This window comes from Bacillus sp. CPT56D-587-MTF (assembly GCF_058792335.1).
On the sequence record NZ_JBYTEF010000001.1, the window covers coordinates 2,618,076 to 3,079,448 of the forward strand.

Here is a 461,373-nt window from a genome sequence, read left to right on the forward strand (position 1 = left end):
TGAGTTATCAGATGATAAAATGCTGCAAGGGCGCGCTAACATTTACAGTGATTCACAAAGAAGAAGAATTGGTCCCGAATTTCGCAAATTAACGATTAACCAGCAGCAAGATTGGACACCTGCTAATCAAATTACAACCGGTGAAGGAAGGTACGTTGAAGGTAAACTTGAAAGAACTTCTATAACGAAACAGGATGACTTTACGCAGGCTGGTGAATTTTATACGAAGTTACAGCCAATAGAAAAAGAACATCTCGCTGAAAACTTAGCTAGTGATTTGAAAGTTATATCCGATGATATTAGGGAGATCGTTTTGGGGTATTTCAATCAAGTATCAACTGATTTGAAAACAAGCATTGAGACAAAAATGAAAGAGCATTAAGAAGATTAAAACATGCTTTACGAATGAGAATTCAAATCTATATTAATTATTTTCTTGTCAAAATCCAATGAGGTTATTTAATTTGAAAATATAAAGCCAACATATCCCTGTTCTATAATTAGAACAGGGATATGTTGGCTTAGTTTAATGTTTAACATTACATACTTTATTTCGCTAAAAAATGCGATAAGTAGCCTTTCAAAACAAACTATAGTAAACTATTTTACTTGTACCGTATAATTCCCTGTTCCACCACCATACTTATATACACTTAAGTAATATTTCCCTGGCTTTGCATTATAATTTCCAAGCAATTTGTTTCCATCACGTTTTGTTGCATAAGCTACATAATTATTTAAATCTGATTCAGAATATAATACCCAGTTCAGTCCAAGATTTTGTTCGTTCGTAACAGAAATTTGTAAATCTTTTTGATCCTTTACATCAATAACAAATTTATCCCCCTGATCTTGATCGCTCAAGGTTCCTCTTAACAAAATATTCAAAGATAGTGGGTTTGCTGTTTCAAATGAATTATTTGGTTCTTTTTCTACAGCCGTACCTTCTTCCGTATTCACTCCGCTAAACACAACATCATATTCAAATTGCCCAGCATTATTTACACGGTAATTTACAAAATAAGCAGTCAATGTTTTATATCCAGTCCACTCTTTTCCTGAAAGACGTTTCAACATATCATTTGTTGCTTCATTCATCACTTTCCAGTCCTCAACTTCTCCTTTAGCCACACTTCCTGTATATGTTCCCTGTAGTGTAAATGTATTAAAGAATTGTGATTTATTCTTTGTTACTTTCACATCTTTTAATTTCGCTTCATTCGTAATATCTGAAGTAACGTCCGAAAGCGATTTTGGATCATGTTGAGTTAAATATTCATCTGATACTTGTGGAATCGTATACTTATCGCGATTATCAATAAGCATTTGCATATAAGATTGATATTCTTCATTTAACTTATTATCTTTGCTTAATGTAGCACGGTATGCATCGTAACTTGAAACATCATTTGCGCGAATTAAATCATGTACTTTATCGAACATTTCTGGGCGCTTATTATACATATATGATTGCAGCGCAAACGAATAATTATAAAAATCCCACGTTCCATATTTCGCATTTAACGTTTGTGATGCTGTATAACGTTTTGCAGGATCATTAGATAGCCCGCCAATTATACTTTTTCGCGGTACTACACTATCTAATCGAGTTGCACCTGCAAAGAACTCTGCATTCCCTTCTTCAAACCATGTTAAACGTTCATTTTGATACATTTCCCCTTGGCCCCATAATCCCTGAACTTCGTACCTTCCCTGTAAGTAGTGCGTAAATTCATGGCGGAACAATTCTTCCAGACTATAAATACTTTGCTCTGGTGTACGTTCATATGTAAAGAAAGTTCCTGTCCCTTCAATATAAATCCCACCATTATTCGTTTCATATCCGTACAGTTGACGATTAAATTGATACTCATCTGGGCTATTATAAATAACCATCGTTAACACATCATCAGCATGTCCACTTTCAAGTGGTTTATCGCTACCAACTGTACGATAAAATTGAGAACGCACCTCTTTTGCCGCCCAGTATAGACGTTTAATTTTCTCTTCGCTAACTTTATCCCCAGCTTTAAAGACAATTGCTCCATCATCAAACGTATACGTTTTCGGTAAATATTTCTTTTTACCTTCTTCTCGAATTTGATCTAAATTTACAGTTTTTCCATTCGCATCTATTCCTCCATAATTTGTAGTAATTTGTTCTGCCGCAACAAAGTATTGCTCTCCTAAATATGGGTAAATTCGCATTGCATCTGTAACAACTTGTTGTCCTTTTGTCGGCGTGCTATGAAGCTTGCCCAATCGGCCAGCATAATAAATTCCATTATTAATTAACCATCCGTTTTTATTTGTTACTGTACCAAGTAGTGCAAAACGATTTACTTCATTAATAAAGTTATCGATATTCCGAAACCACATCGTATCTTTTGGCTCTTTTCCAGTCGTGTACATATCCATCTGAATATCAAAGTCAATTCCCTTCATCAACTCATATATAGCGTCTCCTTTTGTTCGGTCTTCAATGAAAGTTGCAAGATTATCGTTATATTGTTTAAAAATTTCACCTGCATATAAAACCGTTTCAACATCTGCTGATGCATTTCCAATTAATTTTCCATATGATGCAATTATTTTATTTTGTTCTGATGTACCAAGTTTGAAATTTGGATTTTTTGCAATTGTTTTTAAAGCTGGTAAACACTTATCATGGTAGCTACGCTCATTTAGTTTGCTTAATTCATCATGGTAAAAACCTAAATAAAATGCTGCACGTAGAGCTTCTACTAATGTTTCAATCCCTTTTGAATCATCTTTCGTATAAGCTTGTCCTTGTTCTGCTAGTTTATTAATAATTGCTTGCATTCGGCTATCATCTTGATAGAATTTAAGACTATCACTATTAAACTGAAATAATTCCGGAATTTGATACCATTTAATTGTCACAAGAAGATCAGTTAATTGTTTATTATTTAATTGATTTAACTCAGCCATTGAATACTTTTTTTCTTCAGCTAACGGTTTAATATTATCGGTTGGTGCTAGTGGACGCTGTGATAAATCCGCTAATTTTAACCGTTTTGTAAAAGATGCATTTTCTTGTACTTTTGAAGGGTGCGCCAATTCATCAACAGATTTCTGTATTCCTACCGGCTCCATTTGTAATACGTTCTTCACATTTTGCTCTTTTGTCTCTGCTTGAATTTGCAAACCATTACATGTTATTGTCACTAATCCAACACCAAGAATCCACTTAGAAATTTTCGAATATTTAACCATCCCATTGCCCCCTAATAATTTAAAAGAAAATTCAGAATTTTGAAATCAAAAAACCACTTATTTGTATGTATTTACAGTTCCGCTATAAATACAACTATGATTAATAATGCAATAGTAGCTTGTTTTATACTATTACGAGTACAGATTCCTTACATACAATCTCCCTTCCTTACATGTAATACAAGCAAAAACCGTGCCAATCATATTTCTTATGAATAGCCAACATTCTTTTATAAATACTGTAGAATAAAATATACATAGGTGGTTCGGCAATGTATAAATCATTTGACACAAAATCTAATGTTTATGAAGAACAAATTCATTGAATATTATAAGTTCATTAGCCAGTAAATAATCCCCAATTATTAAATCTCTCAAAAAAAGGTAAACAAACATATTCCATAAAGCTAATATGTTCGTTTACCTTTTTCTATTTCACATCAACAGCAAAATATCGTTGAATAAAAACAGTATGAATAAGTATTTTGTTATTCATTTCTCTTTTTCATATAATCTTTTTCACATTGCAACAGCTTGAATTTCACTTTTTTCCCTTTCTTCTTTTTCGTTTTTATAACGAGCCATTCCCCTTTTTCAACGTCTAGTTTTAGGCGTTTCATTACATTGATATTATCTTTTTCTTTATAAAGTAAAAATGCTTCTTGCGCCCTCACAAATAAGCTGGGCTGTTCGCTAAATCCACCACTATCATAAATTTTAGTTAGCGAATTATAATAAGAATCATTTTCCTTTCCACCATACATCAAATGAGCAGCCTCCAGATCTCTTTTACTTACTTCCCAAAAACTATGTTCATCAATATTTAAATTAAATGTGGATTTAATGTCCTGTATTATATTCTTCACATGCTTTTCATCTCTAACTTTTCTTTCTTCGAGACAATGCGAAGATAATTCTGGTGCATCTGATTGGGAATGTACAACGTGTTGTATCGATACACACAGAATAAATACGCTTAAAATGTAAAATATTTTTTTCATATTTACATATCACCTCAAATGATTTAGATACTATATCATTTGAGGCTTACAATATTCTTATGCTAATAATGAGAAAGATCCTATAAAATTTTTATAGGATCTTTCCTTTTAATATTGCTTTATCAAATTCACGGGCGGGGCAACTACCTTACTACTTTTCACATCATATAATCCTATAGGTGTTACTCGTATAAAAGGCAAGTGCGTCGCAGAAAAGAATAAAATTGTAAATGCTGGATCATCATACGCGTAGCCACGCTCTTGTAGTAATTTCACCATCTGTTTCTCTTCCTGTATTAATTCACTCATTTTTAAATTAGACATAATCCCGAGCAATGGTAATGCTATTTCGTGTAACACTTCATTGTTTTCTGCTACGACCATTCCACCACCGAGCTCTTTTACTCTACGAAAAGCTGTAAGCATATCTTCTTTACTTTTTCCAATGAGAATCATATCACCTGTGCCGGAATAAGAACTAGCAAGACCACTTAATTCTTTCGCAAAACCTTTTACAACTGTATTTACTCGCCAAGTACCATCACGAGCAATCATCATGAGGAAGCATTCATCATGATCTGTGGATAATTCATCACAGTCTATATTGATTTCACTAGTATATGGTTTTGTAATAACGTTATTTAATAAGTGTATCCCCGTTTTATTAGAGAAAATCATATCCTCTTTTTCTATTGACCAATCTAATGATAATGAAGTTACTTTATATTTACTCCAGTCTATATGTAATGCTTCATGCGTATTTACACCGTCACGCTTCACCCATTTCCCCTTTGCAAGGACACTAATTGGTACTGGGTTTTCTTTACTTTCTAAAATATTGATATTAGCAATTCTACCTGTCGCAATCGAACCATGTACATGTTCCATATTATAATAGCGAGCAATATTATAACTTGCCATATGGTATGCATCTATTACTGGCACTCCTTGTTTTATCGCGGTAGAAATCATTACGTTTGTCATTCCATTTTCATAAAACGAAGGATGTGAGCCGTCTGTTGTAAAAAAGAATCTATCAAACTGCTTTACGCCTAGTTCCAACAATTCTTTCAGTAAAACTTCTAAATCTGGGCGGATTGAAGAATTTCTTAGGGAAACAGTGTAACCTTGCATAAGACGAGTGAAAACTTCCTGCCCTGTCATCGCTTCATGATCACAATCTGTACCTAACAGTTTTAACTTCGCTAAAGTCGTTTCAGATGCACCCGGAAAATGTCCTTCTACTTTCTTTTGCAATCGCTTCGTTTCCTGCACCCAAGTTAACATTTCATCATCGCCATGTAATAGTTTTGGCCATGCTGTTAGCTCGCCGCCTTGAAGAACCGCTTCATGCTGCAGCCACTCTATTATTTCTTCACGATTAAACAAAGATTCTCCGTTTTGCAATTCAGTCTGTCCATCAAAACGGCACCACCAATACATACTTGCTGGAATCTTATTGAATTCATCTAATAAACGAAATGCTTCTTCACGCTTTAATGTGAAAAATAAAGTTAAATTATCATTAATAAAAGTTGTTGTCCCAAACTGCATCGCATGATTCGCTATCGTCTCTGGGTTATACAACTGATACGGATGTGCATGTGGTTCTATGTAACCGGGTACGACATACTTTCCTTCGCAATCAACAACTTCACACTCCGTTAATTGCTCTGGCAGCTGCTCCCCTACGTATACAATTCGATCATTATATATCCAAATATTCGCTGTCATCCACTCGCGCATATAAGAATTTAAATATGTTGCATTCTTTAAAAATATGTGTGTGCTTCTCTTACCATCTAGTACTTCAACATGTTCTCGTAATTGTTTATTACTCCATTTATAATGATTTTTCCCCATTGTATTCAACTCCAAATCAACTCATAATTATTTTGATTAAAACGAGTAATATTTAACTAACTAAAGTATTTTCCATTCATAACTCCCCTATTGGTGCCCCTATACCCTTCATTATATGTAAAAATTTAAAAAATAACAATTTTCAGAACTATATACATACCTCTTTTATCCAAAATAAAAAGAATGTCATGTAACTGACATCCTTTTTTATTTTGTCGTAAGCATTAAGATTGATTTTCACTTTGGAATACACTTGATGTCATATCATAAATGCAACTACTGTCCATAGTTGCGAACTTAAAAAAGCACCTCTTTTAAATACAACTATAACAAAATTCTATTCATTTTCTTTTCATCTATTTATTAAATTCAATTTGCATCATTTTATTTAACTGTGGAACAATATCGACCCCACCTATTGAGTTAAGACTGATAGCTAATGTATGTTTGCCTCCAATTACTCCCCCAGCAAAAGTTGCAAATCCAGGAATTCCTCCTCCATGCCCCCAAACTGAAACACCGTTTGGAAGTTTAGTCTCATAGATTCCAAGACCGTATGCGTCACCAACCCCTTTGCCTTCTATAGGAACTGTAGTAAGCATTTCTTTTAGCTCGCGTTCCTTCAGTAACTTACCACCAAGTAAAGATGAAAAGAACTTATTTAAGTCATCCGCATTAGAAATCATATCTCCAGCTGCATTAGCTAAACTCGGATTATAATACGTAATATCTTTGAACTCGCCTGTCCCTTCCATTTTCACATATCCACGAGCATGATTCTTTCCTGGGATGACGGGTGAATTTCCTGGTAAAAACGTATTTGATAGATCCAAAGGTTCAATAATTCGCTTTTCGATTTCTTCCGCATAACTATTTCCAGTTATTTTTTCAATAAGCATTCCTAGTATTACGTATCCTGTGTTTGAATACAACCAATCTTTACCCGGCGAGAAATCTGGAGGCAGCGAAAGGCCTATTTTCACTATTTCTTCTGCTGTATACGTTTTTTTCGAATTCATTATGTCCGCGTCTTTTGACTTTAAGTATTCAGCGATACCACTCGTATGATTCAAAAGTTGTCGTATCGTAATTTGATTACCATCATACCCATTTCCTTGCACGAGACCTGGTAGCCACTTTTCAATTGGATCGTTAAGTTGTAAGCGATTTTCTCCTACTAATTGAAGCACAGTCGTCGCAGTAAACGTCTTCGTCACACTACCAATCCGAAAGCGATAATCCGAATTCACCGGTTTCTTTGTACTTAAGTCCGCCACGCCAGCAGTAAAACTACTAGTTTTTCCGTTGTTAGACGCCTTAGCTAATATTCCTACAGCACCAAGCTGTACTGTTTCCTGCATTACTTGTTTCCAGCCATTACGATTCTTTTGATCATGTACTTGTGACGAACTAGAAATATTTTGAGCTGACTCTGCAGTCACAGTAAAACCAGGTGTGAATAGAACAGTACCCGCTAATAAAACTGCAAAACTTGCTAACTTAATTGAATTACATTTTTTCATAAGGCTTTCTCTCCTCCATTAATATCGGATTGATTCAAGCTATACGTTCATCCTATATGATAAATCTCTCTTTTTTCTTATCCATTCCTTACGAAATACTTACGTTTAAATTTAAATATGGTAAACTGAGGAAGAGTTATGCATGCAAATAAAAAGAGAACATGTTTTCATTTTTTATGTAAACATGTTCTCTTAAACATTTAAAATTCTATATCAACTTTTCATCCTATTCTTTACACAACTAATTTATATTCCTTTTTACCAGCCCGCACTAGCATTCATACCATTTCCAATAATAGAAAGTAATAGCGGCCATAATACTGGTCCTAGTGTAAGAAATATATTTAGAAGTATGAGCATTCTATATCCAACGGTGAAATTGTGATTTTTACGATTAACAAATACTAAACTGATTAATGATATTATAGTTGTTAAAAATAATACTAACATTAGCAACCAATACCACACCATTAAACTAAGACTCCACGGTGTTAATAGCTCATGTATGATACAAAATGAGATTCCTAATACAGCAAAACTAAAACTAGTCACCGATGTTTTTATAAGCCATTTATTTATTTTTTTATCGTATGTATTTTTACAATATAAATCTATTAAAGTATATAAAGATAAATATGCCATTAATACACCTATCCAAGACAATAACCAGTCTCCGTCTCCTTTGAATAATACGTACAGTAACCAACACATACCTACTGCTGAAAAAACAAAGGAAATAAGTATGCTTTTTAATACCGATTTCATTACATTTTCACACCCTTAAAAAATCAAAAATTAATTATAATTTATAAAAATTAAGTATAGGTTAACATGTAATGAAGTATAAGTAAATAAAGTTAATTTTGTTTACCTATTTGAAGACGGTTTCATATAAGAAAATAATTCATGTTAATCAAATTTAAGTATAAAAATAGAAAAGGTGGATATTTATGTATCCACCTTCCCGTCTCCCTCTACCCACTTCATTATTTCTTCCACATCTAAATCCGTATACGTCTTTTCACCATAACGAACAGACTCATATAACGAGATAATATCCCTTGTTCTACAAATTCTTTTTAACCATTGTTGTATCGTTTCATAGGACCTTCTCTGTTCATGAAATGGTAATGTTCTTTCCCATTCAACTAACGTTTTTCTTATCTTATCTGTCGGTAACGGCCGTTCTAACTGATGAATGACTTTTTCATTCTTTATGCTTCTTACCGCAGTTTGCTTTGTGATCGATTCTTTCTCCTGTACTATTTCTGTTCTCGTCAATTTGTTCCTAATATACTTGCAGATGGCATATATAATTAATATTGCGATTATCACATAAAAAACTATAGTAATCCATACATTTGAAAGAACAGAAAGCACGTCACTCCATAGACTTTCTCTTTCGAAAGGTTGAAATTTTTTACCCGTTTTCGTTCTTATACCCGTATCTTTTACTTCTTCATATTCATCTTCATCTATTTTGGAATCATCAAAATTTTCACCTATACTAGTAAAGTCATAATTTCTTTCCGATATTGTCTTAGTCTTACTGAAAAAACGCTCTTTTACTATGTCTTGTACATACACAATACCTTGTGATAACGTTATCGCACTAATCGCAAAGAAAAGTATGATTAAAGTTCTCACACTCCATAACTTCACTTTCATATGTCGCTTTTTATTCACCATGACATAAGCCCCTTCTTATTCTTTCATTACAATCCATTTATTCGTTCTACTGTATTTCTTTGGTGAAGTACCAATAATTAAAGGAACCGCATCCAGTTCCTTTCGACGAAAGCCTACTGTGTAAAAGTAAGAAGAAGATATAGGCGTATCTTGGTCTGATATCGAGGCAAGTATCCTTAATACATTTTGCAAATGTTTCCGATTATCCCCATTTTTTATATGTAGCAAACCGTTATCTTTTACACTATTGATCCATACTTCAAACGAACAGTTTTGCATAAGAAGTTGTTTGCATATACCTGCTGTTAATTCAATTAGTTCCTCTATATCATTTCGCAAAGAAACACCACTTTTATTTTGCAAGTTGAGATAAATCGCGTATTTATCACATTGTGTTCGCTCATACTTTTTCGCAATTATTGTCCCTGTTTTCGCTGTTGCACTCCAGTGGATGGAACGAAAATCTTCATTTTCATAAGACTTTACTCCCATTACTTTCGTTTCATCATATAAGGGTGAAGACATCGCTTTTCGAAATCCTCGTGACCATTCTTGTAATTCAGGAACTTGTATTTTCGGAACAGCTGGTAAAACTAAATAAGAGGGCGTATCAACTTGTTTATATGTTATATGGTTCGTTATAAATCCAAAGAGATCAGTAATAACAATTTCAACTTCTTCCCATTTCGCGATGCCTCTTTTTAACGCTACAGCTTGCAAATCAAATGAAACTGACTCCCTTCCTTTTAAATTAAAATTCATATAATAATTTGAACCTGTACTATGATTTTTGTTTATTTCATCATGATTCCAAGTTAGCTTATTTTCACATTTAAATCGAAATACGATATTAAGAATAGGAAATATCGACTTGTTTGAAATTTTCATTTTGCACATATTCGTTTCACCTATAAAAACATTCGAATTCCCTTGACTGTATTCCCATTCAACACGAGATACTTTACGTATATATACATGCATAGCACCTATTAAAATTACATATAAAAATACGAGAGATAAAAACAGTAGATTACTTGAAAATACACTTAAAATAACGGCTACAACTGACATAACCCCCATTACGAAAGGCTCCGCTAAAGGTGTATACACAAGCTGTTGATTCATCGTACATTCTCCACTGGCACACTAATCGTATGAAGAATTTCTTTCATAATTTGTTCTTTCGTCGTTTTCATCTCTCCCTCAATCGTTAACGTTAAACGATGAGCACAAACTGATGCAGTGAGCGTCTTAATATCATCTGGCGTACAGTAATCTCTTTCATTTAATATTGCCCGTGCTTGAATCGCTCTCATAAATGCCAACGTTCCCCGAGGGCTTACACCAATTTCAATTAACTCATGGTTACGAGTTGCTTCAATAATTTCAAGAAGATAATCTTGCACATCATTCCCTACTAACACTTCTCTTGCACGCTTTTGCATCGTAATAATTTCTTCACTTGAAATAATAGAGTGTAATGTTTCTAACGGATCATTCATTTGAAACCGATTCATCATTTCCTTTTCAGCTTCTCTCGTAGGATAACCTTGGCGAATCGTAAGTAAAAATCGGTCTAATTGAGCATCTGGTAAAGGAAATGTGCCCGCTGATTCGAGTGGATTTTGCGTTGCTATAACTAAAAAAGGTTCTGGTAATGAATGTGTCTGTTTCGCAATTGTAACCGTACGCTCTTCCATAACCTCAAGTAACGAAGATTGTGTTCTCGGTACAGCTCGATTAATTTCATCCACTAATACGATATTTGCAAAAATGGGTCCTAACCTTGTTTTAAAATCCGATTCCTTCACATCAAAGTATTCAAGGCCAATAACATCTCCAGGCAAAGTATCCGCTGTAAATTGTATTCTTTGAAATTTGGCGTCCACACTTTTAGCCAAACTTTTCGCTAATGTTGTTTTTCCTGTCCCAGGTACATCCTCTAATAAAATGTGTCCCCTTGCTATTAGAGCAATGGCTGCTAGTTCTATCGATTCGTCTTTTCCTATAATAACCTTCGAAATATTATTAGTAATTTTCTTTAATGTACTCATATAGTATCTACCACCTTTTAATTATCTAAAAATTAAGAATATACTTTTTTCCAAATTATAACATGTAATTCGAAGATGAAATAGAGTGAAAATGAATCTTTTATTTTTTCTTCATTGCACGCAAAAAAGCACCTATTGTCGTATATTGACAATGAGGTGCTTAACTCAATCCAACAGCCTTCTTTCCCTCTAATTTTTAGTAACAATACATCCTTTTTTCTGCCACGCATGCATTGTTTTCAATTAACTAGTAAAATGCATTCTAATATTACATATAATAAAAACCATTTCGATTTGTTCGTTATAGAACTTCCTCTACATCGACACTCTCTATCTTCACTTCATACATATTTGGGATGCTTGCTTCTTTTGGTACCCATGCATAATAATTTTGATCATTTTCTAACATAAATTGAACTAACTTTGTTTCTGAAACATTCCAGAAATTTTTAAGATTATCAATGTAGTCCTCTAAATCTTCTTTATAGTCCAATTGTAATATATAATCTCTTACCGTCAGGGCAAACACAATTAAACTTCCTAATAGATTTTTTTGCTCATTTTCTTCTTCATACTCTTGTGGTAAGAACCACACTTGACCTATTCCTATTGTTTTTTTGTATTTCTCATAAAAACTACTATCATCCATATTCTCATAATCATGTATTAATTCATTGACCAATGAATGCCATTTTGGCGGAATAATATTTTCCAATGCAGGATTATGTTCAATTCCTTCTACTATATCCTCGATTTCTTCTGTCTCATCTTCATAGTGATATTCACTTAGGTCTATATGCTTGAATTTCATTTCATTTTTATAATGTGCCAAATCATATGGATAATGATTATTATCTTTTAAACTTGTATCATCAAGTCCGAGTATCTTTACTATTGCAGCTGTCTCAAAGCTCCAATACCCCACATATCCAGGTTCTTTATGTGCATTTTTCCATTCATAATCATAATGGCCTTTAAACCATTCTTTCTCCATGTACGTTTGCAATCTTTTAGACGCTTCTTTTTTATCTGTTTGTGCAAGTTCTATAATCTCTCTCGTTTTTGCATATGGATTTTCTTTATAATATCTATTCGTCATTTTTGTGTATCCGATATCACTAGCGCATAAGAGGAAATCGATTACTGCGTCGTTCATATTTTTTGTATCAACTATCTTTTTTAATCTTTCTATATTCTTTTTATCCGTTTCTAACAAAATTCCTAAGGAAATCATCCAAATCAGACTTAAATATCCAATTTCCCTACTTCCTGTATTCTCTAAATCATAAATTGCATTATGAAACTCTTTTTCTATTACACTAACATCTTCCCCTAAAGAATACTTTGCCCTAATATCCTCCATCTCATATCTAAAATTGGCTAGATATGTCCCTTCTATAATACTCTTATTATCTTTAGAATATCTTTGAATTCCATTTTTAGTATCTTCTTCTAAACTTTTAATATCTTCTCTATTTTCCTCTATAAACTCTTTATGATATTCAATTCCTTCTCTACACTTTTCTTCTATACATAAATAATCTCTCATACCATTCAATTCCTCCTCGCTTCTAAATTATGGCCATTCTCCAACGATGTTACCCTTTGCATCTATCTTAAATGTTTTAACCTTTCCGCTACTATCGACTTTTGATAATACTCTTTCTACCTTATCTCTCTCCAACGCTTTTGTAATCTTATCTGCTAATTTGTTATCCCCATCAACAGCTTTCAATATTCTACTTTTTTCAGTATTCACACCTGTCAACCAACCATCTGACATTTGTGGTCCATCTTTAGTTTTTCCTAATTGTGAACTACCAAACTTTGCTTCATCAATAACATATTTAATATTTGAATTTGGATTTGCATTTTCGTATAATCCATCAATTCCTTTTACTATTTTATCATTTATACCTGTTGGTGCACTTTTTCCGACTGGCTTTAAATCAAATCCAGCTTCTTTTAAACTTTGATTATTCAATAAATTGTCACTAGATTTTATTTCACCATAATTACCTTTTTGCTTATTGGTAGCTGTTTTTGCATCAAAATTGTCTACATTTGTATTTTTGTTACTGCTAGGTTTACCGTTAGCCGTACCCTAAGTATCATTCTTAACCTCTTTAAATTAACCAATTTCTTCCTAAAGCTTTGAAATCTTACTTTGAGTATAGGCTTTCGTCTCTTTATGACTTAGGGTGATTGCCTCTTCAAATATTAACTACTATAATTACAAGTAAATTAAAACAAACTTAAAAAGAATGAATTCTTTACTATACAGAATTCATTCCTCGCTAGTTGCTTAAAATATTTATCTAACTCTTTAGGTTCAATTCACATTCAATATCCCCTAAACATACATTAAATTTAAATTCCTAAGAATGATGGAAAGCTAGCATACCTTGTAAGCTTATGCTGAATACCACTCTTCCGTAGAAAAATTATCAGCATTTGAATTTCCTTCTAACTCCCATTCACTAATAAAATTAATTATTTCTCCTAAAATTAGATTTATATCATGATTTTTTATAATCAAACCTCTATGATTATTCCAAGTAAAATCAATTTCGATATTTATATTCAACCCCTCCTCACATTTACTTAAAAAGTCATTCATTACTAAGGTAAAACATCAATTCACAAAATTATCAGAAACCCAAATTACAGATGAATCATCATTAACCTTCTCTATTCTAAATCTTAAATTATTGTATGTAATCCACTTTATATTACCTTGTATTTTTTCTTCTTTCATAATTATTTTCCTCCCATACTATGACATCCATTGCTGGATTTGTTTTTAAACTGCCATATATCACATTTTCCCATGAACCATACTTTTTATAAAGTTGTTCAGGTGTAGGTCCTTCTGCCTTGCCATATTCAAGAATATTTCTTTCATTGCATTCAATCCATGTTTTTTCACAAAATCGGCATTGAGATTTCTTATTAGATATCCTAAGTACACTCATACTCTCATCCGTCTCTTTTTCTTGTAACCAATTTCGTACCACTGATGAACACCCTTTACAGGTGTAAAAACATAGAAAAAAACCTTGATTGGTATATATGCCAATCAAGGTCTCATTTTAAATGCCACCTATTATTTACACATTTTTCTTTCCCATACTCTTTTTCCGTCAGTTAAAAACACTGCACTTGGCGGATCATCATAGAGAGAAATTTCAACTAACGAGCCTTTCTTTTGTATTAACCAATTATATAAACTATTTTCTTCCCTAGTAGGATGCGCTAAAATATCATTCACTTGAAATGTAACGGCATAGTATTCGGTATAATTCACATCATCGTCATCTAACCCATTGTCTGTTTCAAAAAGTGTGTCTGGTTCACCAATAATTTTCAATCCACTTTCCCACTCTATTATCAAGTCTCTATCTTTATACTCTTTTAACGTTTTTATTAAAGGATCATATTTCATGTATATCCCCCTCTTATTACTTCTTTAGTGGTTCTGAAGGCACTATATGTGCTCCATCTTTTCCATAATGAATCATTCCTCTAGTAGTTTCAAGGTATTCACCAGTATCACGATCATAGTATTTTCCAATTGTTTTACCAAAGTCTACTCTTTCTTTTTTACCGTTTGGTAGTAGTTGACCTTTCCCGGCGAACTTATTAAGCAATTCTTGTGCTATTTTATTATCTCCATAGAAAATGCTCTTATTTTTTCCATTTGCTAATTCTTGTTTATAGTTCGGTGTATCGGGAATATGCTTTTCTTGAGCTCCTGCTTTCACTTTTATTGGATAACCATTTACTTCACGGTATGGGCCTTTAGGTACAGAATCTTTTCCATAAGAAGGTATTCGATTACTCGCACCCTTACCTCCACCAGAAGACTGGATTTTTTGAAGAGTATCCTTAGTATTTTGAATCGATTTATTCCAAACAAATCCACCATGTACAAAAAGACTAGCCCCAGCAGCTGTTGCTGCTATATCTAATGGAATAACAATTGGTGATGCTAACCCACCAGTTCCTACTTCTGCGACGATAGTTAAGAAATTAGATCCGCCTATGAGCGAAATAGCTTCAAACATTTCTACAATGGACCCGGCTATTTAATAATATCGCCCTATTTTTTTATGTTTTCTGACATTGAAAAACAAACTATATACCTGCAATTGAAGCCTATGTGCATATTCTGTTAGCTTTAATTCATAAAAATAATTTCGATAAATTTATAGCTTACCTTTCAATTAAAAAAGCACTTATTGTCTCAAATAGACAACCAAGTGCTTTAAGTTCATATGTTTTTAAGTAGCATAAATTTGTGAATTTTTTCCCATTCCAAGTCTTTAATATTCGTCGTACAGTAAAATGTCATCTCGCCTAAGCTCGTACCTCGTTTTCTATTCTATCATTGCACATAATAATCTATGATGGTACAACCATCATGATCTATGAATTTCAAGAAAGTATCATTATATCCCATGGTTCTATACTTAAGCACACCAACTATTCCTTTAATTTAAGGATTTTCTATATAACTTTCTGCAATATCAATATCATTTGTCATTTCTAATTCTGGAAATTTTCCATCTAATTTTCTTAAGCAATTAATTAGTTCTTTACTTTGTATAATTTCTACTATATCTTCCAAAACTTCACTTATCCAATATAACTCTTCTTTACTACAGTTCTCTAAATATCTTATAGTATTTTCCTCATTTTCTGAGAGAACTTCTATTATTTCATTCCAACTTTTTTGTATCCCATAGTCATCATTCAAATTTAATTTTTTTCTTTCATTTAATATAACTTCCATTTTATTTGCTATATCCATATTAATCCTCCAAACTCTATCTACGGTTGTTTAGTCGCATCTGGAAAAATAGTCCCTATCTCTCCATTTGTTTTTATAACTCCAACCCTAACACCGTTTTCGTATACTTTATTTATATTATAATCTACATTATTTTTTTCCAAAAATTCAATATTACTTTGTCCATGTCCTCCACCCTTCATTTTTGAAATATCTCCTGTTTTAGGATGTGTTGTAAAGTCACCTACATTTGAATGTTTAATGCTACTTTCGAGTATATTAACCTTGTTAGCCCGACTATTTCCATTACTGAATCCACCTTCTTTAGACTTCGCAAACTTATAATAAGCTTCTATTAATTCGCCTTGAGGTATTTTGGTTACAATAGTTCCACCAACACTAGAGAGTGCATAGGAAGCCTCTCTCTTAAATGATTGTAACATTTCAAGCGTAGGCTTCAATTCTTTTGCTAGTGTTACTGCATTAGCAATTGTACTTACTCCACTTGATGCTTTTGCTCCTTTTGCGATAATCCCAGGCATTAAAAACTTCTTCATATCATGAAAGAGAGTTGTGGAAGCACTTCATCATTCGAAACTTTTGTTTTGATATTTTTGGATATATAATTCATCTTACTAAATATTGTAATCTCAAAATAAAAAGTACTTATTTCTTTTTATCAGCAATCAATTGCTTTAAGTTCATACGAGTTAATTATCTTTCAGTAAAGTTAAACCTTCATTTTCTAATTTATTCAAAGTTACTAAAAAAACCCCAAGGCATATACCTTAAGGCTCATAAATCAAGAAAATATTCCCTCTATTTTTTTGTCATAATTTTTTACTTTATCATTAATTTCTATTAGCAAAGTATCCTCATCCGTTGCAGGTTCATAACCAATTATTACGTTTGGAATATCATACTCTTTTTTCAAATTAACTAGATAATGCACTAACTTTTTTAACCTTAACTTATTATCATTCCTCTCATCCTTTAATATTTCATTTTCAGGAAAGTTAAATACAATATCACCATCCTGTTCATCAAATGAAAATACTATTACTACATTTTTTAATGAAATACCTAGTTGTAATTCTTCTAAACATACATTTCCTGTGCCTTTCGGTGTTAAAATCTCTTCCATTTTTTTCACTTGAGAAAAATCCAAATCTTTTTCTAAAATATTATCATAAAAATGTGATGATTTAATTTTTAATATATTTAATTTAAGTTCGTCGTAAATTAACTTATCAATACTTCTCTTATTAAAATCTCTTAATATAATCTCTAAATTTTCCACTTACAATCCCCCTCTTTCACTGATCAATAAACCCTTTAAAAGTTCCATCAAGGTTCAATCGAACTCCACGTCCATCTGGTAGTTTTTTCTCCAAAAACTCTATTCCTTTAGGACTTTTAATTTTTATAAATCCTCCTGGTCCATCCATTATTTCTTTAAGGTGTTTCAATGCAGTTTGGTTTATTTGGTCAGGGCCACCTTTAACTTCCCCCCAAATATCTGGATTTCTTCCTGCATGTTTTTGTAAAGCATGACCTACAACAGTTTCTCCACCCTTTTTAGGAGAAGTTGCAGTATTTATTATAGTTTCATTATTAACTTTAACAAAATCACCTGTACCCTTACCTCCACCAGAAGACTGGATTTTTTGAAGAGTATCCTTAGCATTTTGAATCGATTTATTCCAAACAAATCCACCATGCGCAAAAAGACTAGCCCCAGCAGCTGTTGCTGCTATATCTAATGGAATAACAATTGGTGATGCTAACCCACCAGTTCCTACTTCTGCGACGATAGTTAAGAAATTAGATCCGCCTATGAACGAAATAGCTTCAAACATTTCTACAATGGACCCGGCTATTTAATAATATTGCCCTGTTTTTCTAATGTTTTTTGACATTGAAAAACATACTATATAGCATCAATTAAAGCCTATGTGCCTGTGAAATGCAAGGTACGAAAGTGCATTCGCTCAAATAATAATTTTCAATTGAAATCAACAAAAGAGACCTCAAATGTGAAGTCTCTCTTGTTGATTATTTTCCATAAGTAACTCGCCATTTATTTGTTTATTTTAAGACAGATAACGTGGTTCATTCAAATATATATCTTAAAGAAAAAATTTTTCCTGCCGTCATAATCTAGTAGAATAGATTCAATTAATTCTTATTAATTGCGATAAACTCACTAGGAATCTCATCTGCTAACCAAACTTTTTCATTTCCTAAATAAAATTTAACGCCTTCTTCTCTAGCTTTTTCAGTATTAACTTCTAAAATAATAGGATGCTTATCTTTTCTTTGTTCAAAGCCTTCAGAAGCAAAATCATGAATAAGTTGAACTTTACTTCCTTTGCCGATTTCAAAACATGCAGTATCATCATTATCAACTCTTTTAGCAAAAGGAATCAGCTTACGATTAGGATATCTTTTCTTCATACCAGAGTATATGTTAGTAGCCTGTTCTGATTCCTTTAAAAACCATATATCAAAATTAACTAGATCTAATTTGACTAATAAGGTAACAGTTTAAATGCCACCTATTATTTACACATTTTTCTTTCCCATACTCTTTTTCCGTCAGTTAAAAACACTGCACTTGGCGGATCATCATAGAGAGAAATTTCAACCAATGAACTTTTTTCTTGTTTTAACCAATTATATACAGTACCTTCGTTTGTATTAGGTCGAGATAAAATATTATTTACTCTAAATACAGCTGCATCATATTCTGTATAATTTATATCATCCTCATCTAGTCCATTGTCTGTTTCAAAAACTGTATCTAGTTCTCCAATAATCCTCAATCCACTTTTCCATTCTAGTATCATGTCACTATGTTCATAATTTATTAATGTTCCAATTAAAGAATCGTACCCCATTTGCATCCTCTTTTCTTATGATTTTTATGGTCTTGATGGTACTATATGAGCGCCATCTTTTCCATAATGGATCAACCCTTTAGTAGTCTCATAGTATTCACCAGTATTGCGGTCATAATATTTTCCTATTGGCTCACCAAAGTCTACTCTTTCTCTACCGTTTTTTAATAGTTCACCTTTCCCGGCGAACTTATCAAGCAATTCTTGCGCTATTTTATTATCGCCATAGAAAATGCTCTTATTTTTTCCATTTGCTAATTCTTGTTTATAGTTCGGTGTATCAGGAATATGCTTTTCTTGAGCTCCTGCTTTCACTTTTATTGGATAACCATTTACTTCACGGTATGGGCCTTTAGGTACAGAATCTTTTCCATAAGAAGGTATTCGATTACTCGCACCCTTACCTCCACCAGAAGACTGGATTTTTTGAAGAGTATCCTTAGTATTTTGAATCGATTTATTCCAAACAAATCCACCATGTACAAAAAGACTTGCCCCAGTAGCTGTTGCTGCTATATCTAATGGAATAACAATTGGTGATGCTAACCCACCAGTTCCTACTTCTGCTACGATAATCCAGTCGTTGAAAACTTCTTCATATCATGAAAGAGAATTGTGGAAGCACTTCATCATTTGAAACTTTTGTTTTGGTATTTTTGGATATATAATTCACCAAATATTGTAATTCCGAAATAAAAAGCACTTGTTGCTTTTAGTCGGCAATCAAGTGCTTTAAGTTCATCTGCTTATTAAGTAGGATCATTTGAGGGGATTTTCAATTAACTTTACAATATCTTTAAAACTTAGGAATTCATTAGTTTCATGTTTATTCCATTTATTTATATTCTTAGCTCACTAATAGCTATCTCGCCTAGTTATTGTTCTTATATTCAAAAGAATTATCTCTCTTCTTTGCACAAATATAAGTATTGGCCAAACTCAGGGAATGTATCCCAATTTCTAGATACATCATCTTTTGTCTCTCGCTCTTCTACTTCTCCAGTTTTAGAATCTTTTTGCTCCATAGCAATATGACCATTTTCTTGATACCCCAAAATCATACTTTTTAACTGTGTATCCCCGTCATATTCCCAATACATTATTGTCCTTAGGAATAGTCTATTATCTTCTTTAACAATAAAATCGTAGTGTAAATATTTACGAAGAAAATCATCCAAAAAACTTACCGATACCCATTTCTCAGTGACATTTACTAAATACTTTGGCTGCTCTCCATCACTAAGAACAGCAGTATAAGAATGACGATTTTCATGAAGTGTCTTGGCTGCATTCTCATCAATAATATTCCAAGGCTTCTTTTTTATATTAGACCACTTATCACAATAATAAATTTCCATTAATTATACACCTTCCCATTAATATCACGAATAATAATCCCTTTCTCATTCGCCTCTTCAATAATTTTTTGTGGAACTGGCTTTGTTTGTACAGGGATTTCCAAAATTAACTCTCCATCTAGTCGACCACCTTTTAAAGCATTAGGATTAAATTTACCTGAAGAAATTTCTGAACCGGAAGAATACTTTTTAGTAAACTCACTTAGATAACTTAATGCCGTCTTTTCTTTTACTTCAGCCAATTGGGTAAATTTCCTCGAGACAATTTCTTCACCCGGAATATAAGAATCTACAACATATTTCTTCCCATTGATTTCCTTTGCCTCTAACTCTACTTCATTATAAGGATATCGAGGACGATTTTCCTTATTAAATCTATTCCCTGCTTCCCATTGCTTTTTCACAAAGTCCGGTATTGATTTCTTTTTAGATAGTGTTTCACCTGTACCCTTACCACCATCTTTAGACTTCGCAAACTTATAATAAGCTTCCATTAATTCGCCTTGAGGTATTTTGGTTACGATAGTTCCACCAACACTAGAGAGTGCATAGGAAGCCTCTCTCTTAAATGATTGTAACATTTCAAGCGTAGGCTTCAATTCTTTTGCTAGTTTTACCGCATTAGCAAATGTACTTACTCCACTTGATGCTTTTGCTCCTTTTGTGATATGGCCTACTTTATTTATTGCCCTATCGCCTAATATTGTGGTAGCTATTTGTGTTAATCCATAGGTAGTCAATTCTGTACGACTCTCTGCATCTCCCTCTATCATATCTCGTTTTATTTTATTTGAAAATGCATGCCACATATTTTTTGCAGTTTCATCCAAATGGAAAAGTGCATAGGTTACATTAATAAAAGTTCCTATGTCCATATTACTTAAAGCTATTGCGGACTCGATTTCATCACCAATAGCTTTCCCCGATCCTCTTTGAATAGCTTCCCACATCTTTTTCGCTGTTTCAAACGTGCCAACTATACTGTCTGTCGCATCGTCCCAAGCATTTCTAACCGGAGATTTCTTCTCAATTATGTTATTTGTTTCTATATCTTTAATTGACTGATCATTTTTTCGAGCTGTTTCTTCTATAATCCCCTGAATCGAACTCACCCAATCCATATTCAACCCTTGTGTACTAAACGTACCACTCACAGGACTAAATCCTTTCCCGCTTTGCACTTCAGAGAGTCCGGCTGTGATGCTAGCTGCTAATTGGAGGGCGGTGCTGTAGTTGTTGCTGGATGAATGATTGAATTCATATAAATGCTCTAGTTTTTCTTCCAGTTTTTTTCTCATTGCACCTAATACCGTTACAATTGCACCTACTCCGGGCATTGGTGTAAGTACTTCTATTGCTTCTATACTTGTAATCGATTGATTAATTCCCCTTATTTGTTCTCTTATTTCTTGTTCAATCACATCTGTCGAAGCAACTTTCGCTTGGAACTCATTTGGAAATGCTTCGTTTTGGCGAATTAATTCTTCACATAAGCATATAATTCCTTGCGCTAATGGCCGAAATGTTTGGACAAGGTAGGATTTTGCACTACTGTATGTTTGTCCTTGTAATACTGTGTCTATCGCAAAGGCATCAATAGATTGAATGACTTGTTCCATACTTTGAATCGTAGCATTACATATAGCGTTCATACTTTGAGTTTGACTTTGTACTTCTCCCAAATACATGTTTAAACTCATGTATTGGCCTCCCTTTGTAGTTGCTGCTGTTCATAGGAAAGGTCGTTTTCTTTCTCACTGAGATGCCGTTTTTCTTTAAGCAACGTCTCTTTTTCATTTTCTAATTCGAATGTAAGTTTTCTTTCATACTGTCCGATTTCTTGCCGCATATTCGTAAAAAGGTGAAACACTTCTTTGTCGCCGTGCCAAGTTTCTAGTATTCGGTTAAATAAACGATTACTTCTATTTTTCCATTCATGAAAACTAGCCTCAGCTCGTTCTTGATTTTGCAACGCAATTCGGTTTTCATTTTGCTCTTCAAATATACTTCGTAATTTTTGATTACATTGACTGATTCTCATTTCAATTTCTTGACTCATCTTTTCTCCCTACCTTTTCCCCTTTACGTAGGCCGTTACATTATTGAAAAGTCTTTTGAAGTCCGGTATCCATTTTCTCAAATTCATTTGCTACGGAATGGATATTATCAATTGTTTGTTGAAAAGCAGTACAAAATTGTTTCGTGATCTGTAAATTTTGTTGATTTGCTTCTTGTGCCTTGAAGTTCGCAGATAGTGTAGTACGCGTTGCCTTATTTATAGAGCGACTAGTAGCACTTTTCATTCTATCTGAAGCATTTCTCATTTTCGTTGCAAGTTGCGTTGCCGTATGCAAATTACTTTGAAATTCTCCCATTACTTGCTCCTCTCTACCTTTTATTTACAAGAAAATTATACCACAGAAAAATATCCCAATAAACCGAATGTTCGAATTTAACATACAATTCAGCACTGTTACTGAGGATACGAGCAACGCTTATCTATCAACATAACTGAGTCCAAAATGGATTCTACTTATACAAAAAAGATGACTTCAGCCATATGCTAAAGTCATCTTTTTCTACCTTATTATTTTACTAATTCTCCATTATAAGCTTTTATATTAAGCGGAGCAGTTAAAAATTGTGCTGCTTTACTAACGAAAGATGTGAAGTGTTCACTCGTATTATGGCTCGCAACTGCTGCTTCATCTTTCCATACTTCTACCATCGTATAAACACTTTCTTTTTCTGTATCTTTATATAAATCATAAGATACATTTCCACTTTCTTCTCTTGAACCATGAATGAGTGGCTGAATTTCTTCTAAAAATGCTTGTTGTTTTGCTGGGTCTACTTGAAATATTGCGTGAATAATAATCATGGTGTTTCCCCTTTCATATTCCATATATTTCTATGACCTAATTAGATTACTTCCACTCAGCAACTTTGTCAATTGGAAGACGTACTGATTGGTAACCACTGTCTGCAGCTTTCCCGATTGAAATTAACATAACTGGTACGTAGCTTTCTTTATCTAGTCCAAATGCTTCTGCGATTTGATCTTTCTCAAATCCACCAATTGGACAAGTGTCATAACCGTGCGCACGAGCTGCTAGCATAAATTGCATTGCTACAAGACCACCGTCAATTAATACCGTATCTTTCATTACTTCTGGTGTAACCATAGAGAAGTAAGCTGAAAGTTTTTTCATTTGATCTTCTTTTACTTCTGCTGGCATAAGTCCACGCTCTACTGCTGTACCGTAAATTTCTTCTGCGTTATCAAAGTTGTTTAAATCACCAAATAAAGCAATCATTGCTGAAGACGTTTCTACTTGAGATTGATTGAATTTCGCAAGTGGCGCAAGTGTTGCTTTCGCTTCGTCACTTTCAATCACTACGAATCTCCATGGTTGCATGTTTACTGAAGATGGTGCAAGTGTTGCTTCTGTAAGAATTTCTGTCATTTCTTCTTTGCTAATTTTCACTGAAGGGTCGTACTTACGAATTGAACGACGTCCTGTTAAAATTTCGTTAAAATCATTTGTTTTTACTGAGTTAGTCATAGTTGTATTCTCCCTTTTTTATAATTCTTTTATATTTTCTTGAATGTGATTTAACATATTTAAAAGATTATCGCGTTCTTCCTCACTTAATCCTTTAAATGCAGATGCTGCAAAACGTTCTTTTTCTTCTTGAAACGCCTGAATTTTATTTCGCCCCTCTTCAGTAAGAGAAACTAACGTAATTCTGTTATCATCTGGATTTTTACGTCTTACAATCATTTCATTGGCCTCAAGCTGCTTTAAATGCCTTGTTATCGCAGCATTATCAATATTCACTTCTTGCTGAAGTGCTTTTTGACTAATTTCACCTACTTCAAATAATTGAAGTATAAGCTCTAATCGAGACTGGCTCATACCCGTACACCCTTCAAATTTCGAACTTACTTCTTTATTTAGAAAGTGTAATTTATATAAAATAATCGCTTCTTTTGAGCATGAACTTGTCAAATTAACCCTCCTTTACAATCAAAATAAAAACATTTGATGTATCAATAGTTGATATGTCAATTAATATAATCTATATCGATTTAGAATGCAAGCATTTTGTTTTTATTTTATTTTTTCCAAATTAAGGCGCTTTGTAGCGTTACAAATAATGTTAATTGCACTATAATAGTAATAATTTAAATGACTGGAGAGTGATTGATAATGCGGCAATACACAAATAGAAATGAGGAAATGAAAATGGAAAATGAAATGAGGATATTCATAAATGACAACAATAAATATAGGGATTGTCGCGCACGTAGACGCTGGCAAGACGAGTTTGACTGAGCGTATTCTTTATGAAACGAATGTGATTAAAGAAATTGGCCGAGTAGATAGTGGTAATACACAAACTGACTCAATGGAATTAGAAAGACAACGCGGCATTACGATTAAAGCATCTGTCGTTTCTTTCTTTATTGATGATGTAAAAGTAAATGTCATTGATACACCTGGACACGCTGATTTTATCGCTGAAGTGGAGCGATCATTCCGCGTTCTAGACGGTGCGATTTTAGTTATCTCTGCCGTTGAAGGTGTGCAAGCACAAACAAAAATTTTAATGCGAACATTACAGAAACTAAACATACCGACTATTTTATTCGTTAATAAAATTGATCGTAGTGGCGCAAACACTGAAAAAGTTATGAAACAAATAAAAGAGGTTCTTTCAAATGAAGCATTCCCCTTCTACTCTGTTCTAAACGAAGGAACGAAAGAAGCCCGGATCATTGAATACAAATCATATGACGATTGTATGGAACTGTTAGCACCATTTAATGAATCGTTACTTGAATCATATGTAAATAACGAAATAATACCGGACGCACTATTAAGAGAAAAACTAGAACAGCAAATACAGCAAGCAAATGTGTATCCAATCTTTTTCGGTTCAGCAATGACAGGTATAGGAGTAACTGAAATACTTGAAAAACTTCCGCCCCTAATGCCAGCTCTTACATCGGCACAAGAGGAACCATTATCTGGTGTTGTTTTTAAAATTGAACGTGAACCTTCTGGAGAAAAGGTTGCGTATATAAGAGTTTTTTCAGGTAGCTTACATGTTAGAAAATATGTTGATATACAGCGCGATGAGTCTCTACCACATAAGGAAAAGATAAAAAAAATGTGCATATTTCATAATGGAGATGCCGTTCAAACTACTACCGTTCCTAGCAGTGAATTTTGTAAAGTGTGGGGACTGAATGATATTAAAATTGGTGATATTATCGGTGAACGTACGGATTATATAAAAGATACTCACTTTGCCGAACCACAAATGGAAGCAGCCATCAATGCAGTACCAAAAGAACGAATTCATGATTTATACGCTGCACTTATGGAACTATGTGAAGAAGATCCGCTCATTAAAGTGTGGAAAGATGATATTCATAATGAACTTTATATTCGCCTTTTCGGTGAAGTACAAAAAGAGGTTATCGAAACAACACTTTATGAGAAATATAATTTGCAGGTTACTTTTTCAAGTACGCGAGTTGTATGTATGGAGAAACCAATTGGCATTGGGAATTCCGTTGAAGTCATGGGTGAAAAAGCGAATCCTTTTTACGCAACAGTTGGATTCAAAGTCGAACGTGGTGAACTTAATTCTGGCATAACATATAAATTAGGCGTTGAACTTGGCTCACTACCTTTAGCATTTCATAAAGCAATTGAAGATACTGTATTTCAAACGTTAAAACAAGGTTTATACGGATGGGAAGTTACGGACATTTCTGTCACGTTAACACATACTGGTTATGCTAGTCCTGTTACAACAGCGAGTGATTTTAGAAACTTAACACCACTCGTACTAATGGATGCCTTAAAGAAAGCTGAAACATATGTATATGAACCAGTAAACGAGTTTGAATTAACTGTACCGAAGCAAGCAATTAGTACCGCAATGTATAAACTTGCTACTATTCCAGCAACTTTTAGAGAGCCTATATTAAGTAATAACTCTTACCAGTTAACAGGATCATTACCTGTTGCGAAAACAGAGAATTTTAAACGCATGCTTCATTCATTTACAGAAGGAGAAGGCATATTTACAACGAGGCCAGCTGGTTTCACAAAGCTTATGGCTCCCTTCCCTACTCGAAAACGTGTTGATTATAATCCGCTGAATCGTAAGGATTATTTACTTCATGTTTTGAAGGCTTATTAAAGTAAAAGAGGTGCAATTCGCACCTCTTTTGCATGTATTAATAGGTTAGTTTGTCCTAACAACTTCTTTAAGTTTTCCTATTATTTTCGCTATAGCCTCAATTGAATTTTCCGTTTCATATCCCCCAACATTTACAGAATGATTTACATTTTTGACAACTTCAATCTGTAAATTCGTTTTATATAACTGATCAATTTGACCTGCATTGTATTGGTGATCTTTATCCCCAATAACTAAAAACCCTTCGTGTCGACTATGTAAGATAGAATCAAAAATTGTATCAAACGTCAGTAAAGGTGTAAATAGTATCATTTTTGACTGCGCGAATTCTTCTCTCCTCATTAAATCATTTGCAATCGGAATTGTTCCGAGTGACTTCCCTAAAAACATAGTCTCGTTGTATTGCTCATCTTTTAATACTTCATTTATTACCGGATTAATATCATCCATCATTACTTTCGTTACTTCTTCCATTGGTTTATTCATTAATTGTCCATCATAAGAATAATGAATATGTACAACATCTATTTTATGTTCAAGCATTAACATCGTCGCGTAATAAAATAACGGCTTATCATAATTGTATCCTGAACCTGAAAACATAAAGCAAACGGTACTAGAACCTTTTTCGATATGTGTGTAATAAATTACTTTGTCATTTATATGTACCTCTTTTTTAGTTCCCTTCACCATTTTCCCCTCCGAATACATTTACTTTTGTAATACGATATGTTCTGTGTGAACTGATACATCCTTTACTTTCTCTTTTATAAATGCAGGCTGTAAGTTATATGTATGCAGTTCTTCTACTGGCACCCATCTAAACAAATACGTTCTACCCTCTTCTTCCAAAATATATTGATCCGCTCCACTCGCAGGTAACTCATGTAGCTCTACTTCATAATAAAAACTAATTTCATGAAACTTTCGCTCAGAAAGTGTAAAGAAATTTTCTACTGACCATATTAACCTTTTCCTTTTAATAGGAACACCTATCTCTTCCGCAAGCTCTCGTTTTAATGCATCTTCACTATTCTCTAGCATTTTTACTCTACCACCGGGTACATACCAATAATCTTCCCCTTTGTTTTGAAGAATAAGTATTTTATTATCATGTTTACAAATTGCTCCGACGCGGTAGTTAAAACATGTTTTTTCAACTTTGAACGTAAGATCCATCCGTAATGCCCCCTTATATAATTAATATTTAATTATTACAAAACGATTATGTAATTACTGTACGAATAAGGTTACTAAATTTATCCACTTCATTCAATCATTTTCGAATTTTCCAAACTTTTGTTTTTCATCATTACAAGTATATATACATATGTTACAATCACATTGCACACTAGAAAACATTATGGGGGTACGGATGGAAACGTTATTAATCCAGCAAACTGAGAAATCAAATAAGTTTTGGAAAATCGTTGTGAAAGAAAAAGACTACGTTGTGTTTTACGGAAAAATTGGCACAGCTGGTAGTGTAAAAGCGAAAGAGTTTGAAACAGAAGAAGAATGTATGAAAGAAGCTACTAAACTAGTTGCTTCCAAACGTAAAAAAGGATATATAGACCCTATTCAAGGGGAAGATTACATAAAAGAAAAGACGATAACCGAAGAAGAATTTTGGGAACTACTCGCTCGTGCAAAAACGAAAGGTGAGGACCAAGAAGAACAAATAGAATGGCTTACTTCTCACCTTGCTAAACGTACAGTACATGAAATTGTTGCTTTTGATACGCATATGCATCGTATTTTAAAAGATTCCTATACCTCCCGTTTATGGGCAGCCGCTTATATTATTATGGGTGGCTGTTCAGATGATCCTTTTGATTACTTCCGTGGATGGTTATTATATCAAGGAAAAGAGACATACGAAGCTTGTATTGAAGATCCAGAACGATTAATTCCTGTATTAGAAAATTTGAGTGAGTATGACGTTCCAGAAATAGAAGAACTTTCTTTATATTTCGGTTTCACTGTATATGCAGAAAAAACTGGTGACGAAGATGATACTTACTTTACACTTTACCATGTCTTATCTAATGAAGAATTCGACGATGTTGATTTTGAATTTGACTGGGATGAAGACGATGAAGAAGGTTTAAAAAAGATGTTTCCTAAGCTATGGGAGATGTATGGGGAAGAACCGATTGAGTGGTAGATTCATATTAGGACTCTGTTTAACCAATAAACAGAGTCCTTTTTTCACAAGATTCTTATTTAAACTCTCTTTCTTTCATACCACTTATCCAATAACACCTTTTCTCTTTCCCCTGAAATACCTGCTTTTAATTCCCATTCTTCCGTACTCTCCATCCACTCATACACATCTGTAACTGTCTCTTCTATTCTTCTAAAAGTAAGCCCTTCATTAACCGCACTTTCGATACAAATAGAAAACCCGCCTCTCCACGGCTTCGTCTCACCATCTAATGGGAAAGTTTCTGGAATCCACAAAGGCATTTCTGTCCAAGGCTGCACATTATGTTCACTCATAAACGATTCGTCTACCCAAACAAATTCAGCATCACTATTCGTAACCTTTTTACACGTATTTAATAGCTCTTCCATCGTCAATTCATCATTCGGACCTGTTACATTGAATATACCTGCTTTATTGTTTTCTGCCATGTTGAGTCCAAAGTATGCAACATCTTTTATATCAACTATCTGCACTGGACGGTCTTTTCTTCCTGGAACTAACACTTCTCCTCCCTTTGCTATACGCCCAATCCAGTATGGAAGTCGATCCGTATAATCAAACATTCCCGAAAGAAGTCCCGCTCTTACGTGTAAAACACGCCCCGGCCAATACTTCTCTGCTTCTTTTTCGCATAATACTTTCAGTGCGCCATAATGCTCATAAGGAGATATTTCACCATTCTCTACACCCTTTATTTGCTCTTCCGTTGGTTCAGGTTGTAATATATAGTCTTCTTTTATGTCATGCGGAATCCAATCTTTATATACGGAAAGGCTTGAGATGAATATATAATGTTTTATATTATCTTTTAAGACATCTCCAATATTCCGAATGTGATGTGGAGAAAACCCACATGTATCCACGACAACATCCCATTTTCGATTTTCTAAACTTGATACATCGTTATTTCTGTCACCGATTAATTGCTCTACTTCAGGAAAAATTTCTTTGTTCGTTCCGCGATTAAATATTGTAACTTCATGCCCTCTTTTTAAAGCCTCGCCTCTTCTACTAATGCTCTTCCTAAAAAACGTGTACCACCTAGAATTAGAATTTTCATGGTTCTCCCCCATTCATCATTAAAAACCCTTTCTTTTGTTAAACGAATTTCTATCATAAAAAGTTACGGGGGATTTGTTATTTTACTTTAATCCTACAAATAAAAAGAATCCATTTTGAAAAATTAATCAATACGGATTCTTACATTAGATATAATTATTGAATTACTAACTCCGCACAACTTCCCCATCAACTAACTCAATAATTCTATTACACTTATTTGCTACCTCAATATCATGCGTTACAATAATAATCGTTCGTCCTTCTTCATTCAGTTGTAATAATAGATCCATAATTTCTTCTCCTGTTTTTCTATCTAAATTCCCTGTCGGTTCATCAGCCAAAATTATTTCTGGTTCACCTACTAACGCTCTTGCAATTGCGACTCGCTGCTGTTGTCCACCTGATAGCTCGTCAGGTGTTTTATGCATATGTTCTTTTAAACCTACTTTTTCTAAATAGAACTTCGCCTTATTTTTTCTTTCCCGTTGCTTTAACTTTCTATATGTGAGTGGTAGCACTACATTATCCAGTACAGTATGTTCTTTTAACAATGCAAAATATTGAAAAATAAATCCGATCATTTCATTTCTTGTTTTATGAACTTTATTTGCTCTAATTTCAGTTAATGTTTTTTCATTTAACGTATATTCACCCTCATTTGGCAAATCAATTAACCCTATAACATTTAATAGCGTACTTTTCCCCGATCCTGATCGACCCATTATCGCTATAATTTCGCCCTTATCTATCGTTAAGTTTATACCGTTTAATGCGAACGTATTGTGATTCTTGTTACTATACACCTTCTTAATGTCTTTCAATTCAATTAAACTCATTATTCCATCCCACCTATTAATGTTTTCGGTTCAAGCTTTCTAATAAATAAAAAGACAATTACATTTGAGACAACGATGATCAATAATAAGAATAGAAATACTAAAAATAATATAGGCATATCCAATTTAAAGTCTAATGCCGATACTGCTTTAAAATCCTTCGACATTTGCAATAGAGTCCCATATCTCCATGAAAAGTAAGCTATTGACATTCCTAAGCCAACTATTGCTACAATAATGTTTTCTATAACAATTTGAATAAACATTCCAAATTTACTTTCGCCAAAAACTATTTTTATACCAAATTCCCTCTTTCTCATCAAGATAGAAATAATAGTCGTTACTACAATTCCGACGATTGAGAATAAAATAAATAAGATTCCGACTATCAGTTGAGGTATTTCAGAATAGCTGTTAAGAGTAACATCTATATTTATTTCATCACCTAAATTTTTCAAATAAAACGTACCGCCGTTTCCTTTAAGTTGAATTGATTTTTCTAGTTTCTTTACATCTGCATCTTTTCGTAAATGTAAAACTGTACTTTGATGCAGTCTTAAAAACATTCCTTCATAATTTTCATATCTATTAGATGACATAGGCATTATCATTGCGTAATCCAACTTCAAATAAACGTTCGTTGTATTATTATCTACGATAAATTTATTCTCTGGTAAAAAGCCTATAATTGTATATTGATTATTAATTGTATCCCCAACTTGAAAATATTTCTTAAAGTAAGAACCCATTAATACTTTTGTTTTTTCTTCACTATTTTTTGGAAAATCTTCATGCAAGAAACCCTCTTCAGGTTTTAAAGGTAAACCTAACAATTTATAGTAATTTTCATCTACAACAATTGTTTGAATAGTAGGTCTTTCATCGTGAAACGTTTTATGTTTCAAATCAGCAATCATACTATTTTGAAGTTGCCTATTACTTGATTCTATTTCAATTAAACTCTCCTCGTATGTACCATACGAAATCACATCTTTATTTTGATGAATTGTTTTATAAACCTCTTGAATTTGCTCTTTATTAAATTGATTGCTTTGTAACCTATCTGTCGTCCTTTCAAAAGTAACTAAATATGTTTTATCCACATTTAATGCTGAGCTGGATTTATCGTTTAGATGGTGTAAATTATAAAATACATTAATTGAACTCGCTATAGTTGCTAATCCAAATGTAATCTGTATTAGAAGAAGTACGGAAAATAGAAATCTCTTTTTTAATGCTAGGAACGCACTTTTTATTCTCATCATTTTTACTCCTTTAATGCTTTAGCAGGTTCACTTTTAAGCACATATACAAATGGTATTACAGAGAGAATGAAAGCTATAGTAAGTGAAAAAAATACACACATTACAATATGAGTAGACTGTAAACTAATATTATAGCTTGTAAACTCTATAATACTTTCACTCAAAATGCTGAAAATCCATTGTATGCATATTGCACAGGCTGATGCAGTGATTGCACATAAAAATAATTGACTAAATATAAAAATAAAAAGATTTACATTACTTGCTCCCAAAGCTTTCCTTAACGACAAACTTTTTTTCTTCGTATAAATCCAATAATAACTTACTATTATACTGGTAATGAAAGCTATACATAAAAGCCTATATGGAAAACTGAGTAACTCTTCTACGGCTTCACTTGAGTTTTTTTCCTTCTCATAGTTCTCTTTTTCACTAATTACTTTGGCATTTATATCTTTATTGTTCTGTTTCATATGCTGTATGAAAGTTTCTATTTCCTTGATAGGGTTTTCGTTAGAACGAACAATCATTTGGAATGTATTATCTTTTTGTATCATCTGTTTCACTTCATCTGGCATGTCATTTAGTGAGACGTAAATTTTAATATTATACTCATATCCAGTATTTTCTCCAGCTACGCCTTTAACTGTATATTCCTTATTAAATAATTTTATTGTTTCCATATCCTTATAAATTTTCTTCCCCACTATTACACTATTTTTTTCATCTTGTCCCATCTGAGAACCTTTTAGTAAAGGTGGAGACCAATTTTTATTAAGGAGACCATTCATTATTACGTGGCCGATATCCGGAATAGTAATACGAATATCATTTGTAATAACGCTAGCGTTTTTAAAATCAGATTCTACTAACGTCTGAAATTGTTCGAAATTGATTTCCCCCATATTAGTAAGTCGAACAGAATAGTAATAATTAAAATAACCATTCTTACTATCATAAAATTTCTCATCATAATAATCTCGCGTCGATATTGCAATCAGGATTGGCCATATTGTCAATACAAATCCAATAAATAACATAATGAATATTGTTTTGTTCACCACTATTTCTTTTAATACTAGATTCATATATCCTCCTCATTTTAAAAACCGTGAAAATGGTATTTATCCTTTTTCACGGTTTTTGTTGATTTTTATTTAATTACCATTTCCTTAGAAGTGTACGCACTATCCCCTACCATTATCCATTCATGACCCGAATAACCTCTGGTCACCGGTCCTTTGGATGCAACGCTAACGTTTATACGATCTGAAGTTTTAGCATCATACAATGCTAACTCTTTAGAAGTCCCATCATCAAAGCTAGCTCTTACAGTCATCTTGTAAAAATGAGGTTCGTTCTTTTTCGCAGTATAGGCAGTTGCCTTAGCTTTTGCTCCGCTTCCTGTCCACGTTGCATTATTATCCCAACTAATCGAAGCAAATGAAACGGAAGAAACCATACCTAATAAAGAAGCAGTTAATCCTATAACAGCTAAAGTTTTTTGAAGTAGGCTTTTCATATATTCTTAATCTCCCTTTTTAAAATATTCACTTAAATATTTAAGTATTTTTAGGCCTTGTCCTCATTATACATAAAAAAAATAACCATATATCGATAAAGTCTAATATTTACATTTATTCACGCAATTCTTACATTCCCCTGAAATTTCCGTCATAAAACAAAAAGATGGTATGAAGCTCCAATTCACACCATCTTTTTACTAAAATTATTTATTTAACCGTATACAAGGAAGAATATATTCCACAATCAATTCCCATCTATCCCGTGCATTCGGCATAATTTCAGAAGCAATTACTACAACCAAATCCTGCATCGGAATACAACAAATCATATTCCCACCATCACCCATTGCACAATACGAATAGACACCCTCTTCTTCTCGTAACCACCATAAGTAACCATATTGATTTTGGTTCATTTCTGTCGATTCTTTTATCCATGATTTTGATAGTATTTGTTTTCCATTATGAGTACCTTCATTCAAATACAGCTGTCCAAACTTAGCCATATCTTTAACTGTTAACGTTAGTCCCCAGCCGCCTGTCGAAATACCATTTGGATCATGAACCCATCCTTTTACATCTTTTCCGAATAAGTCATCAAATCCAAACGCTTTCATATTGTAGTTTGGAATTTCTCTCATACCGAGTGGCTGAAATAGCTGTTCATTCGCGAATTCACGCGCACTTTTTCCTGTTACGCTCGTAATAATTGCTGATAGTACATGCGTTCCTGCAGATGAATATTTAAAAGATCCAATTTCTCCGCCGTTTCCTATCCTATTTAACGTATACTTTACCCAATCTCGTTGCATACATAGTTCTTCTAACGGCTCCTGCCAGTCTACGAAAGGATGTGGAGCTGTCATTGTCAACAGATGTCGTACTGTTATTTCAGATGAATTAACGTTATATTCCGGGAAAAATTCTATTACTCTTTGATCAACGCTTTTTATATAGCCCTTATCTATACATATCCCAATTAGCGCAGAGATTATCATTTTTGTGACTGACGCTATGTGAAATGCATCATCTGGACCGTGCCCGTTATAATATTTTTCAAAAATAACATTACCTTTCTGCACTACTAACATACCATTCATATTTTTGTATTCTTCTTTTATAATCAGATCTAACTTTTCAGCAATTTTCATTATTCTTTCCCCTTTAACCTATAATTAAAAAGGTTCGATAGGTACATATATATCAACTATATGTTTATGCTTTGGATGCTGCTTTGGGTCATTTCTATATACTTCAAAAGGATACGAATCTCTCGGTTTATATCCGCTATTTGGAAGCCACTCACCATATATAAAGTCCCATGCTCCTTTATATTCATCTTGGCATATTTCAAAATGTCCTACTGCATACTTTCCAGAAGGTATTACCATTATTCCAACGTCGTTCGTTTCTACTGTGGATTCATATGAAATTGTTACACATAAACTTGTTCTTAAATGATATTCCTCAGTAAATTCATGATGATCGTGGTAAATGGTTAATACTTTCGTATCATCAAATACATGATAGTTTTGCTTAGCTGCGTAATGAAATAGTTTTTCTATCATTTCTGGAAAAGCTATAGTTAACTCCTCATATGTACCGATATGTCTTATGTATGCGACGTTTATATCGTCCGCTGTTACAATTTCAACATTTCCTCGAACCTTCTTACATTCATTGTATTGAGAAATTCCCCTTACGTCTTTGCAATTCTTGCTATTGTCGTTTCGATATTGAGATGGACTTACGCCGTAATAATTTTTAAATGTTCGGGAGAAAACTGCTGAATCTGTGAATCCGAAGTGATACGCAATATCTGTAATCGTCATATCTGTCCGATATGTAAGTAGATGTGTTGCCCTTTCTAACTTCAATCGGTTTACATACCGTGATAATGACTCGTTTACTATCCCCTTAAAAATCCGATGAAAATGAAACTTTGAAAATCCTGCTACATCCGCTAACTCTTCAATTGAAAGTGAATCATTTATGTTTGATTCTATATAATCTTGCACTTTATAAATGCGTCGTAAGTATTCATTTCTACTTTGTTTACTCTCCATACTTTTAGCTCCTCACAACAAAAAGGCTAACTTTTCGCTAGCCTACTTTTACACATGTTTCAAAAATAAAACTCTACTACCGCCGTTCCCATCATAATTTGTATGTACCGATACACCCTCTATCTCATCATCCCCAGCCTCAATTCGAAAACCGATTTCTTGATGAAACTGTATCGATTTTTTATTAACTGGTGACGTAATTGCTTTTACAACTTTACAATTATTTGCACGTGCGACATCAAAGAAATACGAATACAATGTCGATGCAATTCCTCTTCTTCTATACTTCGGATTTACCCCGATAAAATGAACGTACGCTTCCTCTTTATGCGTTTGCGAAAAGAATCCGCATAAGAAACTTAACGTTTCGCCATCTTCTTCAATGATAAAACTCGTTTCTTGAAAGTGAACGAAAAACAATTTTGGCAACATGGCAGCCATGTCTCTCCCGCCCCACCAATCATTTAAAACAGAATGAATCTTTACATAATCTTCCCCTTGGATGTTTCTTACTCGCATATGTTTCTCCCTCTCACTCACTTCATTTTTTCATAAATTTTAATGACTGTTTCTACTAAAAGGATGAATACCCATATCCCGCAAAATACAAGAACAGACTGGAATAAAGAACCTAGCATAACAATACTTATTAAACCTAATTCTGGGCCTGAAATGGACATTTCATCAAATCCTATATTATGTATAAATGGACCGGTTGAAAAAGCCATTAAAATAGATGCTATTAAATAAATCACACTCATTATTTTTAATATTTTTATAGAAAGATACGAAGTTTGTTCTTGCTCCACTTGTGATAATTCGATTTCACCGCTCACAATTCCTTTTTGTAAACAGTCCTCACATAGAAATTCTTCCTTAATTTTTTTACCACCGTGCAATGTACCTGTAATTTCTTTACAGCGCGAACACTTTCGATTTATCATTTTGTTATCACTCCAATCTCGTAAGATTATACTTATACAATTCTATTTTTACCTTATTATTCCTTTTGTGTATTTTATAGAGAGGTGACGTGTCTTATGATATCTAAACTTATTTTTGGTTATAAAAAGCCTACTGAGCAATATGTATTACGACCTAGTTGTTATGCAATTATTTTTAACTCAACCTCTTCAAAGATTGCTATTATCCAAAAAGGAGACCGTTATTTTTTACCTGGTGGCGGTATGGAAGGTACCGAAACAAAAGATGAATGCTTACATCGTGAACTACTAGAGGAATTAGGATGGGCAATTGAAATTAATCAATATATCGGTAATGCAATGCGATATTTTTATGCGGAAAAAGAAGATACATATTATTTAAACGATGGATTTTTTTATATTGCGAACATGGTGCAGAAACGAACTGGAAACTGTGAGGAGGATCATGTTTTAAGGTGGATGTCTCCATTACATGCTATAGAATATTTACTTCATGATCATCAAAAATGGGCTGTTGAACAAGCGCTTTTATTACGAAACAAAAAATGATCTCCTTCTATATGAAAGAGATCATTTTTACTGTTAGCTTACCTTTTTCAAATTGAGAGCTGGCTTTTTGATTCCACCTTTTTTTACAACATATAGACCCACAAAGATAATAAGTCCGCCAACCAGTTGCATCATATTGATTTGCTCCCCTATTGTTACTGCCGCAAAAATAACTGCGAACAACGGTACAAGATACATATAAACCATTACTTTCGTTGAGCCTATTTGACTAATACCGACATACCACATTGCAAGTCCGAAGATTGTCGCGAAGACGATTGAATATGCTAGAGACCCCCAGCTTGGCATGTCTACTGGCCACGTTAATGTATTTACGTTGAATAAACAATATACAACGAGAGGTACAATTCCAATTAAAGTTGACCAAGATGTGACTCTCATTGCGGAATATTTTGTTATAAGAGGTTGCGCTAATATTGGATACCATCCCCACGCAATCGCTGCGACTAATCCAATTATGTTTCCGAGCCACGCATATTCGTAAGTAGTTCCTCCTGTATGTCCTGTTAATAAAACGAATGCTGCACCAATAAACGCTACTATTGAACCAATTTGTACTTTCATCGAAAAACGTTCTTGTTTGTGCAATACTGCTAATATCCCTGTAAAAATAGGTGACATCGCAATTAATAATGAGGCGTTCGTTGCTGAAGTATATTTCACAGATAGCATAAACATCGTTTGATACATTGTCGTACCAACGATACCGACTGCTACTAATCGTAACCAATCTTTTCTTTCAATACGTAATGAGCGTTCCATTAAAAATGTAATAAGTAATAATACCGGTGATGCTACTAAAAATCGTAAACTATTAAATTGAATGGATGACATATATACCACTCCATACTTTCCTATTGTATAATTTGCTCCCCATACTAATGCAACTGATACTAGGAGCCATTCCATTTGCCATCGTTTCATCCGAATCTCCCCTTCCCTATTTAGCATAGTAAAATTGGCTGGATATAACACCGTCCAATTGGCTGTTTTTTTACCCAGCCAATTTGCTATACTTGATGTATATAAGAGATACGGAGGCGTTTTTTATGGAATGGAAACTAGATAGTGACAGTAAAATCCCTATTTATCAGCAAGTTGTTGACTTTATTGAAAAACGTATTACATATGGAGAACTTCCTCCAGGAAGCTTCCTTCCTTCAGAACGGAAATTAGCTACGCAGTTAAATGTAAACAGAAGTACAGTAACGACTGCTTATAATGAACTACGTGCTATGGGAATTGTAGAGAGTACGACTGGTAAAGGAACACGCGTGAGTACACATATGTGGGGTGTTTCTCCAACATTAACACCCAACTGGAGAAATTTCGTAGAAGGTGGTACTTTTTTACCAAACTTACCACTACTCCGCCATATTCGGGCAGAAGTACAACAAAATGAAAATATTATTGATTTTGCAAACGGAGAGCTCGGTTGTAATCTTTATCCCCACGATCAACTACAAGCGATTTTACGTGAACAACCGTTAACGCATTCATTAAGTTACGATCATCCGCAAGGCTATCTCCCGCTAAGACAAGCGGTCGTAAAATATATGAAGGAATATTTAAAAGTTGAGGCGACTGAACAATCCATTATGATTACATCTGGCGCACAGCAAGCACTTCACCTTATCGTGCAATGTTTATTAAATCCAGGTGATGCTGTTGCTTTCGAAAGTCCTTCACACTGTTATTCCCTGCCTCTATTCCAATCAGCAGGTATTCGTATTTTCCCATTACCTGTTGATGAACACGGCATTAACCCAGATGATGTACAGGAGTTATATAGAAAGCACCGCATTAAAATGATTTTTTTAAATCCAAATTTCCAAAACCCTACGGGGACGATGCTTCATCCAAACCGTAGAAAAAAACTATTATCACTTTGTGCAGACTTACGAATTGCGATTGTGGAAGATGATCCGTCTAGTTTACTTACGCTAGAAAAGAAACAACCTTGCCCTACTTTGAAATCAATTGATGAAAATGGAACTGTCATTTATGTACATTCTTTATCAAAAATGATTGCACCAGGCTTACGAGTTGGTTGGCTCGTTGCCCCGCAGTCTGTAGTAGAAAGGTTATCCGACGCAAGGCACCAAATGGAATTAGGAATGAGTATTTTCCCGCAGTGGCTTATGCAACAATTTTTTGAAACTGTACCATTTCAGTCGCATATCGTACCGTTACGAAAACAACTAGCAGAAAAAAGAGACGTTATCGTCCACGCTCTAAACGAGCAACTTCATGATAAAATCTCTTTTTCAAATCCGACCGGTGGAATATACATATGGGGAAAATTAAAAGAACCGATAAACGAAAAGCAACTTATTATGCAAAGTTTAAAACAAGAAATTGCTTTTATGCCAGGTAGTATTTTCGGCGCAAAAGATGGTTATATACGTTTATCTTATGGAAAAGTGAATATTAATCAAATTGAGGAAGGTATTTCTCGTTTGCGGGAGGCTATTTGGGTTTGTGAAAAGTAACTTTAGATACAAACCCTCGTTTGACAAAACCTAAATCTACCATTATCATCAACACGAACCTAGTTATAGGAGTGATACCAATGAAAATCTATGTTGATGCAGATGCTTGCCCTGTAAAAGATGTAATTATTTTTGAAGCAACGAAGGCAGAAATTCCTGTTACCCTCGTTACAAGCTTTTCTCATTATTCTAATGCAGAGCAGCCAAAAGGTGTGGAAACAATTTATGTTGATTCTGGAGCAGATGCTGCGGATTACCGAATTATGCAGTTAGCCCAAAAAGAAGATTTAATCATAACACAAGATTACGGTCTTGCTTCGCTCGCTTTAGCAAAAGGTTGTATCGTACTACACCATAAAGGCTATAAGTATACGAATGATAACATTGAACAATTGTTACAAACACGATATTTAAGTGCAATGGTTCGAAAAAGTGGTAAACGTACAAAGGGACCGAAACCATTTACAGCAGAAGATAAAGAAAAATTTAGAGCGCTCTTTAAAAGTATGATCGCACTGTAGAAATGAACCGTCTATTTGTAGAGAAAGAAAAGAAGAGAATATCCAAATGAACATTCTCTTCTTAAGGCTTACCCGTTTAAAATGAAGGTAAATTATCTAAGTTATTTTCTTTTATTCCATCAGGTTCACTACGTATAATATCTCTGCCATACTTATGAAATACGTCCACATGAGCTAATTTCCCTGATTTCGCTTCACTAAGAGCAGTCATATAATCTAACTCTCTCCCGCTACTTGTTTTAAACGCAATTAAATCTCCATCATCATTTTTACGAACAGCAACAATTTGTTCTGCTCCTGGAGTAACTTCCTGAGCTATTTCAAATTGAGCTTGCTCTTCTCCTTGATGTAAATAATCATTATACACTTTTTCAAAGTCTTTTTTGTCCATAAAACTCACCTCCAACACATTTTATTAGTATGGTTGGGATGTAGTGGTTTTATGTGTTTTTTTACCAACTCAAAAAGTCTACACTACTTCCAAAAAACACCCCAGATCATGCTTTTTAAACCTTTACCGCTAAATTTAAGCTAAATTTAAGTGTTAATATTTTCCTAAAAACATTATAATTTATTATATCGAAAAGAAATATGAAATGGAGAATGATTATGTTGAATATAGATATTAATCGTTTAACTAATATTTGTTTACATTATCAGCAATCTAGATTTTATGTTACTAGAATCCCTAAAGATTTCTTGTCAATTGCGCAAAAGCGTTTTTCTATACCGACAGATGATCAAATTATCGCATTTTTAAGTTGTAATTTATTTGGATCAGGAAAATATGGTGTTTACTTTACAAGTTCGGGTTTATACTGGAAAAATTGGTTATTAGGAAAAGGAAATATGAAATGGAATCAATTAAATGAAGTGCAAAAAATCGAAATTGATAAAGATGGTTTTTTATCTTTTGATGCCCAAAAAAGTTTTAATATTAACGGGAGTGATTATCCACCACTGTTATTTAAAGAATTACTTATAGCTCTTACAAATTCATTTCAAGATTCAAGGCAAAATGAAATACACCCGGTTATAAATGTAAATGAGATAAAATCAATCTGCTCTTTGTTTGAGACACACGATGAATTATTAGAACCTGATAATGGCTTATTTGTAGATACTCATATTTCCGAAAAAAAGTTAAACGAAATTGGAGCACGATACATTGTTCCAAAAGAAGAACAAATCATTGCTTTTTTAGATACATCTGTTCTTGGTAATTTAGGTAAAGGATCGGACGGAGTATTAATTTGTCAATCGGGTATATATTTTAGAGAAACCTTTGTACACTTGTATTTCCCATGGCATATCTTCAGAAATACCCCTATTACTTTGAATTCAACCGAATTAGAAATCGGAAAAGGAAACATATTTCACCTTCAACATGCTAGAATGCCTAGCCAAGAGATTCTATTATTCATCAAGAATTTAAAACAATATGTTACTAGGGTGTGTCTAAAAACTGTTGTTCATTGTGTTAATCGAAAAATGGCAGCGATATACACAAAGGCTAAAAAAGAAGATGCCAGCTTATCATACCGTGTTGCGATTCTACGGAAATGCTTGATTTTATTGAAAAAACACTCCACTAAATGGCGTTCTTTATATAAATACCAATCCACATTCCAAGGAGCTTTCGCATTTGATCTGGGTGGAATGGTATAGGTTGCTTCATGATTGGTAATATAGTTACGAATCGTATGAGAACCATAGGCTTTGTCACCAAGAATATTGCTGCCCTTAATTGGTATTTCATCCAAAAGCTCGCAAACTGGAGTGCTATCAAAAATATTTCCGCCAGTCAAATGAAATAAAATGGGGTTGCCTAAACCATCAACAATTGTATGGATTTTGGTAGTTTTTCCACCGCGACTCATGCCAATATGCTGATGAAACTCATGATTTATGGCCTTTTTTTTGCACCAGCACTATGTTGATGCGCTTTGATACTGGTTGAATCTATGCTGAGATTTTCAAAATCCGGTTCAGCATTTAATTCTTGAAAAATGGTCAGTAGGACACCTTCATCACGCCATTTGCAGAAGCGAGCATACACGGTTTTCCATAAGCCGTAATGGTCCGGCAAATCACGCCAGGGAGCGCCGCTCCTAGCTATCCATAAAATAGCATTGAACATTTCACGATTACTTCTTTTAGGCGGACGACCAGTAGAATACGGTGGGAAAAAGTCTTTGATTTGTTCCCATTGTTCATTTGTAAGTTCGTAGCGGCGTGGCGTCATAGAAAATACCTCTCTCTAAATGGTTTGAGGTAATCCTACCATAGAAATAGTTTTTAGACACACCCTAGTTTATATGAAGAAAATCCGCAATTACATATTTAATAAACTCATTATCACATATAAGCTCATATATAGTTAAGGCTAACATTTCAATTCAACTAAAAAACCGATTATATTTGTAGGCAACCCACAAATATAATCGGTTTTTAAATCTTAATCTTTACTTAAATGCTCATTTATACTGGAATCAAGTAATAGACTATTTATTCTTTTTTTAATATCTACGCAATCCTTTCAAAGTCTCCAATACATCATCTGTAAAGGCTGTATTACCCTCTGTCTCTAAAACTCTAAAATATAAACTTCTTAAGAAAGCTCTAATATTATGTACTAAAATAGCATGCTGCGGATGTCGGATGTCTTCAACAGTTGCTATACTATGTAACCAGTTGCTCCACTCTTCTTCAGTTAAAAGATTTTGGTTACGTAACGACATAATTGGTGCTACTAATCTCTCATCCTCAAAGTGAATGTATACGTAGTCATGTAAGCGTACCTTCTGACGAACGGCAGCTAGTATTGCATATGAGAACTCACGATTTTGGATTGTACGTGCTAAAGCGTCGAGCGCATCTGCTGCATGTGCAGTAGAGTGTGCCCAGCCTTTTCCTTCTACGTAGCCTCTTACATCTTCTTCTAAATATACATATTCCAGCACTTGTTCTGCCACACTGTACAGTTGTTCTTCAGATAACAGTGGTTCTCTTTCATGAACAGATAAAATAAGTGGTGGAATTAATACGGAGAATGCACGTTTAAAAACAGAGTCTGTTCCCTTTTCACCAATTTTATAAAATAAATAATCAGGGCTAATTGCTTGCAGCATTAATCCTCGTAATTCTTTTTGTCTAAATACATCATTTGTAATCCATGTGTGAAGCGTACTATAAATTAAATCATCACGTAATTCAGCATCAGGTGATCCGATATAATCTAACATCCACTGCGCATATGGATATGCATCCACATCTTCTGGTACAGCATAATTGTTATTTTTAATTTGTAGTAGTTCTTCTTTTAGTTCTAGTACTTCATTCATTATATTTCTTGTCCCCTTTTTGCGTTTTTTAACATATTTTCGCCTTATCCCCTGTAATTGCCTATCCTTATATGAACTTGATTCAATTATATATAATTTATCCTAATAAATAAAAGGAAATACATTAAAATATCGCAGTCTATCACTTTGTTTACATGCCTTTCATGTAAGTTTAAGTTATAAAATAAAGTTTGTTTTTTCTTTTGTATTCAAACATAGTTACAATCCAAGGTTGTATCATTTTAGAACTTGTTTAATAAATTCTGTTTTAGCTTTTGTGTATGCTTCTCTATCTTGTTTAAATTTTTTAGCTAAATCTTGTTTAAGATTTGAATACTCATAAACTAATTGTGGATTTTCTCGTAAGTGGTTGCGAAACAAAAGTTGTTGCTCCCATCGCTCAGTTCCTTTAACCATCAAATGCAGGTGAGCTACACGCCTATTATTCTTAACTTTCACAAAGAACCTTCTCCAAGGTCTTTCATCTAATTCTGGGCTTACATAATGCCAATTATATATGGCCAATGTAGCTGAAATATCTAGTACTCTTTCAAAAGAGTCTATTTCAGCCATTAGATCAATGATAGGTTTTGCAGGTAAATCAGGTATGGATGTACTTCCTATATGTATTACTTTGCTTATACCGAGAGGAGCAAGCAGTTCATATAGTTGCTGTTCTTCACATCGGCCTTTATCTTGCCAATCAGGATTTGCACTAACTATCTCTACTGACTCATTCGCCCATACAGGCCAATCGTTCGGATTCTCTTTTTTATCCATCTAATATCTCCCCTGTAATTAGTCTACATAACATAATTATAAACAACAAATATTGATTTATATTTCTCCTTATTTCCCCTTAAATCCTCGATACAGTGCAGTCCGTAATTCTTGTTTGTATTCTGCAATTTCTGGCATTTCGAGTTCTTCTGCTAATCTGATAGCTAATTCAATATCATACGGTACTCGTACAAGTTGAATAGAAAAGCTCGCCGCTTCTTTTTCATTATATGTTCCTTCAAATATTAAATAGGAAGCTTGCGTTATTTCAAGTGGGTTTCCTACGCTACCGGCATTACATAACGTTTTCCCTCTGAAATTTTGAACGAACGCTTGGTGAACATCGCCGTAACAAACGACATCTGGTTTTCTTTCTCCTTCTATATTTTCTGTCAGATCACTATTTTCGAACATACTAATACGTTCTTCTCTTGAAGCGTGTGGTTGAATTCTTTCATATAAACTTCTCGGTGAAGCGTGAAACATACGAATGAGTTTTCCACTCATAAAAAATTCGATTGAAAATGGTAAACTTCTTAAATAATCATTTTGTTCTTCCGATAATTGTTTTTGATGCCATTTTAATGCTTCAAATTCAGTCGGCTTTGTAATAAAATCATCCCAGTTTCCCATTACGACTACTTCACATTCTTTACGAATGATTTCAATTGCTTCACTGGAATGAGGTCCTTTTCCTACTAAATCTCCAAGGCAAATAATGCGCTCGATTCCTCTTAATTTAATATCATTCAACACGGATTCTAATGCTTGAATATTACCGTGAATATCTGAAATTACTGCTATTTTATCCATATAAATTACTCCTTTATTTATTAAATTCGCTTGATTGATACCATTTTGGAATATAGGATGAAAAATCATTATGATCTTCTAAAATCCCATTTAATCTTTCCTTCATATCATCTAATAAATATGGTGTGCTTCGGTTTGTCCATACGATATCAGCCGGGAATATCATTGCTGCATATAATGAGTACAGTTTCCAAAAATGTAGATCAGGTTCTCCTCCGCAATAACCGTGAACTTGTCCAACCGCAAATGGTTTGCTTATATTCGTTGTAAATAGTGCTACTTTATAAAAATCATGAATAGGATCACCAATATCGAATCTAGCAAAATCAATGACAGCCCGAAACTCATTTTGGTCAATCATTATATTAGCCGGATGAAAATCGTCATGTAAAAATACGATGGGACGATTTTTTAATAAATCTTTATGATTTCCTACAAAATCTATCACTGTATTTAAACGAAAAAAGTCTACTTCATATTCTTTCAACGCTTCTAAGTATCTCTCATATTTACTCCATATAGACATTTCCCATGAATTACCTTTATCTTCTTTTTCAACTAAATGAATCTTTTTTAGTACTTCTCCAGCCTTTTTTCCAGCCCTATACTGCTCTTCTGTAGACAACGTTCTTAATATATCTTCACCATCTAATCCATCAATCCATTCAAAAACTTGTACACATTTATTGAATTTAGTAAGACTAATAAAATGAATTAATTTTGGCATAGGAATATGTAAAGAATCTAGCTGCTGCATATATTCATATTCTTCCTGCTTCCGTTCAAAATATGATGAATCGCATACTTTAATAAAATACGAGGCCCCACTCTCTAATTCAATTTTATATTTCTCATCGAATGAAAAGCCTTTTGAAATAACAGTCGCTTTTAACATACGAGGCCATTCTAGTATTCTCTCTATCTCCCTAAGCATTTCTTTCACAACGTTCACCTCTATTAATATATGTACAAACTACCTAGCATTTCATGCTCTCGTTTATTTCCACCTTTAAACTCTACTGCAAATGGATATTCGCCATTCTTATTCAAATGTTCTAGTACTAGCCCTTCTCCAATCGGTTCACAAAACTGCACATGAATATTTCCAAACACTACACTTTGACTCTCAGCATTCCATTTTTCATTTTTCACAACTGAGCTTGTAGATAGTCCCATTACTTTTTTCCATTTCCGTACTGTTTCTCGAACATTTTTTACTGCGTAATGAATCGTTTCAATTTGTTGCACTTTGTTTTTATGTTCAGTAATCGTCCCACTGTTACGTAAATCGTTTCTTCTTTCTTCGTCCGTTTCATTCCACTGTATAAAGAAAGGTAATTTCGGTCCGTTCTCTTCTTGCTTAACGAATAACATTTTCCATTCTAAAAGTCGGCCATCTTTTCTCATGCGTTTCCCTTCAAATGGCCCTATCGTATGTAAGCCGTACTTATTAAAGTTAACTGCTAGCTCCTCAATTGCATCTGTTCGGATCGCGATTTGTAGCATTCCTTCTCCATTTTGTAGTTTCACCACTGTTTCTTGTACTAATGGATTTTCTGCTTCTTTCGCTTTTTCTTCATATTGAACTGCTAAAAATTCTATATATGATAAATCAAAATAACTTAAACTATTCCAAGTACCCCAATTCGTATGCTCTCCGCCTAATACAGTATGAAATCCAAGTTCCTGCATTTGTTTTGCCGCTTCCTCCGGTGTACCATGAACTGCGTGAACAAGATGATCAAATCGTAACATGTCTTTCTCCCCTTTCTCTCCATCCTTTTATTGTATATTTTATTTTTCTTTCATTCAATTCAAAAACTTTAAAACCTAGTTGATTTATACGATTAATATGTATTATAATGAAACAAATTTAATTATTGCTGATTGGAAAAACCAAAGGCACTTTTCTCATACGGGAAAAGTGTCTTTTTCATTTATTATTACAGGGGGATTATTTATGCAGAAATTAATTGTCTTTGCTATTATTGGATTTTTCGCTCAACTGATCGATGGAGCACTCGGAATGGCGTATGGGGTAACGTCTACTTCACTATTATTAATGTTTGGTATTGCACCGGCTGTAGCTTCCGCATCGGTTCATTTAGCTGAAGTCGTTACAACTGCAGCTTCTGGCGCATCTCATATCAAATTTGGAAACGTTGATAAATATACAGTTTCCAGGCTTACATTACCTGGGGCAATCGGCGCATTTGTTGGGGCATGTTTTTTAAGTAATTTGCCTGGAGATGTAATCAAACCGTACATTTCCGTATTTTTATTTACTTTAGGGGTTTATATTTTATTACGATTCATCATTCAAAAACAAATTGTCACTTCAAATAAGCGTATGTCTGCAAAACAACTTGTGCCGCTTGGTTTATTCGCTGGATTCGTTGATTCAACTGGTGGCGGTGGTTGGGGGCCGATTACGACACCTGTTCTTCTAGCAAGAGGAAATGAAGCTAGAAAAGTTATTGGATCTGTAGATACGAGTGAATTTCCTGTTTCACTCGCTGCAACAATCGGCTTCTTCATCTCACTTGGCTGGGAACAAGTAAGCTGGGTTTGGGTATTTTCTCTCATGCTCGGTGGTATCGTAGCGGCACCAATCGCGGCATGGCTAGTTCGCATCGTTCCTTCTCATTTACTTGGCGTATTAGTTGGTGGTCTTATTATCTTTACAAACATTCGTACACTGCTTACTACATTTAAAGTGGATCCAACTATTATTTCACTTTCTTACGTTGCAGTTGGTCTTGTCGTTATTATTTCTATTTTCATTGCTGTTCGTAATCATTCCAATCGTCCTAATACGTCAACGGCTGAGTATCCGAATGATCAGAAGCAAATGCTACCATAACTATAAAAAATACCGCTCAATTTAGAGCGGTATTTTTTATTTTTCTATTTTCCAATTAATCATCATTTCTGTAGCATTTACTCTCTTCATATGTAACTTTTCTAAAACACGCATCGAACTATAATTATCTAGAAGTGTCTCTGCAATTATTGTTTCTACCTCACCTGTTTTGAAAGCCCAATCGATTAGTTCTTTTACAGCTTCTGTTGCATAGCCCTGATTCCAATATTTCTCAATGAATCCATAGCCAATTTCTACTGTTTGATCCTCGTTTGGTTTCCCTTTAAACCCAATATCACCTAAAACGCTATCGTCTTCTTTTCGAAGAACATACCACGCCCCCCATGGTAATAAAGTTGCATCTTTTTTTACATTCTTTACATGCCCTACAATATGCGGACCGCTATTATATCCTTGCTCGTTAGCGACTTGAATCCTCTCTTCTGTACACGGCACTATATAGAGCCTTTCTGTTTCTAATTTCATTTTGATTTCCCCTTTTTGCTTAAACGTTACCCTAATTATAACAAATAATATGACTTTATTATGAATGTCGAATTATATTTTTCTGAATTTTCTTTTAATTTAGAGGGTTTTTCAATATTTTTTGCGAAACATTTGTATAACAATTTTTTCTTTGCTTATTGCTACATAATAGTAGGTTCGGGTGGAGTTTTGCAAGCGTTTCCTATACAATAACCGATATTCTTTGACTTTTCCTAACAAAATATCTTGCAATATATTCAGAAAGTCATTACAATTGCCATATATTAAAAATCTTAGCAATATATAAATCCTCATCAATCCGATGAGGTAGAGGTTGCGACTTTTAATAGTAAAACGGACGAGACACAGAGAATGTCAGCTGACTCCGTTTGAAAGGAAAAGTTGCCGAAGTTTATATTTCTTCTCTGGAAATATGAGCTGGGGCTGTCTCCGAAAGGAACAGAACTGTCACGTTTACAAAATTACCGTGTAAACGTGGGGTGCTATCTTAACGGAAGGGTATGATGGGGTGGTTATTTGTGAAACGTTCCGCCAAATTCCTTTGGCGGTTTTTTGTATTTTTCTCCCCCGCTCCTTCCTAACCTACAAGAAAAGGAGTGTTGAACATGAATAGCGCAACAAATCAATCTACCTCTAAAACGCAAACTACACAAGGACAAGGTGAATTAAAACGCGGATTAAAATCTCGTCACCTTACGATGATTTCTCTCGGTGGTACAATTGGTACCGGACTATTTCTTGCCAGTGGTGGTGTCATCCATACAGCTGGACCTGGTGGCGCATTAATTGCATACGCCGCAATTGGAATTATGGTTTATTTTTTAATGACAAGCTTAGCTGAACTTGCAGCTTACATGCCTGTTACTGGATCTTTTAGTACGTATGCAACAAAATTTGTTGATCCATCACTTGGCTTTGCACTTGGATGGAACTATTGGTATAACTGGGCAATTACGATTGCTGCTGAACTTGCAGCCGTAACATTAATTATGAAATTTTGGTTCCCAGATACCCCTTCTCTTATTTGGAGCGGATTATGTTTAGCTATTATTTTCCTTTTAAACTACTTATCTGTTAAAGGGTTTGGTGAATCTGAATATTGGTTCGCACTTATTAAAGTAGTTACGATTATTATCTTTTTAATTGTTGGTTTCATGATGATTTTTGGAATTATGGGCGGTGAAACGGTTGGATTTAAAAACTTCACTGTTGCAGATGCACCATTTAACGGCGGTATCATGGCAATTATCGGTGTGTTTATGGCAGCTGGTTTCTCATTCCAAGGTACTGAACTATTAGGAGTAGCTGCTGGTGAAACTTCTGATCCAGAGCGTAATATTCCGAAAGCGATTCGTTCAATCTTTTGGCGTATTCTTTTATTCTATATCCTTGCAATTCTCGTTATCGGTTTATTAATTCCTTATACAACTGAAAGCCTTGCTGCAAGTGATGTTACAGTAAGTCCGTTTACACTTATTTTTGAAAAAGCGGGCGTTGCCTTTGCTGCTTCTGTTATGAACGCTGTTATTTTAACGGCAGTACTATCTGCTGGTAACTCTGGTATGTATGCATCAACTCGTATGCTTTGGGATTTAGCTCGCCAAGGAAAAGCACCAAAGTTTCTTGGTAAATTAGATAGCCGCGGTGTACCTGTTAACGCATTAATCGTAACATCAATTGTCGGTAGTATCGCTTTCATTGCTTCTTTATTCGGTGACGGTGTTGTATACATTTGGTTATTAAATGCATCAGGAATGTCTGGCTTTATCGCTTGGGTCGGCATTGCAATTAGTCATTACCGTTTCCGTAAAGCGTATATCGCACAAGGAAAAGATTTAAATGACTTACCATATAGAGCAAAATGGTTCCCATTTGGTCCAATCTTCGCATTTACACTTTGTATCATCGTAATTTTAGGACAAAACTACGGCGCATTTATGGGTGAATCAATCGATTGGAATGGCGTACTCGTTTCTTACATCGGTTTACCACTCTTCTTAGTACTATGGTTAGGATATAAATTTACGAAAAAAACAAAAGTGATTCCACTTGATAAATGTGAACTAAAATAAAGTGAAACGAGCAAACAAATTTGTTTGCTCGTTTTTTGTTGCAAACCTCTTTCCTTCCCTATTGCTCCTGTTTTTGCCATAATAGAAGAAATATAAATAAAAGGTTGGGATACAATGAACATTCGCATTACTGATGAAGCAAAAGCAGCTATACATAGATTAGAACGTGAAGACAAAAAGATCATTCGCATTAGAGGAACAATGACAAACTCCTGTAGTATTTTCGTTGATGTCGATTTAATTTGGGATACATTTAACGCAGATGATGTTGTATATGAAGATGCGGAGCTTATCGTACAAATGGATTCATTTACGAAAGACTACACTGGTGATACAGTGAAGCTTGATTATAAGACGACAGGTTTTAGTATTACGACTCCGAGTGAGACTTTGGTTTATGGATTGTCGATTAAAAAATAAAAATTGTTTTCATTTGACCACCGAGGTGAAAAAATGGGTAAATATGTTCCGTTAAAATTTTTATTTAATGAAGAATTAGCAGAAAAAATAGCTGATTCTATTTGTAAACACGATCCTTGTTTCTCTAAAAGCATCTTTGTAGATTCTGTAGCTTGTAAAGTTGAAAATTTAGAGTTAAAACAGCGTATTGAAGTAATTGCAGATGAATTACACAATGCTTTACAAAAAGATTTTAATGCCGCAATACATATATTACTGAAAACATTAGGACCAGAAAATACAACAGAAGTAGGCACATTTACAAATGGATATATGTACATGCCTGTTGCAAAATACGTTGAAAAATATGGGCTTAACGATTTTAAAATCTCGTTTAATGCAATGTATGAAATAACGAAAAGGAATACTGCTGAATATGCCATTCGGCCCTTTCTTGAAACATACCATGAAGATACACTAAACATATTACAACAGTGGATTCATGACGAAAACAGCCACATTAGGAGATTAGTTTCTGAAGGTACAAGACCAAGGCTTCCTTGGGCTAAAAAAATAGGAGCTCTAAAAGGTGATTTTCAGTACAATTTACAACTTCTTGAACCATTAATGAATGACCCTTCTAAATATGTTCAAAAATCTGTAGCCAATCATATTAACGATATTACGAAAGAAGATAAAGAACTCGTTTTTCAGTGGTTACAGCAATTACGTGATAAACAGCATCCTATTAATCCTTGGATTATAAAACATGGGTTAAGAACAGTTATTAAAAATGGTAATTTACCAAAAGATTTTTGTTTTTAAATATTTTAAACAAAGCCGCTTATGCTTCAAAAATGAAGTATAAGCGGTTTTCCTTTTGAATACAGAAATAACAAACGTAAAAAGCACTTTAAATTTCTTCTTTATATCATTATTTTACTAGCTCTTCTATGTTATTACTTTCCTTAATTTTTTCGGATGATAGCCAGAGTGAATAACTTGTTCCATCCTTGTTCCTTAAATATATGTTAAATTCCTTATTATATAGTTCTTCTTTAAGAATAGTGACTACCTTTCTCAAATCATCTATTACATATGGATCATTTCTATATTTTATCTCACTGTCATTGAAAACTAATGTCAATTCATACTCTAGACAATTGCCGTCTTTCGGGTGTGGACAAGTAATATCCTCAATTTCAAAACGATCATTTTGAATTTCATTTAACCTTACGCCTACTTTTGTTTCAGTTTGAACCAAATATGTCCAATAACCGCTTACTGTGTTTTTCATTGTTAAAAGCAGTTCTTCTTTCGTTATAGCTTTTTGCACATTTTGAAAAGGCAAGCCTATAGATTCACCATTATAATCCTCAATTTCAAGTGTTGTTATCTTTCTATTACTCTTCTGAATGAATTGGATTAGAGCATATAAACGATCTAATTCTTTTGATTCAAATTGACTGTAATCAACCTTGTCACTCGTTTTTAAAGTTAATAATAACGTATCCGTTGGTTTCTCCTCTATATCATCATCCACTATATATTGAAAAACATTTTTATTTTCAGGTTCCACGTAACCTAATTTTTTAATTTCTTCTAGCATTGGTTTAAATTTCTTATATTCCTCATATGTTTTTTTTCCGTATTGATATTCATCACCTTTTATTCTTGAATATAAGAAGCCATCTACCTCTACTCTAAATTGAATATTTTTGTTATTTTTTGCTTGAACAGTATGATATGTATGCCCCATATTCCCTTCGTTTATAGCACCCCAATGTGTTACAATCACATCAATTCCGTGCTTTTTTTTCACATATTTTTTCACCTGATCGTCATCTTTATAATTACACCCACTTAAACATAAGAAACATAACAATAGTAACATTACATTTTTCATTCTTTTCATATAGCACCTTGCCCTCTTTTCGCATAAACAAAATATTCCATATATAAAGAATACTAAATCGCTGAATGTTTTCAAAGAATTAAAATATTTTTACACTCGGTTTATATATCTATTTCTTTTATTAATGGCTCTAATAAGTTTTAATATTGATAATCGAATATAATAAAAAGAAACCTAAATTTAAGTTTTCCCATTTTTACCAACAATTTAAATTTTAATAGATATTTTTTAGCCAAGTAATAATTCGTAGTACCTGAAACGACTCAAACCAAGTAATGAAAAACAGGAGAACAAAGAAAGAGATAAGTGATATGAATTTTAATCTTCCATCTTCACGTCTAGCAATCGCTATAATACTCAGAACCACTCCAATTAAAAAAGAAATATACCCTAATAGGATAATAGGCTCAGAATAGCTATCTATTATCCTATTTAATCCAAATAATAACATTCCAAAAGTCATCAATGTTATTGAAAATACACTAAATTTTTTCATAATTCAACCTCCAATATAATTTTACTATTTTATGGAGAGAATAATTTTTTTATGCGTATGGATGAACAATTGCACTATAAAATTAGATAACTCAATTTATTTTTTCATTAAACAACTGCCTTCTTTTATACCCTCAAAGGATTCCCACTCGATTATCCCGAATATATAAATTACTATTCTCACAAGGAGCAAATTTATATGAATCTATTCGAACACGAAACGTAAAACCGCTTCTCTTTCATGAGAGGTCCTCCCGTTCTCCGTTCTCATCATATCATTCATTGAAAAATAGGAGGACATAATTATGAAACGTGATCCATTATTTTTAACTTTATTAGAAAGTGCAAATACACATTTTAGCGGTTGGGATTTTTCTTTCATTTCAGAAACGGGCCGAATGAAGAGCGAGCCTTTATCATGGTCGTACGGCAGTACTGCTTTCCAGCTTATGCAACGCGCTAAATCAATGCTAGATATGGGAACTGGCGGCGGAGAGTTTTTATCTATGTTACAACCGTTCCCGTCAACTATTTATGCTACTGAGGGCTACGCTCCAAACGTGCCAATTGCTCGAAAGAAATTAGAGCCTTTAGGGGTTACTGTTGTAGAGGTGAACGATGATACTGCATTGCCATTTCAAGATGGTCATCAGTTTAATCTAATCCTAAACCAACATGAATCATATGCTGCTTCTGAAGTAAAAAGAATCCTTTCTCAAAATGGGATTTTCCTTACACAACAAGTTGGTGGTCTCGATTGTGTGGAACTTAATGAGCAATTTAACGCACCGCTAAATAACGAATTTGCAAGTTGGTCACTTGAAGCAGCATGTAGTGAGTTAGAGGAAACTGGATTTACTATTTTAGAAGCAAAGGAAGAATTCCCTTTCCAACGCTTTTATGATATTGGCGCTATCGTCTACTATTTAAAAGCGATTCCGTGGCAAATTCCTGATTTTACTATCGAAAGGTATTATGAGGAGTTATATCGTATACATGAAATTATCTTACAAAAAGGATATTTTGATGTGAAGCAACATCGATTTATGATTAAGGCGATTCACAGCTAACAAAAAGGAGGCGGCAAAGCCACCGCTTTTTTGTTCCGTTTACGTATGTTCTCTACGCTTTCACCATAAGAAAAGTTATATCATACATATTACAATTCTGACCAATAAATTGTATTTCTGAAACATATAATCACTTCGTATATATAATGAGAACAAAACGTGATTTTTCACTATCCTCTTCTATTGAGAAATGAGTTGTTTTTCATATCGCTTGTTCGCATCATCTTCTGTCAAACATGCAGTTGTGTAATGAATAATATTCCGGTTATCGTACGTGAATATATGTTTTAACTTATTTTCTTCTGTTATTACTGTCGGTAAGTATTTTGGTAAGTTGCTAACTACACCTCTATTATCACCATCTAATATCCAATCAATTTCTTTCCATTCTAATAATCCTTCAGCCGTACGTAATGGTGTATTCATTTGCATTCCATCTGGAAAATCAGCAACGAACACATACATTCCTTCACTAGCCTGGGGCTCATCTTTACCTTTAAAAACAACAGTCCCTTTATACGTTACACTTGAAAGTTCTATACCCGTTTCCTCAAACGTTTCTCTAATTATTCCTTCGTATGGCGTTTCATTCTCTTCTATTTTTCCTCCAACACCATTCCACATCCCCATATTCGGCTTTTTATTTCTATTTAATAGCAGTATTTTATCGCTTTTTCTAATAAAACAAATTGTGTATTTGTACATACGATCATTTCCTTTCATTTTCCACATGAGTTATTTGGCTTATTTTCAAGTAAAAACACTCGCCTTACAATTCCTTACTACATAATATATAGTACAACTTTCATGCGTAAACACTTTACGTCAAACGAGAGAATCCTTTTTAGAAAGGAGAATTTAAAATCGATAATATAAGCAATGAATTTCTAAACCAATATTACAACAGCCTCGTGTGGTTAAACGATACACACTGGTTTGGAGTTCCAATCTGTAAACTACCCTCTGATCTCTTTTTGTATCAAGAAATTATTTATGAATTAAAGCCCGATTTAATTATTGAATGTGGGACTTTTCACGGTGGTAGTGCACTGTATTTAGCTTCTATGTTAGATTTAATTGGAAAAGGTCACGTACTTACTATCGATATAACTCCGCAGCCAAATCGGCCATCACATAATCGGATTACGTATTTAACAGCATCTTCTGTTTCTGTGCAGGCCATCCAAACAATTGTAAGCATGCGCAAACCTGATGATGTGGTTTTAGTTATTTTAGATTCTGATCATAGTAAAGAACATGTCTCCAAAGAACTATTACTATATAAATCTATCGTCACTACTGGCAGTTATATGATTGTAGAAGATACCTCCATTAATGGAAATCCGCTTCTTCCCGATTGGGGTCCTGGCCCGATGGAAGCTGTGGATGAGTTTTTAACTAAAAATAATAACTTCATAATCGACGAGTCTAAACATAAATTTTTCATATCATTTAATCCAAAAGGTTTTTTAAAGAAAATAAAGTGAAACTTTAATAAGTGGGGTTTTGCTCATCCCCCACTTATTCTATCATTTTCATTTTTGAAAAAGGATAATATACAAATTCCACCTTGCCTATTATGTTATCTTCTTCAATATATCCTAAGCCATTTCGACTATCTCTACTTACTTCGCGGTTATCTCCCATTACAAATAACTTATTTGGCGGAATTTTTGTCTTTTGAAAATTATAAAACACTTGTGTGTTGTTAAATAAATCTTTGTTTGTATATGGTTCTTCTTGCTTTTTATCGTTCACATATACCTTTCCGTTCGTTATGTTAATTACATCACCAGGAAGCCCTATTACACGTTTCACATAATATTTCGCTTCATCCTCTTCTTTTATAATGACAATTTCTCCGTGTTGTAAATTAGAAAGACGTACTACCGCTTTATTTACAAATACGTAGTCTTCTTCATATAAAGTCGGCTGCATCGATTCCCCTTCCACCTTACATAAAGTAAAAGAATGGTAGCCTATGACTATCACCAATATAAATAGTATGTACTTTCCCCAGCCTCTCTTAATCTCCTTTTTCATATCCATTCCCACCTTATAAAGCGCTTTTTAACTCAAAAAATATATCACTGCACAATATATTTCCATGCAGTGATACTATTTTTACTGTGCCTTGTTCGGTTGTTCTACTGGAATTGAATTTGCATTTGATCTATTTGTTTTTAATTCAAAATACGCATCCAAAATCTCTTTACCAATCGCAGAATTAATTCCTGATTTATCATCATTCACCCATGGTACAACAACTGAAAAAGCTACTTCCGGATCAGCATCATATGGTGCATAACCGGCAAGAGTTAAATTATAACATTTTTTTCGGTTGTTGTTCTCATCTCTTCCAATATCACTTTCTCCACCATATACTGTCTCAGCTGTTCCTGTTTTTCCCGCTGGTTTATATGGTAGACCTTTAAACGTTCCGGTACCTGTTCCGTCAGCTTCTTGAAAAACTCTTCTAAATCCTTCTTTTACATGATTAATGTACGAAGTGTCCATATCCACTCTATTTAATACAACTGGTTCAATCGACCGAACGACTTTTCCTACATCCTCTGGTCTATTCGGTTGCTCTCTAACTTCTTGTACAATTTGTGGTTTCATTCGGTAACCGCCATTTGCAATTGTGGAAATATATTGTGCAAGCTGAAGCGGCGTATATGTATCATACTGTCCAATCGCGTAATCAAGTAAAAATCCGGGTATGTTATCAGTTCTACCTACTTGACCAATTGATTCATTTGGCAGGTCAATACCAGTCGACACACCTAGGCCAAATTGTCTAAAATAGTAGCGCATTTTATTAAATGTTTCTTGTTTAATGTCTAATGGATTGTTTGGGACATAATTAATGCCTGCCATTTTTAAAGCCGTATTAAACATATAAACGTTCGATGACACTTGCAAAGCTCTTAAATCATCAATATCCCCAAATTCTTTCCACGATTTCTTCGGCTTAGAACTTCCTTTAAAATACATTGGCGCATCAAAGAAATGTGTATACGGCTTAATCGCTTCTGTTTGATATCCAGTTAATAAAGTAGCCCCTTTTACAGTTGACCCTAACTCATAAGAACTTGTCATCGTTCCTAATGCATAATCTTCTATTTGCATACCGCCATCTTTATTTACAATTTTCTTTCCTGCCATTGATAAAATTTGACCGTTTTTCGGATTCATCATTACTACGAACGCACGATCCATCATTGGCTCTGCAGCATGAAAGGCTCGTAAATTCTTTTCAAGGCTGCCCTCTACTCTTTTCTGTAAATCCATATCGACTGTTAACATCAAGTTATTTCCACTTTTTCCTTCAGTCACTTTTTCTGTTCGAACAATCTTCCCTGCTTTATCCATAATATTTTTAGACTGTTCCTTCGTTCCATGTAGTGCATCTTCATATTGTTTTTCAATGTAACTTTTACCAATACGGTCGTTTCGATTATAATCACGAACTAAATAATAATCTAATTGTTCTCTTGGCAATCCTTCATTTTCATTAGAAACGCTACCTAGTATAGAGCGCAGTATTTTATCATTTGGGTATTCACGTTCCCAATCTACTGTCGTATCTACCCCTGGTAAGCTTGCCAACCTTTCACTAACGACAGCATATTCATTTTGACTTACATCTTTTTTAACGATTTGCGGCGTCATTTTATATCCCGCATTCATTTTGCTTTTAATTACTAATACTTCTATATCTTCCTTTGAAAGCTCATTTAGTTCTTCTTGTGTAATTCTTTCCCGGCGCAGTTCTTCTACTTTTTTATCTAACTCTTTTCCTTCTATTTCTTGCTTTCTAAATTTACTCTCATCTTCTTTCGTTACTTTCGCCGCTGCCCGCTTTTCATTTAACTGCATCCAAAAATCTTTCTTATCTGTCTCTGTTAACTTATCCATGTCCTCTTGCGACATTTCAATTAGCTTAGCTAAATCTCTTGCTACTTGTAAAACTTCTTTCGAGTCTACTCCTCTCATTTTCGTATATGTAACGGTTCGTAATGGTTTATTATTTACAATAACGTGACCTTGCCGATCAAACATTTTCCCTCTAGGAACGGGAGTACTTACCGTTACATCTTCCTTTTTGTTTACTTCATTTCTATACGTTTCTCCATCAATGATTTGTACTTTACCTAATTGAATTATAATAGCTGAAAATAAAAGAAAGACAATAAAAAATAGTACATTTAACCGAAATGGAATATGAGTCTTTTTCTTTTTCGATTGTTTTTTCTGCTCCTTTTTCTGTCTCATTTCGCTCCCTCGCTTCATTCTATTAACATTTCTACGCAAAATCATTATGTATCAAATTTATTTATATGATATATATAGAATTTTATATTAATTATAAAAGAAATAAAAGATTTAATTTTCAGTTTTTTGTTTTTACATCCTATTTATTACCATTCCCTTAATGCACAATAACATGAATATTATTCTAAAAGAAAAATGGGGCAAATTGATTTTTATACCATTAGTTTACATTTCTTTGTATACTAAAGAAATAAATTCATAAAAGACATTTCTTAAGGAGAGAACGGAAATGACAGATTCGTTTATCATACATACTCATACACCACATTGTTTAAACTTTATGATCTACATTCAAAATATTTATCTCAATCAAAAAGGAAAAAAAGAAAATTTTCGTTTTCCTTACATAACAAAAACATTACATTTCTCCACTGACTTTAAAACAAATTTCAAAGAATTATGGCTGACTCTTCGTAAACAAACTGCTAACGACAGATATGATTTACAAATTTTTCACGAGGAGAATCATATATTTTATAAGAAGCTTTTTGACGCTAATTTATGTGATGAGGAATCATTTAAAGAATTAATATGTAGTTTTAAAGTATGGTGGACTAGCATAGCAGGTCAGCTTTCAATAGAATATTCCGTAAGTAATTATAGTGAACAACTTTATAATGACTTAGTTTTATACTTAAAGCAAAACGAAATAAATCCTTTACAACAGCTACATATTAGCTTACTTTATGACGATTGTGTATTCGCTAAAGATAATATTACTTCTTACTCTGCTATTTTACCTACGAAACAATTTTTTATAAATTATAGAGATGTTGTTACTACGTTATCAAAATGTTTTCATATGGCTTAAAACAGTGATTACTCAAATAAAAAACTGAGGCAGATACCTCAGTTTTTTCGATAACTTATTTCATTGAAGATAACCCTTCAACAAACTCACCAATCTTATTTTGAAAAACAAAATCAAAGTTATATTCCTGTCCTGTTAACTCTTCATTTACTAAAATAGTTGTTGCTCCTACTTCCCTCTTTGCGATTTCCGGGAATGAAGCGACAGGTTGTACTTTTAATGACGTTCCCATAACGAGAAGTACACCTGTTTCATATAAACGTTTCATCGCATTTTGATATTGCGGCAATGTATCTCCGTATAAAACAACATCTGGATTTAAAATAAAATTACACTTCTCACAACGCGGTACTTCATGATCAATCATATACTGTAAATCATAGCCTGATTTACATTTTGGACAATGCGCTGTTTGAAGTGTTCCATGTAAATCAATGACATGCTTACTGCCACCTAATTGATGTAAACCGTCAATATTTTGCGTTAAAATCGTAATATCTTTCCCTTGTTCTTCTAGCGCAGCTAAAAAGCGATGTCCACAATTTGGTTTATATTGATGGAACGTATTAATTTGAAAGATTTCTTTATAATGCTTCCAAAACTCTTTCGGACTTCGATTATAATACCCTCTTGATAAATACATCTCCACATTCGCATCAGCATACAACCCATTTGCTGAACGAAAATCTGGAATACCACTTTCCGTACTTGCACCAGCGCCTGTTAATACTGTAATTTTCTTCGCTTTTTCTAAAATTGAACGTACTTCTTCAAATTGTTGCACAAAAATCACCTCTATGTATTTTCCTATTCTTATTATACCAGTTGTTTACAGGAGGTGTTGTACAATTCATTTTACTTAATGCGTTGCGCCCCCAACCTCTACAATATCTACCTTAACTGTCGTCGTTACTTCGATTGCCAATTCTATCCCCTTACGAATAGTAGAAAGTGACATACTCGGTTGCCCTGGATAATTACTCGCTTGTTCTGGTAAAAACGGAATATGAATGAATCCGCCTTTTATTTTCTTATCATGTTTCTCTAGTTCATGCATAAGTCCATAGAATAAGTGATTACAAACGAATGTGCCTGCCGTCTGTGAAACAGATGACGGTATACCCTCTTCGCGAAGTTTTTTTACGATTGCTTTCATCGGAAGTGTAGACCAATACGCAATCGCTCCTTCTTCTACAACCGGTACATCTACCGGCTGATTCCCTTCATTGTCAGCGATTCTTGCATCATCAATATTAATTGCGATACGTTCTATCGTAATATCTGGTCTGCCCCCAGCTTGTCCAATGCATATAATAATTTCCGGCTCTAGTTCTTCTATATACTCTTTTAATACGCTTATTGATTTATGAAATACAGTTGGTACTTGTTTGCTTATTATCTTGTATTCTCCAATTGTTTTTTCATGCAAACCTTTTGCTACTTCCCAAGCTGGATTGATATTTTCTCCGCCGAACGGATCAAACCCTGTTAATAATACTGTTTTCATAGTTTTATCCTCCTAATTAGAAACGATATACTAGGCCGTACATAATAAACATATTTATGATAAAAATTGAAAGAGCAATTGGTACTTGCGCTTTAATAACCGCATTTTTATCCTTTAGCTCTAAAAGCATCGCAGGTACGATATTAAAGTTTGCTGCCATTGGTGTAAGCAGCGTTCCGCAATATCCAGCAAACATACCGAGTGCTGCCATAATTGCTGGGTTTCCGCCGTGCATTTGAACTATTAAAGGTAAGCCAATTCCGCCAGTAATAACAGCAAACGCTGCGAATGCATTTCCCATTACGACTGTAAATAGCATCATGCCTAAACAGTACGCCATAACGGCAACGAACGGATACTCTGTCGGTAGCACTTGTCCGACTAAGTCTGAAACAACTTGTCCAACGCCAGACTTCGCGAATATACCGCCAAGTGCTGCTAACATTTGTGGTAAAATTACAGCCCAGCCAACAGCTTGTAATAGTCTGCTTCCTTCTTGTACAGGTGTTGTTATTTTTGATTTTGTAATACGCATCGCCGCAACAAATGCGAGTAATGCACCAAGCGCTAGTGCAACTAATGTTACTTTATCTGGATCAACAAGAGAGACATTTCCCCATTTAATTTTCCCTAAGGTCAACGTACCGATAATTGTAAAAATAGGAATTAATAGTGCAGGCATAAAAATTTTATTTTTTAATTTCTCAGCATGTTTCACACGTTCTTGTACTGGAACTTCTTTTTCCTCTGATTTTGTTACTTTATTTAGCGAGGCTAAAACGACCATAGCGAGCACGATACAGCCAACGTAAAACGAAGGAATTACATTTCCAAATAAAAATGTAACTGCAAACAATGCCCAAAATAAACTAGAACCGAATCTGTTTGGATGTTCACGATCGAATGCGATACGAACAGCGATAAAAGCAACGATTATCCCTAATACATAATAGATTGTATCCATTGTGATGATGTTCATATTAAATTGCCTCCTTCTCTTCTTTTCCTTCTGCCTTCATTGTTTTCTCTATATATTTATCAAACCTTCTAAATCTAATCCAGCTTACAATAAGTGCAGATATTGCTGTCGGAATGCCCCAAAGTGCCATATCCCATACTCCGACATGCATACCTACTGAATCGAAGAATCCTTTCATTAATAAAATAGCTCCAGTTGCGATGAAAATATCTTCTCCGAAAAACCAAGCTGTATTTTCCGCAGCCGCTGCGTTTGCTTTAATCTTTTCTCTTAATTTTTCAGGAAGTTTACCGTATTTACCTTGCGCGGCCCCTTCTGCCATCGGTGCAACGAGCGGCCTTACTGTTTGCGCATGCCCACCAATATTAAGCCCTAGTGCTGCTGATGATTCTCTTATCGTAAAATATGACATTAATACTCTTCCAGTTGTTGCTCCTTTTGATTTCGTTATAAGTGCTTCGGCTCTTTCTTTTAAACCGTAACGCTCTAAAATTCCGATTACCGGTAAAGTTAATATAATTGGCATAGACATATATCTATTCTCTATGAAAAATTTACCGAACATGCTGATCACATCATAAAAACTTAATCCTGAAACCATACCAGTAACAATACCTGCAACCATAACTACTAAAAGTGTATTTAATCTAAATAAAAAGCCCACTGCAACAAGTAGTATTCCGATTAATTTAATCATTTCTAGCACTTCCCCCTATTTTTTATTTCGGTGCACAAATAGAAATACCATTGAGTTTGAATGTTCTGTATATTCTTTCTGCAAATTGTACTGCTTTTTCCCCATCACCGTGTAAACAAATCGTCTGCGCCTGAACTGCTACTTTCTCACCATTCACCGAATTTACATAGCCTTCTTTCACCATTTGAAGTACTTGCTTTATCGCTTCGTCTTCATCTTTTATAAGCGCATTTTCTTCTGTACGGCTCGTTAATGTACCATCTTGCTTATATGTACGATCCGCAAAAGCCTCTTGTACGAGAGTTACTTTGTATTTTTCTGCAGCCTGTATAAACGCCTCGCTATTTGCTAATCCATAAAGTAATAGACTTGGATTTATATGATAAATTGCCTTTGCAATTGCATCTGCAATTTCCGGATTAGACGCCGCCATATTATATAAGGCACCGTGCGGCTTTACATGCTGCATTTTCCCGCCTGCCGCTTTCACAAATGCGTCTAATGCGCCTGTTTGATATAAAACATAATCGTATACTTCACTTGCTGAAACATTCATGTTTCTTCTACCAAATCCAATTAAATCAGGAAATCCAGGATGCGCTCCTACTGCTACGTTATGCTCCAAAGCTTTTTCAACAGTTTGACGCATAATAGACGGATCACCCGCATGAAAACCGCAAGCAACGTTTATAGAGGAAACGAACGGAAGAATTTCATCATCATTCCCCATTTTATAAGCGCCAAAACTTTCTCCTAAATCACAGTTTAAATCGATTGTAGTCATAATGTATTCCCCCTAATTTCAGCTTCGTAAAGCGATGAATTTCTTTAATAGATTCATATTTACTTCTTGTTCTATGTACAATTGTTCCGCTTCTTCAAGCGTAATTTTCTCAAAAGAAACATAGTCCCCCGGCTTTAGCTGGGCAAGAAGAGGTAAATCTACTGAAATGATATTTCCCATTCTCGGATAGCCACCTGTCGTTTGCCTATCTGCCATTAATATAATCGGCTGTCCACCATTAGGAACTTGAATGGTTCCAAATGTAACAGGACTCGATAAAATCTCTTTTTCTTCAATCCTATTTAATACTTCTCCCTCAACCCTATAGCCCATACGGTCAGCATAATTAGATACCTTATACTCTTTCGTAAAAAATGCCTTTCTACTTTCTTCTGTAAATTGATCGTATTCAAAGTCAGTTATGACACGAAGCTTTGGATGTTTCTTATACTTTGGTAGTACGCTGTTGCTAATTGCCCATTTCGTTTTTATTCTCGCATCTTTTTGTAAGTCTAGAATGAAACGACTCGCCATTTCTGGTTGTGCACCAATTTGGAAGTAGTCACCCTTTTTCAGCATTCTTCCTTCTATACCACCAATCGCAGCACGTATGTACGTACTTTTGCTTCCCATTGTACGCTCAATATGTATTCCACCCGCAAAGGTCACATACGCTCTGCAACCACTTTTCACTTTTCCAAAACAAAGCATACTACCTTCTTCCGCTAAAATGGGACGCCATAAGGGGATACGTTCTCCATTCAATAACGGTTCCATATCTGCTCCGCCAATCGCAAGTAAAGTCGTTTTCTTTATTAACAATTTAGGTCCCATAATCGTCATTTCGAGTCCCGCTTCATTCTCTTCATTACCAACTAACATATTGATCATCCGAAGTGTACTTTGATCCATCACCCCGCCAACTGGCACACCGTATTGTTGATAATGAGATCGCCCTAAATCTTGGACTGTTGTAAACATTCCCGCATGCAAAACCTCTACATCCATTTTTTAGCCCCCTCAAGCGATACGTACTCTTCCTTCGTTATTGGAATAAATCGTAAATACATACCACTTTGAATATATGTCGGTATTTCTTCTTCCGGATTAAATAATGAAATAGGAGTTCGGCCGATAATATTCCATCCTCCTGGTGTTTCAAGCGGATATATACCTGTTTGATTTCCGCCAATACCTACTGAACCAGGAGAGATTTGTAACCGTGGTGTTTCTTTTCTAGGTGTTTCTAATTCTTTTGAAAGTCCTCCTAAATACGGGAACCCTGGTGTAAAACCTAGCATATATACAAAATATGTAGTTTCACTATGTATTCGAATCACATCTTCTACTTGTAAACCGTGATAATGCGCGACTTCTTCTAAATCAGGTCCATATTCTCCCCCGTAGCACACTGGTATAGAAATATGTTTCACATCCTGTTTTACTTCTTCTTTATAAGAATCACACAGCTCCTTTATATACTGGCGAACGTAATCATGTGACCTTTCACTTCTCTCATTTCCCTTCCATACTTCGTATACATTGTAGTAAACAGCTAATGAAGTAAACGACGGAACGCACTCTATCATTCCTGCAAACGGATGTTGCTGCAGTGCTTGAAATAACCGCTGTACTTTCTCATATATATCCCTCTTAATTTCTTCACCAAATGTAACAATAATTGCTTGATCCCCTAACGCAGAAAATTTCATCCTACTCCCTCTTTCTATGCCAAAAAGCCGAGTTCTTTCGAAATGCGATGCGCTGTTTCTTTCACCTTCGCAATAAAATATGAAATGTTACTTTCGTTGTACTCAATTGCTAATCCCGAAATACTAATGCCTGCTACAACCGTTCCATCGCTCGCGAAAATGGGTGCTGCTATCGCGGCTGTATGATTTTCTAACTCAGAATAACTAATGGTGTAGCCTTCCTTTTTTGCCATTTGCAACACTTCTAACAATTGTTTCTTATCCACGATTGTTCCATCTGCAAACTGTTTTAAATCCACTTCCTCTATGTATCTCCGTTTCTCTTCCTCAGAGAAATACGATAGTAAAATTCTTGGACATGCGCCAGCATAAAGCGGTGCTCTTCTTCCAACCGCCGTATACACGCGTACCGGCTGAACACCTTCCATTTTTTCAACATAAATTGCGTCATTTCCATCCTGAATTATTAAATTAACTGCCTGTCCTAAACTATCTCTAAGTTCTTTCATATAAGGAATTGCTATATTTCTTACTGATAATCGTTGTGAAACAAGTTGACCGAACCGTAAAAATACGACCCCTAAACGATATTTCCCCTTTTCGTTTTTTTGTAAAAACTCCATCTCTTCCAACGAGCCAATTAAACGATAAACAGATGTTTTCGGCATATTTGTAAGCTGAACCATCTCTGTTAAACTTAGCTCTTCATGCTCATAAAACAACTCCAAAATATCCATTGTCTTAACTGCCGTTTTATTTATACTCATTCTATCTCCCTTTCGTTCCGAATTACGGAACTTAAATTCCGTTTTTCGAAACAAACATATAATTTAAAATTATAAAATATTCTTTCAATTCAATCAATAGATTTTAAGCAAATAAAAAAGTATGGAAGAATATCTCTCCCATACTTCACCACACTTTATAACGCTCTTACTTGTTCCAACGGCCAGAAAACAGCTTGTCCTTTTCCGACAATTTCATCTTCTGAAATAAAGCCAAACATGCGACCATCCTTAGAAACTTCACGATTATCCCCTAAAACAAATACTTGGCCTTCTGGCACTTTCGTTTTCCCAGTGATTTGTTCTAACGTAAAGTCTGGAGTTAATACACGGCCTACTGCTTTTTCTTTAAACTGTTTTAAATATGGTTCTTCCATCGCTTTTCCGTTTACATATAAAACATCATTTTTATACTCAACTGTATCGCCTGGCAAACCAATTACTCGTTTTACTAAATCGTATCCTTCTTTCCCGTGGAAGACGATAATATCAAAGCGATCTAATCCACTTATACTATAACCAATCTTATTCACGAGAACTCTTTCGTTATTTTTTAAAGTGGGCATCATTGATTCACCTTGTACTAAAGAAGGTGTAAATAAAACACCGCGAATAATAGCAATTAATACAAGGGTAAAACCTATCGTTTTAGCCCAAGAGAATAATTCTTTCTTCGTATTTTCCTTCATCGTTTCTCCTCTTTCTTAAGCACTTATTTTATTATTTCAACTAATTCTTGTACTAAATTAGGATCTATTTCAGAAAAACATGATTTTCCTTCTCTTACCGCTGTACCGACATGCGCCTGCGTGATTCCAGTTTCATCTAGCAATCGCTTTATATTTTCTTTCGTCACGCCAGCTCCAGCTACAAGCTGAATTTGACCCTCACTTACCTTTTGCATTTCTGTAAGCACCGGAATATTCTCTACTATATTTCCTTGTCCACCTGAAGTTAAAACGTGAGTCACTTTATGAAACTTCTTTAAAGTGCTCATCGCTTCTACTGGATTTTTTATATCATCTATCGCACGGTGGTACGTTACATTTATTCCATCTACAACAGATAGTAAATCCGCTAATTTCTCTTCATCCACTTCATTTCGTTCGTTTAATACGCCTAATACTACCCCAGCTGCTCCTAACTTCTGTGCAACTATAATATCTTCTTTCATCATTTCAATTTCTTCTTCCGTATATGTAAAAGACTTCGCATGCGGACGAATCATAACATGAATTGGTATACTTACCACTTCTACCGCTTTTTTTATAAAAGCATAACTCGGTGTTAAACCACCTTCTGTATAAGATGAAATTAATTCAATCCGCTTCCCGCCAGCACTTTCAATTCGTTTTACATCTTCTAAACATGTTGCAATAACCTCTAGCATGAGATGACCTCTTTTCGTGCTTTTTTCTTATTATAACATTAGTAAAAATAAGAAGCCTAGCTTTCTCCTTTAAAACTTAAAAAAGAAGAATGAAAAGAAAGATTTTTTATTGGCAACGATTATTGGTAACATCCTATTATTCATGTACACTCCTACCATAATGAAAAAAGCCCTTCATTTTGACGGATTTTTCTAATTTCAAGCTTTTCTTTCCTCAGTTTTCATATCAATGCCTAATTGATCTTCCAATAACTTTACACCTTTCTTTGTAAGATGGACAGCTCGGTTCTTATCCGTTTTCGTAATCCATCCCTGTTCAAAAAGCAGTTTTGCAATTGCAGACCCTAACCAACCAGAAATATGGTAACACCGTTCACTCCAATCAAGGCAAGGTTTTGCAAATACCCTCCTTTTTGTATCTGCCTCATCAACATTTATTCCAAAATTCAGAAACCATTTCTTGCCTTGTTCCGTTACAATGTATTCTCCATCCTCTAAAATTATAAATTGCCTATCTAGTAATTTTTCAGTTATCTCTACACCGAGTTTGCCTGCAAGATGATCATAACAAGTTCGAGCATAACGAATTTGTTTTAGTTGGCTTGATTGTTTTAAAGAGCGAACTTGAACTGTTGGTGCAATTGTCCCTAACTTTTCAAGCACTTCTGCAACTTCTTGATTAGCAAGTCGATAGTAACGATGTCTACCATGTTGTTCAACTGTAAGTAAATTCCCTTCTACTAATTTAGAAAGATGCGAACTAATTGTTGGATGTGACACTTTTGCCATATAAGCCAATTCACTAGCAGGTAGTGCCTGATTATTCATTAGACAATCTAAGATGATTGCTCTTGTAGGTTCAGCAATTAGTTTAGCTATATATGAGATATTCGGATATACATTCATATTTCGATGATACCCTAACTATTAAATTGATACAATTATTTTAAGTTTAATAGTAAAGGAGAATGTATTATGAATGCAATTGATCTTAGTATATTAAATTTAAAAGAAACGAGAAGGCGCTCAGAAAAATTATGGAATTCTCTTCCCGATAATTTTCTTAATTGGAAGCCTGATTCTGAGGCTATGTCCTTTGGTGAAATGATTCGTCACGTATGGAGCTCAACTTTTTACTATCATATGATTATAAAAAACAACGGTTCAATAAACGACATACGTACCCCGTATGATGACGAGCCAATTACTTGTATAAAAAAAGAAATTGAATTGGCACAATCACACTTTACTGACTTCATAGAATATGTTCAATCAATAAGCATAGCCGAGCTAGATTCAAGACTTATTGATAGAAGTGATGTTGGCTATCAACGATATTTAGGTGATATGCTATTACGAATTGCCTATCATGATGCGGTCCATGCGGGTCAATTTTTACAATATTTGCGAATGGTTAACTTGGAAAGACCTTTAATTTGGGATTAAATACGAAAAATGTTTATACAGCCTCCAAACTGGCATTACAATAAGAATTTTTCAACAAGAAACAATCACAACACCATGATAATCATTTATATTAAAAACCTACATCTCCATTAAGTACTTCATACACATAAAAAGCACGGGTTTGATTACTAATCAAACCCGTGCTTTCAAAACAACTATAATATCCATAAACAATAAAATGTAAACTTCAAAAATCACGACCGAAACGCCGCATCCGCCAGCATAGACAATGTTGCATCATCCATCGGTGGATTGTGTAATCCTGCTCTGACGTTTAAATAGTAACGATGGAGCGGATTTTTTTCTGATAAACTTTTTGCTCCTACGATGCGCATCGATTTATCCACTATAGATATCGCCGCATTTGTTACAGCATATTTCACAGCTGCTAATTCTGCTTGCAGTGATAGTTTATCTTCTGCCTCATCGTACTTTTTCGCAATTTGATATAAAAAGACACGAGCTTGCATAAGCTCAAGTTCTAACTCTCCAACTAATTTTCTAACATTCGGCAATAAACTAATAGAATGATTTAAACTATTTGGCTTGTATGATTCCGCAAATTGAACTGCATAATTTCTTGCTGATTGTGCAATTCCTAAATAACATGCTGGTATATGTAGCAACCAGCCAATACCCTTTTGTTTCACTTTCCCGCCTTTTACATCCGTAAAAAAGCGGTTGTCTATCTCTACATTTTGTAAGACAAGGTCGTGGCTAGCAGTCCCTCGCATTGCAGCGCTATCCCACGTTTCTTCAATAGATACACCGAGTGTATTTCTTGGAATAACAAACTCACCAACTTCTTCACGGCCTTCCATACTTGCTGAAATAATAAAATAATCAAGTACTGGCGCCATCGTTGTAAAAGTTTTTCTTCCATTTATAACCCACTTCTCGCCTTGTTGAGCCGCTATTGTTTCTGGTTTGCCGCCACGCGTCGGACTCCCTGTTTTCGGTTCTGTTGCTGCCCTGTTAAAGAGCGCACCATTACGTACTTCTTCGCAAAACCATTTGAACATCTCATCATTCCAAGAGCGATTTTCCGCTAGCTCCTTCACAATGCCAAGATGCCAGCCAATCGATAATGCAGTAGCTCCACAGCCTTCCGCGATTTTCTCTTGAAATAAAACGAAGTCATATAAAGAAATGGCACTACCACCAAATTCCTTCGGTAACGTTAATTTCGTATATCCGATATCTTTCAAATCATTTATATTTTCATACGGAAATGATCCTAATTCACTTAGCTGATGCTCCCTTTCCATGAACTTCGGAATCAATTTATTTATTTTCTCAATAATTAAAGACTGTTCTTCTGTTTCAACAAATGAGAGTGCCATACTATAATCTCCTTTATGCTCGATTCATAAACCGTTCATTTTGTCATTATGATTATATGAAGCTACCTCTCTATTGTTTCACTATTCCGATAAAAATACAATGTTTTTGACTAATAAGAAAAGTTCCTATTTAAGGATAGATCCTTTTCTTATATTAGTCCCCCTTCAATGCTTTTAATGGCAAAGAGGTTACATATCCAATATACGAGAATAATTCTTTAAAGAAGAATGGTATTTCTGTATCTAACGTTTTATATGCTGATGTCGGCGTTGGTGAAGCATACGCTTCAATATTAATATGTTTTGCGATTCTCATTGCGCGTTTCATATGAAGTGGATCACTTACAATCGTGTATGTTTGTATGCCGTTCTCTATTCCAACTTGCTTCGCATTTTTTAAATTTTCTTCAGTGAAAAGGGATTTAGTTTCAATTAAAATATCTTCCTCTTTTACACCTTGTTTCATTGCATATACTCTTGCAGTACGTGCTTCCTCGAGTTCTGCCTCGAACTTTGTACCACCTGTAAAAATAATCTTTTTAATATTTCCGTTCTTATATAAAGAAATCGCATGATTAATTCTTTCTTTAAATACAGGAGATGGTTTTCCGTTCCATGAAGCTGCTCCTAGTACGATACCAGCATCCGTTTTCACGTCATCATTTGCTTTAAAACGATAACTCCAAATATCGTAAGCTGCATAACTTACATATAAAATAGCAGAACAAATCATTAGTAAAAATACTTGAAAGATTCGTCTTTTCTTACTCTTCTTATTTTCTTTCATTTGTAATTGCCTCCGTACATCATCCATACTTCTATAAAAAACATTTATATCAAATCGTTTTGTTTGAGTTTATTTAAAAGAAGGAACTTTACTTGTTATTTATGTATAAAAGGGTTCTCATTTAAAATTGAGGATTATCAATTCATTTTCATTTGCGGTTTTCATTACATTTTTTAAATTCATAAGTTTATTACCATACAACTACATTGTAACGAATTTTTTCTCAGAAGGGAACGATGAAACAAAAGGAATTAAAATAAAGTAGCATTTTGTAAGAAAAAAGGTATGTTTTTCATATCTCACGAACAATATACCTTTCAAAACACGAATTATAACTTTTCTTTATACAACTCTAATTTTTCTTTTACGCTTGGCCATTCACTCAAGATAATACTGTACACCACCGCATCTCTCACATAACCATTCGGTAATTTTCTTTCATTTCGAAGCACACCCTCTTTTACTGCGCCTAACCTTTCAATTGCTCGTTGTGCTTTTTCATTTCTTGCATCCGTCTTAATTTGCACTCTCAGCATATGCAATTTTTCAAAAGCATACTGAAGAAGCATATACTTACACTCTGTATTTATACTCGTACGTTGCACACTCGGATGATACCACGTTTGCCCTAACTCAACTGTCTTATCTTCTACTGAAATATTATATAAACGTGTACTTCCTACAATCTTATTCGACTGTTGATCTACGACTATGAAAGGTATTTGAGTACCTCTTCCGTAACCCTTTATAGCTTTTTGAACGTATTGTTGCATATCTTGCACACTATCCATTTTAGAGATTAAATACGCCCAAATATCCCGATTTCCTTCTACAATCAAAAACAAAGTTTCGACATCAGTATTATCCATTAACCGCAACTTTGCTCTTTCGTGAATAATTTCCATTTTTAAGCCCCCTTTGTTGTTACTATATCATAAGAATCAAAAACGCATTATAAGAATAAAAAAATATAAAGAAAAGAATTCTTTTCAAATATATTCTTCTCGTATAAGGTAGGAAGACTCATCAGTAATCATTATATAGAATTTTTTGATAATTTCCAATAAATTCTATATAATGATAAACGGGAGGGGATAAAAAATGCTAGATCAAATTACTTGGGGAACGCCAGGCAGCTTATTATGCTTAGGATTCTTTTTTGCAGGACTAGGAATCTTCTTAAGAAGCGTTACGTCATATACGAAAAATAAATAAGAATATCCCGCTTTTAAACAAAAGAAGCCCTCTTTTTACAGACGGCTTCTTTTGTTTAACTTTATCTTATTAAAACTTCAAAGCAACAAATAAGCAATCGGCGTAATAATAAGCAACGTTAAAATCGTTCTCTGCACATATAAAATAATGAGTTCAGATACTTTTAACGGAATATCTGTTGATAATATACAAGGAATGGAAGCGGAGAAAAACAAAATAGATGATACGGAAACAACTGCAATAACAAACTTTGTCACGAGTGGTGCACTTACTACTAATAATGACGGTAAAAACATTTCTGCAATGCCAACTGATGCGGCTTTAGCAGCTAAGTCTGCTTCTGGTAATTGTAATAGCCATGTAAACGGATAGAAAATATAACTAATCCAATCAAATGTTGGCGTGAACTTCGCTAAGACGATACCAATTAATCCTACTGACATAATGGATGGTAAAATTCCCATTGTCATAATAAATCCGTCTTTTAAATTCATTGCAATATTTTTCATAATGCTCGGTGCAGACTTTGATACTTCTAACGCATCTTCCCAAGCACGTTCTAACATTTTCTCTTTATAAACAGGCTCTGGGAACCCTTCTTCTGTTACATATGTATCTGGTTTTCTACTAAGGGGCGGGATTCTTACGGTGATAGCAGTCACGATGAATGTTACAACAAGTGTAGTCCAAAAATAAACATTCCATAAATGCATAATATCTAATGTTTTTGCGATGATGATCATAAATGTAGCGGATACTGTACAAAATCCTGTAGCGATAATCGCCGCTTCTTTTGTCGTATACTTTCCTTCTTTATACACGCGATTCGTAATAAGGAGAGCAAGCGAATAACTTCCAACGAAGGACGCAACTGCATCAATCGCCGATCTCCCCGGCGTATTCCATAATGGCCTCATAATTGGACGACAAAATGTACCGATAAATTCAAGTAATCCATATCCGACTAATAACGCTAAAAACGCCGAGCCAATTGGAACGAGCAAACTTACTGATATGACTAGCTTCTCATATAAAAACGGTCCAACATCTGGCGCAAAGAACCAAGCTGGTCCTACTTTTAAACAATATAATATGCCAAAAACAACGCCAACTACTTTTAAAATAGAAAAACAAATGTCTACGATAGATGCATTCCATTTCTTCGTATAAAATGGATAAATCGCACCAATCGCCATAACAAATAATGCATAATAAGGTACTACGCCAGGAACCGAAGCCCTAATCCACGATACGATATGATCAATCATAATAGACGATGCACCATTTATCGTAACAGGAACGAAAAACATAAACACCCCAACGAGACTAGCAAGTATAAACCGAAGAATAATCCCCTTCTCTCGCCCTGTCTTAATTACATTACTCTTTAATTCAATTTCACTCAAAATTCGACACCTCCTATTATCTAAATATTCTGTATAATAATGTTATATTCCTTCTTTCCATTTCTACTATTTAATCATATGAAAAAGCCTATTTTAAAATAGGCTTTTCTATTACCTCTCATAATCATCCACAAGCACTTGAATGATACGATAAGATTCTTCTGCTACTTTTTCATTACTATCCCTATTCGTATCATATGTAATTAACGCCTTCCAAAGTGCCCATCCTCTCGCTCTATTCCACGTTTCTTCATCCATGCGTAATACTTCTTTAAATACATTTCTACTATTTTCATCAAAAAACGTCCAAGCCATCGCTGCATCACAAGCAGGATCTCCTACACCTAAAATACCAAAATCAATTACAGCACAAAGTTTTCCATCTTTAACGAGTAAATTCCCCGGTGCTACATCTCCATGAATCCAAACTGGCTTACGGTCCCATATTGAACTAAGTGCTACATTCCAAAGGTGCTTTAATAATGCCTCGTCAAAAACATCCTTATTATTTTCAATAGCAACTCTCGCCTCTTCATCATATACAGATATAAGTCCGCCTCGGTAAAAATTATGTGTTCCAGCTAAAGGTCCGTTACTCGCATTAATAGATTGCAATTCTACTAAAAAAGATCCTAAGTCCGCCGCAAATTCATTTAAATCCCGAACGTTTTGTTTCGTAACTGTTTCTCCCTCTATCCACTTATTAATAGACCAAGGCAATGGATACGCTTCAGACGGATTTCCTTTCGCAAGTGGGGTAGAAATCGGTAAAGAAAGCCCCTTATTTAATATAGGAAGCCAACTATTTTCTTTCTCTACTTGCGGTGCATATGCCACATCACTTGGCAATCTTACACTCATCTCATCCCCTAAGTGAAACGTCCTATTATCATGCCCACTAAACTTTACAGGTTTCACTTCTAAATGGGCCCATTCAGGAAACTGTTCCTGTATTAACTTTTCAACTAAACTTACGTTAATTGGATGCATTCACATTCTCCTTTTCTTTTGAAACTTACTAAGCCCATCCGTACTTCCAACATATTCAAAACTATTTTTCTTATAAAAATCATTCAACGTACGATTATGCCCCACGCAATCTAACTTCAAATACTCTTTATCACATTGCACATTCTCTTCTACCCACCGTAAAATCCATTCTCCTATTCCATTTCCCTTATACTTCCGTTTCACCGCAAATCTATGAATATATAATGAATTAGAAACTTCCTCTTTACCAAAAATATGTTCATCCCATTCATTTTGTTTAGGAGAAACTGTAACCGTACCAACTATTTCAGCTTCTTTCAGAACAACATATGTATATTTCTCTCTTATACATTCTAGTATTTCAGCCGTAGCTTCCTCTCCTAAAAGATACTGCCACTGATCCACTTCTTTATATTGTAGCCATTGTGCTACCTCTTTTAATAAAAGGATAATACTATCACTTTCATTTTCAGTAGCAATTCGAATTGCATATTCTTTACTTATATTTCTCTCCATATTGCCTTTCCCCTTTCAAATTGCTACCATACTGACAAACGAGTCCTTCCATCATTTTCATCTGTAATATATTCTACATAAAATCCTTGATTCACTGCGTTTTCATACATTAATTCAATCGATTTTTGATCTTTCGCATAAATTTGTATGTATTGAGCATCCACCGCTAATACAACTACCTCACACTTGCTTTCCTTAAACTCTTCGTATGTTTCAATATCTATCGCTATTTCTCCTTTAGGATATGCTTTTAAATCTGCAAAAATAAGATAATATATGTTGTCTTTAACTAACTTTTTCAACGCTAACCCTTCCACTACACTTGGTTCTTCTGGAAATAATGCCTCATCCAATTCACCACGTGCTATTAAGTAGGACTCCTCATCCCTCACTCGCCAATCAAATACAGTAATATCAATTGGCTTTAATACTTTCCAAAGTAAATTATCATATCCATCTAGAATATCTACTGTAATCCCTCTTTTCATATGTCTGCTCCTAGCTTATTTATTTTTGTTCTATACATTATATATGAAATGTAATTACTATATTGTGTCGATACATAAGTACATCATAAAAAAACCGCTCCACTACTAGCGAAACGGTTTCCTTCTACTTACATTTACATATCTTATTCAATCGTTGCACTGCGTTTTAAAATAACTTCTAATATATTCACCACATCAGTCATTCTTAATGCTCACTTCGACTTTACAAAGTAATATAAAAACCATACTGCATGATTTTGTTCATCCGCAGCTATTCTCCGTAACAACTCTTTCAAATGTACATCCGATGTCTCATCTGAAATTTCCAAATAAAAATCTACTGTTTTTTGTTCATCTTGTATAGCGAACTCTAATCCTTGTAAATACGTATTTGGGCAGTCTTCAGTAATTTGTGGTTTTGGCTGCCTACCAGTTAAGTTCATATAAATTTGTACAAAGTTGTGGAAATGCTTTATTTCATCATTACGAATTTCAAGAATTTGTTTTTGTTCTACTTGATTTGGAGCCATATTCGCTAATTTTGCATAGCAGCTTATAGCGCTATACTCTCCATTTATAGCTTTTTCAATATCACTAATTAACTTATCATTCTGCCTATACCAATCATAATAATTCGAATTATACATCATATCCCCCCATACTTTCGCTTAACATTTTATGCATTTAGAAATAGTAGGAGCCTGTGTATATAACGGGACGGCTTTAGATTGAAAGAAAAGTTTGAGAAAAGGGTCTATTTTGTAAAGGAATTGCTTATTCATAAAGTGAAACTATAATCAGTGGGGATTTTACTACACGGCAAATAGCGGATAAAATATCACTATTTTTTTGTACGCTGTTGCTATAAATTCGCGAATGAATCAGGTTTCCAACCAGATGTGGTGTTGAGATGCGAAGCTATTATGAATCCAGTCATATAACTAGGAGGTACCACTATGCCATCTTTATTTAAAACTATGGCCTTCCAGCTGAAAACCGAAAGACTTGAGCTTAGTATGTGGGAGGAATCCGATTCCGTTTGGCTGAGCAAATTAATTGGCGAACGTGGCGTGGACATTCCAGCCGTTGATTCCGTTCGTAACCGGCTTATTGAGATGCGCAAGAAGGCAGACGAAAATGGTATTTCCCTTCTCACTATTCGAAGGAGAGACGAAGGCGATTTCATTGGGTACTGTGGCTTAATTATCGGTCGTTCCACACTTGAAGAGCCGGAGATTGCATACGAGTTGTTCCGCAGCGCTCATGGTAAAGGTTATGCGACTGAGGCCGCATCTGTTGTACTGGACGCGGCGATTGCTACTGGGCGCCAAAGACTTTGGTCGACTGTAGGTGCTTGGAATATCGCTTCCCTCCGGGTACTAGAAAAGATAGGATTTAAGCGACATCACAGTACGTGGGATGATGAACGTGGTGAGATTGTTTGGAACGTACGCGATCTTTAAAGATTTCGCCTTAATTCTAAACACTACACTTTTCAACAATCAGGCATTTACATTGAGAAAAAATCACAAACAAGCCGTTTCACTAATTAGTGAAACGGCTTGTTTTTAAGCGTTCAATTCTGTTTTATGCCCTTTTACTACACTACGTTTGAGTGCAGTTGCTAATATAGTAACCATACTTACTATACCAATCCAAACGAGTACAGTAACAGGTGTATTCCAGCTTAACCCTTTTCCGAAGAAGAAGATTTCTCTTAGGCCTTCAATCATAAATTTCATTGGTAACCATGAGTAAACCCAGTCTTGATAAAACGGAGACAACATCTCAGGTGCTAATGATAATAACGGTGCCCCGAAGAATAGTAATAAAGCGAATAAACCGATTCCTTTTAACCCAACTAATGATAGTACTGCAGATATCATTAAGAAGAAACTAAAAGAAGTAATGGATAAGAATAGAGCTGTATCCGTGAAGTTCGAAATATTTAACCCTACCATCCCATCTGCAATCCATGTAAGACCAAACCCAATTACAAGTGTCGCAATAGCTCCTGTTACGATTTGTTTTACTTTTAACAGAAAGTTTTCTTTTCTTGAGCTTACTGGCATTTTACTAATCGCAATAAAAATAATCGCTGCACTAGCTAAACTTGCAATCCATAACGGCTGGAATAATGATATTGGTGAGTTACCGTTCGCACTATTTTTGCCGACCTCATTCACATTTTTCACGTTCTTTACAATAGGTGTTACTAATTTCTCAGCTTGATTTGTTGTTACAGTAGCTCCTTTTGCTTTCAACCCTTCTAATATTTGTGTACGAACAGTATTGTTCATATTATCAACAATCGCCTGTAATATTTGCCCTGCCATAGTTGATGCAGCCGTATTCATTCCTTGATTAATATATATTTCTATCTCAGGTGAAGATGGCTGTGGTGTTCGTAACGACGCTTGTTTTGCGCTAAATTCTTTCGGGATGACTAATGCCGCGTAATACTCTTTATTGTTTAATCCCTTTTGAACGGCTTCTTTATTTTTTACTTCTACCCACTTCACTGCGGGTTCTTCCTCTGATTTCGCTGTTTTTTTCATGTTATCAACGATCGTTTGCCCCATATTCATTTTCGGTTGATTTGGAATTTCTACACCTTGATCCTCATTTACAATTGCAATTGGCAAGTTTTTCGGCTGCGGTTGAACAGTTGGAAATAGCGTTAATGAAAAAATAAAAACCACAAGTAGTGCAATAACTGGTGATAAAAATAAAAGTTTATTTTTAAACATTTTCTTTTCTCCTCCCTTAATTTGATCTATAATAACCAACAACGTGTTGTTTATTTATATTTTGAATTATATGTTCGAGTTGAACCTTATACAATAATCAAAAATCGTGAATGTGTTGGTTATAAGACACATTTTCCAAATGTGTTGAGTAAAATTAAGGAGGGATATGCTTTGCGCGATAGTAATTTAGATTTGCGTGTTGTTCGTACGAAAACTGCCATACGAAATGCATTGGTGGAGCTAATTGAAGAAAAAGGTTTTGACGCCATTACAGTGAAAGATATTACAACGAAAGCAAACATTAATCGCGGTACTTTCTATGCGCACTATCAAGATAAATTTGATTTAATGACAAAATGCCAAGAAGACATTATGTACGAGTTTTCTAGCATTGCTAAACAGAAATTCCCGGAAGTTATTGCTGACCTTGGATCAAATCCTACTCCAACAATGCCATTTATACTTATCACTTCTATTCTTGAATTTCTAAATGAAAATAGTGATTTTATGAGAGCTGTACTAAGTCCGAAAGGAGATTTATCTTTCCAAACAAAACTGAAAGACTTTATGTGGAAAACATTATTTGAAGATACGAATGGTCCTCTCATTAATAAGGAGAATTTACTTGTTCCAAGCGAATATTTAACTTCTTATATGGCATCTGCACATATAGGTGTCATCCAACAATGGTTAAATAATGGACAAAAAGAAACACCTGAGGAGATTGCTCGCTTTTTATCAACAATCGCAGTTCATGGACCTTTTTATGCTGCTGGCTTAAAGAAATAAGCCCGCTTGCTTAGTAATTTCTATTATTTTATTAATAACTTGAAATTTATGTTTCTGTAAAAAAAGCTGTTGAAAGGACTCCCCTTCAACAGCTTCTACATTATTAACGATATAAACGAACTGCACCTGCAGAATTATCATCTGCTTGTCCAACTACTTCAAATTTCAATCCAAATTTCGGTAATTTACGTCCTGCATCTGGGATTAAATCATTTATATACAATTTAGAGTCATCAAACTTCGTTACACCTGGTAATCCTTTGTAATCATATGTTCCGCGTGTTGGAGATACCACTTTCCATGCTGGCGTTTGGTTAAGGGAGAACGCAGCATCTGCGATTTGGAATCGTGTACTATTTTTAACAGTTGGTTTGCCGTTTAGTGTTCCAACAATTGCCTCTGGGTGAGAGTCAACAACTCCTAAGAAACCTTCACCTGGATGTAAACCAACCCAATTATCTGTAAAGCTAGAGTCTGCATACCATACTAGCAGACCTGTATTATATGGTACACCACTGCTATATTTTAACGCTTGATCAGCACCAGCATAGTTTCTCCACTCTAAATAGTAGTTATGCTTCTTCTTATCAAAACCGTCTGCTACAACAAAACCATTTAATTTAAATTTCGTTTCGCCTTCTGCATCATCAGAGAACACAACATTTCCATCTACAGTTAATGTAGCATTATCAAAAGTAAAACCGGTCGGCGCTAAACCACCATCTGTAATGTATTCGAATACTAATTTTACTTTTTGACCTTTAAATTTGCTTAAGTCATAAGACTTATCTACCCATTTACCATCTGTTGTGTCTAGACCATTTTTCACATTTTTTTCACCAATTCGATCCACTAACGTTTTCGTACCATCTTCTTTCACTGCATGTACTTCAAGGAAGTCATAATCCGTTTCAATTTCATACATTGATTTATAATCAAACCTCGCATTTGTTGCATTTGTTAAATCAAACACTGGCGTTTCTAATGTTGTATGAAGGTTATCACCTTTTGTACTATAGTAGTACTTCTTACCGAATGCAGGCTGAATACCTTTCACCTCTTTATCTGGTAAGTTAACACGAATCAGACCAGGACGATTTGATTTCGTTACACTTTGATCTAAATACGTCGCATAGCCAATACCACGATTTAATTTATTATAGTCAACCTCTACAATATTTGCCCAGTTTCCACCTATGTTCTTTTGAAAGAACTCTTTGTTTTGCGGAGAGAAACTCGGTGGCATTGTTCCTGCAATTTTACCAGCCCAGCTACCGCCACTCATAACAGACCAGGAGTTAATTGGCTCACCTGCTCCTGTGTACTTCGTATCATACTCATCTGGAAGACCTAAATCATGACCAAATTCATGTGCGAATACACCAACCGCTCCGTCTTCTGGCTCAATTGTGTAGTCGTATGCTGCCATCTTACCGCCCCAGTTATCAACTTTTGCTTTTGTTCCTTCAATTGGATATGGTGTTCCAAGGTGCCAACGATGTGACCAAATTGCATCATCACCTAGTCTACCACCGCCCCCATCTTGCCCAACTCCAGCGTGAATGACCATTAAGTGATCAATCAGACCATCTGGTTCATTTTTATTGCCATCACCATTATTGTCATATTGATCGTATTCGTCAAATTCAGATAAATCAATACCACTTTCTACAGCCGCATTTAATGCCTCTTTTACAAAATCACGAGGTCCTTTTGGTCCCATATTATCATGACCGCCATCTCCTGCATCTGCGCCATAATCTGCCGCATTACCAGGAACTGTCAACCACTTTGTTACTGTGCCATCTACTGTATAACTACCACCAGATTGCTCTTCATAATATTGTTTAAATGTTGGTACTTTTGAACCATCAAAGAGTGTAAATGGCTCATTACCAAATAACATTTTTTGATAATGTTCTGGATTAAAATCATTTGAATACATATAACCTGGTACTTGATCAATATTGTTATGCTTAAAGTCCGCAAACTCTACTAGCAATACGAGAACTTTATCTTTACGAACATCACCGTTATATTGTTTTTGCTTCGCTGAAGTAGTTGGTACTTGGCCGTTTAATCCCCCTTTAACCGGCTCTTGTCCCGCTACTGGACCACTAGCAGGTTGATCTGCTTTTTCTTTCTCATCTGCTTTTGCATCTTTAACTTTTTTCAAAAAGTCAGCCGCTTCTCTCGTAACACTATCCCCCGCTGCTGGTTCTTTTCCCGCATTTTCTCCTTTTTTCTTCTCTACGTATTTTTCAACAGCTTTTAATGTGTCTTCTTTCGACGTAGATTCATTAATTACACCGCGTTTCTTGAGCGCATCTGCTAAACGCTCCTCTTGAATTAAATTTTCATCAATCGGACTTAAAGTTCCTCCATTAGACGGCGTTGCCGCATAAACAGATTGACCCCCATACCCAAATGTGCAACTAAGCACAGCTGCCGCCGCAAGCGTAGACAGCACTTTAAAAGGTTTTTTCTTCATCCCTATTCCTCCCCAATATTAAATACGATACAACGTTTATATATTACGGAAAATTCAGAAAATTATCAATGCATTGTCTGAATTTGTAATATTTTTGAAAAAATCCTTTGTTTTAGATGAACATACATTCTGATTCATCAATATTTCAGAAAATATTGATGAAAGTTGATAAAACTATTAAAATCATAAAGAAATCGTCCACTATATTTAGTGGACGATTTCTTTATTTATCTAAAATACAACTACAACACTTCAATATATCCTTCTGTTCCATGTACCCGAATCCGTTGCCCGTCTTTTATTAGTTTCGTAGCGTTCTCTACTCCAACAACTGCTGGCAGGCCATACTCACGTGCAATCACTGCTCCGTGCGTCATAAGCCCGCCGACTTCAGTGACTAACCCTTTTATAGAAACAAACAAAGGTGTCCACCCAGGATCGGTAAATGCCGTAACTAATATATCTCCATCTTCCAAATTCGCGTCTTCCATGTTTAAAATAACGCGTGCTCTCCCCTCAACCACTCCAGAAGAAACAGGCAAACCTACAATTGCTTCAGCCGGGAGATTTTCGCGTTTGTACTTACCTGTAATGATTTCTCCATCAGACGTGATAACACGCGGAGGTGTTAGTTTTTCATATAATTTGTACGCATTTTTTTGTTTATGAATAATCTTGTAATCTAGTTTATTTGTGCGGACGACTTCGTGAAGTTCTTCAAAAGTTAGATAGTATATATCTTCTATTTCATCCAGAACATTATTTTGCACAAGTTTCTCTGCTTCTTTCAGTAATGCCTGCTTATATATGAAATAACGATGAATCATGCCGTATTTCGGATATTCACGATAACCGATGAAATTGCGGAGGTTACAAATCATTCTCTTCGTCTCTTCTACTTTTTGTTCCCCATCCGGCAAGTGCTGCAATCGCTCTAACAACTCTTTTTCTTTTTTCAAAGCTTCCTGCAGCCCTTCTTCAAACTTCCGCTTACTAGCACCATATTCAAAGTCTCTTATATGATTTAAAATCATCTGTATAATTGTAGCTGGCTGTTCACTCCAGCGCGTTTTCGTAATGTCGATTTCTCCGCTGCATCTCATTCCATATTTATTTAGAAAAGCATCGATTGCATCCCGAACTTTTTCCCCGCCTTTAAACTGAATTAATTCATCTAAAAAGCTGTCATCTTCTACATGCTGTAAATACGCAATGACTTCCGGATACGGCCGAATCACATCTGCCACATCCAATAACGCTAGCCCCATTTCTGACGTAATATTATGTTGTACAGATTGTGAAAGTACATCTGCTGCATTCTTTTCCCCTAGCCATTGTTCTATTTTTTCATTGATCCATGATAAAGCATTCATACCTGCCATAATTACAGCCATACTTTGCGGATCAAATAATATTTTCTTTAATTGCTGGATATCTTCTAAAATAAAACTAAGTACATCTGATCCTGATTTCATTTGAATGTTTTGTTTTAACCCTTCGATCGATGCTTCACTATTCTTTATTAAATCCGTAACGATTGCTGGATCATTTTCGATTTGTGGTTGTGAGCCTGCAGGCGGCATTCTCTTACTATTTTCTTTTTCATCATCCGGTAACAATTTGATAAAATTATCTCGCTCTATTACAGTCATTAATGCATCTTTAATAAGCGGCTCCGACTCACCTATTGTATTTAATAAAAACTCCCTACTTGCAGGTGAAGCCAATCTTTGTGCAACATCAACAAACAACCTTCCCCCAGCTTGAAACCTTGGTCCGAAAGATGTTAACTGAAATAAAGACATTCCTAATGGCTTCAAAGGATCAGTCATCATTTGCTGGTGACCGACCGATACATATACGTGATTTTCCCCATCATTTACTTCTGGAATTGGATATAAAGTCGTAATCGGCCTACTTTGGACTATATAAAATGTATCATCAACTAAGCACCATTCAATATCTTGCGGACAACCAAAATAAGCTTCGATTTGTCTTCCGATGCGTGCTAGTTGTAAAATTTGTTGTTCAGTAAGTGTTTGAACTTTTTGCTGATTAGGAGAAATTTTCTTTCTCTCTGTTCCGCCTTCTTTTCGTCCATAGATGGCTAATTTTTTCGTTGCGATGACCTTTTCGAGGTTCTGGTGCAACAATAGTGGAATGTGAAAAAAGAATAGAAGATTCCTAACGGAATGGAACTTTATGCTGTTAAACCAAAGAGTTCATTGATAAGATATATCTGCTTTTGGACAGACTTCTCCCCTTGGAGAGTTTGTCCTTTTTTGATCATATGCATAGCTTCTATTCCAGTAATCATTTTTATAGCTGTAGGGAATGATTTCAATCCTAGCATATTCCGAATCCGTTTTTTGATAAACCGATGATCTTGCTCAATGATATTGTTTAAGTATTTTTTTACACGAAGTGGTATACCGTGTGGTATACACTTTTCTTCCTTTAGTTCACGTACTGCAACAGGATAGGCTTTATCGCCATCAGCAGTTATCGAACGAGGTTTTGTGGCATGAACAGAAGCCAAGGCTTTCTTTAGAAAACGTTTGGCAGCCTTCGCATCTCTTTTACGACTTAAATAAAAATCAATCGTGTTTCCTTCAGAATCAATCGCGCGATATAAGTACATTTTCTCTCCTTTGATTTTGATGTATGTTTCATCCACACGCCAAGAATCATTGGTTGGTTTCAAATGTTTTCGAATACGCTCATTTAATTCTGGTCCATATTGATGCACCCATCGCATAATTGTTGTATGTACTAAGAATAATCCTCTTTCCTCCATCATTTCCACTAAATCACGAAGACTTAAGTTGTACCGCAGGTACCAACGTACGGTTAATACAATGATATCAGGCTGATACTGTTTCCATTTGAATATATTTTCTTTTTCCATACTGATCACACACCTTTTTTTAGTAATAGCACCAGTATTGCCAAGTTTGAAAGAGCATTTTCAAATCATTTCGCTTTTTTGCACCAGAACCTATTCCGGAGAAAATAAGGGGACAATTGGAGATAGCAAATAAATAAAAGAGCCAATTCATACGAGTTGGCTCTTTATTCTCTCTTCCATCTACCGCTGGGAGAATTCTTTCGGTAGATTTATTAAATTCGTTATCATTGTTTCAATAACCATTCTTCAATTACTTTCACTGTTTCATCTCGTTGTGCTTTTGGCGTAATTAAACTCGCATTATCACCTTTTTGCTCACCGTACATGCCAAAATTAGCATGATTCCCCCCTTTTATCATGTGCATAGTATTATTCTTTGACATTAACTTTTTATTGTTCTCTATTTTTTCTACAGTTGCTAAAGCATCTACTTCCCCGTAAATTGATAACATTGGAATCGACTTAGTAGAGAAGTCATCTGCAGGATACGAACCTAAGAAAATAATCCCGTCTACCTTTTCTTCATGTTGAAAGGCATACCTAGAAATCATAGCTCCACCCATTGAATGCCCCGCAACATACCATTTTTGAACTTCAGGATACTGTTCAATTACACTATCTACCTCATTTATTCCAAATATCGCTAAATTTAATGGTAACTTAGGCATTACTACAAAATGCCCATCTTTTGCAAGAGCTTCTCCTAAGTAACTATAAGCCTCGGCTTCTACTTTAGCTCCTTGATAAAAAATAACTCCTATTTTTGCATCTTTCTCTCCAAAAACTATATAATCTGCATCTTTTTTATCATCTACTAAAGACAAAGCCTCTTTCGTTGGTTTATAAGTAAACTGAGACCAAGTTAAAAAAGTAATACTTCCGATCATTAAAATACCTAATACAGAGTACAGAATAATTTTTATCCATTTCTTCACACATATGACCTCCCTAAGATGTGTATATTCTATACTTTAGATTATCATTAATAAACATAAAAACTCGAGCATTTTCTTTGTGCTCAAGTTTTCATTTACGTCTTTAATTTATACTATAAATTGTCCAAGATAAATATGTAGCAAATGCAGACCATAAAAAATATGGGATTAGCAACCATGCCGATACTTTAGATAAATTGGAAGAAAACATAATGAGAAGTAACGTAGTAATAGCCACTAGTAAACAATCTACTGTTGCTAAAAATAAATTTTTTTGGCTAAATTGAAAGTAGCTGAACGCTTGATTGAACATATAATTTAAAAGGAAAATAAACCAAAATATTTTTGGCTTGAATCCATAGTTGTTGTAAATAATTGCAACTGATAATGCAATAAGTCCAAATAATACAGCCCATATCATTCCGATTGTCATACCAGATGGTGTCCAAGACGGCTTTTCTAACGCGTCATACCAAGTACGATCAATAGGGAATAAAACACTAGAAACATAAAACAAACCATATGTTAGTAAAAATACTATAATACTAGATTTTTTCATAAACATTCTCCTTTTTACTAGAAAATTATAGAAACTTTATATGATTAGTATGTCCTTGTAATGGATAAAATTCTAATATTAAAATTCAAAATACATATTGTTTAACCTATTTCATACAAATTCTTTCATACTTTTATATGCACAAAGGGCTCTCTCCCGTGCTGCCTTATGATCAACAATCGGAAAAGGATATGTATCCCCAAGTTTTATATTGGATTTTTGTAAAATATACTCAGGTGCTTCCCAAGGCTTATGTATATATTTGTTTGGGATATCTCTTAATTCTGGTACCCATCTTCTTATATACTCTCCATTTTTATCAAACTTTTCTCCTTGTGTGATTGGGTTAAAAATACGAAAGTACGGTGATGCATCTGCTCCACTTCCAGCAACCCATTGCCATCCCATTGTATTATTTGCAATATCAGCATCTAGTAGTGTATCCATAAACCATTTTGCTCCTTCTTGCCACGGAATTAACAAATGCTTTACAAGAAAAGAGGCTACAGCCATTCTTGCCCGGTTATGCATAAAACCTGTTTGCCATAGTTCTCGCATTCCCGCATCAATAAACGGATAACCCGTTTTCCCCTTTTGCCATACTCTTAATAACTCCTCTTCCTTATCCCACGGGAAATTTTCAAAGCTCTTATTAAGAGGTTTATATACTGTAAATGGATAATGATATAGTAAATAATAAGAAAACTCTCGCCAAATTAATTGACGTATAAAGCTATTAACTTGTTTTTCAAAAAGACTACATTGTCTTTCGGTACTTTTATTTATTAAGTAATGAAACATTAGCTTTACTGATATTTGACCAAATGAAAGATACGGTGCCAACATCGAATGGACATTTTGACCTGGAAAATCTCTTCCTTCACTATAAGAGACTAATTTACTAGAGAAAAATTTCTTGAATGTTTTATATGCCCCTTCTTCTGTCGGATCCCATATTACTTCCATATGAGATGTCCACGGTATAATCGGCAACAATTGTAATTCTGAAACAGATAAGCTTGCTGGTAAAGAGTTCCCCCACTTTATACTCTGCACTCTGCTAAAAGGTTTAGGTATTACCTGCTTTTGAAATGCATTGTAAAAAGGCGTAAACACCTTATATTCAGTGTTATCTTTCTTTTTAATAATCCACGGTTCTAATAATAAATGCGAATTAAATTCTTTACAGATAATACCTTTATCCTCTAACATCATTTTCATTTTTTGATTAGATTGTAATCTGTCCGGATCATAACAAATATTCCAATATACAGCCGTTATATCTAATTGCTCTATGAGAGAAAGTATTTCTTCCTCCGTACGTCCTTTACGAATTATTAAAGTAGAGCCCAATGCCTCAAGTTGCTTCTTTACATCTATTACAGCATGGTGCAACCACCACTTTGACGCACTTCCTATTGAAAAAGTTTCATCTTGTATATATACAGGAAGAACCTCACCAGACTGAACAGCCTCAAATAGAGCTGGGTTATCATATAAACGAAAATCTTTTTGAAACATAACAATAATTTTATTTTGCATGGCTATCCTTTCTAATTCTTAAAGCATAATTCATTCTTTATTAGAACAAATACTTCTGTTATTTTTAAATGATTATAAGAATCATTTTTTGTAATTGCAAACAAACTCTTCTATCTTTAATGGATTTTTCCAACTCTTAATAAAGATAAAAATATAATGCACTTTGTACTTATCTTAAACTCTTATAAAATAAAAAAGAAAATGGAGAGAAAGATGAAAAAACAATTTTATAAACAATCAAACTTAAATACATCTATAGATTCAATAATCCTATGGACTTTTCAAAACCAAAATGCCATAAATACACTTTTGAATGAAGGTAAGCTTATAGCCGATCCTATTTTTGTTAGTAAAGAAGATTGCACAGCATATAAATACATTGTAAGACGCATGAAACAGAAAGGTATTGACTTTATTATAGATTTACCCATTTGGGCATGGCATTCATGCAATGGTTACCAAAAGAAGCCTACTTATGAGACTGCAAGAGAATTACTATCAGATATTCAATTAGAGAAAGAAATATACCTCATCGAATTCACATGTCCTAATTTTTTATTCATGTTAACAAACTATAGCGGATGGTGCGACATTTATTTTAAACTTACTGGCAATCCTAAAGCAAGTGTAACAAATGATGAAGAAAAATACTTATTTAATCTTTACCCTACCATTGAGGAAGAATGGGAATATCATCATATCCAAGCAACTCTACCCTACCTAAAAAAAGAATGGATTATACAAATAACTGAACTTAGTAAAATGAATGGATTTAACAAATAATATTGTTTATGAATGCTTTATTTAAGCATTCATAAACATAACAAATAGTCACATGAAACTAATACATTTAAAATAGCTTTTTTATAATGGAATCCTAAATATGCTCCTTACTACTATGATTTTGTATACATGCAGTTTACTCATTTAGTTTTGGTCTAGTTTGTAAATATAAATTCAAATCTGGACTTGAACCGTTAATAATTATATCTCGAACAATTTTAGAAAGTACCATACTATAAACTAATCCATTATCTCCATACGCATAGATAAAGTGACAATTTGGAAACTCTTCATACATTCCAATTATAGGTAAACCATCATGAGTACCACCATAAAAAGCACTTAAATAAAATTCAGGTTCAACTGTTATATTGGGAAAGAGCTTATTAAATTCATTCACTAATTTCTCTTTTTTATGGATTAATTTTGAATCTCTTTCTTGAGCAATGTTTGTATCTTCATCTAATCCACCTATAATAATCCTATTATCTACAGTAGTTCTCATATAAATATATGGTCTCGCAGTTTCCCAAATGAGAGTGCGTTTATACCAAGAAGATAAATCTTCCACAGGATTAGTAACAATTGCATATGAGCTAATCAGTGTAGCGTTCTTTTCCTTTTTAAATTCCAATCCTTCATATCCTGCAGCCACAATTACTTTATTGGCAGTAATAGAATTGCCCTCCTTTGTATAAAAGATAGCACATTCTTTCTCTAACTTTTTGCCAACAATCTCTGTATCTTCATAAATGTGAACTCCTTTATTAGAGGCTTGTTCTAATAAACTATGTGTAAATTTATAAGGATTTATTTCACCATCATTATACGTATAAATAGCTGCACGTTTTTTAAATGGATATCTCTGTCCAATTTGTTTTTCTGATAACCAAGCCGCTTTAAAATCATGCTTATGTAAATAATACAGTTCCTTTTCTAATTTCTTTATATCCTCTTCATAACTTGCATAATATAAGCTGTCACGTCGTTTAAAGTCAGAGCAATAAGGCAAGTTTTGATCAGCATATTCAATATCATTAATAGCTTGTTCACATAATTTCATATGCTTAACTGCATACTCTTCCCCAAATGTATTTACAAGTTCATAAAACATCTTATCACCTAAATATTGAATAAGTGCTGTATTTGTAAGGTTACTTCCATGTCCTACCTTTCTTTTATCAACGATAACAATATTTAAATCTGATTCACTCAAATAGTATGCTGATTGAGCACCCGAACTTCCTGCTCCTATTATTAGTACGTCACATTTTATATCTTCGTCCAAACGAGGATAAGAAGGTGTATTAGAAAAAGTCGTGTTCCAATATAATTTCCCTTTCTGTAAATCCATTTTAATTGCACCGTCCTAAATAAAATAGTTATATCCCCATCGGTATCTCCAAATCATTCTTACTATATACTTCTTATCAAAATTATCTTGCTATCATGAATAAAGGTTTTCATAAACCTAAAAGCCTTGTCTTAAAAATTTTTTCGAAAAAACGTCAAATAATTTTTTATTTTTATTATAAAAAGAGCAAAAAATCTCCATTTATAGAAGATTTCTTTTACTCTTTTTAAAGGAAATAAATCCAAATATTTAACATATTATAGTATCTACCAAATAAAAGTTGCTTATCTATCGATAACTTACACATAAGAATGCATTTGTTTCACTACTTTATTAACAGAAACTTTAACAACCGTTTCTTTTTCCCCTGTTCTATCAATCTTGAAACCATGAACTTTAACATCAGACGGTACTAGTGGATGATGACAAATCATATCTATACTCTTCTCAATATTTTCACTAACATTTTCTTTTCCACTTAGCCATTCATCAAGGCTACCACTTGAAAATTCAGGCATGCAATTTTCAAAGAGATAGTCTAGTTCCCTGTTATTTTTTATGGAATCACGTTGAATTTGTAGATTAACTACCTCAGTTTCTTTATCCTCTATTCCTACAACAAAAATTTCTTCAACATTTTCTTGATAAATAGCAATAATAATAGATCTCATTATATCTCCATAAGGATGTACAATTACAGAATCGTAGCTGTGTATAGTCAACATGTTTTCTTGTTGAATGTTAGTTACTTGTTGGATAATAGGCTCTATTTCATGTTTAATGTCTGTTAACAATAAAACTTTTTTATTCTTTGAATTCATATGGAGCACTCCTTCTTCATTATTGTATTTATGAAACTTTTAAGTTAGTAACAATAGTTGATAATTCATTACATGATTGTTACCAGTTTTTCCAGTGTCCCTCTGGATCAACACTTGCAAGTCTAACCCATCCATTTTGAACTTTTTCTCGAAATGTGAAATCATTATTTAGCAAACGTTCTATATATTGACTAGGCGCTTGAATTACAATTAGTAAACGAAGTGGTGAATGATACGTCTCACTATCTGACTGCATAACGGATTGCCAAGGTAAGCCTGGCAACAAATCACTTGCATTTCCCTGCATAACACCTAGACCCGCGGTTACGGTTTGGGTTGTTTTGTTTCCACTACCATAATAATGAGGAGCTACAGTTGAAGCGTAATATTGTAGATTTATCCACTGAGCTACTGTTCCTGGTCCTGCAATAATGTTAGCTAATATATCGCCACTTTCATCCTGTTTCCAATCATAATTATGGAGGAAAGCCCTACCGTCTAAGTCACAATCCTGAGTTAATTCTCGTTGCCCGATAATAAAAGATGCATTACGAGCTAATCCCCATTCTGGACGTATTTCACTCCAATCTTCTGCAAATCGATGTGCCTCTTTACTCGCATTTTTTATTTTCGTTTTAAAATTTGGTAATTGCGTTAAACGCTCTCTATTTGCATGTTGGCTCACATTTGGCATAATCGATTCGATACAATCAAATGCTTCTTGCGCAGTTTCCGAAAGTTCTGGGACGTAAATCCATTCCAATTCATCCACTGTTGTTTTATGTTCAGCTGCTGTAAAAATGGTATCCTCAGGAATTTTAATACCTTCCGCAAACAACGCCTCTCTCACTTCTGGGAGATTACATAAAGTAGCAAAAACTCTTGCATTGAATCCTCCTGCTGCTCCGCCACAAGCACCACACTCAAGTGCTGCAGCATAAGGATTGTTCGTACTTTGACTACTATGTCCGCACATTACAACTAAAGGAGCAAATTTTTCTGTCAGTCCCACCATTTTTAAAGCTTGACGCACATAGTTCACTTTTTCTTCTTTCGTAAAACCGATAGGTATCTCACCCTTTGTGTCATGAGCATGATTAAGCGAGAATGTTGTATCAGGTTTTTGTAACATAGTTTTACGAAGGTTACGAATGAAACCACCAACTCCTCTTGGAACAAAGCTTCTTGTCACCATCTGTAGACCAAGTAAAGGACCACTTAACTCAGGTAGCGCCATACTTGTCAGTACGTTCTGTTTCATCGTTTTAAAAGTATAACGCACCGAACTGCCTACCCTCTTACGTTGCTCATAAGATTTAAGTTCATTTTCATTTGTGAGCTCTTTTATTTGATGTTTCGGTTTGAGTATAACTGGCAAAGAAGGATGGTTGTTATTACTACCTAGTTCACTAGTTGCAATTGGTAACCCAAAGAAACCAGCTATTCCAAATGTTTCAAACGGACCTAATTTTTCAAGGTGGCGACGAAACGGTTCTGAACGTACATCAATACAGAATGCTAATTGAGCTAATACACGCTTTTTATCATTGGTTGCACGTTGTGTAGAAGCAATCTTCTCCCTTAATTGCTCTGCATGCGTTTGTTCCCAAGCTTCCAGCCAAAGTTTCTTGCGAATATTTTCATCAAAACGATAAGCGAATACTAATAATTCACTTTGTTCAGTAGCAGGCATTTGTAACCATTCCCGTGTTGAAATATTCCCCCAATAAATCCAAGAAGCTATAAGTGGGACGATCGAAACTTTTTTCTCAACCTTTTGATTTTTTAAAGGTAAATAAGGTTTTACAATAGCCAGCTCCATAGAAATTCGAACTGCTAAATATTCTATGAGAAGTTCCTGTTCCTGAATTGATTGTTGTGAGCGCCATCGTATCATTCCTGCCCACCCAGGCAAAGAAAGTAAGTGCCCTTCAAGGTAAGATTGTATGTTAGATTCAGAAATTCCTAGTTCAGATAATGCTCTCGCTAAAGCTACTTCGGCATCTTGTGCCCAATTTTTTAAAACTTTACGCTCATTTTTACTGAGCGCTGGATCAAATTTAATAAGGTGTTGCCATGCGCGATAAAAACCTTTCTCTCGATTTGGCATCGTCCAATTTGATCCGGATTCATCAAGATATAATTTACACCATTTAATGATATGATAATTAAGAACATCAGATAGGTTTTCACTATTTTGACTCTCTATAAGCGAACTTATTGGCTGCATAACAGAGGCTTGCATACTTGCTGTATTTATATAATTCATTTCTTCTGCCAATTTATTTACTTCTGGCGATGATAATAGACTAGAAGGTAATTTTTCTAACTTTAAAGCTGCTTGGCAAAACAAGTGCCAATCCTTTTGCGATCATCATCATCGCTAACGTTGCAATAAATGGGGGAATCTTCAACTTTGCAATTGCAGCTCCAGAAATTAAACCTACTACGGCACCTATTAAAATACCTCCAAGTACAGCTACCCAAACTGGTAAACCTAAGTTGACAGCAAATACACCTGTCATAACCGAAGACAAGGTTAGTACGGTTCCACAGGATAAATCAATTCCACTTGTAACGATAATCATCGTTGCCCCTAAAGCAAGGATGCCTGTAACAGCTGTCGATAAAAAGATTCCTATAATGTTATCAAATTGTAGAAAATTAGCTGAAGTAATTGAAAAAATGACAACAAGTACAATTAAACTTGCAAATGCTAGAAGCTGTTGAAGCGCGTTTGAATTTATCCCTTTCCTCATCTTCCCTTCAACTGGAAGTTCGACTACCTTTTGTATTTCCATTTTTGTTCACTCCTTTATCATCCGTTACTATTCATTACATCATTCGTTTTGTTGCAAGAGTCATAATTGCTTCTTGCGATGCTTTTTCATCATTTTTCAATTCTCCTGTTATTTTGCCTTCACACATAACAATCACGCGGTGACTGATCCTTAAAATTTCAGGAAGCTCTGAGGAAATCATAATAATAGATTTTCCTTGCTGTGCTAAATCATGTAGTAACTTATAAATTTCGTCTTTTGCCCCGATATCAATACCACGAGTAGGCTCATCAAAGATTAAGACATCTGAATCTCTAGTCAACCACTTGCCAATAACAACTTTTTGCTGATTCCCTCCTGAAAGATTTTTCACTAATTGATTACCTGATGGTGTTTTTATTTTTAACCTCTTAATTAATTCCTCAGATTGTTGATCCACTTTCGATACATGCATCCAGCCGAAAGGTTTTACATAATCTTTCATCGATGCCATTGCAATATTTGTTTTGACATCCATCCCAACTAGAAGTCCAAACTGTTTTCGATCTTCAGACAAATAGCCAATTCCATGTTGTACTGCATCGGAAGGATTTTTAATATTCTGTCTTTTTCCCTTAATAAAAATCTCCCCTGAATCTAGTGGGTCTGCCCCAAATATGGCACGGGCTACTTCTGTTCTTCCAGCACCCATCAATCCAGCAAAGCCAACGATTTCCCCTTTATACAGTTCAAAACTTACATCTTTTATCGTGTTCCCTCTCTTTAAATTTTTTACTTCAAACACTTTTTCTCTCGTTCTCTCTTTCATTTCTGGTTTTTGATTGTTATCAATTTCTCTTCCAACCATCATGGAAATAATTTGTTCAATCGTTGCATCCTTCGTGTTCATCGTTCCTACGTATGTACCGTCTCGCATAATCGATACACGGTCCGTAATTTTCTTAAGCTCCTCCATGCGGTGAGAGATATATACAATTCCCACACCATCTTGTCGTAATTTCCGAATCATAACAAATAATGCATCGATTTCAGTATCCGTTAAAGCTGCGGTTGGCTCATCCATAATCAGTACTTTTGAATCAAAAGAAAGAGCTTTAGAGATTTCCACCATTTGCTGTTTCGCAACTGTTAAATTGCCTACCAATTCTCTTGGGTCTAGATGAATGTTTAACCTTTCAAATAGTTTTTTCGCTCTGTTATTGAGTTCTTTTTCATCCAAAAAAAGATTAAATAGCCCTTTAGGTTCTCTTCCAATAAAAATATTTTGGGCAACTGTTAAATGCGGAGCCAAATTAAGTTCCTGATGAATAATGCTGATTCCGAGTCTTTGTGCTGCTTTTGTATCTGGAACCTCTATTTCTTTTCCTTCATACGCAATGGTTCCAGCATCTCTTTGATAAATTCCTGTTAAAATTTTCATTAATGTAGATTTTCCGGCTCCATTCTCTCCCAAAAGTGCGTGAACTTCGCCTTTTTTCAATTCAAATCGCACATTAGAAAGCGCTTGCACTCCAGGGAACGCTTTACTAATTCCATCCATTTTCAGCAATAATTCACTCATCCTATCACCTACTACCCTATCAAATTTTTAATGAAACAATATATTAGTTTAATAATGCGTTAATCAGTAACCACGCCCTTTTTTAAAATCATATTGGCATAGAGAGCACTTTCACTCGTTGCAACAATTGCATACGCCTTCTTTGCCCTCTCATAAAATGCAAAGCGGTCACTCATCTCAAAACCATCAAAATGAGTATCATATTTTTTAATTGTCGCATCATATGTTTCCCAAATGGAGGGCGTGGTAGGATCCCCTTTTACGACTTTCATTAATGAAACAGAATGATTACTATACGTATCGAGTGGAAAGAATTGCAAAATTGCCTGTAATACTTCAAGAACCCCATGACCTTCACATCGAATGAGCTTCGTCCCGCAAGAGGCAGCGGGGAAATTGCCATCCGCTAAAACAATCTCATCCCCATGCCCCATTTCTAAAAGAACCTTCATTAAATCCGGACTCATTATTTTCGGTATTCCTTTTAGCATTTCTATCTCCCTTCCGATTTTTATCTTAACGAAAATACGTTTCAACTACTTACACTTTGTGCATCTATTTGTAACCTCGGTGTAAATATTTCATTAAAGGGACCTTCTTCATTATTTAAGCGTTTCAGTAATATATCGCCTACCCTTTCTCCCATTTCGTATGGTTTGTGCGCTACCGATATAATCCCAGGCGCTTGTAATAATTGTGCTGCTTCCACATCACCAAAAGAAGCGATCACGATGTCCTCTGGTACAGAGTAGCCTCTCCTCGTTAATTCAAGAAGAACACCAAATGCCATTTCATTGTTCAAAGATAGAATAGCTGACGGTTTCTCAGTGAAATTAAGAAAATAATCAACTGCTTTCATACCACCTTCTCTTGTGAAAGTGCTATTAAACGTATAGTTTTCATCTTCTTGAATCCCAAACTCTTCTAAAGCTTTCTGAAATCCTTCATAGCGCTCTTTACCTGTACTAACGTTTAACAATCCATTTACAAGACCAATCGATCGATGCCCCTGTTGTAAAAGATAGCTCGTTAATCTATAAGCACTTTCAAAATTACTTTCTACAACCGAATCTAATTTTGAATCTCCAATCTCAACAGTCCGATCAACTAAAACTATTGGTACACCAGCTTGATGAATACTTCTTACTCTTTCTTCACAACCTCCAGCAGTAGCCAACACAATTGCATCTACCCGTTGTTCCACTAGTAGCTGCAACAATTTATCCTCTTTTTTAGGATTTTCATGACTGCTACAAAAAATAAGGTTATAGCCCTTTTGCTGCACAATATCTTCAATCGCCTTTGAAATTGTCATGTAATAATGATTTGTGATATCCGGAATCACAACACCAATCGTGTATGTTTTATCTTGCTTTAAACTTCTAGCAATCGCATTTGGTTGATAATTAAGCTTTTTCACAGCTAAAAAAACACGATCTTTAATGTCGTCACTTACAAATCCACTTTCGTTTAACACTCGAGATACTGTAGCTGTAGACACATTCGCTTCCATTGCAACATCTTTAATTGTAGACTTTGCCATTTCATCACTCTTTCTTAGTTTTCAAGAAATCGTTTACTTCAGTTTTGTTTAAACCCTTATTCCATCCATGTAAACGATTACTTAGTAGTTTACATGGATAATAATAATTTAATTTTCAGAATATTTCAAGGCTTTTTACAAACATTTTTTTCTCAAAAAATTCACCTATACATCAGATAACCTGAAAAACGTGAATGGAGTCATTTTTTTCGTGATTAAATCCACGTTTATTACAACATTCTACTGCCGTCATACCGTTCTATTTTGAAGTTTCATAGCACATAAAAAAGAGCCTACTCGATTGAGTTGACTCTTTCCTTTATTTACTCACCTGTTTCAGAAAATCGTTTTATACGTTCACCAATTTCATCGCGAACACGTTGAAATTCAGACCATTCTTTTCCTGCCGGGTCATCAAATCCCCAGTGAACACGATTTACGTGCGAAGGTGTCGAAGGACAAACAGAATCCGCATGACTACAAAGTGTAACGACTAAATCAGCATTATTTAAAATGTTTGTATCAATCATATCTGATGTTTGATTTGTTATATCGATATTCACTTCATTCATTGCTTTAATCGCATTTGGATTCACTCCATGTGCTTCGATTCCTGCAGAATATACATTCCACTTACCTCCTAAATATTGTTTACCCCACGCTTCTGCCATTTGGCTTCGGCATGAATTTCCTGTACATAAGAAATAGATTGTTTTTTTGTTTTCCATGTTGTTTTCCACCTTTGTTTTTAAGTTGATTGATCATTAAAATATTTACGTTTAAACCAAAAAGCGACATTTACAAGTGCAATCATGACAGGTACTTCGACTAACGGTCCAATGACAGCTGCGAATGCTGCGCCCGAATGAATACCAAACACACCAACTGCTACAGCAATTGCTAACTCAAAGTTATTACTACCTGCTGTAAATGCTAACGTTGTCGTCACCGGATAGTTTGCACCAATTTTTCTTCCCATAAAGAAAGAAACAAAAAACATTACAATAAAATAGATTAATAACGGAATCGCTATTCTTACCACATCTAGTGGCACGCTAACAATCATCTCTCCTTTTAAAGAGAACATAACGATGATTGTAAATAGCAATGCAAGTAATGTAAGTGGACTAATTTTAGGTATAAACACTTTTTCATACCACTGTCTTCCTTTTAACTTAACTAGTACAAAGCGTGTCAACATACCTGCTATAAAAGGAATTCCTAAATAGATACATACTGATTTTGCTACTTCTATCATTGTAATATTGACAATAGCACCTTCAATCCCTAACCATTCTGGAATTACAGTTACAAATACGTATGCATAAACTGAGAAAAAGAGCATTTGGAATACCGAATTAAAAGCAACTAAACCTGCCGCATACTCTTTATCCCCATCAGCAAGATCGTTCCAAACAATTACCATTGCAATACAACGTGCTAACCCAATCATAATGAGACCAACCATGTATTCTGGTTTATCAGGAAGAAAAATAATTGCTAACACAAACATAAGTACCGGACCAATAATCCAATTTTGTACTAAAGATAGCACTAACACTTTTACATCTTTAAATACTCGGCCCATTTCCTCATAGCGAACTTTCGCTAACGGTGGATACATCATTACAATTAAACCAACAGCAAGCGGAATAGACGTCGTTCCAACCTGTAATGTATTCAGTCCGTCTACTACACTAGGGAACACAAACCCTAAACCAATCCCAACAGCCATCGCTAGAAAAATCCATAGTGTTAAATATCGGTCTAGAAAAGATAAATGTTTCATTCTATTTTCCATCTCCTATTAACAACAAGAATTTTTAGCTACCTCATTTGAAGTCGCGCAACAAGATGACTCTTCAATTTTGTGAACATTACTATCTGCTTTCGTATAAAAGAATTCCCACTCATTCCCATCTGGATCTGTTACCCAAAACTTATCTTGCACTGCATAGCAACAAGTCGTATCCATCTCATCACGCGCGAAGAAACCTTCTTTTTCTAATCGTTCTTTATGCAATGTAATTTCTTCAGCTGTATCCACTTGGAAACCAAAATGATTTACCTGATTTCCCTTCACTTCATCTCGCACGTTCAGCGTAAAATTAAGTCCTGGCGTCTCTAATAAAAATTTTGCATAATCTGTTTTCACTTTAACTGGTGAAACACCAAATACCTTTTCATAAAATTCAATAGACTTCTCTAAATTCGTAACGTTTATACCGACGTGAACATATCTCATACCTTATTCCTCCTTTTTATATATCATTAATCAAATTTTTTTGATTAATAACTCAAAATTTTAACAGCAACTACCTTTCCCTGTTTTTCTAAAGATACAGCACAATTCTTCTGATAATAAATTATTCACTTCCGCATCATTTAAATCATAATAACTCCACGTACCTTTTGTTTCTTTTACAATCAAACCTGCATCTAATAAAATTTTTAAATGATATGATAATTTAGATTGCGTCATTTCAAAAACTTCTGTTAAATCACATACACACGTCTGTCCTCGCTGGCAAAGTTCATACATGATTTCTAAACGTTTCTGATCCGCCAACGCTTTAAACTTTTTCTCATAGAGCTGAAAATTTTGTGCCACTGTAGTTCACTTCCCTTCATCAACTTTTTTTGATGTTTATAGTATATACGTAGATGAGTTCTATATGCAACTTATTAATCAAGTTTTTTTGATTTATCTAAAAAACTTCCTCGCATCATATCTTTGTTACAATTAAAAAAGACCATAACCTTTTCAAAAATGAAAAACTATGGTTCTTTTTACAACTTAATAGTTACAATATTTCCGAGAAATGGAGTCTCTATAACTATTTTAAATTTTAATTTGATCATTATAGAGTAGTGCCCCATCACCCTCAATCTAAGAAAAACAAATACCCCAAAATGAGAAAAATCGATATGCTCTTGTTTTTGGTGCATATTCATAAAAAGCACGTCAACCTTTCTCATTAACATAAGAGAATAGTAACGTGCTTTTAATTTCAAAAATTGTCTAAGATGGTTGTGGGGCGGGCCCCTCATAAGAACGGTATCTAAAAGATTGTATGATAGGTGTTAGTTCCATTCCAATGGCCTCAGCCGGCAATTAACTCAAATACCGATTTCGGATGACCGCCATGTGATGAAGTTCGTGTCCTGCGACGCCGTACGCGAGGGCGCGCGCCGTAATGCTTAGGTTGTTGGCTGTGCCCTTGCGGGTCCACGCCTCAGCCGGTAGCCCGCGCAGCAATGTGATCGTTGATTGCCGTACGGCCCGGTAGTCTTCGGCCAATTGTGCGGTTGTCCAGCTTCCGAAAGGAGGTATGAACAATTCCTGATCGAAACCAGTCAGAGGTGTCTGGTCCCCTCTTGCGAACCGGAGCAGGCGGTAGGTCATGACGCGTTCCGCGTCTGCAATGTGGCCCACGACTTCTTTCAGCGTCCATTTCCCTTCCGCATACCGATATGCGGCCTGGCTTTCGGTCAACGATGCCAGGAGCTCGGTCATTTGCTTTTCCTGGGCGAGCAGAATATCGATGATGTTACCGTCCGGCACCAAACGGATATATTCGCCGGAGCTTCCGGCGTATTCTTCTTCTGACGGTCTTTGATTCATGCGTAGTCACCTCTTATATGTAGATATAGAAAATTATAGCGCTCGTCTATGTCTAACAAATTCGCGAAATGATAGAACTTCCCTTCTAATAAATGAGGATAAGCAACTATTTAGTCGGTCGCCACACTATCCTGATTCGTTAGCACAATAAGCAATGCTAATCAATGATGCATAAAAATTAGAAGTTATACAATATTTCAAAGTTATTAATATATATTAGATTATTCCGAAACATATATAAATACATTTTGTCGAAACTATTAAAAAGGGAGAATTTCTCTAGCTGGAGAATTAATAATTGTGTTACCAATATGTAAAAATCTCAATTTAAAATTAAAGGAGAACAAAATGGGACAAATAATTGTATCGATGTACCTCTCACTAGATGGTGTCATGGAGGAACCAGCTTGGACTGCTCCATATTTCAATGAAGAAGTAGCAAAGTTTCAATCCGATTTACTGTTTGAAAGTGAAGCGCTTCTACTAGGGCGAGTAACCTATCAAGGTTTTGCAGCTGCCTGGCCTTCTATGACTGATGAAGAGGGTTTTGCTGATAAGATGAACAGCATACCTAAATTTGTTGCTTCAACAACTTTGGAAAAAAACGAATGGAATGCAAATCTTATCAAGGGTAATATTGTAGAAGAAATATCGAAACTGAAGGAACAGCCCGGTCAGAACCTTTTAATTTATGGTAGTGGTGAGCTTATACAGACATTGATGCAACATGACCTCATTGATGAATATCACTTTATAATCAATCCCGTTATCGTAGGAAGCGGAAAGCGTCTCTTTAAAGACCAGAGCAATACAAAAGCATTAAAACTTATAGAAACAATAACGACCAGTTCAGGTGTCGTTATTCTTTCCTATCAGCCGGAGAAAAAAGAATAATTATTGATAAATTATATAAAAAAAGATTGACTCTTTCAGATCAGGAAAAGTTAAAAATAACTTCCAATAACGAGAATAATGTAAATAAGCTGTCCATGTGGACAGCTTATTGTTTTTTTGCTTAGCGTGCAAAATTCGCGTCTTGTTCGCGGGACTCCAAACAGTACGATTTTATTTCAAAGACACAACGATCTTACTACACACTTTTTATTTATCCCACACTCTCATCTGCTACTATTACTATTTTTTATTACTAATGTTGCCGTTTCACTCGGGTGGCTAAGAGGAAAATGATGGCCATATGGAACAAAATCAACCTTACCAAGATGCGATGGAGCAGAATAGGCTCTGTCATAATCCCCCCAAATAATGTGAAGATTATACTTTGTTACTTCATTGAAATCACCTTGATCGTTTTTCAGTAGTAAACTGTTAAGCTGAACCGTAGTATTTAAAATTCTAGGAGAAGTAAAACTTTTACTTATCTTTTCAATATAATGTTCAGGGATGCTCTCCGTACTTTCAAACAAACCATTACTTAATAAATAACGCCCTATCAAATTAGTAGTTGCTAATTTTAATGTCCATTTGTTCATAACTTGAGGAACATTTAGCGATTTAGCATTTTTTTTAGCAACAGGTGGCTGAAGTAAAGTGATTGAATACTTCTTATCTATGTACTCTTGTACCAATGCTTCCAGAAGAATAAACGCACCGAATGAATGTCCAATTAGATGCGCACCATTCGTAGCTTTCTCCAATAACTTTTTCACTACATTCAAATAGATATCTAGAAGATTTTTCTCTCGTTTAAAAGGAGACCGTCCCAAACCTGGAAGATCCAAGATCCATACAGGTTGACCAGTTTTTTCATGAAGCTCTTGTGCTAAAGGAAATAAATCCTCTCCATCACTCAATAAACCATGTAATAAAATAAACGGTTTACCCTTTCCTTGTAATTGGTAAAGGGTAGTGTTATCGCATAATGTTCGTTTAAATAAATGATTATGCCGGCCATTTTGATACATTATTCGATAATCCAGATCAGCTACTACGGCAGGGAAAAATTTCATTACACTCGTCTTCTTAAACCAATCTCCTCCCATAATTTTTTTCGCTGAAACATTTGAAAATTTTTGTTTTGTAATAAAATTCAGTCCATCAGAAGGAATTTTTGTTATTTTACTTCCTCCACTATTCATAATTGCTTTCATAAATGGCATTGGAACAGAGATTTTTGGTGCCCTCATATTCATACTTTCCGACATAATACTTAATAATTCAGCAATGTTTTGATCGTGCTGTTTGTCTTCAACAAGTGTATATGTTTGAATAGTCGGTTGCTCCAATCTGAAAACCTGCACAATAAACTTCGCAAGCTCATCGTTTGAAATAAGTGGTAACCTATATCCCTTACCTCCAGGAATCACTGGCATGAGCCCTCTTCGCATACTCAGCACAAGCAAACCTAATCCTGCTATCTGCTCTGTACTCCCTGTTTTACTACTACCGACTACAGTTGGCGGATTAATTACAGAAAGCGGATAACCTACTGCTGATGCCTGCTGACGGATATAAAGATCTGCTAAAAATTTTGTTCTCTCATATGGATTTTTTATTTTCAAGTAATTGTTTCCTTCTTTAAACACATCAATTGTAATCTTGCTATTTTTATCATCAAAGGGACTCATATAACCTACAACATGAATAAATTGTTGCAAACCCTTCAATTGATGAATACTTTTAGCTAATTCACTAATATGTTTGGCGCCATTTAAAAATACGGAAGCTGCCTCTTTACTTGTCGCTTGAATATCCATGGGGCCTCCTGCGTGAATAATCACATCCGTTTTCAATACCCTCTCCTTATCTTCAGCACTTAGACCTAAATCTATTTTCGTCAAATCACCTTCAATAAAGTGCATAACTTCCTTTTTTAAGATGCCTCTTTCTTGAAAAAGGCGTGTTGCTTTATTTTTCGACCTCACTAAAAGAAGAATTTTAACATCCTCTTTGGCTAATTCTTTTACTAATTGCTTTCCAATAAAGCCTGTTCCACCAGTTAAAAATACTGTTCTCATATAAAATCCCCCTTTTAGTACTACTTAGTACTAATTTGATGTAAAAAAAATGCTTCTTTTATCGAAGCAATTTTAAAAAATGATCTGCTGTTTTCGTGATTACAGTTGCATCCTTCAATGTTTCTGAAATAAATAACGCTCCTTCAAGATTTGTAATAAAAAGTGATGCAACCTCATCAATATTAATCGTATTTCTAAATTCTCCATTCTCTACCCCTTGTTTAAGTAATAGAGAAACTTTCTTTTGTAATCCTGTAAAAAAAAGACCTATTTTTTCTTTTATTTGCGTGGCCTGTTTAGGACTTTGAATATAAAGAGTAATAAATGGACAGCTTCCCTTATACTCTCTCGATTGAACTCCTTGTGATAATTGCTTTAAAAACAGTTGGATACGATCTTCAACTAAAAATTGGTTCTGAGAAAGTACGTCATCAATTGCAGATTGATACATTTCAATCCAATAATCAACGACCCCTTCTAATAATACTTCCTTATTAGAAAAGTGATAATACACATTAGACTTTGAAACTTTGCTTACACGTACTAATTCATCCATACTTGTATAAGCAAACCCTTTTTCTAAAAATAATGTTGCAGCTACTTCAATCACACGTTTTTGATTCATTAATTTTATCTTTGTCATAACTAGAACTATATAGTACTAATTTAAATATTGCAAGTATTTATGTTAATTTTTAAAAAAGTTCCACTAACATTGATTTTACTGCAAAAAATCTTATTTTGAATAAAGTTGAACTGAACCCCGAAATTGTTCATTCACTATCGTCTAATCGGGGGCACCATACATACCCGTCAACTTAAGAAAAAGAAATGCCCCCTGATTCAAGTTGCCTAGCGAAAAAATCACGTTTTAATAGACTTCTTTAGTATGCCTATCTTTCTATAAATTACTAGATTAGCTTGATGGCTATGGAGTAGTGACCCTATAAACAAAACCCGCCAGAAACATCTAAAATCTGCCCCGTTACCCAGCGGCTATCAGAAGAAGCAAGGAATGCTACTGCATCTGCAATATCTTCAACTTGCCCTATTCGTCCGAACACAGATGAGTTGGTAGCAAAATTTCGTATTTCCGGATCATCTAGCAATTTTGCATTGATATCTGTCTTCGTATATCCAGGCATAATTGTATTCACTGTTATACCTCTTTCTCCAAGATGTTTAGCTAGAGGCAGTGTCATCGTATTAAGCGCACCTTTACTTAAGCCGTATGCAATTGAGCCTGTAAAACCAAGCCTTACTTCAGCTGATGAAATGTTAATAATGCGACCCTCTGCTCGTATTAATGGTAATGTTTGCTGGATTAAAAAGAATGGTGCTTTCATATTTACAGACATGATTTCATCAAAAACTTCTTCTGTCGTATTTTCAATCGTTCCTTGTGTACCTATCCCTGCATTGTTTACTAAAATATCAATCTCTGATGTACCAACTTTTATTTGTAATTCATGCTTTAACTGTTCTACTAGCTTTTTGACACCATCAATTGAATTGAGTTCAGCTTCAATTCAGAACGCTTTTCCTCCATTAGATTCAATCTCACTAATCGTTTCATCTGCAGCTGTTTTATTTCGACCGTAGTGAATCGCAACTAATGCTCCATCTTTCGCCAATCTCATCGCAATCGCACGGCCAATTCCGCGACTCGCTCCTGTTACTAATGCTACTTTTCCATTAAGATTCTTCATTTCTTCCATCCTTCCTAAATTTCCGTTTGATGAATGCCATACTTATATTTTCATGCAAAAACCAATCATTTTAAATATAGATTTATAGGTAATTTAGTTCGTTCACTTATGATATTATAGTTATAATTTATGATTCACTTTAGAAAACAAAATAAGGAGGCTACACAATGCAAAACACAGTAAAACTGGATGAAATCGATCATAAAATTATGAACTTGTTGTATGAAAATGCGAGAATTTCCGTTTCAGAAATAGGACGAATTATATCCATGACGCAACCTGCTGTAAAAGAGCGTATTAATAAACTTGAAGATCAAGGAGTTATAGCGGCTTATCGAACGAAATTTGAGCCTGCAAAAATTAATAAAAACATTCAAGCATTCATCATGTTTAAAACGAGCCAATGCTCTGATTTTATTCAATTTTGTAATGCCGCTCCTGAAGTAACAGATTTATATCGAATTAGTGGGGAGTTTAATTATATGATAAAGGTCATGAGCGATTCGATGGATTCTCTCGCTACATTTTTAGACTCCTTAATGCAATTTGGCTTGTCATCTCCTTTAATTGTTTTAAAGAGTGAGTTTGAGGAGAAATTGTCGTTCTAACAAAGGGATACGTATTATCCTCCGCTAACAGTACAAGCTTTTCCTTTATGAGAAAATCCAACAGAATCAATGATTAGTAACAAAAAAAAGAACATTGATTTTCAATGTTCTTTTTTATATCTCTACTTATTAATTAGATCTCTATTCGAAAAAAGTACCTTAATCCCCTTACCCTTGATTCCTCTGCGCCTCTCTAAACTCCTCCTTCACCTTCTCTAACAACCCTTCTTCCGTAATTAATCGATACGCCGTATTTGCTAATGCTTTTGCCGATGTAATTAATGCTTTATCTCCAAGTTCTGAACGTGCTGCTTCTCTAAATTCATTCGTATGTGCAATTAAATCATCTGGTCCGATTTTAATGTACGGATGAATTGTCGGTACGACTTGACTTACGTTTCCTGCGTCGGTTGAACCGATTCCTACTCTTTCTGTACGATTTACATCTTCACCTAATAGTTCTAGTTCTTCCGCTACAATATCGTTATATGTTTTTGTTACGAGTAATTCATCGATTTCATTTTGGAATTGATGGATTTTTACTTTCGCACCTGTTGCTAACGCTGCTCCCTCAGCAATATTTTTTACTTTTTCTGTTACTTCTGCACATCTTTTTCGCGTTGCTGCACGGATGAAGAACCTTGCTGCAGCGTAGTCAGGAATAATGTTAGGTGCTTTTCCTCCTTCTGTAATGACGCCATGAATTCTCACGTCTGACGGAAGTTGTTGGCGAAGTGCATTAATACCGTTATAGAGCTGAATAACCGCATCTAATGCGTTAATCCCTTCTTCTGGCGAAGCTGCAGCGTGAGCTGTTTTTCCGTAAAAATGAAAATCAAGTGGATCGACTGCTAGTGAAGGACTCGTTGTCGCTGTTTTTCCGCTCGGATGAATCATAAGCGCCGCATCAATGTCTTTAAATAAACCTGCCTTTACATAACTTGATTTCGCGCTACCATTTGGCCCGCCTTCTTCTGCTGGCGTACCAAACACGACAACTTCTCCGCCAATTTCTTCAAGTGTTTCTGATAATGCAATTGCTGCTGCAACACTAATTGTGCCGATTAAATTGTGACCACACGCATGACCGAGTCCTGGTAAAGCGTCGTACTCCGCTAAAAATGCAATTGCCGGTCCTTGTTTTCCAGAGCTTTTTCGCGCGATAAATCCCGTTTCATGTCCAGCTATATTGTGCTGTAACTGAAACCCTGCACTACCTAGTAATAAACTTAACGTTCTTGATGCGTAAAACTCTTGGTTTCCAATCTCCGGATTCGCATGAATATCATGACTTGTTTCTATGTACTTTTCCTTATTTCTTTCGATACTCTCTTCAATTGTTTTTCTTTGTGACGCTACTCCTGTCGCTCCCATTGTTCTTCCTCCTTTTATTTTCACGTAAAAAAGCCTCTTTCTAAAAGATAGAAAGAGGCTTCTGTATATACAGTCAAAATGAGCTTCTTTCTTATCTTTCAAGTTACCTTGCTGGAATTGGCACAGTATTCATAACGAATCCGCTGCCGAGGTATCATAGGGCCAGTCCCTCCACCTCTCGTGATAAGAATTTTCATAAAATTATATTAAATTATTTTTTATTCTAAGTTCATTCCAAGTAAAAGTCAAGGAATTCCTATCCGAATTTACCGAATATCTAAAAATCCTTTTAATACACCAATTGTCTCAGGTGCTTGCAGTCTTGCACATACGTACGGAAATTCCGTACTACCTTCAAACATCATTTGAGATGTAAGCGGTGCGCCTGCCCAGAAGATTTCATCATCGATTACTAGGAACGGGAATGCTTTATTTTGTCTTTGTAACTTTACATTTTTCAGTGGAACTGGTCCGTCACTATACACTGTTATTTGCGCATTTGTACGCATTAACGCTTGCCATACTCGCTTATCCACTTGTTTTGTACTTGGAAGTGAAATAATAATTTTTCGTTTTGCTGCTAAAATATCTTTTAATAGCCCTTTCGGCTCTTCAAGATTCATTTCCATAAACCAGCGTAAACGTTTCGAAATTTTCCGTTCCCACAATTGTCTTGATGTCGTGCGATCATACACATCTCCGTGACGTTCTATATGAGCTGTTAATTGTGATAACGCTTGTTTTCTCGAAAGGTTTTTACGCATATAATGGCAATCTGATAATTGAATGAACTTCCCTCTCGCCCTTGTCACTGCTACATTGACGAGGCGATGGTTTTTGTGATCAAAGAATAATACACCAGGTCGTTCTTGCGGATAACTATCCACCGTATCAAAAATCATCATATCTCTTTCAGAACCTTGGAACTTATGAACTGTCGCCGCTAAAACTGGTATGTTTTGATATTTCGTTCTCTGCAACATTTCTCTAATACACGTCGATAAAAAGCGTGACTGCGCCCTGTAAGGTGTCACAATACCAATTGATTGAACACCGTCTAACAATCCGATTAACATCATTTGCATTGCTACTAAACCAGACATAATGTTAAAACGTGAACCAGAAGCAGCATCTTTTAACGAAAAAGCTCCCATTTGGCTCGTATCAAATAAAACACTCGCTTCATTTGCAAACGGCTGCAATTGCGCAAGTTCTTTACGCTCTGAAACAGACGGATGATCGTATACTCTATTTTTATAAATAAACGAATTCGTAAACTTCGATATATCCGCATGCATACGTCTTTGTTCCTGCAACATAAATAGGTTTGGGTGTGCTTCTGATTTATTAACAGACTCCACAATCCCAGCATGGTAAAACATATCTTCCCCAAGCCATTTGCGAACGAGTTCATGATTTGCCATCGCAATTGGAGGTAACTGTAAAAAGTCACCGCAAACGACGATACGTTTTCCAAGTGAAGCAGCTAATGCAATTTGCGGAACGAACGCCATACTCACCTCATCTACGACAACTAAATCAAATGTACGCTCATAAATTAGCGCATCAATGGCACATTTCGATAAAGTTGCGCCGATTACTTTTGCATTTTCAATATATTCTTTTTCTACTTCTTTAATTTTAGCCTTTTGCTTTCGAAGATCACTTTCAATCTCCTGCATACGCTTCTTATCAGAGGACGTTGCCTTATACGATAAGATTTTTTCACGAAGCTCTTGGCGTGTCTCTTCTAAATAGAGTCTTTCCTCACCCCATGATTCGTTCGTCGTTTCAACTAACTTAGATGCAAGTAACGTTTCATGATTTCGTATATGTTCATGTTGACTATAACCGTAACGAACAATTTCGCCAGGCGTCCATTTCTTTTTCTTCTCAATTTGCTTCGTTACTTCACTCATTAATACGTCTACTGCCGCATTACTATGAGCTAACACAAGTACCGATTTTCCTTTTTGATAATGGGCCGAAATAATACGTGATAAATTGTAAGACTTCCCTGTTCCCGGCGGTCCCCATACGTACGTTGTCGGATTATAAAACGCGCGATATGCCAGTTCATTTTTTGGATTTTTCATCTTCTCAATATGTTTCGGGCTGCTCGTCCCATCAACAAGACGCTTTATACGATTACGTTTCAGCTTATCTTTACGCGCTTCTTTCAATCGCTCTTGCAGTTGCTCTAAAAGTTGCCACGGTTCACTGTATAAAACCGCTTCTCTTATTTCACCTTGTATATAATCATTTAATTTCAGTTCTATTTCTAATCCATGTACAGATAATACTTCTCCTGTCGCTTCCTCACCATCGAACTCAATTCGAATCGGTGAACCTTCAGGTAAGCTTACTTCCGAAATAAGCTGAAATACGTATACTGTACTTTCATAATCTGTATATAAAAAACGACCATTCATGATAGAAATTTTACTACCACCTATCGTTTTCCAATGTTTAATTTCATATGCTAATGCATAATGCCACTCTTTCATCGTTTCCGATAATGAAGGAATTTGAGTAGTTGTATTCATCGTATAATCTCCTTCCTTCTCCCCAAACATACTTTCTCACTATACCATATAACACGCTAAAATTTGTAAGGTTTTTATCTTGCTTATTTTCTTAATTTTCAATAATATATTGTATATAATTTTCAGAAAGAAGGAATCTACATGCCAGTTAGAAGAATAGAACACGTTGGACTTATGGTTGCAAACTTAGAAGCATCTATCTCATTTTATGAAGAAGTAGTCGGCTTACAGCTCCTTAAACGTATGGGGCACCCGAACCCAGGCTTAAAACTCGCTTTTTTAGGTGTGGAAGAATCGAAGGAAACGATACTCGAACTCATTGAAGGTTATAACTCTTCTCTTCCGGCAGAAGGAAAAGTACATCACATTTGCTTTAAGGTAGATTCATTAGAGGATGAAATTGAAAGAATACAAAAACACGGCGTAACCTTTTTACTAGGAGAAGAGATCGAAACATTACCAGATGGAACACGTTACATATTCTTCGCGGGCCCTGATGGAGAGTGGATTGAGTTTTTTGAGACGGAGAGATAAAGTGAAACTTTAGTCAGCCCGCAATAAACGGGATAATAACTTTGTGATTCACATAAGGAGTAGAAACTGATGAATACAGTTTTTATTATCGTTTTTTGGGTACTTATACTATTTCCACTTCTTAATATAATTCTGATAAAGAAGTGGAATATAAGTCCCATTGATCTCATGGGGGTATTTGGCAATTTAAAAATGCTGTTTACTTATAGCACTTTTACGAATGCAAAAATAGCCAAAATACGCAAGCAGTTTCGCATAAAAACTTGCATATTTTAGGCTGTTTAATTGTACTCCTTATTTTGTTAAAGTTACCCGTCGGTTCAATTCCAAAGATCTCAGCTGACGATTAACTCAAGTACCGATTTCGGATGACCCTCATGTGATGAAGTTCGTGTTCTGTATCCGCTACACTATCTGTAGCAACAGTTGCTATCTCATTTTCTTCAACACTTGACATTGCTCGATTTATAGCCTGTTCTAGCTTTACGTTCTTCTTGTTCATAGCTGTTACTAAGCGTTCTATAGTTGCTACATCTTTATGATAAAAAATTCTAGAATTATTATTGCTACATTCTTTCATTTTATTAATTAGTATGATATACCATCACAGCACCAGAAAGACTAATATAAGCTAGTATCATCCATACGTTATCATTTCTAATCTATCCTGTTTAGAAATGATAACGTTTTTTTGTACTTAAAGGTATTAAAATTTCTTAAGTTGATGGGAATATAGGGTGTCCCCTATATGGTGGAGATAAAATCGTAGCGGATGACATAGGAGAAAAACTAAACGGTCTAAAAGTATTGTATTTTAATATTAAAATTTTAAAGGTAGCCAACTATATAAAATGTAACACTGACGTTCCAGGGGATTATGTTGAATACAATAATGAGGAGAAATGGTTTATGTCTATATTATTTTCTCTTCCAATTACTATATCTTTTTAGCATACTATTAACTATAAGGAGGGAGTGCAGAAATGGAAGAAAAGAAAGTGACGTGGTTAGAACTCTTTTATGATTTGTTATTTGTGGCGGCAGTGACGGCTGCGACTCATGTTTTACTTCATGTTGAAGATGGTCAAATCCATGCAGAGTATTTAGTAAAATTTGTCTTAATTTTTATTCCGATCTGGTGGGCTTGGGTAGGGCAAACCATCTTTGTTAACCGGTTTGGAAAAGATTTATTTCATCAAAGAATTTTTTTGATCCTGCAAATGTTTTTTGTCCTAATAATGACATCAAGCTTATCAGCTGATTTTGATCCTTATTATCTTTCTTTTTTAATTGGCTATATTGGCTTAAGGGTCGTGACTGCAATTCAATATCTTGTTGTCCAGCGTATAGAAGAGGGGGCTCGAAAAAAAGCAGCACTCTTTTTAGGAAGATATTTTTGGATTGGAATCGTTATTTCATTATTATCCGTCTTTTTTGATTCTTGGATTCGATATGCTGTGTTATATTTTGGGATTCTTATCGATATTATTGTCCCACTGCTTGGAAGGAAGTGTTTAGAAAAGGTTCCTACAAATACAGCCCACTTGTTAGAGAGATTTGGTCTATTTTCCATTATTCTCTTTGGGGAAGCTCTTGTAAGCACTCTTGTGGTCATTCAACCTAAACAAGGAAATTGGGATTCAATAAGCTTTGCGATCATTTCATTTATCCTCATTATTTCGATGTGGTGGCAATATTTCGATAACATGGAGAAGAAACTCGACAAGTCTAGACAAACTTCTGGTCAAATTATTATTTACGGTCATCTATTTATTTTAATGTCTTTGAGTATGGTTGCAGCATCCATTAGATTATTATTTTTACATGAGGTCTATTATTCTTTTATCTTATATTTTGTTTTTGGTTCTGTATTGCTCTATTTCCTGTCAACTACAATTGTTTTTCATCAATACAGGTTTGAACAACACCGCTTGAACATTTATCATTTGTGCTTGTTTTTAGGAATTTTAGCAGTCTTTTTTGTTATTAATTTAATTATAGTAGTGCCGAATATTGTGATAATAGGACAATTAACCTTATTTTTTATCATCTATGCTAAATTAACAAGCACATAAATAAAAGAATCAAATAAATTAGTATCAAACTATAATACTGGTTTATATATATTGGTAAATTTTATATTTATATTAAATCTTATAATTCACGGTGACTCTGATGCAACTGTACCTTTTGAGTTAAGTGGAAACGCACATATGATTCCATTCCTGATAGTAAACTTGCTCTAATACAAGTTGTCCTCATGGATTAAACGCAACTCCTACAAAAGAATTTAATGAAGTATTATTAACATTTTTAAAAGAATAATCTTTGAGGAACTACCAGAGGCGGTTCAACAGCAATATCAAGAATAATAACACGAATTTATCGATTAGGGTTTTCCAAAAAGAGTAGCGCTATGCCTAATCTTTTGGAAAACCTTCTTTACATAGTTTTTTTAGGTCTCTTAGGGGAATCGTCACAGTGCTATCAAGTTAAAAAATACATTCTTCCCATAAACGAAAAAACGAACTGAACTTCTATGGACAACTATGAAAGAATGAAATTTTCGTTTTGGGGATAATTCAAAATCTTAGGTTGATGGCGATGTGGCAGTACCCCAAATCCAACATCTCTAGCTAGATTCTGTAAGGTATTTGGTGATAAAAGACTCTTAATCTCCTGTGCAAATAATTGTAAGTCGTCAGATACAGAGTTAGACATAAAAAAACGTCATCCTTTCCTATAATTCTACCGTAAGAATAACGTCTTTATGGCGATATGGTGGTATACCTACTTAATTTAGCTTATTCTCCATTTTCGGGGATTTGGGCAAAATTACCCCACAAAAAAACAGCGAACCCTTCGAATATGTGGGTTCGCCATTATAAATCATTTATTTCACGTCTAATTTTTCTTTTACCTTCCCAGGAAGCTCGTCTTTCTTCACCTCTTCCCAAGCAGTTACACCTTTTTTATCGGAGTGGAATACGCGTAAGAATGCTTCTTTACGAAGCTCTTTAAATCCATTAAATTTCACTGTTTTTTCATTACCATTTTCGTCAAATCCTTGTAATTCATAATTATACTCTGTGTATTTATTTCCTTCTTTAGATACCCCTGACTTTATTTTCGCATCAGTTGTAATTTGAACATAGTATTCATCTTTTCCCATACGATTCACATCGCAACCAACTAACATTGTAGCAAATACAACTAGAATACTAAAAAGTGTAATATATCTTTTCACATCATTCACCTCATGTGTTTTTTATTATGCTGTTATCATAACCCCTTTTTATTTGAGAAGAAATTCAAGAACATGACATGAAGATTACACTTTTGTAAGATAATAAAAAGACGACTACAACAGCTGCCTTTTTAATCACCATCATAACAATCACTTGCATTGTAGTCTAACATTTAAATAAACCAACCCATATAAACACAAAAAAGAGGAGTCACCCTAAGGTGACTCCTTACCTAAGATAACTCCCAAAATATAAGTTATACAACACCCTTAAAAAAATAAATAATTTACTCCGGTTGCTATGATAGAGAATCCCATAATAATTACTATTACAATACTGTGACGTACACGATTCATAACGAAGATTGCAATATACTCTCGAATCATCGCATTTGGGCAATAATAGAAGGCTGTTTTTGAGCCAATTCCTTGGCTATTTAATCCTACTATTTTAGCGTATAATCCGGCGCGAAACACATGGAAGTTGTTTGTAGAAAAAATGCAGTTATACTGTGTTCCTTTTAATGATTCCATAATTCTCTTTGAAAAAAGCATATTTTGGTATGTTGTAGTAGAACGGTCCTCTTTTATTGTATTCTCTAGAGGAATCCTATTATTCACAGCATACTCCTGCATAGCTTTCGCTTCAGAAATATTTTCATCTGATCCTTGTCCACCAGAGAAAATAATCTTAGGTGGTGAGGAAACTGCTTCTTGTTTCTTATAAAATTCAATAGCTCTATTAATTCTGCTAGCTAAAAGTGACGTAACCTTAAATATTTAGAAATTTAAAAAGCCCCCTAATATTGTTAAAGGGGCTTTACTCATACGAATGATAATTTTTATAAATAATTGCTAAATAGTGAATTTACATAAATGCTTTTAGAAGCTCTTGAACTAATGGGATTGCTCCACCTATAAATTTTAAAACTGCCATTGCGATTTCCATATTATTTCCTCCTCTTTTGTTAATACTGGGATGTGATTAAACTTTATACCTTCATTATAGTAAACGCTTACATTTGTAACAATACATTTCTGTATGCAATATTGCATATTTATACGTTTTGACAATATTTGACCTCTATTAGCCATTCTTTAAGGGTTCTCCTTAATAGGAAGAAATATGGAAAAAATTCAAGATATTTACAGTAATATAAAATTTAAAAGTTGGTTTAAACAAGTATTAGCTGTAGGAGGAATATTAGGATTCTGCTACTTGGTGTTATATGGTTTTTGTTTTTTAGTTGATATGTAAATATTATACAACGATACTAGTGGAGTCTTGCCTACAGAGGTAAAACTCTTTTATTGTACTTGAGATGAACAAACTACATACAATAGCTTTCAGGTTCTTCAAATTTCTCTGTATGGTTCTTTGTTCCTCTATGTTCTAGACCCACTATTTCCTATCATTGAATATAAATGAACTTCCATTTATATTGAAAATACAATTTTATTGATAAAAAATGTCTTTTTACTAGATACATATTAAAAAGAAAAGTATAAGTTGTATTCCATTTCGGTACAATCTTTTTATCTTTGAAAAGGACTTAAATCTTATTAATAGATTTGAGTCCTTTTTGTATACATCAATCTCTATATAACCATATAAATATAATATATTAAAAATAATTTAAATGCAAGAATACTTGTAGAGGAACCGCCAGCACTTCGAAAAAAACAAGCTAAGCCAAAAAATACAATAAGCTGCCCATATGGACAGCTTATTTACACAATTTTCTTTATGGGAAGTACACTTAAGGTCATTTTTAACTTAATAGGAGTCTAATATCTCAAGTTTCTTAGCTAATACCCAGCTATTTAGGCCTAAAGATGCATAAATATTGTAATAAAAATAATTCCCGTTTCTCAATGTTTCCTATAATTCTTTAGTATCTTCATAGAACATAGGCCAACCTTGCATTAAGATATTATATATATGTTTCTTACTACAAATATGGACGGTATTATCCTTGTTGCAGTTTTAATTTTAATCAAGTCTATTGTAATTACACAGATTGAAATATCTATTCAATTTTAAAAATAGTAAAGGAAATGTATATAAACTGCAACTTGCTAACAGCAGGTAATTGTTATCCTATTCATATGTTCAATAGATATCATAATACATTTTTTAGTTATATAGACGGAATTGTTTCTAATAAAATGAGACCAAAAATATTTCAAAAGGTACCATTAATTATTTAATGCTTTAAAAATGCAATTTTGAACCTTTCGAAGCACTAAATTAGGTAGATTTTAATAAACTTCAAACTTTGTCTGCATCAGGATCTCACAATTGAGTCTGAGTAATTAATGCTGTCAACATAACAAAAGAGTCCTGATTGAAACAAACTCTTTTATGAGTTTTTACAAGAGTAAACTTTTAAGCACATAATTACATTTCTATTATTTATTTTACCACTTGTACAGATGCTGGTTTCCACCCTTGATTCTCTACCCAATCAATATTAACCTTATATTTTTTATTACTTTGTTTATCTCGTACATTACCGTAGGCTTTATTATTACCATTATTTCCAATAAAATCGAAAATCAATTGGCTCTCTGGAACATCAACAGCATAAGAGATTGCTTTTTTCATCTCACTCCAATCTACTGTTCCTTCTTTAAATTTCATATCAGGTTTTGCTCCTTGCTCTGTACCAATTGGCTTCCATGAAGGATTAGTTTGAGGATCCTTTTCTTGAGATACCGTTTTTTCTTCCTCTTTATTTTCAGTTCCGTTCGTTTTTACCGATTTTTCTACTTTTTGTTTCCCTTCTAACTGTGCTGCTTCTTTATCTTCGCTTTTCTTTTCTTCTATCTTTGCTATTTCTTTATCTTTAGTTTTCTTCTCTTCTAACTTTGTTGCTTCTTTATCTTCAGTTTTCTTCTCTTCTATCTTTGCTGTTTCTTTATCTTCAGTTTTCTTCTCTTCTATCTTTGCTGTTTCTTTATCTTCAGTTTTCTTCTCTTCTATCTTTGTTACTTTCTTTTCTTGAGCAATTGCTTTCGTTGATGTATTAGAAGGGGTAAACAATTGGTATGTCACTATACCAACTGTCACTAATACCAAAGTAAATGCAATATTAAAAATTGCATTTTGACGACGATTCTGTTGTTTTTCTTGAAATCTGCTTACTTGTCCCATTCTTCAAACCTCCGTGTTTACTTTCTCCTCTACTCTTTATGTATTATCCCTAAAATTCTTAATATTTTTATTAAACAATAGAAATAAACTACACTTTCCATACAGGATTTCATATCATAATAAAATTTGTGTTTTTTCAAGTATCTGACATATGTTATTCAAAATAGTTTAATACATTAAAAATTGATAAGCTTCTGCACTTAAGAAACCTTCAATTTTATTCAAAGGTGATTCCAATTACGTCCACATTAGATCTCCTGTAGAAAGCTTTTTAACAATTAAACCTCTTCTTCCCTTATTAATAATTTTAAAATTAAATTTCCCTCTATAGTATAATAAAGATGTTTCGTTTTCTAATGGGGTATGTCGTAAAATCAAAAGAGATTTTATCTCTTTTACCTTCTTTTCAGAGTAAAGTTCACCACTAGGAAATTCTATTATTCCTAATGTAATCTTTAATTCGCTCTCATCAAAAGCCCACTCTTTATTAAGTTCTCTTATCTTTTGTATAAAGCTTCTTTTAGTTTGTCCTATATAGAGCAATGTTACATTCTTAGCATATACTCTAGAGATTGCAAATATCCCCTTCTTAGAAGCTTCTTCCCTATTATAAAAGTCATTTATACTATACATGCCATACCACTTAATATGTACTGTTTCTATGAATCTCACCTCGTTTTTAGACAATATTATAATTTCTGAATGTTCAAATTATTATAGGTACATATGCTTGATTACTTGAATTATAAATTGTGCTTTTCAATAATACATTTTATTATTACTAATTTCAATAATGAAGAAAAAATACAATATTATAGTTTAATTACAAAGCTGTATAAAAACAAAGTGATGTCGTGCCACATATTTTCTTTTTTTACAATTTCAAACTATCGTGAACAAAATTTTAAAATTTATGAAATAAAAATATAATGTGTATGTACATACATTTCTATTAATTGAAGAAAAAGAGTAGAAATTTAATCTCCCTACGCTGTTAAAATTATTCAACTCCAAAAAAAACTGTACATCTTCTAGAGATACTAATTTTCTAGTTTTGATGTTTTTATAGTGCTTGAGCGTGATATTATTCAAGCTTTTTCATTGAGAATGCATAAATACAAACAAAACCAGTAATACATCTTTTCTGTACCGTACTGGTTTTGTTTAAGATCATCTTAAATTATAGCTAGTTCACCGAGATTGCAAATTCCGATTTCGGTGCCCCAGCGAATACGATTGTTCCGTTCTTCGGAAGTTCCACCTTGTTATTGCCACTCACAATGGTGAAGTTGACGCAAACTCCCTTCTCATCATACACCGCAAATGAACCATTTGATGGCAGCGTCACGGTCATCCTTTTGTCTGTTGCCGCTTGTGGAATTGTAAACCATTTCGCATGTCCATTTGCTCCCAGCGTAACTTTGGATGATTGGCCTACATCAATTGGTTTTACATTAGATTCACTTACGTATAACAATCCAGCCATCTCCATATATTCATTGCCGCCTTCTGTATAAAAATGCGTTTCCGTCGTATCACGACCATTCATCACGGGTACTTGGATCTGATGCACCGCGGTGTTCGGACCTGTAATTTTTCTGCCATCCCAATAGCCTGCTGGGCCTTCCTTGCGAGTAATTTGAGTACTAAGATGTTTCGACTGAACAAGATATTGAATAGAACTAAATTTCTCGTTTACACGATAAAACTTGACACCTTCCCTCTTTGCCCATGCAGCAGCGTTTTTCTTCGAAAGCACGTTGTCTTCTAGTTTCTCAGCTAAATAGTGGGTCATCACACTTTGCCCTAAACCTGGATAAGATTTATATGCGCTCTCCTCCAAATAAGTTCTTCCATTCTTCTCGGTTACGAAGTTGAGCTTGGAAGTACCCCCCTCATTAATAAAGCTGCCATCAGCAGTATATACATATTTTTCTTCTGGATTAGATGGTAAGAATAGTTCACCGTTCTTCGTAATTTCAATTTTGAAATGAGTTTCGCTATTGCCATAAAATCCTGCTTTCTTTGCTACGCCTTGAGGCATTTTGACTTTGACCGGCTTACCAAAGGATTTGTTCGGCTTGATTTCCTTAATAGTACCTTTTTCTTTAAGCGTAGCGAGCAGCAATTCAGTTGCCATTAGCTGATTTGTAGAGCTCCGTCCACCAGATGTCAATACAGCCGCTGCTATTTTCTGTTCCGGAAGCACGACTAATATAGCATGTTGCAATGCCGTATCGCCGCCCTTAGCCAAAGCTTTGATCCCATATTCACTGAATGGGTATAGTTTCACACTATCCCAGCCAAGACCATAGTTAAAAATATTCTCGCCAGCCCCCGGCCACATTCCTTTTTTATATTCCTCTTGCTCCATTGCCTTAACTACCTTATCAGAGAGGATTCCTTTTCCCTGTCCCATAAATAGTTGTGAGAATCGCACCATATCTTCTGCCGTGGAAGATATACCTCCCGTACCAATAACATTCACCGATTCAATTGGAAGTTGCCCTTGGTACGCCGGGTAATATAGTCCAGCCCGATTTTCATCCCTCCATTTGTCCTGCGGCGTTTTCGTATGATTCATCTTTAAAGGCTCTGTAAAGTTTTGATGTAGAAATTCAGTAAAGCTCATACCACTAACTCTTTCCACCAAAATTTCGGCCAGCGTAAAACCATCGTTACAGTATACCGAGAAAGCACCAGGATCCGCCTTCAAGTTTTGATTTGACAATTGCTGTAACAAGGTATCATGGGCATAGGTATCATTATCGTTAAATAAAAATGCATTACCTAACGTAGAACCTTGCAATCCAGAGGAGTGATTCAATAACATACGCGGTGTAATACGTTTGTATCGATCGTCTTTCATCTTAAAATCAGGAACATAGCGGACAACAGGAGCATCCAAATCGACTTTTCCTTCATCGACCAATTTCATTACAGCCGCTGTTGCATACATTTTACTAACTGAACCAATCCCGTATAAAGTATCTTTGGTTAGCGGCTTTTCCCCTTCCATATCGTTCTTGCCAGCCTGACCCGACAAAATAAGTTTTCCATTATCAATTAGTGCATACTGTACGCTAGCTGCCCCATGGGACTTCGTAAGTAGCTCCGCCTTCTCTGCTGCAATCTTCTTCAGTTCCTGACTAGCTACTTCTTCACCAGTTACAACAGTAGTCTTACTTTCAGAAAATGCTTTCGCTCCGGTTGGTAGAATCATAGTTACCGCTAATGCAGTGGCTAACACACCAGTTAGCTTATTTTTCATCACGGAATTACCTCCTTAAATAATTGATCGTTTTCATCATTCATTTGTTTAACTATGAAACTATGATAAATTTTACCCGTTTTTACTTTTAGACTACTTGCTAAATTCAGCAAGTAAAATATTTTTAAAAGGATCAGGAGTATCAGCTTTAAGGCTGTTCAAATTGACTGCCAATGTATGCTTGCCTCCAAGTGTGCCTCCAGCAAAAGTTAAAAAGCCAGGAATGGTTCCTCCATGCCCCCATATCGATTCACCGTTTGAAAGCTTCATTTTGAAAATTCCAAGCCCGGAATCACCAAGCTCATCTACTCCTGTAGGGACTGTTGTAAGCATTTGCTTTAGTTGCTGTTCTTTCAATAACTTGCCCCCAAGTAAACAAGAAAAGAATTTGTTTAAATCATCAGCTGTAGAAATCATATCTCCGGCCGAGCTCCCCATACTTGGGTTATAATAAGTAACATCTTTTGGCTCACTTGCTCCGTCTAATTGGATATATCCACGGGCATGCTTGGTTCCTGGAATGACGCTTGAATTTCCAGGTAAGAATGTATTCGCTAATTCAAGTGGTTCAATAATTCGATTTTCAATCTCTTCCGCATAGCTGTTCCCAGTTACTTTTTCAATAAGAATTCCTAGTAATACATATCCTGTATTTGAATACGACCAGCTCTTTCCTGGAGCAAAATCTGGAGGCATGGATATTCCCATCTTTACTAATCCTTCAGCAGTATAAGATTTTTTTGTATCCATCATATTAAAATCCTTTGACCTTGTGTAATTAGCGATACCACTTGTGTGATTCAATAATTGCCGGATAGTAATCTGTTTATCATCATATCCATTTCCTTGAATGACACCAGGTATCCATTTTTCAATAGAATCGTCTAGATTTAAGCGGTTTTCTCCTGCTAATTGAAGTATAACTGTTGCAGTGAACGTCTTTGTCACGCTGCCAATTCGAAAACGAAAATCTGTTTTCATTGGTTTCTTGGTACTCAGATCAGCTACACCAGCCGCATAACTCCATGTTTTTCCACTCTCAGAAGTTTTAGCAAGTATCCCTGGATATCCTAGTTTCAATGTATCCCGCATTGCCTCTTTGACGGAATTATGATCTCTTTGGGTGCTTATTTGTAACGAACTAGATACATTTTGAATGGACTCCGCTTTTACACTTGAGGTTGGAGTTGTATAAAACAGGGAACCTCCAGTTATTAAAAGGGCTAAACCTGTACATGTAATTTGGCGATGCTTTTTCATCAAAATATTCCTCTCCCCTATTCATATTGTATAAATGGTTATTTGCTGTTTGGAACTAATCACACAGCTTTCTTCTTACCCCACTGCAAAAGGACGACATTGAATCTGTAATGTCTCTTTTCCTCCAAACAAGTCTTATTAATTGATTTGTTTTTTATAGAAATATATAGTATTTTTCTCCTCTCACTCTTCTTTACATTTTCATCTTACACAAGGAAAATCTCTTTTTTCTTACCTCTTCCTTACAAATTCCTTACGTTCAAAATTACTTTTATAATTGATTATTTTTTATGCGAGTCCCCTCACCATCAATTTAAGAATTAAAAAAAGAAGGGGATTATCCCCCTCCTTTTTACGCTTGCTCCGACTGTCGGAATTATTTAATAAAACCACGATTCAACTTAGTTAACTTTTCATTGATGTTAAAAATTCTTACTCTAATATCTTTAACACCAGCTGCTTCAAGTCTGTTCTTGTGCATTTCCGCGTATTTTTCAGCATCTTGTTTTTCTTCAAATACATAAATGCCTCCAGCTTCTTTTGTTTCTTCATTCTCAGTCCATATTTTCCAATGGAATCCTTCTTCTTCGTTAATACTTTTTGCTAAATCCCAAAATCCTTTTTCCATTTCTTCACCAAAAGGACCTTCAAACGGAAAATCGACTTGTAATAAATATGCCATTTTCACTCACTCCTATTTTTAATATAAAATTCATCGGGAATTCCTTTGTATAAAAATTCTTCCCATTCTTTTACTGATCATGATTCGAATGAAAGTAATGTCTAAATCCATATTGCTATTATTATTCAAGCACTAATTGGAGAATCCCCCTATTTGTAACATAATCACAAAACGATAGTAACTTGAACGCATAAAGTGAAAGTTTAATAGTTTTCAGTTATGTTTAAAAAATGTGATACAAACTTATCCCTAAACTAAGGACAAACAAAACAAGTGCAGGTATTGCTTTCTTAAAGGGATCTCTCGCTAATACAATTAGAGTTAATGCGGCTGCAAGCATCGTACCGCCTAATAACAATCCTGCTAATAAAGCTATTGTTGGAATCCAAATTCCTATCAACATTCCAATCGCTCCTACAATCTCAAAAGCTCCAGTTAAGAAATTAAAAAACGAAGGTAAACCAAATCGTTTGAATTCATCTGCCATTTTCCCCGATATAATTTTCGTTCCTGTCATTAAAAAGAACAGAAACAACACTACTTTTACAATATTGATGAAAATTAAAATAGTAATCACACCTTTCTTATTATTTGATAAAAACTCAGTATTGTTCAGGTAGTAGTCACTACCTTTACCCTATTTCCTGAGATTACCCGTATGGAAGTCGCTTCAATTTACATTACCCTTTTCAATATTAAAGGGCTGAAAGTTATATGCTATAGCACATATAATACCTAAAACAAAGTTTGTTCCTTATGAATAGCATAGCATCAATAAGGAACAAATATTAATAGTGTGTATCATACAATTTGTTTAATAACGATTGTAATACTTTAATTTCTTCCTCGCTCAAATTACTCGTAACGAAATGGTGAGCGTCTTTCACTACAGGCAAGATTGTTTTCTTTAACTCGTCACCTTTTTCAGTTAAAAAAAGGTTATGTGAACGCCTATCTTGGTCATTCAAAGCCTTCCTTACAATCCCTTTTCTCTCCATTGACTGTATCATTCTAACAACAGTAGTTTGATCTTTATCAATAGCTTCCGCCAACTCTTTTTGAGTAGTGCTCCTTTGGCTACAAAGAACACTAATAATCCCCCACTGCTCTGGCGTAACTCCATAAGGCTTTAATTTCTTCGTAAAATAATTGGTCATTTTCACATCAGTACGATGAACAAGATAGCCTATTAAATCATGTAAGTTCATATATCACCTCTATAAATTAAGATATAAAAGGATATAGCATACCAGTCAATCATTCACAATGAATGTATTTGTTTCACCATATATATGCTATGGCACATATAATAAAGTAGATTATTTTAATTGTCAAATGATTTACCTATTATTTTTCGAAAACAAAATCGCCCCCCCTTAGATTATAGAAGGAATGACTAATTTGACGTATTTCTCTGGCGATTTCTCCCTTATCATTTTATGATATGCTAATAACATTTGATAAAATATGGTATCTACAAATAGTCAAACACCTTTAAAGATACCTCATCCAGTTCTTGCTATTACAAGATAAACAGCATATAATCAGTTAACCACCCACATTAGCAACGAAAACATAAAGAAAAGGCATTCCAAATATGAAACACCTTCTTTCGTTTTATAAAACCATCCACTTAAATCTATTTTACAAATATAACATTCAACACGCTGAAATCTTCTATTTAACGCAATCACTCATTTAACTAAAAAACTTAGTTAATTGCACAATGCTCTTCTCACTTTTCTTGCAAAATTTAGTGGATCATCAACGTCCTCGATATTAACGTAAATCAAATTTGGATCATCACATAACCACTCATTGTGTATAGACGAAACGATTATTCCTTGTTTAATAATTGTCGCCACAAATTCAGTGACTTCTTTTTGTAAGAGTGCTACTCGGCCTAGGCATAATGCCCGTCCAGTTTTATTGTCTCGTGATTCGAATGAAAAAGAAGTGGTTACTCTAAAACGTTTCCCCAAGATTGTTGCTCGTATTTCATCCCTGTTTATTGTTGCCACGCATTTCCCACCGGCGAATCCTTCTTGTCCACCTATGATTCTTGCAAACTGTTGACAAATTAATTCATCATTAAACGCCATACCTTTAATCATTCCCCCTTTTACTGTTAGGTTATGAATGAATACATAGGTCTGAAACGGTAATGAATCTAATGTATTATAAAAAAATGATGACAATCTACCGAGAGCTATTAGCTCAATTATTCTTGATCGTATGAATTGTTATCAGAGTTTAAATGGTGCAGAATTTTCATTTTATGTTTAATGGGCATCGGAGACTGAAAGCAAAACTCAGCTATTATATGATAAGACATTTTTAAAAAGCATAAAAAAGACAGCCTAAGGTGCTATCCTCCGACTTGAGAATCTTATCTATGTATGGAGAAATTTAGAAAAGACAAATACAAAAGAGAAAATTCTAACTATAATTTATAGAACTCTTATGCCATGAATTACTTACATATTTCCTTATTTACCAGAAGAAGAATCTCAGTTACATTATTTTCTGAACAGTCTCGTTAAAGCCATCCCAAGAAATCCAATGCCCATTCCTATTAGCCATCCAGTTTGGGCATTACCTAACATAGATCCCACTCCTCCACCAAGAAACATACAGCCAACGAATACTAATCCTCCAATTCCCCAATTTGGCCGTTCCATAATTCAATCACATCCTTTCAATAAAACATATGCGATTAGCTCCCTCAACTTTCTTCTATAGGATAGTTCATTATTTTGCTTAAGTTTAGCGCTTCAAGGAATTCATAAGATGTGAAGCTTGAGCCATTTATATAGATTGTAGAAGTATGAAGATTTTCCACATTTTAAAATAGTAAAGTATAAACATGAAAAAACTCCAAACAAATTTTGTTCGGAGTTTTTTCAAATACGCGATATTTATTTAATCTTCATTATCAATTTCTATTGTACCTGTCCTTGCACTAACTTTTAAAATATTTAACAGATTATCAGGTGTCTTGATTTCCACTTCATATTCAAATTTTGATTGTGCTAAGTTGTCATCTTCTAATTCGAATTCTTTTTTCACATTAATAATTTCTCCATTTGTATGAGCTAAAGAAATTTCACGAACTTGTTTCTCTGTGTAGTTTTCATTCTTTTTTGCATAATTGTAACCCATGCCATAATATCCACTAATAATAGCAATACCACTTACTAAAATAGCAATTACACTTATCATTATTTTCTGTAACTACTCAGCCACCTTTCGGTGTCTTTTTTAAATTTTACTAGTTTCATATGCCTCCCATTTGTAAATACTGAGTATATCAAACAGGGGAGGTGAATCTTATGGTCGATCGAAAAATTATTTTAGATACATATAAAAAAGGACCTGAAGCTGTTATTTCTTTATTTGAAGAAACATTTTCTAAGTTAGAAAAACGTATACAAGAACTAGAAAATGCTTCAAAAAAAAACTCCAAAAATAGTCATAAGCCACCTTCTACAGATGGTTTGGGTAAGCCCGTTACAAAAAGTTTGCGCAAACCGTCTCATCGTCAAACGGGTGGCCAGTTGGGCCACAAGGGACATACTCTTGGTTTGACAGCGACTCCAGATCATACGATTACACATTCTCCTACATATTGTACTTGTTGTCATACTTCCTTGAACCACGAGCCTGTAAAAGGGTATCGCATTCGCCAAGTGTATGACTTACCACCTATTCAGATCGAAGTGACAGAACATAAAGTAGAACAGAAAGAATGCCCACATTGCCATTCTATCCAAGAAGCCCAATTTCCTTCGACAGTATCTCGTCCTGTTCAATATGGTCCAAATATAAAAAGACTGATTCCCTATTTAACGCATTATCAATGCATTTCTTTGAAGCGAACAAAAGAATTCTTTCAGGATTGTTTTGGACATTCTATAAGCGAAGGAACCCTGGTAAATCATACACAGGCTTTCGCTTCTCAATTGCAGCCATTCATAAAAGAAGTAAAGGAAAAGATTCTGCAGTCTCCTGTTGTCCATTTTGATGAAACTGGTATGCGTGTAGAAAACAAAACACAATGGTTACATACTGCCAGTACACCGGAGGTGACATTGCAACATATTCATCAAAAACGTGGAAAAGAAGCAATGGATGCTGGAGAAATCTTGCCATCTTTTTCTGGAATTGCGATGCATGATGGTTGGAAATCGTATGATGCGTATACAGATTGTCGTCACGTTTTATGTAATGCCCATCTCTTACGAGATTTACAAGGAATTATAGATAGTACTGGAGAACAATGGGCACAACAGATGCAGAAATTTCTAACGCAAGCGTTGACGATGAAAAAGCAATCCGAAGGTACCATGCCAAAAGCGACGCAAAAGAATCTGTTTATTATGTATCAATCCATATTGAAAGAACAACAGATTCTTTCCACGAAACAAAAGAAGAAAGGAAAGCAGACGCCTTCTCAAAATTTATGGAATCGCTTCGTCAAGTATTCTGACAGAATTCTAGCGTTTTTAGAACATCCAGCCATTCCATTTGATAACAATCAAGCAGAACGGGATATTCGGATGACGAAAGTAAAACAGAAAGTGTCTGGGACTTTCCGAAGTAAGAAAGGCGCAGAATCTTTTTGTCAGATACGAAGCTTTATGAGTACCATGAAAAAACAAAAACAATCGGTCTTACAAGCGATAAACCAAGTCATAGAAACTAGAACGGTTCCTTGGAATAACACGACTTCATAAGAGAATTTCTCTATTTGGCATAGATTCTTTCTCTGATTGGAGTATTTTCTTTTCATGTTTTCGAATCGGAAACATGTATTTGGCCTGTTTTTTTATTTGAAGAAGCTGAGTAGTTACTATTTTCTTTTTATGTTTTAACATTTCCATCCACTCCTTAATGATTAATCCTCTATTCCAAATCTTGCTTCAAGTGCATTTTCTGCTTGTTCTAATTGATCTTCCAGTATATCGTGTTCTCTTTCTTGCGTTTGATATTGTTCAACAGTTATCGTTCCAGCGTGATAATCTGCTTCTAGCTGATTATCAGATAGATCTATCTTGTCATCCAGTTGGTCAATTTCTTTTTTTACTGCTAAGTACGTATTTAGGTTTTCTTCTTTTGCTCCAACTGGTTTCGTGTTATTTGCCTTTTCTACAATAGATGTGACTTCGTTTTTGAAATCTTGTGTTTGCTTCGTATCATTCGTAGCAGGCCCTATTTTGCTTGGTTCTTGTTGTAATTGAGCAACTTCTTTTTGTAATTTATCATTTTCCACTTTCAGTTGTTGTACTTCTGTATTGTTATCAGCTTGAGTAGAACAAGCTGTTAACAATACACAAGACATTGCTCCAATCAGCATCCATTTTCCCATTCTGTTTTCCTCCCTTTACATGTGCACCTTATCCTTGCCTTTATATTACTCAACAAACATTAAAGGAAGATTAATGTACAAAAAAATAAAGTGAAGGCTTTTACAAGTAGCCCGACTCCCCCCTCGCATTCGCCGAATTTTGAGGGAGGAGTCTTACTACCCGTTAATACGGGATAAAATGATATAATTAACTAGTTTCTAATCTTTCTTTAATGTTTCGGAATTATAGTGATACATATTAATAAGAAGAAAAGGAGAATGTTAATGCGAGTTCTTATTGTCGAAGATGAACAAGACTTACAAAATATATTGGTAAAACGATTAAATGCAGAACATTATAGTGTCGATGCATGTGGGAATGGAGAAGATGCCCTGGATTATATAAACATGGCTACCTACGATTTGATTGTACTTGACATTATGATTCCAGGAATAGATGGTTTACAAGTATTACAAAGATTACGCGCGGACAATAATACAACTCCTGTCTTGCTTCTTACAGCTAACGATACAATTGATGATCGTGTAACAGGACTCGACTTAGGTGCGGATGATTATTTAGTAAAGCCGTTTGCTTTTGACGAACTGTTAGCAAGAATTCGAGTGTTAATGCGAAGAAAAACAGGAAATACATCGAATGTGTTTGAAATCGCTGATCTAGTGGTAGATTGCAATATGCATAAAGTAACACGAGGAGACCAAGTTATCACTCTTTCCAGTAAAGAATTTGCTATTTTAGAATATATGATTCGTAATAAAGAAGTTGTGCTGACACGAGATAAAATTGAGCAACATGTGTGGAATTACGACTATGAAGGCGGCTCGAATATTATTGATGTTTACGTCCGCTATCTTCGTAAAAAAATTGATAGCCAGTTTGAAACGAAGTTAATTCATACAGTGCGCGGAACTGGTTACGTATTGCGAGTAGAACCATGAAAAGACTATCAATAAAAATGAGAGTGACCCTGTGGTATACGGGGCTAATTGTAATTATTATGGCACTCGTGTTAGCTTTTATTTTAACTTCTTCAGATAAAGTTTTACTTTTTAATATGAAAGATCAATTGAAGAGCACAGTAAAAGAAAGCATGGAAGATATCGAATATAAGCATGGGCAGTTAAAGATTGACGATGATTTTGAAACCTTAGAAGATGGAGTAAATATAAGCATTTATAGTAAACAAGGTGAGCTGTTGGTAGGACATAGTCCAACAAGCTTTAATAAAAAGATATCCCTTAAATCCGATGAAATACAAACCATTAAAGACGGCAATAAAGAATGGATAGTATATGATTTTCTCCATAATGCAGGCGGCGATGAGCAAGTCTGGGTTCGTGGAATAATGACTATGAACCAATTATCCTCAACGATGAATACGCTTATCGTGGTAACAATCATTTCATTCCCATTACTTATTCTTATTGCGGCATTCGGAGGATATTTTATCACGCAAAGGGCGTTTCGACCTGTGCAACAAATGAGTGATTCCGCCAGTAAAATTGGTGATGGTAAAGACCTTTCGAAGAGAATTAATTTACAAGGTTCACCGAAAGACGAAATGTATCATTTAGCACAAACCTTTGACAAAATGTTTGAGCGATTGGAGACATCATTTGAAAGTGAAAAACAATTTACATCTGACGCATCTCATGAATTAAGAACGCCAACATCTGTTATTATTTCACAATGCGAATACGCTTTATCGCAGAGGAATAACCCGAAAGAAATGGAAGAATCGTTAGAAGTAATTTTAAAGCAATCACGTAAAATGTCCGCTCTAATCTCACAACTCTTATTATTAGCAAGAGCTGACCAAGGAAATCATAATACTTTCCAATTTGAATGTATCAATATGAGTGAATTAACGGAAATCGTTGTAGAAGAACTTTCATTAATGGTTCAAGAAAATTCGATTGAAATAACAACTAATATAGAGGAAGACCTATTTATTAAAGCAGATCAAACATTGATGATGCGTTTATTAATGAATTTACTAACGAATGCGATTGCTTATAGTAAAGCGAGTGGAACTGTGCATATGCAACTATTCCGTGATGAAACCAACATAATAGGTAAAGTCTCCGATAATGGCATCGGCATCAGCGAGCAACATATTACTAAAATATGGGACCGCTTCTATCGAGTTGATGCAGCACGCACATCTTCAAACATCGGAAACACAGGTTTAGGATTGTCGATGGTAAAATGGATTGTCGAACTACACGGAGGAGAAATTACGGTTGAAAGTAAATTAGGAGAAGGCAGTACTTTTACATTTAAACTACCAATTGAAAAAAGAGCATAATTTATACGTGTCTGTCGCTTCAGAATAAAGATTGATTCAAAGGCTCTCTACAATCCTTATGTAAAAATAACTGACGCATTTTAAACATCATCGATTTTATCATTTTGGACAACCTATTCTGTTAAATTAATATACATGCGAAAACACTATCAAAATAAAACCCCAGAAATCCAATGGTCTCTGGGGCTTCATTATATATTTAGCTCTTTTTGCTTTTTGTTTTGTTTATGTCTATAGAGCAATTTACGACTTATTAGAGAAATCACTAATAAGGTCAGAATTAATAAGATAAGTTGCATAAATGATAAATCAAAATATTTAGCACCTGTAACGATTAAAAGTGTAGAAATCGTGCCTTTTACAACGAAAAAAATAATAACCCATAATCCGCCTTTTTTCCAGTTCATTTTATATTACCCTTTCCTACGTTTAAATTCTTAAAATATTTAATGATAGTTCGTAAATATGACAACTTAATAGAAATCTATTATATTAACAAAAAATTCATGTCTAATTAAATGCGACGATTCTATATTAAGTGAAAATGATATTCATTGTCGATTTTATTGATTATTTGAATACTTATTCTGAATCTCTTTCTACTTTGTTTCTTATAAGCAATACACTCTTGTATTCAAACAAAAACACCTCCATTGCATTTGCACACTTAGTATGCGAATGCAAGAGGTGTTTTTTCATATACCATCAGATAAGATTTCCTGCTTTGTTTATTTCTTGATACGTAGCTATTTTCTAGTACACGATAACTGGATCATACGTGTTCAAACTATCATATACAGTTTTTGCAACATTAGGAAGAAGGTTCACACACCCACCTGATCCACCTGTTAAATAAGCGTTATTTCCCCAGTCTTTTCGCCAGCCAGCATCGTGGAATCCTTGACCGCTATTTGTGAATGGAACCCAGTAATCTACTTTAACCGCATAATCAGCTTTCCCTACTGCGCTACCTCTTAGCGTGTATGGTGTTCGTTTGTATAGAACGTACCAAACGCCTGGTGATGTATCTTCACCCGTGCTATGTTTACCCGTTACTACATTTGTTGTAACGACTAATTTTCCATCTTTGTAAATCCAAATTTGTTGCTCTGCAATTGAAACTTCCGCATACGTGTCTCCGATGCCATTATTCGCTGTTGTTTTATAACCGATACCTTCCTTCTCCCAACCATTTCCGTGAATGTTAGAAGCAGAAAGCGACTTTTCGCCTTTCTCAAAGGCTTGTTGAACTTGTTTAGTTTCTTTTTCAACATCTAGTGCCCAGCCGTAGCCTTGCCCTTTTACTGATATGACTGAACCAGAATGCGTTTTAAATGAGAAATCTTTATTTAATGTTGATTTGGCATTATTAATTTCAGTAATTTTCTTCTTAATGTCGCTCGCGTCAATTGTAACTTTCATATCCTTTGACATAGAAGCATTTTGAATTAAATCTTTCGCTTTTAAAGGATAAACTTCATTCTGCACTTTATACTCAACAGACTGCCCAAGAAGATTCTGTAGTGCTTTCTCCTCTTTTTTGACAATCGGATCGTCTTCTTTAATAGGTTTTATGTATGCAGACTTCAGATGAATTTCGCTTTTATATTTTTGCTTATCGTAATCTTTCAGTAGACTAGTAACGTCATACTGTTTTCCTTCAACACTTTTCGAAATAACAATTTTTCCTTGTTCTAGCTTCGCCATAGCATCTTGAGGCGCTTTTAACTTTTCATTCATTGAGATGAGCGTTTCTTCTACAAGTTTTTTCATCGTTTCACTACGATACTGATCTGCCTTCTCTGGTAGCAATGAATAATTTTCTCCCTTTGAGGAAGGGAAAAATGTCCACTGACTTTTTAATAGTTTCTTAACTTGAGGCAAATCTTTTTCCGTAAGTTCCGTTTTTGTATCTTTTTCATCTAAAATTTGTTGTTGATCAACATAGACTTTGTTTGCTAGTCCAGATGTCTTTAATTTTTGTATTGCCTGATCAGCGCTCAGACCACCAACTTTTGTGTCATTAATTGTAACATTCGAATTGAAGTGAGTTGCCTGATAATAACTCATTCCCCCAATAAGAAGTGCAATTACACCAATACCCGCTGCGATAAACTTCCAATTTGTATAACGTTTTTTTGATCTTACTCGTTTTTGATCAATTTCTTCAACTGATTCATTTGTTGTATTGTTGTTCATCAATCTTTCCCCCGTATGCATTAACGTCAAACGATTTTCAACTAAAATCATAGACTAGTGTACCTTATTTTTCCTAAAATTTCATTATTTCCGACCACATTTTATCGCAATTTAATGATTTAATTTAGATTTTTTAATAGTACGATGCATTGAACAGCCCTTTACAAGTCATAAAGCGAAACTTAAATTAACCGTCACACCAAGAGATTTAGCTTAATATTCTAGGGGGAAATTTTTCTCTTTACGTAAAATACGAATTATATTATCCATTTTTATGAACATCAATCCCTAATTTTGTCAAAAAATAAACGATAGTCCTTCTACATTTTTGATAAAAGGACTATCGTTTTTTCAGTTAGAGTATTTGTATAATCGTTTAACTTTTTATTTCCTGAAGGTCTAATGTGATGAAGATGATGAAATTTCATCTCATAGCCTTTAAATGAAAAACATTATTTTTTTATGACAATCAAGTTTATTTTTATAAATTAACCCCTTAGCTTGATGCCTTCCATATATCCAGCAGCCTAAGATTAAGTAAGAGTCCGTTCAACTAGATTTTTTCTAATATTTTTAGGAGCATCTTATTTCAACCTTGTCATATTACACTAATTGAATTTAAAACACATCCGTATGCTATTTAGTAAAATTTACGATTCGAGACATAATTATTGCAGTAGCCAAGATAATAATAGCGGTTATCAAACCAGATTCTCCAATCCAAATCTCAGTTTGATCTCCTGTACTTGCACGTGCGAAAGGTCCTTGAATAATGGCATTCCAAGTAGTATGAATGATAACCGAAGGCCAAACGCTACCTGTGATAAGTCGTAAATAAGCTGTAATATAACTGAATGGCACAATACAAAAATAGATGCCAAGTACTGAAAGTAAGGCAGATGTTCCTTCTACATATAGACCAGCAATAACAATTGGAACATGCCACGTTGCCCAAATCAATCCGCTAATAAGGATTGGGCGTGAAAACTCTGCATCGATTAGTCTTGTAAGCATATAACCTCGCCAACCCATTTCTTCTCCCATAACTGGAATTAAGTTAAGCAAGCTACCTAATACTCCGCTCAATACTACTATAAAAATGAAACTTAATGGTATCGGTAGATACTGAAATCCAAGTATATTGTAAATAGGTTCTAGCATACCACCTTGCGGGGGCTGAAACTTCGCAATTCCGCTCAACCAGGCGATAGAATAAGTAATTCCACAAATAATCATAGGTATTAGCAGAGCAAAACCAATCCCCTTCCATATCTTTAAGTTACCGAGACTAAAAGATACATCTTTAAACCCTTCTTTCAATATTATACGAGTCAAAATAGAAGAAAATGCCGGAGTAAACATATATACCACAATAAGCGGCATACTTTTAGTAATCATTACTAGTACATTTAGGATAATAGAAGTAATAGTTAAGATACTTAGAAAAAGTTGAAGTCCTATTTTAGCACGATGGATTTTATCTTTATTGTGGAACGATTTTGCGTGTAATAACATTGTAATCCGCCCTTCCCCTTTATTCATTTGTTTATCAAATTTACTTCCTGTCATTTCAACAGCTACAACTTAGAATAAAAATATTTTGACATACAGATCATTCATCTTTAAAATCCCTCCCAAATTCATAATCTAGTCTTACTTGCGATTCAACAATTTAATTATTATTTATAAACTGTCATAGCCGATAGTACAAAAGTGTAATGATTAACCTATGACTTGTGTCAATTAATCTTATGACAATATGTAACTAGAAAATATGATATGGAATAAATAACAATTGAATTAAGGCAATTGATTCGTGCAAGTACATGAATCAATCTTGCTTTTGAAAATAATTCAATTGAGGTGGGCAAAAATGAATAAGAAAAGAATGATTGCAATGGTTAGTACAGCTTTATTAGTCACAGGATGCGCGGAAGTAGGAAACGCTCAAACTGTAGCAGTCGAAAATTCAGGTCAATCAGTCCAAAAAAATATAGTTAAATCAATACAATCACAGGCTAACCCATTAAAAACGATAGAGCCGTCAAAACCATTTGAAGATTTAAAACCACTTAAGAAAATGATTGGGAACGCGCAATATGTAGGATTAGGAGAGAATACTCATGGAAGCTCTGAAATTTTTACTATGAAGTTTCGCCTTGTGAAATATTTGGTTACTGAAATGGGTTTTACGAATTTTGCAATGGAAGAAGATTGGGGAAACGGCTTAAAACTAAATGAATATATCCAAACAGGAAAAGGAAACCCTAGGGAATTTTTAAAATTGTTATATCCTACTGATGAAATTATAGCCATGATTGAGTGGATGAAAGATTATAATGCTGATCCATCCAATAAAAAAAAGATCCAATTTATTGGGCTCGACTTAAAGGCGTTGGACCAAGGTAGCTTTAATAAAGTAATTGATTATGTAAGGCTGCATCGACCAGATTTGCTGGCAGAAGTAGAAGAAAATTATAAAGAATTGTCTTCTTTTACTGGAAGTATACAGGAATATATGAAACTTGCTCCTGAAAGAAAAGAGAAGTTTAAAGCAAACGCTGAGAGAGTAGCCCGATTACTAAAAGATGAGAATGAGCAAGCCAACACAGAAATAATTCCATCCGAGTACATCTGGGCGAAAGCAACGGCAAGTGCAATAGAGAAATTTACCACAATGCTACTTCCTAACGACTATCCAAGTATAATAAAACTACATGAACAATACTTGGCCGATCATGCAATGTGGGCACAAGAGACATTTGGTGGTAAAACGATGGTATGGGCACACAATATTCATATAGCTAAAGGAATTATCGATGAGAAATTATACCCTTATGTTGCGGGGCAGTTTTTGAAGGAACGTTTAGACAATAATTATGTCACAATTGGTAGTACAACTACGGAGGGGAATTTTACCTTATACAGCGAATATGATCCTTCCACTGGAGGTAAGATTACAACCGACACTATTCCACAAGATGTAAAAAGTTTCAATTATACTCTCGGAAAAGTGCCATATAAAATGTTTTTATTGGATAACCGTCACCTTAAAGGACAAGCAGAAAAATGGGTTAAAGCAAAAAGACCATTACTAAGTATAGGGGGACAATTCCTCCCGAACAGTTCGGTGTATTTTGATACTTCATTGCTTGAGCAATTTGATATTATTTTTCATATTCGAAAAACAAGTCCATCTCATATTAAATAAAAGTACAAAGCAATCCCGTTCTTGCAGATGTAAGAACGGGATTGCTTTGTGGAGGAGTAATAAAGTGAAACTTTAATCAGCAGGTTTTTGTTCATCCCCCACTGATTATTAGCCTTCACCAATCGTGCGTTTACCGGCAGCCCGCCCCCCACCTAACGCTGAATTTTGAGGTGGGAGTCTTACTGCCCAGTAAATAGCGGGATAAAAGCATCTTTTTTAACCAGAAGTAAGCTGCTCTCCCCTTTTTAACATCATTTAGAACTGTCATATGACACTTTTACACTAGTGAGAATGACAAAAAAAGCAGTATGATTCGGTTATTACACAGATAGGAGCGATGAACTTTATGAAATCAAGATTCATCCATAATGGTTATTTTTTATTGCTAACTTTCGGTACAGGATTGTTTTATTTTTGTTTTTACCTAATAGCTCTGCTATTTAGTTTAACCCTTTCATTTACTGTTGTTGGGATTCCATTAATTATGCGCGTACTACAGACTACCACACCCTTTATCCAATTCGAGCGCATACAGACGAAAATTTATACAGATATTTCAACAGACTCTTACGATAGAAGTATAACAATGGATACATCGAACTGGTCTCAGGTGAAATTAGTGCTAACAGATCGTCGCACTTGGTGTGCTGTCTATTGGCTAATGCAGAAATTTACGATTGGCATTTTCAGTCTCATTAGTGCAATCATTTTTTACGTAATGCCACTTATGTTCCTGTTGGCACCACTACTGTATCGATACATCGATATGAATATTATATTTATACAAATAGATACTTTTGCCAAGTCACTCTTTGTAATGTTTATGGGTATAGTATTTACCGCCATAAGTATTAGAATAGTCGATGGTTTGACAAAGAAAATTGGGGGCTATACACGTAGTATGATTCGGCAACTAAATCAATAGAAGTTTGCAGTCTGTGAGTAGTATCGTAGTTTTAAATTAAAAAGTATAATAAGGCAGGAAGGATTAAATTATTATATAGGAAGTAAAATGGTAGGCTATTTAGGGGGTAAAGGACTTGTTAGATATGGTTAAGTATTGGTTTTGGTATGATTGGATTATGTTAGGGGTACGCCTACTTGCTAGTGTGTCTATCATTCTAGCTACATTAAATTTTCAGGATGGTTTAACATTACCACTTTGGATTATTATTCTTTGGGAAATTATTGCCTTCTCTGTTCCATGGGTAGCCTTACTATTCAATTATAAATATTATTTATTCACAGAAATACTGCTATATGGTGGACTATGTATATATTTAACCTTATTATTTCCAGAAGCTTACAACACATTTCTTATATCGGTGTTTCTAATTGCTGCGAATAGTAAGCATTTGTCCTATTATTGGACAGCTCCAATAACGGTTTTTATAACAACTGGAATTTTCTATGCGGTTGCGCCAAGTAATAGCTATTGGATTATGGTCACCTATTATGGATTCGCATATATAATGGGCTTCGCTTTTCATTTATTAATCGTCAATCATAAACAAAATGAATCAATTCGTAAACAAAACGCGGTACTTGAGCAATATATGTCTCAGATTGAACGCATTACACTGGCGGAAGAACGAAACAGACTGTCGAGTGAGCTTCATGATACAGTTGGTCACGCTTATACTTCTATTATTATGGGGATGGAAACGTTGCGCACCGAACTTGCTACTGAAATGGGTATACAGAGGCTAGATTCTCTGCTTGAAATGGGACGTAAAAGCATCGAGGACGTGAGAGGTTACCTACATCAAATGGAGTCTCCTTGTCAATCGCCTTCCTTAATTCAATCTCTCCAAAATCTTGGAGCCGAATTTCAGGAGCACGCTCTGGTTAATGTAAGTTTTCGGGCATACGGAGAGGAATATGAATTGTCTCGGCAAGCGAAGATAGCGTTCATTCGTTGCTTACAAGAGTCCCTTACGAATGCAGTACGTCATGGTCAGGGAACTGAAATTATAGTTTCATTGCAGTTTGAACAACAATATACGAGATTAGAAGTTCAAGATAATGGAAAAGGAAATGTAGAATGGCAAGAAGGCTTCGGTATGAATGCGATGAAAGAACGAGCAATGAATTTGCAAGGTCAATTGTCTGTATATACAAAGCCAGATGAAGGAATGCTTGTTACATGTACCATACCGCGACAAACTGAAATAAAAGATGGACTTATTCGTTTGTTAATTGTAGACGACCAGCCATTTGTTCGGGAAAGTTTGAGGACACTACTCGATAGATATGAAGATTTAAATGTAGTCGGTTTGGCCGAGGATGGCAATGAAGCCATCGATTTGTGTGGGCGCCTTCAACCTCATGTTATACTTATGGATTTAGATATGCAACACATGGATGGAGTCGAAGCAACCAAAAAGATTAAGCAACAATGGCCACATATCCGCATATTGATTTTTACCACTTTTCAGGATACCGAACAGGCGTTGGAATCGCTTCGCAACGGTGCGGATGGTTTTTTACTCAAATCTATTGAAACATTGGAGCTAGCTAATACGATCCGACTTATTCACAAAGGTGGGACACTGATTGATCAGGGAATGTCTCACAAAATATTTGAGAAATTTGATGAGCAAAAAGAGACACCACAATCAAAAGCAACCGCTTATGAGCTAACAGCTAGGGAGATAGAAATATTGCAACTAGTAGCCAAGGGACTTCGATACACTACCATAGCATCAAGGTTATATTTATCGAATGGTACGGTCAGAAATTATGCTTCCACAGCTTATACAAAGCTAGGAGTCCGCAACAAAGAAGAAGCTGTTCAAAAAGCTCTAGAAATTGGAATTATTGAATAAGAAAAATGTTTTTTGTTTCTTTACAGCAAGGCAAAATGTAGTTACAAGATACAGTAAAGGATAAAGTGAAACTTTAATCAGCCCTCATCAGTCGGACTTTTACGGGCAAATAGCGGGATAAAATGAGCGAACTATCATGAACTCCTGTTTTATGCGTATAATTAATAGACAACCTAAGTAACAAGTTTGTTCCATTTTTATCAGTAGTCGTATCTAGAAACCTAAAAAAGTCCATTTAGAAGATTTAAATGGACTTTTTCACTCATATAATACTATCTATAGTTAAACAAATAAGATTAAATACATTTAAATTTTCTTGTTTTATCTAATAAACTGTTTAGGCATTTCTTTAACGTGCTTATCATCATCACGCCAATCATAGGTTTCTTTCTGCGAAACATCTAAAGTTTGATCTCCAATTCTAACAATATTCTTATTTACCCATTCAATATATGGATCGGTATCTGGATAATTCCAATATATATTTTTCTCTGAATCTGTATCAAGGTTAACTAATTCACCCCTAACAGCATCCGCACTTAATGATCCTGCATTATGAAAATAAGTCTTGATGAGATATTTTCCATCTGGAGATTTCACTGTTCGAATTAATTCCCCTTTTGGATATTGCAAACTAAAAAGTTTCCAATATCCAAATCCAATTATAATTACTAACATAGTAAGTATAGTTAGTAATACTTTTCTTTTTGTTTTTTTAATTTCACCTTTTGTATTTATAATACTCATTCAACTCCATTCCATAATATATCAAAAATAAAAATACTCCGTTAATACGGGATAAACATGAAAATTCCCCTTTAAGAAAAATATAAAAAATCAGACAGTATACTTGAATTGCTCTTCGCAAGAGAATATACTAATAAAGCAGGCTACGACGTTCCTTCCTTCTAACTTCTTTGGCGAAATAGGGATGTTACTTTCCTGCTAAACACATAGGCTATGACAATTCTTCCTTCTTTGTAGAAATTTCAAATTGTTTTAGAGTTGTCAATTTCCTATGAAAATAATTAGACTATAAAACCTCTTTCTTCTTTGGGATTGAATAAACTTTAGTTTATCAACCATTGATGTAGAGGTTTTCTTTTCTTAATTAACAAATTACCACTTAACAACTAAATGTTATACCCCTAATTTTTCACTAAAAAATAGCTTTATACCCTCAGTGCATTTCTCTACAATTAGTGTGTTTATGCATGTAAAAATAAAAATCTACCACTGAAAGGAGGACAGTCAGACTATTCCCCTCTTTTATAAGGAGTGAATAATCGGCGTTCTCATGAAAAATTCTATTTATATAAGAAGAAGTTTGAAAGTAATTATAAAAAGAGAAGAAAATAAACTACCGAACATGTATTTAGCCACTGCTTTAAAAAACTTGGAAAGTTTAGGATTTACTTTTTCTGAGCCTTTAATAGAAGAGTTGCAAACACTTTCGGTTGGTGCATTCACATCGTTTTACAAAGAGTTGGTAAAACATTTAAAAGAAATGGTTGGTGCACATATTCAGTTTACTCCTATGTATCCAAACTTTCCGCAACAAATGATGGATTTAAGTGACGCTGATTTATACATCAATGCCGTTATTCATTATGTGACGTTGCGCCTACCTGTATCAAAAGTAGAAGAACGACTTCCTCTTTTAGATAGCGTTGATTTGAAAGTTATTGACTTAGGAAGTGAAGAAGATTTCAATCAAATGATTTCTCAATTGATTCGTGCAAACAGCTCTATTTCCTCAACTGATAAGACAGATGTAGAATGGGCTATTACACACACTGAAGATGTTTCCTGTTTTCTACCTAATGTAATTCCTCATAAGGAAAATATGTCTTTTATAATTGGGGTTTTATTAATAAACAGAAAAATATCAGCCGATGCTGCTGCAAAGTATTTTAAAACAGCAACTGATGTTCTTCGCCTTGCAGTTGCTTTATCTGAAGGTGATGTGAGTTTAGCATCCTCCGTTCGATTCAAGAAGTTTAACCGAGTAGAAAGACGCTTCCTTTTAGGATTGTTAGAGCAATGCGGAAACATTACCGAAGATATGATTCGATACAAAAAACGTTGGATTCGTTTAGGTGAAATTCTTCATCCAGCAGAATATCATACTCGTTTCCCAAAAACCCACCGAGCATTTGAGATGCTTCGCAACAACATTAAAGTTGAAACATTTAATGGAAAAATAGAAGCAGCTTTGTTGAATCGTGATATCATGACAGCGAAAAATCTTTTAAAAACTCGCCCGGGGGAATTTGCCAGACGCTTGGATCATTTAATCCGTTTATGTAGTGATACGTCAACAGATGTTTTCAATATTCTCGAAGAGTTTCTAAGTATAATAGGAAATGTTTCTACTCCTGTATTACTTCAACTCACGGCTCATTTTAAGCATCGAAATGATAAAAATGAATTTCGCACCTTTTTTCCAAAGGGCAATGTAGCAAAAGCTATAGGTATTGAAAATACACTTCCATTTATCTCAGAGGATATTTGTTTAATGATTGTAAAAATGTGTGAAGATACTTTAAAAAATCGCTTCGCAGAACTTCCAAGTCTCGGAAAAGTATTTTTGGATGAACAGTTAAAAAATCACTTAGTTCCCTTCTCTCAACGTTCAGCCAGCAAAGCGCTTCGCACATTATCTCGAGGAAGTAAAGTAGATTTGCCAGAAGGAGATACGATTCGTTTTTTCCTATGGTGGAAAGAAGGCTATGTGAATGGACAACATACAGGACGTGTTGACATTGATTTGTCTGCTGCAATGTACGACGAAGATTGGCAATACAAAGAACATGTATCCTTCACGAACTTACGTTCAAAAAATTTCAAAGCCTACCATAGCGGAGATATTACTTCTGCACCAAAGGGGGCATCTGAATTCATTGATTTCGATATTCCGTCTGTGCTGAAATATGGTGGACGCTATGTAGTTATGACTTTGCTTTCTTACACAGACCAACCATATAAAGATTTACCAGAATGCTTTACTGGTTGGATGGTTCGTCAATATCCTGGTTCAGGTGAAATATTTGAACCTTCTACTGTTCAAGATAAAGTGGATATTACTGCCGACACCCAAATCTCTATTCCAGTTATTTTAGACTTAAAGGAACGAAAATTGATTTGGACAGATTTGTCTCTTACAAGAGATCTAACTTATGATAATACCATCGAAGCTAATCAAAAAGGTATGATACTAGTTGGAAAGGCTTTAACTAATTTAGTTAAACCGAATTTATATGACTTGTTCCGATTACATATTGAAGCTAGAGGTGAACTCGTTCAAGACATCGAAGAAGCAGAAACTATTTTCTCTTTGAATAAAGGGATTACTCCTTTCGATATCGAAAAAATAATATCTGATTTTATAGCTGACTCAAAAGGCTAACTACATTACAAACATTGATAATGTGTGGAAAATATCGATGTATAATGTCTATGTGAAACAGGACCTGATAGATGTATATCAGGTCCTGTTTTTTATTTAGTAGATACTAAATAATCTGGTTAATCACTATTCATCTAAATACACTATACTAATAAAGTGAAATTTATTCGAAAGAAGTTCATTAGTTAATATGTATCTAGGGTGTGTCTAAAAACTATTTCTATGGTAGGATTACCTCAAACCATTTAGAGAGAGGTATTTTCTATGACGCCACGCCGCTACGAACTTACAAATGAACAATGGGAACAAATCAAAGACTTTTTCCCACCGTATTCTACTGGTCGTCCGCCTAAAAGAAGTAATCGTGAAATGTTCAATGCTATTTTATGGATAGCTAGGAGCGGCGCTCCCTGGCGTGATTTGCCGGACCATTACGGCTTATGGAAAACCGTGTATGCTCGCTTCTGCAAATGGCGTGATGAAGGTGTCCTACTGACCATTTTTCAAGAATTAAATGCTGAACCGGATTTTGAAAATCTCAGCATAGATTCAACCAGTATCAAAGCGCATCAACATAGTGCTGGTGCAAAAAAAAGGCCATAAATCATGAGTTTCATCAGCATATTGGCATGAGTCGCGGTGGAAAAACTACCAAAATCCATACAATTGTTGATGGTTTAGGCAACCCCATTTTATTTCATTTGACTGGCGGAAATATTTTTGATAGCACTCCAGTTTGCGAGCTTTTGGATGAAATACCAATTAAGGGCAGCAATATTCTTGGTGACAAAGCCTATGGTTCTCATACGATTCGTAACTATATTACCAATCATGAAGCAACCTATACCATTCCACCCAGATCAAATGCGAAAGCTCCTTGGAATGTGGATTGGTATTTATATAAAGAACGCCATTTAGTGGAGTGTTTTTTCAATAAAATCAAGCATTTCCGTAGAATCGCAACACGGTATGATAAGCTGGCATCTTCTTTTTTAGCCTTTGTGTATATCGCTGCCATTTTTCGATTAACACAATGAACAACAGTTTTTAGACACACCCTAATTAAGAAACATTCATATACCAGCCCAAACATCTTTTCCATATCGCCCTTCATCTTGCACACGATCCAACCAATTTCTTGCTTCTTGTTCACTGACTTCATGAATTTCTTGATATGCTTGACAAAGGGTATCTTCTACATCCGGAGCCATTTTACTTCCATCACCACATATATAAAGATGAGCTCCATTATCTAATAACGAAATTAAATTGATTCTATCTTGTTTTATCAAATGCTGTACATATGTTTTTGGATGTCCCTCTAAACGAGAAAAAGCTGTGTGTAAAGAGATTAATCCATCTCTTTCATCATTTTCTAGTTCTGTACGATAAAGATAATCTTTTTCAGGATGACGACAACCAAAATATAGATGCGCTTGTCCTAAGTTCATACCTTTTTGCTTTTGAACACGACGCGCTTGCAAGAATCCACGGAATGGTGCAATTCCAGTACCTGGCCCAACCATAATAATTGGTGTTTCTGGATCTTTAGGTAATTCAAAGTTTGATTGTGGCGTTCGAATGAAACAGATAATCTCATCTTTATTATGACGCTGAGCTAAGTAATTAGAAGCGACTCCTTCATATGTCCCTTCCCCACTCCATGCAGGTGCATTAACAACACCGACCGTAATGCTCAGACGATTGTGTGCAACGAGTGGAGAGCTTGAAATAGAATAGTAACGCGGTTTGAGCGCAGGAAGAAGTTCTAAAAAGCGTTCAAATCGGATTTCACAAGCCTCATACTTTTCAAGAAGGTCCAACATTGAAATCCGTTTCTTTAATATTTGTTCATGATAAACTCCTTCTTCTAATAATGCTTCCAATTCTTTTTTATGAGGAGGACATGCTGTGAATGTTACCATTTCTCGTATTTGTGCTCGAGTGGCAGCTTCTTGAACTTCAACACTATAACTAAGAAGGTCCAATAAACTAACAGGACTGTCTAAAGGTATGTGATTTATACTTCGTCCACTTGCACTCAGTATAACTTGATCCTTCCCATTTAATCCAAAACGTTTTAAAATTCGGTTGATATTTTTCTCGCTATTAACTGGCAACACTCCAAGGTGGTCTCCTTCTTTATATGTAGCGCCTTCTGGCAAAGATACCTCGATATGTCGTGTACTTCTATCACTGCTGGGTGATTGGAGTTCACGATTTTCTAGTATAGATGCATAAACTGCTTCATATGTTCGTGCAAGAGGAGATCCTCCAAGACGACTAACAAATTGCAGACTCAAAGTACTGCGCTCTTTTTCTATATTTTTGTTGAACTCCAATCCAAATGCCTTCATCGCATCAGACCACATGTTTTGTTTCCATTGCTCAAGCTGTTCCTCGAAATCACCACTTGCATCTGCTTCTCCGCGTTTAGAAAATCTTGTTGCTCCTTTTTGAGCCATCTGCTCATCAATGTATCTTGGAATCCGTTGATAGGTACTAGCCCAATTATGATCTCCACAACCAAAAACTGCGTATTGAACACCTTTTAGCTCATCTGGTTTTAGTTCCTCCAACCATTGCACAAACTGCCCTGCATTACTTGGCGGTTTTCCATTATAAGAAGAAGTCACAATAAGTACCGCTCCTTCTTTTGGCAAACTTCCAATTCGATCGTTAAGAGCTACCACTTCCGTTTGAACTCCTTCTAAACTAGCTGTATCTGCTAATTCTCTTGCAATACCTTCTGCTACACCTGTATCCGAGCCATACAGAACAAGAAGTGAAAGATTATCGGCCCCAATAATAGAAGGTGTCTTCTGGACGTGTTGCTTAATTTCATCGTTTTTCAGCTTGTCCTCTGTAGGTGCAAGAACAGTAGGATGACTAATAGTTTGTTTTCGGGGTAGAATCCTAATCTTAAAATCACCGGGCTTTAGCGTTAATGTTTGTTTTACGTCCAGCTGATAGTTTTGATAATCGATTAATTCAAAATGTTGAAGAAGCATTCCCATTACAAGAGTGGCTTCATGAAGTGCAAATTGCATACCGATACATGCTCTCTGGCCATTTCCAAATGGCTTATAAGCATGATGAGGAACCTTATCCAGCTCTTCAAATCGTTCAGGTTGGAATTCTTCCACATTGTCTCCCCATGCATCTTTATCCCTATGTAGCTGTGGAATAAGAACAGAAATACGATCTTCTCCTTTCTTAATTGGGTATTTCCCGCCAATCACTGTATCTTCTTTTGCATAGAGACTGAATGCTGGAGCGGTAGGCCATAGACGTAGCGATTCATTTAAAATCATCCGTATATACTTCAGTTTCATAACTTGTTGGTATGTTGGAGTAGGATCTGTCAAAACACGGTCTACTTCTTCATAGGCTTTTTTCAATTTATCCGGATTCTTTAATAAGAAGTAAATTGCAAAAGATAACAATCCACTTGTTGTCTCATGTCCAGCTATTAAAAAAGTAATAATTTGGAAACGAATGTTTTCATCATCTAATTTTTCACCAGTTTCCGGATCTGGCACATTTAGCATACGGGAAAGTAAATCATTTTCTTCCTGATCTCCACTACTTTTACGTTCAGCAATAATATTATCTACTAAAGAAAACATAGATTGAATATCATGCTGAAATTGACGTTTCGTTCTCCACATAAGTTTGTCTTCTATATCCAGCCGCTGCAATTGGTGCATCGCCTCATCTAGAGCACGGGTCATGCTAGTAATAAAAGGATGAGGGGTCTCACGATAAAAGCTATTGAATCGGTAATTAAAACCACATAGACCAATTGTATCTAACGTAAGACGAGTCATATCCTCCGGAACATCTACGTTTTCATTCGGATTAAGCCGTGCCCATTTTTGAACGAGTTGTACAGCAATATCGACCATCATGGCATGGTAATCTTTCATTGCCCGTTGGCTGAATGTAGGCATCAAAATATTATGAGCTTTTTTCCAGTTAGGCTCGTGAGTCTCGCTAGTAAATAATCCGTCCCCAGCAAAGGCACGAACTTTTGCTAAAGCACCCTCTATACTTTTATCGAACCGCGTTTCGTCACAGACTTCTGCTACCAATTCATGTCCAGAAACGACAATGATGGTATCACTTAAAGTTTGAATTTGAAAAATGGGACCATACTCTTCCGCTATCTTGATAAAGGATAGGGTCGGTTTATCTTTATCGATTAATGGGAGATTACCCAGCGGTCCATATGTTTTCGGCTGAGGAATGGCAGATACTTTTTTTTCCATTTAAAACACCCTTTCAAAAAAGCATGAAATAAAGTGAAACTTTAATCAGTGGGGGTTTTGTTCATCCCCCACTGATTATTAGTTGAACCAATCGGGCTTTTACGGGCAGTTGGTCCCCCACCTAACTTCTTTGCTTCCGCTAAATTTTGAGGTGGGGGTCTTACTGCCCGTTAATGCGGGATAACATATCCCATTTAATAAAGAGGAAATAGCAACTAATCGCCTGGGATAAAGATATGTAATTGATTACCTTATTTTATCTTTTCCCTAACTATTCATGATTATGATATTGCGTATAAGCTTGGCAATTAGATTTATAACTTGTAGAAAAATACTAAATTAAAATGAAGCGAATAAATATAGTTGGAGCCTTTTAATGTTGGTATTAAAAGATAATCTAAACTTGTAATGTTTATGAGAAATTGTAAACGGATCTCATCTCTTGTATTTGTTCATAAAAATGATTATTTTGATTCATTTTCTTCTAAAACACCCCAAAATAGAGAAGTTGACGAGCTTAAGATTGTAGTATTTGAAAAATCAGTGGTTTAGTTAAACCAATACAATAAGCAATATACCGTGTTACTAATGAAAGAGGACCTGATATGAACATCAGGTCCTCTTTCACTATATAATTATGTCACTGCTTCTTTCAGTTCTTTTCCCATTTTAAATACCGGCGCCTTAGTAGCAAAAATTTGTATTTCTTTATAGTTTATCTAATCAGCAAACAACTTGTAGGAATCATTATCTAACGTTTTATTCTTCTCTACCGATTTAACTTCTCGACGGCTTCCGCACTTGTGTCTACACGTTTAACGAAAAAAACTAATAGTAGTGCAACAACATTCATGCCAAGCGCTACATAGAATGAATATTGAATTCCGGATAATAAAGCCTTCTGAGTTACTATTGCCTTCGTAGTTTCTGTGAAGGTTGTTGGATCTATATGAGACATTAAACTTTCAGCTTTTGTTTTTGTTACAGAGTTCATAATCGTAACAAGAATAGCAGTACCAATCGAACCGGACACTTGTTGAGCTGTATTATTAACAGCTGTACCGTGTGGATTTAGGCGAGTTGGCAATTGATTAAGACCATTTGTCATAAGTGGCATCATCACCATCGCCATCCCAAACATCCGCAGTGTATAAATAAGAATAATATGTGTGTGACTAGAGTCAATTTGCAGATTTGCCAACATATAAGTTAAAACAGCTGTAATGGAAAGCCCTACTATGCCAAGAATCCGAGGACCATATTTATCAAATAGTTTACCTGTAATTGGTGACATAATCCCCATTATTACCGCACCTGGAAGCATCATCAGCCCAGAGCTCAGCGGCGAAATGCCACGGACGTTTTGTACATAAGCTGGTGTTAAAATCATACCCGAAAACATGGCCACCGCGTTAACAATTGCAATTACAGACGCAAGTGCAAACATTGGGTACTTGTAAACACGTAAATCCAATAACGGCTCATCCATTTTTAATTGACGGATAATGAAAGCAATTAAGGCAATAGCGCCTATGATTAAGGCTGTTAAGACAACTTTATTCGTCCAGCCATCGGAGCTTGCAGAACTGAATCCATATAACAGACCGCCAAAACCGACAGAAGATAATAGTAATGAGAGATAATCAAGTTTTGCATTTTTGTTTTGTTTCATGACATTCTCAGATTTCCAAATCCCTAACAGTAAGCTAATGATTGCTAACGGTAAAATCATTTCAAAAAGCAAACGCCAGTCATAATACTCTACAATATAACCTGATAGTGTCGGCCCAATTGCTGGAGCTGTAATCATAACTAGTCCAAAAATCCCCATTGCTGTTCCCCTTTTTTCTCTCGGAAAGCTTACTAGCATAATATTCATTAACAAAGGTCCCATAACTGAAGAGCCTGCCGCTTGAACCATCCGACCAGTAAGTAATAAACCAAAATTCGGTGCTACAGCCGCTAAGGCAGTACCAAGAATAAAAATCACCATAGATGTAATAAATAGGCTCCTATTTGAAAAACGCGTTATTAAAAATGCTGAGGCCGGAATTAATATACCACTTACAAGCATATACCCTGTAGAAAGCCACTGGATCGTTGAATAATCTTGAATGTTTAAATCTTTCATTATTGATGGCAAGGCTACATTTAAAAGGGAGTTATTTAGAAATGAAACAAATGCCCCAATAAAAAGGATTACAAGCATTAAATATGGTGGTTTTCTTTTATGTAATGTTTCACTCATATATTTAATTGCCCCTTCATTATAAATTTCATTGATTCGTTTAAATCGTTTACATATTTGCACAAGAAAACATTACCCTTGCAGTATTTTGCCAAACTCTTCGAATGGATATTCTCTTTTTAGCAATTCCACTTGCTCAACATACCATTTTAAAATCTTTTTGTTGATGAAACCTTTATAAAAACGTTTGTTAACGGAATTTAAATTAGGCTGAAATACAAAAAGAAGCAACTGAAAATACCCTTCTAAAATAAATTGAAACTTTAAATCAATGGGAATTTTACAGGCAGTGAGAAAAATCAACAAGACCACGCACCCATTCCTTTAAATACAGGCTTGTAGATCTAGTTATGTAACCATCCCAAAAAAGGAATATTACATAGGCTAAGTCTAACATTACATTTTTAAAGTGAGGGGAATTAGCGTATGCACCAATATTGGTATTTGAAGTCACAGGGAAACGGGGAACAATATAATAACCAAATTTCATTATATTCACAGCCCGAAATAACTAAATCTGAGGTAATGAATGATTTGAAGCTTCCTGAGAATTGGAGTTACCGAGTTTATCCAGTTAGTTGGGATTCATCAGCCAATTATACGGGGTTCAATCCCCAACCTCCTCCCTTCTCTTTGGGGCAGCAGCCAATTAATTATGCAGGGATAATACCACAAGGTCACCCTGCTAATTGGACTCCATTACCAGGTCATGCAGGTTTTAATTTTCAAAAACCTCCCTTCCCCTGGGCGCAACCATTCAATCATACAGGGATGTTCGCACAAGGTCATCTTGCAGCTTTACTATCGCCGCCAGCCAAGCCTTTTCATTTCAATACCAATAACTCGGGTGTTTTTGGAAACCCTCCAGGATGGGGTGGTCCGTGGGCCCCAATAGGATGGGGAAATAACGGAGGTAACGGTCAGCTAGGACTGCTTGGAAACTTACTTACAGCAGGAAAAGGCACCATGAGTGGAATAGGAATGATCAGTAGTTTAATCGGGATGGGGAAGTTCTTCTTTTAGTTAATTAGAACAGGAGAATGTGGCTGTAGCTTTAATCAGCCACATTTAAGGACAGTAATCTCCCACCTAACTTCCTAGCATAGCATTCGCGGAAATTTTAGGTGGATATGTATTGTTACAAGTTACTGTTTTACTTTGAGTACTCCTTTACTTTCTTATCAAGTGCCTTACTATAAGCATCTTTGTTTTCCTGTGATAACTCATAAACTGCTTTTTTCCAATGCTCTCCGTCTACACCTGATAAAAATTCAGTACCTTTCATTGCAGCTTCTTGAATCTTCTGTTTATCTTCTTTACCAGCATCCTTAATTAACTTCGTTGCTTTTCTTGCCTCTGTTACCCCTTCTTGTATGGATTTGTGAATGTCTTTGTATGTATCAGGTACTTTTATGTGTTCCATATTATCTAAAATTTTATCTATCTCGTTTGATGTTTTTAAAACAGCTTTTGCTTTTTCTTTATCCTTTAAGGATTCTCCTAAGTTTAGTAATAGTTCATCCTTCTTAAATTGGAACTCTACCACTTGCTCACATATGTAGTACGGATACTGTTGTTCGGAAAGTATTGTTATTGCTTTACTAGTTTGCTCAGTCTTATGAGTAGAATCTTTATCTCCTACCTCGCATCCGACTAACAGCATAAATGGAACTGCTAACGTTACTAGTTTCTTTGCTCTCATTATGTATTCTCCTTGTGGAAAGTATTGTAATTAATTAACATATCAAACTATAACATACATTACATTATGGTTCACTTCCATTACGCTTTTAAAATGTAAAATAAGAATACACCCCATAAGCCACAAATAAGATTAATAGAATAGAAATGCCGAGTACCGTATATATAATCCATTTTAAATTTGAATTCATATCATCCTCCTACCTCTCAATAATTCCAGTATATAACAAAAAAGCATTGGATACCCAATGCTTTTTACACTTACGCAAATAAAGAAGTATTCGCATATAAAGCTGGTGAACCACCTGAATGTACGAATAAAATATTGTCTTCCTTATTAAAATTACCTTTTCTAATTAAGTCGATTAATCCCGCTACTGCCTTACCTGTATACACTGGATCAAGTAAAATACCTTCTGTTTTCGCAAGTAACTGAACTGCCTCTACCATTTCCGGCGTTGGTAACGCATAGCCTGGTCCTACATATTCATCAAAGCACGTAACAGCGTCGCGCGAGATAAAGTTTGGAATACCAACATGTGCTGAAGTTTCATCTACAAGTTTTGCTACTTTCTCTTCTTGCTCAGCTTTTCCTCTACTTACATTAATCCCGATTACAGGAATATGGCTTTGTGTTCCAGAAAAACCAGTAATTAAACCAGCATGCATACCGCCGCTACCACTTACACAAACAACTGAACTGAAATCAATTCCTTGCTCAAATGATTGCGCCATAATTTCTTGCGCACAAGCAACGTATCCCATAGCGCCTGTAGGGTTTGATCCACCAACTGGAATTACATATGGTGTATTTCCTTTTTCACTTACTTCTTTTGCTACTTTATGCATTTCTTCCATCAGGTCTGCTCCGTTCGGTACAACAATGACGTTTTCAGCACCTAATAAGTGATATAAGAAATAGTTTCCGTTAAAGTCTCTCTTCTCTTCTGGCTCAAGCCCTTCCTCTAATACAAGAATACATTTCATTTTTTCTTTTACCGCAGCAGCAAGTGTCAGGCGGCAATGATTTGACTGAATACCACCAGCTGTAATTAACGTATCTGCACCATTTTCCTGTGCATCTGCAACTAAAAATTCTAACTTTCTCGTCTTATTGCCACCGGCTGTTAAACCAAGTAAATCATCTCGTTTAAAATAAATAGTCGGACCACCAAGTGCTTCAGAAAAATTGTTTAACTTTTCAATTGGTGTATATGATTCTGTATATTTTTTTCTCGGGAATTTAGCTAAATTCATTGTAACGCTCCTTTTGTACTTCTTTCACAATATATGTAACGTTACTATTATTACACGTAAAAATGGTGAAGTCATCTTTCTCGGTTAAAAATGTATTAGAATTTCATTTTGATAAGTAAAACCGTATTAATGCTTTTAACTTAATTATGGTACATGAAATTTATATCAACGATTTTTTAAATATATCGTTCATTACTTACAATATATCAACGATTTTTCAAATATATCGATCGTAACTTGCAGTATATCAACGATTTTCTTAATATATCAATCTATCGACAAAAAACGACAGACAGGCAACCCCTTTCTCATCAACAAAAAAGAGCCCACACATTCAAATGCAGACTCCCTCCAATCACTTATTTACCGAAAAACGAAGTAACTGCGTTAATCCCGGCTCTAAATTCATTTCACCTTTGTGGCGTACGTATACGACTTTATCTCCATCAAATTTCGGAGGATTTGCTTTACTATACGTATGCCACTCATTCGTTCCTTCTATAGTGTACTCCATATATTCAGTTGCACCGACAATTATATTTTTACTATCATCTGCCGTTACATTTGGTGCCATCTGCGCAATTTTTGAATCACTAATTAATAACTTCTTTATATCCTTATCACGTTTGTAATCGTAAGCTGTCACAATTACATCGTTACCATATGCTTTCACTTGTAACCCTTGTTTAAATGAATAGCCATCTGGAGCAGTTTTCTCTCCTCCATTTGGTCCTGCTGACATCCAGCCTGTTTCAATCCCGCCCGTATTTACAACAGTGAAACCTTTTTCATCTCCGCCTTTAATTTTCTTTTTACCAGCCCAGTCCGGTAAGTTTAAATCCCAATGCGTATGACTCGTAAAGAAAACAACTTGCGGATAGTCTTTTAATATATCGTACAACTTATCGATGTTTAAATAATCTTGTAAGTACGGTGATTGTCTTGATCCAGATACTGTATCAGGTAAAACGTGATGAGAGAAAATAAAGATTGGCTTATTTTTATCTTTTTGACTATACTCTTCTAAATTTTGTTTTAACCAACCTAATTGCTCATCACTCATATATACTTCGTCCCACATTTTTGAATCGTGGTATTTCATATATTTTTCAGTTCCTAAAAATAGAAACGGATAACCGTCTAATTCTTTTTTATGATATACCTTTTCTTGTCCACTAAATTTCAGATAGCGGTTAAATAAAGTTTCCTCATTTACACCATTTGGCCATGTACTTTGAGAGAGTTTTCCATCTGCTGTCCATTTACCAGCATAAAACTCATGATTCCCAACAGTAGACCATACATTTTCTGGATGCTTATTTTTATTTAACACACGCTTTACATCATCATATTGTGACTGTTGTCCAGTCGGCGTTATATCCCCATTCATAATAAGCGCTCTAGAAAGTGGCGTCACTTTGTTCATATCTTTTAGCACATGATCAAAATCCCCTAAATCACCTTGAATATCACTAATAACATTAAAAGTTGTAGCTGATTTTCGGGCTTGCTCTTTCCCTTCCGCATGCACTGAAAACGTCGGTAATAATGCCGCCATAACTGCTAACGAAGCAACTGTCTTTTTCATACAAATTCTCCCCCTAATAATAGAATGTACAAACTGACATGTTCTGCTTTCTCTTAGGTGCTTGTCCAATTCACATTATAAAGAGGGATTGTAAAGATAGATGGAGTAAAAAATTAAGTGTTTTTTAAGAGATTTTGTTGTTTTTTGCACTCCACAATTCGCGATTCACGCCAATCTAGCTTTCTAGTCTTTTACATTACATACATGTAAATTTTGATGTTAAATCTTTTCGTTTCATACGTTGTTTTTATTACTTTTAATTTTCGGGAAAAATCCACTAATTAATAATGTTATAATCCATACCATTATTAGAATGAAATTTATTGTATTACCGGAATTCAAACTAAACACTCTCCACAAATTGGCAGCACAAAAAACGAGAACAGCAGGAATAATAAGTAAAAATGTCCTAACTACTAATCCGATGTAAGATTTCTTCGCTTGCTTAAAAATGAACGTTCTTCTACCTTTGTACAAACTAATCACAAACAGTAGCAAATATATACTAAATGTGGTGCCAATAACAATTGATGTAATGAAGTTAGTTTTTCTCTGCTCAGCTAGAGCGAAGTAACTTTCAGGTAATTTTCCAGTTTCATATTCAATCCATGCGTGGTAAATATCCTGTCGTAAGTCTATACCACCTTCACCATTTGTAAGGATTACCAATCCATCCTTTGTATTAGGAATGAAACCATAAAAAGAATGCCAGCCACGATTGTCACCAGAATGATAAAGTAATTTCCATTGATTAGATAGTTTTTTTTCAAATATACCTAAACCATTCTCCCCTAATATCGGCTTTTGCATTTCCTCAACACGTTCACTTTTGATGACACCATTCCCTTTATTATTTGCATCCATGCTTGCAAGTATCAATGCCATCATATCGGTAACATTTGTCTTAAGACCTGCAGCAGCCTGTTCGGTAAATTGGTAACTAGGGAGCTCCTCTCCAAAATAACCATAAGCTTTTGAAAGGTTATGGTTTTCAGGACGTTGTAAAAATGAACTAGATTTCATTCCTAAAGGTTTCATAATTTGTTCTTCCATATAACGATCAAACGGTATTCCGGTAACTTCTTCAATTACAAGTTGTAAAATTGTATATCCGCCACCAGAGTAAATTGTTTCTGAACCTGGTTTATTGGTAACTTCCACTGGTTCATTAAGCCATCCTTTTCCAGACAGAGACTCCTCAATAGAGTCAAGATGTTTCCCTGGTGCAACCCCGAGATATCCTTTATGTGCAGACAGCCCTGCTGTATGACTTAACAATCTTCTTATCGTAACTTCATTATTATTAAACTCTGAATTAGATAATTTCCATTTGGTCAGATATTTTCCAACGGGATCATCTAGTAATAAACGCCCTTCATCTACAAGGTGCAAGATTCCCCACGCTGTAAGACTTTTAGATATGGAACCAGCCTGAAACAAAGTATCATCACTCACCGCTTTTTTTGTCTTTTTATCTACATAACCGTAGTTAAGTGTATAAGCAATACGTCCCTCATGCACAATTCCTATTGCAACCCCGGGTACCTCATAATCCTCCTGCCATTTTGGTACCTGTTCATCCAGCTTTTTTTTGAAATCCTCTATACTCCTATCAGTCAGCGTGCCCGATTCTGCCCTCACCACATTTGTAAACCATGCTTCATTCGTAATAAATATGCAAATAATTAAACATAAAATACTTTTGCATATTATCGATGCTTTTTGTCTATTCTTCATTTGCTCCGCCCCTTTTTTCAGAATATTCTATCCGTTAATTAGAGTATCCTATTCACATATCTAGTTCTATCGATTTTCATTACTTAACCTTACAAAATTGTAATAAAAATCAAAGATCTACATGCTTAGGGGTTTTACTGTTCTTTATTCGAGGGCAGGAAATTTAATACAAAAAAGACACAGAGATTCCTCCCTATGCCTACTAATTCCTTACCTCTTCACCGCATGCACATAATATACCGTCTCGAAAGCTTTCAAATAATCATTTCTTCCGGCAAAATATAATGTATTTATATCCTCTGGTGATAAGTGCTCATAAATGAGTAAACCTGAATTCTCTAACAATGCTTCCATTTCGGCATAAGAAAAACATGATTTCATCGGTTCTCCGCCTACCGCAGCCATTTTCACCATATTTTCAACTCGATTGGACAGTCCCTTTTCCGTAAACAAATTTTCATCGGGATAATCAAAAACGATAGAACTACCTGCCGGAACCATCTCGAATAAACATGCTAATAAACTAGCAAGTTCCTCTTTCGTTAAATAGTACGTAACACCTAAAAGGCTAAAGAAAGTCTTTTTATGTTCAAATCCTTCATTCCGTAACTGTTCATAGGAAAATCCTTTCGTAAAATCCATTGAAACAAAATGAAGGTTTTTTGGAACTTCAAGTTCTGTTTCTTTTATTCTTTCCTTCTTAAACGCCTGCGTAGAAGGATGATCTACTTCAAATATTTCTATTTTATTTTCTAATTCTTGGTGTCTAAAACTGAACGTATCTAAGCCTGCACCGAGTATGACGTATTGTTTCGCTCCCAGCGTAATCTCGTGTAGTAATACTCTTTCACAATATGCCGCACGTGCTAAAGGTGTTGGTGATAATTGCACTTGTGTAATCCATTTTAATATTTCTTGTGGATTATCTTGAAACTGCTGTGCAATGTCTGTATTGAAGAAATGTATTCCTTGAACCATATTCGTTTCAATATTAATTCGTTCTTTTGGCGAAATGAACTCTTTAGCTACATAATCATCAAAGATTTTCGGATTATCAAATTCACTATGATATGCCCTGCTGAAAGCTGATACTAACGACGTTACACTTGCTTCACCTTGTTTCACGCACATACACTCTCCTTCATTTTCACAACAAAAATAGGGTTCCCCTGGCCAGGAGAACCCTATTATACACCTTATTTTTATATTGGTAAATTATAGCACAAATAAGTTTTTTTGTCAAGTTTTCAGCCTACTAACGCTCCAACAATTTGTGTAATCTCTAGCAGGAAGACTTCGATCTACACCGAATATTCCAGTTTATAACAACACAAATGGAGGGCGTCATGAAAAGATTAGTTATCATTACAGTTGGAAAAACTACATTTGCTAAAGAGTACTCCCCTACCCCAAATAAGAGATTATAAAAATTACATAATCATAGATTATTATGCAAATCCTTCCTCTAAGCGCCTAACATAGTATATAATAATAAGATAATCTACTTCTATATGCTCAATTTTACACAAAACAGCTCATGCATATGAAAGAAAAGAGGTACAAAAATATGAAAACAAAACAAACAATTGCTGCGTCTACACTAGCTTTAGCAATGATTGCTGGCGCGAACTCTACTCATGCGGAAGTAAATGATGCTACTCCTCAGCAAAGTACGGGAGATCGATTAGCTGAAATTAAGCAACATAAACAAGAGTTAGATGCGAAATTACAGCAACACAAAGAAAACGTGGATCAAACATTGAATGAACTTAACAAAGTTAAGGAAAATGTTGATACGAAGGTGAATGAACTACATGAACGTAAACAAGTTGCTGATGAAAAAATTAACGAGATTAAACAACATAAACAAGAGTTAGATGCAAAACTTCAGCAAGACAAACAAATCGCCGAAGATAAAATCGCGGAAATAAAAGAGCATAAAAAACAAGTAGAAGATAAAGTTGCTGAAGTAAAAGAACATAAGCAAAATATCGATAATAAGGTTAATGAGATTAAAGAACATAAACAAACTGTCGATGAAAAAGTGAATGAAATGAAGCAACATAAAGAGAACATCGATCAAAAGGTTAATGAACTTAAGGAAGTAAAAAAACAAGTAGATGAAAAATTAGCTGAGTTAAAGAAAGCGAAACAAACTGCTGAGGACAAACTTGCTGAGTTAAAAGAAAACAAGCCGAATACTGGTAACACGTTAGAGGAACTTAAGAAAATTAAAGGCAATTTAGACAGTCTTTCCGCTAACTTAGAACTAGCTAAACAAGATGTAAAAAACAAACTAGCTGAATTACAAAAGGCTAGAGAAGATTTACTAAATAAAATTAACGAAATTAAACAATCGAAACAAACTGTTTCAGACGATTTAACAAAGAAAAAACAAGACTTAGATATTAAAATCAACGACTTTAAGCATACTGAGAAAAAAATTGACGACAAATTAGCTGAGTTACATACAACGAAGCAAAATGTTGATAACAAGATTAATGAAGTATCACAGTCTAAACAAACGCAAGCAGATAATGGTACTAAAAACAATAACGCTAAAGAACTTCCTAACGCTGGTAGCGAGCAATCAAACAATATGGCTCTAGGAATGCTATCTGTATTAGGCGGGATTTTATTACTTACTCGTAATAAAATTAAAACGTTATTCTCTAAATAAATCCATTAAAAAAAGGAAAACCGCACATACATGTACGGTTTTCCTTTTTTTATATTAACTGTCCATCTCGAAGCGTCAATATACGATCACATACATCAAGCATTCTTTCATCATGTGTAATCATAATTGCTGCTTTTTGGCTCTCTTTCACTTCACGTTTCATCATTTCAACAACTTCACGTGCGCGTTTTGAGTCTAAGCTTGCCGTTGGCTCATCCGCTAATATTAAATCTGGGTTGTTCATGAACGCACGAGCAATTGCTACCCTTTGTTTTTCCCCACCAGATAGTTGATTTGGATAATGATTTTTTCTTTCTCCTAATCCAAATGCTGCTAATAAATGATCCGCACGCTTTTCTGATTCTTTCTTGTTTTCTTTTTTTAACTTAGCAATGTAAAGCAATTGTTCTTTTACATTTAAATATGGAACAAGATTTGCGAACTGGAAAATGAAGCCGATTTTTTTCAAACGAATGTCTGTCATTTCCTTTTCTGATAGCTTCGTAATATTTTGCTCACGAATGTAAATATCCCCTTTTGACGGTGATAATAGTGCACCCGCGATTGATAATAATGTACTTTTCCCTGATCCAGAAGGACCGACGATTCCGATAAACTCTCCAGCTTTCACATCAAGCGACATCGGATGAAGGGCCGTTACTTCCGTATTCCCTTCTCCGTACACTTTACTTACTTTGTCTAATTTCAATAATGAAGTCATTACATCCCGCCTCCAATTGCTTCTAATGCATCAACTTTTAATACTTGGTATAACGAAATAAGTGTTCCTAAAATACTAATTACGATAAAGATTGCTGCGTATTGTGCAATCATCGGTGTTGTTAATAAGAACGGCATACCCGCTGGTAAAATTTGTTCTAACCCTTGTACAAGAACGATACTAATTACCATCGCAACGACTGATAAGAATAACGCCTGTACGACTAAGCTATTTGCTAAATATGAGTTCTTCGTACCAATTGCTTTTAATACACCTAATTGCTGTGTTTTTTGTAGTGTAATAACATAGAAGAATACACCGATTAATAACGCAGCGATCACAAGTAAGAACGCAATGATCATCGTTAATGTTCCTTGCTCTTCTTTAAATCCTGGAATACTTTGCAGTACTTCTTTTTTATCGATAACGTGAGCATTTTTAATTTCTTTATCTGTGTTAAGTGCAATTGCACTATAATCTTTTTGGTTTGGTTGTGAAATAGATCCCCATACGTCTTCATTTATATAAACGACTGGTGTATGGCTAAACATTTGATCTTTCGTAAATCCGACGATTGTAAATTCTTTCTTTGAAACAGGATCGATAATTGTATCTCCAATATCGATTCCCTTCTCTTTAATCGATTCATCAGCAACCATCTCGTTGTTTGCTGTACCTAATTTCTCCCCTTTTACAATGTTCGGTTCTAAAAATGAATCTCGTTCGCTTGAGAAAATAGCGATATCAACCTTTTTCGAGCTATCTTTCTTTTCATATGTTGAAACTTTCACACGAAACGGAACTGCCTCTTTCTCGCCTACTTGACTTACTACGTTATCTACATCGTCTTTCTTAATTTGTGAACGAAGTAATTTATTTTCCGCATCATCTGCTAAAACGAACTTATTTGCCTCCATATTTTGAATCGATGAAGCATTATCATATGATAATCCATTTGCTAATCCTGAAATAACAAGGACTAAAAATGATAATAACACCATAATCAATCCGATTAATCCGTATCGTAATTTTGATTGTTTTAATTCACGCAGAGCTAAAAACATTTCGCTCGCTCCTTCCTCTTTCTTTCTATGCACTTATCATAAAAAAGAAATATGAACGGAATATGAACAGAAGATTACAGAGATTAAGATTTAATTTTCAGAAAGTATTGAAAACATTCGAAATCCTTGATACAATTCAGTCAAATAATATTGACCGAGTAATTTTATTAAAGGAGTTGATCATGTTGAAGCCCGTATTAACACTAACTACTTATAGCCAATTAAAAGCATTAAGCGATCCACTACGTGCCGAAATGATGATACGTCTATGCGAACGTCCTTATACTGGACAATTACTATCTGAGAAATTCGGCATTTCAAGGGCGAAAATTCATTATCATTTAAAAGAATTAGAAAAGAATGGTCTTATAGAGATCGTTTATACAGAAGAAAAGAATGGGATTGTTCAAAAGTTTTATCAATCTGTCGCTAAAGGCTTCACCCCTGCTGCAGATCTATTACCTCATTTAGAAATATTAAGCGAATCAGGTCGCCAAATCTTTTTACAAATGATAGAAAGAACGAAAAGCCAAATTCTCGCTGCACCAGAAGAAGCTTTTACATTACGAAATGCAAGTGAAGATCCAGCTAAGTGGAATTACGTTTCATCTTGCTGGGAATTTGATGCTACGCCAGAACAATTTCAAGTGTGGGTAAAAAAGTTTTATGAATTAATGGCTGAATTAAACGAAATCACAAAAGGTGCAGATAAAGATCCGAATAGTAAACCTTATTATATTTCTACTACTGCACTTCAAATCGCTGAGAGAACAATGCAGCAATTTATTAAAGAAGAAAAATCGTAATACGATTTTTTTTACATAAACGGTCAAATTTATTTTACCGAATAAATTTCTTATAAAGGAGTAGATTAAATGGACATATTAAAAAACCGGAATTTCCTCTTATTATTTTTAGGAAGAATTTTCACCAACATAGGAGATAGCTTATATTACGTAGCAGCAATGTGGCTCGTATATAAGCTAAGTGGTAATCCTTTTTATTCTGGATTGGCTGGTTTCCTTACGTTACTACCTTCTGCATTACAATTTCTTACCGGTCCATTCGTTGATAGATGGCCAATTAAAAACACCCTCGTCATCACACAAGTACTGCAATGCATTCTTATATTAATCATTCCTATTACACACTACTTCGACCTACTAACAGTCCAACTACTACTCATCATCATGCCCATCGTAGCCTTTATCGAACAATTCGCCTATCCCGCACAATCAAAAGCTTTACCACTTCTACTGCATAAAACACAATTATTAAAAGGAAACTCTCTCTTCTCATTTGCGTATCAAGGCATTGATTTAATTTGTACGACGCTTTCTGGAATATTAGTAGCACTATTTGGCGCGATCACTTTATATGTAATTGACTCTTTCACATTCGCGATTACTGCCCTTTTGTTCTTTTCATTAAAAATGCCAAAGCAAACCGAAACGGGCACATCACTTTCAACTAAACAATATTTCTCTGATTTAAAAGAAGGTTTTTCAATTGTCTTCCGTTCCTTAATGGGCGTATTCTTAATCGGTTCCGTTGTCGCTAATTTTTCAATTGGTATGACGATGGCCATACTCCCTTCTTTCGCTGATTCTTTAGGGGGCGTGAAATCATATGGCTTCTTCTTAGCTGCTATATCAGCAGGTAGTCTCATCGGTGCATTATTCAGTTCATGGGTTGGTAAACGTAATGTTGGCCGTGTCTCTATTATTGGCTTTGCGACTGGCGCTACCTTTTGGTTTCTCTCTACAATCGTACCGTTTCAATGGCTATCTATTCTCTTATTCGGCCTAGCTTGGATTCCAATTGGTGCAACCAACATATTATTTGCGACAATTAGCCAAATTGTAATTCCAAATCAATATATTGGCCGCATCAATTCAGTCATGCGAAGTATGAGCACAATTGCTATGCCGATCGGTTCTTTAATTGGCGGATACACTGCAAATGTATTTAGTAGCCAACTCATTTTCGCGCTCGCTAGCATCGGGATTTTATTTATTTCTCTCGTATGGCTACTTCATCCGAAATTACGAGCATTGCCGAAAGCTGATGAGATTACAGCGGATACTTTTGGGGTGCAGTTTAAGGAGGAGCGCAGGAAAGGTGCTGCTTTATAGCCAGCAAACATAACCCCGTTCTAAATTTGGGACGGGGTTAAAAATATAATAATAAAGTCGTTTGAATATCTAAATTTTATTCAACAAAAGCACCAAAACGGCAGTTAACGCTTTGATGGCCATGCCCCCTGCATTTTCCTTAATTGAATAATTTGGCCTGTATGATAAGCATCATGAAGCATGATGTCCAGTAATTTACCTTCAAGTGAATTTTGTTCAAGCTCTCTTTCAGAAATTGCACTTAATACCTGTCTTAAATTACGCTGAGCATTTTCAGAGCGTTCAACGACTTCCTTCCATTCCGTATCATTATTAGATTGCTTAGTCAGATAAAAGGTGTCATTACCGTCAAGATTATGTGTCCATTCACGTCCTTCCAAGTTTGCAGCAAGTCTTTCTTTGTAATAAGTGAGATGATTAACATTCTCCCAAATGGTATTCGTTGTCTCTCCAGCTGGTTTCCACATAGCCTGTTCAGCTGTAAGTCCTTCTATAGCATGTTTAAACGGTGCATACCAACTCTCTTTATCGAATGTTGAATCTAGTTTATTTAATAACAAGTCAATTCGTTTCAAAGTAATTTCCTCCCTACACAGTTCAAGTTTTAATACACTTCCTCTAACTCTGTAGAGATTCTACATTTTTAAATAAACTTCCTCCTAATCCCACTCCATAAACTCATCCGATTATGCAATTAAAATGACTCATATTTTTTCATTTTACACGTATACTAGCGACAAAAAAAGAAGAGGCTGTTCCCAAACAGCCTCTTTCATCTATTTAGGAAGTTCAACCCGAACAGTCGTCCCTTCCCCTTTCGTGCTATATACCGAAACGGTCCCTTTATGCAGTTCAACAATCTTCTGCACGATTGATAACCCTAAACCGCTACCTTCTACGTTTCTTGCTCTCGCTGTATCCACCTTATAAAAACGATTAAAAATACGATCCATTTCTTCTTTTTCCATACCGATTCCGTTGTCTGATATAGAAATTATAACGCTAGACTCTAACTCTTCCACGAAAAACTCAATCGTTCCACCATCGTTTGAAAACTTAATGCTATTCGTGAAAATGTTACTCCATACTTGATGAAGTAAGTTTTCATCACCTTGAATTGTAATGTCCGGCACATCAAATTCAACGGCGATATCTTTTTCCCGCCATTTCCATTCAAGCATAAAAATGGCGTCTTTTATTTGTTTTTGTAAGGAAAAGTCTTTTATTTGTAAAACCTTTTCCTCCTTATCTAATGAAGCGAGCGTAAGTAACTGTTTACATAAACTAGACATTCGCTTACTTTCACCTTCAATAATTTGTAAGTAATGATTTCTTTCTTCCTCACTCATCTTTTCTGTTTGCAACGTTTTTGAAAAACCTTGTATGGAAGAAAGTGGTGATTGAAATTCATGTGAAACGTTCGAAACGAATTCTTGTCTCATTTCATCTAGTTCTTTAATACTTTTCGTCATCTTTTGGAAGCTTGTAGATAACGTTCCTATTTCATCTTTTCGTTTTACGTCTAATTCAATTTTATATTCCCCACTCGCAATTTTTTGCGTAGCCTTCGTAAATTTACGGATTGGGCGAACGATATAACCTGCTGCAATCGCTATAAAGATAATGCTTAATAGTACGATAAACCCAAGTAATACCGCTAAGAAAATTCGCATTTCGCCAAATTGGTTCTGAATGTCGGGGCGAATAAATAACGCGTACTGTTTATCACCGTGCTTTACCGGTACACCGACACTATTTATTAATTCATTATCGAAAAATCCTGTAATAAAAAGACGCGTTGGATACGTAGAAACACCATTAAACGTTTCTCCTTGCAATACTTTATGAACAGTAGCATCGCTAATAGACGTCTTACGAAACGCATTACCGATACGCTTTCCATTCTTTTGATCATCGACAATATAAATTTCATACCCTAACTTTGCAATAGAATGCAAATACGTCTCTTGATTTTCTTCACTTTGCTTTTCATATAACGATTTAACTTCTTCCGCATACTTTAAAATCTTTTCACTATTATACGGTTTTAACTTCACTTGATAATATACGTTCGTTAATAAAAAGCCGATAATACTACTAAGTAGCATAATGCCGACCGTCATAAATACAAATCTAGAATATAGTGATTTCATCTTATTTCAACTCCAACTTATACCCGAGGCCGCGCACCGTTGTAATTTGAAAATCATCCGTTCGTTTTGAGAAACGATCTCGGAGCCTTTTCACATGAACATCAACTGTTCGTTCATCTCCTTCAAAATCCATTCCCCATACTAATTCAATTAATTCTTCTCTTGAAAATGTTCTCCCAGGATAACTAGCTAATTGTGATAATAATTCAAATTCCTTTAAAGGAAGTAAAATCGTCTGGCCGTTACACTTTACTTCAACACCTTTACGATCAATTGTCGTTCCATGGAGTGTAATTATGTCAGCGCTCAGCATTTGATAACGGCGTAATAAAGCTTTCATACGGAAAATCACTTCAGCTGGTTCAAATGGTTTTACGATATAATCATCTGTACCAGAAATGAATCCTTTTTCTTTATCCACTAACTGGTCTTTCGCAGTTAATAAAATAACAGGAATATCATGATACTTCCGAATTTCTTCACATAACGTATAACCATCAACAAAAGGCATCATAATGTCTACAATCGCAAGATGAATATTTTCCTTCTCTAATACGTCTTGCGCTACCTTTCCATCTTCCGCCTCAAAAACTTTAAACCCCTCTTTTTGTAAATGATAATGCAATAACTCTCTTATATGTTTATCGTCATCAGCTAATAAAATATGTATCATCTTCATTAAACCCTCTCTCGTTCATCCTTCTACATCACTACATTAAGAAACAATTGGATTTTTTGCAAGAAAAAGAAAAAGAATCTATTTTGAAAAAAGATTATTCAAAATAGATTCTCACGTTTTAGTATTAAGATTATTTTAATCAAAAACAATTTTTAAGCCTTCGAAATATCAACAAATCCTTCTCCGAACACATCACGAACATCGTGTATAGCGATGAAGGCAGCCGGATCTGTAGTTTGAACAATCCGCTTTAGCTTCACTACTTCTTGCTTATTAATAACAACATAAAGAATGTCCTTCGGCGTTTTCGTGTAATAACCATGACCTGAATACACAGTAACCCCTCTACCCATTAAAGAAGTTACCTTCCCGGCAATTTCATCTGGTTTATCAGAAATAATTGTAATGGCCTTTTTCGGATTTAAGCCTTCAATTACAAATTCCATTACTTTCGTTCCTACATATAACATAATAATTGTCAGCATCAGTTTTTCTGCACCAATGATGAAATAAGATGAAAACGCAACGATTAAATCGAAGAACAGTAGACCATAGCTAATACTCCAGCCTAAATACTTATGCGTCATTCTTGCTAAAATCGTAGTACCTGCAGTTGTTCCACCAACGCGAATGATAAGACCAATACCACACCCGATAAATATTCCACCGAAAATGGCATTTACGAGCATTTCATCAGAAGCAATCGTCCAGCCTTCTGTTAAATGAAGAAATAGCGAGTTAGTCACTACAGCGATAATCGTATAAATCGTTGTAATCTTATTTAAAAATTTATAACCGACTATTAACAAAATCGCATTTAAAATTAAGTTAACTAAACCTGGTGACCACTCAAATAAATAGTACGTAATAATCGTGATACCTGTTACCCCGCCCTCACCAAACTCGTTCGGAATAACAAATAAATTGACACCTAACGCAAAAAGAAATGCACCGATAATAATAAAAATAATGTCTGTCGTTCTTTTTTTCATACAGTACCTCACTTCTTATGTAAATATTTATTCTGCCATAAACTCTCACTATTATATCGTGGAATATTCAAATCGAACAGTGGTTTGTTTTTATTTTAATATAGGATGATAAATCAACTTTATCCTATATCCACATGTAATTTTAAAAGGGTAACAACTTTATTTATTATGTACTACAAGTAAAGTTTTGATTTCATTTGCAATTTACGCTGAAAAGTGAATAGGAACACTCTCACTCGCGCAAACTTCGAATACAAAACAAATAGGCGAAGCTATAGAATAGGCTTCGCATCAAGCATTTGATTGTAGAGATTTATATTCATACATTCCAAAAATAAATTCACTTATCTTTCTCCATATACTCTTTAATCTTTCGTTCTTCCCACTCTTTTCCGAATATCCCAAATGGAAAAGTTGTTAAACCGTGTATAACGATACCAATCCCCCAACCTCCAAGTGGATATAAAAACCATAATTTACTTGAATCAGAACTTATATTTATAAAAAAAAGCATTAAGTTCACTAATATATAGACCGTTAAATGAATGTAAAACGCTTTTAAATTCTCCACCCTTTTTTTAGCTCGTAAATAATTCTCATTTCGCTCCATATGTAAACACCTCTTTCATTATTGTATTTTTTAAATCCGCTCCGATTTAAACATCATATTCTAGTCAGGAATCCCTTATTCTCAAAAATTCACAACATAAAAAAGACCATCTTCATTGCAGAAAAATCACAGTTGTCAGTGGATACCTTTATTTGTTCGTAGTACGATACCTTGTGAAAAATCAAATTTCACAATAGAAATAAAACCCTTAAATCTGTATAATTAAATTAATAGTGGCATTTTAATAGAGAAAGGTTTTGATAACATGCTAGGTATCGATGTCAAAAAAACAGATGAAGAATTAATTATTTCATGGCAACTAGCTAAGGTTCAAATTCCATTAAGTGATATTATTGAAGTTACAGAAGATGAAACTTATGCTGGTGTAGAAGAAGAAAACGTAATCCGAGTCGGAACAGCATATGCTACAACAGATCGAATCTTAATCAAAACAGTAAAACAAAATTATCTATTATTTACGACGAATAGAGTAGCAGTTTTGAATAAAATCAATGCATAAGCATTACTTGAAAACACTTGTCTGTATAGATTTATTCGATTCAACTGTGTACCGGGATTTTAAAAATTATTATAGATACAATGATGTACCTTAGCCCCAAATATAAAAAAAAGAAAAAAGTACTCAGCAAATGGTCATACACATGACCATTTGCTGAGTACTACATGATACATTTATTATTTACAGAAGTCTAATTAAGACCAAATCCAAACATCATCATTATTCACAGCGTTGTTCTTTACCTCATAAACCTTTTCGATATGATCCGTTGTGTTCCAGTTAATAGAACTTCCACCCCAGCCCACATAATTCATATCAATTTTCACTTTCTCACCCACATTAAATACTTGTCCCTTTGTTAAGAAAACATCAATAATATCTTTCTTCCCGTTTAACGATGGATACCCCACTACGACATATTTAGTAGCACCGTCTGTTCCAACTTTTGATACTTCCCCAATTACATAATCAGGTGAGCCATCTTCTTTCATGTGCATGCCAAACTTGTTTGTTGTATTTTCAATTGCAGTTGCAACCATATATTCTGTAAAATTACGCATCATAGATCCAGTAGCTTTAACCTCATCTCCTACTTTCACATTTGAGAAAGTATCCATGTATACACTAACAGGTTCTTCGTATTGCTTAGATTTTACGACAATTACACCGTTATCTACTTCTACTACTCGTCCTTCTAACGTCGAGAAATTCGATTCAATAGAAGCTGCACTCGCTTTTGTTACTTCTAGTCCTGGTAAATTTGTTCCTGATAATGCTGCGATTCCTAAAGCACCTGCTAAAATTAATTTTTTCATACCCATTATGAAACATCTCCATTCATGATGATTTTATTTTTGATTGGATACGACCAACCTGCAACTATTATAGTTACAGGTTGTAGAAAATAGCAACCCTCTTTCTTATGCAATGTTGCATACTGTAATTTTTAAATATACAGCAAGAGGAATAAATTCTCGAATTATAATAGTTAATTCAAAGCTAAAATAACCTTATGGGCACGTTATAAAGAAATTAAGAACTACTTTTGATCCTAAGGTTAACCAATAGCTTTATAAAAACTCAATCAAATTCTATTCAACTAGTTGAAAACTGAACCGTGTCGAATTTTATTTTCATAAAATTCAAATTCCAAGGAGGTTTTACAAAATATTACACAGAATTATTCGTATATCGTAATATAATTGGTAATTTTTTACGATTCATTTCATTTTATCTACCACGTTTAGACAAAATGAAAAAACATAACAAAAGGAGAGATATAGATTGAAAAGAAAAATTAGTACAGCTGTTGTAGGGTTATCAGTGTTTAGCTTTGGTCTTTTTGGTGTAAATATTGGGGATGGCGGCGTTGTAAAAGCTGAGCACGGTGAAACTTTTGCTCCGAAATTAGAAAGCCATGGGGACCACGGCGGGGCTCCTGCTTATACAAATACTCATGGAGAAGGAATGGCTCCTAAAAAAGAGAGTAATACTGACTTCTTTGCTCCTACGTTAGAAGCGCATGGTAATACTGGCGCTCCTGCTTTAAATGTTGGTGATACGCCGACTCCGAAACTTGAGGGGCTCGAACATTTCCCTGCTCCGAAACAAGAGACACATGCTGATTTAAGCTCGAAATTAGATTCACGTGGTACTGGCAGCGCTCCTGCTTTAAACATCGGTGACACTGGTGGGGCTCCTAAACAAGAAGGACATACACATTTCCCGGCTCCAAAATTTGAAGCTCATGGCCATACTGGCGGTGCTCCTACTAATTCTTAATATAGTACAGGTATTTAAGTTACCAATATTGAGATTTATTTAGTTTTCAATTTCCATATATATTTGGAAACCATTCAATATAGCACCTATTATGTATACGCATGATTTCTGTAATGATACGCTGTACCCCAGAGAAATCTCCAATACATATGTGGTTTTCAAGTCTAAAAAATACACCTATTAATTAGGTGTATTTTTTCACCTCTCTATCTACTACTCAAAGAATAATCCCCTAAAAATCCCAACAAAAAAACGAAGAAATTATCTATACTTCGGACACTTAAAGTACCACGAACGTTGCGATTTTTAGTGACACTCCGTATCCAACTTCCCTTACCTCTCCCATGCCTAAAGGCGCTAGCTTTCTTGTTCAGGAAAAGCTGTAACCTCTCCATTCATGATGATTTTATTTTTCGGATTGAATACGATTAACTTATAATCATTACAGTTACAGATTGCAGAAAATAGCAACTTTCTTTCTCATACAATGTTGCATACTGTAATTTTCAAATACAATTCAACACTAAGATTGAATTCTTAAATCCCAGCAGGTAAACGAATTGACGATGAAGAAACTAATGTCATGCATCATATTTTTTCAATGATACATTTTGTATAATCGTAGTCTATTACATTATGTAGGAGCGGGGTTAACATGTTAATAAAACCAAAGAGGTTACAAGCAGGAGATATTGTAGCAACAGTAAGTCCTTCATGGGGAGGAGCAGGTGATCCTGAAATAAGATGGCGATATGATCAAGGGGTAAAGAGGTTAGAAGAAGTTTTCGGTCTTACGGTTGTTCCCATGCCAAATAGTTTAAAAGGTTGCGAATTCATTTATAACAATCCAGAGGCTCGTGCGGAAGATTTAATGACAGCATTTAAAGATACGCGCGTGAAAGCAATTATTGCTAATATTGGCGGTGAAGATAGCATTCGCTTACTTCCTCATATAGATTTTAATGTGATACGCGAAAACCCGAAAATTTTTATGGGGTACTCTGACGTTACTATTACACATTTATTTTGTCATAAAGCAGGGCTTTCCTCTTTATACGGTCCAGCAATTCTGACCGATTTTGCCGAAAATGTAGAAATGGATCCATACACAATTGAAATGGTAAATCGTACCCTCTTTTCAAATGAAACGATTGGCGAGATTCAACCAGCTCATGAATGGACAAGTGAGCATTTAGAATGGATTGAAATAAATAAGGATACAAGACGTACGATGCAGCAAAACAATGGATATGAGGTACTTCAAGGCTCTACCACTGTACAGGGGCGCTTAATTGGTGGTTGTATTGAAGTATTGGAATTTGCAAAAGGAACGGAACTTTGGCCTGAGAAAAAACATTGGGAGAATAGTATTCTCTTCTTTGAAACTTCTGAAGATCATCCAGAACCAAGTTATATAAAATATTGGTTACGAAATTATGCAGCACAAGGTATTCTGCAAAAAGCAAAAGGAATCATTTTTGGTAAACCGAAAGATGAACAATACTATGAAGAATATAAACAGGAAATATTGCAGGTTATGAAGGAACATAACTTAGAAGATTTGCCAATTCTTTATAATTTAAATTTTGGCCATACTGAACCGAAGTTTATTTTACCTTACGGTGCAATGGCAGAAATTGATTGTGAGAATGGATCTTTCTCTATTTTGGAGAGTGGTGTGGAATAAAGGAAAACTTTAAATAAGTTTAGCCATAAGTTTTATAATTTTTTTCATTTTAGGGTGTATTTTATTTTGATGAGCTTGATAGCAATATGACAGGACTCAAATAAATAAAAACACTCCTATGAGATATGACAGTGAATTGGTACTTTTTAAATGATATGGAGATTACTTATCTAATGATAAAGGGGGATTTACGTGTATGGAAGTAACATTTACAGTAAGTAAATGGGATGAAAAACCAATTGATGATACTAGAAAAGATTTTCCTATTAATATTGCTCATGTTGAATATGATATCGATGGGGAATTACAAGGAAAAGCTTTTGTTGAATACTTATTATATTATTTGGACTCAAATATAAATGATGGTCACTTGGCTACTGCTAAAATTTCTGGTTTTTTACACTTCGAAGGAATTTATAAGGGGCAACAAGGGACATTTACAGCTATAGAGCAAGGAATATTTGATAAAGGAAATTTAGATTCCCCAGGAACAATTATTAAAGCTACCGGTAACTTAGAAAACCTGAGAGGATCCTATCATTATCAGTTTACAGGTCAAACTAGTAAACTAATTTTAGAGTTTGAATTTTAGCGAAATACCTTATAATTTAGTGGAAAGGACATTTCTTGTAATACTCGGAATGTCCTTTTTGTTGACGAGCTAGTACGTTATAATCTCCGCCAATTTTTGTAGGTAGTGTTGATGTTAATAGGCCTTGTACAGCGAATCTCCCCTGCTCATCTTTAGATACTTCTGTAAATAAAACAACATCCTCTCTCGTAAAAGTTCTTTCAAAGGTAATTTTTTCGCCTACTTGCAATTTCATCGATCCCCCTCCTCAAAAACACTTGTAAAATAAGAAAAACCGAAACTCAAATCATTTCGGTTTTTCAAAACTATAGAAGTCAATATTTACTTTAAAGAATGGACAAACAACCCACTACGCAGTTTCGGTTCAAACCACGTTGATTTCGGCGGCATGACTTCACCGGCATCTGCGATTGCTAATAAATCTTCCATAGATGTCGGATATAATGCGAATGCTGCTTTGTATTCGCCGCTGTTCACAAGTCGTTCTAGTTCTTCTAGCCCCCGTATTCCGCCAACAAAATCAATGCGTGAATCAGAACGCGGATCATGTATTTCAAGCACTTGGCTTAATAAATGGTCTTGCAGAATAGATACATCTAAACCTCTAACAAGATCATTCGCATCAAACGTTTCCTCTTTCACTGTGAGCTTATACCACTTCTCATTTACATACATACCAAATGATTTGGGCTCATTTGGTTTATACGGAGAAACAGGTGCTCCTTCTACATAAAAGTACTGCGTAATTTGATTTAAAAACTGTTCCTCTGATAAGCCATTTAAATCTTTCACAACTCGGTTATAGTCCCAAATCGATAATTCATCATGAGGGAATAGAACCGATAAGAAGAAATTAAATTCCTCTTCTCCTGTGTAATTTGGATATTGTTCTCTTCGCATAAGTCCTACTTTTGCAGCTGATGCAGAACGGTGATGCCCATCTGCAATATAAAGATTAGGAATATCTTCAAATGCGTTTACTAAAGTCGTAATTACATCTTCATCTGCAATCTTCCACGCAACATGCTTAACACCGTCTTCTGCTGTAAATGTATAAATTGGCGCATGCTCTTCTTTCCAGCTTCTAATTAAATGCTTTACTTCATCTTTTGTACGGTACGTTAAAAAAATCGGACCTGTATTTGCGTCACACACATCTACGTGGCGAATACGATCTAGCTCTTTTTCATGACGTGTTCTTTCATGTTTTTTAATTGTATCATCTTCATACTCATCAATAGATGTACAAACGACAAGGCCTGACTGCGTTCTTCCTTGCATCGTCAGTTCATAAATATATAGCGCTGGCTCTTCATCTTGTATGAACACTTCTTCTCGTATAAATTGCTTTAAATTGTCTCCCGCTTTTTCATACACGCGATCATCATACGGTGACAGTTCAGGATCTAAATCAATTTCTGCTTTATCAACATGCAAGAAAGAATATGGATTCCCTTTTACAACTTCCCTTGCCTCTTCACTATTTAATACGTCATACGGTAAAGCTGCCACTTGTGCCGCTTTTTCCTCTACTGGACGAATGGCCCGAAACGGTCGTATTTTTGCCACATTCCTCTCTCCTTTACACAATCATTCGAACGGCTACAACACCTGTAATTTTGCTTATATTTTCTACAATATTCTCTTTTATTATATCATCAATTCCGTTATCGATATCAATCATTGTGTATGCCCAAGAATGTTTACTACGATTAATCATATCGGCAATATTAATATGGTGTTCCGCTAAGCATCCTGTAATTTGCCCTACCATATTCGGGACGTTTTGATGCATAATTGTAATGCGTTTCTTTCCGATATACGGCAGCTCAACATTTGGATAGTTGACTGAATTACGTATATTTCCTGTCTCTAAATATTCACGTAATTGACGTGCTGCCATTACTGCACAATTTTCTTCTGATTCAGACGTAGATGCACCAAGGTGAGGCGTCGCTGTTACATTTTTCATCTTTATTACATTTTCATTCGGGAAGTCCGTTACGTAATGTGTAATAATATCTTCTTCTAATGCTTTTTGAAGAACCTTTTCATCTACAAGTTCTCCTCTAGAGAAATTAAATAGACGCATCCCTCTTTTCATCTTCTCTACAGCGTGTTCCCCAATAATCCCCTTCGTTTGATTCGTAAGAGGAATATGCAATGTAATATAATCACATGTTGCAAAAATTTCATCAAGGCTAAATGCTCTTTGCACATGTGTAGAAAGACGCCAAGCTGTTTCAACTGAAATGTAAGGGTCATATCCGATAACATCCATCCCTAACGCTAACGCATCGTTCGCAACTAAAGCACCGATTGCGCCAAGTCCGATAACACCTAGACGTTTCCCTGCAATTTCTAATCCAACAAATTGTTTTTTTCCTGATTCAACAAGCTGTGGTACTTCTTCACCCTCTAAGTTTTTCGTCCAACTTACACCATTAATAATGTTACGTGAAGACATAATAAGACTGGCAATAATGAGTTCCTTTACAGCGTTTGCATTTGCCCCCGGCGTGTTAAATACTACAATTCCTTTTTCTGTACATCGCTCGACAGGAATATTATTTACACCAGCGCCAGCTCTTGCAATCGCCTTTAAGTCTTTTGAAAACTCTTCTTGATGTAAAGAGTAGCTACGAAGCAAAATTCCATCTGGATGATTGATTCTATCTCCTACTTCATAACGTTCTTCAGTAAAAACTTGCAAACCTTTTTCTGCAATTTGATTTAACGTTTGAACACGAAACATATCCCCATCTCCCTATCTATTCTCAAGCTCAAATTCCTTCATATAATTTACTAATTGCTGTACGCCTTGTACTGGCATCGCATTGTAAATACTAGCGCGCATACCACCGACTGATCGATGCCCTTTTAACGTAACAAGTCCTCGTTCTTTCGCTTTTTGTAAAAACTCACTGTTCAGCTCTTCTGACGGTGTTGTAAACGGAATGTTCATAAGTGATCGATACGTAGGATCAACTGGTGAAGTAAACAATTTTGATTCATCTAAGAAATTATAAAGAAATGAAGATTTCATTCTATTTTGTTCTTCAATCGCAGATACTCCGCCTTGCTCTTTCAACCACTCTAGTACAAGTTTCGTTACGTAAATACTAAAGGACGGCGGTGTATTATATAAGGAGTTATTTTTACTGTAAGTTTCATAATTTAACATTGTCGGACAAGAGCGATCTGCTTCCCCAATTAAATCTCTTTTTATAATAGCAATCGTTAAGCCCGCAGGTCCTAAATTCTTTTGCGCCCCCGCATATATAAGACCAAACTTCGAAACATCATATCGCTCTGATAAAATATTTGAGGACATATCCGCAACGAGCGGCACTTTTTCTACATGTGGAATGTCCACATATTTTGTCCCCTCAATTGTATTATTCGTTGTAATATGTACATAATCTAGTTTTTCATCACTTAATAAACCGTCCAGTTTAGGAATCGTAGTAAACTTCTCTTGCTCGGAAGAAGCAATCACTTGTACTTCCCCAACTTTTTCGGCTTCTTGCAAGGCCTTTTTAGACCATGAGCCAGTTAGTACGTATCCAGCTTTTTTATACGTATTCATTAAGTTCAACGGTATCATAGAGAATTGTAATGACGCACCGCCTTGTAAAAATAAAACTTCATACTCATCAGGGATGCTCATTAATTCACGAAGTAAGTTACTCGCTTCCTCTATAATACTTTGAAAATAAGAAGATCGATGACTCATTTCCATAATAGACATGCCTGTCCCGTTATAATTTAATAGCTCCTTTTGCACTTTCTCTAAAACTGGCAAAGGGAGTATTGATGGTCCTGCTGAAAAATTATAGACTCTCTCCATTACCCTCATAACCTCCCTATTTCTCATCGGATTATTTTTTAAACTTTCTGAATTATAACCTAAAATATAATATGTGGTCAATTTGTTTTCTATTATTAGAGCGCAAGACGCGATGGAATCGCTTGCAAGTGCAGACTTTTTTATGGACATATAAAAAAGTGTTAAGTACATAATCGTACTTAACACTCTAATAATGAAAGAATAATAGCTAATCGTTCGTAAAGAACCGATCAAAAATTTGATAAATAGCAGAGAGACCAATGAGCCAATAAATAGTGTCCACAAGCGCCGGCATAGAACCAAACCATTTCTCAACTACATTGTAATCTAACGCTACAAATAACCAATTCAAACCGCCAAGAATCACCAAAATTACTGTAAGGTAAGACAAAAATTTCATTATGATTGCCCCCTAGGTGATAAGATGGTGAAAGGCCTTTCACTAGAAATATATGTAGTAAACTTTAAAACTTACCTATTTTATAAAATTTATTTTCTGTACCACCCGTTAATAACTGCCGCTGCTTCTTTACTATGTATTTGATACGCATGTGTACTATCATTAGAGCCAATAAACCAAATTGAAAAACCTTTAAAATATGGTTTCGGTTCTAATACATCGCGGTAAGCACTCCATCCATTTAATTGCACATCCTTCGAAAACACATTTGAAACATCTGGATTCCATGGATTTTGTAATCCAAGTTCACGTGCTGGAACGTTAAATCCACCGAAGTAAACTGGCTTTCCTGTTGCATTATGTAATTGTTCCAATTGCTGAACAACATTTTGCCCACGATTATATACTGTTGTCGCAAATAAACTTTGCTTCACTTCTTCATATGTTGGATTTCTTTTTCCTGAAACTTCAAACCAACTGTCTATGCTAACAATATCCACCTTTTTTAAATACGGGCGATTGATTTTCTCTTTAAACTTCGCTTCATAAGAAGGGTCCCAGCTTGCTGTTAACCACCAGTTCATTTGATACAAAACATTTCCTTTATACTGATTACGAACAAAATCAATTGTATCGCTCCAGTATCCTTCTGCATACTCCATATTCACGAAATTAGAAGCAATCTTTAGTCCATACACATTGTATTTACTTGTAATGGAATTAAAAATATCTTGCAGAATAACCGTCTTCCAATTCCAGAAGAAATCATTAATGTTACTTGGGTTCCATTCTGTCTCTCCAACATTCCCCTGCTGAATATACGGGAACGGTTCCACTATAACTTGAATATTACGCTTTAATAATTCTTGAATTAAAATAATAGCTTGTTGCTTTTGCGCTTGATTAATTACCATGTTCGTAGAAGTCACATTTGGGATATCTACTTGAATCGGTACATTTACTGTATTTAAATTTAAACGCTCTACATCAGCTAACACTTTCGCTACATTTCCAACTTCCCATACTGTTACGTTTCCTGATTTGATTTTTCCAGATTGAACAGTATTTACATCTGCCTGTACATTTCCTTGAAAACAAAAAGAAAACAACATAAGAAACACTCCTAAAAAACTTATTAAACTCTTATTTTTCTTCACAACTTTCCCCCTATAATTTTTGGCTTTCTTGATTATTTTATACAACGTTTCATATATATTCCACAAAAAATCCAATAAATTTTTATTGATAAAAATGCTATTCATCCTTTATTCACATCTTACTCATACTAAGCTCCTAAAAATAGTAAGATAAATAAAAAAGGAACGGATTTCCGCTCCTTTTTTATCTTTTTACAATTATCAATCCATTTCCCTTTTAGGCTCTACCAACATGATATGGGATTCCTTTTCAGTGAAAGGTTTATGCTCAACGCCTCTCGGGACAATAAACATCTCGCCTTTAGAAATTTTCACCTGTCCATCACGAAAATCGATGAACATCTCCCCTTCAAGCACAATAAATAGCTTATCTGTATTAGGATGCTCATGCCATATAAAATCTCCATTAGCTTTAAAAAGCTGAATTTGATCGTCATTCATTTCACCAATCACTTGTGGATACCAATAATCGTTAATTTTAGATAACTCGTCATTTAGTTTAATAGGTTGGTAATGGATAATAATCCCTCCTCACTTTCAAATTCCACTATATTACAGTAATATAAGTAAAAAAGTCGTTATTACGCTTAAAAAGAAAATGCTCCGGCCAGAACTTTTCATTCAGATAGTACAAAGGAGTGATTTCAATGAAAGTACTTTCAATCCAATGTTTCCTTTAACTCTCCATAAGTATAGAACAGTGATTTTCAAATAAGAATGGACCCCTGTTGACATTAGTATGGATTATTGATGAACTTCTCGCGATATTTAGTAGGCGAAATGCCAACTCGCTTCTTGAAAACTCTACTAAAATAAAAAGGGTCTGCGATTCCAACAGCCTGCGCAATTTGTTGTACAGGCACATCACTTGTACATAACATTTTTTGAGCCATCTTTATACGATAGTTCAATAAATATTCTGCTGCCCCCATACCTGCATGCTTTCTAAACACGTAAGAAAGACGATTTCGATTAACATTATTTTGTTCTGTAAGTGTATGAATTGTAATATCTTTATAATAGTATTTACGAACGTAACTAGATATTCGTTCAAATAAAGTATGCGACTCATAATTGCTTTCTCTATTGAAAACACTTAATAAAGCTTCATTCAACGCTTCGCGAAACAGCATTTCGGTCTGAAACATCGAAATGCCTCCACGCTGATTATATACATCCCAAAGACGCATAAGTAATTCGACAAGACGAGGAGATTGTCCTGTTAATAATTCAAAATGCTGATGAGTAAAGCCAGAGTCTTCTCGTTCTGAATTGCTTATCCGATATAAAACAAGAATATATTCCCAGTTTATTTCACCAAGCATTTTATGGGCTAATGTCATTTTTGCACCCCCATGTATAACTTTTCCTGGGGAAAGAGTATACGGCGTACCATTAAATTGAAATTGCGTCTTCCCTGTAATTGGAAATACAAATCCTGGGAAAGAATCTGTAGACTCAGCAAAAGGCACACCTGGATTTTTAGCATAACGATATACTCCTTCTACTCGGAAAGGAGTATTGGCAAGATACTCTGCTAACTCATTCACGTCTAACTTCACAATACACGCCTCATTTCAATAATAGTTTTCTTGTAATTCGCGAGATTAATTGGTGTACATTCTGGGAAACGCTAAACTAAAAATAGTACATACAACTTAACAAGATCTGATTATTAACCTATAAATATATTGTTTTTCATTTATTGACCAAAGTATCCTCCCTATATTATTGATAATGATTTTCATTGTAGTTTGATAAAAAAACATTTGTCAAGTTGGCTGGCCTAAAAAAATGATGAAACAAGGGGGATAGAGGAACAGTTCTGTTGCAAATAATACCTAGTCTTTGTTAACTAATTCCCCTCAAAACTGGAATGATCATGTTAATAGTTACAGCACTTACAGCATGTGGAAATAATCGTAATCCTGAAGAAGTTGCTACAGCGTATTTCGAAGATGGAAACAGCCTACTATCAAATTAAATGATAGTAGGCTGGCTGTTAAAATTATTTAAGAACTGGGTTATGTTCTAAATGATAAGCTTTCATTATCAAAAAGAGTATTACTAGTTCCCTCCACAAACAAAAACACCCTATCACTTCGGTTCTAAATTTAGCACCTTCCCCTCTATCCCCTCCGTATTCAATGTAGTCGTATGATACGTGCCATTTACCCAATCATCTATTTGATCATGATACCAATCGCTTCTAAAATGGCCCGACTGTCCTGGCCCTACGATATGATAACCGTTTGACATATCTTTCGTATCAATAATGAATCTCCAAGACGCCCCGTGATTTACAATGCCGTTTTCGCCGTAACTCGCTGCTTGCACGGTAACTTGGCTCCCACCAATCGGAACTGGTTTCTCACGATTAAAAGCCAGTAATGCTAACATACTCGATGATTTCGAAATTGGATGTGTAAAAGCGAGTTGATGGTAATCGCCCCACTTCCACTCTCCAATATCGGGTCCATATTCCTTCTGCAATTTCTTCATTACATTCTCGTACGATGTATGCACAACTTTTGTGAAACCTCCGTACTTCGTAAACCAAACGCTATTTTCTCCCGCTGCTTCTTTTCGAATCAATTCATCAACAACTTGTGACTTCCCTTCAAATAACTCCATTACATCTTTCGGTATTTCTTTTGAAAATAACGTATTTGAAATCTCTTTCATTAACAAATGGAATATTAATGGTGCCGCTTCATCTTTACTATCGTAAAAATTCCACTTTGTTAATTGGTTTACGCCTTCTTTCTCTACCTCATTTAAAGATGCTTTATTTAACTCTTTTAAAAATATAGGAGTAAACTCTTTCCCATATAAATTCTTTTGATCCATCTGTAACTCTTCTAAATCTTTCACCGTATACTTTTCCTTCTCTTGCAAAAATTCTTGAATACGCATTTGCCTATATGGCTGCGCCCACGTATTGCTAATATGATACGGATAATCATCATCAACAATTTTATTATTCGCAGTTGAAATAAACCCTTGTTTTGGATTAATTACTTTTGGAAGTTGATCAAACGGGATATACCCTTCCCATTCATATTCATCTGTCCATCCTGGAACAGGTAAGCTACCATCACCTTTTTTACGCACTGGTATATTTCCATTCGCTTTATAAGCAATTGTGCCGTCGTTTGATGCAAACACAAAGTTTTGGGTTGGTGTATGAAAATCTTGAAGAGCGGTTTCAAACTCATTCCAGTCTTTTGCTTTGTTCATATTTAATACAGCTTTTAACTCAGCTGACGGTTCTAAAGCTGTCCACTTTAAAGAGAATACTGTTTTCGTTTTCTCCTTCCCCTTATCCGCAAACTCTGAAATTACTGGTCCATGCCTCGTAATCGTAACGTTATAAGGAATTGTCTTCCCGCCTTTTACTTTAATAGACTCGTCTACAACGATAGCTTTCTCCCATTTATCGTTATACAGAAATTCATTTTCATTATTAGGATTTCTCTTCTCAATATATAAATCTTGCACATCAGGCCCTGTATTCGTAACACCCCACGCTATTTTGTCATTGTGTCCTAATATAACACCTGGTACTCCAGCGAAAATAACGCCACTCACATTTAAACCTTTCATTTCAAGTCTCGTTTGATACCAAATAGAAGGCGTCGCAAGAGATAAATGAGGATCATCTGCTAAAATTGGCTTACCTGACGCACTCTTCTCACCGCTCACAACCCAGTTATTACTACCGTTAAACTCCGGCGGAATTATCGTTTTTGAAAAACTTTGTGCTACGTCCACATTTGTATTTTTCAGTTCAGCTAGCAATCTAGGAGCATCTTTCGGATATGCAGGAAATAGCTCATTCGCTTGCTCTTTCGGAAGATTTTTCAGCGCCCAATATCGAAATGCCTGTCCGTGCCAATGTCCTCCTAAGTCAAACGCCATATACTTCCCAATCGTTAAAGTATCAACAATTGACCACTCAGCAGGTTCATAACCTAATATAGTAAACTCAACTGGTAATTTCTTTTCCTTTTTCGCCTCACGTATAAAAGCGTTCACCCCATCAGCAAATGACTGCAGGGCATATTTCGCTTCTCCATTATATTGACTAACTGAAGCTTCGGCCGCTCGCCGTAAACCGAGTGTTCGAAACAATTTATCTCGGTCAACAGCTGCTTCCCCAACAACTTCACTTAACATACCAGACGCTTGTCTTCTACTTAAGTCCATTTGAAACAAACGATCTTGCGCTTGCACATATCCTTGTGAAAAATATAAATCATGTGCAGTTTCCGATCTAATATGCGGTACACCTTTACTATCACGCTTCACCGTAACAGCCTGTTGTAAATCCTCTAGCTTTATCGTTCCATCTATCTTTGGCATAGATTTCAGCGTATATATGTTCAAAAAAATCGCAGCGGAAATAACTAACAAAAAAACGATACTACTAGCCCAAATAAAAATTCTTTTTCCCCTTTTTCGTTTCTTCTTTATAACGACTTCCATATAACCACCCCTTTCTCACACTATTCGCTTCTTTTTGAGAAAGAACCTTTTAAAGACATTGAAAACCCCCCTTCATTTTCCTACCAATGAAGGGGGGTTTTCTTATCGTTCGCTACGCCAACTTTCATTATGCCCAAGATTTGAATCTGTCGCTACTTGGACATCATATAACATTTCACTAAAGAAGCGTTTATCTACTTCTTTTGGTACAATGCGTCTTTCATCATCAATCTCATCGTATTCATATGAACCACGCTTCACTGTACCTGCTTTATAAAATTGAATGTCAAATACACATACATCTTCTTCATCTTCATAACCAATCGGAGCTCCGCTAAATGACAATTGCACGCCTAATCCGGTACGAGTATCTTCTTTGTAAAATGTATAATATACACCGCCATCTTGAACAGACCCACGGATCCATCCAAGCTTCGTCATCTTACCGAATAACGAACGACCATTTAGTAAAATACCGCCAAATCCCTCAATAGCACTCTCATCATTCTTTTCTACTACAAACACTGGACGCTCAATTTGTAGGAACGGCTGAACAATTCCCGCACTTTCTAATTGCTCTTTCCATAATTCCTTCTCCGCCCCAGACAATTCTAACGGATGAACGAAACCAATAACAGTGCCAGATGAAAGTTCATAACTCTTCCCGTCAATTGTACAGAACACGCCACCTTCTGCATAACGGAATGCCTTCAGCAACTTCCCTTCCTTATACTCACCCCAAATGAGTGAAATAGAAAATTGCTTCATAATTGGATTATCCATAAATACAGATTTCCATGCATTATGTGACCAATAACGCTTTAACGAAAGTGCCGCTTCTAATCGTTGTTTTTGCATTGAAAGAGTAGTTCGGAGTTCCTTCTTTAAAGAGGCTAATTCTTTTTTAGCCTCTTTAGCCTTTTCTACATCATCTTTTGCATTCGGCTTTGGAAGTGACTTCATACGTTTTCCTTCTTCTGTCTCTAATTCAATTTTTGACTCTGTAGTTAAAATGGCAGTAAAACTTCGATTCCCGAAATCAATTATCTTTTCACCCTGTATAGTAAAGCCGAGGTCCGGCACCAATTGATCTTCCAGCTCTTCCTCTGTTATACCACGTGTTTTCGCAGCAAGACTTAGCGCTTCTTTTGCTGCATTACGTACTTGCTTATGTTTATATTTAAATGCTATTGCATGAATAGACATAAGTGCAAGCTTAGATGAAGACAAACCTAAAGCACGAACGGCATCCGCTGCTATCTTTCCTCTCATTTGAAGCACCCATTCATCAATTTGCTTTATAAGTATGTCGACCATTTTGTCGTCACTATACATTCCGTATAACGAAAGAATTCCACGCTTCTTCACATCTGCGTCTTGAGAAATCCATATTTGATATATTGTTTGCACACATTCTTTTAAGTCCTCTTCATTTAAAGCTCTACCAATTACTTCTGCCGTTTCTTTCTTCTCAATAACAGCATCTGAAATATACTGTTGTAAATAGGCTAACGGAATTGCAGCATCAGCAATTTCATCAGAGTCACGTAAACGGATTTGTGGCTCATCCCCAATCAATTGCAGAAGTGAATTTCTTGTTTGTTCAGTTAAAATACGTGCACATAGTTCTTCTATTTTTTCTTCCTCCGTTTGGAATAAAAATGAGAATTTTCCTGCGAAAGATTCATTTTTACTTTCTTGCAAAGCTTCCTGTACAATTTTCGTATATTTTTCAAGCTTATACTCTATTAGTATTTTCATCACATTTTCACGAACAATCTTCTTTTTATTATGAAGTTCAACTGCTACATCTGCTGCAGCTTCTACATCTTTTGAAAGCAGTTTAACTACAGACTCACGCATTTTTTTAGATGAATCTCCTAAGCTTTTAATTAAAATTGGACGCATTTTAATCATGTTATCCTTTGCTAACTCTTCTAAAATATATGCTTTGGCCACAGCAGAATACTCATCAAATCTTTCAATAATGTACGCTTGTTCTTTTACAATTACACAAACAAGCGCTTCCTTCGCCTTATTTCTCTCTTCACTGTAGCATGCAGCTTCTTCAACTGCATAAGCGATAAGCTTTTCCTTACTTAACCCATACGAAAGCAGATCTTCTAATACTTGTTTCGGTTCTACTCCTCTGACAGAACATTCGTAAAGAAGTTCGTATAAATTAACACTATCATCATCTCCAAACTGTAGTGTAAGTACAGCTTCCCTCTTCGCTACATCATCTATATCCCAAAGAAGCGCAACCTCTAACACCGGCATACCCCAATACATACTCCTATATTTCGGATTTTTAAGTATTTGCTTCATATCCTCAAGTAACAATTTCCCTTGTAAATAATCACGATATGTATCCCGCACTGTAGACAATTTTATTTGCAAAGCAGCAACAAAAAATTCTTCTCGCATTTTCCCTATATTTAGCTCATATCCTTTTTCAGCTAACGTCCGTGCGATGATGAGATAATTCATTTTACTTACATATCGCAAAGTATGTTGAATACATTCAGGATCTTCCTCCAACATAAAGCATAGCAATTCATATTCATACGTCTTACAAAAATCCTCACTGTTCAAATCATGTTGCCTTAGACGATGCGCAAAAAATCTTTCCTTAGAAATCCAAAACTGTGTACAAAAACTTTGAATTTCTTCATATGTTTCTCTATTTACACTACCAGTTTTTTTGTAGTTTTGAGACTGACCGAGAGTGTGACACATATAACGTGTTGCATAGTTTATAAAACCCCAAACATTTTTCTTCGCCAATATTTCAATATATCGCCTCGCAACATCCGAATATTTATGAACACAAAATAATAGCCGCCAAATATGTTCCGGTAAATTCCCACCTATAAATACTTCACTATCATCTTCACCTTTTAAATACCGTTTAACTGCTTCAACCTTTTCCCCTAGCAGTTTTAATATAAATTCTGTATGTTCTTCTAACCTTTCATTCAATAAAGAACTATATGTACGAAACTTTTCATAATCTACATCAAACATTATGAGAAGTAATGTTAATTGTTGCTTAGTTGGTAAAGTATGTAATTGTCCCTCTATATAGTTCGGACTCTCTTTTGTTAACTCTCTAAGAAAAACATCTGCTTCATTTACATAACTTGAAATACTGGATAAATATTTACATGCGATTGCTACAAGTTTGTCCAAAGGAAGTGCACTTTTTTCTAAATAAATCTTCATTTTAGAAAAACTGACATGCGCAAAACGGACTACAAGAACATTTAATAATTGCTCCTCGAGTATATGGTAAAATAATCGAAAAAAATCCGGATCTTGTTTATGCACTTTCCTAAAATCGTTTATAAATCTCTCCGCAAAATCACTTCTTTTTTGATCACGAATTGTCGTTAGTTGAATATTTTTTAAAATCTCTTCTTCTTTTGTCTGTAAATATCGTTGTGATAATTGTTTCTGTTCTTCTGTCATATTAATATATTGAAACAACTCAGATGTACTAGTAGTCAAACTTTGTACCCCCCGCATCTTTTTATCTATTATAAAAATACCCTTATTTAATGGTAGTATAGCATAAAACTCACAAAAACGAACGTACATTCTGCATTAAATTAATGTAAATTAAAATACACTACTCAACATACATTTCCTTCTCTCTAAACTTCCCATTACAGACTTCCCCCCACTAAAATCCTTTAACTTTTTGCTACACCAATTCCTCAAAATCCCCTTCACATAAGCTAACGTTTTCTTATCATTTTCAAACGCAATTTTAAGTGCCTCTAACACTTTCTCTCCAGAAAGTCTTTGTATCCAATTCTTCAATTCCTTCACAATATATGGGGATAAACTACTAATATTTTGTTCATAAAACTTATAAACTTCACTATTTGGAACGTCCTCTTCTATGGTTTCCACCTCTTCCGCTTCTTCTTTCTCTTCAATAACTACTTGTGAACTACTATTATCCTCTTCTTTTGGCATACCAAAATGCTGCAGTACTAATGGAATCTTGTATTCTTTTTCAAGGCATTTACGTAAAAATATATGTATGAACTCATTACTTTTTACAGTCTTTAACTCACGTAATACGCACTTCTCCACATTCGTATTTGAAATAGGGTTATAGTGTAACCAATTTATTATGAATACCTCTTTCGTTTCCATATCATATAGAATCTTTCCATACTCAACAAACCTGTTTAGCAACTTCTCAACAGTCTCCATACTATAACCTGTTTCAAGCTCTGCCACACGCTTCGGTAATATGTAGATACCACATTGCTTCGTTTTCGTACCAGTTAACAAATATATGTAAAAATAACGCTCCTCTGGCGTTAAATCTAATATGAATTCATCTTGCCAAAAGTTCACCTGCACATTACGGTATACCGCCATATGTTTCCCTCCACTCTTTGCTAGTAAATAGGAAAATTTTAATCCTTCATTATAAAGATAGGCATGCGGGAATGGTTTTGGCATTCGAATTACAATTTTTTTTACTACTACAACGCCGGTTTCATTTTTTCGTGCTTGTTTTGTTCTTGTAGTTGTTTTTGTTTTTGTTTTTGTTTTGCTTTTGTTTTTTCTTAGTGATTTATTACTTGATAGGGGCTTATGAGGGGCTTGGAAGGGCATTCTACATTACAATCTATCAAATACAATTGTTCTTCCTACTAAATAGGAGCTATTCCAAATTATTATTTTGGATAGCTCCTTTCAAATTCTTCTTATTTTTTACTTCTACCAATGTCAGCTTCTACATACAATTTCTTCTGCTATTTGCGGGCAGTAAAACTCTCATTTCAAAATTTGGTGAATAAACTGCTTGATGTAAGTGCGAGTGGCCCTCACTGATTAAAGTTTCCTTTTATTTTTGCATTGAATCTAACATCTTCACAATAAAGGCAGCCGCCTGACCACGAGTTGCTGTGCCTCGAGGATCAAACTCATTATTTCCAATACCATTAACTACCTTTAAGCTGTATAATCGTTGAACCGATTCTTTGTATGTTATTAAATGCTTATCTGTAAATGGTAATGCTACTAACTCACCTGTAATTCCTTTATATCGTAATGCTTTGTCAATCATAATAGATACTTCTTCACGAGTAATTGGTGAGTTAGGATCAAAAATCCCTTCACCACGACCATTAATAATTCCTGCACTTGCACAACGTTTAATACCGTCATGAAGTGATGGATGTGCCTCATTGATATCTACAAATGACTTATTTCCCTCTGGTAGTTTAAGAGCATTCGAGATTAATTTCGCAAACTCCGCTCTCGTTACATTTCGATATGGAGCAAATACACCATTGCCTTCGCCTTGCATAATACCTAGACTGTTTAATTTACGAATATGCCCTTCAAACCATCCACCTGTAATATCATCTTTTGGTTTTTGTACTTCTTCCTTAGGCTTTTGTACTTCTTCCTTTGGTACATTGTAGTTAATTTTAATCCAACTTGGGTCATAGAAAATCCATTCTCCATTACCTACTTTATACCAACCATTTTTAACCGCTAATACTTTGTAACGATCTCCGTTTGAAGCTTTACGTACAACACGATGTTCAATGCCCGCATCACTACGTACATTGATGCCACTACCATTTACCACTAGTTCCATGCTAGGTTCAGCTGGATTATTTTCATTTGGATTAAATGAGTCATTTTTATCTTGTAAAGGCGTATCAATCTGCGCATTTATATTTGCATACCACTGAATTCCTTGTACGAAACCAGCCCAATTACCTCGTGAAATTAAAATGTCAGGACATTTTTTCCCACTCCATTGTTGATGCTTGTATATATGATCTGCACCAATTCCTTCTTTGTTCATTAAATAACCTGCAAGTCGTTTTGCATTTTCTAACGCTTTATTGTAATCACCGTCTTGGTTAACCGCAATCTCGATACCGATAGACTCCCTGTTTCCTGAACCATCTCCATCTCCTGCATGCCAACCATTTTCGTTTGTTGGTAAGTGTTGATAAATTTGTTTATCATCTACAGTAAAATGCCATGAAGCTGTTCGGAAAGTGCCTTCAGTTGCTTGCTTGTATAAATATTTCGCATGATTTTCAGCATTAGCACCAGCGGCTGTATTTGCGGTCTCATGGATTGTAATGTAACGTGCTTTCATCGGATTCGCAGGACGAATATCAGGATTTCCTGCTGGAACAATCCACTCCACAAATGGAACTCCTGCAAGTGTTCCATATTTCTTCGTACTCTGTGCACTATATTGAATACCTCTTGGCTTTGCAACAGGTTTCATTTGACGATCAGATCCATCATTTCGACCATCTACAGATTCAAATGCCTTTTCAATGTTTGAAATAGCTTCCTTTTCTGCTACTTGTCCCTTCTTAGCATCTTGCATTTTGTTTAATTCTTCTGTTTCATCATGTTTATGCTTATATTCTTCTAAAAGCATTTTTTCATTTTCAGATACTTCTGCTTCGTTAATTTGTACATGATCAGGAACTTCCAACTTGAAATTAGAATAATTTAATCCGCTCGTTCCGTGTTCTCCTTGGGCAATATTAAGTTGATCAGTTTGAGATTTGTTGATCTCTTCTGCTGATGCTGATAAAGGTACACTTCCTAAAATCACTAGACTTGTTGATAGTGCGATTACTTGTTGTTTGATTGTCTTATTCATTATTATAATAAATACATACACATTCCCGCCGTGTATGTATCTCAACCTCCCTTTATTGTCACAATAATTTTTAAAAATATGAATCTACTATGTACTCCTAATATATTTTCTTTTTATTCATATATTTAAATTAAAACATTTTATACCTATTAAGAAAATATTTATATGTCATCCCTACAGATGAATTTCATCTAACATACTTTTTATAAAATACATCAACAAACATTATTTTACAACTAATTACAAATACCGTCAAAATAATCAATTTAGACTTAGACAAATAACTGGCATACAATTTCATAATAAGAGATCCTATACTATCGAAATACATCTATTACAAATTCCCTTTAACGTTTTCAACAATCTCATTTATCGTATTCCGATCAAACTTATCACTAATTTCATATGACTCACGATCTCCTACGAATTGCACGCCTACGATATCATTGCGATCCTTACCGTATTGCACTTCAATAATAGATCCTCGCTCTATTTGTTTCCAAATGAGACCTGCTTCATCTTTATTATCTAAAATAATGCAGTCTTCAATATTTTCATCAATCCCAATTAATTTATTATCATCCATATATCCAATCTCGTATTGTTGCCGTTCTTTCGCTTTGCCACTTACTAATATACCTTTGCTACCATATGAGTAATCCATATAGTCCTTTTTCTCCGTTTGTACCGCTTTCGGCTTTTGTGCTTCAGTTTTTTCAGCAGCCCCACAACCTGTAATAAGACTGATTGGGATAACCACTATTAATACGAATCTAGTAAATTTTTTTATCATTTGTAACCAACCTCATATATTTAATGCAAAACTCCATTTATTACTCTATTAAAGAATAACATGATATTAAGTAAACAGAACGAAAGATAACATATTCTTTACATACCCACACTTTAATGAAGGACTAGGCCATTTAAACCTAGTCCTACATAACTTTAACTTTGCTTCACATACTTAATTGTATGAAATGACGTCTCATTAAATAATTGCAAGTTTTCCCCATCATAATCTTGAACTTTATATGCTATTTTCTTTTTTTGAATTGTATCTTCTACACCGTCTACTAAACGTTTATTGAGATGTAAATAGATTGTAAAAGCTTCCTTATCATATTCCCAAGTTCCTTCAATATAATTCTTTTTATTTGGATACTCACCTTTACCATACGTTTCAAATGTCTTATCACCTTTTAAAATGAGTGACATATTGAAACCGTCTGTTCCTTGGAATCCCCAATTACCGATTAATTCCGTACCATCTTTCACATTCTTCATAACGTTATCTGTATTAATTCCAGCTTTCTTATCTAACTCTTTCAAATCTTTCATAGATACTGTACCGTCACCGATTTTAATATCCCCTTCAAGATCTTTGAATGCCTTAAGCCAGTAAATATCTCCTTCTTTCACTAGCTTTTCAGATTTCTCTATTAACTCTTTATCAGTCTTATCACCTTTTTCTCTTTTTTCTTTTCTGGTGAATACTTCATTTATTAAAGAAAAAGACTCTCTAAAATAACTAATTGCTTTTTCAAAATCTTTTTGTTGGTTTACATACTCTGTAGGGGGATCTATCGACTCAAATTTATCTAACACTTTGTTTAATTCTTTCACACTATCTACTATATCTGATTTCTTTTTCTTACCGTCAAAAACCTCTCTTGTAATATTGTTATGCTCCGCAAACAACTTATCAAACTCTACCCCTAATTTATACACTTTATTAGGATAGTCTTCCTTTGAAACTTTTTCTTTCTTACTATTAGACTTCGATTCTTTTACTTTAGACTCTTCCATTTTCTCCTGTTTAGAAGTGTTCGTTTTCTCAGAAACTCCACAACCAAATAACAACATGACCGGAACTGCTACCCCTAGTAGTTTCTTTGCATTCATGACTGATTTCTCCTTCTACTTGAATAGATTACTCTTACTATACCCATCCTCTTTTTTTATCTTGTAATTAAAGTTACAACTGCAATAACTCCTAAAATTGGTCCCCAATATTCCATTTTTATAAAAAATAGCGAGTGTTTTTTGTTAAACATAACTTTTTCACCAGTTTCGGCATCTATATAAACTTTACCATCTGGCTTATTAATATATTTACCTAAATACCAAGACATAACCCCTGATATAATAAACATTACCGCCATTGGCCAACTATGATTTTGAAAATATGTAGCGTCCCCCGTTATAGATCCAAAAATAGCCTTACCCAAAAGAGTATTAATAATTACAATAATTGCGACTAAAAAACCCCAACCAGACCAAATAATCATTTATTTCTCCTCCTAAAGCATACAACTTTGTGCTTTATGTTAATTTGAACTACAAACGAAAATGTTTAAAAAACCGAATATTCAGACGTTAATAATTATATTTAGCTTACATTCGATTCTAACTGTAATGTTCTAAATGCAAATGAACCAGATATAATTTGTAAAATTGTCGGAATAAGTAAAAAGAATAATGACATAAATAACATAACTATAGGAATCACAATCATACAAACTCCATAAACTTTATTATTAACCTTGTTTACTAAACACGATAAAATGAACAACCCTATTTGAACCGTTAAAATAATAGAGTAATAAGCTAAAAGTTCGTAATCAACACCTTCCATAATATTAAACGCTACAACTATTAATATTATAGAAATAATAATTCCCAAAATGCCACCAATTAAACCTAATACAAATTCAGGCGTTCTTTTCAATTCAATCCCCCTTTTATGAACCACTAACTGCTTGTATATTTTTCCCATTCACCATCATACCAAATATTCATTGGAAAAACTATACAAATGTATTTTTTATTCTACTGCAATTTTCTTGTATCTATAGATAACTTGTAGCAGTTACAAAATTAAAACCTTCACAATTACTTACTGAATTGTCATATTGAAAATTATAAATTAAAACGATAGAATTATAGGATTTATTTAATTTAACTACTTCCTTAATTCGAGAAAGTATTTTATCATCATATGAACATCCCGTTAATAACATAGAAATGTCATCACTCGCTTCTTCTAACACTTCCTTTTCAATAAAATCTTCATCTACATCAATCATATCAATATTAAAATCAACAAAAAATCTTGCTGGTATAGCGTCTCCTTCTTCATCATACGTAACATCTATATATGTATCCAACTGATCTTGCGTTTGCATATTACCGAACCATATTGAAACCATTCCGTGTACTTCCATTAATAGCGTCCTCCATTATGAATATATATTCTCATTCAACTTACGCTTTAAAATTCATGATTTTTATAAAAACCATTTCTTCTTTCCTTTCAGTCAAATAGGATTATTCGGAAATTCATTGTCATACTTATGAATTAGCGCTTTATCATTTTCATCAATTGGTACTTCACCTAAGTATTTATGTTTCCAAATAATCATCTGATCACTAAAACTATATTCTGTATCGAACCAATTTGTATAATCGAAATGCATGTTAAATTCCCCACTATGTTCCAGAGACATTGTAAAGGAGTACCAAAGCTCTTGCTGATTATCTTTGAAAACATTTCTTAATTCCTTACTCAATTTATATAAAAAATCTTCTTTCCTTTCAAACTCCTCTTCATCAACTTCGTATTTAAAAGGAATTTCTACACTATACTTATAATTTTCTTTATTTCTGAAGTTGTTATAGAAAAAGTAAGTTCCCCCTCCAGCTTCTGATATTTGTGCATAAAAATAAAATTTCTCCCATTCTTCTGGAATCATGGCATAAACCGTTTCCGCTATCTCTCTATATAATCGATTCAATTTTATTTCCAATTAAATTCCCCCTATTTAATTTTCATCACTTACTTTTTCTATATTATACCATTCTTTTAATTAGCTCTTTATTTACACTAAAGTGTAATGTAGTTCATCTAAAAATCAAACCAAGTTTCGATGCCTTTAGAAAGTAGAAATACCTCTTAAATACAATTAGTATTAAAATAAGAAATATGAAAGACTTAAAAAGGCTCTTACATGAAGGAAGGAAGTGCACAACTTTGGATTTTAAAACAGTTATGCAAGAACTTGAGGCTCTAGGTAAGGAACGAACGAAAAAAATATACATATCTAACGGCGCCCACGAGCCAGTTTTTGGCGTAGCTACAGGCGCTATGAAACCAATCGCTAAAAAAATAAAAGTAAACCAAGAGTTAGCTGAAGAACTTTATGCCACAGGCAACTACGATGCTATGTATTTTGCAGGGATTATTGCGGATCCAAAAGCTATGAGTGAGTCTGATTTTGATCGCTGGATAGACGGGGCATATTTTTATATGCTCTCTGATTATGTAGTGGCAGTAACTTTATCAGAGTCAAATATTGCGCAAGACGTTGCTGATAAATGGATTGCAAGTGGGGACGAGCTTAAAATGTCTGCCGGCTGGAGTTGCTACTGTTGGCTATTAGGAAATCGCAAAGACAATGAATTTTCCGAAAGTAAAATTTCCGATATGCTTGAAATGGTGAAAGATACAATTCATCATTCTCCAGAACGAACAAAATCCGCTATGAATAATTTCCTAAACACCGTGGCAATTTCATATGTACCACTACACGAAAAGGCAGTTGAGACTGCAAAAGAAGTTGGTATAGTTGAAGTCCAACGTGATAATAAAAAAAGCAGTGTGCTAAATGCTACAGAGAGTATTCAGAAAGAACTTGATAGAGGAAGACTTGGTTTCAAGCGTAAGTATGTAAGGTGTTAAACAGATTCGTATCTGGGTGTCAATTCGAGAAAGGTTGACACCTTTTTCCTTCAGGTTATATATCCCCTGACTTATATTAAAAAATAATATCCTGATAACCTACTTCCATTACCTTTTCATTTAATAAACGAACTCCTACACCATTTTCTATATCCCACGTACAATTAAATGTAATTCCAACCTCTTTTCCCTCCATAATATCTGCATACGGAACAACAATACCATCTAAACTAATCATCTCTAGTATTTGATCATTTGTTTCAATTAATGGATAATTTTCTTGCATTCCAATATCATATCCTAATTCACATCGCCTTTGTTTATAATAGTCTAATATAGACTGTAGTAAACTTATTTGTACCTCTTCCCAATTTTTTATTAATGATTGATATGCTACATACTGCCCTTCATCAAACACTCCATCTTCTTCACCATCTATCATCAAATCAATCTCAGTTACATTGCCTATAAAAGTTATAGGCATACACTTAGCCCAAGCATAATTATATTCAATCTCTCCAAAAACTGAATTGTTCACTCTCATTTACCCGTCATTCCTCTCGCACTTATTACTAAGGTGTCCCTGCTTATTGTTAACTCCCATCAACACTTAACACTTGAAATACTCTTTCAAAAACATATAAAACGTTGGCCAACTCTCCTTTAATTCTCCATTTAAAAGTAATTCATCTCCACCTTCAAAATTTACTGAGTAAACTTTATCGGTTACACTATCAAGGACCAATGCAGCATTTGCTGTCATTTCCGTTAATACTAAATACTTATTAGGAAATCCATGTTCCTTTCGAGCAATAATTGTGTAATATTCTATATTATTCTCTTCATCTATAATGTCAAGTAATTCATAAGGAACATGCTCTTCCCAAAATGGTCCTGCAAATCGATAATAAAACTCTCTAAATGTATTAGACACTTCTACACCTAACCTATTTATTACTTCATTCACCTGACCTTTATCTTCCCTTTTATATATATCTTCTTCCAAGACTTCTTCTAAACGATTTGGCAAAGCATGCATTTGTATCCCTCCTTTACAAGGTTTATCCATGTGTTTATGAAATGAATTTGCAGCTCCCTGCAAACTACCTGTACGGCGTAGAACCAATAAATGTAACCTCTAAACCATCAAACATATCCTCTCTTTTCACTTCATTATATTTAAAATCATAAAGAACAATAGCAAAGTTAATATCGTTCGCTAAACTATCTCCATTTACTAGCTTTTTTATTTTAGGAATAATTCGTTCACTATAAGAAAAATCATTTAAAATATGTTCAATTTCCCTTTTATTATTCTCATAAAAACAAATTTCAATATTATCTTCATCATAATAACCGAATTCAAAGCTCGTCCCAAACTTTGAATGAACTGAATCACCATCTATCGTGTAATCTATATCGACATACTCCTCAAGATTTTGGAGTGATTTAGCAATTCCAAACCAAACTGAAGCCATTCCACTATATTCCACTTTCCCACCCCATCTAGCCGGTCTATAATTCATATAAACATTCTTTACTTTACTATTTTTGTAATCTCAAACTAGAAATCAACTCATTTAAACTGTTCGAAATCTCCATAAACAACCCACGTTCGAAATCCTCCAATTCGACTTTGCCACTTACATTATTTAAAACAACTAGTAAACCATTTCCTTCTACTCCTATAGGAATCTTATCTAGCTTACGATGATTTTTTTCATACCTTTCTAACTTCTCTTTGAAAGAGTCCAACTCTATATTTGGCAATACAGCCTCTAAACTAATATAATGGTCACCGATAAACCCATCCAAATCAGTAAACCAATATGAATTAAAATAGTGATGAACTGAATCATGAAACTTAATTCCGAACCGCTCCTCAAGTATTGTTAAATTAGTTTTAATATATTTCTCAACCGGTTTCCATGAAATTTCTTCTTCCTCTATTTCCCCATGATAGATAACGAAATTGACTTTTTCGTTATACGGTGTTTTAAATAAGAAATTCAAACCTCTATCAAAATATTCTTTTCTTAATTTAAAATATGTACTCATAGCATTCTTCACTATCACCATACTCCTCTTCGATGCACCATACATTTTCATTTTCACTTCCAATTATTCATATAAGCTCTCAATTTCCATACACCAAAAAGAACCCTTTTCCATACACTTATCATCAATTTTTTCAATTCTTCCTTCAACCAACTTATTGTAAACTCTGGTATATTATTATCGATAAAGGCATCCTCACCATTTATCTCTACTGCCTTATCAATCATTTTTGAATATACTAATAAACATGCTGCAAATGGAAGTTTCACTTTATCCTGCAATCTCAGCCGAAGAGAGCCCCTCATGAATATTTCCGCTTACAATGATAGAATGTCCCCAAAATATATCTCCATCCGAAAAGAATATTTCAAAATCACCTTCTGAATAAACGCTTAAGCTGCTTAATGTGATGGAATTAATGAACATTTCTTTTGTAATTTCGTCGATTTCTGCTTCATCATCATCTTGTAGCCATTCATTTGCTAACTCTACCAGTTCTTTTGCAGCGTACATTTTCATTTTCATTTTCCATTCATCTTGCTCTTTGAAAAGTGCATGTGCTGTTTCCAGTGCAGACTTCATCATATGTTTGTCTTCACTCCAATCAAAATATAAATGACATTCTTCACCAGCCCAAGATATTCTCTTTTCAAAAGTTTTCACTCTTTTATCGAGTTCGAACACACCCAACATCTCATCATGATAAAAAAGCGGTTTCATTGCATCTTGTAAGATGATTTCCAACTCATCATCTTTATATGGTGTTTCCAAAACCTTAACAAGCATCAATGAATTTTCTGACTTGCGCACCTGTAATGCTACAACTGTATTTGCTGTCAAAATGTCTTTTGATTTTCTCCATTCTGCATCATCAACCAACCATGCCAGTCGTATGTCTTCTTTTCTAATCGTTTCATTGTTATGTAAGTCTTTCCACGCAATCAAATCAATTGACGCAGTCCACAAAATGTTGTCACCGCCTTTTGATGCGCCGATTCCTAATGCCCCTGTGACAGCTGCTATTTCAATCACATTTTCTGAGAATCTATTTTCAAATCTACTTATTTCACTTGATTTACTCAATTTCGAATACATTCCTTTCATCACCCACAGGCATAAGTACTTTGTGAGTTTTCCTGTTTTATTATAATTGGTCATGGTAAAACCTATATAGAATTATAGCTATAATTCTATATAGGCTTTTTTTCACTTGGAATTTTAAATTTATTTACATCATATTCTTTAATTATATATACTTTTATAGCTTTAAAATCTTTACCAAATGCAAGAGATGGATTTTTTAAAAAATATATTATTTCTTCCTCGTCATAAATTCGGGCTTTAATTATTTCTTTGTCCGAGTGAAACGATAAATTGACTCCTTTGTAAAAATATTCGTAGTATCCTTCTTCATCCTGCTCACTCTTATCTTCAAAAGGAACAGATTCAATATAATATATATTCCCATTTACATTTATTGATTTCATACAGCACCACTTCCTTTTCAAGAATATTCATAAGAAATTAAATAGTCTCTGTCAATCATACCAAAAATAAGGGATTTACTTTTAGAATTTATAAAAAATATATAGGATTAAATTTAAATCTTTATTTTATTTTTCATATTACTTCATTATCTCTGTACAATTGTGTAATGTGTCACAGAAGTAGACATATTGCAATGAGTCGCAGTGAAGTGGAATATCCCTTGAGAATATAAAATAAGAAGATCAATCTAGAAAGACTATCTAGTTCGATCTTATTTTATTGAATTTTTAATTAATGCAATTTTGCCCTTAAAATAATATAATCAACGGGTGGATTATTATTTACATCCTCAAAACTGGGTCTAATTTTAAAATCAAATTCATTTGTTATATTTTTCAATGAATAAAGGTTTGTTCTATCTACACTTGTACGGGGGAGCAATATATCCGAAAACGTAAAACGCATGAAGAATATGTTGCGGAACTATTAGAAAACGCGGGTACAATATGCCGCAGAGGTTTTAGAAGTTCATGGCGATGTTATAGGAACATACAAAGGCGCTAGAAATACCACAGAACACAAATGTAACTCATGTAAAAATATATGGGAGGCAGCACCAACAAATATTTTAAAAGGAAAGGGAGAGAAACATTATGTCAAAGTTATTACGTGAATTATCTAAACCGGATAGTGAGGCCCTGCGTTCCGAAGCACTAGAACAGTTAAAAGTTACTTCAGGTAAAATTGTTGCTTGTGATCCTCTTATTTTTAATAAAAATCACTTCGAACAAACAATTCAGCCAGGTACATATCCAATTGTTGTTTGGTGGCATAAGGAAGATGGAGTCATTGCTGGTGCCGAATTGAAATTGTCGGAGTCAAAAGCGGTAAGATGGAAGATGGCAACAAAACCAGGACAAAATGTCAGTGAACTGGAAGACGGATATATTTTTGGTTACCCCGTTGATACAGGCTTAGGGTGCTTTGCAGATGTTGAGGCAATTGATAAGTTAGAAGAAATAGAAGATAGGTTACAACAAGAACTAGGAGAAGAATTTACTAGTTTGTATGATGATCTTATAGATGACATACTAACAGAACATGATGAAGATTGGGGAAATTGCGTGGTGTGTGAGGAAACAGGAAGTAATATTATTATATTCCGTTCAGGTTATGGAGATGGATTTTACCCTTCCTATTGGGGAATCGATGAAGCAGGAAAAATCGTTTCACTTGTTACTGATTTTCAAGTGCTACATGAGGAAAATTGAGGACAACATCAATAATGATATAAGAATCAATATTTTTTCTTTTACAGCGTCAAATATTCCTCGTCTAATATTTGTATATAACTCGTAGAATAATCTCCTTATATACTACTGGTTCTAATAAATAGGGTTATATTCTTAAGTGAATATAACCCGTCATTTTATCATGATAGAGGTGAACTTCAGACACTCTACGCTCCGAAATTACTTTTTCTATGATTTCCTGGCGATTATATTCTACCTGCACCGTTTCACAGTTTCCCCAATGAGTAGGAGCGGATTTTTCGTTTGACTCAAATACATCTAGAAGACGATTCAATATCTCTTCCTCGTTAAATGCTACAGTCGGATACATTGCGATTGTAAAATAATTCGGTTTCATTTTACTACTCCTTTTATTTGCTTTATCACAGCCAAATAAGTTTAAATCCCTTTCCCACTATTAATCATGTAACTTATTTAAAAACTCCGTAAAATCATTAGCAATATAGAATACATTTTCTCTCGCTACTTCCTCTGTTTCCTCAGCCGTAATCCCTTCACTTTCCATCAATGTTTCCTTTTCCCATGCCCCCTCATGTTCCCAAAAGACGACAATTGGATCTTCTTCATGATTTTTATAATCAAAGCAGATTAAATTTCCTGCTGGATCAAATGCGAATGGCACCAATTCACTCGGTAATGTGTCATTGTAGTCATAGAATACCTCAATAATATTTTCATCATTATCCATATCATAAGTTAGTAATGTACCAAAAACTTTTCTCTTCCCCTCAACTTCAAATACTTCTGGGCTAACATGTGCTCCGTTATTCTTCATTACACATTCTATATAATCTAAAGGAAAATGAATGCCCAACTCTTTTTCTCATTTATATTTGTTTGTTCGCGCCATAAACATACTTCTATATTTCGATACCTCTTCACATTTCCTATATCTCTTTCTACGACTATCTCTCACTCGAATTACAATTCGTTATTTTATTAATATTCAACATTTTTAATATAGTGCTTATTACTTCTTTAAACCGCTACTGAATTTTTCCGCATATAGTATATCGAATTCAGTTAGTTCTAGTTTTTGTTCTATAATATTCCCTTGTTCATCATACTTTTTAAAAGTCATTTCACGTCCCGCAATACATTCAGACTCATGCTTCTTCATTCCATTTTGAAAAAATTCAACACAGTACCCTTCAACCGCGCTTCTATTCATATTACTGATTCTTTTTATATTTCCATCCATATAAAACTCCACATACTCTCCTTGTTTAACACCATTTTCTACATAGAAATAACATTCTATATTTCCATTCTCATAAACATCATAAGCTAAGCCAGTAAACAATTTTTCTTTACCATCATCCGCACACTCTACTATTCCTAACCCATAAGGTCCCCCATATTCTAAACATTCTTCAAACTCAAGGCCATTCTGTATTATATACTCCTTCGTTAACACATCATTTAACATTTTCAATCCTCCTTTACAATATTAGCTAATGGTTAAGCCTTGTGTAATAGTAAGTTTTTATCGTAATATAATTCTATTTTTATTGTGTAATTTCTATATAAAATGAGAGGGATTTTCTAATATTCGTTTGTAACGTATGCTATCATAGGCCTTTAAATGTTCAAAATTCATTTACTTCTCACCAGACACACTTTTCTGTTCAATCCAAACCTCGCATTTACACAGTGCATCTCTTTCAGTAAATTAAAGCAATAGAAACTATCTTTAGTTTTTCCTCTTCTCTTATTTTTTGCCACAACTGTTTGCTAAGTGAACATGTTCATTAAAAATGTTGTTGTTAATTTGTTTTTCATATTTTTTTAATGTTTCATTTATTTTACTGCCAGTTTTACTTTCAAAACTTTTCTCTAATTCTGCTGCTATATCTCTTAGACTTGTTTGTAATTCATGAAATGCCCCTATGTTTTTTTGAAGAGCATATGTATCTTCTTTTATAATGTCTATTGATTTAAACCCTACTTCTGTTTTTAACATCATACGCTGCATTTCTCTTTCAATCTGTTTTTTAGCAGCTTGTAACTCCTCAACAACCTGATCTGCTAAATCTCCTGTAACACTTTCGATTTGCTTTTCTATCTTTTTAATTTCCCCCATAAAATCCATCATATAATTATCTCCTTATCTAAACTGAAAATTCCCCGCTAATTGATTATCTTTATCCCTAAGTGAATTTGCTGCATCACTAATTTCATCCCCAAATCTACTTAAACTTTTTTGTTCTTTTCTTAAAAGATGAATTAATTCTTCTGCCATGTGTACATCGTGAAAATAGTCATTTCCACCTTCTTTCGTTTTGGCAATTCGTGAGATGGCTTCATCTATTTCATATGCTTCTAATAGATGATATTTCCCACCTGGCCCTGTTTCATATTTTAATTGACTTTTCAACTTTTGAACCGCTTCAGCTTCTCTTCTTTGAAACTCTTCTATATTTTTTGCTATATCTGATAATCGATTACTGAGCATTTGAATTTTTTGTGCTTGTCTTATAATATCTTCAGGTTCTAATTTTAATATTGGACTTCCATTTGAATGAAATGCTCCTCTAAATGTATCTCTACCGTGTCCTTCCATAGTTAAACGTGTAAAAAAATCTTCTTTTGTATCATTCTGTCTCACTGTAAATTGCTTACCAATTAGAGGTGCACCGAATTGAGTATGGTTACCAATTGGGTCATTCTCATGTGTATAATCCGTAGCTTTGTTTTCCATTTCCCCTCTATCTACCCGTTTTTTCGCTTCAGGACTTAGCAAACGATAAGGATTTGGTGCAGCCCATGTAGTTGCATAAAAATTCCGTTCCGAAGCAACATAATCAGCTTCTGCGCCTCCTTTACTATGCCCTGTAGCATGCACATAAGTTGGCTGATATGTTTCATTTACTTTATCTACCCATTCCAACCCGGTATTAAAAGATGTTGCAAAATCTGGTTTTACTGTTTGACTATTACTTGGAGTAATTAATTTAGAATGTGTTTTAATTCCAAACGTAATTTGATCGATATCTGTTTCGAAATCTGCTAATTGCTTAGGCTCTGTTCCACGAAATGCAAATACTATAGTTTCATAGTGAGTTTTATTCTCTTTATAATCATTTTTCGGCACCACTGCAATAGCTTGTAATCCATTTTTCACTTTTTGACAATCTGCATCTATTGATTCTATAACTACCCATCTTTTATTATGTCCTTTTATTTCTGCTCCTTTATGTAAAGTTCGATCATCATAAACGGCATCTGATAAATCGAAACAATCTTCCTCTGTCGCAATTGCATTCTTTTTAAATTCACTCATATGTTTCAACTCATTTCATGGTATATTTTAACTATATTGAAATATAAGGGGATTTTTTATGAAGAAAAAATTGGTAATTATTTTATCCATTATTTGTATTATAGCAGGAGGGTATTTTACAATGGAATACTTAAAATATAAAGAAAAAAAAGAAATTTTTTGGAAAGTACAAGAGGCAAGAGTAACGAAGTATATTCATTATAATGTTAAAGATGTTAAATCTATTACATTTACAGAACGTGAAACTAGTCCTATGGGAATTCCTAGACTAAAAGGGTATATAAATAATGACCAACAATTAGATTTTGTAGCTCGTATTAGTACGACAGAGAATTTCGAAGATAAATTTGACTGTTCCGGGGAATTAGGAAAACTTATAAAAGACCCTGAAAAGTCCGTATCCGAAATTGAAAAGGAAGAGAAGGAAGAGAAAGAAAAGAAGTAAGAATAGTCTCTGCACTACTCTTGTCTTCCCTATCCCATTTTAAGAAGAATGTAATGGTAAGTTTTTTATAAGGGGATTTTCTAATGAAGAAAGTAGTTATTTTGATTGTATCTGCTTTGGTGCTCATAGCAGGAGGATTTTTCACTTTGGAATACTTAAAACATAAAGAACAAGAAGAAATTTTTTGGAAGGCACAAAAGGCACGTGTAGAAAAGTATATTCGTTATAATATTCAGGATGTAAAATCTATTACATTTATAGAACATAAAATAAGTCCAATGGGAATTCCTTCTATAGAAGGATATATAAATGATGATAAAGATCTATGGTTTGATGCTAGTATCAGTACTACAGAAAACTTCGAAGATAAATTTTCACGTTCTGGAGAACTGGGAAAACTTATAAAAGACCCTGAAAAATCCGTTTCCGAAATTGAAAAGGAAGAAAAGAAAAAAATCCAAGAGTAGTCTTTACGATTACTCTTTTGTTTTCCTATAAAAAATAAAACAAAAGTTGATTATTTGTAATATAGTAATAGCCATTTAACTATCTATAAGATAATTTTTTTATATTTGATAACCATATGCCTATCAATCCCATTATTTTAGTCTTATTTTTTTCCAATCTTTATTATCTCTCATCTATCTTACGTTTTATGTATGCAGCGATTTCTATTCTCTTGTTTAGCTATGTCTCTTACATTGGCAGAAACATGAATTATTCAACCGAAGATTTATAATCACTCTTTACATTTTTCAATCCTTCTATTACATTATTTATTCTTCCCAATAAATCTTTTATTTCCTCTACTGTCAATTCTCCTTCTGCCTCTTGAGGGTTAAACATACTTAGCCTCTTTGTTATACCTTCAATACGCCCAACAAAAACTATATGATAATCGACTGCAATTTCTCCTATGGCAGTATCAACTATAACACCTTCAATCTTTCCTAAATTATCAAATTCATCCGCTAGTTTTGCTATAGCATATCGATACCCTCTCTCTTCATCTAATAACTCTTCATACGCCTCCCGAATTGCATGAAATAATTCATTATACTCCCAATCTTTCATACATCCTCCCTCAAAAAAAATCCCCACGCTTATGTGAAAATAATCTTTCAACACAAATATGAGGACTTCCTTATTTCATTACTATACTTTACACATTTTATTCGTTAGAATCTTATTCGTTAGAATCTTCTTCATTCAATTTATATACTCTATCTCTTTTCTCATCACTTTTGACAAAAATAAGCTTTCCTTCTTTAACAAAACCTTCTAATAGTAAGCATACTTGCCCATATGCTTTAGGCTTATTCGTTGTGAATCTCTCATCTGATATTTTACCAGCTCGTATTAATTGTTCGCATAACTCAAGTGCACTTATTTCTTCAGAATTAATTAATTCTAAAATATCCTTTTGTAAGGGCGATAAAGGCACAGGGGTCTCAGCTACCTCCACCTTTTCTCGTTTGTTTTCTTCTTCAAATAAATCTTCGAATGAAATTTGATTCATACTTCTTTTCCTTTCTAACGATTGATTTGTATAACATGAACTGAATCCTATAGCGTATGTATTATTATGTTACCTTTTTTCATAAATCCCAAACTCATGTACATCGTTTCATATAGTATATTTCGATTATACCAAATATACGTTCTGTTTTCTATTGTAGAATTCGTTATAATAGGAATGAAAGTAATGATGAACATTTTTCTCGTTGTTAATTGTATACTATCTGTAAAAAAACAGAAATTCAATTTATAAATTTGTATAATAAAATAGTACGAGTGAAATTTTATTATAGAAAGGTTCTGTTAATATGTTAGGTATTCATGTTGAAAAAACAAAAGATGAACTAATTATTTCATGGCAATTCTCTAAAATTCATATTCCATTATGTGAAATCACTGAGGTGACGGAAGATAATACATATGCTGGTGTTGAAGAAAAAAGCGCAATCCGAATTAGAACAGCATATGGTACAACTGATCGTATTTTAATTAAGACAGTAAAGCAAAATTATTTATTATTCACTACTAATAGAATATCCATTTTAAATAAAATAAAAGCTTAATTGTTTTTCTTCCTATATTTAAATGTTAAACATCTACATTCTATTATAGGAAACGCTACAAAAAATTCGTTGATTACTCCTGCTCCTAATTCGGAAGCATATGGTGAAACTATATAACACAAACACTCTAGCTCTTCGCTAGGGTGTTCTTAGTTTTATCTATAATACAGTAGTTCTACAAGTCTTATTTATTTTTATGAACTCCTTGTAATTGACTAAGAACCTCATTGGCAGTCCTCTCAAATCTTTTAGGGTTATCAGCAATAATTTCATTAAGTAAATTAATTATCGTTAGTTGTATATCATGATTCATTCCTACAAGTACTTTAGCATACTCACTTCTATATAAATCATTATTTAAAATTCTTATGTTTAGTAGCATTGCCCACTCTTTTGCACTCTCAACCATTTTTGGTAAAGCTTTAGGCATCTCCGTTAAATATTTTCCGAAGCTCCCCTAGCTAGTTTTAACCATTTTATTTATCTAGATTGATATTTTAACGAAGTATATCCAGGCTATTTGCAGATTCAAATTCAGCTAAATTTTCATATTCCTACACGCAAACTTTAGAGTTATTTTATATAAATTTATTAAATAACCTCTTTACAAATCTATCATTTGCTATTAATTCAAATAGGTTGGTAATTGATTTAACCATTCTTCAAAATTATCCGCTTCCTTAGTTACACCATGTTCTTCATGAAAATAAAAGTAAACTCCCGTTCTCTGCCCCTCTTTTGAATGAAGGCAAAAGTAATCCCCATTACCTATACTATAAAAAGGGATTAGTTCTTTTTTCCAAAAACCTTCTTTCATTTCATAATCATAAATAAATTCAATAGTATCATTTCCGTTCGTCTTACCACTAGAAACATTTAAAATATCCCCTGGAAATACATATTCAGACATTAGTTCAATAAAGCATTTAAATTCTTTAGGAAATTGACATCCAAATTTTTTCTCCAGTTCCCTCTAATCATTATCTGAAGGGGAATCTAAATCCTCTAATTCTTTATCTAACATACTGTCTAATAAGTTTGCAATTTCATCTTTTCCCACAAACTATCCCCCTTATACTAGAAAAAAGGCTGAATTCTATTTTATTTACAAGTATTCTCTCGATTAAAGTCAAATACTACTAAATATGTGTTCTTTTCCATAGTATCCCCTTATCACAATTTCTCTAAGATTAAATTTACTTTTTCTAAATATAAATCTGGATTGTCCTCTCTTATCTCGAGAAGAATTCCTTTAATTATTTGCTTTGTTGAACTATTTATATTTTGTAAAACATTCATATACGATACGACTAAATCTTTTGAATGTAAAAGTGTCCGATGAATTCTTTCCACCTAGAATTCTGCATGAGATAACATTTTAGGAATAATAATAGCTAATTTGCATAGTCCTTCCTCTACTCCGGAATGTTTAGCAATATAAAAAATCGTTTCAACAAGGTAGTCACCCGCTGATGGCTCAGCAATATGATCCTCAAAAATTATACAAAGATCAGGAATTATATCATTTGTCCCTTTATTTGCTAATTCATTAAGAATACTCTCAAAAACTTCAATATTATCCCCTTCATTCTCTAGAAAACGCATTTTATATAGAACGGAAATTTCCCCTTTAAAATCTATTAACTTCTCCTCCTTTTTACAACATCGTTATTATAATTTATCACATATCTTCACATCATTATGTTCATAATACGTTCAACTAATCTATTATAATAAATTATTACTTTCTAATAACTGATACCAATCATCCTCTTTGCTTCCTACGGTTTCACTAATTCCTCCAAATTGAACAAACTTATTACCTAATTCACAATATCTTTTTCCTACATAATAATGTTGTAAGAAATTATTAAAATCACCATATGACTCAATAATAAAATTTTGATTAATTAAATCTCCATACAAACAAGAAACTTCTCCATTAATCTTATTAATAAACAATGGATATCTTTCAATTTTCCCTATACAAACCCACTTATCAGTACCACCTGGCATGTCCTCCGTATAAAATTGAATACTTTCGCGTTTTAGATGACCATATATAGTAATTACTCCACCGTTCAACAATTCATATTTTTTTATAATAAAATTATAATCTTTCAGAGGGTCTTCTTCTAATCTTTCATCAATCTTTTTTTCTGCCTCTATAATTTCACCAATAAGCAAACAAAATGGATCATTATCTAAAATATCCTTAATTAATTCTATTTTTTCTAATACTGATTTCTCCATTTTCTACTCCCACTCATTATCTATTTAACTAAGATATAACTATTGCTTTACCCCTTTTAAAGGTTATTATTTTTCACTTCCTCAAACCACTCATCAGCAAAATCATCCGCCGTTTTTATATCATCATTTGTATGGATTAAATCATACTCATATTCAGCTTTAAACTTACCACTCTTAGTATCGTATATTAATTTCATCTCAGTTGGCATATCTTTTTCGTATTCTTTGCATAACATTTCAATTCCTTCAATATCTTCACTTATAATTTGTAGAACCTGAAACATTCGTTCTGGAGATACATCATATCTTTTTTTCCCATTTTCCAATGCATCATTAACCTTGTGACACTCTACATACTTATTGTTAATGAAATAAAAGAAACTACTAGAAATCATATCTTCTTCACATGAAGCGTACACATATACTTTATCAGCTCTATTTTCAACATATTCCATGCATATAGATATCATATCAGCTTGCAATTCACTAAACCTTTCCTCAAATTCTTTCATATTACTTTTTCACTCCTTAGATTAAAATTCAAATAGCAACGTCTTGATACCCCACTTCAGTTACTTTTTCATTTAGTAAACGTATTCCTAATCCATTCTCTGTATCCCACGTACAATCGAAAGTTATCCCAATATCTCGTTCTTCATGAATATCTCCATATGGGACTACAATTCCAACTAAAGTGATCCTCTTAAGTAATTGATCAATTGTTTCGATATGCGGATAATTTTCATTAAATTCAATATCATATCCTAATTGTTGACGCTCTTGCTTGTAATAGTCTAAAATCGCTTGTAAAAAACCGTGCTGTAGTCGTTCCCAATTTTGCAATAATGAATTATAAGCAGTATATTGTCCTTCATCAAACTTACCGTCTTCTTCACCTTTCACTATCAATGCTATTTCAACTTCTTTTCGACAAAATTCAACGTTAATGTCCTTAACCCATCCATATGTATACTCAATCTCACCAAAAACTGCATCATTTATAATCATTTTTAACTCTCCCTATTTACTCCCTTGGATCCATATAGATTTCTCTATTCGTATAAAAGTTACCCTCTAATATTAACTGTTTTTTCCAGTCGTTTCTATACTCAGTATAGTACTATCAATTGCTAATTTTTCAATAAGTTTTTTCGCCTTACCGTATGGAAATCTCTCTACTAATATATAAGGAAGATTTTTTGAACCCTTTAGCAAATCAATTGCGGAAATCTCAAGCCCTAATATGTTCTTTATTCTTATTAAATCTTTCAAACCTTCACTAGGAGTTTTCACTAACACTATATTACATATATCAGACGACTTATGTATCGCTTTCTGTTCTATTTCACTTACACAACCACTATTCACCCATTTTTTTAAATCAGCGGTAATTACAGTAGCATGGTTTGGATTCATGTCCCCAGAATCAATTACTACCACCTCTTTTTCCTCTGCATGTTGAGCCATTAAAAATACATTACCCCCACCGTCATCACCAATTGAGACATACCCCCTCGCATACTCATCTACTTCCCAAACCTCGTTCCTTTCTGCAATATGCTCCGTACCATAAATAAGTAACCCACTACCGATTGAAAAGCCATTTGTACATCTCAATAATCCCTTATATACATTAGGTAATGTAACATTCATACGATTTTCTACTGCTTGGATTTCAATATCACTCGCTGCTGACTTTTCTATCAAATCTGGAATATTAAATAGATTAATCATTTAATAATTCCTCCTAAACTATCAAGATATTTAAACGTATCGCCTATCATCTCTCTATAATCGTTTCGCAATAGATTTCATGAAATTCATAAAGTATGTCGGTATGTAAGCCTTCATTTTTCATTTGGTAAGTAGACAATCATTTTCCCTTTCATGTACTCACCTTTCCATCCACAAGGCCATCCTCCCATTTTATACACCTTAAATACCTTTTCATAAAGTGAAACTTTAATCAGTGGGGGTTTTGTTCATCACCCACTGATTATCAGCCCTCACCAATCGGGCTTTTACGTGCAGTTGATTCCCTACCTAACTTCTTTGTTTTCGCTGAATTTTGAGGTGGGGGTCTTACTGCCCGTTAATGCGGGATAAAAATTATCCACTTTTCCATTTACTAAACGATTTAGTGCACGCATCTCTAGATCTCTTTCTACTTCTTCAAGAATGTTTATATGATCAATAGAAATAAATTCTAATCAAAAACAACTCTCAATCCTAAGTTTTACGATAAATAAAAAACATCCATCTTGAAATTCATCTAATTGCTCAAAAGAACATACATCAAAATTCACATACTCTCTAAGTTTTTTATGCTCTAAGTTCATAAGTTCTAAATTTCTCTTTACCTCTACTTTTTGATGATAAGAATTAAATTGTATGATTGTCATTTTTACTCCATCCCTATTATTACATTAAACTTCTAATCTTCATAAATTACCGATCCCATATACTTCAGGCTTCTACCATCCAGTTTTGCTTCTTCAACAAGTTCTTCATATTCAAAATCATATAACCTAATGACAGTATTGTATTGTTCTTCTAAATTTCCAACATAAAATTCTATAAGTTCACTTATAATTGATTCAGAATACGAAGCATTCTGTAGTAATTCAGACAAAGAAGATGTAACATGTTCATTATATGTACATTCTAATAAGTCTTGGTTTATACTCAATGAAATCTATTTGAAAGTCAGTCATAAAACGTGAAGGGATTCTGTTCCCCTCATTATCATATTTTATTTCTACATACTTTCTTAACACCATTTCGCTAGTACTACTTCCAAACCAAAGAGAAACAGCTCCTGGACTTTCCATATTAATCCTCCTTTCCAATTTTTCTATGTTCTAATGGTAATAAATCAGGCATACTGTTTCAGATATAATGTAATCAGCTTCTTAAATTCTTTTTACGCAGCTAAACATTTAACTTTTTAAAACTTTCAGATACTTAGTATTCTTCGGATTCCCAAAACATCTACCCTCTGATTTTTTATTGGCAATACTAAAAAATTCTTTTGCGGTTTCTAAATCACCTAATTCAAAAGAAACTTTTCCTGCAATAAATTCCTTATCACCGGAATCTATACGTGCAAATCCAGTTAAAAATATTTTATCTGCCCACTCCTTTGCTTTTTTTAAATCATTTACCATAAAACAAGTGGAAATAATATCCTTAACTAAATGGTAACTCTCTTCACAATAAATACCTTTAGGGTCAGGAATTATATCCCATGCCTCTTCTAATAACACAATAGAGTCATTATAGTTACCATTATTGAATTCTTCATTGCTTTTTTCTAAAAGACTTTCGAATTCTTCTTTCATATGTGATTGTAAAATAGCCATATTTACCCTCCTCAAATCATATCCTTAATCAATTCAAAATACTTATCATCCTCATTAAAAAAGAGTTTATAGCCTTCTAAAATATATGCTCTTAGCAAATACTCTCTAGCTTTATCAAGCTCCCCGCACTCGAATAAACTCTCTCCAAGTCTCAGTAAAATAAATGGATTTGAAATACCATCCGGACAGTTTCGTGCATTATATAAATTACTTTTCGCTTTCTCATACTCACGATTTAAAAAATAAGTATCTCCTAATGCTGTATAAATCCATGTACTTGTTTCCCAATCGGTCTTCGGTAACGGAACCAAATCCAGAGCAGCGATATAGCTCTCTATTGCTTTATCATCTTTTCCTTTTTCAACAAAAGCATCTCCTTCGTTACATAATTTCACAATTCGGTCATACACTTGATCGTTAAGTTCCAATATAAATCCTCCCAATAATTATTTATTTGGTGGCAAGTAATTTTCATCGATTGTTAATATTCGAACATTTTTATTGTACCTTTTTAAATAAGTAAGTTTTTGATCCATCTACTATCCATCTCCCATTTTTCATTGTTTATGAAAGTCGTTAATCTGTTTTTGTATCTTTCTTTCAAGTTCTTTTTCTTTAACCAGCATTTATTTGAGCTAACCGATTCTGCTTTATTTAGATTTTTATACGTTCCTATGTCACCTTCTCTTGGTAACAGTTTTTTGAAGCTACTTTTTTTTACAATATTACCTGTTCCCTTAACAACACACCTTTCCAAGTTCGAGGTTCTACTCTGCATACTGAATACCCTCCTGACAGGCCACAAGAACTTCTTTTTACACTTTCATTAATTCATACTTCTCCCCCTTTAATGAAGAGTTATTATCACAATATTTCGCTAGTTTATTTTTAATTATATAATACTACCAATATATATTAGACTTAATTCATAAAAATAATTAAATGTATAAAAAAGCACTTGTTGCCTCAAATAGACAATCAAGTGCTTTAAGTTTCATCTGTTTTTAAGCAGCATAAATTTGTAAGTTTTGTAGTAACAGTATGACACCGTTTATATGTGGTAACAACTACTACGTTAAAACTTACGAGTTTGTACGAGTTCGTTAGTTTAGTATACATTCCGTGTGTTTATATTCATCACTCAGTAAAATGTCATCTCGCCAAAGCTCGTACTTCTTTTTCTTTTCTATCATTGTACATAGTACTCCATGATGGTACAACCATCATGGAGTTTATTCTTCAAAATAGCCATTTCTTTTTCTACCCACTTCTCATATATGCTTATGCATGTTTACGTTAAACCACTATAAACTTTTATCATATATGGTATTGCACTCAATTTTTTGTATCTTCAAGATTTTTAAGATGCTTTTCTAAGTATTTTTTCCCTGAATTACTTTTAGGCATAAGACCAAGATGTTCATATTCCCAAATAATCATTCTCTCGTGGGAATTTTCATCTGAAAGGTCATCATAATTAAAGTCAATATTAAACTTTCCTGTATTATCAAAAATCATAGTGAAATTTGTCCAAGCTTCTTGATCATTATCAATAAACTCTTTCTTCATTCTCTTAATACAATCTAACAAACGATGCCACTTCTTAAAATATTCTTCTTCTGGGACATTAAAGAGTTCAACAATACTATGACTGTAAATAGGAGTACTATTCTCTTCAGGATAGTAATAAAAATATGACTCTTGAGCACCTTCCCCAACCTCACCATACAGGTAAACCTTAAACCACTTCTCTGGAATTGTATCAATTACAACCTCTGCTATTTCATTGTATAACTTGCTTAATTTTTCATCATTCATCTAGTTTTCCTCCTGGTACATTATCAAAATTCTTCAATCTCCATCTATCTTCATCACCAATTTTATATCTAATAACAAAACTGTCTGGACGTTTTGAATTCCCGCTATAATTCGGCGTTATTTTCACCCTAACTTTATCACCATCATTAAGAGCATTAGCCCATTCATTCTCTAGTTTTTTCCATTCTCCTCTGTTTAAGTTACTATTCATTGGAACTAAATTATCCATATTACCAGAGCCTTTAAATATAGTTGCAATTAAATGTCCGCCGTCATCATCATCCAAACGATCATTCCCACCTACCACTCTCTGAGCGTAGTTATTCCGCTTACCATCACCTAATTGAAGGCTACCCTCGCAACTTGCAACACACCCTTGACTATCTGTTGTATATGTATATCCTTCTTTACTTGTTCAACATTTGGCTTTAATATCTTTTTACGTTTTTCCCTAGCATATTGTTCTCCATAGTTTACTTTTACAGGCCCTTCACCCGTACCCTTAACCCCACCACTCTCCAAATTCGAGACCCTACTCTGAATACTCGCCTTTGAGGCATCATGGGCTTCTTGGAATTTCCCGCTATAGTTCGTTCCAGTTCTAGCGACACTTCCATCTGGCAGTATTTCTACACCTTTAACGAATGGGGTTACGGAGTCCACACCTTTTGCTAATGTATTTTCAATTATATAATACTAGTAATTTTTGTTAACCTTAATTCATAAAAATAATTTTTAAACATTTATAACATGCCTATCTAATAAAAAAGCGCTTGTTGTCTTTCGTAGACAATCAAGCGCTTTAAGTTCATTTGTTTTTAAGCAGCATAAATTTATAAGTTTTGTAGTAACAATATGACACTTTTTATACTTCATAACAAATACTATGTTAAAACTTACGAGTTTGTACGAGTTCGTTAGTTTCATATACATTCCATGTGTTTATATTTATCGCCCGATAAAATGTCATCTCGCCTAAGCTCGTACTTTATTTTCTATTCTATCATTGCACATAATACTCTATGATGGTACAACCATCATGAGTCATTATTTTCAAGCTTCTCATTGTTTTTCTGTATCACTCAAAAATCTTTTTGGAGTTCCTTTATCTAGTTTTAATCATGTGATTTGTCTAGATAGATGTATTAGTGAAGCATACCCATAAATTCAGCAAATGTATCTGCAACATGATGACTTACTGGTTCAAGTTCAGCAGAATTCTCATGATCCCACACACAAACTTTCGGGTTACTTCTTGATTCTCTAAAATCTAAACATAAAAAATCACCGGCAAATAATACAGCAATTGGTAATAAAGCTACTCCCAGTAAATCTCCATCATCTGTAAGTCTCTCATCTAGCTGGGTCCATGTTACATCAATATCAAACATACCTATTTCAATATTTTCTGGGGCTTCAAGAATACATAAAAACCTAATAACTGCATAGCTATGGTTATTACACACAAAAGATTTCTTTTCTGGGGAACCACCACATGCCCATCAACTTAAGAGAACAAATAAACTGAAATTCCCTTCAAAAGGGTTATAAACTGTTCAACAGATTGATTGTTCTTAAAAATCCGCATGCGAAATAAACTCTAACGAGTTTTGTTTTTTAAATTATGCAGCTTTCTTTTGTGCTCTAGCTATACTATACTCATAATGGACACCCATGATATCAAAGACAGTTTTCTTCTCATATCTGTGAGATTTCCGCCCGTTTTTCTCTAGAAGGTGGAACAGGTGAACCAGAAACTTTGTTATCTCTTGGGTGTTTTGTATGGCTTGATAGAGGAGAAATAGATGATCTTGAATCATTCCAATCGCTTTATATTCACTTAATTCTTTTTGCTTCTTCTGTAACAAAAGTTGGCGCATTTTAAACATGGTAGAAGAACATAAGAAAATAGCAATCAGTTTCCCGTATAAATGGCACTCTATTCGTTCTTGTTTAACAGTGCGACAATGATCTATATGAAACAATGATTTCCACGTTTTAAAAACTATTTCTATCTGCCAACGTAAAGAGTATAGTTCATGGACTTGCTTCATCGAAACCCACTCCCACGGAGTGTTAGTTACATATACATTCAACCCAGATAATATTTTACTTTTTTTCGAATATGGTTTTCCTTTTTTCTTTTCACTTTCCATTTGTTTTTTTCGTCGTTCTCGTAATTGTTTTTCTGTTAGACGATACAGAACGAGTCGGGCAAACAAAACTTTTTGATCTCCTACATAAACATTACCTACTTCATAAGTTTCACCAGGTAACAAGCGCTCCATCATCATTTGCAAGTTGATTTTTACATATTCTGTCTGTTTTTTGAGTGCACCATTATGAAAAAATGTAGGATTAGGATTTTTGATATATACATTTGAATTTAACTTTAAGCGTGAAATAAAATATGTTCCCCGTTGATCCATTTGATCTAAATCCTCTAATGAAAAATACCCTAAATCACGAATACATAAATCGCCTGGTCGTAACGTATCTAAACATTCTGTGCCGAATGTTTTATCATTATTTTTTCCAGGCCCCACTTGAAAATTAAGAAATTGTCCACTATGTAAATCATATTCTAATTGAATTTTGATTCCAGCTGTTTGCGCACATCCACCTGAACCAGGGTATATATGCTCCAACGTATTAGGTACCTGAAACATGGTGGCATCCATGATGCGAATGCGTTGAAAATGAGCAAGAAGTTGATTAGAAATGTGAGTCTGTTCACAGATTTTTTGTTGTAATAACAAAGAAAAGATATGTTTTAAAAATAACACTGATTTTTCATTAAATCGTTTATTTAAGCCCTCCGGGCTAAGTACAGTACCTGTAACTGCATGAAGCCTACTACATAATCGGACTAAAGAATCACTGGCCACCCTTTGGCTAATCCAAATACAAATGGTAGCTAAATCTGCCCCTGAAAATTTGCGTTTTCTTTTTACAAATTTCATCTCTCTTGCTAGTTCTTCCAAAAAATCAGGTGTGATATAGCGCTGTAATTCTTCTGCAAATGGTTGTAACTCCTCTTGAAGCAAGAGATTCATAAAAAACGTCACCCTTTCTCATAGATTATTAAGAAAGAATAACGTTTTTTTGTACTTTGGGGTAGTAAAAAGCCTTAAGTTGATGGGCATGGGGAACCACCATTATTAACTTTTATGAAATTCTTATAATCTACCGGTAGTTGAACTCTCCAAAATTCTTCTTTCTTTAATATTAAACTATCAGACGGTAACGGATAAATTATAGATTCTTTTTTAATTTCCATTCAAAACACTCCTTTTTTATTATCTTGGCGCATCTGCCCACATTCCTTTAGTCCTTCCACCATTATGAACAGTAATACCATGGATTCCGTAAGGAACTAGTTACATTTTCCCTGGTACTTCAGTATGATGCCACGTATAAGAACCATTTTCCACCATAGCCCTTATATCCTCTGGAAGCCTGTTATTCAACCAGTCAAATTGCTCCACATCTCTTTTTAACCATAAATCTTTTGGAAGTTCATCTTTATGTACTACTAGACCCAGTCCTTCAAAATCAGCAAATCCATAGCGCATACCTTCTACTTTTTTCACTTCAACTTTCGGGATAAGACCTAATTCTTCAGCTCTTTGTTTTATCATTTTCCTTTTATTACTTGTTAATTTGTTCCCACCTTTAATATTATTGGCCCAAGACCAGTTTTTAATATCTATTACCTCAATATAATGTCGAGCATAATCATCTAATACATCATCAAAATTCTTAGTTCCGTTAATAAAATCAGCTATATTATTTAAATTAACTTCACTTGCTGTCTTACTTCTATCCCCCGTACCCTTAACCCCACTACTCTCCAAATTCGAGATCCTACTCTGAATACTCGCCTTAGAGGCATCATGGGCTTCTTGGAACTTCCCGCTATAGTTCGTTCCAGATCTAGCGACACTTCCATCTGGCAGTATTTCTACACCTTTAACGAATGGGGTTACGGAGTCCACACCTTTTGCTAATGTATTTTCAATTATATAATATTCCCGACTTAATCTATCTAATAATCCTTAAAAATAATCTATATTGATTTTCACTAATTTAGTAATCTCTAATATCTCTACGAAAAAAGCACTCGCTACCAATAATAGGTTTTCGAGTGCTCAAATGTATATACTTCCCATCATATTTAAATCATTTTTAAGATTTGTTCCTTCACATTTTCGTCAAACTTGGCTCCTTCTACCTGTGCTCCCTTCCAAACTACATTGTCTAGTTTGGCACCGGTAAAATTCGCATCCGTGAAATTCCCATTTAAAAGGTTCGCTCCTGTTAAATCCGCGTTTGTAAAATCTGTATTTCTAGCATCTACTTCTGATAAATTAGCATCTTCTAAATATGCTTTTTCAAAGTTACCTTCTGTAAGATTCGCGTTGCTGAAATCCGTTCCCGTACAGTCGGCCTGTTTTGCATCTATTTTATATAAATTTGCTTGTCGAAAAGTAGCATGATTTAATATTGTTCCAACTAATTCTCCATATGAAAAATCAACTTCATCAAAACATGTTTCAAAACAACTACTTATATTTACCTTTGCATATTTCATATTGGCTTTAGAGAAATTAGCTTCACCAAATCTACAATCTGCAATATGTATTTCCTCTAAATTACAGCTCCTGAAATCAGCAAACTCAAAATCACAATCAAAAAAAGATGCTCTCATTAGTGAAGAAGCTCTTAAATGGACTTGTTTTGCCATGATTCCCTCTGCCATCACCTCTGACAAATCTGAAAAAGTAAGATCTAAATCACTCATATCTAGTCCATCTATAACCTCATCATTGTATTGAGATCTATTTAATATTTCCATGACTCTTATTCTATCATTACCATTCTCATTCATTATTACGATCTCCTTTCATTTAGCTTTTCAGATAGTCCTTCCAAGCAATATTTGGAGAATAAGTTACACCCATTTGATCTTCATCAAAACTTGGTATAGCCATTACTTGTGCTGGTTCCAAATACTTCATTACTTGTAGCCAATTATCAAGTAATGTATCACTATCACTCCCTAATGGATTATTTAAAATATCAATACAAAGCCCACCCCAATCTAGCTCAGATACCACAGCTGGACTATTTTGTAATAATTCCTTATCAAACATTTCTAAAATATGACCACTAAAGTATGTTCTAGCGCCTATCCCTAAGGGACCGTTAGGAAGAAACCTAACCGGTATTGGCTGGGAAGATATTTCCATCCACATCTGTAAACGTTCACGGTCGGTATTCCACGGATATGATAAAGGCCAAAAAATTTGAGTTACTCCGTAACTTGGTTTCGCAGCTTCTGCGATTTGATCAGATAACTCAAAAAAAGCAGACCATAATTTTTTAGGTATTGATTTATGAAACTCAAACTCTAAAAATGAACGATGGCTCCAGTTAACTTGAAAACGTCCTGTGTAGTTCACAGATTTATCACGATACAGGTAAACTTCTGATACTATACGCTCTGAAACTACTTTTTCCAGAATTTCCTGACGGTTATATTCTACCCGTACCGTTTCACAGTTGCCCCAATGAGTAGGAGCAAATTTTTCATTTGACTCAAACACATCCAAAAGACGACCTAATAATTCTTCTTCGTTAAAAGATACTGTAGGATACATTGTAATTGTGAAAAAATCTGGTTTCATGTATATCCCCCATGCCCATCAACTTAAGGCTTTTTACTACCCCAAAGTACAAAAAAACGTTATTCTTTCTTAATAATCTATGAGAAAGGGTGACGTTTTTTATGAATCTCTTGCTTCAAGAGGAGTTACAACCATTTGCAGAAGAATTACAGCGCTATATCACACCTGATTTTTTGGAAGAACTAGCAAGAGAGATGAAATTTGTAAAAAGAAAACGCAAATTTTCAGGGGCAGATTTAGCTACCATTTGTATTTGGATTAGCCAAAGGGTGGCCAGTGATTCTTTAGTCCGATTATGTAGTAGGCTTCATGCAGTTACAGGTACTGTACTTAGCCCGGAGGGCTTAAATAAACGATTTAATGAAAAATCAGTGTTATTTTTAAAACATATCTTTTCTTTGTTATTACAACAAAAAATCTGTGAACAGACTCACATTTCTAATCAACTTCTTGCTCATTTTCAACGCATTCGCATCATGGATGCCACCATGTTTCAGGTACCTAATACGTTGGAGCATATATACCCTGGTTCAGGTGGATGTGCGCAAACAGCTGGAATCAAAATTCAATTAGAATATGATTTACATAGTGGACAATTTCTTAATTTTCAAGTGGGGCCTGGAAAAAATAATGATAAAACATTCGGCACAGAATGTTTAGATACGTTACGACCAGGCGATTTATGTATTCGTGATTTAGGGTATTTTTCATTAGAGGATTTAGATCAAATGGATCAACGGGGAACATATTTTATTTCACGCTTAAAGTTAAATTCAAATGTATATATCAAAAATCCTAATCCTACATTTTTTCATAATGGTGCACTCAAAAAACAGACAGAATATGTAAAAATCAACTTGCAAATGATGATGGAGCGCTTGTTACCTGGTGAAACTTATGAAGTAGGTAATGTTTATGTAGGAGATCAAAAAGTTTTGTTTGCCCGACTCGTTCTGTATCGTCTAACAGAAAAACAATTACGAGAACGACGAAAAAAACAAATGGAAAGTGAAAAGAAAAAAGGAAAACCATATTCGAAAAAAAGTAAAATATTATCTGGGTTGAATGTATATGTAACTAACACTCCGTGGGAGTGGGTTTCGATGAAGCAAGTCCATGAACTATACTCTTTACGTTGGCAGATAGAAATAGTTTTTAAAACGTGGAAATCATTGTTTCATATAGATCATTGTCGCACTGTTAAACAAGAACGAATAGAGTGCCATTTATACGGGAAACTGATTGCTATTTTCTTATGTTCTTCTACCATGTTTAAAATGCGCCAACTTTTGTTACAGAAGAAGCAAAAAGAATTAAGTGAATATAAAGCGATTGGAATGATTCAAGATCATCTATTTCTCCTCTATCAAGCCATACAAAACACCCAAGAGATAACAAAGTTTCTGGTTCACCTGTTCCACCTTCTAGAGAAAAACGGGCGGAAATCTCACAGATATGAGAAGAAAACTGTCTTTGATATCATGGGTGTCCATTATGAGTATAGTATAGCTAGAGCACAAAAGAAAGCTGCATAATTTAAAAAACAAAACTCGTTAGAGTTTATTTCGCATGCGGATTTTTAAGAACAATCAATCTGTTGAACAGTTTATAACCCTTTTGAAGGGAATTTCAGTTTATTTGTTCTCTTAAGTTGATGGGCATGTGTATATCCCCCTTAATATTAAAAAATATAGTCACATAATAATTTTTATTCACAGCTTTTTCCACCTACCTCCACCAGGTAAACGTGTATTGTTCTCCCATTTATGAGTCACTTTACCGCTATTTGGATCAGTGTAGTAAACATCACTATCCTTACCCAAAGGCCCACTTGGTCTTGGATGAGGAGGAATCCCATTCAAATCGGGTTTATCGCTTGATATTGTCACAATATGACTTCCATTTTTATCTTCGAGCATCTCTCTTTCAGCTCGCATTTGACTGTCATTATGAATAACGTGTTCTTTGTCACTTATTTTGTGTTTGTGATCATGAACTAAATCGATTTCATCCTTAGCATTACGACCTATACTATCCGGACGCGTAAGATGCCCTTCACTGGATGTATACGTAACAATCTTACCAACGTTATTATTCTTTAGCTTACGGTCAAGATATTCTCCTAAAGCTTTTCTTCCTTCAATAAAATCCTACCATTAGTTTTCAGGAATATATAAATTATCCACAAATTTAGAGAAACTTTTAGAAATTAGTCGGATGTATTCCTCTCTTAACTCGTTATCTTCTTCAAAGTAATCCATATCACAATGATATACACTACCTCTCTCTTTCCCATCAATTGATAAACAAATCAAACTCCCCGCTGGGTCAATTCCAATTGGAAGAAAATTACTTGGTACCACTTGCATCAAATTATACCTTCTTAATTTCTCTTCTAGATTTATTTCATTTTCTATTGATAGAGGAAAAAACATTGAAACAGACGATGTTATTACGCCTTTCTTAGTTGTATCATTAGTTTTAAATCTTCGTTGCTCAGTTTTCCCTCCATTTTTAGACAGCAAAAATTGTTTATAATCATCAGGTAACAATATACCATACTTATTTTCGAAATATTCGATATCTTCAATGCCAATAGGGGTAAAAGTATATTCAAAATCTAAATTCCTCATACAATTAACCTTCTTTCCTGTTCATTTTGTTTTTCTCAATCAGAGTATAATCTCTCAATCAATTCAGAAAAAGAGTCGCATATTAATTTAATTTTATCCTCATTCACTGATTCCTGATCATAGAAAACTACTGACGGAGAATCTTTAGTATCACAGTAATTAAAACAAATAAGTCCCCCAAATGGGTCTCTTGCAAATGGAATAATACCTTCCGGAAGTGAAGTTAATTCATAAACAACTTCTATATTTGCATCTCTGCTTGTAAAACTTAATAGACAATCAAAGACTGCTCCACCCTCATCATCATTAATATCATAAATATTCGGCTCAGGATAACCACCGTTATTTTTTTTAATGCATTCACGGTAGTCATCTGGAAATCTGACACAAAATGAATTCTCCACAGCAATAATTACTTGCTCATCTATCGCTCCATCCGTAAATAGCCAAGTTACTCGGCTCATTTTATCATCTCCAAAATAATTTCCTTCAATTTACCTGTTCTACCGTCATCTCCACCACCCCAAATTGCTCTACCACCTGTATGACCCGCAACCTGATGTTCATAATAATCAACAAGTTGCATTTTACCAGTCTCTTGATGATGATGCCATGTGACTGATTTTGGCTTCTTACCTAATTTGAATAACTCAATATCTGTTTGGCTGAATTGTTTTGCTAAGTTTGGATCTTTCATTATATCGTCCTATATTTTTTGTGAGAGATATTTTAACTGCACAGAGTCAGGCTCTATATGATATGACTCTGATAAAGATGTTTCATATTTTGAATCGAAAATTGGGTAACCATCTTTATCATATTTAACTTTATAAGTTTCCACATTTTTCTTGAATTTAAATGTATAAGTAGTAATTCCTGTGGAATCATCTACTACTTTTTCTTCAAAATCTCTTGGTTTATTAGGTTTTCTACTATAAGGAGGTAAATCTCTAGCTGCTTTTGTCATAGCTTCTTCATATTCTGCAGTTCTTTCATTAGTCGGTTTAATTTTTTTAGTTTGAGTACCTTCACCCGTAACCTTAACCCCACCACTCTCCAAATTCGAGACCCTACTCTGAATACTCGCCTTTGAGGCATCATGGGCTTCTTGGAATTTCCCGCTATAGTTCGTTCCAGTTCTAGCGACACTTCCATCTGGCAGTATTTCTACACCTTTTACGAATGGGGTTACGGAGTCCACACCTTTTGCTAATGTATTTTCAATTATATAATACTAATAATTTATGTTAGCCTGAATTCATAAAAAATAATTTCTAAAAATTTATAGCATGTCTATCTAATAAAAAAGCACTCGTTGCCTTTCGGAGACAATCAAGTGCTTTAAGTTCATGTATTTTTAAATAGCATAAATCTGTAAGTTTTTTAGTAACAGTACGACACCTTTTATATGTCATGACAACTACTACATTAAAACTTACGAGTTTCTATCAGTTCGTTAGTTTAATATGCATTCCATGTGTTTTGAAGTATGCACTTTTTAATAGCCTACTTTTTTTCCACTGCAAATACACTTTATTTTCTATTCATCTACATATATGATTGTTATCTTTAACCAAGTACCACATTTTTTAGCATTCTCATGTATAAAGTATAGTTTTAGCATTTATAAAGTTACTGTAATCCATTTCGTATATTTGCTTAATATCTTAAATTATTAATTACAACATATAAAAGTTGGTAATTAAGGATTCTTCAATCCATTAATAAAATCCTTAAAGCTATCAGCTATTTTATACGTATTTTCTTCTTCACTAGACTGTGGAAAATAAAAAGAATGATCCCAATAATATACACCATGGTTTTCAGTATCTGTAATAAGTACAATTAACCCTGAACTCGGATCATCTCCTATGATTAAACTGGTCGGTAACATATCTTCTTCAAACTCTTCATAGCATTCACTTAAATCAAAAGTTTTTTTTACACCTATACCATACAAAACATCTAAAGGGATTTCCTGATTTAATTCTTTAACAAAAAATTTACTATACCTAACTTTCGAAGTACCTCCGTTATATTCACTTAAAAATTTTTTATAATCTTCCGGAAGTAAAAATCCTAAAAACTCTTCTAATTCTTCAATTGATTCTTCAGTTGCTTTACCAAAAGCATTTAAATTCATTTATTTCACTCCTATTTAATCTTTTAACTTCTTAGCTAATGACATTCCACCCATATGTCGAAATCTTCTATGCATCTCTTTACTAACTTCTTGCATTGTTGTTAAATCTTGATGATGGTGCCATGTGTTTTCATCTAATTTTGGTCCATTTGGAGCTAATTCATCAGCTTTAGCAAAATCAATGTCATATCTATTAAATTCACCTATCGGAACTTCTTGTCTTACCAACCCAGCAGATTTAAAGTCGGGAAAACCTCCAGGATAAGAAACTCGATTTGGAGGAATCTCCCAATCAATATAAGTCCATATTCCTTCCTCACTAATTTCGATTTTCCCACCTTTTTTCTGCCATTTTTCAGGATCTCTAGAATATAAGGGTTTAGTAGATAATTGTTCCTCTGTAAATTTCACTATTTCTGGATTTTCACCCGTACCCTTACCCCCTCCACTACCCTTAGCAAGTTGATAAGCGTCATCCTTAGCTGCCGTACTTGCCTTTGAAAACTTTCCAGCTACTTCTCCAACAGTTGAAGATTCTATATAAGGAAGCCTCATTCCTATTCCAGTATCCACCATCCTAACTGCTACTGGAATAGGAGTATTTTTCATAGCATCTAGTGCATTTTTTAAAGTCTTATTTTCCTTAAGCGATTGTACCACATTTTTACCCAAATTTGGATTAAAACCAGGCATTCCTTCTTTGAATTTTAATAATTTGGCTAAATCAGCTAATTCACTCGTCCCTTTGAATGCTTTTACTCCTTTTCCTACCGCTCCAACAACTGGGATTGCATCTAATCCGCCAAAAATGATGTTTCCTACCCGCTCTTCTTGGCTCAATTTCCGGTGTGTTCCCCAGTCTTCTCCGTCGATACCACTTTTTATTTGTACAGCGCCGTATACTACTGCGGCAGCGGCCCCGAGTGGTGGACAAAGGATTGTTGTGATGATGATTCCTACGCCTATTCCTATGTCTCGCACCATTTCTAGTTTTTTCTGTTCATCTTCTATCGATTTGTATTCAAATCCTCGTGTGGATGGGACCACTTTCTTGTATTCTTCATAATTTAATTTTGCATCTGGATTTTGTTTTTTTAGTTCTTCGTACTCCGCTCTCAGTACGTTATCAAATGCAGGTGAATCTTTAAAAATATCTTCTACTGTTATTTTATCTTTCTTCTTCTGTATTGTTTGTGGTACACTTCCGTAGCCCGCATGCGCACCTGGTAATACTGTCGTTGTTGTAGAGCCAATTCGGTTATTTGTTTCAAAACTGAGAATAGATGTATCTCTCATTTTTTGAGCGAATTTATCCATTTCTACTAAAAAAGGTTTATCTATATGTTCAGACACCAATCGCCCTGCTTCTCCGCAATATTTTTGTAATGTCGTATAACTATCAAGTAATTCCCCGATTTTTTGCGATTGATCTTTAGGATTAAAATGTATACTACCATCCGAGTCTAAATCTCGTATTCTTCCATCAATTCTTTTTAATGATTCATTTGCTTCCCGTAATTTCATGAGTGCATCTTTTGTAATTCGATTCATACCATCCCCCATGTTTTGCCATGGTTCAGGTCTATATTTCACATCCATCTCGTTTTCATCCCCCCAGCCGTATGGTGATTTCTACAACTTACTTAATATTTCACGTAATTGTTCGTCCTTTTCAAGCATTTCTACACATACATTCCCTACAACTGTCGCTGACCTAGAATAGTGTTCAGCCAATTCTAGTGTTTTGTGTAATATATCAGGATATTTTTCAATTACTCTCATCGCTTCACCTTTTTGATAAAAATCACAGCTTAATAAACTCTCAATATTCGTTCCAATGACGTCTACATGGATTTTATATATATTTTCTAACTTCATTACTATATCTAGTAGTTCTTGAAAATTAACTAATACTTCTTCTCCACCACCAGAACCACTATCTCCCATTGATACTTGCATTATTGAATACCTCCTAACGAGAATTGTCTCGGGTCAATTAACTTTTTATATGGCATTTTTAACACGTCATACAATTTCTTATTAACCGCATAGAGGCTCACCCAGTCATATCGATTACGATCTACATCTATTTGAACGAAATCTTCTCCTTCAGTAAAATATAAGAAACATTCCCATTTTCCTCCTCTATTACTTCGAGGCCTCGTATACGTTTCTATCGCTATAACGTCTTTATTTGATAAATCTTTTTCCTCAAATGTTTGTTGTTCTGCCTCTGTCATTCTCTTTGAGAAAAATGTATCTTCTATTTCCCTCGGTTCTCTCAATAAGAAAGGGATGCGTGTTAATAAGGAAAAATATACGTCTGGCTTTGGTATGTAGTCGATCTCGTATTTTTTATTTGGCTCTATTTCCGTTAATACAGCCACTCGGTCTTTATCCTCTTTCAAAAAGCCAATTAATACATTATTCATTCTCGTGTATTCATGACAATTTTCATATTCCTTTAATAGTTCAATTATTTGAAAAGCTGCAGGGGTAATTCCATTTTCACTTGTAAGTAGGCCTTTTTCTTTTAAACTCGTAGTTGCTTTCGTGACACATTCTGCATCAAGTAAAATAATTGCGTCACGGTTTGGCAATCCAAATATATCGGTAACCCCAGCTGCACCTGCGAGAACATATAATTCAGCAGGTGCAAAACTCATTTCTTTCCCCATTCTTTTATCCCTCGTTTCTCCATCACAGTTGTTTTATCGCCCTTACTTCCGATTTATCTCCGTACGTTTGAATGCTTTTATCTAACTCTTTCAAAGCTTTCGTATGCCCTTCAAATGCCTCTACCATTTCTGAATTATATTGAATGATCAAATCAAGATAACTTAAAAAAGCATCTCGCGTTTTTCCATTCCATTTCGCACCTGTGACATATGCTTTTAAGTCTTTCGCTTGGTTTAAAGAATCCTTCATACCATTTTCAATGTTTTGTGCGTAAGAAATGGCACTTGCAGTGTTACTTCCTATAATTTCAACCTCTTTACCACTCATGTTGGTTCCCTCCATTCTTTGTATGCTTAATGGATAAAGTTTTCAAATTCCTTTTTCTTTTCTTCAAAAGCCTTGGTCGCTGCGGCGTATGCTGACGCTTTCTCTGATTCTGCTTTCGCTTTATATTCCAAATACTTTGCATAAGCTGTACTTTTTGCAGATCCAACATCGCTTAATGCACTTTTAAAATAGGATAATACTGTATTTAAGTCTTCATCCTTTTCATGACGTTTTTGTTCAAATTCAACTGCCGGAATTTTATTAGCTTCTAAGCCATTACTTTTACTCTCATACTCTCTCTTCGCTGATTCAGCCTCTTGAATGAATTGCTTTAACTCTCTTTCTTTATCTTTTAAATAATCATGTAAATCATCATACCGATCTCGTTTCCTCGCACTTTCTGTAAAACCAGACGCATTTAAAAAAGCATTGTATAATTCATCTAACATCTTTCTCCCCCTTTAGCGCAATAACTATGTAGTTAAATTCGTATATTTAAACATGAATATTCATTACATTAAGAATTAACAAATAATTATTTTTACATATTGCTATTTTATCAAAGGGATTTTAACATTTCCATATTTTATGAATGGCTTTCGCATTTTTCTTCAATAAAGTGAAACTTTAATCAATATGACTATGTATTTATGTGCAGAAATAATAAAAAACACTGCCAGGTGCAGTGTTTTTTATTACTACCTTCTATCCAATTCATTCATATTAAATTCTTGCTTGAGAGTAAGACCCATTCTTTCTTATTTCATCAACAACTATTTCTGGATAATCCCAATGAAGCGTACGAGTAGGCTCCCGGATTCGTTTTACTATTCCTTGGGCTGTTTTATTTTTATATTCATTCCAATATTTTGGCTCAGTCGCTCTTAAAAGAACGATAGAAAAAGGATCTGATATGAATATCAGATCCTTAACTTTAATTTCTTAATACATACATCTTTTTACACGATAACTGGTTCATACGTGCTCAAATTATCATACTCAGTTTTTACAATACTAGGCGGAAGGTTAACACATCCTCAGATTCACCTTTTCCTGTAGCAGTGCATAATGTTTAATAAAATTACAGCATATTTTTACTTACCAGACTTAATTTTTTCGTTATATTCTTCTAAAGTTAACCCTTTTTCTTTTAGATAAACAGCAACTTCTTTCCCTACATAACGATAGTGCCATGGCTCATACTTAATGCCAGTAATATTCTCTTTATCTTTTGGATAGCGGAGAGTAAATCCATATTCTGCAGCATTCTTATCTAACCATTTGAATGCATCGGTAGTTTCAAATTTTGCATTTAAATCTTCTACAGTATTTTGCCATTCAACTGAAATAATGTCTAACGCTAATCCAGTATGATGTTCACTTGCACCAGGATACTGAAGATATTCCAATGCCTTAGCACTAGCCTCTTTATCCGACAAGCCTTGAGATTTATAGCTTTTAACTGAAGCATCATAATACGTTTGTTGTAATTTTATAGCTCGATAACCTGATCTTAAATAAAGATTGATTCCCTCTTTTTTTGCAGCTGCTACCATATCCTGATAGGAAGTTGCAATTCTACTATCTATTTTCATATTTGGCTTCGCATTTTGGGTGATACTTGTTAATTCAATTCCTAGTTCCTTTGATAACATATGCTCTCTATTTACAAGGATAATTCTCCAATCATTAACATCAGAGATAGGTAAAACATCTTTTTTCTTCGCATGTATTTCATTTTTATTTTTATCGTTATTATTAGTAGTTGCCTGAGATGTTTGCTTTCCACTACAAGCAGCAAGACTCCATCCCATTGCTAATACCAATGCTAAAATTATAAATTTTTTAATTGTATCTCATTCCCTTTTTGTTTATTAGTCTTTATACCAATTTCCCAACACGTCTCTAGGAATCTCCTTGAAATCCTTCAAAGAAACGGGGCCGACAAATTTTTTAATTCCATGTTTTTTAGAATTTTCATCCGAATAATCTTTTAAAAATTGAATTTTAAATTGTTTCTTACCATCAGCATAGTCGGTTACTGTCGGTACGATTGCCGCTTGTCGTATACCAAAAGTTTTATCTTCATACTTAACAAATTGTACATAAGATAATCCTCCAACCAATGTTTCTAGTTTTTCTTGCGCAGAAATAAGATTTCCAAGAGAATAATAGATTAGCGTTTCATGTCCATCTTTATTTTGTTTCCACTCAATTGGTTGAATTACATGTGGATGATTTCCAATTACTACATCTACACCTAAATCTGTTAAATATTGAGCAACTTCTTTTTGTTGCTTTGAAGGTGTTGAGGTATATTCTACTCCCCAATGCACCATAACAATCACCATATCAGAGCTACTCTTTGCCTTTTCCACATCATTTTGTATCGCTTTTTTATCAATTAAATTTAAAGCCCAAGACTTATCAGCTGGAATTTTAATTCCATTCGTACCATATGTATAATTGAGTAACGCAAAACGAATACCATTTTTTGTAATCGTTTTTATTTCATTACGCTCGTTTTGACTCTCATTAATACCTACCGGGATAACATCCGGATATTTCTTCCAGTATTCTCTTGTATTCGCAACACCTTTAATACCCATATCCATAGCGTGATTTGTCGCTTGCGTCACTATATTGAATCCAGTGTCCACTAAAGATTGGCCTACTTCTTCAGGTGTATTGAAAGTCGGATATCCCTGTACTTTTAAATTATTTCCGGCAATCGGAGTCTCCTGGTTCACGATAGCAAGATCACTTGATTTAACAGCTTTTTTGATATTTTCATAAATATAATTATAATCATATGAACCGTCTTTTTGTTTGCCATCTTTAATTACTGCGTCATGATATAAATTATCACCCGTTGCTATTAAATTCACAACCGATTGTACTTTTTTATCTTCCGTAAAATTAGGAGACTGTTGGATAGGACTTTTATCTACCCAATTTGGTGCTTTTAATGATGTATCTATATTGGATTCAGCCGGTGGTAATGAAGCTTTAGATGTCTTAACATCAGTATTACCACAAGCGGTTAAAAGCACTAAAAAAATAAGACATACTAAAAAAAACTTTTTACTTCTCTGTAAAGTATCTAACATGTGATCCTCTTTTCTGTTTTATTCCTTATAACTAGTTCTAACAAATCATTCTTTACAACAACGTATTTTGGTTTTACCCTTAATTATGGAAGGACACTCTGTTACACCTGCTTCGGAATATACTAATAATTATTTTCCGCTTTCTAGCAATCTATCGATTCCATCAGAAGTGATAGATTACTAGAAAAAGATGATCCATCAGGATGTCGACTAGTTTGATATACCTGTTCCAATTGCAGTAACTCGTTTAATATTTAAACAAGATAGGAGAATCGTTCATATAGCCTCTTCTCTCGCTTTATGTTTAAGGTGCCTCCAAAAAAAGGGATCGTTGCTGTACCCCTTTACATAGTGCGAAATTTTTGCAACTAATTTCTTTCATTCAAGCGACAAACATTATACCGATAACAATAAGTAAGACCCAAGAACTTATTTTACCAATATACGAAAAAAGTAGCAATCTTTTGCCCCATATAAAGAAGCCAATTAGGAGAAATGAACGAGAGATTCATTCTATTCAATTCCTTCATTGATTAATAAAAAAACAAGCCACCCAACTATTGGATGGCTCTATACTATAAAGAGAATTTGTTATTGGATTACTTCAATTTCCCTTCAAAAACAATCTTCCTACCGCACGGCTCAACTACTGTTTTGCCGTCTTTCTTTACTTCATGAAAGATTGGCTCTTCCATACGACGAGACGGAGCGTAGCCTTCTTGTTCCATACGTGCTAAGCAGTCTGTAATTGTTTCATTTTCAAGTACTTCAAATTTCTTTTTATTAGGTTGTTTTGTCATGCCCTAACCTACTTTCTATTTTTCTTGATGCGAATTGATTTTTCATGTAGACCATATATAACATTGCGAGAATTCCCATTATAATCATAACCGCAATAAAAAAGCTTGTATACTGTATTTTTTCTATAAATACGCCGCCTAATACAGGTCCCATAATACTTCCTAAACTAAAAGCGATTCCGGATAATATATTACCTGCCGGTAGTAAGTGTCTCGGTAATAAGTCAGTCATAAATCCAAGCCCTAAAGAGAAGCACGATCCAATAACCATACCCGCTAAAAGCATGCAGGCAAAGACGATCCAGTAATATTGATCAAATACGGCGGCAAGTAGAAAAATGCCCGTACTTATGCTAAACGTCCACGTTAATATACGGTCCCTTCCGTATTTGTCACTTAATATACCGAGCGGAATTTGTGTAATAATACCCCCAACTGCAAATGCTGGTAACAAGAAGGATACATCTGAAACAGACCACCCTTTACGAAGTGCGTATACTGGTAAGTTACTGTTTAACATCGCTTCAAGTACGCCATATGCAAGTGGACCTAGCAATGCAATCCATCCTAATCCAACAACTTGTTTATAACGAGAAAATGATGATTCACTCTTCACTTCTCTTTCATCTTGCGCTGGGAATGCATTTTTTGTTGGAAGTAGTAAAAGCCAACCTATTAGACAAAGTATAGTAGATATAATAAATGGTGTTGCAAGACCGTACTGCACAGTGCTTGCTAAATACGGACCAACGGCAAAACCAATTCCGAAGAATACACCGTATATCGATACTTGTCTCCCTATTTTACTTGGGTCTGATGTTGTCGTGATCCATGTTTGTGTTCCGACATGAAGCATATGATCTCCAACTCCAACTAGAAATCTAAGGATAAACCATACCCAAAATGAAAATGTTTGTGTAAAAAAGAATAATGAAATAATAACGAGAAACCCACCTATAACAATAATCGGCTTCATTCCAAACCTTTGCATCGGTTTTTCAAGAAACGGCGAAATAACTAATATCCCAATGTACAATGCCGTCGCATGAATACCATTAATACTTGAACTAACCCCTTCTTGTTCAAAAATCATTGCAATGGCCGGTAAGAGCATTCCTTGTGACAAACCCGAGATTGCTACAATCCCAACCATAATCCAAAAAGTAAAACGCATTGACATCCTCTGTCCCTCTCCTTCTCACGCTTCCACTTTTCATTATAAACTGTTTCTTCAAATGCGTGTACGAATATTCGCAATAAAAAACAAGCTAAAAGAATGAACCTTTTAGCTTGTTATCTTATCCTTCCCAAACTTGCGCTTTCACATTGTAATGAAAGTGTTTAAAATATGGATTTTCATAAAATGAAGGTCCATATAAGTAATGTTGCATATGAGCTGTTAGTGGCTGCTGCATTTGTAAAGGAACTACAGCTGGTGAAACTTGCATATACATCGGATCTATCATTATTTTTGTATAGATATGATGATTATATGGCGAATAAGCGATTAAGGATGGTTTATGCATTGATAATCTCCCCTTATACATACAAATGTTATAGTATATGCAACACTTCTCATTTCGGGGATTATTTCTGTTCTAACCAATCCTCTACATGTTTTATAAATACATCTAAACAATCAATAAACGGCGAGTGTCCGCAATCTTCTAATACCTTCAACTCTGCATTTGGCAAATGTTTCGCTAATTCCTCACCGACTACTTGCGGTACGACATAATCTCTATCACCTTGTATGACGAGTGTTGGCGCTTTAATACGATGAATTTGTTTACTCCCCTCTACAACCCCATTATGTTCATCTGAAATATTAAATGTAATGAGCGCATAATTCACATCTACGAAATTACGTTGCGTTAACATATCATCTAAATACTTTTCATAACGATCCGGTTCAGGTTGATTATGTGTATATATTAATAGATTCCATACTGTACGGTAATATAGTTTGTTCATATTTTTTATCGCATCTAATACTGGAGCGATTTGTACTGGATCTTGCGCAATTTCTTCTTTCGTCTTTACTAAACTTGATACAATCGGCTGCCCATTCGTATCTTTTTTAAAGATTGGGTATCCTTTCATTCCTACTGATTCTACTAAAATTAACTTTTCTACAAAAGTTGGGTGATTCGCTGTAAATTGCATCGCAACGCCACCACCCATTGACCAGCCCATTAATGAAAATTTCTCTAGCTTTAACTCGTCAATAAATAATTTTACATCGTCTGCAAAGTCTTGTAATGAATCTATCGACTGATTATACGTTGATTGTCCAAACCCTCTTAAATCAAGAGCGTAAATATGGTATTGATCTTGCAACTTTTCAATAACTAAATCCCAATGTTGTGACGATGTCATGTTCCCGTGAATGAGTACAAGAATATCTGTATTTCGCCTTCCAACTTCCTGATATGCAATCGTTTCTCCGTTCGATAGTGAAACAAACTCCATTGTTGCAGGCTTAATCATCACAAGTTCCCCCATTCTATTTAATAGAAAGAAAATTCTTTACTTAATTAAAGAATAGCACGTAGAATATACGTTCGCAACATAAAACCTATAAGAATTTTTTACATAAATCAACATGTCTATTACTAGACAATTATTATAAAAAAGTATATAGTTAGCTAGGTAACTAATTTGAAAGGATCAAAATACATGGACGAAAAACAACATTTTTTTCACATCGTCAGCCAGACTTCTCGAAAGTTTACGAAGAAATTTAATGAACGTGTATCTCCAACAGGGTTATTTAGTGCGCAATGGGCTGTTATTTTCCGCATTAATCAAACTGGTTCTTGTACGCAAACAGAATTGTGCCAGTATTTAAATGTTGAATCACCAACGATGACTCGTACGTTAACACGTATGGAAACGATGGGATGGATTATTCGTACAGAAGGTAAAGATCGCCGCGAGAAGCTCATTTCTTTATCCGAAACAGCGATAAAGATGATTCCAGTATGGCAAGAAGAAGTTGATACTTTCGAAGAAAAAACGCTAGAAGGTATTAATGAAGATGATTTACATCAAGCATTTCAAGTGTTACAACAAATTATTAAAAATTTAGATTAAATTGGAGGGATGACGATGCAAAGTGAGCAACTTTGGACGAAGGATTTCCTCGGAACTTGTTTTAGTAGTCTATTTCTCTTCTTAACATTTTACATGCTTATGACTACTCTGCCTGTCTATGTCATAGACGGCCTAAAAGGAAAACCTGAGGAAATTGGTTTAGTTGCAACTGTGTTTCTTATTTCTTCTGTTTTATGTAGACCATTCACAGGAAAATGGCTCGATGATTTAGGAAGAAAGAAAATATTATTTATTTCACTTTCATTATTTTTAGCCGCTACTGTTATGTATTTCGGTGCGCAAAGTTTATTCTTATTACTTGCCCTTCGCTTCTTGCACGGTATTGGGTTCGGGATGGCAACGACAGCTACTGGTACGATTGTAACTGATGTTGCGCCAGCTCATCGACGAGGCGAAGCGCTTGCATATTTCGGCGTATTTATGAGTCTGCCGATGGTAATTGGTCCTTTTTTAGGTTTAACAATTATTTCTCATTTTTCGTTTACTGTATTATTTATCGTTTGTTCCGTATTTTCATTACTTGCATTTTTATTAGGACTACTTGTAGATATTCCGCACGAAGCACCTGTTAGCAAACAAAAACGTGAAAAAATGAAATGGAAAGACTTAATCGAACCATCTTCTATTCCGATTGCACTTACAGGATTTGTTTTAGCCTTTTCTTATAGTGGTATTTTATCCTTTATTCCTATTTATGCGAAAGAACTCGGTTTAAGTGAAATTGCAAGTTACTTCTTTATTTTATACGCACTTGTTGTTGTCATTTCTCGTCCATTTACAGGAAAGATTTTTGATCGCTTCGGTGAAAATGTACTCGTTTACCCTGCTATCATTATTTTCACAATCGGAATGTTCATATTAAGCCAAGCACAAACTTCATTTTGGTTCCTTGGCGCAGGTATGCTAATCGGTTTAGGTTACGGGACATTAATTCCAAGTTTCCAAACGATTGCGATTTCTGCCGCTCCAAACCATAGACGTGGTTCTGCGACAGCTACGTATTTCTCATTCTTTGATAGTGGTATTGGTTTTGGTTCTTTCATTTTAGGTATTGTCGCAGCGAAATCCAGTTATCATAATATGTATTTTATCGCAGCTATTATCGTTGCGTTCACTTTACTTTTATATTATGGATTACACGGACGAAAACAAAAATTCAAGAAACAACCTACAGACGGAAAAATTTCCGCTTAACGTTAATAAGGAAAGTAAACTTCCCCGTTTACTTTCCTTATTTTGTATTTCTTTCAAGACGAGCGTATACTTATAGTAGAAATAAAAAGGAGGGCCATATATGAAACTAAAAAAATCTCCCCTACTCTTACTTATACTAACATTCATATTTGTAATTACAGGGCTTGGGTTTACTTACTTCAAACAAAATAAAACGACCCCATCAAAACATAATGTGACAAAAGAAAACTGGTTAAATGACCCTTACTTACGTTGGTCGTACACACACATGAAAGAATTCACTTTAGTTAATAACGTAAAAAACAATCCTGACCAAATTGCTCACTTCCCTTCCGCATTGCAAAACTTAGACGATTTTGCTGTGGAGCGTAGATTCGGAAATACAACTCCTCTAAAAAAACTTTTAGATGATAACAAAACAGATGCTTTTGTCGTTGTACATAATGGACAACTTGTTTACGAACGATATTTCAATGGGTATAAACAGAATGAACCTCATGGTATGGCATCATTAGCAAAAGTCTTTACCGGGGCAATTATACAATCTCTCGCTGAAGAGAATCGTATCGATTTAGAGAAAACAGCTGACACTTACATAAAAGAATTAAAAAACACACCGTTCGGTAATGCCACACTTCAGCAATTAATGGACATGCAAGTGTCAGCAGAATACCCGACCCACGGATATGAGCAGCCTGGGCTAGAAAATCAAGATGCACAATTATATTTAGCTAGCAATATTTTACCCCGCGGCAAAAATTACGACGGTCCGATGAAAATTTATGATATGTTACGAGAAGCCGAAGAAACGGCACCGCCTGGTTCTGCCTTTTCTTACAATAACGGATCAACAGAAACGCTCGCTTGGATTATTAGAACTATTACTGGTAAATCACTAGCTGAAAATGTAAGCGAACGAATTTGGTCTCAAATTGGTATGGAAGAAAACGCGTATTACGTTACAGATGAAACGAAAATAGAACAAGCAAGCGCTGGCTTAAATGCAACTGCTAGAGATATGGCGAAATTCGGGCAATTACTATTAAACAACGGGGAATATAACGGAAAACAAATTCTCCCTTCTTCTATTACTCAAGATATAAAAAATGTCCAAGAAGGTGAACTTGCAATTAGCCCTGGAGCTTCCATTTCTTATCATAATCAATGGTGGATTCCCCACAATGAACAGGGTGCTTTTGAAGTGTTAGGTAGTTACGGACAAACACTTTACATCGATCCGAAAGCAAATATGGTAATTGTCCACTTCTCTTCTAACGCTATGCCAAGTAATGAAATACATTCGACTTACTCAAATATGTATATTGATATTGCACATCATTTAGAAATCTTTTTTGATTTTAGCGAATAAAAACAACATAAAATAATAGAATTTTAAAAAATAGCCCTCCACCTGACCCTTTTTGGTCAGGTGGAGGGCTATTTTTTTCATGTTTTGACAAGCTGCGGTGAGATAAGCTTGCATTTGGACAGACTTCAGCCCTCGAAACCGGGCATAGCGGTAGCCATGTAGTTCTTTGGCGTCTGCAAAGCTTCGCTCTATAGTGGAACAGCGTACTTTATACAACCTTTTCCCTGTAGCTGTTAGCTTGTTTTTTCTAGCAATATCCTTATATTTCTCCCACACATGATGAGTGATAACTTTTTGTTTTTGTTTCTTTGAAAAGCACACCTCACGTAACGGACAAACAGCGCAGTCTTCTGGATTCGATTTGTATTGACGGTATCCTTCACGATCAGTTGTTACATATTCTAGAATACATCCCATCGGACAAGCGAAAACATTCATTTCTTCTACATATTTAAATTGGCTTTTCGGTACTTCTTTATTCCGTTTTCCAAATCGGCGATACCCCATCACCATAAATATATTCCGTTCTGATAGTTTCTTACAGATATATCCTGTAAAATAGCCAGCATCAAGGGCAACAGCTTCTACTTTGAAGTCGAATTTATCAATCTGAGCTTGGAGGCGTGCTAAATACGGCTCGGAATCTGCCATATTTCCAGCCGTTACATAGGTATCTGTAATAATATTGTACTTCGCATCAGTCGTACGATGATCCAAGAAATGAAAACCATTTGGTTTTCCATCTCTCATTAAAAATCCACTATCTGGATCCGTTGTACTTATACGAGTTTTTTTGGTAGGGGTATCACTTTCCTTTCTAGGTTTTAATTCTTTTTTCCATGTACCTCACGATCTTCGATTACCGCAGCTTCTAGCTCGTCTATATAAAACTTTGCTTTTTCTTTTTTATATTTATGTACAAATTTATTTTTATTGGCATTGGCCTTAATATGTGTAGAATCTGTCATCAGTGCACGTCCTCCTACCATCCGGTGCTCCGTCGCTTGTCTCACAATCTCATCAAAAATTTCTTCGAAAATATTTGTATGAATAAAACGAGTACGACGATTCCAACTGATTGTAGAGTGATCCGGAATAGTATCCGATAGAGAAAACCCTAAAAACCAACGGTAGGCAATATTCGTTTTAATTTCCTTTTCCAATTGACGCTCAGAACGAATACCGTAAAAATATCCAATAAACATCATCTTAAATAAAACAATAGGATGAATGGACGGGCGTCCATTGTTTTCACAGTAATAAGGGCGTAACTTCTCTTCAATAAAATCAAAACTAATTGTCGCTTCAATTGCACGAAGGAAATGATCTTGTGGAACCAACTCTTCTACAGAAACAGATACACGCTCATCACGATGATTTTTTAAAGCACCCATCATAAAAAATCTCTCCTTTTCCTCTTTTTTATCAGTGTTGACACATAAAAAGAGGTTCAGACACAAAAACAGGCTGTGGAGAAGACTTTCTCCACAGCCTGAGAAAAGCTTCCACAGTAGTGGAAGCTTTTTCTTATTTCGGTGTTTTATTTGAATCCATTATATTATTCCAGGTTTAAAAGCATTCGTAAATCTACTATACTCATCATGGTTATTCATCATTAAACTTTTTATTAGCAATCCAATAAAACGTTACGAAGAGTGTCAATAAAATCCATACTATAGTTAGTAATCCATTGATTATTGCGTTTGAATTTACTCCCCCCGTGACTAACATTTCCATTGCATACTTACTCATACTGGCTGGATTAAGCTGATCCATTATTGGATTCAAACCGACGATTACTCTACAAGCTAAAAGGAAAACAATTGAAATTAATGCAATCATACCTTGACTTTGAAAAATAGCACTTATCATTGTTGTGAAAGATACGATAAAAAGAACCCAAATTAAATAAAATAGTAATCCAGTAATTAGGTGTGCGAATGGAACAACAGTAAAAAGATAATTTACATATATATAAGAAGTAACGAATCCAATTGTTACACTAAACGCTACCATTAAATAGTTCGACACTATTTTCCCACCTACATATGAAGGAACAGTAACAGGCCTTGTTAAAATAAAGGCCAACATACCATTAGCTTTATCTGTTTGAATAGCACCCATCATAGAAATCACTAGAATCATAAGTCCAAGCTGATCAAACTGGGATCCCAAAGTACTCGCTAATACTTCGCCCCCTTTTTGCGTTGCCATACTCGAATCAATGGTAATTCCCTGTCCTCCACCTAACGCTTCTAAAATTGATGGCAAATAATGAGTTACTATCGGTTGTGTTGCGCCTAAAAATATAAAAACAATTGGTAGCCAAATAATCTTGAAATCACGTAACATTTGAACACATTCTTTTTTTATCAATACAATTGAGTTATTCATTTTTGCACCACCAATTTCAAGAAGATTTCTTCTAAAGTATCGTTGCTCATTTCAAATTTAACGATGTTCACTTTATGTTCGAGTGCATTTTGCAATAACATATTTTTATTTATTTCAATGCTTTCAACCTTCACTTTGATTTTAAGCCCAACCACTTCAACGTCCTTCACATACGGTAATTTTTTTACAATTTCAATCCACTTTTGATCTTTAGCTGTTATTTCAATAATTAATTTATTTTCACGATTACGGTGTAAAAGCTCCGTAATTGTTGTGTCTTCTATTTTTGTTCCATCTTTTATAATGACAAATCGTTCACAGATTTCTTCTGCATCGCTTAAGATGTGGGTTGATAATAAAATGGTTGTATCTTTTTTTATTTCTTTAATCAGATTCAATACCTCCCGCCGGCCGATCGGATCTAATGCGGATACTGGTTCATCCATGACAATAAGCGAAGGTTTATGCAATAATGCTTGTGCAATACCAAGTCGTTGTTTCATTCCACCAGAAAATGTACTAACCTTTGCATTTTCTTCTTCCTTTAGTCCAACTTTCTGCAACATTTTTGGAATCGACTTTGACAATTCTTCTTTTTTCAACCCCGAAAGTTGGCCCATAAACGTAAGCGTTTCTCTCGCTGTCATCCAATGAAAAAAATTAGGATATTGAGGTAAATAACCAATTTCACTTTTCATTTTTGATATTTTTATCCCATTCAATAAAACTTCACCAGCAGTTGGATTAGTAATATCCGAAATTACTTTTATTAATGTGGATTTCCCTGCTCCGTTTGGTCCAATTAATCCGACGCATTCCCCCGCTTGCAGTTCCATCGAGAAATTATTCACAGCAATTTTTCCTTTAAATGATTTTGTTACATTTTTAATCTCTAATTTCATAATTTCTCACTGTCCTTTCTCCCTATAACAAAGTACAAGATAGGTCCCAATATATTAACGAAAAGAATAATTAACGTCCATACAAGTACATTTTTTCTTGTTTTCCTATGTCGATATAAATCAATGAATGCAATTAAAACTAAAAGTGCTCCCACTGCAATAACTGGTAATATAATGGGTAGAAAAGCCATAATATCAATGTCTTTAAGATCATTCAATCCATAATGTATTTTCATTGTCATCACTCCTTTTAAATATCATTATCATTATTGATAATGATAAAATAAAAACGGATGGATTACAATCATTATTCTCATTATTTATAATGAGAATAAAAAACAATACATAAGGTGATATAATGAGTAATAAAGTTGAAATTTTAATGCATCCTGTAAGAATGAAAATTTGCCAAGTATTAATGAGAAATAAAGAAGATGGGCTGACACCATTAGAAATGGTAAAAATTATCAAAAATGTGCCACAAGCAACGCTATATAGACAGCTGCAAACTATGGTTGATTCTGGTATCGTCCATGTAATTAAAGAAAAAAAAGTAAAATCTGTTTCTGAAAAATATTACGCAATTAATGAAGAAGATGCAAAAATTGAAGGAAGTGAATGGAAAGGATTATCTGATGATGAAAAGTTAAACTACATTTCCTATTATCAGTTATCACTTATGACACAATATCAAAGTTACCTTAAGAAATTAGAGGAACAAAACAGTCAAGAAGATACTGCTACTTTTTCTGTAGTAGAATTAAAGCTAGATGAAGAACACTTTGGAAAATTTCAAAACGAACTTAACGAATTAATGATTAAATACTACAATAGCCAAAGTAAAGGCGACGAAATAGAGACTCCGGTTCGGACCGTTGCTATTACAATTATTCCAGAAACGTGAACTCACTCAATATACATAATACAAGCCGATGCTTCCTTACCATAGGAATCATCGGCTACCTTCATTTCGAAAATTGTTTTGACTACTACTGTACGGCTAACGAAAAAACTTATCTAGAAGCTGCAATGTTGTAGCATCTAGAATTAGAATGTGCTTAAAGGTCCTATCTTTCCTATATTACATGGATTTCTTTTCTTTCTTTTCTCATGCTAGTCTCATACGATCCACACTCTCTCCAAACGCTTTTTAAAAAGAAGCATGGATAGACTAATAAATATAAATTAGGGATCCACCAAGACATATCAAAATCTAAACGGATTGTCCAAAATGCTAGAGCTTGTAACCCTGAGCAAAAAGTTAAAATTAATGATAAAAACGCAAAGTGGCTCCAAATATGTTTTTGTTTAGAATACAAATACAAACTTAAAAGTCCCGTTAAAGAGATTAACAAATCCAAGGGTAAAAAAGACCAGTTCCATGCTACTAAAATTGGGTCTTCATAATCTTTAAATAAATATTCTTGCGGAATCATATGGAAAATTGTTATAAACCAATATACAACAAATCCAAGATCAGTAATAAGGAAAAAATACTTTAATCGATTCAATGTATACGTTCCTCCACCATTTCTTTTTTCTTCGCTTCATGTGCCGCACTATTAAAATTTAATATTACGACTCCAACTAAAATAAAAAGAATTGCTAGTATCTTAATTATATTGATACTTTCTCCAAAATAAATAAAACCAATTGTTGTAATCGTTACAATTCCCATACCTGACCATACCGCATACGCTACGGACATTTCCATCCCCTTTAATGCAAATGAAAGAAATGCAAAGCTTACTACATAAAATACAAAAATAAGAATGCTTGGTACAAGTTTCGTTAATCCATCAGATAGTTTCATCGCAGTTGTACCCGCTACTTCAAATAAAATTGCTAAACTTAAATAAATCCACTGCACTATTCTCCCACCTTCTATTTCGAATTAGAAATTCCGTACAGTAACATATCCATAATTGATTCAAGCATACTTCCCAATGTATAATCACTCTTTTCAATAAACATAGGATCATATATGCGATTCAGTGCCCCTAAATACACTTCAATAAAAAATGGAATTTGAATTTTTCTTATGCTTCCTTCTCTTATTCCCTCTTCTATTAAACCGATTACAGTAGACCAGCCTTCACGTAAAAACTGATCTAATTTTAACCATTGGTAATAATGATGTTTTTTTAGTTCTACTAATAATCGTGCATCCATAAATGTAAATTGTTGTGGAATGCAAATTAAAATGAGCCTTATTTTTTCAACTGTTTGTAACGTATCATCTTTAGCGATATTTTTTTCCTTTTCTTGAATACTTTCTATTACATTACGAATAACTTCATCTACTATTTCATCTTTTGAAGAGAAGTGCTCATAGATTGTCCTCTTACTGACAGCTAATTGTTTTGCTAAATCACTAATTGTAAATGTAAACCCCTTCGTTTGAATTTGATGAATTGTTTCTGTTACTATTCTTTGTTTCATAATCCGCCCCCTAAACCTTTGGTACCGTTTTAGTTTTTTCGGTACCATTTCATTTTACAATATTTAACACGATATATACAACTAACATTTCAAATTTTCTTATTTTTAACTCAAAACAGGTAAACATAAGAGCGTTGAGAATCATACCTGCATATTCAACAATTAAGTGAATGTATAAAATAACACTCATACATAAAGACTTAACTAAAGTTAAATACAATTCTATAAGGCTATGTTTGTATATGTTCTTTTTTAGTTTGATGGGGCCGGATAGAAAATATTAGTCACTGAGCACTAATATTTTTTGTTTCATATGATTCCTATAACAATTACAAAGCTGAATTATCATTGTTGGAGCTGCTTACTTCTGCTAAAAAGACACCCTATAGGAGTGTCTTTTCTACTCTCTTTAAAGAATTTATATCAACCTCATAAATATTCCCATATGGTCTAAGTGATGGAATCTCTTCCTTTGACCCATAAAATAATAGTTTCAAATCATCATCTTTATACTGAACTACGAAGAAGTCATCGAATTGGTCAAATGTGTTTTGATTAATCGTGATAAACCCTTTTTCTTGAGCAGTTGTTTTAACACTTATTCTTCGTCCATCTTTAATGACATCATATCCATGCTGATTCGTCACTTTGGATAGCTCACCATTCGTGTAAAGGACACAAAAAAACTCACCTAGACGACCTATAAGATGCCTTAATTCAGTCGCCTTACAACCAAGAACATTCATTTCAAATCGTAACATTTCAAAGTATACCTCATATAACTTTTTAATTTGTGAGATTCCTATTTTGTCCTTATCCTCATAGACAAGAAGTTTCCCATTATCCCACTCACCTATAACAGATTCACACTCTGCCCCTTTAGGTTTGTGAAAAACTAATCCATTATAAGGATAATTTTCACCTACATATCTATAAGTTTTTTTATTTATATATATAAACAGATTTTTATTAACAGCTCTTCCTTTGTTATAGCGGTTATAACAATAATTAGCAGGATTCATACTCCCCGGTTTCGTATGAAATTTTGCTATTAATCTGTCCTTTATCTCTGCAGATGTTACAGTATCACCTATTTTTTCTTTAAGAGCCTCTATAAATTGCTCATAAATAGTCAATGTAACCCTCTCCTCATGTCTCCCAATATTTTTAGCCCTAGTAGAACTTTCACTCTATAATTTGGCCTGATTGTAGAATAATATATTTAAAGTTCTCCATAAATTTTTATAACTCACTATATAAATTTTACATTTAATTAATTACATTTCATAGACTATTATAAAATATAAATTGGAGAATTTTATTAAATACTCAAAATAAAGATAATACTCCATTAAGAGCTCGTTTATTTAGGAAACGTGTCTTTTTTTTATTGGCTTTTTAAATAAGGTAAACGTGAAGAAGCATTATAAAAAGCAGGACAATAATATTAAATTAACTTCCATTCGAAGGAGTTTAAGCCTTGCCTGAATGACTATAATGACTATTTGGTTGAGCAATCGATATGTTGTGCTGAAACGTCAATATAGTAAAAAAAGGATCTCTCTTTATCAAGAGAGATCCTTTTTTTACTTCTTCTTCTTTTCTGTCGGTTGGCTTTGTTTAGCGAAATTAGATGAATCATCGAAATTCGGTTGCTTTTTACCAGCATTATTACTTCTACCTTTTCCCATATGTAATGCACCTCCTCTCGTCCTTACTATTCCCAATAAAAAAATCCTCTTGCATCCAAGAGGATTTTTTGTTGTGCTATTATTAATAATGCCCACCTGTTACCGCAGTACTTCCAACACGGTCCTATCCTAACTTTTAACCATGGTGGTGATCGTGGCCATCAAGCCTATGATTATCTATACTTCTTGGCGTTTTCCTTTAAACGTACCCTAGTCTTTGATTGCTTGATAGGCCGTGGTCCAGAAGTCTTGGATAAGATGCGATGGGGCCGGAGTGGACATCCCCACCTGGGTGAACAGAATTCCAATAAACTGTTTATCTGGATCAGCGTAAGCTGAAGTACCGGTTCCACCATCCCAGCCGAATTGACCAATAGACGCGTAGTCTCCAAGATAGGTACGCACCGCCATCCCAAAGCCCCAGCCACCTTGGATCCCTTGTCCGAACGACAAATGGACGTTATTTTTGGCCAAATCGTCTCGGTATACTTGTTGTTCCGGAGTAAGACGGTTGGTGGTCATCAGCTGGACTGCGGGCCTAGACAAGATCCGTTTAGTACCGTGCATCCCTTTATTCAAAAGCATCTGCAAATAAGCGTGATAATCGTCGACGGTTCCAAGCAGTCCACCACCGCCTGCTTGGAATGCTGGAGGTTTGCTGTAACGTCCACCCGCCCCCTCATCCCACACGATGAATTCACCTGTCTGCGGATTGGGGTTGAAGGCTGGTGGAAGCCGATCAATCTTGAGCTGAGGTACGTAGAATCCAGTGTCCTTCATTCCTAGCGGATCGAATATACGTTCGCGCAAGAACGACTCGAACGTCTGACCCGTGACCCTGGCAACAAGAACGCCGATTACTTCTATACTGATATGATACTGCCACCGCTCTCCGGGCTGATAGCTTAGCGGAAGTGCACCTAGGCGACGCATAAACTCATCTGGATCGGGCATATCCTGCCCTGGCGTGTCGAATATCCCACTCTCGAAGAACGAGTTCATGATTGGAGAACCCATCAACGTGAGATCCACTCCGAGCCCGAATGTGGAGGTCAACAAATCTCGTACAGTGATAGGACGCCGTGCTGGGACGGTCTCTTCTAGCGGGCCATCGGGTCGTTTCAACACTTGCCGGTCGGCAAGTTCCGGTAGCCATTTGTCTACTGGGTCGTCTAAATGCAGTTTGCACTCATCGAGCAAAACCATTACTGGTGAAACTGCGATTGGCTTGCTAGTGGACGCCAATCGAAAAATCGTGTCCCGACGCATTGGTGCACCACCATCATGCCTCATTGTTCCAAGTGCTTCGACGTGCGTCTCGCCGTTTCGGCTGACTAAGGCGACGAGCCCAGGAATCTTTCCAGAATCGACATGCTGCGCAATCCTGTTTCAGAAAAGCCCTTATTGTTTTGTTCCATTTTGTTCTCCTTTAGTTTAGATTGAGATTTCTAATACATATTGACAATCAATTATTAGTTCTTCAAATAGAAAGATTCCCCTTTTTAATAATTTCGACAAAATGCATTTACATACATGGAGGCACCATGCATCACTATCAACCTCAGATAGGCTATATTTATGGGGATTTAATAATGGGAAATGCAATCATTAAAAACATTGATACAGCCATAAAAAATATGAATACTACAGCAGTAAAGGTACTTTCTTCAAAAATATCTTTATGCTGTCCACTTGTTTCAACGCTGTTATCCTTAAGTAAGGATTTAAAAACAGATTGTACATTTTTGCTCTTAGATGTTGTTTCTAATTTTACATAAATCGTTCTACCATAAGCTACATTTGAAACCATAACAGGTGAAGCTGAATGACTTACTCCTTTACGAGTTAACTCATCAAAAGTAAACACTATTATCAAACAGATTGGATGGATTGTTAGGTAGCTCAGCACTTACGGTATAGAATATTTGCTTATATGCCGCTACCATCATTTTTTTGTCAGGGTGATGATGGTACTACTCTTATTGAAAATATTTCAATCCCCTTTTAAAATATCATAATTTTCCGATTATAAAAGGTTATGAACGAAACACCTCGAATAATTGTAATACATATACATAAGGAGGTTGATTTATTTTGTTTCGTTCCTTTACAAATGGTTGCGTCGCCTTAGTGCAGCGCTTCTTGCCAGAACCGTTTATTTTATCATGTTTACTAACTGTTTTCGTTATCTTTTTTGGTATGTTTGCGACTCACCAAACACCTGTAGAAATGATTAATCACTGGGGTAATGGAATTTGGGGACTCCTCGCCTTTTCTATGCAAATGGCACTTGTACTCGTGACAGGATCTGCTTTAGCAAATGCTCCTCTTATTAAAAAAGGATTAACGAAAGCTGCCAGACTACCAAAAACAACTGGACAAGGCATTATTGCCATTTCAATTGTAAGTTTACTCGGTGCATACATAAACTGGGGCTTTGGAATTGTTGTATCTGTTTTATACGCAAAAGAAGTGGCAAGGCAGCTGGACGGATTAGATTATAGACTAGCAATCGCCTCTTCTTACTCTGGATTTCTCATTTGGCATGCCGGTCTTTCTGCCTCTATCCCTCTTACGTTAGCAACAGGCGGTGAAACGTTAATTAAAACGACTGCTGGAAGTATTAAAGAGGCGATTCCAATAACAGAAACGTTATTCTCACCATACGCTCTCGTTCCAGTTATTATTTTTCTCATTACGATGCCTCTCATTAATAAAGCGATGCATCCAGATGAAAAACATACGATTACAGTAGATCCTAGCGTGTTCCATGAAGAAGCTGCTGCTCAAGAAGTAGAAAAAAATACGTTCGCTGAAAAGATGGAAAATAGCATTATTATTACACTTTGCGTTGGATTGTTAGGTCTCATTTATATTTTCAATTACTTTTATACGAAAGGATTTAATCTTACTCTCGATATCGTGATTTTTATGTTATTAATTGCTGGACTTATTTTCCACCGCACTCCGATTCAGTATATTCGCGCTTTTTCAGACTCTACGAAAAGTGCCTCTGGCATTTTACTTCAATTTCCGTTTTACGCAGGAATTATGGGCATGATGATTGGAGCAAATAGTGAAGGACTTTCACTTGGAGGAGCTATTTCTAATTTCTTTATTAGCATTTCAAACGAATCAACTTTCCCGCTCTTTACTTTTTTAAGTGCTGGTATCGTTAATATTTTCGTTCCATCTGGTGGCGGTCAATGGGCTGTGCAAGCACCAATTATGATTCCAGCTGGCGCTGAACTTGGTGTACCTGCTGCAAAAACAGCAATGGCAATTGCATGGGGCGATGCTTGGACGAATTTAATTCAACCTTTCTGGGCATTACCAGCATTAGCGATAGCTGGTTTAGGTGCTCGTGACATTATGGGATTTTGTGTTGTGAACTTACTATATGCGGGTTTTATCATTAGTCTATGTTTCTTATTTATTTAAACAAAAAGCTAGTTTTATACTAGCTTTTTTACATAATAAATCACTTATTTCCCACGCAATTTATAATCTTCTCCCACTCTAACTCCGTAAGATGTAATGACTCAAATGCAAAAAAATCTTCGCAAATTTTTCCGATCAGGTGTGGATGTTCCCTCAAAAAATTCCACTGTAACGCTTTAGGAAGAAAATATGTTTCATATTCTTTACTTCCCCTTACTACCTGATCAACTTCTCTTTCACAAATTCCTCTTATTAAATAATCATTTCTTAACTCTATTTGAATTTGCTGAAATGTTTCGCTGCATTTTTTCAATTGAAGTAAACACGTAACATACTTCCGAAAAAGTTCGCCATCATACTGAACACAGTTTATAATACGATCGACTTCATTCATAATGCACGAGCCTTTTCTTCTATTTGTAATAACCATTTCTCACGCTTTGATACTTTACTCGTTTTCACAGATTGAAACACTGACCGTTTTATATCGCGAATGCCACAAAAACGTAAAATACCTCTCTTCATCATAATCCAATCTGCTGATCGATATAACAATGCGACGTACCATAGAGGCGAGTCTAACGTATTAATAACCCATGCTTTTTTCCCTTGCAATAATCCTTTCGGCAGAGCCCCTTCATATTTATAAGCAAATCCAGCTACGAAAATACGATCGATAAATCCTTTTAAAATTGCTGGCATCCCCCACCACCATATTGGATAGATGAATAGAAGTGTATCTGCTTCTTCTACTAACGTTCTATACCGAGCTGTTTCCTCTTCATTTACTAAATCGCGTCTTTTCTTCTCTTCATTAAATACGAGGACTGGATCAAATTGTTCTTTGTATAAATCAAGTACGGTAACTGAATGATTTGTTTCCTGTAGTCCTTTTTGCACATGATTGAAAATCGCCGCGTTAAAACTTGAAGGGTTAGGATGAGCATATATAATTAGTACGTTCACTACAAAACAACTCCCTCTATACGTTAAAGTTTCTCCTTCTTTAATAACTTCTCTACAATTTGTACGTTTTTCGAACTTTGCAACAATCGATTTAATAATATAAGTAACTCTTCTTTTTCTAAATCTTTCAGTTTCTCTTTAACTGCACTCTCACCAGCACCTTGCATATCATAAACAACTGCCGCCATATGTTTACAATAATTTTCATAGGGACACTCACAGTTACTTTCTGAAAAATCTTCGAGATCGATAACTACTTCATAATCCCCTGCATTTCCAGTAACGAAAGCAAACACTTTTTTATCTTGTATTTCAACATCTTCTACATGCCCATCTTCATAATATTCATATCCCTTATCTACAATGTACTTTGGGATCCATTTCGTTATATCTTTTAATAAGTAAGCGTACATAATTGTACCCCTTCCTTTAATTCCCTTTTGACTTCAAAAATCCTGCATGTTATTCTAATTACTGTTAAGTAGCAAGTCTACGTGACAAAACGACTGACACCTATTCGGCGAAGGTGTCTCTTTTCATTTGCAGCCGATATGAATTGCCTCTTTCAGGCACATTCAATTTTTGACACTACACACTCAACACCATTCCCTGTATCAGGCTGCTTTAGCAGTCTTTTACTCTACATACTCCGTTATTTTAAGAAAAAAAGAGAGCTTAGCTCCCTTTTCTCGCCTTATACAATACCCCTTTTTCAGCATAGAGATATTCATCAGCTAATGTAATTTTCCCATCCAGTTTTAGTTCGTCTAATAATCTTGATAAATAAAATTGATGCAACATCTTTTTCGTGAATTTTCCTTCATGATGCGAAACGATATGTTCTTGAATATCTAACAATGATATCGGCTTATCTTGCTCTATCATATATTCATAAACTGTACTACGCAGTTTTACGTATTTTTCGAGTGTCACAGTAATGCGCAACCCCTTTCTTCTTAATATAAATTTTCGTAATCGGTTTTTTTGCAATAAAAAAACCTCTCCGATAAGAAGAAGTTACGTATATATCTTCGTCTTATCTCCCAGAACAAATATGTTCTGCTGGAATTAGCACCTGCATCGCGGTTGCTGGGTTTCATCGGGCCAGTCCCTCCACCTCTCTGGATAAGAAAATATTCACTTAATTCTTACTATACGTAATTCCACTTTAATTGTCAAACAAATATAATAAATATAATAAATATAATAAATATAATAAATATAACAAATTATATTTTCTTCCTTACTGTTCATACTACCCATATACGAACATGCAAGGAGGATTATGAAATGCATCAAAATGCTCGCGGATATGTACAAGATTCTTTTCAATCATTACAAGAAGCTAAAAATTGTTTAGAAGAAGCGCTCGAAACAGTTGAAAAAGATTTTAATCGCGCTCGTATTGAACAATCACTTTATGCTGTTGAACAAGCTATTCAACGTTGCGAGTACACCGTTCACATTTTAGAAAAAGATTAAAAACTTCCCATCAATTGATGGGAAGTTTTTTCAAATGGCATACTTCATAATTATTGCCGTTATGATTAAAAAATATACAGAATTAGCAATTTCTAAAATTCCTACTTTTTTAATAGAAATTTTTTTGCCATACAACACAATTGCTCGAATGACACTTGGTATAAAAATAAGAGAACACCACGGATTAATCACAAATATGATTATCGTTAATACGATATGATATCCCCAAGATATAAGACGATACTTCGGGTTATTTTTTTCACGAATCATCGTTTTCACATAGAACGTACTACCTAAAAAGTATAAAAATGAAATAAGCGCAATGAATAATGCTGTATGATCGATTTGCTTCATTGAAAAGGAATAACTAATTAACCCACCGATACAAAACACAATAATCGCACAAATATCATTTAATAGTGCTCTTTCATTTTTTTGACGAGCGTAATACATATTCACTATAAATAATGGAATCATTACTATTACGAATAAAAGAATTCGCCACTCATATAATAAAGAAATCATCCCAAATAGGAACGCAATAAGAAAATAAATAATGGAAACTTGTAAAAACTCTTTTTTTCGTCTTTGCTTTATGTACGTAAGAAATGGGTACGTAGCTAAATAGATAAAGAACCACGCTAAAAACAATGGAATATGATAAATAGTAGGTTTCCCAAGTATGACACTTAATAAAAAAGGAATAACAAGCATGGCCCATGCACCATGTTGCTTCGGAATAACTAACTTCATTAACTATACACCTCCCTTTTGAAAAAAGTTCTCACCTACAATTATACAAATAATTTTATATAATAGCGGATGCATATTGAATCGATTTTTTGACAAAAAAATGCTCCTTACATTATGTAAGAAGCATGAAAGAGGCAAACGAATATGTAAGTCGCGACCCTACCTTATATGAGTATGCTTTTCTATGTCACGTTATGCTCATCTAATATACCGTATTTCTTTTTAAATCTTGTAAGAATCGTAATCCATGAAGTACTAAATAGTAATAAGAAAATAACATTCGAAATCGCATGGCTCAAATCAAAGTAAAAACTTGCGATATAATACGAAATGACAGTTTCCCATGTTGCTTCTCGTATAAAACCGAGAAGGCCCCAGAAATTCATAATCCAGCCAAATAAAAAGCCAACAATTACTCCGTAAAGAAGTCTTCCCCATAGCTTTTTCATAAAAAATGTATTACGAAGTAAACCTGCTATAAAACCAATCATGCCCCACGAAAACATTTGCCACGGTGTCCATGGACCTTGTCCTAAAAAAATATTAGATACGATTGCTGCTGTAGCACCAATCATAAAACCAGTTTCACTTCCAAATACAATTGCAGAAACGATAATGACAAAAGAAGTTGGTTGTACACTTGGTAAAATAGAAAATGGCACCCGGCTTACTGCTGCAATTGCCGCTAATACAGCAACGAGAACAATTTCACGTGAAACAAACGCCTTTCTTTCAAAACGGATATAGAAAGGTAACATAATAACCGCTAATAGAAACAAACTACTTAACATGTAATAACCGTCCATAACAAGTGTCGTAAAGAGTAATGTGCCGATTATTACTGCAAAGATACATATTATGAATGCAACATATTGTTTGGACAAGCTTCGTACACATCCTCCCACGTTAATGCATATGGCAATTCTTTTCGAATGAATCGATTAATAGATGTTGTATAAAAGAAGTTGCCGCTAAAAAATTCTTTCGGTGCATCATTCATAATGACTGTTCCATCAAATAACATCATACATTGATCCACGTATTTCGCTGCAAACTCAATATCATGCGTTGCCATTACAATTGTTGTACCTTCTTTTTGCAGCTTCCTAAATAGTTCTCCTACTCTTTCTTTCTTCCATGGATCCAATCCCTTTGTCGGTTCATCAAGTAATAATAACGTTGGCTTTGATAATAACGTTGTACATAACGCAAGTAATTGTTGCTCTCCTCCGCTACAATCATGCGGATGGCGTTCTTTAAGCGAGTACAACCAAAACTGTTTTAGCGTATCTTCTGCTATTTCTTTTCCTTGTTCTCCATATAATTCACGCGCACGTTCATAAACCTCGTCCCATACTGTATCAAATGTAAAATGGTAATACGGATGCTGCGATACATACCCAATACTTTTAAACCGTTCTTTCGAATCGATTTTATGTACCACTTTTCCGTTCCACTTTACTTTTCCTCTTCTCGCTTTTTGTAATCCTGCTAAAATCGTTAACAGTGTAGACTTACCTGTACCGTTCTTCCCAACGAGCGCTACCCATTTTCCTTTTTCAATTGGAACTGATAAATCACGTAAAATAAGCGGACTATTTTTTTCATATTGGAACGAAATATGCTCTGCGCTTAAAATTACCTCTTGCTTTTCACTTTGTGCTATTGGGTCATTTACATATGATATCGCTGCAAAATCATTCATTTTCATTTGCGCCTCTCGCACTGTAAACGGAATATCTCTCACATTCCACTCTAAAAATAGCCTTGGAATTTGCGGAATAAATGGACGGAATGTTTCTACTCCCCACATATCCGTAATAACAATTTTAGGACTACCATCATACATAATACGGCCATTATCCATACAAACAACGCGTGTTGCAAGCGGGATAACTTCATCTAAACGATGTTCACTTAAAATAATCGTAATTCCAAGTTCTTCATTAATCCGTTTTAATAATCCTAAAAACTCTTTTGCAGCGATTGGATCTAACTGCGCTGTCGGTTCATCTAATAATAGCAATTTCGGCTGCATAACTAATACCGCAGCTAAATTGACAAGCTGCTTCTGCCCACCAGATAACGTATGAACAGATTGATGCAATAAATCTTGAAATCCTAAAAAGCTAATAAGCTCTGCTATTCTTTTTTGAATAATATGTGATGGTAATCCGATATTTTCTAAAGAAAATGCTAATTCTTGAATCACTGTATCCATAACAATCTGGTTTTCTGGGTTTTGAAATACCATCCCAATTTCTTGGGCAGATAACAAATCAGCTACTTCCTCTATTAAAACACCCTCATAAAATATCTCTCCAGAACGCGTACCAATTGGAAGTAACTCCTTTTTAAAATGTTTTAATAACGTCGTCTTCCCAGATCCCGATCCTCCAGCAAGTGCAATAAACTCACCTTTTTGAACAGAAAGAGAAATATGCTGTAACGCTTTTTTATTTTCATCAGCATATACAAATGATAAATTGTTTATTTCTGCATGCGCCACCATATCCATTCCCTTCCTTCCATCATAATTGGTAAACTAATAAACAGTGTAAATAATACAAACATCATTCCATCGTATTGCTGGAATAAAATAGATTCGACTTTCGGATAAATAATCAATTTCCCTCCGCCATAATTACTACATACAATAGCAGCTATAAATAAAATGATTAAATAACTGAGCGTATACCAATCACGCCTTTCCATTCTATAGCGAATATACGTCGTACGCTTCGTTACACCAAATCCACGAGCTTGCATAGAATCTGCCGTTTGCAGTGCATCTTCTAATGAACAAATTAATAATACTTGCAGCAATTGCATACCATTTTTGACGCGTTCTATTATCGAACCTGAATCTACCTGCACACCTTTCGTTTTTTGGACGAGTGTGATTTTCTTTAATCGCCTTATAAACAAAGGAACAAATCTCACTGTAATCATCGTTAACAATGCAACTTTCGGTGAAATTCTTGAAAACAAATATAAAAATTTATGACTGGAAATAATATCATTGTATGACGCAAACGTAAACATAACTGCAACTAGTAATAACCCCATTACTATTCCAAACATAATCGCCTCAAGCTTAATACGGCTATCACCTAACCAAAATAACGTAGTTCGACCTCTATGCGTTAATAACGAATTAAATAAAATTACCATAAAAAAGAAAACAATTGTGCTCGGTAGCATCTTTCTTATCTTTTCGCTATTTCCTTGCATCACATTTAACATAATAATTAATACTATTGCTCCAATTAAAAAAAGAGGATGAAGACACATCATACATAGTATCATCACCCCGATATAATAGAAAAAATTCACAAAAGGATGTAAAGAAGAAAAACTTATTTTCATAGCCCTTTACCGAATGCCTTTCTTATTGTAATACGTATACCCACTCAATTGTATCTCCTGGTTTTACCGTAGCTACACCAGCACTATGGTTTGGAAAAGCACCGTTCACACGATATTTCCATCCACTAGTATCCGCAATATCTTTTTCATATAAATCATTAATACCTTTTACATAAATACTATCTCTAGATCCGCTTGCATCAACATCTAATCCTGTACGTTGTAATACTTTATACACAGTATCGCCATCTTGTACATCCATCTTTTTCGCACCCATTATATATCCGTTATTTCCTTTTACCGAGATTGTTACTTGTTTTGCTTTAGGTACTGGTGGTACTGGTGGTGGCACTGGGTTTAGTGGTGGTACCGGTGTTGGTGGAGCTGGTACACTATTGTTCTCTTCTGGCTTTTTCTTTTGCTCCTGCTTCGGTGTTTCTTTCGGCTGATTCACAACCTTTGCTTCTTCTTTTACTTCTGGTGCTTTCGGTTGTTGTTTCTCTTCTTGTGCTTGTTGCTGCTCTGGTTGCTTATTTACAGCCGGCTGTTCTTTCGGTTGTTCCTGTTGTTTCTCTTCTTTCTTTACCTCTGGTTGTGCCTGCGGCTTTTCCTCTTTCGCCTTCTCTTCTACTTTTTGTTCTTGTTTCTCTTTCTGCTCTTCTTGCTGCTTTTGCTCTGATTCAGCTTGCTTTTCTTCTGTTTTTTCTTCCGGCTTCGCTTCATCTTTTTGTACTTCTTGTTTCGCTACCTCTTCTTGCTTCGGTTCTACCTTCTTCTCAGGCTTTACAGCTGCCTCTTCACATCCGGCAAGTAGCCCGAGCGAAAGCAGTAAAGAAATGAACCATTTCACCTTACTCATCCTATCTCTCACCTTTCATACGAAAATTAGGAGCAAATAATTGCTCCTAATTTTTTGTTAAGCTGCTTTACGTCTCCATAATACATATGCAGAAGCAATACATAATACACCCATACCTACTTCTGTTGCTGCGCCATGAGAAGATGCTCCTGTTTTTGGTAGACTGTTATCGTTTCCGATTTTTTTATTCTTAACCGGTTCGTTATCTACAACTACTTTTAGATTTTCATCTTTTGTTTCTTGTTGTACTTGTTTTTGTTCTTTCGGTTCTTCAATAACTTCTTTTTCTACTACATTATTTTCTGGTTCAACGACCTTTTCTGGCTCTTCAATCGGTTTTGGCTTAATTACATCACCAGCGTCTACATTAGACCAATCATAAATAGATTTTCCCATTTCCTTAAATTGAAGTAATGCTAAAAGAGCCTGTTCTGTAGCCATTCCGTTACCATTTTGATCACTTGGTAACCATTTAAATTCACCATTTGAAAGTTGATATGATAATAGGTTTTGCATTGCCTTATGAAGACGATTTTGATCTACATCTTTAACAAGCGATAATCCAATAATTGCTTGCGCAGTACTATTTGAATTTTCTTGTCCATCAGCTGAAAAACCGCCATTTTGCAGCTGTTCGTTATATAAATACGCAACAGCTTTTTGTATAGCTGGTTTCACATCTGATCGCTCTTGATAAGGAGCTAATGCTGATAAAACCATACCTGATACATCAACACTACTAGCACTATCTTTACTACCTGAACTATTATAAGTCCATCCACCGTCTGTATGCTGATTATTTAACAGTGCTTCCACTAGAGCAACTCTGTTCCATTTTGATTCAACTGGAATCTCATACTTCTTCGTATCAAATGCAAGTAAAGCAAATGCATAACCTGTAACAGAATTCACTTTATCTGACTCATACAATTTTTGAACTAAATTATGTCCACCTACATTTTTAGGGTCTGCACTCATTGCATTCATCATAATAATTGTTCTAGCTAAATCTGTCGCTGAAAAACGATTAATGCGCTTTTCTACTTTTTCAGTTACTGACTTAACATAATTTAATTTCGCCTCAATTGGCACATTCTTTCCAGAACGAGAAAGCGCTACAGCTACCCAGTCACTTTCAATTCCATCTTGTAACATCTTATCTGATGTTTTAGAAATGGCTTCGTTTAATTGTGCACTTGGATTTTGAATGTTCTCTTGCTTTGGTTGTTCTGGTTTTTCTTGTTTTGAACCATCCGTCTTTGGTTCTTCTGGTTTTTCTTGTTTTGGATCATTCGTCTTTGGTTCTTCTGGTTTTTCTTGTTTTGGATCATCCGTCTTCGGTTCTTCTGGTTTTTCTTGTTTTGGATCATCCGTCTTTGGTTCTTCTGGTTTGCCACCGTTAGGTTCTTCTGTTTTACACGTCCCGAACTTATCTAACGTTTCTTTCAATGTTTCCTGGCTTATATTGCTCCAGTCTGAAACAAAGCGAAAGACCACAACATCTCCAGATTTTAATTTATAACTATCTGCTCCGACTTCTGCAGACTTATCATTTACATCATATAGCCAAGCACTTGTAGCCCCGGCCATTAAACCATCGATTCCTTTTACATATGTTCCAAACGACATCGTTTCAGATTCTACTTTGTCCCCCATGACCTTTTGCAGCAAACTTAAAGCTGTTTCCCCATCTTTAATTTGCTCTTCTTTCGGACATAACATAATGCCCTTTTGTGATTCCCCAATAATTGCAAGTTTTGCTGTATTTCCTTCAGCAAACGTAATATGTACTGTATTCGCAAAAGAAACAAATACAAGTGTCACTGCCATTAACAACGTAAGCAGCCACTTTTTCAACATTGCCATCCCAAAATTTCCTCCCTTACTACCATTTACACAAAAAAAGGCCCTTCAAGGGCGTGCGATTGACACTCTCTTTTTGTAAGTGTCGAACAAAAATGTACAACACCTCCTACCCGCATTATTCGCGGCTATATTTGTATAGGAAAAATAATTTTGTTTATGAACGTATCATTGTGATAACATTCACTTTTCTTGGCACAACTTACTTCCATTTAAGTTATCGTAAAACGATAAACCTATACATTCTGTAAATTTTAAATTTCTGTATTATTTTACTATTGACAAAGAATTTTGTCCATGCTTTATCGGATTTATTTTCTAAGAATAATAACTTATTAACTCTTAACGATGTAAACTCTTTTCACTAATAATGACGCCATCTTCATCCGCATAGACATATTCATTTGGATTCCAATCCACTTGTCCAAAGTGCAATGAAATATTTCGTTCTCCTTTTCCTTCTTTCACACTTCTATTTGGCATCGTTCCTAACGCTAAAATACCAATATTAATATTCTTTAGTTCACTAGAATCACGAACATACCCATTCACAATAATTCCTGCTAGCTTTCTTTCTTCCGCAATAGCTGCCAAATTATCACCAAGTAACGCACAATTAGTAGACGCTCCGCCATCAACAACTAATACTGTTCCTTCTGGTAATATTTGCAATCCTTCCTTCACTAGTACATTATCATCTTTCACTTTTACAGTTGCAATTTTCCCGTGGAATTGTTCTTTCTTCCCAAAAGACCGAAAAGACTGGCGACATATTTGTAATTCCTTTTCAAATTCATCACATAGATCAGTAGTTTTCCACATCTTGTTCCCTCTTTTCCTTTTTCTTTCTACATAACATATTCTTGGCTTATTATCGTTTCCCTGTCTAATATTGCAATAATTTGTACGTGCGGGAAAAGGATACAAAAACTATTGCCTTAAGAAGCTACCTTTATTATAATCTATTTCACAGATTAAATTCAGAATATTAAAAATTAACCAAGTGAAGAAGGAGGGATTTTATGCAAATACAAACTGAGGCAAAAAAACAACCTAGTAAACCAAAGTTTAAAATGCCTGATGCGTACGTACTGCTATTTTTTATTGCCTTACTTTGCGCCATTGCTACTTATTTCGTTCCTGCTGGAGAATTTAAAAGGGTTACAAACGGGACCGTTACAACGACAATACCAGGTAGCTACCATTCTGTTCCGCAATCACCTGTAGGATTTGTTTCTTTTTTTACCGCTATTGAAAAAGGAATGACACTTGCTGCTCCTATTATCTTTCTAATTTTATTTACAGGTGGAGCCATTGCAATTCTTGAAAAGACAGGTGCCCTTGACGGTTTAATCTATCATGTTATTAACAAATTTCGTAATCAGCAATTACTTTTCATATGTATTGTCGCCGCGCTTTTTTCTATTCTTGGAACGACTGGTATTATCGTTAACTCAGTTATCGGTTTTATCCCCATCGGCATCATCGTTGCACGCACGTTAAAATGGGACGCTATCGTCGGTGTAGCAATTATTTATTTAGGCACTTATGCTGGTTTTAATGCTACTATTTTATCTCCCTCACCTTTAGGCATTTCACAAAAGATCGCAGAACTTCCGATGTTTTCCGGGATTGGTTTACGCACCGCAATCTATATATCTTTTTTACTTGCCACTATCCTTTATATAAATTGGTATGTAAAACGCTTGAAAAAATCAAATAAAGGAAGCATCCTTGGCGACAACTGGTTTCCCAGTAACGCTCTTTCAAGCGAAAAAGAAGCAGAGAAAAAAGAAGTCCCTTGGACGATACGTCATAAATTAATTTTACTCGTTTCAGCTTTATCATTAATTGCATTTTTAATAGGCGCTTTTCGTCTACATTGGACGGACGCAGAAATGACCGCTACTTTTATTTTCATAGCAATTACAGCAGGAATAATAGGTGGCATGAAAGCAAACGATATCGCATCCACTTTTCTAACTGGCTGCCAAAATCTTATCTACGGTGCTTTAATCGTCGGAATGGCTCGCTGTATTTCAGTCATTTTAGAACAAGGCAAATTACTTGATACTATCGTTAACCAGCTCGCACAGTCTCTTGAAGGACAAAGCCCTGTATTTGGCGTTATCGGTATGTACGTAAGTAGTGCTGCATTACATTTCCTTATTTCATCCGGGACAGGAGAATCGGTTATTTTTATTCCGATATTAGCTCCATTAGCTGATTTCATGCACATTACACGCCAAGTTACAGTACAGGCTGTTATGCTCGGAGAAGGTGTAGTAAACTGCTTAAATCCAACTTCCGGTGTTTTAATGGGCGTTCTCGCAGCAAGCGGGATTTCTTATGGAAAATGGATTCGTTTCATGGCTCCACTTGCACTCATTTGGTTTATCATTGGACTTGTTTTTCTTATTGTTGGGGTGAATATTGAGTGGGGACCTTACTAAATACTTAACTAGATAAATAAGTACTATCGTTCCATATAAATATCTATTCTATTTCCCTCACTAGTCCTATAAAAATCATTTATTCTAGTAAAAATATAAGAAGGGATTGATCATAATGATCAATCCCTTTTATCAAAATATAATACCTTTAAAAATCTTAGTTCCAGATTTTATTTACCCATTCTGGATGATCAATAAAAGGGTTGCGGTTATGTTGATATTTTGTAAAAATCACTTCATTACGCTTTCGCTCTAAATCATCGACCGGGTCTTGTTCATTCCATTTTAATAAGACAGATAGTTTCCCCATGTATGGATCTTTATTGTTATTCACTTTTTCATTTAGTTCTAAATCTATTTCGCCGTTGTCTCCCTCGTAACGAACAGCCATATAAAACAGCATTCTAGCAATATCTCCTTTTACACTATCACGAGGTTCCCAAGAATCACTATCATATTTACATTCTGTCGCTTCAGAATGATTTACACCACCGTTATCAAAATCTAGATTTCCACGTGAACTATTTACAGATACATCCGTCGCTCTTAAATGATGTAGATCTGTTCCAGGTCCTGCAGTCGTTCCAAAGTCACCGTGAGATTTTGCCCAAACATGCTCTCGGTTCCAGTTATTTACTCCTGATCCATTCGTAAGTTTCCCTTGCGAACGACCAGTATATAAGAGTATCACATTATTTTTATTATTCGGATCTTCATCAGTATCTCTTAACGCTTCCCAAACCGCACTGTATGATAACTTTGTATGATTATCAATAATATTATGCAATTCCTTCTTTAATTCTAACCCCGTTTTTCCTATTGCGTTATTATAATATGTATCGTCATAATTTTTTACAATAATCTCCTGTGCTGATGCAGGAACCACTTCACCATGTATAATAGTATCTGTGAATGATAGAGATGCAGAACCTAAAATAAAAAATGAAGATAGTGTAACCATAGCAATCTTTGTATTTCGAAACTTCATATACCCATTCCCCTTTAAAATATAATTTAAAGCTATTAACTAAAAAGTGCTTTCTAACCCCCGAAACCTTTTAGAAACCCATACCCCTTTTCTGTTTATTTAATACAAGACTCTATCCAGTCTGTATCACTTCTAAACTTTTTGTTTATTCACATTCCAAACAATTTCACTTTTTACAAGGAATATCCTTTTCTTATAAAGATTATTAACATATTCTTTACAACTAAAAAGTAGTTTAATATTAACTTATAAATTTAAATTTATTTATGCAATAATGCATATTTGATAAATACTTTAAAAACAGTTTGAATAAAATGCATTCAAAGAAAACCGTGCCACAAAACAGATACGGTCTAAGACAGAAATAATAAAAATTAAGATGATAGCTCGACTTTTCCCTTTTCCATAACTATCTTTATTTTTGTGTAAAACCTTTCTTTCTCTGAATAATACGTACAAAAATAGATTGGATACCATGTAGGCACCAATCTATTTTAATTAAAGAAACTGTGTCAATTCTGAGTTCACAACACGTTGTGCAGTAATAATAACATTTTCAGCTGTTAGTCCATAAACACTATATAGTCCACCAGGTTGATTAGGAACAATTTGAACTTCATATTCAAATGCTTGTCCAAGAGCAGGATGAACTAAACTTAGAGTTGCAAAAGTAGAAGCATTAGAATTCACATTGAAGTTTACCTGTTCAATTAATACTAATGAACCGTCAAGTCTAAAAACTCTAGCTACTCCAGTAAGTGGGCCCGCAGTACGGTTAAGGATCTTCACCCTAACTTTATTTGCATTAGCAGGTTGATTTCCTACGTTTTCAATTGGTCCTGTAGTAAGAGCCATATAACACCACCTCCATTATATTATTATTATATTCAATGATAAATATTAATGTTATAGTCTAATTACCCAATTTATTTAAAATAAAAAGAAGCTCCAAATTCTATTATATTTAGGTCATAGATATTAAACTTAATAAAATCAAAGGCAGGAACATATTTGATATGTTCCTGCCTTTTTATTGTGGGATACCGATAAATAGCCCTCTAGCTAAGATTTTAAAGTGCTACAAAATCAAAAATTTTATCTCACCAAAGTTTTCTACGAGAATCCAGTGAACAGCTTATTTACATAATTTTTGTTCTCAAAAGTTGATCTTGTAGCGCTCTTTCTCGTAATTCACTATGTTTTCCAAAGAAAATAGTGAAAAACAGGGCGGAATACATTTACAAAATGACAAAACTGTAAGAATACACGAATGTTTGTAAGAAAGTTCGATGTTTTCTTTTTCCTTTTTTTATTATAGTGAAAAAGAAGAACAAAATATTCTCTTATGTAGGAAAGGAAGATAATAATGATCGATCTATTAAATAAATGGATGTTAGAAAGTACAGCCAATTTTAATATCGTTGTAGGACTTACAGCACTTCTATTTTTGGGTTCAGTAATTGCACTTATTATTATTTACAAAAAAATTGGTAAACCGGTTGAAAGAACAAATGCTATTTATTTAAAAATTACTTCTCGTATGTTTACTACTCAAATTCTAATGAATGCTATATTTATTTCTTTAGTTGGTAAAGATATTGAGAATTTCCGTCAAATCTTTATATTATTTGAAGCTTTTGTATTCTTTATTGGAGCTATTTATTCGTTTAAATTATATAGACAGGAGTACAAATGATTCACTTATAAGAAACAATAAAAAACAGTAGTGATTTTACATTACTGTTTTTATTGTTCATTTTTAATTGTAAACTTTTCATTTTTAATTAACTGTATATTCTATACATATGAGGTTAACATAACCCATCATTAGCGTTAGCGAGGAAAAAGGACAACCCTGCTCTCACAAGTGAACCCTTTTTTAGTTCTATGAATCTATACATATTATATACATTCCTATCCTAACGTGGTTTTAGTGCTCTTGTTTGTTACTGGATTAGCCAAAAAACTGTATAAAATCTTGCATACTATTAGCTTGTTTTTTCAAAAATACTGGCATCCCCCAATTTGTGCTTTCTTATGGATATTTCTTGACTCCTCATTAAAACACTCTCCTGTTCTTTGTCTATCTTTAAGAATAAACCCTGCTTGTTTATTTCAAGTTCTTGCATCGAGGTTTTACCTTCTCCCAAAGCCAAACAAACAATTCAGATTACATGCCTATATCAAACTAAACATTCAATCTTTATCCAGTTTGTAAATAAAATAGGATAATCAGCCCCATAACGGACTAACTATCCTATAAATTATTATCTAAATTCAATAAAGTGAAACTTTAATCAGCCCTCACCAATCGGGCTTTTACGGGCAGTTGATCCCCACCTAATTTCTTTGCTTCCACTGAAATTTGAGATGAGGGTCTTACTGCCCGGCAAATAGCGGGATAAAACTAGAACTTCTTTTCCTATGTATATTTACTTCGTTACCTCTCCAAACTGCGCTCTCGTCACTTTCGCCAAGTCATCTACTTTAAGCTCAATTTGTATACCAATTTTCCCGCCACTTACTATCATCGTTTCAAGTGATTGGGCACTTTCATCAATACATGTAGAAAATAACTTCTTCATTCCGACTGGTGAACAACCACCACGAATATATCCTGACACTTTCGTAATATCTTTAACAGGAATCATTTCAATTTTCTTTTCACTTACTGCTTTTGCGGCAGCTTTTAAATTTAGTTCCTCATCTACCGGAATAATAAACACATGATAATTTTTACTATTCCCTTGAGCGATTAACGTTTTATATACTTCTCTCACTTCTCGTCCAATTTTCTCGGCTACTGATACGCCATCAATTTTCCCATCGTCTGGATCATATGACATCATCGAATATTCAATTTTTTCTTTATCTAATATTCGCATCGCATTTGTTTTATCTTTTTTCATAGTGATCTCCTTAAAAGGTTATTTCATATTATTAAGTTTTATTATACACCCTTTTCCATTTCTCCTACATAACTTCACGTATATTTCAAAACTAAAAATATTGATAATTCAAAAATCATCTGATATAATTTGGAAAAACTTACGTTAAGGAGAGATTTGCAATGCTAAATTTTAATACTTCTTTCCAACTTCATCATCAAACGTAACGCCGTGTATCCGAAGAAAAATTTTTCTTCGTGGGTACAGGGCTTTTCCTGTTGACCCACGAAGCGTTCATAAAGCTATGTGGGTATTTTTATACCTGCATAGCTTTTTTTAATTTGAAAAAGGAGTGATTATGATGGAAATGAGAAATGTAAAAGGAACGAAAGACTATTTACCAGAGGAGCAAGTGCTGCGAAATAAAATTAAAAGAGCTTGTGAAGATACGTTTGAACGATACGGATGCAAACCTTTAGAAACGCCGACGTTAAATATGTATGAGCTTATGTCTTACAAGTACGGCGGTGGCGATGAAATATTAAAAGAAATATATACACTTCAGGATCAAGGAAAACGTGAGCTCGCCTTACGATACGATTTAACTATTCCATTCGCAAAGGTTGTGGCAATGAATCCGAACCTCCGCCTCCCTTTTAAACGTTATGAGATTGGGAAAGTATTTCGAGATGGGCCAATTAAACAAGGAAGATTTCGTGAATTTATACAATGCGACGTTGATATCGTCGGTGTTGAGTCTGTCATGGCAGAAGCTGAACTTATGGCTATGGCGTTTGAGCTGTTCCGAACGTTAAACTTAGAGATAACGATCCAATATAATAACCGAAAATTGTTAAATGGTATTCTTCAGGCCATTAACATCCCTACTGAGTTAACAAGTGACGTCATTTTATCATTAGATAAAATCGAAAAGATGTATTAGAGCGCGGAATTTCTGAAGAAATGGCTGATACGATATGTAATACCGTATTATCTTGTCTAAAGCTTACTATCGCTGACTTTAAAGAAGCTTTCAATAATCCACTCGTTGCCGATGGAGTAAACGAACTACAACAATTACAGCAATATTTAATCGCCCTTGGAATAAATGAAAATACGATATTCAACCCGTTTTTAGCGCGAGGACTCACAATGTATACAGGTACTGTATATGAAATCTTTTTAAAAGATAGATCGATTACATCTAGCATCGGTAGCGGCGGCCGTTACGATAACATTATCGGAGCATTCCGTGGTGATAATATGTACTATCCAACAGTCGGTATTTCATTCGGTTTAGACGTTATTTATACAGCACTATCGCAGAAAGAAACAATCTCATCTACAGCGGATCTATTTATCATCCCACTCGGGACAGAGTTACAATGCTTACAAATTGCCCAGCAATTACGTTCTACCACTTCCTTAAAAGTCGAACTAGAACTAGCAGGACGCAAATTAAAACGTGCCCTTAATTATGCCAATAAAGAGAATATCTCTTATGTGCTTATTATTGGGGAAGACGAACTTAGTACAAACACTGTTGTGTTGCGGAATATGAAGGAAGGTAGTGAGGTAAAGGTTCCGATTTCTTCTTTGAAAGATAATACATTGAATAATTATTTTACAATGCCTACTACACTATGACTACAAAGTGTTTTCAAAATGTAAATGTTATAATAAAAACCTCCATTAAAAATAATGGAGGTTTTTCGCACAATTTAATTTTGTTTAAATATAAATGTCTGTTTATACTTTCTTTCTGCCTCACAGTCTTTTTGTCCATTTTCCAACGCTCTAGAAGGCTTTTCTTGCCAAGTTATAATAACTTCAAGTTCATTAGACTGAACGGATATAGGGAAATTCGTATGATTAAAAGCAACTTCTTTACTTAACACATGATCTTTTTTAGAAGTGAAAAGTTCATACTTCGTTTGAGAATCTGGTTCATTTCGAAATACTTCAACGGTTACATGATAAGCGTCCTTTCCAATATCTTGAACCTCGAAACCATACATATTAAAAACATCCTTTTTAGGTGTAACTAAACCAGTTTTTTTATCAGGTTGCTTAATTTCTATTTTCCATCGATCTGACGTTTTAGAAATTGGTAACTGCTTTGGAGAAAAAGCATGAACAGTGAAAGAGCTTCCAATTACGAAACAAAATATGCATAAAAAAGAAAAAAGTACTTTTTGCATTAGTATTACCTCCATTGTTTTAAGTTTTGAATTACTGTTCCCTAAAAACAATGGATATATTATCCCTTAAACGTAAAACGCCTTCATACCTTTATAGAATCTCGTATACAAGTTTTTAAACAACTGAGATTAACTCAATAATCTAGTCAAATATTTATTACTTACTGTTTGATCGATGTGGATAACGTCCATTCCCCCTTATTGAGTTGGTTTTTCTATTTTATAGATAATCAACAATTAGTTTACATAAAATAATTATAATCTACTCAAAACTACGAATATACAATATCCAATTACTAAAGTGGACTACAGGGATCTATCATCTTTTATTACTTCCTTGTTATTATGTATTTCCAAGTCTTGTTAACCTATATGGGTTACCTTTACTACTATTGATTGTTTTACATATCAATACTATTTTATTAGCTAAAAAAGAAGGCATGAATACGTACCCTCATTATATCGGTATTATCGTTACTCTAGTTGCCTTCTTTCCTTATATAGACATCTTTCTACATATGATAGCAGCCATTTTCCTTTTATTAGATGCTGCTTCTACGAATGCAAAAGAAGTGTATGATTCATAACAGGATGAAATGAAACTTTAATCAGTAGAGTTTTGAAGTCGGTTAGCAAATTGCAAAACTTACACAATAACTTCATTGCTAACACCCAAAAAGGGTTTACTTTTTAAGTAAACCTTTTTTAAATTCCCCTCCTTACTCCCGACCAATAAAAGAATATTCTGTTTAAATTTTATAAATTTCTAAACATTTATAAAACATTCAAATTAACATACATTTTAGTTATGTAAAAAATCTAAGTTTTAAGGAGATGAATCCATGCTGAAAAAGTTGGTAGCAGGTGCATTATTAACTGTTTCGTCGTTAACTGGAGGACTGGGATCAGTATCAGCTAGTACCGAAAAAAATTATACGATTTCCTCTTTCGAATATGTAACTGTAGATGAAAAGACTGTTGATTCGTCTAACAAATTGAGTGCTCCATCAAAGGAAGACGTAAAAATAACGTTAGTTCTACCGAAACAAAATCAAAATGGAGACTGGTTATCTTATGGATTTTCGAGCAAAGAAAGTTTAGAGTCTTTTATTGAAAAAGATAAACAAAGGTTGAATCATTCAATCACTCCCCTTGGTGTTGGAGGAAGCGGACCTGGTAGTACAGACTTCTATAAACGCACAAATCAAGGTAGCGAATATTTTTCTCTAAGTAGCGGTTATAAAAACTTGTCTGCTAGTTGGCAAAATCAAATTGTTTCTGTACGTACAGCAGCTCCTACTGCTAGCTATTCAACAACACTATGGGAACGTACTTCAACTGACGGATATGGAAAAGGTGTTGTTTTTAAACATGCTGATTGGTATGGTCAAACTGCAAACTTAAATAACTTTCCAACTTCAGCAGTTGAAGTTAAAAAGTAAAAAATATAGAAATAAAAGGTGTTTTCACGTATGGAAACACCTTTTATTTCTACAACTATTTCACATAACTCGTCTATATCAATTTCAACTCTTACTATTATTTTTCGTATTCCTATTCTCCAAAACCTTCTCCATATTATGAGTTGCCCATTCCATCATTAATAGAATCACTGGACGTAGTGATTCACCAAGCTCAGTTAACGAATATTCAACTTTAGGTGGCACTTCACGGTATACTTCACGATGTATAATGCCATCAGCTTCAAGTTCTCTCAGCTGCAGCGTTAACATTCTTTGTGTGATATTTGGTTTTAATCTTTTTAATTCATTAAACCGCTTTGTACCATCTAATAAATGATACAAAATTACCCCTTTCCATTTCCCTCCAATCACCTCAACCATAGCTTCAACTGGACAAGAATATTTATTTAAAAATGGGTAATTTATATTATTTTCGTTTGAACAATCCATAATAAATCCCTTCCCTTAACATTAGTATCTTTTTTGATACTATACCACATAAATGTGCGTACTTGTATCTATGTTACTTTAAAAATATAATTTACTTACAAAAATAAATTCATGAAAAGAGGAACTTTTATGACAAATACAAACGAAATTACAAAAGAAAAGATTATGGAGGCTTTTCATTTCAGACATGCATGTAAAGAATTCGATCCTATGCACAAAATTTCAGAAGAGGATTTCAAATTCATTTTAGAAACAGGCAGATTATCTCCTTCTTCTTTTGGATATGAGCCTTGGAAATTTATTGTCGTACAAAATAAAGAATTAAGAGAAAAACTACAACCGTATTCATGGGGCGCTGGTGGGCAACTTGCAACAGCTAGTCATTTTGTTATTGTTCTTTCAAGAAACATTAAAGATATGCATTATGATGCAGAGTATATTAAATATATGATGAACGATATTATTGGATTGCCTGAAGACACTCAAAAAATTAGATATGAATTCTTCAAAAAGTTCCAGGAAACAGATTTTAACTTATTACAATCCGATCGTGCTGTATTTGATTGGGCATCTAAACAAACTTATATTGCTTTAGGTAATATGATGACGAGCGCAGCTCAAATCGGTATTGATTCTTGTCCAATAGAAGGATTTGATAAAGAGGAAGTAGATTCTTTACTTCGTCAAGAAGGCATTATACAAGACGATAACTTTGAAGTATCAGTTATGGTTGCCTTTGGTTACCGTAAAGAAGAGCCAAAGCGTGATAAAACAAGACAGACTATGGATACAATTGTTGAATGGATTAAGTAATATAGCACAGACAAATAATGCTCCTAATAGCTGGATACTTATACTAAAGAACTATCAGTCGTTTTTCTTATGTATGAATTTGGTTTTTTATGGAAAGATATGTTAGTATGTATACAGTTTGAGTGCTCTATTTTTAGAGTCGAACAGGAGGAGAATGAATATGTCTGATATTGAAGTTGGCGAAGTGTTTACTCTTAGTGATGAGAATAACGAAGAGCAAGAAGTAGAAGTACTTGGAGCGATGGATGTCGAAGGTGCAGAGTATATTGCAGTTGCCTTTGTTGAAGATATCCAAACAGAAACTGAGGAAGACATTGATATTTTCTTTTTAAAAGTAGAAGAAGATAATGAGTTTTCATACATTGAAAATGATGAAGAGTTTGATAAAGTATCTACTGCGTTTGAAAAGATTTTGGATGAGCAAGAGCAAGAATAGTATGAATGAAAAACACGCGGGCGGATGTATATCCGCCCTCTTTTTATTTATTACTCATCCAGAGACTCACGCAGTAATTGCAGTACATCTTTCATCGCAAAAGGTCCATCTTTTTTAACATGTTCCGCAAATTCTGAAACGAGACGTAATGTTCTCACACTTTCGATTGGATGCTCTCCTGATGCACTTTCAGCTGAAAGCATAACTGCATTCGTCCCGTCCAGTACAGCTTGAAACACATCAGTCACCTCTGCCCTTGTTGGAATAGAATGATCTACCATAGATTGAAGCATTTGTGTTGCTGTAATGACATATGTATTCGTTCGATTACATTCCTGAATCATCATTTTCTGTAAAAGCGGAATGCATTGATACGGTAACTCTACTCCTAAATCGCCCCTTGCAATCATAATTCCATCTGCTTCTTTACATATATCTTGAAAATTCTCGATTGCTTCCATCGTTTCTATTTTTGCAATTACATTAGGTGACGTTTCTTTATACTGTTGTATAAAATCTCGTATTTCTTTTATATGACTAGGTTTTCTTACGAAAGAACACGCGATAAAATCAACATTCTCTTCTAAAAGAAACTGAATATCTTTTTTATCTTTCTCTGTAATAGCTGGTAAACGAACAGCCGCATCTGGTAAATTAACTCCTTTATGAGATGAGATATTGCCACCTGTTTTTACCTTCGTTTCTATTTTGTCCGTACTTATCTTTTCAACAATTAATTCAACTTCTCCATCATTAATTAAAATTCTACTGCCTACTTTCACATCATTCGCAATTCCTTCATAATCAACACTCGCTTCTGTATTACTCCCTGTAACTGGTTGTGTATGTAAAATAAAAGAATCTCCTGCCTGAAGTGTAATTTGCTCTCCCTTCACTTCACCTAATCTTATTTTAGGACCTTGTACATCACCCAAAAATTTAATAGAGTCATCTAATGATTTCACTAAACGAATGATGTCTTTATGACTTTCATGCGTGCCATGCGATAAATTCAGTCGAACAATTTTCATACCATTCTTTATTAACTGTGCTAATGTTTCTTTATTATTACTTGCGGGTCCAATTGTACAAATTCGATCGATTGTCATTTTTGTCACCATCCTTTTTTTAATAAGTTTCCCATATGAACTTAAAAATAACAGAGATTCTGACATGAATAGATTTAAATTTACATGAATTTCATAAAATTAAACCTGTATCCCTTGCTGGCTAAGCATTAGAAGATATATTCGCTTTTTTGCAAATGAAGACATGTTGAATCGAAAGTAAAAGAAACGTTAAGTATGGGATAAACCATTGAGAGTTTCGAAATTTTCATATATTGTATGAATTGAGTTCGAACTCAAAAATTTAAAAAGGTGGGAAAATTAGTGAATATGAAAAAATCTTTATCGGTGACAACTTTAGGGTTAGCGGTTTTAGGTTTTGGTTTTACTAATAACGCAAGTGCTTCAGAGGTCGATACTGTAGACAAGCAGCCCGTTTTAGTTGACTTTGATACAATTCAATCAACAAAAACATCTAGTGTTCCTAGTTTGACTATTGCAGCTGCACCTAAGAATGACTCTAACATTAGCGTATATACTCCCTTTTTTGGTAACCCATATGCAGTTGCTAAATCGAAATCAACTACGACCGAAGACTATGTTTATGCAAAAGCAAGAACTTTCAATGGCGATGGCTCATTAGTGAATACGAAAAGTAATAGTGCAAAAAAATCATCCTTTGTAAGTGCTACAGCGACCAACACAAGCATTTATTATGGAGATGATTACGCTATCGGTAATCATACCTATAAATTAAGTGGTTATAATGATGTGAATCACGAAACAAAAGCTTTCTGGTAAGAAAGAGAAAAAAGATATGCATCTTGCATATCTTTTTTCTCAGAGTGTTGGGAAACCCTTTAGGGTTCCCAACACTCTGGAATCTTTTTTGATTTTAGCGAATAAAAACAACATAAAATAATAGAATTTTAAAAAATAGCCCTCCACCTGACCCTTTTTGGTCAGGTGGAGGGCTATTTTTTTCATGTTTTGACAAGCTGCGGTGAGATAAGCTTGCATTTGGACAGACTTCAGCCCTCGAAACCGGGCATAGCGGTAGCCATGTAGTTCTTTGGCGTCTGCAAAGCTTCGCTCTATAGTGGAACAGCGTACTTTATACAACCTTTTCCCTGTAGCTGTTAGCTTGTTTTTTCTAGCAATATCCTTATATTTCTCCCACACATGATGAGTGATAACTTTTTGTTTTTGTTTCTTTGAAAAGCACACCTCACGTAACGGACAAACAGCGCAGTCTTCTGGATTCGATTTGTATTGACGGTATCCTTCACGATCAGTTGTTACATATTCTAGAATACATCCCATCGGACAAGCGAAAACATTCATTTCTTCTACATATTTAAATTGGCTTTTCGGTACTTCTTTATTCCGTTTTCCAAATCGGCGATACCCCATCACCATAAATATATTCCGTTCTGATAGTTTCTTACAGATATATCCTGTAAAATAGCCAGCATCAAGGGCAACAGCTTCTACTTTGAAGTCGAATTTATCAATCTGAGCTTGGAGGCGTGCTAAATACGGCTCGGAATCTGCCATATTTCCAGCCGTTACATAGGTATCTGTAATAATATTGTACTTCGCATCAGTCGTACGATGATCCAAGAAATGAAAACCATTTGGTTTTCCATCTCTCATTAAAAATCCACTATCTGGATCCGTTGTACTTATACGAGTTTTTTTGGTAGGGGTATCACTTTCCTTTCTAGGTTTTAATTCTTTTTTCCATGTACCTCACGATCTTCGATTACCGCAGCTTCTAGCTCGTCTATATAAAACTTTGCTTTTTCTTTTTTATATTTATGTACAAATTTATTTTTATTGGCATTGGCCTTAATATGTGTAGAATCTGTCATCAGTGCACGTCCTCCTACCATCCGGTGCTCCGTCGCTTGTCTCACAATCTCATCAAAAATTTCTTCGAAAATATTTGTATGAATAAAACGAGTACGACGATTCCAACTGATTGTAGAGTGATCCGGAATAGTATCCGATAGAGAAAACCCTAAAAACCAACGGTAGGCAATATTCGTTTTAATTTCCTTTTCCAATTGACGCTCAGAACGAATACCGTAAAAATATCCAATAAACATCATCTTAAATAAAACAATAGGATGAATGGACGGGCGTCCATTGTTTTCACAGTAATAAGGGCGTAACTTCTCTTCAATAAAATCAAAACTAATTGTCGCTTCAATTGCACGAAGGAAATGATCTTGTGGAACCAACTCTTCTACAGAAACAGATACACGCTCATCACGATGATTTTTTAAAGCACCCATCATAAAAAATCTCTCCTTTTCCTCTTTTTTATCAGTGTTGACACATAAAAAGAGGTTCAGACACAAAAACAGGCTGTGGAGAAGACTTTCTCCACAGCCTGAGAAAAAAGATATGCATCTTGCATATCTTTTTTCTCTAATATTTTACATATATTGAGGTGCTATTTATGAAACAAATATATATTATTAGCGGTGTTTTACTTATTTCATTACTTACAATTTATATTTTGTTCAATACTTCATTCATACAACCTCATCCACCTTCCATAGAAAATAAACGAGAGCAACAAACCAATACTATTTCTTACGGATTGAAGGATAATCAAGGCCAACATATTAACAATGGTAGTACAATTACTAGTGAGGATAATAAAATTAATGTAACATTATCATTCGTACATACTATTAATGAAAACCGAAAATATGGATTAATTGTTCTAGAAGATTACGAACAAAAACCTTTTAAAATAGAAGATACTACTACTGAAATATCACACTATTTTTTTGATATGAAACCAAACAGTTCAATGACTACGAAAATCTCTTTACACACTTCTCCTGATGCAAGTGAATTAACCTTTTTAATAATTAAAAAACCTGAATACAAATTAAAAGATAATAACTTAAATAAAGCAGCTATTTTAGAAGATATTCTAAGTATGCGGTATTCAATGCATCTTCTTCAGAAAGAAAACGAAAAAATAAAACTCTCCCTTATAGATCCAAATGCTATTTTAAAAGATGGTCTTTACGAACCAGTATTTGTTACGAACCGTGAAGAGAACTTACAAACTGTCTTCTTTGAAAAGGAAGGCAAGCAATTAATTTTATCAAACGGTAATGAAAAAAATGATGAAATGACTTACGCAATCGTGGCTTTTAAAGATTGGAAACAAGTTGAAATATTTAACAATAGAAAAGTCGTTTATACTAAGGTTGCACCTGAAACGAGACAAATCTTTAATTTCACATTGCCTTCAGTAGATTAGGAAAGTAATTTTCAACTCGTCGCTTTTCCATTTCCTTTTAAAGTTAGCGAAGAAGATTATGTTAGTCAACAAGCATTCAGTTCCTTTCGTATCGTAATTGAAAATGAATAAGTTATACTGTGCACATTACAACAACCAAAAAAAGCCTACTCACACGAGTAGGCTTTTGAAACTATGAAAGTTTCGTCAATAACTGATTTAAATCTTTTTTCGTTTTCGTCGTTAATGATTTCATTTTATTAATATCGATTTTTTCTTTCTCCGCTCCTACAATTAACGGATACATACTTTGACCGATTGTTTTAGAATCCGTCGGATGTGATGCTTCTAGCTCTTTTTCAATCACATCCCACTTTTCATTAATTTGTTTGCCAAGCTTATTCACTGTTTCCAATTTTGGATTAGCAGCTAACTGCTTGTCCAAGCTATCAATTAATGCTACAACTTCTTTAACATTCGTTTTCACAGCAACACTTTTCTTCGGATCTTTCGTTGTCTTTCCGTTATTGTTTGTGCTTGTGCTTGTACTTGTACTTGTGCTTTGATCTGTTGTTTTCCCGCTAGTCGTTTGATCATTCGTTTTTCCTGTCGTCTCTTTTTCTTTTGTTTTTACATTTTCGTTTTGAGTTGACGTTTTGCCGTTACTTTCTGTCCCTGATGATTCTTTCGTATTTTTTGCATCCTTATCTGTTTTTTCATTTGAAGAAGTATTTGTTTCTTTTTCAGTATCTTTCGTTGTTTTTGACGCTTCATCTGCACTTGTCGTTTTTGCTTCTCCATCATTTTGCGCAGTTACTTGCTCTTTCTTTTCCGTTTCTTTATCTGCTGAAGGACTACAAGCTGCCATAGTAAGCATTGTACCAATTGTTATCGATGCGATAGCGACCTTTTTCATTTTCATATAAATCCCCCTATGTTTTACATAATTTATCCTCCCCTTTACGATTCGATTCCCCCTTAAAAAATCCCTTTTCATACGAATTATCATCTTTCCGACAGTAATCTTCATAATAATACGTACAAAAACTGATAAACTCATTTTAATATTCGAGTTTCTTCTACTTCATTTTTCTACTCGCAAGTAAAAGAAAAAGAGTATATTGTCACATTAAGAATTACTATCTTCATATGACGATATACTCTTCTATCAAATTTTTATCTTTCTTGACATTTTATTTATACAAAAAAATAAAATTTTCTTTCGTTTTTTGTTTCTCAACATTTGTTAACATAATATTTTTATGAATAACCACCATTCGAGTGAATGACTTGCCCAGTAACCCATTTCGCTTCTTCACTTACTAAAAAAGAAATTAAGCGCGCAGCATCCACCGGTTCTCCTACTTTACCTTGTGGGAACTTCCATACTAAATGATGCTTCAGCTCCTCTGTAATCCATCCTGTATTCGTCGGTCCTGGATCTACAGCATTCACTGTAATCCCCTTCTCCATCGCAACTGGTGCTACTGACTTTGTAAATGCTTCAATTGCCCCTTTCGTTGCTGCATATGCAAGTTCATCTGGCATTGGACCTACTGACTGTCCCGAAGTAAGATTAATAATACTCCCGCCCGTTTTAAGTGAATAATGTTTTATAAACAATGAACTTAATAGCATAGTAGCCCGAACATTAACTGTATAATGTTTATCCAACTGCTCTACATCTAATTCCTCAATCCTCGTATGAGTAGAATATACTGCATTATTAACTAGAATAGATGGATCACCTAACCGTTCTGATACCATATAAAACAAACGATTTGGCGAATAAGACTGCGATAAATTGATTTCTGCCATTTCACATCGAACATCGTAACTTTCAATTTCCTTTTTCAGCAAAAAGGGTTCTTGATCACTCATTCCCCATGGCATCGCTTTATCATACTTTGGCCAGTACGTGAAAAAAATGTCTATCCCCTTTTGAGCAAGCACCTTGCATACAGCTGCACCAATTCCATTCAGACGAGTTGCCCCTGTTACAATTGCTATTTTCTTCACCTTTTTCTCCTCCATCTATACACAGATCCCCTGCATGAATACAGAGGATCTATCTTCTTATTGAATATTTGACAGTATACGTTCAGCACCTAATTTTAACATTTTAATAAAGATATAATTTACAATCGTAAACATTACAAATAAAACAATAAACATAACCCACAGTCCGACATGAAGGAAGAAGTATAATACACTTACTCCCCCCACAATAATTAAAGCTATTAAAATATTAGCTAAAAAATTCCACAAAGTTGTATATCGACTTTTAAATAATTTCTGCTCTGTATCCCAATGAATATCTGCAGTTTGCGCGTCCCAGCGTGTTCCGATTAAATTAATTAATAACAACCCGTTCGCACTTAGTAAAAACCACAGTATCATAAAGACTGGAGAAATCCCAGCTACAACTGCCATCGTAATACCGAATACTGCTAAAATGATCACATTAATTAACCAAGCAGTGATTGCTTTCGCAAAAAAGATATCCGAAGCCTTTACTGGTAAATAACGATTCACAAACCAAGAGCTTCCATCTCGTGAAAATGACGTTGTTGCAATGACGTTACTACCCATTAAAAATAACGATGCACAAAGGCCAACACCAATTGCAAATCCCGTTGTCTCTGGATTGTTAATATACTCTGTAATAAACTTTAAATTTCCATCTTGCACAAATAAAATAAAGAACAACATAATTGGCATAACGAAAGTTTGTACAATGCAATTTAAGAAAAATTGTGGTGTACGGAATAACGTTTTAAATTCTTTTTTCACATACGCTTTTAAATGCGAACTTTGTACTGTTGATTTCTGTAAACCTTCCGCCGAAATAACTTGTTTCTTTGCTGTACTCGTTGAAAGTCCAATAACCCCTTTTAAATATGTACGCTCTGCTATGTAATAAAACAACACAAAGAAGACAAATGAAATAACTGCAAAGATTATTACATATAAAGGTCCCTTCCAATTTGCATTTTCTACTAATGCTACTGCTCCAAAATATGTAGTTGGAAAATAGTTTGTCATTTGTACTAAAAGAGAAGACTGGTTGTTTGCAAGGTAATCCGCAATTGCATCTTCAGAAAACGAACTTTTATTTTTCCACTGCAAAAACACGTTAATTCCTACAATAAATAGTATACTTACGATTCCAATAAATATATTTCCTCGGTCTTTATTTTTCGCTATATTTGTATACCTCATAATAACTGTCATCAGTAACGAAGCTAGTACTAACGGCACAATTGGGAAGAGTAAGTAAATGAAAATCATGTATATGTAATATGTAATAAATGCTCCACTTTTTAAACCGTACGTAATAAAGATCGGTAATAAAATAAATGAACTCATTACGTATTGTGTAATTAATACTGTTAAAAATTTGGCTGAAATAATTTGCGCTGGTTTTAATGGTAATGGTAATAACATTTCAATATCATTGCTGTAGTAAAATACAGTTAAAATGTTCGTAATACTCATTAAAAATACCCATATACTCGCAATCGCAAGTCCCATTGCGATAATCATTCCTGGATCTTGCCCTAAATGTATCATTCCCTCATACATTGCATGCGTGATAGAACCAAACAGTAAAAAGCCGACAAATAAAATAGCTGCAAATGAAAATACATACGCCCATCGCTTCTTCTTATCTGTTATAAAATCTGCGTAATTTAACTTTAATAGTACCTTCGTTAACGTCCAAATTTTACTCATTGCCCGTCATCTCCAAGAACATTTTTTCAAGTGATTCATTGGATTTAAAATGATCTCTCATTTCATCTAAATTTCCTTTAAACTGCAAATTCCCCTTATTAATAATAGCAACCCGGTCACATATTTTTTCCGCTACTTCTAATACGTGTGTAGAGAAAAATACAATCTTTCCTTTATCCGCATGCTCTCTCATCATTTCTTTTAAAATATATGCAGATTTCGGATCAAGCCCAGTTAATGGTTCATCTAAAATCCATACATCTGGCTCATGTACGAGCACACCAATAATAACGATTTTTTGTCTCATACCGTGCGAATAACTTTGAATTTGATCAGATAAAGCATTATAAAGATCAAACTTCTTCGCTAAAGACTCTATTCGTTCTTGTCGTACTTCTTTCGGCACTTCATACATATCGGCCATAAAGTTTAAATATTCAATTCCTTTTAATCGTAAAAACATATCTGGACTATCTGGTACATAACCAAACGTCTTCTTCGCTTCCATCGGCTCTTCCATAATATTTTTTCCGTTAATCGTAATAGTCCCTTTGTCCACCCCGTGAATACCAGTAATCATCTTAATTGTCGTTGATTTACCCGCACCATTCGGTCCTAAAAATCCAAAGATTTCGCCGCTAGGTACAGATAAACTTAAGTCTTTTACTGCATAGGTAGACCCATTATAACTTTTTGACACATTCGTAATTTCAATCATTCCATCCAATCCTTTCCTTAATTACCAAATAACTATATTGATATTATAGCATAGTTCTATTTTAAGATTTTTACATTTTTCAGTATATTTAACCTTTAAAATAAATATACACCCCTAATCCAACAACTAAAACGACAGCTAGTATAATATAAATCATTGTTAAGCGTTTAATATTCCCCTTTGTCGCTTTGCTATAATTTGCATCACCATTCCGCCCAATTAACACCGTCGCAATGACAGTAATCACTACAAGTAATACAACGATCATGATCCAAGTTAGCATTTCTTCCTCCCCCTCCTTACAACCATTTTACAATATTATCCTCTTTATTTCGCAGCATATTTCCTCTTTTTACTATTATTATGAAGCAAACTGGAAAACTATTATTACCATTCCTATCCAATTGTGATATATTTGTAACATAACGTGACTTATTTCTAACAACGTAAGGAGGACCTATCATGAAAACAACTTGGATAAAATATTTAGGATTTCTCGGTTTCTTCGGTTTCCTCGGATTTTTTTATGAAAAAGGATTGTTTACTATGTTCTGTTTCTTCTCCTTTTTCACATCGTATAGAACAGTTCAACACGATGAACTGTTTGAACAAATTGTCAATAAATCGTGTCGCAATGCATTTATCGTTACATTACTAACTACTGCTATCATTATATTTATTGAAATGTTATTTCCAAACTCTACGCTACAAGAGATTGATATCGCTCTTATTTTCGGCACACTCATTCTTACATTCGGTTTTTCTATGTTCTTTTATGATAAACCTGTTGATGAAATGGAAGATGCACCATGGCGTTCGTAACGAAGATAAAAGAATACCGCGCAAAATTGAACATGACACAAGAAGATTTAGCGAAGAGCGTTAGTGTGCGACGTGAAACAATTAGTCATCTCGAAAAAGGTAAATACAATCCTTCCTTACAACTTGCTCACGATATAGCGAAGGCACTACATAGTACGATTGATGAGATTTTTATTTTTGAGGATAAATAAAAAATACCGTCATTCTTTCCAAGAAGAATGACGGTATTTCTCATTGATTATCCATATAAAACCGCATGAAATACGCCTAATAGTAAGTATTGATCCTCCATGTAATCTCCATCATATGCATTCATCTCGATGTAATACATATCTTCCTCAAGACGAATATTCCAATCTGCAATTACATAGCCCTTTCGTAATAATTTTCCCATTCCAAATGAAGTTTTATGAACAACATATTCTTCTGCCTTATATGTAAAGGTAAATAAGAAATTTGCATCCAATAACTTTCCGTCACATACAAGTATTTCATGCTCTGCATCATGATTATCTTTGTACATTACTAAAATCCTTCTTTGGCGCTGCCTACTTACATCCTTTGCAATGACGCGAATATTGTCCTTACTATCCTTTATTTCATAAATAATATTACTACCAATTTTCGGAATGAAGTCCAGCACTCTCATCAACGTATTTTTATAATAACCCCGTACTACGCCTACTTGCTCACTTCCATTATAAAACTCTATCGGCGTCGTATCTGCTTTGCTATCACACGGTCGTTTGTAAGAGAGCTGCATCATTCGCTCTCCTCTTAAGTACTGATCAAACGTCACAGAATATTCTATCATGCGCAGTTCTTTATTTAACTCATACAAATAGCGTTGAACACTCTCTATTAATGTTGTAGTAGCTATACGCTCTTGAAGTTCAAATTCTTGCCAGCTGGAAAAAACATTCCATTGATTATGATCCTCTTCATAGAAGAAACCAAGAATTACCTCTTCACGGTCAGCCGTTTCATATTTCATAGGCACGTTCTGCCCATGTTGAACTTGTTCCATCCACTGACCTAAATAAATCCCCAGCTCTGCAACCTTCATACATGATTTTTGAAAAAATACGCTGTCACTCGCGCAAATCGTTACATCTCCTTCGATAAAGCCCTTTGAATAAGCATCATACCGTGGCTCATCCTTCTGCGGGAGATTCTTGTCTAACTCAAATAAAAACTTTAACATCCTTTATTCACCTCTAGTTGTTACACTAATCATACATGACATCGCATCACGCTAGGAAACTATTTATATACGCATATTTAATTCACGCATTATAACACGTGAATGACCTTGTATAGTAGCTCTATTTTTTTGTTCTATATCTTAGTATATGAATTTACATGAGCAATTTTTCAAATATATCTATCGCAACTTACAATATATCAACGATTTTTCAAATATATCTATCACAACTTACAATATATCAACGATTTTTCAAATATATCTATCACAACTTACAATATATCAACGATTTTTTCAATATATCGATTTTTCGACAAATATCAGCACAATTAAAATGAAGCTACCTTTTCTTCAGCCACTTCTACAATTTCTAAAATTTGTAGCAGACTCTCCACTTCATAAGTCGGGTTAACATCTGTCCCGTTTTCTTTCAAACTCGGATTATACCAACACGTATCAATGCCGTAATCTTCTCCGCCTTTCATATCAGAAGTTAACGAATCTCCAACCATTAGTACGCTTGATTTATCAGTAATCCCAAACTTCTCAAACGCATAATCAAAAATCTCACGTGCTGGTTTTTGATGACCAACTTCTTCAGAAATAATAATGTGATCAAAGAAATTACATAAAGGCGAATTTCCGATTCTTGATTGTTGCACCTTCGTATATCCATTCGTAATAATACCTAACTTGCAATCTTGTAGATTTTCACATAATTGTACTGCGCCTTCTATAAGATGTACTTCTTTCCCTAAGTTTTCAAGATATACATCACTAAATTGCTGTGCATCTACGTCTATATTATGAAGTGCAAATAATTGTCTAAATCGATCTACTGCTAATTCACTTAGCGTAATCATTTTATTTTCTAAATCTCTCCATAATCCATTACTAATCTCTTTATAGCTTGCAAGATAATCATTATACCCTGTAGGCATATCAAACTGTACAAACGCATTATGTAATGCGTGTCTTTCCGTTTCAGGGAAATCTAATAATGTATCATCTACGTCGAATAATATAACTTTGTATTTCATGATGTTCTCCTCAATTCCTATTTTAAAAGCTTCGTTCTCATTGCTTATAAATTTTTATATATTTCGTGATGAAGCGCTTTAACCCGCTCTTTATAGAATACACCTTTATCTTTTATTTTCAAATGTGCTATAAATAAGTTTGCTAGCATGACTGCTGTATCTAGTCTATAAAATAAACTAACAATATGAGGAGTAACATTAAAGATACTATCATTCTTATATCCAGCTTTAAATTCATCCCAACTAACCTCATTTGTTTCAGCTATTCTCATAAGCTCCAGCAATGGATGACCAATTAAAGCGTTATCCCAATCAACTATTGCTTTAACTTCTCCATTATACCCGATTAAATTGGCTGGTCGAATGTCCATATGTAATAAACATTTTACATGATCTGCTGTACTAAGAATATATTCAATTGTTTTTGTATCCGGAAGATTAATTTTACAGTTCGTGATTGTATTAAACCCTTCTATCCGTTTTACAATTCGTTCTGCTATATACTTACTAATGTGCTCTCTAATATTTTGTTTGTAATACAAACCATCAATTGGCATACTATGAAGATTGCTCACTAACTCCCCTATTTTGCATGCGGAAATTGGCGTACGATCAGCATACACACAATCCGAAATTAAAAAATCAAGTTCGGTTGAAAGATGCAATCCGTGTATCCTTGGTACTGGAATACCTTTTGAATGACAATACTTAGACAGCTCCGCTTCCTTTTGCAACGAAATCCGACTGTTAAATAAGTCTTCATTTATATTTTCCACTTCTCTTTCCCACGGTACTCGAAATGCTAAAGACCCCTTTTCTGAATCTCCTTGAAAAACAATATTTTGCACTCCCGTTCCAATCACCTTTAAATCTTGAATAGCTAGTTCCTTATACTCTTGACTTAGTATTGTTGCCAGCTTTTCTCTTAACCCCTCTGCTTTTACACGTGTATAAATCATTTTATCCCCCGACTCTTAAGTTCTTTTCATCCATTTTCTCCTCGGTGCACAACATCCTCATTAACAAAATTATAGCAACAATAGTAAAAGGAGGCTAATTCGCTCAGCCTCCTTCTCATTATTAATCTTCTAGCAATAACTCTTTCATTTCCTCTAACGAATCTTTCGTAAAGCCAAGAGCTTTTTCAGCGTATGCTTCAACTGATCCGTATTGCTTTTGAATTTCACCAATCGCAGCTTGCAAGTATTCAGCACGTGCTTCAAACATTGCACCTAATATCGCTCTGCTCTCATCGTTTTGTAATTTCGCACCTAAAAAGGCCATCATTTTTTCATTTAGCTTTTCACGGAATCCGTTACTTAGTAAGTAGTCTTCCATTACTGTTTTTTCTGGTACACCTAGTAAAAGTAGTAATAATGCTGAACCAAATCCAGTACGATCTTTTCCAGCTGTACAGTGGTTTACTAACGGTAAGTTTTCCGGGTTTTGCGCTAAGTTTAAGAAGCTTACGAACGCCTCGTTACCACTTACGAAATCTTGATTCATTTTTACAAGATACTCACCTGGTTTTCCTAACATAGAAAGGTCACCAACTTGGAAAAACTCATTAATATTTAAGTCTTTCGCTAAGTCTTGCATAACTGGTAAGCACACTTGACGAGCACCTGTAATCTCAGGATTTGGCTTATGCTTTACCTCAAAGTCTGTACGATAGTCACAAATTAACTTTAAACCAGACTTTTGTAAATAGTCGATATCCCACTCTGTTAGTCCTGCTAATTCTTCAGAACGGTATAATTTGCCCCATTTCACTTTACGTCCATCTGTCGTTTCATATCCACCCATATCACGGAAGTTAAACGCACCTTGTAATGGCAATCTACGCTCAGCTACTGTCACTGCTTGTCCATTACTTCCTACTAGTCTAAAATATGGACGTTCATTTTCACTCGGGTTTTCAATTGTATATGATAATTCTCCATTTACAGTTGCAAGTAGTTCTCCATTTTCTTCAATATGATCTGGTGAAGTACTCCAATAAATACGAACTTCTTCTATATTATTTTCCCACTTTATTTGTAACGTATTATCTTCAATTCTTTCTACAGTTGCTTGTAGCCAATTTCTTTGCTGCTCCATTCTTTCACCAACGCTTTCTCTTATAATTGAATCTTACCCTATTGTATTATGGGAATATCTATTTTGTCGTTCTCATTTTTCTTTTTATCTTACAAACAGGCGAAAAGTTCTTTTACTTGTTCACAATTTGTACACGGGTTCCCTCGAAATAATTATGCGATTTGTTCTTTTCCGTTAAGTATTCAAGGAAATATCGCCAGTTCTCTTGATATTGCTGTATGGTACAGGGCCCGCGTCCTTCCACATGTTTGATATGAATAAACATATTAAAATACTCTTGTAGAGTAGGACGAGTGTGTTCGGTAATTTCATTTGAAATATCTTTGATTCCTTCGTGTTTCTCCATACCCTTTCACACCTTTACATATTTTATATCTAATTATATAAGAGGAACTGTAGGATTCTCCACGGTACTTATTGGCGGAAAAAATAACAGGGAAAGATCTGTAAGGTAAAAGGTGGTAACATTAAAAAATAAGATATCCAATAAAGTTGAGATATAATATATTATTCGTAATGAAAATATTATATAGTAAAATTAAAAAAAGGGGTGAAACATCATTCGAGATTATTTTATACTAGATATTTTTTTGTGTTCTGCACTACTGATTGCATTCATTGTGGGATTGGTTGTTTTTTATAAAAAGAATAGAAAGCGAAAGAAGAGGGAATTCTGGCAAGGGATAGTAGTTCTGTCTATTTTCGTTATCTCTTCAGTTTATTTGTTAGCTTCTACTCTTCTGGAATTAAATTATTATCTAAAAGGAAATGTTAGTAAGGTAGAAGGTGAATGCTATATCACTGTAAATGAAAACCACTATAAATCTTCAAGAGTAGACATTGAAATTGATGATTTGTTCTTAGTAGCAGATCAATTAGAACTCCCAGACATAGAAGAGGATTATTACATGTGTAAAATAGAATATTTACCATTTTCAAAGGAAGTTACCCGTCTGGAGTATGAATGATGTTTAGAAATACATAGAATGATAACGTTAGCCGCTACGTTTCTTTTTACGAAGTGTACACTCTTCTATCATGGTCAGCACTAGATATTGCAAAGCAACATGGATACTAATCAGAATCAAATGATACGAATAGTGATGAACAAATGAAAGGTAAGCGGCACTTATCGGGATTCCAAGAAAGAGAGAACCCCACTTGTTTTTTGTGAAAAAGTAAAGGGATGTAGCAACTAAAACACCGATAAGGATTGCTTCCCAGTAAACATACCAACTTACGTCACGAACAAATATGTCTAAAAAGTAATACATGGATACTCACTCCTTTTAATAAACTTTCGATAGTTTTTTTCGAATCCTGCCAATTGGATAGATAAGCGTATTGTGTTGGAGGTATTTAGGTTATCTGAAAGAAAACTTATGTCAGTGGATTCACATAATGAATGCATGACTTCTAATTTTCCCCTACAAATACTTCGTATTATGTACCTTTCTGCATGGTTCAATATCTAAACTATGTTCTTCATTACGTTATCAGTCATAGTAATGACTGATAACGTAATTTTACTCATAAAAATGCCTATTAAAAACTTTAAGTAAATTTCATACATATAATTAGATATACACTATTTTTGAGCCCTAAACTCCCGCTAAATGAGTTCGAGAGAGCGCATTATTCCTCCTTTAAAACTCCCTCACATACCGCTCAGTACAACTCAGCAACTGACATCCGTTCTTTTCAAAAACATCCTTCATCCACTCATTTTGTATATTTGTCTCACCAATATAATAAGATGCACCTATTTCCTTTAAGACAAACATCGCACCTGCAAATAACGCAGCTTCATATCCCTTATTACGCATATTTGGAGTAACTGCGAAGTACATAAGTTTCCCTTCTTCTAACGCACCTCTTTCAATATGTGGAATTACAATTCCTATCAGCTCTTCACCTACACTCGCTATTAAACAATGTTCTTTCCACTGCTCACCAATTTCTTCTAGCATCATATGCACAAATTGATCATGAGCGACTGGTTCTCCCGTTGCTTCATTCCACAGTGAATAAAAAGCCTCTTCTCCAACTTCTTCAATAAGCTTAAAATCAATTTCACTTTCTACATCTTCTACTTCATATATATCTTTAAATACAATCATGTTTTCAGTAACATATTCAAATGAATACGTTTCAAAACATTTTTTATACACATCATAATTTGGACTTTTTGAAGAGACTTCAAAATGTAGTTTTTCTAATCCATCTTTTTCAGCTTCAGCAACGTAATATTGCACCATCTCTTCTAATTGCTCTTCTGTAAAAACCTCTGCATTATTTTCTTTTATCATAATAGAAGAAGCACTTCTCCTTATTTTAAAATGTTTTTCTAACTGTTCTATCGTCGTCATATTCTTCCCTCATCTATATCATACTCGAATTTCTAATCGTTCTCCTTGCATGAGCAGGATTGTCCTTGAATATATAGAATACTAGAAAAGATCGCATCTTTAAAGTGCGGAGGAGGTTCTCCATTGGATATTACAGCATTGCAACAACAGTTAGAGCTTATACAACAAAATGACTACACGCAACTGCAACATATAGACGTAAATGAGTTAACTTTGAACATGCTTCAGTATATCGGAACGACTGATAGCTACGTTCGTTACCAACTTATATATAAATGTTTTGCGCATTTCATTCATCATGAATTCCTTATGGACGATCAGCTGAAATTACTTCTGCAAACTTGTTTAAGTGATGAGTATTTATATTGTGACATTTACTCCCCACATACAGATGGGGTTTTCACACGTTCTTACACTGTTTCGTTAATTGCGTTAATACTCCAATTCGCTAATTCGCACTACTTTTGTACAGAGGAGGATATCGAAGAAATAAAAAATAAACTCATTACATACACAAACTTAGAAACGGATTTTCGGGGCTATATTGAAAATAAAGGATGGGCTCATTGTCTTGCTCATGTATCTGATGCCTTTACTGAAATTGTTCATAATACGTATACAACTTTTGAATGGTACGAAGAATTAATTCATTGTTTATTAAATAAAATCTTTATTCCATCTGACCTTTTTCATAATAACGAAGATGAACGCATTGTTACTCCATTACTAGCAATGCTGTATCATGATTTTCCTCAGAACGATTTAATTTCTATTATTCATAAAAAAATAAAAAGGCTTCCTCAAATTAGAAAACGCCTTTCGCTTAATGAGTATTGTATTTTATGTGCCAATATTAAAACCTTTTTACGCACATTATTTTTCAGAACGAAAGATGACCATAACTTAGCCTTTACAGCACGTAAAACAGAAAGAATGTTAAAAGAACTTCCTAACTATTATTAAATACAAGGAGCAATGACATGGGTTATATTGAAGATATGAGAAATTTAGTAGGAAATCATCCACTTATTCTAATAGGATCACACGCCATTATATTAAATGAAAAAGATGAAGTATTGCTGCAGCTCCGTACAGATTTTAACCGCTGGGGCATTATTGGCGGTGCCTTAGAATATAACGAAACGTTAGAAGATGCTTTAAAACGAGAAGTGTTTGAAGAAACTGGACTTATTATTAAAAATCCAGAACTATTCCGTACATACTCAGGACCAGATTTCTTTCAAATCTATCCAAATGGCGATCAAGTACACGGTGTACTCGTTGTTTATATTTGCCGCGAATTCCACGGTGAGCTTGTATGCGACCATACGGAATCGAAAGAACTACGCTTCTTTTCACTTGATGAATTACCTAATAATCTTCCTCCTGTTATCGAGAAGATTATTACAGATTATCTAAAAAAATAAGGGAACGCTTAACGTTCCCTCTCAAATCCAATCCGTTTTTTAATTTCCGCTAAATTTACCTTCGCAATAGCGCGTGCCTTCTCAGCACCGTTTTCTAATGCTTCATATAATAAATCCGGCTCATTCATATACATTGCGTACTTTTCACGAGGTCCAGCTAACTCACGATCTACAACGCGAAACAACTCTTTTTTCACATCGCCCCATCCGATTCCAGTCTCATATTTTTCACGTAATGACTGTACTTCGTCTTCTGTCGCAAACTCTTTATATATCATAAATAATGTTTCTAATTCTTTCGGTTCATTTGGAAGTGAAGAGTCTGTTTTGATTTTAAATATTAACTTTCGAAGTTTTTCTTGCTCTGCAAATAATGGGATTACATTTCCGTAACTTTTACTCATCTTCCTTCCATCAAGACCAGGTAAAATAGCTCCTTCTTCTTGCACTACATACTCCGGTAGTGTAAATGTCGTGCCAAATGTATGATTAAAATACGTCGCAATATCACGCGCGATTTCAATATGTTGAATTTGGTCTTTTCCGACAGGTACATGTGTAGCTTGAAATAGTAATATGTCGGCTGCCATTAAGATCGGGTACGTATATAACCCCATGTTCACTCCCGCATCGACCTCTAACCCTGCTTCTTTATTTTGCTCCACCTTCGCTTTATACGCATGAGCACGGTTCATAAGACCTTTCGGAGTTAGGCAAGCTAAAATCCAAGCTAATTCTAGAATTTCCGGTACTTCTGTTTGCCGATAAAAAACAACATCTTCCCCAAGTCCAAGCGATAACCAAGTAGCTGCTACCTCTTTCGTATAACTGCTGAACTTTTCTGAATCATGCACAGCATTTAATGCATGATAATCAGCTATAAAGTACAATGCTCTTCCTTCATTATTCTTTGACATTTGTAATGCAGGTTTAATCGCACCAATATAATTCCCTAAATGCGGATAACCTGTCGGCTTAATTCCTGTTAACATTATTTTTTCACTCACACTAACTCCTCCTTTCTCAAAATAAAAAGAGCCCCTCATCCTTAAAAAAGGACGAGAGACTCCCGCGGTACCACCTTAATTAGCTATCATTAGCTCACTTCATACTTCAATAACGTGAAGTAACCGTCTTTACCTACTCATTTCAGTTAGAAGCTCCAGAGCCCATTCCATATTCATCCCTTACTGATTCTCACCACATATCAGCTCTCTGAAAAGTTTCGAATATGTACTCTTCTCTTTCATTGCTTTTTCGTTATTTTTTACAGTTTATCACATTTCTCATTGACTTGAACATAAATTTTCTGATTTATACAGTAGAAAATTTTCACTTGAACTGTCTAATAGTATGTAATTTTAATATTATTACTGTTTCCTTTTCTGAATCACTTATTACAGTATAAATTACATTTTGCAAATTTATCCACACTCGAGATATCCTGTTCTACATATACAAAATACCTTCATTTCTTCAAATAATAAAAAAATTACTAAACACCGTAAATTTATATACCGTATAAGATATAGTTCAATCAGGACTGTCTATATTATATTTACATTCATATCATTTCACCATAGAGACTCACTTCATTTTATCCTACTTTATTAATTCTTCACTATGCACTTCATATCGATATTTCGGATTTATATGGGAGTTTCTCGCTACAATTTGAAACTTTTTATCACCATGTTTTAATTCATCTGTTGTCAACGTGAATTGCTGATTAGAGGCGTTTGTTTCTACTAACTTAGTATCCCCATATTTTAACATTACACTTCCAACATCTTTTCCTGCCTTTCCAGTTACTACGCCTTCTTTAGTATCCCATTTCAATTTTCTTAATCCATAATTATACCCATTCTCATCATATGGTTTTCCTGTTCTCCATTTATTTGATTCTACACCTCTTAATTTATTATTTGTATAATCTCCATATTTTTCATCATTGATGCCAACTTTATTATTTTCATTCCAACAATTATCCGTAACAGACCCATTATTTCCTGTTCCAATTATCTCAATGGGTGCATGTCCTTTTTGCTTCGTATCATCTGTAATCAGACTAGATTTTTGAATCCACCCCACCTGATTCCCTCGAATCTCAAACTCTTTATTAGAATTATTTAAAATGATACCACCTCGCTTCACAGAATCACTTTTAACCCAACCAATCTGATTGTTCTCTACTAGAATTCCTTCAGTTAATTTTAGAGCAACACCACCAAACCCCGAGGAATCATCTTCTGGTTCTACTTGTTCAATAACATTATTCATAATCTTTGTTTCTTTAATATAACCAATATTTTCTTTATATCCTTCATCTAATGGATTTAATAGTTTGCCATTTTTCTCAATAGGGAAGGTCTGGTTAGTACCCCAAACCGCAATACCTACTTCTGATTTTTTGTTATTCTTCGGCTTCCATTTATCAATATGCTCAGCAGCATTTATATAATTCTTTTCCACTGTAATTTTCTTTGGTGGATAGTAATATTTCCCTCTATATTCGAGTCCACCTATTACAATTGGACGAGCAATACCTACAAAAATATTATTAGTAAATTCCATGTTCTCTCCACTGTGAGTATCCAATCCTTCCCAATAGCAATTATCAATAAACACACTGTCTCGCACCTTCACATTTTTACTAATTGGATATTTTGCTTGTAATTTATAACCCGGATTTGGAGGTTCTTTCATTTTGCGCATGGACAGCGCTATGTTATAGTTCTTACCAATCTTTCCTTTCTTATCTTCACCTCCAATGTTTCTAGTCACCACATTTTGTATCTCTGCCGTTTCTATAGAATACCCTATAATTCCGCTATTTCCGGCATTTTCAACCAACATCCTCTTTTCTCCATCTACTGCCACAGATTTAGAACCCTTAATATGTAGTCCTTTAATTAAATCAAGCGTTATTCCATCTCCTGTAATATTTCGAATAACAACATCCTCTATCATAATATCCTTAAGATAATCGCTCTCATCAGGTAAAGTTGCTTCTCCTCCCTCGGTATAATGTCCTCTTGCAACAATACCATTTTGAAGTGGATTAGACTTTTCATTACCTTTCTCTCCATCTAAAGTGATATTTTTCAGTACCGTATGGCTTTGCATACGGATAATCCCCTGATAATATTCTTTGCCATCTATAATTTCCATTGGTTTTTTTGGAAATTCCCCAAAACTCCGAACTAATATTGTCTTTTGGCTTTTCCCTCGTAATGTAGTTCCTTCAGGTAAAAAAATTTCATTTTTAAAATTCCACTTACCTTCTGGTACCTCAATGGTTCCTTTATTTCCTTGCTCATTTACAGGTAAAGACTTTACTTTATCTGTAGCTTGCTTCATAGCCTTATCATTACCTTTTACCATTGAATATGTATCTATCTCATGGCCTAAGTTGTTTAACACCCGTATTAGTGGAGCGTTTTTATTTTCTGTTTGACTAGTCGAAACCGCAAAAGCTGACGAAGGTAAATAAGCATTCCAAATAAAAAAGATAAATGCGAAACTAAACAATCCAACCTTATAAATAAATTTCATTTTATATCATTCCTTTCTATATTTTTCATTTTTTTCCAATTACTATCCCTATTTTACATTTCCTTTTATTGTAATTAAAGGTTGTATTGTGAACAAAATAGTAATTTTTTACTTTCTTATAAAAAGTATCAACTATCACACAGTTGTTCTTAACGTTGCAAAAATTATTGTCAAACTTGTTCCGTTATATTAATTCTTAAGTTTCCGTCTTCTATCAAGAGCTTATACCTTGACAAATCATAAATATGATTTGTGATTAACACATCTCTTATAATTCATTCCATTTATTTCACTCCCTTTGCATTTTATATTTCTTTATGAGGAGTTAATGGTGAGAGAACCTAACTTAAACACCATGCTTATACTTAATTTGAAGTAATCCTTAGAAATGGATTAATAGGCAAGTACATACGCTAATCACCTATTAATAAAAAAGCGCTAAAACAGTTCCCACTGTTTTAGCGCTTTTTTTCACGTATTCAACTTAACAAATCTATAACCGTGTGTAACTAACACTTTTAATATCGCATATCCTGGAATGGCCAAAATAATGCCCATAATCCCGAATAAGTTTCCGGCAGTTAAAATGATAAAAATGATAGTAATCGGATGAATATCTAACTTTTTACCCATAACTTGCGGAGAAATAAATTTACCTTCTGCTAATTGTACAACCATCATAACGATAATTACTTTTAACACCATTGCTGGCGAGTCGATAAATGCGATAATTAACGCTGGTGTAATCGCGATAATTGGTCCTACGTACGGAACGATATTTACAATCATCGCTAAAATCGCAAGTAATACCGCATATTTAATACCAATAATAAGATAACCAATTAATAGCATAATACCGATAAATAAGCTGACGATAATTTGACCTCTAATATACGAGCTAATCGCATAATGCATATCATCTAGTATTCTCATTGCTGCTGGTTGTCTTTGCTCTGAAATAAACTTTAAAAAGTGATTCGGCAATTGCTCACCATCTTTTAAAAGATAGAACAATATAAATGGAACCATTACAAATGTCAAAACAACCTCTGTAACAGTACTCAAAAATCCAGTTACATTCCCAGTTACTGATGATAATGACTTTGTAAAATCAACTGTGTATTCTTTTACCATATTCGCAACATTAATATTTAAATTCTCCTGAATTTTACCGAGTAAATTACTTTCCCCGAATCTACGTGCTGCTTGTTCAATCTCATGGCCAAAATACGGTAAGTTATCAATTAATGCATCAATTTGATCTTTAATAATAGGGATAACCGTTACAACTAAAAATACAAATAATCCTAGTACGATTAAATATATGGAAGCTATCGATACGATTCTTGAAACACCTTTCTTTTCTAAAAGCGAAACGAATGGATGCAAAATATAAAATAGCACGCCTGCTAATAGTACTGGGAAGAAAATTGTTTTTAAAAATACGATAAACGGTGTAAAAACAAATGATATTTTTGTTAGCAATAAAATATTAATGAACAATAACGCAAATCCAAGTAATACCGCCAAATAATTTTGTTCTCTAAAAAACTTTCTTAACTTATCTCTTTTTCTTATATTTATTTTCTCCAATGAAACCACCTCTTCGAATGATGAAAAGCCCTTATTCAGGGCTCTTCATCATAATCTATATCTCTATTTCTTTGCAGCTTTCACTACAAATGATACAATAAGAATTAACACGATTGCACCTAATAATGCCGGCACGACATGAATCCCACCAAATGATGGCCCAAAGGATCCAAATAATCTACCACCTAACGAAGCACCTAATAAACCTGCGATAATATTTCCGAACATACCACCTGGGAAATTTTTACCGGTTATAGAACTAGCAATTGCACCTATAATAGCACCAACTATTAATGTGATAATCCATCCCATTTTTAGTCCTCCATTTCTATTATAGTTTGTATGATTCAATACAAACATATGTATTTATCATTGCTAATCATATTTCACTATAGAAATATATTTACTACTATTTTGCATATGGAGATACATATATTATATGCAAAAAAGAAAAATATTGTCAAACTAACCCATAAAGCAATTATATTCATATACCATATTTAAAGGAGGCTTCATTATCTATGATTCTTAAGTTAAATTCCACTTCTTTTGAAGTAGCAACCTCCATTTTACAGGTTCAAATTCCAGCTTATAAAGTTGAAGCAGACTACTTAAATAGTACTGCCATACCTCGTTTATATGATACTGTAAACGATATTCAAAATTGCGTTGAAACATTCTATGGATATTTTTCTGAAAATAAACTTGTCGGTTTTATTTCTTTTGTACAAGAAGAAAAACTAATCGATATCCACAGGTTAGTTGCATCACCCAATTTTTTCCAAAAAGGAATCGCAACGAAACTCCTAATTTATATATTTAACATGTTTCCCTCTTCAATGGCATACATTGTACAAACAGGTAAAGCGAATACCCCTGCTATTACTTTATATAAAAAACACGGATTCATTACAGTATCAGATACAATACTTCCTGACGGTATGATTCTTACGCAATTAAAAAAGACAGAATACACAAAATAATTTGACTTGTTCGCTCCTTTATGTTATTTTTTACTTTATAAAACCTTTTGCTGAGTCCAAATTTTGGAGCGGGGGAACCATTTTTGTAGCTATGCTACTTGGGGCGAATCTTTTTTAAGTAGGGAAACTCTCACTTCCCGAGTCCGACAGCTAACCTCGTAAGCGTAATGGGAGAGGAAGGTGCTTTTTGCCTATGTTACACATTTTGCCTCCTTAATTATAAATATGGGATCGATATCAAATAGTCACCTATATTTATAGAAAAGGAGAATGTATTATGTTACGTTTATCTGATCACGCAATTAAAATGATGGAGCAAAGACTTCGAATTGAAAAACAACGCACATATCAAGCAAATAAGGTTGTAGATAACTTACATCACAAATACTTCTTTCAGCATATTTTTCAACCGAAAAGATAAAGAAAATGTTTATTTAATATTAAAAAACACAAGGTGTGTCTTACAAAGATATTCCTTGTGTTTTTTATATTCTTTATAAAATTCTCACTACATTTAAGCTTGCTGTAATCGCACCTGCTATAGTAGTCACATGCCCTACACCTAACGGGCCATTTTGTAATATTAATGTTGAATTGGCACTCGTCACATTCACAAGAAGTGTATTTGAAATGGCTGGTTCGATTACTACAGTTGATGTCGTTACGTTTTGTATAAAACTCCCTGTTAGTTGCGTTCCATTTAATAGCAATCTAACAGATACTGTCTCATTCCCACCATTTGCATCCCCTTGAAAATAGTAGCTTACTAAATATATTCCTGGCGTCGTTACTGTGACTGTCGTAGCACTAGTTAAAGATACACCAGTTCCATATACAGTGGATCCAGAATTAATTGGGATGTTGGCATTTGCTGCAATTGTGCTTGTTGATGTAGAAAAGAAATAGCCTCCACCTGTTGATATAGCAGAAGGGCCTGTTGCTCCTGTTAAGCCTGTTGGACCCGTGGCTCCTGTTGGGCCTGTTACTCCCGTTCCCCCTGTTGCTCCAGTTATTCCTTGTATGCCTTGTATTCCGGTCGGTCCAGTTGCACCAGTCACTCCCGTCTGACCTGTTGCTCCCGCCTGACCCGTTACACCTTGTGGACCTTGGATTCCCTGTGGACCTTGTGGACCAGTTGCTCCTGTCGGGCCGGTTGCTCCATTCGGACCCGTTATCCCCTGTGGACCTTGGATTCCTTGAGGACCTTGTGAGCCCGTTGCTCCTGTCTCGCCGGTTGCTCCAGTTGGACCGGTTGCTCCTTGTGGTCCTTGAATTCCTTGTGGACCTTGAGGACCCGTTGCTCCCGCCTCGCCGGTTGGACCGGTTGGACCGGTTGGACCCGCCTGACCAGTTATTCCTTGTAGACCTTGAGGGCCTGCCTGACCAGTTGGGCCTTGTGGACCTTGCACGCCTTGTATCCCCTGAATTCCTTGGGGGCCGGTTGGACCAATTGGACCTTGGATTCCCTGAATTCCTTGAGGACCCGTTGCACCCGCCTGGCCGGTTGGGCCTTGTGGACCTTGCACACCTTGTATTCCTTGAGGACCAGTTGGGCCTATACTTCCTTGTGGTCCCTGAATACCTTGTATTCCTTGAGGACCAGTTGGACCTGTTATGCCACTCGGACCTTGTATGCCTTGCACTCCTTGAGGACCGGTTGAACCACTCGGACCTTGGATTCCTTGTAGCCCCTGTAAACCAGTTGGACCGGTCGCTCCCCTTACTCCTTGCTCACCTTGTATGCCTTGTATCCCTTGAGGGCCGGTTGGACCGATTGGCCCCTGTGCCCCTTGCACTCCTTGTGGACCAGTCGGACCGGTTGCTCCTACCGGTCCCTGGATTCCTTGTAGACCTTGCGGACCAGTCGGACCGGTTACTCCTTGTATCCCTTGTGGACCTTGAATGCCTTGATCACCCGTTGGACCCGTTGCCTCCATCGGTCCCTGTACTCCTTGCAAACCTGTTACACCAGTTGCTCCGGTCGGTCCCTGGATTCCTTGTACCCCTTGAATTCCAGTCGCTCCTGTTGCTCCGGTCGCTCCTGTTGCCCCTGTTGCTCCAGTCGGACCAGTTGGACCCCCTGGTGATCCTGCTGGACCGGTTGGACCAGTTGGACCTCCTGGTGGACCAGTTGGACCGGTTGCTCCAGTCGGGCCAGTTGCAGAACCTGTCGGACCAGTTATCCCAGTGGCTCCTGTTGGGCCGGTTGGACCTGAATCACCTTGTAAACCGGTTGGACCAGTCGGACCGATTACACCTTGCACTCCTTGTATTCCTTGTATTCCTGTTGGACCTACCTGCCCCATTTCTCCCTGGGGACCTTGTAAACCTTGAACACCAGTTTCCCCTTGTGGACCCATTGGTCCTTGCTCCCCTTGAATTCCTTGAGAACCAGTTGGACCGGTTGGACCAATCGGACCCTGTATTCCTTGTATTCCGGTTACACCTTGTAAACCACTACCTCCTAAATTACCTTGCACACCTTGTATACCAGTATTTCCAGTTGGTCCAGTCGGACCAATTTCCCCTTGCACTCCTTGTATGCCTTGTATTCCTGTTGGGCCGGTTGGACCGATTTCTCCTTGCATTCCTTGTATGCCTTGTATTCCTGTTGGACCGGTCGGACCGATTGGGCCAGGAATTCCTTGTATCCCTTGAATACCAGTTGGACCAGTCGGACCTCTTTCTCCTTGTATTCCTTGAACACCTTGTATTCCCTGTGGGCCTCGTTCTCCCATAGGTCCTTGATTACCTTGAGAACCTTGTGGTCCAGTTAAACCAGTTGGGCCGGTTGGACCATTTTCTCCTTGCACCCCTTGCACTCCTTGTATTCCTTGTGGGCCGGTTGGACCGATTGGACCTTGTACGCCTTGTATTCCTTGCGGTCCAGTTGGGCCACCTAAAGCACCAGTTGGACCAGTTGGACCGGTTGGACCAGTGGGCCCCGTAATACCTGGCGGTGGAAAAGGAATAGGTGCTTGAAACTTACTACACTTATCTTGATTCTTCACAAGCATCTCCCCCGTTATAACTAACGTATCAAACTATTTTTAATACATTTAAACTAGCTGTTATCACACCAGATAATGTCGTTACATGCCCGATAGCTAACGGACCATTTTGTAAAGACAAAGTTGCATTTGAAGAAGTAACTTCAATGACCATCGTATTCGAAACTGCTGGTTCTAATATAAAAGTACCTCCTGTAACATAAAAAATAAAACTCCCTGCGACTTGTGTTCCATTTAAAGTAAGCCTCACTGAAATTGTTTCATTTCCGGCCGTTGGATCACCTTGAAAATAATAGCTTACTAAATAAATTCCCGGCGTACTTAACGTTACAGTTGTTGCATTTGTTAAACTGACATCAGAACCAAAAACTGTAGATCCAGAATTAATTGGTATTAACGCATTCGCTGCAATTGTACTCGTTGAAGTAGAAAAGAAATAACCGCCCCCACTAGGTAAACCAGTCGCTCCTGTCGGTCCCACCACGCCACTTGGGCCCTGACTACCTTGTGCTCCAACTGGGCCTATACTACCACTAGCACCTGTCACCCCACTTGCTCCAATTGGGCCTTGCAACCCTTGAATACCTTGTATCCCTTGTATTCCTTGCGGACCCGTTGCACCTGTATTGCCTGTCGTTCCCGTTATTCCTTGTATTCCCGTAATCCCTTGCACTCCTTGCACACCTTGTGGTCCAGTTGCCCCGGTTGCTCCAGTAGCCCCAGTTTCACCCGTTGCACCTGTAATTCCAACATTTCCTTGTGGGCCTTGACTACCTTGCGCCCCTTGGACTCCTTGTGGGCCTGTTATACCGACTTCCCCTGTATTTCCTTGGGGACCTCTAATTCCTTGTGCACCTGTTGGACCGATAATTCCTTGCACACCTTGTATTCCTTGCACTCCTTGCGCTCCTGTTGGACCCGTTATTCCTTGTAATCCTTGAGGACCTTGCAAACCGATAGCTCCAGTCGGTCCTATTATTCCTTGCACTCCTTGAGGACCTTGGGCACCTTGTGTACCTGTCAATCCGGTAGTCCCTTGTATCCCTTGAACACCTTGAGGACCTTGTGTTCCAGCTGCTCCTGTTTCCCCTTGAATTCCTTGTACGCCTTGGATTCCTTGTGCTCCTTGAGCTCCTTCCGCTCCTGTAACACCAACTGGACCAGCTATCCCTTGTATTCCCACCATTCCTTGTGCACCTGTTGGACCTATCACACCTTGAATACCTTGAATACCTTTAGGACCTTCTGCACCAGTTGGACCAGTTACTCCCAGCGGACCTTGTATTCCTTGAGAACCTTCTGCACCCGTTGGACCTGTTATACCTTGGTTACCTTGAGGACCTTGTGCTCCTTGTACTCCAACTGCTCCAACTACACCTTGGGCACCTTGCGCTCCCCTTACACCTTGATGACCTGTTGGACCTGTTATACCTTGCACACCTTGCCCTCCAATTGGACCTATCCCTCCGCTTACACCTGTTGAACCGGTCGCACCCGTTGGACCTGTTGGACCTCCTGGTGGACCGGGTGGGCCAGCTGGTCCAGTCACTCCACTAGAAGGGCCAATTGGACCGGTCACTCCCGTCGGACCGCCCGGTGGTCCTTCTGAGCCTTGAGTACCAATACTACCCGTCGCTCCTGTTATACCTCTTATTCCCTTTATCCCTTGAAAACCTGTTGCTCCCGTTATACCTTGTATTCCTTGCACACCTTGTGGTCCTTGTAAACCTATTACACCTGTTATCCCCTTTATTCCACTTATACCTTGGGCACCTTGCATTCCAGTAGAACCAGTTGGACCCACTTCACCTTGTATTCCTTGAGCTCCTTGTGGGCCTTCCTCTCCAGTAATTCCTTGTATACCTTGGAAGCCGTCTTCTCCTTGTATACCAATAGCCCCTTGCTCTCCTTGTATTCCTTGAACACCTTGAGGGCCTTGTGGACCAGTTACACCCGAGACTCCAGTTACGCCTCTTTCTCCCTGCATTCCTTGTGCCCCTGTTTGTCCTCGCTCACCTATTTCCCCTTGTATTCCTTGTATACCTTGTATTCCTTGACTACCAGCAGGACCCGTAGCTCCTTGTATTCCTTCTAATCCTTGTACTCCAATATCACCAATTAGACCTTGGTTTCCGATTAATCCTTGAGCACCTTGGAGACCAGTTGGGCCAGTTATACCTTGCTCTCCTGTATCACCAATAACTCCTTGTATTCCTTGTGCTCCTGTTGTCCCTCGGGGACCTTGTATCCCCCTGATACCTTGAGGACCTTGGGGCCCAGTTGCTCCCGTCGGTCCAGTCACCCCTGTAGGACCAACAGGACCTTCATGCCCTCCAGTTGGACCGATTGGACCACTATTACCTGTCGGACCCGTTGCTCCTATAAGCGGAAGAGGCAGTGCCACTCCAAATTTTTTGCACTTTCTATGATGACGCACAACAATCCCCCTTCCCCAAAATAATTACACCTTTTATATGAAATGCATTTTTATAAGAAAAGTACACCTTTGACCTCATTTTTTTAAAATAAAGAAGCCTATCATTTCATCTATTTGAAACGATAGGCTGCTTTTTATAAAACACTTTACTTTCTCGCCTTAATAATAAAAGTAATTGGCACCATTCTAGCTTTATATAAAGAATAGTATTTCGTAGACATAGACAGGTCAGCTAGTTCTTCATCAAATGAGCTCGATGGTCCAGGCTCTTCTATTAATAAAAAGATGATTATGCCTTTTACAACCAAACAAATAGCACCCACCTATAAAATCCGTTTCAAATTCTAACCCTGGAACATATCCAGATTTGATACGTTCTACCATTGTTTTATAACAATTATTCTCTTCTGTATATTCCTCAATTAACTCTTTCTTATCATTTTCTGTCCAGTTTTCTTCTACTTCTTCATTCTGAACATCTTCTATTTCTGCTTTTTTCGCTTCGATAGATTCCCGTATAACTTCATTTATACGGGAGAAATTATTCGTTTTATATAGAGCATACACAAATCTACTAATCCAATTAGGACTTTTCCAGCATTCTTTATATCCCTTTTCGAACCATTCAATTGCTTCTTTATAGCAATTCAACTCAACATATAAATCTGCTACATTAATTTCCCCTAAAAAATTATCAGATTCCCTGTTAAAAGTATCTAACTTCTCTTTTGCTTCTGTCGTTCGTTCTAAATCAATTAAACATTTTACATAGCTATACATGATATAGTCCGAATCCCCTGCAACTCGCAAGAAAAAGTCTGAAGCTTTTTCCAGCTCTCCAAGGTTATAATGCGCTACAGCTACATTATGATATGCTTCATCTGATGGTTGAATCGAAATAGACTTTTGTAATGCTTCTTTCGCTTCTGTCCATTTTTCTTGTTTCATGTAAATGTCCCCTAAGATGTTATAAGGAAAGTATGAAGAAGGATTAAACTTAACAACTTCTCTTATTAATTCAAGAGCTTTATCATCATTCTCTTTCTCATAAAAGTACATCCAAGCCAGATTATTGAGAGATTGTACGTCTCTAGATTCATGTACTGCTTGTTGAAACAGTTCCATTGCTTCCTCATATTTATTTTGTTCAAACATTTCAATTGCCTTCTCATTAATGTTCAAATAACTACCTCCGAAGTAAATGAATTCATCTATTCCCTATCATTATTGTAAAATGTAAAAATTATAATTTCTATAAAAAAATTTCTTTCTCTCGTCTACATTTCGATTGAAATAGAAGCTAAAACACAAGAATTTACAACAATCAGTAAATTCTTCAATCTCCCTTAAATTGGATATACACCCTGTTTTAATTTACATATTATGGTACAATTAAGGGGGGGTACTAACTAAACATTTACGCTCCACACTAGTAATCTAGCAATACCAAAATCAAAAATCACATAGAATCGGAGGGGATGTTATGAAACAGAAATTACTTGTTCTTCTATTCACTGGAATCATATTATCAGGATGTTCAACTATAGCAGAGAATTCTTTAGAAAGCGGGAAAGGCAGTATGGAATTATTAACACCAACGATTACAGCAAAAGATAATGAATTAGAAATTAAAACTAAAGGCATTGATGAAAATAAAGTAACTTTTATTTATGTTGCTAATAAAAAAGTGTTGGAACAAAAACTAAAAAATGGTGAATCCTACAAACTTAACATTAAAGATATCGAACACGCTCATAGGACGGACTACAAACCAAAAGTTCAACTTTTACAAACGAAAGACGATGATGATGATGGAGAAATAGTAACCTTCAAACAAGTTAGATATACAGTTAAAAACTGATTTTAAAGTTGTTTCATTATAAATGTAACAAAAGAAAATATACTTTTAACAGTAGATAAATGTAGGGGGTGCTAACATGAAAAAACGATGGATTTCTTGGTGGATTGGTAACCTATTTTGGATTATCGTTTTTGGAATATGGGCCGCTATTATTTGGTTACGAGAGGTTGATGGTGCTGGTGTTATTCAAACACCTGAAATTAAATCAATATCACTTATCGTTTTATTAATCACGTTTATCATACCGGTATTTTTTCAAATTATATGGCTAATCATTAATTTGAGAATGAGTAAAAAACATAATTATACGATTTAGTTTTTTTGAATTAACAGATGAATATTTTTCATAAAAAAAGAGAGGAATCTACATCAAAATAGATTCCTCCCTTTTACATTTAGACTTATACTGCGCTTTTAATGCATCACTATTCCTCTTTTTTACGATGCATGTTCATCTTTCTTCTTCATTAACGCTCTTTTCTTCATCGCCTTCGTTAAATATCCACCCTTAAACGAGCGAATTTCATACGAAGACATAAACGCTTTCGGTGCAATTTCATTAATGATTTCTAAAAGCTCTTTCTCTCTAGAACGCTTTGCGACGATATCTAAGCGATAACGTATAGAATTAATACCTTCCGCCTTCAAATACTGTAACGCCAAATCCAGAGTGACGTAACTCATCTACTAATTCATTACAACGGTCTAGTAAACTAACTTGATACGTAATATAACCAATTGCTAATTTATTCTCTATATAACCGCCTAATAACAGTCCCGCACTAAAGCCAATGACATAGGCAACGATGTTCATCCAATTTGATAAATCTTGAAACACAATACCTAAACTGACAATGTAAATAGCTCCTTCTAACAATCCAACACCAGCAGCGAATCTTGTTTGATTCTTTACAAGCAAAATCGTACGGATTGTTAATATTGGAACGTAAATAATTTGAAGCACAAAAATAAGTAGCGCTTGTAACATTGGTATCCACCTCTTTCAAAAAGTCTTTTGTCATAATAACATACATAACCTTTAGAAATCGATGGGTTTTTTAAAATTTTTTTATTATTTTTCATACTATTGAAAAATGCAAAAAAGAAGCGTATTATATTTGTCGTTAATTTGATTACTTGTATCATATCGCTAAACTAAAAAAGGAACCTGATTAGGTCCCTTTCATCATAGCTCTATGTTTTTCGAAGCATGTTCTCTTTGCTTCTCTTCTTCTTTCACTAACTGCATATTTGCATACGCTAAATTTGCAATCATTAAAAAGTGACCACCTAAAATACCTGTACCGAATGCCCACATTTCCATTTCATGCTCAATTTCATACATGATGATAGCTCCTAAAATAGCAGCTGCAAATCGGTTTAAAACTCCTAATCCAGGAGCCTTTTCCTTCATTACGATACTTTTTCCGAGCTTCTCCACTCTGCGAGCTAATAACCAAAGACAATAAGCACTTACTGCTAATCCAATACCGAACCCTGTCACTTGTTTTCCAAACGGAGTAATCGTCCACATAAGTAGTAAACCACTAAAGATCACATACAATTGTAATCGATATACACGTAAGGCTTCTTGAATCAAAATATCCGCTCCTAAGTTCTCATTTTTTGTACTTTAGAAGAAAAGCAGCAACTTACACAGTTGCTGCTTTCTCTTCTTCTTGTTCTTGTTCCATCTTACGAATTTCAACACGTTTAATTTGGTAAGCGTCTTTTTCTAACACTTTAAATTCATAACCTTCTGCCTCAACGTGTTGTCCTTCTTCGATTTCATGATTTTGCATCATAATCCATCCACCGATTGTATCCACATCATCTTCTTCGATGTGTAATCCAAATAAATCTTTCACTTCTGAGATAAGCACTTTTCCATCAACAATAATATGTTGCTCGTTCACATGTTGAATTGGTGGTGCTTCATCTTCATCATATTCGTCACGAATTTCGCCGACGATTTCCTCCAAGATATCTTCAAGCGTTACAATTCCAGCTGTTCCTCCGTACTCATCATATAAAACAGCCATCGGAATTCGCTTCTTCTGCATTTGAAGTAATAAATCGTGAATTGGAGTCGTTTCCATCACTTCAATAATCGGACGCATATACGAGCGAATAGATGATAAATCTTTTTGATCCTCGGTCATATATCGAATAAAGAAATCTTTTACGTTGACCATACCGATAATATCATCTTTATCTTCTCCAAAAATCGGATAACGTGTATATCGCTCATTTTGGATTACTTTCATGTGTTCTTCTACTGAATCTTCCAGGTAGAAACCAACGATTTCTGTTCGCGGTACCATAATCTCTTTTGCAATACGATTATCAAATTCAAAAATGTTATTTACATACTTGTATTCAGCTTGATTAATTTCGCCACTTTCATAGCTATCTGAAAGGATAAGACGTAATTCTTCTTCTGTATGAGCTACTTCATGTTCTGAAGCTGGCTTTAAACCAAATAAACCAGTTATCACACGAGCTGAACCGTTCAATACCCAAATAAACGGATACATGATTTTATAGAACATCATTAATGGACCTGCCAATAATAACGTTACCCTTTCAGCCTTTTGAATTGCCATCGTTTTTGGAGCTAATTCTCCTACTACAACGTGTAAATACGTCATAATCATAAAAGCAAGACCAAATGTTAATACTGATGAAATAGAAGGATTTAAGTTCCATTTCTCAAATAACGGGTGTAATAACTTTTCAATTGTCGGTTCACCTAACCAACCTAATCCCATAGCCGTAACTGTAATACCTAATTGACAAGCAGATAAATATTCATCTAAATTTGTTGTTACCTTTTTCGCTGCTAAAGCACCGCGTTTTCCTTCCGCAACAAGCTGATCGATACGGCTTGAACGTATCTTTACAATCGCAAACTCTGCTGCTACGAAAAATCCAGTAAATGCGATTAAAATCGCAACCATGACTAAATTAAATATTTCCAATGAATCCCCTTAGTTAAAAAACTAAGGTGTCCACCTCCTGTATACTATAATGTTTTCTTATTTGTTTGTTAGAAAACATAGCCCGATACAAAAATTAAAGAGGTCGGATTTCACTTATTCTATAATAATAGAGCAAGTGTCTGTATTAAAGCTGTCGTTTGACCTGATAAAGATTTCGATATTTTTTCACGTTGTGAATCAGTCAATTCATCTAAAAGCGGTTTTAACTCAGTAAGCTCCACTTCTAATCGATGAATATGGTCTGTCACTTCATTCACTTGTTTCGAAACGTGTTCATTGATACCGAGCAGCTTCTTCTTCTCCTCGATTTTCTCTTTAATCTCACAAAGCGGCATATGCATTTCTTTGCACTTCTCAATAAATTGTAATGTCTCAAATGCTGTTTCGTCGTAATAGCGATAATTAGATTGAGATCGCTCCGCTTTTAAGATACCTAGATTCGTATAATAATCAATCGTTCGTTTCGACACGTGAGCCATGAGAGCCAACTGTCCGATTCGATACACCTTCCCAACGATCTTCCCCCCTTGTTTATATTACTTACATCATACAATACATAAACTGTACAGTCAAACGTGACGGTTTATTATTCACAATTTATACACAACTTCATATATTTTCTTAAACTTATAGAATATGGTTTTACTTATATAATTAAATTATTAAATTTCATTAATTACGTGCTAGCCAAATATATTTATGAAATCACCTGTTCTTTTCAATTTTTCTTATTTTAGAACATATCGTTCTATTTCTAAAAAATTAACTCAGTACAATAAACTGAAAATTAAGTTATAATATCATTATAAAATTATGAAGGAGGAATGCACTCATGTACTACAACACTTCATTCGAAAACGATCAACCTGTAGGCCGTCTATAAACTAAGACGGGCTTATAACACATACACTATGCCTCGTCTTAGGGAACTCATATTACCCTAAAAATAGACGGAGGTACTTCAAATGAAACAAACAATTTTAGGAGCTATATGCTTATCACTAGCAGCAAGTATATGGGGCGGTATGTATGTTGTTAGCAAATACGTACTCGATTTCATTCCACCACTAACACTCGTTTGGCTACGCTTTATTATCGCTTTTGTTGTTTTATATGGCATTTTGAAACTAGCTGAGAAAAAGCAAAAGAAAAAAGTAACCATTCGCAAAAAAGATTGGCTCCTATTCGCTTGGATTGGATTTATCGGCTATTTCATTTCGATCACATGCCAATTTATCGGAACAAAATTATCCGACGCTCATACAGGCTCGTTAGTTACATCAGCTACACCTGCATTTATGGTTATATTTGCAGCGCTCATTTTGAAAGAAAAACTAACTGCTCGTAGACTTTTATCTACTATAATAGCGACAATCGGTGTCATTATCGTAATCGGATGGGATATTGAAATTGGCTCCTATTTTATCGGAACAATCATTTTAGTTGGAGCCGCTATTACGTGGGCTTTACTATCTATTTATGTAAAAATCGCTTCAATCCAATTTTCATCCTTAGTTATTACAACGTACGCAATTTTCTTTTCACTCTTTTTTATTACACCTTTTATGATATGGGAGCTACAAGCGGCCTCTATCGGAACAGTAAATACGTACGTAATATTAGGCGTATTATACTTAGGAATCGTCTCAACAGCAGGTGCCTTTTTCCTTTGGAATAAAGGATTAGAATTACTGGATGCAAGCATAGGTTCCTTATTTTTCTTCTTCCAACCTATCGTTGGATCGTTACTTGGTTGGCTCTTATTAAATGAAACATTAAATAGTAACTTTTTTATTGGTGGTATTCTTATTATATGTAGCGTTTTAATTACTACTTTTGAAAAGAAATAAAAAGCAGGCAGAGATTCTTAGTCTCTGCCTGTTCGCATTATTGGATCTTGGTCGTGAAAACCAATACAAATCGGTATATTATTTTGCACTTCACTACGTACACTTATAAAACTACACAGCGTTTTAGCAATTAAATATAAAGTGATACCAATTGCTTTTTCACTTGTGTCAAAGCCATTTTCATTATACATATCCGCTAATTCTACAGACTCCGGTCCCTCAACATCATATGTCCATTCAGAAGCCCAATCATCATCCTCTTCTTCAAGCGGAGCATACTCCTCACAAATATAAAACTGACTAGTCCACTCGTTATCAAGGTCATACTCAAAATAAATCGCTTTTGCTTCTTCATTAGTAGCCATTTCTACAGCTGCATCCAAACCTACTCGAATACTTACCTTATATGACTCTACATCAATTACTTTAATTCGTTCTGCATATTCTGTAGACGCCAACATGCAACAAATATCATAATACTTCGCTTCTATTTGCTCTACTGCTAACGAAAAGACATCCTCTTGCATCTCTTCTAAATACTGAAATATATCCACACTAAATACTCCTCACTCTTTACGCACTCCAATGCGATGGACGAGACAATAATTTCGGTAATTTCGTATGTTTGTCCCCTCTAGCAGCATTAACTTGAACTTGCGTCAGAAAAATACTATTAGTAAAATCAGCCCCGCGAATATCTGCATCTCGCAAATCTGCTCCGATGAGATCTGCTCCTCTTAAATCTGCACCATTTAAGTTAGCCGCAATTAAGTAAGCTCCTCTTAAATTTGCACCTTGTAAATTTTTCTTTTTCAGATTCGCTCCCATAAGGTCTGCTCCGCGGTGAATGATTCGTTTCTTACGCGCAGTATTCATTTCCTTCCATACTAATTCGCTCGTTTCTAAAAGAAGAATGTTCACCTCTGCCCTATGCATTGGAACATTTATTTTCATTAACTCATCTGGATTTAAATTCGAAAGTCGCTCTGTCTCCTCAATTGCGGTCTCCAGCTCTTTATGAATTGGCTGTGTTGCCTTTAAAAGAATCGCTTCATTCAAATACCAAAGCATTTCATGAAGTTGATGCATAACCGGAAAAGTATCGTACATTTTTCTTGCATGCTTTGCATCTTTCCTCCAATCAATCCCTTTAAACGTACCCTGAGAAATCTTCTGCCCAGCACCGAAACACTCAAATACTGTACAACCTTTATAACCTTTTCCTCTAAGATTTTTATGTATACTACATTTAAAATCTGATTGTAAGTTGGAACATGGTTTACCACCATCTTTATTCACTGCAAAATCTACCGATGCTGCAAACGGTAATGCAACGCAACACAGACCGAAGCATTTTTCGCAGTTTGCTTTTAAATGATCGTTATGATTAGTCAAAATCTATACCCCCTGTTGTCTTTTGACTATTTTATAATATTCCAACTGTAATAAATAATCAATTTTAAAATAAACCAGCATCTTTCGTTTCAATTCATAACTTTATCATTCGATTTCCTTTCAATTGAAAAGGACTATTTCTATTTAATGAATTATAATTAAATTATAAATTTTCTAACTAAAAAGGAGACTTATTATGGCACTAGAAATGAAAACAAACTGTCAAATTTGCGATCAATCGCTCGAACAAGATTCTGAAGCATACATTTGTGTATATGAATGTACATTTTGCGCACCATGTACAGAAGAAAGACATAACGTTTGTCCAAACTGCGGCGGCGAATTAGTACGTAGGCCAAAAAAGAAACAATAAAAAGCAAAGCGATATCGCTTTGCTTTTGTTTAGGCATCTGAAATTATATATTTAAAAACTTCACACAAACAGGCTCTGGCACAACAACATCAGATTGTAAAAGTGTTAACTTACCTGTAGATTCACCTCTTGAAAATAACACAAGATTATGTGACTTTTCATTTGTAGCAACAAGGAACTTTTCAGTAGGATCTAATACAAAGTCTCTTGGCCAATTTCCTTCTGTAGATGTGTGTTCAACAAATGTAAGCTGACCTGAATTTTGATCTACGCTATAAACAGCGATACTATTATGACCACGATTACCTGCATATACAAAACGGCCGTCAGAAGAAATATGAATCGCACTTCCTTGATTATTTTCATCAAACTCTTCTGGAACAGTAGAAATATACTGTAATTCTGTAAAGGATCCTTCTGCAGGATTATATGTTAACACAATAACCTCTGAACTAAGCTCCGTCATCACATACGCATACTTTCCATTCGGATGAAAAGTAATATGTCTTGGACCACTTCCTGGATTTACAGATAAACGATTCACTTCTGTTAATGTACTATCTTTTACTTCATACGTAATTATTTTATCTATCCCTAAATCAACGCCCACTACATATTTTTCATCAGGAGTGTACCCCGCGTAATGTGCATGTGGTTTTTCTTGTCTTTCTTTATTCGGACCTGAACCTTCATGTGCCATAATAGATGAAGCAGGATTTACAGTTCCATTTTCTTCATTTATTTCAAAAGACTCAATCGTTCCTTTATGGTAATTCGCTGTAACTACTGTATGATTTCCACTATCAACACTAATATGACAAGGAGAAGCACCTTCTACTACTTGTCTATTTTTCGCTTTTAGTTCTCCAGTATGACTATCAATGGAATACGCAGCTACACCGCCAGATTCGCCTTCCTTAACAACGGAATAGAGATATTCATTATTTCGGTTAATCGTTACATATGTAGGGTTATCCAGCTTAGCGGCAAGTGTTACATTACTAATTTTTTTTGCTTCTACATCTAGCGTAAATTTATATATTCCTTCGCTATTTTCTTTCGTGTAAGTTCCAACATATCCAATAAACTCTTTGTTATCCTTCATTTTCATAACCCTCTCTCCCTATATTTTTCGTTCATCATGCTTATTAAAATATTTTATGTTGAAAGAATATCCTAAAAAATCGGAGTACCTCTTTATACGTTACCATATTTTCTTGGTAAATAGCTTTTAAACCCACTTTTTTTGATACGCTGCTATACTTTCATATTCTTCTTCCAATTGACGGGACAGACGGATATAGATTGGCGTTAAATCTTTATATTTTTCCACACTTTCCATGTTTGGCTCATGATGGAAATCTGCACCTACCATTTCAGAAACTACAGATAATGTATCTATTTCACCTAAACTATATAAACCGAGGATTGCAGCTCCTAAGCAAGAGCTTTCGAAACTTTCCGGAACATATACGTCTTGATGGAAGATGTCCGCCATCATCTGTCTCCAAAGCTCCGACCTTGCAAAGCCGCCTGTCGCTTGAATTTTTTTCGGTTCGCCAATTAACTCTTTTAAAGCGAGAAGAACCGTATATAAATTATAAATTACTCCTTCTAAAACAGCACGGATAAGATGTTCTTTCTTATGATGCAATCCGAGTCCAAAGAAAGATCCTCGTGCATTTGCATTCCATAAAGGAGCTCTTTCCCCTGCTAAATACGGGTGAAACAATAAACCGTCAGATCCAGGATTCACTTTTGCTGCTATTTCAGTAAGTACTTCATATGGATCTTTCCCTAAACGCTTCGCAAGTTCAATCTCTGAAGTACCCAATTGGTCACGAGCCCATCTGAAAATCATACCGCCGTTATTCACTGGTCCACCGATTACCCAATGGTCTTCAGTTAACGCATAACAAAAAATTCTACCTTTTGGATCTGTTACAGGACGATTTGTTACAGCACGTATCGCACCGCTTGTACCAATTGTAACAGCCACAACGCCAGGATCTATTGCATTTACACCTAAATTAGATAGTACTCCATCACTCGCTCCTACTACAAAAGGCGTAGAAACAAGTACATTCATCTCTTTGGCAAGCTCTTCATCTAATCCTGTTAAACTGTGCGTTGTTGGAACAAGTTTAGAAAGCTTTTCATCTGTAATTCCCGCAACATGTAAAGCCTCTTCATCCCATTTTAAAGATTTCAAATTAAACATCCCTGTTGCTGACGCTATAGAATAATCAATTACATACTCTTTATATAACTTGTAAAAAACATATTCTTTAATAGAAATGAATTTATAACTTTTTGCGAATAACTCTGCCTGCTCATTCTGTAACCAAACTAATTTCGAAAGTGGTGACATCGGATGAATTGGTGTCCCAGTACGAAGGTAAATTTCATGACCATTCATATCATTCTTTATTTTCTCCCCCCAGCTTGCACTTCTATTATCTGCCCAAGTGATACATCTCGTTAACGGCTCTCCCTTTTCATCTACGGCAATGATACTATGCATTGCCGAACTAAAAGAGACACAAAGAATATCACTTGGCTGTACACTACTTAATCGTACAGTTTCTTTAATCGTATTTATTACTGCACGAAAAATTTCTTCTGGGTCTTGTTCCGCTGTTTCAGGCGTAGGAGAATATAAAGGATATTCAATTCCATGACTAGCAATAACAGATCCATCAGTAGAAAATAGAACTGATTTTGTACTAGTTGTCCCAATGTCTACACCAATCATATATTTTGAGCTCACCATTTCTTCCTCCTAACAAAAAATTGTTACAGTATCCCACCATAAAAATACATTCCTTTTATCTATTGATAACGTTGTATGCCACAATTATCTAAATAGAAACATCTTTATCTTAAACAAACATATCGAGTAGTAAAACTCCTCCAAAAGCGATAAATGAAAGTAACGTTTCTAATACTGTCCATGTTTTAAATGTTTCTTTCACTGTTAAACCTAGGTATTCTTTTACCATCCAAAAACCAGCATCGTTTACGTGTGAAAACATTAATGCTCCTGCACCTGTTGCAATAACGAGTAACTCTAAGTTCACACCTGTTGTATTTTCAACGATTGGCGAAACGATACCCGCTGCTGTTGTTAAAGCGACTGTCGCTGACCCTGTTGCAATTCGAATTAATCCTGCTACTATAAATGCTAATACAATTGGGGATAGAGCTAAATGCTCAGACATTTGAGCAATAGCATTGCCTACACCACTATCGATAAGAATTTGCTTAAATCCCCCGCCGGCACCAATAATCGCAACAATTGAACCGATTGGTAATAAGCTATCTTCTGTTACCTTCTTAATAGCCTTTTTATCGATACCTTGGCGAAATCCAAGAAAATAAAACGCTGCAAAACATGCAATCAATAGTGCAATGATAGGACTACCGATTAATGTGACAGTCTTCATCAAAGTAGTAGAAAGAGGCACATAAGGAGCTGCTGCAGCTAAAACCATTAACATAACAGGTAACAATATAACTAAAAATGAAACTCCTATTCCTGGTAATTTCGTTGATTTTGTATTTACACGAATCAATTCTGGCTCATTTTCAGGAATTACACGTTTGTGAATCCATTTCGCAAATATAGGACCTGCAATAATCGCTGCAAAAAATGTAATAATGAGTGAATACATTAGTACCTTCCCAAGATTCGCTTTATAAATACCAATTGCTACAATTGCCCCTGGATGCGGAGGAACAAGGCCGTGTACGACAGATAGCCCAGCAATTGCTGGTAATGCTATCAATAAAATATTTTGTTTCGTTGTTTTATGAATTGAAATTACTAACGGTAGTAATATTAAAATACCTACTTCAAAAAACACCGGGATTCCAATAATAAAACCTGCAATTAACATAGCCCATGGTAAGTTTTTTATCCCAAAGGATTTTATAAAGAACTCTGCCACCTGCATTCCAGCACCTGACTCTGCCATCATTTTCCCTAAAATTGTACCTAACCTACTAAATGCCCGAGAACACTTCCAACTCCCGTTTCATAAGCACTCACTATTTTATCCATTGGCATTCCAGACATAATTGCTAAAAACAAACTTGCAACCGTTAAACTAATAAACGCATGCCATCTCCACCACGATACCCCTAAAATAACAATTACAATTGATAATAATGTAATAATTAAAAGGTACATATTCATACTCAATCCCCCTTTATGTAAACCCTTTCATAATTACTATATAATGAAAAGAACCTATATAGTTCTTACTTGAGTAAAAGATACCTTTACATATTGCTATACGTTTAAAAGCATCTTCACATCATAATGATTTATATAAAAAGAATCTCCCTTATTAGAGATACACTATAACTCATCTCTCTAATAAGGGGATTTCTCTTTCATAATTATAATGTTATTGTGATAAACGCTTCGCGCGATCAATTTTTCCTTTTTTAAAAGTGAATGACACTTTCATCTCTGCTTTTTTCACGTAGTAAGACTACAAACTCAGGATCCAGTTTAAACGATGAAGTTACTTAGGATTTGTCCTCTCATGAAAAGCAATTTTCGGCAAGCACCTTCACTTTCATGCATTATAATTTAGGAGCTTTCGCCCAATCCGCAGCAAATTTCTCAATACCTTGGTCTGTTAATGGGTGCATAGCAAGTTGCTCGATTACTTTATAAGGGATTGTTGCAATGTGAGCACCTGCCATCGCTACACGAGTTACATGATCTGGATGTCTGACAGAAGCCGCAATAATTTGTGTATCTAATTGATGAACATCGAATAATTCAGCAATTTTAGCAACTAATAGTACACCATCTTCAGAAATATCATCTAAACGTCCTAAAAATGGAGAAACGTACGTTGCACCTGCTCGAGCAGCTAAAAGTGCTTGGTTCACAGTGAAAATAAGTGTAACGTTCGTTTTCACACCTTTTTCAGTAAGATAGCGACAAGCTTCTAATCCTGCTAGCGTCATTGGAAGTTTTATCGTGACGTTTTTATCGCCACCGTTAATTTTAATTAATTCTTCTGCTTGAGCAATCATTTCTTCAGCTGTAACAGCATCTGGCGTTACTTCTGCCGAAACAGACTCAACTTTAGGTACTGCCTGACAAATTTCTGCGATACGGTCTTCAAACTTAACGCCCTCTTTTGCTACTAAAGAAGGATTCGTTGTAACACCAGCTAAAACTCCAAGTTTATATGCTTTTTTTATGTCCTCAAGATTTGCAGTATCAATAAAAAATTTCATGATCAATTCCCTCCAGTTTTTAAACGTTGATGAGTTACATGTTTAATATGCTTATCCCCTAAAAGCCCGATTGATGTGGAATAAAGCCCCTACTTATTAAAGTTTCACTTTATTTCTTTTCTACTGCATGTCCGCCAAATTCATTGCGCAGAGCTGCTACAACTTTTCCTGTAAATGTATCATTGTCTAATGAGCGGTAGCGCATTAATAGAGACATTGCGATAACAGGCGTTGCTGTTTGAAGGTCTAATGCTGTTTCTACTGTCCATTTTCCTTCACCAGAAGAATGCATAACACCCTTAATTTCATCCAGTTTTGCATCTTTAGAAAATGCATTTTCTGTTAATTCCATTAACCAAGAACGAATGACTGAACCGTTGTTCCATACTCTTGATACTTTTTCATAATCGTAGTCAAATTCACTTTTCTCTAGAATCTCAAATCCTTCACCAATAGCAGCCATCATACCGTATTCAATTCCGTTATGAACCATTTTTAAGAAGTGACCACTACCAGCTTTTCCAGCATATAAGAATCCATTTTCTACAGAAGTATCGCGGAAGATAGGTTCAACGATGTCCCAAGCTTCTTGATCTCCTCCAATCATGTAACAAGCACCATTACGAGCGCCTTCCATTCCGCCAGAAGTTCCTGCATCCATAAAGTGAATGCCATCTTTCTTTAATTGTTCATATCGGCGGATAGACTCTTTATAATGTGAATTACCAGCTTCAATTAGAATATCTCCTTTTGATAAAAGTGGTGTAACCTCATCAATAACAGAATCAACAACAGCGTGTGGTACCATTACCCAAAGAATTCTTGGTGTTTGTAATGACTGAACAAGTTCACTTAAACTAGATGTACCTGTAGCCCCGTACTCTTTCATTTCTTCCACTGCACTTGCATTTAAATCAAATGCTGCTACTTCATGTTTATGATCCATTAAATTTTTCCCTAAATTTAATCCCATTTTACCTAACCCAATTAATCCTACTTGCATAATATAATTCCTCCTCAAATTATCTTTTATTAAAAATTCATATCACTACAATCTGGAATACCTTTCAGCACTGAAATGTTAGTATGTACAGAAAGGTATTCACAGTCATAGCTTAAGAATTCAACACATTTTTTGTAATTTGAACAACATTTTCTGTCGTAAATCCAAATAGATTCATGACTTCAGTTCCAGTTCCTGAAGCTCCAAATGTTTCAATTGATAGTACTTTTCCTTCTTGTCCTACATAACGTTCCCACCCGAGAGATACACCCATCTCAAGAGATACTCGTTTCGTTATAGAAGACGGAAGAACGGATTCTTTATATTCGTTCGATTGGCGATCGAATAACTCCCAGCTCGGCATTGCAACGATGCGAACAGAAACTTGATCTTCTTCTAATTTTGCTTTCGCACTAGTAGCTAAGGATACTTCAGAACCTGTCGCAATTAAAATTACATCCGGATTTTCATTCGTTTGTGTTAATACGTAAGCTCCTTTAGAGAGATTCTCTATGTTCGCTTTCGTTTCATTAAACACCGGTAAATTTTGACGGCTCAGTACTAAAACGACTGGACCATCCGTTTGCTGTAAAGCATACGCCCAAGCACTTGCTGTTTCATTTGCATCTGACGGACGGATAACTGTTAGACCAGGAATTGCTCGCAGCGCTGCCAATTGTTCAATTGGTTCATGCGTTGGACCATCTTCTCCTACAGCAATCGAATCATGTGTAAATACGTAAGTAACAGGTAAATTTTGCAGTGCAGCCAGTCGAATCGATGGACGAAGGTAATCATTAAATACAAAGAATGTACTTACGAAAGGTTTTACTCCTCCATGGAGAGCCAGTCCATTTGCTGCCGCGCCCATTGCATGTTCACGTACACCGAAGTATATATTTCGTCCAGCATACGATTCTACCGCGTACACAGCTTCACCTTTTATATCTGTCATAGTGGAATGAGAAAGATCTGCACTTCCACCGAAAATAGAAGGAATCGATTTCACATAATGATTAATAGCTTCCCCACTTGCAACACGAGTGGAAATCGTTTTTTCAATATCAAAGGATAGAATGTCTTTCGCTTCAATTAAAACATCACCTGTAATCGCTTTTTCTAATTCATCTGCTAGTGCAGGGTTCGACTCTCTGTATGAATTGAACTGCTCATTCCAGTCATTTTCTTTTTCAATACCTTTTTGTTTCAGTTCATTAAAATGAGCTTTTACTTCTTCAGGTACAAAGAAATCTTCCTCATAACCCCAACCATACACTTGTTTTGTCGCTGTTGCCTCTTCTACTCCAAGCGGATTACCATGTGCTTTGTTCGTTCCAGCAACTTTTGGACTTCCATAACCTATAATGGTTCTAATTTCTATAAGAGTAGGTTGATCCGTATTTTCTTTCGCTGATTGAATAGCTTTTGTAATAGCATCGACATCGTTTCCATCTTCAACTCTTACATATTGCCAATGTACAGATTCTGCCCTTTTCTCAATATCTTCAGAGAAAGCAATGCCTAATTCACCATCAAGTGAAATTTCATTTGAATCATACAGTACAATTAACTTGCCAAGTTTCATATGTCCTGCCATTGACATCGCTTCATAAGCGACACCCTCCATTAAGTCACCATCTCCGACTAAAGCATACGTATTGTGATCTATAATAGAGTGACCATCCTTATTGAACTTCGCTGCTAAATGAGCTTCTGCCATTGCCATTCCGACAGCATTAGCAATCCCTTGTCCTAACGGGCCTGTCGTCGCTTCAACTCCAGGAGTATGACCAAACTCAGGATGTCCTGGTGTTTTACTATTTAACTTTCTGAAGTTTTTCAAGTCATCAATTGAAACGTCATATCCAGCTAAATGAAGTAGGCTATATAACAGACTAGATCCATGTCCCGCCGATAAAACGAAACGATCACGGTTAAACCATTCTGGGTGATTAGAATTGTAATTTAAATGATTCGCCCATAATGCATAAGCCATTGGTGCTGCTCCCATCGGAAGACCTGGATGACCTGAGTTTGCCGCATTAATAGCATCAATTGATAATGTACGAATTGTATTCACTGCTAATTGATTTATGTTTTGTGTCATAGTAATCGTCCCCCTACATGCTTTCATGAAAGAAAGTACTTATTTTTCCGTCTCTTGATCTAACCACCATTTAAATCCACTTTCTTGCAATAATTCATTAGACGCATCTGGACCATATGAACCAGACTCATATTCATGAAGTGGTAATAAGTTCTCCTCGAATGCTTCAAGAATTGGTTGTACCCATTCCCATGACAATTCAACTTCTCTCCAATGTGCAAAGAATGTAGCGTCTCCACTCACCGCATCATGAATGAGTCTTTCATACGCTTCAGGTACTCCCGCATCCGCTTGCTCACAAGTAAAGTTAATACGCATCGGTTCAATTTCTCCATTTTTCAATGGATTTTTACTATTTAACTGTAATGAAACGTTCTCACCTGGACTAATTTCAATTATTAATAAGTTAGGTGCTGCATTTGGATTACTATCTTGATATTGCTGTTTTAACGTATTTTTAAATTCGATTACAATACGAGTAGACTTTTCTTTCATTCGTTTACCTGTTCGTATATAAAATGGAACGCCAGTCCAAAATGGATTATCGATCCACAGGCGAGCAGCAACAAATGTGTCTATGTTAGAAGAAGGATTTACTCCTGGCTCCTCTTTATACGCTACAACTTGTCCGCCTTTTATTTCTCCTGAAACGTATTGACCGCGAACGATATGGTTTTGAACGTCTTCTTTTTTCACTTTACGAAGCGTCTCCATTACCTTTCGCTTTTCCTCTCGAATTTCACATGCATTAACCTTTTCCGGCAGATTCATAGCAGTCATCATTAATATTTGTAACATATGATTTTGAACCATATCTCGAATGGCTCCTGCCTGGTCATAATATCCTGCCCTTTCTTCAACCCCAACTGTTTCACTAGCTGTGATTTGTACATTCGCTATATGTTCTTTATTCCAAATCGACTGGAGAACAGGATTTGCAAATTCTAGCGCTTCAAGGTTTTGAATCATCGGTTTACCTAAATAATGATCAATACGGTATATCTCGTCTTCTTCAAACGTGCGACTAAGCTTATCATTCAGCTCACGAGCAGATGCAAGGTCGTGCCCAAACGGTTTCTCAATCATCAGGCGTTTCCATCCATCTGTTTTATCAAGTCCGCTTTCCTTAATATTTAAAGCAATCGTCTCGAAAAATTCAGGAGCAACTGAAAGATAGAACATTCTATTACCTTTTATATGTAGTTCTTCTTCCCTTTCACGAACGACTTGTAATAATCTCTCATAGTCTTCCGGCTTACTCACATCTAATGGACAATAGCGAAAATTATCTAAAAAACCTTCCAGTTCCGGAGTACCTTCTTCCCTCTGACGAGAAAACGTCTCTATTGATTCTTTTATTCTTTCTTGAAAATCTTCGTGAGATACTTGACGTCTTCCAAGCCCGATAACGGATATTTGCTTTGGAAGCTTTTGATCTCTATATAAGTTATATAGCGCGGGGTAAATTTTGCGTTTCGCTAAGTCCCCTGTCGCTCCAAATAAAACAAAGGTCATTGATTCCAAGTTCAGTCCCCCTCTTGTTGTATAATCCTCTTCAATATACTAAAAATGAATTGTACAGAAGCTCATACTCTTATACTTCCTGTTTTTATAAAAAACAAAGAGTTATCTAATTCCAATTCTTTTTATACCTTTCGCTCTCTCATTGTCCCCAATATTAATAGTGGCAATTCAAAGCATTTCTACTACAACCTACTTATTTATAGAATTTAACGAAACATTTTATATCTGATTACTTTTAGTAATTAAGTAATCCTATGTCTAGTATATTAACCACATAAATTATTATCGTCAATAAAAATGTCTTGAATTAAATACTATTTATTTTGTAATACTTTTCTAAGTGTATTCCTAGTTACCATTCATTTTCAAAGATAATGATTGATATAACAAATGTCAGTTTCATCAAAATCTTCAATCATTTTTCCATTAAACTCACGAGCAGACGTTACATGATAACCAAAAGGCTTCTCTATAATAAGACGGTTCAATCCTTTTGTAGCCCACAATCCACTTTCCTTAATATTTAAAGCAATGACATCAAATACTTCTGGTATAACAGATAGGTAAAACATGCGGTTTTCAGGAATGTTTAATTCTGTTTCACGCCTCTTTACAAGACGCAACAAATCTTGATAGTCCTCTATATTCGCTGTATTTAATTGACAATAACGAAATGTGCTAATAAATTCTTCTACTCCTAATTCATCATCAGTAGATTTTCTAGAAAATGTAGCAAGGGATTGTTCTACCTTTGTTTGAAATTCCACATCTGACATTACCCTTCTGCCGATACCGATAATCGAAATAGATTGTGGTATATTTTGATTACTAAATAGCTTATATAAAGCAGGATAAATTTTGCGTTTCGCTAAATCCCCTGTCGCTCCGGATAAAGTGAAACTTTAATCAGTGGGGGTTTTGTTCATCCCCACTGATTATTAGTTGAATCAATCGGGCTTTTACAGGCAGTTGCCCCCACCTAACTTCTATGATATCGCTGAATTTTGAGGTGGGGGTCTTACTGCCTGTTAATGCGGGGTAAAAGAAATGTCATTGAATCCATTTGTTCTCTCCCTTTTAAAACAATTGCTAGAATAGAATATATAAGTTCATTCGCTACTTAGCACAATACTGTCTCTAAAACCTCATACTTTACCAATGTTTCTTCAATACAATTTTCCCAAGAGCACGTTCTGACTCACTTATGTGGTGTGCTTTTTTTACACCTTCTACATGTAAAGGCAACACATGCGTGACAACAGGTTTAATCTTCCCGCTCTCAATTAATTCTGTAATAAGAGAAAGTTCATATCCGTTAGGTTCAGTAAATATATGGTCACTCTCAATATTTTTCTCTCTTGATATCTCGGTTTGCGGAATTTTCATACCTTTCGGACCATAAATAGACGCTAACTTTCCATTTGGTGCAAGTACTTTATAACTATTCTTTAGTACATCCCCACCTAACACATCAAATACAATATTGTAATTATGCAAAAGCAAAGAAAAGTCTTCCATTTTGTAATCGACGACAGTATCAGCGCCTAGATCCTTTACAAATTGCATGTTTTTCGTACTAGTCGTAGTTGCAACATATGCACCGAAACTTTTCGCTAGTTGAATAGCAAACGTACCTATCCCGCCAGATCCAGCATGAATTAAAACCTTATTACCCTTTTGAACATTAGCGAATTTCACTAAACTTTGCCAACTTGTCAAACCTACTAGAGGGATTGATGCCGCTTCCTCAAAAGATAGATTTCTCGGTTTTTTCGCTACATACTTCTCATCTACTGCCACGTACTCTGCATACGTACCATTTCGTTCAATATCTGGACGACTATATACTTCATCCCCCACTTTACATACTGTTACGTTTTTTCCTATAGCAGCAACTACACCTGCAACATCCCATCCTAAAACGAGCGGGAAGTCATAAGAAATTACGTCTTGAAGTAAACCCTCACGTATTTTCCAATCCACAGGATTTACACCAGCTGCATATACTTCAATCAGTACATCGTTGTCTTCCAATAGCGGTGTCTGCATTTCAATCTCTTGTAGTACACTTTTATCTCCATATTGCATAAGTCCTATTGCTTTCATTCTTTTCACTCCTTTACAAGGCTGGGAAATGCGGTAGCACTTCTTCTCCTAGCTCATCCAATACTTCGTCAGCTGGACGTTGACCATCAAATAGAGCAAGGAATAAATGATTCACACCAATACTTTTATATATATCAAGTAATTCAATTAGTGCCTTACGCCCTGTACGGTAACCTAAACGTATCGGTGTAGGACGTTCATTTGGATCTTCAGATAAATCTAAATGCATCGGTTGGATAAATGGTTTGAATACAGCTGGATGATAATCCTCTACTAGTTCTCTCCATTGTCCAATTGCTCCCGCCTGATGCACCGGACTACGTGGATAATACATCCATCCATCTCCATGTTCAGCAAACCATTCCATATTTTGCTGACTAAAACCTGTAATAAAGGTTGGAACACGTTTAGACGGTTTTGGAACTAAATTCGCACCATGAACTTCTCCTAGTGTCGACTGGATAGACGGGAAGTTTTTATACAAAATTTCTTCCAAGTAAGCAAATGCTTCTCTAAACTTTTCACCTCGTGTTTCATGACTAACACCTAACGCTTTGAAATCGGCACGTCTGTCACCGGATGAAACGCCAAGCATAATTCTTTCTGGAAATAGTTGATCTAATGTAGCAATTTCTTTTGCTACACGCAATGGATGACGAAGTGACAATACAGTTGCCGACGTTCCAAATGCGATTTTCTCTGTTTTGCTTGCTAAATACGTTAAATAAATCATCATATCGTAAATTTGACCTGTTGCAGGATCACCAAAATCAGGGTCTTGCAGCAATACATCGCGAAGCCATACACCTGTAAAACCGTATTGTTCCGCTTTTTGTACTAACTCTACTTGTTTTTCCATCGTTGGAGCATGAAACTGATAATTTTCAATCGGAATGTGAACTCCTAACGTAAGTTGATCTTTCGCAAACATACGATTATATCCAAAATGGTTCGCAAACTTTTCCATGTGTTTCACTCACTTTCCCTCATTCATATAAACCTATACTTTTCATATTTCTTCTCAAAATTTATAAGCAACACTGCAACACCACATTGTTGCCGATTGTAATCGTTATAACTTTCTTTGTGCTACGAGTGTTATTATAAATCGGCCATAACATGAATAACAGTACGTACTTTAAAGTGATGTAGGCACTTTAAAGTACCTATACTAAGTGAGTAATAATAAATCATGCTGCAAAAATAACATCTACCCTTTCTTCAAAAAGCTTTACTGTTGCTTTTGCAAATACGTTTCATTATTTCACGTACTTTCCCTTTCTTTATATAAAATTGTTACTAACCAAATTCAAAATATTATACTTATTTTTCGTACTTTGCTATGCTATAACCACAAACAGGAGGTATAAACTATGAAAGCACAAATTATCCATTCTTTTGGGGGTTCATCTGTATTTCAATTAGAAGAAGTTTCAAAACCAAAACTTTTACCAGGTCATGTTCTAATCGATGTAAAAGCAACAAGTGTAAATCCAATCGATACAAAAATGCGTAGTGGTGCCGTTTCAGCAGTCGCTCCTGAGTTTCCAGCTATATTACACGGCGATGTAGCTGGTATTGTTATTGAAGTAGGAGAAGGTGTTTCGAAATTTAAATGTGGGGATGAAGTATACGGATGTGCCGGAGGTTTTAAAGAAACTGGAGGTGCACTTGCAGAATTTATGCTTGCTGATGCACGATTAATTGCTCACAAACCTAAAAATTTAACAATGGAAGCAGCAGCTGCTCTACCATTAGTTGCAATTACAGCTTGGGAATCTTTATTTGATCGTGCAAATATTAAACCTGGTCAAAATATTCTCATTCATGGAGCTACTGGTGGCGTAGGACACGTAGCCATTCAACTAGCTAAATGGGCAGGCGCTAAAGTTTTTACAACCGCTTCTCAGCAAAGCAAAATAGACATCGCCCATCGTCTAGGAGCCGACATAGCTATTAATTATAAAGAAGAATCTGTTCAAGAATATGTACAAAAACATACGAACGGAAACGGATTTGAAGTTATATTTGATACAGTAGGCGGCAAGAATCTTGATCATTCTTTTGAAGCTGCTGCGGTCAACGGAACTGTCGTAACAATTGCAGCTCGTTCAACCCATGACCTCTCTCCTTTACACGCAAAAGGACTCTCTCTGCACGTTACTTTTATGGCGTTAAAAATATTACATACAGATAAACGTGACGCTTGCGGGGAAATTTTAACTAAACTAACGCAAATAGTAGAAGAAGGACACCTTCGACCATTGCTAGATTCTAAACTTTTTACGTTTGATGAAGTTGCACAAGCACATGAATATTTGGAGTCAAATAAAGCAATTGGGAAAATAGTATTGAAAAACGTTTGGTAACTTTCACTAAATAATACAAATAACAGCGGGATTGCTTCGCCTTATCTTTGTCTTAAGAGGCGTGCCACAATCTTAAAAGCTTTCCATCCTTTACAACAAGTAAAAAAAGAACAGCCGAATTTTTCTTATAGTAGAAAATTCGGCTGTTTGCATGTCGCAATTTGCTTTTTATATATTTCCATTAATAAATAAAATACAACTCATTTGCCTTACCATCTTTACCTTCAACAGAATATTATGTTGTTTTTAATTTTTTAAAACACACTACGTACTAATCCCCCGTCTATTCGCAACGCGGAACCATTAATTGCTGAAGAAAGTGGGCTGCTTAAGAACGTGACAAGATTGGCAATTTCTTCTGGTCGAATAAGTCTTTGAATAATAGAGGTTGGTCGATTCTCTTTCATAAATCGCTTCTCAGCTTCTTCTATTGTCAATTGCTCATTAGGATAAAGACTATTTAACATAGTCTCCACTCCTTCCGTTAAAGTCGAACCAGGCATTATAGTATTAACAGTCACATTCGTTCCTGTCGTCAGCTCAGCTAAACTGCGAGAAAGTGAGAGTTGCATCGTTTTAGTCGCACTATAGTGAGCCATTTCTTGAGATGGCATAATAGCTGCTTCGCTAGCAATAAAGATGACTCTTCCTTCTTTTCTTTCAATCATTTTTTTCAAGTACGAGCGAGTAAGTCGAACACCACTCATAATATTGACTTCAAACAATTTAAACCAATCTTCATCAGGGATATCAAAATATTCTACAGGTTCAAAAATTCCTAAGTTGTTAATAAGAATGTCTACTTCAGGGTACTTTTCAATCACATTTTGGCACCCTTGTTCTGTTCCTAAATCAGCTACTACAGGTTGAAGAATAGCATCCGGATACTGCGCTCGAATTTCGTTTATCGTTTGATTAACATTTTCTTCACGGCGTCCATTAATAAGTACAGTAGCTCCTTCCGCTACTAATGAAGTGGCAATTGCTTTTCCAATCCCTGCCGTAGATCCAGTAACCAGTGCTATTTTTCCTTTTAATTGCATATGCATATAGATCCCTCCAAATTCATGTGCTACATGATTGACTTACGTTGGAATAAATAATTACGTTTATATTGTGGTTCACTTCTCTTATCTTTAACAGAAAATAAGCAGATCCACCCTTTTTTCGAAAGAGTATAAACGAAAATTATGTAGCTATTGGACTCTGTACGGAATTAAAAATCGAAATTATTATCATTTAGATCTACTCGATAATTCTGATTCTAATCATTGTCATGTTAAAAAATCACATCAACAGCAGAGTAAAGCTAAAACCAACTAATAAATACCATTATGATATATATTAACGATAAAGAAAATTACGCACTTTAAAGTTCCATAGGAACAAAAAAGTGCCCTATAAACTATAATTTCTAACTCTTTATATTTGCTAAAGTAGTATCTTTTTTTATCATAGAAAAGGTTGTAAAATCACACATTCTTACATACAGTTATAGGATTATTTTTATCCTAATTAACTAAAAACCATATAACACATTTGTAAAATAAAATTCTAAAAAAACCTTGCAGAAAAATTCTACAAGGTTTTTGCCTATACACACAAATTAATCACTATATTAAAATGAAAGGGTTTATAATTCATCGCAATATTATTAAATATAAGCTGCTTTAAAGGCTTGTTGGACAGCTTGTACTTCTAATGAGTCTTTACCATATAAGTTCGTTGCTACACGAATACAAGCTTCTTTTAATTCTTTAAAGTTAGAAGTCATATTTAATTCATCCGTATTTGCATAATAGAAAATATCAAACATTTTATCTTCTCCAATGCCATGTACGTTTACTCCATTATGGTTTCCACCACTAGCAATCAAGTAAGCTACTTTATTAATAATGCTAGAGTTCGTGTGTACACCACCATGATCGTGGTCAGCATCAATAGGTAAGTTATTATAATGTCTATAGTCCTCCGGATATCTAGAAGAGATAGATGATGGTTTTTTCATATCTCTAAAAATACGACCTGATTGTTCTCCCATTGTCCAATTGAACTTTCCGTTATTAGCATACTTTTCAACTGCTACTCCTAAAATATCAGATAGAGCCTCATTAATTGCACCAGCTTCTCCTGCATACTCAAGTCCAGACTCATTTCTTGTAACCGCGTGTGTAAATTCATGTCCTGCCACATCAAATGCTCTAACAATTGGATCTCCGTATACTAGCATAGCTCCATTACTAAATGCATTAAACCACTGCTTAGGATTTCCTTTATTCGTACCATTTGTGTTCCAACCATGAACGACAGAAATTACTTTTTGTCCGTTATTATCAAAGCTGTTACGGCCATATTTTTCTTGATAAAAATCATATACTTTCGTTGCTAAATAATGAGCACTAACTGCTTTAGGATCAGTAAAATTTGTAGAATTACTTGTTACTAAATCATCGAGATAACCCCATACATTTCTTCTATAATTATTATAATCTTTATAATTAGCAGTATATGTTTCAATTCCCTTACCACGAGAATAATCTGCAAGCATGTACGTTCCATCACTTCGCTGCGTAATTCCAAACGTACGATTAATACCTAAGTCATCTTTTCCTGTACCTGTTAATCTTGAAGAATCTTGTGATTTATTTGCTGTCGCAGATTGGACAATACTACTATCTACTTGTATACCCAATTTTTGAACGAGTTCTTTTAATAGATTACCACCAAAAGCATCAATTAATACTGTACCAGATACATATTCAGGTGTAGATGCACTAAAAGTAATTTGATATGCGTTTGTAGCTTTATTTGTATTTTCATCTACATATACCACTTGTTTAATTTCTGGTTCTTCAATAAATGTGAGATTATTTCCATAGATGTTGAAAAGCTGTTTTTTTGCATCCTCTTCTGATAAAGTAATAGGTTGTTTCAAATCTTCCTGTTGTTGTAGATCTTGGGCACTATCCCCTGAAACGCTCGTAAGTACACCATCATCATTAATATGTGCTGTTAGTTGATATCCGTATACATCACGTCCTTCATACGTTTGTTGAAGACGTACCAATGTAGTACCATCATAAGATTTACGACTTTGCGTAACATTATAATTAACTTTGGATTCCGTATTAACTTGCTTTGATGATAATGCTTGTTCTGTTTTTCCTTTTAGTGCATCCTTTGCTACATTTTCTGCCGAATTTTGAGAAGGTGCTGTTAAATTACCTGTTCGGAACGTATCTTCCTTTGTTTCCACTTTTAAATCTTCTGTTTCCGCATGCACTCCTCCATAGGGCATAATCGCCGATAACACCACTCCTGTAGTTAAACCTACCTTTACGAAATTATTCATATTCTTACTCCTTTATAATCTTATTATTAAGTTAAATAAATGTTTTTTCAAAATTGGAAACATAGATATTTCAAACTATCTATGTTTATCTACTGTTTATGAATTGTGATTCCTCATAATATAGATAGATTGCGTCTTTACTTTTAGATTCATTTCATTCCTCAAAAATTACTCATTATATAAGCTATCTTTATATTTATTTATATACGTTATTTTTTGTGGTTCTGATAACATATTTATCGCCATCCACACATTCTTTTTCATTTCTAATTTTTGCATTGGTATCTCTTTTAAAACCGGATTACTTATAATTTCTTCCATTTCTTCATCAATTCTTTTCATAAGATTTTCTTCTGGATTATTTTTTAAATAAGTATTTTTCAGTCCCCATTTTGTCATTATAAATTCATTCGTTTTATTCATAGGATTAATAATAGTAGCTTTACTAGTTAATCGTTTTTTTATTTCATCATGATAGATTTTAATTTTATATCCTTCTTTTAGTGGAATAGTATCTTTTACAATCGTTACATTTGTCCCTTCCATTTCCTTCGTATAAATTTTTTCACCTTTCTCATTAAACACCTCTATTGATGCGTATTTTTCATCTGCATAATAGCTATGAGGCGTTTTAGTAGTAACCGTAAAAACAGCCCGCTTTTGCTCTAAGTCTGTATTTAATTCGGCAAACTGATCATCTCCTAATCCTAGGAATTGAATCGTTTCATTTACCAAATTGCTCACTTTCATTTCGTTAACATCAATCGTTAGACTATTATCCTTTTCCTTTACATAGGCATAATACGAACGGAAATGATACATTCTATCCATTTTCTCACCTGAAATTTCAACCGTATAAACCCCATTTGGTACGTCTTGTAAATTGATATCTGCTGTTTCAATTGTTTTTTCTTGAACAACTGTATTCCCTTCTTTTAATTTAATCTTTCTTCCTTTCAATGTATCTATTTCATTTGTATTTAAATGGATATGCAAATTCCCTTTTAACCCAAGTGAAGCAATTTGCTGATTCGTAACTATTTCAAAGTTAGAGTTTATCGGAATATCAGGATCAACTAGAGCTCTCGCCTTAGCTAATTGTGATTCAGGCACTATATACGCTAAAGAAGTCATTGCCGGATAACCTTTCGCCCTATTCATCTCTATTTGTTTATGATTAAGCTTAAAGCCCCATCTTTCAAAAACGGGTGTAAAATCAACTTGTACATTCTCGCTATAATACTGATTCATTAAATCCGGTAAAGAATAATCCCCCTTTTTGAAAGCAGCATTGCTAGCTAGTTTTCGATAACCTTGATACATTTTTGCAAAAGCTTCATCGCCAGCTTTTTGTTTCGCCATCGTTAAAAGAATAAGTTTTTGTCGTAAATCTAAGTCATCATAATTTTTATTTTCTTTCATTAAAGCATTATATAAATTCCGTTCTACTTGTTCCTTTTTCCCGAAATTAAACAACCAACCAACTTGATCTGCTTTTTTTCCATATTTACTATATTGATATTGAACACCGAATAGATTATTAGAAACTTCTCCTGTAAATATTCCTTGATTATCAAAACCAGCTTGGTATCCGTGAGCGATTTCATGTAAAGTTCCCCAACTCAGTTTATCTAACCACATCTTTGTACTATCTGAACTATTCGCTGTCCAATTTGCACCATAATAGGCACCGCCAGCACCGGATATATCTGCTTTTAAAAAATAACGATTTTGACTTTTTTTATTTTCAACCGCTGAACCATCTAAACCAATAATTGAATCATACATCGCAAAAATATTTTCATAATACGCAATTAACTCATCCAATGATTGAAAATCTTTTAAAGACCTTACTATTTCTTTATCTTTTTTAGGTATAAATAATTGAAAACTCTCCCCTTGAAGTAACGCATACTCTCCATCAAATTGATTCCATGTACTAAAAAATTGAGATACACTTCCTTGTTGTTTATAAATGGGAAGAGGTTTAGTAGCACTTTCATTCCCTACTTGGTACTCAAGTACAGCGTGCTCTTCACCATACGGAGTATCTATGAAAGGAACTAAAGGCGTATCACCTTGAATGGTAATCCATTCATTTCCTACTTGTATGGATTTTTCATTTTTAGAGTCATTAGACAATAAACGTAATGTTAATTTGTCTTTAAAATTAGGATTCGTTTGTCTTACCTTTAATGGTGTATTTCTCTGCAAAATAAATCCTAAATCTTGTCGATCGTGATATTTACCCTTACTTATGCCCGCCTGAAATATCCAAGTAGGCTCTTCTAAACTAGTAATTTCTTTTACATTTGTTCGTTCATCAGCATGTAAGTGTATATTTCCTATGAGGAAAAACATTGTATACATGATGCCTATAACAAGTAGCCTTTTCATTTACATATCTCCTTTTCTATTTTTTATATACAAAATACAATAAAACCCTCCTTCTTTACTTATAACTGTCGTCAGTAAGTTACTTATTAGTGTAATTATTATAGTTACATTAGCTCATGATTATCAATCATTAAATATATGTAATTTTGCATATATTAATGTTTAACGAAAAATTTCGAGATATCTTGTAATGATCCAATATTATTTCATACATTATTCAATAAAAAAAACACACGCAGCCCCTTAAGTCTTCATGTGTTTTCATACATGTTATTACATTTATAATTGAATAAATTATCTTATTCTGTAATATTAAATTTTGAAACCAATCCCCTTAATTCTTCCACCTTTTCTTTCATTTTGTTGGATTGGATTGATATTTGTTCAATTGATACGGCCTGTGATTGAATTGAATTTACTGTTTGAAGCGTCTCCTTTTTCACATCCGTTGCAGTTTCAGAAACTAGCGAAAGAGAAGCATTTACTTCTTCTGTACCAGCAGACATCTCTTCTGTCGCTGCGGATACTTCTTGAATTTGACTTGTAATCTTATCAATATCTCTCATAATAGACAAGAAGGTTTGATTCGCTTTGTGGGCAGCTTCTTTTCCTTCTACTGCCTTCTGTTGGCCTTTTCGCATGACATTAACTGTATCTTGAGTATCTTGTTGAATGGATTTTATTAAATGATTCACTTCCTTTGCAGATTCTTTAGATTGCTCAGCCAAGTCTCGAACTTCTGCGGCAACCACTGCAAATCCTTTCCCATTCTCTCCAGCACGTGCCGCTTCAATAGCGGCATTTAAGGCAAGAAGATTCGTTTGTTCGGCAATATTAGTAATTGCAGCGAGAGCTGTATCAATCTGTTGTGTACGTGTAACAAGTTTATTTATTACTTTTGATGTTTCCTCGACAACATCATGCACACTATTCATTTGAAGAATAGAGTGATTTATCACTTCACTACCGATATTTATTCGTTCTGTAGTCGTTACTGCTACCTCAGCGACTACTGCTGAAGATTCAGCTACAGTTTGCACCCCTGTTGTAATTTCTTCCATTGAGGATGAGCTCTCCTGAATACTAGTTACCTGTCCTTCTATTTTTGTTTTTACTTCTAAAACAGTCTGTACAACCTCATTTGAAATACTAGACGCTCGATTTGTATCTTGTAATACGCCCTCCGTAGTAGAAATAACCTCTTGTGTTGTCATCTTAACATTCGCAATTAATTGTTGAAGGTTATCTAACATACTATTAAAAGACTGAACAATATGCCCTAATTCATTATTTGCTTTATAAGGAGTACGTGTTGTTAAATCTCCAGCTGCTACTTTTTCCATATCATTTTATAATAACACAAGTGGTTTTCGGATAGTTAATTTAATAATATATCCAATTAATATAATTATTAAAATTGCTAAAAGCGAAATACTAACAAACATTATCATTGTATTTTGAGCACTATTATTATTTTCCTTCTGTAAAAGCTCTGCATTATTACTATTATATAAAATTAATTCACGAATTGATTTTATTGATTTTTGCATATTAGGTTCAATCTCTTTTAGGTAATATGCATATGCTTCCTCATTATTAGATTTCCCTAATTCTTGCGCTTTCTTCATTTGAGTTCTTAATTTATTAAATGTTTCATAAAACGTGTTATATAATTCTTTTTCTTTAGTAGAAATAACTTTAGCCTCAAACTGCTTTAAAAGATAATCATTTTCCTGACGAATTCCGTCCATTTCTCTTATTAATTCATTCATTCTTTTTTCATCTTTTGATACCATAATTTCCATAAAGTTCATATTAAAATGATAAAAATTAGATTCTACAATACCAATCCACTCAATTGGTAGTAAATTATCCTCATACATATTAGAGGAAGTACTTTTCCCTCTTTCTAATCCCCAAAACCCTATTAGGGATAATACTATACATGCAATACTTGATATAGTTATTAATATGTTTAGTTTTGTACCAACCTTACTGTTTCTTAATAATTCCAATTCACTTTTTCCATTCTAATATATAGTTTAAGTAATGTATTTTATACCAATAATCCAAAAATTACGATGTTTATTTTGTAATATGCAATTTTGCATATCATCCACTACTGATTCAAAATAACCTAACATTGTAATTTTGGTTTTCCAAAAATTCATGATTATGAACACACCCTATTAATTCTTGAACTTCTCATCCAAAATATCCAAAAATATTGTGGCACCAGGGGAACCCATCATTGATGTATAAATTACACTACCATACAAGACTAGCTTAAAAATATTTTTCTTATTGCTCATTTTTCTATTTCCTCTCTATTAGAAGTACTCCTAGCACATCACACTAATAAAAACGATAGTATTAAAAAATAAGGAAAGACATAACACCTATGTCTTTCCTCTAAAATTGTAACACTCAATATACTCTTAGCTCTATTTGATTTGCCAGTTAAATCCTCACATTTCTTTCTTTATAATATCTCCTAACTCCGTCCAACTTGTAATCCGCGGGATATTGAGATGTTGATTGTAAGAAGTAGTTTTTGCATACACATTTATCGGTTTTCCTATTAACGTTTCTAAGACTGCCGGCTTATCATCAAAGAAATAGTTTAATTTTATTTCTTGTATGAAGTGTATTTTTTCTTCATCCTTCATTCCATAGAAAAAGCGATCTTCATGTACCGGAAAACCTTTTTCTATTAACCATTTTTTTGTTTGCTCTCCATGTTCTTTAGGCCGTGCTGTTATATAGTATATTTCATGTCCCTGTTTTTCTAATTCTTGTAATGTCTCTACTGCATATGGAAACGGTGAACAAGAAGTATAATAAATCTCATCCAGCAAACTATTCCACATATGACTGCCTTCCTCCGAAGTCATGCCAAATGCTTCATGAATTTCAATTGTTTTTAAAGAATGAAATATATCCAATCCTATTTTTTTGTTTAATTTTTTATTATATAAATGAAAAGCATGCTGCCTTAAATCAATTAACGTATCATCGATATCAAATCCAAACTTCACTCTTCATCGCTCCTTTCTGCAATCTATTTATCGGAACATATAAGTATTTTTTATTCTCCTTATTTCTTATCTTTCCGATATGCTGGATAACCCATAAATCTATAGTCTTTTCCAACCTGGGTAAATGATATATCCTTAAATTCAATCGCATCTTGCATTTTAGTAATACCAGTCCCCTCTACAAAGCTAGGCGCCAATCTGCCCCCAATAATTTTTGGTGCGACATATAATATAAGTTTATCCATCAATTTATTTTCAATAAACGAAGCATTTACCTCTCCACCACCTTCAATAAGCAGGGAGGAAATTCCTTTTTCCCCTAAAACATCAAGCATTTCATATAAGTTTATATGCTTTTCTCCGCTAGTAACAAATACTTTGACTCCTGCATTTTCTAATGCCTTCTTTTTTTCCGCTGCATGATTATTTGTTGTAAATATCCAGGTAGGAGCTTCTCCATCTGTAACAACGTTAGCTTCCATTGGTATGCGTAATGTTGAGTCCAAGATTACGCGAATTGGATTTCTTCCATTTGGAATACGCGTTGTCAATGATGGATTATCCTTTTGTACAGTATTCGCTCCTACTAAAAATGGCTGCATTTTCATTTCGTATTTGGTGTACTTCCTGTCTTGCCTCTGTAGATGTGATCCACTTACTATCCGATAAAGAAGTAGCAATTTTCCCATCTAATGTAACACCCGATTTAATCGTTACAAATGGGCGCTTTGTCAAAATATATTTATTAAAGACTTCATTCATTTTTTTAGATTCTTCTTCACACACTCCTACAAGTACATCAATACCTGCATCTTGTAGAATTTGAATTCCTCGTCCAGAAACAAGTGGATTTGGATCAAGTGTAGCAACTACTACTCTCTTAATGCCTGCTTGTACAATTGCTTCTGCACAAGGGCCTGTTCTTCCATGATGAGAACAAGGTTCAAGAGTTACATAGATTGTACCTCCACGAGCCTGTTCTCCCGCCATACATATCGCATGTATTTCGGCATGTGGTTCTCCGGCCTTCATATGTGCTCCAATCCCTACAATTCGGTTATCATTTACAATTACAGATCCAACCAATGGATTAGGAGTGGTTTGTCCCTTCATAGCCTTGGCATTTTCTAATGCTAGCTTCATATACAATTCATGCTCAAGCATGTAAGTGTCCCCCTTCAAAATGTCCAGAACGCTGAACCTTCGTTTGCAAATATTTCTCATTAAACTCTGAGACATCACCCCATAACGGTTCACGACTTGTAACATTTAATCCAGCTTTTTGTAACGCTTCTAATTTTTTCGGATTGTTTGTAATAAGTTTTACAGGTTTTGAGCGTAGCGCTTTTAATACTTCAATTGTGTCATCGTAATTTCGAATATCATCTTCAAAACCTAGGTTCAGATTGGCTTCCACTGTATCTAACCCATTTTCTTGCAAAAGATACGTCATCGCTTTACTAAACAAGCCAATTCCTCTTCCTTCATGATTCGCTAAGTAAAATAAAGCACCTGAACCATGTTCTGTAATCATTTGTAAAGACTGCTTTAATTGGAATCCACAATCACAACGTTTACTACCAAAGATGTCACCAGTGTGACAAATACTATGCATACGAATTAGGGCATCTTCAGAATTCTTAAAATCACCATACACAAGCACACTAGATTGCTGCATATCAGCTAAATTAATAGATGAAAGCTTTTCAATAATTCCTTCTACACTATTTGTAACCTCACTACATTGCAACCAAGAATACCATTGAAAAACTTTAGTCTCCCCATATAAATTAATTGGCAATTTGATAGGACCTACTAAATAAATATCCTTTCCATCTTGATGTATAAATTGAATTTTATCTTCTAACATATGAATTGTATCTGTTGTAACCATTAGGTACCTCCTAGTATAGAGAATCTCTAAAAAATTCTCTTCCATTGTTATATTTTTTATTGTTTAACTTACACAGCGTAAGTGTTTTTACAGATGATATTCTTTTTTCTCTCAGCATATATGCAATATGTATCATTACAACCTTGGCTATTTAAAGAAAAGAATTACAGTTACATAAAACAACTTAGTTACTTTATGTAAGTGAGTATACATTCGTAATTAATTTACGTAAAGTAATTAATTATAAAAACATTTGTTACTAACTGTAAGATGTTATATAATTTGTTTTAGGAGGTGAAGGAAAATGAATGATTCTACATTATGCCCTCGCTTTGAAAAAGGAATGAAATTTTTTAGCCAACGATGGACAGCACTAATTATTTACCAACTTTTTTCTGGATCTCAGCGCTTTTGTACGCTTGAATCTTCTCTTCCTGTTAGCGGAAGATTACTTTCAGAAAGATTGAAAGAATTAGAACTAGAAGGAATTGTCGAACGTAAAGTCTTTCCTGAGACACCAGTTCGTATAGAATATTCTTTAACTCAAAAAGGATTTGCTTTAGAAGCTATTATTCGCGGAATAGAAGAATGGTCACAGGAATGGATAGAACTTGAGGAATAACATAAAAGCTTTTTCGTATATAGTTTTAAGTAATCAAATTACAGATACCTATTATTAAAACACTAGTTTTTCAAGCATTTATGAAAAGCTAGCGTTTTTTAATGAATAAAATAAAATTTAAGAAATGAAACAAGATGATCAAACCGATCACCTTGTTCCTTTAAAGATTAAAATAGTGATTTTAACAACTTTTATTAATACATACTCGATTAACAGAAATAATAAATAGAATTTTTGTAACTAAACAGTTTTATTTTCGCAATACAGTTAGCTTATCCCGCTATTTGCGGACAGTAAGACCACCACTAATTAAATTTCCATTTTATTGCATTTGAATATTACTTATGAAATTTCACACGCTCTTCAAGTGGTTGGAATTCTTTTTCACCTGGTGCAGCTGTTGGATTACCAAATGGCATTTGTGCAATTAGTTTCCAATTAGCAGGAACATTCCATTCTTGTTTTACCTCATCATCAATTAATGGATTATAATGTTGTAAAGATGCCCCTAATCCCTCTGCTTCTAAACCTGTCCACACGACTAATTGGTGCATACCTGATGCTTGGTGTGATCAAATTGGGAAGTTTTCAGCATATGCAGCAAATTTTTCTTGAAGCGATTTAACGATAGCCTCATCTTCAAAGAATAGTACTGTTCCATAACCAGCTTTAAAAGAATCCATTTTTTGTTGCGTTCCTGAGAAATCTCCATCTCCAACTACTTTTCTTAATGTTTCAGTTGTAATATCCCATAATTTATCATGAGCTTCACCAAATAATACAACTAATCGCGCAGTTTGAGAATTGAAAGCTGATGGAGTATATTTCACAGCAAACTCCACAATTTCTTTAATTTTTTCATCCGATACTTGTACCTCTTTGTTAATTCCATAATAAGTACGTCTTTCTTTCAGTGCAGTATAGAAATCTTTTGTCATAATTCATTTCCTCCTAAGTTTTAATATTCTTCAAAATGATACATTGCGAAGATAATATGAGTTGAAATGAGTTCATTTTTGAACCATTGAACACCATAACACCAATTGCTAGTCATTCTGAATCTAAACCACTGCTTCTTGCTTCAGTTTCCCTAAAAAAACACTTATAGCATCATTGATACAATCTAGTGATCATTCGGTATTATTTTACCCATTCTCTATTCATGTATCCTGCTTGTTTCATATTTACACAAATATGAAAATAACCTTAAATTGCTGGTCAAAAAAGCCAGGTAGTATGAATAACACATTGCCTGGCTTTTTACATTTTTAATTTACATTCAACTAAACATTACCAATGAATAGTAGTAAAAACTATACCCGTCACTTATTTAATAATTAACATCTCATATGGATGTTGTTCCATAAATCTATTCTCCCAAGGAATCTCTAATGATGTCCAATTTGAACCACCGTCTACTGACTGATACACTCCTTTATTGCTAAACAGATAAAACGTTCCATCACTTGTTGCCTTTAATACTGGTATGATTGTGCCTTTAGGAGTTGGTAAACCTACATTCATTTCTGCCCAAGACTGATTTTTTTCTTTCTTATAAATAAATGATTCACAATTTCCATTATTGTAATCATGCGCTACGTGTGGATTTGAAGATGTCGCGATAATAATATTTTCTGGATCATTTGGGTTAACTGCCATTTGATATGCGTAATGATGCTTTAGCCCGCTACACATATAGTTCCAAGTCTTACCTCCATCATTACTCTCCGCATACTCTTGACCTGGTTCTTTCAAGAATGAATCACCTAACACCCCGTATAAACGATTTGGGGCATTGCGATGTGATGTAAGAATGTGAATATCTTGAGGATAGTTCCCCTCTTTTTCCTCAGTCCATGTCTTACCTCCATCTACACTTTTAATTAATCCCCCAACCTCAATAGTCGTATAAATAGTTTCTGGATTATTAGCATCAATTTCAATATGTTTTACATGGTGTGTATATGTTCTTTGAGGAAAGAACCATGATGAATATGATGGCATTTGTCGATAATCAGTTAGCAGCTCAAAACTGTCTCCTCCATTTTTGGATACGAACATTGCGCTCGGTTCAGTTCCTACATATACAATCCCGTTACCGTCATCCCCCTTCGCTGGAGATACAGAAACTGCTGTAATAGCTCTCATATGAATAGCATTTGCTGGGAACACTTCACCAAAGGAAGGTAACGCACCAATCGCTTCCCATGAACTTCCCCCATCTTTACTTCTCCATAATCCCCTGTCAAAGGTACCACAATACATTCTTTCTGGATCGTATGGATCTGAAGCTAACGCAACCGGATTCGCACCTACAAACTGCGATTGGACGCTCCATGTTGAGTCTTTTTTTTCTGCAATTACAAGTTCTCTATCAAACGCTAATATGAATTTTTCCATAACTAAAATCTCCTCGTTTCATAATATATCTTGTATTATTTGAATCTTTACCATTACAAGTTAAGAGGTGACATTTATGTGCTATAGCATATAAAAAGTAAATTTTATAAGCAATATGTGATTAAAAACTTACATTATATAATTTGTTAACTTCACATCCGTATGATGAACAAGATGTCCTGTTAACTCATATAAGTCCATATGCCACCTCTAAATAAATCGTAATTTACATGCTATAGCATATATAATATAGAATCCATTATTTTATGTCAAACTTTAATACTGTTAATAAGTTCTTTAGCTCGTCTAAAGTAATTTAAAAGTCATAATATAAACAGAAACATTTTATTGTCTATTCAATAAAAAAAGAGTGCAATTTTTGCACTCTTTTTACCAGAGTGTTGGGAAACCCTTTAGGGTTCCCAACACTCTGGAATCTTTTTTGATTTTAGCGAATAAAAACAACATAAAATAATAGAATTTTAAAAAATAGCCCTCCACCTGACCCTTTTTGGTCAGGTGGAGGGCTATTTTTTTCATGTTTTGACAAGCTGCGGTGAGATAAGCTTGCATTTGGACAGACTTCAGCCCTCGAAACCGGGCATAGCGGTAGCCATGTAGTTCTTTGGCGTCTGCAAAGCTTCGCTCTATAGTGGAACAGCGTACTTTATACAACCTTTTCCCTGTAGCTGTTAGCTTGTTTTTTCTAGCAATATCCTTATATTTCTCCCACACATGATGAGTGATAACTTTTTGTTTTTGTTTCTTTGAAAAGCACACCTCACGTAACGGACAAACAGCGCAGTCTTCTGGATTCGATTTGTATTGACGGTATCCTTCACGATCAGTTGTTACATATTCTAGAATACATCCCATCGGACAAGCGAAAACATTCATTTCTTCTACATATTTAAATTGGCTTTTCGGTACTTCTTTATTCCGTTTTCCAAATCGGCGATACCCCATCACCATAAATATATTCCGTTCTGATAGTTTCTTACAGATATATCCTGTAAAATAGCCAGCATCAAGGGCAACAGCTTCTACTTTGAAGTCGAATTTATCAATCTGAGCTTGGAGGCGTGCTAAATACGGCTCGGAATCTGCCATATTTCCAGCCGTTACATAGGTATCTGTAATAATATTGTACTTCGCATCAGTCGTACGATGATCCAAGAAATGAAAACCATTTGGTTTTCCATCTCTCATTAAAAATCCACTATCTGGATCCGTTGTACTTATACGAGTTTTTTTGGTAGGGGTATCACTTTCCTTTCTAGGTTTTAATTCTTTTTTCCATGTACCTCACGATCTTCGATTACCGCAGCTTCTAGCTCGTCTATATAAAACTTTGCTTTTTCTTTTTTATATTTATGTACAAATTTATTTTTATTGGCATTGGCCTTAATATGTGTAGAATCTGTCATCAGTGCACGTCCTCCTACCATCCGGTGCTCCGTCGCTTGTCTCACAATCTCATCAAAAATTTCTTCGAAAATATTTGTATGAATAAAACGAGTACGACGATTCCAACTGATTGTAGAGTGATCCGGAATAGTATCCGATAGAGAAAACCCTAAAAACCAACGGTAGGCAATATTCGTTTTAATTTCCTTTTCCAATTGACGCTCAGAACGAATACCGTAAAAATATCCAATAAACATCATCTTAAATAAAACAATAGGATGAATGGACGGGCGTCCATTGTTTTCACAGTAATAAGGGCGTAACTTCTCTTCAATAAAATCAAAACTAATTGTCGCTTCAATTGCACGAAGGAAATGATCTTGTGGAACCAACTCTTCTACAGAAACAGATACACGCTCATCACGATGATTTTTTAAAGCACCCATCATAAAAAATCTCTCCTTTTCCTCTTTTTTATCAGTGTTGACACATAAAAAGAGGTTCAGACACAAAAACAGGCTGTGGAGAAGACTTTCTCCACAGCCTGAAAAAAAGAGTGCAATTTTTGCACTCTTTTTACTCATTTCTATTAGAAATCAAAGTTATCAGGATCTGGACCAACGCGGTGATTTTGATTTAATGCATCGATTTTTTCCATATCTTCTTTCGTTAATTCAAAGTTAAATACATCTGCATTTGCAATAATGCGGTGCTCTTTCGTTGATTTTGGAATTGTGATCACTTCATTTTGAAGGTCCCAACGTAAAATCACTTGTGCTGTTGTTTTACCATGTTTCTCAGCAATTGCCTGTAATGTTTCATTATCTAATAATTGACCTTGCATAAGTGGTGACCATGCTTCCATTTGAATACCTTGTTCTTTACAGAAAGCTTGTAATTCTTTTTGTGTTAAACGAGGATGGTATTCTACTTGATTGATCATCGGCTTAATTTCTGCATCTTTTATTACATCTTGCAGATGGTGAATTTGGAAATTACTTACGCCAATTGCACGTACACGCTTTTCTTTATAAAGTGTTTCTAACGCTCTCCATGTATCTTTATATTTCCCTTCTACAGGCCAGTGAACAAGATATAAATCTAAATAATCTAGCTTTAATTTTTTTAAGCTCTCTTCGTATGCAGCAATCGTTTCTTCATATCCTTGATCTGCGTTCCATACTTTTGAAGTAATAAATAATTCTTCTCTTGAAATACCAGTTGTTTCAATACCGGCACGAATCCCCTCACCTACAGCTGCTTCATTTCCGTAAATTGCAGCTGTATCAATGCTGCGGTATCCTGCTTTAATTGCTGATTTAATCACTTCTACAAGTTCTGGTCCTTCTTCTACTTTAAATACACCTAAACCAAACCAAGGCATTTCCACACCATTACTTAATACTGTTTTACTTTGTAAGTTTTTCATTTTATTTTCTCTCCTTTTATTTTACTTGATCTCTTTTTTCTAATGTCATGCTCCATGCTGTTAAAATAACAGCACCTACTACCATAATGCCGCCTACCCAAGCTGTATGAATTAACCCTAACGAGTTCGTTACAATACCGCCTAAATAAGCACCAAGAGCAATCCCAGCATTAAACGCCGCAATATTAATTGCCGATGCAACATCGACAGCACTCGGTACGAATCGTTCAGCTAACATTACGACATATACTTGTAACCCTGGAACATTCATAAATGCGAATAGCCCCATTAAAATAATAGTGATTAACCCAGCTACCTTAAATGGTGCCGTAAATGTTAAAACAAATAATATAATCGCTTGAATAAAGAACATGTAGAATAGCGCTCGAATTGGATTATGATTCGATAATTTTCCGCCAATCACATTCCCTATCGCAATGGCGATTCCATACACTAATAAAATGATAGTAACTGTATTTGCTTTAAATCCTGTTACCTCTTGTAATAACGGAGATAAATACGTAAATGTTACGAATGTTCCCCCATATCCTAATGCAGTAATAATGAAAACTAGTAACAGTCTTCCGTTCGTAATCAGTTTAAATTGATCGCGGAATGATACAGACGCACCTTTTTTCATATTAGATGGAATGAGAATACTATTTGCAATTAAGGCGATAATTCCAATTACTACAATTGCTAAAAATGATGTTCTCCAGCCAAATTGTTGACCAATAAATGTTCCAATTGGTGCCCCTGTAATAGTTGCAACTGTTACACCAGTAAACATGATGGCAATCGCGCTAGCACGCTTATTTTCTGGGACAAGTGCCGCAGCAATTGTTGAACCAATTGACATAAACACACCATGCGAAAGTGCAGAAATAATTCGCGCAATAAGTAATACAGTGAAGCTTGTTGCTACCGCTGCGATTCCGTTACCAATAATGAAAATAATCATAATCCACATTAATAACGTTTTTCGTGACATATTAGCTGTTAATGACGTTAATACTGGAGCCCCAAACGCTACGCCTAACGCATATAAAGAAACTGTTAAACCAGCCGTTGTAACCGACACATGTAAATCTTCCGAAATAGATGGTAATAAACCGACACTAACAAATTCAGTTGTCCCAATCCCGAACGCACTAATTGCTAACGCTAACAACGCAAATATACTTCTTCGATTCGTCTGAACTTCTGAAGACGATGCTGTATATGAATTCAATTGAGTTTCCCCTCTTCCCTATAATTCCTATCATAATAGTGCGATAAAAAGGCCCTTTTATCTTCTAAAAAACATATTTAATCTCTACAAACGCTATTATGAATGGTTTCATTCTTTTTTTAAAGAACGCACTTTAAAGTACTATAGGTACTTTTTAGTACAGTAAAGCTTGTCTCTCTCTTACATGTACTATTATGAAATATATTCAATACAATGAATAGTACGTACTTTAAAGTGCTGTAGGTACTAAAAAGTAACATAGTTAGTTACCAGTACCGTAAAGCTTGTTTCTCTCTTACATGTGCTATTATGAATGATAATCACCCTAATAAAAAGTACGTACTTTAAAGTACTATAGGTACTAAAAAGTAACATTTATATAACCTAGCTTATTTTGCTCAAAAATTGAAATCTACATTCCATGAAAAAGACTTTCAAATGAAGAAATACACTTTCCCGTAGAGGCAACTTTAGAGAATATTACTTAAACATATAAAGGATCATGTTCATTACCACAGACAAATAATAAAAAGGCAAAAACGAACAGAAATGTGTTCATTTTTGCCTTTTTTATTTAATGATTAAAATGTACGACTTTTGGAAAGGAAATCTGCATTAGCTCCTGTTACACCACTTTGTCCCCAGTTCCCTGGAATCATTTCACGAATAAGAATTAGCACTTTATCCAAAGGTGCATGAGTATATTTAGATGTTACTTGTGTAAGTTCGTTTACCCACTTATCCTTTGTCTCTTGATCAAATGTATTCCATATATCAATCTTAATAATAGCCATTCCATTAACGTTACGACCTAGTGTATCGTAAGACTCTTTTGTCTCCCAATCGGACACCCTACTTTTCACAGCAAAGGTAGCATCACATGCTACAGCCCCAGCTTTCCCCCAGTTTTCTTTCTCAAGTTCCGTTATCAACACTTGAATTTTGTCAGGGACAATTTTTAATAGTTTTATTGTAAGTTCCGTTACACTATAAATAAATTCCTTCTTTTCTTCTGTTGACATGGTTGGCCAAGTATTTAGCTCGATTAATGGCATAGTATTGCCCCCTAAATTTAATTATCTATTGACTAGTTACAACTATTGGTTCAAATGATTTTTAACTGCTCTTACTACCAATTCGTGATCTTCTTCTGGTGGTAATCCTGAAACTGTTATCATTCCAATAACCCCTACGTTTTTTATCCTGATAGGAAAGCATCCACCAAACGCAGCATATTCCGAAGTATCTAAAAGATATTTTTCATTATATGAAATTCCAGTTATTTCACTTTGTATCTGCATATAATACGAGCTACGATCATGCAGGGAAACGACTCGTTTTTTACGCTCAATCCATTTCGTATTTTCCGCATTTGTCCCTGTCATCTTGAAATGAAATAATTGCACACCATTTTTCGTTATATCAACAGCAATCAATTTCCCCTCTCGCTTTGCTGTTTCAACGATAAATAAACCTAGTTGCAAGGCATCTTCATTTGTAAAAGAGGAAAATTGAAGCGTTTCCTCCTCTTTTAAAATTTGTTTACTTATTTCATTCAAATTTGAAGTGCTCATATTTTTAACCTCCATAATTGTTTTATGCCACACCGACATTTTTTCGAAATTATTAGGCCATATAGTACAACCCTTCAATCAATCTGATTCCAAATAAACTACTGTAACATCGTTGGTAACTAGTAGTACCGTAAAGCTTGTTTTCTTCTTACTGGTGCTATTATGAATGATATTCAAAGTTATAAAAAGTACGCACTTTAAAGTGCTATAGGTACTTTAAAGTACTATTCTACTTATCCCTATCTTACAGAGACTATTATGAAATATATTTAACATCTTAAAAATGTATGTACTAAAGAATAATATTTTTAATCACTAACTTTTTTGCTCAATGGTTGTAATTCATCAGATACAGAAATAGACATACAAAAACGCCATCCTTTCCTATAATTTTAAAGAAAGAATAGCGTATTCTTTTCAAAAATGAGTTCTTTTATTGAGAAACTTTGATTCTATATCATACATAAAAGGGCAACCAGTGCTAAAACAGCTGGAAGTCCTTGTTTCACAATAATTGATTTATTAGATGTGAAATCTCCGAAAATAGCTGCTACCACCACACAAATTACGAAAAATAATTGGACCATATAACCAATTGGATTGAGTCCAAGTACAAGTCCCCAAATGAGACCAGCCGCTAAAAATCCATTATATAAACCTTGGTTTGCAAACATAATGGCTACGTTTCGATCTCCTTCTAAATGCTTCGGTAATTTGAAAGCACGTTTCGCTACTTTTGAATTAATAAAAAACATTTCAAGGATCATGATAAACAAATGTTCTAATGCTACGATCCCGACTAAAATAGCTGCGATTATTTCCACACTATTCTGCCCCCTACACTCTCTATTCTTTAATATTCTCTACATTTTTTTGCATCTGTAATAGAACATGAATAAGTATTTTGCGTTCTTCTCCACTGATATTTACGAACATTTCCTTCATAAAATGTTCCTTTTCTTTCTTGTCAAAATATTAATTGATATATCAATTAATATACATCTCTCTTTTTATTTTTGCAAGTTTTTTTGCTCAATTGGTTTTATTTTGTTCTAGCAACTTTAAACCAATTCAAAACATCAGTTCGCATTTCTAGAAATCATAATTACTTTAAGTTCATTCTGACAATCATATTTAACTAAATATATAAAAGAATTGAGTTATATCTCCATCAATTTATAAAAATTAATTTTTTTCTAAAACAGATACTTTACGTTTTTTATAGTAATAAAAATCATTTTTTTGTTTCAGAGGCAATCCATTTTGTTAGCCTGATGTGCATAAGATAGCACCCATATGGAGAACCAATTATCTTTCAAGAAAACGGCTTGAAATCTGGATTTGGTACAAGAGTTGCCTACTTCCGTGATCCAGATGGTACTAATTTAGAGCTAATTGCTCCAAAAGGGCCATTTAGACGTGAATAATAAATTAATACCGAAACAGCCACCTTATCTGAAAGGTGGCTGTTTGTTAATAGATTGAATAAAAAGGACAAACTCTCCAACTTGAGAAGTTTGTCCAAAAATAGATATTTCATATTCCACTACTTTGACACTAAAACCAACAGTAGTGAATTAGAATAATGACTTAATACTTGCTAAGACAGTAAGTACACCTACAATAATAACAAATACGTTGCTCATTTTCCCTTTGTATTTAGCTAGTACTGGCACTTTTTGAATCGCATACATCGGTAATAGACATAAGATAGCAGCAACTAAAGGACCGCTTAGAGAATCAATAAGTCCAAGAATACTTGGATTTGTATAAGCAACAAACCAGCATGATAATACAACAAAAGTAAGAATTATTGTCTTAATTGTTTTTTCTTCAATATCTTTTCCACGTGATTTACCAAACTTAATAATCATGTCACGCATTACTTCAAATGCTCCTATATAATGGCCAAGGAAAGACTTTGTAATAGCCACAAAAGCAATAATTGGAGCTGCAATAGTGATTACAGGCGAATTAAGCTCATTAGCAAGATATGAAAGAATTGATAAGTTTTGTTCTTTTGCCATTTTTATATCATCTGGAGTCAAGCTCAATGCGCTACTCCAAACGAAGAACATAACAACAGCGAATGTCATGATATAACAAACCTTTTGTATTTGCGCACATTTAGCATCAGTGGCTTCGATTCCATACGTAGCTCTCTGTTTCACAACAAATGATGAAATCATAGGTGAATGATTAAATGAGAATACGATGATTGGTAGAATCATCAATATCGTCCCAAAATAGCCTGTTCCTGTTGAAGCAGTTGAAACAGCTGAAAAACTAAGCATTGACGTATTCCACTGTGGAATTAAAGATATTGCGATAAACAGTAGAGAAACTATGAAAGGATACACTAACATACTCATTACCTTTACAGTAATATCTTGACCAAAATTCAGTATAGCGATAAGACCAAGAACTAATACAAGTGATAAAATAGCTCTTGGAGGTTCTGGCATGTGCAATTGATGCACAATAAAACTACTTGCAGTGTTTGTAAGCGCAACCGAATACATTAGTACGATTGTATAAATTGAACCGAAATATACGATGTTAAAAATGATACTCGCTTTATTTCCGAAATACTCTCTAATTGTACCTGTGATCCCCTCATCAGCAGAATTAGAAGCGTATATCATTTTAGCAAGTGCCCTATGTGAGTAGTACATAACTGGATATGCAAGCAATGTAATTAGTAGTAAAGATAATAAACCACCTGAACCTGCATTAATCGGTAAAAAGAGCACCCCTGCTCCAATTGCAGTTCCAAATAGACTGAGTGCCCATGTAGTATCCTGCTTATGCCACTTTTTCGGATCTGCATATTGCTCATTTTTTAGTGCGGTATTTTCAGCTTGAACTTCTATTTTCTTTGCAGTATTCCCGTTCATATAATAACTCCCCCTTGTATCTATTCCTGCATCTCTCTTTGCACCTAACAAATATTCCCTTTTCGGAAAATGAATTCCTTACAAGTTGCCCCACATTGTATGTCCTTCATCATAATGAATCCAAATTGAAACATTCGCTAATTAGCGTCCTAATATAATTGTTAGCGTTCACAAAAAAGTTTACTCGTAATATCCGCTCTTTATATAAAGAACCCTTAAGAGAACAATATAGAATAGATTTCATAAATACGTTGCAACATTTCTAATAACAGTGTATTACTTTAATGGTTTCTCTTTTTTACTTTTAACAGTAATTTTAGCTAAACCGGCCTCTCTTCATTTGCGAGGCATTTCTTTCTCAATTCTATACATTACTTTCATAACTTCGGTAGCACTGATGATATTGCTCACACAAGCCACTGAAGCACATTACATACATTTCGCCTCTAATCACACACCTTTCTTACTAATAATCGCATTTTTTATATTTTCTCCAGAGATAATAAAATTTCTCTCGACGCCCTCATTATAACGTGTATATTTATAAAATTAATATTTTTATATTTTCAGAAATATTAAAGAGGAATAATTTTATATGGATAATATTTTACAGTTAGCATGTAGCCATTGTTTTTATCGCTTAAAGCTGAATTAGTTAGTAAAAAAATACAATAATACATTGTTTTTCTAGGTGACTTATTATAAAAATACTTATATCCCCTTTTATCAAAAAATTTTATTTTAAACATAAAAGATATTCTAATAAATAATTAATGTAGGTAAAAAGAAAAAAATCCCAAAATACAAAAACCAAATTTTAGGATATATATTATTAATATTGAATTCATATACAATTTAAAAAGCTACAATGAGCAAAAAACAAAAAAGCTGCCCCATATGGACAGCTCATTTACATAATTATCGTTATCAGGAATACACAAACAAATCACTTCAATATCATCTTAATTGTAGTTTGTTCGGCTCTTCTTCAGGGATATCTCTATGTTTGTAATGAATCGTTTTTACATCATTTCCTTTTATGCGAAAAGTAATTGTGTCCCATAAGGCGGATTGTGTGCACCCTCAAAAGTTTAAATTTTAAAATCCCTCATTAACTAGCTCTTTTATCGAGTTTAATTTTGAAGAAAGCTCGATAAACCATTCTTCATCCCCTGTTAATAATGCAAGATCTATAAGATAAAGGATTTGTTCCTTATTTATTACCTTTGATTCAGGGAGTTTGTTAACGTGTTTACTAAAGAGTAAAATCGCTTCGTTTATTGTGTACTGGCCGTCACGTTTCACAATACTAACTGTAACTATATCCTCTACATCATCAAGTGATACAATATAACCAACTATTAATTCACCTTCATTTGATATTCCACGAACCCAATCTCCTACTTTTAAAACATGATTATTATTTGACATCATACCGTTTCACCTTCCTATAAATATTTTTTGTGACGATAAAAAAGATATAAAAACAAATTATACTGTAATATTTTTCATTACATTTAAGTGTTAAGAACTCACGGCTATATAATAATTAAGCCGCTTAACGCTCTTGATTGATAAGGTCAACAACTTCTTTCATTGTATAATTCTTTAAGTATTCACCTAGATGCTCTTCAGCACCTAAGAAAATAGCGAAAAGAACTTTTCGCATATTCGAACCTACAACACACTGATTGTTTGATTCTGGACACTTCGGCTGCAAAGCACCTTCAGAGGTTATCTGATAAATATGCCAAAGATTAATTTCATCTAAATCGCGAGCGAAAATAAAACCGCCACCAGTCCCCTCTTTCGATTGTATAAACTTATGTTTTTTTAACAAACTTAGTACTTTGCGAATGCGTACTGGATGAACACCTGCACTTTCTGAAATAGCATTACTTGTTGACATCCGGTCTGGCTGTAAAGCTAAATAAGTTAAACTGTGTATGGCCAAGGTAAAGTCGCTGTTCATGATTTTCCTCCTACGATTAAAAATATTGTTTCTCATACATTAACATACTGTAGCCATAAATATTACAGATTGGTTAGAACGTTAAAACATGTGGAATGCTTCTTGCCATAAAAAATTAATTCCCTTATATTCTATCCCGTCCCACCTATATCTGATAACTTCATTTAGCTTTTTAAGTTAAAAAGAAAATTAAACACTCCACTGTTTCTTCACTTGTTCTTCTGCCAACTGTTCAATTTTTGTCCAAATCGTATCTTTACTAACAATAACATTTGTTTGATAATTTCTATCATTATAATTAACTGTAACACATACTTCAATCATCTTCTGCTTCCTCCTTTCAAGAAAATTTCTTATTTATATTTAATACCTGAAAAATTTTAAATTTAGTTATAATCTCTAGCATATAACTTCATTTTTTTAAATAATTAAGTTTAAAAACCCCACTGTTTCTTCACTTGTTCTTCTGCCAACTGTTCAATTTTTGTCCAAATCGTATCTTTGTTCACAATGACATTTGTTTGATAGTTTCTATCTTTATAATTAACTGTAACGCATACTTCTATCACCTTCAGTTTCCTCCTTTCAAAAAATTCCTCTTTCATACTATTACTTATTAATTAGCCAACTTTTGCAGTTCAATGTTTAAAAATGTTCGGACACTACGTGGTAAAAATTTGCGAATTTCTTCTTCGTTAAAACCAATTTGCAATCTTTTTTCGTCCAGCATAATCGGGCGACGCAACATTAGTGGATGCTCAATTATTAATGTATAAAATTCATTTAGCGAGAGCTCATCAATATTTATATTTAAGTCCTGAAAAGTTTTGGATCTAGTTGAAATAATTTCAGTAGCCCCCTCTTCAGTTAAACGAAGAATCGATTTAAGCTCATCAACTGTCATAGAATTTGATACGATGTTTTTTTCAATATAATCAATTTGATGCTCTTCAAGCCATGCTTTCGCTTTTCGGCATGAAGTACAGCTTGCTGTTGTATATAGAATTACCATATTTAACTCACTCCTTTAATGTTATTAAACGTACATTTTAAATATCGCTTATTGAAATGTATTAAAAAAAATTACAGTTTAGAATCAAATTCACATAATGTTAATTATTCAGCAATGTTTCATTTATCTCTATTATTCATGCTACATTTTACAGACGTTAACAACTCACTTTTAAAAATCTTACTGTAATTTTAAACTTTACAGTTCAATTAATCAACTGTTAAGTCTTGGATTAATTTTAATAACACAACAAATTATTCTCATGTAAAATTCCCCATAGCATGATGGCTCCTTCAAAGCACATTTCACGCATTTCTTGCTTACAAGTGCTATTATGGATTATATTCATCCTAATAAAAAGTACGTACTTTAAAGTGTTATAGGTACTAAAAAGAAATAATTTTAGTATTGCAACGGATGTAGGCTCACAACTGTAATCTAAATTCATCAAAGGAGTTTTTTTATGAAGACATACAATATTCCTGTAGAAGCGACTTTAGAAGTTATTGGCGGAAAGTGGAAAGTTGTTATCCTTTGTCATTTAAAAAAAGGAACAAAAAGAACGAGTGAATTAAAACGTTTAATGCCTGGTATTACGCAAAAAATGTTAACGCAACAATTACGAGAACTAGAAGAAGATGGTGTAATCCAAAGGAAAGTATATGACCAAGTACCACCAAAAGTAGAGTATTCTTTAACAGATTACGGTTCGTCTTTAGGAGCTATACTCGATTCCCTCTGTTCCTGGGGAGAAGTTCATCTTGAAAAAACCGGGAACACATCCATGCTGATTACAGCAGATGAATCATAACTGTAGAAGACATAAAATAGGTTGAGACAATGCTTGCCTCAACCTATTTTATGTCTCTTTATAATTTTTTTGCCGTAATGACTGTTTCAAACTCAAAGGTTTCCGGTAGATGATCTGCATAAGAATATTCAAAAGTTCGTCCATCCGTTAAGTAAGCTACTTGCTCAACTCGCATTAGGAAATCCTGATTTGTTAAGTTCATAAACTGCTTTTCCCTATCATCTGGGCGAATCCCTTTAACCCTGACAACAGATGTCCCTACTTCAAGACCAAGTTTATTTTGAATATGTGAGTATATCGACTCCTCTAAAACAGAAGCTTCAACACCTGGGATAACCGAAATTGGCATCCATGTATGCTCCATAATCGTCGGAATGCTGTGAATGATGCGGAGGCGAATGATTTTATAGACGAAATCACCAATTGAAACTCCCAATTTCTCAGCAACTACTTCATCAGCACCTACAATCGCAAACTCGATAATTTTACTTTCTACCTCACTACCGTAAACAGCTTTCGTACCTGTTAAAGTTTGAATCATTCGTGCCTTTTCCTGCTGATGCCAATCTTGTACCACTGTTCCACTTCCGCGCCGACGGATAATGTAGCCGTCTCTTACTAATAGATCCAGCGCTTTTTTAATCGTAAGTGCTGAAACATCGAATCCTTCAGCAAGGACGGAGCTACTCGGAATTTTTTCGTTGATTTTATATTCACCGTCTAAAATTTGCTGTTTAATCTTTTGATAAATGCCGAGGTATTTTACTTGTGTTGATCCGCTTGCCATTTCCATACCTCCTTTATACTGCAAACTCTCTTCTATTCATTCAAATGTAAAGCCTCAAGTTTGTAAACTGAAGGTGATGGGGCAGCAAATCCGTTTTCCAAGATTTCAATATTCGTTACTGCTTCTTCATCTTTCACAAGTTTTGGTGCACCATTTACAATTGTGTCATACGCTGCATCATAGAAACGACCGTAATCACCAAGCGGCGTTTTAATTTGTTTTTCAATCCAGTCACCATTTGCATTACGATACTTAGCAATTCCATAATACATCGGCGAATCTTCACCAAATCCTGCACTCTCAGGCATAATACCCGCTTTCAAATCATTTTCCTGCTGATCTTCACCGTATTTAATAAAAGAGCCATTTGTTCCATGAACGATAAAGCGTGGATAATCTTTTGCTACGATATGGTTCGTTTTCAGCTTAATCTTCAACTGATTTCCATAATGTAGACCAACATCGAAATAGTTATCAACCGCACCTTCCACTTCATTATTACGAATATCGTATGTCACTGTATTTGGACGGCCGAATAGTGAAATCATGCGGTCCATCGTATGAATACCTAAACTGTAAAATGAACCTTCTTCTTTTGGAGCTTCATGAGTGATTGAACTAGGACGGAAATAATCAATATGTGATTCAATCTCAATAATATCACCAAGGAATCCTTGTTCAATTACTTGCTTCACAGCTAAAAAATCACCATCAAAACGGCGGTTTTGATAAGGCATAACGACTACACCTTTCTCTCGTCCTAATGCTAATAATTCTTTGGCGTGTTCTACTGTATCGCAAAATGGTTTTTCAACGATAACTGATTTTCCGGCTAGTATAACTTTTTTTGCTAATTCATAATGCGTATGTGCTGGCGTACAGATCGTCACGACTTGAATTTCTTTGTCATTCAACAATTCGTCCAAATCAGTAGTGAAGTAAACACCTCTTTCCTCATATGGAGCCGCTAATTCTTCATTTATTTGACGTACAAAAATCGTTTTTACTTTTATATTATTACGTGTCTTTAGATAAGGTAGGTGATAACGGTTAGCTGATTTTCCAAATCCAATAAAGCCCATTGTTAATGTCATGTTCTTCAACTTCCTTGCTCATAAATTTTCGTTTCTACATTTATTATATATTTTTTCTTTAAAAGTATATAGTTTTAATTTTAAAATTATATATTAAAAAGTCGAGATAGAAATCATTTTCTGATTCCCATCTCGACTTTACGTTATGGACTTATATCCTATCATCATTTTATTTATACTCAATGACTTGAGAGCTACTTGGTTACATGCTCTTATTCATACATATACGAACGTGTCATCGGAATTGTATCATTAATCCCTTTTGTAAATACAAATTGATGTAAATCAATATTACCTGTAAAGAACGAAGCTGCACATGCATTTAAATATAAACGCCACATGCGGATAAATCGCTCATCTTTCGTTTTACGAACTTCCTCTAGTACGTTTTCAAAATTTCGAGCCCAATGTTGTAATGTTTTTCCGTAATGTCTACGTAAGCTTTCTACATCCACAATAAAAAATTGTTCGTTTGTCATGTTCGTGATTAATTCGTTCACAGCAGGAACATACCCACCAGGGAATATATATTTTTCAATCCAACCATTCGTAGCACCACCATTAGCCGGAGAAGTAATGCAATGCAGCAGAGAAATCCCGCCATCATTTAATAATTTGTTAACTGTTTCAAAGTATTGCGTAATGTTGTCTTTTCCTACATGTTCGATCATACCTACACTAACAATTTTATCAAATTTATGATTCTTAATATCACGGTAATCAAGTAAAGATACTTCAACTAAATCCGTAAGTCCCTCTTGTTTAATTCGCTCAGAAGTCTTAGCATATTGTTCCTCACTTAACGTTACTCCCATCGCTTTCACACCGTACTGTTTAGCGGCAGCTGTAATGAGTTCACCCCACCCACAACCGATGTCTAATAGCGTATCACCTTTTTGAAGGTTCAACTTTTTCAAAATATGATTCACTTTATTATGCTGCGCTGTCGTTAAAGAATCTTGCTCATTTTGGAAATATGCACAAGAATATGTCATTGTTTCATCAAGCCATAATTTATAGAAATCGTTCCCAATATCATAATGATGAGCAATATCATCTTTATTTTTTTGTTTTGAGAAATTCCATTTACTTTTGAAATATTGCAACTTACTATCACCTAAAAAGCTATCCTGCCTTTTATAAATAGATTGAATTGCTTTTTCAAGGTTACCCTCTATTTCAAGATCCCCATTCATATATGCTTCACCGAATGCAATAGAAGGATCCTTAGCGATTTCTTTTTTTGAAAGTGGCTTATGGAATGTTATGTGAAATTGAGGTTCCCCTTCGCCATATTGGATTGTTTCTCCATTCCAAAGTGTAATTTGAACTGGATCTGAAAACAGATTTTTGAGTATTTTTTTATAAAAAAGTTCTTCAACCATAAAAACATCTCCTACTAAAAAATTGAACAAAAAACTATACTAGTTAATAAGTCTTTTTGAACATAGCTTAAAATCGTTATTGTACTGACTTCTTGCTACGAGTGTCATTATAAAACGGTTATATTATGAAGCATAGTACGTACTTTAAAGTGATGTAGGCACTTTTAAGTACCCATGACTGAAACAGGTCCTCAAAAATTTTACTTTTCATCATAACAACTTTCTAAAGTTTTAAAACGAAAAACACCACCTCGTCATTAGGTGGTGTTTTCAATATTACATATAGAGATTTCACTTAACTTCTGTGTTTTTTCTATCTATGCATCGTTCTCCCCATACGGTCAATTGATTTAATACATTTTGCAAAGACCACCCATAATCAGTTAAGGAGTATTCTACTCGGGGTGGAATTTCTTTATAGATTTCACGTGTAATCACACCATCATCTTCTAGCTCACGTAATTGTTGCGTCAACATTCTAACAGAAATTTCAGGAATTAGACGCTGCAACTCGCTCGTTCGCTTTGTTCCTTTCGTTAAGTGACATAAAATGACGACTTTCCACTTTCCACCGATAATTTCTAAAGTTGCTTCTATCGGTATATTGTATTGTTTCACACGATCTCCCTCCTTTTTTCTAAATTTCTTCTCTATTGTTACGTAAAAACAAATAATTTTCTATACGGCACATTTTAGTTCCTACAGCACAAAAAAGTACCTATATTACAAAAAAGTAATTATGCTGCTTAAAAATCTCCCTCTATACAAAAAGAAAAAACGAACGTATTCTCGTTCGTTTTTTCTTTCTTTATTCAACTGCGGTTATAAGCATAGACGTGTTACCATTCTTTTCAAGATGATTTTCTCCCCAGTTACAAAGAGTATCGAGTATAGAATCTAAAGAATGACCGTAATCCGTTAAAGAGTATTCTACTTTTGGTGGCACTTGGTTATACACTTTTCTCTCGATTACACCATCTTCTTCTAATTCACGTAATTGTTGCGTTAACATCTTTTGTGTAATACCAGACATTAATTGTTTTAATTCGCACGTTCTCTTTTTGTCTTTCTTTAAATGACAAAGGATAACTACTTTCCACTTTCCACCGATAACCTCTAAAGTTGCCTCTACAGGAATATTGTATGTTTTCATATAAAAATCTCCTTTAATAATTTTATAAGACAAATAAGCTAAAATATTTAAATATTACTTTTAAGTATCTATAGCACCTTAAAGTACGTACTTGTTACCCTGTTAAACATGTTTCATAATAGCATACGTAAACAGCAGATGAGTAGTACGGCACCAAAAAGTACCTGTATTACTTTTTAGTATCTATATCACTTTAAAGTACGTACTTTTCATTATGTAAAATACATTTCATAATAGCATTTGTAAGAGTTGAGTGAGTCATACAGTGTTAGAAATTACCTGTTAGTACCTTTACTTTAAAGTGAGTATTTTTCTCATACATTTTGTCAGACGATAAAATGACATGTTTTCATTTTCACATCCATTCACAATGAATAAATAATTTTCAAATACATTTTAGGAGGATATCTATAATGAGTAAATTACTAAAAGAAAAAATCGGGTTTGGTACAGCACCACTAGGAAATATGTACCGTAATATCCCAGAGGAAGAAGCCATCGCTACAGTGGATGCTGCTTGGGAGAATGGCGTTCGTTACTTTGATACAGCTCCACTTTATGGATCTGGCTTAGCGGAGATTCGTCTTGGTGAAGCACTATCAAAAAGAAATCGTGATGATTACTTTTTAAGTACGAAAGTAGGTCGAACTATTTCGGATGAATTAGAAGATCCATCTGCACGTGATTTAGGTGAAAAAGGCGGGCTTTTCGAATTTGGTCGCAAAAATAAAATGATCAATGACTATAGCGCAGATGCAACACTTCGTTCTATCGAGCAAAGTTTGAAACGTTTAAAAACAGATTGTCTAGACTTTGTTTTCATTCATGATTTAGCACAAGACTTTTATGGTGATGCGTGGATTTCACAATTTGAAATTGCTCGAACAGGAGCATTCCGTGCGCTAACACGTTTACGTGAAGAAGGAGTCATTAAAGGCTGGGGGCTTGGAGTAAACAAAGTAGAATCAATTGAACTTATGCTTGATTTAGAAGAAGCGAAACCAAATATATCCTTATTAGCTGGTCGCTATTCATTATTAGACCACGAACGTGCATTGCAACGAGTAATGCCTGCAGCTGTAAAGCATAATATGGATATTGTTGTTGGTGGCCCATATAGCTCAGGTATTCTTGCTGGAGGCGCTCACTTCGAATATCAAAAAGCATCGCCAGAAATTATTGCAAAGGTTGAGAAAATCAAAGCTCTTGCAGATCGTCACGAAATCAGCATCAAAGCTGCTGCACTACAATTTTCACTAGCCAATCCAGCAGTTGCTGCTGTTGTTCCTGGTGCAAGTAAACCGGAACGAATTGTAGAAGACCAAAACGCCTTAAATACAGTAATTCCAGCAGCATTCTGGGAAGAAATGCGCGAACAAAAATTAGTAGCACCTAATGCACCACTACCAATCAACGTAAAATAATTTGAAACCTTAATCAGTGGGGTCATCCCCACTGATTATTTGCTCGCAAATATCGAGATAAAAAGGAGCGTAATGAACATGGCACATACTACTACATCTATGGAAATTTTCGGTTCACCTGAACAAGTATGGCAATTAATCGGAGGTTTCAACTCCCTTCCAGACTGGTTACCTTATATACCTAGCAGTAAATTAACGGAAGGCGGTCGTGTACGTCATCTAGCTAATCCAGATGGCGATACAATTATAGAACGCTTAGAAGTATTCAATGATAAAGAACGCTACTACACGTATTCAATCATGAATGCACCGTTCCCAGTCACTAATTATTTATCTACAATCCAGGTGAAAGAAGGTACTGAACGTAACACATCGTTAGTAGAGTGGTCTGGTACATTCACTCCTGTTGAGGTTAGTGATGAAGAAGCAATAAATCTGTTTCATGGTATTTACAGCGATGGACTGAAAGCATTACAGCAAGCATTTCTAGATTAATTTACTAAAAACAATGAAAAGCAAAGCGATATCGCTTTGCTTTTTTTATAAAATCCCTTTTAACTTTTCACCAATTAACTTCGCTAGATACTCATAACCTTCTGGACCAAAGTGTAATCCATCTTTTTCATCATTTTCTACAAACCTTTTATAATTCAGTTCTTGAATCATTTCAGCATACAAATTTAGAAAATAGCTTCCTGTTTCTTTTGCCACTTTCTCCACCACGTCTGCATACTGACAGAGCACTTCATTTGTTCTATTATGCTGCCTCTCTTCATCAACTGGCGCAGGGCTAATAAGCAGCACTTTACCTGACGAAACTTGGTTCACAATCTTCTCTAAGTTTTCTTTATATGCTTGTAATGACACTTGAGAAAAAGAAACTGCATCATTCGTACCAAGAAAAACTGTTACGAAATCTGGTTTATATGATATTACATCTTCTTCAATCCTATTTAACGCATCGAATGTATTATCACCTGGAACACCTGCATTCACTACTATCCAATTCGGAAACATCTCTTGCAAACGTGGTGTTAATCTCGGCATTCCATCATAAAATGTTTCATCAGCTGTAATACTATCTCCAAAACATACTAACGTTTTCATTAAGCTACTCTCCTTTTACGTATGAAACAACTTTCCTTCTATTGCTTTTATATATCTTTCAGCAGAACGTTCAACTGCCTCATTTGCATTTTCCTTTACTACTCGATGAAAAGCGTTGTATAAACGATTAAACTGTAACGGCTTCACTCGATTCACCATTTCTTCCACTTTCCTCGCTGGTAGTGGAATTAAGTTTGGATAGCTGTACATGAAGCTTACCCACCGCTCATCTGCTACAACTTGAATAATATCACCTGTTAACAAAATTCCTTTTCCGTCATTACCTTCTTCCCAATGTAAGACAGAACCACCACTAAAATGTCCTCCAAGACGATGTACAGTAATCCCATCCGCTAATTGTAAAGACTCACCAGACCAATAAATAATACGACTACTTGGGCGCATCACCCATTCTTTATCATCTTCGTGTATATAAATTGGTACATCAAATGTCTCTGCCCATTCTACTTGCGTTGAATAATAATGAGGATGAGACAATGCAATCGCATCTAATCCGCCAAGCTCTTTTATTTTCGTAATTGTCGTTTCATCTAAATACGTAATACAGTCCCACAGTAAACGATATGATTCTGTTTTCACTACAAATGCCGTTTGACCGATCGCAAATCCTGGTTTTGTCGTAATACTATAAAGTCCATTTTCCTCTTTTATTATTTCATTTTTATATGTATCATCTGTTTGCAAATTTTCTAAAGTCGTCCAAGACTGCCCTTTCGGATTCACATACTGCCTTTCTTCATCACAAATATGACAACTCACCGGTTCTTCTACACTCGCTGCATACTGCACGCCACACGTTGTACAAACGAAATTTTTCATCATAATTCCCCCTATCCCTAAATTTTTATTAAGCTGATTTTTGTTGATAATGATCTGCTTTTTTATTTTCAATTAATAAACTTATAAAAGTAAGTAAATAGATAAATGTAACCGATAATGGAATTACAGTAAATCCTTTTTCACTTCTGCAACATTCATCTCACTATCTCCCCCAAAATATTTGTACTATAAAGTCACCTCAACCTCACCCATCCAATAACGCCAAGCTTCTAAATAATCCTCTAAATCTTTCGGGTGGTGCCGTAAACATGTATCTATACGCAAATATAATCCTATGACTATCTCTTCATATAAATCACGGTCATTTTTATGAAATACACATTGTTTCATCGCATAACCAATCGTTTCTTTTGTTAAATCTTCCGGAGTTGAACAGAACGCATAAATTAAATCATATATAGGATCTCCTAACACTGGTAAAGGATCAATTACACCGTGCAGTTTATTCTCTTGAAATATAAAATTATGAAATCCAAGATCACCATGCAATAAAAATGGCTGATTTATTCCAGTCCCCCTACTTGGACTATTTGCTAACTTAAAAACCGTTCTATACGCTTCCTCACTTATGTAACGTCTTACATTTTCATGAGCTTCCATCACATTTGTCGTTAAAAATTCATTCCAAGATTGAACTAGGTTTTCTTTCCATCCCCAGCCATCAATCTCTGTAGCTACTTCATACTTATTGATAACTTCCTTTACAAGTTTACAAAGAACGCTCCGTTTATGGCCTAGTTTGCAAAAAGTTGTGCCCTCAAGGAATGAGTAAACAATATAGCGATTTAAAGGTTCCTTATAAAAAAGCTTTGGAAATAATTCATCCTTTTTATAAAACTGAAGAAAATAAGCTTCTTCACGTATGACATCCGATTCATTCAACTTTACAACGTATTGTTCATCTAACAAATATATAGTACTTGTTGTTCCCCCGTTTAACACTTTTACACTATTTGGATAATGTGAAATCACTTTCTCCTTAACTAGTTGTGCAGTGATTATTGAAATATCCATTCTCTCACCCTTTAACTCCGAATATTCCCTTAATTCAAAAGACAACTTTACTATTATTTGACAAACATAAGGGAATTCCTCCTAAAAATCTTAATATAACAAAAGATAATTTTATCTCATTGCAACTGCGTCTTTCAATATTCCATCATATAATTCATTCCATTGATGGTAATGCGATGTAATTTCTTCACTCCAAATGTTCTTCATTTAATCTAGTAATTTCTATTGAATTATCTCTTTCTTTTAACTTATGAGCCAAACTTTCTACACCAAACACTTCTGTAAACGTATGACTGCCTACAATTAAATTAATCCCTTTAAATTTCGCATGTTGCACTGTATATAATGTTTTTTCACCTGTTATGTACGTGTCACACCCTTTTTCTAATGCACGTTCAATCAAATTTGTATTGTTTCCTGCACCGGTTAAAATCGCAATCCGTTTTACTGGTTTATCGTGATTTCTCCAGCTCTTCACTTTCTCTTCCATTCTTTCTTCAAGTTTTCCAACTAAGTTTGAAAAAGGAATCGCTTCTTTATATTCTCCTATTCCCGGTAGTTCTTCTTCCTCATACGTGGAATATTCCAGTATTGTATCTATCCCAATTCCGTTAAATAACGATGTACATGTGCCAAACTTTACAAAATCTAACGGCAAATGAACCCAAAAATGATTCATTTCATATTGCTTCAATTTCTCAATACAAGCCTCTTCCATACCAAATAAAAAACTCCACGGCGCATGATGTGTAACTATCATATCGACTCCATTTCTATACGCTTCTTCAATAGTTTCTAACGTTAAATTTGTTGTGTAACCGATTTTGTGAAATTCATCTTTACTTATATGAGTAAAACCATATTCATCATCGCCGTATTTATGAAGATGCTCTCCAAATAGTGATGTTATATGTTCGTTAAACTGCTTTATATTCATTTTATTTCTCCTTTCATTTACTTTTATATTTCAAAAATAAGGAAATACTAAATAAAAACGTTACATACATATAGGAGGACACCATGAAACCTGAATTTTTAAAAGCTGTACATGATGCCATTGGAAACGTCGAACATATTCATATAGAAGAAAGCGGTGCTGACAGCTTACTTATCCATCATGATGATGCACAGCAATTACAACAAGTCGCTAAAACGCTAGAAAATAACAATTTTCGCTCTGCTTTAAGAACAACTGGAGATGCTTCGTATATTGAAGTGTTGAACAGATAATGAAAGTCCGGATGTATGCCGGGCTTTCTTTTTTATATTAAAACTTCAAACTCTTTCACATACACCGCTGTTCCAGCAATATCTATTTGTAACTTTTCGTTTTCTATCCCTTTCGTTACATAAACAGTTACACGGCCATCTTTATTTATTTCCTGTCCTTGCTCAACGATTAAGTCCAATTCATGTTCAAAATCTTTCTCTAAATACTCCGCATAATACGCTCCCATTACACCTGAAGCTGTTCCTGTCACTGGATCTTCAATCGTCCCAGCATAAGCTGACGAGAAATGACGGCCATGCATTTGTGCTAGTTCATCATAAGTTTCTAGACAAATTGGGTGAATAGAAGCATTAGGTATTTCTTTTAATACCGATGGAAATGCAGCATTATTAGGTTTCATTCTCTCACACGCATCTAGATTTTTAATCGGCACAATTACAGTCCAGTTTCCTGTACTTCCATATACTATCGGTAAACTTACATCTAAATCATTTACTTCTAAACCAATACTATGAGCTAATTCTTCTTTTGAACCTGCAAAATCTTTAAACTGAGGTGCTGTCTGCCTCATTTTAATAAAGGTTTCTCCATTTTCATTTACACCTATTTGTATCGGTAAAATCCCTGCCTTCGTTTCAATCGTAAGGTTACTTTTCTCTTCTAATAAACCTTTTTCGCGCAAGGCATATATCGTCCCTACTGTCCCATGACCACATAAATCCATTTCAAAACCAGGTGTAAAATAGCGCATTCTTATATCTCCTACTTCTGAGGAAAGAACAAAAGTTGTTTCGTTATATCCAACTTTTTCAGCAATAATTTGCATTTCCTCTTCCGTTAATCCATCTGCTTCTAATACAATACCTGCTGGATTTCCCTTATTTGGCTTATTCGTAAATGCGTCATAATGAAATACGTTTATAGTCTTCATTTTCTTTTCCCCTTATTTGTCCATTTCTTTATTTTTATAATCAATAAGAAAATTGATCTAACCAACTTTCATAATCAGCTTTTTGAAATGGACGGATAATGAGTCTATCCGTCTCTACTTCTAATAACGATAGCTTCATTTAATTTCATCCCTCAAAATATTAATTGAATTTTCTTTATTATCTTACACAAAATGCAAAATCTAGTAAATCATTATGTTTTTGATACATAAAAACCCAGTCATGTCTTATACATAACTGGGTTCTCCATCGTTTTATAATTTTCTATTTCACAAGAACTACATCTCGTAATTCCCTCTTCAACACTTTTCCTAAAGCGTTTTTCGGTAACTCGTCTATGAATACTACTTCTGGTATTTTATAACTTGCTAACTTCTCCTTACAATACTGAATAATACTTTCTTCTGTTAATGTTGTTTCGCCATCCTTCACAATGTAAGCTCTTGGAACCTCTCCCCAAAAGTCATCTGGAACTCCAACTACTGCAACTTCTAAAACACCTTGTATTTCATGAATAACATCTTCTACTTGATCTGGATATACGTTGTCACCACCGCGTATAATAACGTCTTTATATCTTCCCATAATATGCAGGAATCCATCATCATCTATCATGCCAGCATCGCCCATGTTAAACCAGTTATCTTTTACTACCTTCTTTGTCGCCTTTTCATTATTCCAATACCCTTTAAACATGTATGGACTTTTCACATGAATCTCTCCAACTTCATTTGTTGTTAGTTCATGTCCTGTTTCCGGATGAACAATTTTCACCTCTACATTTTTCAAGGTCTTTCCTACAGAAGACATCTTTTCTTTTCCCATCATTGGATGCCATGAGGTTACAACCCAACCTTCTGTACTACCATAACCTTGCACCATATATATTCCTTTTTCCATATATTTTTGAATGAGTGTTTCTGGCACTTTTGTACCACCGCTTTGTGCTACTTTAAAGGTTGAAATATTACGTTCTTTTTTATTTAATTCATCAAGCATGTAACTATAAACAGCAGGGAACGCAAGCATCGTAGTAATTTTCTCTTCTTCAATCTTATCCCAAATAATAGCAGGATTCGAATCAGCTAAGAAAATCATCGTAACGCCATGATAAATACAATTTAAAATAGAAAGCACGCCACTCATATGGAACAATGGATGCACAGATAAAAAGCGTTCACCTGCTGGGATTTCTCTTTGTCCCGCAATTTCAGCAAAATAGTGATGTAAGTTTTTATGTCCAATTACACATGCTTTCGCCTGTCCAGTCGTTCCTGAAGTAAATAAGTAAATGGCGTCGTCTTCTTCATGAACTTCTACGTTCGGTTCTGTCGTTGGCTGTTTTTGCAGCTCTAATTCAAATGAACCAAAACCTTCTTTTGTCGTTTGAATTACATAAGGAATTTCTTTAACAGCATCAACATTTAATAACACTTCACTAAATTCTTCATCAATAACTAACACTTTTAATTTCGCTTCTTTTACAATTGTTTCTAATTCATATACAGTAAGCTGATGATTTAGCGGAATAAATACCGCTCCAATTTTTAAACTTGCCATCATAACGCTTGGAAATGGGTGATTATTTTTGCATAGTATTCCTATACGATCTCCTCTTTGCACACCATTATGTAACAAATAATGTGCAAGCTGATTTACTCGTTCATTATATTGCTGAAACGAATATCTTTTCTTCCCTCCTACAAGCGCTTCCAAATTTGGTGACTGCATTGCTCTCTTTTGTAATAATTGTCGCATCGTTCTCAAGTAAAACTCCCCTTTATATATGTTAGGTTTTTTATTTTACCAGATTAACTATTAATTTACTAAAGATTACACTTAGTGAATATAAGAAGAATATAAAATAGCCATTTACTTCACAAGTAAATGGCTATTTTTCATTATATATTAGAATACTTCTTGTTCATTACATATTGCACATACTCAGGTGCACTTTTATCAATCTCTTCATCACTTAGTTTATATTCTGCACCATATAAATAAAAGGAAGGTATAAATTCCATACCTGTATATAGGCATGTAGCTTGGAATGGTTTCGTCAACTCATCCATTGTAATCCCACTATTTTCATAGTCTTTTTCTAATCCACCTATAGAAATAGCTACACCAAATTCTTTCCCCTTCACTTTATCTCCTTGTGATCCGTACGCAAATCCATATGTTAATACATCATCATACCATTTTTTTAATAATGGTGGTGTGCTGTACCAGTAAAGCGGAAATTGAAATATATATCTGTCATGTTCTACTAATAACTTTTGCTCTTGTTCAATATTAAACTCCCAATTTGGTGCCACCTTATATAATTCATGCACCGTAATTTCATCTGAATGTTTCTCAAGTTCTTCTATCCATCTTTTATTAATTTTTGATTTTTCAATATGAGGGTGTGCTACAATTACAAGTGTTCTCATCATTTTCCAGCCCCTTTATAAATTAATCAATCCTTTACGTATTAGTATGAATGAGTTACATATAATTGAAAAGTACGTACTTTCAGGTACTATAGGAACCTTGAAGTACCTTTGGAGGTGTTATATGAATCAAAATGATAATTGCCCAATTGCAACAACACTCGATGTAATCGGTGGAAAATGGAAAGTTCATATTTTATGTATTTTGTCGGATGGAAAAATGCGAACAAATGAAATTAAACGAGAAATCCCAAACATTACACAAAAGGTTCTTACACAACAACTTCGGCAACTTGAAGCTGATGGGATTATCTATCGTACCGTATATCAAGAAGTACCACCAAAGGTTGAGTACACACTAAGTGAATACGGAAAATCTTTAATGCAAATAATGGATAATCTGTTTGAATGGGGAAAAGATCATCAAATTAAAAGATTACATGACTAAAAAAGCACTATATGCTTTGTTTCATCCTCTACGTTCATATTTTTTGTTTTTATAAAGTTTATTTTCATTGTTTTTTAGCTAACTTGTTTTCTTAGATTGATGGACGTGACGCCACATCCATCAATCTAAAAAGATACAATTAGAAAAATGAGATTTCTATACAGTTTCGCATATAAACACTACTTCCGCCTCATTAAACGCTCGCTCTACTTTTTCTAATCTCAATTGTACGTAAGCTATAAAGAAGTACCCCTAAACCGAGAATTTTTTCATTATTAGACGCATTAGAACCTAAGGTAATAGTAGGTACATTTAAACCCATAAACCTTTCACTCCATTCTATAGGCATATAAAAAGATACTCCTTAAAAATAAAAAACGCTATTCTCTCTGTAAAATCATAGAAAAGAATAGCGTTTTTTATTTTGAAATAGAAGTCATTATTTAAACTAAACATGCTAATATTGATTTTGTGCGATTGTCAGTTACCTCATAATAAATTTCTAATCCTTTCCGAGTACCTGTAACCATTTTAGCAGCTTTTAGTTTAGATAAATGTTGACTAATTGTACTTTGAGGCATTTGTAAATCCCCATACATTGTTGTTACATTAGTAGGACCTTTTGCAAGCATTATTTTTACTAAAGATAGACGAACTGGATGCGCCAATACCTTTAACACCTCAGCGATTTCTTGAAACATTTCTTTTTTTTCTTTCATCTTATTTCTCCCCTTTTATATACATATTTATGTTATCCATATATATAATTCGAAGGTATATGCGTTTTTGTGTCCGTCATTTTAAAAAAATATAAAAAAACTTTAATCCGAAACTAAAGGATTAGCTTAACATACTGTCTCACTATTCATAATGAATAGGAATCTCGTTATAGAAGGAGCAGTTTTTATGCTACAACTCTACATTCAACTAACTAAAACTAATGAAAAAAAGAGCAGATAGTCCGCTCTTTTATGATGCCTCCTTATGTTCCGTGGAATGTTTAACACTCGCCAGTCTCTTTAGTTTATTCCACCCTACCGCTACTCCTCGAAGCGATGAGAATATAGATTTAATGACAACATAAGTCATAAATTGACGATAAATAAAACGTTGTAAAATTAACCATACTAATGGTTTCGGATTCTCTTCCTCTAATTTAAATGCAAATAGAGAAGCGAGAAGATCCATTAAAAAGAATACAAGATAAAATCCTAAAACTTTTAGCGGATTACTACTAAATAGTCCTATAATCATTAATATATCTGCAAAAGGAGCAATGAATTGCAGAACATATTGGAATAACCACATGTTAGGCAGTGCAATACACCCTAATGTTTTATGTTTAGAATTACACAACGCTTTTCGATGTTTCCAAAGACATTGAAGTGTACCATATGACCAACGATATCGCTGTTTAATGAGACTTTTCACATCCTCAGGTGATTCCGTAAAAGCATGCGCTTTTTCTTCATATACAATTCTATGCCCTTGACGTAAAAATGTAATAGTAAGATCCGTATCTTCTGCTAATGTATCTTCGCTTAAATATCCAGATTCAACTACATTCTTCTTGCGCCACGCCCCAATAGCTCCTGGAACGACTGTAATACAATTTAACTCATCAAAAGCTCTACGTTCTAAATTAAACCCTGTAATATACTCAACATGTTGCCAAGTAGTTAACAAATTCCGTCTATTCCCCACTTTGACATTACCTGAAACTGCAGCTACATTCTGATCTTCAAAGTGTCTAATCATTAAAGAAATAGCGTCTTGCGCAATAATAGTATCCGCATCTAAAGTGACAATGATTTCTCCTCGCGATTGTTGAAACCCTAGGTTCATTGCCGATGATTTCCCGCCATTTTCTTTCTGAATGAAACGAACTTTAGGGTGTTTATAAAATGTTTCTTTCATTACTTTTGACGTACCATCTGTCGATCCGTCATCCACAACAATAACTTCAAATTCTCTATAATTACTATTCAAAATTGAGTGAATCGTCTTGGCTATCACCTTTTCTTCATTATATGCCGCTATGACAACACTAACAAAAGGTTGATAAGACGAATTAATATAGCGAGATAACGTTTTTCTTTTCTGCTTCCATGCAAAATAAATTAAGAATAAAAATCGAAAAATCCCTAATCCAATAGCAATATAAAAAATAGTAGTTAATATATGTTTAAAGTATCCCGCTCCTGAAAAGACAGCTTTATTGTAAAGTAAATATTGCTTCCCCTCAGAAGAAACAGGAGGCATAATTTCATCTCGTTCTTTATTCATTAAATCTGAAATTGTTACAAAACTATATCCATGCTTTTTTAGGTCTTTAATAATGATTGGGAGCGCCTCTACTGTATGTGTACGATTCCCTCCCGCATCATGGAGAAGAATAATATTTCCCTCTCCCTTATAAATGGGATTAAGAGCACGCTTTACTAATTCATTTGTTGATGGTGTTGCCCAGTCTTCGGGATCAACTTTTTCCGCTACCATTGTATAGTTCATATTTTGTGCACGTAAAATAGGCAATATTTCATTTGATGAATCCGGGTTAGCATCCGCTTCATATGGCGGTCTAAATAAAACCGTAGAATGTCCAGTTACTTCCTGAATTAAACGTTGCGTCGTATTAAGTTCTACTTTCGTTCGTAGTAAAGACGTATCAGCTATGTTAGGATGCTTGAAAGTATGATTGCCAATTTCATGCCCTTCATCGTATATTCTTTTTACAATACTAGTATTTAGTTGTGCGTTTTCACCAAGTACAAAAAAAGCAGCTTTTATTTGATTCTCTTTTAATATATCTAAAATTTCTGGCGTATATTTCGGGTCTGGTCCATCATCAAATGTTAATACTACTTGTTTCCCATTTGGTTTTCCATATCGTTGCACTTCATATGCAGATGGTAAGGATTGATATACTTCATCTGTAAGGTAACCATCTTTGCCTACTTTAAAATCTCTCAATCCATTTTTTCTTTCATTCTCAATCTGTAAAATTTCACCTTGTCCAGAATAATTTACTTCATCTAAACTATTGATTTTATGTAATACATTAGGATTTTTTTGTGCCTCAATCGGATTTTTTAAAACTTTCCATATTGTAGGGTCTTCTGCTCCTAGTCTCCATAACGCAAATCCCTTTGCATTATTGTCCATTGCGATTTTCACTTGATTATAAAGAGTTACACCGTCTAAGAACCAAGCAGTATGTTCTTTCCCTTCTGTTTTATACCTAAAATAAGGGTTTCCACTCATTTTATCCCATTGAATTTTCATATTTGAATCATGAGCCATTGCCATAACTTCTGAGAAAGTTAAAGACTTCGCAGCTTCTTTACTATTTACTTGCCAATCATATCCATAGTTACCGAAAGCAACTATAAGCTTATTAGACGGAATATTCAGTTCTTTTAATGTATGTTGGAACCATTTATTTGAAGCAATTGGTCCTGGTTCCCCGGCTCCATAGTGCTCATCGTACATCATTACAATCATTCGATCTATTATTTTTGCTAACGCACTATAATCAAAAGCCTTATCATTAGCTGGAACATCTTGTGTAACGAGCAAATCATGTTGATGAAATTCCGTAGTAAGTTCTTTCATAAAATTTGTTAAGTTTTCTCTGTCACTTTCAGGTACGGCCTCAAAGTCAATATTAATTCCTGAAAAATGATTCTTTTTAACTTGGCTTACTAAATCATTAATAAACTTTGTCTTTACATCATTTGAGGAATTCAGTAACTTATGAATTAGCCCACTATCAGGACCAGAAGCTTCCTCAGTATAGTTAGTAAGCAAAGGCATAATCTTCACTTGATTTTTTTCTGCCAACTTTACTATCTCAGGTTTGATCTCACTTCTAATCGTTAAATCTGCTTTTAAATGATACCACTCTGGTACTAACGTAGTTAAGGAATCGATATTTTCTTTTAAAGAAGCGGTACTATTTTCATCCCAGTTTACATAAAAACCATACACTTCTTTAGGTTGTTTACTATCCTTCGGCGGATTCACCAAATTTTTATTATCCTTCGTTTCGGTATTTGGGTTAAATTCTTCCTTCTTTAGCTGCTGATCACTAAGTTTTTGATTAATTGGTACAAGTTTAGTATCTTGTTGTACAGCGGTATTCATATTTGGAATTTCTGGTGTTGAAAAAATACTTTGAAAGAAAAAATAAAATACAACACTACACTAACTATTGAGATACATAGAAACGAAATAAAGGCTATGTTTCTCCTTCCTTTCGGATCATAAAAAACAGGTTTTTCTTTATCTTTCTCTTGTTGAATGTTTTTCTCCATTATATTTTTCACATACTCCTTCTTAATAGAACTATAAAATAATAAAGTGCAACTCTAATCTGCCCTCACCAATTGGGCATTTACAAGCAGCCCAACTCCCACCTAACTTCTTTGCTCCAGCCAAATTTTGAGATGGGAGTTTTACTGCCCACAATAGCGAGAGAAATCCTTTTAGCTTTGAAATGAATCTCTCACTTCCATATTCTATTGATTCTTCTTTTCATTCCCTTGCTGGTGGCCTCTATTTTCTTGTTGAGACCCCCTACCGTTGTTCCCTTGCTCGTTTCCGTCATTTTCTTTCTGGGATCCTCTTCCATTGTTCCCTTGCTGATTCCCATTATTTCCTTGTTGAGGATCTCTTCCATTGTTCCCTTGCTGATTCCCATTATTTTCTTGTTGAGACCCTCTTCCATTGTTCCCTTGTCCGTTTCCGTTATTTCCCTGTTGAGATCCTCTTCCGTTGTTCCCTTGCCCATTTCCATTATTCCCTTGTTGTGATCCTCTTCCGTTGTTCCCTTGCCCATTTCCATTATTCCCTTGTTGTGATCCTCTTCCGTTGTTCCCTTGACCATTTCCATTATTTCCTTGTTGTGATTCTCTTCCGTTGTTCCCTTGCTGATTCCCATTATTTCCTTGTTGTGATTCTCTACTGTTATTCTCCTGTTGATTCCCTCTATTTTCTTGCTGAGATCCTCTTCCATTGTTTTCTTTTATTTGCTTCGATGGCTGTCCCTCTGTTTTCTTTTGTTCTTTCTGCTCTTGCTTTTCATATTTTTTTTCTTTTACAGGAGATAAATCCATTGATGCATCAGGAGATGACTCCGGCTGTGATTGCACCTCTTCTTCATTTTCCACCGGATTAGGCGGCGTGGCAGGAGGAGTAAGCGATTTGTTTTTCTCATTCTCTTGCTTTATATAGACACCTGTGCCAATTCCAGCTTTTCTAGCATTCTCTCGTACTTGCATCGTGCTACTTTGATATTCAACTGTAATATGTTTTAACTCATATTCTTTCTTCAATTCTTTCATTGCCTTTTCTAACTGTGGTTCTAGCGCCTTGTCCTTTGCAACTGCTGTTAGCATAACTTGCTTATCATTCGTTAAATACTTATCCTCTTGACTTTGCTTTATAATAGTACGTATTACTTCTTGTAATTGTTTATTTTCCCATTGCTTCAATTCTTTTAAAATACGCCTTCCATCATCATTACAAGCCTGTAAATCTATAACACGAAAATCCTTCGTTACGCTCACCTCTAAACTTGGATTTATATCAACTGAGACGTAAGCAAATACTTTTTCTTCTGGTTGGTTGTAGAAAAACAGCACTGCAAATAGAAAACAAGCAACAAGTATTGATGCAGGTTTTAAAAAGGAAGGGATCGAAAAATGCGATGCTTTTTGTTCTTGCTCATCAAATGAGATTTCCTCCCCGATCATGCAAGAATCCCCTTTTCTTTTACACGTAATAAACTCTCCATTTGGTGTTAAAACAACTACGCTATGCTTTTTTATATCCATCACAATTCCTTTATTCATCATGCTTTTCCCCTCTTATGTAATCCAGAATATATGTATAGTTGTTTGCAAAAATAATACACATTGCAATAATGTATTTTCTATGTCGTTCCAACGTTTTACGACTTACCCTAACACGCGGTTCAATATGTTTAAGCGGTAACTTTTTCTTTCGGAACAGCTCTTCCATCATTTCCTCTTCTTTTATAATAATTTTTACAATTTCTATTAAGTGCTCACGCGTATCACGATGCTTAGGAGATTCTTTAGCAAGCTCTGAGAATGTGATTTTAAACTCAGCTAGCACACTTTGAAAATGAAGAATTTCCTCCTTACGGTTACTATTTTCCATCTCTTTCATATACTCTGTAAGCGACACTTGCATTTCTAACATTTCCTCTTGCTCATCTTCTTTTAAAAAGACAAAGTTATGTTTAGACTCCTTACGTATATAGTCAATTACATCTCTTTTTATAAGAAGATCAGCAAACGCTAAAAAGGATTTTCCTTTTGTATAGGAATACTGTTCAATTGCTTCGTTAAACGCAAACAATCCAATGCTATATTCATCATCCTGTTCTGTAATATACCGGCGGCAGACAGATGAGATTGATTTTCTAATAAAAGGCTGATACTGTACGATAAACGCTTCTTTATCTTCTTCGTTGTTTTGTATGTTACATACGATATCTTCTATTTTCGGTTTTCTTAAGATCTTCATTACTAAACTCAACACTTGTAATCTCCCAGCCCCCTTCAAATAGCAAAATGGCCACTACAAAAGTGACCATTTAACCAGATTTTCTTGGTACTTTTCTTCGGTCTTGTTTTCTTGCTGTTAGTTATATTTTTTGAGTCTAACTTTTTCCAACGTTTTCTTAATGATTTTCCTTTTCTCTCGGCACTACAGTTAAGTTTGTATTTTTATCTACTTTCTTATTTTCTACCGTTCGTTTTGCTTATTCTTTTTCTATTTTATCTGCAATCCTTGAATAACTCTCCTCTATACCATTGGTAATTTCATCCTTTTATTTTGGATGCCCACCTAATCTAGTAATTTTATTAATGCTTCTATATTCTTTCATAGTCATTTTTCTTCTATTTATTTTCTTCACTATACATATTCGGAGGAATACATAGTTTTATGGGGGTCAAAAAATATTTTTATAAAAAAATACATATTTATTTCAAAAATAAAAACCACCAATTTGAAAAAGGATAATCAAATTGGTGGTTTTCTTATAATGTCTATTAAATTAAGTTGGATTCTCATTATATCTAAAAAAGTACTAGCTATCCTCTTCTGATTTTCTCCATTTTTATCTTTCTTGGTTATCATAATATGTCTTATCTGCGTATTTTCTATCATTTCCTTTTAGATAAGCTAAAATTACTTTTGGATTTTTAAGTAAAGTCCAGTCTCCATATGTATCAAATCTTCTGCATGAAGTTATCATTCCATTTTTAATAGTACCGAATTTCTTATTATTTTTCTTTCCCCACTCTTTTAAACGTTTAGCGAAATCTGCATCTTCTGCCATAAGCATGTTTTCATTAAATCCGTTGATTGCCATAAAGTCTTTTCTATAGCACCAAAAAATCCCTACAGATATAGCTCCGTACTTAAAAAGTAAGGGGATTATGATTAACATTGCGGAGAGAAATATTCCTAAAGATATTCTTTCAAACTTACCATTCACCCCACCACCAATGTATGTACCTGAAGCTAAATATTTATCTACATTAAACAACATAGACTCTGTCATTATGGTATCAGCGTCTATAGTAACGATTATTTCTCCACTAGCTATTTTAGCCCCTGCATTTCGAATTTTAGATAAGTTTTTATCGTTATTTTTCAATGTAACACAATTATAAGATTTTGCTATTTCCTCTGTTTTATCTGTACAACGATTTAAAACAACTATAACTTCCGTTTGCTCTTTATATGCCTCTGATGCCTTTGCAATTGAATCTAAACATTTTCTAATGTACTTTTCTTCATTATGCGCAGGAATTATAATAGAAAACTTCACATCTTTTTTCAAATTAACTCCTGAAGATTCGTTTGTCTCAGTCATAATATTCCCCCCTTATTTTATAAGGTAAATATCTACTATACATAAATTATATTAATATTTATTAGGTTATATTATAGAAACTGACGGTAAAGAGGCTCTTACTGTCGACGTTCAAAAGCAAGACGTACAGCAAGCCCCGTTAAAACACTTGCCATAAGCCAACGCTGTACTCGTAGCCACGTCGGGCGTGTGCCAAACCATTTTGCAATTTTACTTGCTGTACATACAATTACAAGGTTAACTATAAAGCTAACAGTGATTTGCGTAAGCCCCAAAACTGCACCTTGAAAAAGCAACGATTCCTTCTCTGGATCTTCAAATTGAAGTAGAAGTGATACATACAAAATAGCAATCTTTGGATTCAGAAGATTCGTCATGAGTCCCATCAGAAATAATTTCCTTGGTGGCTCATTAGAAATCATATGAGGTTCCATAATAGATGTAGCACCCGGTTTAATCGAATTCCAGGCGAGCCAGAGCAAGTAAGCAGCACCTGCCCACTTTACTGCTTCATATACAGCGGGAACAGCAACGAATAGAACTGTAAGTCCAAACATAGTTGCGATTATATAGATTACAAATCCGAGCATGATGCCCAATAAAGAAATAAATCCCGCCATACGTCCTTGCGTAATGGAACGGGAAATGAGGTAAATCATATTAGGCCCAGGTGAACAAACCATGCTAAGCGAAACAATTGCAAAAGCTACCAATGTACTCAAACTGACCATAAACCTTCCCCCTTTATTTTACATAAAATTTCCTATTGTACATTTTATCATGATTGAGGAGAGAAAAGATTAATATAAAACGATGCAGCTAAGTAATATTATCGGATCGAATGTATTGTAATCACATACTTCTCATTCTCTTAAGTAAGGATCTAAGAGTACCCTATCCATAGAGCTACTAAAACCACTACAAATAAAGCAAAACAACATGTGATATTTCGAATTCATTTTTGTATATCACCAAAATACCTTTCTATAAATATAGCGTTGATAGTAAGCATAAGAAATAAAACAAAGAAAGGCAGCGAGGTATAGGTCCATTTTTATCTTCATGGCTGGAATTATACCCCTTACCAAACTTCTAAATAAAATGTATAGCTGAGTAGTTACCTTATTTTTCAAAAAAACATTCTGATTATTTCTTTTTCACTTCTTCTACAAATTCCCATGTCTCTCCGTTATCTTTTGATTGATAAAGTGCACTACTATCGCCATTGTAGTCTCCATCTGCCCCTTGTCCAACTAACATATTAAAAACCCCATCTTTCTCATATGGCATACTAGGTGAATCAAAAGGACTTATTGTGGACTGTGTATGATCTAATTTCACTTCATGCGGCGGATATTCTACCTTTTTGAAAGATACTCCCCCATCATCTGTGCGATATAACTCTCCTTCATTACCAGAAGGCCTAATTGCTCCTAAAAAACCAAGTTTATCATTTATAAAAGTGATTCCTGATACACTACCAATCCCCCCATTAAATGGGTCTGGATTGATAACCTCCCATGTTTTCCCTTCATCACTAGTCTTGCTTAATGAATAAAAGGCGCTCCCTAATGCTTTATCTGTCATATTTAGTTTATAACCAACTTCTTTCGATAGGAAAAACTGTTCTTTTTCATTCTTTAAATCTTGTTGTTTCTTCTCTTTAAGCATATCTTCTTTTGGAGGCGTCTTTGATTTACTCCAACTTGCGTCACTTATTAAATTATATCTAGCAGGGACTAGCTCTTGCTCTTTTCCAGGAACAAATATAGATACAGTATATCCAATGATATCAGAAGCTGCTTTTTTAAGACTCTGCCCCTTACCATCCTCAGTAATATTAATAATTCCCTCTGTATTGGATCCCCAATTTCTTTTTCCATAATAAATCAACCCATACTTACTTTCATTCCATTTTCTAACCGTTTGCTTAACTGGAATCGCCTTAACCGTTTTAATTAAAGGTTCTACTAATTTATCATCATTATAATCAGGCTTTGCATATCCATCTCGTATTATAGTAATATCTTCTGATTTCTTCTTATTATAAGAGATTAAATAAGTTTCTTCTTTCCCATCAACATTTTTCCCATAAACAAATGTATCAAACGCTGTGATTGTTCCATCTGAATGAAATGTAAGATCAAAATCAGTTGCCATATACAATTTCTTTGGCAAAGGATATTTTTTATTTATATCTTCAAAAATACCTTCTACTCCAGATTTATATATATTATTATGTTTAAGTTTAAGTTTAACTGACCTTTCATGTTTTAACTTTTCTATAAACCATGCCAATTTGCCATTGTAATTTATTGCACTTTTATAAATCTGCATCCCATAAAATGATGTAATTGCAACAATAATGATAATAGAAATGGATCTCCATGCTATTGAATTTGTTAATTTTTTAGATTCATATTCTCTATTTTTTATCACCCGCATTGTAGTAAATGTAGTTATGGATATAAAAAGTACTATACATAATAACAAAATGTAAATATTATAATTCATTCTTCCGTACTTACAGTATAAGGCCAACTCATAACAAAAAATCCCGTATACAATTATTAGTATTGGATTTGTTACTAATGACAGAAGTATCCTTTTTGTATTTTCTCTAAATATAGAAACCACCCCTAATTACATGAATTACTGATATTAAGTATACTTTATTGTAAAGTAACAAAAAAGCTATTTAATCTTGCCGCAAAAAATACAATAGACATCTTTCTATTAAAGCCGTTTACAAATCTAGTTGTTTCATAGACAATGGATTTTTGAGTGAATACTAAAGTTGCTTCATTTATATGAATTACAAATCCAAGCATGATGCTCAATAAAAAAAATAAATCCTGCCATACGCCCCTACGTAATGGAATGAGAAATAAGATAAATCAAAATAGGCTCACCATACTAAGTGAAACAAGCGCAAAAGCTAGCAAAGTACTCAGGCTGACCGTAAACCTTCCTTCTTTATCTTACATAAAATTTCCTATTGTACATTTTATCATGATTGAGGAGAGAAAAGATTAATATAAACCGATGCAGCTAAGTAATATTATCGGATCAAATGTAGTGTAATCACATATTTCTCATTCTCTTAAGTAAGGACTAAAAATAACCTATCCATAGAGCTACTAAAACCACTACGAATAAAGCAAAGCAACATGTAATATTTCGAATCCACTTTTGTATATCACCAAAATACCTTTCTATAAATATAGCGTTGATAGTAAGCATAAGAAATAAAACAATGTAAGTAAAAGATCCCAATTTATCGTTAAATTTTTCATTAGTAAATGTACTTACATGAAGGAATAGAAAAACAAACGTTACTATGAATAGCTCAAATAATCTTTTTTTATTCAATCTGCCACCACCTTACAGGAATCCCCTTTTATTCCATTTTATCAGAACATACTGTGTAGCAGTATATGAATATTATATTCATTTCAAAAAGGCCAACAATACAAGATCGTTAGCCTCTACTTTCCATATTCGCACCTTTTATCACTTTACTTCCTAACAACCGGAATCCACATTTCACCAAATACTAAGCCATTTCTCTGTCCCATCTCAACCGTTGTATTCGGTCCACCAACATAGGCAAAATCCTTTGCTTCTGGTAAAGCTTGACCGAAGGCGATGCCAGTAAGCTTATTACTTAGCTCTTTAGCCGTTTTGTCTTCCCCTTTCACTACTAAGTATTCTCCCCTCGGAAACTGAATCACTCTAGATTCTTCTTCTATTTGTGCTTCTGTCATGACACCCGCATAATACATCATTTTGTTATTCACCGCTTCGCTCACGGAAAAAATGTATTCATTTGTAGCTAAAGCTTTTAAAGTGTCCAGCCTTCCATCTTCTTTAACAGCCGACCAAAAGTCTTCCTTTTCTTTATTTATTCCAGCAAAGTCTGTGTATTCACTCTTAATTTCAGTTCCAATACCTAACACAATAAAGCTATCTTTTTCTTCTATAGTATAATTTTTCATTTGCAAAACCTGCCTCTTGTTTTATTAATCAAACGATTTATCTTTTCATCTGATACGTTTATAATACCTTTAAACCATGTCAAAAAATGATACTGTTTAGGAGACTAAAATGAAAAAAGTTGAACGGATTAATACAATTATGCGGTATATCAACAACCGCTCCCACTTTACAATTTCTGAAATCATACAAGAATTTAACATATCACGGTCGACAGCTATTAGAGACATTAGAGAAATCGAAGCTATGGGAATGCCACTTGTCGCTGAAGTTGGGAGGACCGGGGGATATTTTGTTATGCACAACTCTATCCTGCCCGTTGTTCGCTTTACTGATAATGAAGTGAAAGCTCTTTTTATTGCCTTTATGGCTACAAGGAATCAACAACTTCCCTACCTAAAGAGTCGTCAATCTTTAGCCGAAAAACTACTAGGACTCATCTCAGAAACCCAGCAAGATGATCTCGTTCTTTTAAATCAACTCTTGCTTTTCCAAGGGACTAACCCTCATAATCCCGATCTACTTGAGCTTTCTGATCTCCCCCATCCTATGTTAGAAAAACTCATTCAAATCCTTCTTTTGGATAACCATTTATTGATTACTATGAAAGAAGATGAAGAAATCAAGTCTTATCCAATTTATCTATTGCACCTTTATCAAGAAAAAAGCCATTGGATCATTGAAGGGTTTGACTTAAAAAAAGAAAAGAAGATGATGTTTCCTGTCGATGATCTCATTAATATTGAACCATACACGACGAACAAAAGGCTAAATAAGAAAAAGATTTTAGAAAAACTAAGTAAGAAGGACGAAGCAATTAACCTTGTATTTGAACTTGGTCCGACAGCAATTGCCCAGTTCAAAAAATACCATCCTTTAAAAATTTCAATATCTTATACTAATCCTTACCAATCCACAGCCATTTTAAAAACTTTTATCAATGTTAACAATCCCGATGAAATGACGGAAATAATAAATTGGCTGCTTTTTCTAGGGAAGGATATTAAAATCAAAGAAATTCCCGATGAAGTATTAGCAGATTTACAAAAACGAGTGCGCTTATACATTCCATAAGCAGTGAGCCTCAAATATTAAGCTTTATGGACAATTATTCTATTTTTAAATACCATTTCATTTACTACAATGAGAGCATGATAAATAATAAAAGCACGGAAAATCTCCCGTGCTTTTCTAAATATATATTATTCCTGAAGGTTTCGTTTATCTCGTTTCTTACCCTAACTGACGTTTAAATGCTTTACTGGCGAAAAAGTAAGAAATAATCATTATACCTACGCACCAAGCGAGCGCAATCCAAATATCGTTACCAACAGTTCCTTCATATAAAAGAGCACGAATCGCATTCACGATTGAAGTTACAGGCTGATTCTCCGCAAACACACGAACAATTTTTGGCATCGTTTCGGTAGGTACAAAGGCCGAACTAATAAATGGAAGAAAAACTAGCGGGTACGAGTAAGCAGTCGCCCCTTCCATAGACCTCGCTTTCAATCCTGGAATGATAGCTAGCCATGTTAGCGCCAGCGTAAACATCCCTAGTATCCCAGCTACTGCAAGCCAATCTAGAATATTAGCGCTGGAACGAAAGCCCATTAAGAGTGCAACAAGAATAACCACCACGATAGTAAGTACATTAGCAACAAGAGAGGTTAAAACGTGAGCCCACAATATCGATGAGCGCTTAATAGGCATCGTAATGAAACGTGCCATCAGCCCACTCTTTACATCCGTAAAGAGTCGCACGGAAGTGTAAGCTACACCGGATGCGATAGCCATTAGCAAAATTCCCGGCAATAAATAATTGACGTAATTTTCCGTTCCTGTTTTTATTGCGCCGCCAAACACGTAGACAAATAATAGCATCATCATAATCGGTGTAATCGCTACTGTAATAATTGTATCCGGACTGCGCATAATGTTACGCATTAAACGACCTAGTAATACACCTGTTTTACTTTTCATTTACATCTCCTCCTTTTTGCCAATGATCGCAAGGAATATTTCTTCCAATGTCGGTTGCTTCTCGATATACTCCACTTTTGCTGGCGGGAACATCTCTTTTAGTTCAGCAAGAGTACCTGTCGTAATAATTTTTCCGCCATGCAAAATAGCGATACGGTCTGCCAGTTGTTCTGCTTCCTCCAAGTACTGAGTCGTAAGCAAAATAGTTGTGCCGCTACCAGCAAGTTCCTTGACTGTATCCCACACTTCGATTCGCGCTTCAGGATCAAGTCCAGTCGTTGGTTCGTCAAGAAAAATAACTGCTGGCGCCCCAATCAAACTCATCGCGATATCAAGCCGGCGCTTCATCCCGCCTGAATACTGATCTGCCCTTTGGTTTGCCGCATCAGTCAGGCTAAATCTTGCAAGTAGATTGTCAGCAACTTGAGCGGGATTGAAAACACCACGTAATTTGGCGATCATTATCAAGTTTTCCCTCCCAGTCAGCATACCGTCTAAAGCTGCAAACTGCCCTGTCAAACTGATACTTTGACGAACATGGTCTGGTTGACGCTGTACATCAAATCCGCAAATACTTACTTCACCGCTATCTTGCTTCATTAGCGTCGAAAGGATGTTAACCGTTGTCGTCTTTCCAGCTCCATTTGAGCCTAGCAGCGCGAAAATTTCTCCACGCTGCACCTCAAAATCTACCCCTTTTAAAACTTCCTTGTCTTTAAAGGATTTTTTCAAGCCTTTTACAGAAATCGCTGCATGACTCATACTTTTTTCCTCCCTATAAAAATGTTTTGCGAAGACTATTTATTTACCTCTATCTATTTAGTATCACTGATATTCTGTATTACTTAGTACCGAGTTAAAAATATAACTGAATAGCTATGAGGGCAATTCATATGTGTAACCAGCTAATCAGTCGGTACTACTTATTCCATTTATTTTTTTCTCAATTTCTTCATAATACTTTCATTCAAATCTTCACGATACTTGGAGACGTAAGTTTTAGCATTTGCCACTAGTTCGTCAGCAAAGGAAGCCACGTCATCCCCAGTAATGTCAAGCACTTGTCTTCCTTCCGCTGCACCAGCTTCAAACAAATCGATTAATTCATACTGTATGTGTAACATATCCATCCCGTTACCCGCTGAAAAATTCCACATGTAGTTTTGAATTTTCTTAAATACAAATTGGTAGTCCTCTGGCAGAGCCTCAACTCGTGCCATCATCATTTTGTACTCTTTTTTATCACCAATTAACTTTTTGAACATTTCTAACATCTTATTTTCCTCCTTTTTTATAAAACCGAACAAGAAATTCTCAAAATATCGGCCGGAACATTTTATCTTATGAACCTATTTTGACTTCAAGACGTTAATTTTTGACGATACAAAATCCCATTTTTTCCAAAACAATTCAAGCTCCTGGCGGCCTTCTTCATTTAATGAATAAAACTTACGAGGCGGTCCCATATCTGATGGTTTCTTTTCAATATTCACAAGCTTTTTCTTCTCTAATCGTACGAGGATGGTATACACCGTACCTTCCACAACTTCGGTAAACCCAAGATCATTCAGGTGGCGGGTAATCTCATAGCCATACGTTTCACGGCGACTAATGATTTCCAGTACACACCCTTCCAGTGAACCTTTCAGCATTTCAGTTAAATTTTCCATGTCCTGATCCTCCTTTACCCCCTATTCTGTCTGACTTATATTCAGTATCACAGAGTACTAAGGCGAATTTTTTACTGAACAGTTTTGTGAATCCGAACTATTCAGTATCACTTATTACATCTACATTGTATGACTAAGTAGTTATGGATGTCAACTTTATTTTCAAAAAAATTAAAAATCCGCTTTACCCTAACCGGATACAGCCTACTTTTTTATGTTGAACTATCCATATAGCTAGTAAGCTAAAGAATGCTCTACAACAAAAATAAATACAATCTTTTTTGTAAGGGGCTACCCCATTTCCATCAAGCTAGCGAAACCGAGATGCCCCCAAACCGAAAAAATGGGAGTATCTCGGTTTTATATATTTGATCATATGTCCTTATTCATATACAGCTAGTTTTTGTAATGGTTGTTCTTTTATAATTAGCCATTCGCTTACAATAATACTATATACAACCCAAAGTGTAATTTAAATCACCTCTCTTAGTGTTTTTATACCGATGTATCTTGTTTTCATGAAATAGATTAAGAGAATTGTGTTTTTTGTTCGTTAAATATCAACTGCCCTCTTCACTATACAGAAACATTAAAAATATCATTACTAAAGCTAAGCCAAGTTTCAATTAAATTATGCCTTAGTTTATAAAAGAAATACCCAATGTAGCATCTAATATGTAAAAAACCATTCGATATTTCGGTATTAATTTATACCTAATTTCGGATCCTTTAATAAAATACCAAAGGTCGAATGAAAGTTAGAAAATTTTTATGAGTTGTTTTCACTTTTAATAAATTCCATTTTTCCTTGATCATGCCATCAGCAATAAATTAATTCCCTCTAAAAAATCCCGAAAATTCATTTAGCTCCAAATGAAAAGTGATTTACGGATGTAACTTATTTATTATTTGGAGAGCGTACTTTGTATTTATCAACGATTATGGATGCCTTTAATCGCCAAATTATAAGTTATGTCGTCAGTAATCGGTCCTTAGCGATGAAGATAGTAAAACAAGCAATGAGAGGACGAAAAGTAAAAGATGTCATTCTTTACACAGACCAAGGAAGTGTTTATACTGCGAAGGAATTTCAATCGTATGCCAAACAAAATGGCATTATCACCAGCATATCCCGGAAAGGAAATTTCCATGATAATGCCATCATGGAAAGCTTCTTTGCGCATTTAAAAGCGGAACTTTCTACTCACAAAAGATAGCAAGAGTATTCAACACAGCTGTACGAAAGGTTGTGCTAGAATACATTCATTACTACAATTGTGTGCGAATACAAGAAAAATCAAACCACCTATCCCCTAAAGAATTTAGGGAACAGATGGTTTAGGTGTTTTGATAGGTGTTCCATTTTCAGGGTTCACTTCAGTTTTAATTGTATTACTTCATTAGTCTTCTTAATTTTCCAATCATTGATTCCGCTGAGTGCCTTTTTCTCAATTTGAACATTAAGGGTGTTCTCTCGTTTCTTTATATTCATCAATAATATATCCCGAATAGGTAGTAGCTTGCCTTTCATATCCAATTTTAGTTAAATTAATATCATTAATCCATTGGAAATAATGGGTCAGCTCATGAGCAATAGTAACCAGATAATATCCTAATGCATCATCTTTTCCATTTTTTTTTAACGTTTCATAATAATCACCTGTTGAAATACGAATATATGGCTCATCATTTCGATTAAATGGCTCGAAGAAAGTTCCATAGACTAGCTCTCCATCCATCGCTTTAATTTTACATGCAGATTTCACATATATCGGTACTCTAATAGGGAAATAATACTCTTGTCGTAACCATTTACAAAATTCTTTAATTGCTCTTCTTACCTCAGGATCAACATCTTTATCAAACTTTAATCTTAATCCTGTACGGTGGCTCTTGTCTTCTAAATTATAATATTTCTGCCAATTTGTCAGTGTCCAAATATGCATATCATCACCCTAACTACCTAATATTTTCTATGCCCCTTACCTGGTGTATGTTTTTTAGGTTTTGAAGGACCATCTCGTTTGTTTGATTGACTTTTCCAACCTTTTTTCTTTTTTTCTCTTTATTTTCTCTTCCTTGTTTCTTTTGACCAGGCCTTGCATACGGATCAGGATCTACCGATAAAAACACACCATGTTCTGGATTATAGTATCTCGCAATCAGATAATACATGCCAATTTCTTTATCATACATGTATCCCGCATATCCAAATGGATTGTCTGCTGCGATACCTTTCGTATCACTCTTTAATACGTTACCCCACGAATCATATTCATACGTTGCTACAGCTTCCCTATTTTGATCTGTCATCGCGACTACGTCACCATGAAGAAGTTGTAGTATACTGTTTGTCTTCGTGATTTCATTGCTCCACGTACACCATTTATTAAATGCATATATTGACGAAGGGCAGTCCCATTTCCATCTATCCCATATAACGGTGGAATACTACCTCTTCCTTAAGAATAATAGATTATTTAAAATAAAAAGTGCATCTCAAAAATTACCTGTTTAATTTTCGAGATGCACTGAATCTATAAAACTTTATATCCCACTCATCATTAAAAAGAATATTAGCAATGAATTAATTTTATAATCCTAGAACGACATGTATAAAATATTACTACTTTCAATACTTGCATTGCCATTCCTTTATTGCAGACCAGCATAGTTTTCAATTAAAGCTTTCCTATACCTTTTTCCTCCATCGCGAAAAATTTCTTTATGGTACTCCTCCGTTTCAATAAGAAAATCAGAAAGAGGCTGCCATATCGTTGTATCAATCATCTGATCCCTATAAATATCTTTTTCACTAATTAGCAACGCTACGTCGTCACGAACATCAATCACCAACAATACCTTTCCAGAAGAAAATAGTATATAAAGTACAAAATGATCACGCAGTGAGCATCCGAACTCTTTTCCATCCTTTTCTTCCCGCCATGTGATAATATCCCAATAGTCTTCTGATGATATATTCACATCAAACTTTGCTGCCTTTTTTACATCTTCATCAAAATATCCGCTCTTAGTCCAAAATAGAAAAGTTCGATATCGAAAAGTTTGTTTTGTACATATATATGCCGTATGCTCTCCTAAAACTTCGCCTATTTGTTTTAACGAATCAATAAATCCCTCAGCACCAAAATCATAACAACTAAATAGCAATATATATTTATCAAGGTCACCCCTGACTACATACTCTGGTAAACTTTTTTCCATATCTACCATCTCGGCAATTCTTTTATAAACAAAACTATACTCTTCCTCGGTAAGTTGAAATAAGCTATCTATTTTTCTCAACCTGTTTCCCCTTTCCCTTTAACCTAAATTTAATAACATCTTTCTTTTTTTTCTTCCCTCTTCCATAATACTCAGCAGTATTCTCACCATTACTCGATCCATTGCGAGTAGTTATTTTCCTTCCGTTTTTAGTAAAATTCCTAATTTGCAAACCATTTCGGTAAGTTATGTCTTGATTCCATCCTGCTTTTCCTAATCTATTGTGTAATTGGCGCAGACTTATATTAACCCTAAAATTTGATACAGAATTTCCAACTGTAGTATTAGTAAAATTAAGCTTTTTTCCATATTTGAATGTATTATATGCTAATTTCGCACCTTTATAAGCTGCTCCACCAACTAATCCGACACCAACAGCTACTGCAGCTGCTTTCCAACCATTCTTTTTATACGCTTGATAACCATCATAGGCCGCAAAACCTGCGTTCAATACCATCCAAGCAAAATGACCATCTGGATCGGTCAGCATGACTGGATTATTATCCGCATACGTATACCCATTCATTGTAACCGGGTCATCCTCATCGCCCGGATCAGGATCCACCGATAAGAACACACCATGCTCTGGATTATAATAACGCGCAACTAGATAATACATGCCAATCTCTTTATCATACATGTATCCCGCATATCCAAACGGATTATCTGCTGCGATACCTTTTGCGTCACTTTTTAATACGTTACCCCATGCATCATATTCGTATGTTACTACAACTTCCTTGTCTTGATTCGTCATCGCAACGACATCACCACGAGGATTATAGTGATAGTATAACGTTTGTCCTTGCGATTTCATAGCCATGCGTAAACCATTTACGGAATATACATATTGGCGGAGTACCTTTCCACTACCATCCGTCTCATATAATGGGTTGATACTATCTCCATCATAGAAATAACGTGTTACTTGACCATTTACACTCTTTTCAATACGACGGTTATTCTCATCATATTTATAAGTTGCGAATGCATTGCTCTCACCTTGTTTTGTAATCGCTACAATCTGGTCATCTTCGTTCCATGTATACTTGTACTTCCCGTCAGATGTACGATTTCCATTCGCATCATACGTTAACGATTCGTTTCCGAATTTCACAAGCTGATTTCCGTCATTAAATGTTGCCGCTATAGATTTTGTTTCTTTTCCATTCTCTACAACTTTCACACTCGTACGGTTTCCAAATCCATCATATGTGTAAGATTTACTTGTTCCGTTTGGTAGTGCTTCATTTAATAATTGGTTAATCGGGTCATATACAAAGTTTGTTTCTGTTACTTTTCCGCCCGCACCTTCATGTTTAATCTTCGTACGGTTACCCGCTTGATCATATTCATATCGTTCAGAAAGAAGAATACTGTTGGATGTACCTACTACTAGGTCTTTAATTTTGTTCGCGTGGTCATAGTTAAACGTCGAACCTGAACCATTACCAGCTGTATACGTACGAACGTTTCCTTGATCATCATAATCAAATCGATACGTTTGAGAACCGTCTGTTACACGAATGTTTTGATCTAGCGTGTTGTAGTCATACGATACTTTATTTGTGTATCCACCTTGTGTTACTGTTTGTTCTTTTAATTTCTCTGTCTTACTGTTTGCTTTGTCGTGATATGCCCAGTCAATTTTTCCGCCTCGGCTATCTGTTGCACTTGTAACGCGGTCAGCCTTATCGTATGTTTTTGTTCGTTCTACACCATTGACATGGTCTTTCACTTTCGTAACTTGTCCGTTTTGATCACGTTCAAATGTAAATGAATCTTTTCCGTTACGATAACATCATAGCCATGTCTTCTGCTGCATTTGTAATTAGTTTTAAACCAAATGTTTCTTGTAATACATCAAGCACGCCAGGTGAAATAAATTCAGGAGCCTTTGGACCGATGCGAATATCTTGAATTCCAAGACTAAATAGCCCGAGTAAAATGGCAACCGCTTTTTGTTCAAACCATGATAGCACAATACTTACTGGCAATTCATTCACTTCACATTGGAAAGCATCAGCTAATGCAGCTGCTATTTTCACTGTAGAAATGGAATTATTACATTGTCCTAAGTCGATGTAGCGCGGAATCTCGGTACCAGGTACAACACCGTAATCCACATCATTAAAGCGGAATTTCCCGCAAGAAGTTGTTAAAATAACTGTTTCTGGCGGAAGTGACGTTGCTAATTCACGATAATATTCTCCACCTTTTCCCGGTGCATCACAACCGGCAATAACAAAGAAACGCTTTATCTTCCCCTCTTTTACTGCATTAATAATTTCCGGAGCTAATGATAATACTGTATGATGATGAAACCCTGTTACTAACTGTTCATCCGACTCCATATGTACTTCTGAAAGTTCTAGTGCTTTTTGAATCAATGGTGTAAAATCATCATTTTCAATTTTTTGTACACCCTCTAAACCTGCAATGTCATATGAAAAGAATCGATCAGAGTATGATCCTTTAATTGGCATAACACAGTTCGTTGTAGCTAATATGGCACCAGTAAATTTTTCAAAAAGGCGTCTTTGATCATACCATGCCTTACCGATGTTTCCTTTTAAATGTTTATATTTTTTCAGTTGCGGGTATCCGTGTGCTGGTAGCATTTCAGAATGCGTATAAATATTAATGTCTTTTCCTTCTGTTTGCTTTAATAGTTCTTCTAATGCAAATAAATTATGGCCCGTAACTACAATTGCTTTACCTTCTACACGATTTTGTGTAATTTGTACAGGTTCTGGCACACCAAAATGATTCGTATGTGCCTCATCTAATAATTCCATCACCCGTAAAGCTGATTTCCCCACTTTCATAGCCATATCAATATGCTCTTGTTCGTTAAAATTAGAATTTGTTAATGTCATATATAAAGCTTCTTGTGTTGTAGCATCTACAAATCCATCCGTATACCCTAGCTGAGCAGCATGTGTGCGATAAGCTGCAATTCCTTTTAGCCCAAACACAATCGTATCTTGTAGACTCGCAATCGTTTCATTCTTGCCACAAACACCCATTACTTTACATCCGCCTGTTGGCGTTTGTTCACATTGATAACAAAACATATCATCCCACCCTCTCCCAATCATTCATTACACCTTAAGCATAATACCCATTGAAAAAAAGTGATGTGATATCAATCACAATAATATATAAAGATTTGTGACAGTTCATATTGTTGACATAATACTTTTATTGACATCCAAAAAATATACATTAGTGTGCACACATCTTTCGATACTTTTAAATAGCTAAATAATTAATTTGGAGAAATATATACAACAAAAAATTTTTTTGAATCCCTTATACAAATAATTGCAATTCATCTCATATGAAAATAGCGTATTTTTTATTTTAAGGAACTATCATTTTTTTATTAAAGCCTTCATTGTAAACCTCTTTATTTACAATACATTTACACTATCTTAACATTACTTACATTATTTATATGATATATTTATATAGAAGCTACTTAAGAAATTTCATATACATTTTATCTTTATGATCTCTAATCTAATCAATAAAAAGATCATGTTATATTTTTATAACAGGGGTGAATTACGATGACTGAAACTTTAAAAACACTTATAATGCTTGATGCTACTTACGTTGTTATTGCAATTATGACAGTACTAGTATTTGTATACTTGGAATTAAAATCTCAGTAATATATGCTGACGTAATTGACAGATTCAGCATTTAAATATAGTTAGAAGAAAGAAAGGAGAAAATTATTTCTCCTTTCTTTTCAGGCTGTGGAGAAAGTCTTCTCCACAGCCTGTTTTTGTGTCTGAACCTCTTTTTATGTGTCAACACTGATAAAAAAGAGGAAAAGGAGAGATTTTTTATGATGGGTGCTTTAAAAAATCATCGTGATGAGCGTGTATCTGTTTCTGTAGAAGAGTTGGTTCCACAAGATCATTTCCTTCGTGCAATTGAAGCGACAATTAGTTTTGATTTTATTGAAGAGAAGTTACGCCCTTATTACTGTGAAAACAATGGACGCCCGTCCATTCATCCTATTGTTTTATTTAAGATGATGTTTATTGGATATTTTTACGGTATTCGTTCTGAGCGTCAATTGGAAAAGGAAATTAAAACGAATATTGCCTACCGTTGGTTTTTAGGGTTTTCTCTATCGGATACTATTCCGGATCACTCTACAATCAGTTGGAATCGTCGTACTCGTTTTATTCATACAAATATTTTCGAAGAAATTTTTGATGAGATTGTGAGACAAGCGACGGAGCACCGGATGGTAGGAGGACGTGCACTGATGACAGATTCTACACATATTAAGGCCAATGCCAATAAAAATAAATTTGTACATAAATATAAAAAAGAAAAAGCAAAGTTTTATATAGACGAGCTAGAAGCTGCGGTAATCGAAGATCGTGAGGTACATGGAAAAAAGAATTAAAACCTAGAAAGGAAAGTGATACCCCTACCAAAAAAACTCGTATAAGTACAACGGATCCAGATAGTGGATTTTTAATGAGAGATGGAAAACCAAATGGTTTTCATTTCTTGGATCATCGTACGACTGATGCGAAGTACAATATTATTACAGATACCTATGTAACGGCTGGAAATATGGCAGATTCCGAGCCGTATTTAGCACGCCTCCAAGCTCAGATTGATAAATTCGACTTCAAAGTAGAAGCTGTTGCCCTTGATGCTGGCTATTTTACAGGATATATCTGTAAGAAACTATCAGAACGGAATATATTTATGGTGATGGGGTATCGCCGATTTGGAAAACGGAATAAAGAAGTACCGAAAAGCCAATTTAAATATGTAGAAGAAATGAATGTTTTCGCTTGTCCGATGGGATGTATTCTAGAATATGTAACAACTGATCGTGAAGGATACCGTCAATACAAATCGAATCCAGAAGACTGCGCTGTTTGTCCGTTACGTGAGGTGTGCTTTTCAAAGAAACAAAAACAAAAAGTTATCACTCATCATGTGTGGGAGAAATATAAGGATATTGCTAGAAAAAACAAGCTAACAGCTACAGGGAAAAGGTTGTATAAAGTACGCTGTTCCACTATAGAGCGAAGCTTTGCAGACGCCAAAGAACTACATGGCTACCGCTATGCCCGGTTTCGAGGGCTGAAGTCTGTCCAAATGCAAGCTTATCTCACCGCAGCTTGTCAAAACATGAAAAAAATAGCCCTCCACCTGACCAAAAAGGGTCAGGTGGAGGGCTATTTTTTAAAATTCTATTATTTTATGTTGTTTTTATTCGCTAAAATCAAAAAAGATTCCAGAGTGTTGGGAACCCTAAAGGGTTTCCCAACACTCTGGAAAGAAAGGAGAAAATTATTTCTCCTTTCTTTTGTATTTCTACAATTTCTTATTTTAATAAATCCAATGTATGTAAAAGTAATCCCTTGTCTCCTACTTTCCCGTGACCAGGTACTACCGAATTTATATTTCCATATCGCTTCAGCACATTCTCAATCGATGTAGACCATTCATTTACATACGCATCCGCAACATTTCCTAAATCTTTAGCTTCCGCAGATTTTACTAAACAGCCTCCAGCTAAAATTTGATATTGTGGCAACCAAACAACAATATTATCTTCTGTATGTCCTTTCCCTGGATAGAACGTTTCTACTTTTGTATTGCCAAACTTCAAACTCGTAATTATTTGTAAATCTCCAAGCGGCTCTTCATATCCACTGTTCTTTGCTAGTTCTGCGGTTAATGCTGTACTATGCGCTTTAACGCTTTAACTCCTTTTTCTTTCAACGCTGTTATTCCGCCAATTCGATCAGCGTGCGCATGTGTAATAATGACATCCGTTACGCGCTTCTGAAATTTCTTTTCTACCATTTCTATTAGTTCCTTCGTTAATTTGTCATCCCAAGAAGAATCAACAAGCACTAGTCCTTTAGCAGTATTAAGAACTAGACCGTTCGAAGGAACTGCTTCTCCATTAAAATAACCTAACTCCGTATGAACCCATACATTCTTGTTTAACTGAGATATTGAAATGGTTCCCGTCTCATTTTTTATTACTGTTTTCTCTACCTTTTGTGATGCTTGTACAGAAGAAATTGTGCTAACAAATTGAATTGTTCCTAGTAAACCTACACATAATCCTACTTTTAACAACGTATTCTTTTTCATGTCATCAACCCTTTCTTTCAAGCTAAATAGTTATTACCTATATTAGACAATTTATCTCAAATGTTTGTTCCATATAATTGGACACTTTATTATCGCCGCTTATGTAAATACACGCATGGTGCAGTGAAAAAAGATCACCCAAATGGATGATCTTTTTTATAATTTATCAACATATTGCTTCGCTTGTAGTAAGGAAAAACCAAAAGCTTCTCTTACTCTCTTAACTGCTGTAACTTTTTTGCCTTCTTCTACAAGCTGGCGTAGTTCTTTATTAATTTCAGGTTCTCTTTCTACAATTCCCATTTCTTTCGTAATTAATTGTAATCTATCTTCAATTCTCTTTAAATGCGCATCATTTTTCTTTTCAATTGTAGTTAATTTTTCAGCGATATAAATGAAACCAAAGGCTACTATCAGTATAACCATCCAAAATTCCATGAATGTTCCCCCTTACTAACTTTCATTTACTTTATTCCACTAACTTATGTAAATTTTACCACAATACACATTTAATGTATAATATCACTATATCAAACTGTTAATAAAACCTATTATTTTAGGGGGACACTTTATGAAAAGATTTTTAAATACGTTACTTCAATTTGTAGTTCTTTCAATCGTGCTACATTTGTTATTTGATATAGTTGGTTGGCTTGTTTTCAATGCACCAATTAAAAACAAACAAATCATCATTTCTTTAATAACAATCTCATGGGTTATGTACATGTACCGAGACAATTTTTTTCAAAAGTTCACTTCAAACTAACTAAAAAAGAAAACACTTCATTGGTGAGGTTGTAAAAAGGTTACCCTTATAATGAAAATAAAGAAGCTGTTCCTTCCAGCTTCTTTATCTATATAACATTTTTCGCAACAATTTTTATATGTTCTGGTGCGATAATCTCCGTTATACTTTCTTGGAAATCTTCCCGCAACATTTCTTCCAAATGTTCTAACTGCACTTCAACATGAGTGCATTCTAAATTATGTATATTTAACAGTGCATAATGATCTTTTTTCTTAATTACTAAATATTGATTTTCCTCTGTCACAAGTACAGAACCTAATCGGACTCCTAGTAAGCGTTGATCATCAAACTTCATAATTACTTCTCCTTCCCTCATATAAACAAAATTACAATGAAAATAATTACATTTATGGAAAAACACACTTATTTAGACTATATCATAATTTACTAAAATAGAAATATCTTTTTCTGTTTTAATAAAAATCCCTATTTTTTCGTATATTTCGATACAAAAAACTTTCTCAACATTAAATTTGAATTTTCAGTTTTTAATTCTATGAAAGTCTATTATAATAAAGTTAATAAATGTTTGACCTCTCCTAATTCATGTACATATGGATGATCAGTAGTTATTGCTACTGATCTATTTTTTTGATTTCAGAAAGTACATACTCTGCATCCTTTCCTACACCACAAATAAGTGCGGAACCCCTTTGAGATTGCCATGGTAAACCGATATAATACAATCCTTTTACGGGACTGATTCCCTTTATATGATTAGGAAATCTCTTCTCATTCACTGCCTGTTCAATTTCAATCCAATTATAATTTTGAACAAAACCAGTTGACCATATAATGCTTTCTGCACTATAAGTATCACCATTCTGAAACATAATGTTATTTCCTGATGCACTTACTACTTTTTCTTGCAGTTTGATTGCTCCATTACGAATAAGTTTCTTACCTTCAAAACCGAAAATAGGGTCCTTTCTCTTCTGAAACCATCTTCCCCTCTTTGTATTTATTTCAGCGTACAATAAACCCACTTTTTCTAGCAGATTAAAAATACTTTTTCCAAAAAGTTGTAACGGTAAAAACGTTAAAGGATGACTAATAGACACCGTAACTTCATGAGTCTTTGCCAGTTCTACTGCAATTTGCATTCCTGAATTCCCACCACCTACTACTAGTACTTTTCCCTTAGGAATTTGTGATGGTGATTTATATTGTGATGAATGTATTTGAAAAATATGTGATGATAGATTTGCTGAAACTGAGGGAATAAACGGTTGCTGAAAAGCACCTGATGCGATAATAACTTTTTTCGTTTGTAAAATTTCTGTAGGAGTATGTAATTCAAATATTTCTTTTTCTTTCTTTATTTTTAGAACTTCCGTTTGTAATTGTACCGGTAATTGAAAATGTCTTGCATATTCTTCTAAATAAGTTGCAATTTCATCTTTATATGGAAATTCATTTTTTTCACCTATTAACGCCATACCCGGCAAGCTACTGTAAGACCTTGGGGTAAAAAGCTGCAAAGAATCATATCGATTTCTCCATGAATCACCAACACGTTTTCCTGCCTCAAGTAATAAAAAATTATACCCTTCTTGCTTCAAGTAATATCCCATTGTTAATCCAGCTTGACCCGCCCCAATAATAATTAGATCTTTCATTCTAATCCCTCCTCTTCTTAAACGCATGAATACTTGTTCATATATTCATACGTTTCCATAATCATAACATTTTCTTTTTATATGATTCAATATCTACTCAAAATAAAAAAGAGCAGTTCACTGCTCTATGAACTACTCTTCATTCCATTTCTACAATTTTTCCTCGTATAGTGTAATTCTATTTGAAAACGGATCAATTACAGTTAATTCAATTGTACCCCAAGGTGTTTTTTCTATATTCGGCTTCGAATAAGCATATTCTTTACTTAATACTACAGAATGATAATCCTTTACATCATCTATTTTGATCCGAATCGCACCACCTGGTGAGGCATCACCATGATGTTCTGATAAATGTATCACAGCATCCTGTAACGAAATTTGCAAATATAATGGCATATTTTCCTCATACCGATGTTCCCAATCCAGTTTAAATCCTAAAAAACCTAAGTAAAATAGTTTTGCTTTTTCAATATCAAAAATTCTAAATATAGGTGTTATCATTTATACTCTCCTCCTATTTATAAACATCTGCTGCCAATTCTCCCAAAACTTCCACGTTTACTACTTCAAAACAACCATCATTCTTCTTTATTATCTCTTTATCACAAAAAACATTTAATGTGCGCAACAAATGCCGATAGCTCGTTCCTAACAATTCCGCTGTTTCCGTTAAATTCCCACTAAATACAATTCTATTTCCGTGCTGTACTGCCCGTTCTCCTGCTGCTAACATGTAACTCGCAAGTCTATTTTCAAGCGGATACAATAAATTAATTGTACTATTTTTTGAAAGTCGATTTAACTTATGTGCTAACGATCCACAAATACATCTTAAAAATTTCGCATCATGAAATAGCTGATTTCTCACTTTTCCTAATGGTAAACCAACACAATATGAATCTGCCATTACTTGTACATTTGAAGTAATCCTTTGGGAATGAATTAACTCTACATCTCCAAGTAACTGCAAACTATCATAAAAACACAGTAATACGGATTTCCCGTTACTTAATGTGTTAAACGCTTTCGCTTTTCCTTCAACAAAGAAATATAAATAATCTATCTCTTCATTTTCTCTACAAATAAACTCATTCTTTTTAAAAAATATAAGTTCCATATATGGCTTCATATCATGACTAAAAAATGAATCAATATTATTTTTCTTCATATACTCTGCTAATTTAATAGAATTACATATTTTCTTCATAGTTCCCCACCTTTACAACTCATCCCCATTGTAATCAAAATTTTCTTCTTCCACTATGACATATGTCATAACAATACACAATTTCAGCATGATACAGTCATTACAAATATGAAATACAAAGGGGATATTACATTGTATAACTTTCTTTCTGTCTTTATTGGTGTGCTCATCGCCGTTATGCTTCCATTGAATGGAATTTTATCTGAGTTAATTGGCAAGTACACAGCAAGCGTGGTCATTCACCTTGTCGGTTTAATTGCAGTTATCTTCATTTTAATCATAAACAAAAATAAAATTCGTTTCGATAAAAGTATTCCACTTTTTTTATATAGCGCTGGAGCGATTGGAGTATTCACTGTTCTTTTTAACAATATAAGTTTTTCCGTCCTTGGTGCTTCTATTACGATCGCATTAAGTTTACTCGGTCAATCTATTGCTTCCATCGTTATTGATCATTTCGGCTTATTAGGAATGAAAGTTGCAAAGTTTGAAAAGAAAAAACTAATTGGATTATGTTTCATCTCTTCTGGAATTATAATCATGACAATTTATTAATGGGGGCAAGAAAATGTTATATATTACGATCGCTATTTTAGCTGGTGTTTCTATCGTTGTTGCTAGAATTATTAACGCGAATTTAGCAAAGGAAATTGGAAACTGGGAAGGCACGTTTTTCAATTATATTACTGGATTATTTTTCTCTATGTTATTTTTAATTTTCAGTTCAGATTCATTGTATATCCCTATTCATAAGTTGCAATCTATTCCTATCGCCGTATACTTAGGCGGATTAGTAGGAGTTATCGTTATTTCATTATCCAACTATATTACTCCTAAAATATCAGCCTTTTATTTAACATTACTCATCTTTATCGGACAATTATTTGCGGGAACTATTATTGATTTCTTCCTGACAAATGAACTCTCAATTGGTAAAGTTATCGGTGGCATTTTCGTATTAATTGGGCTCACTTACAATTTACTCATAGATCGCCCGATAAAAACTGTGAAGCATAACCAAGTTCAACTATAATACTTTACGCTTACCTATCATATATTAATAGAAAAGCTCTTCACACGAAGTAATAGAGAGGAGAAAATCCTATTAAAAAAATTATTTTATTGCTAGGTAGCGTATTAATTATTTCTGGAATTGCATGGTTTATAAACTCGGGAAAATCTATTCAAGATCTCTATACTGCAAATAAGCCGAAAAAGAAAGCTACTATTATTTCAAGCTCGCGAGATCCAAATGAGCCCCCTGTTTTTTTAGGTAAACAGGAAATAAAAGATATACATGTCGAATCAATTAAAACAAAACAGGATATCTTTCTCACAAAAACAGATGAATTAAAAACGTTTATTAACAGTATGAATACCGCAAAAAAAGGTAAATTAACATTAGATGAAGAAGGATCAGACTTAATAGATTGTGATATGTGGATTACTTTCGAGGATGGAACTTATAAAAAATATTTCATATGGGTAGTTGATCATCACAGCAGCGAAGTGATGATTGCTCAGCAAGATACTCCTGATGATGTAAAACTTACGTACTATCAGTTAAACGAAGATAGTTCAAAAAAAGTTTATAATTTATTTAAAAAAATTATTTAAACGAAAAAGTCATGAGCACGCGAACTCATGACTTTTTGCACTATATATACTCAGGGAACACTCTACAACCCTTTTCCTGCTCTATATCATGACCAAAGAAAACAATTGGTTTCTCTTTCGCCACAACTCCTTTTAAACGTTTAATTGAAGATAAAGCTAATTCTGGATCAAATCCTGCGAACGGCACTTCATCTTCAAAATTCTCTTTCGTGTACGATGCATCAATTGTTAATAAAACTGAACCGGATTGCTCCGTCTCAATGAATAACGACTGATGGCCTGGAGAATGACCTGGCGTATACAATAATTGAACACCTGGTACCACTTCATAATCCCCTTCAATAATTTTGTAGTTCAAATGCGGTAATATACATTCTTTCATATATTCTTCTCTATGAAGTGCTGCCTCATATTCCGTTCGCTGCACAATAATCGGTGTATTTGTAAAAGCACCGTTTCCTCCTGCATGATCAAAATGTAAGTGAGAACTAATAATATATAAAAGGTCGTCCGGCTCATACCCTACACGCTTTAATATATTCACGATTCTATCTTCTTCAGTCATTTTCGGTAAAATCTGTCCTTCAACAAATGTACCGTTAAAAAGCCCTTCATTATTAACTGCACTTTCTGGCATACCTGTATCTACTAAAATAGGCCCCTCTTCTGTCTCCAAAAGATAACACCATACAGGTAAGTTCAATAAATTCCCCGGCGCGAGTGTACCATTAACAGAAGAATGATCCAACATACAACGACCTGCTGGGATGAAATAAAGTTTCTTTACTGTCATTATGTATCCACCTTTACATTTAGTTTGGGATAAAGTAATACAGTAAAAAATTCTTCTTTTTAGAAATAAATTCCTTCTAGACTATCAGTACAGCTTACATAAAAATGAAACATTAACACCGATTAACGCTGAAAACTTAAAGAAAGCACATGCACTACTTGAAAGCGGGCACACCATTGGGAAAATCGTATTAGAGAGATTTTAATCATGATAGTGACAGATAGTATGTGAAACTATATTAACGATTTTTCGAATATATCTATCATAACGTACAATATATCAACGATTTTTCAAATATATCTATCATAAATCAAATTATATCAACGATTCGTCAAGGTATATCGATTTATCGACAAATAGCAACAATAAGAAAAGGCTGTTCCAGATGAACAGCCTTTTCTTTATTTACTTGAAATCTCTTTATTATTTTGAACGTCTAACGGAGCTCGCTTTCCTATTCCGAAAGCATAGAAACTAATTGTAACGATAGCTAAGAAAATAATACCTACAACTAATGAAATACGAGTATCATCGTTAAACCACATTCCGATTAATACCATAATTAAAAAGGCAATCGTTAAATAGTTTGTTACAGGAGCAAATGGCATTTTGAATGGATGATCTTTCATCTCTGCTCCCTTTTCTTTTCTAAAATTAATTTGACTAATTAAAATGACAAACCATGGTACCATACCAGGAAGTACACTCGCACTATATACATATACGAATAAGTTTTTCGGTGCGATGTAACTTAAAACAACACCAACCGCCAGACCGATAATTACGCCAACTGTACCAAATAAAGGTACACCATTTCCAGAAAGTTTCGTAAAATATTTCGGTGCTTGTCCATTTACACCTAACGTATAAAGCATACGACCAGCACTATAAATACCACTATTACAACCAGACATTGCTGCTGTAATAACAACAAAGTTAATAAGTCCAGCTGCTGCCGTAATACCAACTTTCGCAAAAGTCGCTACGAACGGGCTACCAATTGTACTTAATTGATCCCACGGATACACAGTTACAATAACGAAAATAGCACCGATGTAGAAAATTAAAATACGCCAAATTGTACTTTGAATCGCTCTTGTAAGTGTCTTCTTTGGATCCTTCGCTTCACCAGCAGTAATTCCGATTAATTCCACACCTTGATACGCCCCAACTACAAGTGATAATGCAAAGAAGAATCCTGAAAAACCACCTGTAAAGAAACCGCCATTTGACCAAAGATTAGATATGCCAATCGCTTCTCCGCCGTTACCAATTCCAAAGAAAATAAGGCCAAATCCCGCAATAATCATTAATAGAATCGTAACGATTTTAATCATCGCGAACCAAAATTCAAATTCACCAAATGACTTAACTGAAATTAAGTTAGCTGCACCAAGAATAACCATTGCGATTATACCTGGTATCCAAGCTGGTAAATCCGGGAACCAATATTGCATATATGCTCCAACCGCGATAATTTCTGACATCCCAACGATAACCCACTGGAACCAGTTACTCCACGCTGTCATATAACCAGCTAACGGGTGAATATACTTATGACCGAACGTCGCAAATGAGCCTGTACTTGGCTCCATATACAACATTTCTCCCATGGCACGCATGATGAAGAAGATAAAAATACCTGCAATGGCATAAGCAAGCATTACTGACGGACCTGTCCATTTAATTGTGCTGGCTGACCCCATAAACAAACCAACACCAATCGTTCCGCCTAAAGCAATCATTTGAATATGACGTGCTTCTAAACCTCTTTTCAATTCTTTGTTTGCCACTTCACTTCCCCCTCTTAGATGATTCATAGCCGCATTTTAACACAAGATGCTTTCCCCTAATTCCTTTCGGCCCTGAAAATGATGAAGCAAACGTCATTTTACACTAGCTTTAAAGCTATCCTAAAATCGTTTTGTGCTCCTAATAAAATTCTCAAAACCTTTCATCTTCCAATATTCTATAAATCTTAAAATTACTTACCTTATATTAATTCATTAATCTGAAAAATTCAATTATTTTTTCAATAAATTATTATACATAAGTCTGATTAATTTTTAACTAAATTAACAATAAAATACATCTATTCAATATGATTCCGGCATGTATATTATTACAATATAAATAACCGAGGAGAGTATTTCTTCCTCGGTTTCATATCTCAAATACTTCAACCTTTATAGTTGATAACGTAATTCCCCACACATTCGATTTATATACCAATGAGAAATTTAATATATTAATAAACTACTAACTTCTTTACCCCAGCCAAAATATAAAAGAGTCTCATTAAAAAATGAGACTCTTTTCAGAGTGTTGGGAAACCCTTTAGGGTTCCCAACACTCTGGAATCTTTTTTGATTTTAGCGAATAAAAACAACATAAAATAATAGAATTTTAAAAAATAGCCCTCCACCTGACCCTTTTTGGTCAGGTGGAGGGCTATTTTTTTCATGTTTTGACAAGCTGCGGTGAGATAAGCTTGCATTTGGACAGACTTCAGCCCTCGAAACCGGGCATAGCGGTAGCCATGTAGTTCTTTGGCGTCTGCAAAGCTTCGCTCTATAGTGGAACAGCGTACTTTATACAACCTTTTCCCTGTAGCTGTTAGCTTGTTTTTTCTAGCAATATCCTTATATTTCTCCCACACATGATGAGTGATAACTTTTTGTTTTTGTTTCTTTGAAAAGCACACCTCACGTAACGGACAAACAGCGCAGTCTTCTGGATTCGATTTGTATTGACGGTATCCTTCACGATCAGTTGTTACATATTCTAGAATATATCCCATCGGACAAGCGAAAACATTCATTTCTTCTACATATTTAAATTGGCTTTTCGGTACTTCTTTATTCCGTTTTCCAAATCGGCGATACCCCATCACCATAAATATATTCCGTTCTGATAGTTTCTTACAGATATATCCTGTAAAATAGCCAGCATCAAGGGCAACAGCTTCTACTTTGAAGTCGAATTTATCAATCTGAGCTTGGAGGCGTGCTAAATACGGCTCGGAATCTGCCATATTTCCAGCCGTTACATAGGTATCTGTAATAATATTGTACTTCGCATCAGTCGTACGATGATCCAAGAAATGAAAACCATTTGGTTTTCCATCTCTCATTAAAAATCCACTATCTGGATCCGTTGTACTTATACGAGTTTTTTTGGTAGGGGTATCACTTTCCTTTCTAGGTTTTAATTCTTTTTTCCATGTACCTCACGATCTTCGATTACCGCAGCTTCTAGCTCGTCTATATAAAACTTTGCTTTTTCTTTTTTATATTTATGTACAAATTTATTTTTATTGGCATTGGCCTTAATATGTGTAGAATCTGTCATCAGTGCACGTCCTCCTACCATCCGGTGCTCCGTCGCTTGTCTCACAATCTCATCAAAAATTTCTTCGAAAATATTTGTATGAATAAAACGAGTACGACGATTCCAACTGATTGTAGAGTGATCCGGAATAGTATCCGATAGAGAAAACCCTAAAAACCAACGGTAGGCAATATTCGTTTTAATTTCCTTTTCCAATTGACGCTCAGAACGAATACCGTAAAAATATCCAATAAACATCATCTTAAATAAAACAATAGGATGAATGGACGGGCGTCCATTGTTTTCACAGTAATAAGGGCGTAACTTCTCTTCAATAAAATCAAAACTAATTGTCGCTTCAATTGCACGAAGGAAATGATCTTGTGGAACCAACTCTTCTACAGAAACAGATACACGCTCATCACGATGATTTTTTAAAGCACCCATCATAAAAAATCTCTCCTTTTCCTCTTTTTTATCAGTGTTGACACATAAAAAGAGGTTCAGACACAAAAACAGGCTGTGGAGAAGACTTTCTCCACAGCCTGAAAAGAGTCTCATTAAAAAATGAGACTCTTTTACAATTTCATATTTAAATCGATTTCGAAGTTTGCTTACCAAAGATAAATACCCTAGTAAACACTGCCATTATAACTACAATAACCAGAAAATAAAGTGGCATCACTAGTAACGAGCCTGTATGCAGCTGACTCATTCCCAAAATTGTCATCGTTACAATTACATAGTACCCTAAACTAAACAATGCACCTGCTGTACCAATGACATCTTGAAAATCTACTAACGCTAAACTTAAACAGTTAGGTAACGCTACTCCAATCCCTAATAACAATATAAACATTGCTATTAAAAATACAACCATATATATTACATTCGGATTTAATCCAATAAACGTAATAACAGATAAAAGGATAGCTCCCCCTGTCATTACGAGACAACCGATATATATAATTTTCTCTGGTTTATAAGTAGCAAGTAAACGTTTTGAAATTTTCGCTCCAACAATAGAAGCAGATGCAACAACAATTCCTAGAAATCCATACATACTAGGCGATAATTGAAAATATTCAATAAAGATAAACGGCGCTTCTGCATAATAGCTAAATAAAACACCATTTGCTCCTCCAATTAACAGCCCATATGTTACCACTTTCGGATTTGTAATTAACCTCTTCGAGACTGAAAATACATTTATTTTATTCGTTACTGAGATCGTTTTTGTTTCAGGGAGAGAAACAAACGTATACAGAAAAATACCGATACTCATAACTACTAAACTTAAAAATACTATTTTAAATCCAAACATTTGATCAAGAAAGCCACCAATTAACGGTCCTATCGCTGGTGTAAAAGCAATGACTGCCGAGATTTGAGCAAACATAACATGCCGCTTATGCCCTTCTACACTTTCCCGAAGAATCGTTTGTGTAACCACGGATCCTGCACTTGCTCCAAACGCTTGAATAAAACGACTTATCAATAAAACTTCAATGGAACTTGCAATATAGCATAAGAAACTCCCAGCGCCATATACGACAATTCCAAGTAACATCGCCCGGCGACGCCCCATTATATCTGATAACCACCCAATAAAAAATACACCTAACGCAAAACCAGCAAAATACACACTAAGTGTTAACTGCACCTCATTATTACTTACATGTAACGCCTTTGAAATGTCTGGTAAAGACGGTGTGTAAATCGTTTCACTAATTTGCGGAAATGCGACAAGAACAATCATTAACAAAAGTGATGGTACTGAGACTTTTTTCATTTTTCATACCCTCCTATAACTTTGAAAATCTCAGAAATAAAAAGACTTTCCTTAGCTACGGAACAGGAGGGGCCATTATAGAAATCCGTTCATAAAACAACAAAGAAAACACCTCAATTACGTATGTTAATACTTATAGGAGGGTAATATTAACATCGATTTTTAAATATACTTTTTCAATTATATTACATACTACGTTTCTTTTACTAGTGCTCGGCCTTGGAGGATTGTTAAAAAGATAACTTGATGCAGTCACCTTTTTATGGAATAATTAGAAATAGTTTGAATTCTTAAGTTTAATTATTAAACGATAGACTAGCCTTTCATTCAAGTTTTTATCACCTTTAATTGAAGGTTCTTTTTCTCTTTCTAGATCTTTTATAACTACTTTAATCATTCTTGTAACTATATCAATCCCTCTATTAATTTCCTTAGAGGATAAGTATGCAGATGAAAAGGAAACGGAAAATTTATAGCTTCTCATTTACATAAAAGAAAGAGGGAGCTCCCCTCTTTCTTTTAAATCATCCCTTTTAATATCAATCCTAAAACTGACATTATTATCGCACTAATAATAATTCGCAAAATCCAAGTAGTGTTTGTACTTATTTTTTCTAATTGCTTATTGATTGTTGCTATATCTTTCTCATTAATAGTAGTACGCGTTTCTAAAGCACGAATGTCTCTCATAATTTCTTTTTGCTCCGCCTTGAGACTGTCAATTTTAGCGTAAACATCTTCCATATATTCACACCCTCTGTTCATCTTAATAGAAAAATCTATATATATTATGAGACAACCCTCTTACCTGTGAATACATTGCGTACATCCGCGTACCAAATTATTTGTACAATCTAATTGAATTATTCATATGTTTCCTATCTTCTATATAAATCAGCGTTAAGATAAATTAAAAAAGGAATCCCTTGTTTATTTAACAACAAACAAGGTGCAATCCAACATTCGGGAGCACCTACGATAATTTCTATTGTTTTCATATTTACAACTCCATATAATCAGTATGATTTTCTGAAGAAGCCACTTTTTGAACTGCTTAAAGTATACTAATATGAATACGAAATAGCTGTATTGATAAACTCTCTAGAACAATAAATATACTGGCTGAAACGGATCTATATCCAATATTTTTTCCAGTAACATGAATGGTTATTTCTGATAAATACGTTTGTATATCATTGTTTTCAAAAATTTCATCCTCAACCTTTACAATATCTGCTTCACAATCTACTTCTTTAAAAGTTTTCAATAATTTTGTTTCCAATAAACTACAATCAAAATTCTCATCTTTTATTACGGCAAATTTAACCTTCATATCGATTTCCCCATTTTTAACAAACTAAAATCATTAAATCAATATAAATATATATTATTCCATTAAATAATTCAAAATATACGCTTCTCATATACATTATTAAAAATCAGTTCTAAAGAATTAAATGCAAAAAGAAATTACATATACAAATCCCCTATTTCAACTTAACTTTGTGTAATAATGCATATTTCAAATACATTATTTCCTTTCACTCATACTTTTATCATTGAGTTTTTATTCACAAATTCGTAACACATATATATGAGTTATTATGCTAAAATTAGTTTATTCACAAGAAGAAGTTATTCTTAATAAATCAATCATTTTTAATACCCTGTTTAAAGCCTTGCCCCCCTGCAAGGCTTTTTCCTATTTAACTAGAGTAGTAGTTTTCGTTATGCATCTCTCCCCTTTGTTCCTTACCCTACAAATAATACTGAATGTTTATTTTACTTTTTCAACATCCTTACTCGCTCTGTTCGAGAGCTCTTTACCAAATATTCAATCTAATGATAAAATTGACCAAATTAATATTTTCGTCCATAACTGTATCAAAAAGTACACTAAAGAAAAAATAGCACTCTCACGATTAAGTAAACGCGAGCTTTTTTCTTCTATCTACTTACTATTTAAGGTTAATAGTTTAGTAACAAGATTTAAAAATTCGACTTAAATTCATTAATGAATGGAGAGGTTTATATGAAATTAAAAGACAAAGTAGCAATCATAACTGGTGGTGCAAGTGGAATTGGCGAATCTACTGTTCGTCTTTTTATCGAAGAAGGTGCAAAAGTAGTTATTGCTGACTTTTCTGAACGTGGAAAAGAACTATCAGATGAATTGAATGCACATGGATATAATACGTTATTTATTAAAACCGATGTAACAAAAGAGGCAGATATTAAACAGCTAATTCATGAGACAGTAAGTACATACGGTAAATTAGATATTATGTATGCCAATGCCGGCGTTGCTGATGATGCACCGGCAAACGAATTATCCTATGAAAAGTGGAAAAGAACTATTGATATTAATTTGTCTGGGGTATTCCTTTCTGATAAATATTCGATTGAACAATTTCTTAAACAAGGTACAGGTGGTGTCATCGTTAACGCTGGTTCGATTCATAGTTTTGTTTCATTACCTACACCAACAGCATACTCCTCTGCAAAAGGTGGTGTGAAACTATTAACTCAAAATTTATGTACTGCCTACGCTAAATATGGAATACGTATTAACGCGGTGTGCCCTGGTTATATTGACACCCCTTTACTAGGTAGTGTTAATCCTCAACAGAAAGAATATTTAGCTTCACTTCATCCACAAGGCAGACTTGGAACACCAGAAGAAGTCGCTAAAGCTGTCTTATTTTTAGCAAGTGATGATGCTAGTTTTGTTAACGGCACAACACTTCTTGTTGATGGAGGCTATACTGCACGTTAATTTAAAAATTTTGAAGCACCCTAAAAAATATATAGTCTTCAACAAGAAAAAGCGCCATCACAAGTGACGGCGCTTTTTCTATGTAAGAGCAACTAGAAGATATCCTTCTAGCCTACTCCCATTTATAAGTCCAAAACTGTTCAAGTTGCAGCCATTTTAATGTTGCTGCATCTTTGTTTTTTATTTTTGCATGCGTGTCTTCAAGCATTGCTTCTGTTTGTGAACGGTGCGCACCTAATGCAGTTAATTTATGATCAAATACTTCACTAATGTTATTTACAACATCCGGTTCTCCTAATACTGCTTCACGATTTTTCGTAATCGCAACAGCATGAATAACTGGGCGCTCTTCTTTTGGCATACGTGATACAGCGCGAACGACAGCGCGGCCAAATGCATTATGATCTGGATGTACACCGTGCTCTGGATAAAATGTAATAATTCGAGATGGATTTACTTCTTGAATGATTGCTTCAATTTTGTCAGCAACGAAATCAACATCTTCAAATTCTAACGTTTTATCATGGAAGCCAAGCATTCTTAAATCTTTAATACCCATCGCTTCACAAGCATCTTTCAATTCTTTCTTACGGATATGTGGAATCGTTTCACGGTTAGCGAATACGTTCTTACCCATGTTACGTCCCATTTGTCCTAGAGTACCACATGCATATGTTACAGGTACTCCTTGATCTGTTAATAAGCGAATTGTTCCTCCCGCAGCATATGCTTCATCATCTGGATGCGGAAATACAACAAGTACATGTCTCTCCATAAGTTTCCCTCCTTCTTACTTAAATGGTGTTAAGCTTAACTCAAGTGCAACTGCTAGACGACCTAAATTATCATGTCCAGCTAATAATAAACGCTCTTGATCGTCTACTTCCCAGTGCGTAATACCTTCAGCATATACCCAACCGTGATCCATTTTCAGACCAACTCGGTATGGATTTGTTCCAGTTATCTTCCCGCGTTCAAAACGGATAATCGCATTTCGAATGAAAGCACCAACTGTCATCATCTTTTCATTTATGTGTGATGCATACGCTCCGTTTGTCGTTTCTAAATGAATATATACATCTTTATTTACAAAACGTTCAATTTCATTTTGAATAAGAGAACTATCTTTTACTATTTCCATCGGAATTCACCTCTTTAAACCATTTTACGCAAAAATAATGTAAATTGCTATCTCTATATTAGAGGACAACGCTCACTTTTCCTAATAATTTGCACTGTGTTTTTTATATTTTTTATATGATATGTAAAAAATACATTTTTTCCTTCACTTTGTTAAATAGTTTTCTTTCTTTTTTGAATTTGCTACAATATATTTTATCCCGTATTATTGCAGCGAGATACATTTCGACAATTGAATACATAATTTAAAGAAGGTGACATGATTGGAACAGTCAGCACATGAAGTAGCAAATTGGCAATATTATTTTGCAATTGCCGTATTTTTAATCACGTACGGATTTATTATTTCTGAGAAATTGAATCGTGCTGTAATCGCACTATTCGGTGCTGCTATTATGATTATTTTTGGAGTTGTAGATTTACATACTGCTTTCACATCACATATTCAATGGGAAACGATTACCCTTTTAATTGGGATGATGATTCTCGTACATATTACGAGTCAATCAGGCGTCTTTGAATTTGTGGCCATTAAAGCGGCAAAAGCAGCTGGCGGAAAACCGATTCGCATTTTATTATTACTATCCCTATTAACTGCTGTCGGATCAGCATTTTTGGACAATGTAACGACTGTTTTATTAATCGTTCCTGTTACATTATCCATTACACGTATTTTAAAAGTAAATCCTGTGCCTTATTTGATTTCAGAAGTGCTGTTTTCAAATATAGGCGGAACAGCAACATTAATCGGTGATCCACCTAATATTATGATTGGATCAGCAAACAAGCATTTAGACTTTAACGCCTTTTTACTTAACTTAGCTCCAATCGTAATTATTATTTCTATTGTGACACTTGGCATTATTTACTTCATGTACCGTAACAAACTAAAAACAACACCTGAACAAATCGAAAAACTAATGGCATTAAATGAAAAAGATTATATTAAGGATCAAAGCCTCCTTTTAAAATCTATTTCGATTTTAGGACTAACTATTTTAGGCTTCGTACTTCATTCGATTATTCATGTAGACGCTGCCGTTATAGCGATGACAGGCGCTACACTTCTTATGTTAATCGGCGTGAAAGAACATGATATTGAAGATGTATTTGCCCACGTTGAATGGGTAACCATTTTCTTCTTCGCCGGACTATTCGTTCTCGTTGGCGGGTTAATTGATATCGGACTTATCTCTTCACTTGCAAAAGAAGTAATCGGCGTAACAAACGGTGACATCGGATTCGCAGCTATACTTATTTTATGGGTATCTGGCATCGCATCTGCGACAATCGACAACATCCCTTTTGTCGCTACGATGATTCCTCTTATTCAAGACTTAGCTACAGGACTCGGACTATCTGTCGATTCTCCGCAAATCGAAGTACTATGGTGGGCGTTATCTCTTGGAGCTTGCTTAGGAGGAAATGGAACGCTAATCGGAGCATCTGCAAACGTAGTCGTTGCTGGTATTGCAAAACGTGAAGGACATGCTTTCTCTTATATGGACTTCTTAAAAATTGGTTTACCATTAACTATTGTTGCACTCTTGTTATCACATGCTTATATATATTTACGTTATTTAATGTAAAAGTTGTATTGCATGAAATTATATCGTCAAATCCAAAAGGTTTGCAGCATCGTGCTGCAAACCTTTTTTCATCACCAAAATATACCGATAATTGCTAACCCACCTAAAATCATACCACCAATTTGTCCAACAATTGTTGGTGATAATTGAACACCTTTTCTCACTTCAACAACTGGTCTTTCGTGCCTTAGTTGCTGCACTTCGCTTTGCAGTTGATGTACACTTCCGTGTAACTCTTTAATTAGTTCCTTTAATTCAGCGACCTCTTCATTTACTGGTTTTGCTTTTTCTAAATTCATTTTACATAACTCCTTATAAATTCAATCAGTTCACTGTAAATTTTCGCTAATTATCATTATATCTCCTGCATACTACATATATAATATTGAATGTATTCGCTAATCTTGCAACCCTATCCATTCATCCCGCAATATCCCCATAATGATACGATCAAAACACTTCCCATCTCTTTGAACCGCTTCTCTCATACACCCTTCCATCTGAAAACCTATCTTTTTATACAACGCAATGGCTGCTTTATTATAAGAAATCACATCCAGACCGACGCGGTGTAAATTCAATTCATAGAAAGCATACTTTAAAATAAGATGTATTGCTTCTTTCCCATATCCTTTTCCTCTATCATTCGCATCTCCTATACCAATGGCTAATAAACCTGTTCTGTTATTCCACTCTATACCATGAATCGCCACAAAACCAATTAAGCCATCTTCTTGAACTGTCCTTACCATGAAAGAAACACTATTCGATCTTCGTCCTTTTAATAACCCATCACTTGCTATTTCATTTAAAGATTGCGGGAATGCTACATCTGTATCAACATTTCTTAAATACTCACTATCTTCTTGCCACATAGCCATTACTTCAGCATCTGTTTCTCTCATAGCTGATAATTTAATCGTTTTATTTCGAAAAAGATTCATTGTCATTTCAAACTCCCCCTTTTTTAATAACGGGGATACTTATTTTAGCCTATTTATCCCCTTGTTCCATAAACTGCTTTATAAACGGGATACTTACAATAAGCGCTGACATTGGCACATCTCCTCTACGTTAAATTAAATTCATTGTATAATTTTTCATTTATTCTAACAATAAAAAAAGACCCTCTAAATTTAGAGGATCTTCCTAACGACGAATCGATATTATTTCGTAAACATTTTCTCCGCTTCATCCATTGCCATTTTGTTTCCTAAAGCAGAATAGTCAAGCCATGGTTGATCATTGATAATGTATACGTGCTTGCCTTTAACTGCTTTTAAGTCTTTCCAGATTGGTGTTTCTTGAAGTTGTTTAAATGCAGCTTTTGCTTTATCGTCTCTGTTTACAACAACGAAAATAGCATCTGCATCAAAGTCAGGTAATACTTCTTGTGAAATGACTTCGAAAGGACGGTTTCCATCAATTTTCTCTACACCATTTGCAGGTTGTAACCCTAGGTCTTGGAATAAAATTGGTCCCATCGGTCTTTTCGTACTAAATACACGCAATTCTTTTGCAGTAACGCGAATTGCCATTACTTTTTCGTTATTACCTAGCTCTTTATCTATTAAACCTTTTACTCGTTTTGATTGCTCTTCGTAATCTTGAATATATTTATCTGCTTCTTTCTCACGGTTTACAAGTTTACCAACTTGTTTTAAATGCTCTCTCCACGTACCTTCATCTAAATTGAAAGAATGTGTTTTTGCAATTTTTTCGTATTTCGCTACATCTTTACCAGCATATTTTTCATCAACATAAATGTCAGTTGGCTTTAATTGAAGTAACGCTTCCATATTCGGATCTGTTACAACACCAAGCTTCTTCGTATCTTTCAACTTCTCTTTAGCGTGCGGTAAGAAATCTTTTAAATCTCCACCAATAACAGAACCTACTGGTGTAATTCCTAATGCAAGTAAATCATTCGTTAAATGAATAGACATTGAAGCAATTTTTGGGTCATTACTTTTTTCCGTTTTTTTCGTTGCCTCTTCATTAGCTTTCGTTTGACCACATGCTGCTAATACTAAAATACACATCATGCTAAATAAAATAGTAAGTTTCTTTTTCATATGTTCTCCTCTTTGAAGTATTTATTTTGTTTTTGTAAGTAAATAAAGAAAATACGGTGCTCCTAAAGTTGCCACTACTATACCAGCTGGAATAGAGTTTGGCTCAAATATAGAACGACCTATCGTATCTGCTAGCACTAAAATAATCATTCCGATAATGCCAGCTAAAGGAAGAAAGTGTTGATATGTAGTACCTACTAACTTCCTTGCGATATGCGGAGCAACTAAACCGATAAAACCAATTCCTCCTGCCATCGATACACTTGTGCAAGATAATCCAACCGCTGTAGCTAAAAGTAATAACCGTTCTTTTTGAACAGAAACACCAAGTCCTGCTGCTACACTATCACCTAGTGACAATGCATTTAACGTTTTAGATTTTAGCCACGCATAAGGGGTTAGTATGAAAATCCAAGGTAATAATGCAAGGACATGAATCCAATCCCTTCCCCACACGTTACCAACTAGCCATCTAGAAGCGAATGTATACGTCTCATCATTTAACTTGAGAGAGAAAAATAGCGAAATTGCACTAAAGCCAGCTGAAACTGCAATACCGACGAGAATAAGTCTAATGGGAAGTAAACCTTTTGACCGATCACTCGCAAGTAAAATAATAAGAAATGCAGCTAATACTCCTCCGCCAAATGTAAATAACGGTATTAAAATGGATGCACTCTCATTAATAGAATGAAAGAGAGTAACAAATACGATAAGACCGAAAGATGCACCTGAATGCAACCCTAAAATACCAGGATCTGCAAGTGCATTACGTGATAACCCTTGCAAAATCGCACCGGAAATACCAAGACCAATACCGGCTAACATCGTGATTATTATTCTTGGCATACGATAATCATATAGCACGGTTGCACTCTCAAAATTACCATAACCCAAAAGTGTTTCAATTACTCTAAGTGGCGCTATACTCAGTGTCCCTGTATTTAAACTAATTAAAATTACAGCGATACTTATACATCCGAAGATTGTAGTTACAGTAATAGCTCTCTTTTTATCCGTGTTAAAAAGATCTTTCACTTATAACTCCCTCCCAACTTTACGTGCTATATAGAGAAAGAACGGAACTCCAACAAGAGCTACCATAATCCCTATCGCAAGTTCCTTAGGAGGATTTACTGTTCTTGCCCCTAAATCAGCTACAACTAATAACATAGCTCCTAATAATGCTGACATAGGAATAATGAGTCTATAATTCACACCAACTAATTTTCTAGCAATGTGCGGGATAACTAGTCCCACAAATCCAATAGAACCAACAGTTGAAACAGAAACACCTGCCAGAATAACTACTATAATCATCCCTAGTATTCTCGTTCGGTTCGTTTTCACTCCTAAATTTGTAGCAACATCATCCCCCATTGATATGAGTGAAATAGATTTCCCTAGCATTGTCGCGAAAATAATCGTTATAAGAATAATAGGAACTAAAAATTTCAAGTGTTCCCACTTAACCCCTGCAACACCACCAGCATACCAAAACGCTAAATCTTGGCTTAAATCATAATAAATCGCAACACCTGAACTTAATGAATGTAAAAGCGCTGCCATAACCGCTCCAGCAATCGTTAACCTCATTGGTGTTAACCCGCCTGATGTTGCTGATCCAATAACAAAAATAAGTACTGTGCTTAAGACTGCTCCAATAAAGGAAACAATCATTAAATAGGAATACGGCATATGCGGAAAAAAAGCAAAACTAAGTGCTACTACAAACATCGCACCTGCATTTATTCCGAGTACACCTGCATCAGCTAAAGGATTTCGTGTTATACCTTGCATAACAGCACCAGCAACCGCAAAAGCTGCCCCTACAACTGCTGCACCAATTACTCTCGGGAGCCTTAATTCATAAATAATTTGGTGCTGCGTTAATTTCGGATCGTAATTCAAAATCGCTGCCCACACCGTTTGTAAATGAATATCTTTTGCACCAAATGAAATGGCTAAAAATATAGATCCAATTAAACATAAAATTGTTAAGCTCATGAAACATATGAACTTAATATGTATCCAGCGGTTATTACCAGCATGTACAGTAGACTTATGTAACATGTTTCATTTCATCCTTTATATTCAGTTGTTTTTTATAATTATTTTTTATTTATAATTATTATTGATAATAATTATCATTTTCATTTAGATATTATATCCCCACTTTTTTTAAATAGCAAACTATTTTTTCACTTCGCTAAATATTAAAATACTCATTACAATTCCCTTCTAAAACTTACAAATACATGCAAAATAGACTACTGGATTATTTTTTAAATTGTAGTATACTTATTAATTATTTTGATTTTTCTAATAAAAATCCCGAAGGTGACACAATGTTCTATATAAAACAACTACTACACTTCACTTACGAGCAAGCATTATCTTGCTTATTCCCAGTCATTATTTTCTTAACACTAGCCCTTTCAAAAATCGTTTCTATTCCAGGGTTATATCGCTATGATTTCATACTCATCGCATGTCTTCTTATGCAGTGGATTATGTACAAGACTGGACTTGAGACGAAAGACGAATTAAAAGTAATTACTGTCTTTCACCTCATCGGCCTTTTACTAGAAATATATAAAGTTCATTTCGGTTCATGGAGTTATCCTGAAGAGGCGTATTCAAAGATTTTTGGAGTTCCGCTTTACAGCGGCTTTATGTACGCGAGTGTCGCAAGTTACATATGCCAAGCGTGGAGAAGGTTGCATTTACAAATGCATTATTGGCCGAAAGCTATTTTTACCGTGCCATTAGGAGCAATGATTTACTTCAATTTTTTCACGCATCATTTTCTATACGATTTTAGATGGTTCTTAACTTTACTTCTATTCATCGTTTTCTTTCGGACATTTGTGGAATTTTCATTACGAGGCGTTACATATAAAATACCACTCGTTCTCTCCTTTTTCCTTATCGGTTTCTTCATTTGGATTGCAGAGAACATCGCAACATTTTTCGGAGCATGGCAATATCCAAATCAACGGGAAGCATGGAATCTCGTTCACTTAAGCAAAATTAGTTCATGGTTTTTACTCGTTGTTATTAGCATTATGATTGTCACGCAGCTCAAACATTTGAAGGAATCAAAAAGATAATGCTAATTATGTAAAAACAGTTAGCCCATCACTCATTAGAGAGTGATGAGCTAACTGTTTTTAGTAATATTTTTTAAACCGTCCTTATCAAGGGAGTTATAATTTACAAGAGTATAAGCAATTACACATTATGAACTGCTACTAGCAGAAGATGTTGCTACAGATGAAGCGGCAATCGTTGCCATCATGGCTGCCTGTTGTGCTTGTATGAGGACTTCTATCATTGTTTGTAAACCTGTGTTAGTAGCTTTACTTTCCTCACCTTTCTGACTTACGAACAGTTGAATAGCAATAAGAATAGTTGTATCTGTATGCCAACGGAACAATTTATCCCCCTGCAATTTTTCAATAAATGCTCGAATAGAATGAATCTCTTTTTCTCCGTCCTCGAGTAACGCTAGTAGCCCGATAGCTGGGTAATGCATCTGTTTTACTTTTACCTTTTCTTGCTTTAACAAATTCCATATATTTGTACATTTTGCAACTAATAGTTCTTCCCTGACATCCTTCTTTAGTGAAAGAATATGACTCAAAAATTGAAGATCATTCCCTTTACGCAAACCAGCTGTCGCTAGTTTCTGATAAAGACGTTCCACTCGGTCCATAAGTGTTTCTACATGCTCTGATTGTCCTGCTAATAAAACTGCGAGCGGATAATCATTTGTACTTGTAAGAAAGAGGTGATCCTTTTTCATGCGTTTATATACTTGCATCGAACGCTGAATGTGCGCGCCATGCTGTTCATTTTCTTCTGTTAAAAGCACAGCTGCTGCGAGATAAGTAAATATACTCCGGCTAAAGCCACCAGTGACCAATTGTTCATATAAATCTAAAAACTTCCGAAAAGCTTCCTTGTAATCTGTAAAGTGAATATCTAATGTTGCGGCCACTACAAAACGATGATAAGACTTTAAGTATGAAAACATCCCTACCTGATTCTTAATATAGCTACTAATTTCTAAAAAACGTCCGAGATCAAACAATTTATCACTACCTGCATACATAGCAGCAATCATCATTCCTGTTCGAGAATCACTCGTTTTCCATTTTAGTTCTCCCTTTAACTGTACATATGTATGTTTATATTGCTCCAACTTTTGCTCTAATGTAATCATAGTATTCACCCCTATTTCTAGTTCTTCTCTATTATTATACGTATATTCCATATTTAGGAATACTATAATTAATAATCACAACATAAAAAATTATAAAATTCTCTAATCCTTCAAGAAGTTATACAAAAAAGGTAGATAATAATTTATCTACCTTTTTTGTATATATTATTTAACATTACAACTGTATTGCTTGTTATATGCAATTAAGACTAAAGAGCTTTAATAATACGTTCCATCGCCTTCATTTGCCCAATATGATCAGCTTCATGATAAAGCATCATACCGTAAAGCTCCCCTACTGTTTCCAATCCTAGGAATGGCTCTGGCAGTTTATTTTCAAATGCTTCTGCTGGAATTTCGTTAATACGTTTTGCTTGTTCTTTTAATTGAGCCGTTAACACTTCTAACGATGGTCCTTCTGTCGTCCATTTAGATGGTCTTGATCCATATCCAAACATACCTGGATATTCAGTTGGCAATTGTTTAAATTCTCTTCCGAACATGAAAGTCTCTGCTGCTGTTAACACGTGACCGATATGCCAACGAATTGTATTGTTAAAACCCTCTGGCTGCGTATCCACAGTTTTATCATCTAACGTTTCCATAAATTTAAGTAACGCCCCGCGCGTTATTTCAAATTGTTTTAAACCCACTATTCTATTCATTTTATCGTTCCCCTTCTTGATGTACAATTTATTATGAACTAAGAATGTTCAACTTATTAAAGTTTCACCTTGTTTAATCTATCAGAAACAAATAAGAAATACATATATGCTTATTAAAAATAATAAAAAGGTTCACTCCTCGTAAATATAGAATTACTTACTATGTTAATAAAAGAGGAGTGTACTTGCATGTTACATATTTTAAAACAACAATATAATCTTATTAGCTCTACAAGAGAAACTCTATTTTCGTTTTTGGAAGAAATCCCAGTAGAAAAATTACATAGCACAGTTTCTAATTTCGGAAGCGGTAGCATTATAAAAACTCATATTCATGTAGCCGATTGCTATCGATACTGGCTTGGATCATTCGCATTCAAGCAAAAAAGAGCAGATTTTTCATTTGCTAGCGATTACGAAATTGAGCATGCAAATGTGGAAAAAGTTCGCGCTAGATTTAAGTTAGTAGATGAGACTGTACAACATTTTTTAGATGAATACAATGACCGTTGGCTCGAAAATATAGCAAATGAAGTGAAATGGCAAAAAGAACCTTGGAGCACAACTCCGCTATGGCTTTTAACTCATACGGAGACGCATGAATTTCACCATAAAGGACAAATTGTATCTATGGCTCGTCACCTTGGATATACTCCTCCTGATACAGACCTTAGTTAATACATTCGTGTTCATTTAAAAGCGGAATGAGCAGCAAGAATAATAGTATGATTAAAAAACTCGTTGATACATTTTGTTGTGTATAAAACATTTATTATTTGTTTTAGGTATACCATGCCATTATAAAATTCATGTAACATCGAATTAAGATTCATATTTTTTATGTAACTCATTGAAGAAAGTTAAGTATTTATACATTCAATTACTAACTAAAGGAGAAAATTATAATGAGATTAGAGAGCGAGAGAATTTATTTAAGGCCTCTTTGTCAACTAGATGCTCCTATTATATTAGAAAGTACAATGGATGATGAAATAAGATATATGACTGGAACTAAGTCCACTTTTTCATTGGAGCAAATTACGAAACATATAGATCATATAAATAATGATTCAAGTCGCTATGATTTCGCTATTTGTTTACAAAGTACTGACAAGATGATTGGAGAGTTGTCGATTTTAGATATCGATGAGGAGAACAAAAGAGCAGGATTCAGAATATCAATGCTTTCAATAGCATTAACAGGACAAGGCTATGGAACGGAAGCTATTAAAATAGTTTTAAGATTTGTTTTTGAACAACTATCATTAAATCGTTTACAGTTAGAAGTATTTAGCCATAATTTACGCGGAATTAAAGCTTATGAAAAAGTTGGTTTTGTAAAAGAAGGAACCTTACGTCAATCTTTATTTTATAACGATACATACTCAGATGAAATTAGTATGGCCATACTTAAAAGCGATTATATAGAGAGACCTTTGTAAATGGATGCACTTAATCTATTAAACAAATTTAAAGAACCTTACCACAATAAAATGCAGTAAGGCTCTTTCATTTTTATATCAAATAACAGCTCTTAAAACATGTATAATCGTATTAATACCAAATAGTCTCCGCATAATTATATGCATCACTATTCGGAATTGCATGTTTCCCCTGCGCTTGCGCCTTTCTTGGATCTAAATCATATACCATTGGCGTATAGCATGATGTTTGCCCTTTATTTACAACACCATTTCCTCCAGCACTTCCGCAAGTGTATGCCTTTCCATCTGTTTTTCTAACAATCCTTGCATCAGCTTCATTATTATAAACTGCCAGGCGAGTTACAGTAACTTTTGCCCACGCTGTTTTACACGTCTTGCTAAATTTTAATTCCACATAAGAATTTGAATCAATCCACTTCTTTTCTTTCGTTACTGCTGATTGATCACAGCTATTGTAGTAAGGACTTTTCCCATCATATGAATGGTCTTCTGCAAATGCTTTATCATTATTCGTCGTACTAAAAACACTAGTTACGATGAGCAATGCCAGACAAAGACATGCGCTTACCTTTTTAAAAAACTTCATAGAATTTCACTCCTTTATTAATAACGTGCTGTTTTCCCGTAACCATTATTAATCGTCACCGCTTCGGCATCAGCTGTATAACCAAAATCAGCAGTTAAATCAAACACCATTCCTGTATACGTACTCGTTTGTCCTGTTTTAATTGCCCTATTGCCACTATTAGAGTCTACTGATTTTTGGAATACACCATTTTTATATTTATTAATAACAGCGTAAGCATATCCCCCTCCAGAAACAGAAGGAGCTGGTTGATCTAAAACAAGCTTAGACCACGCTGCATGACATTTATTACTGTAACGTAAATACACTGTCCCTACTTTTTTACTACCTTCATATACAGCTGTAGATTTTGCATTAAATCCATCTGCATCACACGTCGTACTTCCCCCGTATACTTTCGTTGTTGCTGGATTTTTCCCGTCATAATAACTGCTTAAATCAGTAGCTGCAAATGTACTTCCTTGGAAACTAAATAATACCCCTACACTCGCTGCACTTAACACACATACTTTCATTAGCTTTTTAAACATTGTAAATCTCCTCCCTCAAAATAAGTACGTTTATCTATCCCCTATGTACGCCCCTCCTTTCATGCTGCCTAGAGGCATCTTACAGAAACGAATAAAAGTTGTAAATTCCCTTACGATTATTGGAATATACAAAGAAATTTACTTATCCTTTTAAGAAAAAAAGTTGAGAAATACACATTTGAAGACATCCTTTATTTCAAACATAAAAGAACCGATACTTGTTACATGCAAGCATCAGTTCTTTATAAAAAATTGCCATTTTTTCTTTTTATAAAATAAATATTTCTCCACTTAATCCGTTGTAAAGAACTCCCTCGTTACATCAATAAATTGCTGCAGTGGCACTGTCATCCATTTGTCTTTATGCCAAGCAATTTGTGTATAAATTGGAGATATTGTTTCGTTTAACATTAACTCCTTTAACGTCCCTTCCCGTATATCTTTTTCTACTACTATCGCTGGTAAAATGGCTATACCTAAATCTGCAATAACACATTGTTTAATTGCTTCAACACTCACAAATTCAATTTTATTTGCTGGATATACACCTTCCCCGCGAAATAGCTCTTCAAATAAAGTCCGATACGAGCAGCCTAATTCTGTTAGTAACAGTGTTTCACTCTCTAAATCTTTTATAGAAGCAGTAGTCTGTTCAAGTAAACGATGTGTAGGAGCAGCTACTACTTTTAATTCTTCTTTCATAAGCGGTTCCACATGTAAAACATCTTCTGTTTTACACTCATCCAAAATAAATGCAAGATCTACTTTTCCCTCCATCAATTGTTCCTTCGCATCTTTATTGGAATGTGCTGGTTTAAATATAAGTTTTATTTTTGGGAATTGTATTTTAAACCTCTTTAATATAGAAGGCAGTCTGTATGTACATTGACTTTCTTGTGCACCAATTATTAACGTACCTGCTATTTCTTCATCATCTTTCACAGCCATTTTCGCTTCGTTACTGAGTGCAATCATCTTGTCGGCATATAGTTGAAACTTCCTACCTGCTTCAGTTAAGAAAAGACGTTTCCCTAATCTCTCAAATAGTGGTGTACCGAGCTCAGCCTCTAATGTTTTAATTTGTGCTGTAACGCTCGATTGGGCAAAGTTTAATTTCTTCGCAGTTTGTGTAAAGTTCAAAGTATGTGCCGCTACTTTAAATGTAATTAACTGTTTTATTTCCATTTATCATCCCTCTTTTCAATCGATATTTCCGATTGATTCCATCGAAATAATCCTCTTTGTCTATTGATATTTGTATCGTATGATAAAGAACATCTATAAACAATATAAATGGAGGTATTCCATATGAAAGCACTTTGTTTCGAAACATTCGGAGACGCTAATGTTCTACACTATAAAGAAATACACGATCCAATCATAAGTCCAAATGAAATTCTTGTCCGCACGAAAGCAATCGGATTAAACTTCGCTGATATTTATAGACGCCGCGGCGACTATCATCTTGCTGGCAATCCGCCTTATGTATTAGGTTATGAAGGAGCTGGAATTGTTGAAAAAGTAGGAGCTGACGTTACTACTATCAACCTAGGAGACCGTATTGCATTTGCGGACGTCCCATTTGCAAATGCAGAACTAGTTGCCGTTCCATCTGAAAAAGTAATCCCACTGCCAGATTCTATTTCTTTTGAAACAGCCGCTTCTGTCTTATTACAAGGATTAACTGCACATTATTTAACGCACGATAGCTATCAACTAAAACAAGGTGATATAGCTTTAGTACACGCTGCAGCTGGTGGCGTCGGTCAACTTCTTATTCAAATGATTAAACTACAGGGCGGAACAGTAATTGGTCTTACATCATCAAAAGAAAAAGCAAAGATAGCTACATTAGCTGGTGCCGATCACGTATTTTTATATACCGAAGCATGGCATATGAAAGTACTGGAAATGACTAATGGAACTGGAGTAAATGTTGTGTATGAATCAGTAGGTTCTACATTAGGGGAAAGTTTTAACGCTACTAAAATTGGCGGTACTGTCGTATTTTACGGAATGGCTGGTGGTAATCCTGCGCCAGTTGATCCGCGTATGCTTATGGATACTTCAAAAACTTTAACTGGTGGAGACCTTTGGAACGTGCTTACCACTTATGAAGAACGTAAAAAACGATCTACTCAATTATTCGATTGGATCGCAACTGGAAAATTAAACATTTCAAATCCTACTACATTCTCTTTACAAGACGGTGCTCTTGCTCATGAATTATTAGAGAGCCGTAAAAGCACAGGGAAGATTTTATTAATCCCATAATTCACAAAATGAAAAGGAAGCTAGATTTCTCTACCTTCCTTTTCTTATTTCTATTTGAGATTTAATTATATTTCCACACTTTCTTTCCCTTTTGCAACATAACTCATATCTCCAACCGACTCGACTGTGTATGTTCCATCTTGGTATACAATTTTCGTCACACTAGCATTTTCCACCCCAAGTTTTGTTTTGCTACTGTCTAACATTTCTATTAAGGTAGTAATCAAAAGCCCATGAACGACAACTAAAACGTTACCGCCACCATTTCCAGCAGCTTCTTCACTAATTTTATCTATCTCAGCTTTTATGCGAGTAGAAAATAATTCCCAATCTTCCGCCTGTTTTGTAGGATCTGCTACTCTAATAAGATTAATCACTTCTTGAATAGAAAACTTCATAAGTTCTTCTGGTGATGCAACGCCTGCAGCTTTTCCAACCACATCCCACATATTCTCAAGTTTTTCACCTTCAAAAATACCGAAATTTAATTCTCGCAAATCTTTTCTTTGCTCAAGTTTTAATTTTGATTGCTCACTATATTTTAATACTAAATTAGCAGTTTCAATTGCGCGGCCGCTATCACTACTATATGCATTCATAAAATGAATATCTTTTAATCCTGTCCCTAAATTTGTGGCAACTTCAACACCTTTTTCTACTAATGGAGAATCAGCCCAACCTTGCGCGCGATGATTCGTATTTAATATTGTTTTACCGTGTCTTGTAACATATAACGTAACTGCATTCTCATTGCTATCTGTTTCTCGCTTATTCATTTCATTCTCTCCCTTTACGTTTCTATATCAATTTTACCACCTCAATTATTCATTGAGCAAAATATACGTCAGTAGATCCGCTTAATAAAAAAAGCTATCTTTCTGTATATCCATACAAAAAGATAGCATCTTTTATGATTACATTTCTTAACCGTTACTCCTACTCAGCAAAAGCACTCGAATATTGTACAATTCCTTTTACACCTCGAAGAGAATTTTCTGTTAATTCCATTATCATAAATACCTCTTCAGGCACTTCAAACGGTGCTTTTATATTCCACTCACTTGCTTTCTTAAAACCAAATTTCGGGTAGTACTCTGGATATCCCAATACTACAACTGATCCGTATCCAAGTTCTTTCGCTTTTTCTAATGCAGCTACAATCATTTTTCCACCAATTCCTTTTTTCTGATGACCCCTAGCAACTGAAACTGGTGCAAGCGCTAACGATTCTACAGAAGTTCCATCTTGTTCTATTGTAATTTTCGATAACATAATGTGACCAACTATATCTTCATCTACCGCAACAATTGATAACTCTGGAACAAACGCGTCACATTCTCTAATACGTTTTACAAGTTCATGTTCTGTTTTATCACTAAATTCTTCCTTTAAAAATGCTTCTTTTACGACTTCTTCTGTTTTTCTATAATCATTTTTTTGTTCTTGTCTAATCGTTACCATTTTAACTTATCCTCTATTCTTTCTTATTTCTTTTTGAATTTTACGCAGTGCTTTTTTCGATCCGCGCTCAATATCATGTTGCATTTTTCTTTCTTTATAATCAACAAATAGTGTATTTAAATCGTATCCTTCTGGATATAACTCCTTCGCTGCTACTTCTAAAGTAATACGTTTTACATTTACTTCAACGAATTCACCGTTATAATATACAACAACGTTATAAAAATTATCTTTTTCCTTATAGATGATACCAAAATCATCATGATCCAATAAATTAACACGATCGCCGATTTTGTACTCATAATGAGATTCTCTTTTTTCTTGTACGAATTTCGGTTTTCTAATTTTACTTTCATTCACTTTTTCTAAAGCGTACTCTTTATTTCCCATGTACTCTTTCGCCCTTTTCAGTACATGTTCTTTTACGTTCATTTTATTCGCAATCCAAAGTGCATTACTTTCTCCTGATTTTCCGATAACTAATTTATAAAGCGGCTCTAACGTTTCACTATTAAACTGCATCGCTGCATTCATAAAGTCATCATGCATTTCTGAGAATCGTTTAATTTCTCCGTAATGCGTACTCGCAACGGTAATACATCCCGCAAAGTACAACTCTTCTAAAATAGAAATTGCAAGTGCTGCACCTTCATTTGGCTCTGTACCGCTCCCTATTTCATCAAATAAAAGTAACGTATTATTATTTGACATCCTCATAATCTCAGAAAGATTTTTCATATGAGATGAAAATGTACTTAGTGCGTTTTCGATACTTTGATTATCACCAATATCTACAAATACATTTTCAAAAATAGCGATTTCTGTCCCTTTATCTCCTGCAATATGAAGACCTGACATTGTAGCTAATGTTAACAATCCAATCGTTTTTAACACAATTGTCTTTCCGCCCGCATTCGGCCCTGTAATAATTAAACTACGATACTCTTGACCAATTTTAAAATTCAAGGGTACAACTTGCCCTGTTAAAAGCGGATGCTTACAATTCACTAAATGAATGTAGCCATGATCATTTAACTTCGGTTCTATTCCATCAATCGATTTACTAAACTTCGCTTTCGCAAATACCATATCATACTGACTAATTAGCTCCATGTTAATCTTTATACTATAAATATTTTCTAATACCATCCCTGATAAAGTCGCTAAAATTTGATATTCTTCAACCGCTTCTTCTGCTTTCAAACCTGCTAGTTCTGCATTCAATTTCGTAACCGTATGCGGTTCTATAAATACAGTAGAACCTTTTGCCGAGGCTTCAATAATACTTCCGGCAACTTGGTTTTTATAGGAAGATTTAATTGGAATCGTATAACGGTCATCCTTTTTACTAATAAAGAATTCCTGAATGAATTTCTTATTTGCACTACTATTTAAAAACTTCGTTAAACGTTCTTTTATTTTCCCATCTACAGAATCGATATTATTTCGAATTCGTTTTAACTCTTTACTTGCAGCTGCATCAATACTATTTCCTTTAATTGAAAAGTTAATTTCCTCTTCAATACTTTTATATTCAGTCATTGAATTTGCATAAGAAGCTAATACTGGTGCAAAAAATTCTTTATCTAACATAAACCTTTTAATCTTTCTACATCCACGTAAAAAGTCTGAAACACTCACTAATTCTTCTGGATCTAAAATCATACCTTTTTCTAATTTTTGAATTGTACTAGCAATATTAGAAATGCCGAAGAAAGGAACATGCCCTTCTGCATCTAATATAGCTCGTGCTTCTGTCGTTTCATTCAGCCGATTTCTCACTACTTTTATACTCGTACTTGGCTCTAATTTGTTTAATAATTCCTTACCTAATCCACTTACACAATAAGATTTCACTATATCCTTTAATTCGTTATATTGTAATTTTTCAAAAGTCATCGTATTCATTTTGTTTCTCCTCACTATGATTGATTTTTATCATAAATGAAGATACCTACTCATTAGATTCCAATGAGCCATATAAAATTCCATAATTATACAATAAAAACATATACAAAAAAGCTGCGGGGATACCGCAGCTTTTACATTTACAAGGCATGTGTAATAACGTATGAGGAAATAAGCCATAAAAAATAGATGGCAGTCCCTTATTACACGCTTTATAAAGTATTGTAGGTATCTTCATAGGTTTTGAAATAAATGCATGACAAAATTAGGGGTATGATGTACATAAAAATCCCCTGGTCTTATCCGATTTATTTCATTAAATTTTTCCTATTTAATACCTACCGCACTCACAAAAAGCACCTCTCATTAATTTATATTATAATCATTGAAATCTAATTTATTGAAATCATCATACTATATGTTACGTGAGAAGTAAAGGTGTCATACTTTAGTAGTACGTAACTATAAATTTCAATATTGCTTAAATTAGGTCTATATTCGCTGAAGAGAAATTATAAGAAGCGCCTCCGCTATTGCGAATGTCATTTACTTCCCCAAATACATTTAATAATTATGACAAGCAATGATAGGAGGTTTACTATATGAATGAAGAGTATAGTATTTTACACGGACCTGCTCTGGGACCAAATTTAATCGGTCCCACACTACCATCAATTCCACCATTTACATTCCCCACCGGACCTACTGGAATCACAGGACCTACCGGCGCGACAGGTTTTACCGGAATTGGAATAACTGGTCCTACCGGGGTTACAGGTCCTACCGGAATCGGAATAACTGGTCCTACTGGGGCTACAGGTCCTACCGGAATCGGAATAACTGGTCCTACTGGGGCTACAGGTCCTACCGGAATCGGAATAACTGGTCCTACTGGGGTTACAGGTCCTACCGGAATCGGAATAACTGGTCCTACTGGCGCAACCGGTTTAGGGATTCTTCCCATATTTGGAACAATAACTTCTGAAGTAGGAATCGGTTTTTCAGCAGTAGTTAATACAAATATTAATTTTACCATTCCAGGACCTGCTAGTGGAACTACCCTAAATCCATTAAATAATTCTATTACAATTGATACCACTGGCGTGTACTCTGTATCCTTTTCAATTGTATTTGTAATACAAGCTATATCGTCTAGTATATTAAATCTTACAATAAACGATTCCATTCAATTCGCAATTGAAACGCGAGTTGGTGGTGCTTCTGGGGTGAGAGCTACATCCGCCAGAACTGATTTACTACCTTTAAATCAAGGGGATGTTCTTCGAGTACGAATAAGAGAAGCCACGGGTGACATTATATATTCCAATGCCTCTCTTGTTGTTATAAAGGTCGACTAGCTCTTTTATTACAATAAAGATTTATGAAAAATAAAGTGAAACTTTAATAAGCCCTCACCAATCGGGCTTCCCACAAATAGCGGGATAAATATGCACAATATAAAAAGAAGAGGAAAACTTATATTTCAGTCTACCTCTTCTTTTTCATCACCAAATTATTGTTGAACATATATGGAAACTGATCCTCCACTTACTTGGAACTGCCCCCATCCGTCCTTATTAATTGTTACAGTATTTGTTTGATTACCCGTAATATCGTACCATACTTCCCCTGCGTTATTCTTTCCAACATCCATCCACTTCGCCCCTCCTGGTCCATCAGAGATTAATGTTGCTAAACCAGAATTAGCATGTACACTATCACCTTCTCTTGTCCAGCCAATCACATCCGGATGATCAAAATAATCACGCTGCGTACCATATGCAAAGTTTTTTCGTGCCGTCAAAATCGGATCAATTTTGTCCTTTAACGCTGGAATTTCATAGTTACTATTTCCTTTTGTACCATAGTAATCACCATAGAAAACAGAAGGATACCCCTCTGCACGCGTTAAAATAAATGCATATGCCAGCGGTTTGAACCAAGGGCTCACTACAGATTCCAATGACTGACCAGGCTGTGAATCATGATTTTCAACTAGAGTAACCGCAAGTGTAGGATGATTCGCAACTACCGTTCCTTTTAAAATATTTCTCATATCATAATTTCCATTTCCTGTTGAAGCATAATGAAAATTATAATGAAGTGGTGCATCGAACACAGATTGATTATAATTAACCTTCGCTAAATAATTATTTAAAGTCTGGATATCATTTTGCCAATATTCAGCTACTGTAAACATTTCTTTCCCTGTTTGCTGTCTAACATGATTTACCCAATCGCGCAAATATTCATGATCAATATGTTTAACAGCATCTAAACGAAAACCATCTAAATTTAATTCATTCGCATACCACGTTCCCCATTTTTTCATTTCATTCGCAACATCTGGATGATCAAAATCAAGATCCGCATACATCAAATAATCATAATTCCCATTCTCGCTAGACACTTCCCAGTCCCATGCTTTACCTATGCCCCTAAATTTATAAATTCGGTTTAATTTCCTTCCTTCATCCCAATCCGTTCCGTCAAAATGATACCATTTCCATTTGAAATTAGAATAAGAATCTCCACGTCCTGGAAAGTTAAATCCCGTCCACGCACTAATTTCATAATCACCTGATACTTCAACATTTCGATTGCTCGGGTCTACCTCAACTGCTGTTACAGTTTCTGTATAATCAGCCCCACCTTTATGATTCATAACTACATCACCGTATACATCGATGTTTTTCTTATGTAAAGCGTCAATTGCAGATTTCAATTGTGCTTTCGTCCCATATTTCGTCCGCACTGTGCCCTTTTGATTGAATTCCCCCAGATCATATAAATCATATGCTCCATATCCTACGTCATTTTGCGTAGTTCCTTTATATGCAGGTGGTATCCAAACAGATGTAATTCCTTTTTCCGCTAAATTTTCAACATCAGTACGCAAACGATTCCAATGATTCCCATCATTCGGAGCATACCACTCAAAATACTGCATTAACGTTCCATTGTTAACTGTGTCTGCATATGCCTTACTCCCCTCATATAGACTAGGTAAAAACATAACAACTGACAATCCGACTATTGTTATTCTTTTAAACATCTGTACACTATCCCCTTCCAAGAAAGCGTTTGCATAGTTTATCAGAATTATTATAATATTCGTCCCACCGTTAGTAAAGTAGCAATCTCTCACTCTCCCATATTATTTTTAATCTAATTTCAAATATTCAACGTAGTTTTCATTTCACATCCTATTCAAGGTTGTTTACAATTTACCTATAAAAGCATAACGGAGGGATTTCGATGACAGACTTTCAAAAACAATTTTTCGCACGATTACATATAGAAGAAAAAGACACAGTTTCATTTGAAGATTTATCTAACATTATGTACGCAATGGCACAAACTGTTCCTTTTGAAAACTTAAATATTCTCGAAAAGAATTTTAAAGAAATATCAAAAGAAAATTTGAAAGAGAAAATTTTAGTAAATAACCGTGGCGGTCTTTGTTATGAACTCAATCCTACTATGTATTACTTCCTGAAAGATTCTGGATTCGATGTTCATCTCGTTTCAGGAACAGTTTATAACGCTGCAAACTCCATATGGGCTGTTGATTCTGGCCATATCGCAACCGTTTTAACACATCATAATGAACTTTATTTAATTGAAGTAGGATTCGGATCATACTTACCTCTTGCCCCTATCCCTTTCTCAGGTGAAGTCATTCACTCTGCTACAGGAGATTATCGTATTCGTAAAGAAATGACCGAAAAGGGAAACTACATTTTAGAGATGCGGAAAAACAATGAGTTCTTGGATCAATCTGCTGCTGATGATTGGACGTTAGGCTATGCATTTTATATAGAAGAAGTGGATGAAGAAAAAGCAAATACAGCACAAAAAATTATCGTTGAACATGAAGGATCACCCTTTAATAAAGTACCTCTTATTGTAAAACTAACTGAAGATGGGCATGCCTCTTTAACGAAAGATAGCCTTACAGTAGCGAAAAATGGTAAAAAAACGAAAGAAACCGTTACAGACATGCAATATACAAACCTTTTACATTCAAAATTCGGAATTACACTATAAGTATGTAAGCCTTGTTATTTTAGCAAGGCTTTTCAATTTTCAGCAGGGATTTTTTGCAATTTGTTGTATTTCATAGTTATATAGAAATATAACTACATGTTTAGAAAGGAAATGATTATGACAGAACTTAAAGATCGATTACAAGTAGCTGATATAGAAAAATGGGATTTAACAGACATTTACCATACAATTGAAGATTGGGAAAGTGATTTTCATAAAATTGAAGTATTAACGAAGGAATTACACGAGTTTAATGGCAATATTCACGATGGCAATAGTTTATTAGCTTATTTAACGAAGAGTGAAGAAATTTCTAGCATAATATCTTTAATGTTCGCTTATGCACGATTACAATCTGACCTTGATACACGCGATACTGACGCGCAATCTCTTGTCGATAAAGTATCACAATTACACGTAAAAGTAAGTGCGGCGAAATCTTTCTTTTCCCCCTTCTTACTTAGCATAGACGAAAGCACATTACATTCTTACATAGAAGAAACAGAAGGCTTACAATATTATAAAGAAGACTTGTTTGAATTATACCGTTATAAAAAACACGTATTGAATAAGGATCAAGAAGAAATTTTATCACAGATGGGTGAAGCTCTTTCTTCTCCACAGCACACATTTGGTATGTTAAACAATGCAGATATATTATTTGGTGAAGTGACGAATGACGATGGAGAAAAAGTGAACTTAACACGCGGAATGTATGCAAAATTAATAGAAGATACGAATCGTGAAAAGCGTAAAGAAGCTTATAAAGCATATTACAAACCATATGTTCAGTTAAAGAATTCCATCGCATCTACTTTATCCGCTGCTATTAAAAATAATGTTACTGTTTCGAAGCTAAGAAACTATCCATCAGCGCTAGAGAAATCATTATTTGGCGATATGGTTCCGAAAGAAGTATATGAAAACCTAATTGATACAACGAAAAAAAACATTCAAACATTACATACATACAATGAAATTCGAAAAGAAAAATTAAACGTAGATGAACTAAGACAATACGACTTAGGCGTCGATTTAGTAGAAGGTGCAAAACAAGACATCCCATATAGTGAAGCATTTGACATTATGATTGCATCACTAGCTCCTTTAGGAGAAGAATATATTGAGACATTAAAAAGTTTTAAAGATAAACGATATATAGACGTAAGAGAAACACCAGGAAAACGTTCTGGTGCTTATAACTTTGGTGTATACGGCGTTCATCCTTTCATTCTTTTAAATCATCACGATGATTTAAACAGCCTGTTCACTCTTACTCATGAATGCGGACACGGTATGCATACGCACTATTCACATGGATACCAACCAAGAATTTCTGCACATTATTCTATCTTTGTCGCAGAAGTCGCTTCAACAGTAAATGAAGTGTTATTAATTCACTATTTATTAAAAGAAGCAAAAGAAACGAACGTACGTAACCATTTAGTTAACCATTTTATTGAGAAATTTAAAGGTACTTTCTTTACACAAATTATGTTTGCAGAATTTGAAAAAATCACACATGAAATGGCTGAACAAGGTAAACCATTAAATGCACAAGTATTCAGTGAAATTTATGAAAAGCTATTTAAAGAATATAACGGTGATTCACTTGTATTTGATGAAGAAGTAAAATACGGATGGGCTAGAATCCCTCATTTCTATCGCCAGTTTTACGTATACAAATATGCAACTGGATTCGCATCTGCCATTCAAATCGCTGATAAACTATTAAGCGGTGATCCGAATGCTCAGAAAAATTATATTGAATTCCTTAAAGGTGGAAGTTCTGACTATCCACTAAACTTATTGAAAAAAGCTGGCGTCGATTTAACAACGCCAGAACCGATTGAAAGTGCATTGAAACAATTCACTCAACTTGTTGAGGAGTTTTCAACATTATAAAAAGCATGCAGAGTATATGCTCTGCATGCTTTTTATTTGAATTACTCTATTCTATATGCTGCTGCGTCACACAATGAATCATACCACCGTATGCATACAATTCGTTAACATATATACCGACAATTCTTCTCCCTGGAAATTGACCTTCAATGATTTGAAGCCCTAATTTATCATGTTCATCACCGTATATAGGTACCAATACAACTTCGTTACCAATGTAAAAATTTAAGTACGATCCTTTACAATCTGCTTCTTTTACCAATTTTCTTGTTACTGGTACTGGAATGAGCTGAAATGGCTTGCCATCTATATTTCTTGCTTGTCGCAATTCTTGATAATGCTTTTCGTACGCCTCCAAAAGATATGACTCTCCTTCACCGAAAGGATCATATTCATACAATATCGTATTTTCATTTACAAACCGTGCTGCGCCATCAATATGATAATCCGTATCTTCATCATAATTATCTTCTCCACGTATACCAGTTATCCATATAAAATTTGTTACTCCTAAATATTTCGTTAACTCCATTTCAATTTCTTTCTGACTTAGTGTAGGATTTCGATTTTCATTTATAATAGACGTTTCCGCCGCCATTAAGGTCCCGTTTCCGTTTGTCTCAATTCCCCCGCCCTCTAGACAGACACTAGATTCAACTTTTGGAATGCGATACATTTCACTTATTTTATTCGGAATATTAGCGTCGTTTTCGTACGGATATTTATTTCCCCAACCATTAAATATCCAGTGCGTTAGATAGCGGTTCCCTTCTTTATCTTTTACAAAGATTGGTCCGTTATCTCTTATCCAAATATCATCAGTTTCTTGAATTAAGAAATCAATTTTATTCATATTCACGTTAGCTTCCATTAACTTCGATTGGACATGTATTTTTTCTTCTTCATCACATACAACAATATGGACATTTTCTCCATAGTGAAGCTCCTTTGCCATCGATATCCAAATATCATCTAACTTAGCTCTGTAACCTTCACCCCTATGTGTTTTATCATGTGGCCATTGGAGCCATGTACCTTCATGTTTCTCCCATTCCGCAGGCATATAATACAAACTATTTTCTATATTTCTCATACGTGTTCACCCCTTATATGAATGTATGTCCAGTCTATACTTTGACATCGTGTTAAGGTCAACAGGAATATATTCATTTACTTGTAGCAACTTTATAAGGTGACTCTTTATTTCTCCTTGTGATACACTACTTCTCCTTGTAAAACCGTCACTAAAACTTTCGCATTCGGAATCTTATCGGCACTCATTTTAGTAATATCTTCATTTAGTAATACCATATCAGCTGATTTGCCTACTTCAATCGAACCTGTAATGTTATCAAGACCTAGCGCTTTAGCTGGCTTAATTGTATAGGCATCAATAGCTGCGTATACATCAGACAAGCCCTTTTCATCAATGCTTAATGCATTTGAAATCGTCACAAGTGGATTCAGTTCGTTTACATCCCAATCACTACTAAGTGATACATTCGCACCGGTTTTCCAAATTCGCCCTAACGGCATAATTCGTTTCATTTGCTGATTTGTAAAATACGTACTTGCCCAGCTTTGTTTTGGATCTTCCGCAAAATCATGACCTACTTGAAAATCAGCGCTAATACCTAACTTAGCAAAACGATCTATATCACTATCTTCTACCATTTCCACATGCGTAAGTGTATAAGGCTGGTTTGCACCTTCTTTTTTCGCTGCTTCAATCGCATTTAAACTCTCTCTTACCCCAGCATCTCCAATTGTATGAATAAGTGCACCGTAACCAATTTTATTTAATTCGGTTAACCACCATTTCATTTTTTCTTCTGGAATATAATTCAACCCATACGGAGTTCCTGTAAACCATTCAAATTTATATTTTTCTAGTGTTTTAGCAGTGCTATTAATACTAATTCCATCACTATACATTTTCACTTGATTAATAAGCATACGGGATGACACATCATCACGCTTAATTTTTTTGAAATACTCCATTTGTTCTGCTTCGTTTAAATTTGGATATACCCATGGTCGAAGTACTACGCGTGACGTTAGCTTTTTTTCGTCATTTACTTTATTCCAAACGTCTAACCAGCCTCGCTTCCAATAAAGACGTCCATCACCAACTGTAGTAATACCATTCTTTGCAACCTCATCTAAACCGTCTAATAAACCTTCATAATTTTTTTCAAACAGATTTGGTTGAGAATTCCATGCTTTTTCCATCACGATATCTCCTGCTGTATCATAAAGAATACCAAACGGTTCTCCTGTCTCGGAATCCCGAATAATCCTTCCACCTTGTGGATCTTTTGTATCTTTATTTATTCCAGCTAACTCGAGTGCCTTTGAATTAACCCATACAGAATGGGAGGTTCTTTCCATAATTAATACTGGATTATTAGGAAATAACTCATCAAGAACTTGTAATGGGGTTTGTTGCTCTGATTTTTCGTCCATATCTTTTAACAACGCTTCCAAACTGAACCCCGTTCCACTTATCCATTCGCCATCTTTCACACCTTTTTTACAAGCCTTTAAATACGAGCGTTGTTTTTGCAGAGAAGCATCTGGTGAGACACTACAATTTCCTGCTGCTGGTGATTTTGCTTCAAATATATGATTATGATTGTCCACAAAACCAGGAAGGATAAAACGTCCTTGTAAATCCACCACTTTCGTATCTTCATTTATAAATTCCTCTACATCCTTGTTTGAACCAACAAATATAATTTTCCCCTCTTTAACGGCTACAGCCTCTACGATGTCTTGCTTTTCATTTGAAGTATAGATTGTACCATTTTTAAACACTACATTTTTAGGTAACTGACTTGGTAGTACAGCGCTACCACTCTCACCTTCTCCTACTCCAGCAGTACATGCGGAAATCCATACCATACTTAGAACGAGACAAATAATCATGATTGTTCTTCTCATATTCTCTCTCCTTTTTATTATGATAAATTGCTTTCATACATAGAATAAGGATTGACATAATGTTAATGTCAATCCTTATTCTCATTCTATTTTCGTAACTAAAAAACAAATTTGTGTCACATACTCTTCTGCTAAACAATCACATTCAGGTCCCTTTATATAAACCTCATATGGCGAATTAATTATCACATACCCATTTCTTTCAATCCATTCTTCTAACGCTATATAAGCGTAACCTATATAGTCGTAACTTCCATAATGCATAGTAGTAACGATATGATGTGGACTTAGTTGTTTCATTTCATACTCTTGTGCTACGTCTTCATCATTCCCCTGCATAACCGGGATTCTTAATTCAATATCACTGTTACTTGGAATATATTCTTCATCATAAAAGACTGCAGATGGTGAACCGACTATTTGAAAATTATTTTTTTGTACCTCTTCATATAAGTCATAAAAATAATCATCCATATCATCTATATCTATTTTTACTCTTTGAGTAATTATCGTTACTTCATTCCTCATTCCCATTAATATATCGTAATTTCTATGACGAGCAATATTTAGACTACTATTCACCTTTACCATTTCATTCATTTCTGAAATAACCTGTAAATTTTGCTTCACTTCATGAGACAACTCGATAATTTGTGATTGTATATGTTGAACAAACGAATCTTGATCTGATGACTGCAAAACAATTTTAATTTTTGGAAGAGGAAATTTATACTCCCTTAACTTTTTGATTTTCAACGCTACTTCCAGCTGCTCTTGTTCATAATATCTATACCCATTAACCGGATTCACATATGCCGGTTTTAATATCTCCTCTTTGTCATAATGTCTTAACATCCGCGTACTCATTTTACAAATCCGAGAAAACTCAGCGATGGTATACATATCAATACTCCTTGAATAGATTTTCTTTTCATTACTTATTTATTAAAACCAATCAAAAATCTTCTTCATTGAAAAATCTTCATTCTGATTTTTTAATCTTCTCATTTTTGAAGGTAACAAATGGCTTGGACAATACCACGTTAAACAATTCATTGCGCCTCCCATTGTTGATATTTCTCCTACATGAATTTGAATAACTTGCTTCTCCGTATACTGTTGAATATATCGTAAAACTTCCTCATCTTTAGCTAATCCAAACTTAGGAACATAAAGAGCATCACATGATTCTAACATATTTATATACAACCCTTTTGCTGATGCTATCTCTTGATCATATTGTCCTTTCTCTGTATATGATGAAGGAACAACTATAAATTCAGCTTCTGGCATTTGTTCTTGAATAATCTCTTGAACACTATATCTAAATTCATGATCCCCTAAAAAATCACTAATAAACATTGTATGTTCATCAATAAATTTAACCATTCCGTCTGCGTGTGCTAGTACATCCCCTTCTTCAGCAGGAATAATAATAACTCGGCTCACATCTAAATCCCATTCTAACTGCTCAATAATTTCCTCTTCTGTCCAATCATCGTTATCATCAAATATACGTTCTGTTAATATTACGGTATCTTTTTTATTCCAAATAAGATTACCACCATCTAATATTAATGGGGATTTCACATATTCAAAGTCATTCTTTTTCAACCATTTATTAAACTGTTGATCTAAATATCGCCCTTGATCATCTGGCAAATAATTTGGTCGATATTTAAATTTAACTAGATGATTTGTGACAACCGGTGCAACATCTCTTAGCCAAATATCATCATACTCAAAACAGCTCGTATGAAAGTCTTGTTCTTCAACAGATAAAGATATAAGTTGATCCGCAATTGATTTCTTTTCATTTAAACATTCATTAAAGTAAATCAAGTCTTCATAAAATGGTTGATAATATTCATTCGATTCGTCTGGTATTGCAGTAAAAATAATCCCATTATGTTTTTGTTCCATATTATTTACCTCGCTTTTTAATAGTAGTTACATAACTGATTTCACAAAGCCAACTATTCCTCAATTCATTTCTCTTTTCATTACAACTCATGAACCGCGTATATTTCATGAATGGATTATAGCATGGAGAAATATTATATATTTATATAAAAAATATAAAGCTGACGTTAAGTCTTAAATTGACTCTTGACAAGTTTTTTAAATAACCTATTTTAAAACAACAATAAATGATTAAATGATTTTTGTATCAAGATTCAAACCCATTACTTCTAATAGATCGTTTTGATTATATAAATTCACTAAATGCGCTTCTACTCCTATACAAATTCCTTCTAGCGGAAGATCATTTGGATCCTGACCAAAGGGATCTTCAATTTCAACCCCTATTGCTTCAATACCTATGAATGCAAAACTTATAAACGTAGTCGCAAGTACTGTAAACCATCCGAGACTATCAACAAGACCAATTGGTAAAGTCGCACAAAATATAATCAATAAAATTTTTATATGAGCAAAATATGCAAAAGGAATAGGTGTTGTTTTGATACGATCACATCCACCCACAGATGTAAGTAACGTATTCAAATCCATTTCCATACTAATTATCGCATTTGGATGAATTTGCCCCGTTTTCAAACCTTTTGATAGTATAGTTTTCAACATAAAAACTATACTAATCGGTAAATGATTGGACTCAACCAAAAGTGCTTTTTCCTTCTCAGAACAGACAGCGAGCAATGATTTCACTTCAGATAAATCTTTTTCCTCTCTCAAGTGTCCTTTCGCTAACTTTGGAAATGCAATTAATAGATGTAAAAATTTTATTTTTTCCTGCTCCATACTCTTCCCTTTAGAATCCCAATGACACAAAAAACTAATTGCTAAATTTCTAGTACAAGCACCAATCGCGCCAAACAGCTTTCTACCTTCCCAGTACCGATCATAGGCAGTATTCGTACGAAACACTAATAGTAATCCTAAAGCTCCTCCGACGATTACCCAAGGAGTCTGATTTATATTTATTTCTGTATAGTAATAATTAATCACAGCTACTATCGTTGAAATACACGTATATAATACGATTTGTGGGAAAATATCTCTTATAATTGTCCCTTTTAATGTAAATATTTGATGTAAACTATTTTGATTATTGTAATGAACCATATTTACAAAAACCTCTTTCTCTATTAACCTTTTATTCTTTTAAATCATGAAAGTATACAATTAAATAATAGAATCATAAACCCTATCATTATGAGGCTGGTTAAGATTATTTCTTTCAATACCGTTACTCCTTTTTTGCAAAAAGATAAAATATCTTATTTAATTCAACAACAAATGTTTACTATTCTAAATCCCGACGCATCATTTTAGAATTCGCAATGAACAATGCACTAATTAATACAAAGATTGCACAGGCATATAACAATAAATCTAACGGACTATCGTGATCTATAATGATGAGACGCACAATAGCTGTTATACCTATATATATAAAATATCGTAATGGAAAATGAAAATTCATTTGAAAATACTTTATAATCATTACGATGAACTCGAAGTACAGAAAGAATACGACGATACTATCAATTAAATGATAACTAGATTCATTACCATCCAATTTCAGTTCTTGTATAAACTGAATGACTTCTTTCATAAGAAACACACTTAGAACAACCCCTAAGCAAATTAAAGCTACATTTAAAATGTACTGTAAAACGATAGGGAAATACGAAAACACTATTTTAAAATTCTTTAACACAAACATTTTTCTCCTTTACCATATAAAACGAAAAGCGAATATACACTACAATTCATTTATCATTATATTTAAATTTATTTTTATAAATAATAAGGAATGACAAAATAGGTAATAAGATTCCACCTATTTTGTCTATATAGCAGCACAACGAAATTACAATTAATTACTTCAATGCAATTGGTTGTTGTTGTGTCACACAATGTATCATACCGCCGTTTTTATACAACTCCCTCACATCAATACCGACTACTTTACGATCTGGGTATAACTTCTGAATCGTATCGTTTGCGATTTTATCATTCGGATCATTATAATTAGGCACTAATACAACTGTATTCCCAATATAATAATTGATATACGATCCCTTATAATCGAGAGTTTTTCCATTCTCTAAAGCAACCTTTTCTTTACTAAGCGGCAAGTATTCATACTTATATTTCTGTCCTGAAGCATTTTTGGCATCTAACAATGTATCCATATCTTTATTAGATAAACCCCATTCAGCTAGGTCATCTTCTTTCATCGTTACAATAGTAGATTTATTATGGAATTTAGCAAATCCATCAATATGAAAGTCCGTAATATCTAAATTAGGTACTCCGTCTAACCAAATAAAGTTTGATACCCCAAGGTCACTTATATATTTTTCAATTTCCTTTTCTGATAAATCAGGATTTCTATTTTTATTCGTTACTGCACTTCGAGTTAATAAAGCAGTCCCATTGCTGTCTAATTCAATTGCGCCGCCTTCAAGGACAAATTTCCCCCAATCAACTCTTTCAATTCCTGATTGTTTACTAACATTCTTACGTATTTGAGCATCATTTTTATAAGGTGTTTTCTTCCCCCAACCATTAAATGCTGGATCTAATATTTTGAGATTTTTATTGCTGTCATAAACAAAAATTGGTCCACTGTCCCTTGCCCATACATCATCAGTAGGCGCGATAAAGAAATCAATCTTCTCCATATTTAACCCTTCATCTGTTAAAAGGTTATTGATTCTTTCTTTTTCTTCCTGGTCATATGCAACAATGTGGACTTTCTCACCCTCAGTTAAAGCACTTGCCATCTTAACCCAAATAGGTTCAACTTCCTTCTTATACTCTTCACCATATGTATATTCATGTGGCCATTGCAGCCATGTACCTTCATGTTTATCTTTTTCATCTGGCATCGTATATTTCCCAGTATTTTTCTGTACCTCTACTTTTTCCCCTTCTTTCCCTTTAACATTTTCATTGTTACCCTCAAAAGAGCATCCACTAATAATTGTTGTAGATAATGTAGCTATTAAACAAAACTTTATTGCTTTTTTCATTTTTTCAACCTCCTGTTCTTGTCTCCAATAATATAAAGCTTCACATAGTGTGAAGCTCAAGCTTTTTTATCAATGTAAAAATTACCAATTGTTCTTTGCATTACTTAGCATTTAACTACCTATTTAGATTTATTCATATGCCAATCACCTTTCTTACCTATTTATCCCGCTATTTATGGGCAGTAAGACCCTCACCTCAAAATTCAGCGCAAGCAAAAAAGTTAGGTGGGGGACCTGCTGCCCGTAAAAGCCCGATTGATGAGGGCTTCTACTCAGTGGGGGATGAACAAAGCCCCTCCACTGAATAAAGTTTCACTTTATTCAGTAAGTAAAACTTTACAAAATAAAAAAATCGGTATTGATAATTACATATCAATACCGATTTTTTATAATTATTTTCCTTCTATTAAATCATTCGCCATTTTCCTGAATTCTTGATTAAATGCGTCATTCATACCATTTTGGACGTTAGAAAATAATATGACAAACGTTCGTTTATCCCAGTTAAAATTATTAAAAGTGTTCCAGCCAGCTAATACACCGTGGTTATGATAATAATCTGGGTAAATATAGAAACTAAATCCATATTTTCTTGCAGGTGATGCAGAAAACATATCTGATACACTTTGTTTAGAAAGTAGTTTACCATCCATAATAGCTTCATCTAACTTTTTCATATCTTCAACAGTCGTATACATTTCACCACAACCATACAGCCAGTTCATTTTTAAGCGCGGCGTGGCTATTAACTTATTATCTTTTTTCGTATACCCTTCTGCTAAGAAAATATCTTCTGGAAGTGTTGCGCCCATTCCAGATTCATTCATTTCAACGGGAGTCAAAATATTTTCTTTCACATATTCAGCAAGTGGTTTATTCGATATTTTTTCTACAATATATGCAAGCACCATATAATTATAATCTGTATATTTCCATCCTGTCCCTGCTGGAAATTGTAACGTTTGTGCCCCAATCCACGTTACTAATTTTAACCGTGATGCTGCGTCAACACTACCTTGTCCCTGTTCTGGTAATCCAGACGTATGTGTTAACAAGTTTCGTAACGTAATATTTTTATCTGCTGGAAACGATGGGATATATTTATTTACATTGTCTTCAATGTTCAACTTCCCTTTTTCTTTTAGTTGCATAATAGATATTGCAACAACTGTTTTCGTAATAGAACCAATGCGATATTTCGTTCTTGGCGTTGTTAATACTTGATCTTTCACATTCGCATAACCGTAGCCTTTTCGTAAAATCACATGACCTTTACTTGCTACAAGAACACTTCCATTAAATCCTTTATCTTTTAAGTACTGATCTAGTTTTCCAGCTGCAATTTCATAACGCTTTTTCTCATTCGCATCAATTTCCTGCTTAACATCTTTTTGCTTACTATTTACATTAGAAAATGCCTTTGCATCATATTTTTTTCCTTTATTTGCATGTATTAGTGTAACAATACTTCCACAAAAAACTGCAAAAATAAAGAAAACGATTAGCCATTTCTTTAACATACTAGGAACCCTCTTTTATCTAGTTTCACTTAACGTACATCCATTCTATTTTATATCTTTTAATTATCAAGTATATTATAATATTATTTAATATTCACTCTGTTAAAACTAGATTCCTTTTTCTCATTTTCAATTTTGACTACTCTCTATTGTATTTCTTTCTTGCAAAATTTCCAACATACAATCGGATGCATTACACTATAATTTCAAATTCTTTTGTAACATTTGTTACATACTAAAAAGAATGGAGATGTAATATGAAAAACACCGATAAACGCAATCGTTTAGATGATAAGATGTTTCATTATCGGATAACAAAAAACAACATGGTATTAATTGAATATTACGGAAAACTGATTATGGTATTAAAAGGAAAAGATGCTGAAAAATTTTCAAATAAAATAAATCATGCAAATAACGATAAAGAAAAACAGCTAATTATGGCTAAAATTACAGGTAATTTCAAAAGAGGTAATGAACGAAATTGAAAACGAATCTCATTTATATTTTGATTATACAACAAATAAAAAAAAGAAATGTCGCTCATTCAACATTTCTTTAAACTTTCTTCATAAAAAATTTACATTGCTAACATTCCTTCATTTTCTATCCTTCCTATATAAGCTAACCGCTGAAATAGTTAGTAATACAACTATGCATAACCACGCATACGTATATCCCTTCTTATCTACAATATAACCAAATAAAGCAGGCGCAGCAATAATGGCAATTTGATTTAATGTAAGTGCAAAACTCACTGTCATCCCTACCGATTCTTCACTTGCTGATTCCGCAACTTCAGTTATGAAAAGGCTAAACCATCCAATTGCAAAGAACCCTAACAATGCACTTACACCATACAATACATTCGTTATTGTATGTATGCTCATTACTAATATTAGAATGAAGAAAATAGAAATACAAACAGTTATAAATAAGAGGTTACGCCTATTCCCCTTATAAAATAAATCACTAGTAGCTGCTAATATAACCCTACCAACCATTCCAGAAAAGAACATAACGGAAAATACTTTTCCAGCTAAAATTGGCGTGATTGATTGTTCCAATACTAAAAATTTTATAAAGTGCGCAACTAACACCATTTGCAATGAAATCATACAAATGCCAGTTATATAAATTGCATATAACTCTTTTTTACACATCACTTCTTTTAACTGCATCCAAAAAGAAAGTTTACTACGTGCTTGTTTAACTTTCTCTTGAATATATGGTTCCTTATAAAATATAAAAAATAAAAACCCTCCAATTATACAAATACATGCAATACTATTTACCGCATAGGCCATATTATATTTTATTGTAAGAAACGGGATCAATACTCCCGCTAATGTACCACCAATCGGTATACCGGCTTGTCTAATCCCCATCGCTAACCCGCGATTTTCTTTTGAGAACCACTTCATTATCACCTTACTTCCTCCTGGCTGCGAAACACTATAAAACGTTCCTACTAATAAAAGTACAAAGAGTAACCCATTAAATCCATTGACCATATTAGTCAGTAAAAACGAACCTCCTAGTAAAAATGAACTTATCGAAATTAACAACTTTTCATTGTATTGATCAAGTAGCCGCCCGACAAAAAGCATACAAAATAGCGGTCCTATATTTACAACACTTACTAACAATCCAATCTCCGTATTCGTAAGTGCATATTCTTCTTTCCAAAATAAAGCAAACGCTCCAACACCATACGTTATAAGTGTCGCTGTTGTTTGAGCAACCGTCGCAAAAATTAACATAACCCACTTATAAGTACTATTTACCCTTTCTTCCATTAACACAATAATCCCTCCATCCCCTTCCATTGTATGAAAGTTCTGATATCATATAAAATAAAGATTTATCATGTAATTCATCAAAAAAAATGATACCTTTTCTGGAGGGATGATACTTGGATATAAAAGATTTAACTGTATTTTACGAAGTTGCGAAAGAAAAAAACATATCTCACGCAGCTAAAAATTTAAACTATGTACAGTCTGGCGTAACAATGCGTATGAAACAACTAGAAAACGAATTAGGTGTGCCTTTATTTTACCGAAACGGAAAAGGTGTAACTTTAACTTCTAATGGTGAGATTTTATTAACATACGCCAAACAAATTATCTACTTAATGGATCAATCTGTTAAAGCAGTTCAAAGTAATGGGATCGAACCAAGAGGCACTTTAAAAATTGGATGTACAGAATCTACAACCGCTGTAAGACTTCCATCTATATTAACGGCCTATTATGAGAAATACTCAAAAGTCGAATTGATTTTAGAATCAAATACGACGGAACAATTGATTAGGCTTGTACTAGAACGAAAACTGGACGGAGCGTTTATAGCTGGCTCTACTCAGCATGCTGAACTTCATACAAATATATTTCGTGAAGAAGAATTAGTTCTCATTAGCAAAAAGCCTTTATCTTCCTTTAAAGACATAGGAGACATGAATTTACTTGCATTTAGTCATGGGTGCTATTATAGAAATTTATTAGAAGATTGGCTTCAAGAAGAAGGAATTTCACCTAAGCGAGTATTAGAGTTTGGAACAATTGAAGCGATTCTCGCATGTGTAAAATCAGGTATAGGCATAGCAATTATGATGAAGTCTATTTTAAGTGGTCATAAACATGACATATCATTCAATCCTTTACCAAATAGCTTCAAAAAAGTTCCTACTACTTTTATTACTAGAAAAGATATATATCACTCTGCTGCATTACAAAAATTTATGGAGATGACTCGCAATGCGTGAAAAGAAAATAAGTGGTATGAAACGAAAAACAAACACTATGATAAAGCGAATTGAGGAACATACAAAAACGTTCCCTTCTACTTTCTATAACGATGAATATTGGAATATGCTATTGCCAGTTTCGCAAGCTTTTATTGACTCTCGTAAAACACCTAGAAAAGTAAAACGGTTATGTATTCAAACCTTATTAAATCAAGCAAATCATTTAATAAATATGAAACCGAGCGATACACATACATATCGAGTTGTTGTTTTGATTTCTATAAATAATTTGTGGGATTCGCAAATCATTATATTTAAAAATGAGGACTACTTTCATAATTTCTTTAATAGAGATAGTGAATTTCAAAAATGGATTCTTCTTTCAAATGAAATTGATTTTTGGGAGACACGGGAAATGTCAGTTTGTCATTCCTTCAAAACGCTTCACTTTCAAGAAATTATTTATGATGCAGATGAATGCTATGAAAAAGAGATTCTGTTTATTGGAGAGTTAGATTAAAAAGGGTATACCTAAAACACTGGTATACCCTTTTCCACTTATTTTTCCTTCAATACACTATGTAATCGATCCGGATAATTTGTAAACATTCCTGTAGCACCCCATTTGATTAACAGTCTCATATCTGGTTTCTCATTAATTGTATAAGGGTGAATTAACAGTCCATTTTTCCTAGCCATTTTCATATATGACTCATCAATAATTAGTTCCCCGTTATCATTACGTAAGTTTGGTCCAATACCAGCTGCATACTTTTTAATTTCTTGAAAATCATCATTTGTTACACTTTTCGGTTCATGTGTAATGCCAGACCATTCAACAATTTCATTGTTTTCATTTGGGTAATACCAAAGCAATTGAACTAACGGAATATTTTCATTCATACTATGAATCTTTTTCAAACTATCTTTACTAAATGATTGAATCATAACACGGCTAGAAGACATGTTTTGGCCTACTAAATTATATTTTTGTAACAACGCCAACAATTTCTCTTCCATTCCTGGATACACATCTGGTGATTTTGTTTCAATATAATACTTCATACTTCTTCCATACTTTTGGAAGATTTCTTCAAGAGTTGGAACCTTTTGCCCAACATACTCTTGCTTAGCCTTTTCTGGATACGCTTTATTAAACCATGATCCAGCATCTAAACTCTTTATTTCACTTAACGTTTTATCGCGTACTTCGCCTGTTCCATTTGTAGTGCGATCAACTGCTGTATCATGCATTGCAATTAATTGGCCATCCTTTGTTAATTGAATGTCTAACTCTAAATAATCCGCTTTCATTTTTTTCACTAAATCATAAGAAGCAAAAGTATGCTCAGGTGCATGTCCACTTGCTCCGCGATGTGCAATATTTAAAAACTTATTCGTATTCCATTCATGCTTTCCTTCTGCTTTCGCATGAACAGCTCCCCCAGCAAAGATACTTCCAGTCATAAAGAAAATAACTAAAACGCTAATAATCTTTCTCATTCTTCTAACCCTTCCTACGTTGCAAATTTCAACAAGCTAATGAGATTTACACGAAACAGAAGACACACTTTCATTATTTTTATAAACCTATATTAAAATTCCAATCTTACAAATGTTTTCTATATTATTAATATAGAAAACTAGTATTATCCTATTTAATTTCTATAGCCCTCCTTTTCACATGTAACTCCCTATTTTGTACGGTTCATTCAATAAAAAAAGCCATAAATTATTTAGGCTACACTCCTGTATCCCTAAATAAATTTATGGCTTTTCTCAAATATCTCCGGCCTCTATTAACTTGTCGAATTTAATCATATCAAACCTATTGAAATTTGTGAATATTTTTTTCAGTGCAGTGAAGCACATAAAACAATATTTCCGTAGTTACTTAAAAATCACATAATAAATTTCCCATTACCTCGTCCAATACTATATCTGGATTTACTACCGCTTTTTCTGAACGCCATCCTATAAAGCCATCTGGTCTAATTAATACAGCACCTCCATTCTCTATACCATATAATTTGCTAAAAATATCTTCTGGAGCAATAAAGTCTCCACTTAAGCCAACACGATACCCTTTTATATTTATTCCTAATTTAGCTGAAACAGTATGTGCTACCTCAGCCCAAGAACTATTTTCTACTCCTGTAAGTAATACAAAACTGTTACCGAATAAGTCTAATGTAGAAACTTTCTTCCCTTCATACGTTCCCCATAAATGTGGCGCTCGCGTTCCAGGTCTTCCGTTCAACTCTATGCTATCCATTCTATGTGGAGTGACTGAATTATCTATAATCGCCTCTGAACAATACTGATATCCAACTGTAACAGCCGCTAATTTCCAAGCTAAGTTATGCGCATCTTGTATTCCTGTATTTGAACCAAATCCGCCTGTTGGTGGCATAATATGTGCTGAATCTCCAACTAGAAAGACTCGATTTCCTTGAAATTTCATTGCTGTACTTTCGGCCGCTTCCCACGGTAAAACACTTAATATTTCTGACTCAACATTTGTACTTCCAATTGCTATTTCAATAATTTGTTTACAACGTTCCATCGTGAAATCCTCTGGTCCCTCTCCTTTTAATGGATCGTAGGCTACATGGTAAATCCATTTTTTTACGTTATCTACTGGGATCAGTGCACCAAGAACCTCTGGATGAAGTACCATAGAAAAACCGAATGCGTCTCCTTGTATAAACTCACTTAAGTCTGCTTCAAAATAAATATTCATATAATAGCCACCAATGGTTCCACGCCCCTCAGTTTTAATCCCTAACTGCTCACGTATTTTGCTTTTCGCTCCATCTGCTGCAATTACATAGTCACAATGTATGACACTTTCTTTTTCTGCTTCACGATTTCGAATCTTTGCTTTTACCCCGTTTTCACTTTGTTCAAATGAAACTAATTCATGATAAAAAGATAGTTGCCCGCCTAGCGTTTTTGCCTCTTGTAACATCATCTCTTCTAAAATAATTTGATAACATGCAGTTTGTTTTGATGGACTAATCTTTTCTATTTTTTGAAGTAACTCTTCATCGTTTCTGTATTGCGTCGCTCTCATTTGTTCCAGGTCTTCTTTATTCGCTTCAGCTATTGTATGAACCGCTATTCTTCCTCGGCAGTTCTCTAATGCTTTACCTGCCAATTTAATTCTTTGTTCCAAGCCTAATTCTCGAAATAACTCCATTGTACGTAAAGTAAGACCACCTGCTTTCGGATGAATGGCAGTAGACGGATGCCTTTCAATAAGTAAGTACTCAATGTTATGTTTTGCAAGAAATAACGCAGACGCTAACCCAGATAATCCCCCTCCAACAATTAAAACTGGTACATAATTCGATTTCATATATTTACCCTCCACATCATTGTTCTGAGCTCAGTGACATAAATATAATCAAAAAAAACATTAAAATATAGACTTATATTTCATTTTGAATTATCATATAGATAGATTACGCCCCAAAATTCCTTTTACCTTTTCATACATCTATAATCCACCTGAATTGTGTCTGTATGAAAGTGTAAAACAAAAGAACTTACTTTACGTTGAACCATGTTCTATCGTAAAAATCAAAAATAATATAAACATTATAAGCGGTCGTAACCTTATGGATTATACAAGGTTACGACCGCTTATTTTATTGTTACATCATTTTTTGTTTTTAAAACTTCATCTATTGTGTTATGTAATCCTTCCAATCCCTTTTCTATCTCCCTATAATTTTCAACAATAAAAAATTCATTCGTCTCGATTTTCTTTCTCAATATTGCACCTCGTACAACAATCATGTAGCATTACCGTATCGAAGTAATGGTTTATCATCTTAAACCTTTCGACTAATTACCTGGAGGCAAAGTGATTGAAATGAATAAACAAGAACAATTAAATATTATAAAAAAAGATTTTATTGATTCTCAAAAAGTATTATTGGCAATTGGTGATGAAACACGTCAAGCTATTTTATTAGTGCTAATGGAAACAGAATGTCAAACAGGATTACGTGTAGGAGAAATCACGAAGCAAACACACCTTTCCCGTCCAGCAGTATCACATCACCTTAAGATTTTACGAGAAGCTGGCATTATTTTAATGAGAAAAGAAGGTACAAAGAATTTTTATTATATTGATATACGTACAAAATTAGGTTTATTAAAAAATCTTGTATTAGATATTGAGAAGCTATTGCAAAACTTTTATTAAAACTTGGAGGTATAAGATATGAAAGCAATGATAATTGATAGATATGGAAAAGTCCCAATGCGTATGGCAGAGGTACCTACTCCTGAAATTAATGAGTATGAAGTGCTCGCAGAAATTCATGCAGCTAGTATTAACCCAATTGATTTTAAAATACGTGATGGAAAAGTTAAAATGTTACTGAAATATGAAATGCCTCTAATCCTTGGGAATGACTTTTCCGGTGTCATCACGAAGGTTGGATCAAAAGTGACTCGTTTTAAAGTCGGTGATGAAATATATGCTCGTCCAAGAAAAAATAAGATTGGTACTTTCGCGGAGTATATAGCCATTCATGAAGATGATATTGCTTTAAAACCGAAAAATTTAAGTTTTGAGGAAGCTGCTTCGATTCCACTCGTTGGCTTAACATCATATCAAGCATTACATGACATCATGCAATTACAAAAAGGACAAAAGATTTTAATTCACGCCGGATCCGGTGGTGTTGGTACTTTCGCTATTCAGCTAGCAAAAATAATGGGTGCCATTGTTACAACGACTGCTAGTGAAGCTGGTGCGAATTTAGTAACGTCTCTTGGCGCAGATGAAATTATTAATTACAAAACAGAGAAATTTGAAGATATACTAAAAAATTATGATGCCGTATTTGATACAATCGGCGGTGCAACACTTGAAAAATCATTCAATATTATAAAAAGGGGAGGAAACATTGTTTCCGTTTCAGGCATGCCGAATGCTCGCTTCGGTAAAGAATTTGGTTCAGGATTCTTTAAAACTCTCTTATTTTCATTAGCCAGCAAAAAACTTACTGCACTTGAAAAAAAGCATAATGCTCAATATTCATTTTTATTTATGAAGCCAAGTGGGGGTCAATTACGTACTATTGCAAACTATATTGAAGCTGGTGAAATCAAACCGGTAATCGATCGAGTTTTCCCTTTTGAAGATGCGCAAAAAGCAATGGAATATTCCGAGGCTGGAAGAGCAAAAGGAAAAATAATTGTAAAAATTAAATAATAATAAAACCTCCATTTTCTTAAAATGGAGGTTTTAAATTTGCTGTTAAATAGACATAGTGCAATGAAGTCCTTACAATAGATTGCAAGGGGAAATATTATATTATACTTTTAGTTAACTTTACAAAGAATATATACGTACAAATACATAATTTAAAATACAAAAAGGAGGAGATACAATGACTAAAAATAATGAAACAGGTTGGAATTTAGATAATAGTTATACGACTTTACCACAATCATTTTATACAGAAATCCCCCCTACTCCCGTAAGTTCACCGGAGTTAGTTAAACTAAACCATTCATTAGCGATATCTCTTGGCTTAACCCCTGAAGAACTGAAAAAGGAAGCTGAAATTGCCATTTTCGCTGGCAATGGACTTCCAGAAGGAGCTCATCCATTAGCTCAAGCATATGCTGGTCATCAATTCGGACATTTTAATATGTTAGGCGACGGTCGTGCTCTTTTAATTGGCGAACAAATTACTCCTTCAGGTGAGCGTTTCGATATTCAACTGAAAGGTTCTGGCCCTACTCCCTATTCACGCCGAGGAGATGGCCGTGCTGCACTCGGTCCGATGCTACGTGAATATATTATTAGTGAAGCAATGTATGCACTTGATATTCCGACTACTCGCAGTTTAGCAGTTGTTACAACCGGGGAGCCAACATATCGTGAAACAAAATTACCTGGAGCAATTTTAACTAGAGTCGCTAGTAGTCATATACGGGTCGGTACATTTCAATATGCTGCAGCTCGTGGTTCAATAGAGGACCTGAAATCACTAGCTGACTATACGATAAAAAGGCATTATCCAGAAATTGAAGCTCATGAAAACCGATATACTGCATTACTACAAGAAGTCATTAAAAGACAAGCCAGTCTTATCGCAAAATGGCAACTTGTTGGATTTATTCACGGCGTAATGAACACTGACAATATAACAATCAGTGGCGAAACAATTGATTACGGTCCTTGTGCATTTATGGACAATTACGACCAAGGAACCGTATTTAGCTCTATTGACACACAAGGTCGTTATGCATATGGAAATCAACCATATATGGCCGCATGGGATCTAGCACGACTAGCTGAATCTTTAATACCAATTCTGCACGAAGATGAAGAAGAAGCATTAAAAATCGCTCAAGACGAAATTTCGAAATTTAGCGTACAGTATGAAAAACAGTGGTTCCTTGGAATGAAAAAGAAATTAGGACTATTTAGCAACGAAGAACAAGATCAATCACTTATTGAGCAACTTTTAAAAATGATGGAGAAATATAAAGCGGATTATACAAATACATTCCGTTCATTAACTCTTGATGCTATCGAAAATACAGCTCTATTTGAAAGTCCTGAATTTAAAGAATGGTACAAAATGTGGCAATCTCGATTAGAAAGACAAGAACAATCAAAAGAAAACGCCTACGAGATGATGAAAAATAATAACCCATCAATCATCCCGAGGAACCACCGTGTAGAAGAAGCACTAGAAGCAGCTGTTACAAATGAAGACTATAGCGTAATGGAGCAACTTCTTGAAGCTTTATCAAACCCTTATGCGTATTCTACAGATCAAGAAGAATACTGCATTCCGCCTGCACCGACGAATCGCCCTTATCGTACTTTTTGTGGGACTTGATTGTTTAATATGTAAAAAGGTGCGTTCATATAATTTGTGTGAACGCACCCTTTTTATATCCCCCCACTCAACTAAAACTTTAAAATACACATCCCCCGATGCCATTTCTTTAATCCAAAACAAATTCTACACTATTCCAATAGACTTACTCGTAAGCTTGTTAAACAAATATTGAGAAATATAAAACATCATTTCTAAATATTTTTATTTTTGATACTATATTTTATAAGAATATTCAAAAAGTGAGGGGATTTCATGAACGTTCAACTACAAGGTAATGAACAAATTACAAAATTATTTAATGACTGGTATAGAGCTATGTTACAGCATCAAACTACCCATGCAACAAAAATAAAAAAAGATATTGAAAATACCATCTCTAATTCAGAAGAAGATACAAACCTACAATTGTATTATTCACTTTTTAATTTCAGATACAAAATCTTAACAGATGGTTTAAATATTAATAAAGATGATTTTAATAAAATTGATTCTTTCCCACTTCCAGAGAATGGGCTATTTTCTTATTATTATCATTTTTTTAAGGCTATTCACAATACAATTATTGGAAACTACAATGCAGCAAAACACCTTTTCGAGAACGCTAAAAAGCTGCTAATACACGTATCTGACGAACTAGAGAATGCTGAATTTAACTACCGCTTAGCTGCCTATTATTATCAAACATATCAACCACTAGTAGCAATCCAATCTGCAAATGAAGCTAAAGCGATTTTTTCAAAACATATAAACTGTGAAATTAATGTTGCTTTGTGTGATAACATCTTTGGTTTATCTTGTATTGATTTAAAACAGTTTGAACAAGCTGAAATTAGACTTGATTCAGCATTAAATATTCTACAGAAGTATTCAGAGGAGACTTTATCATTAAGAGTACGACATAATTTAGCTTGGCTATATGCAAGTCAAAACCTTTCAGAGTTAGCAATGCGTCATATTTCAGAGGTTACAACTAAGCAACCAAATCACTTTAAAGCACTTTTTGTTGAAGCACGTGAATACTACAAGCTTGGAGAATATACCCAGGCTAAAGAACTTATAAAAAAAGGATTAAACATCTCAAATAAACTAGAAAACAAAGAGTTTCAATATCGTTTCATGATTTTAAGAGAACTAAATAATAAAACTTCTATAAATGATTTAGAAATGATAATTTTGGAAGGAATTTCTTACTTTAAAACAGAAAACCTTTGGGAATGTATACAAGAGTACACTGATGTTCTAGCAAATATGTTTTATGAAAAAGAAGACCATATAAAAGCTAATCAATACTTTTACATGGCCAATCAAGCAAGAAAAAAACATGAAGAAAAGGGAGCTTTGATATAATGAAAAAGATTAAATTGAGCATCATTGGCTTAGCTGTTATTAGCATCACAACTCTTGGGTTAAGCTTCACCTCAGAAACACCGAAAACACAGTTAGGATATGTAGCATTAAACATTGGGGACACCCCTGCACCACAAAGACCTGACCTTGTTCAATCTATTGACGTAAGTAAAGACTACAACTCAACAACAACTGAAAAAGCACTTTAAAAAATGAAAGACCTTCAATTAAGAAGGTCTTTTTAAATACGCTTATTTAGAATATTTCCCTTTCATGTAGGCTTTATTTTCTCATCAACTCCGCAATCCTCTTACTCTCCTCACTACCAACTTTCTCAAGTTTCTCCACAACTAAATTCCGTCTCTCTACAGAATGATTTTGACTTAACTTCGCTTTTCCTTCTATTTTATTTATCTTTATTTTGAATCCAACTATTCCCTTACTTAATCCTCCCATATAATTTGGATCTACATCATTAAGTGAGTAGGTGCTCTCTGGATCTTCATATTTATTTACTAAATCTTGAAGAGAATCTACTAATGTCTTCTCATCTTCAACAATTTCTAATTCACCATATACATGCACTGCAACGTAATTCCATGTTGGTACTGCATTGTTTGTTTCATACCATGACGGAGAGATGTAACTATGTGGTCCTTGAAATATAGCTAGTACTTGCTGAGTCCCAATATCTTTCCACTGTTCATTCGGTCGTGCGAAGTGACCATGTAAAGTAAGGGTCTCCCTATTTAGCAACAACGGCAAGTGCGTTGCATATGGTTCTCCGTTATGTTGAGAAAATAATGTCGCAAAGCTATTTTGTTCCATTATTTCGTACTTCATCTCTTCATCTTGTATTGCGAAATATTTTGGTATGTACATAAGCTCCCTCTTTTCCGCTCTTTTCTATTTTATTTCCTATTATATTTAGTAACCGCATCAATCAACAGGGCCAGTTTATATTTGTTTTATAATGGCAGCTTTCTATTTCAAAACAATAGGCAGCATGTATTCCATGCTGCCTTAGTTTATTTTTTCTAATATATTTGTAATAAATACGGTCTTACCTTCAATATAACTAGATCGATTTTTCGACTCTCTTGCTAACTCTTCCTTCAAGTTTCCATACTTATTAGCTACTTCAGTATGTTCACGAAGGTAATCTCGAAACGCTATATGCCTTCTCAACTCTTCACTATTTTTATCACACACATATAAATGATGTTCCATCCAAACTGTATTTCCCTCGTTCCATGGAACGAACATATCCTTTCTTCCAAATGCCTCTCTTCCTTTAAAGCTCCATTCTAACTGATGATAGTACCCTATCTTCTCAAGTTTTTTTACTACCTCATGAAAAATTTCGTACTCTTCTATTACAACATCAATATCTAGTATTGGTTTTGATGCAAGCCCTTTAACAGATGTACTCCCAACATGTTCAATGGATAAAATGCTGTCTTCCATCACATCGTTAATGAGAGTTTGTAGCTTATTAAATTCACTTTCCCATTTGATGTTATATTCTTCGATAGTAATTCTCTGTTTCAACGTATCCCTCTCCTCAAAAGCAATTATAATCTTTGAATATGAGTATCCTTAAAATCCGTCTCATATTTCAATCCATATCCAAACATTCGATCCATTCCAATATGTGCTGTCCATATTAAGCCAATCATTATAACGGTATCTATCTTAAAATAGACACCTATTAGAACAATTAATATGGATATGATATATGTATGACATACGTTATATATTTTCGCACCAACGTGATTATTGATCCCATACGCTAACATGGATAAATCCGGCGCAAAAAGGAATACAAAAAATATAATCCAACTAAACTCATATATTGAATACATATAAATCGTGGCTAAAAATACAACCATTCCTTCAAAATGTACAATACGTTTTTGCATTATTTATCATTCCTATTTTTCTATATTTATTGATACATTTTCATCGCTGAAAGTGTTCTTTGCATTTTTTGACCAGATGGTTGCTAATATTGGCCCTACAATGTTATGCCATACTGCCGCTAATACACTTGGGAGTGCAGCAGCCGGTCCACAATGCAAAATACTTTCCAGCTATATTACTTATCGCTTCTAGTACTTTCATCCAATCAGCCCCTATCTTTTAATTGAAACACCTTATTCGGATTCAAAATATTTTGCGGATCAAGAGCTTTCTTTATTTTCTCCATTACAAATAATGCTGCCCCATGCTCTTCTTCTTGATACTTTCGTTTTCCGATTCCAACGCCATGTTCTCCTGTACACGTTCCTCCTCGTTTAAGAGCATACTGAACGATACTTTCATTTATTTCGTCTGCCTTCTTCACTTCCTCTTTATCATTTGTATCAATCATTAAGAGTACATGGAAATTCCCATCCCCAACATGACCGAGAATACCGCCAATAAGCCCTACTTTATCTAATACCTCTTTCGCATGTTGAATCGCTCCAGCTAATTCCGAAATTGGCACACATACGTCTGTACTCATTAGCTTTTTACCAGGATAACTATGCACGTAAGAGTACGCTAAGTTATGCCTTGCATCCCACAGTTTATTTCTCGCTGCTGTTTCCATCTCAAACGCAATTTCTATACATTTATGATCAAGAACGATTTCTTTCGTAAATTCAATATCTTGCTTTAACCCTGCTTCATTGCCGTGGAACTCTACAAACAGTGTCGGTTCTTCTCTGTAACTTGTTTCATTGTAATGATTTACTTGTTTCATAGATAATTCATCAACGAGTTCAATTCTCGCGATTGGAATACCTGCTTGTAATATGTTAATTACAGCTTCTACTGCATCATTTATAGTTGGAAACGATGCCCTCGCAGCCATAACATGTTCTGGTATACCGTATACTTTTAAAGTTAACTCCGTGAAACATCCAAGTGTTCCTTCTGAGCCTACGAAAATACCATTTAAATGATAACCTGATGATGACTTCGCCGCTAAATTCCCGGTATGTATTACTACTCCATCAGCAAGAACGACTTCTAAATCTCGAACTTGATCACGCATTACCCCATACTTTACCGCTGTCGTTCCGCTCGCATTTGTAGCAGCCATTCCTCCTAACGTTGCATCAGCTCCTGGGTCTACACTAAAAAACAATCCATACTTTTTCAATTCTTTATTAAGCTGAGAGCGCGTCACCCCTGGCTGTACTCTCACAAGAAAATCCTTTTCTCTTATTTCAAGTATTTTGTTCATAAGAGAAAAGTCCATTGTAATTCCTTTTTCGTAAGGGATTACATGTCCCTCTAAACTGGATCCTACTCCAAATGGAACGACAGCTGTTCCGTGCTGACTCGCTATTTTCATTATCGCGCTAACTTCTTCGGTTGTTTTTGGAAAAACAACTACATCAGGTAAACTACTACTATGGTAAGATTCATCTTTACTATGTAACTCTCGTACTGTCATATTTATTACTACTCGATCTTCAGGAAGTATGCCTTTTAATTCATTTACTACATGTTCAATTGTTATTTCCATAATCAACTCTCCTTTTTAATTTTAAAACAAGTATACCATCTTTATACTAAATAATTAGAAAAATAAGATTATTAAATCTGAACATACAAAAAAGAACCTGTAGCACACGCTACAAGTTCTTTTTTACTACATTTTAAACGATTTCTTTATTAACAACATAAACCAAATTAAAGTAACTGCCATCAACGAATGAGAAAACCCTACAATATAAGTTAACCCTTTAAAGTCAGCTCCATTTAACTGAAGAAGCCCTCTCGCTGCTAGCGAACCTAACATTAATGTTAATGCAATGTTATGTAAAACAAACCACTTATTAAACCCTTGCACTTCATGAAATGCGAATACTTTTGCTAATCCTAAAGCAATTAAAAAGAAGAAAAAGCCAAGTACAAGTGTATGTGTATGCAAAAGATTTAACAAAGTAGATCCTAAAATCCCTTTATACTTACCATACTCCCTAGCGAAAATCCCTGATAATAAACCGATAATCAAATACGTAAACGATGCATTATATAATTTCTTCATTATGTACCTCCTTGAGTAGAATGTGTAGTGTGTCATATTTAGTAATAATGATAGTTATATAGTAAAAACTCCTAGTCACCTAGGAGTCATTGTATAAGTATCTCACTCTTTACAATCAATCCTAATTATAAAATATCTCTCTATACAAAACAAACGAACTTTATGTGAACAAACACCCCCATTAAAATATGTTGCACTTTTGTTTTACACAATCCATACTAATTGTTATAACTTTTTAAAGGTGGTGTAATAATTGATAGTTCTTGAAACCGAACGTCTAAATCTTCGTTGGTTTGATATAAAAGACGCTTCTTTTATTCTTGAGTTAGTAAACGATCCTGCATGGATTCAGTTTATCGGTGACAAAGGGGTTAGAAACTTAGAAGATGCAAAAAATTATATTGTAAACGGTCCCATCGATATGTATAACAAACTCGGATTTGGCCTTTACTTAGTAGAACGAAAAGAAGATCTCACTCCACTTGGTATGTGTGGCCTTATTAAAAGAGATTCATTAGAAGACGTTGATATCGGATTTGCCTTTTTAGAAACATTCCGTTCAAAAGGATATGGCTACGAGTCAGCTTCTGCGATAATCGAATACGGTGTACAAAAGCTCGGCATGAAACGAATTGTAGCAATTACTTCTATAGATAACATTGCCTCAGGAAAGCTTTTAGAAAAAGTAGGATTACGATTTGAGAAAATCATTTCAGATTCAGGAGAAGATTTAAAATTATTTGGGTATAACGCATAGTAAAAAAGGTCGCCTTGAATGGCGACCTTTTTTACTACTTTACTGATCTCGTAATAATACTTTTAGTTACATTATAGTTTTGCAGTAATTCTTGTGATTACCACTATTCCTTTCATATCACATTTTTGGAAATTCATAGAAATAAAACTTTCACTTCTAAATAAATTATATTAATATATTAAATAAAGGAAGTGAAAATAAATGGGACAACCGCTATTTTTATTAGTTCTTCAATTCATTGCATTTATATTAATTATTTGTATCGTATATGGAATCTTGTACAATACCGTATTGAAATTAAATATGCCTAAATGGACTGCACATATAGTAGCTACGGTATTTTCACTTGGTATCGCCTATCAAGCTTTTATAAATTTCATTTGAATAACCTTTTTAGCAATTACTTCTATTGTTGATGCAGTAAAGCTTTTAGAAAAGCAGGATTGCAATTTGAGAAGATTATTTCAAAATCAGGAAACGTAGCCATTTTTTTATAAAGTCTGTCCTGCGCAAAATAGTGAAGACGTTATTTTCGCTGAAAATGTGTTTGCATAACAAGAAATGAATTTAATTGATCCTGCAAAAATTTTATTTTAAATCAAAGATATGTAAGAAAATAAGCACATCCTGTTAAAAAACAGATGTGCTTATTTTTTAATTTCTATGCATTTTTACGTTTCAAGAAAATAACTCCACCAACAATTAACAGTAATGCGCCTGCAACCATAGAGATCCAACTTGTAAGATTAGTACCTGTTTGCGGTAACCATCCAATTTTAGATTGAATTTCTTGCTTAGGTTGTGGTTGTTCTTTTACTTGCTCGTTAGGCTGCTCTGGTGTTGAAGTATTTTTATCTGAATTTGGCTGTTCTGGTTTAGGTTGTTCCGGCTTTGCCTCTTTAAATTTCACTGTTTGTCCCTTATCTTCAATTTCAGCGTGAATAGCTACTAATATATTATCTTGATACAGTTCTTCAAACACGACTACTTCTTTACCTTGTAATGCAGAAGCATTAAATGTGAAATCTAGTGTGATAGAACCATTCTTCTCTTTAGCAATAAACTTAGATTCTACTGTTACTTCTTTACCATCAACTAATAATGGCTTGTTTGTTGCTTTATCCATCAGTTTACCTTTTACAACATACTCTTTGCCCACGATTAAGTCTTTGTATTCCACTGTATCTTGGATTGTTACAGATTTAGAAGCGTCTAACTCTTTAGAACCATCAGCTTTGTTTGTTGCTGTCGTTTTTACTGATGGCTTAACGAACTTAACTGTTTGACCTTTATCATTGATATCAGCATGTGTCGTAACAACTTTTCCGTCTTTCAGTAACTCTTCGAATACTACTACTTCTTTTTCTTCTAAACCAGTTGCATCAAAAGTGAAATCTAGTGTAATAGAACCATTTGCTTCTTTTGGTGTAAACTTCGTTTCAGCAGTTACTTCTTTACCATTTACAACTAATGGTTTATTAGTCTCTTTATTCATTAATTTACCTTTTAAAGTGTACTCTTTACCTACTTGTAGGTCTTTGTATTCCACTTTATCTTGGATTGTTACAGACTTAGACGTGTGCATTTCTTTTGTACCATCTGTTTTATCAGTAGCTGTTGTTTTTATTGAAGGAATCTTTTCATCTTTGACAATGTGTTTAATGATTTGACCATTCTCTTTAATTTCAAAAGAGAACGTTTCTTCATTTAATACATAACCTTTTGGTGCAACAGTTTCTTTATATGTGTATTTTCCAAATGGTAATTTTTCAAATTTAGCGATTCCTTTATCGTCTGTTTTTCCTTTTACTACTTCTTTTCCTGCTTCGTTATAAATCGTAAATTCTGCATTTGGAAGCTTGTTATTTCCGTAAGGTAAGCACCCAGCGCCTTTTTGTATTTCTACAATAGGTTTCCAAATACTCCCTCCCAAACCGTACGTACCCCTCTCGAGGTATACGGCTTTCCACCTATCCATCTAATCTTCCTGCGTGTAGGTCTCGATGGCATTTTTCACATAGAGCTAACGTTTTTCGCTGTCTGGCTATCATTTGTTGTTCCCATAGCTTTTTCCCCTTTAAGTCTTTTAACTTTCTTATGTGATGAATATGAATTTTAATTCCTTTTGACTCACACCATTCACATTTTTCAGCCAAAAGTCTTTCAGTTAGGCTAGTTCGCCATGTGTATGTTAATGTATTGGGAATTTCATCAATATTTATATTTTTATCTTTAATACTCTTGACCCACTGAAATCCCTCATGATATAAGAATCGTGTTTTTATTCCATTTTTAGTTTTATATGTAACAGCGAATTTTCCATTAATGTTATATTTTTTACGTATTTTACCGATTGATGTTTTATATTTGGCCGCGAAAGTTTTATACATGCTATATTCCATAATGTATTTAAAGTTATTGAGAGTACTTACATTACAGGCTAGTTTGAAATAGTTATACAGTCCTCTAATTTCAGCATTATATATACTTAAAATTTCAAGGTCGTCTTTAGTGATTAAGTAAGCCCTATGTTTAGGTTTCCATGTATTCTCTTTTGTAATAAAAAGAACATCTAAAGCTAGTAACTTCTCAAACCATATGTCTTTAGATAGTTGTAAATGACATACTCCTAGCTGCGTTCTTCTAAGATAACCTCTTTTCGTTTTCTTTACTTGTAAGGAGCGATTTATTTTAATATCATAACTGAGAAATTTAGCTGCTTTACTACTATGCGTGATAAGAGTTTTATCTAGGGATAGCTCAAGACCGAGGTGATTTCGAAGAAATTTATGTATATCTTCTTTGAGTCGTATAGCCTCTTCTTTACTCCCTATTACTCCTAGAATAAAATCATCTGCGTATCTGACGTACTGTAGCCTTTTATAGTTTTCATCCATTGGTTCGCCCTGAGATATAGCTCTTTTCATACTTGATATTTCTTTACATTTTTTCTTAATTTCTTGTTTCTTTTTCTCATCTAATGTATGCCAATGTTCTCTACATTTCCTTTTCAATGTCATTTCTCTGGCATGCAACGTCCCATACTGCTTTGTTTGTCGTCTTTTCTGTCCCCTATCAAAATTAAGTTTATATTTTTCAATATATGTATCTAATTCATTTAGATATATATTGGCAAGAATAGGGCTGATAATTCCACCTTGCGGAGTTCCACTATATGTATTGTGAAATACCCAATTTTCCATATACCCAGCTCTCAGAAACTTCCAGATTAGGTTAATAAATTTTTCATCCTTAATATTTCTACGCAATAGTTTAATGAGTATATGGTGATGAATATGGTCGAAAAAACTTTTGATATCTCCTTCAATAAACCATTTGACTCCATTGAAGGTATTTTTACACTGCATTAAAGCAGTGTGGCAGCTTTTATTTGGACGAAATCCGTGAGAAGATGTAGAGAAATGCTTCTCGTAAATAGCTTCAAGTATGTTTTTTACTATTTCTTGTATGAGCTTATCCTCAAATGAAGGTATTCCCAATGGCCGTTTATTTCCATTTCTTTTAGGAATATATACTCGTTTAACCGGTGTAGGCTGATACGTTTGTGCTTTAAGCTGGCTAATTAACTCAGCAATTCGGTCCACATTCATTCCATCTATCGTTTTGTCATTTACTCCCGCTGTAAGATTCCCTTCTTTCGCATACATCTTCTGATAGGCCAAATAATAAAATTCTGGGTTATAGAGATTGCGATATAACTTTTCAAATACGTAATGCTCTTTTGTTGCATGGGAAGATAGATTATCTAAAACTATTTTTGGATTTCTCATAGCGTCTCACACACTTTCCAATTTTGTTTTAAGATAGAATAGGCTGTTTCCCTTCGCCATGTATTAGGCTTTCCCCAACTCAGACTACTACGAAAACTCCGTTACCTTGTCAATTTTTCATGAGTCACACTTCTTGGCAGTGCCTTGAAGTCATTCTCAATAGCCTGTAATAATATTAGGCATTTTGATTTAGGTAATCCCCGTTTATCACTTTAACAACTGGCTTTCTACAATATCGGGTGTGACTTTCGCCTTTTTCCTCTTATGGAGGATGGGTGGTCCTGGATCACTAGGATTAAGAACGCGGACGGTATTCTTTTCCCTGCATAGAGTTTGGTTCCAACTCTATTGGGACCATGTAACGTTTCTAACTATCTTTCGCTACTAGCGACATTATACTCCCTCAGGCTATCATTCAAGCAGTTTAGCTTTCATCCTTGTTTGTAGTATTTCACCTTGCTCTTCAGTCTTGACGGGATAGTTCGCCAACTTAGAGCTTTATCAACATGCTATTGTCCCCTTCCGATTTCTCTTTCAGGTTAGTTGATTGATGATAGGGTATACATGTGATCTTTCCCTACATTAGTGCCACCTAATGATTTGTTAAAGCGACCCTACGGGCGCACATCAGCTACATCTACCTTTGTAATTTCTAGATCACCTTTGATAAGATGATTAACTGCCAATAACTCAATAATCTTCCCATGTTCCTTTATTTCGAACATAATTGGTTCTTTAACAAGAACGTAACCATGTGGAGAAGCCTTTTCTACAAATGAATATTTACCATACGCTAAATCTTTGACGTTAATCTCACCATTTTTATCTGTCTTATATTCCCCAACTACTTTTCCGCTTGCATCTTTTAGCTCGAATGCTGCACCTTCTAATTTTTTACTAATATCTTCATTATCTACTTTTAGTAATTTTACACTACCTTTCACTTCGGTATTTTCCACTGTAAAAGTAAGTGTTTTATTGTGCTCTTTAATTTCAAAAGGATACTTTGTTTTATTTCCAATATATCCATTAGGTGTTTTTGTCTCTAAGAAATAATATTTACCATACGTAAGACCTTCAACGTTTGCAATTCCATTTTCTTTTGTTACTACTTTTTTCACTTCTTTTCCATCTTCAGTGAAGACTGTGAATTCAACATTTGGTAAAATCTTTCCTGAATCACTAAGCTTTTTAATTTCGATGTTACCTTTTACTTTGTTATTTACTATTTGGACAGCTCCTGTTTCTCCTGTCTTAACTTCAATAGTTTGTGGTTTATCATCTGAAACATAGCCTGTTGGTGCTTTAATTTCTTTTAATGTGTAAGTACCAATTGGTAAGTTGTTTAATTCTGCCATACCATCAGCACCAGTCGTGATTTTTCCGACTGATTCATTATTTACATTAAAGACCTCAAATACTGCACCAGCTAAAACTTCTCCATTTTCTCCAACCTTTTTAATTTTTAAAGAACCAGCTGCTTCCCAATTTACTGCAAGATCACTACTAAGCTTTTCTTCATTTCTTTCTAATAGTACTGTAGCGTTCTGAACAGTATCCGTACCACGGTAAGCAATTGCTTGAACTTTAGTTAAATTAGCAGCAACACTTAAATTAAATTCACCCGTTTTTGTATTCTTAGGAATTTGGATACGAAATTTTTCTCCAACTGAAAGCTGATCTTTCACTTCTCCATTTTCACTAACAATTCTAACTCCATTAGGTGCATTTTTCGCTACTACCTTATAAGAACCACTCTTAGCATTTGTTTGTACTGAATATAGATTTGTTTCGAAGAATTCACCCTTTAATTCTGCTTTTTGCTTTTCAGCAGGAATCACATTCATAAAAACATCTTGAGTCTCTTCACTATTATTAGCATTACTAATAATAGCCTTAGCTGCTTTTTCAACATTTTTATTCTCATGTTTTAATTCATTTACATCGAGTTGACCTAATGCATTCCAAACCGCAAGTTGCGTTGCATAATGCGCTTCATTTTTATTAGCTACTCCCAGCTGTTCAGCACTTTTTTGCGGGAAACCATTTAATAAGACTCTATATACTACATTATCTGTTTTCCCCATTTCAGGAAGATCTTCACCATTTGGTGATTTTAATCCAAGGGTTAAGCAATAAGCAATTTGACCACTTGAATTTTTAATCATTTCAGTGCGAATGTACTTACCTAGACTATTACTATAACTCCAGTCCATTGATATTTCTCATGCGTCATAACCTCTGCACTATCCCTAGGTAAAAATACATTAAGGAATAATGCCAGTACTGATAATAATGTAAAAACTCTTATAATGACTCTCTTACCCAATTTTGTAACCTCCCTAGAATAAATTAATCCGAGTATATATCGCAATATCTAAAACATTCACGATCGACCCATTTATCATTATAAAACAATAAATTACAAATATTAAATAATTTTAATAAAATAGTCAAAAAATTTACACATTTTATTATTTATCAAGTTTTTTAACGAATTTACTATATACAAATTCTAAAACACGTCTACAATTTAAAAGACAAATATGTATGTTAAATATATAAATAGCAATTCCTTTACTCCAGTTATTAAGCTTTCCCCATATAATTTAGCGGAATGTTACATCATCTTTATTTTAATATGTTTTATAGTAGACATTCTCTAGTTGACACAATCTAGTAGGTTAGCAATGGGAATATCAAAATATATTTATAATTATTTTCTGTTTAATAGCAAAAAACAAAAAACGAACACCCTCTCCCAATTAGATAAGGTGCTCGTTTTCATTTTTATCGGTAATTCTCAATTCAATTTAGCTTCTTTCCAATAAGTAAAGATTAAATTAACTTAAAAACAAAGCGTTTTAAATTTAATTCATAGATCTTACTGAAACTTGGAATTGCCCCTTAGAACCATCATCATTTGAAACGTAAATTTTATATGTTCCATTCGGTAATGGAGATAAAGCATTCCGTACATTTGTAACATTAATTTGTTGTTCTCCAGGTTTTATATAACCACCAACAATTAGCTCTGTATTTGGACCTTTTACACTATATCCCATTGTATTTTGACCATTATTTTTCATAGAGAAGCTTAAGTCAGTACTCCCATCATATACGAAAGAAGTTACAGCCTCACCACTATAATCCATTGTTTGGGTTAATAATAAGTCTGCAGAAACATGTTCAACTACATGAATTGGATCATTCGTTTTGTGTACTTCTTCAGCATAAGTATTATTCCCTAACACACCAAGTGTTAATGCTGAAACTACTCCACAACTAAGCACTAGTTTATTTAACTTCATTTTAAGTTCCCCCTTGATGTTTGTATTCTATTACCATCATACATCCTTTTTTAAGTGCGTTTTTATGTAATAATTCATATCTATAAACCTATATATATTAACTTTCCGCCTTAATAGTTATTGAGAAAGCCACATAGATAAAGCTACAATATTACACTTCATAAAAAACATGTAAATTTTAAAGTCTTTTTCTAGCAACAGAAAAAGGAACTGGGCTTGGTACTATGATTGCTTATAGTATTATTAGAGAATTAAACGGAGATATAGAAATAGAGAGTGAATTAGGTAAAGGGACACGCTTTTCTATTAGTATCCCTTGCTAATGTGATAACAATTTTCTGTTTAGTTAATTACATAAATGAATTTTAAGAATCCCGCTAGCTAGCTTACTTATTAATTATCTTAAATTCATATGCGTTAATTAAATATAATAAGGATCAGAGCTTATCTATTGTTACAGATACACTCTGATCCTTTAGTTTAACTACATTAAACGCACTTAATATTTATAACTTTTCTTACATCGTGATGAAATACTAGTTCATCGATTTTATCTCATTTACTGATTAGATTTGTTTAATGTAAATATAATATCTCGCGATACTTAATTTGTTATTATCATTAGGGACATTTCCTGCAGTTGTTTTTTCATTAAAGTACAGACCTTGTGCCATTCATTGAAAAAGACAACTCCCTTTTTACTACTTCACTTCCACCGTATAATTCCCTGTTCCACCACCATACTGATACACATGTAAATAATACTTCCCTGGATATGTGTAGTAACTACCTACTAGTTTATTCCCTTGTTGCTGAGCATACGTAACATAATTATTTAAATCTGCTGCAGAATAAAGTACCCAGTTCATTCCGATATTATTTTCATTCGTTACGTTAATTTGAAGGTTTTTAGCATTCTCCACATTAATTTCAAAGAAGTCACTTGTATCGCCATTTCCTAAACTAGCACGTAAAACTTGATTTAACTGCAGTTTGTTTGCTGTTTGGAATGAGTTATTCGGTTCTTTTTCTACACTGTTATCTTCTTTCTTTTGAACAGTTACAGTCGCTGTAGCAGTATTAGTTGCTCCTTTATCGTCTGTTACCGTTAATTTCGTCGTATACGTTCCTTCTTTTGTATATACGTGAGTTGGATTTTGCTCATTACTTACTGCTCCATCACCAAACTCCCATCTATACAAAGTAATTTTCCCGTCTTCATCTTTTGATCCGTCGCTTTTAAATGAAATTGCTTCATTTACATTTCCACTATACGGACCATTTATAACTGCAACTGGTGCTTTATTCTCTGCACCTTCTTCTGTATTAATACCGTGAAACACAACATCATATTCAAATTGTCCTGATGCATTCACGCGATAATTTACGAAGTATGCTGTTACTGTTTTATAGCCTGTCCATTCCTTTACACTTAAACGTTTTAACGTATCATTAACGTTTTGTGTAATTGTTTTCCAATCTTCGTATTCTCCTTTTGCTGCAGTTCCTGTATATGTTCCTTGTAGTGTGAATGTATTAAAGAACTGTGATTTATTTTTCTTCACTGATACATTTTTCAATTTTGCTTCCGCTGTTATTTCTGCTGCAATATCTGAAACTGGCTTCGATGCATGATTCGCTAAATAATCGTCTGATACTAATGGCACATTATACTTCTCACGATTATCAACTAGCATTTGCATATAGTCTTGATATTCTTTATTTAAATTCGCATCTTTACTTAATGTAGAGCGATATGCATCATATGCTGTTACATCATTTTTCCTAATAAGATCATGTATTTTATCGAACATATCATATCTCTTATTGTACATATACGATTGTAAAGCAAAGGAATAATTATAGAAATCCCACGTTCCATACTTTGCATTTAACGTTCGCTCTGCCGTATAACGCTCTGCTGGATTTGAAGATAATCCTCCTATAATACTCTTTCTCGGTACAACATTATCCGTTCTCGTTGCCCCTGCAAAAAATTCAGCATTTCCTTCTTCAAACCAAGATAATCTTTCATTTTCATATATTTTTCCTTGTCCCCATAATCCTGGTACTTCATATCTACCTTGTAAATAATGCGTGAACTCGTGCCGGAATAATTCTTCTAAACTATAAATACTTTCTTCTGGCGTACGCTCATAAGTAAAGAACGTACCTGTTCCTTCTATATAAAGACCACCGTTATTCGTTTCATAACCGTACAATTGACGATTAAATTGATATTCTGCTGGGCTATTATAAATAACCATCGTTAGTACATCATCAGGATTTCCATTTTCTAAAGGTTGATCACTTTCAACCGTACGATGGAATTGTGCCTTCACTTCTTTTGCCGCCCAATATAAACGTTTTACTTTTTCTTCTGTCACTTTATCTCCAGCTTTTAAAACAATTGCCCCATCATCAAACGTATACGTTTTTGGCAAATATTTTTTCTTTCCATCTTCTCTTATTTGATCTAAATTCACCACTTTACCATTTGCATCTTTTCCGCCATAATTCGTTGCGATTTGCTCAGCAGCTACGAAATATTGCTCCCCTAAATACGGATAAATTTTCATCGCATCTGTTACAACTTGTAACCCTTTCGTTCCTGTACTATGGAATGTACCAAGTCTACCTGTATAATAAATGCCATTATTAATAAGCCAACCGTTTTTTGCTGTAATCGTTCCCATTAATGCAAAACGACTTAGTTCATTAATATAACTATCTATTTTCTGATACCATACTGTATCTTTCGGAGCTTTCCTCGTATCGTACAAATACGATTGAATGTCGTAATCAACACCTTGCATAATATCGTAAATAGCATTTCCAGCTGAAAGATTATCTACTAATGTAGAAAAATTATCATTATATTGTTTGAAAATTTTTGCAGCTGATGTTATCGTTTCCACATCACTCGAAGCGTTTCCTATTAACTTTCCGTATGATGATACCACTCTATTTTGCTCTAATGTACCCAGCTTGAAATTTGAATTGTTAGCTATCGCTTTTAATGCAGGTAAGCATTTATCATGATAACTCCGTTCATTTAATTTACTAAGTTCCGAATTATAAAATCCTAAATAAAATCCTGAACGCAATACCTCCACTAATGTCTCAATCCCTTTTGAATCATCCTTCGTATAGGCTTGTCCTTGCTGCTTCAATTTATCAATAATCGCCTGCATCCTACTATCATTTTGATAGAATGCTAGACTGTCTGTATTAAACTGAAATAGCCCCGTAATTTGCTCCCAATCAATTGTTACAAGTAAATCTACTAACTGCTGATTGCTTAATTGATTTAATTCAGCAATTGTATAAGTTTTCGCTACAGCTAATTGCTTACTTTCTTTTTTCACCTCAGGTGGTCTTTGTGATAAATCGGCAAATTGTAACCTTTTCTCAAAAGACTTGCTTTCGAGCACTTTCGATGAATGAGCTAATTCTTGTACTGGTAGTTGTACACCGACTGGCTCCATTTTGAGCACATTTCGATAAGAAACTTGCTCTCCCTTAGTATCTTCTGCCAAACTGACCCCTTGAAAACTCCCTAACATTAAACTAGCAAAACTTACCCCTACTAACATGTTCTTTGAATAGCCTTTCATGCTCTCCCCTACCTTACATTTTTAGTGTCCCGCTCCATTATTTTACTATTTTCGCTTTTTGTCCTGTATTGAGAAAAAATAAGGTAACGTTCACACATGTATCCATTCCATGTAAAATTAACGCTTGACTTTCCGTGCATTTTATATCAAAAAAGATAGATAATAGCAAAATTTCTGCTACATCTATCCTCGTTTTCAACACTATGATTTTAACTTTATAAACGTAACTTCCGGTAATGTTTGCATATGCTGAATAAACTCATTCTTTTCTTCTGACGATATATTTTTCAGCTGCATTCCTACCTTATAAACAGTTTCTGTACCTTGCTGTGAAGCTTCCACCTCATATGAGAGTATTGGGATGCCTTTCACTTGTAGTGTTTCTAATATTTGTTGTATCGCTTCATGTTTATTTACAAACATTTGCACTGTTATATTTTGTGGAAATAGAAATTGCACCTTAAAAATACGACTTACAATTTCTAAACCAATTAAAACGAGAATCGTCGCTCCAATGCCTACTACATACATTCCCGCTCCAATTGCTAATCCTATACCGGCAGTAGCCCATAAACCAGCCGCGGTCGTTAATCCTTTCACCGCCTGCTTTTGAATAATAATTGTGCCTGCACCTAAAAAACCAACTCCACTAACGACTTGTGCTGCAATACGACTTGGGTCTAGAGACATATGCTCTTCAAACACAATATCTGAAAAGGCATATTTCGAAACAACCATTATTAACGCACTTCCTACCGCTACGAGGAAATGAGTCTTTAATCCAGCTTCTTTCGATCGAATTTCTCTTTCAATGCCAATCATTGCTCCTAACAAGCCAGCAACACCGATTCGTATAATAAAATCAAAATCTACACTCACGGGCACTTCCCCCTTTCATTCATTATAGATAGATAAAACAAAAAATATCACAAACATCCATTTATCAACATGAAGGAATACCACTAAAATACACTTAATACTCCGGTCGTTTTATGTTAATATTTAAAATATTAACATAAAATAAATAACTTCTAATTTTAAACCTTCACTAATTTTCTAAAAAATAAAAGGTGAATTACATGAAATTAGGTTGAGAAACTTCAGAAAACGCTTTCATTTTGTATCATAATTTTTTATAAATACTACATAAACAAAGGAGCTTACTAACAATGAACGTCTCGTTACTTACACCTACTACTGATTTACAAGAAGAATACTTAGATTTCTATAACGAATGGAAAGATAGCGGTGAAACAATGATCCCGTGGGTTATCTCAAAAAATCCTGCCAACTTCCCAGCTATGGTTCAAGAACTTCTCGATGCGCATAACGGAATAAATATCCCTGAAACTTGGGTACCAGACTCTACATATTGGCTTGTTACAGATGAAAATAAAATTGTGGGAGCTGTTAATATACGTCATAGTTTAACCGAACACTTATTTAACGCTGGCGGTCATATTGGTTATGGCATTCGCCCTTCTGAAAGAAGAAAAGGTTATGCTACGAAGTTACTAGCATTATCATTAGAAAAAACGAAGGAATTAGACATCACGAAAGTACTTGTCGTTTGCGACGCAGTGAATACCGCTTCTGAAAAAGCGATTTTACATAACGGCGGGCTTCGTGATGATGATTTCACTGAGGAAGATGGGAATGTAGTAAGAAGATATTGGATTGAGCTATGAATGATCACAAATAAGCGAGAAAGTGATTATACACTTTCTCGCTTATTTTACACTGCTTCTATTTCAAACTGCACTGTAATACCACTTGGATCTACCACCACAAACCCATTTGTAGTTTCATTTATTTCATGTTGTTTTTCTATTAATCTTTCTTTCACTTCATCTAACGCTTCTTTATACGGTAGTACAATCGTATACACCTTTAGCCCAGTTGCATGTACTGGTGGGTGTGGATTGTTTACTCCGTTCCACGTATTTGCACCAATATGGTGATGATATCCCCCTGCTGAAATAAATAAGCAATCCTCTTCACGCTGTTGTACTTCAAAACCTACTGTTTCCACATAAAATTCATGTGATTTCTCTACATCAGCTATTCGTAAATGTACGTGCCCAACGACAGTATTAGCAGGCAAACCATCAAACTCATAATCAACGAATGTTGCCAATTCTTTTAAATCAAGTGGTGTACTTCCTCCTGGCCCTTCTCCCCATCGATCGCGCGGACGGTCTGCATAAATTTCAATACCATTCCCCTCTAAATCTTGCAAATAAAAAGCTTCGCTATATGTATGATCACTTGCACTATTAAACCTTGAAATTGGTAAAATTTCATTTGAATATGTATAACGCCCTTCTTGCTCAGCCGGGCTGTCAATTACATTCTTATTACGAAGAACCCCAAATAGCGCAGAAGCAAAAGCTTCACGAGTCGGAACTAAAAAGGCTACATGATATATACCAGTCGTACGCGGTTCTTGCAGTACCCCGTCCTCTAACTTTTCAAGAACAAGTAACGCATTCTTTCCACCTTTTCCAGATAAATATGCTTTATTCCCCTCTTGCTTAATTACCTCTAATCCTACAACATTCTCATAAAAAGCAATTTGACGCTCTAAATCTTTCACTTTAAATTCAACATGACCAATACGTGTTTTCGGATGAATTTTTACCATGAATAACTTCATCTCCTTATCCCTATATTTTCCCATTACATATAACCGTTACTATGAAGGATACAACTAAAATCATCCTATGTAAATAAGAAAAGTCAGAATTTACATACATTTTTATTTTCATAATAAAAAGCCACCTTTTCTAACTTTTAGAAAAGATGGCTTTTTAACTCTTATCTCATTTTATGTACTTCAGCAACTAGCTTTCCACCCTGAATGCCCATATAAAGCTTCACAGGTGCATCATTCGTATTTTCAAATACTAAATCTAAGTATGGATATGCAATTGTAGCATCTCTTCCTTGTGGAACATAACCTACCGTTTTAGAATGTGTAGTTCTCTCCACCATTTTCAGACCAGCTTGATCTGCTGCATTGTATAAAGTTGAAGATGTTTGACAAACACCACCGCCATATCCATCTACTAATTTACCATCAACTATTTCTTTCCCTAATTGATATCCTTTATCTGGTGTTGTATCACCGATTAATGAATTAAAAGAGAAACGGTCTCCTTTTGCTAACACAACTCCATTTATGCTCGCTGCTGACAAACGAATATTCTCAATACGGCCACCTGTTGAACCACCTAAATTCGTTTCATATCTACCAATTACCGTACCATTTCCTTGCGCATCACTTAATGTTGCGACTGGTTTTTTCTCCACGATCGGCAACTGATACGTAGCATCCCACATACCAACATTTAACAATTTATCTACTAATTCTTTTTCCATTAATTCATAAGAAGGTTTTCCTTCTTGCCAACTTCCATCAGGTGCTATACGTGAAGGAACCATTTTTTTGTCGACGCTTTTTCCAACCTCACCAACAACCTTTGTTACAGACTTTTTAAATTTCGCTTCATCTTCAAAATAGCCTAAACTAGATAAATCTAATTTTTTCACTTCAGTACCAGTTCGACCATCAACTAAACTAATAGTATCCTGCACTTCTGCTTTAGCCTCTACAGTATGCCCACCAATATCACTTACCAATGCAACATCACTTACTTTTGCACCACAGCCACTCATTATAGCTACACATAACACCCCAACCAATATACCCTTTACTTTACGGAACAATATACTCTCTCCCTTTCCCCAACATCACTATTATGTATTTATTTCATTTTTATGTATGTTTTGTTACAATCATTTTACAATATGTTTATAAAATGTTACAAGTTATTTTTCACTCTATATAAATTACTCTTTTCTTTTATAAATGTCTATACATATTTACATAAAAGTTTGAGTTTGATAGAATTGTAACTTTTATGTAAACTTTCTCTTTTATCCAGTATATACCATTAAGCAAAAGAAATACAAATCAAAAACCCTCAAGCTATTTTTTATAAAGTGAAACTGTAATCAGTGGGGGTTTTACGGGCATCCCGATCTTCTTTGTTTCTGCTGAATTTTGACATGGGGGTCTTATTGCCCAGCAAATAGCGGGATAAAGAGAAATCCCGTCAACATAAATAGGTATTTGCCGTGCCACCACTCCGCTTTTGCACATACATTATGGTGAATTCAACCTATTTTAAAGAAATGGAGGATGTTATTATGTATCCCTACAATCCATATGATCCATATAATCAATATGCGTACCAACAACCACAGTATGACTTACAAACACAATATCAATCTTATATAGATCAAGCAGAGCACACGAATCCATATGACCAAAATAGACAATTCCAACTTCCAATCTCTTTTCCTGGCACTGGAAATCGTCAATTAGAAAGACGCGTAAATGAGCTTGAACAAAGAGTTCGTCAACTAGAAAATACAGTTGAGCGCCATACACGTAGACTAAACCGCTTAAACCAACGTTTACGCACAGTAGAAAACAGACTAAACATTCCATTCGCAGCATTAGAAGACGGATTTTAATCGAGAAAATAAAGATTATATAAAGGAAGGGGCTTCCCCTTCCTTATATAAATTGACGAAAGTTTTTTCCATCTCTATACTGATAAGAGTTAATGAAATGAAACAAGGTGATAAATATGGATTTTGAAATAAATTATCTTTCCTTTTATGTTGTACAAGTAGAAGGAAAAGGTGAAGCAGTTGATAAACGCTACAAACATTTTCAAACTTTAGACGCTGAAGAATATGAAGATAGTTCCTTAAAAGAATTTTTGAATGGTGAGTTATTAAAAATATCGAAGCGAAAAGTAGAACGTCATGCAAAAACAGAACAAGCCCCAACAAAAATTGGTCGCTTTATTGTAGAAGAAGGGCACGAACTTGATTCAAACCCTCATTACAACCTTTTTAATCGTATTCGCTTTGCAGAAACAAAAGAAAACTTTAAAGATATGAGCGAACCTCTCGTTTATACATATCTTGACACAAGCGCTGTACGTGGTGGTGTATTTTTAATTGCTCAGGCAAAACTACGCAAATACTTTGATGATCCATTCGTATTCGTAATGAAATGCGACTTTGAACCAAAGGTTGCTTCTATTTCTGATGAATCAACACTGATTCGTAACGTTGAAATGGCCATCACAACAAAGAATATGAAATCTATCCAATATCCGTACATGCCTGAAGAAGGTATGGTTGAAGTAGGCGAACTAAAAATACACCAAGCATCACATGCCCGCTACTTTGAAGACTTCTTAAAATTCGTCGAATATGAACGCTCTATGCCTGAAATTATGAAAACACAAGTAATGGACATGGTATACGACCAAATTGAAGATGTATTTGAAGAAGGTACGGAAGAACGCGAACAATTCGACCAAGCGATGGAAGTATGGGCTGCCAGTCCGAAACGCGAAATTATGGAACAATTTTCAACCGAAGAAGTAATGGAAGCAACTGCTCAAATCGTCGAGCATGCTCCTGAAGTCGAATTAAAACTAAAAGCAGATCATATCTCTGTGAAGGCCCTGCTTGCTGATTTCGGGGATCAAATACATATTGCGAAGGTAAATGATCGATATGTACTTATGATTGAAGCAGACACACTTACATTTGAAAAAGGCTTCTCTCCTATTGAGTTTCTGAAGCCAGATGAGCTGCAAGATGTGATTGAGCGGATTGAGAATAAGGCTTCCCTTATCCCGCAATACTAAAGGATTTAGTCGATATTTATTAACGTTATAGAAAATCTACTAGTGACCACAAATGTTGCCACGTTTGTGACCATGTTTTAAAAAAATAACAGGTTAAATATTGAATGTTAGCTTCCATACTAACGATTTATTGAGCGCTTTTAATTAGCGCTCTTTTTGTTCTTTCTCCTTCTTGTGTCCATTACGTGACCACATAAAATATACGGATACTGCCACACTCTAGTTTCTTAACAATTGTATCCATAACCACCCACTTGTCCGACCACTTTCTTCTATTATATATCCATTCTGTCCCCCTCCACTATATTTACCGACTGTACTCTCGGTAATCTACGTCAATTTTCGTCCTCCACCACTAACACCTAACCGTAATCCCTCCTCCGTTTTATCAGTAAGTTATCTCGTTATTTTCATTTAAACTTTACTTATGCCTTACTCCGTTCCCCAACTACTTACTGATCCGTTTTTCCCTACTCTTAGTTAGCGGCAGTTACTACCGTCCTCCGCCTATCGTAGCCAGTGGCGTTAACTTTCGTTTTTGCCCTTGACTTTAAGGTTTTACGTTTTTTATCATGCCGAAGCGAAGTTAGGAAAACGGCTGGCAGGCGAACTTGTCCCCTACGTCGCTACGTTAAAAAATAAACGAAGCGCGTAAGAGAGACAAGCGTCTTATACGTTTCATTTCATGCCTTGCTTTGTCAGTGTTCCGTATGTATAGACCCTATTCACTTGGCGATTTTCATCACACACGCCCTTCGCCAAAGGCTTGTCCACTACACAAAGCCACCCCTGTGCAACAAGCTGAACGTGTTCCCGAGCACCTTAATGCTCATGGCTACCACCCGAGCCGTTATAGGTCGCTCTCACCCACCCGCAACGCATGAATAGGAATACGTTACGGGACGCTATCCTTGTAGAAGCATACTCAGTACTTCCCGCACGACCGATAGCAAGCCAACGTCAGTTTTTAGCGTGGTTTACAGGCAATTCCACGTTCGGAAATTACCTCCTCGTTTCCTAAAAAAGACAATAGGAAACTAAGCCCCGTGTATTCCGTTTTTAAAAACGAATGATTACATGAGGCTATTCGGAGAAATTCCGTTATTCAATTGTCTTTCTGCATACGTGAATTCACGTATTAAAGTACATAAGCAATAAACATATCGATAGCGTACAACGTACCACCTACTCCGAAGATTCCGTAATACCAGACACGGTCAGATAACGTCTCAAGACCGAAGTAATTGTTTAGCTTTGCGAACATAATGCGTTACCTCCTCCATCTTCG

The 461,373-nt window shown here is 34.7% G+C and carries 433 protein-coding genes, 57 pseudogenes, 4 riboswitches and 1 other annotated feature (2 of these 495 running past the window's edge); of the genes and pseudogenes, 110 read left to right on the top strand and 380 right to left on the bottom strand.

All coding sequences use genetic code 11. The features are described 5' to 3' along the window. On the top strand, positions 1-382 hold the final stretch of the coding sequence (locus AC3WVZ_RS13400; protein WP_233936470.1) for a catalase. It extends 998 nt beyond the left edge of the window; 382 of the gene's 1,380 nt are visible here — the last part of the coding sequence; the start codon falls outside the window, past its left edge; the stop codon is at positions 380-382. Positions 383-600: 218 nt separating this feature from the next. Here AC3WVZ_RS13400 and colA (AC3WVZ_RS13405) read toward each other — a convergent pair whose 3' ends face one another. The 28 genes and pseudogenes from colA (AC3WVZ_RS13405) to AC3WVZ_RS13540 all read right to left on the bottom strand — a co-directional run bounded on the left by colA (AC3WVZ_RS13405) (position 601) and on the right by AC3WVZ_RS13540 (position 24,430). Further along, a complete protein-coding gene (gene colA / locus AC3WVZ_RS13405) occupies positions 601-3,237 on the bottom strand; it encodes a collagenase ColA (RefSeq protein ID WP_233936472.1) in 2,637 nt (878 codons plus the stop codon). A 488-nt stretch (positions 3,238-3,725) separates the two neighbouring features. Then, on the bottom strand, positions 3,726-4,238 hold the full coding sequence (locus AC3WVZ_RS13410) for a hypothetical protein (protein WP_000719380.1): 513 nt from the start codon (positions 4,236-4,238) through the stop codon (positions 3,726-3,728). Between the two features lie 108 nt (positions 4,239-4,346). Then, on the bottom strand, positions 4,347-6,101 hold the full coding sequence (locus AC3WVZ_RS13415) for an adenine deaminase (protein ID WP_016124770.1): 1,755 nt from the start codon (positions 6,099-6,101) through the stop codon (positions 4,347-4,349). Positions 6,102-6,457: 356 nt separating this feature from the next. Continuing rightward, complete coding sequence (locus AC3WVZ_RS13420; RefSeq protein WP_016124771.1) at positions 6,458-7,624, bottom strand: serine hydrolase domain-containing protein; 1,167 nt, start codon at positions 7,622-7,624, stop codon at positions 6,458-6,460. Between the two features lie 258 nt (positions 7,625-7,882). Further along, complete coding sequence (locus AC3WVZ_RS13425) at positions 7,883-8,389, bottom strand: DUF3902 family protein (protein ID WP_000843838.1); 507 nt, start codon at positions 8,387-8,389, stop codon at positions 7,883-7,885. A gap of 183 nt (positions 8,390-8,572) precedes the next feature. After that, the gene (locus AC3WVZ_RS13430) at positions 8,573-9,313 is read right to left on the bottom strand and encodes a hypothetical protein (RefSeq protein WP_000247495.1); all 741 of its coding nucleotides are present in this window, start codon (positions 9,311-9,313) and stop codon (positions 8,573-8,575) included. Positions 9,314-9,328: 15 nt separating this feature from the next. Then, positions 9,329-10,438 carry a DUF58 domain-containing protein gene (locus AC3WVZ_RS13435; RefSeq protein WP_233936474.1) on the bottom strand — a complete coding sequence of 370 codons (1,110 nt, stop codon included), beginning with the start codon at positions 10,436-10,438 and terminating at the stop codon, positions 9,329-9,331. Beyond that, on the bottom strand, positions 10,435-11,367 hold the full coding sequence (locus AC3WVZ_RS13440) for an AAA family ATPase (protein WP_000105663.1): 933 nt from the start codon (positions 11,365-11,367) through the stop codon (positions 10,435-10,437). The genes AC3WVZ_RS13435 and AC3WVZ_RS13440 overlap by 4 nt, the downstream gene beginning before the upstream one ends. A gap of 301 nt (positions 11,368-11,668) precedes the next feature. Next, positions 11,669-12,916: a PoNi-like cognate immunity protein gene (locus AC3WVZ_RS13445; protein WP_059303698.1), complete on the bottom strand. Its 1,248-nt coding sequence runs from the start codon at positions 12,914-12,916 to the stop codon at positions 11,669-11,671. 27 nt (positions 12,917-12,943) lie between these two features. Next, a pseudogene (locus tag AC3WVZ_RS13450) lies at positions 12,944-13,462 on the bottom strand (cytoplasmic protein); the annotation flags it as partial. A gap of 318 nt (positions 13,463-13,780) precedes the next feature. Beyond that, positions 13,781-14,125, bottom strand: a pseudogene (locus AC3WVZ_RS13455) (hypothetical protein). Continuing rightward, on the bottom strand, positions 14,100-14,384 hold the full coding sequence (locus AC3WVZ_RS13460; RefSeq protein ID WP_002025991.1) for a hypothetical protein: 285 nt from the start codon (positions 14,382-14,384) through the stop codon (positions 14,100-14,102). Before AC3WVZ_RS13460 ends, AC3WVZ_RS13455 begins: the two are co-directional and overlap by 26 nt. An 89-nt stretch (positions 14,385-14,473) precedes the next feature. After that, positions 14,474-14,812 carry a YxxD family cognate immunity protein YxxD gene (locus AC3WVZ_RS13465; protein WP_000872896.1) on the bottom strand — a complete coding sequence of 113 codons (339 nt, stop codon included), beginning with the start codon at positions 14,810-14,812 and terminating at the stop codon, positions 14,474-14,476. Between the two features lie 16 nt (positions 14,813-14,828). Beyond that, a pseudogene (locus tag AC3WVZ_RS13470) lies at positions 14,829-15,455 on the bottom strand (polymorphic toxin type 50 domain-containing protein); the annotation flags it as partial. 410 nt (positions 15,456-15,865) lie between these two features. After that, positions 15,866-16,180 carry a hypothetical protein gene (locus AC3WVZ_RS13475; RefSeq protein ID WP_000350220.1) on the bottom strand — a complete coding sequence of 105 codons (315 nt, stop codon included), beginning with the start codon at positions 16,178-16,180 and terminating at the stop codon, positions 15,866-15,868. Positions 16,181-16,200: 20 nt separating this feature from the next. Beyond that, positions 16,201-16,695, bottom strand: a pseudogene (locus tag AC3WVZ_RS13480) (hypothetical protein); the annotation flags it as partial. Between the two features lie 266 nt (positions 16,696-16,961). After that, positions 16,962-17,459: a hypothetical protein gene (locus AC3WVZ_RS13485; RefSeq protein ID WP_000429178.1), complete on the bottom strand. Its 498-nt coding sequence runs from the start codon at positions 17,457-17,459 to the stop codon at positions 16,962-16,964. A 16-nt stretch (positions 17,460-17,475) separates the two neighbouring features. Further along, positions 17,476-18,039: pseudogene (locus AC3WVZ_RS13490) on the bottom strand (tRNase toxin domain-containing protein); the annotation flags it as partial. 298 nt (positions 18,040-18,337) lie between these two features. After that, positions 18,338-18,616, bottom strand: a complete 279-nt coding sequence (locus AC3WVZ_RS13495) for an RNA 2'-phosphotransferase family protein (RefSeq protein ID WP_000747779.1) — start codon at positions 18,614-18,616, stop codon at positions 18,338-18,340. A 104-nt stretch (positions 18,617-18,720) separates the two neighbouring features. After that, positions 18,721-19,059, bottom strand: a complete 339-nt coding sequence (locus AC3WVZ_RS13500; RefSeq protein ID WP_000540189.1) for a YxxD family cognate immunity protein YxxD — start codon at positions 19,057-19,059, stop codon at positions 18,721-18,723. Positions 19,060-19,083: 24 nt separating this feature from the next. Then, a complete protein-coding gene (locus AC3WVZ_RS13505; RefSeq protein ID WP_059303697.1) occupies positions 19,084-19,374 on the bottom strand; it encodes a polymorphic toxin type 50 domain-containing protein in 291 nt (96 codons plus the stop codon). A 584-nt stretch (positions 19,375-19,958) separates the two neighbouring features. Continuing rightward, on the bottom strand, positions 19,959-20,417 hold the full coding sequence (locus AC3WVZ_RS13510) for a hypothetical protein (RefSeq protein WP_000409336.1): 459 nt from the start codon (positions 20,415-20,417) through the stop codon (positions 19,959-19,961). Next, positions 20,417-22,117 (bottom strand): T7SS effector LXG polymorphic toxin, encoded by a 1,701-nt coding sequence (locus tag AC3WVZ_RS13515; RefSeq protein ID WP_233936478.1) that lies wholly within the window; start codon positions 22,115-22,117, stop codon positions 20,417-20,419. The genes AC3WVZ_RS13510 and AC3WVZ_RS13515 overlap by 1 nt, the downstream gene beginning before the upstream one ends. Then, on the bottom strand, positions 22,114-22,476 hold the full coding sequence (locus AC3WVZ_RS13520) for a DUF3958 family protein (protein WP_229175086.1): 363 nt from the start codon (positions 22,474-22,476) through the stop codon (positions 22,114-22,116). The genes AC3WVZ_RS13515 and AC3WVZ_RS13520 overlap by 4 nt, the downstream gene beginning before the upstream one ends. Positions 22,477-22,516: 40 nt before the next feature. Next, complete coding sequence (locus AC3WVZ_RS13525; RefSeq protein ID WP_000503633.1) at positions 22,517-22,792, bottom strand: TIGR04197 family type VII secretion effector; 276 nt, start codon at positions 22,790-22,792, stop codon at positions 22,517-22,519. A 212-nt stretch (positions 22,793-23,004) separates the two neighbouring features. Beyond that, the gene (locus tag AC3WVZ_RS13530) at positions 23,005-23,298 is read right to left on the bottom strand and encodes a putative quinol monooxygenase (RefSeq protein WP_000583805.1); all 294 of its coding nucleotides are present in this window, start codon (positions 23,296-23,298) and stop codon (positions 23,005-23,007) included. A gap of 46 nt (positions 23,299-23,344) precedes the next feature. Then, the gene (locus AC3WVZ_RS13535) at positions 23,345-23,983 is read right to left on the bottom strand and encodes a nitroreductase family protein (protein ID WP_000185392.1); all 639 of its coding nucleotides are present in this window, start codon (positions 23,981-23,983) and stop codon (positions 23,345-23,347) included. Between the two features lie 18 nt (positions 23,984-24,001). After that, the gene (locus AC3WVZ_RS13540; RefSeq protein ID WP_000204162.1) at positions 24,002-24,430 is read right to left on the bottom strand and encodes a MarR family winged helix-turn-helix transcriptional regulator; all 429 of its coding nucleotides are present in this window, start codon (positions 24,428-24,430) and stop codon (positions 24,002-24,004) included. A gap of 265 nt (positions 24,431-24,695) precedes the next feature. Here AC3WVZ_RS13540 and AC3WVZ_RS13545 point away from each other — a divergent pair, with 265 nt between their 5' ends. Next, on the top strand, positions 24,696-26,639 hold the full coding sequence (locus AC3WVZ_RS13545) for an elongation factor G (RefSeq protein ID WP_229175087.1): 1,944 nt from the start codon (positions 24,696-24,698) through the stop codon (positions 26,637-26,639). Positions 26,640-26,684: 45 nt separating this feature from the next. Here the strand turns inward: AC3WVZ_RS13545 and AC3WVZ_RS13550 are convergent, their stop codons facing one another. After that, positions 26,685-27,350: an alpha/beta hydrolase gene (locus tag AC3WVZ_RS13550; RefSeq protein WP_121868300.1), complete on the bottom strand. Its 666-nt coding sequence runs from the start codon at positions 27,348-27,350 to the stop codon at positions 26,685-26,687. Beyond that, complete coding sequence (locus AC3WVZ_RS13555; RefSeq protein ID WP_017674163.1) at positions 27,351-27,818, bottom strand: NUDIX hydrolase; 468 nt, start codon at positions 27,816-27,818, stop codon at positions 27,351-27,353. A gap of 196 nt (positions 27,819-28,014) precedes the next feature. Between AC3WVZ_RS13555 and AC3WVZ_RS13560 the strand changes: the two genes are divergently transcribed. Further along, positions 28,015-28,806, top strand: a complete 792-nt coding sequence (locus tag AC3WVZ_RS13560; protein ID WP_000449122.1) for a DUF4240 domain-containing protein — start codon at positions 28,015-28,017, stop codon at positions 28,804-28,806. A gap of 59 nt (positions 28,807-28,865) precedes the next feature. Here AC3WVZ_RS13560 and AC3WVZ_RS13565 read toward each other — a convergent pair. The 9 genes and pseudogenes from AC3WVZ_RS13565 to AC3WVZ_RS13605 form a co-directional block, all read right to left on the bottom strand. Continuing rightward, positions 28,866-29,908, bottom strand: a pseudogene (locus AC3WVZ_RS13565) (SDR family oxidoreductase). 166 nt (positions 29,909-30,074) lie between these two features. Then, positions 30,075-30,746, bottom strand: a complete 672-nt coding sequence (locus AC3WVZ_RS13570; protein WP_233936479.1) for an ABC transporter ATP-binding protein — start codon at positions 30,744-30,746, stop codon at positions 30,075-30,077. Next, on the bottom strand, positions 30,746-32,011 hold the full coding sequence (locus AC3WVZ_RS13575; protein ID WP_233936481.1) for an ABC transporter permease: 1,266 nt from the start codon (positions 32,009-32,011) through the stop codon (positions 30,746-30,748). Before AC3WVZ_RS13575 ends, AC3WVZ_RS13570 begins: the two co-directional genes overlap by 1 nt. A gap of 2 nt (positions 32,012-32,013) precedes the next feature. Further along, positions 32,014-33,099, bottom strand: a complete 1,086-nt coding sequence (locus AC3WVZ_RS13580; RefSeq protein WP_059303694.1) for an FtsX-like permease family protein — start codon at positions 33,097-33,099, stop codon at positions 32,014-32,016. 65 nt (positions 33,100-33,164) lie between these two features. Next, on the bottom strand, positions 33,165-33,533 hold the full coding sequence (locus AC3WVZ_RS13585; RefSeq protein WP_000838688.1) for a hypothetical protein: 369 nt from the start codon (positions 33,531-33,533) through the stop codon (positions 33,165-33,167). A 207-nt stretch (positions 33,534-33,740) separates the two neighbouring features. After that, positions 33,741-34,688: a serine hydrolase domain-containing protein gene (locus AC3WVZ_RS13590; RefSeq protein ID WP_059303693.1), complete on the bottom strand. Its 948-nt coding sequence runs from the start codon at positions 34,686-34,688 to the stop codon at positions 33,741-33,743. 24 nt (positions 34,689-34,712) lie between these two features. After that, positions 34,713-35,603: an AraC family transcriptional regulator gene (locus tag AC3WVZ_RS13595; protein WP_233936482.1), complete on the bottom strand. Its 891-nt coding sequence runs from the start codon at positions 35,601-35,603 to the stop codon at positions 34,713-34,715. 48 nt (positions 35,604-35,651) lie between these two features. Beyond that, positions 35,652-36,122, bottom strand: coding sequence for a GNAT family N-acetyltransferase (locus AC3WVZ_RS13600; RefSeq protein ID WP_088363867.1), 471 nt, complete (start codon positions 36,120-36,122; stop codon positions 35,652-35,654). Between the two features lie 17 nt (positions 36,123-36,139). Continuing rightward, on the bottom strand, positions 36,140-36,547 hold the full coding sequence (locus AC3WVZ_RS13605; protein WP_233936484.1) for a DUF3980 domain-containing protein: 408 nt from the start codon (positions 36,545-36,547) through the stop codon (positions 36,140-36,142). A gap of 96 nt (positions 36,548-36,643) precedes the next feature. Between AC3WVZ_RS13605 and AC3WVZ_RS13610 the strand changes: the two genes are divergently transcribed. After that, on the top strand, positions 36,644-37,096 hold the full coding sequence (locus AC3WVZ_RS13610) for an NUDIX hydrolase (RefSeq protein WP_233936486.1): 453 nt from the start codon (positions 36,644-36,646) through the stop codon (positions 37,094-37,096). A gap of 33 nt (positions 37,097-37,129) precedes the next feature. Here the strand turns inward: AC3WVZ_RS13610 and AC3WVZ_RS13615 are convergent, their stop codons facing one another. After that, positions 37,130-38,041 carry a DMT family transporter gene (locus AC3WVZ_RS13615; RefSeq protein ID WP_233936487.1) on the bottom strand — a complete coding sequence of 304 codons (912 nt, stop codon included), beginning with the start codon at positions 38,039-38,041 and terminating at the stop codon, positions 37,130-37,132. 125 nt (positions 38,042-38,166) lie between these two features. Between AC3WVZ_RS13615 and pdxR the strand changes: the two genes are divergently transcribed. Together pdxR and AC3WVZ_RS13625 are read left to right on the top strand one after the other, a co-directional pair. Then, the gene (gene pdxR / locus AC3WVZ_RS13620) at positions 38,167-39,609 is read left to right on the top strand and encodes a MocR-like pyridoxine biosynthesis transcription factor PdxR (protein ID WP_233936489.1); all 1,443 of its coding nucleotides are present in this window, start codon (positions 38,167-38,169) and stop codon (positions 39,607-39,609) included. 80 nt (positions 39,610-39,689) lie between these two features. Beyond that, on the top strand, positions 39,690-40,130 hold the full coding sequence (locus AC3WVZ_RS13625; RefSeq protein WP_000708751.1) for a YaiI/YqxD family protein: 441 nt from the start codon (positions 39,690-39,692) through the stop codon (positions 40,128-40,130). Positions 40,131-40,206: 76 nt separating this feature from the next. Here the strand turns inward: AC3WVZ_RS13625 and AC3WVZ_RS13630 are convergent, their stop codons facing one another. Further along, positions 40,207-40,521, bottom strand: a complete 315-nt coding sequence (locus AC3WVZ_RS13630) for a DUF3892 domain-containing protein (RefSeq protein ID WP_000358158.1) — start codon at positions 40,519-40,521, stop codon at positions 40,207-40,209. A 218-nt stretch (positions 40,522-40,739) separates the two neighbouring features. Between AC3WVZ_RS13630 and AC3WVZ_RS13635 the strand changes: the two are divergent. Next, positions 40,740-41,576 (top strand): annotated as a pseudogene (locus AC3WVZ_RS13635) (hypothetical protein); the annotation flags it as partial. A gap of 26 nt (positions 41,577-41,602) precedes the next feature. Here AC3WVZ_RS13635 and AC3WVZ_RS13640 read toward each other — a convergent pair. The 6 genes from AC3WVZ_RS13640 to AC3WVZ_RS13665 all read right to left on the bottom strand — a co-directional run bounded on the left by AC3WVZ_RS13640 (position 41,603) and on the right by AC3WVZ_RS13665 (position 46,822). Continuing rightward, positions 41,603-42,375, bottom strand: a protein-coding gene (locus AC3WVZ_RS13640) for an IS5 family transposase (protein WP_425594293.1) whose coding sequence is annotated in 2 segments (ribosomal slippage) — positions 41,603-42,045 and positions 42,045-42,375 — 774 coding nt in all. Because the reading frame shifts where the segments join, the coding sequence is not laid out codon by codon here. 274 nt (positions 42,376-42,649) lie between these two features. After that, the gene (locus tag AC3WVZ_RS13645) at positions 42,650-43,474 is read right to left on the bottom strand and encodes a DUF2785 domain-containing protein (RefSeq protein WP_233936490.1); all 825 of its coding nucleotides are present in this window, start codon (positions 43,472-43,474) and stop codon (positions 42,650-42,652) included. Positions 43,475-43,711: 237 nt separating this feature from the next. Next, a complete protein-coding gene (locus AC3WVZ_RS13650; RefSeq protein ID WP_053564111.1) occupies positions 43,712-44,254 on the bottom strand; it encodes a GrpB family protein in 543 nt (180 codons plus the stop codon). A gap of 69 nt (positions 44,255-44,323) precedes the next feature. Continuing rightward, positions 44,324-45,067, bottom strand: coding sequence for a metallophosphoesterase family protein (locus AC3WVZ_RS13655; RefSeq protein WP_000357655.1), 744 nt, complete (start codon positions 45,065-45,067; stop codon positions 44,324-44,326). A gap of 13 nt (positions 45,068-45,080) precedes the next feature. Next, complete coding sequence (locus AC3WVZ_RS13660) at positions 45,081-46,010, bottom strand: aminoglycoside phosphotransferase family protein (RefSeq protein ID WP_233936492.1); 930 nt, start codon at positions 46,008-46,010, stop codon at positions 45,081-45,083. Positions 46,011-46,024: 14 nt separating this feature from the next. Then, positions 46,025-46,822 carry a VOC family protein gene (locus tag AC3WVZ_RS13665; protein WP_167316400.1) on the bottom strand — a complete coding sequence of 266 codons (798 nt, stop codon included), beginning with the start codon at positions 46,820-46,822 and terminating at the stop codon, positions 46,025-46,027. 97 nt (positions 46,823-46,919) lie between these two features. Here AC3WVZ_RS13665 and AC3WVZ_RS13670 point away from each other — a divergent pair, with 97 nt between their 5' ends. Beyond that, positions 46,920-47,930 carry a sulfite exporter TauE/SafE family protein gene (locus AC3WVZ_RS13670; protein WP_002024365.1) on the top strand — a complete coding sequence of 337 codons (1,011 nt, stop codon included), beginning with the start codon at positions 46,920-46,922 and terminating at the stop codon, positions 47,928-47,930. Between the two features lie 36 nt (positions 47,931-47,966). Here AC3WVZ_RS13670 and AC3WVZ_RS13675 read toward each other — a convergent pair whose 3' ends face one another. Continuing rightward, a complete protein-coding gene (locus AC3WVZ_RS13675) occupies positions 47,967-48,416 on the bottom strand; it encodes a GNAT family N-acetyltransferase (RefSeq protein ID WP_000764604.1) in 450 nt (149 codons plus the stop codon). A 320-nt stretch (positions 48,417-48,736) separates the two neighbouring features. After that, positions 48,737-48,930: riboswitch (Lysine riboswitch) on the top strand. A 112-nt stretch (positions 48,931-49,042) separates the two neighbouring features. On the opposite strand from AC3WVZ_RS13675, the gene AC3WVZ_RS13680 reads away from it, so the two are divergent. From AC3WVZ_RS13680 to AC3WVZ_RS13690, 3 genes are all read left to right on the top strand, one after another. Continuing rightward, positions 49,043-50,509, top strand: a complete 1,467-nt coding sequence (locus tag AC3WVZ_RS13680; RefSeq protein WP_001083397.1) for an amino acid permease — start codon at positions 49,043-49,045, stop codon at positions 50,507-50,509. Between the two features lie 114 nt (positions 50,510-50,623). Continuing rightward, a complete protein-coding gene (locus AC3WVZ_RS13685; RefSeq protein ID WP_002026004.1) occupies positions 50,624-50,929 on the top strand; it encodes an iron-sulfur cluster biosynthesis family protein in 306 nt (101 codons plus the stop codon). Positions 50,930-50,962: 33 nt separating this feature from the next. After that, positions 50,963-51,733: a DNA alkylation repair protein gene (locus AC3WVZ_RS13690; RefSeq protein ID WP_000521693.1), complete on the top strand. Its 771-nt coding sequence runs from the start codon at positions 50,963-50,965 to the stop codon at positions 51,731-51,733. Positions 51,734-51,842: 109 nt separating this feature from the next. Here the strand turns inward: AC3WVZ_RS13690 and AC3WVZ_RS13695 are convergent, their stop codons facing one another. Beyond that, positions 51,843-52,823 (bottom strand): hypothetical protein, encoded by a 981-nt coding sequence (locus AC3WVZ_RS13695; RefSeq protein WP_233936493.1) that lies wholly within the window; start codon positions 52,821-52,823, stop codon positions 51,843-51,845. 214 nt (positions 52,824-53,037) lie between these two features. Further along, positions 53,038-53,319 (bottom strand): hypothetical protein, encoded by a 282-nt coding sequence (locus AC3WVZ_RS13700; protein WP_000714730.1) that lies wholly within the window; start codon positions 53,317-53,319, stop codon positions 53,038-53,040. A gap of 304 nt (positions 53,320-53,623) precedes the next feature. On the opposite strand from AC3WVZ_RS13700, the gene AC3WVZ_RS13705 reads away from it, so the two are divergent. Further along, the gene (locus AC3WVZ_RS13705; protein WP_086395660.1) at positions 53,624-54,388 is read left to right on the top strand and encodes a methyltransferase domain-containing protein; all 765 of its coding nucleotides are present in this window, start codon (positions 53,624-53,626) and stop codon (positions 54,386-54,388) included. Positions 54,389-54,568: 180 nt separating this feature from the next. Here the strand turns inward: AC3WVZ_RS13705 and AC3WVZ_RS13710 are convergent, their stop codons facing one another. After that, the gene (locus tag AC3WVZ_RS13710; protein WP_078404890.1) at positions 54,569-55,093 is read right to left on the bottom strand and encodes an NUDIX hydrolase; all 525 of its coding nucleotides are present in this window, start codon (positions 55,091-55,093) and stop codon (positions 54,569-54,571) included. Between the two features lie 158 nt (positions 55,094-55,251). Between AC3WVZ_RS13710 and AC3WVZ_RS13715 the strand changes: the two genes are divergently transcribed. Then, positions 55,252-55,875 (top strand): cephalosporin hydroxylase family protein, encoded by a 624-nt coding sequence (locus AC3WVZ_RS13715; RefSeq protein ID WP_265736937.1) that lies wholly within the window; start codon positions 55,252-55,254, stop codon positions 55,873-55,875. A gap of 34 nt (positions 55,876-55,909) precedes the next feature. Here the strand turns inward: AC3WVZ_RS13715 and lepB (AC3WVZ_RS13720) are convergent, their stop codons facing one another. Both lepB (AC3WVZ_RS13720) and AC3WVZ_RS13725 read right to left on the bottom strand, forming a co-directional pair. Beyond that, entirely contained in the window at positions 55,910-56,431 is a 522-nt protein-coding gene (lepB, locus tag AC3WVZ_RS13720; protein WP_086395659.1) for a signal peptidase I, read from the bottom strand. A gap of 81 nt (positions 56,432-56,512) precedes the next feature. Continuing rightward, entirely contained in the window at positions 56,513-58,666 is a 2,154-nt protein-coding gene (locus AC3WVZ_RS13725) for a peptidoglycan D,D-transpeptidase FtsI family protein (protein WP_001249191.1), read from the bottom strand. Positions 58,667-58,955: 289 nt separating this feature from the next. Here AC3WVZ_RS13725 and AC3WVZ_RS13730 point away from each other — a divergent pair, with 289 nt between their 5' ends. Continuing rightward, entirely contained in the window at positions 58,956-59,537 is a 582-nt protein-coding gene (locus tag AC3WVZ_RS13730) for a hypothetical protein (protein WP_033695849.1), read from the top strand. A gap of 55 nt (positions 59,538-59,592) precedes the next feature. Here AC3WVZ_RS13730 and AC3WVZ_RS13735 read toward each other — a convergent pair whose 3' ends face one another. From AC3WVZ_RS13735 to AC3WVZ_RS13785, 11 genes are all read right to left on the bottom strand, one after another. Further along, positions 59,593-60,330 carry an NAD-dependent protein deacylase gene (locus AC3WVZ_RS13735; protein WP_074047548.1) on the bottom strand — a complete coding sequence of 246 codons (738 nt, stop codon included), beginning with the start codon at positions 60,328-60,330 and terminating at the stop codon, positions 59,593-59,595. A 66-nt stretch (positions 60,331-60,396) separates the two neighbouring features. After that, positions 60,397-61,044 (bottom strand): pyroglutamyl-peptidase I, encoded by a 648-nt coding sequence (gene pcp / locus AC3WVZ_RS13740; RefSeq protein ID WP_074047547.1) that lies wholly within the window; start codon positions 61,042-61,044, stop codon positions 60,397-60,399. Between the two features lie 16 nt (positions 61,045-61,060). Further along, a complete protein-coding gene (locus AC3WVZ_RS13745; RefSeq protein ID WP_001021658.1) occupies positions 61,061-62,023 on the bottom strand; it encodes a DUF979 domain-containing protein in 963 nt (320 codons plus the stop codon). Between the two features lies 1 nt (position 62,024). After that, a complete protein-coding gene (locus AC3WVZ_RS13750) occupies positions 62,025-62,720 on the bottom strand; it encodes a DUF969 domain-containing protein (RefSeq protein ID WP_000593392.1) in 696 nt (231 codons plus the stop codon). A gap of 22 nt (positions 62,721-62,742) precedes the next feature. Continuing rightward, positions 62,743-63,504: a 5-oxoprolinase subunit PxpA gene (gene pxpA / locus AC3WVZ_RS13755; protein WP_061457393.1), complete on the bottom strand. Its 762-nt coding sequence runs from the start codon at positions 63,502-63,504 to the stop codon at positions 62,743-62,745. Between the two features lie 18 nt (positions 63,505-63,522). Continuing rightward, on the bottom strand, positions 63,523-64,512 hold the full coding sequence (locus AC3WVZ_RS13760; protein ID WP_061457394.1) for a 5-oxoprolinase subunit C family protein: 990 nt from the start codon (positions 64,510-64,512) through the stop codon (positions 63,523-63,525). Further along, positions 64,503-65,216: a 5-oxoprolinase subunit PxpB gene (pxpB, locus tag AC3WVZ_RS13765; RefSeq protein WP_000672280.1), complete on the bottom strand. Its 714-nt coding sequence runs from the start codon at positions 65,214-65,216 to the stop codon at positions 64,503-64,505. Before pxpB ends, AC3WVZ_RS13760 begins: the two co-directional genes overlap by 10 nt. Before the next feature lie 14 nt (positions 65,217-65,230). Continuing rightward, positions 65,231-65,983 (bottom strand): IclR family transcriptional regulator, encoded by a 753-nt coding sequence (locus AC3WVZ_RS13770; RefSeq protein ID WP_000026367.1) that lies wholly within the window; start codon positions 65,981-65,983, stop codon positions 65,231-65,233. 155 nt (positions 65,984-66,138) lie between these two features. Continuing rightward, positions 66,139-66,690, bottom strand: coding sequence for a signal peptidase I (gene lepB / locus AC3WVZ_RS13775; protein WP_000662501.1), 552 nt, complete (start codon positions 66,688-66,690; stop codon positions 66,139-66,141). 23 nt (positions 66,691-66,713) lie between these two features. Further along, a complete protein-coding gene (locus AC3WVZ_RS13780) occupies positions 66,714-67,391 on the bottom strand; it encodes a copper homeostasis protein CutC (RefSeq protein WP_000895121.1) in 678 nt (225 codons plus the stop codon). 198 nt (positions 67,392-67,589) lie between these two features. After that, the gene (locus AC3WVZ_RS13785; protein ID WP_074047546.1) at positions 67,590-68,297 is read right to left on the bottom strand and encodes an ArsR/SmtB family transcription factor; all 708 of its coding nucleotides are present in this window, start codon (positions 68,295-68,297) and stop codon (positions 67,590-67,592) included. Positions 68,298-68,366: 69 nt separating this feature from the next. Between AC3WVZ_RS13785 and AC3WVZ_RS13790 the strand changes: the two genes are divergently transcribed. Next, a complete protein-coding gene (locus tag AC3WVZ_RS13790; RefSeq protein WP_233936494.1) occupies positions 68,367-68,837 on the top strand; it encodes a DinB family protein in 471 nt (156 codons plus the stop codon). A gap of 215 nt (positions 68,838-69,052) precedes the next feature. Here the strand turns inward: AC3WVZ_RS13790 and AC3WVZ_RS13795 are convergent, their stop codons facing one another. From AC3WVZ_RS13795 to AC3WVZ_RS13830, 8 genes are all read right to left on the bottom strand, one after another. Continuing rightward, positions 69,053-70,201, bottom strand: a complete 1,149-nt coding sequence (locus AC3WVZ_RS13795) for an acyl-CoA dehydrogenase family protein (RefSeq protein ID WP_233936495.1) — start codon at positions 70,199-70,201, stop codon at positions 69,053-69,055. 154 nt (positions 70,202-70,355) lie between these two features. Next, entirely contained in the window at positions 70,356-70,988 is a 633-nt protein-coding gene (locus tag AC3WVZ_RS13800) for a YdcF family protein (protein WP_000662215.1), read from the bottom strand. Positions 70,989-71,317: 329 nt separating this feature from the next. Beyond that, positions 71,318-71,893: a GNAT family N-acetyltransferase gene (locus AC3WVZ_RS13805; RefSeq protein WP_233936496.1), complete on the bottom strand. Its 576-nt coding sequence runs from the start codon at positions 71,891-71,893 to the stop codon at positions 71,318-71,320. A 387-nt stretch (positions 71,894-72,280) separates the two neighbouring features. After that, positions 72,281-73,609 (bottom strand): YjiH family protein, encoded by a 1,329-nt coding sequence (locus AC3WVZ_RS13810; RefSeq protein WP_233936497.1) that lies wholly within the window; start codon positions 73,607-73,609, stop codon positions 72,281-72,283. 111 nt (positions 73,610-73,720) lie between these two features. Beyond that, on the bottom strand, positions 73,721-74,599 hold the full coding sequence (locus AC3WVZ_RS13815) for an aminoglycoside phosphotransferase family protein (protein ID WP_063220501.1): 879 nt from the start codon (positions 74,597-74,599) through the stop codon (positions 73,721-73,723). Then, entirely contained in the window at positions 74,600-75,115 is a 516-nt protein-coding gene (locus tag AC3WVZ_RS13820; RefSeq protein WP_000440749.1) for a GNAT family N-acetyltransferase, read from the bottom strand. It abuts the gene before it with no gap. 23 nt (positions 75,116-75,138) lie between these two features. Then, positions 75,139-75,603 carry a DUF2691 family protein gene (locus AC3WVZ_RS13825; protein WP_000820201.1) on the bottom strand — a complete coding sequence of 155 codons (465 nt, stop codon included), beginning with the start codon at positions 75,601-75,603 and terminating at the stop codon, positions 75,139-75,141. A gap of 212 nt (positions 75,604-75,815) precedes the next feature. Beyond that, positions 75,816-76,250 (bottom strand): ferritin-like domain-containing protein, encoded by a 435-nt coding sequence (locus tag AC3WVZ_RS13830; protein WP_000282829.1) that lies wholly within the window; start codon positions 76,248-76,250, stop codon positions 75,816-75,818. Between the two features lie 309 nt (positions 76,251-76,559). Here AC3WVZ_RS13830 and AC3WVZ_RS13835 point away from each other — a divergent pair, with 309 nt between their 5' ends. Beyond that, a complete protein-coding gene (locus AC3WVZ_RS13835; RefSeq protein WP_001139523.1) occupies positions 76,560-77,066 on the top strand; it encodes a GNAT family N-acetyltransferase in 507 nt (168 codons plus the stop codon). A 105-nt stretch (positions 77,067-77,171) separates the two neighbouring features. Here the strand turns inward: AC3WVZ_RS13835 and AC3WVZ_RS13840 are convergent, their stop codons facing one another. Further along, complete coding sequence (locus AC3WVZ_RS13840) at positions 77,172-78,353, bottom strand: YhgE/Pip domain-containing protein (protein WP_000475844.1); 1,182 nt, start codon at positions 78,351-78,353, stop codon at positions 77,172-77,174. Between the two features lie 171 nt (positions 78,354-78,524). Between AC3WVZ_RS13840 and AC3WVZ_RS13845 the strand changes: the two genes are divergently transcribed. Beyond that, the gene (locus AC3WVZ_RS13845) at positions 78,525-79,142 is read left to right on the top strand and encodes a TetR/AcrR family transcriptional regulator (RefSeq protein WP_001205694.1); all 618 of its coding nucleotides are present in this window, start codon (positions 78,525-78,527) and stop codon (positions 79,140-79,142) included. Positions 79,143-79,245: 103 nt separating this feature from the next. On the opposite strand, the gene AC3WVZ_RS13850 is transcribed toward AC3WVZ_RS13845, so the two are convergent. From AC3WVZ_RS13850 to AC3WVZ_RS13875, 6 genes and pseudogenes are all read right to left on the bottom strand, one after another. Continuing rightward, positions 79,246-81,633, bottom strand: coding sequence for an immune inhibitor A domain-containing protein (locus tag AC3WVZ_RS13850; protein WP_233936498.1), 2,388 nt, complete (start codon positions 81,631-81,633; stop codon positions 79,246-79,248). A gap of 242 nt (positions 81,634-81,875) precedes the next feature. Continuing rightward, positions 81,876-83,765, bottom strand: a pseudogene (gene ppsA, locus AC3WVZ_RS13855) (phosphoenolpyruvate synthase); the annotation flags it as partial. Positions 83,766-83,833: 68 nt separating this feature from the next. Further along, positions 83,834-84,541 carry an IS6 family transposase gene (locus tag AC3WVZ_RS13860; protein ID WP_100910607.1) on the bottom strand — a complete coding sequence of 236 codons (708 nt, stop codon included), beginning with the start codon at positions 84,539-84,541 and terminating at the stop codon, positions 83,834-83,836. A gap of 224 nt (positions 84,542-84,765) precedes the next feature. Further along, positions 84,766-85,476 carry an alpha/beta hydrolase gene (locus AC3WVZ_RS13865; RefSeq protein ID WP_233936499.1) on the bottom strand — a complete coding sequence of 237 codons (711 nt, stop codon included), beginning with the start codon at positions 85,474-85,476 and terminating at the stop codon, positions 84,766-84,768. Positions 85,477-85,579: 103 nt separating this feature from the next. After that, complete coding sequence (locus AC3WVZ_RS13870) at positions 85,580-86,035, bottom strand: TspO/MBR family protein (protein WP_140387065.1); 456 nt, start codon at positions 86,033-86,035, stop codon at positions 85,580-85,582. Between the two features lie 111 nt (positions 86,036-86,146). Next, positions 86,147-87,577 carry a cryptochrome/photolyase family protein gene (locus AC3WVZ_RS13875; RefSeq protein ID WP_100650532.1) on the bottom strand — a complete coding sequence of 477 codons (1,431 nt, stop codon included), beginning with the start codon at positions 87,575-87,577 and terminating at the stop codon, positions 86,147-86,149. A 213-nt stretch (positions 87,578-87,790) separates the two neighbouring features. Here AC3WVZ_RS13875 and AC3WVZ_RS13880 point away from each other — a divergent pair, with 213 nt between their 5' ends. After that, the gene (locus tag AC3WVZ_RS13880) at positions 87,791-88,360 is read left to right on the top strand and encodes a DUF3841 domain-containing protein (RefSeq protein WP_233936500.1); all 570 of its coding nucleotides are present in this window, start codon (positions 87,791-87,793) and stop codon (positions 88,358-88,360) included. A 136-nt stretch (positions 88,361-88,496) separates the two neighbouring features. Here AC3WVZ_RS13880 and AC3WVZ_RS13885 read toward each other — a convergent pair whose 3' ends face one another. The 12 genes and pseudogenes from AC3WVZ_RS13885 to AC3WVZ_RS13940 form a co-directional block, all read right to left on the bottom strand. After that, positions 88,497-89,714: an NAD(P)/FAD-dependent oxidoreductase gene (locus tag AC3WVZ_RS13885; RefSeq protein WP_000365634.1), complete on the bottom strand. Its 1,218-nt coding sequence runs from the start codon at positions 89,712-89,714 to the stop codon at positions 88,497-88,499. A 299-nt stretch (positions 89,715-90,013) separates the two neighbouring features. Further along, entirely contained in the window at positions 90,014-90,535 is a 522-nt protein-coding gene (locus tag AC3WVZ_RS13890; protein ID WP_001086260.1) for a carbonic anhydrase, read from the bottom strand. 79 nt (positions 90,536-90,614) lie between these two features. Further along, a pseudogene (locus AC3WVZ_RS13895) lies at positions 90,615-92,885 on the bottom strand (DUF2309 domain-containing protein); the annotation flags it as partial. Continuing rightward, positions 92,881-93,336: pseudogene (locus tag AC3WVZ_RS13900) on the bottom strand (ABC transporter permease); the annotation flags it as partial. The pseudogenes AC3WVZ_RS13895 and AC3WVZ_RS13900, both read right to left, overlap by 5 nt. A 34-nt stretch (positions 93,337-93,370) precedes the next feature. Further along, complete coding sequence (locus tag AC3WVZ_RS13905) at positions 93,371-94,876, bottom strand: sugar ABC transporter ATP-binding protein (RefSeq protein ID WP_233936502.1); 1,506 nt, start codon at positions 94,874-94,876, stop codon at positions 93,371-93,373. Positions 94,877-94,935: 59 nt separating this feature from the next. After that, entirely contained in the window at positions 94,936-95,367 is a 432-nt protein-coding gene (locus AC3WVZ_RS13910; RefSeq protein ID WP_233936503.1) for an RbsD/FucU family protein, read from the bottom strand. Between the two features lie 41 nt (positions 95,368-95,408). Continuing rightward, the gene (locus AC3WVZ_RS13915; protein WP_063220651.1) at positions 95,409-96,419 is read right to left on the bottom strand and encodes a LacI family DNA-binding transcriptional regulator; all 1,011 of its coding nucleotides are present in this window, start codon (positions 96,417-96,419) and stop codon (positions 95,409-95,411) included. 323 nt (positions 96,420-96,742) lie between these two features. Further along, a complete protein-coding gene (gene arsC / locus AC3WVZ_RS13920; protein WP_000428364.1) occupies positions 96,743-97,147 on the bottom strand; it encodes an arsenate reductase (thioredoxin) in 405 nt (134 codons plus the stop codon). A 20-nt stretch (positions 97,148-97,167) separates the two neighbouring features. Continuing rightward, entirely contained in the window at positions 97,168-98,208 is a 1,041-nt protein-coding gene (arsB, locus tag AC3WVZ_RS13925; protein WP_233936505.1) for an ACR3 family arsenite efflux transporter, read from the bottom strand. An 18-nt stretch (positions 98,209-98,226) separates the two neighbouring features. After that, the gene (locus AC3WVZ_RS13930; protein ID WP_001271013.1) at positions 98,227-98,664 is read right to left on the bottom strand and encodes an ArsI/CadI family heavy metal resistance metalloenzyme; all 438 of its coding nucleotides are present in this window, start codon (positions 98,662-98,664) and stop codon (positions 98,227-98,229) included. A 60-nt stretch (positions 98,665-98,724) separates the two neighbouring features. After that, positions 98,725-99,030 carry an arsenical resistance operon transcriptional regulator ArsR gene (gene arsR / locus AC3WVZ_RS13935; protein WP_002026021.1) on the bottom strand — a complete coding sequence of 102 codons (306 nt, stop codon included), beginning with the start codon at positions 99,028-99,030 and terminating at the stop codon, positions 98,725-98,727. 504 nt (positions 99,031-99,534) lie between these two features. Further along, complete coding sequence (locus tag AC3WVZ_RS13940; protein WP_050229045.1) at positions 99,535-100,044, bottom strand: DinB family protein; 510 nt, start codon at positions 100,042-100,044, stop codon at positions 99,535-99,537. Positions 100,045-100,392: 348 nt separating this feature from the next. Here AC3WVZ_RS13940 and AC3WVZ_RS13945 point away from each other — a divergent pair, with 348 nt between their 5' ends. Next, on the top strand, positions 100,393-100,938 hold the full coding sequence (locus AC3WVZ_RS13945) for a dihydrofolate reductase family protein (RefSeq protein WP_233936506.1): 546 nt from the start codon (positions 100,393-100,395) through the stop codon (positions 100,936-100,938). Positions 100,939-101,162: 224 nt separating this feature from the next. On the opposite strand, the gene AC3WVZ_RS13950 is transcribed toward AC3WVZ_RS13945, so the two are convergent. The 3 genes and pseudogenes from AC3WVZ_RS13950 to AC3WVZ_RS13960 all read right to left on the bottom strand — a co-directional run bounded on the left by AC3WVZ_RS13950 (position 101,163) and on the right by AC3WVZ_RS13960 (position 104,728). Continuing rightward, positions 101,163-103,019: an alpha/beta fold hydrolase gene (locus AC3WVZ_RS13950; protein ID WP_233936507.1), complete on the bottom strand. Its 1,857-nt coding sequence runs from the start codon at positions 103,017-103,019 to the stop codon at positions 101,163-101,165. A gap of 58 nt (positions 103,020-103,077) precedes the next feature. Continuing rightward, positions 103,078-103,644 (bottom strand): TetR/AcrR family transcriptional regulator, encoded by a 567-nt coding sequence (locus AC3WVZ_RS13955; RefSeq protein WP_001072320.1) that lies wholly within the window; start codon positions 103,642-103,644, stop codon positions 103,078-103,080. Between the two features lie 319 nt (positions 103,645-103,963). Next, positions 103,964-104,728, bottom strand: a pseudogene (locus tag AC3WVZ_RS13960) (SDR family oxidoreductase). Between the two features lie 167 nt (positions 104,729-104,895). Here AC3WVZ_RS13960 and AC3WVZ_RS13965 point away from each other — a divergent pair. After that, positions 104,896-105,336, top strand: a complete 441-nt coding sequence (locus AC3WVZ_RS13965; RefSeq protein ID WP_233936508.1) for an Lrp/AsnC family transcriptional regulator — start codon at positions 104,896-104,898, stop codon at positions 105,334-105,336. A gap of 168 nt (positions 105,337-105,504) precedes the next feature. Here the strand turns inward: AC3WVZ_RS13965 and AC3WVZ_RS13970 are convergent, their stop codons facing one another. Beyond that, positions 105,505-106,710, bottom strand: a complete 1,206-nt coding sequence (locus AC3WVZ_RS13970) for a M20 family metallopeptidase (protein ID WP_000501343.1) — start codon at positions 106,708-106,710, stop codon at positions 105,505-105,507. Positions 106,711-106,798: 88 nt separating this feature from the next. Next, positions 106,799-106,900: riboswitch (SAM riboswitch) on the bottom strand. A gap of 76 nt (positions 106,901-106,976) precedes the next feature. Further along, positions 106,977-109,286: an AAA domain-containing protein gene (locus tag AC3WVZ_RS13975; RefSeq protein ID WP_233936509.1), complete on the bottom strand. Its 2,310-nt coding sequence runs from the start codon at positions 109,284-109,286 to the stop codon at positions 106,977-106,979. Positions 109,287-109,397: 111 nt separating this feature from the next. Here AC3WVZ_RS13975 and AC3WVZ_RS13980 point away from each other — a divergent pair, with 111 nt between their 5' ends. Next, complete coding sequence (locus AC3WVZ_RS13980) at positions 109,398-109,790, top strand: VOC family protein (RefSeq protein ID WP_233936510.1); 393 nt, start codon at positions 109,398-109,400, stop codon at positions 109,788-109,790. A gap of 391 nt (positions 109,791-110,181) precedes the next feature. Here the strand turns inward: AC3WVZ_RS13980 and AC3WVZ_RS13985 are convergent. Further along, a pseudogene (locus AC3WVZ_RS13985) lies at positions 110,182-110,364 on the bottom strand (hypothetical protein); the annotation flags it as partial. Between the two features lie 409 nt (positions 110,365-110,773). Between AC3WVZ_RS13985 and AC3WVZ_RS13990 the strand changes: the two are divergent. Then, positions 110,774-111,865, top strand: coding sequence for a low temperature requirement protein A (locus tag AC3WVZ_RS13990; RefSeq protein ID WP_000391548.1), 1,092 nt, complete (start codon positions 110,774-110,776; stop codon positions 111,863-111,865). Between the two features lie 69 nt (positions 111,866-111,934). Further along, positions 111,935-112,115: pseudogene (locus AC3WVZ_RS13995) on the top strand (alpha/beta fold hydrolase); the annotation flags it as partial. Positions 112,116-112,683: 568 nt separating this feature from the next. Here the strand turns inward: AC3WVZ_RS13995 and AC3WVZ_RS14000 are convergent. The 13 genes and pseudogenes from AC3WVZ_RS14000 to AC3WVZ_RS14060 form a co-directional block, all read right to left on the bottom strand. Continuing rightward, entirely contained in the window at positions 112,684-113,037 is a 354-nt protein-coding gene (locus tag AC3WVZ_RS14000) for a YxeA family protein (protein WP_000833211.1), read from the bottom strand. A 270-nt stretch (positions 113,038-113,307) separates the two neighbouring features. Continuing rightward, positions 113,308-113,811, bottom strand: a pseudogene (locus tag AC3WVZ_RS14005) (YdcF family protein); the annotation flags it as partial. 94 nt (positions 113,812-113,905) lie between these two features. After that, a pseudogene (locus AC3WVZ_RS14010) lies at positions 113,906-114,093 on the bottom strand (hypothetical protein). A gap of 1,360 nt (positions 114,094-115,453) precedes the next feature. Beyond that, complete coding sequence (locus tag AC3WVZ_RS14015; RefSeq protein WP_233936511.1) at positions 115,454-116,194, bottom strand: YrrS family protein; 741 nt, start codon at positions 116,192-116,194, stop codon at positions 115,454-115,456. 237 nt (positions 116,195-116,431) lie between these two features. Further along, positions 116,432-116,866 (bottom strand): hypothetical protein, encoded by a 435-nt coding sequence (locus tag AC3WVZ_RS14020; RefSeq protein ID WP_002164503.1) that lies wholly within the window; start codon positions 116,864-116,866, stop codon positions 116,432-116,434. A 514-nt stretch (positions 116,867-117,380) separates the two neighbouring features. Next, complete coding sequence (locus tag AC3WVZ_RS14025) at positions 117,381-119,465, bottom strand: serine hydrolase domain-containing protein (protein WP_233936575.1); 2,085 nt, start codon at positions 119,463-119,465, stop codon at positions 117,381-117,383. A 93-nt stretch (positions 119,466-119,558) separates the two neighbouring features. Beyond that, a complete protein-coding gene (locus AC3WVZ_RS14030) occupies positions 119,559-120,725 on the bottom strand; it encodes a serine hydrolase domain-containing protein (protein WP_233936576.1) in 1,167 nt (388 codons plus the stop codon). 376 nt (positions 120,726-121,101) lie between these two features. After that, complete coding sequence (locus tag AC3WVZ_RS14035; protein ID WP_000323756.1) at positions 121,102-121,407, bottom strand: monooxygenase; 306 nt, start codon at positions 121,405-121,407, stop codon at positions 121,102-121,104. 223 nt (positions 121,408-121,630) lie between these two features. Further along, positions 121,631-121,981: a DoxX family protein gene (locus AC3WVZ_RS14040; RefSeq protein ID WP_025686870.1), complete on the bottom strand. Its 351-nt coding sequence runs from the start codon at positions 121,979-121,981 to the stop codon at positions 121,631-121,633. 214 nt (positions 121,982-122,195) lie between these two features. Further along, positions 122,196-122,615 carry a MarR family winged helix-turn-helix transcriptional regulator gene (locus AC3WVZ_RS14045; RefSeq protein ID WP_001048566.1) on the bottom strand — a complete coding sequence of 140 codons (420 nt, stop codon included), beginning with the start codon at positions 122,613-122,615 and terminating at the stop codon, positions 122,196-122,198. Positions 122,616-123,122: 507 nt separating this feature from the next. Continuing rightward, positions 123,123-123,521, bottom strand: a complete 399-nt coding sequence (locus AC3WVZ_RS14050; protein ID WP_000589729.1) for a DUF1259 domain-containing protein — start codon at positions 123,519-123,521, stop codon at positions 123,123-123,125. Positions 123,522-123,926: 405 nt separating this feature from the next. Next, positions 123,927-124,088 carry a hypothetical protein gene (locus AC3WVZ_RS14055; RefSeq protein ID WP_000441009.1) on the bottom strand — a complete coding sequence of 54 codons (162 nt, stop codon included), beginning with the start codon at positions 124,086-124,088 and terminating at the stop codon, positions 123,927-123,929. A gap of 241 nt (positions 124,089-124,329) precedes the next feature. Then, complete coding sequence (locus AC3WVZ_RS14060; RefSeq protein ID WP_233936512.1) at positions 124,330-124,629, bottom strand: PepSY domain-containing protein; 300 nt, start codon at positions 124,627-124,629, stop codon at positions 124,330-124,332. A 110-nt stretch (positions 124,630-124,739) separates the two neighbouring features. On the opposite strand from AC3WVZ_RS14060, the gene tnpC reads away from it, so the two are divergent. After that, entirely contained in the window at positions 124,740-126,143 is a 1,404-nt protein-coding gene (tnpC, locus tag AC3WVZ_RS14065) for an IS66 family transposase (protein WP_100910632.1), read from the top strand. Here tnpC and AC3WVZ_RS14070 read toward each other — a convergent pair. Then, a complete protein-coding gene (locus AC3WVZ_RS14070) occupies positions 126,138-126,284 on the bottom strand; it encodes a hypothetical protein (protein WP_233936513.1) in 147 nt (48 codons plus the stop codon). The two genes, tnpC and AC3WVZ_RS14070, sit on opposite strands and share 6 nt — an antisense overlap. Before the next feature lie 20 nt (positions 126,285-126,304). Then, a complete protein-coding gene (locus AC3WVZ_RS14075; protein ID WP_000521304.1) occupies positions 126,305-126,775 on the bottom strand; it encodes a hypothetical protein in 471 nt (156 codons plus the stop codon). A 264-nt stretch (positions 126,776-127,039) separates the two neighbouring features. On the opposite strand from AC3WVZ_RS14075, the gene AC3WVZ_RS14080 reads away from it, so the two are divergent. Together AC3WVZ_RS14080 and AC3WVZ_RS14085 are read left to right on the top strand one after the other, a co-directional pair. Then, on the top strand, positions 127,040-127,714 hold the full coding sequence (locus tag AC3WVZ_RS14080; RefSeq protein ID WP_233936514.1) for a response regulator transcription factor: 675 nt from the start codon (positions 127,040-127,042) through the stop codon (positions 127,712-127,714). Beyond that, positions 127,711-129,084 carry a sensor histidine kinase gene (locus AC3WVZ_RS14085; protein WP_233936516.1) on the top strand — a complete coding sequence of 458 codons (1,374 nt, stop codon included), beginning with the start codon at positions 127,711-127,713 and terminating at the stop codon, positions 129,082-129,084. Before AC3WVZ_RS14080 ends, AC3WVZ_RS14085 begins: the two co-directional genes overlap by 4 nt. A gap of 191 nt (positions 129,085-129,275) precedes the next feature. Here the strand turns inward: AC3WVZ_RS14085 and AC3WVZ_RS14090 are convergent, their stop codons facing one another. The 3 genes from AC3WVZ_RS14090 to AC3WVZ_RS14100 all read right to left on the bottom strand — a co-directional run bounded on the left by AC3WVZ_RS14090 (position 129,276) and on the right by AC3WVZ_RS14100 (position 132,798). Beyond that, the gene (locus AC3WVZ_RS14090; RefSeq protein ID WP_001104104.1) at positions 129,276-129,491 is read right to left on the bottom strand and encodes a hypothetical protein; all 216 of its coding nucleotides are present in this window, start codon (positions 129,489-129,491) and stop codon (positions 129,276-129,278) included. A 346-nt stretch (positions 129,492-129,837) separates the two neighbouring features. Next, positions 129,838-131,283 carry a L,D-transpeptidase family protein gene (locus tag AC3WVZ_RS14095; protein ID WP_001064065.1) on the bottom strand — a complete coding sequence of 482 codons (1,446 nt, stop codon included), beginning with the start codon at positions 131,281-131,283 and terminating at the stop codon, positions 129,838-129,840. Between the two features lie 636 nt (positions 131,284-131,919). Further along, positions 131,920-132,798, bottom strand: a complete 879-nt coding sequence (locus tag AC3WVZ_RS14100; protein WP_002183718.1) for a CPBP family intramembrane glutamic endopeptidase — start codon at positions 132,796-132,798, stop codon at positions 131,920-131,922. Positions 132,799-133,156: 358 nt separating this feature from the next. Here AC3WVZ_RS14100 and AC3WVZ_RS14105 point away from each other — a divergent pair, with 358 nt between their 5' ends. From AC3WVZ_RS14105 to AC3WVZ_RS14115, 3 genes are all read left to right on the top strand, one after another. Then, a complete protein-coding gene (locus tag AC3WVZ_RS14105) occupies positions 133,157-134,494 on the top strand; it encodes an erythromycin esterase family protein (RefSeq protein WP_001036228.1) in 1,338 nt (445 codons plus the stop codon). Positions 134,495-134,840: 346 nt separating this feature from the next. After that, entirely contained in the window at positions 134,841-135,419 is a 579-nt protein-coding gene (locus AC3WVZ_RS14110) for a sensor domain-containing protein (protein WP_000842190.1), read from the top strand. Between the two features lie 115 nt (positions 135,420-135,534). After that, a complete protein-coding gene (locus tag AC3WVZ_RS14115) occupies positions 135,535-137,322 on the top strand; it encodes a helix-turn-helix transcriptional regulator (RefSeq protein ID WP_233936518.1) in 1,788 nt (595 codons plus the stop codon). A gap of 321 nt (positions 137,323-137,643) precedes the next feature. On the opposite strand, the gene AC3WVZ_RS14120 is transcribed toward AC3WVZ_RS14115, so the two are convergent. Beyond that, positions 137,644-138,069, bottom strand: coding sequence for a DUF5412 domain-containing protein (locus tag AC3WVZ_RS14120; protein WP_000022545.1), 426 nt, complete (start codon positions 138,067-138,069; stop codon positions 137,644-137,646). Positions 138,070-138,619: 550 nt separating this feature from the next. Between AC3WVZ_RS14120 and AC3WVZ_RS14125 the strand changes: the two genes are divergently transcribed. Beyond that, on the top strand, positions 138,620-140,731 hold the full coding sequence (locus AC3WVZ_RS14125) for a TerD family protein (protein WP_000798039.1): 2,112 nt from the start codon (positions 138,620-138,622) through the stop codon (positions 140,729-140,731). A gap of 264 nt (positions 140,732-140,995) precedes the next feature. Next, a protein-coding gene (locus AC3WVZ_RS14130; RefSeq protein WP_425594293.1) for an IS5 family transposase occupies positions 140,996-141,768 on the top strand; the annotation gives its coding sequence in 2 pieces (ribosomal slippage) (positions 140,996-141,326 and positions 141,326-141,768; 774 coding nt in all). A gap of 36 nt (positions 141,769-141,804) precedes the next feature. On the opposite strand, the gene cypD is transcribed toward AC3WVZ_RS14130, so the two are convergent. From cypD to AC3WVZ_RS14145, 3 genes are all read right to left on the bottom strand, one after another. Beyond that, positions 141,805-145,002 carry a bifunctional P-450/NADPH--P450 reductase gene (gene cypD / locus AC3WVZ_RS14135; protein WP_233936520.1) on the bottom strand — a complete coding sequence of 1,066 codons (3,198 nt, stop codon included), beginning with the start codon at positions 145,000-145,002 and terminating at the stop codon, positions 141,805-141,807. A 769-nt stretch (positions 145,003-145,771) separates the two neighbouring features. Next, positions 145,772-147,250: a DHA2 family efflux MFS transporter permease subunit gene (locus AC3WVZ_RS14140; RefSeq protein ID WP_233936521.1), complete on the bottom strand. Its 1,479-nt coding sequence runs from the start codon at positions 147,248-147,250 to the stop codon at positions 145,772-145,774. Positions 147,251-147,322: 72 nt separating this feature from the next. After that, positions 147,323-147,562, bottom strand: coding sequence for a hypothetical protein (locus AC3WVZ_RS14145; RefSeq protein ID WP_000243463.1), 240 nt, complete (start codon positions 147,560-147,562; stop codon positions 147,323-147,325). A gap of 114 nt (positions 147,563-147,676) precedes the next feature. Between AC3WVZ_RS14145 and AC3WVZ_RS14150 the strand changes: the two genes are divergently transcribed. After that, on the top strand, positions 147,677-148,273 hold the full coding sequence (locus AC3WVZ_RS14150) for a hypothetical protein (RefSeq protein ID WP_000554420.1): 597 nt from the start codon (positions 147,677-147,679) through the stop codon (positions 148,271-148,273). A 130-nt stretch (positions 148,274-148,403) separates the two neighbouring features. On the opposite strand, the gene AC3WVZ_RS14155 is transcribed toward AC3WVZ_RS14150, so the two are convergent. The 5 genes and pseudogenes from AC3WVZ_RS14155 to AC3WVZ_RS14175 all read right to left on the bottom strand — a co-directional run bounded on the left by AC3WVZ_RS14155 (position 148,404) and on the right by AC3WVZ_RS14175 (position 154,664). Next, a complete protein-coding gene (locus tag AC3WVZ_RS14155) occupies positions 148,404-148,952 on the bottom strand; it encodes a hypothetical protein (RefSeq protein ID WP_001201796.1) in 549 nt (182 codons plus the stop codon). A gap of 260 nt (positions 148,953-149,212) precedes the next feature. Further along, on the bottom strand, positions 149,213-150,208 hold the full coding sequence (cuyA, locus tag AC3WVZ_RS14160) for a D-cysteate sulfo-lyase (RefSeq protein ID WP_001046615.1): 996 nt from the start codon (positions 150,206-150,208) through the stop codon (positions 149,213-149,215). 355 nt (positions 150,209-150,563) lie between these two features. Further along, a complete protein-coding gene (locus tag AC3WVZ_RS14165; RefSeq protein WP_233936522.1) occupies positions 150,564-151,796 on the bottom strand; it encodes a DUF4073 domain-containing protein in 1,233 nt (410 codons plus the stop codon). Between the two features lie 196 nt (positions 151,797-151,992). After that, positions 151,993-153,533, bottom strand: a pseudogene (locus AC3WVZ_RS14170) (serine hydrolase domain-containing protein). A 210-nt stretch (positions 153,534-153,743) separates the two neighbouring features. Next, positions 153,744-154,664 carry a class I SAM-dependent methyltransferase gene (locus AC3WVZ_RS14175; RefSeq protein ID WP_233936524.1) on the bottom strand — a complete coding sequence of 307 codons (921 nt, stop codon included), beginning with the start codon at positions 154,662-154,664 and terminating at the stop codon, positions 153,744-153,746. Between the two features lie 436 nt (positions 154,665-155,100). Between AC3WVZ_RS14175 and AC3WVZ_RS14180 the strand changes: the two genes are divergently transcribed. Continuing rightward, a complete protein-coding gene (locus tag AC3WVZ_RS14180; RefSeq protein WP_000851034.1) occupies positions 155,101-156,213 on the top strand; it encodes an LPXTG cell wall anchor domain-containing protein in 1,113 nt (370 codons plus the stop codon). A 49-nt stretch (positions 156,214-156,262) separates the two neighbouring features. On the opposite strand, the gene AC3WVZ_RS14185 is transcribed toward AC3WVZ_RS14180, so the two are convergent. Beyond that, positions 156,263-156,934: an ABC transporter ATP-binding protein gene (locus tag AC3WVZ_RS14185; RefSeq protein ID WP_098595235.1), complete on the bottom strand. Its 672-nt coding sequence runs from the start codon at positions 156,932-156,934 to the stop codon at positions 156,263-156,265. Further along, positions 156,934-157,998 carry an ABC transporter permease gene (locus AC3WVZ_RS14190; protein ID WP_000477770.1) on the bottom strand — a complete coding sequence of 355 codons (1,065 nt, stop codon included), beginning with the start codon at positions 157,996-157,998 and terminating at the stop codon, positions 156,934-156,936. The genes AC3WVZ_RS14185 and AC3WVZ_RS14190 overlap by 1 nt, the downstream gene beginning before the upstream one ends. 185 nt (positions 157,999-158,183) lie before the next feature. Between AC3WVZ_RS14190 and AC3WVZ_RS14195 the strand changes: the two genes are divergently transcribed. Beyond that, complete coding sequence (locus AC3WVZ_RS14195; protein WP_142408413.1) at positions 158,184-158,804, top strand: ArsR/SmtB family transcription factor; 621 nt, start codon at positions 158,184-158,186, stop codon at positions 158,802-158,804. A 69-nt stretch (positions 158,805-158,873) separates the two neighbouring features. Further along, positions 158,874-160,133, top strand: coding sequence for an MFS transporter (locus AC3WVZ_RS14200; protein ID WP_139847127.1), 1,260 nt, complete (start codon positions 158,874-158,876; stop codon positions 160,131-160,133). Between the two features lie 104 nt (positions 160,134-160,237). On the opposite strand, the gene AC3WVZ_RS14205 is transcribed toward AC3WVZ_RS14200, so the two are convergent. The 5 genes from AC3WVZ_RS14205 to AC3WVZ_RS14225 all read right to left on the bottom strand — a co-directional run bounded on the left by AC3WVZ_RS14205 (position 160,238) and on the right by AC3WVZ_RS14225 (position 164,567). Beyond that, positions 160,238-160,708, bottom strand: a complete 471-nt coding sequence (locus AC3WVZ_RS14205; protein ID WP_000820996.1) for a DinB family protein — start codon at positions 160,706-160,708, stop codon at positions 160,238-160,240. Positions 160,709-160,909: 201 nt separating this feature from the next. Continuing rightward, positions 160,910-162,286 carry a sensor histidine kinase gene (locus AC3WVZ_RS14210; protein ID WP_233936526.1) on the bottom strand — a complete coding sequence of 459 codons (1,377 nt, stop codon included), beginning with the start codon at positions 162,284-162,286 and terminating at the stop codon, positions 160,910-160,912. Between the two features lies 1 nt (position 162,287). Continuing rightward, positions 162,288-162,965 carry a response regulator transcription factor gene (locus AC3WVZ_RS14215; RefSeq protein WP_000781961.1) on the bottom strand — a complete coding sequence of 226 codons (678 nt, stop codon included), beginning with the start codon at positions 162,963-162,965 and terminating at the stop codon, positions 162,288-162,290. Between the two features lie 152 nt (positions 162,966-163,117). Beyond that, on the bottom strand, positions 163,118-163,957 hold the full coding sequence (locus AC3WVZ_RS14220; protein ID WP_000747495.1) for a YitT family protein: 840 nt from the start codon (positions 163,955-163,957) through the stop codon (positions 163,118-163,120). 340 nt (positions 163,958-164,297) lie between these two features. Next, entirely contained in the window at positions 164,298-164,567 is a 270-nt protein-coding gene (locus tag AC3WVZ_RS14225; RefSeq protein ID WP_000440733.1) for a 2TM domain-containing protein, read from the bottom strand. Between the two features lie 265 nt (positions 164,568-164,832). On the opposite strand from AC3WVZ_RS14225, the gene AC3WVZ_RS14230 reads away from it, so the two are divergent. Next, the gene (locus tag AC3WVZ_RS14230) at positions 164,833-165,087 is read left to right on the top strand and encodes a SunI/YnzG family protein (RefSeq protein ID WP_063220630.1); all 255 of its coding nucleotides are present in this window, start codon (positions 164,833-164,835) and stop codon (positions 165,085-165,087) included. A 194-nt stretch (positions 165,088-165,281) separates the two neighbouring features. On the opposite strand, the gene AC3WVZ_RS14235 is transcribed toward AC3WVZ_RS14230, so the two are convergent. After that, positions 165,282-165,908, bottom strand: a complete 627-nt coding sequence (locus AC3WVZ_RS14235) for an ATP F0F1 synthase subunit alpha (RefSeq protein ID WP_063220629.1) — start codon at positions 165,906-165,908, stop codon at positions 165,282-165,284. 463 nt (positions 165,909-166,371) lie between these two features. On the opposite strand from AC3WVZ_RS14235, the gene AC3WVZ_RS14240 reads away from it, so the two are divergent. The 3 genes from AC3WVZ_RS14240 (at position 166,372) to AC3WVZ_RS14250 (ending at position 169,148) form a co-directional block, all read left to right on the top strand. Next, a complete protein-coding gene (locus AC3WVZ_RS14240; RefSeq protein WP_063220628.1) occupies positions 166,372-166,869 on the top strand; it encodes a hypothetical protein in 498 nt (165 codons plus the stop codon). Between the two features lie 655 nt (positions 166,870-167,524). After that, on the top strand, positions 167,525-168,556 hold the full coding sequence (locus tag AC3WVZ_RS14245; RefSeq protein WP_063220627.1) for a S66 family peptidase: 1,032 nt from the start codon (positions 167,525-167,527) through the stop codon (positions 168,554-168,556). A gap of 196 nt (positions 168,557-168,752) precedes the next feature. Beyond that, positions 168,753-169,148 carry a DUF3224 domain-containing protein gene (locus tag AC3WVZ_RS14250; protein ID WP_063220626.1) on the top strand — a complete coding sequence of 132 codons (396 nt, stop codon included), beginning with the start codon at positions 168,753-168,755 and terminating at the stop codon, positions 169,146-169,148. 61 nt (positions 169,149-169,209) lie between these two features. Here the strand turns inward: AC3WVZ_RS14250 and AC3WVZ_RS14255 are convergent. The 18 genes and pseudogenes from AC3WVZ_RS14255 to AC3WVZ_RS14340 form a co-directional block, all read right to left on the bottom strand. Then, positions 169,210-169,383: pseudogene (locus tag AC3WVZ_RS14255) on the bottom strand (hotdog family protein); the annotation flags it as partial. An 86-nt stretch (positions 169,384-169,469) separates the two neighbouring features. Then, positions 169,470-170,717: a DUF1015 domain-containing protein gene (locus AC3WVZ_RS14260; RefSeq protein WP_001063074.1), complete on the bottom strand. Its 1,248-nt coding sequence runs from the start codon at positions 170,715-170,717 to the stop codon at positions 169,470-169,472. A 13-nt stretch (positions 170,718-170,730) separates the two neighbouring features. Beyond that, positions 170,731-171,903, bottom strand: a complete 1,173-nt coding sequence (locus tag AC3WVZ_RS14265) for a 3-phosphoglycerate dehydrogenase family protein (protein WP_233936528.1) — start codon at positions 171,901-171,903, stop codon at positions 170,731-170,733. A gap of 12 nt (positions 171,904-171,915) precedes the next feature. Further along, a complete protein-coding gene (gene serC / locus AC3WVZ_RS14270) occupies positions 171,916-172,998 on the bottom strand; it encodes a 3-phosphoserine/phosphohydroxythreonine transaminase (RefSeq protein WP_233936529.1) in 1,083 nt (360 codons plus the stop codon). Between the two features lie 208 nt (positions 172,999-173,206). Next, a complete protein-coding gene (locus tag AC3WVZ_RS14275; RefSeq protein ID WP_000670804.1) occupies positions 173,207-173,398 on the bottom strand; it encodes a DUF378 domain-containing protein in 192 nt (63 codons plus the stop codon). Between the two features lie 89 nt (positions 173,399-173,487). Next, positions 173,488-174,555: a glycoside hydrolase family 113 gene (locus AC3WVZ_RS14280; RefSeq protein ID WP_000739790.1), complete on the bottom strand. Its 1,068-nt coding sequence runs from the start codon at positions 174,553-174,555 to the stop codon at positions 173,488-173,490. Positions 174,556-174,756: 201 nt separating this feature from the next. Next, positions 174,757-174,996 (bottom strand): cupin domain-containing protein, encoded by a 240-nt coding sequence (locus AC3WVZ_RS14285; RefSeq protein ID WP_000997182.1) that lies wholly within the window; start codon positions 174,994-174,996, stop codon positions 174,757-174,759. Between the two features lie 293 nt (positions 174,997-175,289). After that, complete coding sequence (locus tag AC3WVZ_RS14290; RefSeq protein WP_000762815.1) at positions 175,290-176,117, bottom strand: helix-turn-helix transcriptional regulator; 828 nt, start codon at positions 176,115-176,117, stop codon at positions 175,290-175,292. A 535-nt stretch (positions 176,118-176,652) separates the two neighbouring features. After that, positions 176,653-179,043 carry a penicillin acylase family protein gene (locus tag AC3WVZ_RS14295; RefSeq protein WP_233936530.1) on the bottom strand — a complete coding sequence of 797 codons (2,391 nt, stop codon included), beginning with the start codon at positions 179,041-179,043 and terminating at the stop codon, positions 176,653-176,655. A 102-nt stretch (positions 179,044-179,145) separates the two neighbouring features. After that, the gene (locus AC3WVZ_RS14300; RefSeq protein ID WP_233936532.1) at positions 179,146-182,553 is read right to left on the bottom strand and encodes a DUF4132 domain-containing protein; all 3,408 of its coding nucleotides are present in this window, start codon (positions 182,551-182,553) and stop codon (positions 179,146-179,148) included. 111 nt (positions 182,554-182,664) lie between these two features. Beyond that, the gene (locus tag AC3WVZ_RS14305; protein ID WP_233936578.1) at positions 182,665-183,525 is read right to left on the bottom strand and encodes a DnaD domain-containing protein; all 861 of its coding nucleotides are present in this window, start codon (positions 183,523-183,525) and stop codon (positions 182,665-182,667) included. A gap of 388 nt (positions 183,526-183,913) precedes the next feature. Then, positions 183,914-185,713 carry an S-layer homology domain-containing protein gene (locus tag AC3WVZ_RS14310; protein WP_002026061.1) on the bottom strand — a complete coding sequence of 600 codons (1,800 nt, stop codon included), beginning with the start codon at positions 185,711-185,713 and terminating at the stop codon, positions 183,914-183,916. 334 nt (positions 185,714-186,047) lie between these two features. Beyond that, positions 186,048-186,506, bottom strand: a complete 459-nt coding sequence (locus tag AC3WVZ_RS14315; protein WP_000591625.1) for a hypothetical protein — start codon at positions 186,504-186,506, stop codon at positions 186,048-186,050. Positions 186,507-186,661: 155 nt separating this feature from the next. Continuing rightward, the gene (locus tag AC3WVZ_RS14320) at positions 186,662-187,618 is read right to left on the bottom strand and encodes a DUF3994 domain-containing protein (protein ID WP_000992196.1); all 957 of its coding nucleotides are present in this window, start codon (positions 187,616-187,618) and stop codon (positions 186,662-186,664) included. Between the two features lie 56 nt (positions 187,619-187,674). After that, positions 187,675-188,004 (bottom strand): hypothetical protein, encoded by a 330-nt coding sequence (locus AC3WVZ_RS14325; protein WP_000587856.1) that lies wholly within the window; start codon positions 188,002-188,004, stop codon positions 187,675-187,677. Between the two features lie 101 nt (positions 188,005-188,105). Then, entirely contained in the window at positions 188,106-188,444 is a 339-nt protein-coding gene (locus AC3WVZ_RS14330) for a DUF4064 domain-containing protein (protein WP_000831725.1), read from the bottom strand. Between the two features lie 121 nt (positions 188,445-188,565). Then, a complete protein-coding gene (locus AC3WVZ_RS14335) occupies positions 188,566-188,940 on the bottom strand; it encodes an immunity 22 family protein (RefSeq protein ID WP_000451789.1) in 375 nt (124 codons plus the stop codon). A 93-nt stretch (positions 188,941-189,033) separates the two neighbouring features. After that, positions 189,034-189,522 (bottom strand): antitoxin YezG family protein, encoded by a 489-nt coding sequence (locus tag AC3WVZ_RS14340; RefSeq protein WP_000403551.1) that lies wholly within the window; start codon positions 189,520-189,522, stop codon positions 189,034-189,036. A gap of 224 nt (positions 189,523-189,746) precedes the next feature. On the opposite strand from AC3WVZ_RS14340, the gene AC3WVZ_RS14345 reads away from it, so the two are divergent. Further along, a complete protein-coding gene (locus AC3WVZ_RS14345; RefSeq protein ID WP_086395816.1) occupies positions 189,747-190,454 on the top strand; it encodes a DNA alkylation repair protein in 708 nt (235 codons plus the stop codon). A gap of 76 nt (positions 190,455-190,530) precedes the next feature. On the opposite strand, the gene AC3WVZ_RS14350 is transcribed toward AC3WVZ_RS14345, so the two are convergent. The 7 genes and pseudogenes from AC3WVZ_RS14350 to AC3WVZ_RS14380 form a co-directional block, all read right to left on the bottom strand. After that, complete coding sequence (locus AC3WVZ_RS14350) at positions 190,531-190,998, bottom strand: DUF6985 domain-containing protein (protein WP_086395815.1); 468 nt, start codon at positions 190,996-190,998, stop codon at positions 190,531-190,533. A 66-nt stretch (positions 190,999-191,064) separates the two neighbouring features. Further along, positions 191,065-191,493 carry an SMI1/KNR4 family protein gene (locus AC3WVZ_RS14355; protein WP_063246245.1) on the bottom strand — a complete coding sequence of 143 codons (429 nt, stop codon included), beginning with the start codon at positions 191,491-191,493 and terminating at the stop codon, positions 191,065-191,067. 64 nt (positions 191,494-191,557) lie between these two features. After that, positions 191,558-191,980, bottom strand: coding sequence for an immunity 22 family protein (locus tag AC3WVZ_RS14360; protein WP_142284564.1), 423 nt, complete (start codon positions 191,978-191,980; stop codon positions 191,558-191,560). Positions 191,981-191,999: 19 nt separating this feature from the next. Further along, the gene (locus AC3WVZ_RS14365; RefSeq protein WP_153595442.1) at positions 192,000-192,512 is read right to left on the bottom strand and encodes a SecY-interacting protein Syd; all 513 of its coding nucleotides are present in this window, start codon (positions 192,510-192,512) and stop codon (positions 192,000-192,002) included. Positions 192,513-192,575: 63 nt separating this feature from the next. Next, a pseudogene (locus tag AC3WVZ_RS14370) lies at positions 192,576-192,769 on the bottom strand (hypothetical protein); the annotation flags it as partial. Between the two features lie 13 nt (positions 192,770-192,782). Continuing rightward, the gene (locus tag AC3WVZ_RS14375) at positions 192,783-193,616 is read right to left on the bottom strand and encodes a DUF2262 domain-containing protein (protein ID WP_004406083.1); all 834 of its coding nucleotides are present in this window, start codon (positions 193,614-193,616) and stop codon (positions 192,783-192,785) included. Positions 193,617-193,702: 86 nt separating this feature from the next. Continuing rightward, positions 193,703-193,999: a hypothetical protein gene (locus AC3WVZ_RS14380; protein WP_059303619.1), complete on the bottom strand. Its 297-nt coding sequence runs from the start codon at positions 193,997-193,999 to the stop codon at positions 193,703-193,705. Between the two features lie 654 nt (positions 194,000-194,653). Here AC3WVZ_RS14380 and AC3WVZ_RS14385 point away from each other — a divergent pair. Further along, the gene (locus AC3WVZ_RS14385) at positions 194,654-195,271 is read left to right on the top strand and encodes a DUF4241 domain-containing protein (RefSeq protein ID WP_059303618.1); all 618 of its coding nucleotides are present in this window, start codon (positions 194,654-194,656) and stop codon (positions 195,269-195,271) included. 127 nt (positions 195,272-195,398) lie between these two features. On the opposite strand, the gene AC3WVZ_RS14390 is transcribed toward AC3WVZ_RS14385, so the two are convergent. The 5 genes from AC3WVZ_RS14390 to AC3WVZ_RS14410 all read right to left on the bottom strand — a co-directional run bounded on the left by AC3WVZ_RS14390 (position 195,399) and on the right by AC3WVZ_RS14410 (position 198,596). Beyond that, on the bottom strand, positions 195,399-195,650 hold the full coding sequence (locus AC3WVZ_RS14390; protein WP_059303617.1) for a hypothetical protein: 252 nt from the start codon (positions 195,648-195,650) through the stop codon (positions 195,399-195,401). A 60-nt stretch (positions 195,651-195,710) separates the two neighbouring features. Continuing rightward, a complete protein-coding gene (locus AC3WVZ_RS14395) occupies positions 195,711-196,127 on the bottom strand; it encodes an SMI1/KNR4 family protein (RefSeq protein ID WP_326235487.1) in 417 nt (138 codons plus the stop codon). Positions 196,128-196,283: 156 nt separating this feature from the next. Then, on the bottom strand, positions 196,284-196,742 hold the full coding sequence (locus AC3WVZ_RS14400) for a toxin-antitoxin system YwqK family antitoxin (protein WP_163062088.1): 459 nt from the start codon (positions 196,740-196,742) through the stop codon (positions 196,284-196,286). Between the two features lie 282 nt (positions 196,743-197,024). Next, positions 197,025-197,408, bottom strand: coding sequence for a hypothetical protein (locus AC3WVZ_RS14405; RefSeq protein ID WP_000968639.1), 384 nt, complete (start codon positions 197,406-197,408; stop codon positions 197,025-197,027). 12 nt (positions 197,409-197,420) lie between these two features. Then, positions 197,421-198,596, bottom strand: a complete 1,176-nt coding sequence (locus tag AC3WVZ_RS14410) for an alpha/beta hydrolase family protein (protein ID WP_059303615.1) — start codon at positions 198,594-198,596, stop codon at positions 197,421-197,423. A gap of 58 nt (positions 198,597-198,654) precedes the next feature. Between AC3WVZ_RS14410 and AC3WVZ_RS14415 the strand changes: the two genes are divergently transcribed. Both AC3WVZ_RS14415 and AC3WVZ_RS14420 read left to right on the top strand, forming a co-directional pair. Next, positions 198,655-199,041, top strand: coding sequence for a DUF1433 domain-containing protein (locus AC3WVZ_RS14415; protein WP_086395808.1), 387 nt, complete (start codon positions 198,655-198,657; stop codon positions 199,039-199,041). A gap of 83 nt (positions 199,042-199,124) precedes the next feature. Next, a complete protein-coding gene (locus AC3WVZ_RS14420; protein ID WP_016124882.1) occupies positions 199,125-199,508 on the top strand; it encodes a DUF1433 domain-containing protein in 384 nt (127 codons plus the stop codon). 250 nt (positions 199,509-199,758) lie between these two features. On the opposite strand, the gene AC3WVZ_RS14425 is transcribed toward AC3WVZ_RS14420, so the two are convergent. Together AC3WVZ_RS14425 and AC3WVZ_RS14430 are read right to left on the bottom strand one after the other, a co-directional pair. Next, positions 199,759-200,115, bottom strand: coding sequence for an Imm3 family immunity protein (locus AC3WVZ_RS14425; protein ID WP_016124883.1), 357 nt, complete (start codon positions 200,113-200,115; stop codon positions 199,759-199,761). Between the two features lie 112 nt (positions 200,116-200,227). Beyond that, the gene (locus tag AC3WVZ_RS14430) at positions 200,228-200,560 is read right to left on the bottom strand and encodes a DUF3895 domain-containing protein (protein WP_001071930.1); all 333 of its coding nucleotides are present in this window, start codon (positions 200,558-200,560) and stop codon (positions 200,228-200,230) included. Positions 200,561-200,867: 307 nt separating this feature from the next. Here AC3WVZ_RS14430 and AC3WVZ_RS14435 point away from each other — a divergent pair, with 307 nt between their 5' ends. After that, entirely contained in the window at positions 200,868-201,122 is a 255-nt protein-coding gene (locus AC3WVZ_RS14435) for a SunI/YnzG family protein (protein ID WP_233936535.1), read from the top strand. 184 nt (positions 201,123-201,306) lie between these two features. On the opposite strand, the pseudogene AC3WVZ_RS14440 reads toward AC3WVZ_RS14435, so the two are convergent. The 23 genes and pseudogenes from AC3WVZ_RS14440 to AC3WVZ_RS14550 all read right to left on the bottom strand — a co-directional run. Further along, positions 201,307-201,570, bottom strand: a pseudogene (locus AC3WVZ_RS14440) (Imm30 family immunity protein); the annotation flags it as partial. A 177-nt stretch (positions 201,571-201,747) separates the two neighbouring features. Continuing rightward, positions 201,748-202,182, bottom strand: a pseudogene (locus AC3WVZ_RS14445) (SMI1/KNR4 family protein). A gap of 293 nt (positions 202,183-202,475) precedes the next feature. Further along, complete coding sequence (locus AC3WVZ_RS14450) at positions 202,476-202,727, bottom strand: Imm30 family immunity protein (protein WP_001211429.1); 252 nt, start codon at positions 202,725-202,727, stop codon at positions 202,476-202,478. Between the two features lie 123 nt (positions 202,728-202,850). Then, a complete protein-coding gene (locus AC3WVZ_RS14455) occupies positions 202,851-203,375 on the bottom strand; it encodes a hypothetical protein (protein WP_000415780.1) in 525 nt (174 codons plus the stop codon). A 56-nt stretch (positions 203,376-203,431) separates the two neighbouring features. Next, positions 203,432-203,887 (bottom strand): immunity protein YezG family protein, encoded by a 456-nt coding sequence (locus AC3WVZ_RS14460; RefSeq protein ID WP_000657444.1) that lies wholly within the window; start codon positions 203,885-203,887, stop codon positions 203,432-203,434. A 28-nt stretch (positions 203,888-203,915) separates the two neighbouring features. Continuing rightward, on the bottom strand, positions 203,916-204,383 hold the full coding sequence (locus tag AC3WVZ_RS14465; RefSeq protein ID WP_065382491.1) for a DUF2004 domain-containing protein: 468 nt from the start codon (positions 204,381-204,383) through the stop codon (positions 203,916-203,918). Between the two features lie 72 nt (positions 204,384-204,455). Beyond that, the gene (locus tag AC3WVZ_RS14470) at positions 204,456-205,109 is read right to left on the bottom strand and encodes an SMI1/KNR4 family protein (RefSeq protein ID WP_233936538.1); all 654 of its coding nucleotides are present in this window, start codon (positions 205,107-205,109) and stop codon (positions 204,456-204,458) included. A 113-nt stretch (positions 205,110-205,222) separates the two neighbouring features. Then, a pseudogene (locus AC3WVZ_RS14475) lies at positions 205,223-205,333 on the bottom strand (cytoplasmic protein); the annotation flags it as partial. Between the two features lie 144 nt (positions 205,334-205,477). Beyond that, positions 205,478-205,579: pseudogene (locus AC3WVZ_RS14480) on the bottom strand (cytoplasmic protein); the annotation flags it as partial. 6 nt (positions 205,580-205,585) lie between these two features. Next, positions 205,586-205,777 carry a hypothetical protein gene (locus AC3WVZ_RS14485; protein ID WP_000152601.1) on the bottom strand — a complete coding sequence of 64 codons (192 nt, stop codon included), beginning with the start codon at positions 205,775-205,777 and terminating at the stop codon, positions 205,586-205,588. 32 nt (positions 205,778-205,809) lie between these two features. Continuing rightward, positions 205,810-206,206 (bottom strand): annotated as a pseudogene (locus tag AC3WVZ_RS14490) (immunity 22 family protein). Positions 206,207-206,314: 108 nt separating this feature from the next. Next, positions 206,315-206,737: a hypothetical protein gene (locus tag AC3WVZ_RS14495; protein ID WP_016124895.1), complete on the bottom strand. Its 423-nt coding sequence runs from the start codon at positions 206,735-206,737 to the stop codon at positions 206,315-206,317. An 11-nt stretch (positions 206,738-206,748) separates the two neighbouring features. Next, on the bottom strand, positions 206,749-207,165 hold the full coding sequence (locus AC3WVZ_RS14500) for a tetratricopeptide repeat protein (protein WP_227077940.1): 417 nt from the start codon (positions 207,163-207,165) through the stop codon (positions 206,749-206,751). Between the two features lie 83 nt (positions 207,166-207,248). Further along, entirely contained in the window at positions 207,249-207,515 is a 267-nt protein-coding gene (locus AC3WVZ_RS14505) for a hypothetical protein (RefSeq protein WP_233936540.1), read from the bottom strand. Positions 207,516-208,072: 557 nt separating this feature from the next. Continuing rightward, complete coding sequence (locus AC3WVZ_RS14510) at positions 208,073-208,555, bottom strand: antitoxin YezG family protein (protein ID WP_016124897.1); 483 nt, start codon at positions 208,553-208,555, stop codon at positions 208,073-208,075. Further along, positions 208,548-209,218 (bottom strand): annotated as a pseudogene (locus AC3WVZ_RS14515) (DNA/RNA non-specific endonuclease). Before AC3WVZ_RS14515 ends, AC3WVZ_RS14510 begins: the two are co-directional and overlap by 8 nt. A gap of 72 nt (positions 209,219-209,290) precedes the next feature. Continuing rightward, positions 209,291-209,482 carry a hypothetical protein gene (locus tag AC3WVZ_RS14520; RefSeq protein WP_071743237.1) on the bottom strand — a complete coding sequence of 64 codons (192 nt, stop codon included), beginning with the start codon at positions 209,480-209,482 and terminating at the stop codon, positions 209,291-209,293. A gap of 218 nt (positions 209,483-209,700) precedes the next feature. Then, a pseudogene (locus tag AC3WVZ_RS14525) lies at positions 209,701-210,036 on the bottom strand (SMI1/KNR4 family protein); the annotation flags it as partial. A 141-nt stretch (positions 210,037-210,177) separates the two neighbouring features. Next, positions 210,178-211,611, bottom strand: a complete 1,434-nt coding sequence (locus tag AC3WVZ_RS14530) for an IS4 family transposase (protein ID WP_233936233.1) — start codon at positions 211,609-211,611, stop codon at positions 210,178-210,180. 74 nt (positions 211,612-211,685) lie between these two features. Then, complete coding sequence (locus tag AC3WVZ_RS14535) at positions 211,686-211,835, bottom strand: SMI1/KNR4 family protein (RefSeq protein WP_233936544.1); 150 nt, start codon at positions 211,833-211,835, stop codon at positions 211,686-211,688. Positions 211,836-211,935: 100 nt separating this feature from the next. Further along, positions 211,936-212,553, bottom strand: coding sequence for an HNH endonuclease (locus tag AC3WVZ_RS14540; protein WP_233936545.1), 618 nt, complete (start codon positions 212,551-212,553; stop codon positions 211,936-211,938). A 179-nt stretch (positions 212,554-212,732) separates the two neighbouring features. Then, the gene (locus AC3WVZ_RS14545; RefSeq protein WP_074555389.1) at positions 212,733-213,446 is read right to left on the bottom strand and encodes a pentapeptide repeat-containing protein; all 714 of its coding nucleotides are present in this window, start codon (positions 213,444-213,446) and stop codon (positions 212,733-212,735) included. Between the two features lie 19 nt (positions 213,447-213,465). After that, positions 213,466-214,245: a hypothetical protein gene (locus tag AC3WVZ_RS14550; RefSeq protein ID WP_000801403.1), complete on the bottom strand. Its 780-nt coding sequence runs from the start codon at positions 214,243-214,245 to the stop codon at positions 213,466-213,468. 101 nt (positions 214,246-214,346) lie between these two features. Between AC3WVZ_RS14550 and AC3WVZ_RS14555 the strand changes: the two genes are divergently transcribed. Further along, the gene (locus AC3WVZ_RS14555; protein WP_233936233.1) at positions 214,347-215,780 is read left to right on the top strand and encodes an IS4 family transposase; all 1,434 of its coding nucleotides are present in this window, start codon (positions 214,347-214,349) and stop codon (positions 215,778-215,780) included. A 621-nt stretch (positions 215,781-216,401) separates the two neighbouring features. Here AC3WVZ_RS14555 and AC3WVZ_RS14560 read toward each other — a convergent pair. The 15 genes and pseudogenes from AC3WVZ_RS14560 to phaZ form a co-directional block, all read right to left on the bottom strand. Further along, positions 216,402-216,878, bottom strand: a complete 477-nt coding sequence (locus AC3WVZ_RS14560) for an SMI1/KNR4 family protein (RefSeq protein ID WP_139847135.1) — start codon at positions 216,876-216,878, stop codon at positions 216,402-216,404. A gap of 35 nt (positions 216,879-216,913) precedes the next feature. Beyond that, positions 216,914-217,342 (bottom strand): SMI1/KNR4 family protein, encoded by a 429-nt coding sequence (locus tag AC3WVZ_RS14565; protein ID WP_139847136.1) that lies wholly within the window; start codon positions 217,340-217,342, stop codon positions 216,914-216,916. Continuing rightward, a pseudogene (locus tag AC3WVZ_RS14570) lies at positions 217,339-218,079 on the bottom strand (HNH endonuclease). Before AC3WVZ_RS14570 ends, AC3WVZ_RS14565 begins: the two are co-directional and overlap by 4 nt. Before the next feature lie 501 nt (positions 218,080-218,580). After that, a complete protein-coding gene (locus AC3WVZ_RS14575) occupies positions 218,581-219,021 on the bottom strand; it encodes an SMI1/KNR4 family protein (RefSeq protein WP_001052204.1) in 441 nt (146 codons plus the stop codon). Between the two features lie 15 nt (positions 219,022-219,036). After that, complete coding sequence (locus tag AC3WVZ_RS14580; protein WP_233934991.1) at positions 219,037-220,620, bottom strand: HNH endonuclease; 1,584 nt, start codon at positions 220,618-220,620, stop codon at positions 219,037-219,039. Positions 220,621-220,653: 33 nt separating this feature from the next. Further along, a complete protein-coding gene (locus AC3WVZ_RS14585) occupies positions 220,654-220,980 on the bottom strand; it encodes a hypothetical protein (RefSeq protein WP_001198201.1) in 327 nt (108 codons plus the stop codon). After that, entirely contained in the window at positions 220,980-221,699 is a 720-nt protein-coding gene (locus tag AC3WVZ_RS14590) for a DUF5081 family protein (protein WP_000514121.1), read from the bottom strand. The genes AC3WVZ_RS14585 and AC3WVZ_RS14590 overlap by 1 nt, the downstream gene beginning before the upstream one ends. Before the next feature lie 22 nt (positions 221,700-221,721). After that, a complete protein-coding gene (locus AC3WVZ_RS14595; protein WP_000014535.1) occupies positions 221,722-222,027 on the bottom strand; it encodes a WXG100 family type VII secretion target in 306 nt (101 codons plus the stop codon). 26 nt (positions 222,028-222,053) lie between these two features. After that, positions 222,054-222,476 carry a hypothetical protein gene (locus AC3WVZ_RS14600; RefSeq protein WP_000883466.1) on the bottom strand — a complete coding sequence of 141 codons (423 nt, stop codon included), beginning with the start codon at positions 222,474-222,476 and terminating at the stop codon, positions 222,054-222,056. Between the two features lie 645 nt (positions 222,477-223,121). Beyond that, positions 223,122-223,853: a M15 family metallopeptidase gene (locus AC3WVZ_RS14605; RefSeq protein WP_000241986.1), complete on the bottom strand. Its 732-nt coding sequence runs from the start codon at positions 223,851-223,853 to the stop codon at positions 223,122-223,124. A gap of 48 nt (positions 223,854-223,901) precedes the next feature. Beyond that, a complete protein-coding gene (locus AC3WVZ_RS14610; protein WP_000887602.1) occupies positions 223,902-225,137 on the bottom strand; it encodes a CapA family protein in 1,236 nt (411 codons plus the stop codon). A 599-nt stretch (positions 225,138-225,736) separates the two neighbouring features. Then, positions 225,737-225,937: an NETI motif-containing protein gene (locus AC3WVZ_RS14615; protein ID WP_000166303.1), complete on the bottom strand. Its 201-nt coding sequence runs from the start codon at positions 225,935-225,937 to the stop codon at positions 225,737-225,739. Further along, entirely contained in the window at positions 225,921-227,117 is a 1,197-nt protein-coding gene (locus tag AC3WVZ_RS14620) for an MFS transporter (RefSeq protein ID WP_000062798.1), read from the bottom strand. The genes AC3WVZ_RS14615 and AC3WVZ_RS14620 overlap by 17 nt, the downstream gene beginning before the upstream one ends. Before the next feature lie 118 nt (positions 227,118-227,235). Continuing rightward, positions 227,236-227,463: a hypothetical protein gene (locus tag AC3WVZ_RS14625; protein WP_000549500.1), complete on the bottom strand. Its 228-nt coding sequence runs from the start codon at positions 227,461-227,463 to the stop codon at positions 227,236-227,238. Between the two features lie 61 nt (positions 227,464-227,524). Beyond that, positions 227,525-228,427, bottom strand: coding sequence for an intracellular short-chain-length polyhydroxyalkanoate depolymerase (phaZ, locus tag AC3WVZ_RS14630; RefSeq protein ID WP_000594877.1), 903 nt, complete (start codon positions 228,425-228,427; stop codon positions 227,525-227,527). 189 nt (positions 228,428-228,616) lie between these two features. Between phaZ and AC3WVZ_RS14635 the strand changes: the two genes are divergently transcribed. The 3 genes from AC3WVZ_RS14635 to AC3WVZ_RS14645 all read left to right on the top strand — a co-directional run bounded on the left by AC3WVZ_RS14635 (position 228,617) and on the right by AC3WVZ_RS14645 (position 231,617). Further along, positions 228,617-229,033, top strand: a complete 417-nt coding sequence (locus AC3WVZ_RS14635) for a MarR family winged helix-turn-helix transcriptional regulator (protein ID WP_000343680.1) — start codon at positions 228,617-228,619, stop codon at positions 229,031-229,033. A gap of 15 nt (positions 229,034-229,048) precedes the next feature. Continuing rightward, on the top strand, positions 229,049-230,248 hold the full coding sequence (locus AC3WVZ_RS14640; protein ID WP_233934992.1) for an MFS transporter: 1,200 nt from the start codon (positions 229,049-229,051) through the stop codon (positions 230,246-230,248). A gap of 100 nt (positions 230,249-230,348) precedes the next feature. After that, a complete protein-coding gene (locus tag AC3WVZ_RS14645) occupies positions 230,349-231,617 on the top strand; it encodes a serine hydrolase domain-containing protein (RefSeq protein WP_233934995.1) in 1,269 nt (422 codons plus the stop codon). Here AC3WVZ_RS14645 and AC3WVZ_RS14650 read toward each other — a convergent pair. The 4 genes from AC3WVZ_RS14650 to AC3WVZ_RS14665 all read right to left on the bottom strand — a co-directional run bounded on the left by AC3WVZ_RS14650 (position 231,588) and on the right by AC3WVZ_RS14665 (position 235,149). After that, positions 231,588-233,014, bottom strand: a protein-coding gene (locus AC3WVZ_RS14650; RefSeq protein ID WP_233934996.1) for an IS1182-like element ISBth7 family transposase whose coding sequence is annotated in 2 segments (ribosomal slippage) — positions 231,588-232,453 and positions 232,453-233,014 — 1,428 coding nt in all. Because the reading frame shifts where the segments join, the coding sequence is not laid out codon by codon here. The two genes, AC3WVZ_RS14645 and AC3WVZ_RS14650, sit on opposite strands and share 30 nt — an antisense overlap. 208 nt (positions 233,015-233,222) lie before the next feature. Beyond that, on the bottom strand, positions 233,223-234,011 hold the full coding sequence (locus AC3WVZ_RS14655) for an ABC transporter permease subunit (RefSeq protein WP_001065773.1): 789 nt from the start codon (positions 234,009-234,011) through the stop codon (positions 233,223-233,225). Beyond that, positions 234,008-234,913: an ABC transporter ATP-binding protein gene (locus tag AC3WVZ_RS14660; RefSeq protein WP_065212028.1), complete on the bottom strand. Its 906-nt coding sequence runs from the start codon at positions 234,911-234,913 to the stop codon at positions 234,008-234,010. Before AC3WVZ_RS14660 ends, AC3WVZ_RS14655 begins: the two co-directional genes overlap by 4 nt. Then, complete coding sequence (locus AC3WVZ_RS14665; RefSeq protein WP_000690914.1) at positions 234,910-235,149, bottom strand: PLD nuclease N-terminal domain-containing protein; 240 nt, start codon at positions 235,147-235,149, stop codon at positions 234,910-234,912. The genes AC3WVZ_RS14660 and AC3WVZ_RS14665 overlap by 4 nt, the downstream gene beginning before the upstream one ends. Positions 235,150-235,271: 122 nt before the next feature. Here AC3WVZ_RS14665 and AC3WVZ_RS14670 point away from each other — a divergent pair, with 122 nt between their 5' ends. Next, positions 235,272-235,817 (top strand): transcriptional regulator, encoded by a 546-nt coding sequence (locus AC3WVZ_RS14670; RefSeq protein WP_049108471.1) that lies wholly within the window; start codon positions 235,272-235,274, stop codon positions 235,815-235,817. 172 nt (positions 235,818-235,989) lie between these two features. Here AC3WVZ_RS14670 and AC3WVZ_RS14675 read toward each other — a convergent pair whose 3' ends face one another. The 6 genes and pseudogenes from AC3WVZ_RS14675 to AC3WVZ_RS14700 form a co-directional block, all read right to left on the bottom strand. Beyond that, positions 235,990-236,424, bottom strand: coding sequence for a YvaD family protein (locus tag AC3WVZ_RS14675; RefSeq protein ID WP_001080899.1), 435 nt, complete (start codon positions 236,422-236,424; stop codon positions 235,990-235,992). After that, positions 236,421-236,783 carry a DMT family transporter gene (locus AC3WVZ_RS14680; protein WP_001198613.1) on the bottom strand — a complete coding sequence of 121 codons (363 nt, stop codon included), beginning with the start codon at positions 236,781-236,783 and terminating at the stop codon, positions 236,421-236,423. Before AC3WVZ_RS14680 ends, AC3WVZ_RS14675 begins: the two co-directional genes overlap by 4 nt. A gap of 14 nt (positions 236,784-236,797) precedes the next feature. Beyond that, the gene (locus tag AC3WVZ_RS14685; RefSeq protein WP_000813659.1) at positions 236,798-237,355 is read right to left on the bottom strand and encodes a TetR/AcrR family transcriptional regulator; all 558 of its coding nucleotides are present in this window, start codon (positions 237,353-237,355) and stop codon (positions 236,798-236,800) included. Between the two features lie 383 nt (positions 237,356-237,738). Beyond that, positions 237,739-238,491: a DUF7225 domain-containing protein gene (locus tag AC3WVZ_RS14690; protein WP_000158215.1), complete on the bottom strand. Its 753-nt coding sequence runs from the start codon at positions 238,489-238,491 to the stop codon at positions 237,739-237,741. Between the two features lie 765 nt (positions 238,492-239,256). Then, positions 239,257-240,464, bottom strand: a pseudogene (locus tag AC3WVZ_RS14695) (serine hydrolase domain-containing protein). 224 nt (positions 240,465-240,688) lie between these two features. Further along, positions 240,689-241,004: pseudogene (locus AC3WVZ_RS14700) on the bottom strand (thiol-activated cytolysin family protein); the annotation flags it as partial. Positions 241,005-241,140: 136 nt separating this feature from the next. On the opposite strand from AC3WVZ_RS14700, the gene AC3WVZ_RS14705 reads away from it, so the two are divergent. After that, entirely contained in the window at positions 241,141-242,487 is a 1,347-nt protein-coding gene (locus AC3WVZ_RS14705) for a short-chain fatty acid transporter (protein ID WP_000490029.1), read from the top strand. 40 nt (positions 242,488-242,527) lie between these two features. Here the strand turns inward: AC3WVZ_RS14705 and AC3WVZ_RS14710 are convergent, their stop codons facing one another. From AC3WVZ_RS14710 to AC3WVZ_RS14725, 4 genes are all read right to left on the bottom strand, one after another. Then, positions 242,528-242,881 carry a hypothetical protein gene (locus tag AC3WVZ_RS14710; protein WP_001006477.1) on the bottom strand — a complete coding sequence of 118 codons (354 nt, stop codon included), beginning with the start codon at positions 242,879-242,881 and terminating at the stop codon, positions 242,528-242,530. Continuing rightward, positions 242,878-243,453, bottom strand: a complete 576-nt coding sequence (locus AC3WVZ_RS14715; RefSeq protein ID WP_001101572.1) for an NAD(P)H-dependent oxidoreductase — start codon at positions 243,451-243,453, stop codon at positions 242,878-242,880. The genes AC3WVZ_RS14710 and AC3WVZ_RS14715 overlap by 4 nt, the downstream gene beginning before the upstream one ends. A gap of 23 nt (positions 243,454-243,476) precedes the next feature. Then, complete coding sequence (locus AC3WVZ_RS14720) at positions 243,477-243,866, bottom strand: SWIM zinc finger family protein (RefSeq protein WP_233934998.1); 390 nt, start codon at positions 243,864-243,866, stop codon at positions 243,477-243,479. 262 nt (positions 243,867-244,128) lie between these two features. Beyond that, positions 244,129-244,386, bottom strand: coding sequence for a hypothetical protein (locus tag AC3WVZ_RS14725; RefSeq protein WP_000171476.1), 258 nt, complete (start codon positions 244,384-244,386; stop codon positions 244,129-244,131). Positions 244,387-244,486: 100 nt separating this feature from the next. After that, positions 244,487-244,585: riboswitch (SAM riboswitch) on the bottom strand. A 158-nt stretch (positions 244,586-244,743) separates the two neighbouring features. Here AC3WVZ_RS14725 and AC3WVZ_RS14730 point away from each other — a divergent pair. Next, entirely contained in the window at positions 244,744-244,935 is a 192-nt protein-coding gene (locus AC3WVZ_RS14730; RefSeq protein ID WP_000554032.1) for a hypothetical protein, read from the top strand. A 30-nt stretch (positions 244,936-244,965) separates the two neighbouring features. Here AC3WVZ_RS14730 and AC3WVZ_RS14735 read toward each other — a convergent pair whose 3' ends face one another. From AC3WVZ_RS14735 to rraA, 7 genes are all read right to left on the bottom strand, one after another. Further along, positions 244,966-245,688, bottom strand: a complete 723-nt coding sequence (locus AC3WVZ_RS14735) for a YwiC-like family protein (protein ID WP_063220612.1) — start codon at positions 245,686-245,688, stop codon at positions 244,966-244,968. A gap of 182 nt (positions 245,689-245,870) precedes the next feature. Beyond that, positions 245,871-246,572: an ECF transporter S component gene (locus AC3WVZ_RS14740; protein WP_000043896.1), complete on the bottom strand. Its 702-nt coding sequence runs from the start codon at positions 246,570-246,572 to the stop codon at positions 245,871-245,873. Next, entirely contained in the window at positions 246,545-248,206 is a 1,662-nt protein-coding gene (locus tag AC3WVZ_RS14745) for an ABC transporter ATP-binding protein (RefSeq protein WP_065382099.1), read from the bottom strand. The genes AC3WVZ_RS14740 and AC3WVZ_RS14745 overlap by 28 nt, the downstream gene beginning before the upstream one ends. After that, positions 248,179-249,057, bottom strand: a complete 879-nt coding sequence (locus tag AC3WVZ_RS14750; protein WP_002182901.1) for an energy-coupling factor transporter transmembrane component T — start codon at positions 249,055-249,057, stop codon at positions 248,179-248,181. The genes AC3WVZ_RS14745 and AC3WVZ_RS14750 overlap by 28 nt, the downstream gene beginning before the upstream one ends. 22 nt (positions 249,058-249,079) lie before the next feature. Continuing rightward, positions 249,080-249,916 carry a DUF4430 domain-containing protein gene (locus AC3WVZ_RS14755; protein ID WP_000048899.1) on the bottom strand — a complete coding sequence of 279 codons (837 nt, stop codon included), beginning with the start codon at positions 249,914-249,916 and terminating at the stop codon, positions 249,080-249,082. A 57-nt stretch (positions 249,917-249,973) separates the two neighbouring features. Further along, entirely contained in the window at positions 249,974-251,782 is a 1,809-nt protein-coding gene (locus tag AC3WVZ_RS14760; protein WP_233935000.1) for a DUF4430 domain-containing protein, read from the bottom strand. A 339-nt stretch (positions 251,783-252,121) separates the two neighbouring features. Next, positions 252,122-252,601, bottom strand: a complete 480-nt coding sequence (rraA, locus tag AC3WVZ_RS14765) for a ribonuclease E activity regulator RraA (RefSeq protein ID WP_233935001.1) — start codon at positions 252,599-252,601, stop codon at positions 252,122-252,124. 200 nt (positions 252,602-252,801) lie between these two features. Between rraA and AC3WVZ_RS14770 the strand changes: the two genes are divergently transcribed. Continuing rightward, positions 252,802-254,232 carry a YfcC family protein gene (locus tag AC3WVZ_RS14770; protein ID WP_001166966.1) on the top strand — a complete coding sequence of 477 codons (1,431 nt, stop codon included), beginning with the start codon at positions 252,802-252,804 and terminating at the stop codon, positions 254,230-254,232. A gap of 157 nt (positions 254,233-254,389) precedes the next feature. On the opposite strand, the gene AC3WVZ_RS14775 is transcribed toward AC3WVZ_RS14770, so the two are convergent. The 3 genes and pseudogenes from AC3WVZ_RS14775 to AC3WVZ_RS14785 all read right to left on the bottom strand — a co-directional run. After that, the gene (locus AC3WVZ_RS14775) at positions 254,390-255,220 is read right to left on the bottom strand and encodes an endonuclease I family protein (RefSeq protein ID WP_000672196.1); all 831 of its coding nucleotides are present in this window, start codon (positions 255,218-255,220) and stop codon (positions 254,390-254,392) included. Positions 255,221-255,718: 498 nt separating this feature from the next. Further along, complete coding sequence (locus AC3WVZ_RS14780; protein ID WP_001229415.1) at positions 255,719-256,075, bottom strand: hypothetical protein; 357 nt, start codon at positions 256,073-256,075, stop codon at positions 255,719-255,721. A gap of 287 nt (positions 256,076-256,362) precedes the next feature. Next, a pseudogene (locus AC3WVZ_RS14785) lies at positions 256,363-256,452 on the bottom strand (transposase); the annotation flags it as partial. Between the two features lie 134 nt (positions 256,453-256,586). Here AC3WVZ_RS14785 and AC3WVZ_RS14790 point away from each other — a divergent pair. Then, on the top strand, positions 256,587-256,916 hold the full coding sequence (locus tag AC3WVZ_RS14790) for a hypothetical protein (RefSeq protein WP_000566271.1): 330 nt from the start codon (positions 256,587-256,589) through the stop codon (positions 256,914-256,916). Between the two features lie 292 nt (positions 256,917-257,208). Here AC3WVZ_RS14790 and AC3WVZ_RS14795 read toward each other — a convergent pair whose 3' ends face one another. Both AC3WVZ_RS14795 and ybaK read right to left on the bottom strand, forming a co-directional pair. Then, positions 257,209-257,349, bottom strand: coding sequence for a hypothetical protein (locus tag AC3WVZ_RS14795; protein ID WP_001156925.1), 141 nt, complete (start codon positions 257,347-257,349; stop codon positions 257,209-257,211). 303 nt (positions 257,350-257,652) lie between these two features. Beyond that, entirely contained in the window at positions 257,653-258,129 is a 477-nt protein-coding gene (ybaK, locus tag AC3WVZ_RS14800) for a Cys-tRNA(Pro) deacylase (RefSeq protein ID WP_000710860.1), read from the bottom strand. Between the two features lie 337 nt (positions 258,130-258,466). Here ybaK and AC3WVZ_RS14805 point away from each other — a divergent pair. Next, a pseudogene (locus tag AC3WVZ_RS14805) lies at positions 258,467-259,755 on the top strand (histidine--tRNA ligase). A 74-nt stretch (positions 259,756-259,829) separates the two neighbouring features. Here AC3WVZ_RS14805 and AC3WVZ_RS14810 read toward each other — a convergent pair. Beyond that, positions 259,830-260,309, bottom strand: coding sequence for a YozF family protein (locus AC3WVZ_RS14810; protein ID WP_233935002.1), 480 nt, complete (start codon positions 260,307-260,309; stop codon positions 259,830-259,832). Between the two features lie 278 nt (positions 260,310-260,587). On the opposite strand from AC3WVZ_RS14810, the gene AC3WVZ_RS14815 reads away from it, so the two are divergent. Further along, on the top strand, positions 260,588-260,896 hold the full coding sequence (locus tag AC3WVZ_RS14815) for a hypothetical protein (protein WP_409193834.1): 309 nt from the start codon (positions 260,588-260,590) through the stop codon (positions 260,894-260,896). A gap of 255 nt (positions 260,897-261,151) precedes the next feature. After that, a complete protein-coding gene (locus AC3WVZ_RS14820; protein WP_016124937.1) occupies positions 261,152-261,751 on the top strand; it encodes a hypothetical protein in 600 nt (199 codons plus the stop codon). A gap of 84 nt (positions 261,752-261,835) precedes the next feature. Here the strand turns inward: AC3WVZ_RS14820 and AC3WVZ_RS14825 are convergent, their stop codons facing one another. Further along, a complete protein-coding gene (locus AC3WVZ_RS14825; protein ID WP_233935004.1) occupies positions 261,836-262,222 on the bottom strand; it encodes a winged helix-turn-helix transcriptional regulator in 387 nt (128 codons plus the stop codon). 129 nt (positions 262,223-262,351) lie between these two features. Between AC3WVZ_RS14825 and AC3WVZ_RS14830 the strand changes: the two genes are divergently transcribed. Both AC3WVZ_RS14830 and AC3WVZ_RS14835 read left to right on the top strand, forming a co-directional pair. Beyond that, entirely contained in the window at positions 262,352-263,035 is a 684-nt protein-coding gene (locus AC3WVZ_RS14830) for an NAD(P)H-dependent oxidoreductase (protein WP_000185713.1), read from the top strand. A gap of 154 nt (positions 263,036-263,189) precedes the next feature. Next, positions 263,190-263,471: a DUF1292 domain-containing protein gene (locus tag AC3WVZ_RS14835; RefSeq protein WP_002026117.1), complete on the top strand. Its 282-nt coding sequence runs from the start codon at positions 263,190-263,192 to the stop codon at positions 263,469-263,471. A gap of 50 nt (positions 263,472-263,521) precedes the next feature. Here the strand turns inward: AC3WVZ_RS14835 and AC3WVZ_RS14840 are convergent, their stop codons facing one another. Next, complete coding sequence (locus AC3WVZ_RS14840) at positions 263,522-264,580, bottom strand: pyruvate kinase (RefSeq protein WP_000151079.1); 1,059 nt, start codon at positions 264,578-264,580, stop codon at positions 263,522-263,524. Positions 264,581-264,862: 282 nt separating this feature from the next. Between AC3WVZ_RS14840 and AC3WVZ_RS14845 the strand changes: the two genes are divergently transcribed. Next, the gene (locus AC3WVZ_RS14845) at positions 264,863-265,339 is read left to right on the top strand and encodes a hypothetical protein (RefSeq protein ID WP_001056353.1); all 477 of its coding nucleotides are present in this window, start codon (positions 264,863-264,865) and stop codon (positions 265,337-265,339) included. A 132-nt stretch (positions 265,340-265,471) separates the two neighbouring features. Here AC3WVZ_RS14845 and AC3WVZ_RS14850 read toward each other — a convergent pair. Further along, positions 265,472-266,841: pseudogene (locus tag AC3WVZ_RS14850) on the bottom strand (IS1182-like element ISBth7 family transposase); the annotation flags it as partial. Positions 266,842-267,005: 164 nt separating this feature from the next. Here AC3WVZ_RS14850 and AC3WVZ_RS14855 point away from each other — a divergent pair. Then, a pseudogene (locus AC3WVZ_RS14855) lies at positions 267,006-267,938 on the top strand (hypothetical protein). A 61-nt stretch (positions 267,939-267,999) separates the two neighbouring features. Here the strand turns inward: AC3WVZ_RS14855 and AC3WVZ_RS14860 are convergent. The 5 genes from AC3WVZ_RS14860 to AC3WVZ_RS14880 form a co-directional block, all read right to left on the bottom strand. Beyond that, the gene (locus AC3WVZ_RS14860) at positions 268,000-268,728 is read right to left on the bottom strand and encodes a hypothetical protein (RefSeq protein ID WP_090977565.1); all 729 of its coding nucleotides are present in this window, start codon (positions 268,726-268,728) and stop codon (positions 268,000-268,002) included. 338 nt (positions 268,729-269,066) lie between these two features. Continuing rightward, on the bottom strand, positions 269,067-269,825 hold the full coding sequence (locus AC3WVZ_RS14865; RefSeq protein WP_000716965.1) for an SDR family oxidoreductase: 759 nt from the start codon (positions 269,823-269,825) through the stop codon (positions 269,067-269,069). A gap of 57 nt (positions 269,826-269,882) precedes the next feature. Next, positions 269,883-271,541: a putative ABC transporter permease subunit gene (locus AC3WVZ_RS14870; protein WP_000036884.1), complete on the bottom strand. Its 1,659-nt coding sequence runs from the start codon at positions 271,539-271,541 to the stop codon at positions 269,883-269,885. Further along, a complete protein-coding gene (locus AC3WVZ_RS14875) occupies positions 271,534-272,259 on the bottom strand; it encodes an ABC transporter ATP-binding protein (protein WP_000570204.1) in 726 nt (241 codons plus the stop codon). The genes AC3WVZ_RS14870 and AC3WVZ_RS14875 overlap by 8 nt, the downstream gene beginning before the upstream one ends. A gap of 88 nt (positions 272,260-272,347) precedes the next feature. Continuing rightward, positions 272,348-272,542 (bottom strand): hypothetical protein, encoded by a 195-nt coding sequence (locus AC3WVZ_RS14880; RefSeq protein WP_000958863.1) that lies wholly within the window; start codon positions 272,540-272,542, stop codon positions 272,348-272,350. 179 nt (positions 272,543-272,721) lie between these two features. Between AC3WVZ_RS14880 and AC3WVZ_RS14885 the strand changes: the two genes are divergently transcribed. After that, positions 272,722-273,081: a DUF3796 domain-containing protein gene (locus tag AC3WVZ_RS14885; protein ID WP_000859210.1), complete on the top strand. Its 360-nt coding sequence runs from the start codon at positions 272,722-272,724 to the stop codon at positions 273,079-273,081. Further along, positions 273,069-273,272 carry a helix-turn-helix transcriptional regulator gene (locus tag AC3WVZ_RS14890; RefSeq protein ID WP_000896308.1) on the top strand — a complete coding sequence of 68 codons (204 nt, stop codon included), beginning with the start codon at positions 273,069-273,071 and terminating at the stop codon, positions 273,270-273,272. Before AC3WVZ_RS14885 ends, AC3WVZ_RS14890 begins: the two co-directional genes overlap by 13 nt. A gap of 47 nt (positions 273,273-273,319) precedes the next feature. Here AC3WVZ_RS14890 and AC3WVZ_RS14895 read toward each other — a convergent pair whose 3' ends face one another. The 5 genes from AC3WVZ_RS14895 to AC3WVZ_RS14915 form a co-directional block, all read right to left on the bottom strand. Then, positions 273,320-274,285, bottom strand: a complete 966-nt coding sequence (locus AC3WVZ_RS14895; protein WP_233935006.1) for a tubby C-terminal domain-like protein — start codon at positions 274,283-274,285, stop codon at positions 273,320-273,322. 329 nt (positions 274,286-274,614) lie between these two features. Beyond that, the gene (locus AC3WVZ_RS14900) at positions 274,615-275,325 is read right to left on the bottom strand and encodes a YjjG family noncanonical pyrimidine nucleotidase (protein WP_000875906.1); all 711 of its coding nucleotides are present in this window, start codon (positions 275,323-275,325) and stop codon (positions 274,615-274,617) included. A 44-nt stretch (positions 275,326-275,369) separates the two neighbouring features. Then, complete coding sequence (locus AC3WVZ_RS14905) at positions 275,370-276,284, bottom strand: phosphotransferase family protein (protein ID WP_233935007.1); 915 nt, start codon at positions 276,282-276,284, stop codon at positions 275,370-275,372. Between the two features lie 121 nt (positions 276,285-276,405). Next, positions 276,406-277,425, bottom strand: coding sequence for a tyrosine-protein phosphatase (locus AC3WVZ_RS14910; protein WP_059303584.1), 1,020 nt, complete (start codon positions 277,423-277,425; stop codon positions 276,406-276,408). Between the two features lie 112 nt (positions 277,426-277,537). After that, complete coding sequence (locus AC3WVZ_RS14915) at positions 277,538-277,771, bottom strand: hypothetical protein (RefSeq protein WP_233936616.1); 234 nt, start codon at positions 277,769-277,771, stop codon at positions 277,538-277,540. Between the two features lie 274 nt (positions 277,772-278,045). Here AC3WVZ_RS14915 and AC3WVZ_RS14920 point away from each other — a divergent pair, with 274 nt between their 5' ends. Continuing rightward, positions 278,046-278,393, top strand: coding sequence for a hypothetical protein (locus AC3WVZ_RS14920; protein WP_224201186.1), 348 nt, complete (start codon positions 278,046-278,048; stop codon positions 278,391-278,393). Between the two features lie 678 nt (positions 278,394-279,071). Here the strand turns inward: AC3WVZ_RS14920 and AC3WVZ_RS14925 are convergent. Further along, positions 279,072-279,794: a GNAT family N-acetyltransferase gene (locus AC3WVZ_RS14925; protein WP_233935009.1), complete on the bottom strand. Its 723-nt coding sequence runs from the start codon at positions 279,792-279,794 to the stop codon at positions 279,072-279,074. Between the two features lie 123 nt (positions 279,795-279,917). Between AC3WVZ_RS14925 and AC3WVZ_RS14930 the strand changes: the two genes are divergently transcribed. Both AC3WVZ_RS14930 and AC3WVZ_RS14935 read left to right on the top strand, forming a co-directional pair. Then, a complete protein-coding gene (locus AC3WVZ_RS14930) occupies positions 279,918-280,757 on the top strand; it encodes a DUF2785 domain-containing protein (RefSeq protein ID WP_000355451.1) in 840 nt (279 codons plus the stop codon). 17 nt (positions 280,758-280,774) lie between these two features. Then, positions 280,775-281,221 (top strand): NUDIX hydrolase, encoded by a 447-nt coding sequence (locus AC3WVZ_RS14935; protein ID WP_000540457.1) that lies wholly within the window; start codon positions 280,775-280,777, stop codon positions 281,219-281,221. A gap of 8 nt (positions 281,222-281,229) precedes the next feature. Here AC3WVZ_RS14935 and AC3WVZ_RS14940 read toward each other — a convergent pair whose 3' ends face one another. The 4 genes from AC3WVZ_RS14940 to AC3WVZ_RS14955 form a co-directional block, all read right to left on the bottom strand. Next, entirely contained in the window at positions 281,230-282,228 is a 999-nt protein-coding gene (locus tag AC3WVZ_RS14940) for a tryptophan--tRNA ligase (RefSeq protein ID WP_001290901.1), read from the bottom strand. A gap of 44 nt (positions 282,229-282,272) precedes the next feature. Beyond that, positions 282,273-282,480 (bottom strand) — a binding site (T-box leader). A gap of 343 nt (positions 282,481-282,823) precedes the next feature. Further along, entirely contained in the window at positions 282,824-284,776 is a 1,953-nt protein-coding gene (locus tag AC3WVZ_RS14945) for a hypothetical protein (RefSeq protein WP_233935011.1), read from the bottom strand. Between the two features lie 471 nt (positions 284,777-285,247). After that, the gene (locus tag AC3WVZ_RS14950) at positions 285,248-286,369 is read right to left on the bottom strand and encodes an AI-2E family transporter (RefSeq protein WP_000411484.1); all 1,122 of its coding nucleotides are present in this window, start codon (positions 286,367-286,369) and stop codon (positions 285,248-285,250) included. A gap of 63 nt (positions 286,370-286,432) precedes the next feature. Continuing rightward, positions 286,433-286,681, bottom strand: coding sequence for a GlsB/YeaQ/YmgE family stress response membrane protein (locus tag AC3WVZ_RS14955; protein WP_000539732.1), 249 nt, complete (start codon positions 286,679-286,681; stop codon positions 286,433-286,435). 209 nt (positions 286,682-286,890) lie between these two features. Here AC3WVZ_RS14955 and AC3WVZ_RS14960 point away from each other — a divergent pair, with 209 nt between their 5' ends. Next, positions 286,891-287,352 carry a GNAT family N-acetyltransferase gene (locus tag AC3WVZ_RS14960; protein ID WP_233935012.1) on the top strand — a complete coding sequence of 154 codons (462 nt, stop codon included), beginning with the start codon at positions 286,891-286,893 and terminating at the stop codon, positions 287,350-287,352. 38 nt (positions 287,353-287,390) lie between these two features. Further along, positions 287,391-287,533: riboswitch (cyclic di-AMP (ydaO/yuaA leader) on the top strand. 96 nt (positions 287,534-287,629) lie between these two features. Beyond that, positions 287,630-287,773, top strand: a complete 144-nt coding sequence (locus tag AC3WVZ_RS14965) for a hypothetical protein (protein WP_000945243.1) — start codon at positions 287,630-287,632, stop codon at positions 287,771-287,773. Positions 287,774-287,846: 73 nt separating this feature from the next. Here AC3WVZ_RS14965 and AC3WVZ_RS14970 read toward each other — a convergent pair whose 3' ends face one another. From AC3WVZ_RS14970 to AC3WVZ_RS14985, 4 genes and pseudogenes are all read right to left on the bottom strand, one after another. Beyond that, entirely contained in the window at positions 287,847-290,369 is a 2,523-nt protein-coding gene (locus AC3WVZ_RS14970) for a BC_3345 family exosporium-associated protein (protein WP_233935014.1), read from the bottom strand. A gap of 22 nt (positions 290,370-290,391) precedes the next feature. Further along, on the bottom strand, positions 290,392-292,800 hold the full coding sequence (locus tag AC3WVZ_RS14975) for a collagen-like protein (protein WP_233935016.1): 2,409 nt from the start codon (positions 292,798-292,800) through the stop codon (positions 290,392-290,394). A 146-nt stretch (positions 292,801-292,946) separates the two neighbouring features. Then, positions 292,947-293,075: pseudogene (locus tag AC3WVZ_RS14980) on the bottom strand (ubiquinone biosynthesis protein UbiE); the annotation flags it as partial. Continuing rightward, positions 293,044-293,982, bottom strand: coding sequence for a tetratricopeptide repeat protein (locus AC3WVZ_RS14985; RefSeq protein WP_233935017.1), 939 nt, complete (start codon positions 293,980-293,982; stop codon positions 293,044-293,046). The pseudogene AC3WVZ_RS14980 and the gene AC3WVZ_RS14985, both read right to left, overlap by 32 nt. A 301-nt stretch (positions 293,983-294,283) precedes the next feature. On the opposite strand from AC3WVZ_RS14985, the gene AC3WVZ_RS14990 reads away from it, so the two are divergent. Together AC3WVZ_RS14990 and AC3WVZ_RS14995 are read left to right on the top strand one after the other, a co-directional pair. After that, positions 294,284-294,661, top strand: a complete 378-nt coding sequence (locus AC3WVZ_RS14990; RefSeq protein ID WP_048538061.1) for a hypothetical protein — start codon at positions 294,284-294,286, stop codon at positions 294,659-294,661. 76 nt (positions 294,662-294,737) lie between these two features. After that, positions 294,738-294,977, top strand: a complete 240-nt coding sequence (locus tag AC3WVZ_RS14995) for a DUF3923 family protein (protein ID WP_000747696.1) — start codon at positions 294,738-294,740, stop codon at positions 294,975-294,977. A 122-nt stretch (positions 294,978-295,099) separates the two neighbouring features. On the opposite strand, the pseudogene AC3WVZ_RS15000 reads toward AC3WVZ_RS14995, so the two are convergent. The 4 genes and pseudogenes from AC3WVZ_RS15000 to AC3WVZ_RS15015 form a co-directional block, all read right to left on the bottom strand. Further along, a pseudogene (locus tag AC3WVZ_RS15000) lies at positions 295,100-295,649 on the bottom strand (DUF2179 domain-containing protein). Positions 295,650-295,847: 198 nt separating this feature from the next. Continuing rightward, the gene (locus tag AC3WVZ_RS15005) at positions 295,848-296,261 is read right to left on the bottom strand and encodes an ATP synthase subunit I (RefSeq protein WP_000613876.1); all 414 of its coding nucleotides are present in this window, start codon (positions 296,259-296,261) and stop codon (positions 295,848-295,850) included. A 52-nt stretch (positions 296,262-296,313) separates the two neighbouring features. Then, entirely contained in the window at positions 296,314-297,642 is a 1,329-nt protein-coding gene (locus AC3WVZ_RS15010; protein WP_002183782.1) for a hemolysin family protein, read from the bottom strand. 119 nt (positions 297,643-297,761) lie between these two features. Beyond that, positions 297,762-298,169 carry a MerR family transcriptional regulator gene (locus AC3WVZ_RS15015; RefSeq protein WP_000285639.1) on the bottom strand — a complete coding sequence of 136 codons (408 nt, stop codon included), beginning with the start codon at positions 298,167-298,169 and terminating at the stop codon, positions 297,762-297,764. A 459-nt stretch (positions 298,170-298,628) separates the two neighbouring features. Between AC3WVZ_RS15015 and AC3WVZ_RS15020 the strand changes: the two genes are divergently transcribed. After that, positions 298,629-299,513: a DMT family transporter gene (locus AC3WVZ_RS15020; RefSeq protein ID WP_000814733.1), complete on the top strand. Its 885-nt coding sequence runs from the start codon at positions 298,629-298,631 to the stop codon at positions 299,511-299,513. 17 nt (positions 299,514-299,530) lie between these two features. Here the strand turns inward: AC3WVZ_RS15020 and AC3WVZ_RS15025 are convergent, their stop codons facing one another. Continuing rightward, entirely contained in the window at positions 299,531-300,067 is a 537-nt protein-coding gene (locus AC3WVZ_RS15025) for a hypothetical protein (RefSeq protein ID WP_000350943.1), read from the bottom strand. Between the two features lie 19 nt (positions 300,068-300,086). Continuing rightward, positions 300,087-300,908, bottom strand: a complete 822-nt coding sequence (locus AC3WVZ_RS15030) for a pentapeptide repeat-containing protein (RefSeq protein ID WP_000181434.1) — start codon at positions 300,906-300,908, stop codon at positions 300,087-300,089. Between the two features lie 196 nt (positions 300,909-301,104). Between AC3WVZ_RS15030 and AC3WVZ_RS15035 the strand changes: the two genes are divergently transcribed. After that, positions 301,105-301,281, top strand: a complete 177-nt coding sequence (locus AC3WVZ_RS15035) for a DUF1272 domain-containing protein (protein ID WP_001162789.1) — start codon at positions 301,105-301,107, stop codon at positions 301,279-301,281. Positions 301,282-301,324: 43 nt separating this feature from the next. On the opposite strand, the gene AC3WVZ_RS15040 is transcribed toward AC3WVZ_RS15035, so the two are convergent. From AC3WVZ_RS15040 to AC3WVZ_RS15085, 10 genes and pseudogenes are all read right to left on the bottom strand, one after another. Beyond that, positions 301,325-302,392: a lactonase family protein gene (locus tag AC3WVZ_RS15040; protein WP_233935018.1), complete on the bottom strand. Its 1,068-nt coding sequence runs from the start codon at positions 302,390-302,392 to the stop codon at positions 301,325-301,327. Between the two features lie 120 nt (positions 302,393-302,512). Next, positions 302,513-304,054, bottom strand: a complete 1,542-nt coding sequence (gntK, locus tag AC3WVZ_RS15045; RefSeq protein WP_000254952.1) for a gluconokinase — start codon at positions 304,052-304,054, stop codon at positions 302,513-302,515. Between the two features lie 109 nt (positions 304,055-304,163). Then, positions 304,164-305,479: pseudogene (gene gntP, locus AC3WVZ_RS15050) on the bottom strand (gluconate permease GntP). Between the two features lie 395 nt (positions 305,480-305,874). Continuing rightward, positions 305,875-306,543 carry a fructose-6-phosphate aldolase gene (gene fsa / locus AC3WVZ_RS15055; protein ID WP_000667692.1) on the bottom strand — a complete coding sequence of 223 codons (669 nt, stop codon included), beginning with the start codon at positions 306,541-306,543 and terminating at the stop codon, positions 305,875-305,877. A 109-nt stretch (positions 306,544-306,652) separates the two neighbouring features. Continuing rightward, the gene (gene gnd / locus AC3WVZ_RS15060; RefSeq protein ID WP_001195914.1) at positions 306,653-307,546 is read right to left on the bottom strand and encodes a phosphogluconate dehydrogenase (NAD(+)-dependent, decarboxylating); all 894 of its coding nucleotides are present in this window, start codon (positions 307,544-307,546) and stop codon (positions 306,653-306,655) included. 112 nt (positions 307,547-307,658) lie between these two features. Next, entirely contained in the window at positions 307,659-309,653 is a 1,995-nt protein-coding gene (gene tkt / locus AC3WVZ_RS15065; protein ID WP_233935020.1) for a transketolase, read from the bottom strand. A gap of 39 nt (positions 309,654-309,692) precedes the next feature. After that, complete coding sequence (gene zwf / locus AC3WVZ_RS15070; protein ID WP_233935021.1) at positions 309,693-311,177, bottom strand: glucose-6-phosphate dehydrogenase; 1,485 nt, start codon at positions 311,175-311,177, stop codon at positions 309,693-309,695. 365 nt (positions 311,178-311,542) lie between these two features. Continuing rightward, positions 311,543-312,079: pseudogene (locus AC3WVZ_RS15075) on the bottom strand (glucose-6-phosphate dehydrogenase); the annotation flags it as partial. A 250-nt stretch (positions 312,080-312,329) separates the two neighbouring features. After that, entirely contained in the window at positions 312,330-313,283 is a 954-nt protein-coding gene (locus AC3WVZ_RS15080) for an NADP-dependent oxidoreductase (RefSeq protein ID WP_233935022.1), read from the bottom strand. A 13-nt stretch (positions 313,284-313,296) separates the two neighbouring features. Then, positions 313,297-314,250 (bottom strand): LLM class oxidoreductase, encoded by a 954-nt coding sequence (locus tag AC3WVZ_RS15085; RefSeq protein WP_000410336.1) that lies wholly within the window; start codon positions 314,248-314,250, stop codon positions 313,297-313,299. A gap of 406 nt (positions 314,251-314,656) precedes the next feature. Here AC3WVZ_RS15085 and AC3WVZ_RS15090 point away from each other — a divergent pair, with 406 nt between their 5' ends. Next, positions 314,657-315,652: a zinc-dependent alcohol dehydrogenase family protein gene (locus AC3WVZ_RS15090; protein ID WP_000647269.1), complete on the top strand. Its 996-nt coding sequence runs from the start codon at positions 314,657-314,659 to the stop codon at positions 315,650-315,652. 254 nt (positions 315,653-315,906) lie between these two features. Here the strand turns inward: AC3WVZ_RS15090 and AC3WVZ_RS15095 are convergent, their stop codons facing one another. The 8 genes and pseudogenes from AC3WVZ_RS15095 to AC3WVZ_RS15130 form a co-directional block, all read right to left on the bottom strand. Further along, entirely contained in the window at positions 315,907-316,701 is a 795-nt protein-coding gene (locus AC3WVZ_RS15095) for an SDR family NAD(P)-dependent oxidoreductase (RefSeq protein WP_000551076.1), read from the bottom strand. 605 nt (positions 316,702-317,306) lie between these two features. Further along, a complete protein-coding gene (locus AC3WVZ_RS15100; RefSeq protein ID WP_233935023.1) occupies positions 317,307-319,004 on the bottom strand; it encodes a M4 family metallopeptidase in 1,698 nt (565 codons plus the stop codon). Between the two features lie 168 nt (positions 319,005-319,172). Next, positions 319,173-321,401 carry a putative mucin/carbohydrate-binding domain-containing protein gene (locus AC3WVZ_RS15105; RefSeq protein ID WP_233935026.1) on the bottom strand — a complete coding sequence of 743 codons (2,229 nt, stop codon included), beginning with the start codon at positions 321,399-321,401 and terminating at the stop codon, positions 319,173-319,175. Between the two features lie 299 nt (positions 321,402-321,700). Then, complete coding sequence (locus tag AC3WVZ_RS15110; RefSeq protein ID WP_425594287.1) at positions 321,701-322,744, bottom strand: methyl-accepting chemotaxis protein; 1,044 nt, start codon at positions 322,742-322,744, stop codon at positions 321,701-321,703. Positions 322,745-322,750: 6 nt separating this feature from the next. Then, positions 322,751-323,416, bottom strand: a complete 666-nt coding sequence (locus AC3WVZ_RS15115; protein WP_425594288.1) for an MCP four helix bundle domain-containing protein — start codon at positions 323,414-323,416, stop codon at positions 322,751-322,753. Positions 323,417-323,869: 453 nt separating this feature from the next. Next, positions 323,870-324,439 (bottom strand): 5' nucleotidase, NT5C type, encoded by a 570-nt coding sequence (locus AC3WVZ_RS15120; protein ID WP_233935027.1) that lies wholly within the window; start codon positions 324,437-324,439, stop codon positions 323,870-323,872. A gap of 59 nt (positions 324,440-324,498) precedes the next feature. Further along, positions 324,499-325,603 (bottom strand): annotated as a pseudogene (ribD, locus tag AC3WVZ_RS15125) (bifunctional diaminohydroxyphosphoribosylaminopyrimidine deaminase/5-amino-6-(5-phosphoribosylamino)uracil reductase RibD). Continuing rightward, positions 325,596-326,333 (bottom strand): GTP cyclohydrolase II, encoded by a 738-nt coding sequence (locus AC3WVZ_RS15130; RefSeq protein ID WP_016080860.1) that lies wholly within the window; start codon positions 326,331-326,333, stop codon positions 325,596-325,598. The pseudogene ribD and the gene AC3WVZ_RS15130 overlap by 8 nt, the downstream one beginning before the upstream one ends. A gap of 304 nt (positions 326,334-326,637) precedes the next feature. Between AC3WVZ_RS15130 and AC3WVZ_RS15135 the strand changes: the two genes are divergently transcribed. Beyond that, a complete protein-coding gene (locus tag AC3WVZ_RS15135) occupies positions 326,638-326,955 on the top strand; it encodes a winged helix-turn-helix transcriptional regulator (protein ID WP_001000104.1) in 318 nt (105 codons plus the stop codon). 338 nt (positions 326,956-327,293) lie between these two features. On the opposite strand, the pseudogene AC3WVZ_RS15140 reads toward AC3WVZ_RS15135, so the two are convergent. The 8 genes and pseudogenes from AC3WVZ_RS15140 to AC3WVZ_RS15175 all read right to left on the bottom strand — a co-directional run bounded on the left by AC3WVZ_RS15140 (position 327,294) and on the right by AC3WVZ_RS15175 (position 335,820). After that, positions 327,294-327,893, bottom strand: a pseudogene (locus AC3WVZ_RS15140) (nitroreductase family protein). A 388-nt stretch (positions 327,894-328,281) separates the two neighbouring features. Continuing rightward, positions 328,282-329,355: a WD40/YVTN/BNR-like repeat-containing protein gene (locus AC3WVZ_RS15145; RefSeq protein WP_197323923.1), complete on the bottom strand. Its 1,074-nt coding sequence runs from the start codon at positions 329,353-329,355 to the stop codon at positions 328,282-328,284. A gap of 486 nt (positions 329,356-329,841) precedes the next feature. After that, positions 329,842-331,211: pseudogene (locus AC3WVZ_RS15150) on the bottom strand (IS1182-like element ISBth7 family transposase); the annotation flags it as partial. 140 nt (positions 331,212-331,351) lie between these two features. Continuing rightward, positions 331,352-332,191 carry an aldo/keto reductase gene (locus AC3WVZ_RS15155; RefSeq protein WP_233935028.1) on the bottom strand — a complete coding sequence of 280 codons (840 nt, stop codon included), beginning with the start codon at positions 332,189-332,191 and terminating at the stop codon, positions 331,352-331,354. Between the two features lie 16 nt (positions 332,192-332,207). Further along, positions 332,208-333,422 (bottom strand): MFS transporter, encoded by a 1,215-nt coding sequence (locus AC3WVZ_RS15160; RefSeq protein WP_001089891.1) that lies wholly within the window; start codon positions 333,420-333,422, stop codon positions 332,208-332,210. Between the two features lie 581 nt (positions 333,423-334,003). Further along, a complete protein-coding gene (locus tag AC3WVZ_RS15165; RefSeq protein ID WP_233935031.1) occupies positions 334,004-334,477 on the bottom strand; it encodes a tautomerase family protein in 474 nt (157 codons plus the stop codon). A gap of 42 nt (positions 334,478-334,519) precedes the next feature. Continuing rightward, positions 334,520-335,035, bottom strand: a complete 516-nt coding sequence (locus AC3WVZ_RS15170; RefSeq protein WP_002195678.1) for a heme-degrading domain-containing protein — start codon at positions 335,033-335,035, stop codon at positions 334,520-334,522. A gap of 413 nt (positions 335,036-335,448) precedes the next feature. Further along, positions 335,449-335,820, bottom strand: a complete 372-nt coding sequence (locus tag AC3WVZ_RS15175) for a DUF1304 domain-containing protein (protein WP_233935032.1) — start codon at positions 335,818-335,820, stop codon at positions 335,449-335,451. 468 nt (positions 335,821-336,288) lie between these two features. On the opposite strand from AC3WVZ_RS15175, the pseudogene AC3WVZ_RS15180 reads away from it, so the two are divergent. Beyond that, positions 336,289-336,423: pseudogene (locus tag AC3WVZ_RS15180) on the top strand (VOC family protein); the annotation flags it as partial. 150 nt (positions 336,424-336,573) lie between these two features. Here the strand turns inward: AC3WVZ_RS15180 and AC3WVZ_RS15185 are convergent. From AC3WVZ_RS15185 to spxA, 7 genes and pseudogenes are all read right to left on the bottom strand, one after another. Further along, complete coding sequence (locus AC3WVZ_RS15185) at positions 336,574-337,893, bottom strand: aromatic amino acid transport family protein (RefSeq protein WP_001014168.1); 1,320 nt, start codon at positions 337,891-337,893, stop codon at positions 336,574-336,576. Positions 337,894-338,850: 957 nt separating this feature from the next. Beyond that, positions 338,851-338,984 (bottom strand): annotated as a pseudogene (locus tag AC3WVZ_RS15190) (DUF3888 domain-containing protein); the annotation flags it as partial. Between the two features lie 7 nt (positions 338,985-338,991). Continuing rightward, positions 338,992-339,327: an IDEAL domain-containing protein gene (locus AC3WVZ_RS15195; RefSeq protein WP_000987462.1), complete on the bottom strand. Its 336-nt coding sequence runs from the start codon at positions 339,325-339,327 to the stop codon at positions 338,992-338,994. A gap of 124 nt (positions 339,328-339,451) precedes the next feature. Beyond that, entirely contained in the window at positions 339,452-339,865 is a 414-nt protein-coding gene (saiR, locus tag AC3WVZ_RS15200) for an Rrf2-family transcriptional regulator SaiR (RefSeq protein WP_001083465.1), read from the bottom strand. 189 nt (positions 339,866-340,054) lie between these two features. After that, positions 340,055-340,189 carry a BA3454 family stress response protein gene (locus AC3WVZ_RS15205; protein WP_000573530.1) on the bottom strand — a complete coding sequence of 45 codons (135 nt, stop codon included), beginning with the start codon at positions 340,187-340,189 and terminating at the stop codon, positions 340,055-340,057. 110 nt (positions 340,190-340,299) lie between these two features. Beyond that, complete coding sequence (locus AC3WVZ_RS15210) at positions 340,300-340,434, bottom strand: BA3454 family stress response protein (protein ID WP_000573515.1); 135 nt, start codon at positions 340,432-340,434, stop codon at positions 340,300-340,302. Positions 340,435-340,481: 47 nt separating this feature from the next. Beyond that, positions 340,482-340,877, bottom strand: coding sequence for a transcriptional regulator SpxA (spxA, locus tag AC3WVZ_RS15215; protein ID WP_233935033.1), 396 nt, complete (start codon positions 340,875-340,877; stop codon positions 340,482-340,484). A 463-nt stretch (positions 340,878-341,340) separates the two neighbouring features. On the opposite strand from spxA, the gene AC3WVZ_RS15220 reads away from it, so the two are divergent. Then, positions 341,341-341,688: a winged helix-turn-helix transcriptional regulator gene (locus tag AC3WVZ_RS15220; protein ID WP_000860832.1), complete on the top strand. Its 348-nt coding sequence runs from the start codon at positions 341,341-341,343 to the stop codon at positions 341,686-341,688. A gap of 48 nt (positions 341,689-341,736) precedes the next feature. On the opposite strand, the pseudogene AC3WVZ_RS15225 reads toward AC3WVZ_RS15220, so the two are convergent. From AC3WVZ_RS15225 to AC3WVZ_RS15245, 5 genes and pseudogenes are all read right to left on the bottom strand, one after another. Then, positions 341,737-342,475 (bottom strand): annotated as a pseudogene (locus tag AC3WVZ_RS15225) (GntR family transcriptional regulator). Between the two features lie 32 nt (positions 342,476-342,507). Continuing rightward, positions 342,508-343,569: an oxidoreductase gene (locus tag AC3WVZ_RS15230; RefSeq protein ID WP_000176600.1), complete on the bottom strand. Its 1,062-nt coding sequence runs from the start codon at positions 343,567-343,569 to the stop codon at positions 342,508-342,510. 212 nt (positions 343,570-343,781) lie between these two features. Beyond that, the gene (locus tag AC3WVZ_RS15235; RefSeq protein ID WP_000229037.1) at positions 343,782-344,954 is read right to left on the bottom strand and encodes a cyclopropane-fatty-acyl-phospholipid synthase; all 1,173 of its coding nucleotides are present in this window, start codon (positions 344,952-344,954) and stop codon (positions 343,782-343,784) included. A 291-nt stretch (positions 344,955-345,245) separates the two neighbouring features. Then, a complete protein-coding gene (locus tag AC3WVZ_RS15240; protein ID WP_000816335.1) occupies positions 345,246-345,572 on the bottom strand; it encodes a winged helix-turn-helix transcriptional regulator in 327 nt (108 codons plus the stop codon). A gap of 190 nt (positions 345,573-345,762) precedes the next feature. Continuing rightward, positions 345,763-346,107 carry a winged helix-turn-helix transcriptional regulator gene (locus tag AC3WVZ_RS15245; protein WP_000860821.1) on the bottom strand — a complete coding sequence of 115 codons (345 nt, stop codon included), beginning with the start codon at positions 346,105-346,107 and terminating at the stop codon, positions 345,763-345,765. 413 nt (positions 346,108-346,520) lie between these two features. On the opposite strand from AC3WVZ_RS15245, the gene AC3WVZ_RS15250 reads away from it, so the two are divergent. Both AC3WVZ_RS15250 and AC3WVZ_RS15255 read left to right on the top strand, forming a co-directional pair. Further along, positions 346,521-347,531, top strand: coding sequence for an aldo/keto reductase (locus tag AC3WVZ_RS15250; protein ID WP_233935035.1), 1,011 nt, complete (start codon positions 346,521-346,523; stop codon positions 347,529-347,531). Positions 347,532-347,609: 78 nt separating this feature from the next. Then, positions 347,610-348,026: an SRPBCC family protein gene (locus tag AC3WVZ_RS15255; RefSeq protein WP_000951519.1), complete on the top strand. Its 417-nt coding sequence runs from the start codon at positions 347,610-347,612 to the stop codon at positions 348,024-348,026. A 45-nt stretch (positions 348,027-348,071) separates the two neighbouring features. On the opposite strand, the gene AC3WVZ_RS15260 is transcribed toward AC3WVZ_RS15255, so the two are convergent. The 5 genes and pseudogenes from AC3WVZ_RS15260 to AC3WVZ_RS15280 form a co-directional block, all read right to left on the bottom strand. After that, a complete protein-coding gene (locus tag AC3WVZ_RS15260; protein ID WP_000855217.1) occupies positions 348,072-348,638 on the bottom strand; it encodes an SGNH/GDSL hydrolase family protein in 567 nt (188 codons plus the stop codon). A 15-nt stretch (positions 348,639-348,653) separates the two neighbouring features. Continuing rightward, positions 348,654-349,481, bottom strand: a complete 828-nt coding sequence (locus AC3WVZ_RS15265; RefSeq protein WP_011110268.1) for an MBL fold metallo-hydrolase — start codon at positions 349,479-349,481, stop codon at positions 348,654-348,656. Positions 349,482-349,506: 25 nt separating this feature from the next. Further along, positions 349,507-349,623 (bottom strand): annotated as a pseudogene (locus AC3WVZ_RS15270) (DUF7010 family protein); the annotation flags it as partial. 41 nt (positions 349,624-349,664) lie between these two features. Further along, entirely contained in the window at positions 349,665-350,513 is an 849-nt protein-coding gene (locus AC3WVZ_RS15275) for an aminoglycoside phosphotransferase family protein (protein WP_063220862.1), read from the bottom strand. Positions 350,514-350,700: 187 nt separating this feature from the next. Next, positions 350,701-351,450 (bottom strand): Nif3-like dinuclear metal center hexameric protein, encoded by a 750-nt coding sequence (locus AC3WVZ_RS15280; RefSeq protein ID WP_001022442.1) that lies wholly within the window; start codon positions 351,448-351,450, stop codon positions 350,701-350,703. A gap of 83 nt (positions 351,451-351,533) precedes the next feature. On the opposite strand from AC3WVZ_RS15280, the gene AC3WVZ_RS15285 reads away from it, so the two are divergent. Continuing rightward, positions 351,534-351,743, top strand: coding sequence for a hypothetical protein (locus tag AC3WVZ_RS15285; protein WP_000801653.1), 210 nt, complete (start codon positions 351,534-351,536; stop codon positions 351,741-351,743). Positions 351,744-351,775: 32 nt separating this feature from the next. Here AC3WVZ_RS15285 and AC3WVZ_RS15290 read toward each other — a convergent pair whose 3' ends face one another. The 4 genes and pseudogenes from AC3WVZ_RS15290 to AC3WVZ_RS15305 all read right to left on the bottom strand — a co-directional run bounded on the left by AC3WVZ_RS15290 (position 351,776) and on the right by AC3WVZ_RS15305 (position 355,129). Beyond that, positions 351,776-352,675, bottom strand: coding sequence for a PhzF family phenazine biosynthesis isomerase (locus tag AC3WVZ_RS15290; RefSeq protein WP_000849321.1), 900 nt, complete (start codon positions 352,673-352,675; stop codon positions 351,776-351,778). Between the two features lie 46 nt (positions 352,676-352,721). Continuing rightward, positions 352,722-352,814: pseudogene (locus tag AC3WVZ_RS15295) on the bottom strand (GNAT family N-acetyltransferase); the annotation flags it as partial. A 144-nt stretch (positions 352,815-352,958) separates the two neighbouring features. Beyond that, positions 352,959-354,452: a class I adenylate-forming enzyme family protein gene (locus AC3WVZ_RS15300; protein WP_002195674.1), complete on the bottom strand. Its 1,494-nt coding sequence runs from the start codon at positions 354,450-354,452 to the stop codon at positions 352,959-352,961. Between the two features lie 143 nt (positions 354,453-354,595). Then, positions 354,596-355,129 (bottom strand): NAD(P)H-dependent oxidoreductase, encoded by a 534-nt coding sequence (locus AC3WVZ_RS15305; RefSeq protein WP_063220861.1) that lies wholly within the window; start codon positions 355,127-355,129, stop codon positions 354,596-354,598. Between the two features lie 124 nt (positions 355,130-355,253). Here AC3WVZ_RS15305 and AC3WVZ_RS15310 point away from each other — a divergent pair, with 124 nt between their 5' ends. Then, positions 355,254-355,577: a winged helix-turn-helix transcriptional regulator gene (locus tag AC3WVZ_RS15310; protein WP_001072981.1), complete on the top strand. Its 324-nt coding sequence runs from the start codon at positions 355,254-355,256 to the stop codon at positions 355,575-355,577. 193 nt (positions 355,578-355,770) lie between these two features. Here AC3WVZ_RS15310 and AC3WVZ_RS15315 read toward each other — a convergent pair whose 3' ends face one another. The 11 genes and pseudogenes from AC3WVZ_RS15315 to AC3WVZ_RS15365 all read right to left on the bottom strand — a co-directional run bounded on the left by AC3WVZ_RS15315 (position 355,771) and on the right by AC3WVZ_RS15365 (position 367,490). Beyond that, positions 355,771-355,926 carry a hypothetical protein gene (locus AC3WVZ_RS15315; protein ID WP_001121202.1) on the bottom strand — a complete coding sequence of 52 codons (156 nt, stop codon included), beginning with the start codon at positions 355,924-355,926 and terminating at the stop codon, positions 355,771-355,773. Between the two features lie 94 nt (positions 355,927-356,020). Continuing rightward, positions 356,021-356,296, bottom strand: coding sequence for an ArsR/SmtB family transcription factor (locus AC3WVZ_RS15320; RefSeq protein WP_000660066.1), 276 nt, complete (start codon positions 356,294-356,296; stop codon positions 356,021-356,023). Positions 356,297-356,546: 250 nt separating this feature from the next. Further along, positions 356,547-359,893 (bottom strand): annotated as a pseudogene (locus tag AC3WVZ_RS15325) (trifunctional glycoside hydrolase family 18/polysaccharide deacetylase/glycosyltransferase family 2 protein). A gap of 204 nt (positions 359,894-360,097) precedes the next feature. After that, positions 360,098-361,435 (bottom strand): anti-sigma factor domain-containing protein, encoded by a 1,338-nt coding sequence (locus tag AC3WVZ_RS15330; protein ID WP_072770222.1) that lies wholly within the window; start codon positions 361,433-361,435, stop codon positions 360,098-360,100. Next, on the bottom strand, positions 361,425-362,147 hold the full coding sequence (sigI, locus tag AC3WVZ_RS15335; RefSeq protein WP_002082432.1) for an RNA polymerase sigma factor SigI: 723 nt from the start codon (positions 362,145-362,147) through the stop codon (positions 361,425-361,427). Before sigI ends, AC3WVZ_RS15330 begins: the two co-directional genes overlap by 11 nt. Positions 362,148-362,730: 583 nt before the next feature. After that, a complete protein-coding gene (locus tag AC3WVZ_RS15340; RefSeq protein ID WP_000141007.1) occupies positions 362,731-363,492 on the bottom strand; it encodes a glycosyltransferase family 2 protein in 762 nt (253 codons plus the stop codon). Positions 363,493-363,590: 98 nt separating this feature from the next. Continuing rightward, positions 363,591-364,223, bottom strand: coding sequence for a LysE family translocator (locus tag AC3WVZ_RS15345; protein WP_233935036.1), 633 nt, complete (start codon positions 364,221-364,223; stop codon positions 363,591-363,593). Positions 364,224-364,375: 152 nt separating this feature from the next. Continuing rightward, positions 364,376-364,531, bottom strand: a pseudogene (locus tag AC3WVZ_RS15350) (DUF3963 domain-containing protein); the annotation flags it as partial. 107 nt (positions 364,532-364,638) lie between these two features. Next, complete coding sequence (locus tag AC3WVZ_RS15355) at positions 364,639-366,129, bottom strand: WD40/YVTN/BNR-like repeat-containing protein (protein ID WP_345743018.1); 1,491 nt, start codon at positions 366,127-366,129, stop codon at positions 364,639-364,641. Between the two features lie 477 nt (positions 366,130-366,606). Then, positions 366,607-366,864, bottom strand: a complete 258-nt coding sequence (locus tag AC3WVZ_RS15360; protein WP_001036214.1) for a DUF3963 domain-containing protein — start codon at positions 366,862-366,864, stop codon at positions 366,607-366,609. A 146-nt stretch (positions 366,865-367,010) separates the two neighbouring features. Then, a complete protein-coding gene (locus AC3WVZ_RS15365; RefSeq protein WP_002195671.1) occupies positions 367,011-367,490 on the bottom strand; it encodes a GyrI-like domain-containing protein in 480 nt (159 codons plus the stop codon). A gap of 109 nt (positions 367,491-367,599) precedes the next feature. On the opposite strand from AC3WVZ_RS15365, the gene AC3WVZ_RS15370 reads away from it, so the two are divergent. Continuing rightward, on the top strand, positions 367,600-368,562 hold the full coding sequence (locus AC3WVZ_RS15370; protein ID WP_065382378.1) for a helix-turn-helix transcriptional regulator: 963 nt from the start codon (positions 367,600-367,602) through the stop codon (positions 368,560-368,562). 159 nt (positions 368,563-368,721) lie between these two features. Here the strand turns inward: AC3WVZ_RS15370 and AC3WVZ_RS15375 are convergent, their stop codons facing one another. From AC3WVZ_RS15375 to AC3WVZ_RS15390, 4 genes are all read right to left on the bottom strand, one after another. Beyond that, a complete protein-coding gene (locus AC3WVZ_RS15375; protein WP_072770220.1) occupies positions 368,722-369,471 on the bottom strand; it encodes an ABC transporter permease in 750 nt (249 codons plus the stop codon). Beyond that, positions 369,472-370,233 (bottom strand): ABC transporter ATP-binding protein, encoded by a 762-nt coding sequence (locus AC3WVZ_RS15380; RefSeq protein WP_065212057.1) that lies wholly within the window; start codon positions 370,231-370,233, stop codon positions 369,472-369,474. It lies immediately after the preceding gene. Between the two features lie 170 nt (positions 370,234-370,403). After that, complete coding sequence (locus tag AC3WVZ_RS15385; protein ID WP_000891986.1) at positions 370,404-370,745, bottom strand: DUF1048 domain-containing protein; 342 nt, start codon at positions 370,743-370,745, stop codon at positions 370,404-370,406. Between the two features lie 75 nt (positions 370,746-370,820). After that, positions 370,821-371,141, bottom strand: a complete 321-nt coding sequence (locus tag AC3WVZ_RS15390) for a PadR family transcriptional regulator (RefSeq protein WP_000429488.1) — start codon at positions 371,139-371,141, stop codon at positions 370,821-370,823. An 884-nt stretch (positions 371,142-372,025) separates the two neighbouring features. Here AC3WVZ_RS15390 and AC3WVZ_RS15395 point away from each other — a divergent pair. Continuing rightward, positions 372,026-372,483, top strand: a pseudogene (locus tag AC3WVZ_RS15395) (transposase); the annotation flags it as partial. 118 nt (positions 372,484-372,601) lie between these two features. On the opposite strand, the gene AC3WVZ_RS15400 reads toward AC3WVZ_RS15395, so the two are convergent. The 5 genes and pseudogenes from AC3WVZ_RS15400 to hcp all read right to left on the bottom strand — a co-directional run bounded on the left by AC3WVZ_RS15400 (position 372,602) and on the right by hcp (position 377,503). Next, a complete protein-coding gene (locus AC3WVZ_RS15400; protein ID WP_000548430.1) occupies positions 372,602-373,087 on the bottom strand; it encodes a hypothetical protein in 486 nt (161 codons plus the stop codon). Between the two features lie 160 nt (positions 373,088-373,247). Then, positions 373,248-373,594 (bottom strand): annotated as a pseudogene (locus tag AC3WVZ_RS15405) (RHS repeat-associated core domain-containing protein); the annotation flags it as partial. A 202-nt stretch (positions 373,595-373,796) separates the two neighbouring features. After that, entirely contained in the window at positions 373,797-374,447 is a 651-nt protein-coding gene (locus AC3WVZ_RS15410) for a hypothetical protein (protein ID WP_072770360.1), read from the bottom strand. After that, positions 374,431-376,221, bottom strand: a pseudogene (locus AC3WVZ_RS15415) (RHS repeat domain-containing protein); the annotation flags it as partial. The gene AC3WVZ_RS15410 and the pseudogene AC3WVZ_RS15415, both read right to left, overlap by 17 nt. After that, positions 376,217-377,503 (bottom strand): hydroxylamine reductase, encoded by a 1,287-nt coding sequence (hcp, locus tag AC3WVZ_RS15420; RefSeq protein ID WP_065211782.1) that lies wholly within the window; start codon positions 377,501-377,503, stop codon positions 376,217-376,219. The pseudogene AC3WVZ_RS15415 and the gene hcp, both read right to left, overlap by 5 nt. A gap of 782 nt (positions 377,504-378,285) precedes the next feature. Here hcp and AC3WVZ_RS15425 point away from each other — a divergent pair. Beyond that, positions 378,286-379,655: pseudogene (locus tag AC3WVZ_RS15425) on the top strand (IS1182-like element ISBth7 family transposase); the annotation flags it as partial. Between the two features lie 142 nt (positions 379,656-379,797). Here the strand turns inward: AC3WVZ_RS15425 and bla2 are convergent. Further along, positions 379,798-380,579, bottom strand: a pseudogene (bla2, locus tag AC3WVZ_RS15430) (BcII family subclass B1 metallo-beta-lactamase). A 156-nt stretch (positions 380,580-380,735) separates the two neighbouring features. After that, positions 380,736-381,017: a hypothetical protein gene (locus AC3WVZ_RS15435; RefSeq protein WP_233935037.1), complete on the bottom strand. Its 282-nt coding sequence runs from the start codon at positions 381,015-381,017 to the stop codon at positions 380,736-380,738. Between the two features lie 133 nt (positions 381,018-381,150). On the opposite strand from AC3WVZ_RS15435, the gene AC3WVZ_RS15440 reads away from it, so the two are divergent. Beyond that, positions 381,151-381,345 carry a hypothetical protein gene (locus tag AC3WVZ_RS15440; RefSeq protein ID WP_000819661.1) on the top strand — a complete coding sequence of 65 codons (195 nt, stop codon included), beginning with the start codon at positions 381,151-381,153 and terminating at the stop codon, positions 381,343-381,345. An 88-nt stretch (positions 381,346-381,433) separates the two neighbouring features. Here the strand turns inward: AC3WVZ_RS15440 and AC3WVZ_RS15445 are convergent, their stop codons facing one another. The 4 genes from AC3WVZ_RS15445 to yeiL all read right to left on the bottom strand — a co-directional run bounded on the left by AC3WVZ_RS15445 (position 381,434) and on the right by yeiL (position 384,216). Beyond that, positions 381,434-381,682: a hypothetical protein gene (locus AC3WVZ_RS15445; protein WP_000666948.1), complete on the bottom strand. Its 249-nt coding sequence runs from the start codon at positions 381,680-381,682 to the stop codon at positions 381,434-381,436. A 280-nt stretch (positions 381,683-381,962) separates the two neighbouring features. Then, positions 381,963-383,006: a flavin-containing monooxygenase gene (locus AC3WVZ_RS15450; RefSeq protein WP_233935039.1), complete on the bottom strand. Its 1,044-nt coding sequence runs from the start codon at positions 383,004-383,006 to the stop codon at positions 381,963-381,965. 150 nt (positions 383,007-383,156) lie between these two features. Next, positions 383,157-383,510 (bottom strand): glyoxalase superfamily protein, encoded by a 354-nt coding sequence (locus tag AC3WVZ_RS15455; protein WP_000632406.1) that lies wholly within the window; start codon positions 383,508-383,510, stop codon positions 383,157-383,159. Positions 383,511-383,523: 13 nt separating this feature from the next. Next, entirely contained in the window at positions 383,524-384,216 is a 693-nt protein-coding gene (gene yeiL / locus AC3WVZ_RS15460; protein WP_065382329.1) for a transcriptional regulator YeiL, read from the bottom strand. Between the two features lie 108 nt (positions 384,217-384,324). Here yeiL and AC3WVZ_RS15465 point away from each other — a divergent pair, with 108 nt between their 5' ends. The 3 genes from AC3WVZ_RS15465 to AC3WVZ_RS15475 all read left to right on the top strand — a co-directional run bounded on the left by AC3WVZ_RS15465 (position 384,325) and on the right by AC3WVZ_RS15475 (position 385,833). Beyond that, entirely contained in the window at positions 384,325-384,771 is a 447-nt protein-coding gene (locus tag AC3WVZ_RS15465) for a DMT family transporter (RefSeq protein WP_002039063.1), read from the top strand. Between the two features lie 13 nt (positions 384,772-384,784). Next, positions 384,785-385,249 carry a DMT family transporter gene (locus AC3WVZ_RS15470; protein WP_000965811.1) on the top strand — a complete coding sequence of 155 codons (465 nt, stop codon included), beginning with the start codon at positions 384,785-384,787 and terminating at the stop codon, positions 385,247-385,249. A gap of 89 nt (positions 385,250-385,338) precedes the next feature. Next, entirely contained in the window at positions 385,339-385,833 is a 495-nt protein-coding gene (locus AC3WVZ_RS15475; RefSeq protein ID WP_000901700.1) for a hypothetical protein, read from the top strand. 40 nt (positions 385,834-385,873) lie between these two features. Here AC3WVZ_RS15475 and aiiA read toward each other — a convergent pair whose 3' ends face one another. The 4 genes and pseudogenes from aiiA to AC3WVZ_RS15495 form a co-directional block, all read right to left on the bottom strand. Further along, complete coding sequence (gene aiiA, locus AC3WVZ_RS15480; RefSeq protein ID WP_000216574.1) at positions 385,874-386,626, bottom strand: quorum-quenching N-acyl homoserine lactonase AiiA; 753 nt, start codon at positions 386,624-386,626, stop codon at positions 385,874-385,876. A gap of 401 nt (positions 386,627-387,027) precedes the next feature. After that, positions 387,028-388,419 (bottom strand): amino acid permease, encoded by a 1,392-nt coding sequence (locus AC3WVZ_RS15485; RefSeq protein WP_001284404.1) that lies wholly within the window; start codon positions 388,417-388,419, stop codon positions 387,028-387,030. A 617-nt stretch (positions 388,420-389,036) separates the two neighbouring features. Then, a pseudogene (locus AC3WVZ_RS15490) lies at positions 389,037-390,406 on the bottom strand (IS1182-like element ISBth7 family transposase); the annotation flags it as partial. Between the two features lie 142 nt (positions 390,407-390,548). Then, positions 390,549-391,748 carry a multidrug effflux MFS transporter gene (locus AC3WVZ_RS15495; RefSeq protein ID WP_063220844.1) on the bottom strand — a complete coding sequence of 400 codons (1,200 nt, stop codon included), beginning with the start codon at positions 391,746-391,748 and terminating at the stop codon, positions 390,549-390,551. A 320-nt stretch (positions 391,749-392,068) separates the two neighbouring features. Between AC3WVZ_RS15495 and AC3WVZ_RS15500 the strand changes: the two are divergent. Continuing rightward, a pseudogene (locus AC3WVZ_RS15500) lies at positions 392,069-392,224 on the top strand (DUF5823 family protein); the annotation flags it as partial. 43 nt (positions 392,225-392,267) lie between these two features. Here the strand turns inward: AC3WVZ_RS15500 and AC3WVZ_RS15505 are convergent. Then, complete coding sequence (locus tag AC3WVZ_RS15505) at positions 392,268-392,492, bottom strand: hemolysin XhlA family protein (protein ID WP_000390461.1); 225 nt, start codon at positions 392,490-392,492, stop codon at positions 392,268-392,270. A gap of 310 nt (positions 392,493-392,802) precedes the next feature. Further along, on the bottom strand, positions 392,803-393,081 hold the full coding sequence (locus AC3WVZ_RS15510) for a hypothetical protein (protein WP_000865005.1): 279 nt from the start codon (positions 393,079-393,081) through the stop codon (positions 392,803-392,805). 699 nt (positions 393,082-393,780) lie between these two features. Between AC3WVZ_RS15510 and AC3WVZ_RS15515 the strand changes: the two genes are divergently transcribed. Then, positions 393,781-394,524 carry an SDR family NAD(P)-dependent oxidoreductase gene (locus AC3WVZ_RS15515; RefSeq protein ID WP_000768018.1) on the top strand — a complete coding sequence of 248 codons (744 nt, stop codon included), beginning with the start codon at positions 393,781-393,783 and terminating at the stop codon, positions 394,522-394,524. A gap of 112 nt (positions 394,525-394,636) precedes the next feature. Here AC3WVZ_RS15515 and bshB2 read toward each other — a convergent pair whose 3' ends face one another. After that, the gene (gene bshB2, locus AC3WVZ_RS15520; RefSeq protein ID WP_000439483.1) at positions 394,637-395,299 is read right to left on the bottom strand and encodes a bacillithiol biosynthesis deacetylase BshB2; all 663 of its coding nucleotides are present in this window, start codon (positions 395,297-395,299) and stop codon (positions 394,637-394,639) included. A gap of 15 nt (positions 395,300-395,314) precedes the next feature. Continuing rightward, positions 395,315-395,665: a YojF family protein gene (locus tag AC3WVZ_RS15525; protein WP_000407045.1), complete on the bottom strand. Its 351-nt coding sequence runs from the start codon at positions 395,663-395,665 to the stop codon at positions 395,315-395,317. Between the two features lie 262 nt (positions 395,666-395,927). On the opposite strand from AC3WVZ_RS15525, the gene AC3WVZ_RS15530 reads away from it, so the two are divergent. Next, positions 395,928-397,253 (top strand): ArsB/NhaD family transporter, encoded by a 1,326-nt coding sequence (locus tag AC3WVZ_RS15530; RefSeq protein ID WP_000437988.1) that lies wholly within the window; start codon positions 395,928-395,930, stop codon positions 397,251-397,253. Between the two features lie 71 nt (positions 397,254-397,324). Here AC3WVZ_RS15530 and AC3WVZ_RS15535 read toward each other — a convergent pair whose 3' ends face one another. From AC3WVZ_RS15535 to AC3WVZ_RS15555, 5 genes are all read right to left on the bottom strand, one after another. Continuing rightward, a complete protein-coding gene (locus AC3WVZ_RS15535; protein WP_001047304.1) occupies positions 397,325-397,552 on the bottom strand; it encodes a coiled-coil domain-containing protein in 228 nt (75 codons plus the stop codon). A gap of 99 nt (positions 397,553-397,651) precedes the next feature. Next, entirely contained in the window at positions 397,652-398,203 is a 552-nt protein-coding gene (locus tag AC3WVZ_RS15540) for a GNAT family N-acetyltransferase (protein ID WP_000178507.1), read from the bottom strand. A gap of 216 nt (positions 398,204-398,419) precedes the next feature. Next, complete coding sequence (locus AC3WVZ_RS15545) at positions 398,420-399,328, bottom strand: iron-hydroxamate ABC transporter substrate-binding protein (RefSeq protein ID WP_000728218.1); 909 nt, start codon at positions 399,326-399,328, stop codon at positions 398,420-398,422. Between the two features lie 21 nt (positions 399,329-399,349). Beyond that, positions 399,350-400,366, bottom strand: a complete 1,017-nt coding sequence (locus AC3WVZ_RS15550; RefSeq protein ID WP_142408332.1) for a FecCD family ABC transporter permease — start codon at positions 400,364-400,366, stop codon at positions 399,350-399,352. Next, complete coding sequence (locus AC3WVZ_RS15555; protein ID WP_088054291.1) at positions 400,367-401,401, bottom strand: FecCD family ABC transporter permease; 1,035 nt, start codon at positions 401,399-401,401, stop codon at positions 400,367-400,369. A gap of 275 nt (positions 401,402-401,676) precedes the next feature. Here AC3WVZ_RS15555 and AC3WVZ_RS15560 point away from each other — a divergent pair, with 275 nt between their 5' ends. Beyond that, positions 401,677-402,441, top strand: a complete 765-nt coding sequence (locus AC3WVZ_RS15560; protein ID WP_063245699.1) for a DUF817 domain-containing protein — start codon at positions 401,677-401,679, stop codon at positions 402,439-402,441. Between the two features lie 128 nt (positions 402,442-402,569). Here the strand turns inward: AC3WVZ_RS15560 and AC3WVZ_RS15565 are convergent, their stop codons facing one another. Further along, positions 402,570-403,607, bottom strand: coding sequence for a DUF4003 domain-containing protein (locus tag AC3WVZ_RS15565; protein ID WP_002041575.1), 1,038 nt, complete (start codon positions 403,605-403,607; stop codon positions 402,570-402,572). Positions 403,608-403,765: 158 nt separating this feature from the next. Beyond that, positions 403,766-404,221, bottom strand: a complete 456-nt coding sequence (locus tag AC3WVZ_RS15570) for a DinB family protein (RefSeq protein ID WP_001080055.1) — start codon at positions 404,219-404,221, stop codon at positions 403,766-403,768. 189 nt (positions 404,222-404,410) lie between these two features. Between AC3WVZ_RS15570 and AC3WVZ_RS15575 the strand changes: the two genes are divergently transcribed. Then, entirely contained in the window at positions 404,411-404,899 is a 489-nt protein-coding gene (locus AC3WVZ_RS15575) for a DinB family protein (protein WP_000902409.1), read from the top strand. Between the two features lie 227 nt (positions 404,900-405,126). Further along, the gene (locus tag AC3WVZ_RS15580) at positions 405,127-405,663 is read left to right on the top strand and encodes a GNAT family N-acetyltransferase (RefSeq protein WP_001235429.1); all 537 of its coding nucleotides are present in this window, start codon (positions 405,127-405,129) and stop codon (positions 405,661-405,663) included. Positions 405,664-405,775: 112 nt separating this feature from the next. On the opposite strand, the gene AC3WVZ_RS15585 is transcribed toward AC3WVZ_RS15580, so the two are convergent. From AC3WVZ_RS15585 to AC3WVZ_RS15595, 3 genes are all read right to left on the bottom strand, one after another. Then, entirely contained in the window at positions 405,776-406,252 is a 477-nt protein-coding gene (locus tag AC3WVZ_RS15585; RefSeq protein WP_233935041.1) for a DUF2690 domain-containing protein, read from the bottom strand. A gap of 17 nt (positions 406,253-406,269) precedes the next feature. After that, a complete protein-coding gene (locus tag AC3WVZ_RS15590) occupies positions 406,270-406,782 on the bottom strand; it encodes a DUF2690 domain-containing protein (protein WP_233935042.1) in 513 nt (170 codons plus the stop codon). A 291-nt stretch (positions 406,783-407,073) separates the two neighbouring features. After that, positions 407,074-407,967: a LysR family transcriptional regulator gene (locus AC3WVZ_RS15595; protein ID WP_233935044.1), complete on the bottom strand. Its 894-nt coding sequence runs from the start codon at positions 407,965-407,967 to the stop codon at positions 407,074-407,076. Positions 407,968-408,090: 123 nt separating this feature from the next. Here AC3WVZ_RS15595 and AC3WVZ_RS15600 point away from each other — a divergent pair, with 123 nt between their 5' ends. Beyond that, positions 408,091-409,056, top strand: coding sequence for a quinone oxidoreductase family protein (locus AC3WVZ_RS15600; RefSeq protein WP_016124992.1), 966 nt, complete (start codon positions 408,091-408,093; stop codon positions 409,054-409,056). Positions 409,057-409,121: 65 nt separating this feature from the next. Here the strand turns inward: AC3WVZ_RS15600 and AC3WVZ_RS15605 are convergent, their stop codons facing one another. The 3 genes from AC3WVZ_RS15605 to AC3WVZ_RS15615 all read right to left on the bottom strand — a co-directional run bounded on the left by AC3WVZ_RS15605 (position 409,122) and on the right by AC3WVZ_RS15615 (position 412,425). Continuing rightward, the gene (locus AC3WVZ_RS15605) at positions 409,122-409,832 is read right to left on the bottom strand and encodes a histidine phosphatase family protein (protein WP_001042044.1); all 711 of its coding nucleotides are present in this window, start codon (positions 409,830-409,832) and stop codon (positions 409,122-409,124) included. Between the two features lie 160 nt (positions 409,833-409,992). Further along, positions 409,993-410,517, bottom strand: a complete 525-nt coding sequence (locus AC3WVZ_RS15610; RefSeq protein WP_233935045.1) for a GNAT family N-acetyltransferase — start codon at positions 410,515-410,517, stop codon at positions 409,993-409,995. 6 nt (positions 410,518-410,523) lie between these two features. After that, positions 410,524-412,425, bottom strand: a complete 1,902-nt coding sequence (locus tag AC3WVZ_RS15615) for an endonuclease MutS2 (protein WP_233935047.1) — start codon at positions 412,423-412,425, stop codon at positions 410,524-410,526. A gap of 602 nt (positions 412,426-413,027) precedes the next feature. On the opposite strand from AC3WVZ_RS15615, the gene AC3WVZ_RS15620 reads away from it, so the two are divergent. Next, complete coding sequence (locus AC3WVZ_RS15620; protein WP_233935048.1) at positions 413,028-413,783, top strand: exosporium leader peptide-containing protein; 756 nt, start codon at positions 413,028-413,030, stop codon at positions 413,781-413,783. Between the two features lie 155 nt (positions 413,784-413,938). Here the strand turns inward: AC3WVZ_RS15620 and amyS are convergent, their stop codons facing one another. Then, positions 413,939-415,480 (bottom strand): alpha-amylase, encoded by a 1,542-nt coding sequence (amyS, locus tag AC3WVZ_RS15625; protein WP_233935049.1) that lies wholly within the window; start codon positions 415,478-415,480, stop codon positions 413,939-413,941. 203 nt (positions 415,481-415,683) lie between these two features. Here amyS and AC3WVZ_RS15630 point away from each other — a divergent pair, with 203 nt between their 5' ends. Further along, entirely contained in the window at positions 415,684-416,475 is a 792-nt protein-coding gene (locus tag AC3WVZ_RS15630; protein WP_233935051.1) for an arylamine N-acetyltransferase family protein, read from the top strand. 117 nt (positions 416,476-416,592) lie between these two features. After that, a complete protein-coding gene (pepF, locus tag AC3WVZ_RS15635) occupies positions 416,593-418,380 on the top strand; it encodes an oligoendopeptidase F (RefSeq protein ID WP_233935053.1) in 1,788 nt (595 codons plus the stop codon). Between the two features lie 46 nt (positions 418,381-418,426). On the opposite strand, the gene AC3WVZ_RS15640 is transcribed toward pepF, so the two are convergent. From AC3WVZ_RS15640 to AC3WVZ_RS15675, 8 genes are all read right to left on the bottom strand, one after another. After that, on the bottom strand, positions 418,427-419,473 hold the full coding sequence (locus AC3WVZ_RS15640; RefSeq protein ID WP_065382386.1) for an agmatine deiminase family protein: 1,047 nt from the start codon (positions 419,471-419,473) through the stop codon (positions 418,427-418,429). Positions 419,474-419,580: 107 nt separating this feature from the next. Continuing rightward, positions 419,581-421,323 carry an amidohydrolase gene (locus AC3WVZ_RS15645; protein ID WP_001254972.1) on the bottom strand — a complete coding sequence of 581 codons (1,743 nt, stop codon included), beginning with the start codon at positions 421,321-421,323 and terminating at the stop codon, positions 419,581-419,583. An 81-nt stretch (positions 421,324-421,404) separates the two neighbouring features. Further along, on the bottom strand, positions 421,405-422,226 hold the full coding sequence (locus AC3WVZ_RS15650; RefSeq protein WP_000287978.1) for a MerR family transcriptional regulator: 822 nt from the start codon (positions 422,224-422,226) through the stop codon (positions 421,405-421,407). A 42-nt stretch (positions 422,227-422,268) separates the two neighbouring features. Beyond that, a complete protein-coding gene (locus AC3WVZ_RS15655; protein ID WP_000435519.1) occupies positions 422,269-423,246 on the bottom strand; it encodes an agmatine deiminase family protein in 978 nt (325 codons plus the stop codon). A gap of 231 nt (positions 423,247-423,477) precedes the next feature. After that, entirely contained in the window at positions 423,478-424,410 is a 933-nt protein-coding gene (locus tag AC3WVZ_RS15660; protein WP_065382387.1) for a bestrophin family protein, read from the bottom strand. Positions 424,411-424,591: 181 nt separating this feature from the next. Next, entirely contained in the window at positions 424,592-425,008 is a 417-nt protein-coding gene (psiE, locus tag AC3WVZ_RS15665) for a phosphate-starvation-inducible protein PsiE (RefSeq protein WP_000916570.1), read from the bottom strand. A gap of 163 nt (positions 425,009-425,171) precedes the next feature. After that, positions 425,172-426,329, bottom strand: a complete 1,158-nt coding sequence (locus tag AC3WVZ_RS15670; RefSeq protein WP_233935054.1) for an agmatine deiminase family protein — start codon at positions 426,327-426,329, stop codon at positions 425,172-425,174. A gap of 392 nt (positions 426,330-426,721) precedes the next feature. Next, a complete protein-coding gene (locus AC3WVZ_RS15675) occupies positions 426,722-427,849 on the bottom strand; it encodes a serine hydrolase domain-containing protein (protein ID WP_000915192.1) in 1,128 nt (375 codons plus the stop codon). A 257-nt stretch (positions 427,850-428,106) separates the two neighbouring features. Between AC3WVZ_RS15675 and AC3WVZ_RS15680 the strand changes: the two genes are divergently transcribed. Continuing rightward, on the top strand, positions 428,107-428,337 hold the full coding sequence (locus AC3WVZ_RS15680) for a hypothetical protein (RefSeq protein WP_065382230.1): 231 nt from the start codon (positions 428,107-428,109) through the stop codon (positions 428,335-428,337). 111 nt (positions 428,338-428,448) lie between these two features. On the opposite strand, the gene AC3WVZ_RS15685 is transcribed toward AC3WVZ_RS15680, so the two are convergent. Beyond that, on the bottom strand, positions 428,449-429,678 hold the full coding sequence (locus AC3WVZ_RS15685; RefSeq protein WP_065382231.1) for an MFS transporter: 1,230 nt from the start codon (positions 429,676-429,678) through the stop codon (positions 428,449-428,451). An 86-nt stretch (positions 429,679-429,764) separates the two neighbouring features. On the opposite strand from AC3WVZ_RS15685, the gene AC3WVZ_RS15690 reads away from it, so the two are divergent. Together AC3WVZ_RS15690 and AC3WVZ_RS15695 are read left to right on the top strand one after the other, a co-directional pair. Next, on the top strand, positions 429,765-430,616 hold the full coding sequence (locus AC3WVZ_RS15690; RefSeq protein ID WP_065382232.1) for a LysR family transcriptional regulator: 852 nt from the start codon (positions 429,765-429,767) through the stop codon (positions 430,614-430,616). Beyond that, positions 430,609-431,118: a DUF3916 domain-containing protein gene (locus tag AC3WVZ_RS15695; protein ID WP_065382233.1), complete on the top strand. Its 510-nt coding sequence runs from the start codon at positions 430,609-430,611 to the stop codon at positions 431,116-431,118. Before AC3WVZ_RS15690 ends, AC3WVZ_RS15695 begins: the two co-directional genes overlap by 8 nt. Positions 431,119-431,156: 38 nt before the next feature. Here AC3WVZ_RS15695 and AC3WVZ_RS15700 read toward each other — a convergent pair whose 3' ends face one another. The 3 genes from AC3WVZ_RS15700 to AC3WVZ_RS15710 form a co-directional block, all read right to left on the bottom strand. Further along, positions 431,157-432,101: a glycerophosphodiester phosphodiesterase gene (locus tag AC3WVZ_RS15700; protein WP_001226340.1), complete on the bottom strand. Its 945-nt coding sequence runs from the start codon at positions 432,099-432,101 to the stop codon at positions 431,157-431,159. A gap of 391 nt (positions 432,102-432,492) precedes the next feature. After that, entirely contained in the window at positions 432,493-433,959 is a 1,467-nt protein-coding gene (locus tag AC3WVZ_RS15705) for an FAD-dependent oxidoreductase (RefSeq protein ID WP_233935056.1), read from the bottom strand. Between the two features lie 287 nt (positions 433,960-434,246). Beyond that, entirely contained in the window at positions 434,247-434,378 is a 132-nt protein-coding gene (locus AC3WVZ_RS15710; RefSeq protein WP_001227549.1) for a hypothetical protein, read from the bottom strand. A gap of 91 nt (positions 434,379-434,469) precedes the next feature. Between AC3WVZ_RS15710 and AC3WVZ_RS15715 the strand changes: the two genes are divergently transcribed. From AC3WVZ_RS15715 to AC3WVZ_RS15735, 5 genes are all read left to right on the top strand, one after another. Beyond that, positions 434,470-434,814: an ArsR/SmtB family transcription factor gene (locus AC3WVZ_RS15715; protein ID WP_000571870.1), complete on the top strand. Its 345-nt coding sequence runs from the start codon at positions 434,470-434,472 to the stop codon at positions 434,812-434,814. Positions 434,815-434,832: 18 nt separating this feature from the next. Then, the gene (locus AC3WVZ_RS15720; RefSeq protein ID WP_063220831.1) at positions 434,833-435,831 is read left to right on the top strand and encodes an NADP-dependent oxidoreductase; all 999 of its coding nucleotides are present in this window, start codon (positions 434,833-434,835) and stop codon (positions 435,829-435,831) included. A gap of 178 nt (positions 435,832-436,009) precedes the next feature. Beyond that, complete coding sequence (locus AC3WVZ_RS15725) at positions 436,010-437,476, top strand: protein adenylyltransferase SelO (RefSeq protein WP_063220830.1); 1,467 nt, start codon at positions 436,010-436,012, stop codon at positions 437,474-437,476. A gap of 255 nt (positions 437,477-437,731) precedes the next feature. Next, a complete protein-coding gene (locus AC3WVZ_RS15730; RefSeq protein WP_233935057.1) occupies positions 437,732-438,826 on the top strand; it encodes a response regulator aspartate phosphatase in 1,095 nt (364 codons plus the stop codon). Further along, the gene (locus AC3WVZ_RS15735) at positions 438,826-439,035 is read left to right on the top strand and encodes a hypothetical protein (protein ID WP_000721430.1); all 210 of its coding nucleotides are present in this window, start codon (positions 438,826-438,828) and stop codon (positions 439,033-439,035) included. Before AC3WVZ_RS15730 ends, AC3WVZ_RS15735 begins: the two co-directional genes overlap by 1 nt. Positions 439,036-439,108: 73 nt before the next feature. Here the strand turns inward: AC3WVZ_RS15735 and AC3WVZ_RS15740 are convergent, their stop codons facing one another. The 6 genes and pseudogenes from AC3WVZ_RS15740 to AC3WVZ_RS15765 all read right to left on the bottom strand — a co-directional run bounded on the left by AC3WVZ_RS15740 (position 439,109) and on the right by AC3WVZ_RS15765 (position 442,871). Next, positions 439,109-439,708, bottom strand: coding sequence for an FMN-binding negative transcriptional regulator (locus AC3WVZ_RS15740; protein WP_000275796.1), 600 nt, complete (start codon positions 439,706-439,708; stop codon positions 439,109-439,111). A gap of 141 nt (positions 439,709-439,849) precedes the next feature. Then, positions 439,850-440,377, bottom strand: coding sequence for a GrpB family protein (locus AC3WVZ_RS15745; RefSeq protein WP_059303544.1), 528 nt, complete (start codon positions 440,375-440,377; stop codon positions 439,850-439,852). Positions 440,378-440,400: 23 nt separating this feature from the next. Beyond that, positions 440,401-440,748: a DUF4260 domain-containing protein gene (locus tag AC3WVZ_RS15750; protein ID WP_001172060.1), complete on the bottom strand. Its 348-nt coding sequence runs from the start codon at positions 440,746-440,748 to the stop codon at positions 440,401-440,403. A gap of 12 nt (positions 440,749-440,760) precedes the next feature. After that, positions 440,761-440,904 (bottom strand): annotated as a pseudogene (locus AC3WVZ_RS15755) (bile acid:sodium symporter family protein); the annotation flags it as partial. A 50-nt stretch (positions 440,905-440,954) separates the two neighbouring features. After that, positions 440,955-442,346 (bottom strand): FAD-binding oxidoreductase, encoded by a 1,392-nt coding sequence (locus AC3WVZ_RS15760; protein WP_000406573.1) that lies wholly within the window; start codon positions 442,344-442,346, stop codon positions 440,955-440,957. 126 nt (positions 442,347-442,472) lie between these two features. After that, positions 442,473-442,871 (bottom strand): DUF2871 family protein, encoded by a 399-nt coding sequence (locus AC3WVZ_RS15765; RefSeq protein WP_000737896.1) that lies wholly within the window; start codon positions 442,869-442,871, stop codon positions 442,473-442,475. 253 nt (positions 442,872-443,124) lie between these two features. On the opposite strand from AC3WVZ_RS15765, the gene AC3WVZ_RS15770 reads away from it, so the two are divergent. Continuing rightward, complete coding sequence (locus AC3WVZ_RS15770) at positions 443,125-443,628, top strand: GNAT family N-acetyltransferase (RefSeq protein WP_000636213.1); 504 nt, start codon at positions 443,125-443,127, stop codon at positions 443,626-443,628. Between the two features lie 201 nt (positions 443,629-443,829). Further along, positions 443,830-444,012, top strand: coding sequence for a hypothetical protein (locus AC3WVZ_RS15775; protein ID WP_000531430.1), 183 nt, complete (start codon positions 443,830-443,832; stop codon positions 444,010-444,012). Positions 444,013-444,289: 277 nt separating this feature from the next. Here AC3WVZ_RS15775 and AC3WVZ_RS15780 read toward each other — a convergent pair. The 4 genes and pseudogenes from AC3WVZ_RS15780 to AC3WVZ_RS15795 form a co-directional block, all read right to left on the bottom strand. Next, positions 444,290-445,498 (bottom strand): annotated as a pseudogene (locus tag AC3WVZ_RS15780) (VaFE repeat-containing surface-anchored protein); the annotation flags it as partial. Between the two features lie 100 nt (positions 445,499-445,598). Then, positions 445,599-447,419, bottom strand: coding sequence for a reverse transcriptase/maturase family protein (locus AC3WVZ_RS15785; protein WP_233935059.1), 1,821 nt, complete (start codon positions 447,417-447,419; stop codon positions 445,599-445,601). Between the two features lie 626 nt (positions 447,420-448,045). After that, a pseudogene (locus tag AC3WVZ_RS15790) lies at positions 448,046-449,748 on the bottom strand (SpaA isopeptide-forming pilin-related protein); the annotation flags it as partial. Between the two features lie 541 nt (positions 449,749-450,289). Further along, positions 450,290-450,730 carry a hypothetical protein gene (locus tag AC3WVZ_RS15795; protein ID WP_000773522.1) on the bottom strand — a complete coding sequence of 147 codons (441 nt, stop codon included), beginning with the start codon at positions 450,728-450,730 and terminating at the stop codon, positions 450,290-450,292. A gap of 188 nt (positions 450,731-450,918) precedes the next feature. Here AC3WVZ_RS15795 and AC3WVZ_RS15800 point away from each other — a divergent pair. Beyond that, a pseudogene (locus AC3WVZ_RS15800) lies at positions 450,919-451,053 on the top strand (ATP-binding protein); the annotation flags it as partial. Between the two features lie 378 nt (positions 451,054-451,431). Here AC3WVZ_RS15800 and colA (AC3WVZ_RS15805) read toward each other — a convergent pair. Continuing rightward, positions 451,432-454,347 carry a collagenase ColA gene (colA, locus tag AC3WVZ_RS15805; RefSeq protein ID WP_072770238.1) on the bottom strand — a complete coding sequence of 972 codons (2,916 nt, stop codon included), beginning with the start codon at positions 454,345-454,347 and terminating at the stop codon, positions 451,432-451,434. A gap of 201 nt (positions 454,348-454,548) precedes the next feature. Then, positions 454,549-455,226 carry an MgtC/SapB family protein gene (locus AC3WVZ_RS15810; RefSeq protein WP_000109719.1) on the bottom strand — a complete coding sequence of 226 codons (678 nt, stop codon included), beginning with the start codon at positions 455,224-455,226 and terminating at the stop codon, positions 454,549-454,551. 290 nt (positions 455,227-455,516) lie between these two features. Between AC3WVZ_RS15810 and AC3WVZ_RS15815 the strand changes: the two genes are divergently transcribed. After that, positions 455,517-456,035, top strand: a complete 519-nt coding sequence (locus AC3WVZ_RS15815) for a GNAT family N-acetyltransferase (protein WP_233935061.1) — start codon at positions 455,517-455,519, stop codon at positions 456,033-456,035. Between the two features lie 47 nt (positions 456,036-456,082). Here AC3WVZ_RS15815 and AC3WVZ_RS15820 read toward each other — a convergent pair whose 3' ends face one another. After that, positions 456,083-457,027 carry a VOC family protein gene (locus AC3WVZ_RS15820; RefSeq protein ID WP_139256967.1) on the bottom strand — a complete coding sequence of 315 codons (945 nt, stop codon included), beginning with the start codon at positions 457,025-457,027 and terminating at the stop codon, positions 456,083-456,085. Between the two features lie 137 nt (positions 457,028-457,164). Continuing rightward, positions 457,165-458,076 (bottom strand): VanW family protein, encoded by a 912-nt coding sequence (locus tag AC3WVZ_RS15825; RefSeq protein WP_000488973.1) that lies wholly within the window; start codon positions 458,074-458,076, stop codon positions 457,165-457,167. Between the two features lie 483 nt (positions 458,077-458,559). On the opposite strand from AC3WVZ_RS15825, the gene AC3WVZ_RS15830 reads away from it, so the two are divergent. Continuing rightward, positions 458,560-458,889, top strand: a complete 330-nt coding sequence (locus AC3WVZ_RS15830; protein WP_000283715.1) for a hypothetical protein — start codon at positions 458,560-458,562, stop codon at positions 458,887-458,889. A gap of 116 nt (positions 458,890-459,005) precedes the next feature. Further along, complete coding sequence (locus AC3WVZ_RS15835) at positions 459,006-460,085, top strand: DUF3900 domain-containing protein (protein WP_233935063.1); 1,080 nt, start codon at positions 459,006-459,008, stop codon at positions 460,083-460,085. Between the two features lie 1,138 nt (positions 460,086-461,223). Here the strand turns inward: AC3WVZ_RS15835 and AC3WVZ_RS15840 are convergent. Together AC3WVZ_RS15840 and AC3WVZ_RS15845 are read right to left on the bottom strand one after the other, a co-directional pair. Beyond that, positions 461,224-461,349 (bottom strand): DUF3961 domain-containing protein, encoded by a 126-nt coding sequence (locus tag AC3WVZ_RS15840; RefSeq protein ID WP_142322488.1) that lies wholly within the window; start codon positions 461,347-461,349, stop codon positions 461,224-461,226. Then, a protein-coding gene (locus AC3WVZ_RS15845) for a hypothetical protein (RefSeq protein WP_233935065.1) crosses the window boundary here: on the bottom strand, positions 461,334-461,373 show its end. Its footprint extends 293 nt past the window's final position; the window shows 40 of its 333 coding nt (coding positions 294-333); its start codon lies beyond the right edge, outside the window; it ends in the stop codon at positions 461,334-461,336. The genes AC3WVZ_RS15840 and AC3WVZ_RS15845 overlap by 16 nt, the downstream gene beginning before the upstream one ends.

Coding starts and splice junctions, on each gene's coding strand:
- AC3WVZ_RS15110 (WP_425594287.1), bottom strand. CDS start 322,744: ATGGAAAAAGTAGCAGCTGGAGATTTAACAACACGTACTCCTTATAAA.
- AC3WVZ_RS15525 (WP_000407045.1), bottom strand. CDS start 395,665: ATGGAAATAGTAAAAGATAGTTCTCTTATTCAAAATGAAATTGAACGT.
- AC3WVZ_RS15760 (WP_000406573.1), bottom strand. CDS start 442,346: ATGGAAATAACAATTGAACATGTAGTAAATGAATTAAAAGGCATACTT.
- AC3WVZ_RS15265 (WP_011110268.1), bottom strand. CDS start 349,481: ATGATGAAAAATTTCGTTTGTACAACGTGTGGCGTGCAGTATGCAGCG.
- AC3WVZ_RS13560 (WP_000449122.1), top strand. CDS start 28,015: ATGGAAACGTTATTAATCCAGCAAACTGAGAAATCAAATAAGTTTTGG.
- AC3WVZ_RS15725 (WP_063220830.1), top strand. CDS start 436,010: ATGACTAAAAATAATGAAACAGGTTGGAATTTAGATAATAGTTATACG.
- AC3WVZ_RS15095 (WP_000551076.1), bottom strand. CDS start 316,701: ATGCATATGCAATTAAAAGGAAAAATAGCACTGGTTACTGGATCTACG.
- AC3WVZ_RS15640 (WP_065382386.1), bottom strand. CDS start 419,473: ATGAGAAATATAGAAAATAGTTTGTATTATATGCCTGCGGAATGGGAG.
- AC3WVZ_RS15620 (WP_233935048.1), top strand. CDS start 413,028: ATGAATGAAGAGTATAGTATTTTACACGGACCTGCTCTGGGACCAAAT.
- AC3WVZ_RS13670 (WP_002024365.1), top strand. CDS start 46,920: ATGTATTATAATGAAACAAATTTAATTATTGCTGATTGGAAAAACCAA.
- AC3WVZ_RS15740 (WP_000275796.1), bottom strand. CDS start 439,708: ATGTACATACCAAAATATTTCGCAATACAAGATGAAGAGATGAAGTAC.
- cuyA (WP_001046615.1), bottom strand. CDS start 150,208: ATGAATTTAGCTAAATTCCCGAGAAAAAAATATACAGAATCATATACA.
- AC3WVZ_RS15685 (WP_065382231.1), bottom strand. CDS start 429,678: ATGGAAGGGGATGGAGGGATTATTGTGTTAATGGAAGAAAGGGTAAAT.
- AC3WVZ_RS14555 (WP_233936233.1), top strand. CDS start 214,347: ATGAATCTCTTGCTTCAAGAGGAGTTACAACCATTTGCAGAAGAATTA.
- AC3WVZ_RS13910 (WP_233936503.1), bottom strand. CDS start 95,367: ATGCTAAAAGGAATACCGAAAATAATGAGTCCGGATTTAATGAAGGTT.
- serC (WP_233936529.1), bottom strand. CDS start 172,998: ATGGAGAGAGTCTATAATTTTTCAGCAGGACCATCAATACTCCCTTTG.
- AC3WVZ_RS13430 (WP_000247495.1), bottom strand. CDS start 9,313: ATGGTGAATAAAAAGCGACATATGAAAGTGAAGTTATGGAGTGTGAGA.
- AC3WVZ_RS14935 (WP_000540457.1), top strand. CDS start 280,775: ATGGGTTATATTGAAGATATGAGAAATTTAGTAGGAAATCATCCACTT.
- AC3WVZ_RS13425 (WP_000843838.1), bottom strand. CDS start 8,389: ATGAAATCGGTATTAAAAAGCATACTTATTTCCTTTGTTTTTTCAGCA.
- AC3WVZ_RS14620 (WP_000062798.1), bottom strand. CDS start 227,117: ATGTCAATGCGTTTTACTTTTTGGATTATGGTTGGGATTGTAGCAATC.
- AC3WVZ_RS15505 (WP_000390461.1), bottom strand. CDS start 392,492: ATGGAAGATGTTTACGCTAAAATTGACAGTCTCAAGGCGGAGCAAAAA.
- AC3WVZ_RS15565 (WP_002041575.1), bottom strand. CDS start 403,607: ATGGAATATACGTATAATAATAGAGAAGAACTAGAAATAGGGGTGAAT.
- AC3WVZ_RS15615 (WP_233935047.1), bottom strand. CDS start 412,425: ATGAATACGATGACTTTTGAAAAATTACAATATAACGAATTAAAGGAT.
- AC3WVZ_RS13725 (WP_001249191.1), bottom strand. CDS start 58,666: ATGAGACAGAAAAAGGAGCAGAAAAAACAATCGAAAAAGAAAAAGACT.
- AC3WVZ_RS14315 (WP_000591625.1), bottom strand. CDS start 186,506: ATGATAAAAAAATTTACTAGATTCGTATTAATAGTGGTTATCCCAATC.
- AC3WVZ_RS15035 (WP_001162789.1), top strand. CDS start 301,105: ATGGCACTAGAAATGAAAACAAACTGTCAAATTTGCGATCAATCGCTC.
- AC3WVZ_RS15285 (WP_000801653.1), top strand. CDS start 351,534: ATGAAACCTGAATTTTTAAAAGCTGTACATGATGCCATTGGAAACGTC.
- AC3WVZ_RS13630 (WP_000358158.1), bottom strand. CDS start 40,521: ATGGACAAAAAAGACTTTGAAAAAGTGTATAATGATTATTTACATCAA.
- AC3WVZ_RS14435 (WP_233936535.1), top strand. CDS start 200,868: ATGTTAGGTATTCATGTTGAAAAAACAAAAGATGAACTAATTATTTCA.
- AC3WVZ_RS15255 (WP_000951519.1), top strand. CDS start 347,610: ATGGCACATACTACTACATCTATGGAAATTTTCGGTTCACCTGAACAA.
- AC3WVZ_RS15080 (WP_233935022.1), bottom strand. CDS start 313,283: ATGAAAGCAATAGGACTTATGCAATATGGAGATAAAAGTGTACTACAA.
- AC3WVZ_RS15835 (WP_233935063.1), top strand. CDS start 459,006: ATGGATTTTGAAATAAATTATCTTTCCTTTTATGTTGTACAAGTAGAA.
- AC3WVZ_RS15380 (WP_065212057.1), bottom strand. CDS start 370,233: ATGAGTCATGCAGCGATTTCTGTAAAAGGCTTGAAAAAATCCTTTAAA.
- AC3WVZ_RS15605 (WP_001042044.1), bottom strand. CDS start 409,832: ATGAATAAGCGAGAAACAGATAGCAATGAGAATGCAGTTACGTTATAT.
- AC3WVZ_RS15705 (WP_233935056.1), bottom strand. CDS start 433,959: ATGAAATCGAATTATGTACCAGTTTTAATTGTTGGAGGGGGATTATCT.
- AC3WVZ_RS14885 (WP_000859210.1), top strand. CDS start 272,722: ATGAAAACAACTTGGATAAAATATTTAGGATTTCTCGGTTTCTTCGGT.
- AC3WVZ_RS14775 (WP_000672196.1), bottom strand. CDS start 255,220: ATGAAGTTTCGAAATACAAAGATTGCTATGGTTACACTATCTTCATTT.
- AC3WVZ_RS14230 (WP_063220630.1), top strand. CDS start 164,833: ATGCTAGGTATCGATGTCAAAAAAACAGATGAAGAATTAATTATTTCA.
- AC3WVZ_RS14545 (WP_074555389.1), bottom strand. CDS start 213,446: ATGAATGAGAATGGTAATGATAGAATAAGAGTCATGGAAATATTAAAT.
- AC3WVZ_RS15400 (WP_000548430.1), bottom strand. CDS start 373,087: ATGCATATTTGGACACTGACAAATTGGCAGAAATATTATAATTTAGAA.
- AC3WVZ_RS13650 (WP_053564111.1), bottom strand. CDS start 44,254: ATGGATAAAAAAGAGAATCCGAACGATTGGCCTGTATGGGCGAATGAG.
- AC3WVZ_RS15610 (WP_233935045.1), bottom strand. CDS start 410,517: ATGGTAACGATTAGACAAGAACAAAAAAATGATTATAGAAAAACAGAA.
- AC3WVZ_RS13445 (WP_059303698.1), bottom strand. CDS start 12,916: ATGAGAGATTATTTATGTATAGAAGAAAAGTGTAGAGAAGGAATTGAA.
- AC3WVZ_RS13825 (WP_000820201.1), bottom strand. CDS start 75,603: ATGAAAAGAGGGATTACAGTAGATATTCTAGATGGATATGATAATTTA.
- AC3WVZ_RS13965 (WP_233936508.1), top strand. CDS start 104,896: ATGCAAAACACAGTAAAACTGGATGAAATCGATCATAAAATTATGAAC.
- AC3WVZ_RS14200 (WP_139847127.1), top strand. CDS start 158,874: ATGGACATATTAAAAAACCGGAATTTCCTCTTATTATTTTTAGGAAGA.
- AC3WVZ_RS14220 (WP_000747495.1), bottom strand. CDS start 163,957: ATGAAAAAAAGAACGACAGACATTATTTTTATTATTATCGGTGCATTT.
- AC3WVZ_RS14830 (WP_000185713.1), top strand. CDS start 262,352: ATGACAAATACAAACGAAATTACAAAAGAAAAGATTATGGAGGCTTTT.
- AC3WVZ_RS14025 (WP_233936575.1), bottom strand. CDS start 119,465: ATGAAAAATAAGCTAACTGGTGTGTTAGCCACTGCATTAGCGGTAACT.
- AC3WVZ_RS14265 (WP_233936528.1), bottom strand. CDS start 171,903: ATGTTTCGTGTTCAAACGTTAAATCAAATTGCAGAAAAAGGTTTGCAA.
- pxpB (WP_000672280.1), bottom strand. CDS start 65,216: ATGAAATTTTCTGCGTTAGGGGATCAAGCAATTATTGTTACATTTGGT.
- AC3WVZ_RS14210 (WP_233936526.1), bottom strand. CDS start 162,286: ATGAAATCACTATATTCTAGATTTGTATTTATGACGGTCGGCATTATG.
- AC3WVZ_RS15680 (WP_065382230.1), top strand. CDS start 428,107: ATGAAAAACACCGATAAACGCAATCGTTTAGATGATAAGATGTTTCAT.
- AC3WVZ_RS14905 (WP_233935007.1), bottom strand. CDS start 276,284: ATGATTTATACACGTGTAAAAGCAGAGGGGTTAAGAGAAAAGCTGGCA.
- AC3WVZ_RS14070 (WP_233936513.1), bottom strand. CDS start 126,284: ATGTTAAAACATAAAAAGAAAATAGTAACTACTCAGCTTCTTCAAATA.
- AC3WVZ_RS13700 (WP_000714730.1), bottom strand. CDS start 53,319: ATGAAAAAATTTAGTGTATTTTCAATAACATTGATGACTTTTGGAATG.
- AC3WVZ_RS13595 (WP_233936482.1), bottom strand. CDS start 35,603: ATGGAGAGTAAACAAAGTAGAAATGAATACTTACGACGCATTTATAAA.
- AC3WVZ_RS14860 (WP_090977565.1), bottom strand. CDS start 268,728: ATGAAAATGAAAAAGGTCGCTATCGCATCGATAACAATTGGTACAATG.
- AC3WVZ_RS15260 (WP_000855217.1), bottom strand. CDS start 348,638: ATGAAAACGTTAGTATGTTTTGGAGATAGTATTACAGCTGATGAAACA.
- AC3WVZ_RS14350 (WP_086395815.1), bottom strand. CDS start 190,998: ATGAGAGTGAACAATTCAGTTTTTGGAGAGATTGAATATAATTATGCT.
- AC3WVZ_RS14890 (WP_000896308.1), top strand. CDS start 273,069: ATGGCGTTCGTAACGAAGATAAAAGAATACCGCGCAAAATTGAACATG.
- AC3WVZ_RS14745 (WP_065382099.1), bottom strand. CDS start 248,206: ATGGATATGGTGGCGCATGCAGAAATAAACAATTTATCATTTGTATAT.
- AC3WVZ_RS14955 (WP_000539732.1), bottom strand. CDS start 286,681: ATGGGATGGATTATCACATTAATAGTTGGTGCTATTATAGGTGCAATT.
- AC3WVZ_RS14750 (WP_002182901.1), bottom strand. CDS start 249,057: ATGAAAATAAGTTTTTCTTCTTTACATCCTTTTGTGAATTTTTTCTAT.
- AC3WVZ_RS15300 (WP_002195674.1), bottom strand. CDS start 354,452: ATGCGACAATTATTACAAAAGAGAGCAATGCAGTCACCAAATTTGGAA.
- AC3WVZ_RS13580 (WP_059303694.1), bottom strand. CDS start 33,099: ATGAATCTAGTATTAAAAGAAATAGTGGTGAACAAAACAATATTCATT.
- AC3WVZ_RS14875 (WP_000570204.1), bottom strand. CDS start 272,259: ATGATTGAAATTACGAATGTGTCAAAAAGTTATAATGGGTCTACCTAT.
- AC3WVZ_RS13645 (WP_233936490.1), bottom strand. CDS start 43,474: ATGAATGAAGTACTAGAACTAAAAGAAGAACTACTACAAATTAAAAAT.
- AC3WVZ_RS14550 (WP_000801403.1), bottom strand. CDS start 214,245: ATGAAACCAGATTTTTTCACAATTACAATGTATCCTACAGTATCTTTT.
- AC3WVZ_RS14840 (WP_000151079.1), bottom strand. CDS start 264,580: ATGACAATCGATCGAATTTGTACAATTGGACCCGCAAGTAATAATAAA.
- AC3WVZ_RS13575 (WP_233936481.1), bottom strand. CDS start 32,011: ATGATGAGAATAAAAAGTGCGTTCCTAGCATTAAAAAAGAGATTTCTA.
- AC3WVZ_RS15730 (WP_233935057.1), top strand. CDS start 437,732: ATGAACGTTCAACTACAAGGTAATGAACAAATTACAAAATTATTTAAT.
- AC3WVZ_RS13500 (WP_000540189.1), bottom strand. CDS start 19,059: ATGGGGTACGATTCTTTAATTGGAACATTAATAAATTATGAACATAGT.
- AC3WVZ_RS14400 (WP_163062088.1), bottom strand. CDS start 196,742: ATGTTAAATGATGTGTTAACGAAGGAGTATATAATACAGAATGGCCTT.
- AC3WVZ_RS15720 (WP_063220831.1), top strand. CDS start 434,833: ATGAAAGCAATGATAATTGATAGATATGGAAAAGTCCCAATGCGTATG.
- AC3WVZ_RS14090 (WP_001104104.1), bottom strand. CDS start 129,491: ATGAACTGGAAAAAAGGCGGATTATGGGTTATTATTTTTTTCGTTGTA.
- AC3WVZ_RS15645 (WP_001254972.1), bottom strand. CDS start 421,323: ATGAGAAGAACAATCATGATTATTTGTCTCGTTCTAAGTATGGTATGG.
- AC3WVZ_RS14180 (WP_000851034.1), top strand. CDS start 155,101: ATGAAAACAAAACAAACAATTGCTGCGTCTACACTAGCTTTAGCAATG.
- AC3WVZ_RS13945 (WP_233936506.1), top strand. CDS start 100,393: ATGGGACAAATAATTGTATCGATGTACCTCTCACTAGATGGTGTCATG.
- AC3WVZ_RS13905 (WP_233936502.1), bottom strand. CDS start 94,876: ATGAGTGAATTATTGCTGAAAATGGATGGAATTAGTAAAGCGTTCCCT.
- AC3WVZ_RS13675 (WP_000764604.1), bottom strand. CDS start 48,416: ATGAAATTAGAAACAGAAAGGCTCTATATAGTGCCGTGTACAGAAGAG.
- AC3WVZ_RS13525 (WP_000503633.1), bottom strand. CDS start 22,792: ATGGGAGAATTTCAAAGTAATTTGCATACGGCAACGCAACTTGCAACG.
- AC3WVZ_RS15450 (WP_233935039.1), bottom strand. CDS start 383,006: ATGAAAGATCTAATTATTATTGGGGCGGGTCAAGCTGGATTAACAATG.
- AC3WVZ_RS13685 (WP_002026004.1), top strand. CDS start 50,624: ATGAACATTCGCATTACTGATGAAGCAAAAGCAGCTATACATAGATTA.
- AC3WVZ_RS15590 (WP_233935042.1), bottom strand. CDS start 406,782: ATGTTTAAAAAGCTAATGAAAGTATGTGTGTTAAGTGCAGCGAGTGTA.
- AC3WVZ_RS14325 (WP_000587856.1), bottom strand. CDS start 188,004: ATGATTATTTGGTCTGGTTGGGGTTTTTTAGTCGCAATTATTGTAATT.
- AC3WVZ_RS15540 (WP_000178507.1), bottom strand. CDS start 398,203: ATGACAATGAATCTTTTTCGAAATAAAACGATTAAATTATCAGCTATG.
- AC3WVZ_RS13530 (WP_000583805.1), bottom strand. CDS start 23,298: ATGATTATTATTCACGCAATATTTCAAGTAGACCCAGCAAAACAACAA.
- AC3WVZ_RS14120 (WP_000022545.1), bottom strand. CDS start 138,069: ATGAGTATTATAAATACAAAAGGTGAAATTAAAAAAACAAAAAGAAAA.
- AC3WVZ_RS14060 (WP_233936512.1), bottom strand. CDS start 124,629: ATGATAAGTGTAATTGCTATTTTAGTAAGTGGTATTGCTATTATTAGT.
- AC3WVZ_RS15340 (WP_000141007.1), bottom strand. CDS start 363,492: ATGACTGAGACAAACGAATCTTCAGGAGTTAATTTGAAAAAAGATGTG.
- AC3WVZ_RS14820 (WP_016124937.1), top strand. CDS start 261,152: ATGCTGAAAAAGTTGGTAGCAGGTGCATTATTAACTGTTTCGTCGTTA.
- cypD (WP_233936520.1), bottom strand. CDS start 145,002: ATGGAAAAAAAAGTATCTGCCATTCCTCAGCCGAAAACATATGGACCG.
- AC3WVZ_RS14035 (WP_000323756.1), bottom strand. CDS start 121,407: ATGGCATATTTATTACAAGTCGATTTTCCGTTTGAAGGTCCTTTTGGT.
- AC3WVZ_RS14295 (WP_233936530.1), bottom strand. CDS start 179,043: ATGGAAGTCGTTATAAAGAAGAAACGAAAAAGGGGAAAAAGAATTTTT.
- AC3WVZ_RS13990 (WP_000391548.1), top strand. CDS start 110,774: ATGGAAGAAAAGAAAGTGACGTGGTTAGAACTCTTTTATGATTTGTTA.
- aiiA (WP_000216574.1), bottom strand. CDS start 386,626: ATGACAGTAAAGAAACTTTATTTCATCCCAGCAGGTCGTTGTATGTTG.
- AC3WVZ_RS15570 (WP_001080055.1), bottom strand. CDS start 404,221: ATGAATAGAATAGTGGGTTTAAAACAATTTGAAATAACGCGCGGGGCG.
- AC3WVZ_RS14625 (WP_000549500.1), bottom strand. CDS start 227,463: ATGCATAAACCATCCTTAATCGCTTATTCGCCATATAATCATCATATC.
- AC3WVZ_RS14335 (WP_000451789.1), bottom strand. CDS start 188,940: ATGGAAGTACACGGAATGGTTTCAATATGGTTCGGTAATATGCAAACG.
- AC3WVZ_RS14655 (WP_001065773.1), bottom strand. CDS start 234,011: ATGAATAACTCAATTGTATTGATAAAAAAAGAATGTGTTCAAATGTTA.
- AC3WVZ_RS15085 (WP_000410336.1), bottom strand. CDS start 314,250: ATGGAAAAGTTTGCGAACCATTTTGGATATAATCGTATGTTTGCGAAA.
- AC3WVZ_RS13465 (WP_000872896.1), bottom strand. CDS start 14,812: ATGAAATATGATCCTTTAATAAAAACGTTAAAAGAGTATAAAGATAGA.
- AC3WVZ_RS15365 (WP_002195671.1), bottom strand. CDS start 367,490: ATGAAAAATTATACTATAGAAGAAAAAGATAGCTTTATTGTGTTAGGT.
- AC3WVZ_RS14175 (WP_233936524.1), bottom strand. CDS start 154,664: ATGTGCGTGAAACAAGGTGAAGCAAGTGTAACGTCGTTAGTATCAGCT.
- AC3WVZ_RS15675 (WP_000915192.1), bottom strand. CDS start 427,849: ATGTTAAAGAAATGGCTAATCGTTTTCTTTATTTTTGCAGTTTTTTGT.
- AC3WVZ_RS14790 (WP_000566271.1), top strand. CDS start 256,587: ATGATCGATCTATTAAATAAATGGATGTTAGAAAGTACAGCCAATTTT.
- AC3WVZ_RS14665 (WP_000690914.1), bottom strand. CDS start 235,149: ATGAAAATACATTATGGATTGAATGATCTTAAAGACATTGATATTATG.
- AC3WVZ_RS14455 (WP_000415780.1), bottom strand. CDS start 203,375: ATGGAGAAATCAGTATTAGAAAAAATAGAATTAATTAAGGATATTTTA.
- AC3WVZ_RS13980 (WP_233936510.1), top strand. CDS start 109,398: ATGCCAGTTAGAAGAATAGAACACGTTGGACTTATGGTTGCAAACTTA.
- AC3WVZ_RS14530 (WP_233936233.1), bottom strand. CDS start 211,611: ATGAATCTCTTGCTTCAAGAGGAGTTACAACCATTTGCAGAAGAATTA.
- lepB (WP_086395659.1), bottom strand. CDS start 56,431: ATGAAAAAGGAGATTAAGAGAGGCTGGGGAAAGTACATACTATTTATA.
- gnd (WP_001195914.1), bottom strand. CDS start 307,546: ATGCAAGTAGGATTAATTGGGTTAGGTAAAATGGGATTAAATTTAGGG.
- gntK (WP_000254952.1), bottom strand. CDS start 304,054: ATGGTGAGCTCAAAATATATGATTGGTGTAGACATTGGGACAACTAGT.
- AC3WVZ_RS14910 (WP_059303584.1), bottom strand. CDS start 277,425: ATGGAGCAGCAAAGAAATTGGCTACAAGCAACTGTAGAAAGAATTGAA.
- saiR (WP_001083465.1), bottom strand. CDS start 339,865: ATGAACAGCGACTTTACCTTGGCCATACACAGTTTAACTTATTTAGCT.
- AC3WVZ_RS14110 (WP_000842190.1), top strand. CDS start 134,841: ATGAAATCAAGATTCATCCATAATGGTTATTTTTTATTGCTAACTTTC.
- AC3WVZ_RS15345 (WP_233935036.1), bottom strand. CDS start 364,223: ATGGTCAGTTTGAGTACATTGGTAGCTTTTGCAATTGTTTCGCTTAGC.
- AC3WVZ_RS14615 (WP_000166303.1), bottom strand. CDS start 225,937: ATGACAAAACAACCTAATAAAAAGAAATTTGAAGTACTTGAAAATGAA.
- AC3WVZ_RS14390 (WP_059303617.1), bottom strand. CDS start 195,650: ATGAAACCGAATTATTTTACAATCGCAATGTATCCGACTGTAGCATTT.
- AC3WVZ_RS15515 (WP_000768018.1), top strand. CDS start 393,781: ATGAAATTAAAAGACAAAGTAGCAATCATAACTGGTGGTGCAAGTGGA.
- AC3WVZ_RS14590 (WP_000514121.1), bottom strand. CDS start 221,699: ATGGGGAAAGAAATGAGTTTTGCACCTGCTGAATTATATGTTCTCGCA.
- AC3WVZ_RS13655 (WP_000357655.1), bottom strand. CDS start 45,067: ATGGATAAAATAGCAGTAATTTCAGATATTCACGGTAATATTCAAGCA.
- AC3WVZ_RS14305 (WP_233936578.1), bottom strand. CDS start 183,525: ATGCCAAAACCATTCCCGCATGCCTATCTTTATAATGAAGGATTAAAA.
- AC3WVZ_RS13585 (WP_000838688.1), bottom strand. CDS start 33,533: ATGAAAAGCCTACTTCAAAAAACTTTAGCTGTTATAGGATTAACTGCT.
- AC3WVZ_RS13440 (WP_000105663.1), bottom strand. CDS start 11,367: ATGAGTACATTAAAGAAAATTACTAATAATATTTCGAAGGTTATTATA.
- AC3WVZ_RS14595 (WP_000014535.1), bottom strand. CDS start 222,027: ATGAGTGGTAAAGAGGTTGAAATTATAGGAAGTAACACTGCAAGTGCC.
- AC3WVZ_RS13570 (WP_233936479.1), bottom strand. CDS start 30,746: ATGAGTTTAATTGAATTGAAAGACATTAAGAAGGTGTATAGTAACAAG.
- hcp (WP_065211782.1), bottom strand. CDS start 377,503: ATGTTTTGTTATCAATGTGAACAAACGCCAACAGGCGGATGTAAAGTA.
- AC3WVZ_RS13605 (WP_233936484.1), bottom strand. CDS start 36,547: ATGATAAATCGAAAGTGTTCGCGCTGTAAAGAAATTACAGGTACATTG.
- AC3WVZ_RS14485 (WP_000152601.1), bottom strand. CDS start 205,777: ATGACAATCATACAATTTAATTCTTATCATCAAAAAGTAGAGGTAAAG.
- AC3WVZ_RS13615 (WP_233936487.1), bottom strand. CDS start 38,041: ATGAAACGATGGCAAATGGAATGGCTCCTAGTATCAGTTGCATTAGTA.
- AC3WVZ_RS14720 (WP_233934998.1), bottom strand. CDS start 243,866: ATGTACGCTTACTTATTAAAAGATATAACGAAATGGATCCCAAAGTAC.
- AC3WVZ_RS15145 (WP_197323923.1), bottom strand. CDS start 329,355: ATGGAAAAATTCATATTAGCGTTTGATAGAGAACTTGTAATTGCAGAA.
- AC3WVZ_RS15560 (WP_063245699.1), top strand. CDS start 401,677: ATGTTCTATATAAAACAACTACTACACTTCACTTACGAGCAAGCATTA.
- AC3WVZ_RS14635 (WP_000343680.1), top strand. CDS start 228,617: ATGGACGAAAAACAACATTTTTTTCACATCGTCAGCCAGACTTCTCGA.
- AC3WVZ_RS13790 (WP_233936494.1), top strand. CDS start 68,367: ATGAATGCAATTGATCTTAGTATATTAAATTTAAAAGAAACGAGAAGG.
- AC3WVZ_RS13690 (WP_000521693.1), top strand. CDS start 50,963: ATGGGTAAATATGTTCCGTTAAAATTTTTATTTAATGAAGAATTAGCA.
- AC3WVZ_RS15655 (WP_000435519.1), bottom strand. CDS start 423,246: ATGGAACAAAAACATAATGGGATTATTTTTACTGCAATACCAGACGAA.
- AC3WVZ_RS13955 (WP_001072320.1), bottom strand. CDS start 103,644: ATGAATCAAAAACGTGTGATTGAAGTAGCTGCAACATTATTTTTAGAA.
- AC3WVZ_RS14310 (WP_002026061.1), bottom strand. CDS start 185,713: ATGAATAAGACAATCAAACAACAAGTAATCGCACTATCAACAAGTCTA.
- colA (WP_072770238.1), bottom strand. CDS start 454,347: ATGAAAGGCTATTCAAAGAACATGTTAGTAGGGGTAAGTTTTGCTAGT.
- AC3WVZ_RS13970 (WP_000501343.1), bottom strand. CDS start 106,710: ATGGGAGCGACAGGAGTAGCGTCACAAAGAAAAACAATTGAAGAGAGT.
- AC3WVZ_RS13730 (WP_033695849.1), top strand. CDS start 58,956: ATGACAGATTCGTTTATCATACATACTCATACACCACATTGTTTAAAC.
- AC3WVZ_RS15090 (WP_000647269.1), top strand. CDS start 314,657: ATGAAAGCACAAATTATCCATTCTTTTGGGGGTTCATCTGTATTTCAA.
- AC3WVZ_RS14080 (WP_233936514.1), top strand. CDS start 127,040: ATGCGAGTTCTTATTGTCGAAGATGAACAAGACTTACAAAATATATTG.
- AC3WVZ_RS14320 (WP_000992196.1), bottom strand. CDS start 187,618: ATGAATGCAAAGAAACTACTAGGGGTAGCAGTTCCGGTCATGTTGTTA.
- AC3WVZ_RS15315 (WP_001121202.1), bottom strand. CDS start 355,926: ATGCCTATAGAATGGAGTGAAAGGTTTATGGGTTTAAATGTACCTACT.
- AC3WVZ_RS13680 (WP_001083397.1), top strand. CDS start 49,043: ATGAATAGCGCAACAAATCAATCTACCTCTAAAACGCAAACTACACAA.
- AC3WVZ_RS15700 (WP_001226340.1), bottom strand. CDS start 432,101: ATGAGAAAGATTATTAGCGTTTTAGTTATTTTCTTTATGACTGGAAGT.
- AC3WVZ_RS15660 (WP_065382387.1), bottom strand. CDS start 424,410: ATGGTTCATTACAATAATCAAAATAGTTTACATCAAATATTTACATTA.
- AC3WVZ_RS14730 (WP_000554032.1), top strand. CDS start 244,744: ATGCATCAAAATGCTCGCGGATATGTACAAGATTCTTTTCAATCATTA.
- AC3WVZ_RS13975 (WP_233936509.1), bottom strand. CDS start 109,286: ATGTTTGGGGAGAAGGAAGGAGATTATACGATGAATACAACTACTCAA.
- fsa (WP_000667692.1), bottom strand. CDS start 306,543: ATGAAATTTTTTATTGATACTGCAAATCTTGAGGACATAAAAAAAGCA.
- AC3WVZ_RS15775 (WP_000531430.1), top strand. CDS start 443,830: ATGGGACAACCGCTATTTTTATTAGTTCTTCAATTCATTGCATTTATA.
- AC3WVZ_RS15290 (WP_000849321.1), bottom strand. CDS start 352,675: ATGAAGACTATAAACGTATTTCATTATGACGCATTTACGAATAAGCCA.
- AC3WVZ_RS14640 (WP_233934992.1), top strand. CDS start 229,049: ATGCAAAGTGAGCAACTTTGGACGAAGGATTTCCTCGGAACTTGTTTT.
- AC3WVZ_RS14710 (WP_001006477.1), bottom strand. CDS start 242,881: ATGAATGAAGTCGATCGTATTATAAACTGTGTTCAGTATGATGGCGAA.
- AC3WVZ_RS14140 (WP_233936521.1), bottom strand. CDS start 147,250: ATGAGTGAAACATTACATAAAAGAAAACCACCATATTTAATGCTTGTA.
- AC3WVZ_RS14245 (WP_063220627.1), top strand. CDS start 167,525: ATGTTAATAAAACCAAAGAGGTTACAAGCAGGAGATATTGTAGCAACA.
- AC3WVZ_RS15020 (WP_000814733.1), top strand. CDS start 298,629: ATGAAACAAACAATTTTAGGAGCTATATGCTTATCACTAGCAGCAAGT.
- AC3WVZ_RS13835 (WP_001139523.1), top strand. CDS start 76,560: ATGCCATCTTTATTTAAAACTATGGCCTTCCAGCTGAAAACCGAAAGA.
- AC3WVZ_RS15275 (WP_063220862.1), bottom strand. CDS start 350,513: ATGGATATTTCAATAATCACTGCACAACTAGTTAAGGAGAAAGTGATT.
- AC3WVZ_RS13410 (WP_000719380.1), bottom strand. CDS start 4,238: ATGAAAAAAATATTTTACATTTTAAGCGTATTTATTCTGTGTGTATCG.
- AC3WVZ_RS13875 (WP_100650532.1), bottom strand. CDS start 87,577: ATGCAAAATAAAATTATTGTTATGTTTCAAAAAGATTTTCGTTTATAT.
- AC3WVZ_RS13820 (WP_000440749.1), bottom strand. CDS start 75,115: ATGGAGAGAAATATAAGTAAAGAATATGCAATTCGAATTGCTACTGAA.
- AC3WVZ_RS15580 (WP_001235429.1), top strand. CDS start 405,127: ATGAGATTAGAGAGCGAGAGAATTTATTTAAGGCCTCTTTGTCAACTA.
- arsB (WP_233936505.1), bottom strand. CDS start 98,208: ATGAAACATTTATCTTTTCTAGACCGATATTTAACACTATGGATTTTT.
- AC3WVZ_RS14410 (WP_059303615.1), bottom strand. CDS start 198,596: ATGAGTGAATTTAAAAAGAATGCAATTGCGACAGAGGAAGATTGTTTC.
- AC3WVZ_RS15155 (WP_233935028.1), bottom strand. CDS start 332,191: ATGAAAAACTTACAAAGTAAAACAGTATTAAGTAATGGTGTGGAAATG.
- AC3WVZ_RS14420 (WP_016124882.1), top strand. CDS start 199,125: ATGAAGAAAGTAGTTATTTTGATTGTATCTGCTTTGGTGCTCATAGCA.
- AC3WVZ_RS14780 (WP_001229415.1), bottom strand. CDS start 256,075: ATGGCTCTTACTACAGGACCAATTGAAAACGTAGGAAATCAACCTGCT.
- AC3WVZ_RS15440 (WP_000819661.1), top strand. CDS start 381,151: ATGAAAAGATTTTTAAATACGTTACTTCAATTTGTAGTTCTTTCAATC.
- AC3WVZ_RS14585 (WP_001198201.1), bottom strand. CDS start 220,980: ATGCAAGTATCAATGGGAGATAGTGGTTCTGGTGGTGGAGAAGAAGTA.
- AC3WVZ_RS14960 (WP_233935012.1), top strand. CDS start 286,891: ATGATTCTTAAGTTAAATTCCACTTCTTTTGAAGTAGCAACCTCCATT.
- AC3WVZ_RS15670 (WP_233935054.1), bottom strand. CDS start 426,329: ATGAAAAAAGCAATAAAGTTTTGTTTAATAGCTACATTATCTACAACA.
- AC3WVZ_RS14810 (WP_233935002.1), bottom strand. CDS start 260,309: ATGCAAAAAGTACTTTTTTCTTTTTTATGCATATTTTGTTTCGTAATT.
- AC3WVZ_RS15385 (WP_000891986.1), bottom strand. CDS start 370,745: ATGTTAGAAATGTTCAAAAAGTTAATTGGTGATAAAAAAGAGTACAAA.
- AC3WVZ_RS14825 (WP_233935004.1), bottom strand. CDS start 262,222: ATGGATTGTTCAAACGAAAATAATATAAATTACCCATTTTTAAATAAA.
- AC3WVZ_RS15830 (WP_000283715.1), top strand. CDS start 458,560: ATGTATCCCTACAATCCATATGATCCATATAATCAATATGCGTACCAA.
- AC3WVZ_RS15765 (WP_000737896.1), bottom strand. CDS start 442,871: ATGAAGAAATTATATAATGCATCGTTTACGTATTTGATTATCGGTTTA.
- AC3WVZ_RS13815 (WP_063220501.1), bottom strand. CDS start 74,599: ATGCATCCAATTAACGTAAGTTTAGTTGAAAAGTTAATACAGGAACAG.
- AC3WVZ_RS14470 (WP_233936538.1), bottom strand. CDS start 205,109: ATGATTAATCTATTTAATATTCCAGATTTGATAGAAAAGTCAGCAGCG.
- spxA (WP_233935033.1), bottom strand. CDS start 340,877: ATGGTAATTCTATATACAACAGCAAGCTGTACTTCATGCCGAAAAGCG.
- AC3WVZ_RS13850 (WP_233936498.1), bottom strand. CDS start 81,633: ATGAAGAAAAAACCTTTTAAAGTGCTGTCTACGCTTGCGGCGGCAGCT.
- AC3WVZ_RS14560 (WP_139847135.1), bottom strand. CDS start 216,878: ATGAGGAATTTAGATTTTGAATATACTTTTACCCCTATTGGCATTGAA.
- AC3WVZ_RS15735 (WP_000721430.1), top strand. CDS start 438,826: ATGAAAAAGATTAAATTGAGCATCATTGGCTTAGCTGTTATTAGCATC.
- AC3WVZ_RS15495 (WP_063220844.1), bottom strand. CDS start 391,748: ATGAAAAAAGTCTCAGTACCATCACTTTTGTTAATGATTGTTCTTGTC.
- AC3WVZ_RS13800 (WP_000662215.1), bottom strand. CDS start 70,988: ATGAAAGAAAATAAGAAGAGTAAGAAAAGACGAATCTTTCAAGTATTT.
- AC3WVZ_RS14425 (WP_016124883.1), bottom strand. CDS start 200,115: ATGAAAGATTGGGAGTATAATGAATTATTTCATGCAATTCGGGAGGCG.
- AC3WVZ_RS14385 (WP_059303618.1), top strand. CDS start 194,654: ATGTCAAAGTTATTACGTGAATTATCTAAACCGGATAGTGAGGCCCTG.
- AC3WVZ_RS15455 (WP_000632406.1), bottom strand. CDS start 383,510: ATGATAACACCTATATTTAGAATTTTTGATATTGAAAAAGCAAAACTA.
- AC3WVZ_RS14580 (WP_233934991.1), bottom strand. CDS start 220,620: ATGGATGTGAAATATAGACCTGAACCATGGCAAAACATGGGGGATGGT.
- AC3WVZ_RS14225 (WP_000440733.1), bottom strand. CDS start 164,567: ATGGAGCGAAATGAGAATTATTTACGAGCTAAAAAAAGGGTGGAGAAT.
- AC3WVZ_RS13695 (WP_233936493.1), bottom strand. CDS start 52,823: ATGAAAAGAATGAAAAATGTAATGTTACTATTGTTATGTTTCTTATGT.
- AC3WVZ_RS14030 (WP_233936576.1), bottom strand. CDS start 120,725: ATGAAAAAGCATCGCCAAATTACATGTACAGGTTTAGCCCTTTTAATA.
- AC3WVZ_RS15305 (WP_063220861.1), bottom strand. CDS start 355,129: ATGAGAACACTTGTAATTGTAGCACACCCTCATATTGAAAAATCAAAA.
- AC3WVZ_RS14990 (WP_048538061.1), top strand. CDS start 294,284: ATGAAACAGAAATTACTTGTTCTTCTATTCACTGGAATCATATTATCA.
- AC3WVZ_RS13745 (WP_001021658.1), bottom strand. CDS start 62,023: ATGAACATCATCACAATGGATACAATCTATTATGTATTAGGGATAATC.
- AC3WVZ_RS13435 (WP_233936474.1), bottom strand. CDS start 10,438: ATGAATCAACAGCTTGTGTATACACCTTTAGCGGAGCCTTTCGTAATG.
- AC3WVZ_RS14215 (WP_000781961.1), bottom strand. CDS start 162,965: ATGAAGATGATACATATTTTATTAGCTGATGACGATAAACATATAAGA.
- AC3WVZ_RS14105 (WP_001036228.1), top strand. CDS start 133,157: ATGAATAAGAAAAGAATGATTGCAATGGTTAGTACAGCTTTATTAGTC.
- AC3WVZ_RS15435 (WP_233935037.1), bottom strand. CDS start 381,017: ATGGAATTTTGGATGGTTATACTGATAGTAGCCTTTGGTTTCATTTAT.
- AC3WVZ_RS14015 (WP_233936511.1), bottom strand. CDS start 116,194: ATGGGACAAGTAAGCAGATTTCAAGAAAAACAACAGAATCGTCGTCAA.
- AC3WVZ_RS15040 (WP_233935018.1), bottom strand. CDS start 302,392: ATGAAAATGAAGGATAACAAAGAGTTTATTGGATATGTTGGAACTTAC.
- AC3WVZ_RS14095 (WP_001064065.1), bottom strand. CDS start 131,283: ATGAACAACAATACAACAAATGAATCAGTTGAAGAAATTGATCAAAAA.
- AC3WVZ_RS13710 (WP_078404890.1), bottom strand. CDS start 55,093: ATGTACAAATACACAATTTGTTTTATTAGAAAAAGCGATAAAATACTG.
- AC3WVZ_RS14495 (WP_016124895.1), bottom strand. CDS start 206,737: ATGGCTATTTTACAATCACATATGAAAGAAGAATTCGAAAGTCTTTTA.
- pdxR (WP_233936489.1), top strand. CDS start 38,167: ATGGAATGGAAACTAGATAGTGACAGTAAAATCCCTATTTATCAGCAA.
- AC3WVZ_RS14965 (WP_000945243.1), top strand. CDS start 287,630: ATGTTACGTTTATCTGATCACGCAATTAAAATGATGGAGCAAAGACTT.
- AC3WVZ_RS14185 (WP_098595235.1), bottom strand. CDS start 156,934: ATGACTTCATTATTGAAATTAGACAAAGTAAGTAAAGTGTACGGAGAA.
- AC3WVZ_RS15575 (WP_000902409.1), top strand. CDS start 404,411: ATGTTACATATTTTAAAACAACAATATAATCTTATTAGCTCTACAAGA.
- AC3WVZ_RS14415 (WP_086395808.1), top strand. CDS start 198,655: ATGAAGAAAAAATTGGTAATTATTTTATCCATTATTTGTATTATAGCA.
- tnpC (WP_100910632.1), top strand. CDS start 124,740: ATGGTCGATCGAAAAATTATTTTAGATACATATAAAAAAGGACCTGAA.
- AC3WVZ_RS14565 (WP_139847136.1), bottom strand. CDS start 217,342: ATGAGCCGAGTAACTTGGCTATTTACGGATGGAGCGATAGATGAGCAA.
- AC3WVZ_RS14610 (WP_000887602.1), bottom strand. CDS start 225,137: ATGTTAGATACTTTACAGAGAAGTAAAAAGTTTTTTTTAGTATGTCTT.
- AC3WVZ_RS15630 (WP_233935051.1), top strand. CDS start 415,684: ATGACAGACTTTCAAAAACAATTTTTCGCACGATTACATATAGAAGAA.
- AC3WVZ_RS15330 (WP_072770222.1), bottom strand. CDS start 361,435: ATGATGAATAAAGGAATTGTGATGGATATAAAAAAGCATAGCGTAGTT.
- pepF (WP_233935053.1), top strand. CDS start 416,593: ATGACAGAACTTAAAGATCGATTACAAGTAGCTGATATAGAAAAATGG.
- AC3WVZ_RS13420 (WP_016124771.1), bottom strand. CDS start 7,624: ATGAAAAAATGTAATTCAATTAAGTTAGCAAGTTTTGCAGTTTTATTA.
- AC3WVZ_RS13950 (WP_233936507.1), bottom strand. CDS start 103,019: ATGAGAACAGTATTTTTAACTGGTGGAACAGGCTTTATTGGAAAGCAA.
- tkt (WP_233935020.1), bottom strand. CDS start 309,653: ATGACACAAAACATAAATCAATTAGCAGTGAATACAATTCGTACATTA.
- AC3WVZ_RS14870 (WP_000036884.1), bottom strand. CDS start 271,541: ATGAGTAAAATTTGGACGTTAACGAAGGTACTATTAAAGTTAAATTAC.
- AC3WVZ_RS15205 (WP_000573530.1), bottom strand. CDS start 340,189: ATGATTGAAGTATGTGTTACAGTTAATTATAATGATAGAAATTATCAA.
- AC3WVZ_RS14430 (WP_001071930.1), bottom strand. CDS start 200,560: ATGAATCAAATTTCATTCGAAGATTTATTTGAAGAAGAAAACAAACGA.
- AC3WVZ_RS14055 (WP_000441009.1), bottom strand. CDS start 124,088: ATGGAACGGCCAAATTGGGGAATTGGAGGATTAGTATTCGTTGGCTGT.
- AC3WVZ_RS14465 (WP_065382491.1), bottom strand. CDS start 204,383: ATGATTATAAATGATGCAGTTTTTGGTGAGATTGAGTATACATATGGA.
- AC3WVZ_RS15820 (WP_139256967.1), bottom strand. CDS start 457,027: ATGGGAAAATATAGGGATAAGGAGATGAAGTTATTCATGGTAAAAATT.
- AC3WVZ_RS13860 (WP_100910607.1), bottom strand. CDS start 84,541: ATGGAAAAAGAAAATATATTCAAATGGAAACAGTATCAGCCTGATATC.
- yeiL (WP_065382329.1), bottom strand. CDS start 384,216: ATGAAGAAAATATGTAATTCTATTAAATTAGCAGAGTATATGAAGAAA.
- AC3WVZ_RS15595 (WP_233935044.1), bottom strand. CDS start 407,967: ATGGAAATAAAACAGTTAATTACATTTAAAGTAGCGGCACATACTTTG.
- AC3WVZ_RS14050 (WP_000589729.1), bottom strand. CDS start 123,521: ATGATTAAAGGTATGGCGTTTAATGATGAATTAATTTGTCAACAGTTT.
- AC3WVZ_RS14535 (WP_233936544.1), bottom strand. CDS start 211,835: ATGGAAATTAAAAAAGAATCTATAATTTATCCGTTACCGTCTGATAGT.
- AC3WVZ_RS15375 (WP_072770220.1), bottom strand. CDS start 369,471: ATGAAAAGTAAAACAGGTGTATTACTAGGTCGTTTAATGCGTAACATT.
- AC3WVZ_RS13880 (WP_233936500.1), top strand. CDS start 87,791: ATGAAAAAACAATTTTATAAACAATCAAACTTAAATACATCTATAGAT.
- AC3WVZ_RS14505 (WP_233936540.1), bottom strand. CDS start 207,515: ATGCAGAGTAGAACCTCGAACTTGGAAAGGTGTGTTGTTAAGGGAACA.
- AC3WVZ_RS15280 (WP_001022442.1), bottom strand. CDS start 351,450: ATGAATATAAAGCAGTTTAACGAACATATAACATCACTATTTGGAGAG.
- AC3WVZ_RS14355 (WP_063246245.1), bottom strand. CDS start 191,493: ATGCATGCTTTGCCAAATCGTTTAGAAGAAGTCTTGGAAGAAGATATA.
- AC3WVZ_RS14900 (WP_000875906.1), bottom strand. CDS start 275,325: ATGAAATACAAAGTTATATTATTCGACGTAGATGATACATTATTAGAT.
- phaZ (WP_000594877.1), bottom strand. CDS start 228,427: ATGATTAAGCCTGCAACAATGGAGTTTGTTTCACTATCGAACGGAGAA.
- AC3WVZ_RS15555 (WP_088054291.1), bottom strand. CDS start 401,401: ATGTTACATAAGTCTACTGTACATGCTGGTAATAACCGCTGGATACAT.
- AC3WVZ_RS14945 (WP_233935011.1), bottom strand. CDS start 284,776: ATGAAATTTATTTATAAGGTTGGATTGTTTAGTTTCGCATTTATCTTT.
- AC3WVZ_RS14755 (WP_000048899.1), bottom strand. CDS start 249,916: ATGAGTAAGGTGAAATGGTTCATTTCTTTACTGCTTTCGCTCGGGCTA.
- AC3WVZ_RS13475 (WP_000350220.1), bottom strand. CDS start 16,180: ATGGATATAGCAAATAAAATGGAAGTTATATTAAATGAAAGAAAAAAA.
- AC3WVZ_RS13415 (WP_016124770.1), bottom strand. CDS start 6,101: ATGGGGAAAAATCATTATAAATGGAGTAATAAACAATTACGAGAACAT.
- AC3WVZ_RS14450 (WP_001211429.1), bottom strand. CDS start 202,727: ATGCGTTTTCTAGAGAATGAAGGGGATAATATTGAAGTTTTTGAGAGT.
- AC3WVZ_RS14735 (WP_063220612.1), bottom strand. CDS start 245,688: ATGAAGTTAGTTATTCCGAAGCAACATGGTGCATGGGCCATGCTTGTT.
- AC3WVZ_RS13495 (WP_000747779.1), bottom strand. CDS start 18,616: ATGAAGAAAAGATATCCTAATCGTAAGCTGATTCCTTTTGCTAAAAGA.
- AC3WVZ_RS13885 (WP_000365634.1), bottom strand. CDS start 89,714: ATGGATTTACAGAAAGGGAAATTATATTGGAACACGACTTTTTCTAAT.
- AC3WVZ_RS15470 (WP_000965811.1), top strand. CDS start 384,785: ATGTTATATATTACGATCGCTATTTTAGCTGGTGTTTCTATCGTTGTT.
- AC3WVZ_RS15465 (WP_002039063.1), top strand. CDS start 384,325: ATGAAATACAAAGGGGATATTACATTGTATAACTTTCTTTCTGTCTTT.
- AC3WVZ_RS14285 (WP_000997182.1), bottom strand. CDS start 174,996: ATGAATGACGATCAAATTCAGCTTTTTAAAGCTAATGGAGATTTTATA.
- AC3WVZ_RS15390 (WP_000429488.1), bottom strand. CDS start 371,141: ATGGAAAATTTAACTGAAATGCTGAAAGGTTCACTGGAAGGGTGTGTA.
- AC3WVZ_RS15100 (WP_233935023.1), bottom strand. CDS start 319,004: ATGAATAATTTCGTAAAGGTAGGTTTAACTACAGGAGTGGTGTTATCG.
- colA (WP_233936472.1), bottom strand. CDS start 3,237: ATGGTTAAATATTCGAAAATTTCTAAGTGGATTCTTGGTGTTGGATTA.
- AC3WVZ_RS15510 (WP_000865005.1), bottom strand. CDS start 393,081: ATGAAGGTTAAATTTGCCGTAATAAAAGATGAGAATTTTGATTGTAGT.
- AC3WVZ_RS13870 (WP_140387065.1), bottom strand. CDS start 86,035: ATGAAAAAATCTAGTATTATAGTATTTTTACTAACATATGGTTTGTTT.
- AC3WVZ_RS13930 (WP_001271013.1), bottom strand. CDS start 98,664: ATGAGATATGTTCACGTCGGTATAAACGTTACGAATTTAGAGAAGTCT.
- AC3WVZ_RS14880 (WP_000958863.1), bottom strand. CDS start 272,542: ATGCTAACTTGGATCATGATCGTTGTATTACTTGTAGTGATTACTGTC.
- AC3WVZ_RS15220 (WP_000860832.1), top strand. CDS start 341,341: ATGAAGACATACAATATTCCTGTAGAAGCGACTTTAGAAGTTATTGGC.
- AC3WVZ_RS14995 (WP_000747696.1), top strand. CDS start 294,738: ATGAAAAAACGATGGATTTCTTGGTGGATTGGTAACCTATTTTGGATT.
- AC3WVZ_RS15195 (WP_000987462.1), bottom strand. CDS start 339,327: ATGATGTCAAATAATAATCATGTTTTAAAAGTAGGAGATTGGGTTCGT.
- AC3WVZ_RS15135 (WP_001000104.1), top strand. CDS start 326,638: ATGAATGATTCTACATTATGCCCTCGCTTTGAAAAAGGAATGAAATTT.
- AC3WVZ_RS13590 (WP_059303693.1), bottom strand. CDS start 34,688: ATGAAAATTGCTGAAAAGTTAGATCTGATTATAAAAGAAGAATACAAA.
- AC3WVZ_RS13625 (WP_000708751.1), top strand. CDS start 39,690: ATGAAAATCTATGTTGATGCAGATGCTTGCCCTGTAAAAGATGTAATT.
- AC3WVZ_RS15185 (WP_001014168.1), bottom strand. CDS start 337,893: ATGAACGGGAATACTGCAAAGAAAATAGAAGTTCAAGCTGAAAATACC.
- AC3WVZ_RS13840 (WP_000475844.1), bottom strand. CDS start 78,353: ATGTTTAAAAATAAACTTTTATTTTTATCACCAGTTATTGCACTACTT.
- AC3WVZ_RS14380 (WP_059303619.1), bottom strand. CDS start 193,999: ATGAAATCAATAAATGTAAATGGGAATATATATTATATTGAATCTGTT.
- AC3WVZ_RS14835 (WP_002026117.1), top strand. CDS start 263,190: ATGAATATGTCTGATATTGAAGTTGGCGAAGTGTTTACTCTTAGTGAT.
- AC3WVZ_RS14520 (WP_071743237.1), bottom strand. CDS start 209,482: ATGAAACTAACGAACTCGTACAAACTCGTAAGTTTTAACATAGTATTT.
- AC3WVZ_RS13795 (WP_233936495.1), bottom strand. CDS start 70,201: ATGGCACTCTCATTTGTTGAAACAGAAGAACAGTCTTTAATTATTGAG.
- AC3WVZ_RS15600 (WP_016124992.1), top strand. CDS start 408,091: ATGAAAGCACTTTGTTTCGAAACATTCGGAGACGCTAATGTTCTACAC.
- AC3WVZ_RS15785 (WP_233935059.1), bottom strand. CDS start 447,419: ATGAGAAATCCAAAAATAGTTTTAGATAATCTATCTTCCCATGCAACA.
- AC3WVZ_RS14645 (WP_233934995.1), top strand. CDS start 230,349: ATGAAACTAAAAAAATCTCCCCTACTCTTACTTATACTAACATTCATA.
- AC3WVZ_RS14970 (WP_233935014.1), bottom strand. CDS start 290,369: ATGCTTGTGAAGAATCAAGATAAGTGTAGTAAGTTTCAAGCACCTATT.
- AC3WVZ_RS14235 (WP_063220629.1), bottom strand. CDS start 165,908: ATGGGTATGAAAAAATTAATTTTAGCAGGTGCTTTAGGAATCGCAGCA.
- AC3WVZ_RS15310 (WP_001072981.1), top strand. CDS start 355,254: ATGAATCAAAATGATAATTGCCCAATTGCAACAACACTCGATGTAATC.
- AC3WVZ_RS13830 (WP_000282829.1), bottom strand. CDS start 76,250: ATGTATAATTCGAATTATTATGATTGGTATAGGCAGAATGATAAGTTA.
- AC3WVZ_RS14660 (WP_065212028.1), bottom strand. CDS start 234,913: ATGAAATTAGAGATTAAAAATGTAACAAAATCATTTAAAGGAAAAATT.
- AC3WVZ_RS15695 (WP_065382233.1), top strand. CDS start 430,609: ATGCGTGAAAAGAAAATAAGTGGTATGAAACGAAAAACAAACACTATG.
- AC3WVZ_RS14915 (WP_233936616.1), bottom strand. CDS start 277,771: ATGGAGAAACACGAAGGAATCAAAGATATTTCAAATGAAATTACCGAA.
- AC3WVZ_RS15750 (WP_001172060.1), bottom strand. CDS start 440,748: ATGCAAAAACGTATTGTACATTTTGAAGGAATGGTTGTATTTTTAGCC.
- AC3WVZ_RS14375 (WP_004406083.1), bottom strand. CDS start 193,616: ATGAAAGGAATGTATTCGAAATTGAGTAAATCAAGTGAAATAAGTAGA.
- AC3WVZ_RS15245 (WP_000860821.1), bottom strand. CDS start 346,107: ATGAAAACATACAATATTCCTGTAGAGGCAACTTTAGAGGTTATCGGT.
- AC3WVZ_RS13535 (WP_000185392.1), bottom strand. CDS start 23,983: ATGACTAACTCAGTAAAAACAAATGATTTTAACGAAATTTTAACAGGA.
- AC3WVZ_RS13750 (WP_000593392.1), bottom strand. CDS start 62,720: ATGATTAAATTAATCGGAATACTACTTGTTGCAGTGGGCTTTTTATTT.
- AC3WVZ_RS15235 (WP_000229037.1), bottom strand. CDS start 344,954: ATGGTTGAAGAACTTTTTTATAAAAAAATACTCAAAAATCTGTTTTCA.
- AC3WVZ_RS15250 (WP_233935035.1), top strand. CDS start 346,521: ATGAGTAAATTACTAAAAGAAAAAATCGGGTTTGGTACAGCACCACTA.
- AC3WVZ_RS15545 (WP_000728218.1), bottom strand. CDS start 399,328: ATGAAAAAGAAACTTACTATTTTATTTAGCATGATGTGTATTTTAGTA.
- AC3WVZ_RS14165 (WP_233936522.1), bottom strand. CDS start 151,796: ATGAAAAAGACAGTTGCTTCGTTAGCAGTTATGGCGGCATTATTACCG.
- AC3WVZ_RS14895 (WP_233935006.1), bottom strand. CDS start 274,285: ATGTTAAAGTTTTTATTTGAGTTAGACAAGAATCTCCCGCAGAAGGAT.
- lepB (WP_000662501.1), bottom strand. CDS start 66,690: ATGAAGGAAAATACGAAGAAAGAATTATTCTCTTGGGCTAAAACGATA.
- AC3WVZ_RS14075 (WP_000521304.1), bottom strand. CDS start 126,775: ATGGGAAAATGGATGCTGATTGGAGCAATGTCTTGTGTATTGTTAACA.
- AC3WVZ_RS13665 (WP_167316400.1), bottom strand. CDS start 46,822: ATGTTACGATTTGATCATCTTGTTCACGCAGTTCATGGTACACCGGAG.
- AC3WVZ_RS14760 (WP_233935000.1), bottom strand. CDS start 251,782: ATGGCAATGTTGAAAAAGTGGCTGCTTACGTTGTTAATGGCAGTGACA.
- AC3WVZ_RS13770 (WP_000026367.1), bottom strand. CDS start 65,983: ATGAGTATAAATAAAACGGCAGTTAAGACAATGGATATTTTGGAGTTG.
- AC3WVZ_RS15445 (WP_000666948.1), bottom strand. CDS start 381,682: ATGAAGTTTGATGATCAACGCTTACTAGGAGTCCGATTAGGTTCTGTA.
- AC3WVZ_RS13520 (WP_229175086.1), bottom strand. CDS start 22,476: ATGAGTCAAGAAATTGAAATGAGAATCAGTCAATGTAATCAAAAATTA.
- AC3WVZ_RS14045 (WP_001048566.1), bottom strand. CDS start 122,615: ATGAACTTACATGATTTAATAGGCTATCTTGTTCATCGTACTGATGTG.
- AC3WVZ_RS14360 (WP_142284564.1), bottom strand. CDS start 191,980: ATGAATTATAGACCGGCTAGATGGGGTGGGAAAGTGGAATATAGTGGA.
- AC3WVZ_RS13805 (WP_233936496.1), bottom strand. CDS start 71,893: ATGGAAATTATTCACGAAAGAGCAAAGTTGCGGTTAATGGATAATACT.
- AC3WVZ_RS15535 (WP_001047304.1), bottom strand. CDS start 397,552: ATGAATTTAGAAAAAGCAAAACCAGTAAATGAAGAGGTCGCTGAATTA.
- AC3WVZ_RS14085 (WP_233936516.1), top strand. CDS start 127,711: ATGAAAAGACTATCAATAAAAATGAGAGTGACCCTGTGGTATACGGGG.
- AC3WVZ_RS15815 (WP_233935061.1), top strand. CDS start 455,517: ATGAACGTCTCGTTACTTACACCTACTACTGATTTACAAGAAGAATAC.
- AC3WVZ_RS15105 (WP_233935026.1), bottom strand. CDS start 321,401: ATGAAAAGGCTACTTGTTATAGGCATCATGTATACAATGTTTTTCCTC.
- AC3WVZ_RS13555 (WP_017674163.1), bottom strand. CDS start 27,818: ATGGATCTTACGTTCAAAGTTGAAAAAACATGTTTTAACTACCGCGTC.
- AC3WVZ_RS14575 (WP_001052204.1), bottom strand. CDS start 219,021: ATGAATTTAAATGCTTTTGGTAAAGCAACTGAAGAATCAATTGAAGAA.
- bshB2 (WP_000439483.1), bottom strand. CDS start 395,299: ATGGAGAGACATGTACTTGTTGTATTTCCGCATCCAGATGATGAAGCA.
- AC3WVZ_RS14100 (WP_002183718.1), bottom strand. CDS start 132,798: ATGTTATTACACGCAAAATCGTTCCACAATAAAGATAAAATCCATCGT.
- AC3WVZ_RS13785 (WP_074047546.1), bottom strand. CDS start 68,297: ATGAATGTATATCCGAATATCTCATATATAGCTAAACTAATTGCTGAA.
- AC3WVZ_RS14600 (WP_000883466.1), bottom strand. CDS start 222,476: ATGTTAGATGAATTATACAATGCTTTTTTAAATGCGTCTGGTTTTACA.
- AC3WVZ_RS15230 (WP_000176600.1), bottom strand. CDS start 343,569: ATGACATTAACAATGGGCTTTATTGGATTTGGAAAATCAGCTAACCGT.
- AC3WVZ_RS13610 (WP_233936486.1), top strand. CDS start 36,644: ATGATATCTAAACTTATTTTTGGTTATAAAAAGCCTACTGAGCAATAT.
- rraA (WP_233935001.1), bottom strand. CDS start 252,601: ATGTGGAAAACTACTGATCTATGTGATGAATTTGAAAAGGAATTACAA.
- AC3WVZ_RS14510 (WP_016124897.1), bottom strand. CDS start 208,555: ATGAATGATGAAAAATTAAGCAAGTTATACAATGAAATAGCAGAGGTT.
- AC3WVZ_RS14190 (WP_000477770.1), bottom strand. CDS start 157,998: ATGTTTTTAGCTCTGCGTGAATTAAAACAATCAAAATTACGATACGGA.
- AC3WVZ_RS14795 (WP_001156925.1), bottom strand. CDS start 257,349: ATGCAAGAACTTGAAATAAACAAGCAGGGTTTATTCTTAAAGATAGAC.
- AC3WVZ_RS14275 (WP_000670804.1), bottom strand. CDS start 173,398: ATGAAATTTTTGTCTTACCTTACAGTAATTTTGGTGATTCTTGGCGGT.
- AC3WVZ_RS13915 (WP_063220651.1), bottom strand. CDS start 96,419: ATGGCAAAGTCTACAATTAAAGATGTTGCAATGGAAGCGAATGTGTCT.
- AC3WVZ_RS13550 (WP_121868300.1), bottom strand. CDS start 27,350: ATGTATTCGGAGGGGAAAATGGTGAAGGGAACTAAAAAAGAGGTACAT.
- AC3WVZ_RS14460 (WP_000657444.1), bottom strand. CDS start 203,887: ATGAAAGAATTTGAGGAAAGGTTTAGTGAATTGCAAGCTGATATGATA.
- AC3WVZ_RS15165 (WP_233935031.1), bottom strand. CDS start 334,477: ATGCCATTAATCGAGCTAAATACTTGGCCAACCATGTCAACAGAAGAA.
- AC3WVZ_RS13545 (WP_229175087.1), top strand. CDS start 24,696: ATGACAACAATAAATATAGGGATTGTCGCGCACGTAGACGCTGGCAAG.
- AC3WVZ_RS14405 (WP_000968639.1), bottom strand. CDS start 197,408: ATGATGGATTTTATGGGGGAAATTAAAAAGATAGAAAAGCAAATCGAA.
- AC3WVZ_RS13510 (WP_000409336.1), bottom strand. CDS start 20,417: ATGGAAATTTATTATTGTGATAAGTGGTCTAATATAAAAAAGAAGCCT.
- AC3WVZ_RS15170 (WP_002195678.1), bottom strand. CDS start 335,035: ATGTCGGTGTGGCATAAAACAATTATGGAGGTTAAAAATATGAGCACT.
- ybaK (WP_000710860.1), bottom strand. CDS start 258,129: ATGAAAAAAGATAAAACAAATGCGATGCGAATATTAGATAAAGAAAAA.
- AC3WVZ_RS13705 (WP_086395660.1), top strand. CDS start 53,624: ATGAAACGTGATCCATTATTTTTAACTTTATTAGAAAGTGCAAATACA.
- AC3WVZ_RS14670 (WP_049108471.1), top strand. CDS start 235,272: ATGAGTAATAAAGTTGAAATTTTAATGCATCCTGTAAGAATGAAAATT.
- AC3WVZ_RS14150 (WP_000554420.1), top strand. CDS start 147,677: ATGCACCAATATTGGTATTTGAAGTCACAGGGAAACGGGGAACAATAT.
- arsC (WP_000428364.1), bottom strand. CDS start 97,147: ATGGAAAACAAAAAAACAATCTATTTCTTATGTACAGGAAATTCATGC.
- AC3WVZ_RS15320 (WP_000660066.1), bottom strand. CDS start 356,296: ATGAAAGAAAAAAAAGAAATGTTTCAAGAAATCGCTGAGGTGTTAAAG.
- amyS (WP_233935049.1), bottom strand. CDS start 415,480: ATGTTTAAAAGAATAACAATAGTCGGATTGTCAGTTGTTATGTTTTTA.
- AC3WVZ_RS15130 (WP_016080860.1), bottom strand. CDS start 326,333: ATGGTTACAACAGATACAATTCATATGTTAGAAGATAAAATTCAATTT.
- pxpA (WP_061457393.1), bottom strand. CDS start 63,504: ATGACTACAATCGATTTAAACTGTGATTTAGGAGAAAGTTTTGGCGCT.
- AC3WVZ_RS15650 (WP_000287978.1), bottom strand. CDS start 422,226: ATGTATACCATCGCTGAGTTTTCTCGGATTTGTAAAATGAGTACGCGG.
- AC3WVZ_RS15840 (WP_142322488.1), bottom strand. CDS start 461,349: ATGTTCGCAAAGCTAAACAATTACTTCGGTCTTGAGACGTTATCTGAC.
- AC3WVZ_RS13760 (WP_061457394.1), bottom strand. CDS start 64,512: ATGGATGTAGAGGTTTTGCATGCGGGAATGTTTACAACAGTCCAAGAT.
- AC3WVZ_RS14365 (WP_153595442.1), bottom strand. CDS start 192,512: ATGAGTACATATTTTAAATTAAGAAAAGAATATTTTGATAGAGGTTTG.
- AC3WVZ_RS13515 (WP_233936478.1), bottom strand. CDS start 22,117: ATGAGTTTAAACATGTATTTGGGAGAAGTACAAAGTCAAACTCAAAGT.
- AC3WVZ_RS14125 (WP_000798039.1), top strand. CDS start 138,620: ATGAAAAATTCTATTTATATAAGAAGAAGTTTGAAAGTAATTATAAAA.
- AC3WVZ_RS13600 (WP_088363867.1), bottom strand. CDS start 36,122: ATGCGAGTAAGAAACATCCAAGGGGAAGATTATGTAAAGATTCATTCT.
- AC3WVZ_RS14250 (WP_063220626.1), top strand. CDS start 168,753: ATGGAAGTAACATTTACAGTAAGTAAATGGGATGAAAAACCAATTGAT.
- AC3WVZ_RS14925 (WP_233935009.1), bottom strand. CDS start 279,794: ATGACGACGATAGAACAGTTAGAAAAACATTTTAAAATAAGGAGAAGT.
- AC3WVZ_RS15370 (WP_065382378.1), top strand. CDS start 367,600: ATGAAAAAAGTTGAACGGATTAATACAATTATGCGGTATATCAACAAC.
- AC3WVZ_RS13890 (WP_001086260.1), bottom strand. CDS start 90,535: ATGAATTCAAAGAATAAAAAAGTTTTATTGTTAACAGACATTAAACAT.
- AC3WVZ_RS15585 (WP_233935041.1), bottom strand. CDS start 406,252: ATGAAGTTTTTTAAAAAGGTAAGCGCATGTCTTTGTCTGGCATTGCTC.
- AC3WVZ_RS15795 (WP_000773522.1), bottom strand. CDS start 450,730: ATGAAGTTAAATAAACTAGTGCTTAGTTGTGGAGTAGTTTCAGCATTA.
- AC3WVZ_RS13940 (WP_050229045.1), bottom strand. CDS start 100,044: ATGAATCAAAGACCGTCAGAAGAAGAATACGCCGGAAGCTCCGGCGAA.
- AC3WVZ_RS13780 (WP_000895121.1), bottom strand. CDS start 67,391: ATGCTAGAGGTTATTGCAACATGTTTAGAAGATGTAAAACGAATTGAA.
- AC3WVZ_RS14685 (WP_000813659.1), bottom strand. CDS start 237,355: ATGAAACAAAGAATAGTAACAGAAACAATTCATCAAATTCAAACGAAG.
- pcp (WP_074047547.1), bottom strand. CDS start 61,044: ATGAAAACAGTATTATTAACAGGGTTTGATCCGTTCGGCGGAGAAAAT.
- AC3WVZ_RS14155 (WP_001201796.1), bottom strand. CDS start 148,952: ATGAGAGCAAAGAAACTAGTAACGTTAGCAGTTCCATTTATGCTGTTA.
- AC3WVZ_RS14770 (WP_001166966.1), top strand. CDS start 252,802: ATGCAAATACAAACTGAGGCAAAAAAACAACCTAGTAAACCAAAGTTT.